This is a genomic window from Lachnospiraceae bacterium oral taxon 500, assembly GCA_002999035.1.
In the GTDB taxonomy this organism is placed as follows: Bacteria; Bacillota; Clostridia; order Lachnospirales; family Vallitaleaceae; genus W11650.
In genome coordinates, this window is sequence record CP027241.1 from 548,015 (window position 1) to 1,009,387 (window position 461,373).

Annotated in this window: 392 protein-coding genes, 8 tRNA genes, 15 pseudogenes and 1 riboswitch (2 of these 416 only partly in view); of the genes and pseudogenes, 89 read left to right on the forward strand and 326 right to left on the reverse strand. The window is 45.3% G+C overall.

Annotated features, from left to right (window positions below; all coding sequences use genetic code 11):
* The 3 genes in view from C3V36_02590 to C3V36_02600 are tightly spaced (at most 35 nt apart) and all read left to right on the forward strand, a layout consistent with a single transcriptional unit that may run on beyond the window.
* Positions 1-829 carry the 3' portion of a threonine-phosphate decarboxylase gene (locus C3V36_02590; GenBank protein ID AVM68236.1) on the forward strand. Its footprint begins 254 nt before the window's first position, so 829 of the gene's 1,083 nt are visible here — the last part of the coding sequence; its start codon lies off the left edge, out of view; its stop codon occupies positions 827-829.
* A 22-nt stretch (positions 830-851) separates the two neighbouring features.
* Complete coding sequence (locus C3V36_02595) at positions 852-1,361, forward strand: GNAT family N-acetyltransferase (GenBank protein AVM68237.1); 510 nt, start codon at positions 852-854, stop codon at positions 1,359-1,361.
* 35 nt (positions 1,362-1,396) lie between these two features.
* Complete coding sequence (locus C3V36_02600; protein ID AVM68238.1) at positions 1,397-1,831, forward strand: GNAT family N-acetyltransferase; 435 nt, start codon at positions 1,397-1,399, stop codon at positions 1,829-1,831.
* A gap of 25 nt (positions 1,832-1,856) precedes the next feature.
* Here C3V36_02600 and C3V36_02605 read toward each other — a convergent pair whose 3' ends face one another.
* The 12 genes from C3V36_02605 to C3V36_02660 form a co-directional block, all read right to left on the reverse strand.
* On the reverse strand, positions 1,857-2,459 hold the full coding sequence (locus C3V36_02605) for a DUF3793 domain-containing protein (protein ID AVM68239.1): 603 nt from the start codon (positions 2,457-2,459) through the stop codon (positions 1,857-1,859).
* Between the two features lie 212 nt (positions 2,460-2,671).
* A complete protein-coding gene (locus tag C3V36_02610; protein ID AVM68240.1) occupies positions 2,672-3,088 on the reverse strand; it encodes a flavodoxin in 417 nt (138 codons plus the stop codon).
* A complete protein-coding gene (locus tag C3V36_02615) occupies positions 3,033-3,230 on the reverse strand; it encodes a hypothetical protein (GenBank protein AVM68241.1) in 198 nt (65 codons plus the stop codon). Before C3V36_02615 ends, C3V36_02610 begins: the two co-directional genes overlap by 56 nt.
* A 442-nt stretch (positions 3,231-3,672) precedes the next feature.
* Positions 3,673-4,143: a hypothetical protein gene (locus tag C3V36_02620; GenBank protein AVM68242.1), complete on the reverse strand. Its 471-nt coding sequence runs from the start codon at positions 4,141-4,143 to the stop codon at positions 3,673-3,675.
* A gap of 17 nt (positions 4,144-4,160) precedes the next feature.
* A complete protein-coding gene (locus C3V36_02625; GenBank protein ID AVM68243.1) occupies positions 4,161-6,263 on the reverse strand; it encodes a hypothetical protein in 2,103 nt (700 codons plus the stop codon).
* Positions 6,264-6,271: 8 nt separating this feature from the next.
* Positions 6,272-6,454, reverse strand: a complete 183-nt coding sequence (locus C3V36_02630; GenBank protein ID AVM68244.1) for a hypothetical protein — start codon at positions 6,452-6,454, stop codon at positions 6,272-6,274.
* Positions 6,455-6,477: 23 nt separating this feature from the next.
* The gene (mviN, locus tag C3V36_02635) at positions 6,478-8,040 is read right to left on the reverse strand and encodes a murein biosynthesis integral membrane protein MurJ (protein ID AVM68245.1); all 1,563 of its coding nucleotides are present in this window, start codon (positions 8,038-8,040) and stop codon (positions 6,478-6,480) included.
* 236 nt (positions 8,041-8,276) lie between these two features.
* Positions 8,277-9,833 (reverse strand): hypothetical protein, encoded by a 1,557-nt coding sequence (locus C3V36_02640; GenBank protein ID AVM68246.1) that lies wholly within the window; start codon positions 9,831-9,833, stop codon positions 8,277-8,279.
* A gap of 254 nt (positions 9,834-10,087) precedes the next feature.
* On the reverse strand, positions 10,088-11,503 hold the full coding sequence (locus C3V36_02645) for a hypothetical protein (GenBank protein AVM68247.1): 1,416 nt from the start codon (positions 11,501-11,503) through the stop codon (positions 10,088-10,090).
* Between the two features lie 290 nt (positions 11,504-11,793).
* A complete protein-coding gene (locus tag C3V36_02650; protein ID AVM68248.1) occupies positions 11,794-12,522 on the reverse strand; it encodes a hypothetical protein in 729 nt (242 codons plus the stop codon).
* A 213-nt stretch (positions 12,523-12,735) separates the two neighbouring features.
* On the reverse strand, positions 12,736-13,497 hold the full coding sequence (locus tag C3V36_02655; GenBank protein AVM68249.1) for a tRNA (guanosine(37)-N1)-methyltransferase TrmD: 762 nt from the start codon (positions 13,495-13,497) through the stop codon (positions 12,736-12,738).
* Entirely contained in the window at positions 13,494-14,042 is a 549-nt protein-coding gene (locus C3V36_02660; protein AVM68250.1) for a 16S rRNA processing protein RimM, read from the reverse strand. The genes C3V36_02655 and C3V36_02660 overlap by 4 nt, the downstream gene beginning before the upstream one ends.
* Positions 14,043-14,332: 290 nt before the next feature.
* Between C3V36_02660 and C3V36_02665 the strand changes: the two genes are divergently transcribed.
* Both C3V36_02665 and C3V36_02670 read left to right on the forward strand, forming a co-directional pair.
* Positions 14,333-16,066, forward strand: coding sequence for a proline--tRNA ligase (locus tag C3V36_02665; protein ID AVM68251.1), 1,734 nt, complete (start codon positions 14,333-14,335; stop codon positions 16,064-16,066).
* Positions 16,067-16,168: 102 nt separating this feature from the next.
* Complete coding sequence (locus C3V36_02670) at positions 16,169-16,756, forward strand: hypothetical protein (GenBank protein ID AVM68252.1); 588 nt, start codon at positions 16,169-16,171, stop codon at positions 16,754-16,756.
* Positions 16,757-16,919: 163 nt separating this feature from the next.
* Here the strand turns inward: C3V36_02670 and C3V36_02675 are convergent, their stop codons facing one another.
* The 30 genes from C3V36_02675 to C3V36_02820 form a co-directional block, all read right to left on the reverse strand.
* Positions 16,920-17,843 carry an elongation factor Ts gene (locus C3V36_02675; GenBank protein ID AVM68253.1) on the reverse strand — a complete coding sequence of 308 codons (924 nt, stop codon included), beginning with the start codon at positions 17,841-17,843 and terminating at the stop codon, positions 16,920-16,922.
* Positions 17,844-17,867: 24 nt separating this feature from the next.
* Entirely contained in the window at positions 17,868-18,614 is a 747-nt protein-coding gene (gene rpsB, locus C3V36_02680) for a 30S ribosomal protein S2 (protein AVM70414.1), read from the reverse strand.
* A 304-nt stretch (positions 18,615-18,918) separates the two neighbouring features.
* Positions 18,919-19,857: a hypothetical protein gene (locus C3V36_02685; protein AVM68254.1), complete on the reverse strand. Its 939-nt coding sequence runs from the start codon at positions 19,855-19,857 to the stop codon at positions 18,919-18,921.
* 81 nt (positions 19,858-19,938) lie between these two features.
* Positions 19,939-21,114: a hypothetical protein gene (locus tag C3V36_02690; protein ID AVM68255.1), complete on the reverse strand. Its 1,176-nt coding sequence runs from the start codon at positions 21,112-21,114 to the stop codon at positions 19,939-19,941.
* Between the two features lie 178 nt (positions 21,115-21,292).
* Positions 21,293-22,357, reverse strand: a complete 1,065-nt coding sequence (locus C3V36_02695) for a hydroxyacid dehydrogenase (GenBank protein ID AVM68256.1) — start codon at positions 22,355-22,357, stop codon at positions 21,293-21,295.
* A 157-nt stretch (positions 22,358-22,514) separates the two neighbouring features.
* On the reverse strand, positions 22,515-22,997 hold the full coding sequence (locus C3V36_02700; protein AVM68257.1) for a ribonuclease HI: 483 nt from the start codon (positions 22,995-22,997) through the stop codon (positions 22,515-22,517).
* Entirely contained in the window at positions 22,994-23,668 is a 675-nt protein-coding gene (locus C3V36_02705) for a GTP pyrophosphokinase (GenBank protein AVM68258.1), read from the reverse strand. The genes C3V36_02700 and C3V36_02705 overlap by 4 nt, the downstream gene beginning before the upstream one ends.
* A gap of 32 nt (positions 23,669-23,700) precedes the next feature.
* Positions 23,701-24,714, reverse strand: coding sequence for a hypothetical protein (locus C3V36_02710; GenBank protein ID AVM68259.1), 1,014 nt, complete (start codon positions 24,712-24,714; stop codon positions 23,701-23,703).
* A 170-nt stretch (positions 24,715-24,884) separates the two neighbouring features.
* The gene (locus tag C3V36_02715; protein ID AVM68260.1) at positions 24,885-26,489 is read right to left on the reverse strand and encodes an ABC transporter ATP-binding protein; all 1,605 of its coding nucleotides are present in this window, start codon (positions 26,487-26,489) and stop codon (positions 24,885-24,887) included.
* A gap of 212 nt (positions 26,490-26,701) precedes the next feature.
* Entirely contained in the window at positions 26,702-27,217 is a 516-nt protein-coding gene (locus C3V36_02720) for a histidine phosphatase family protein (protein AVM68261.1), read from the reverse strand.
* Positions 27,218-27,294: 77 nt separating this feature from the next.
* On the reverse strand, positions 27,295-28,596 hold the full coding sequence (locus C3V36_02725) for a hypothetical protein (GenBank protein ID AVM68262.1): 1,302 nt from the start codon (positions 28,594-28,596) through the stop codon (positions 27,295-27,297).
* A 66-nt stretch (positions 28,597-28,662) separates the two neighbouring features.
* Entirely contained in the window at positions 28,663-29,433 is a 771-nt protein-coding gene (locus C3V36_02730; GenBank protein ID AVM68263.1) for a hypothetical protein, read from the reverse strand.
* Between the two features lie 99 nt (positions 29,434-29,532).
* Positions 29,533-30,177 carry a hypothetical protein gene (locus C3V36_02735; protein ID AVM68264.1) on the reverse strand — a complete coding sequence of 215 codons (645 nt, stop codon included), beginning with the start codon at positions 30,175-30,177 and terminating at the stop codon, positions 29,533-29,535.
* A gap of 12 nt (positions 30,178-30,189) precedes the next feature.
* On the reverse strand, positions 30,190-31,023 hold the full coding sequence (locus tag C3V36_02740; GenBank protein ID AVM68265.1) for a PTS mannose transporter subunit IID: 834 nt from the start codon (positions 31,021-31,023) through the stop codon (positions 30,190-30,192).
* Positions 31,007-31,774, reverse strand: a complete 768-nt coding sequence (locus C3V36_02745) for a PTS sugar transporter subunit IIC (protein ID AVM68266.1) — start codon at positions 31,772-31,774, stop codon at positions 31,007-31,009. Before C3V36_02745 ends, C3V36_02740 begins: the two co-directional genes overlap by 17 nt.
* A 77-nt stretch (positions 31,775-31,851) precedes the next feature.
* Positions 31,852-32,319, reverse strand: coding sequence for a PTS mannose/fructose/sorbose transporter subunit IIB (locus tag C3V36_02750; protein ID AVM68267.1), 468 nt, complete (start codon positions 32,317-32,319; stop codon positions 31,852-31,854).
* A gap of 28 nt (positions 32,320-32,347) precedes the next feature.
* Positions 32,348-33,319 (reverse strand): transketolase, encoded by a 972-nt coding sequence (locus C3V36_02755; GenBank protein AVM68268.1) that lies wholly within the window; start codon positions 33,317-33,319, stop codon positions 32,348-32,350.
* On the reverse strand, positions 33,316-34,125 hold the full coding sequence (locus tag C3V36_02760; GenBank protein AVM68269.1) for a transketolase: 810 nt from the start codon (positions 34,123-34,125) through the stop codon (positions 33,316-33,318). Before C3V36_02760 ends, C3V36_02755 begins: the two co-directional genes overlap by 4 nt.
* A 33-nt stretch (positions 34,126-34,158) precedes the next feature.
* Entirely contained in the window at positions 34,159-35,019 is an 861-nt protein-coding gene (locus C3V36_02765) for a ketose-bisphosphate aldolase (GenBank protein AVM68270.1), read from the reverse strand.
* Positions 35,020-35,477: 458 nt separating this feature from the next.
* On the reverse strand, positions 35,478-36,677 hold the full coding sequence (locus tag C3V36_02770) for an ATPase (protein ID AVM68271.1): 1,200 nt from the start codon (positions 36,675-36,677) through the stop codon (positions 35,478-35,480).
* 165 nt (positions 36,678-36,842) lie between these two features.
* Positions 36,843-37,928, reverse strand: a complete 1,086-nt coding sequence (locus tag C3V36_02775) for a hypothetical protein (protein ID AVM68272.1) — start codon at positions 37,926-37,928, stop codon at positions 36,843-36,845.
* A gap of 21 nt (positions 37,929-37,949) precedes the next feature.
* Positions 37,950-38,651 carry a 5'-methylthioadenosine/adenosylhomocysteine nucleosidase gene (locus tag C3V36_02780; GenBank protein AVM68273.1) on the reverse strand — a complete coding sequence of 234 codons (702 nt, stop codon included), beginning with the start codon at positions 38,649-38,651 and terminating at the stop codon, positions 37,950-37,952.
* Between the two features lie 200 nt (positions 38,652-38,851).
* Positions 38,852-39,553, reverse strand: a complete 702-nt coding sequence (locus tag C3V36_02785; protein ID AVM68274.1) for an ABC transporter ATP-binding protein — start codon at positions 39,551-39,553, stop codon at positions 38,852-38,854.
* Positions 39,554-39,563: 10 nt separating this feature from the next.
* Complete coding sequence (locus C3V36_02790) at positions 39,564-40,322, reverse strand: hypothetical protein (GenBank protein AVM68275.1); 759 nt, start codon at positions 40,320-40,322, stop codon at positions 39,564-39,566.
* A 9-nt stretch (positions 40,323-40,331) separates the two neighbouring features.
* Positions 40,332-41,297: a branched-chain amino acid ABC transporter permease gene (locus C3V36_02795; protein ID AVM70415.1), complete on the reverse strand. Its 966-nt coding sequence runs from the start codon at positions 41,295-41,297 to the stop codon at positions 40,332-40,334.
* Positions 41,298-41,316: 19 nt separating this feature from the next.
* Positions 41,317-42,198, reverse strand: a complete 882-nt coding sequence (locus C3V36_02800; protein AVM68276.1) for a branched-chain amino acid ABC transporter permease — start codon at positions 42,196-42,198, stop codon at positions 41,317-41,319.
* 113 nt (positions 42,199-42,311) lie between these two features.
* Positions 42,312-43,505: an amino acid-binding protein gene (locus C3V36_02805; protein AVM68277.1), complete on the reverse strand. Its 1,194-nt coding sequence runs from the start codon at positions 43,503-43,505 to the stop codon at positions 42,312-42,314.
* A 521-nt stretch (positions 43,506-44,026) separates the two neighbouring features.
* Complete coding sequence (locus C3V36_02810) at positions 44,027-45,415, reverse strand: tRNA (N(6)-L-threonylcarbamoyladenosine(37)-C(2))-methylthiotransferase MtaB (GenBank protein ID AVM68278.1); 1,389 nt, start codon at positions 45,413-45,415, stop codon at positions 44,027-44,029.
* 36 nt (positions 45,416-45,451) lie between these two features.
* Positions 45,452-45,688 carry a hypothetical protein gene (locus tag C3V36_02815; protein ID AVM68279.1) on the reverse strand — a complete coding sequence of 79 codons (237 nt, stop codon included), beginning with the start codon at positions 45,686-45,688 and terminating at the stop codon, positions 45,452-45,454.
* 130 nt (positions 45,689-45,818) lie between these two features.
* Positions 45,819-46,061 (reverse strand): hypothetical protein, encoded by a 243-nt coding sequence (locus tag C3V36_02820; GenBank protein ID AVM68280.1) that lies wholly within the window; start codon positions 46,059-46,061, stop codon positions 45,819-45,821.
* Positions 46,062-46,194: 133 nt separating this feature from the next.
* Here C3V36_02820 and C3V36_02825 point away from each other — a divergent pair, with 133 nt between their 5' ends.
* Genes C3V36_02825 through C3V36_02835 form a run of 3 tightly spaced genes read left to right on the forward strand, consistent with a single transcriptional unit; the run spans position 46,195 to position 47,890 of the window.
* Positions 46,195-46,431: a PTS sugar transporter gene (locus C3V36_02825; protein ID AVM68281.1), complete on the forward strand. Its 237-nt coding sequence runs from the start codon at positions 46,195-46,197 to the stop codon at positions 46,429-46,431.
* A gap of 14 nt (positions 46,432-46,445) precedes the next feature.
* Complete coding sequence (locus C3V36_02830; GenBank protein AVM68282.1) at positions 46,446-47,495, forward strand: hypothetical protein; 1,050 nt, start codon at positions 46,446-46,448, stop codon at positions 47,493-47,495.
* A complete protein-coding gene (locus C3V36_02835) occupies positions 47,474-47,890 on the forward strand; it encodes a hypothetical protein (protein ID AVM68283.1) in 417 nt (138 codons plus the stop codon). The genes C3V36_02830 and C3V36_02835 overlap by 22 nt, the downstream gene beginning before the upstream one ends.
* Positions 47,891-48,108: 218 nt before the next feature.
* Here C3V36_02835 and C3V36_02840 read toward each other — a convergent pair whose 3' ends face one another.
* The 7 genes from C3V36_02840 to C3V36_02870 form a co-directional block, all read right to left on the reverse strand.
* Positions 48,109-48,888, reverse strand: a complete 780-nt coding sequence (locus C3V36_02840; protein ID AVM68284.1) for a hypothetical protein — start codon at positions 48,886-48,888, stop codon at positions 48,109-48,111.
* On the reverse strand, positions 48,879-49,574 hold the full coding sequence (locus C3V36_02845; protein AVM68285.1) for an ABC transporter ATP-binding protein: 696 nt from the start codon (positions 49,572-49,574) through the stop codon (positions 48,879-48,881). The genes C3V36_02840 and C3V36_02845 overlap by 10 nt, the downstream gene beginning before the upstream one ends.
* A gap of 100 nt (positions 49,575-49,674) precedes the next feature.
* Complete coding sequence (locus C3V36_02850) at positions 49,675-50,037, reverse strand: GntR family transcriptional regulator (protein AVM70416.1); 363 nt, start codon at positions 50,035-50,037, stop codon at positions 49,675-49,677.
* Positions 50,038-50,255: 218 nt separating this feature from the next.
* Positions 50,256-51,677 (reverse strand): hypothetical protein, encoded by a 1,422-nt coding sequence (locus C3V36_02855; protein ID AVM68286.1) that lies wholly within the window; start codon positions 51,675-51,677, stop codon positions 50,256-50,258.
* A gap of 60 nt (positions 51,678-51,737) precedes the next feature.
* A complete protein-coding gene (locus C3V36_02860; protein ID AVM68287.1) occupies positions 51,738-52,571 on the reverse strand; it encodes a sugar ABC transporter ATP-binding protein in 834 nt (277 codons plus the stop codon).
* A complete protein-coding gene (locus C3V36_02865; protein ID AVM68288.1) occupies positions 52,568-53,482 on the reverse strand; it encodes a sugar ABC transporter permease in 915 nt (304 codons plus the stop codon). The genes C3V36_02860 and C3V36_02865 overlap by 4 nt, the downstream gene beginning before the upstream one ends.
* Positions 53,483-53,558: 76 nt before the next feature.
* Positions 53,559-55,310, reverse strand: coding sequence for a beta-hexosaminidase (locus C3V36_02870; GenBank protein AVM68289.1), 1,752 nt, complete (start codon positions 55,308-55,310; stop codon positions 53,559-53,561).
* A 356-nt stretch (positions 55,311-55,666) separates the two neighbouring features.
* On the opposite strand from C3V36_02870, the gene udp reads away from it, so the two are divergent.
* Positions 55,667-56,446, forward strand: coding sequence for a uridine phosphorylase (udp, locus tag C3V36_02875; GenBank protein ID AVM68290.1), 780 nt, complete (start codon positions 55,667-55,669; stop codon positions 56,444-56,446).
* Positions 56,447-56,473: 27 nt separating this feature from the next.
* Here udp and C3V36_02880 read toward each other — a convergent pair whose 3' ends face one another.
* From C3V36_02880 to C3V36_02905, 6 genes are all read right to left on the reverse strand, one after another.
* A complete protein-coding gene (locus C3V36_02880) occupies positions 56,474-57,805 on the reverse strand; it encodes a replicative DNA helicase (protein ID AVM68291.1) in 1,332 nt (443 codons plus the stop codon).
* Positions 57,806-57,824: 19 nt separating this feature from the next.
* Positions 57,825-58,271: a 50S ribosomal protein L9 gene (locus tag C3V36_02885; GenBank protein AVM68292.1), complete on the reverse strand. Its 447-nt coding sequence runs from the start codon at positions 58,269-58,271 to the stop codon at positions 57,825-57,827.
* Positions 58,249-60,306, reverse strand: coding sequence for a DHH family phosphoesterase (locus C3V36_02890; GenBank protein AVM68293.1), 2,058 nt, complete (start codon positions 60,304-60,306; stop codon positions 58,249-58,251). The genes C3V36_02885 and C3V36_02890 overlap by 23 nt, the downstream gene beginning before the upstream one ends.
* A gap of 146 nt (positions 60,307-60,452) precedes the next feature.
* Positions 60,453-62,198 (reverse strand): hypothetical protein, encoded by a 1,746-nt coding sequence (locus C3V36_02895; GenBank protein ID AVM68294.1) that lies wholly within the window; start codon positions 62,196-62,198, stop codon positions 60,453-60,455.
* A 527-nt stretch (positions 62,199-62,725) separates the two neighbouring features.
* Entirely contained in the window at positions 62,726-63,346 is a 621-nt protein-coding gene (locus C3V36_02900; protein AVM68295.1) for a hypothetical protein, read from the reverse strand.
* Between the two features lie 159 nt (positions 63,347-63,505).
* A complete protein-coding gene (locus C3V36_02905; protein AVM68296.1) occupies positions 63,506-65,740 on the reverse strand; it encodes a hypothetical protein in 2,235 nt (744 codons plus the stop codon).
* 217 nt (positions 65,741-65,957) lie between these two features.
* Here C3V36_02905 and C3V36_02910 point away from each other — a divergent pair.
* From C3V36_02910 to C3V36_02935, 6 genes are all read left to right on the forward strand, one after another.
* A tRNA-Pro gene (locus C3V36_02910) sits at positions 65,958-66,032 on the forward strand.
* A 5-nt stretch (positions 66,033-66,037) separates the two neighbouring features.
* Positions 66,038-66,108 (forward strand) — tRNA-Gly (locus tag C3V36_02915).
* A gap of 36 nt (positions 66,109-66,144) precedes the next feature.
* Positions 66,145-66,218: transfer RNA gene (locus C3V36_02920), tRNA-Arg, on the forward strand.
* Positions 66,219-66,252: 34 nt separating this feature from the next.
* Positions 66,253-66,329 (forward strand) — tRNA-His (locus tag C3V36_02925).
* Between the two features lie 24 nt (positions 66,330-66,353).
* Positions 66,354-66,426, forward strand: a tRNA-Lys gene (locus C3V36_02930).
* 4 nt (positions 66,427-66,430) lie between these two features.
* Positions 66,431-66,512 (forward strand) — tRNA-Leu (locus tag C3V36_02935).
* A 532-nt stretch (positions 66,513-67,044) separates the two neighbouring features.
* Here the strand turns inward: C3V36_02935 and C3V36_02940 are convergent.
* A complete protein-coding gene (locus tag C3V36_02940; GenBank protein AVM70417.1) occupies positions 67,045-67,599 on the reverse strand; it encodes a hypothetical protein in 555 nt (184 codons plus the stop codon).
* Between the two features lie 412 nt (positions 67,600-68,011).
* Between C3V36_02940 and C3V36_02945 the strand changes: the two genes are divergently transcribed.
* Both C3V36_02945 and C3V36_02950 read left to right on the forward strand, forming a co-directional pair.
* Positions 68,012-69,730, forward strand: coding sequence for a phosphoglucomutase (locus C3V36_02945; protein ID AVM68297.1), 1,719 nt, complete (start codon positions 68,012-68,014; stop codon positions 69,728-69,730).
* Positions 69,731-69,858: 128 nt separating this feature from the next.
* Positions 69,859-70,791, forward strand: coding sequence for a mannose-6-phosphate isomerase (locus tag C3V36_02950; GenBank protein AVM68298.1), 933 nt, complete (start codon positions 69,859-69,861; stop codon positions 70,789-70,791).
* Positions 70,792-70,929: 138 nt separating this feature from the next.
* Here C3V36_02950 and C3V36_02955 read toward each other — a convergent pair whose 3' ends face one another.
* The 11 genes from C3V36_02955 to C3V36_03005 form a co-directional block, all read right to left on the reverse strand.
* Positions 70,930-72,921, reverse strand: a complete 1,992-nt coding sequence (locus C3V36_02955; GenBank protein AVM68299.1) for a hypothetical protein — start codon at positions 72,919-72,921, stop codon at positions 70,930-70,932.
* Positions 72,918-74,531, reverse strand: coding sequence for a choline kinase (locus C3V36_02960; protein AVM68300.1), 1,614 nt, complete (start codon positions 74,529-74,531; stop codon positions 72,918-72,920). The genes C3V36_02955 and C3V36_02960 overlap by 4 nt, the downstream gene beginning before the upstream one ends.
* A gap of 296 nt (positions 74,532-74,827) precedes the next feature.
* Complete coding sequence (locus C3V36_02965; GenBank protein AVM70418.1) at positions 74,828-76,864, reverse strand: alpha-glycosidase; 2,037 nt, start codon at positions 76,862-76,864, stop codon at positions 74,828-74,830.
* Between the two features lie 877 nt (positions 76,865-77,741).
* The gene (locus C3V36_02970) at positions 77,742-78,722 is read right to left on the reverse strand and encodes a sugar isomerase (GenBank protein ID AVM68301.1); all 981 of its coding nucleotides are present in this window, start codon (positions 78,720-78,722) and stop codon (positions 77,742-77,744) included.
* A gap of 74 nt (positions 78,723-78,796) precedes the next feature.
* Entirely contained in the window at positions 78,797-79,618 is an 822-nt protein-coding gene (locus C3V36_02975) for an ABC transporter permease (protein ID AVM68302.1), read from the reverse strand.
* A gap of 11 nt (positions 79,619-79,629) precedes the next feature.
* Positions 79,630-80,511: an ABC transporter permease gene (locus C3V36_02980; protein ID AVM68303.1), complete on the reverse strand. Its 882-nt coding sequence runs from the start codon at positions 80,509-80,511 to the stop codon at positions 79,630-79,632.
* A 38-nt stretch (positions 80,512-80,549) separates the two neighbouring features.
* Complete coding sequence (locus tag C3V36_02985; protein AVM68304.1) at positions 80,550-81,860, reverse strand: hypothetical protein; 1,311 nt, start codon at positions 81,858-81,860, stop codon at positions 80,550-80,552.
* A gap of 26 nt (positions 81,861-81,886) precedes the next feature.
* Positions 81,887-82,771 carry a fructoselysine 6-kinase gene (locus tag C3V36_02990; GenBank protein AVM68305.1) on the reverse strand — a complete coding sequence of 295 codons (885 nt, stop codon included), beginning with the start codon at positions 82,769-82,771 and terminating at the stop codon, positions 81,887-81,889.
* 193 nt (positions 82,772-82,964) lie between these two features.
* Entirely contained in the window at positions 82,965-83,693 is a 729-nt protein-coding gene (locus tag C3V36_02995; GenBank protein ID AVM68306.1) for a hypothetical protein, read from the reverse strand.
* Positions 83,694-84,238: 545 nt separating this feature from the next.
* On the reverse strand, positions 84,239-85,684 hold the full coding sequence (locus tag C3V36_03000) for an AAA family ATPase (GenBank protein ID AVM68307.1): 1,446 nt from the start codon (positions 85,682-85,684) through the stop codon (positions 84,239-84,241).
* Positions 85,685-85,922: 238 nt separating this feature from the next.
* Entirely contained in the window at positions 85,923-86,438 is a 516-nt protein-coding gene (locus tag C3V36_03005) for a hypothetical protein (GenBank protein AVM68308.1), read from the reverse strand.
* A gap of 408 nt (positions 86,439-86,846) precedes the next feature.
* Between C3V36_03005 and C3V36_03010 the strand changes: the two genes are divergently transcribed.
* The 4 genes from C3V36_03010 (at position 86,847) to C3V36_03025 (ending at position 92,261) form a co-directional block, all read left to right on the forward strand.
* Positions 86,847-88,352 carry a DUF438 domain-containing protein gene (locus tag C3V36_03010; GenBank protein AVM68309.1) on the forward strand — a complete coding sequence of 502 codons (1,506 nt, stop codon included), beginning with the start codon at positions 86,847-86,849 and terminating at the stop codon, positions 88,350-88,352.
* Positions 88,353-88,778: 426 nt separating this feature from the next.
* Entirely contained in the window at positions 88,779-88,958 is a 180-nt protein-coding gene (locus C3V36_03015) for a DNA-binding protein (GenBank protein AVM68310.1), read from the forward strand.
* Positions 88,959-89,124: 166 nt separating this feature from the next.
* Entirely contained in the window at positions 89,125-90,285 is a 1,161-nt protein-coding gene (locus tag C3V36_03020; GenBank protein ID AVM68311.1) for a DNA (cytosine-5-)-methyltransferase, read from the forward strand.
* A 2-nt stretch (positions 90,286-90,287) separates the two neighbouring features.
* Positions 90,288-92,261, forward strand: coding sequence for a hypothetical protein (locus C3V36_03025; protein ID AVM68312.1), 1,974 nt, complete (start codon positions 90,288-90,290; stop codon positions 92,259-92,261).
* On the opposite strand, the gene C3V36_03030 is transcribed toward C3V36_03025, so the two are convergent.
* The 9 genes and pseudogenes from C3V36_03030 to C3V36_03070 form a co-directional block, all read right to left on the reverse strand.
* Complete coding sequence (locus tag C3V36_03030) at positions 92,258-92,455, reverse strand: hypothetical protein (GenBank protein AVM68313.1); 198 nt, start codon at positions 92,453-92,455, stop codon at positions 92,258-92,260. The two genes, C3V36_03025 and C3V36_03030, sit on opposite strands and share 4 nt — an antisense overlap.
* Positions 92,456-92,970: 515 nt before the next feature.
* Positions 92,971-94,380: pseudogene (gene ltrA, locus C3V36_03035) on the reverse strand (group II intron reverse transcriptase/maturase).
* A gap of 161 nt (positions 94,381-94,541) precedes the next feature.
* Positions 94,542-94,646 (reverse strand): annotated as a pseudogene (locus tag C3V36_03040) (arginase).
* Positions 94,647-95,328: 682 nt separating this feature from the next.
* On the reverse strand, positions 95,329-95,565 hold the full coding sequence (locus tag C3V36_03045; GenBank protein AVM68314.1) for a hypothetical protein: 237 nt from the start codon (positions 95,563-95,565) through the stop codon (positions 95,329-95,331).
* Between the two features lie 87 nt (positions 95,566-95,652).
* On the reverse strand, positions 95,653-97,032 hold the full coding sequence (locus tag C3V36_03050; GenBank protein AVM68315.1) for a site-specific integrase: 1,380 nt from the start codon (positions 97,030-97,032) through the stop codon (positions 95,653-95,655).
* 13 nt (positions 97,033-97,045) lie between these two features.
* On the reverse strand, positions 97,046-97,261 hold the full coding sequence (locus C3V36_03055) for a DNA-binding protein (protein ID AVM68316.1): 216 nt from the start codon (positions 97,259-97,261) through the stop codon (positions 97,046-97,048).
* Positions 97,234-97,668, reverse strand: coding sequence for a DNA-binding protein (locus C3V36_03060; protein AVM68317.1), 435 nt, complete (start codon positions 97,666-97,668; stop codon positions 97,234-97,236). Before C3V36_03060 ends, C3V36_03055 begins: the two co-directional genes overlap by 28 nt.
* 139 nt (positions 97,669-97,807) lie before the next feature.
* Positions 97,808-98,050: a DNA-binding protein gene (locus C3V36_03065; GenBank protein AVM68318.1), complete on the reverse strand. Its 243-nt coding sequence runs from the start codon at positions 98,048-98,050 to the stop codon at positions 97,808-97,810.
* The gene (locus C3V36_03070) at positions 98,043-98,429 is read right to left on the reverse strand and encodes a type II toxin-antitoxin system PemK/MazF family toxin (GenBank protein ID AVM68319.1); all 387 of its coding nucleotides are present in this window, start codon (positions 98,427-98,429) and stop codon (positions 98,043-98,045) included. Before C3V36_03070 ends, C3V36_03065 begins: the two co-directional genes overlap by 8 nt.
* Before the next feature lie 338 nt (positions 98,430-98,767).
* On the opposite strand from C3V36_03070, the pseudogene C3V36_03075 reads away from it, so the two are divergent.
* Positions 98,768-98,913 (forward strand): annotated as a pseudogene (locus C3V36_03075) (AraC family transcriptional regulator).
* A gap of 186 nt (positions 98,914-99,099) precedes the next feature.
* Here C3V36_03075 and C3V36_03080 read toward each other — a convergent pair.
* The 11 genes and pseudogenes from C3V36_03080 to C3V36_03130 all read right to left on the reverse strand — a co-directional run bounded on the left by C3V36_03080 (position 99,100) and on the right by C3V36_03130 (position 108,330).
* Positions 99,100-99,249 (reverse strand): annotated as a pseudogene (locus C3V36_03080) (group II intron reverse transcriptase/maturase).
* A gap of 92 nt (positions 99,250-99,341) precedes the next feature.
* A complete protein-coding gene (locus C3V36_03085; protein ID AVM70419.1) occupies positions 99,342-99,515 on the reverse strand; it encodes an arginase in 174 nt (57 codons plus the stop codon).
* Between the two features lie 188 nt (positions 99,516-99,703).
* Positions 99,704-100,144 carry an RNA polymerase subunit sigma-70 gene (locus tag C3V36_03090; protein AVM68320.1) on the reverse strand — a complete coding sequence of 147 codons (441 nt, stop codon included), beginning with the start codon at positions 100,142-100,144 and terminating at the stop codon, positions 99,704-99,706.
* 400 nt (positions 100,145-100,544) lie between these two features.
* On the reverse strand, positions 100,545-100,970 hold the full coding sequence (locus C3V36_03095; protein ID AVM68321.1) for a metal-dependent transcriptional regulator: 426 nt from the start codon (positions 100,968-100,970) through the stop codon (positions 100,545-100,547).
* Positions 100,971-101,075: 105 nt separating this feature from the next.
* Entirely contained in the window at positions 101,076-102,551 is a 1,476-nt protein-coding gene (locus C3V36_03100; GenBank protein ID AVM68322.1) for an ABC transporter, read from the reverse strand.
* Between the two features lie 11 nt (positions 102,552-102,562).
* A complete protein-coding gene (locus tag C3V36_03105) occupies positions 102,563-103,285 on the reverse strand; it encodes an energy-coupling factor transporter transmembrane protein EcfT (GenBank protein ID AVM68323.1) in 723 nt (240 codons plus the stop codon).
* A complete protein-coding gene (locus C3V36_03110; protein ID AVM68324.1) occupies positions 103,282-103,866 on the reverse strand; it encodes a hypothetical protein in 585 nt (194 codons plus the stop codon). The genes C3V36_03105 and C3V36_03110 overlap by 4 nt, the downstream gene beginning before the upstream one ends.
* 24 nt (positions 103,867-103,890) lie before the next feature.
* Positions 103,891-105,621 (reverse strand): multidrug ABC transporter ATP-binding protein, encoded by a 1,731-nt coding sequence (locus C3V36_03115; GenBank protein AVM68325.1) that lies wholly within the window; start codon positions 105,619-105,621, stop codon positions 103,891-103,893.
* Between the two features lie 2 nt (positions 105,622-105,623).
* The gene (locus tag C3V36_03120; GenBank protein ID AVM68326.1) at positions 105,624-107,372 is read right to left on the reverse strand and encodes an ABC transporter ATP-binding protein; all 1,749 of its coding nucleotides are present in this window, start codon (positions 107,370-107,372) and stop codon (positions 105,624-105,626) included.
* A 92-nt stretch (positions 107,373-107,464) separates the two neighbouring features.
* The gene (locus C3V36_03125) at positions 107,465-107,674 is read right to left on the reverse strand and encodes a conjugal transfer protein (protein AVM68327.1); all 210 of its coding nucleotides are present in this window, start codon (positions 107,672-107,674) and stop codon (positions 107,465-107,467) included.
* Positions 107,671-108,330 carry a TetR/AcrR family transcriptional regulator gene (locus C3V36_03130; protein AVM68328.1) on the reverse strand — a complete coding sequence of 220 codons (660 nt, stop codon included), beginning with the start codon at positions 108,328-108,330 and terminating at the stop codon, positions 107,671-107,673. Before C3V36_03130 ends, C3V36_03125 begins: the two co-directional genes overlap by 4 nt.
* A 525-nt stretch (positions 108,331-108,855) precedes the next feature.
* On the opposite strand from C3V36_03130, the gene C3V36_03135 reads away from it, so the two are divergent.
* Positions 108,856-109,215 (forward strand): transcriptional regulator, encoded by a 360-nt coding sequence (locus tag C3V36_03135; GenBank protein AVM68329.1) that lies wholly within the window; start codon positions 108,856-108,858, stop codon positions 109,213-109,215.
* A 27-nt stretch (positions 109,216-109,242) separates the two neighbouring features.
* On the opposite strand, the gene C3V36_03140 is transcribed toward C3V36_03135, so the two are convergent.
* The 10 genes and pseudogenes from C3V36_03140 to C3V36_03185 all read right to left on the reverse strand — a co-directional run bounded on the left by C3V36_03140 (position 109,243) and on the right by C3V36_03185 (position 119,044).
* Positions 109,243-111,006 (reverse strand): transglycosylase, encoded by a 1,764-nt coding sequence (locus C3V36_03140; GenBank protein ID AVM68330.1) that lies wholly within the window; start codon positions 111,004-111,006, stop codon positions 109,243-109,245.
* A 33-nt stretch (positions 111,007-111,039) separates the two neighbouring features.
* Complete coding sequence (srtB, locus tag C3V36_03145) at positions 111,040-111,744, reverse strand: SrtB family sortase (GenBank protein AVM68331.1); 705 nt, start codon at positions 111,742-111,744, stop codon at positions 111,040-111,042.
* 141 nt (positions 111,745-111,885) lie between these two features.
* Positions 111,886-112,035 (reverse strand): annotated as a pseudogene (locus C3V36_03150) (group II intron reverse transcriptase/maturase).
* A 92-nt stretch (positions 112,036-112,127) separates the two neighbouring features.
* Complete coding sequence (locus tag C3V36_03155; GenBank protein AVM70420.1) at positions 112,128-112,301, reverse strand: arginase; 174 nt, start codon at positions 112,299-112,301, stop codon at positions 112,128-112,130.
* Between the two features lie 181 nt (positions 112,302-112,482).
* Positions 112,483-112,559 (reverse strand) — tRNA-Arg (locus C3V36_03160).
* Positions 112,560-112,877: 318 nt separating this feature from the next.
* The gene (locus C3V36_03165) at positions 112,878-113,978 is read right to left on the reverse strand and encodes an FAD:protein FMN transferase (protein ID AVM68332.1); all 1,101 of its coding nucleotides are present in this window, start codon (positions 113,976-113,978) and stop codon (positions 112,878-112,880) included.
* The gene (locus tag C3V36_03170; GenBank protein ID AVM68333.1) at positions 113,957-114,307 is read right to left on the reverse strand and encodes an ArsC family transcriptional regulator; all 351 of its coding nucleotides are present in this window, start codon (positions 114,305-114,307) and stop codon (positions 113,957-113,959) included. The genes C3V36_03165 and C3V36_03170 overlap by 22 nt, the downstream gene beginning before the upstream one ends.
* Positions 114,308-114,432: 125 nt before the next feature.
* Entirely contained in the window at positions 114,433-115,059 is a 627-nt protein-coding gene (locus tag C3V36_03175; protein AVM68334.1) for a hypothetical protein, read from the reverse strand.
* Positions 115,060-115,175: 116 nt separating this feature from the next.
* Complete coding sequence (locus C3V36_03180; GenBank protein ID AVM68335.1) at positions 115,176-116,606, reverse strand: hypothetical protein; 1,431 nt, start codon at positions 116,604-116,606, stop codon at positions 115,176-115,178.
* Positions 116,603-119,044: a hypothetical protein gene (locus C3V36_03185; GenBank protein AVM68336.1), complete on the reverse strand. Its 2,442-nt coding sequence runs from the start codon at positions 119,042-119,044 to the stop codon at positions 116,603-116,605. Before C3V36_03185 ends, C3V36_03180 begins: the two co-directional genes overlap by 4 nt.
* A 304-nt stretch (positions 119,045-119,348) precedes the next feature.
* Here C3V36_03185 and C3V36_03190 point away from each other — a divergent pair, with 304 nt between their 5' ends.
* Both C3V36_03190 and C3V36_03195 read left to right on the forward strand, forming a co-directional pair.
* Positions 119,349-120,815 carry a hypothetical protein gene (locus tag C3V36_03190; GenBank protein AVM68337.1) on the forward strand — a complete coding sequence of 489 codons (1,467 nt, stop codon included), beginning with the start codon at positions 119,349-119,351 and terminating at the stop codon, positions 120,813-120,815.
* 129 nt (positions 120,816-120,944) lie between these two features.
* Positions 120,945-123,902, forward strand: a complete 2,958-nt coding sequence (locus C3V36_03195) for a hypothetical protein (GenBank protein ID AVM68338.1) — start codon at positions 120,945-120,947, stop codon at positions 123,900-123,902.
* Positions 123,903-124,066: 164 nt separating this feature from the next.
* On the opposite strand, the pseudogene C3V36_03200 reads toward C3V36_03195, so the two are convergent.
* The 6 genes and pseudogenes from C3V36_03200 to C3V36_03225 all read right to left on the reverse strand — a co-directional run bounded on the left by C3V36_03200 (position 124,067) and on the right by C3V36_03225 (position 131,469).
* Positions 124,067-124,264, reverse strand: a pseudogene (locus C3V36_03200) (IS200/IS605 family transposase).
* Positions 124,265-124,676: 412 nt separating this feature from the next.
* The gene (gene csn2, locus C3V36_03205; GenBank protein ID AVM68339.1) at positions 124,677-124,886 is read right to left on the reverse strand and encodes a type II-A CRISPR-associated protein Csn2; all 210 of its coding nucleotides are present in this window, start codon (positions 124,884-124,886) and stop codon (positions 124,677-124,679) included.
* Positions 124,883-125,158: a CRISPR-associated endonuclease Cas2 gene (cas2, locus tag C3V36_03210; GenBank protein ID AVM70421.1), complete on the reverse strand. Its 276-nt coding sequence runs from the start codon at positions 125,156-125,158 to the stop codon at positions 124,883-124,885. Before cas2 ends, csn2 begins: the two co-directional genes overlap by 4 nt.
* Positions 125,159-125,162: 4 nt before the next feature.
* The gene (locus tag C3V36_03215) at positions 125,163-126,035 is read right to left on the reverse strand and encodes a type II CRISPR-associated endonuclease Cas1 (GenBank protein ID AVM68340.1); all 873 of its coding nucleotides are present in this window, start codon (positions 126,033-126,035) and stop codon (positions 125,163-125,165) included.
* Positions 126,036-126,044: 9 nt separating this feature from the next.
* Complete coding sequence (gene cas9 / locus C3V36_03220) at positions 126,045-130,139, reverse strand: type II CRISPR RNA-guided endonuclease Cas9 (protein AVM68341.1); 4,095 nt, start codon at positions 130,137-130,139, stop codon at positions 126,045-126,047.
* Between the two features lie 277 nt (positions 130,140-130,416).
* Positions 130,417-131,469, reverse strand: a complete 1,053-nt coding sequence (locus tag C3V36_03225) for an acyl-CoA thioesterase (GenBank protein ID AVM68342.1) — start codon at positions 131,467-131,469, stop codon at positions 130,417-130,419.
* 340 nt (positions 131,470-131,809) lie between these two features.
* Here C3V36_03225 and C3V36_03230 point away from each other — a divergent pair, with 340 nt between their 5' ends.
* Positions 131,810-132,115 carry a hypothetical protein gene (locus tag C3V36_03230; GenBank protein ID AVM68343.1) on the forward strand — a complete coding sequence of 102 codons (306 nt, stop codon included), beginning with the start codon at positions 131,810-131,812 and terminating at the stop codon, positions 132,113-132,115.
* 50 nt (positions 132,116-132,165) lie between these two features.
* Complete coding sequence (locus C3V36_03235; protein AVM68344.1) at positions 132,166-132,807, forward strand: hypothetical protein; 642 nt, start codon at positions 132,166-132,168, stop codon at positions 132,805-132,807.
* Positions 132,808-133,044: 237 nt separating this feature from the next.
* Here the strand turns inward: C3V36_03235 and C3V36_03240 are convergent, their stop codons facing one another.
* From C3V36_03240 to C3V36_03340, 21 genes are all read right to left on the reverse strand, one after another.
* On the reverse strand, positions 133,045-134,907 hold the full coding sequence (locus C3V36_03240) for a hypothetical protein (protein ID AVM68345.1): 1,863 nt from the start codon (positions 134,905-134,907) through the stop codon (positions 133,045-133,047).
* A 10-nt stretch (positions 134,908-134,917) separates the two neighbouring features.
* Positions 134,918-135,886: a mannose-6-phosphate isomerase gene (locus tag C3V36_03245; protein AVM68346.1), complete on the reverse strand. Its 969-nt coding sequence runs from the start codon at positions 135,884-135,886 to the stop codon at positions 134,918-134,920.
* 22 nt (positions 135,887-135,908) lie between these two features.
* Positions 135,909-136,622, reverse strand: a complete 714-nt coding sequence (locus C3V36_03250) for a glycerophosphodiester phosphodiesterase (GenBank protein ID AVM68347.1) — start codon at positions 136,620-136,622, stop codon at positions 135,909-135,911.
* 18 nt (positions 136,623-136,640) lie between these two features.
* A complete protein-coding gene (locus tag C3V36_03255) occupies positions 136,641-137,666 on the reverse strand; it encodes a 2-dehydro-3-deoxygluconokinase (GenBank protein AVM68348.1) in 1,026 nt (341 codons plus the stop codon).
* A 16-nt stretch (positions 137,667-137,682) separates the two neighbouring features.
* Entirely contained in the window at positions 137,683-138,327 is a 645-nt protein-coding gene (locus C3V36_03260) for a bifunctional 2-keto-4-hydroxyglutarate aldolase/2-keto-3-deoxy-6-phosphogluconate aldolase (GenBank protein AVM68349.1), read from the reverse strand.
* 137 nt (positions 138,328-138,464) lie between these two features.
* A complete protein-coding gene (locus tag C3V36_03265; GenBank protein AVM68350.1) occupies positions 138,465-139,571 on the reverse strand; it encodes a DUF1016 domain-containing protein in 1,107 nt (368 codons plus the stop codon).
* 128 nt (positions 139,572-139,699) lie between these two features.
* Positions 139,700-140,389: a hypothetical protein gene (locus tag C3V36_03270; GenBank protein AVM68351.1), complete on the reverse strand. Its 690-nt coding sequence runs from the start codon at positions 140,387-140,389 to the stop codon at positions 139,700-139,702.
* Entirely contained in the window at positions 140,389-140,889 is a 501-nt protein-coding gene (locus C3V36_03275; GenBank protein AVM68352.1) for a hypothetical protein, read from the reverse strand. The genes C3V36_03270 and C3V36_03275 overlap by 1 nt, the downstream gene beginning before the upstream one ends.
* On the reverse strand, positions 140,886-141,278 hold the full coding sequence (locus C3V36_03280; GenBank protein ID AVM68353.1) for a hypothetical protein: 393 nt from the start codon (positions 141,276-141,278) through the stop codon (positions 140,886-140,888). The genes C3V36_03275 and C3V36_03280 overlap by 4 nt, the downstream gene beginning before the upstream one ends.
* A gap of 453 nt (positions 141,279-141,731) precedes the next feature.
* Positions 141,732-142,214, reverse strand: a complete 483-nt coding sequence (locus C3V36_03285) for a hypothetical protein (GenBank protein ID AVM68354.1) — start codon at positions 142,212-142,214, stop codon at positions 141,732-141,734.
* A gap of 115 nt (positions 142,215-142,329) precedes the next feature.
* Entirely contained in the window at positions 142,330-144,219 is a 1,890-nt protein-coding gene (locus C3V36_03290) for a hypothetical protein (GenBank protein ID AVM68355.1), read from the reverse strand.
* Entirely contained in the window at positions 144,200-145,999 is a 1,800-nt protein-coding gene (locus C3V36_03295) for a pilus assembly protein CpaF (protein AVM68356.1), read from the reverse strand. The genes C3V36_03290 and C3V36_03295 overlap by 20 nt, the downstream gene beginning before the upstream one ends.
* A complete protein-coding gene (locus tag C3V36_03300) occupies positions 145,996-146,718 on the reverse strand; it encodes a hypothetical protein (protein AVM68357.1) in 723 nt (240 codons plus the stop codon). The genes C3V36_03295 and C3V36_03300 overlap by 4 nt, the downstream gene beginning before the upstream one ends.
* Positions 146,715-147,308 carry a hypothetical protein gene (locus C3V36_03305; protein AVM68358.1) on the reverse strand — a complete coding sequence of 198 codons (594 nt, stop codon included), beginning with the start codon at positions 147,306-147,308 and terminating at the stop codon, positions 146,715-146,717. The genes C3V36_03300 and C3V36_03305 overlap by 4 nt, the downstream gene beginning before the upstream one ends.
* Positions 147,309-147,318: 10 nt before the next feature.
* Entirely contained in the window at positions 147,319-148,314 is a 996-nt protein-coding gene (locus tag C3V36_03310; protein ID AVM68359.1) for a hypothetical protein, read from the reverse strand.
* A 154-nt stretch (positions 148,315-148,468) separates the two neighbouring features.
* Positions 148,469-149,062 carry a hypothetical protein gene (locus C3V36_03315; GenBank protein AVM68360.1) on the reverse strand — a complete coding sequence of 198 codons (594 nt, stop codon included), beginning with the start codon at positions 149,060-149,062 and terminating at the stop codon, positions 148,469-148,471.
* A gap of 198 nt (positions 149,063-149,260) precedes the next feature.
* Positions 149,261-150,679 carry a hypothetical protein gene (locus tag C3V36_03320; GenBank protein ID AVM68361.1) on the reverse strand — a complete coding sequence of 473 codons (1,419 nt, stop codon included), beginning with the start codon at positions 150,677-150,679 and terminating at the stop codon, positions 149,261-149,263.
* 436 nt (positions 150,680-151,115) lie between these two features.
* The gene (locus C3V36_03325) at positions 151,116-151,961 is read right to left on the reverse strand and encodes a hypothetical protein (protein ID AVM68362.1); all 846 of its coding nucleotides are present in this window, start codon (positions 151,959-151,961) and stop codon (positions 151,116-151,118) included.
* The gene (locus C3V36_03330) at positions 151,942-152,637 is read right to left on the reverse strand and encodes an ABC transporter (GenBank protein ID AVM68363.1); all 696 of its coding nucleotides are present in this window, start codon (positions 152,635-152,637) and stop codon (positions 151,942-151,944) included. Before C3V36_03330 ends, C3V36_03325 begins: the two co-directional genes overlap by 20 nt.
* 121 nt (positions 152,638-152,758) lie before the next feature.
* On the reverse strand, positions 152,759-154,057 hold the full coding sequence (locus C3V36_03335) for a hypothetical protein (GenBank protein AVM68364.1): 1,299 nt from the start codon (positions 154,055-154,057) through the stop codon (positions 152,759-152,761).
* 259 nt (positions 154,058-154,316) lie between these two features.
* Positions 154,317-154,502 carry a hypothetical protein gene (locus C3V36_03340; protein ID AVM68365.1) on the reverse strand — a complete coding sequence of 62 codons (186 nt, stop codon included), beginning with the start codon at positions 154,500-154,502 and terminating at the stop codon, positions 154,317-154,319.
* A gap of 413 nt (positions 154,503-154,915) precedes the next feature.
* Here C3V36_03340 and C3V36_03345 point away from each other — a divergent pair, with 413 nt between their 5' ends.
* From C3V36_03345 to C3V36_03405, 13 genes are all read left to right on the forward strand, one after another.
* Positions 154,916-155,998 (forward strand): LacI family transcriptional regulator, encoded by a 1,083-nt coding sequence (locus tag C3V36_03345; protein AVM68366.1) that lies wholly within the window; start codon positions 154,916-154,918, stop codon positions 155,996-155,998.
* Between the two features lie 211 nt (positions 155,999-156,209).
* Positions 156,210-156,956 (forward strand): glucosamine-6-phosphate deaminase, encoded by a 747-nt coding sequence (locus tag C3V36_03350; GenBank protein ID AVM68367.1) that lies wholly within the window; start codon positions 156,210-156,212, stop codon positions 156,954-156,956.
* A gap of 168 nt (positions 156,957-157,124) precedes the next feature.
* Positions 157,125-158,162 carry a hypothetical protein gene (locus C3V36_03355; GenBank protein AVM68368.1) on the forward strand — a complete coding sequence of 346 codons (1,038 nt, stop codon included), beginning with the start codon at positions 157,125-157,127 and terminating at the stop codon, positions 158,160-158,162.
* A gap of 112 nt (positions 158,163-158,274) precedes the next feature.
* A complete protein-coding gene (locus C3V36_03360) occupies positions 158,275-159,294 on the forward strand; it encodes an ATPase (GenBank protein AVM68369.1) in 1,020 nt (339 codons plus the stop codon).
* 69 nt (positions 159,295-159,363) lie between these two features.
* Positions 159,364-160,671 carry a 6-phospho-beta-glucosidase gene (locus tag C3V36_03365; protein ID AVM68370.1) on the forward strand — a complete coding sequence of 436 codons (1,308 nt, stop codon included), beginning with the start codon at positions 159,364-159,366 and terminating at the stop codon, positions 160,669-160,671.
* Between the two features lie 302 nt (positions 160,672-160,973).
* Positions 160,974-162,368 carry a hypothetical protein gene (locus tag C3V36_03370; protein AVM68371.1) on the forward strand — a complete coding sequence of 465 codons (1,395 nt, stop codon included), beginning with the start codon at positions 160,974-160,976 and terminating at the stop codon, positions 162,366-162,368.
* 78 nt (positions 162,369-162,446) lie between these two features.
* Positions 162,447-163,343, forward strand: coding sequence for an ABC transporter permease (locus C3V36_03375; protein ID AVM68372.1), 897 nt, complete (start codon positions 162,447-162,449; stop codon positions 163,341-163,343).
* On the forward strand, positions 163,343-164,203 hold the full coding sequence (locus C3V36_03380) for a sugar ABC transporter permease (GenBank protein ID AVM68373.1): 861 nt from the start codon (positions 163,343-163,345) through the stop codon (positions 164,201-164,203). Before C3V36_03375 ends, C3V36_03380 begins: the two co-directional genes overlap by 1 nt.
* Before the next feature lie 23 nt (positions 164,204-164,226).
* Positions 164,227-165,420 carry an N-acetylglucosamine-6-phosphate deacetylase gene (locus C3V36_03385; GenBank protein ID AVM68374.1) on the forward strand — a complete coding sequence of 398 codons (1,194 nt, stop codon included), beginning with the start codon at positions 164,227-164,229 and terminating at the stop codon, positions 165,418-165,420.
* Positions 165,421-165,464: 44 nt separating this feature from the next.
* A complete protein-coding gene (locus tag C3V36_03390) occupies positions 165,465-166,694 on the forward strand; it encodes a gfo/Idh/MocA family oxidoreductase (protein AVM70422.1) in 1,230 nt (409 codons plus the stop codon).
* A 118-nt stretch (positions 166,695-166,812) separates the two neighbouring features.
* A complete protein-coding gene (locus C3V36_03395) occupies positions 166,813-167,958 on the forward strand; it encodes a hypothetical protein (protein ID AVM68375.1) in 1,146 nt (381 codons plus the stop codon).
* A 48-nt stretch (positions 167,959-168,006) separates the two neighbouring features.
* On the forward strand, positions 168,007-169,491 hold the full coding sequence (locus tag C3V36_03400) for an altronate hydrolase (protein ID AVM68376.1): 1,485 nt from the start codon (positions 168,007-168,009) through the stop codon (positions 169,489-169,491).
* A gap of 37 nt (positions 169,492-169,528) precedes the next feature.
* Complete coding sequence (locus C3V36_03405; protein AVM70423.1) at positions 169,529-171,025, forward strand: tagaturonate reductase; 1,497 nt, start codon at positions 169,529-169,531, stop codon at positions 171,023-171,025.
* Between the two features lie 297 nt (positions 171,026-171,322).
* On the opposite strand, the gene C3V36_03410 is transcribed toward C3V36_03405, so the two are convergent.
* The 11 genes from C3V36_03410 to C3V36_03460 all read right to left on the reverse strand — a co-directional run bounded on the left by C3V36_03410 (position 171,323) and on the right by C3V36_03460 (position 180,149).
* Entirely contained in the window at positions 171,323-171,772 is a 450-nt protein-coding gene (locus C3V36_03410; GenBank protein AVM68377.1) for a hypothetical protein, read from the reverse strand.
* A 167-nt stretch (positions 171,773-171,939) separates the two neighbouring features.
* Positions 171,940-172,677: a tRNA threonylcarbamoyladenosine dehydratase gene (locus C3V36_03415; protein AVM68378.1), complete on the reverse strand. Its 738-nt coding sequence runs from the start codon at positions 172,675-172,677 to the stop codon at positions 171,940-171,942.
* Positions 172,678-172,721: 44 nt separating this feature from the next.
* The gene (locus C3V36_03420; protein AVM68379.1) at positions 172,722-173,000 is read right to left on the reverse strand and encodes a hypothetical protein; all 279 of its coding nucleotides are present in this window, start codon (positions 172,998-173,000) and stop codon (positions 172,722-172,724) included.
* A gap of 166 nt (positions 173,001-173,166) precedes the next feature.
* The gene (locus tag C3V36_03425) at positions 173,167-173,763 is read right to left on the reverse strand and encodes a hypothetical protein (protein ID AVM68380.1); all 597 of its coding nucleotides are present in this window, start codon (positions 173,761-173,763) and stop codon (positions 173,167-173,169) included.
* 18 nt (positions 173,764-173,781) lie between these two features.
* On the reverse strand, positions 173,782-174,015 hold the full coding sequence (locus tag C3V36_03430; GenBank protein ID AVM68381.1) for a hypothetical protein: 234 nt from the start codon (positions 174,013-174,015) through the stop codon (positions 173,782-173,784).
* A gap of 53 nt (positions 174,016-174,068) precedes the next feature.
* A complete protein-coding gene (locus C3V36_03435) occupies positions 174,069-174,338 on the reverse strand; it encodes a hypothetical protein (protein AVM68382.1) in 270 nt (89 codons plus the stop codon).
* 62 nt (positions 174,339-174,400) lie between these two features.
* A complete protein-coding gene (locus C3V36_03440) occupies positions 174,401-175,639 on the reverse strand; it encodes a hypothetical protein (GenBank protein ID AVM68383.1) in 1,239 nt (412 codons plus the stop codon).
* Positions 175,640-175,938: 299 nt separating this feature from the next.
* Positions 175,939-176,889, reverse strand: a complete 951-nt coding sequence (locus tag C3V36_03445; GenBank protein AVM68384.1) for a hypothetical protein — start codon at positions 176,887-176,889, stop codon at positions 175,939-175,941.
* The gene (locus C3V36_03450) at positions 176,813-178,069 is read right to left on the reverse strand and encodes a hypothetical protein (protein AVM68385.1); all 1,257 of its coding nucleotides are present in this window, start codon (positions 178,067-178,069) and stop codon (positions 176,813-176,815) included. The genes C3V36_03445 and C3V36_03450 overlap by 77 nt, the downstream gene beginning before the upstream one ends.
* 118 nt (positions 178,070-178,187) lie before the next feature.
* Complete coding sequence (locus tag C3V36_03455; GenBank protein ID AVM68386.1) at positions 178,188-179,099, reverse strand: hypothetical protein; 912 nt, start codon at positions 179,097-179,099, stop codon at positions 178,188-178,190.
* Between the two features lie 540 nt (positions 179,100-179,639).
* Positions 179,640-180,149, reverse strand: a complete 510-nt coding sequence (locus C3V36_03460) for a thiol peroxidase (GenBank protein AVM68387.1) — start codon at positions 180,147-180,149, stop codon at positions 179,640-179,642.
* Between the two features lie 109 nt (positions 180,150-180,258).
* On the opposite strand from C3V36_03460, the gene C3V36_03465 reads away from it, so the two are divergent.
* A complete protein-coding gene (locus tag C3V36_03465; GenBank protein AVM68388.1) occupies positions 180,259-180,516 on the forward strand; it encodes a hypothetical protein in 258 nt (85 codons plus the stop codon).
* Between the two features lie 28 nt (positions 180,517-180,544).
* On the opposite strand, the gene C3V36_03470 is transcribed toward C3V36_03465, so the two are convergent.
* The 6 genes from C3V36_03470 to C3V36_03495 form a co-directional block, all read right to left on the reverse strand.
* Positions 180,545-181,240, reverse strand: a complete 696-nt coding sequence (locus tag C3V36_03470; GenBank protein ID AVM68389.1) for a hypothetical protein — start codon at positions 181,238-181,240, stop codon at positions 180,545-180,547.
* Positions 181,233-181,589 carry a hypothetical protein gene (locus tag C3V36_03475; protein AVM68390.1) on the reverse strand — a complete coding sequence of 119 codons (357 nt, stop codon included), beginning with the start codon at positions 181,587-181,589 and terminating at the stop codon, positions 181,233-181,235. Before C3V36_03475 ends, C3V36_03470 begins: the two co-directional genes overlap by 8 nt.
* Positions 181,590-181,868: 279 nt before the next feature.
* Complete coding sequence (locus C3V36_03480; GenBank protein ID AVM68391.1) at positions 181,869-182,063, reverse strand: putative motility protein; 195 nt, start codon at positions 182,061-182,063, stop codon at positions 181,869-181,871.
* Positions 182,064-182,200: 137 nt separating this feature from the next.
* On the reverse strand, positions 182,201-183,616 hold the full coding sequence (locus tag C3V36_03485) for a hypothetical protein (protein ID AVM68392.1): 1,416 nt from the start codon (positions 183,614-183,616) through the stop codon (positions 182,201-182,203).
* Positions 183,617-183,624: 8 nt separating this feature from the next.
* On the reverse strand, positions 183,625-184,293 hold the full coding sequence (locus C3V36_03490; protein ID AVM68393.1) for a DNA-binding response regulator: 669 nt from the start codon (positions 184,291-184,293) through the stop codon (positions 183,625-183,627).
* Positions 184,294-184,417: 124 nt separating this feature from the next.
* Positions 184,418-184,912 (reverse strand): hypothetical protein, encoded by a 495-nt coding sequence (locus C3V36_03495; GenBank protein AVM70424.1) that lies wholly within the window; start codon positions 184,910-184,912, stop codon positions 184,418-184,420.
* Between the two features lie 108 nt (positions 184,913-185,020).
* Here C3V36_03495 and C3V36_03500 point away from each other — a divergent pair, with 108 nt between their 5' ends.
* Positions 185,021-185,203, forward strand: a complete 183-nt coding sequence (locus C3V36_03500; protein ID AVM68394.1) for a hypothetical protein — start codon at positions 185,021-185,023, stop codon at positions 185,201-185,203.
* A gap of 146 nt (positions 185,204-185,349) precedes the next feature.
* Here C3V36_03500 and C3V36_03505 read toward each other — a convergent pair whose 3' ends face one another.
* The 5 genes from C3V36_03505 to C3V36_03525 form a co-directional block, all read right to left on the reverse strand.
* Entirely contained in the window at positions 185,350-186,261 is a 912-nt protein-coding gene (locus C3V36_03505) for a hypothetical protein (GenBank protein AVM70425.1), read from the reverse strand.
* Between the two features lie 131 nt (positions 186,262-186,392).
* A complete protein-coding gene (locus tag C3V36_03510) occupies positions 186,393-186,689 on the reverse strand; it encodes a hypothetical protein (protein ID AVM68395.1) in 297 nt (98 codons plus the stop codon).
* Positions 186,690-186,781: 92 nt separating this feature from the next.
* Positions 186,782-187,780, reverse strand: a complete 999-nt coding sequence (locus C3V36_03515) for a hypothetical protein (GenBank protein AVM68396.1) — start codon at positions 187,778-187,780, stop codon at positions 186,782-186,784.
* Positions 187,781-188,275: 495 nt separating this feature from the next.
* Positions 188,276-191,833, reverse strand: coding sequence for a hypothetical protein (locus tag C3V36_03520; GenBank protein AVM68397.1), 3,558 nt, complete (start codon positions 191,831-191,833; stop codon positions 188,276-188,278).
* 736 nt (positions 191,834-192,569) lie between these two features.
* On the reverse strand, positions 192,570-197,084 hold the full coding sequence (locus C3V36_03525; GenBank protein ID AVM68398.1) for a hypothetical protein: 4,515 nt from the start codon (positions 197,082-197,084) through the stop codon (positions 192,570-192,572).
* A gap of 226 nt (positions 197,085-197,310) precedes the next feature.
* Between C3V36_03525 and C3V36_03530 the strand changes: the two genes are divergently transcribed.
* A complete protein-coding gene (locus tag C3V36_03530) occupies positions 197,311-197,568 on the forward strand; it encodes a hypothetical protein (GenBank protein AVM68399.1) in 258 nt (85 codons plus the stop codon).
* 33 nt (positions 197,569-197,601) lie between these two features.
* On the opposite strand, the gene C3V36_03535 is transcribed toward C3V36_03530, so the two are convergent.
* A complete protein-coding gene (locus C3V36_03535) occupies positions 197,602-201,318 on the reverse strand; it encodes a hypothetical protein (protein AVM68400.1) in 3,717 nt (1,238 codons plus the stop codon).
* A gap of 777 nt (positions 201,319-202,095) precedes the next feature.
* On the opposite strand from C3V36_03535, the gene C3V36_03540 reads away from it, so the two are divergent.
* Positions 202,096-202,941, forward strand: coding sequence for a hypothetical protein (locus tag C3V36_03540; GenBank protein AVM68401.1), 846 nt, complete (start codon positions 202,096-202,098; stop codon positions 202,939-202,941).
* A gap of 253 nt (positions 202,942-203,194) precedes the next feature.
* Complete coding sequence (locus C3V36_03545; protein AVM68402.1) at positions 203,195-205,081, forward strand: molecular chaperone HtpG; 1,887 nt, start codon at positions 203,195-203,197, stop codon at positions 205,079-205,081.
* Between the two features lie 104 nt (positions 205,082-205,185).
* Here C3V36_03545 and C3V36_03550 read toward each other — a convergent pair whose 3' ends face one another.
* The 5 genes from C3V36_03550 to C3V36_03570 all read right to left on the reverse strand — a co-directional run bounded on the left by C3V36_03550 (position 205,186) and on the right by C3V36_03570 (position 212,444).
* A complete protein-coding gene (locus C3V36_03550; GenBank protein AVM70426.1) occupies positions 205,186-205,311 on the reverse strand; it encodes an antitoxin in 126 nt (41 codons plus the stop codon).
* Between the two features lie 18 nt (positions 205,312-205,329).
* Entirely contained in the window at positions 205,330-206,034 is a 705-nt protein-coding gene (locus C3V36_03555; protein AVM68403.1) for a hypothetical protein, read from the reverse strand.
* Between the two features lie 332 nt (positions 206,035-206,366).
* Positions 206,367-208,703, reverse strand: coding sequence for a hypothetical protein (locus C3V36_03560; protein ID AVM68404.1), 2,337 nt, complete (start codon positions 208,701-208,703; stop codon positions 206,367-206,369).
* A 229-nt stretch (positions 208,704-208,932) separates the two neighbouring features.
* Positions 208,933-211,698, reverse strand: coding sequence for a hypothetical protein (locus C3V36_03565; GenBank protein AVM68405.1), 2,766 nt, complete (start codon positions 211,696-211,698; stop codon positions 208,933-208,935).
* Complete coding sequence (locus tag C3V36_03570; protein AVM68406.1) at positions 211,695-212,444, reverse strand: hypothetical protein; 750 nt, start codon at positions 212,442-212,444, stop codon at positions 211,695-211,697. Before C3V36_03570 ends, C3V36_03565 begins: the two co-directional genes overlap by 4 nt.
* 392 nt (positions 212,445-212,836) lie before the next feature.
* On the opposite strand from C3V36_03570, the gene C3V36_03575 reads away from it, so the two are divergent.
* The gene (locus tag C3V36_03575) at positions 212,837-213,076 is read left to right on the forward strand and encodes a hypothetical protein (protein ID AVM68407.1); all 240 of its coding nucleotides are present in this window, start codon (positions 212,837-212,839) and stop codon (positions 213,074-213,076) included.
* Positions 213,077-213,219: 143 nt separating this feature from the next.
* Here the strand turns inward: C3V36_03575 and C3V36_03580 are convergent, their stop codons facing one another.
* The 17 genes from C3V36_03580 to C3V36_03660 all read right to left on the reverse strand — a co-directional run bounded on the left by C3V36_03580 (position 213,220) and on the right by C3V36_03660 (position 233,403).
* Positions 213,220-214,662: a proline--tRNA ligase gene (locus tag C3V36_03580; protein AVM70427.1), complete on the reverse strand. Its 1,443-nt coding sequence runs from the start codon at positions 214,660-214,662 to the stop codon at positions 213,220-213,222.
* Between the two features lie 129 nt (positions 214,663-214,791).
* On the reverse strand, positions 214,792-216,735 hold the full coding sequence (locus C3V36_03585; protein AVM68408.1) for a hypothetical protein: 1,944 nt from the start codon (positions 216,733-216,735) through the stop codon (positions 214,792-214,794).
* Between the two features lie 12 nt (positions 216,736-216,747).
* Complete coding sequence (locus C3V36_03590; protein ID AVM68409.1) at positions 216,748-217,488, reverse strand: hypothetical protein; 741 nt, start codon at positions 217,486-217,488, stop codon at positions 216,748-216,750.
* A complete protein-coding gene (locus tag C3V36_03595) occupies positions 217,478-218,506 on the reverse strand; it encodes a hypothetical protein (protein AVM68410.1) in 1,029 nt (342 codons plus the stop codon). The genes C3V36_03590 and C3V36_03595 overlap by 11 nt, the downstream gene beginning before the upstream one ends.
* A 108-nt stretch (positions 218,507-218,614) precedes the next feature.
* Positions 218,615-218,869, reverse strand: a complete 255-nt coding sequence (locus C3V36_03600) for a hypothetical protein (protein AVM68411.1) — start codon at positions 218,867-218,869, stop codon at positions 218,615-218,617.
* A gap of 80 nt (positions 218,870-218,949) precedes the next feature.
* Complete coding sequence (gene mfd / locus C3V36_03605) at positions 218,950-222,543, reverse strand: transcription-repair coupling factor (GenBank protein ID AVM68412.1); 3,594 nt, start codon at positions 222,541-222,543, stop codon at positions 218,950-218,952.
* Positions 222,544-222,558: 15 nt separating this feature from the next.
* Positions 222,559-223,395 (reverse strand): transglutaminase, encoded by an 837-nt coding sequence (locus tag C3V36_03610; protein AVM68413.1) that lies wholly within the window; start codon positions 223,393-223,395, stop codon positions 222,559-222,561.
* Between the two features lie 39 nt (positions 223,396-223,434).
* Positions 223,435-223,514: riboswitch (cyclic di-GMP riboswitch) on the reverse strand.
* Positions 223,515-223,772: 258 nt separating this feature from the next.
* Positions 223,773-224,930 (reverse strand): hypothetical protein, encoded by a 1,158-nt coding sequence (locus tag C3V36_03615; protein ID AVM68414.1) that lies wholly within the window; start codon positions 224,928-224,930, stop codon positions 223,773-223,775.
* On the reverse strand, positions 224,923-225,483 hold the full coding sequence (locus C3V36_03620) for an aminoacyl-tRNA hydrolase (protein AVM68415.1): 561 nt from the start codon (positions 225,481-225,483) through the stop codon (positions 224,923-224,925). The genes C3V36_03615 and C3V36_03620 overlap by 8 nt, the downstream gene beginning before the upstream one ends.
* Before the next feature lie 190 nt (positions 225,484-225,673).
* A complete protein-coding gene (locus C3V36_03625) occupies positions 225,674-226,948 on the reverse strand; it encodes an adenylosuccinate synthase (protein ID AVM68416.1) in 1,275 nt (424 codons plus the stop codon).
* Positions 226,949-227,259: 311 nt separating this feature from the next.
* On the reverse strand, positions 227,260-228,039 hold the full coding sequence (locus tag C3V36_03630; GenBank protein AVM68417.1) for a short-chain dehydrogenase: 780 nt from the start codon (positions 228,037-228,039) through the stop codon (positions 227,260-227,262).
* Between the two features lie 26 nt (positions 228,040-228,065).
* Positions 228,066-228,632, reverse strand: coding sequence for a flavin reductase family protein (locus C3V36_03635; GenBank protein AVM68418.1), 567 nt, complete (start codon positions 228,630-228,632; stop codon positions 228,066-228,068).
* 11 nt (positions 228,633-228,643) lie between these two features.
* The gene (gene ppk2, locus C3V36_03640) at positions 228,644-229,570 is read right to left on the reverse strand and encodes a polyphosphate kinase 2 (GenBank protein AVM70428.1); all 927 of its coding nucleotides are present in this window, start codon (positions 229,568-229,570) and stop codon (positions 228,644-228,646) included.
* A gap of 196 nt (positions 229,571-229,766) precedes the next feature.
* Positions 229,767-230,258, reverse strand: a complete 492-nt coding sequence (locus C3V36_03645) for a cysteine methyltransferase (GenBank protein ID AVM68419.1) — start codon at positions 230,256-230,258, stop codon at positions 229,767-229,769.
* A 28-nt stretch (positions 230,259-230,286) separates the two neighbouring features.
* Positions 230,287-231,252 carry a hypothetical protein gene (locus C3V36_03650; protein ID AVM68420.1) on the reverse strand — a complete coding sequence of 322 codons (966 nt, stop codon included), beginning with the start codon at positions 231,250-231,252 and terminating at the stop codon, positions 230,287-230,289.
* Positions 231,253-231,404: 152 nt separating this feature from the next.
* Positions 231,405-232,163 carry a hypothetical protein gene (locus C3V36_03655; protein ID AVM68421.1) on the reverse strand — a complete coding sequence of 253 codons (759 nt, stop codon included), beginning with the start codon at positions 232,161-232,163 and terminating at the stop codon, positions 231,405-231,407.
* A gap of 1 nt (position 232,164) precedes the next feature.
* Positions 232,165-233,403 (reverse strand): putative DNA modification/repair radical SAM protein, encoded by a 1,239-nt coding sequence (locus C3V36_03660; GenBank protein AVM70429.1) that lies wholly within the window; start codon positions 233,401-233,403, stop codon positions 232,165-232,167.
* A gap of 315 nt (positions 233,404-233,718) precedes the next feature.
* On the opposite strand from C3V36_03660, the gene C3V36_03665 reads away from it, so the two are divergent.
* Entirely contained in the window at positions 233,719-234,363 is a 645-nt protein-coding gene (locus C3V36_03665; protein ID AVM68422.1) for a membrane protein, read from the forward strand.
* Positions 234,364-234,369: 6 nt separating this feature from the next.
* Here the strand turns inward: C3V36_03665 and C3V36_03670 are convergent, their stop codons facing one another.
* The 11 genes from C3V36_03670 to C3V36_03720 form a co-directional block, all read right to left on the reverse strand.
* Positions 234,370-235,245, reverse strand: coding sequence for a 2,5-diketo-D-gluconic acid reductase (locus tag C3V36_03670; GenBank protein AVM68423.1), 876 nt, complete (start codon positions 235,243-235,245; stop codon positions 234,370-234,372).
* Between the two features lie 15 nt (positions 235,246-235,260).
* On the reverse strand, positions 235,261-235,698 hold the full coding sequence (locus tag C3V36_03675; protein ID AVM68424.1) for an N-acetyltransferase: 438 nt from the start codon (positions 235,696-235,698) through the stop codon (positions 235,261-235,263).
* Entirely contained in the window at positions 235,695-237,158 is a 1,464-nt protein-coding gene (locus C3V36_03680) for a hypothetical protein (GenBank protein ID AVM68425.1), read from the reverse strand. Before C3V36_03680 ends, C3V36_03675 begins: the two co-directional genes overlap by 4 nt.
* Before the next feature lie 100 nt (positions 237,159-237,258).
* A complete protein-coding gene (locus C3V36_03685) occupies positions 237,259-238,410 on the reverse strand; it encodes a lactaldehyde reductase (protein ID AVM68426.1) in 1,152 nt (383 codons plus the stop codon).
* A 400-nt stretch (positions 238,411-238,810) separates the two neighbouring features.
* The gene (locus C3V36_03690; GenBank protein ID AVM68427.1) at positions 238,811-240,475 is read right to left on the reverse strand and encodes an ABC transporter ATP-binding protein; all 1,665 of its coding nucleotides are present in this window, start codon (positions 240,473-240,475) and stop codon (positions 238,811-238,813) included.
* A complete protein-coding gene (locus C3V36_03695; GenBank protein AVM68428.1) occupies positions 240,453-242,204 on the reverse strand; it encodes a cysteine ABC transporter ATP-binding protein in 1,752 nt (583 codons plus the stop codon). Before C3V36_03695 ends, C3V36_03690 begins: the two co-directional genes overlap by 23 nt.
* 111 nt (positions 242,205-242,315) lie before the next feature.
* Entirely contained in the window at positions 242,316-242,921 is a 606-nt protein-coding gene (locus C3V36_03700; protein ID AVM68429.1) for an SAM-dependent methyltransferase, read from the reverse strand.
* A 296-nt stretch (positions 242,922-243,217) separates the two neighbouring features.
* Positions 243,218-244,441 (reverse strand): ATPase, encoded by a 1,224-nt coding sequence (locus tag C3V36_03705; GenBank protein AVM68430.1) that lies wholly within the window; start codon positions 244,439-244,441, stop codon positions 243,218-243,220.
* 79 nt (positions 244,442-244,520) lie between these two features.
* A complete protein-coding gene (locus tag C3V36_03710) occupies positions 244,521-244,856 on the reverse strand; it encodes a hypothetical protein (GenBank protein ID AVM68431.1) in 336 nt (111 codons plus the stop codon).
* Between the two features lie 45 nt (positions 244,857-244,901).
* The gene (locus C3V36_03715; GenBank protein AVM68432.1) at positions 244,902-247,859 is read right to left on the reverse strand and encodes a hypothetical protein; all 2,958 of its coding nucleotides are present in this window, start codon (positions 247,857-247,859) and stop codon (positions 244,902-244,904) included.
* Between the two features lie 129 nt (positions 247,860-247,988).
* Positions 247,989-248,291: a hypothetical protein gene (locus C3V36_03720; GenBank protein ID AVM68433.1), complete on the reverse strand. Its 303-nt coding sequence runs from the start codon at positions 248,289-248,291 to the stop codon at positions 247,989-247,991.
* Positions 248,292-248,370: 79 nt separating this feature from the next.
* On the opposite strand from C3V36_03720, the pseudogene C3V36_03725 reads away from it, so the two are divergent.
* A pseudogene (locus C3V36_03725) lies at positions 248,371-248,493 on the forward strand (fic family protein).
* On the opposite strand, the gene C3V36_03730 reads toward C3V36_03725, so the two are convergent.
* From C3V36_03730 to C3V36_03800, 15 genes are all read right to left on the reverse strand, one after another.
* A complete protein-coding gene (locus C3V36_03730; protein AVM68434.1) occupies positions 248,484-250,313 on the reverse strand; it encodes an ABC transporter ATP-binding protein in 1,830 nt (609 codons plus the stop codon). The pseudogene C3V36_03725 and the gene C3V36_03730 overlap by 10 nt on opposite strands.
* Positions 250,310-252,268, reverse strand: a complete 1,959-nt coding sequence (locus C3V36_03735) for an ABC transporter ATP-binding protein (GenBank protein AVM68435.1) — start codon at positions 252,266-252,268, stop codon at positions 250,310-250,312. Before C3V36_03735 ends, C3V36_03730 begins: the two co-directional genes overlap by 4 nt.
* 112 nt (positions 252,269-252,380) lie before the next feature.
* The gene (locus tag C3V36_03740) at positions 252,381-253,655 is read right to left on the reverse strand and encodes an AAA family ATPase (protein ID AVM68436.1); all 1,275 of its coding nucleotides are present in this window, start codon (positions 253,653-253,655) and stop codon (positions 252,381-252,383) included.
* Between the two features lie 348 nt (positions 253,656-254,003).
* Entirely contained in the window at positions 254,004-254,669 is a 666-nt protein-coding gene (locus C3V36_03745) for a histidine kinase (protein ID AVM68437.1), read from the reverse strand.
* A gap of 96 nt (positions 254,670-254,765) precedes the next feature.
* Positions 254,766-255,464, reverse strand: coding sequence for a DNA-binding response regulator (locus tag C3V36_03750; GenBank protein AVM68438.1), 699 nt, complete (start codon positions 255,462-255,464; stop codon positions 254,766-254,768).
* Positions 255,442-256,296, reverse strand: a complete 855-nt coding sequence (locus C3V36_03755) for a polysaccharide deacetylase (GenBank protein AVM68439.1) — start codon at positions 256,294-256,296, stop codon at positions 255,442-255,444. Before C3V36_03755 ends, C3V36_03750 begins: the two co-directional genes overlap by 23 nt.
* 346 nt (positions 256,297-256,642) lie before the next feature.
* Positions 256,643-257,056, reverse strand: a complete 414-nt coding sequence (locus C3V36_03760) for a hypothetical protein (protein ID AVM68440.1) — start codon at positions 257,054-257,056, stop codon at positions 256,643-256,645.
* Between the two features lie 56 nt (positions 257,057-257,112).
* Positions 257,113-257,553, reverse strand: coding sequence for a flavodoxin (locus C3V36_03765; protein AVM68441.1), 441 nt, complete (start codon positions 257,551-257,553; stop codon positions 257,113-257,115).
* Positions 257,554-257,695: 142 nt separating this feature from the next.
* Positions 257,696-259,249: a hydantoinase subunit beta gene (locus tag C3V36_03770; GenBank protein AVM70430.1), complete on the reverse strand. Its 1,554-nt coding sequence runs from the start codon at positions 259,247-259,249 to the stop codon at positions 257,696-257,698.
* Positions 259,249-260,343, reverse strand: coding sequence for a DUF917 domain-containing protein (locus C3V36_03775; GenBank protein AVM68442.1), 1,095 nt, complete (start codon positions 260,341-260,343; stop codon positions 259,249-259,251). The genes C3V36_03770 and C3V36_03775 overlap by 1 nt, the downstream gene beginning before the upstream one ends.
* 40 nt (positions 260,344-260,383) lie before the next feature.
* Positions 260,384-261,721: a cytosine permease gene (locus tag C3V36_03780; protein ID AVM68443.1), complete on the reverse strand. Its 1,338-nt coding sequence runs from the start codon at positions 261,719-261,721 to the stop codon at positions 260,384-260,386.
* Positions 261,722-261,868: 147 nt separating this feature from the next.
* Positions 261,869-263,461, reverse strand: coding sequence for a PucR family transcriptional regulator (locus C3V36_03785; GenBank protein ID AVM68444.1), 1,593 nt, complete (start codon positions 263,459-263,461; stop codon positions 261,869-261,871).
* Between the two features lie 101 nt (positions 263,462-263,562).
* Entirely contained in the window at positions 263,563-264,702 is a 1,140-nt protein-coding gene (locus tag C3V36_03790) for an alpha/beta hydrolase (GenBank protein ID AVM68445.1), read from the reverse strand.
* Positions 264,692-264,913, reverse strand: a complete 222-nt coding sequence (locus C3V36_03795) for an AbrB family transcriptional regulator (protein ID AVM68446.1) — start codon at positions 264,911-264,913, stop codon at positions 264,692-264,694. The genes C3V36_03790 and C3V36_03795 overlap by 11 nt, the downstream gene beginning before the upstream one ends.
* Positions 264,914-264,959: 46 nt before the next feature.
* The gene (locus C3V36_03800; protein ID AVM68447.1) at positions 264,960-265,172 is read right to left on the reverse strand and encodes a hypothetical protein; all 213 of its coding nucleotides are present in this window, start codon (positions 265,170-265,172) and stop codon (positions 264,960-264,962) included.
* Positions 265,173-265,269: 97 nt separating this feature from the next.
* Between C3V36_03800 and C3V36_03805 the strand changes: the two genes are divergently transcribed.
* Positions 265,270-265,725 (forward strand): hypothetical protein, encoded by a 456-nt coding sequence (locus C3V36_03805; protein ID AVM68448.1) that lies wholly within the window; start codon positions 265,270-265,272, stop codon positions 265,723-265,725.
* A gap of 207 nt (positions 265,726-265,932) precedes the next feature.
* Here the strand turns inward: C3V36_03805 and C3V36_03810 are convergent, their stop codons facing one another.
* From C3V36_03810 to C3V36_03820, 3 genes are all read right to left on the reverse strand, one after another.
* Positions 265,933-268,299 (reverse strand): hypothetical protein, encoded by a 2,367-nt coding sequence (locus C3V36_03810; GenBank protein AVM68449.1) that lies wholly within the window; start codon positions 268,297-268,299, stop codon positions 265,933-265,935.
* 1 nt (position 268,300) lies between these two features.
* A complete protein-coding gene (locus C3V36_03815; GenBank protein ID AVM68450.1) occupies positions 268,301-270,394 on the reverse strand; it encodes a hypothetical protein in 2,094 nt (697 codons plus the stop codon).
* Between the two features lie 113 nt (positions 270,395-270,507).
* Positions 270,508-271,266 (reverse strand): hypothetical protein, encoded by a 759-nt coding sequence (locus C3V36_03820; GenBank protein AVM68451.1) that lies wholly within the window; start codon positions 271,264-271,266, stop codon positions 270,508-270,510.
* Positions 271,267-271,288: 22 nt separating this feature from the next.
* On the opposite strand from C3V36_03820, the gene C3V36_03825 reads away from it, so the two are divergent.
* Complete coding sequence (locus tag C3V36_03825) at positions 271,289-271,522, forward strand: hypothetical protein (protein ID AVM68452.1); 234 nt, start codon at positions 271,289-271,291, stop codon at positions 271,520-271,522.
* 588 nt (positions 271,523-272,110) lie between these two features.
* On the opposite strand, the gene C3V36_03830 is transcribed toward C3V36_03825, so the two are convergent.
* The 12 genes from C3V36_03830 to C3V36_03885 all read right to left on the reverse strand — a co-directional run bounded on the left by C3V36_03830 (position 272,111) and on the right by C3V36_03885 (position 288,869).
* Positions 272,111-273,676: a hypothetical protein gene (locus C3V36_03830; protein AVM68453.1), complete on the reverse strand. Its 1,566-nt coding sequence runs from the start codon at positions 273,674-273,676 to the stop codon at positions 272,111-272,113.
* A gap of 4 nt (positions 273,677-273,680) precedes the next feature.
* Complete coding sequence (locus C3V36_03835) at positions 273,681-277,490, reverse strand: hypothetical protein (protein ID AVM68454.1); 3,810 nt, start codon at positions 277,488-277,490, stop codon at positions 273,681-273,683.
* Between the two features lie 42 nt (positions 277,491-277,532).
* Entirely contained in the window at positions 277,533-278,801 is a 1,269-nt protein-coding gene (locus tag C3V36_03840) for a hypothetical protein (GenBank protein AVM68455.1), read from the reverse strand.
* Positions 278,798-279,007 carry a hypothetical protein gene (locus C3V36_03845; GenBank protein ID AVM68456.1) on the reverse strand — a complete coding sequence of 70 codons (210 nt, stop codon included), beginning with the start codon at positions 279,005-279,007 and terminating at the stop codon, positions 278,798-278,800. The genes C3V36_03840 and C3V36_03845 overlap by 4 nt, the downstream gene beginning before the upstream one ends.
* 10 nt (positions 279,008-279,017) lie before the next feature.
* The gene (locus C3V36_03850; protein ID AVM68457.1) at positions 279,018-279,473 is read right to left on the reverse strand and encodes a hypothetical protein; all 456 of its coding nucleotides are present in this window, start codon (positions 279,471-279,473) and stop codon (positions 279,018-279,020) included.
* A gap of 159 nt (positions 279,474-279,632) precedes the next feature.
* Positions 279,633-281,093 carry an AAA family ATPase gene (locus C3V36_03855; protein ID AVM68458.1) on the reverse strand — a complete coding sequence of 487 codons (1,461 nt, stop codon included), beginning with the start codon at positions 281,091-281,093 and terminating at the stop codon, positions 279,633-279,635.
* Between the two features lie 143 nt (positions 281,094-281,236).
* Complete coding sequence (locus C3V36_03860; GenBank protein ID AVM68459.1) at positions 281,237-281,725, reverse strand: N-acetyltransferase; 489 nt, start codon at positions 281,723-281,725, stop codon at positions 281,237-281,239.
* A gap of 58 nt (positions 281,726-281,783) precedes the next feature.
* Entirely contained in the window at positions 281,784-282,821 is a 1,038-nt protein-coding gene (locus C3V36_03865; GenBank protein AVM68460.1) for a potassium channel protein, read from the reverse strand.
* A 270-nt stretch (positions 282,822-283,091) separates the two neighbouring features.
* Complete coding sequence (locus tag C3V36_03870) at positions 283,092-285,068, reverse strand: methyl-accepting chemotaxis protein (protein AVM68461.1); 1,977 nt, start codon at positions 285,066-285,068, stop codon at positions 283,092-283,094.
* An 83-nt stretch (positions 285,069-285,151) separates the two neighbouring features.
* Positions 285,152-285,493: a hypothetical protein gene (locus C3V36_03875; protein ID AVM68462.1), complete on the reverse strand. Its 342-nt coding sequence runs from the start codon at positions 285,491-285,493 to the stop codon at positions 285,152-285,154.
* Between the two features lie 8 nt (positions 285,494-285,501).
* On the reverse strand, positions 285,502-286,626 hold the full coding sequence (locus C3V36_03880) for a hypothetical protein (protein ID AVM70431.1): 1,125 nt from the start codon (positions 286,624-286,626) through the stop codon (positions 285,502-285,504).
* Between the two features lie 875 nt (positions 286,627-287,501).
* Positions 287,502-288,869, reverse strand: a complete 1,368-nt coding sequence (locus C3V36_03885; GenBank protein AVM68463.1) for a pyridine nucleotide-disulfide oxidoreductase — start codon at positions 288,867-288,869, stop codon at positions 287,502-287,504.
* Between the two features lie 431 nt (positions 288,870-289,300).
* On the opposite strand from C3V36_03885, the pseudogene C3V36_03890 reads away from it, so the two are divergent.
* A pseudogene (locus tag C3V36_03890) lies at positions 289,301-290,059 on the forward strand (alpha/beta hydrolase).
* Positions 290,060-290,184: 125 nt separating this feature from the next.
* On the opposite strand, the gene C3V36_03895 reads toward C3V36_03890, so the two are convergent.
* The 5 genes from C3V36_03895 to C3V36_03915 all read right to left on the reverse strand — a co-directional run bounded on the left by C3V36_03895 (position 290,185) and on the right by C3V36_03915 (position 293,750).
* Entirely contained in the window at positions 290,185-290,526 is a 342-nt protein-coding gene (locus C3V36_03895; protein AVM68464.1) for a GntR family transcriptional regulator, read from the reverse strand.
* Positions 290,523-290,744 carry a hypothetical protein gene (locus C3V36_03900; GenBank protein ID AVM68465.1) on the reverse strand — a complete coding sequence of 74 codons (222 nt, stop codon included), beginning with the start codon at positions 290,742-290,744 and terminating at the stop codon, positions 290,523-290,525. Before C3V36_03900 ends, C3V36_03895 begins: the two co-directional genes overlap by 4 nt.
* 19 nt (positions 290,745-290,763) lie before the next feature.
* A complete protein-coding gene (locus C3V36_03905) occupies positions 290,764-292,323 on the reverse strand; it encodes a hypothetical protein (GenBank protein AVM68466.1) in 1,560 nt (519 codons plus the stop codon).
* Positions 292,298-293,026, reverse strand: coding sequence for an ABC transporter ATP-binding protein (locus C3V36_03910; protein AVM68467.1), 729 nt, complete (start codon positions 293,024-293,026; stop codon positions 292,298-292,300). The genes C3V36_03905 and C3V36_03910 overlap by 26 nt, the downstream gene beginning before the upstream one ends.
* 106 nt (positions 293,027-293,132) lie before the next feature.
* Positions 293,133-293,750: a TetR/AcrR family transcriptional regulator gene (locus tag C3V36_03915; protein ID AVM68468.1), complete on the reverse strand. Its 618-nt coding sequence runs from the start codon at positions 293,748-293,750 to the stop codon at positions 293,133-293,135.
* Between the two features lie 397 nt (positions 293,751-294,147).
* Here C3V36_03915 and C3V36_03920 point away from each other — a divergent pair, with 397 nt between their 5' ends.
* Positions 294,148-296,064 (forward strand): ABC transporter ATP-binding protein, encoded by a 1,917-nt coding sequence (locus tag C3V36_03920; GenBank protein ID AVM68469.1) that lies wholly within the window; start codon positions 294,148-294,150, stop codon positions 296,062-296,064.
* 3 nt (positions 296,065-296,067) lie between these two features.
* Positions 296,068-297,804, forward strand: coding sequence for an ABC transporter ATP-binding protein (locus C3V36_03925; GenBank protein AVM68470.1), 1,737 nt, complete (start codon positions 296,068-296,070; stop codon positions 297,802-297,804).
* Between the two features lie 127 nt (positions 297,805-297,931).
* Here C3V36_03925 and C3V36_03930 read toward each other — a convergent pair whose 3' ends face one another.
* From C3V36_03930 to C3V36_04050, 25 genes and pseudogenes are all read right to left on the reverse strand, one after another.
* On the reverse strand, positions 297,932-298,474 hold the full coding sequence (locus C3V36_03930; protein AVM68471.1) for a hypothetical protein: 543 nt from the start codon (positions 298,472-298,474) through the stop codon (positions 297,932-297,934).
* Positions 298,475-298,535: 61 nt separating this feature from the next.
* The gene (locus tag C3V36_03935; protein ID AVM68472.1) at positions 298,536-299,435 is read right to left on the reverse strand and encodes a DNA-binding transcriptional regulator; all 900 of its coding nucleotides are present in this window, start codon (positions 299,433-299,435) and stop codon (positions 298,536-298,538) included.
* A gap of 81 nt (positions 299,436-299,516) precedes the next feature.
* A pseudogene (locus C3V36_03940) lies at positions 299,517-300,025 on the reverse strand (hypothetical protein).
* Between the two features lie 30 nt (positions 300,026-300,055).
* Positions 300,056-300,463, reverse strand: a complete 408-nt coding sequence (locus C3V36_03945; GenBank protein AVM68473.1) for a hypothetical protein — start codon at positions 300,461-300,463, stop codon at positions 300,056-300,058.
* Positions 300,464-300,491: 28 nt separating this feature from the next.
* Entirely contained in the window at positions 300,492-301,142 is a 651-nt protein-coding gene (locus C3V36_03950; protein AVM68474.1) for an esterase, read from the reverse strand.
* A 110-nt stretch (positions 301,143-301,252) separates the two neighbouring features.
* A pseudogene (locus tag C3V36_03955) lies at positions 301,253-303,013 on the reverse strand (recombinase family protein).
* Between the two features lie 60 nt (positions 303,014-303,073).
* Positions 303,074-303,220 (reverse strand): hypothetical protein, encoded by a 147-nt coding sequence (locus C3V36_03960; GenBank protein ID AVM68475.1) that lies wholly within the window; start codon positions 303,218-303,220, stop codon positions 303,074-303,076.
* A gap of 91 nt (positions 303,221-303,311) precedes the next feature.
* Positions 303,312-303,450: pseudogene (locus tag C3V36_03965) on the reverse strand (conjugal transfer protein).
* Positions 303,451-303,682: 232 nt separating this feature from the next.
* A complete protein-coding gene (locus C3V36_03970; GenBank protein ID AVM68476.1) occupies positions 303,683-304,093 on the reverse strand; it encodes a sigma-70 family RNA polymerase sigma factor in 411 nt (136 codons plus the stop codon).
* Positions 304,069-304,161, reverse strand: a pseudogene (locus C3V36_03975) (RNA polymerase subunit sigma-70). Before C3V36_03975 ends, C3V36_03970 begins: the two are co-directional and overlap by 25 nt.
* Before the next feature lie 183 nt (positions 304,162-304,344).
* On the reverse strand, positions 304,345-304,926 hold the full coding sequence (locus C3V36_03980) for a hypothetical protein (GenBank protein AVM68477.1): 582 nt from the start codon (positions 304,924-304,926) through the stop codon (positions 304,345-304,347).
* Between the two features lie 17 nt (positions 304,927-304,943).
* Positions 304,944-305,645, reverse strand: coding sequence for an energy-coupling factor transporter transmembrane protein EcfT (locus C3V36_03985; GenBank protein ID AVM68478.1), 702 nt, complete (start codon positions 305,643-305,645; stop codon positions 304,944-304,946).
* A complete protein-coding gene (locus C3V36_03990) occupies positions 305,642-307,150 on the reverse strand; it encodes a cobalt ABC transporter (GenBank protein ID AVM68479.1) in 1,509 nt (502 codons plus the stop codon). Before C3V36_03990 ends, C3V36_03985 begins: the two co-directional genes overlap by 4 nt.
* A gap of 8 nt (positions 307,151-307,158) precedes the next feature.
* The gene (locus C3V36_03995) at positions 307,159-308,883 is read right to left on the reverse strand and encodes an ABC transporter ATP-binding protein (GenBank protein AVM68480.1); all 1,725 of its coding nucleotides are present in this window, start codon (positions 308,881-308,883) and stop codon (positions 307,159-307,161) included.
* A complete protein-coding gene (locus tag C3V36_04000; GenBank protein AVM68481.1) occupies positions 308,884-310,635 on the reverse strand; it encodes a multidrug ABC transporter permease in 1,752 nt (583 codons plus the stop codon).
* A gap of 58 nt (positions 310,636-310,693) precedes the next feature.
* A complete protein-coding gene (locus C3V36_04005; GenBank protein AVM68482.1) occupies positions 310,694-311,335 on the reverse strand; it encodes a TetR/AcrR family transcriptional regulator in 642 nt (213 codons plus the stop codon).
* Between the two features lie 96 nt (positions 311,336-311,431).
* A pseudogene (locus C3V36_04010) lies at positions 311,432-311,695 on the reverse strand (hypothetical protein).
* Positions 311,668-311,914, reverse strand: a pseudogene (locus C3V36_04015) (hypothetical protein). Before C3V36_04015 ends, C3V36_04010 begins: the two co-directional pseudogenes overlap by 28 nt.
* A 37-nt stretch (positions 311,915-311,951) precedes the next feature.
* On the reverse strand, positions 311,952-312,536 hold the full coding sequence (locus C3V36_04020) for a hypothetical protein (protein AVM68483.1): 585 nt from the start codon (positions 312,534-312,536) through the stop codon (positions 311,952-311,954).
* 10 nt (positions 312,537-312,546) lie between these two features.
* Positions 312,547-313,251, reverse strand: a complete 705-nt coding sequence (locus C3V36_04025; GenBank protein ID AVM68484.1) for an energy-coupling factor transporter transmembrane protein EcfT — start codon at positions 313,249-313,251, stop codon at positions 312,547-312,549.
* On the reverse strand, positions 313,241-314,758 hold the full coding sequence (locus C3V36_04030; protein ID AVM68485.1) for an ABC transporter: 1,518 nt from the start codon (positions 314,756-314,758) through the stop codon (positions 313,241-313,243). The genes C3V36_04025 and C3V36_04030 overlap by 11 nt, the downstream gene beginning before the upstream one ends.
* Before the next feature lie 2 nt (positions 314,759-314,760).
* The gene (locus C3V36_04035) at positions 314,761-316,470 is read right to left on the reverse strand and encodes an ABC transporter (protein AVM68486.1); all 1,710 of its coding nucleotides are present in this window, start codon (positions 316,468-316,470) and stop codon (positions 314,761-314,763) included.
* Complete coding sequence (locus C3V36_04040; GenBank protein ID AVM68487.1) at positions 316,463-318,250, reverse strand: ABC transporter ATP-binding protein; 1,788 nt, start codon at positions 318,248-318,250, stop codon at positions 316,463-316,465. Before C3V36_04040 ends, C3V36_04035 begins: the two co-directional genes overlap by 8 nt.
* A 148-nt stretch (positions 318,251-318,398) precedes the next feature.
* Positions 318,399-319,046, reverse strand: coding sequence for a hypothetical protein (locus C3V36_04045; protein ID AVM68488.1), 648 nt, complete (start codon positions 319,044-319,046; stop codon positions 318,399-318,401).
* 46 nt (positions 319,047-319,092) lie between these two features.
* Positions 319,093-319,665: a TetR/AcrR family transcriptional regulator gene (locus tag C3V36_04050; protein AVM68489.1), complete on the reverse strand. Its 573-nt coding sequence runs from the start codon at positions 319,663-319,665 to the stop codon at positions 319,093-319,095.
* Between the two features lie 297 nt (positions 319,666-319,962).
* Between C3V36_04050 and C3V36_04055 the strand changes: the two genes are divergently transcribed.
* Positions 319,963-320,316 carry a plasmid mobilization relaxosome protein MobC gene (locus C3V36_04055; GenBank protein ID AVM68490.1) on the forward strand — a complete coding sequence of 118 codons (354 nt, stop codon included), beginning with the start codon at positions 319,963-319,965 and terminating at the stop codon, positions 320,314-320,316.
* Between the two features lie 5 nt (positions 320,317-320,321).
* Positions 320,322-320,423: pseudogene (locus C3V36_04060) on the forward strand (relaxase).
* Here C3V36_04060 and C3V36_04065 read toward each other — a convergent pair.
* A complete protein-coding gene (locus C3V36_04065) occupies positions 320,375-321,583 on the reverse strand; it encodes a hypothetical protein (GenBank protein ID AVM68491.1) in 1,209 nt (402 codons plus the stop codon). The pseudogene C3V36_04060 and the gene C3V36_04065 overlap by 49 nt on opposite strands.
* Before the next feature lie 187 nt (positions 321,584-321,770).
* On the opposite strand from C3V36_04065, the gene C3V36_04070 reads away from it, so the two are divergent.
* From C3V36_04070 to C3V36_04085, 4 genes are all read left to right on the forward strand, one after another.
* Positions 321,771-322,382: a hypothetical protein gene (locus tag C3V36_04070; protein ID AVM68492.1), complete on the forward strand. Its 612-nt coding sequence runs from the start codon at positions 321,771-321,773 to the stop codon at positions 322,380-322,382.
* A gap of 1 nt (position 322,383) precedes the next feature.
* Positions 322,384-323,055: a hypothetical protein gene (locus C3V36_04075; protein AVM68493.1), complete on the forward strand. Its 672-nt coding sequence runs from the start codon at positions 322,384-322,386 to the stop codon at positions 323,053-323,055.
* Positions 323,056-324,456 (forward strand): ABC transporter ATP-binding protein, encoded by a 1,401-nt coding sequence (locus tag C3V36_04080; protein AVM68494.1) that lies wholly within the window; start codon positions 323,056-323,058, stop codon positions 324,454-324,456.
* 74 nt (positions 324,457-324,530) lie between these two features.
* The gene (locus C3V36_04085) at positions 324,531-325,109 is read left to right on the forward strand and encodes a hypothetical protein (GenBank protein ID AVM68495.1); all 579 of its coding nucleotides are present in this window, start codon (positions 324,531-324,533) and stop codon (positions 325,107-325,109) included.
* Between the two features lie 182 nt (positions 325,110-325,291).
* Here the strand turns inward: C3V36_04085 and C3V36_04090 are convergent, their stop codons facing one another.
* The 12 genes from C3V36_04090 to C3V36_04145 all read right to left on the reverse strand — a co-directional run bounded on the left by C3V36_04090 (position 325,292) and on the right by C3V36_04145 (position 336,730).
* On the reverse strand, positions 325,292-326,332 hold the full coding sequence (locus C3V36_04090; GenBank protein ID AVM68496.1) for a hypothetical protein: 1,041 nt from the start codon (positions 326,330-326,332) through the stop codon (positions 325,292-325,294).
* Positions 326,333-326,409: 77 nt separating this feature from the next.
* Entirely contained in the window at positions 326,410-326,715 is a 306-nt protein-coding gene (locus C3V36_04095; GenBank protein ID AVM68497.1) for a hypothetical protein, read from the reverse strand.
* Positions 326,712-327,563, reverse strand: coding sequence for a nucleoside triphosphate hydrolase (locus tag C3V36_04100; protein AVM68498.1), 852 nt, complete (start codon positions 327,561-327,563; stop codon positions 326,712-326,714). Before C3V36_04100 ends, C3V36_04095 begins: the two co-directional genes overlap by 4 nt.
* Entirely contained in the window at positions 327,560-328,339 is a 780-nt protein-coding gene (locus C3V36_04105; protein AVM68499.1) for a replication initiation protein, read from the reverse strand. Before C3V36_04105 ends, C3V36_04100 begins: the two co-directional genes overlap by 4 nt.
* An 87-nt stretch (positions 328,340-328,426) precedes the next feature.
* Positions 328,427-328,708 carry a hypothetical protein gene (locus tag C3V36_04110; GenBank protein AVM68500.1) on the reverse strand — a complete coding sequence of 94 codons (282 nt, stop codon included), beginning with the start codon at positions 328,706-328,708 and terminating at the stop codon, positions 328,427-328,429.
* An 18-nt stretch (positions 328,709-328,726) separates the two neighbouring features.
* Positions 328,727-330,394, reverse strand: a complete 1,668-nt coding sequence (locus tag C3V36_04115) for a 23S rRNA (uracil(1939)-C(5))-methyltransferase RlmD (GenBank protein ID AVM68501.1) — start codon at positions 330,392-330,394, stop codon at positions 328,727-328,729.
* A 135-nt stretch (positions 330,395-330,529) separates the two neighbouring features.
* Positions 330,530-331,486, reverse strand: coding sequence for a hydrolase (locus tag C3V36_04120; GenBank protein ID AVM70432.1), 957 nt, complete (start codon positions 331,484-331,486; stop codon positions 330,530-330,532).
* Between the two features lie 22 nt (positions 331,487-331,508).
* Positions 331,509-332,426, reverse strand: a complete 918-nt coding sequence (locus tag C3V36_04125) for a hypothetical protein (protein AVM68502.1) — start codon at positions 332,424-332,426, stop codon at positions 331,509-331,511.
* A gap of 463 nt (positions 332,427-332,889) precedes the next feature.
* Positions 332,890-332,965 (reverse strand) — tRNA-Thr (locus tag C3V36_04130).
* 286 nt (positions 332,966-333,251) lie between these two features.
* Entirely contained in the window at positions 333,252-334,325 is a 1,074-nt protein-coding gene (locus C3V36_04135; GenBank protein AVM68503.1) for a peptide chain release factor 1, read from the reverse strand.
* A gap of 147 nt (positions 334,326-334,472) precedes the next feature.
* A complete protein-coding gene (prmC, locus tag C3V36_04140) occupies positions 334,473-335,450 on the reverse strand; it encodes a peptide chain release factor N(5)-glutamine methyltransferase (GenBank protein ID AVM68504.1) in 978 nt (325 codons plus the stop codon).
* Between the two features lie 179 nt (positions 335,451-335,629).
* Positions 335,630-336,730, reverse strand: coding sequence for a hypothetical protein (locus C3V36_04145; protein AVM68505.1), 1,101 nt, complete (start codon positions 336,728-336,730; stop codon positions 335,630-335,632).
* 459 nt (positions 336,731-337,189) lie between these two features.
* Between C3V36_04145 and C3V36_04150 the strand changes: the two genes are divergently transcribed.
* Complete coding sequence (locus C3V36_04150; GenBank protein AVM68506.1) at positions 337,190-337,456, forward strand: type II toxin-antitoxin system antitoxin, RelB/DinJ family; 267 nt, start codon at positions 337,190-337,192, stop codon at positions 337,454-337,456.
* Positions 337,456-337,713: a Txe/YoeB family addiction module toxin gene (locus C3V36_04155; GenBank protein ID AVM68507.1), complete on the forward strand. Its 258-nt coding sequence runs from the start codon at positions 337,456-337,458 to the stop codon at positions 337,711-337,713. The genes C3V36_04150 and C3V36_04155 overlap by 1 nt, the downstream gene beginning before the upstream one ends.
* A 150-nt stretch (positions 337,714-337,863) precedes the next feature.
* On the opposite strand, the gene C3V36_04160 is transcribed toward C3V36_04155, so the two are convergent.
* The 7 genes from C3V36_04160 to C3V36_04190 form a co-directional block, all read right to left on the reverse strand.
* On the reverse strand, positions 337,864-339,474 hold the full coding sequence (locus C3V36_04160; GenBank protein AVM68508.1) for a CTP synthase: 1,611 nt from the start codon (positions 339,472-339,474) through the stop codon (positions 337,864-337,866).
* A gap of 194 nt (positions 339,475-339,668) precedes the next feature.
* Complete coding sequence (locus C3V36_04165) at positions 339,669-341,087, reverse strand: hypothetical protein (protein AVM68509.1); 1,419 nt, start codon at positions 341,085-341,087, stop codon at positions 339,669-339,671.
* Positions 341,088-341,141: 54 nt separating this feature from the next.
* Positions 341,142-342,596 (reverse strand): ATP-binding protein, encoded by a 1,455-nt coding sequence (locus C3V36_04170; protein ID AVM68510.1) that lies wholly within the window; start codon positions 342,594-342,596, stop codon positions 341,142-341,144.
* 266 nt (positions 342,597-342,862) lie between these two features.
* On the reverse strand, positions 342,863-344,362 hold the full coding sequence (locus tag C3V36_04175) for a hypothetical protein (GenBank protein AVM68511.1): 1,500 nt from the start codon (positions 344,360-344,362) through the stop codon (positions 342,863-342,865).
* 12 nt (positions 344,363-344,374) lie between these two features.
* Positions 344,375-347,368 carry a hypothetical protein gene (locus C3V36_04180; protein ID AVM68512.1) on the reverse strand — a complete coding sequence of 998 codons (2,994 nt, stop codon included), beginning with the start codon at positions 347,366-347,368 and terminating at the stop codon, positions 344,375-344,377.
* A gap of 94 nt (positions 347,369-347,462) precedes the next feature.
* On the reverse strand, positions 347,463-347,897 hold the full coding sequence (locus tag C3V36_04185) for a hypothetical protein (GenBank protein ID AVM68513.1): 435 nt from the start codon (positions 347,895-347,897) through the stop codon (positions 347,463-347,465).
* Positions 347,898-347,927: 30 nt separating this feature from the next.
* The gene (locus tag C3V36_04190; protein AVM68514.1) at positions 347,928-348,626 is read right to left on the reverse strand and encodes a hypothetical protein; all 699 of its coding nucleotides are present in this window, start codon (positions 348,624-348,626) and stop codon (positions 347,928-347,930) included.
* Between the two features lie 289 nt (positions 348,627-348,915).
* On the opposite strand from C3V36_04190, the gene C3V36_04195 reads away from it, so the two are divergent.
* The 13 genes from C3V36_04195 (at position 348,916) to C3V36_04255 (ending at position 361,078) form a co-directional block, all read left to right on the forward strand.
* A complete protein-coding gene (locus tag C3V36_04195; protein ID AVM68515.1) occupies positions 348,916-349,671 on the forward strand; it encodes a polyketide synthase in 756 nt (251 codons plus the stop codon).
* On the forward strand, positions 349,668-350,495 hold the full coding sequence (locus tag C3V36_04200; GenBank protein ID AVM68516.1) for a transketolase: 828 nt from the start codon (positions 349,668-349,670) through the stop codon (positions 350,493-350,495). The genes C3V36_04195 and C3V36_04200 overlap by 4 nt, the downstream gene beginning before the upstream one ends.
* Positions 350,461-351,480 carry a hypothetical protein gene (locus C3V36_04205; GenBank protein AVM68517.1) on the forward strand — a complete coding sequence of 340 codons (1,020 nt, stop codon included), beginning with the start codon at positions 350,461-350,463 and terminating at the stop codon, positions 351,478-351,480. The genes C3V36_04200 and C3V36_04205 overlap by 35 nt, the downstream gene beginning before the upstream one ends.
* Entirely contained in the window at positions 351,470-352,546 is a 1,077-nt protein-coding gene (locus tag C3V36_04210; GenBank protein AVM68518.1) for an acyl-protein synthetase, read from the forward strand. Before C3V36_04205 ends, C3V36_04210 begins: the two co-directional genes overlap by 11 nt.
* Positions 352,524-353,750 carry a long-chain-fatty-acyl-CoA reductase gene (locus C3V36_04215; protein ID AVM68519.1) on the forward strand — a complete coding sequence of 409 codons (1,227 nt, stop codon included), beginning with the start codon at positions 352,524-352,526 and terminating at the stop codon, positions 353,748-353,750. The genes C3V36_04210 and C3V36_04215 overlap by 23 nt, the downstream gene beginning before the upstream one ends.
* Entirely contained in the window at positions 353,743-354,477 is a 735-nt protein-coding gene (locus C3V36_04220; protein ID AVM68520.1) for a hypothetical protein, read from the forward strand. Before C3V36_04215 ends, C3V36_04220 begins: the two co-directional genes overlap by 8 nt.
* Before the next feature lies 1 nt (position 354,478).
* Entirely contained in the window at positions 354,479-355,519 is a 1,041-nt protein-coding gene (locus C3V36_04225) for a hypothetical protein (GenBank protein AVM68521.1), read from the forward strand.
* 69 nt (positions 355,520-355,588) lie between these two features.
* The gene (locus tag C3V36_04230) at positions 355,589-355,825 is read left to right on the forward strand and encodes an acyl carrier protein (GenBank protein ID AVM68522.1); all 237 of its coding nucleotides are present in this window, start codon (positions 355,589-355,591) and stop codon (positions 355,823-355,825) included.
* Positions 355,826-355,836: 11 nt separating this feature from the next.
* Positions 355,837-356,913: an acyl-protein synthetase gene (locus C3V36_04235; GenBank protein AVM68523.1), complete on the forward strand. Its 1,077-nt coding sequence runs from the start codon at positions 355,837-355,839 to the stop codon at positions 356,911-356,913.
* Entirely contained in the window at positions 356,900-358,102 is a 1,203-nt protein-coding gene (locus tag C3V36_04240; protein AVM68524.1) for a hypothetical protein, read from the forward strand. The genes C3V36_04235 and C3V36_04240 overlap by 14 nt, the downstream gene beginning before the upstream one ends.
* A 2-nt stretch (positions 358,103-358,104) precedes the next feature.
* Positions 358,105-359,004 (forward strand): hypothetical protein, encoded by a 900-nt coding sequence (locus C3V36_04245; GenBank protein AVM68525.1) that lies wholly within the window; start codon positions 358,105-358,107, stop codon positions 359,002-359,004.
* 37 nt (positions 359,005-359,041) lie between these two features.
* A complete protein-coding gene (locus tag C3V36_04250; protein AVM70433.1) occupies positions 359,042-360,445 on the forward strand; it encodes an AMP-dependent synthetase in 1,404 nt (467 codons plus the stop codon).
* Between the two features lie 198 nt (positions 360,446-360,643).
* Positions 360,644-361,078 (forward strand): hypothetical protein, encoded by a 435-nt coding sequence (locus C3V36_04255; protein AVM68526.1) that lies wholly within the window; start codon positions 360,644-360,646, stop codon positions 361,076-361,078.
* Here C3V36_04255 and C3V36_04260 read toward each other — a convergent pair.
* The 10 genes from C3V36_04260 to C3V36_04305 all read right to left on the reverse strand — a co-directional run bounded on the left by C3V36_04260 (position 361,060) and on the right by C3V36_04305 (position 371,739).
* Positions 361,060-361,827, reverse strand: coding sequence for a cysteine hydrolase (locus tag C3V36_04260; GenBank protein AVM68527.1), 768 nt, complete (start codon positions 361,825-361,827; stop codon positions 361,060-361,062). The two genes, C3V36_04255 and C3V36_04260, sit on opposite strands and share 19 nt — an antisense overlap.
* A 20-nt stretch (positions 361,828-361,847) precedes the next feature.
* Positions 361,848-363,119 carry an O-acetylhomoserine aminocarboxypropyltransferase gene (locus tag C3V36_04265; GenBank protein ID AVM68528.1) on the reverse strand — a complete coding sequence of 424 codons (1,272 nt, stop codon included), beginning with the start codon at positions 363,117-363,119 and terminating at the stop codon, positions 361,848-361,850.
* A 192-nt stretch (positions 363,120-363,311) separates the two neighbouring features.
* The gene (locus C3V36_04270) at positions 363,312-364,190 is read right to left on the reverse strand and encodes an oxidoreductase (protein ID AVM68529.1); all 879 of its coding nucleotides are present in this window, start codon (positions 364,188-364,190) and stop codon (positions 363,312-363,314) included.
* 43 nt (positions 364,191-364,233) lie between these two features.
* Positions 364,234-364,860: an RNA polymerase sporulation sigma factor SigH gene (locus C3V36_04275; protein AVM68530.1), complete on the reverse strand. Its 627-nt coding sequence runs from the start codon at positions 364,858-364,860 to the stop codon at positions 364,234-364,236.
* 170 nt (positions 364,861-365,030) lie between these two features.
* Positions 365,031-365,816, reverse strand: a complete 786-nt coding sequence (locus tag C3V36_04280; protein ID AVM68531.1) for a 23S rRNA (guanosine(2251)-2'-O)-methyltransferase RlmB — start codon at positions 365,814-365,816, stop codon at positions 365,031-365,033.
* 166 nt (positions 365,817-365,982) lie between these two features.
* Positions 365,983-367,581, reverse strand: coding sequence for a hypothetical protein (locus C3V36_04285; protein AVM68532.1), 1,599 nt, complete (start codon positions 367,579-367,581; stop codon positions 365,983-365,985).
* Between the two features lies 1 nt (position 367,582).
* On the reverse strand, positions 367,583-367,993 hold the full coding sequence (locus tag C3V36_04290) for a ribonuclease III (protein ID AVM68533.1): 411 nt from the start codon (positions 367,991-367,993) through the stop codon (positions 367,583-367,585).
* Between the two features lie 123 nt (positions 367,994-368,116).
* Positions 368,117-369,538: a cysteine--tRNA ligase gene (locus C3V36_04295; protein ID AVM68534.1), complete on the reverse strand. Its 1,422-nt coding sequence runs from the start codon at positions 369,536-369,538 to the stop codon at positions 368,117-368,119.
* Positions 369,529-370,236 carry a serine O-acetyltransferase gene (gene cysE / locus C3V36_04300; GenBank protein ID AVM70434.1) on the reverse strand — a complete coding sequence of 236 codons (708 nt, stop codon included), beginning with the start codon at positions 370,234-370,236 and terminating at the stop codon, positions 369,529-369,531. The genes C3V36_04295 and cysE overlap by 10 nt, the downstream gene beginning before the upstream one ends.
* A gap of 138 nt (positions 370,237-370,374) precedes the next feature.
* On the reverse strand, positions 370,375-371,739 hold the full coding sequence (locus C3V36_04305; protein ID AVM68535.1) for a hypothetical protein: 1,365 nt from the start codon (positions 371,737-371,739) through the stop codon (positions 370,375-370,377).
* Between the two features lie 749 nt (positions 371,740-372,488).
* Between C3V36_04305 and C3V36_04310 the strand changes: the two genes are divergently transcribed.
* A complete protein-coding gene (locus C3V36_04310; GenBank protein ID AVM68536.1) occupies positions 372,489-374,285 on the forward strand; it encodes a hypothetical protein in 1,797 nt (598 codons plus the stop codon).
* Between the two features lie 508 nt (positions 374,286-374,793).
* Here the strand turns inward: C3V36_04310 and C3V36_04315 are convergent.
* The 19 genes from C3V36_04315 to C3V36_04405 all read right to left on the reverse strand — a co-directional run bounded on the left by C3V36_04315 (position 374,794) and on the right by C3V36_04405 (position 395,418).
* A complete protein-coding gene (locus C3V36_04315) occupies positions 374,794-375,945 on the reverse strand; it encodes an NAD-dependent malic enzyme (protein AVM68537.1) in 1,152 nt (383 codons plus the stop codon).
* Positions 375,946-375,989: 44 nt separating this feature from the next.
* A complete protein-coding gene (fumC, locus tag C3V36_04320; GenBank protein AVM70435.1) occupies positions 375,990-377,354 on the reverse strand; it encodes a class II fumarate hydratase in 1,365 nt (454 codons plus the stop codon).
* A 315-nt stretch (positions 377,355-377,669) separates the two neighbouring features.
* Complete coding sequence (locus tag C3V36_04325; GenBank protein ID AVM68538.1) at positions 377,670-378,839, reverse strand: hypothetical protein; 1,170 nt, start codon at positions 378,837-378,839, stop codon at positions 377,670-377,672.
* Between the two features lie 12 nt (positions 378,840-378,851).
* The gene (locus C3V36_04330; protein AVM68539.1) at positions 378,852-380,123 is read right to left on the reverse strand and encodes a hypothetical protein; all 1,272 of its coding nucleotides are present in this window, start codon (positions 380,121-380,123) and stop codon (positions 378,852-378,854) included.
* 28 nt (positions 380,124-380,151) lie between these two features.
* Entirely contained in the window at positions 380,152-380,973 is an 822-nt protein-coding gene (locus C3V36_04335; GenBank protein ID AVM68540.1) for a BtpA family membrane complex biogenesis protein, read from the reverse strand.
* 26 nt (positions 380,974-380,999) lie between these two features.
* Positions 381,000-381,500, reverse strand: a complete 501-nt coding sequence (locus C3V36_04340) for a secondary thiamine-phosphate synthase enzyme (GenBank protein ID AVM68541.1) — start codon at positions 381,498-381,500, stop codon at positions 381,000-381,002.
* The gene (locus tag C3V36_04345; protein ID AVM68542.1) at positions 381,415-382,569 is read right to left on the reverse strand and encodes an SIS domain-containing protein; all 1,155 of its coding nucleotides are present in this window, start codon (positions 382,567-382,569) and stop codon (positions 381,415-381,417) included. Before C3V36_04345 ends, C3V36_04340 begins: the two co-directional genes overlap by 86 nt.
* A gap of 20 nt (positions 382,570-382,589) precedes the next feature.
* A complete protein-coding gene (locus C3V36_04350) occupies positions 382,590-383,393 on the reverse strand; it encodes a secondary thiamine-phosphate synthase (protein ID AVM68543.1) in 804 nt (267 codons plus the stop codon).
* A 14-nt stretch (positions 383,394-383,407) separates the two neighbouring features.
* Positions 383,408-384,583: a hypothetical protein gene (locus C3V36_04355; protein AVM68544.1), complete on the reverse strand. Its 1,176-nt coding sequence runs from the start codon at positions 384,581-384,583 to the stop codon at positions 383,408-383,410.
* Positions 384,584-384,608: 25 nt separating this feature from the next.
* Positions 384,609-385,613: a hypothetical protein gene (locus tag C3V36_04360; GenBank protein AVM68545.1), complete on the reverse strand. Its 1,005-nt coding sequence runs from the start codon at positions 385,611-385,613 to the stop codon at positions 384,609-384,611.
* A 61-nt stretch (positions 385,614-385,674) separates the two neighbouring features.
* Positions 385,675-386,109, reverse strand: a complete 435-nt coding sequence (locus C3V36_04365) for a hypothetical protein (protein ID AVM68546.1) — start codon at positions 386,107-386,109, stop codon at positions 385,675-385,677.
* A gap of 21 nt (positions 386,110-386,130) precedes the next feature.
* Entirely contained in the window at positions 386,131-387,099 is a 969-nt protein-coding gene (locus C3V36_04370; GenBank protein AVM68547.1) for a hypothetical protein, read from the reverse strand.
* A gap of 15 nt (positions 387,100-387,114) precedes the next feature.
* On the reverse strand, positions 387,115-388,284 hold the full coding sequence (locus C3V36_04375; GenBank protein ID AVM68548.1) for a hypothetical protein: 1,170 nt from the start codon (positions 388,282-388,284) through the stop codon (positions 387,115-387,117).
* 9 nt (positions 388,285-388,293) lie between these two features.
* Positions 388,294-389,403, reverse strand: coding sequence for a hypothetical protein (locus C3V36_04380; GenBank protein ID AVM68549.1), 1,110 nt, complete (start codon positions 389,401-389,403; stop codon positions 388,294-388,296).
* 122 nt (positions 389,404-389,525) lie between these two features.
* Positions 389,526-390,473, reverse strand: coding sequence for a carbohydrate kinase family protein (locus C3V36_04385; protein ID AVM68550.1), 948 nt, complete (start codon positions 390,471-390,473; stop codon positions 389,526-389,528).
* Positions 390,474-390,489: 16 nt separating this feature from the next.
* Complete coding sequence (locus tag C3V36_04390) at positions 390,490-391,470, reverse strand: ABC transporter permease (protein AVM68551.1); 981 nt, start codon at positions 391,468-391,470, stop codon at positions 390,490-390,492.
* Positions 391,470-392,585 carry an ABC transporter permease gene (locus tag C3V36_04395; GenBank protein ID AVM68552.1) on the reverse strand — a complete coding sequence of 372 codons (1,116 nt, stop codon included), beginning with the start codon at positions 392,583-392,585 and terminating at the stop codon, positions 391,470-391,472. The genes C3V36_04390 and C3V36_04395 overlap by 1 nt, the downstream gene beginning before the upstream one ends.
* Positions 392,582-394,132, reverse strand: a complete 1,551-nt coding sequence (locus C3V36_04400) for an ABC transporter ATP-binding protein (GenBank protein AVM68553.1) — start codon at positions 394,130-394,132, stop codon at positions 392,582-392,584. Before C3V36_04400 ends, C3V36_04395 begins: the two co-directional genes overlap by 4 nt.
* 80 nt (positions 394,133-394,212) lie before the next feature.
* Positions 394,213-395,418 carry a BMP family ABC transporter substrate-binding protein gene (locus tag C3V36_04405; protein ID AVM68554.1) on the reverse strand — a complete coding sequence of 402 codons (1,206 nt, stop codon included), beginning with the start codon at positions 395,416-395,418 and terminating at the stop codon, positions 394,213-394,215.
* A gap of 649 nt (positions 395,419-396,067) precedes the next feature.
* Here C3V36_04405 and C3V36_04410 point away from each other — a divergent pair.
* Positions 396,068-396,829 (forward strand): DeoR/GlpR transcriptional regulator, encoded by a 762-nt coding sequence (locus C3V36_04410; GenBank protein ID AVM68555.1) that lies wholly within the window; start codon positions 396,068-396,070, stop codon positions 396,827-396,829.
* A 184-nt stretch (positions 396,830-397,013) separates the two neighbouring features.
* On the opposite strand, the gene C3V36_04415 is transcribed toward C3V36_04410, so the two are convergent.
* From C3V36_04415 to C3V36_04445, 7 genes are all read right to left on the reverse strand, one after another.
* Positions 397,014-398,381 carry an ABC transporter substrate-binding protein gene (locus C3V36_04415; protein AVM70436.1) on the reverse strand — a complete coding sequence of 456 codons (1,368 nt, stop codon included), beginning with the start codon at positions 398,379-398,381 and terminating at the stop codon, positions 397,014-397,016.
* Positions 398,382-398,392: 11 nt separating this feature from the next.
* Positions 398,393-399,535 (reverse strand): Fe-S oxidoreductase, encoded by a 1,143-nt coding sequence (locus C3V36_04420; protein AVM70437.1) that lies wholly within the window; start codon positions 399,533-399,535, stop codon positions 398,393-398,395.
* A 66-nt stretch (positions 399,536-399,601) separates the two neighbouring features.
* Positions 399,602-400,255, reverse strand: a complete 654-nt coding sequence (locus C3V36_04425; protein AVM68556.1) for a hypothetical protein — start codon at positions 400,253-400,255, stop codon at positions 399,602-399,604.
* 149 nt (positions 400,256-400,404) lie between these two features.
* Positions 400,405-403,860: a hypothetical protein gene (locus C3V36_04430; GenBank protein ID AVM68557.1), complete on the reverse strand. Its 3,456-nt coding sequence runs from the start codon at positions 403,858-403,860 to the stop codon at positions 400,405-400,407.
* A 37-nt stretch (positions 403,861-403,897) separates the two neighbouring features.
* Positions 403,898-404,599 (reverse strand): macrolide ABC transporter ATP-binding protein, encoded by a 702-nt coding sequence (locus tag C3V36_04435; protein AVM68558.1) that lies wholly within the window; start codon positions 404,597-404,599, stop codon positions 403,898-403,900.
* Positions 404,600-405,142: 543 nt separating this feature from the next.
* Entirely contained in the window at positions 405,143-408,016 is a 2,874-nt protein-coding gene (locus C3V36_04440) for a hypothetical protein (protein AVM68559.1), read from the reverse strand.
* Between the two features lie 719 nt (positions 408,017-408,735).
* Entirely contained in the window at positions 408,736-409,074 is a 339-nt protein-coding gene (locus C3V36_04445; protein ID AVM68560.1) for a hypothetical protein, read from the reverse strand.
* Here C3V36_04445 and C3V36_04450 point away from each other — a divergent pair.
* Positions 409,012-410,823: a hypothetical protein gene (locus tag C3V36_04450; GenBank protein AVM68561.1), complete on the forward strand. Its 1,812-nt coding sequence runs from the start codon at positions 409,012-409,014 to the stop codon at positions 410,821-410,823. The genes C3V36_04445 and C3V36_04450 overlap by 63 nt on opposite strands.
* A gap of 263 nt (positions 410,824-411,086) precedes the next feature.
* Here the strand turns inward: C3V36_04450 and C3V36_04455 are convergent, their stop codons facing one another.
* The 6 genes from C3V36_04455 to C3V36_04480 are packed head-to-tail and all read right to left on the reverse strand — an operon-like array spanning position 411,087 to position 415,297.
* Positions 411,087-412,097 carry a glucosamine--fructose-6-phosphate aminotransferase gene (locus tag C3V36_04455; GenBank protein ID AVM68562.1) on the reverse strand — a complete coding sequence of 337 codons (1,011 nt, stop codon included), beginning with the start codon at positions 412,095-412,097 and terminating at the stop codon, positions 411,087-411,089.
* An 8-nt stretch (positions 412,098-412,105) separates the two neighbouring features.
* Positions 412,106-412,939, reverse strand: coding sequence for a PTS mannose transporter subunit IID (locus C3V36_04460; protein ID AVM68563.1), 834 nt, complete (start codon positions 412,937-412,939; stop codon positions 412,106-412,108).
* Positions 412,929-413,699 (reverse strand): PTS sugar transporter, encoded by a 771-nt coding sequence (locus C3V36_04465; protein AVM68564.1) that lies wholly within the window; start codon positions 413,697-413,699, stop codon positions 412,929-412,931. Before C3V36_04465 ends, C3V36_04460 begins: the two co-directional genes overlap by 11 nt.
* Positions 413,696-414,190, reverse strand: a complete 495-nt coding sequence (locus C3V36_04470) for a PTS mannose/fructose/sorbose transporter subunit IIB (GenBank protein ID AVM70438.1) — start codon at positions 414,188-414,190, stop codon at positions 413,696-413,698. The genes C3V36_04465 and C3V36_04470 overlap by 4 nt, the downstream gene beginning before the upstream one ends.
* Positions 414,191-414,246: 56 nt before the next feature.
* Positions 414,247-415,092 (reverse strand): endonuclease, encoded by an 846-nt coding sequence (locus C3V36_04475; GenBank protein ID AVM68565.1) that lies wholly within the window; start codon positions 415,090-415,092, stop codon positions 414,247-414,249.
* Positions 415,052-415,297 (reverse strand): hypothetical protein, encoded by a 246-nt coding sequence (locus C3V36_04480; protein AVM68566.1) that lies wholly within the window; start codon positions 415,295-415,297, stop codon positions 415,052-415,054. Before C3V36_04480 ends, C3V36_04475 begins: the two co-directional genes overlap by 41 nt.
* A gap of 76 nt (positions 415,298-415,373) precedes the next feature.
* On the opposite strand from C3V36_04480, the gene C3V36_04485 reads away from it, so the two are divergent.
* Positions 415,374-416,561 carry a pyridoxal phosphate-dependent aminotransferase gene (locus tag C3V36_04485; protein AVM68567.1) on the forward strand — a complete coding sequence of 396 codons (1,188 nt, stop codon included), beginning with the start codon at positions 415,374-415,376 and terminating at the stop codon, positions 416,559-416,561.
* A gap of 129 nt (positions 416,562-416,690) precedes the next feature.
* Here C3V36_04485 and C3V36_04490 read toward each other — a convergent pair whose 3' ends face one another.
* The 11 genes from C3V36_04490 to C3V36_04540 all read right to left on the reverse strand — a co-directional run bounded on the left by C3V36_04490 (position 416,691) and on the right by C3V36_04540 (position 430,663).
* Complete coding sequence (locus tag C3V36_04490) at positions 416,691-417,407, reverse strand: pentose-5-phosphate 3-epimerase (protein ID AVM68568.1); 717 nt, start codon at positions 417,405-417,407, stop codon at positions 416,691-416,693.
* Positions 417,408-417,445: 38 nt separating this feature from the next.
* A complete protein-coding gene (locus C3V36_04495; GenBank protein ID AVM70439.1) occupies positions 417,446-418,582 on the reverse strand; it encodes an amidohydrolase in 1,137 nt (378 codons plus the stop codon).
* A 56-nt stretch (positions 418,583-418,638) separates the two neighbouring features.
* Positions 418,639-420,321, reverse strand: coding sequence for a hypothetical protein (locus C3V36_04500; protein AVM68569.1), 1,683 nt, complete (start codon positions 420,319-420,321; stop codon positions 418,639-418,641).
* Entirely contained in the window at positions 420,318-421,622 is a 1,305-nt protein-coding gene (locus tag C3V36_04505; GenBank protein AVM68570.1) for an alcohol dehydrogenase, read from the reverse strand. The genes C3V36_04500 and C3V36_04505 overlap by 4 nt, the downstream gene beginning before the upstream one ends.
* A gap of 49 nt (positions 421,623-421,671) precedes the next feature.
* Positions 421,672-422,865: an amidohydrolase family protein gene (locus C3V36_04510; GenBank protein AVM68571.1), complete on the reverse strand. Its 1,194-nt coding sequence runs from the start codon at positions 422,863-422,865 to the stop codon at positions 421,672-421,674.
* Entirely contained in the window at positions 422,862-424,691 is a 1,830-nt protein-coding gene (locus C3V36_04515) for a hypothetical protein (GenBank protein AVM68572.1), read from the reverse strand. Before C3V36_04515 ends, C3V36_04510 begins: the two co-directional genes overlap by 4 nt.
* Positions 424,692-424,898: 207 nt before the next feature.
* Positions 424,899-426,623, reverse strand: a complete 1,725-nt coding sequence (locus tag C3V36_04520) for a hypothetical protein (protein ID AVM68573.1) — start codon at positions 426,621-426,623, stop codon at positions 424,899-424,901.
* A 141-nt stretch (positions 426,624-426,764) separates the two neighbouring features.
* Positions 426,765-427,730 (reverse strand): oligopeptide ABC transporter ATP-binding protein OppF, encoded by a 966-nt coding sequence (locus tag C3V36_04525; GenBank protein ID AVM68574.1) that lies wholly within the window; start codon positions 427,728-427,730, stop codon positions 426,765-426,767.
* Positions 427,723-428,769, reverse strand: coding sequence for a peptide ABC transporter ATP-binding protein (locus tag C3V36_04530; GenBank protein ID AVM68575.1), 1,047 nt, complete (start codon positions 428,767-428,769; stop codon positions 427,723-427,725). The genes C3V36_04525 and C3V36_04530 overlap by 8 nt, the downstream gene beginning before the upstream one ends.
* 11 nt (positions 428,770-428,780) lie before the next feature.
* Entirely contained in the window at positions 428,781-429,704 is a 924-nt protein-coding gene (locus C3V36_04535) for a diguanylate cyclase (GenBank protein ID AVM70440.1), read from the reverse strand.
* A 38-nt stretch (positions 429,705-429,742) separates the two neighbouring features.
* Entirely contained in the window at positions 429,743-430,663 is a 921-nt protein-coding gene (locus C3V36_04540; protein AVM68576.1) for a peptide ABC transporter permease, read from the reverse strand.
* A 399-nt stretch (positions 430,664-431,062) separates the two neighbouring features.
* Between C3V36_04540 and C3V36_04545 the strand changes: the two genes are divergently transcribed.
* From C3V36_04545 to C3V36_04555, 3 genes are all read left to right on the forward strand, one after another.
* Positions 431,063-432,448 (forward strand): tyrosine phenol-lyase, encoded by a 1,386-nt coding sequence (locus C3V36_04545; protein AVM68577.1) that lies wholly within the window; start codon positions 431,063-431,065, stop codon positions 432,446-432,448.
* A 92-nt stretch (positions 432,449-432,540) separates the two neighbouring features.
* Entirely contained in the window at positions 432,541-433,194 is a 654-nt protein-coding gene (locus C3V36_04550; GenBank protein AVM68578.1) for a hypothetical protein, read from the forward strand.
* A gap of 44 nt (positions 433,195-433,238) precedes the next feature.
* Complete coding sequence (locus C3V36_04555) at positions 433,239-434,504, forward strand: hypothetical protein (protein ID AVM68579.1); 1,266 nt, start codon at positions 433,239-433,241, stop codon at positions 434,502-434,504.
* Positions 434,505-434,518: 14 nt separating this feature from the next.
* On the opposite strand, the gene C3V36_04560 is transcribed toward C3V36_04555, so the two are convergent.
* Both C3V36_04560 and C3V36_04565 read right to left on the reverse strand, forming a co-directional pair.
* Positions 434,519-435,931, reverse strand: a complete 1,413-nt coding sequence (locus C3V36_04560; protein ID AVM68580.1) for a phosphonomutase — start codon at positions 435,929-435,931, stop codon at positions 434,519-434,521.
* Positions 435,932-435,983: 52 nt separating this feature from the next.
* A complete protein-coding gene (locus C3V36_04565; GenBank protein ID AVM68581.1) occupies positions 435,984-437,690 on the reverse strand; it encodes a hypothetical protein in 1,707 nt (568 codons plus the stop codon).
* A 569-nt stretch (positions 437,691-438,259) separates the two neighbouring features.
* On the opposite strand from C3V36_04565, the gene C3V36_04570 reads away from it, so the two are divergent.
* From C3V36_04570 to C3V36_04590, 5 genes are all read left to right on the forward strand, one after another.
* Positions 438,260-439,687: an IS110 family transposase gene (locus C3V36_04570; protein AVM68582.1), complete on the forward strand. Its 1,428-nt coding sequence runs from the start codon at positions 438,260-438,262 to the stop codon at positions 439,685-439,687.
* 534 nt (positions 439,688-440,221) lie between these two features.
* Complete coding sequence (locus C3V36_04575) at positions 440,222-441,007, forward strand: hypothetical protein (protein ID AVM68583.1); 786 nt, start codon at positions 440,222-440,224, stop codon at positions 441,005-441,007.
* 80 nt (positions 441,008-441,087) lie between these two features.
* Positions 441,088-441,390, forward strand: a complete 303-nt coding sequence (locus tag C3V36_04580) for a type II toxin-antitoxin system antitoxin, RelB/DinJ family (GenBank protein ID AVM68584.1) — start codon at positions 441,088-441,090, stop codon at positions 441,388-441,390.
* Between the two features lie 537 nt (positions 441,391-441,927).
* The gene (recQ, locus tag C3V36_04585; GenBank protein AVM68585.1) at positions 441,928-443,715 is read left to right on the forward strand and encodes a DNA helicase RecQ; all 1,788 of its coding nucleotides are present in this window, start codon (positions 441,928-441,930) and stop codon (positions 443,713-443,715) included.
* On the forward strand, positions 443,712-444,245 hold the full coding sequence (locus tag C3V36_04590) for a hypothetical protein (protein AVM68586.1): 534 nt from the start codon (positions 443,712-443,714) through the stop codon (positions 444,243-444,245). Before recQ ends, C3V36_04590 begins: the two co-directional genes overlap by 4 nt.
* A gap of 50 nt (positions 444,246-444,295) precedes the next feature.
* Here the strand turns inward: C3V36_04590 and C3V36_04595 are convergent, their stop codons facing one another.
* The 3 genes from C3V36_04595 to C3V36_04605 are packed head-to-tail and all read right to left on the reverse strand — an operon-like array spanning position 444,296 to position 447,198.
* Positions 444,296-445,483, reverse strand: coding sequence for a galactokinase (locus C3V36_04595; GenBank protein ID AVM68587.1), 1,188 nt, complete (start codon positions 445,481-445,483; stop codon positions 444,296-444,298).
* 42 nt (positions 445,484-445,525) lie between these two features.
* A complete protein-coding gene (locus C3V36_04600; protein ID AVM68588.1) occupies positions 445,526-446,983 on the reverse strand; it encodes a nicotinate phosphoribosyltransferase in 1,458 nt (485 codons plus the stop codon).
* A gap of 2 nt (positions 446,984-446,985) precedes the next feature.
* Positions 446,986-447,198, reverse strand: coding sequence for a DUF951 domain-containing protein (locus tag C3V36_04605; protein ID AVM68589.1), 213 nt, complete (start codon positions 447,196-447,198; stop codon positions 446,986-446,988).
* A 384-nt stretch (positions 447,199-447,582) separates the two neighbouring features.
* Here C3V36_04605 and C3V36_04610 point away from each other — a divergent pair, with 384 nt between their 5' ends.
* The gene (locus C3V36_04610; GenBank protein AVM68590.1) at positions 447,583-448,131 is read left to right on the forward strand and encodes a hydrolase; all 549 of its coding nucleotides are present in this window, start codon (positions 447,583-447,585) and stop codon (positions 448,129-448,131) included.
* A gap of 503 nt (positions 448,132-448,634) precedes the next feature.
* Here the strand turns inward: C3V36_04610 and C3V36_04615 are convergent.
* The gene (locus C3V36_04615) at positions 448,635-451,622 is read right to left on the reverse strand and encodes a hypothetical protein (GenBank protein ID AVM68591.1); all 2,988 of its coding nucleotides are present in this window, start codon (positions 451,620-451,622) and stop codon (positions 448,635-448,637) included.
* A gap of 294 nt (positions 451,623-451,916) precedes the next feature.
* A complete protein-coding gene (locus tag C3V36_04620) occupies positions 451,917-455,021 on the reverse strand; it encodes a beta-galactosidase (protein AVM68592.1) in 3,105 nt (1,034 codons plus the stop codon).
* Positions 455,022-455,150: 129 nt separating this feature from the next.
* On the opposite strand from C3V36_04620, the gene C3V36_04625 reads away from it, so the two are divergent.
* Positions 455,151-455,441, forward strand: coding sequence for a hypothetical protein (locus C3V36_04625; protein ID AVM68593.1), 291 nt, complete (start codon positions 455,151-455,153; stop codon positions 455,439-455,441).
* Between the two features lie 34 nt (positions 455,442-455,475).
* Here C3V36_04625 and C3V36_04630 read toward each other — a convergent pair whose 3' ends face one another.
* The gene (locus tag C3V36_04630; protein AVM70441.1) at positions 455,476-456,507 is read right to left on the reverse strand and encodes a class II fructose-bisphosphate aldolase; all 1,032 of its coding nucleotides are present in this window, start codon (positions 456,505-456,507) and stop codon (positions 455,476-455,478) included.
* Positions 456,508-456,783: 276 nt separating this feature from the next.
* On the opposite strand from C3V36_04630, the gene C3V36_04635 reads away from it, so the two are divergent.
* Positions 456,784-457,851, forward strand: coding sequence for an undecaprenyldiphospho-muramoylpentapeptide beta-N-acetylglucosaminyltransferase (locus C3V36_04635; protein AVM68594.1), 1,068 nt, complete (start codon positions 456,784-456,786; stop codon positions 457,849-457,851).
* A 301-nt stretch (positions 457,852-458,152) separates the two neighbouring features.
* On the opposite strand, the gene C3V36_04640 is transcribed toward C3V36_04635, so the two are convergent.
* The 5 genes from C3V36_04640 to C3V36_04660 form a co-directional block, all read right to left on the reverse strand.
* A complete protein-coding gene (locus C3V36_04640) occupies positions 458,153-458,380 on the reverse strand; it encodes a hypothetical protein (GenBank protein AVM68595.1) in 228 nt (75 codons plus the stop codon).
* Positions 458,381-458,531: 151 nt separating this feature from the next.
* Positions 458,532-459,512 carry a ribose-phosphate pyrophosphokinase gene (locus C3V36_04645; protein AVM68596.1) on the reverse strand — a complete coding sequence of 327 codons (981 nt, stop codon included), beginning with the start codon at positions 459,510-459,512 and terminating at the stop codon, positions 458,532-458,534.
* Entirely contained in the window at positions 459,509-460,621 is a 1,113-nt protein-coding gene (locus tag C3V36_04650) for a hypothetical protein (protein AVM68597.1), read from the reverse strand. The genes C3V36_04645 and C3V36_04650 overlap by 4 nt, the downstream gene beginning before the upstream one ends.
* Positions 460,622-460,843: 222 nt before the next feature.
* Entirely contained in the window at positions 460,844-461,137 is a 294-nt protein-coding gene (locus C3V36_04655; protein AVM68598.1) for a septation protein SpoVG, read from the reverse strand.
* Positions 461,138-461,170: 33 nt separating this feature from the next.
* Positions 461,171-461,373 carry the final stretch of a pur operon repressor gene (locus C3V36_04660; GenBank protein ID AVM68599.1) on the reverse strand. 769 nt of this gene lie beyond the right edge of the window, so the window shows 203 of its 972 coding nt (coding positions 770-972); the start codon falls outside the window, past its right edge — the gene reads right to left on this strand; the stop codon is at positions 461,171-461,173.

A 461,373-nucleotide genomic window follows, 5' to 3' on the forward strand; every position in this document is an offset into this window, starting at 1 on the left:
ACTGATTCATCAGGTGATTCGGCATTTCGCGCCGAAAAAGGCGCTGCTCTATACCCCGACTTATTCCGAGTATGCCAGTGACGTCCGCAGGCAGGGCGGTCAGGTACTGGAGCTGCCGCTGGTCAAGGACAACCATTTTCAATTTCCGGCGGCTGAATTCCATCGTTTGCTGGAGTCGGCCGATTTTGTCCTGCTGTGTAATCCCAATAACCCAACCGCCACGCTTTTAAGCGCTGAGGAACTGGCACCGCTGATTGGACGGGCGCAGGAAAAGCAAATTCCTTTTATTATTGATGAAACTTATATCGAATTCACCGAGCAGCCGCAAAAATACAGCGCTATCTCCCTGATTCGCCAATTTTCCAATTTAATTATCCTGCGTGGATTTTCCAAGTTTTTTGCCGCACCGGGACTGCGCTTAGGCTATGCCGTATTCGGCAACCCCGACTGGCTGCAAAGCCTGCAAAGCGGCTATCCCTGGGGGGTTCACGCGCTGGCTGCCTATGCCGGCGAAGTTTTTCTGGAAGATCAGGATTATATTCAGACCAGCCATCGCTTTGTCCAGGCGGAAAAAAAGCGGATTTCGACTTTTTTGGAAGCCCTGCCGAATTTAACAGTTTACCCGGCAACGGCTAATTTTTTCCTGCTCGAACTCCAACGCCAAAACGCAACCGATCTCTTTCTCTATCTGCTGCACCGCGGGCTTTTAATCCGCAATTTCCATGATGAAATCGGCCCCGGCTTTTTCCGCTTCTGTATCTTAGATCAGGCCAGCAATACCCGCCTGCTGGAGGCAATCGCCGATTTCGTAAAGGGAGCGGAGAGTTAATTACATTTTGAGGTAAAATTTTATGGAATTTCGATTAGCAGTACCCGAGGATTTACCTAACATAAAAGAAGTATACCAAGCTATCGTAAAAAGAATGATTGAAAACAAAATCAAAATTTGGGACGATGTTTATCCTTGTGATTTTTTTGAAGAAGATATAAATAAAAATCGCTTATATATTTTACTGGACAAAGAGATTATTGCCGCTGCATTTGTTTTGACTAACGAACATAGCGGATATAAAAATGTAGAATGGCAAGATAATACGGCAACCGCTGTTTATTTAGATCGCTTGGGTGTTAATGTTTTGTATGGCCGAAAAGGAATTGCCAGTATGATGATCGCGAAAGCAATCGAAGTCGGCAGGAAATCAGGCGCCCAATATTTAAGACTATTTGTTATTGATGAAAATAAACCGGCCATTAATTTATACGAGAAAAATAAATTGATAAAAGCTAAAGGAATATATACCGAAATTATTGATGATGAGCTCAGTTTTAATGAATATGGTTACGAAATAAGGTTAAACTAATTCATGATGTTTTAAAAAAAAGGAGAAAATACGACATGATACGAAATATGCAATTAAGTGATGCGGCTTGCCTGCAAAGAATTTGCGGGCAGGCATTGGGCTATAACGCCGATATCGCATTAGTAGAACATCAAATCCGGAAATTATCAAATGACCCGCACCATATTATGGCTGTTTATGAAGAGGAAGGCACTCAAAATGCAATCGGTTTTGTCCATGCCGAGTTATATGAGAGCATTTACAGCGACACCGGTTTAAATATTCTGGCACTGGCAGTTGACCCGGCGTTTCAAGGCAAAGGAATCGGCCAAAAACTGATGGCTTTCATAGAAGCATACGCCGCCCAAAATCACCTCGCCTTTATTCGCTTAAATTCAGGAGCACATCGAACAGACGCTCATAAGTTTTATGAAAAAATCGGATATGTTTGCGACAAAACACAAAAACGGTTTATTAAATCGTTTCGCTAAATTGTCAGACAGGCAAATATTTAGCTTAAACATACGCCACTCTTTGGGGTGAAACTCCGCGGAGCAGCGCCTGTAAGATTCGGTTTTTGGAATAATCAAACTCCCGAAAACGCTTTAGCGCCGCCTTTTCCTCGGCATAAACTTTCCAGTAGCCGGTCAGCAGACAGTCTTTCCGGCAATCGGCAAAGGCCTTAACATCATGCAGCGGATAATCCAAAAAGACCCCGATTTCATGCGGGCAGCCCGTCTGATAACGCGCTGCCAGAGCAGTCAGTTTCTCGTTTAAGCTCATTTCCGGAGCATAACCGAAATGCGCCAAGAATTGCTTTGTTTCCGGCTTCAGCAAGCAGTCTGCCAGCAGGTCTGGCTGATAAAATAAAACACCGACGCTCTCTGGCCGTTCATACAAACAAAAAGAACGCAAAGGAAAATACTGTTCGCAGCGCTCCCGGTTTCCCAGCCAAACCTGTTTCAGCGGCCGGCTGCCGTTTTTAAAAATAATGAGCGACGCTGCTTTTTGGCGCATAATCGTGGGCGCGGCATGAAAAGCAATGGTATAACATAAATACTCCATATCCGAATACTGCTTTAAGATTTCTTGAGCCGGTATTCCTACTTTTGCTCTCATTTTGCCGTTCCTCTCTCGCGCCTATTTTTTCCTGCGTTCTGTCTTTGTTCTTATTATACTCTATCTCAATCTTCCGCCCGCAGCTTATGGGTTTCGCCTGCAGATTTTATCTGCCCCAAAGCGCGGACGGAAAACCAAGTATCCCTTTTACGCCTCTGCCATCACTGCTACCGCGGCAAAGGCTTTTTACAATTTTAGAGTTTCGATAGCTCTTACAATGCCTTGCCTAATTCCTTACAGGCTGCCAGAGCATCGTCATCCGGTTCCAAATTGGCAATCAGGCCTTCCTTCACTACGTCTGCGCCGTAGCCCTTCATTCTCTCCTGCCAATCTCTCATCCATTGCCCATCGCCCCAATCGTAAGAACCAAACAGTACGACTTTCTTGCCTTTTACAGCGTCTGCAATCGACTCAACAAAGGGCTCCATTTCATCTTCTTCCAAGATTTCATCGCCCATTGCCGGACAGCCCAAAGCAACTGCTTCTGCTGCTTCTACGTCTGCCGCCGAGGCATCGCCTACTGCCAAAAGTTTCGCTTCCTTGCCGTTAGCCTTGATGCCCTCGGCTACTGCCTTAGCCATTGCTTCCGTATTGCCGGTTCCGCTCCAATAAATAACAGGTATTGCCATAATATTCTGCTCCTTTCAAGCCTTTCTGATAAAAAATTTCAATGTCCCGGCATTTTCCTTTTCCTGCCGCTGCGCTTTTCAGCACATAGACTGAAAGCCCAAAGCTGCCGCCCTTCCTGCCGACGCTCAAGCCCAAAGTCATTTCGACAAAGCAAGAAAAGTTCAATTACCGGTTCAAGTATTAAGTTTATAGAATTTGAGAATGATTGTCAATATCAAAATTGCCCATAAATCTCTTTGCTTTTTTGTATAAAAATGAACTAATTTTTACTTGACATAGAATTCTTTCTCCGGCAAACAAATATTTATGTTTACTCTGCCGAAAATCTTGCCTGCAAAAGCACCCTTTTCTCCCCATATTTTAATCTTTCCAATGAAAAAGCTGTCAAAAACTGGTTTTGTTTTTAACAGCTTTTCTGTTTTCTGTTTTTTAAATCAATAACTCAATTTTCCCATGTTCGACAGAACAGTCCTTTTTAGGCAGACTGCCCGCCCGGCGAGTAAGCGCGGTCTGTTGATGAACATACATGCGAATTCTCTTTATTCTCTTTATTCTCTTTAAAAAGAAAATTAATTTAAGAGGATTAAGAAGATCCAAGACTTTCCCCACTGCGGGCATAGTACCTCGTTTTCCATTCCGTTGGCATTCCGGCAACAGCCGCGGGAATTTTAAACATCAAAACCCTTCGCGGCTTTCCTTCATACACAGGATTCAGCTCTATTACATCAAGAAATGTCATTCCATCTGTAGTTTCCCTGCCAATCTCATATTTAAATTTTTCAATCAATACAGAAGCACCTTGCTTAAATGATGTACCGACGGGATATTTTTGCTTCTGTTCGCTGACACCAAGAATGAACCAGCCGTACTGCTGATTCTTTAAATTCGCCTCATTGCTTATGGCAGAGAAATATTGTCCAATCTTGTCTTCGGAATACTGCCCCTTTGCCTCCTTGAACTCGACGATTTCATATTCCCAGCGTTCCATAAGGCTAATCAGCAGCTCATAGTACTCCGCATCCGGAGATGTTTTATCATATATAAGCTCCGTCATCTTGCCCCTCCATATTTCTAATTTATTTGCTTGCCCTGTCTGGTTTGATACCGTTTCCACAAAGCGCCGACCGCTTCCAGCACCAGCACATACAGACCGGTCATGCCGATGGCAAAAAGGATTTCAAAGAAAATACGCAAAAAGGATAAGTACAGCGGCGTTCGAATATGAGAAAAGGTATTTAAGATATTCGCCTGTCCCATCGCCGCCATAATCGCCAAAATCGGATACAGCCACCGGTACCTTTTCTGATAAGCAAAATAACCCAGCAGCAGCACACCCGGATAGCCCAGCAAAAAGGCTTTGTTTCGCGGCCGGGCCGGCAGGACTTCTTCCAGAATATTGCGGATAAACAGCTCCATATTGGCCGGCTGCACTCCGGTTTCATGCCCGCTCCGGATAATCAGCAGCGCCACCGCTGCTAACAGCATCATCCCGATCAGCGCATGCCAAAACTTAATGTTCATGTTGAGGAAATACTGCGCCCGCTCCTTGGCAGTCAGTTCGGCTTTGCCCAAAATATCATTGCCGAAATAACGCAGCGCCACTAAAATCACGAGCACCAAAGGCAAAAGCTGCGATATCTTGACACCGGTAAAAACCTTTAACTCCAATAAATATTCACTTTCCGCATAAAAAGCCGTTTCACACAGTGCGCCCGATAGAGATATCAAAACCGCTCCCGCCAGCAGCCATAGGCTCCGGCCAAAGGCGCCGAGTTTTGTCACGGCTGCACCGGCGTCAAAGACCCGCTTACTCTCCGCCAAAACAAACTGAACCGCCAACACTGCAAATAAAATGGTAGCCGCCAGTCCAAACAAAATGTTAAATAAGCTCAGCCGGATTTGCAGCAAATAAACCGCCGCCGTCGGCAGTGCCGCCAAAGCAAACAGACCGTATAAAATTACCGGTTTGACCGCCAGCATATTCTCAATTAGCAGCAAAAAACAGGCGATGACTGCCAGCGCCGCCAGCATTTGATAGGCCGGACGCGGCCGCAGCCGCGGCATCAGCTCCAGCTTTTCACCATCAGCCGCCGAAAGCCGCCGAATATGATGCGGCGCCGCCAAAAGCCGCCTTTCCAAATCCGCAAACCGAGACTTATACACCGCATAGTCACTGACCAGATTATTTTGCGGATCGATAAATGGCTTAAAGAAAATGACCCGAATATTGCGTTCGGTAATTGCCCGGTAAAAGGTATTGACAATCTCCTGTCCCTGATGATGAAGAGGCATACTATAATCATAGCGTCTTTGAATATAATTCCAAGTAGAAAAAACCCGCACCGCCTGATAATCAAGCCCTCGCACCAGCGCTTCCAAGCCAACCTGCTCCAAATGTTCGCGCTGCACACTGGCTTCAATCATGGCGACAGCAATTTCATTTTCCCGCAGTGCATTCATCATATACTCCGGATCCGTATCCATCCCTAAAATCGTATCCCCGAAAAAAATGGCATAGCTTTGTCCGGAATACTGCTTCACAGCCGCAATAAAGCGGTCAATCGAGCGCTTCGCATTCTGCACCCCGGCTGAATAGGCCGGCCGGAACCGAACCGCCAGTCCCGCCGCCTGCACCGCTTCAATCTCAGCCGGAATATAACCTAAACCGACCAACTGTAACTTCGACATTTGGCCAACCTTATCGGTTCCGATTTTTTTCTCTAAAAAGTCCCGTACCACTTCATATTTAAAAGCAAAATCCGAAGCAATCCCGGTCAGCACCAGTGTCGTATCGCTCCGCCTGATCAGACTCCGGCCGTCAGCCAGCACTTCTTTCAGACCTTTTTCCACAAAATCAATGCCTTCTTTGGTTGCTTCAACGATCACATCATAGCCTTCAAACGATGTCCGGACTTTAAAATCATTATTCCATTTCAAAGTATCCAAACTGCTTTCGGTAATCGTCACCGAATCCAGCCCGACTTCCTTCCAATCAGCCAGCGACTGTTCCAGCGTTTTTCCTTCGGTGGCGGCAATTTTTTTAATTTCTTCCAGATCCATTGTCACTTCGTAATTTTTATATTGATTTTCCGTCCGCGCCCGGCCAAACGCCAAAAAGCCCGCTGCCAAAACTCCAATCACCAAAATTGCCGCTATTATCTTATTTGCTTTCATCCTATTCCTCACATTTCTTTGTTGTTTCCACTTCCATTGCCGAGCTGCTTCCCGGCCTCTCCGCTGGTCAGAGCAGCTGCCGCTTCTCCGCCATATCGCCGCGGGTCAGTACTTATATCCCTCTTTATCCTCTTTATCCTCTTTATCCTCTTTATCCGCTTTTTCGCTTTAGTTTGCCGCTTATCGTCCAAACCGCAATCGTTCCAGAGGACGCTTATGCCTTGTGGCTTCTTCTTTCCTTAAGAAAACGTCTGACTTCCTCCAGTCCTTTCACTTTCAGCAGGAAAATGCCAAGTCCGTAAACCATGACTCCCAATCCGGCTACAATCCCTAAATAAATAATCTGCATCAGCCGGCCGCCGGATAAAAACGCCAAAAACGGCTTGACAACATAAATCACCGCCGCCATCACCGCCGCCGCTGCCAGCATTTTACCGGCATCGATAAAAAATGTCCGGTCAAAAATCTGCCGCTCTTTTTTCAGCAGCGGCAGCAGCAAAGCCACACCATAAATCGTCGAGGACAGGGACGAAGCCATCGCCAGCCCACCGATTTCCATGACCGGAGCCAGCAGCATACATAACAAAATATTAGAAGCAATGGCAATGATCGCCCCAATCATCGGTATCCTGCCACTGCGCTCGGCAAAATAAACCCGCGCCAGCACCGTTTGCAAGGCATAGCCAATCATGCCCAGCGCAAAGTAAAATAAGGCTTTTGACGTAATCGCAATCGAAAACTGCTCAAACCGGTTGCCGGCATAAATCAGGCGAATCACCTCGGCGCTTACACTCATCAGCCCGGCCATCATCGGAATCACAAACAGCAAAATAATGCCCAGTGTCTGCCCGGTCAATCGCGCCGCCTCCTGCTTTTTCCCCTGGTTGACCAAATCGGACATCCGCGGAAAAATCACATTCATGACCGACAACACAAATACACTGATAATCATGGTATATAAGTCATTGGCGAAATTGATGGCGCTGACCGCCGCCCCATCCTGATAAATACCGGAGGCAAAGCGGATATTGACCGCAATATTAAAGGGCTGCACCCAAGTGCTGACCATAACCGGCAAAAGCAGGATGCCGACCTGCTTTAATTCGCTGCTGTGCCAGTGAAAGTTTAAATGAAAGCGGTAACCGGCCCTGCGCAGCGCCGGAACCTGAATCGCCGCCTGCATTACCCAGCCGATCAGGAAAACCACTGCCAAACCGTGAATTTGCCAGCGAACATTCGGCCCGAAAAAATAGCCGATGATAACCGCATTAAACACCACGCTGGTCAGCGCCGGAACCAAAAAGCTCTCCAGCGACTGCAAAATCCCGATAAAGGAAAAGGCAATGCCGGTAAAAAACATGGTCGGAAACAGGATTTTCAAAAGTTCCGAGGTCAGTTTTAAAGCATCGGCATCAAAGCCGGCAGCCGAAACAGCCGCCACCGCATCGGAAAAAAGCATGCCCAGCACCGACAGCACTGCCATCAGCAGCCCGACCAGCGTAATAAAGCTGTCCGAAAAGGCAAACGCCTTCTTTTTTCCGCCCTCCTGCATACATTTGCTGAACACCGGAATAAAGCTCATGGTAATGGCCGACACAAAAATAGCGTCAAAAAAAACGCGCGGTAACTGACTGGCCACCGAAAAAGCGCTCGCCTCCATACCGGTGCCGTAGGCCTGCCCCAGCAGACTCCCCCGCAGCAAAGCCATAAACTTGCCGGCTAAGGTTATTATCATTACATAACTAATTGTTTTGACCGTGTTTCTTTTCTTTTCCATTGCTCTTTCCGTTCTGCTGTTTTTTACAATTTTTACTCATTTCCCCTATCGAAGTACTCCGCGTTTCAGCAACAAGTGCAAGAGGCCGAAACATTTCCGCAAGACTGCGTACTCCGCCCTAAGCGCCCGTCTTCCTGCCCAAGCGGCAATCCGTCTTGATTTTTCGGACTTTATCCTGCGCAAAAATGGATGCCTTTTGGAAGTACTCCGCTTTCGACCGGCACATTACCATCTGCCTAATGTTTCCCTCCGTCGTGATTTTTCACCTTCTCCTGAAAATCGCGGCCGCGTTCCTCAAAATTGCGGTAAAAGGTGTAGCTGGCCGCCGCCGGAGAAAGGGCGCATGCCCGGCCCGCTTCTGTTACCGCAAAGGCCAGCTCAACCGCTTCAGCCATATCCGCCGCCCGGTATTTGTCCCGGTGACAAAGCCCGGCCAATAACTTATGCCCGGTCGCCGGCAGGCAGATCAGTTTTAAATCCTGATGCCGATTCAGTTCCCGCACAAAATCATCATAGCCAATCCCGCGGTCATAACCGCCCAAAATCAAGGTTTGCAGCCTTGGAATACTGCCAATTGCCGCCAGTGCGGCCGCCGGAATCGTGGAAATGGAATCATCATAAAAATCAATTCCGGCAAAGCGGCCCACATATTCCAGCCGATGTTCCAAACCGGCAAAATCGCCAATTACCCGAAACAGCAAATCCAGCCTTAGCTGCGTCAGCCCGAAGAACTCTTCGGCCACCGCCAGCGTAACCAGCGCATTGATTAAGTTATGCCGGCCTAACAGCCGGCGGGAAAAGTCCGCGCTGCCCAAAACTGTTTCCGAACCGACACCAGCCACCGGCCACCGGCCAGCCGCATTTATTGAGCCGCTTGTCTGTTCCGTTTCCCGGCCGCACCCGCCACCGGCTCCGGCTTTTTCCAGCGTCGGTGCCTCGTTATCCATCTGTTCCGGCACTGACCGCAATACAATTTGATTCCCTTTCAGAAAAACTCCGCTGTCGTTTAAGCTGTTATTTTCCCAGCAGCCAAAGGTCTGATGGCGGCAGCTTTTCCATAAACCGGCATAGCTTTTCAGCTTATTATTGTCACAGCCGTACAAAAACAGGCTATCCGGGCCGCTGTAACGGCCGATATTCAATTTAGCCTGAATATATTCCTCATAATCCGTATAATTATCCAAATGCTCCTCAAATAAATTGAGCACCACTCCGACCCGCAGAGGATAACGCAAAAACTGGGTCTGATGCGAGGACATTTCATAGACATACAGCCGCTCCGGCTCATCCTCCAGCAGCAGCTCCAAGGCCGGCTTACCGATATTGCCGACCAGCAGCGCATCCTGCCCAAGCGCCTTCAGCCCGGCATAAACCAAAGAAGAAGTGGTGCTTTTGCCCTTGGTACCGGTAATGCCGATTACCCGGCTGCCGACCTGCGCGGCAAACTCATTGGTCTGCGACGTGATTTTTTCGGCCGGTACGCCTTGCAGCTGGTAACCGGGCAGACCCGGTGTTTTAAAAATCATATCATAATTTGCCAAATCCTGCAAATACTGCGTACCTGTTAAGAAACTAACATTTGTATCAAAACCAGCTTTTTCTTCCTGCCAAAAAACCGAATCCTGCGGGTCAATCACCGCTTCATCCATCAGCCAAAAATGCTGCTCCGGCAGCAAGCGCCGCAGAAAATGATAACTGGTCTTGCCCTCCCGGCCAAAACCCAAAATCAATATTTTTTTGTTTTCATAGCGCTGCCTTAAGTTCTGACGCAAACGCTCCTGATGATTTGACATTTTTTCTCCTTTTGTTAACTTACTTACTCAACTTTCCATATTCCGTAAAACTAAAATGTCTTTTTAGGCAGACTCCCCGCCCGGGCAGAAAGCGAAGCTTTCGATCAGGGGGTAGGTCGCCCACCCGGGCAGACCGCTCGCCTGAACAGAAATGCACAGCATTTCGCTTAGTGGCTCATTGCTTCCAGAAAGGCTGCGCCTTTCGGCGATGGGCGGGAACGATAAACAAATTGTGATGCCGTCGGCCGGAAAAGTCAGGCAAATTGCGATGCCGTTGGCCGAAAGTGAAGTTCATGCAGCCGCTCTACCCGCCCGCGAAACTGTTCCGGCAGGCAGTCGCCAGCTTCATAGTTTTCATCCGGTTTTGCCGGCGGCAAATCGGCTTTTAAAAACAACTCAACCAGCGCCGGCGTATCTGCTCCGCCAATGGAATAACCATAGCGGGATGCTGCCTTTGCCAGTGCATAGCGCACCTCCCAAATCGTACCGACACATTCAAAGGGCTTGGTCTCCGCCAGCCCCAAAAGTTCGCGCAGCACCGGCCAAAGTTCCTCATCCGCCAGCAAGTCCCGGCCGAAGATTTGCTTTAGCTTTTCCCGCTCCAAATAGGGGCTTAAAATAATATACACAAATAAGCACTTCGGGCAATGGCCGCACCAGACATTGGTTTTCTTGCCCCGATTGCAGCTCCGGAACACCGAATGATAGGCCGGGTATCCGGCAAAGGCCTGACCGATTTCAATTTCATATAAGGGACGCAGCAGGCTGAAATACTTAATTCCCGGCATAATCCCCTTAAAATAAGCCGTAAAATCCCGTTCAAACTCAACTGTTTTGGAATACTGATGATTAAACATTGTCCCCGGCACCGACGGCTCATTGGCTGATTTTTCATTCGATAACGCAATATAGCGCTTATGCGTTAAGGCCGCTCCCAAAGCGGCAATAAAAGCCAAAATAGCCGAAAAAGGCACATGCCCGTTTAAGTAGCCCTCACTATTTAAACGTAAAAGCTGCGGATCCAGCCGCCGCTCCGCCTGTAAATAACGGTCATAACCGGCAATGGCAATACAGTCATACGCTGCCTGCGGAGCGCTCATGACAAAAGGCAGATTATCCGCCGCCTCCGGCCGGAGAAGCTCTAAGCTGACCACCGAGTCCTTACCGCCGCCGACCGGAATCAATGTGCCGCATAAGTCCTGGCCGCTGACCGGCGGCAAAGGCTGGCTGCCGCTACTGACAATTTCCAGCCAGTTTTCCGGTGTTACTGCCGGCGTTAGCCGGTGAATACCATTGATATAAATAAACTCGCCTAATCCGTTATAATACAGCTTTTGCCAAAAAGCTGCCGCTTCCGGCCGCAGCCGGCCGCAGGCAATCCGCAGCCGCGGCGGACACGCCAGCTTCCAATAATTAATTGTTTCTGCCAGCCCGATTTGAAAAATCAGATTTTCCAGCTCCTTTAGCCGTTCTGCCGCCAGCGGCAGTGGCACAGCCTTTCCCCCTTCCATCAGCTGATAACGAATCGAATGGACAAAGGCTATGCTGCCCCCGTCCGCCGCTGTCAGCCGATAATGAAAGGAAAGCTCCAGCCCTTCCGGCTGAAGCCGACTGGTATAACTTTCATAACAAAGCTCGGTATATTTCCGGCGTAAAACAGTAAACTCCATTGGTTTCCTTTCTGAATATCTCACATAGGTGACACTTCCGGCAAGTCATTTCCAAGCCGCTTCCGGCGCATTCACCGGCATGCGTTAAGCACACCAGTATTTCGCCCTGCCAAACTATAACTCACATCCTCAACTTTCCTATGTTCTGCAAAACTATAACAGTCTTTTTTAGGTCGGTCACCCACCCGGGTAGAAAGCGGAGCATTCGACCAGGTAGGTCGCCCACCCGGGCAGAAACGCAAAGCGTTTCGACCAGGGGCAGACCGCCCAGGTATCAGAGAAAAGTTGAGTTACATATTTTTCAAGTCACACAGCAGCCAGTTGTCTTTAAAGGTGACAATCATCGTCCCGCAGTATTGACAAATACCGGCTGACTGCACCAGATGCGGCGCACCGCAGTTGGGGCAATTAACACTTTCCTTTTTTTCCTGCTTTTCCCTTTCCTTGGAAAACTCCAAATGATACACCTGCTTACGACTGTCAGTCATATTGCCGGACAGGAGCGTACCGTTCATATTGGTCTTGTAGCGGCAGATACTGGCTCTGACCTCAACCGTCAAATGCCCTTTCTTTTGCTGCCGGGCCTGCAAAATCTTCGCCCCCAAATACTCATGAATCTTATACACATCCCGGACATTATTCTTTTTATTGGTTTGAATCACCGCGTTATGCCGCTGAAACAGCAAATCCGTCTCAAACGACTTCAGCAGCCGGTTATCATTTTCACTCATCGCCTGGCAATACTTGCGGAAAGCGTCCTCCACCCGGCGCAGAAAATCATCCCAGTCAAAGTCCTGATCCAGTTTTTTGACTTCTTCTTTGATATCGTACTCCTTAAAGTCCATACCGCCGTCCTCGGCCATCTCCTGCCGCAGCGCCTTGCTCGCCATCCGCATCAGAAAGCCGAAAGCGCTGTTTCGGATTCGCCGACGGATATAGGATCCCCCGATCCAAATGGCCAAAATAACTATGATTGCCGTTAAAAGCTCCGGCGCTATATATACTCCAAAAATTTCCATCTTTTCTCTCCCGCTGCTGTCTGCTATCTTCCTGTTCGCGGCGCTTTGACCTGCGGGCTAAGGCTGGTCTTTGCCCCTCTCCTCATCGCCGCTTCCTGCTGCCTGGTTTTCCGCTGTTTCTCCGCCGGCTTCCGTTAGCGACCCGCCGTTAATTTTTATCAACCTCACGCCGCCATTTCCGGCCGCTGATTTTCCAAAGTAGATTAGCCGCTTTCACCGGCTTTCAGTCTCCGCGCCCAAATCATGCTCCCGCAAATACTCCTCAACCATCGCCCGCTCCGCCGCGGTCAGTTCCGCTCTGGCAAGTAAGTCGGGACGCTTGCGGGCCGTCCGCAAAATGGCACTTTGCCTTTGAAATTCCTTGATTTTGGCGTGATGCCCCGACAGCAAAACCTCCGGTACCTTGCGCCCCTCAAAATCAGCCGGCCGGGTATACTGCGGATATTCCAGCAAGCTTTTTTCAAAGCTTTCCTCGCCGGCCGATTCCTGATTGGACAGCACACCCTCCACATAGCGGCTGACCGCATCAATCACCACCATCACCGCCAATTCTCCGCCGGTCAGGACATAATCGCCAATTGACAATTCCTCCGTTACCCATTCTTCCAGCACTCTTTCGTCGACACCTTCATAATGTCCGCACAAAAAAACCAGTTCTTCCTCGGCCGCCAATTCCTTCACGATTTCCTGATTTAAGGTCCGGCCCTGCGGCGACATATAAATCAGCCTTTTTAAGTCGACACCCTTGCTTTGCAAATCCCGGCAGGCCCGGAAAATCGGCGGCGCCTGCATCAGCATTCCGGCTCCGCCGCCAAAGGGGTAATCATCCACCTGATGATACTTATTGTCAGCGTAATCTCGGATATTGACGGTATTGAGCGTAATCAGCCCCTTATCCATCGCCCGCTTTAAAATGCTGTCGGACAGCCCTTTTTCAATTTGCTCAGGAAATAAAGTCAGCACATGAAACTTCATCGCATGCCCTCCAGTAAATGGACTTTAACCACCTTTCGGTCGGTATCAACCTCCAGCACGCAGTCGGGAATGACCGGAATCAAAATCTCGCTGCCGTCCTCGGCGGTGACTTCATAAACGTCATTGGCACCGGTTTCAATCACTTCGGTCAACTTCCCTAAATATTCGCCTTCATCGGTAAAAACCGCCGCACCGATAATTTCAAAAATATAATATTCATCTTCCGCCAACTCTAAGGCCTGGCTGCGGGGAATCTGCAAAAATGCGCCGCGAAAGGCCTGAGCCGCATTGATATCGCCGATTTCTTTAAACTCCATTAAAAAGCCCTCTTTAAAGGACTGAACTGTTTTCACCGTCAGCACCTTTTGCCCGCCGCCGGCCAGTTCCGCCATAACCTGCGTCAAATCATAAAACCGGTCGCTGTCCTCCGTCATCGGCAAAACCTTAACCGCACCTTTTAAGCCATGTGTCGTTGTAATCTTGCCGATTACCACGGTATCGTTACTGAGCCGCATATTGTTATCCTCTTTCTGCGTCAATACCAAGGAGCAGCGCCGCCTTTGCTCAAGCCGTTGGGATGTCCTTCACAACTTTTATTTGACGCCATCTACCTACTTCTTATCAAGCATTAATTGTACTACATTTTTAGCGTTTTGGCAAATATAAGTCAGGGTAAATCAGAAAAAATCGGCTGCCAAAAACTGTGCTTCCGTTCGCCAAAATCACAATCGGCAGAAACTCGGATTGACAAAAGGTTACAGATATAGTATCGTAAAAATGTAATGACATCGGACAAGAAATAATGACCCGCATAGTAAGGTTATGGAGGTATTCTATGAAATTAGCCAATCTGGTCGGAGAACGCTTTAAGGAACGGCCATCAGACTGTGTGATTGACAGCCATACTTATGCAATTAAAGGCGGATATATAAAATATGTTGCCACCGGTATATACTCGCTGTACCCGCCAATGAGAAGAATTACGGCCAAAATCGAAAATATCATCCGACAGGAGATGGATCATCTTGGCTGCCAGGAAGTTCTGTTTCCGGTAGTGCTGCCCGCGGGATTGTGGGAAGAATCAGGCCGTGCCAGCAGTGTCGGAGAGGAACTGCTTCGCTTTAAGGATCGGAATAACACGTCATTGGTACTGGGAATGACACATGAAGAGGCAGCCGTCCAGTTAGTTCGCGAATATGGACAGTCCTATGCAAAATACCCATTCGCGATATATCAAATTCAAACGAAGTTCCGGGATGAAGCCAGACCGCGCGCCGGTCTAATCCGCGTTCGCGAGTTTACAATGAAAGACGCTTATTCCTTTCATACTTCAACGGAAGATTTGGAGCAATATTATCATCAAATGGCCAAAGCCTATGAACGTATTTTTGCCAAAGTCGGGATTCCGGAGGTTATTTCTGTCAGATCGGATTCCGGTATGATTGGCGGCAGTGTGTCGCATGAGTACATGCTTTTAACCGAGGCTGGGGAAGATTCCATTGTGCTGTGTGAGGATTGCGGTTATCGGGCTAATATTGAGGCGGCGGCTGTCACTGTCGATAACAGCGCCTGCACCGCGGCAACAAATCTGACCAAGGTTCATACGCCAAATTGCAAGACAATTGAAGAGGTTTGTACCTTCTTAAATTGTAAAGTAGAAGAGTCTTGCAAAGCCGTGATCTATCAAAAAAATATATCCGATGACTATGTTATTGTTTTTTTACGCGGCGATTATGAAGTTAACGAAACAAAATTAACCAATTTATTGGGTGAAAAACTTCATCCGGCAGTCATTACAGAAGATTGCGGCTTAATTGCCGGTTTTTGCGGGCCATACGAACAAACCGGCAAGTGGCAGATGATATATGATAAATCATTAGACGGAATTGAAGCCCTCTGTGCGGGCGCTAATCAAATTGACTATCATTATATCGGCCTTAATCTTAAACGCGATATCGGCGATGTCGAATATGCGGATGTTTCCAAAATAAAGAACGGCGGAATTTGTCCCCGCTGCGGCCGGCAGAAAATCCAAATACGCCGGGGCATTGAGGTTGGAAATATTTTTCAATTAGGCACTAAATACACCCAATCTATGGGGATGACCTATACCGATGAAACCGGAGCAACGCAGGTACCGGTCATGGGATGCTACGGAACCGGTATCGGCCGGTTAGCAGCTTCCGTCTGCGAAGCTAAGCATGATGATTATGGTCCGATTTGGCCGATTTCAATTGCTCCCTGGCAAGTACATATCTGTTGTATGCGGGCAGATAAGGCTGAATGTCTCGAAATTTCGGAACATATCTATAAGCAGCTGCAGGCAGCCGGGATCGAAGTTCTTTTTGATGACAGGAAAGTCAGTGCCGGCGCAATGTTGGCTGATGCGGATTTATTAGGCGTGCCGATTCGGATCATTGTCGGCCCCAAAAACGCGGTTCAGCGGGAAGCCGAAATCGTTTCCCGTGACAAGCGGTTTGCAGTCAAAGTCAGCGTTGATAACATCTTGGCGGAAACTCAAAAATTGATCCACACCCTTTGGGATGAGATTAACCGCCACGTGCTTTGAGCAGCATGAAAACGGAAAGCCAATCAAGGCGCGCCACAAATGGAGCCGATCACAATAGCTCAACTAGTACTGGGCTGCATAGGGCGCGATAAGGAGTAAAAAATGACGGACAGCACAAAAACCTATATCCAAACCGTAACCATCCCGGACATCCCATGGCACCGGCTGACGACAACTTACGGCCGAGCCACGGATTTTCCCAAATACCTAAAGACTTTGGGGCAAATGGAGAATAGGGAGGCAATTCAAGCGGCGGGCGAGGAAATTGCCCTAAACATCGAACACCAGTCAACTTTGTGTCATGCCACGCCGTTTGCTCTGATTTTTCTGGGCCGGACGTTTGCCCAGGCGATAGAGCAAAAAGAGCAAAGCGAAACGGCGCGTTATCTGGCCGAGGAGCTACTGGAGCTGTTTATGGAGATCGCCGAAGCACTTCTGATGGCGGAGGAATTGACGCACGCTGAGCCGCTGCCTAATTTTGCCGATCTGCTGAAGGAAGAATATCTATGGTCAGAAGAATATGATGAAGAGGCCGATGAACTGCGGTACGAAGAAGAGGACGTTTTTCCGGCTGACCTTTTTTACAGCTTTTATTATTATTCTCGTCAGGTGCTTCTGCTCTGCCGGCCATGGCTGCGCCAGCTCGGCAGCGAGGCGGTACAGGCTCTGGCGGAAAAGCTGAAGGATTGATCTGGCGGAGATGGGCGAATACCGTTGAGCTATCCGCAAATTTAAAAAGCGCCGGAAATCAAACCTCCGGCACTTTTCATTTTTATTAACCATATCCATGGCTTTGGGGGCCTTATCCTCCTCAAAAAGCAGAGTATCAGCTTCCCCTTCACAACTATTTAGCTTACATTCCCATTTGCTTGGCAACTTCATCGGCAAAGTTTTCCTGCTTCTTCTCCAGGCCTTCGCCGGTTTCAAAGCGGACAAAACTCTTAACCTTAATCGGCGAGCCCAGTTCCTTGGACATTTTCTCCAAATAAGCAGCTACCGTCAAATCGCCGTCCTTAACGAACGCCTGATCCATCAAGCAGATTTCACGGAGTTCCTTTGCCAAGCGGCCTTTGACCATTTGCTCAAGGATGTTTTCCGGCTTGCCCGGGTTTTCATTACGCGCCTGATTCTTTAGGACTTCCATTTCGTTATTGATATATTCCTGATCAACTTCTTCGCGGGAAACATAACGCGGGCTTAAAGCTGCTACCTGCATCGCCACGTCCTTTAAGACGGTAATGACTTTGCCGTTAGCGCCGTCGGCTTCGGCATTAACCAATACGCCAATCTTGCCGTTCATATGGTCGTAGGCAGCAATCGCCCCGGCCGATGGAACTCTCTCAAAACGGCGGATTTTCAGGTTTTCCCCAATCGTCGCAATCTTGGAAGCCAGTACCTGCTCAACCGTCCGGCTGTTGTCTTTCAGCCACGGCTCCGCTAATAAGCTCTCTACATCTTGGGCGGAAGACGCTAAAATCTGATCAGCCACTTCCTCAACAAAGCCTCTGAATTCGGCATTCTTTGCCACAAAGTCAGTTTCCGAGTTGACTTCCACGGCAACTGCCGTTTTCCAGTCTGCCGCAAGTTTTACGAAAACAATGCCTTCTGCCGCAATCCGGCCGGCTTTTTTAGCCGCTTTGGCCATACCGTTTTCTCTTAAATAATCAACTGCTTTATCCATATCGCCGTCGGTTTCGGTTAAAGCCTTTTTGCAATCCATCATACCGGCGCCGGTCATTTCTCTGAGCTCTTTTACCATTTGCGCTGTTACAGCCATTTTCTTCCTCCTTCTTGCTTATTCTTATTCGTCAATCTTTTCCTGTTCTTCTGCTACCGGAGAATAATCAGCGGTATCGGTCAGCTGGACGCCCTGTTTTGCTTCTAAAACGGCATCTGCTACCATTCCGGCTAATAACTTAACCGCCCGAATCGCATCGTCGTTACCCGGGATAACATAATCCACTTCCTCCGGATCGCAGTTGGTATCAACTACGGCCACAATCGGAATCCCCAACAAATGCGCTTCCCGCACGGCAATTTCTTCATTTTTCGGGTCAATCACAAACATAACGGCCGGCAGGTTTTCCATTTCCTTAATTCCGCCGAGATTCATTTCCAATTTTTCCATTTCTGCCCGCAGTCCCATGACTTCCTTCTTCGGCAGCAACTGGAATGTGCCGTTTGCTTCCATTTCTTCCAATTCGTACAAACGTTTGATTCTTTCTTTGATCGTCTTGTGGTTGGTCAGCATGCCGCCCAGCCAGCGATTGCTGACGTAGTACATGCCGCAGCGCTCGGCTTCTGTTTTGATTGCTTCCTGTGCCTGCTTCTTGGTGCCGACAAAAAGCACATCACCGCCTCTGGCCACAATGTCTTTGACCACATCATACGCCTTGTCGATTAAAACCGAGGTCTTTTGCAGGTCAATAATATAAATCCCGTTTCTTTCGGTGTAGATGTATTCCTTCATCTTAGGATTCCATCTGCGGGTTTGGTGTCCGAAATGAACACCGGCTTCTAACAGTTGTTTCATTGAAATTACACTCATGTTTTTTCCTCCGTTTGGTTTTTTAATACATTCTTCCATATTCTTCCACTCTCCGCGCGACCTGACGGCACCGGCGCGAAAATCCGAATATGTGCTTTGTCCAACCGCCATTTTAACACAGGGGGAAAACTTTTTCAAGTAAATTTTTTGAATTTACGCTTAACAGTCATTTTTTGAATTTATGCTCGCCGGAATCTGAAAAGTGCATGATGTCAAACAGGATTGAAAAAGCCCCTTTTTCGGGGCTTATAACTCAATTCTTTGGCGACATGATCATTTATACTTACCGGTGATTTTTTGGGATTTATTCTTCATTCCCTGCCGGTTGAGCATTTACTGGCAGTTGAGCATCCGCTGCCGGCTCCTCTAAGGCATTTCCGCCGGTGCTGCGGACTAATTGATACACCAAATAAAGGGTCGGCACTATCATAACCAGCGCCACTTTTTCCCAGATTCCGACCATATATTGATACGGGGAAGCGGAAATCCAATCTCTGACCGCCGCTATGCTGTTGATGGTGATATGCATAATAATCGGCCACCATAAGTTTCTGGTTTTCAGATAAATAACTCCGGCAATTAAGCCCATGATAAAGGTATAAACGCTTTGAACAAAAGACATATGTGCAATCCCGAACAGGAATGCGGATACAAACAATGCCATCCGGCCGGAGCCGATTTTTTCCAGTGTCCGGAAGATAAGTCCCCGAAAAATCAGTTCCTCCAAGATAGGGGCAAGGATTCCGCCTGCCAATATTGCAAAAAACATCATTTCCGCCGTATAGCTCATGCCGGAAGAAGCTTCCAGCCCTTTCAGGCTTCGGCCTATAAAATCTATCTTCACCAATACATTCCGCACAAAAGCGACCCATAAAAACGACATTCCGCCAAAGCCGATTCCGGCTGCCAGACTCAATGCCGTTCCTTTGTTAGCACTCCAATTTACTGCCGGCTGCGGATGAACCTTGTTTAATTTCCGATATAAAATATACGCCGGAATAATCATCAAAATCGATTTAACGGTATCAAACCGGTTGATATCTTCCGTTTCGACAAACCAACTCAGCCACGGGGCATGTGTCGCATCAAACGCTTTTATCATCGCCATCAGCAGCAGGTTGGTAAATACCAAAACACTGACTGTATACACCAAAACCAAAAAAATATTTAACGCCAATTCTCTTTTTTTCATTTTCATCTCTTTCCTTTGTGCTTTAATTAAACTGCCGCGCAGAAAAATCACATTTTTTATCTGCGCTGTATGAATGTATCATAGCACTTCATGGATAAAGATATTGTTAAGAGTACCGGCAAATTGTATTTTTTATTCCTCTTTCTTCCGGCCGAAAAGCCCCGGCAGCGACAGCTTAATTCCGTCGTTTTTTTCCAGCAAGCTGTCACCGACTTCTTTACCGACCACCTCCGCCGCTTCTTTCCAAAAAAGATTGATTACCCGGCGAAACTCTCTTTTCTGCCCATCGCTCAGATCCGTCATCACCTTTAAAAACTCGGCTGCGTCCTTCCACTTCATATTGACTAAGTCTGTCACGGTTTCAATCTTAGCCGCCGCCAAGACATCAAACAGTGTATCCACAAATCGCTTGCGTTCGCTTTCGTCCGTTTTTTCCAGCCACTGCTTAACCGTCAGTTCAACCATATCGCTCCCCGCATCCAGCTCTTTGGCATATTCAAAGGAATTTCCCTTAACCTGCCAGGTAAAAGCATCATGCTGCCACAGTCCGATCGCATCCGCTTTCACCACCCGATATTCTTCCGAATGTTCCATCAGCCGGCCAATGACCGAGGATTCCGGCAGATAGGTCCGCACCTTTTTCATGGTTTGACTGTATTTGGGGTGCTTGGTAATTGCCTCCCGAAAACCGGGCCCGTCATAATTATCGACCGACAATATCTTATCGGCAATTTCTCCGCCGATATGCATGGCGGCGTAAACCGCTAAGTTCCCGCCCTTGGAATGGCCCCCCAGCCGCAGTTTAAAGTTTGTCCACTCAAAAATCCGTTCCAGATAATTGACAGCTTCCAGCTGCGCCGGCACCTGATCCATATAGGACATATTTAAGTTTTCCCGCCAGCCGACCATGGTCGCGTCCGTTCCCCGGTAAATCACATAAATACTGCCATCCGGAATCCAAGTCGTCATCGCCGCAAACTGTTCCTGCTTCTCTTCATCAATCCGGTTGATGTAATTAGCAAAAATCAGCCCGGAAAAACGGCGGCTTTCCTTCAGCAGGCCAAACAGCCGGGCCGGATTGCGGACAATGCCTATCTTTTCCGCCGTCTCTTTCGGCGGATATTTGAGCCAATATTTTTCTATCAGTTTAGCCATAGAGACCGAACTTTTTTCATTCCAGGCCGGAACCACTCCGCCCAAATCCAAATACCCCAACTGCGTCAGAATCAGGCCGTCAACTTCGTTAAACGAATCCTGCTCAAAGCTGAGGTCGCCCCGCCATTTAATATAATCTTCAATATTTGCCATAATGCTGCTCCTAATGTATGCATCCTGACTTTACCGCCTGTTTCGGCTTTGCTCCTGACGTCTATCTGCGCCGCTTTTTCGGTAAAGTCGCCAAATCAAACGAAACGGCGAGAGCTGCCAAATCCCCCGCCGTCGCACACACGTTTCTGTCAAAACACTCTTGTCTGTTTTCTTGTTTTTATTTAGTGACAACCGTCCAGTTGCCGTTTTCATCACATTCCGCCAAAACTTCATTGATGATATCCTCGCCGATGGTAAAGAAGCGGCGAATATTTTCCAGCGTCTGCTCGGCGATATTGGTCAGCGCTTCCCTGGTAAAGAAAGCCTGATGCGAGGTAACCAGCACATTGTTTAAAGACAACAGCCGGGCCAGCACATCATCGGTAATAATCGAATCCGAACAATCCTCAAAGAAATACTCACTTTCTTCTTCATACACATCCAGCCCCGCCGCGATCACCTTTCGAGTTTTCAGTGCCTCCACCAAATCCTCTGAATTAATAAGACCGCCGCGCGAAGTATTGATAATCATCACGCCGTCCTTCATCTTGGCAATGCTCTCCTTATTTATCATATGATAGCTTTCATCCGTCAAGGGGCAATGCAGGGAAATAATATCCGACTTGCAGAACAACTGGTCTAAATCAGTATATTCCACATTCAGCTTCGGGTTCGGGTACTTATCATATGCCAGCACCTTCATACCGAAACCCTTGACAATATCAATAAAGGCCTGTCCGATCCGGCCGGTACCGATAATGCCGGCAGTCTTGCCCCGCAGGTCAAAGCCCATCAGACCGTTGATGCTGAAGTTGTTTTCTCTCGTCCGGTTGTACGCCCGATGCGTTTGCCGGTTCAGGGTCAAAATCATGGCCATGGCGTGTTCGGCAATGGCATAAGGACTGTACGCCGGCACCCTGACAATATGAATCTTGCCGCTGGCCGTCCGGAAATCAACATTATTATAGCCGGCCGCTCTCATGGCAATCAGAGTAATGCCGTTGGCGACCAGCGCTTCAATCGTTTTGGTTCCCAAATCATCGTTGACAAAGGCACAAACCACGTCAAAGCCCTTGGCCAGAGGCGCGGTTTCTTCATTTAACTTATACTCAAAAAACTTAATCTTATAATTGTATTTTTCATTCAGCTCCGTAAAAAAGCGGACATCATAGGGCTTGGCATCAAACAGCGCAATCTTTAAATGCTCATTGGTCGTTTCCAATAACTCTCTTTTCTTTTCCATTTATTTTCCTTCCTATTACAATACTGTTTATAATACTGTTGCTGTTTCCGGTCTCCTGTTTTGCCCAACCTGATTCCTTACCGTTTTTGCTTTTCCGGCTTTTCGTTGCCTGCCGTGCACCCAAATAAACATCACTTTCCGCCTGCCCGCTGCTCAGCTAATTTACCTGGCCGCGCTCATCTGCCAGCAGATTGCCGCTGTCAGCCGCCGCCGTTGCCAGCTGGTCGCAGCGCTCGTTCTGCGGGTGCCCGTTATGCCCCCGCACCCATCTGTACTCAACTTTGTGCTCCTGCATCAGTTGGAGCAGCCGCTTCCATAAATCCTGATTTTTGACTTCTTCGTTTTTGCCCCTAATCCAGTTGTTTTTTTGCCAGGCCGCCACCCAGCCCTGGCCAAAAGCGTCAACAATATACTTGGAATCGGAAAAAACGGTCACCTCGCAGCCGGTTTTTAGCTCCTCCAAGCCTTTAATCACCGCCAAAAGCTCCATCCGGTTATTGGTCGTCTGCCGGTAACCAGCCGACAGTTCCCGCCGGTGGAGCTGGCCGCCGGCATCGACATATTCTAAAATACTGCCGTAGCCGCCGTTGCCGGGATTGCCCCGACAGGCTCCGTCGGTATATAATGTTATTTTTTTCATCCTTCGTCCTTTTCCGTCATTTCAATCCGGTTGCGAATCCGCTCCATCCGCTCGTCCAGTGCCGTAATGATATCGGCACATTCCCGCAGTTCCTCGGAAATCTCATCGGCATTCGGTAAATCTTTTTTGTAATGCAGTTTATGATCCAGGCTTGCCCAAAAGTCCATAGCAATCGTCCGAAACTGCACTTCTACCTTGATATTTTTCTTACCGGTGGATAAAAAAATCGGAATCTCCATGATCAGATGCAGGCTCCGATAGCCGTTCGGCTTGGGATGAACGATGTAGTCCTTTTTCATCAACAGCCGAACGTCGTCCTGCTGGATCAAAAGATTGGCCAGACTATAAATGTCGTCAATAAAAGAACAGATAATTCGGATTCCCGCCACGTCAAATAAGTTTTCCTCAATGCTTTCCAGCGTTGTCGGAAAGCCCTTGCGCCGCAGTTTTTCCATAATACTGAGCGGCTGCTTGACCCGGGTTTTAATCGACTCAAATGGATTTCGATTGTGCTGAATCGAAAATTCCTCATTTAATATCTTCAGCTTTGTTTCCATTTCCAGTAATGCCGATTCGTATTGAAGCATTAAGTTCATAAACGGCCCCGCCTGCTCCCATAAAACCTGCGGATCCTGTAAATTAGCGACATCGGCTAAACTAAATTTCTCCATTTTCTCTTTCCTCTCCGGCATGGTCTTTCTTCTTATTTAAGAGTAATGAAATCTGACCGCAACCGACCATAGGCATAAAAATGATTTGCCCAATACGGATCGGACAGCGGAGTAATCTGCACCTGATTGCCGGCAGCATGAATGATTTGACCGTTTCCGATATAAATAGCAGAATGGGTGACCGTTGCTCTGGTTGAATAAGTACGGGTAAAAAAGACCAGATCCCCGACCTTTAAATCTGCCGCCGCAACCGGCTCACACAACGCAAACAGCGACTGTGAAGAACCTCTGGTATAAGAAGCCGTCCCCGAAGTGGTCAGCACCCAATGGACAAAACCGGAACAGTCAAAAGCATTCGGCCCGGCCGCTCCGCCGACATACGGCATTCCCAAACGGGACTTAGCCAGTTCCAGCAAGGAAGTCTGGTGACTCGTCCAATCCTGCTGCTGCGCCTGCTCCGCCAAATATTTTAAAAACTCCTCGACAAACTTGGCTTCTGACACCATCCGTTCCGGCAGCTTAATCTTCTGCAATATTCTGTCATTTTTTTGATAAATAAACAGCGAAGAAGTTTCCGGCAGCCATTGATAGGGAATATCCAACGCTGTCAGCACCTCGGCAATCGGAACAGCAACGCCGCTGCCCGGGACAACATCCGGCGAGATATCGGCCGCCGTTTCGCCCTTATAGTAAATCTTATTTTCCGGCAGAGAAATACGCAGCGTATTGCCTCGCCACATCAAAATCGCCGAAAAATCCTGTAAGTTCCAGGTAATCGGCAAACCACATGCTTCTTCCATCAGTGACAACGGCACATAGGTTCGGCCGTCACGAATGTACGGCCCCCAAGCTGCTGTTCTCACTTCTCCGTCCGCCAGATATTCCGTTTCATCAACCGCCAGATAAAGGCTGTTAATGGGGCTGTCTACTGCCAATTCTTTTCTGATTTCCGCATTCCGGGAAAGATGTTCTTTGGTCATCGCCTGCACCGGAGATGCACTGCCCAAGGCCAGCACCGCCGCCGCTATCATCAAATATTTTTTCAAAACTGCCTCCGCTCTCTCTTCATCCAAATTATTATCGCGATCCGATTAGAGCACAATTCAGTGAAATTGCACTGTTTTTTAACCATATCCTTATTTATTATATCAAAAAAGCCGGATAAATCAAGTTAAAGTTTTTTTGGTTTTTTTTAAAGTATTTTATACTCCTTCTTTTAATTGGCTCTTTCTTTCCACTCCAGGAATTCCTCAAAGCTTCCGGTATAATCAATACATCTGCTTTCTCCCGGCATCGGCAGCTCAATGATACGATTGGCAATGGTATCGATCAATTGATGATCATGAGTGCATAGCAGGACATTCCCCTTAAACGCCTCCAAGCCGTCGGTCAGCGCGGCAATGCTTTCCAAATCAAGATGATTGGTCGGCTGATCCAGAAGTACCACATTGGCACTGCTCATCATCATTCGGCTGAACATACAGCGTACTTTTTCACCTCCCGAAAGAACTTTTACCGGCTTAAAGACTTCATCGCCCGAGAAAATCATCCTGCCCAAAAAGCCACGCAAATAGGTTTCCGTCGGCTCCGGCGCATATTGGCGAATCCATTCCAAGATATTGAAGTCACAGTTTTCAAAATATTCGGTATTATCTTTGGGAAAATAGCTCTGGCTGGTGGAAACACCCCATTTAAAGCTTCCTTCATCCGCCTCAAGCTCACCTGCCAAGATTTGCATCAGTACAGTTTGCCCAAGCTCATTATCTCCGACAAAGGCAATCTTATCTCCCTTTGCCATGGTGAAGCTGACATTATCCAAAACCTTTACTCCGTGGACGGTCTTACTGATACTATCCACAGTCAAAATATCTTTTCCTGCTTCTCTTTCCGGCGTAAACTGAATAAATGGATATCTGCGGCTGGATGCCGGCATATCTTCTACCTGAATCGAGTCCAAAATCTTTTTTCTGCTGGTTGCTTGTTTGGACTTGGAACGATTGGCAGAAAAGCGCTGAATAAAGGCTTGCAGCTCTTTAATCACTTCTTCTCTCTTTTTCGCCTGATTGCGCAGCAGTTGCTGCATCAATCGGGAAGATTCATACCAAAAATCGTAGTTACCGGCATACATCTTGACTTGACCGTAATCAATATCGACAATATGGGTACAAACCGCATTTAAAAAGTGGCGATCATGGCTGACTACAATTACCGTACCGGCATAGTCCATCAGAAAGTTTTCCAGCCAAGCAATGCTGTTTAAGTCCAGTCCATTGGTCGGCTCGTCGAGTAAAATAACACTGGGATTACCAAAAAGCGCCTTTGCCAAAAGAACTTTTACTTTTTGTTTTCCGGTCAACTCGGACATATAGCTATGGTAGTCCACATCGGTCAATCCCAATCCCCGAAGCAATGCCGCCGCTTCATCTTCCGCTTCCCAGCCGCCCATTTCCGAAAACTTTTCTTCCAGTTCCGCCACTTTTTCTCCATCTTCCGTAGAAAAATCTTCTTTGCTGTAAAGCCTTTCTTTTTCTTTTATGATTTCGTACATTTGCGGATTGCCCATTAAGACGGTTTCCATAATCGGCTTGTCATCATATTTGAAATGATCCTGCTCCAATACGCTCAAACGGCAGCCTTGCTTTAAAGAAACTGTACCGGTGGTTGGCTCCATTGCGCCATACAATACTTTCAACAGCGTCGATTTTCCTGACCCGTTGGCTCCGATAATTCCATAGCAATTGCCCTCTGTAAACTTTAAATCAACCTCTTTATAAAGTGTTGTTCCGGCAAACTGCAAACTCACATCTGTAACTTGTAACATTCTTTTCCTCCTAATTGTGTCCTAAACGGCATTCCATTCTTTTCTCCTTCAGTGAAAGGAAAGCCTGCATGTGATTATATCAGAGCTTGAATTTTTGTCAATAAAAGAATCGTCCAAAGACTGTGGTATCAGCAAAAAAGAGCTGCTAAAAACAGCAGCTCTGGCACTCCCAAAATATGACAGGCTTATCTTTAAATGCCCCTAAACACACTTTATAAATTAAATTCAACAATTTCACCTAACTTCGGATTATATCCGGTCACTGCCTGAATCATCATGCTATGACCGACCACAATGACCTTATCATATTGGCTGTATTTTTCCAGGACTTTACACACCCGCTCTGCCATTAACTGTCGGCTTTCCCAGTTCCTGTCCTGACCGGGCGGATAATCACCATTTAAACTAAAATATTCGGCACAGGCCAACTCCGCTCTGCTGTCTTCTTCATACATGTAATTCTTATTGGCCAGCCATTCATGCAAATCGGTTTCTACTTCCAATTTCACATTTAATTTTCTGGATAAAATCGCCGCTGATTGCAAAGCTCTGGTATATGGTGAACTAATAATCAAATCGGCATCCTGCAGGCGTTCATCCTTGGCGGTTTGTTTTATTTGCTTTTTCCCTTTCTCAGCCAAAGAGGCTAAATTAACCCCATAACCCTGATATATTTTTTGATTATGTTCCGAATAATCAGTTTTACCATGACGCACAAAATAAAACACAACTCCTCCTTATATCAACCGCAATCTCAGGTGTATAAAACCCCATTGAAATCCAGCATTTTTACTCATAGACGACTCTACCACATATGATTGCCGTAAATAATATCATAACTCTGCGTAGCGTGGTTAAAACTCCCAACTTTGGTGCCATCCTGATTGATAAAAAACAAATATGAAATATGGTCATCATCCCCAACTTTAACCCCAATAGAATATGCTTTGTCATGAATTTCCTCAAAGAACACCATATCCCCTGCCAGAAAAGTCAGCTTTTCCTTGTCAAAATCCAGAAATTCCAGCTTTTTGACAATATCTTCCGTTTCCTGGGCAGCATTTTTGGCGGTTATTTTTTTCTTGGGATAATTCGACGCCGGATTTTGATAAATCAACTTTCCTGTCTCCACATCATAAATACTTTGGGTCGCTTTCTCAATATCAAAACAGCCTAAATATTCTTGAGTTTGTTCATGGAAAAGCATAATTCTGGCACAGCCTTCCGGTTCTTCGCCTTCCGAATAAGGCGGATTATCAAAATCCCAGTTTTCCAAATCATATTTCCAGGTATAATCCCATTTGGATTCAATATAGCCCGCTTCTGCCAGCCCGCTTAATAAAAATTCAAGATTGGTATATCCATCATAGGCATCCGGCACATACCAAATCACCTGATCATTCGGTATACGATAAATGCCATTGGGGCCGGCCGTAAAAAATACCATGCCTGTTTTTAAATTAATATAAAAACAGGCCACGGATGCCCATTCCTTATTGTCAATAAATGTCTGCTGCGCTTCTGCATCTGGAAACAGCAAATATGTCATATACGGTCCCGGATAACGCTCCCGCACTATATTTACGCCATGATCAAATCCCATGTCATGCATAGCTTTGCGATACAAATCATCATCCGTAACCAAAAACAAATACTGATCCGGAAATTCTCCAACCGGTGCGCTTATATCCAATTCCAATCCTTTTCTCTTTAACAGCATATCATATTTCCAGTATTCTTCCAGTATAATCTCTCGGCACTCCTTATCCGTTAACAATACATTTTTCTCTTTTGGCAATGGCTTTTGATCGATGTTATCTTCCTGTTTCTGGGTTTTATTTTTATTGTTCCAGACTTTGACTTTTGAGGAATCTTGTTTTTTGTCTTTTTTCGAAGTTTTTTCCGATTCTTTTTCGGTATCGGCTTTCTCTACCTTATCTTCTTCCTTGTTTTCCTTGTCTTTTGACTCTGTCTCAGCTTCCGCCTTTTTATCCCCGAAAAAATTAAGGTTCAAACCGGAGCACGCTGATAAACTAATGGTCAAAAAAAACAGCACGAACAAAACTCTCCCTTTCCCTCCCACTCTACTTTGATTGTTTTTTTTCATAATTCTCCCTCCCTTAAAAAGTTCATAGTCACCCCTATTGTTTTAACAAACTAATCCCTGATTAAATTACTCCTTCGGATATATCACATTAACTTCTTTTTCTTGCAAAAAGGTCATCCATTCTTCACTTGGTTTTTTTTCTGTAACCAAATAATCAATATGAGAAAAATCATCAATATGAATTAAGGATATTTTATTAAATTTAGTACTGTCAACCAACAAATACACCGTTTCCGAATTTTCCATGACTTTTCTTCTTAGTTGTGCAATTGATACATTGGAATCGGTAATCCCTTTTTCGATAGAAACGGAACTGCATGAAATAAATGCTTTATTAAAATGATATTTATCTAGTGTTTCAAGGCAAATGTTATCATTGGTGCATTTATTTTTATTATCAATCAGCCCCCCCAGCAATACGGTACTGACATTACTATACGTTAAAAACTTATATGCTACCATAATCGCATTTGTTACTACAGTCATTGAAATATCTTTTATAACATCAATCATAGTGAATACGGTGGAAGAATTATCTAAAAAAATGGAGTCTTTCTCTTCAAACACATCCTTAATCAACTTTGCCATATCTTCTTTTTCGCGCAATGTCAGTTTTTGTCTAACCGAAAAATCAACATTAATTGTTGGTAACGCCTTTTCATTAAGTTTGGCCCCGCTATAAAACATAGTAATTATTCCGGCTTTCTCCAATTCCTTAAAGTCACGCCTAACGGTTTGCTCAGAAACGTCAAGCTCTTCCGCCATTTTTTTTATAGTCAAAGTTTTATTTTGGAGAAATTTGTTGTAAATCTCACTTTTTCTATCAATTGATAACATCTTTTTCTCCCTTATCTTCGCTCTGCTTATTTTATTTATAAATGCAATCAAGAAAACCAAAGCGAAATGCTCTGATTTTCTTGTGCATGAAAGAGATTTTTATTTTTCCAATAATTCTTTTATGTACTTTTCTATTTTACCACTTTTTGCGTTATTATAAAACAATTTTTTAAATTCTTTATAATTAATCAAACCATACAATCTTTCTTGATCCAGCCGCCGAATCACTTCTTCAATCGGATACTGAGCCGGTCTTTTCGTCCACTCCATCATTTTAATTCTACTTTTTCTTTCTGCCTCAGCATATTCATCTGGATAGCCTTTACCAAACGGCTGCTCAAACAGCGCTCTAAATACATACCGTAAATTGACCTCTGCCCCCCAACCATAATACTGCGCAAATGGGATAGAGATGGCATTTCCGGCATTCACCTGACTAAACAAATATGCATCAAGCGGAGTATTGACATATCCACAAACCAAATTAGAAAAAGCATTGCATGAAATCATTGCGCCTTGCCCTGTACCGCAACCGGTTACTATAAAATCCGCCGCCTGACTTTCCATCAAGATAGAGGCAATGACTCCAATCTGAGTAAAATTAATTTCATGTTCATCCTTTTCCGAAAACATGCCATAATTATCAACCTCATGTCCTCTTGGTTCCGCTTCTGATGCCAAAATCTCATAAATCAAACTATTTTTCCCAGCCTGCGAATCTTCATTAATCAGAGCAACTCTCATGGTATTCCTCCTTTAGAAAATTCCAACTGCTGCACCCAAAATACCGAATAATATGATGAAAGCCAGTATATAGACTACTTTCACATCTTTCTTTAACATCCGATAAATTAAAGCAGTAAGGCACAGCGGCAATAAGTTGGGAACAATGCCATTTAACGTCTCTTGAAAGCTCATCTGATCATATGCCACTTTTATTGGCACAGATACATTGGTAGCAACCATTGCTCCTATTACCATCAATCCCAAAATTCCTGCTCCCTTAAAGATTTTATCCATAATACCGGATTCTTCCACCTTTGATAAAAATCCGGTACCCAACCGATAACCTTCAAACATCAGAAAATAACGCGATAAGAAATTAGGGATATTAAACAGCAGTAAATACAAAAACGGTCCAAATATATATCCTTTTAATGCCAGCGAACATCCAAGACCGGCGGCAATTACCCGTATTGTTCCAAAAAACAAGGAATCTCCAATTGCTGATAACGGCCCCATAAGTCCTACCTTCACTGCATTAATCGAATCTGTATCAAAGTTTTCATCATTGGCATTTTGCTCTTCCATAGCAGAAGTAATGCCAAATAATACCGTACAAATGAAAGGTGTAATGTTATTAAATTCCAGATGCCTTTGTAAGGCTTTTTTCATTTTTTCCTTATCATCTCCATATAGTTTACGGAGTACCGGCATCAAAGAAAAAGCCCAGCCAAGATTTAATTGTCTTTCATAGTTAAACGAAGAATTATATGCAATCGAACGATAAAATACAGATTTTAATTCCTTGTTTGTTAATTTTTTATCTCTTACGGCAACAGCGCTATTTGTATTAGAATTCATTATCATCTGCACCTCCTACATATTTCATCTTATCTTTTCCGTCTTTGATTATAACCAAAATCGCTATACAAATGGCAATGCAAGCAATTCCCAACACCGGAATATTAAGATATCCGGCAATTAAAAAACCTATGAAAAAATAGGGTGCCAATTCTTTACTGATAATCATCTTTATTAACATTGCAAAACCTAATGCCGGCAGCATGCCTGACGCTGCTGATAATCCAGCCATAATAAACCGAGGAACCTTATCCAGAATCGCCTGAACGACCGGACCGCCAACATAAAAACAAATTCCAACTACAATCGCCATCGGTACACAGTACGCAAGTGTTGACCAAACATGCATTGCTGCTACTTTTTTATCGTCTCCTTTTAAGGCATATGCATCAGCCCGATGCACAAAATACCCGCGAACAAAGGTATAAATTAATTGTTTGATTAACAGTGCAAATGTTGCAATTGGAAGCGATAACGCAACTGCGCCCTCAATTCCGGCTCCTGTGGTAATCGCAAAGGCCGTGCCCAAAATGCCTCCGGTATAAATATCCGGCGGAAAAGCACCACCTATTGTTAATGTTCCCATATAAACCAATTCCAGACTTGCTCCAATCAGCAATCCTTGCTTTACATCTCCAAGCGCCCATCCTACCAGCAAACCGGTAAAAATAGGACGGTCATACTGTGAATATCCCAACGCGTCACCCATATAAGCAAAAAATGCTATTAACGCTATCATTACCGCTGCTCCTACCATGTTACTATCTCCTTTCCAATTACATTATGCAATTTCACAATAAAAAAGTCATAAATAGTCTCCTATGGTTCAAAGTATTAATGAAGTTTTTTAATCGGATCATTCGGCACCATTCTTAACTCAATGGTTTTTCCTGCTTCTTCCAATTCTGTCAACATTTCTTCCTCTTGATTTGTTAAATTAATATTATGGTTTGATGGATGTGGATGTGTCTTCTCTGTTGCCTTAAGACCTCCAATGTTAATATACTTAATCCTATCTACCGCTTTGGCCAAACGATACGCATCCTCTACACCTTCAACAATAATAAATAAATTATATTTGTCAGCTTTCCCTGAGTTCAGCTGCTCAATTGATTCGTCAATTCCTTTAACAATTAATTTACATGTTGATGGCTTAGCCAACCGCAAAGTCGTCTTTCTTAATTCGTCATGAACACAAGCATCGTTTGCAATTAAAATACAATTTGCATCCAAGTATCCTGACCATGAAAATGCGACCTGACCGTGTAACAACCTGTGATCAATTCTCAATAGCTTAATCATTCGCACCTCCTTAATGTCCTCTGTTATTTTATGCTTTTTCCTGCTCCTTTATCGCCTCCTCCACTGTTTCCAGAATGTCATGAACGGTCAGTTTAAATTTTGCTTTTAAATAATCTTTGCTACCTACCTCATTAAATTGATCTCTAACCCCAATTCGTCGCAAAATCCCTTTTGTGCTGCTTTCTGCCATCCGCACACCGACTATTTCCCCTATTCCTCCGTAAATACTGTGATTTTCAATTGTTATAATTATCTTATGCTCATGGATGATACGGTCAATCAATTCTTCATCTAATGGTTTAATAAAAAACAAATCAACCACTGTACAGGAAAGCCCTTTTTCACTCAGTATGTTCGCACATTCCAAAGCATCATAAACTGCTGCTCCAATTGCAATAAAAGCTATTTCCCTTCCTTCTCTTACAACTTGACCCTTGCCATAACAAAATTCAGAACCCTCCCGATAAATAGAAGGAACAATTTTTCTGGTACAACGATTATAAATTCTGCCGCCATGTTCCGCATACCACTCTAATACCCAAGCAAAACTAATTGCATCTGCTGGCGCAACCACACAAATATTGGGAATAGCTCTAACTGCAGCAATATCTTCAAAGGTAGCATGGGTTGGCCCGTTATGTAATGACCAGTATCCCGGATCAGAAGCATATATATGAATATCCTGATTGGCAAAAGCAACTGACATATATATTTGATCTAAAACTCTTCTTGATACAAACGGCGAGAAAGAATGAACAAAGGGCCTCAGCCCGACCCTGGACATGGCCGCAGCTGCCGAAATCATATTCGCTTCGCAAACCCCGAAATTAACGGTATGCTCAGGATATTTTTCAAACAAATAACCGGCTCCGGAAGAAGAGGCCAAGTCTGCATCACAAACCATGAGCGGCATTCCCTTTTCAATTAGTTTTTCCAGTGTTTTTCCATATTCTTTTCTAACTTCTCTCTTTTGATGTTCCGGATCAATCATCCAACTCATGTTTGAAACACCTCTCTTTTGCTCTCAATATAGTTTTTCAAAACATTAATTTCATTTTCATTAAATTTAACATGATGTGGATTTTCTGCACTGGAAAACTCATCAATTCCATATCCTTTAATCGTATCTAAAATAATTACATTTGCCTTTGATTGCTTCTTACAAGTCTCAATCGCTTTTTCAATTTCCGCTACATCATGCCCATTTATCTTTAGTGCATTAAAATTCATTGCCGTTAATAACTTTTCATAATCAATTTTACAACTGATTTTTTCGGTCAAACCATCTACCTGCTTTTTATTCCAATCAATAAATAAAATTAAATTGCTTAATTTTTTCCCAGAAATAAATTGTAATGCTTCAAAGACCTCGCCTTCATTGCATTCTCCATCACCAACAATACAATACACCCAGCCTTTCTTATTTTGCACTTTTAAACCGTAAGCAATTCCTGCTGCTTGTGAAATCCCTTGCCCTAATGAACCGGTTGTAACCTGTACCCCTTTTGTTTTATTACGGTCCGGGTGTGATGGCAGGCTTGTTCCATTTTCATTTAAAGTAAAAATTACTTCTTTCGGTATTTTTCCTTTTAAATATAAAGCAGCGTAATATGCCGGTCCAGCATGTCCTTTGGATAAAACAAACCAATCATTTGAATCCTCTTGCATATACTTTTCAAAGATAACTGCCACTGTTTCCGTAATTGAAAAAGCTCCGCCAATGTGCCCATCACCACATTCAATAAACATTTTTGAAGTAATATATCTAATTTGCTCTGCAAATTTTTCAATTGATTTGTTTCCCATAATTCTTCCCACCTTTATCAAATTGGCTTTCCTTTAATACAAGTTCATTTTACCGATACAGCCGAAAAGTTCCATTTTATGTGCAATCACTTTTTGGGCATCCATTATTGCCTCATCATATACATTTGGTGTCCAGAAAGCATTTGTTCTGATTAATTTCTGTTTTGCCCCCTCAAAAAATGCTTTGCGGTAATCACTTGCAATATTTACCTTACAAATTCCATGTTGACATGCTTCTACTATTTCTTCATCTTTGTTTGACGAACCGCCATGTAAAACTAATGGAGTTTTTATCATCTCCTTAATTTCTTTCAAAATATCAATTCGAAGTTTTGGAACAAATCCAGGCGGATATATCCCATGTGCTGTTCCAATCGCCACCGCTAAAGCATCTACCTTGGTTTTCTCAATAAAATCTACCGTCTGTTCCGGCACTGTGTATATAATGTCAGATGCCCCTCCTTCAACACTGGATTCTAACGAACCAATGGTACCGATTTCCGCTTCTACTGAAACACCTACACAATGCGCTATTTCACAAACCTTTTGAGTAATCCTAATGTTTTCTTCATACTCTAACTCTGAACCATCAATCATAATCGATGTAAAGCCGCAGCGTATTGCTTTTACACAATCTGACATTGTTTTCCCATGATCCAAATGCAATGTGCAAGGCACTTTTGACTTTTCCATTTCCGCAATCATATAACGAAAAAAAGATTCTCCTACATATTCAAACTCCGGCGGCGCCAGCTGAATAATGACCGGCGCTTCCTCTTTTTCGGCACAACGCAATACCGTTTCAAATAAAAGACTGTCACAAATATTAAATGCTCCTACAGCAAATTTTTTGCTCTGGGCAGTTTCTAATAATTGTTTCATACTGATCAGCACTTTCTTTCACCTCCAAACATCATTAAATGTTACACAATATTCCTTCTTATTACATGATATAACTTTTTCTAATAAAAGTCAATGCTGTTAATTAATTTTCTTTCTTTTTATAATTTTACAATTATTTTCCGCTTTTTAGTCTAGATATTTGCCAGAACTTCGATATCTAAGCCATCAACCTAATAAAAATGCGACAAACCTTGCCAACTCTGCAAAGGACATCTCGATACAACGTTCTTATTCGCACAAAAAGTGGCGGATGCCTTTCTATATAAGGCTTGCCGCCACTTTATCTCTATCGAAGTGTAAAATATGAAATTATATCAAAAAAGCCGGATCAATCAAGTTAAAGTTTTTCTTTCCCCACGACAAACGCATGAATGCGTTTCCCAGGCTGCCGGATCGCCCTATATCTCTGACTTGGGAAAAACATGTCCGCCGTTTGAATCTCTCTAACTTCAATCCTCGCCGCTCAGCAAAAAGTCGGCTAAGTGTACGATTTTTACGCCATTGATATTGCCCGCCGCCATTTCATCGAGTGTGACCACATATTTGGGATAGTGGTCTTTGACAGCCAGCAGGTTGGCGATTTCCCGGTCGGACTCCTCCGGCAGCTGGCGGCAGACCTGAACATAAATCCGGTCACCGCGCCGAACCGCCACAAAATCAATTTCTTTCGTGTCATTCTTCCCGATATAAACCTCATAGCCCCGGCGCCGCAGTTCAAAGTAAACGATATTTTCCAGCATCGCCGCTATTGATTTGGGGTTAAAACCCATAATGCAGTATTTCAGCGAAGAATCTGCCAAGTAAAATTTTTCCTGCGTTTTAAGCACCAATTTACCCTGCAAATCATAGCGCTGACAGCGATAGATAACAAACGCCTTTTCCAGCCAGTTCAAATAATTGTACACCGCCTCCACCGACAGCGACCGCCCTTCGCTTTTTAAAAACTTAACAATGGCGTTGGCAGAAAAGGTTTTTCCCACATTTTCCATAATATATTTTACGACTCGCGTGAACAAATCAAAATTCGTAATATTATGCCGTTTCGTAATATCGCCGGTAATCACCGAGTGATAAATTCCCTCGACGATTTGATAAGCGGAACGTTCGTCAAAGCTGCCCAGCGCTACAATTGGGAACCCGCCCAAGCGCAGATACTCGTTTAGCAGCTCCTTAACCGACCGGGTATCGGATTTTTTAAACTCCAAATACTCGGCAAAAGACAGGGTATAAACCGGAATCGAAACATACCGTCCGGTTAAATAAGTGGAAATCTCACTCGACATCAGTTTGGAATTGGAGCCGGTTACGTAAATATCGGTATCGGCGTTTTCCAGCAAGCTATTGACCGCTTTTTCCCAGCCCTCTATTTCCTGCACCTCATCCAGCAAAAGATAATATCGCCTACCGCTGGTCATCTGCGCTTTAATTCCATGATACATTTCCTTATCCGTCATCCCGCTGTCAAAATCCTCCGAAGTATAACGCATACTAATAATCTGCTCCGCCGGAACACCGCTCATTTGCAAATCGTCCCGCAGCATTTCCAAAAGTGTAGATTTGCCGCAGCGCCGGATTCCGGCCAGTATTTTAACCAGCGGCATATCGCGGTAAACTTGCAGTGCCTTGATATATTGCGGTCTTAAAATCATGGTGTTTCCCTCCTGTTAAGTAAAGTATACCCAAAAACTTCCGATAAATCAATAGTTTTTACTGAAATTCCGTAAAAACTTTTCTTTTTTCCTAAGTTTTTTTCCATATCTAGAGAAATAATAAGCGGAGTAGATTTTAAAAATCCCCCCGCCTTTTTTTCAGACCTATTCTTCCCGTTTAAACCGCCATTTTCGTTCTTGATCCCTCTGACTGGCATAACTGATGCCAATCCGCCGGTGGCGGCTGATCTTGACCTTGGTGCCGTCCTCCTCCAGCCACAACTCGCCGGTGGAAGAAAGGAACTGACCGTTTTGCGCTTTGCCGATTTGCATAGCTTTGGTCAGTTTACCCGGCCCGTCATAGCCTTCCACACCCCGAATCAAAACCGCTTCGGGAAAACCGTCCGGCCCGGTCACCACATTTAATAAATAATGAATCCCATAGCATAAATAAACATACGCCACACCGCCGGTCTGATACATAACTTCAGTTCGGGTCGTCCGGCCCTTGTGGGCATGACAGGCGGTGTCCTTTTCCCCGTAGTAACATTCCGTTTCAGTAATGCGGCAGCGCAAGACCTCGCCGCTCGCCAGCCGCCGGCACAAAAGCTTGCCAACCAGCCTCGGCGCCAATTCCTTGGCCGAAGCCTGAAAAAACTCAAGCGGCAACTCCCGCGGCGGGTAAGTTTTCGCTTTTTCCCGGCGCAAGCTTTGAAAAAAGCACTTTAGCCGCGCCGTACATTCCTCCGCTAAAACGCCGCTCACCACTGCCACCCGGTGATTAAAGCCCGCTACATTCATTAAATCAACAATCGTTCCGGCACTGCCGGCCTTAAAATTAGCCGTACCGTAAACCAAGCGCCCCAATCTGGCCTGCACAATCGCACCGGCGCACATCGGGCAAGGCTCTAACGTCACATACAACACAGCCTCCTCCAGCCGCCAGTCCTGCAAAAAATCAGCCGCTTCGGCCATTGCCAATAACTCGGCATGAGCCAGCACCGAATGATCCGTCGCCCGCCGATTATAGCCCCGGCCAATTACCTGCCCCCGCCAGACAATCACGCAGCCAACCGGTGTTTCGCCCAGTGCCTCCGCTTTTTCCGCCTCAGCCAAAGCTAGCCGCATATACTCCTTATCATGCGGCTCTGCCGAAGCTCCCGGCCGACCATTGCCTGCCGGACTAAAATCTTTTTTTAGCCCTGCCGCCGGCTTTCCGGCCGGCAAAGGCTGTTTTATTTTCTTTTCCACACCTAACCCCAGTTTCCGGTTTTACAGCAAAGTCAAAAGCCGAAGCAAAAGCTTGGTTGAATTAACCGCTGCCTGCCGGGTAAATTCATTAAAGTCCATACCGGCCGTATTATCAGCCCGATCGGTAATGGAACGCACCGCCACAAACGGAATCCGGTTCAGATAACAGACCTGTGCAATCGCCGCACCGCCCTCAATCTCGGCACAGTCACCGGCATAAAACTGATATAATTCCTCCCGCTCCTCGACTTTGGAAATAAACTGATCACCTCCCAAAATCCGGCCGGTTACTACTCTTGTCTTAGCATCCAAAACATCGCTGGCTTTTTCCATCAAATGAATCAAATGCGTATCCGCCTTAAAAACCGAAGTGTCCATCTGCGGGATCTCACCTTTACTGTAACCAAAGGCAACAGCATTGACATCATGCTGGATAAACTCCCGGGAAATAACAACATCGCAAATATCCAATTCCGGTGAAATCGCACCGGCTACACCTAAGCTAATGAGGGCATCAATTCTAAAAATATCAATCATAACCTGAGCACAAACGGCGGCGTTGACCTTACCGAGCCCGGATTTGGCTAAGACAATCTCTCGGCCGGCGAGGCTTCCTCTGATATATTCGGTATGAGCAATACTACGGACATTTGTAACCGTCATTTGGTCTCTCAGCTTCATTACTTCTTCTTCCATTGCGCCGATAATTCCGACAAGCTTCATAGCACCCTCCTTTTAAACTTTTCTGCATTCCCCTGCTTTTGAAGCAAGCTTCTATTACATCATAGCGTATCTTTTGATAAAATACAAGCAAAATTTATTTTTCCTTGGCTCTTTGTGTTCTGCTGCCCTTCGGCATTCTGCCGGCTTAAGCCGTGACCTCGTTTGGCCGGTTAAAAACTTTTTTCGGTCACAAATTTGCTTTAGCCCAAATATGCCTGCCGCACCCGGTCGTCATGCAGCAGCTCCTGGCCGGAACCGGTCATAACAATGCTGCCGGTTTCCAGCACATAGGCTCGGTCGGCAATCGACAGCGCTTTATTGGCATTTTGCTCGACTAGCAAAACCGTCATGCCCTGCTGATTGATATCCTTTATAATATGAAAGATTTCATTGACTAAAATCGGCGCCAGCCCCATCGACGGCTCATCCATCAGTAAAAGTCTGGGCCGGCTCATCAAAGCCCGGGCAATCGCCAGCATCTGCTGTTCACCGCCGCTCATCGTTCCGGCCGGCTGTTTACTTCTTTCTTTTAACCGGGGAAAGCGCAAATACATTTTTTCAATATCTTCAGCAATTTCCTTTTTATCCCGGCGCAGATAAGCGCCCATCATCAGATTCTCCAGCACGCTCATCCGCCCGAAAATCCGGCGTCCTTCCGGCACCTGGACCAGTCCCATGCCCACAATTTTTTCCGCCGGCACAGCCGTAATCTCCGTATCCTGCAGCCAAATCTTACCGCCGGAAGCTTTGAGCAAGCCGGATAAAGTATGCATAATCGTTGTCTTACCGGCTCCGTTGGCGCCAATCAGGGAAACCACTTCCCCTTCCCCCACTTCAAAACTGACATTTTTTAAAGCATGGATTGCGCCGTAAAATACATTGATTCCTTCCACTCTCAGCATTTTCCGCCTCCTAACTGCCCAAATACGCCTTAATTACCTGTTTATTGACCTTAATCTCTTCCGGCGTTCCCTTGGCAATGATCTGACCATAATCAATGACAATCAGCCGTTCACAAATCCCCATGACCAGATTCATATCATGTTCGATTAAAAGAATCGTCAAATGAAAGTTCTCCCGTACCAGACGAATCGTTTCCATCAGTTCCTTGGTTTCCTGCGGATTCATGCCGGCCGCCGGTTCATCCAGCAAAAGCAGCTTTGGCCCGGTTGCCAAAGCCCGGCAAATTTCCAGCTTGCGCTGTTTGCCGTAAGGCAAGTTTTTAGCCAGTTTATCCGCATCCTCTTCCATATGAAACAGCGCCAAAAGTTTAATCGCCTCTTCTTCAATTTGCTTTTCCTGCCGCCAATACACCGGCAGCCGCAGCACCGCCGCTAAAGCTGAATAATTCAGCTTTTTCTGAAAAGCAATCTTGATATTGTCAATCACGCTCAGATTTTTAAACAAGCGAATATTTTGAAAGGTTCTGGCCATACCCAGGGCTACAATATCGGCCGGTTTTTTATTATTTGTTTTTTGACCGTTAAAATAAATCTCACCCTCGGTCGGCTGGTAAACTCCGGTCAACAAATTAAAAATCGTAGTTTTACCGGCTCCGTTCGGCCCAATCAAACCGACCAGTTCGTTTTCCTGCAAAGAAATATCAAAATGACCCACCGCCTGCAGGCCGCCGAAAGCAATTCCCACGTCCCTCGTTGTCAGTAATTCCATTTCGCCCTCCTATTTCTTTCCGGTCAGCTTGTTTTTCAGCCAGCCCAGCGTGCCGGTCAGGGAAAACTCCCGACTGCCCAAAAGCCCGCTCGGCTTAAAAATCATCACCAAAATCAAAAGCACTGCGTAAATTACCAGCCGCAGCTCATCAACCTGATATAAAAACTCATTGACCAGCGCCAAAAACAGGCCCGCTAAAATCGTTCCGGTAAAGCTGCCCATGCCGCCCAAAACCACGATAATAAAAAACTCAACCGACAACATGAACTTAAACTTATTCGGATCCAGTGCCCGCTGGAAAAAAGCCAGTGCCCCGCCGGCCACCCCGGCTAAAAATGCCGATACGGCAAAGCCGTAAACCTTATAATAAATGGTCGGTACGCCCACCGATTCGGCGGCAATTTCATCTTCTTTAATCGATAGCAGCGCCCGGCCATGGCGTGAACGCACAAATAAAAACAAAAAGGTCATAACCAATATCAAAATCACCAGTAAAATCGGCAAATTAATCAGTTTCGGAATCTTTTTTAAGCCCGCCGCTCCGCCGGTAAAAGGCAGATTATACAGGGCAATTCGAATAATTTCACCAAAGCCGAGGGTTACAATTCCCAAATAATCACCGCGCAGACGCAGTGCCGGGATACCGATCAAGATCCCGAAAATGCCCGCCACCAGGGCACCGCACAAAATCCCGACAACTAATTTCAGCCCGCCCGGCAGACCGGTATGCAGACCAATCAAAGCGGCGGTATAGGCACCGATGGCCATAAATCCGGCATGCCCCAAAGCCAGCTGCCCCATGTAGCCGGCCGCCAGATTAAGCGAAGAAGCAGCCATAATATTGATTCCGGCCACAATCAGAATTCCCTGATAATAGCTGTTTAAGAGCCCCGCCTGCCAGCAGAGCAAAACCGCCCCAAAAAGAAGCAGAACGGCAATAAAATTAATAATATAATTTTTTCGGAACTTTTTTATTTCCATTTTGCTCCCCTTTCTATACTTTTTCCTTGACATTCTTGCCTAAAATACCGGCCGGTTTAAAAATCAGCACCAAAATCAAAATTCCAAATACAAAAGCATCCGCCCAGGTGGTTGAAATATAGCCCCTGGTAATCGTTTCCACGCCGCCGATGACAAAACCGCCCAGCATCGCTCCCGGAATACTGCCGATCCCGCCTAAGACTGCGGCCACGAAAGCTTTTAATCCCGGCATCATACCCATATAGGGCTGAACCTCGTAATAATTCATACTGTATAAAATACCACCGACCGCCCCTAAGGCCGAACCGATTGCAAAGGTAACCGCAATCGTCCGGTCAACATTGATGCCCATCAGCTGCGAAGCTTTTGTATCCTCCGATACCGATCGCATGGCTTTGCCGGTTTTGGTATAATGAACAATCAGCCGAAGCAGCAGCATAAAGGCCACCGCCACTCCAATCGTAATGAAGGTCATGTAGGAAATCCGCACTCCGCCCAGGCGAACCGCATTTTCCGCTTTAATAATCTCCGGCATCCGCTTGGAGTCAGCTCCGAACAAATAACGAAAACCGTTTTCCAGGAGCATGCTGACACCCAGCGCCGTAATCAGCGCCGAAATCCGGGGAGCGCTGCGCAATGGCTTGTAAGCAATCCTGTCAATCAGCATACCTAACAGCGCGCAGACAATCACCGCTCCCAGGAGCGCCACACCAAAGGGCAGACGGTAGGCTGTCAGGCCAAAAAAAGTAAAATAAGCGCCCACCATCAAAATATCCCCATGCGCAAAATTAATCAGCTGCACGATGCCGTACACCATCGTATAGCCCAAGGCAATCAAGGCATAAATACTGCCCACATGAAGACTGTTTATAATTTGCTGGAACAATTCCGCCATGATATCCTCCTTGTTTTGTTGCAAAAAGGCCGCCGCATGGAAGGTTTTTCACACAATCATCCTCTTGTGCCAAACTTTAATGCCGCGGCCTGTCGTTAGACCTGATGTAATCCTTACTTTCCTTTGACTTTTGCTTCTACGACTGCTTTCCCGTCCACTACTTTGATTACGGTAACATCCTTGTTTTTGGGATTCCCGTTTTCATCGAACTTGAGAACACCGGTAATACCTTCAAACTCCATCTCATTTAAAGCCTTGACAATGGCTGCCGCATCTGTCGAGCCGGCTTTTTTAACCGCTTCGACAATGACCTGACCGGCATCATAACCCAGAGCAGCAAACGAACTCGGTTCCGCACTATACTTTTCCCGATATGCGTTTACAAACTCAACTGCCGCTTCACTGGTATCAGCCGTTGAGAAGTGAGTCAGATAATAGCAGCCTTCCGCTTCCTTAGCGTAATTAGCCAAAACGCCATCCCAGCCGTCGCCGCCTAAGAATGCAGCCTCGACTCCGGCCGTTTTTAACTGACCGACCAGAATGCCGACCTTATTATAATAATCCGGCACAAATACCAGCTCCGGCTGTCCGGCCTTAATCTTAGCCGCCAGCGCGCTGAAATCCTTATCGTCTTCATTATAACCTTCATTGCTGACAATCGTCAGACCAGCCGCTTCTACTACTTTTTTAAACTCTTCCGCCAATCCAACCGAGTAATCGCTGCCGACATTATAAACAATCGCTACTTTCTTAACGCCCAAATTTTCAACCGCAAACTGTCCGGCCAGCATGCCCTGATAGGGGTCAATATAGCAGGCCCGGAAAACATTGGGATAATCCGGCGTAATATCTAAATGCGTACCGGTCGGAGTAATCATCGGGATGTTTTCTTCCTGCGCTACCGGTGCCACTGCCAGCGAGGTAGAGGAAATAACCGGACCTACCAGCGCGGCAATCTTATCATTGCTGACCAGCTTATTAAAAAGGTTAACTGCTTTGGTTTGGTCAGCCTCCGTATCGTAAATCACGGGCTGGATAGTCTGACCGTCCAGATACTTTTTGCCATTTAAGATTTCAAAGGCCAACTTGGTTCCGTTGCTGGAAGCTATACCGTACTCAGCAATCGGTCCGCTCAGCGGCGCTAACATTCCGATTTTGACTTCTGCTCCGTCTTGACCGGCCGTGGTCTCTGTTTTGGTTTCGGTTTGAGTTTCCGTTTTCGTTTCTGTTTTAGTCTCCGTAGTCGAATTACCGCAGGCGGTAACTGCCAGGGCCAAGCCCAGCAATAATGCTAACATTTTTTTCATAAAAATTTTCCCCTTTCTTGCTTTTGCAACTCGTTTTCATTTTCTTGCACTTTTACAATTTCTTTCCCCTATAATTGTTGATTTTTATGTCATTTGTAAATGTAAATGCAATTATACATCATTCATCTTGCAAAATCAAGTAATTTTTGCAATTAGTTCAGGCAAGCGGATAATTATATATGATACTGCTCGGGAAAGCTTGCTTTCACAGGCAGTGTCATATGTAATTATCCATTTGCGGAACGCAAACACCCAGAATTCGCGCCAGCGAATTCTGGGTGCCTTGGCCTGAACGTATTTTGTCTATAGCGGATAGTTATGCCTGATACTACTCGGGAAAGCTTCCATTTGCGGAACGCAAACATGAGCAATTCGACGAAAGTCATTTCGGCGAATTGCGAATGGCTTGCCTGAACACACTTTGTCTATAGCGGATAGTTATGCCTGATACTGCTCGGGAAAGCTTGCTTTCACAGGCAGTGTCATATGTAATTATCCATTTGCGGAACGCATTTTATCTATCACCGCCACTCCGCCGTCATCCCGTCGGCATAAACTTCCCCTAATTTGACGCTAATTTCAACCGGCTCTTTGTCAGCCGCCGGCAGATAGGCCTTGATATACTCTCTGGTATGGCCGACCGTATAATTCCGGCCGTCCAGCTGTACCTCCTCCTCCGGCAAAATCTCCGCCATCCGGCCGATAAAGCCCTGCAAGTAAGCCCGCTTGGAAGCCTCCCCCAAGGCAATCATCTGACTGCTTCTTATGTTTTTCACTTCCTCTGCCACCTGATTCGGCATATTCGCTGCCTTGGTGCCTGCCCGCTTAGAATATTTAAAAACATGCAAATCGGCAAAGCCAATCTCTCTGACAAACTCCAGTCCTTTCTTAAATTCAGCCTCACTTTCCCCCGGAAAACCGACAATAATATCAGTTGTAATCGCCGGGGCTTCGTAAATCTGACGGAGCAGCCGGACACCGGCCGCAAAGTCCGCCGTGCGATAGCGCCGGTTCATTCCGGCCAAAACCGCGTCCGAGCCGCTTTGCAGCGACAGATGAAAATGCGGGCAAAGATGCTTTAGCTTCGCAATGCGGTCGGCAAATTCCGGTGTGATCAGCCGCGGCTCTAAAGAGCCTAAGCGAATCCGGCGGACGCCCTCAATCCGATCAATTTCTTCCAGTAAATCAATCAGACCGATTTCCTCGGAAAAATCCAGACCGTAAGAGGTCAAATGAATCCCGGTAATGACAAACTCCTGATAGCCCGCCTCCGCCAGTCCCTTGATTTCCTCTAAAATCCTACCCGGCCGCCGGCTCCTGACCCGCCCTCTGGCAAAGGGAATAATGCAATAGGTACAAAATTGATTGCAGCCGTCCTGCACCTTAATCGTCGCCCGCGCCCGCTCATGCCGGCCGGCGATCCGCAGGTCTTCATATTCCGGCTTATGATAACCCTCCTCCACCGCATCCACAATTTCCCGGCCGCGGTAAAAGTCGCCGAGCAGCGTTAAAATCTCCTTTTTGCGATGGTTGCCGATTAAAATATCAATCCCCAAACTTTCCTTTAACGTCTGATGTTCTCGCTGCACATAGCAGCCAACGGCAATCACCACGCAGTCGGGGTTTTTCTTTTTGCCTCTGGCCAACATCTGCCGCGATTTTTTAGCGGCGATATTGGTTACCGTACAGGTGTTGACAATATAAACATCCGCCGTTTCCAGCGCCGTACTTTCCCGATAACCGTCCGCTAAAAAAATCTCCCGAATGGCTTCGCTTTCGTATTGATTGACCTTGCAGCCCAGCGTCAGGATATGAAAGCTCTTTTGTCGGCCGGATGCTCCGGTCTTTAACGACCCGGCCGTGAGCTTTGGCTGCGCGGTTGCATTTTTTTCTATTATATGATCTGTCATAGTTCCTCCAATTTCTATTTTTAACTCAACTTCTCCTTAATCAAAGCGTTGCGCACTTCTGCCCGGGTGGCGACCTACCCTGCTCGAAAGTTTCGCTTTCTGCCCCGGCGAGCAATCTGCCTGAATCCGCTCTCGCAATTTGCTTTGTAAATCACATTCCGTTCCGCCGTCTCCGAAAGACGCAGTCTTTCCGGCAGCAACGAGCTCCAACAAACCCCTGATCAAAGTATTACGCACTTCTGCCCGGCAGGTGGTCTGCCCTGGTCGAAACACTCCGCGTTTCTGCCCGGGTGGGCGACCTACCTAAAAAAGAAGTTTCTGGCTTTGCAGAACATGGGAAAGTTGAGTTTTTAACTCAACTATGATTATAATCACTTTAACTTTATTCAGCAAGTATTACTTTTCACCAGCAGACCAAATGCTCCGCATTTGCCGCACTTCGTGCTCCCTGTCTGCCGGTGAAGCGCCGCAAAATGAATATGCCCGCTTCGCGGTCGCATTCATTTATGCTTGCGCGCTTCAACTTTTGACTTATCGGCTGTTTTTCACCAGCAGACCAAATGCTCCGCATTTGCCGCACTTCGTGCTCCCTGTCTGCCGGTGAAGCGCCGCAAAATGAATATGCCCGCTTCGCGGTCGCATTCATTTATGCTTGCGCGCTTCAATTTGTAATCCTTTTTTAACTTGACTATCCGCCGGTCTGTGATATAGTAAAAAATAGAGCGGTTATGCCGCAGGCAGTTTTTTCGATGAGTCATTAAACAAAAAGGAGGAAAACAATGAATACGGTTTCTGTATCACTGAACTCCATTGATAAGGTAAAATCTTTTGTAAACGTTGTCGGCAAGTACGACGCAGACTTTGACTTAGTTTCCGGCCGGTACGTTATCGATGCCAAGTCGATCATGGGCATCTTCAGTTTGGATCTATCCAAGCCGATTACTTTAAAGATACATGATGCGAATGAAATTGAGCAAATTTTAGAAGATTTAAAACCTTTTTTAGTGGAAGCATAAATAAAAAGGGGCTGTTGCATTTTAAGATTTTTACACAAGATTCAGAAAAAATCTTTGCGTTTTATCGCAATATCTTGTGTAAAAGCTGTATTTTGCAGCAGCCCCTTCTTATTTCCAGTTCAGACAAGCAGCCGATCCGACTTTTTATCTGCTCCATAGTTTTTCACGAAAGCGAGGTTTTTATGAGTAAATATTTGATACTGATTTCCATTGACGCCTTAAACGCCAAGGATCATGCCATTTTTAAACATTTGCCGGTTTTTCAGGATTTCATTGAAAACGGCGCCTATTTTCCCAAGGTCGCGCCCATTTATCCCAGCCTGACCTATCCCTGCCATACCAGCATTATTACCGGCACTCCGCCCAAGGTTCACGGCATTTTCAACAACGAAATCCCCGAACCGGAAAAATCACCGAAGCATGACTGGTTCTGGTATGAAAAAGACATTCAGGCACCGACCCTGTTTGACGCGGCTTATTCGGCCGGACTGACCTCGGCGGCGGTGCTTTACCCGGTCATGGCCGGCAGCAAGAGCATTACCTATAATTTCCCGGAAATATTTTCCCATACCGGCGAAAGCCAGCTTTCCCTCTTTTGGAAAACCGGCACCCGCTCGCTCCTGTTTGACGCTCTGCGTCATGCCCCTAAAACCAAAGGGATTCAGCAGCCATATTTGGATAACTTTTCCTCTGCTTTATTTAAAGATATTTTGCGCAAGAAAAAGCCCCGGCTGGCAGCGCTTCATTTGACGGAGTTAGACGATGCCCGGCATCACCACGGCACATTTTCAGCGCCGGCCAAAACGGCACTGCTCTCCGCTGCTAAAAGGGTGGAAGAAATTATTTGGCTGACCAAGCAAATGGGAATTTATGAGGAAACCACCTTTGCCGTTTTCGGCGACCATGGTTTTCAGGACTACCAGACCGCTATTTCTTTCAACCGTTTGTTAAAAGATTTGGGCTTCCTGCAAACCGACGAACAGGGCCGGGTTACCACTTGGAAAGCCTACGGCGCCAACGCCGACGGCTCTTTGCATCGTATTTGCATGACCCGCAGGACGTAAAGCTGCAAAGCCAAATTGAAATTTTGCTGGACGCTTTGCTGCGGCTCCCGGAAAAGCCGTTTAAAGCCTGCTACACCAGAGCCGAAGCCAATCTTCGTTTTCAGCTAAGCGGCCCGTTCTCCTATGTCATAGAGGCAAGCGATGGTTACGCCTTTGTCCAGGATATTTTAGAAAACTATTTAACGCCGACCAGCCAAATCCCCGGCTCTTATGTGGCAACCCACGGTTTCCTGCCCAGCCAGCCGAACCTGAAGACAACTCTGCTGCTGAAAGGCCCGGAGATTCGGCATCATCTGCATTTGGGCGAAATCAGCCTATTAGATGAAGCGCCAACCTTTGCCAAAATCTTGGGGTTGCCGTGGCAGACCGGTCAGCCCTTAGATGTTTTCAGGTAAGTGCCGGTGCACTCATAAAAAACCGCCAAGTATCGACAGTTAATATTCACTGCCGATACTTGGCGGTTCTTTTATGACAATTACGGGGGAGCCTATATACTCTTAAAATTCAATGTCAATTCTTGAAATTCATCTATTTTAAGAATATAATAATAAAATAGGATATTTTGAAATGTCATTTTACTATAATACGCTGAAAAATCTGTGTTTTTCTCCTTTTACTCTAAATTCAATTTATTCTTACACAGATAATTGACCAACAGCCACTCAAGTACCAGCAGCGCCGTTGTCATCAGCAGCGTCAGCCCCATCATCCCATTGATTGTACCCGGCAAAAACTTATCATTCAGGCTTTCCAAATAACCGCTCATAAATAAGCCGGCCATCAATACCGTACTCACCAATTGCTTCACCGTATAAATGCCGATATAGGAAATGATGGAAAAAACAACCTTATTGCGGTTAGCTAACTGTCCAAAGCTCATCGCCAGATAAAAATCCACAATCTGTATAATCATGCCAACCATCATGGTCAGACCAATCAGCACCAACGTAATCAGAGAATAGCCGGACTGCCAATAATAACGAATCCCTTCAATTACTATCTCAGTAAACTGACTGATGTTTAAAAAGCTAAGCCCGACTGCAATTGTTACTGCCAGCGGCACTAACATAATCACAAAGCCGACTAAGAGCTTGGAAAAAATGATCTGCCAGATTTTCACCGGTAAAGTAAAGGTCAGATAGCCCTCGCCGGTAAACATATTTTGATAAAAGCGGAGGATCACCACTACAAAGGTAACTAAATGCATGGCAATTAAACTGAAAATAAGTACCGGTACCGCCATACCGGCCGCTATCTCCAGCAGCATAATGTCACTGTCCCGAAGCTCAACCAAAAATCTTTGCGACACAATCATCAGCAGCAGCCCCGTCCAAATCAACAGCAGGTAGCGACCCAAATATTTAAATTCGTGCTTGATTAATTTTAGTACCATCTCATTACCTCCCGGAACATCTCATCAACCGATTTCTGTTCCCTTTCCCTAATATTTTCAACCGAGTCATACAGGAAAATACTGCCGTTTTTGATCATCACCACATCATCCAGCACATTTTCGACGTCATAAATCAAGTGCGTGGAAATAATCACCAGCGCATCTCGGTTATACTGTGAAATAATCGTTTGCAGGATATAATCCCTTGCCACCGGATCAACCCCGCCAATCGGCTCGTCCAAGCAATAGACCTCGGCTTCCCGGCTCATCACCAGTGCCAGCTGCACCTTTTCCTGCGTTCCTTTCGACAGAGTTTTCAATTTTTTCTGAACCGGAATATTTAAGTCTTTCAGCAAATGATTTACTTTTTCCACATTAAAATCAGTATAAAAATCCGCAAACAAATCCACCAGCTGCTCAACCGTCATTTGTGAGTTCAGGTACGATTTATCCGGTAAATAAGAAATCCTGCCCTTTGACTTCGGTCCGGGCTTTTCCCCGTCCAGCAGAATCTGGCCTGTACTTGGCTGAATCAGTCCGTTCAGCAGCTTGATCAAAGTCGTCTTGCCGGAACCATTCGGCCCCAGCAGCCCGACGATTCGCCCTTGCCCCAAAGTCAGGTTTACATTTTGCAGTGCCGGGAAAGAACCATACTTTTTTCCCAGCTGAATCATCTCTATTTTCATTTATTCCTCCTTGTATCGGAATCTGCGCCCGCTTTTATCCGCCGCGGCCATGCTTGGCGGTGCTTTCCAAAAATACCTCGCGCTCTTGCCGCTTTGCTGCTTAAGCCTTTTTTTCCTGTTCTGTCAATTCTTTTAAAAGCTCCATAATTTCTTCTTCCCCAAGTCCCAACGACTTCATATCCGCCAGAAAGCTTTCTCCCAACTGCCGGGCCAGCTGCCGGCCTTTGGCTTTGATCCGCTCTCTGTCCTGCGTCACGTAACGGCCGACCGTTCGATCCGCGAAGAGCATACCCTCCTGCTCCAACTGGGAAAATGCCTTTTGCATCGTATTCGGATTGACTCTGGCGGTCTCCGCCAGCTCCCTGACCGTCGGCATCTTCTCGCCCGGCTGATATTTGCCGGCAATAATCTCACGGGTAATTCGCTCTACCAGCTGAATATAAATCGGCCGGCTAGAATCCATCTGCCACACTGTATGTCCTCCTTCCACTGGATTAGATTTGTTGTCTTACTGTATTGTTATATTAATACAATAGTTGAAAAATGTCAAGCGAAATTTTAAAAAAACTTAAAACCCGGCTGCCGGTTTCATCCGACAGTCGGGTTTTTCGCTCTTTACTTATCTTGCCGGCAGACGGATGCCTACCGACTCAAAAATATCTCATGCTTTGCCGCCTGAGTTTATTTATTTTCCTCAACGATCTTTTGACCGCGGCTCATCATTTCGCTGATTGCTTTGTCAATATCATTTTCGCCCAGCAGGTATTTTTCCGTTTCCTCTGTCAAGAGCTTAGTCAGCTGAACCTGATATTTGGGAATGGTGACAAATAAGTTATCTTCCCAAGCCGGGTTATTTAACACATTTTTCAGGGCTTCCATATCGCAGTACTTCGGATCATCGACCATCTTTTCAACATATTCCATCCGGTCCTCGCCCTTAACCGCCGAAATGCTCACACCGCGGATTTTCATGCCTTCCGTGGTATAGAAGCGCAGAAAATCATAGGCTTCCTGCGGATGTTTAGAGTTCTTTGATACCGAATAAAAATGAGCTTCCACCAAAGTCCGTCCTGCTTTTCCATCCTTAAATACGGGCAGCGGCGCAAAAGTCGTCTGAAAATCATGCGGATATTTGCCCTGATCATCCAGTTCATTGATCATCCAGCTGCCGATCGGCAGCATTGCAATCTCACCATTAAAGAACTTCGACCGGTAATTCATATTCATGGCCTTGGCCTCAGCAAAAGGCGCCGAGCATTTATCCACGTTTTCCAGCTGATTTCTGAACTCAAGCCAGGCTTTCAGATTGGGATCGTCATAGTTTAAGCTGCCATCGGCTTTGAGCAGCGCATTATCCATCTTGGCAGAGACAACACCTAAATAGTTAAAGGTATCCCATAAATGGAAATATCCGCCATATCTCTTTTCTGCGCCCTCACCCTTGGTCAGTTTAAGCGCATACTCCTCATAATCCTGCCAGGTCCAGTCCAGGCTCGGAATCGGCAAACCGGCTTCTTCCAAATAACTCTTATTGAGCAGCACAAACCAAGCCTTCCAATCGGCCGGCATGCAATATACTTTACCGTCAACTACCGGCAGACAGGAATATGTCTCCTTGGGGTCAACCCCCTCAGCCTTAAAATAATCATCCAAGGCCAAATATGCGCCGGACGACGCTCTTTGCGTATGCTCCGGTACGGCCGCCGTTGCCACAATATCCATTTCCTCGCCGCCCATCAGCATCAGGTCAACCTTTTTGGTATACTCACTGGCGTTTTGATCGCCGTAATAATCAAAGACAACCTTAATATTCGGATGTAGCTTATTATATTCTTCTGCCGCTTTTTTATCCTCTTCCTGATGATTGGTCTGCCAGCCGACAAACCGGAGCGTTACCTCTTCGCCTGAGCTGGTCGCGGGGGTTTCTGTCTTGTTGGCCTCGGTCTTATTTTCCTCCGTCTTTCCTTCCGGCTGAGGTGTTTTCTGCTCGGTCTTGCCCGACTCACCGCAGGCCGCCAGCGAAACGATCAGCATCATCGCTAAAATAAAACTTACAATTTTTTTCATAATTTTCCTCCCTATTTTATTGTGATTTCCCGGCATCCGTCCTCTGTCAGGGCAGCGCCGGCAAAAAGTTACCTTAATCAAAAACTTCTTATTCCGCTATCCCTTAACCGCACCGCTGGCAATACCATCAATCACAAAGCGCTGCCCGAACAAAAAGGCAATGACCAGCGGAATAATGGAAGACACGGCCGCCGCCATAATCAGCGAATAATAATTACCCGCTTCCGAGGCAAACTGCTTCATCCCCAGCTGAATCGTATACAGCTTTCTGGAGCTTAAAAACACGAGCGGTGCCTGATAATCGTTCCAGGTCCAAACAAACTTTAGTATCCCCAGCGTTGCCAGCGCCGGTTTGGTCAGCGGGAAAATGATCTGCAAAAACACCCGGAAATGACTGGCTCCGTCAATTTTAGCCGACTCGGACAAGGATTCCGGAATGCCCAGCATACTCTGCCGCAGCAAAAATACTCCGTAAACACTGAACATATAAAGCAAAATCAAACCCAAATGCGTATTATACAGCCCGATTTGCTTGGCAATCAAAAACTGGGACACAATCGTTACCTGCGGCGGAATCATCATCGTCGCCAGGTAAAGAACAAAGACTTGGTCCCGACCTTTCCAATGCACCTTGGAAAAGCCGTAAGCGCCCAGGGATGATACAAACATCTGTAAAGCAGTCGCTGCCACAGTCAGCCAAATCGAGTTCCAATAATACAGTCCGAAATTATATTGCTTCCCCCATACCGCCTTATAATTTTCAATCCCGTTAAACCGGGGCGGAATCCATTGAATCGGAAAGTTAAAGACATCCGCCTCCATTTTGAACGAAGCGGAAATCATCCAAATCAGCGGCAGCAGCATGCTAAATCCAATCAGCCAAAAAATAACGGTCAGAATAATCTTGCCCACACCTAATTTTTTGTTCATGCTTTCACCTGCCCATCAAAACTCTTTTGCAGCCGGAATTGAATCAATGTCACCGCAAAAATCAGGACAAACAGCGCCCAGGCCAATGCATTGGCATAGCCCATATCATATTCTTCAAAGGCCTTACGATAGACATAATATGCCATCACCGAACTGGAACTGCCCGGCCCGCCCTGAGTCAGCACACTGATATGATCAAAAACTTTAAACGAACCGATAATCCCCATCGTCACCAAAAAGAAGGTTGTCGGCCGAATCAAAGGCACCGTCACCGAAAAAAACTGACGCACCGGTCCGGCGCCGTCAATGGCTGCCGCTTCGTACAGTTCTTTGGAAATGCCCTTTAGCCCCGCTAAAAATACAACCGCATAATAACCCACGTTTTGCCAGATATAAATAATCATCACCGATGGCAGGGACCACTTTAAATCAGCCAGCCACTTGGGGGGATTTTGCATCCCGATCGAATGCAAAAACGAATTGATCGGCCCAAAACTGGGATGAAACAGCACCTGCCAAACCGCGCAAACCGCAACTACGCTGGCAATATAGGGAATAAAAAACATTACCCGAACCGGGGCTTTGCCCAAAATATAACGGTTTAAAATTTCGGCAGTAACCAGTCCAAGCACCGTCAAAGCCGGTACTGTAATCAAAGTAAACATGATATTATTTCGGTAAGACTCCAAAAACCAAACGTCAGTAAATAATTTAGCATAATTAGCCAAACCATGAAAGCGAATGGCCGAAAGCCCCTGCAAAAAATCCCATTTGCAAAAGCTCAAAATGACCGAGATAATAACCGGAATCAAAATAAACACCAAAAAACCCAGCAGTCCCGGCAAAATAAACAGTATTCCCGTCCAGAACTCTCTTCGCTCTCTTTTATTGCGCACTGTATGATTTCCCATGACACCTTCTCCTTTGTTTAAGCCTGCGCCGCCAAGCGCTTAAAACTTCCGCCGGCGCAGCTTTTCCTCATCCACCCTAATAATTCAGCAAGTCTCCGCACAACACATCAATATTGCTGACGCCGGTAAACGGACTCCGGCCGGTCAGCTTTTCGGTCAGCACCTCCAAAGTGACCTGACGGCTGTCATAAGTATTGATATAGGTCTGTGCCTGCGGAATATCTGCCAGGTGATACGGACATTGAATGGAAACCACCACCGTCGGCAGTTCATGCACATAAAACGGAACATCCGGCGTTCCCTTGCTCAGCGGCCAGACCGTTCGCTGCACCGTTGACGGATTCACATTGACCAGATTGATGACCAAATCATAATTTTCAGTGATTTTACTGATCGGGGCCTTCTGCGCATAAATCGAACCAATATTTTTAATAAACTCCTCTTTCGGCAGTTTCATCAGCTTTTGCATCGGCGATTCATAAATCGTAACCGTAAAGCCCTGTGCTTCCAAACTCTCTTTCATCCACTGCATCGGCTGGCCGCCGCCGCCCAGAAGCTCACCGAAGCCGCCCTCGACTCCTTTGACTTCAACCAGCAGGATTCTGGGATATCTCTCCGGTGTCAGCGGCAGTACGCCTTTTTCTTCCCGAACCAGCGTAATTGCCTTATCGGCCACTTCCCTGAAAAGCTTTTGATTCTCGGGCAAACCGATCTTCGCCAGCGCTTCCGCTTTCGGCGGCAGGATTTCGCTCTTAGCCTTGCGATGCAGTCCCAGATGTGCTTTCAAACCCAAAATCCGATAAAGTGCCTCTTCCAGCCGCTCTTCGGTAATGATCCCATTCCGATAGCCCTGCATCATATACTCAAAATCCTCGTCCGGATCGTTAAAAAACAAGAATAAGTCGCAGCCGGCAGCAATGGCAGTCGGCAGAACTTCCGACCGCTTCATGGCCGAAGTCATACCGACCATATGGCTGGCATCGGTCACAATCAGCCCGTTAAAACCAAGCTGGCCGCGCAGCAAATCCGTCAGCAGCTCTTTGGACAAAGTGGCCGGCAACGTATTTTTGTCTTTTAGTTCCGGGTTAAAATGACGGCTGTAAGCTGGCAGATGAATGTGCCCGGCCATGATCGACGGCAGATCCGCCTCGATCAAACCCCGGTATACTTTGCCGTAAGTTTGATCCCACTCCTGACAAGACAAGCTGTTAATGCTGAACGACAGATGCTGATCCCGCTCGTCCACCCCATCGCCTGGGAAATGCTTGGCGGCCGGAGCAATGCCGCTCTCCCGTATCCCCTTCATATAAGCCAGTGCCATTTCCAGCACTTTATCCGGATCATTGGCAAAGGAGCGGCTGGAAATAATGGGATTGCGCCAATTATACATAATATCAACAATCGGCGCAAAACTCCAGTTGCAGCCGACCGCTGCCGCTTCCACACCGGCCACCCGCCCCATTTCATAGGCATAGTGAGCATCATCGGTCGCGCCGATCTTAACCTCCACCCCGACCTCAGTACCGTCCTTGCAGGCACCGTTGCCGCCGGCTTCGGTATTGGCTGCAATCAGCAGCGGAATTTTGGAGTTTTCCTGTAAAATCCGGTTCTGCTCATATACTTCCTCGGCCAAACCCGGATTGTATCGAACAGCGCCGATATGATAGGTTTGCACCATATGCTTTAAATAGGCTTCTTCCCGGGAAGAACCCATATTGACAAAAAGCTGTCCGATCTTTTCTTCCAGAGTCATCGACGCGATCGTCTCCCTGACCCATCTAATATCTTCTTCCTTTAAATAATATGGCCTTGCTGTTAAATCTACCATCTTTTTACCCTTATCCTTCCGTGAATTGTTTGCCTTTCACCTAAGCTCAAAGGGCGAAAAGGCTGTTCTGTCGAACATGGGGAAGTTGAAACCATTACCTGACTAAAATATCATATTTCCTAAAAATTTACCAGTGATTTTTTAATTTATTTTATCAAAATCTTGAACACTTATTATTTTTGTTTGATATTCCTAATTTTATTAATTGTTTTTTGTTTATCTTGCTTAAAACTTGTTCTTTCCCCTTCGTTAATTTTGAAAAATTCTTGAATCTTTCGCCCTCTTCGTTTATACTGATAAAGAAAGCCGGCTGTCGGCAGCCGGCCAATCCATCATCCGCTTAAAGGAGGTAGCATATGTCAGTTGTATATACCACAGATAAAGAATATCATATTGGGCTAAAAGCCGGCGATGTCGGCGAATATGTTATCCTGCCCGGCGACCCGGGACGGGTGCAGAAAATTGCCGAACATTTGGATAACGCCGTTTTTGTCGGCCAAAACCGCGAATACACTACCTATACCGGCACTTTAAACGGCGTTAAGGTCAGCGTAATGTCGACCGGCATGGGCGGCCCCTCAACTGCCATCGGCATAGAAGAGCTGATTCATATCGGCACCAAAACTCTGATTCGGGTCGGTACCTCCGGCGGAATGCAGCCGGAAGTGGAAGCCGGCCATGTGGTCGTTGCCAGCGGTGCCGTTCGTATGGACGGAACGGCCGGGGAATACGCTCCGGTCGAGTTTCCGGCCGTCCCCGATTTTACAGTCGCCAGCGCATTGGCCGAAGCCTGCCGCAATTTAAAGCTGCCGCATCATGTCGGGGTCGTTCAATGCAAAGATTCTTTTTACGGCCAGCACGAGCCGGAAAATATGCCGACCAGCTATATGCTTTTAAATAAGTGGGAAGCCTGGAAGCGCTGCGGCGTTTTAACCTCGGAAATGGAATCAGCCACTTTGTTTGTGGTCAGTGCAATCCGCCGGGTGCGGGCCGGCTCCATTCTGCTGGTTGTCGCCAATCAGACCCGCCGGGAAATGGGACTGCCCGACCGGCAGGTGCATGATACCGAAGCCGCTATCAAAGCAGCCGTCGAGGCCGTTCGTCTGCTGATTGCTAAAGATCAGGCAGCACAATAAACAACAAAAAAGCCGGGAAACCGGCTTTTAATATTGTCTTTCCATATTCATAAATCTTGTGTACTCACCCAGCCACAAAAGCTTGGCGCTGCCGGTCGGACCGTTTCTCTGCTTGGCGATAATGACCTCGGCCTGCCCCTTATTTTCCGGCGTCGCATTATAATACTCTTCCCGAAACAGAAACATCACCACATCCGCATCCTGCTCAATCGCTCCCGACTCCCGCAGGTCACTCAGCATCGGCCGGTGATCGGCCCGGCTTTCCACCGCCCGGCTCAACTGCGACAATGCAATCACCGGCGCCTGCATCTCCCGGGCAATCGCCTTTAAGGAACGGGAAATTTCGGAAATTTCCTGCTGCCGGGACTCCGACCGCGCACTGCCGGTCATCAACTGCAAATAATCAATGATAATTAAGTCAAGACCATGCGTCAATTTCAGCTTCCGGCACTTGGCTCTAAGGTCGGCCACCGAAATACCGGGGGTATCATCAATAAATATCCTGGCTTCCCCCAGAACACTGGCCCCGTTTAACAGCCTTTCAAAATCCGTATTCTCCAAATTGCCGTTGCGGATTTTCTGTGCGTCAATCATGGCTTCGGCGCTGATCATTCGGCTGGTCAACTGCTCCTTGCTCATTTCTAGGCTGAAAAAAGCCACTGATTTTTTTTCTTTGACCGCCGCATACTGGGTAATATTTAACACAAACGACGACTTGCCCATAGAGGGTCTGGCCGCCACCAAAATCAAATCCGAGGGCTGAAACCCGGCCGTCATATGATCCAAATCAATAAAACCGCTGGGGAGCCCGGTCACCGCACCATGCTGGCCATAGGCTCTGGCAATGCTGTCCAGTGCCGGACTGATCAGACTTTTAATCAGCACCAAATCGGATGTCCGCCGGTTTTGGATAATGTTAAAAATCCTCTCCTCTGCCTTATTTAAGATCTCCTCTAATTTCTCCTTACCCTCAAAACTGTCGGCGGCAATGTCATTGGCCGAGCGGATTAAGCGGCGTAAAACCGATTTTTCCTGTACAATCCGGGCATATTCTTTGACATGGGCAGAAGTCGGCACATTTAAAGAAATATTGGTCAAATACTCAATCCCGCCGACTTCCTCCAATTTCCCCATTTTGTTCAGCTGATCCTGCACCGTAATCAGGTCAATCGACCGGTTCTCCCGAAAAAGAGTATAAATCGCCGCAAAAGCGGTACGCTGCTCCGGCGTATAAAAATCATCCTCGCTGACATATTCGGTCGCCGTATAAACAGCCTCCCGGCTCATCAGCATCGAACCGATCACCGTCTGCTCCGCCTCCAGACTGTAAGGGGGAATTCGCTTGATTTCATCTGCCATGGCTTCCTCCTTACGCTTTCTATTCCGCCTCCACCTTGACCGTCAGCTCGCCGACTACTTCGGCATGCAGTTTAATCTCAACCGTATGCACACCCAGCGTCTTAATCGGTTCCTTGAGCACAATCTTTTTCCGGTCCAGATTCAGCTTCAGCTGCTCCTCAATCGCCTGTCCGATATCCTTAGCCGCCACCGACCCAAAGGTGCGGCCGCCCTCGCCGCTCTTAATCTTTAAGACAACCTGTTTGCCCTTTAAACTGGCCTGCAATTCCTTAGCGGCAGCCAGCTCGGTTTCTTTTTTATGAATAGCCGCCTGTTTGGCCTGTTTAGCCTCATTGATTGCGCCGCTGGTGGCAGCGACTGCTAATTTTTTCTTAAACAAAAAGTTAGCGGCATAGCCATCGCTGACCTCAACCATTTCTCCCTTTTTGCCTACTTTTTTAACATCATCGAGCAGAACTACTTTCATCGTTGTTTTCTCCTTCTTGTAAATATTCATCAATTTTTTCTTTAATCAGGGCAATTGCCGCTTCCATAGTCATGCCCGTCAGCTGCGCTCCCGCCATGTTTAAGTGTCCGCCGCCGCCCAGTTTTTCGGCGATCAGCTGCACATTAACCGTGTCAAACGAGCGGGCGCTGACATAAATCGTCTCTTCCACCTGGGTCAGCACAAAGGAAGCCCGAATCGTTGCTACATTTAAGAGCTCATCGGCTGCCTGTGCCGCTACCAGAACCGGATTGGGCGTATTGCTCGGACAAGTCGAAATCGCCATACCATCCCGGTAAATGACCACCTCGTTAATCGCAGCCGCTCTGGCCTTGTAGCTTTCCAAATCATTGCGGAAAAGTTCCCGCACTCTGGTGATATCGGCTCCGTTTCGCTTCAAAAAGGCTGCCGCTTCAAAAGTCTTAACCCCGGCCTTAACCGTAAAGTTTTTGGTATCAACCGTAATTCCGGCCAGCATCGCATCGGCTTCAACCGCGTTCAGCCGCGGTTTATCGGAAATATAACGCAAAATCTCCGCTACCATTTCACAGGCCGAAGAAGCAAACGGCTCAACATAACGCAAAACCGGATTTTCCACCTGCTCGACACTGGTACGGTGATGGTCAAAAACCACCACCCGGGAAGCCATCGTCAAAATCTCCGGGTACTCGGTATAGGATGGCCGATTGACGTCCACCACCACCACCACCGTATTTTCCCGAATCAGCGACTTGGCTTCGCTGTTATTGACCAGCACATATTCCCGGTAAATCTCGCTTTCCAGCAGCCGGTCATATAGCCCTTTAATGGAAGTCGATACATTATTAACAATAATATGGGCTTCCTTCTTCATTTCCCGGGCGCAGACATAAACACCGACTGCCGCTCCCAGCGAATCCATATCCGGATTGTGATGCCCCATAATCACGATATTATCCGCTTCCATAAACAGCTCTTTCAAGGCGTAAGCCTTCATCCGCGCCTTGACCCGGGAAGTATTTTCCACGCCCTTCGTCTTGCCGCCGTAAAAAAGCGTCTTATCGCCCTCTTTAATTACCGCCTGATCACCGCCCCGGCCGAGCGCCAGTTCCATTCCCGCCTTGGCGTATTCCATGCTGGCGGCAAAGCTGCCGGGATGAATCCCCAGAGCAATACTGATCGTCACCGGCAATTCATTGCCCAAATGCAGTTCTCTGATTTCATCCAGTATCGAAAACTTCTTTTCCTGCAAAAGCTCAACCTGTTCCCGGCGCAAAATCAGAAAATATTTATCCTTTTCGTATCGCTTTAAAACTCCTTTAAACTCATTGGCAAAGCGCTGCAAATTAGTATCAACCAGCGCCATCAGCGGCGACTGCTTGACTTCCTCGGTACTTTGCATCACTTCCTCATAGTTATCAATAAAAATGCTGCCGAGCACACATTCCTGCGCCTGTGCCTGCTCTCTCAGCGCCGACATCTCAGTAATATCATAAAGATACAAGGCATAATAAAAGTTTTGCTCCGAGCCTTCCAGCAAACTGTTGCCGCTCGTCAGCAGCAGGCGCTGCAATACTGCTTCGTAAGTATTCTCCTTAAACCGAACTTTCCGTTTAACAGTCACATGGTCAACCGGCAAATCGCCGACATGCAAATCCGTCAAATATTTGAGAACATTTTTGCCTTTCAGATTTTGATCCGGAATCAATTCGCCAAACTTTTCATCATACCACTCAATCACCCCATCCGCATCCAGTACGGCATGAGGGATGTCAAAATAATACAAATGCTCCTTTTGCAGTTCCGATGCGCTTAAAGAAAGGCGCAGGATTTCCTGCTGCAATGTTTTTTTGGCTTTTAAAATCGCATAGGTAAAAACCGCTCCGTGAACCAGACTCAGCACCAAAAAGGCCAAGCCGATCTCTTTATTGAGCAGATATGTAATCCACGTAAATACCAACAGCAAAAACTGACTGGCCCATGGCCAGAGCAAATATTTCTTCAGTCTTGCCGACAAGCGAATATCCTGACTTCTCATTTTAAGCTCCTTGCTCTTATGTAACTTAACTTTCCTGTCGAAAAGCAAACGCCTACCTATGCCACTATAACATAGACAGGCGTTTTTTATCTCTCATATGCACCCGGCTGCCGGCTACCCGCTAAGGTCCCTCGGCAGAGCCTGCTTTACAAATATTTGGTTGGATTCACTCTGGTACCGTTGATGTAAATCTCAAAGTGGCAATGATTGCCGGTACTGTTACCGGTCGAACCAACCTCGCCGATTTTTTCACCCTGTGCCACCTTCTGGCCAACCGTACAGGAAACCTTACTCATATGCCCGTATAAGGTCTGTGTGCCGTTACTGTGCTGAATCTTAACCATATAGCCATATCCGCCGCTGTTCCAGCCGGCCTGAATAACGGTTCCGCCGTCCGAAGCCATGATTTCCGTGCCGCGCGGCGCCGCTAGGTCAATTCCACCGTGGAAAGAACCCCAGCGATAACCGTAACCGGACGAGAAAATAAACCGTTTCAACGGATAAATAAACTTACCGGTTGTCGCCTTCGGCGGCAGCGGCATAGTGCCGACCAGCCGAATCTTCGGCTGCATTTCGGTCAAAACTTCCGTCTCCAGTACCTGCGAAGCAATCTGCTGGCCGTTTACTTTGGTAATAAGTGCCTTAACATTTTGCAGGCCGTCCTGACCTTCTTCCTTGATCTTAGACGAACCGACATACATGCTCGGATCCTTTTCTTCCACCACCGTCTTTAAAATCGGCTCATTATAAGTCGTTTCATATTTAGCAATGACCTTGAGCAGCGGCTCCGGTGCCGTAATCACAATCTCATCGCCGACATGAATCACCGCCTCACCGTTTTGCAGCTGAGGGTTGAGCTGATAGAGCTTACTCAGCCCCATGTCATGTTTGTCAGCAATCACACTGGGTGAATCACCCTTTTCCACATAATATACTTTTTGCTCAATCCGGTTTTGAGTGACCAGATTGGTTGCCGTCTCCACATCAACGATTTTATTGGGAGCCACATAGCTTTCGGCAATCAGCACGTCTTTGGGCAAGCTGACTTCCAGCAGTTTTTCGTTATTCGCCGGAGCCCCCTGAGCAAGCTGCGCTTCGCTTAAGTCAATGGCATCGCCCGCTTTCTGCGGCTTTTCAGCTGCAGCCGGCTGTCCCGACAACTTATTCTTAATTGCCGTTACGATACCGTTTAAGGTTTCCACCGGCCGACGCTTCGCATCCGCTGCCGTCGGATCACCGGAAGTCACTAAACTTCTTTCTTTTTCCTCCGGATCAAAAACCAGCAGCTTGGGCGTAGTCACCAAACTGTTATGCTGATCGGCAGTCAAATCAACATCAACCACCATATCGGTGTCCAAAAACTTTTCCTGCGCCCGGCGCAGCACCTCTTTGGCCGACTCTTCATCTGCCAGCGCCACGGTAAAGGCATTGCCGATTTTAACCACATAAGCCTTCTGCTTTTCGCCCTCAATCATAGAAGCAAACGCAATTTCCAGTTTGGCTATCAGTTCATAATTATCCCCTGAAATTTCCGCATTCTTTACTTCCGTTAAGGTAATCTTCGTATCCAGCTCCGGATCATAGCCCAATTTCTTTTTTAAAGCCAAATACGCCTTTTCCGCCAATTCCTCGGCGATTTCTTCGCTTTCAACAATTCCTGCTTCTCTTCCGTTAAATTCTACTTTGTAGGCTTTTTCCACCTGTTTGACAACTGCATGGTTCCCTGCGGTTATTTGTGAATTGTGAGCCGGGGATTCCGGCGAGAACCTGGTTATCGTTGTAATGGCAACCACTGCCGCTACCGCCGCACAGACCTCTCTTTTGTGTTTCCACCAAAAAGGCTCTCGGTATTTCGGTACTCCGTACATACAGACCTCCTTTGATCCGTCCATAAAACCGTTTTATGGATCTGCTGCCGTCATGCCCTATTGCTTTCAAATAATTGTATTCTTAACCCTCTCTTTTTCTCTGAATACGGCATGACATTGAGGTATCCGGTCAACTGACCGGCTTAATTTTTCCTGACAAAACTTTCCTTATCCGATGCCGGATCTGACAAAATCCAACCCGCTCAGCCCTGCCTGCCGAAACATATCCGCAGAGGAAAACTGCTTTTATCGGCGGCTGCCGGCGCAGAAAAAATTAAGTAATCAATTTGTAACACATCGATATTATGATATCATATGTTGGCCCAAATGTAAAGTTTATCTTTTATTTTCGTAAATGAAAGCCGTTTTTCGTCATTTTGCATAAAATTATTCAAGCCGGGCTTCTACCCCCGCCAAAGCCTTTAAATTCAAAAACTTTGCGATTACTAAATATTCAGTCTCCGCAAAGTTTTTTTCTTTTCTTTATTTTTCTTAATATTAACTTTACAAAAATTTGTTTCTTTTTAAAAACATAAGTTTGTTCGCACGGTTCAGCGATGATGCCGCATCCGATAATCCAGTCCGACCACACCCAGAATAACCGCAATCAGCACCGCCACAGTAATTCCGATACCGCCGTAAGCCCCGAAAATTAATTTACTTAAATTAAATTCCCCCTTGGCTTTCCCGCTGATTTCACCTTTTTCGCCTGATGGTTCTTTCTCCGGCTGCGCCGGTGCGCCCTGAGCAATTTTCTCATCACTGATTTCAACATCGCCCTGCGGCGTAACCCACACCAGAATCGTATTATCACCCGCTTCTACCGTAAACTCAGCCAATTCTGCCTCTTCCGGCAAAGCATAATTTTCTGATACAACCCGATAAACATAAGCCCCCTGCTCCAAGCTTAAACGAATATGCCCGACGCCGCCCTTTTCCGATTCGCTGACAAAGCTGCCGATCTTTTCGCCGCTGCTGCCGTCGGCGTTTTGCCGGTAAAGCTCCAATTCCACTCCCGACACCGTTGCTTCTTCAACCGTTTCGCCCACAATCAGCAGCACATTTTCCTTTTCGGCCTGAGTCGCCGAAATCAGAGGTGAGCTTATGAACAGCAAAGCCATTATCATCGCCAACACCATATGAGCTTTTTTTATAAAACACTTCTTTTTCATAAGCTGTCCTTTCTTTAGTATATAGGTCTTTTTTCTTATTTCATAGTTCTTTGGTTTTTATCATTCTTCATAATAGCATAGATTCTTCACAAAAGCAATAGTTTTTTCATTTTTATATTAAAAAAAGGAAGCCTTTGCCGCTCCCTTTTTTATGCTTCATTATTGTACTAAAAGACCTTTTTCAATTTCCGTTGCCGGCAAGTCTTTGACCACATTAATGCCGTTAAACTCCAGAACTTCTTTTACTTTTAATTCATAAGTCCTATTTGGGTTGTAATTTTGAGCATTCAGCACGATTCGGCGTCCGTCAATGTAGCGGACTCCCAAAATATACAGCTCCTGTTTGGTTTCCTTGTCATAGATCCGGTAATTATCAACATCCAGATTCGGCACGGCTTTGGCCACCGGTTCATTAAAGTAAATCTGAACGGCATTATCGCCGATATAAATCACCTTTTCAAACCGCACCTTCTCTTCTTCCATATCCGTTACTTCAAAGGCGATCTTAGCGGCATCCTTGCGCCACTCACCATTAGCGCCCTTAATATCCGTCTTGGCGTAGAGATAATAAGTGGCTGAATTGTTTTCCTTCAGCGGCTCAGCCAAATACATCAGCATCCGGGCATTCTCATAATCATGATAAATCGCAGCCGGAACAATCATTTTACCGCTCAGCTCCCGGCGGAGATAATAATTTTTCGGCTCCGCCGCCGTCCGCTGATCCATGGCCGTATCAAAATTGAACTGAATCGTATAGGGATCAATCTGTCTGGCCTCACTTAAATCATAGCTGCTGGTTCCGGTTACGCCCGCCGTAAAGCGATAGTCCTTTTCAATAATGGACTCCGTCCGGCCCTCGGTATAGAGTTGATTGATTTTCAGGTTATAAGTTTTATTCTCAATGAGAGTCCGTGATGTTTTCAGCAAAATACTTTGTTCACTGCTCTCGCTCCCCGCCAGAACAGTGGCTTTATCAATCGCAATCGGCGAAGCATTGTTGTCTGTCAGATAATAGGAAAAGACCTGCTCTGCGGTAGCGGCGCTGACCGGCTTATTGGTTGTCAGGCGAATAGTATTTTTGTCCAGCAGCTCAATCGCAGTAATGTCAAACTTGGCTTCCTCCGTTTGTTTGCCTAAAAACAACAGCATATCTTCCTTGCCCGAATTAATTCTGACACCTAACTTAGACTGGGCGCTGCCCGATACAATTAATGCATAGGCTGCGTTTTCCACGAAGCTGTAATTTTGCATCTGAATCCGTACCTTGGTTTCTCCGGAAAGATTCACTTTTAAAGCCGCGCTGTCGGCCACAACATCTTTGTCCCGCTTAATCTGATAAAAACTTTGGTTGGTCATAATGTCGCCGATCGGATGTGTAAACTCCACCTCAATCGTCCGCCGATCCAACACATCAATCCGGCTGATGCGGAAAAGGTCAGTTTCAATCCCCTGCCGGCGCAGTGAAACAAATTCCTTTTTATATTCCTGAAAATAAGTATTATCCCGGTCAATCACATCTTTAATCAAAATCTGATACTTAACATTCTCGGCCGGCTGATCGGTATCGACCACAAACGAATTTAACAAATCCGTCGCCCGGATGGACTTAACCTTTAAATTGCGGCCGCCTTCCTCGACCAGAATCATATTTTCGGCGGAAAAGACCTTAGGCGGATTGCTGAAACGGACGCTGTACCGGCCGGGGGACATTTCCTTGACTTCTTCCACCCGGTTAGTTCCCGTCCGGCGCAGCAGACCGACTTCTGCCAGCGTCGCTTCGGTGACACCCTCGTTTTTCAGCAAATTATAAAACATTTCTTTTTCGGTCTGCACATTTTTCATACCCAAAACCCTATCAAGGAGCTTAATCACATCGCCTCGGGTAAAGGGATTGGCAGCCGCCAGACTAACCTCGCCGGCCGTTACGATTTTTAAATCCTCGGCTTTCTTTAAGGTGTTCTGCCAGGTAAAATCCTTATCATACTGATAGCCCAGCGCGACCAGCAGCAATTTGGCAAAAGCCTGCATCTCTAACTTAGCCTTCGGCCGGAAAGTACGATCGGCATAGCCGTTGATAATTCCCTTTTGAATGCAGTAGCCGATGTATGGCGCCGCCCAATCGGTTTTGGAATTGATATCGGTAAACGTACTGATCGGATAACTGGCAGAATTGGTCATCACTTCTTTCTCTGCCCCCAACAGCCGGACGATAAAAGTCGCCGCCTCCTGCCGGGTCAAAGTGCCGGTTAAATTGTAGGATTTGCCGTCGCCCTTTAAAATACCTAATTTATTCAGCCTTGACGCTTTTTCCTCCAAGGTGCTCTCCGCTGCCTGTACCGAAATACCGGTCAGCAGAATCATAATTCCCAGTAACAGCGCTAATATTCTTTTCATGCTTGCCTCCACTTTCTTGGTCTATCGGGTTCCCCCGCCTCCAGTTTTTTCCTTATTATACATGATTTTGAAATGTTTTAACAGAGTTTCTTCTATTTTTAAGCAACTTTTAATCTCACTTTTTCCTTTTTTTGAAAATAAGTGTTGACATTTACTAGCTTCTTTAGTATAATCATTTTTGCGTTTGAAAATCATTGCGCACACAAGCTTTTGCTCCCGAGGTGTGGCTCAGCTTGGCTAGAGTACCTGATTTGGGATCAGGGGGTCGCAGGTTCAAATCCTGTCACCTCGATACGTGCGTGTGTAGTTCAGTGGTAGAACACTAGCCTTCCAAGCTAGATATGTGGGTTCGATTCCCATCACACGCTTTGTCCGGTTTTAAGCGGCGGCTTTCAGTCGGATTTGTGCCTGTAGCTCAGTAGGATAGAGCAGTGGCCTTCTAAGCCACGTGTCGGGGGTTCGAATCCCTTCAGGCACGTTGCTCTGTACCTTTGTCAGGGCAGAATTATGCGGTGGGTGTAGCTCAGTTGGTTAGAGCGCTAGGTTGTGGCCCTAGAGGCCGTGGGTTCGAGTCCCATCTCTCACCCTACTCTTCGGAGTAACAATTTTATATGGGTTATTAGCTCAGACGGTAGAGCACTTGACTTTTAATCAAGGTGTCCCGGGTTCGAGTCCCGGATAGCTCATTTGGCGGATGTGGCGGAATTGGTAGACGCATCAGACTTAGGATCTGACGCCTCACGGCGTGGGGGTTCGAGTCCCTTCATCCGCAGGAAGCATAAAAACAAGACCTGTTAGGGTCTTTTTTTATGCTTTATTGCGTGAGGAAGGGGCTCGAACTGAGGCGTAAAGAAGCCGCCAGCGGCGGGTTCGAGCCGAGCGGCCTGATAGCCCGCTCTTTCTCCTGCCCTCTCTATTCCTTGCTCTCTCTTTTCCCTGACCACCCTATTCCTTCCCGGCGGGCGGTGGGAGTCCCTTCATCCGCAGGAAGCATAAAAACAAGACCCGAGAGGGTCTTTTTTTATGCTTTATTGCGTGAGGAAGGGGCTCGAACTGAGGCGTAAAGAACCCGCCAGCGGCGGATTCGAGCCGAGCGGCCTGATAGCCCTCTCTTTCTCCTGCCCTCTCTATTCCTCACTCTCTCTTTTCCCTGACCACCCTATTCCTTCCCGGCGGGCGGCGGGAGTCCCTTCATCCGCAGGAAGCATAAAAACAAGACCCGTTAGGGTCTTTTTTTATGCTTTATTGCGTGAGGAAGGGGCTCGAACTGAGGCGTAAAGAAGCCGCCAGCGGCGGGTTCTTTCTTATACTTTATACCCCAATTTCTCCATTAATTCGCTCGGTGACGTTTTCAGTATTTGCTCCTCCGGTATACGCTCCGAGTACCTCCCGCTTTCCAGAATATCTTTGAGCAGGAAATTATCCAAAATCATATCCTGCCGAATCAAATCCCAGTTCGCTTTCTTCTTGAAAAATACTTTAAAAATCAGGAAGTTCATAATCGGCCCGATCACCGGTGTCTGCACGCCAAATGCTTCCGTATGGGAAAAGCTGCAGCCGCCGTCTGTCCGTTTTCCCTCAAAGGTTATAACGGCCGTTTTATTATCATTCTCGAACACAAATCGAAAATACCGATCATCTCGTTTGCTTTCTTTAATGCGCCCGGTTACATCATAATCAAGCCCCATAACCACCTCATGAAATCGGACTTTATCTCCTGTCTTAATGCCGCCGTCTAATAAATTGCAATGCAGATGCAGCGGACTCCATTTCACAAACTCTTCTTCAAAATTATCCGCCCAGCGACAAAGTTTTTCAAAAGGGGCAGCAATGCTGATTTGTTCATTAAGTACAACCATATTCATCCTCCTTGCTAAGTTAAACTTCTGTTGCAGCAAAAGCATCCGGCATCTGATGCCGCGATTTTCGCTCCTGTTCTTTTTCGTCCCCTGAACCGGCCTTTCCAAATAAGACGCCATTTTGATTGCCGTATTCTTCTGTCCTATTATAAAATTAGCCGGCAATACATTTTTTCATGTTTTTAGTATAACATGTTCGGCAGCATAAGAACAAGTATCTATTATACTTGTCGCATTTTGAACAGATACCGCCGCCTTTGCCTTGTTTAAAAATCCTTGAGCCGATTGCCGCCAAAAACACGCGCTGACGAATATTTGGGCAAGGAAAAATCCGCAGGATTTTCTCGCACTCACGCTCAAGTTATGATATAATGAATTAAAACCCGCACACTCGCAAAAACAGGAGGAGACTATGAGTTATCAAACACTGTATACCGAATGGCTGAATAACGACTACTTTGACGAAGCAACCCGGCAGGAATTGCTGGCCATCAAAGGGAACGAGCCGGAAATAGAAGACCGTTTTTACACTGATTTGGAGTTTGGCACCGGGGGGCTGCGCGGTATTTTAGGCGCCGGCACCAACCGGATGAATATTTACACCGTCCGCAAAGCAACGCAGGGACTGGCGAATTACATCTTAAAAACCGCCGGCGAAGCCGGTAAAAAGAAAGGCGTTGCCATTGCTCATGATTCCCGCCGGATGAGTCCGGAGTTTTGCCGGGAAGCGGCGCTGGTTTTAAATGCCAACGGCATCGCGTCCTATATCTTTAACGGTGTCCGCACTACGCCGGAGCTGTCCTTCGCCGTCCGCAACCAGGGCTGCGCCGCCGGTATCGTCATTACTGCCTCGCACAATCCTTCCAATTATAATGGCTACAAAGTATACGGCGAGGACGGTGCTCAGGTGACTTATCCCCGCGATAAGGAAATCATTGATGAAGTCAATAAAATTACCGATTTTTCTATGATTAAGTATCAGCCGGCCCCCGGCGAACTGTATCATGTTTTTGGCGAGCAGGAAGATACCGATTACATTAATGCCATTAAAACACAAACGCTTGATCCGGCCGTGATTGCGGCTGAAAAAGACAAGCTGGTCATCGTTTACACCCCGCTGCACGGCACCGGCGGCCGGCCGGTACTGCGGGTTTTAAAAGAACTCGGCTACCAAAAGGTTTATCCTGTTGCCGAACAAATTGAGCCCAACGGCGAGTTTCCGACTATTTCCTATCCCAATCCGGAAGAAGAAAAAGCCTTTGAATATGCGAAACGGCTGGGACAGGAAAAAAATGCCGATTTACTGCTGGCGACCGACCCCGATTCCGACCGGTTGGGCATTATGGCAAAAACAGAGGATGGCAGCTATTTCCGCTTTACCGGCAATATGATTGCCCCGCTGCTTTTCGACTATATTTTAACCAAAAAGAAAGAACAAGGAACTTTACCGGCAAGCGGCGCTTTGATTTACAGCTTTGTTTCCACCAAAATCGCTAAAAAAATGGCCGAGCGCGAGCATTTAAAGGTCTTTGAAGTGCTGACCGGTTTTAAATACATCGGCGAGAAAATCAAAGAGTTTGAACAGGATCACAGCTATGAATACCTGTTTGGCTTTGAAGAAAGCTACGGCTATCTAATCGGCACCCATGCCCGCGACAAGGACGCCGTTGTTTCGGCGATGCTGGTCTGCGAAATGGCTGCCTATTACAAAACGAAAGGTCTAAACTTAAAACAAGCCTTAGAAGCGCTTTACAGCCGCTATGGCTATTACCGGGAAGCAACGCTGCCGCTTAGTTTTCCGGGCGCCGAAGGCCGCAATAAGATGGCGGAACTGCTGGCTCGTTTCCGTCAAAACCCGCCGCAGGAAATTGACGGTCGCAAGGTACTGGAAATCCGCGATTATGAAAGCGGCCAGATTACCGACTGTCAAACCGGTCAAACCCGACCGACCGGCTTAGTTAAATCCGATGTTTTATACTATGTTTTAAGCGGCGATGCCTGGGTCTGCGTCCGTCCCTCCGGTACGGAACCGAAAATGAAACTTTATTACGGCGTTCAGGCTACGAGCTGGGATGCGGCCGAAGCCGCCGGTCAAAAGCTGGAGGCTGCTTTAATGCAAATGGTAAAATAAACGGCACTTTTCCCGCAGAATTGCCTGCCGGCGCGGAAAATGCAATTTTTTCTGCACCGGCAGCCGCAGGACAAACTTTTTATGCTGCAAATATCGAATAAGCAAGCACGCAAGAAAGCAGGTACACTATGATTTTTAAACTTTATCCGGCTCATAAGGATTATTTATGGGGCGGTACCCGCTTAAATGAGGAATTTTTCAAAAACCGAACCGGCATTGTGGCTGAAACCTGGGAACTGTCGGTTCATCCGGACGGCCCGTCCGTTATCACCGATTCCGGCACTGCCTATGACGGCAAAACGCTGACCGAATACTTAGCCGCCGAACCGCAGGCACTGGGCCAGCCGGGCGAACTGCCGATGTTAATTAAGTTTATTGATGCGGCCCAAGATTTGTCCATTCAGGTTCACCCCGACAACGATTACGCGCTGGCGCATGAAGGCCAATTCGGCAAAACCGAATGTTGGTATGTACTGGACGCAGCCCCCGGTGCTTTTCTCTATTACGGAGTAAATCGTCCGCTCAGCCGGGAGGAATTTCGCCGGGTAATAGCGGAAAACACTTTATTGGATGTGCTGCGCCGCGTACCGGTCAAAAAAGGGGATTTTTTCTTTATTCCGGCCGGTACCATTCACGCTATCGGTGCGGGTATTTTAATTGCCGAGATTCAGCAAAATTCGAATGTTACTTATCGGGTCTATGATTTTAACCGCAAGGATGCAAGCGGTAAACTGCGGGAGCTTCATATCGAACCGGCGATTGCCGTATCCGATTTAACCCCGGCGCAGGAGCATTTTGACTTTGGCGGTCATCTTTGTCAATGCCCTTATTTTACGGTTGACAAGATTATTGTTCGCAGTGCCCTCCACTATGACCCGCAAAGCTATCAAGGCCGGGCCAGTTTTCATTCCCTGCTGATTTTAGACGGTGTCGGAACTTTAACCGATGGCCAAAGTACGCATCCCCTGCGCAAGGGCGACAGCTTCTTTGTCAGCGCCGATCACTCCGCTTACACCGTAGACGGCGACTTGACCATGCTGCTGACCACTTTAGGAAAATAAAACCGCGATTTTATTGCAATAAAAAGGAGTTGTTGCATTTTCAGATTTTTACACAAGATTCAGGAAAAATCTTTGCGATCCATCGCCATCTCTTGTGTAGAATCTGTATTTTGCAACAGCCCCTTTTCTTTTTATCCCTTATTCATATCTCTGAAAATACCCCAAATGCTCGGCAACATAACGAAGGCACTCCTGCATCAAAGCTTCGTCCCTGATCTCCTCACCGGCCGGTGTCCGCAGGCTGCAGCTATATTCCGCCAGACTGACTCTGGCGTCCTTTTGCACGGCCTCTTTAGTCTCAAAGAAAAATACCATATCTTCATTGCGTAAAGCAATTTTATAAGTATCGCCCGGATAAATGGACTCGCTGACCGTAAACTTTCTTTTTTCGTTGCCGCCGAAAAAGACCGGCAGAACCGACCGGCGACCGGTCAAATCAACCGAAAAGCCCGCTAATTTTCCTAAAATCGGCAAGTAATCCACGCTGGAAATATATTCCGGGCAAACCCCCGGCTGTATGTCCGCTCCCTTAATCAGCAGCGGCACTTTGGTCCGCTCATCCGCTAAAAAGAAACCGCCGTTCGGAACCAAATACCCCTGCCCGTGATCGGAAAACAAGGTAACTAAAATATCCTCCGGCGCAAAGGTTTCGTTTAAATAATCAAACAAAAAGCCCAAATAGCGGTCAACATAGCGCATTTGCTCCTGATACCGTCGTTTTTTATTGCCATTAAACTGCTGCTTAACCGAAGTGCTGCCGGTTGCCCGTTCGTCCTGAAGCTCGGACAGTGTCAGGCGTGCCTGCACATCAAACGGCAGCTTATAATTATCAGTAATATCGTGGAGCTCCCCGATATTGATATAAACATACTGATTGCTTTCTTTCAGCCCATCCATATGATTAATTGCCTCGGAAATGACCTGCTTAATATCCATTACTTCCCCGTACACGCCAGAAAGTACCCGGTCAAAGCCGCGAACATAGCCATAGTCAGGATTCGTCCGCCAGTCGCCGTCAATCTTGGCCGTTGTATATCCGGCCCGTTTTAAGCACTCGCCCAGCACCTCTACATTCTCCGGCAAACGATAATCCACTTCAGGATAAAACATCTTATGATCAACGGTGTATTGACCGGAAAAATATCCTGCCATGCTGGGATACGTCCATTCACTCGTGGAATAAAAATTAGTGCAGCGGATTCCGGCGGCAAAATAGCGGTAAGTTTTCGGCATCGACTCGGCAAAACCATTTTCCTCCAAAAAGGTCTGTGACAATCCATCCACAAAAATTGTTAAAATCAGCTTTTTACGCCCCGGCTTTGCCGTCAGCGGCATAGGCTGACCAACCACAATCTGCATTCCCTCCTCGCCACTGATTTCAAGATCTCGGTCGGCCGGATAACAATGAAAAACATTACAAGCCTGATACATTTGAAATCGTTCCTGTTCGCATTTTATTTCAAAGTTCCCCGTTCGCCGAACCAAAACCGGTACGAGAGACTGCTCCCCGATTTCTACCTTGACCGAATTCCCCTGTGTCAGCACCTTTCTGAGTTCAGCCTGATCATACGGAATATTCCTCTCTGCCGAAAGAATGCCCAAACGATTATAACCGGCAATATAATATTCCGAATTGGTCTTCAATCGTACGCCTACCGTCTTTTCTTCCGCGTACGACCATGGATTGATTAACCGCTGTCCAAACAAATCATCCATTCCCTGCTGCAATTTTCTCATTTTCAGACGAAGTTCTTCAATTTCTTTATCCGTCGCCTGCTGTGCCTGCAACTCCATTTTCAACTTTATCCGTTTTAATTCCGAACTGTCTAACTGATCGGTTTCTATCAAACACAGTCGGGCAAAATATTCATAAGCCTGATAAAAATCGCCGACAATTTCATAGAGCACGCCTAAATTATATAAAAAATCCAGCATATAGGGATTCTTTTTCAGCCCCTCGTGCAGCAGCCCAATCCCCCGCTCGATTTCACCAATCAGCATATAATAAGTGGCTTTCATTGATACAACATCTAAATCAAAGGGCTTTACCCGTTCATAAGCCTCAATCTCCGGCAAAAGCCCCTCGACTACGCCCTGACTTAAGCTTTCCTGAATTTCCTGCTTGTTCATTTTTTATCCTCTTTTCCGGTGAAAAATCCCATTTCAGCCAATTTTTTAATATAAATCTGCGAATACCCATAGACCTTAGCTGCATAGTCCTCATGAAAAACATAGCCCTGGCCCTCTTTATATTTCGCCCATAAACTCCAGTAAAGCCCGCAGACTGCCGCGTAACCGTACAGTTTTATTTCCTCCCTGATCAATAATTTCCTGCCCAAATACAACTCTGCCAGTTTTTTCAAATCTGCCGCATCATAGCCCGGCGAAATAATAAAGACCGCCAAATCCATCATCGGATCGGACATAGCCGCATACTCCCAGTCAATCAACCGGATTTCACCGTCTTTTAAAACCAACACATTTTGCTCGACAAAGTCAATATGACAAAGCACCGGGCAAAAATCTACCGTTTCCAAGTATTCGGCAATCCGAACAACTGAATCCCTAACCGCTTCATAATCCGGCCAAAAAGAAACCTGCGCCACCCGGCACCGTTTTTCATAAGCTAAAATCTCTGCTTTCGGATAAAAAATCCGTTCAATCCGTATTCCGCTATTATGCACCTCTTTTAACCTTTGCAGCGCCTTTTTGACTTCCGCTGCCCATTCCCACTGCAAAATCTTGGAATTCTCTTCATAAACCGTGATCTTAATCCCGCTTTCCGGGTCAAAGTACACGACCCGATCGGTGATATTCTTATCTTTTAGAGCTTCATACACCAAATATTCATTTTTTCGGCTGATAAACGCACTGCTGCCGACTCCCGGCAGTCGCAAAACATAGCGAACTCCCTTAACCCGAAACAGGAAAGAAGAATTGGTCATTCCCAGCTTTTGCTCCCGGATATCGGTAATCTCGCTTTCTCTGATCTGAAAAACTTCTGCAATTCGCTCTAAAACAGGATTCCCGGAATGCTCTCGATAGCGTGGGTCAAAGGCTCGCAAATCTTCCAAACTTTCCAGTTCCAAGACCGCCTGCTCCCTTTCCTCATGGATATAAAACTCCAATTCCCGGGTATGACGAAGCAATACTTCTTCCCACAGCCAGCTATGGCTGCTCGGGTTTTCATATTCCCGTTCCAGTATCCGGCAAAAATCAGGAACTACTTCCCGGCTGAAAAAGACCGCACCATACATATAGGGCTGTCCACCCGCCGCCTGCTTTTGCACCTCTACGATCCGTCCGCTTTCATCCGTCCGCAGCCCCCATTCGGCTTTGGCAGTTTGGCTGCGCACCGCGCAGTACCAGCTCTTATCGGTTTCCTGCCCTTTAAAAATATTTTCCGGATAATAATTATCCGCCGAGAGAAGGTAAGTATCGCCCAAATACTGTCTGACCAAATACAAACTGGCAATATTATTTTGACTTTCATAATTCGGATTGTAAATACAGGTCACAATTCCGGTGTATTTTTCCTGTAAAAAATCAAACTGCTCCGCCAGATACCCCGTTACAATCAGGATTTTTTTAATTCCCACTGCCAAAAGCTGCCTGATTTGGCGCTCGACCATAGTTTCGCCCCGCACTTCAATCAGCCCCTTGGGTTTTTCATAGGTCAGAGGAATCATCCGGCTGCCCATTCCGGCCGCTAAAATGATGGCATTTTCCACTGTTCGCATTTTTATTCCCTTTTCCTGTGCCAATCATCTCAACTTTCCCCTAATCGAAGTGCTGTGCACTTCTGCCCGGGCGGGCGATCTGCCTAAAAAAGTCTGTTCTAATTTTGCGGAACATGGGAAAGTTGAGTTATCATTTTTATAAAAAAGGCTTGAACATCAGTCAATCCCCATTATAGTACCGACATAGCAAGCCTTTTTATTAAGCCTATTCTTTTTTTCTCAATTATTCGCGCTGCCCGGGCGGGCGACCTGCCTAAAAAGACCGTTCCGGTTTTGCAGAACAGGGGACAGTTGAACTAATAACCGGCCTTCTTTAAAATCACCGCACTGAACGGTTTTAAGCGCAGCTTAATCCGGCCGTTTTCCACCGGATACATCTCCTTGGCCGTATTATGGCTGTCAGCCGTACTCTCAAAAATCCGCTGGCAGGAATCGTCATCGGAAATCCCGATCTCCCAGACCGGAATCGAAATCTGGCGGCAATCGGCATTGTTATTAAACGCTACCACAATCTTATCCCGCTCGTCAAACCGGCCGTAGGTCAAAACATTATATTCGCCGCCCAGCATCTTCAGCGAGCCGCTGCGCAGCGTCGGAATCGACTTGCGCAAAGCAATCAGCTGTTTATGTACATTGAGCAGCTCTTTATTCTCATTCCCCCAGGGATAGGTTCGGCGGTTGTCCGGATCCGTCCAGCCGCAGACGCCGGCCTCATCTCCATAATAAATGGTCGGTGCGCCCAGCCAGGTCATTTGCAAAACGACCGCTTCTTTCATAATGCCGTAATTAAGCCCCTCACCGGCCGCCTCCGCTCCGGCCGAAGCCGTCCGGCCAACCCGATGGTTGGTTCGGGTTAAAAAGCGGGAATGATCATGATTGGACAGCTCATTCATCGCCACCTGCAAAGCCGAAATACTGAACTTCGCCATATTATAAGTCATTGTATCGCAAAAAGACTGATAATTTCCAAACAAATCCCCTCGGTGCTCATCCGAGTGTTTTTCCATACCGGTAAAAAACCACGAAACCGGCTCCATAAAAGCATCATAATTCATGACCGAATCCCATTGGTCGCCGTTTTTCAGCCAATCCGACGGATCACCGTAATGTTCCGCCAAAATCAGAGCTTCCGGATTCGCCTCTTTGACCGCACTGCGGAAATCCCGCCAAAACTGATGATTGAACTCCTTGCTGTATCCCAGATCAGCCGCTACATCCAGTCGCCAGCCGTCGGTTTTATACGGCGCGCCGACCCATTTTTGTGCTACCTTCATAATCTTACGGTACAGTCCCGGTGAACCCTCATAATTTAGCTTCGGCAGAGTATCGTAGCCCCACCAGCCGTCATAATTGCTGTTGTTCGGCCAGCTGTCCGTCTCATGAAAGTGAAAATAACTATGATAGGGGCTGGTAGCCGAAGTATACGCCCCGGCCGGATACTGACCGCTGCCGCCGTAAAAGCCTTCCCGGTCAAGCCATTTATTAAACGAACCGCAGTGATTGAACACTCCGTCTAAGATAACCCGCATCCCGCGGCGGTGAATCTCCTCGACCAGCTCGGCAAAGAAAGCATTGCTGGCCTCAATATTGGCCGGACTAGTCGTGCGCCGCTGATAAAGACTGGCATATTCGTTGCCCTCCTCACCGGTCAGCGTAGCGCCGCCGTCTTCAACAATTACGCCGAAATGCGGATCTATTGCCTCATAGTCCTGTGTATCGTATTTATGATTGGACGGCGAAGTAAAAACCGGATTCAGGTAAATGACCTCCACTCCGATTTCCTGTAAATAGTCGAGCTTATCCCGTACCCCCTGTAAATCGCCGCCGTAAAACTCGCGAATTCCGTCAGCGGCCGGGAGTTTGTTCCAATCCTTGACCCGCTCAGCCAGCTCACCGATATAGCGATATTCTCCGTCAGCCACATCATTGGCCGGATTGCCGTTATAAAAGCGGTCAACAAAAATCTGGTACATAATTGCTCCCTTGGCCCAATCAGGCGTAGCCAGACCCGGCACCAGCTTAAAATCAAAATAATGATCTGCTTCTCTGGTCGCACCTTTTTTATTATAAAACACCCGGTAGCGACCGGAGCTCAATTCAAAGTAGTACTGGAGCGGCTTAGTCACACCTTCCAGCATAATTTCATAATAATCAAACAGCGCATCGGAACTTACCCGCTTCAGCGGCAGCCTTTTATCTTCATAGCGGAGATAAACTTTTTCCACATTATTTTTTTTCGTTCTCAGCCGCAGCTTAACCGGCTCACCGGGCTTTGGATCCTGCGGAATCCGGTAATTTTGCGTTTCATCACAAAAAATCCCATTTTCCTCCAGAACCGGGTGACGGGTGCTGATATAAGCCAAAAACTTTTCAATTCCGAACATTCTTCTAATGTCCATAAAATCCTCCTTACAGAATTTCTCTCTTTAAGCCTCACCACTCTTTGCCGAAAATGACTGTCTGCGCCGGTTCTTTGCAGCAGATGCCAACGCCAGCCTGCGTGCAGCTATTCGGACGGCCTTTCACCCACAGGCGCCCTAAATGCCATATTCAGGCCGAAGGGCAGACAAAAACAGACTGCCAGAGCAGTCCTCTATTTGATTATATTACAATACCAACTCATAAAAATCAAGCGCAAAATAAATTTTTTACAGTTCAGGCAAACGGATAGTTATGATTGATATGCCGAGGGAGCTTGCTCACTCAAGGCATATCAAGCGTAACTATCCATTTGCTTAACGCATACATGAGCAATTTGACGAAAGCCATTTCGGCAAATTGCGAATGTCTTGCCTGAACTGTTAAAAATGCAAAGGCAAGCAGGTGTTTATACTTGATATGCCGAGGGAGCTAATATCTCTTATTTTCATTTTTTAAAGAGGCAAAAAGAAACACACCCTAATCGTTCGAAAAAAACGAAAGGCAAACATTAAGAACTCATTCCGCAGAAGAGGTTTACCAAAAAGTTTGTCAAAATAAAAAATCGGGTCGAAGATTGAAGCATAATATAATGCCCCCTTACCTGTCAAACCCGATTCCAATAAGCTCCGAAGCAGTCACTCAAGACAAATGCTGCAAGTTTTCAGCAAAGTGCAGAAATACAGAGTGTATTATTATTTAAGCAAGCTAAGAACTTTCTCTCTCAAGAAATCCACAACGTTAACTGCGCCTGAAGTAGAAAAACACTCTGCATTTCCCAACCTCATAATTTTAGTACTCCACTTTCCACATATAGCGTCTGGTTGTATAATCAATTCCCGTTGCTTTCGACAGCGCTTTTGTATATATATTATTTAAAAGCGGCGAAAATAATAAATGATTAAAATATTCAGAAACGGAATCTTTTAGATTATCCAGTCCCAGTTCTTTTGCATCCATAATATAAACCTTATTACCAGCATATTTATCTAAAAATCGAATCACTCTCTCATCTGCTTTTCTCGTCCTTCCATTTGCCACCAAAAGAAAAAATGCTTGATTCTTATCTGTGATCTCAAATGGTCCATGAAAAAAATCACAACTGTTAAACGTCGGCGATTCAATTTGAAGCATTTCCAATAAATTACAAGTAGAAAAAATATGTCCAGAACCGTACGCCGGCCCACTTGCCAGAACCGCAATCGACTTTTCATCTTTCATCTGTTCCGCCCATTTTTCAGCTAATGGCCTACAATACTCTCGAGCTCTTATATATGCTGGCTGAATTTTAGTAAATGCATCCATCGCATCTAAATAATTAGGGTATCCTTCAATCATGTCCACGATAGCCATCGCAATGCGCAGAGCGTTTCCCGCGTTTGTTCTACTCTGATCCTTATCATCTTCCCAGATACTTCCATATTGCAAATTATAGTCACATATCTTTGTTAGCTCCGACGCCTCAACATATTGGCTTATCGTAACGGCACCAAGACGCTTTGCCACTTTTGCTGCCTCAATGGTTTCTTGAGTCCCCCGCATTGATGTAACAACTACAATTGAATTTTTTCCGACTCTCTTTGGCGGTGCATATACAAACTCACTGCTGGTAATCATTTGTGACTGAACAAGCGTAGACTCTCTATCCATAAAATACTGCGCTGCATAGTGTCCGTCATGGGAGCCTCCCGCCGCCACCCATATTACGCTTTTAAGCCCACCGTTTGACTCCATATCTTTAATAATATTCTCAATATGTTCTCTGATTTCCACTTTTTACACTCTCCTTTGCAAATTTCAGTATTATTTTTTATTTAGAAAAACATTATTGATACCTTCAGTATATCTCAACCCTTCACCCCGCCAGCCGTCAGCCCTCTGATAAACTGCTTTTGTAAAAGCAGAAAAGTAATAATCAACGGAACTGATGCAATCACCATTCCTGCCAGAAGTATATTCCAATTTGTTGTTGTTGTACCCTGAAGATTCACAAGCCCCACCGGAATTGTTTTCTTTGCTGTCGATTCCAACAACACATTGGCAAACATCAAATCATTCCATACCGCACGAAAACTGACGATTGCACAAGATGCGATAATCGGTTTGCTCAAAGGTATAATAATACCCCAAAATATCTGTCGAGTTTTTGCACCATCTATGTATGCCGATTCATCTAAACTGATACTAATTCCTTTATAGAATGTCATCAACAGAAAAGTTGCAAACGGAATACGAAATGCCCCTGTAATAATGATCATTCCAATGTATGAATCATAAAGTTGAAGTACTTTTGCCATCTTAAATAACGAAATAACTGCCGACTGTGGCGCAAGCATTAGTCCACCCAAAATAACAACAACCCACAATTTCTTCGTCCAAAATTTGATTCTCGAAATAGGATACGCAGCTAAACAGGCGAATAGCGTTGAAAATATAGTAGACCCTATTGTGATAATGACACTATTTTTCAAATACACCCCAATTCCCGCATTCCAAGCATCCATATAGTTATGAAACTGCCATACTTTAGGGAGTTTCCATGGCTCAAGAAATAATTCTCGATTCGTTTTTAATCCGGTCAATACCATCCAGATTAGCGGAAGAATAATCATAAGTGCAAACAGGATTAAAAGTATGACAGTCCCTACCCGTGCAATTTTCTTTCTCATACTCTCCCCTCCTATCTTTCTGACAAATCATATCCTCTCATCTGTATTAAACCTAATGTGAATGTAATCAGAAAAACAAAAAATGCAATCGCCGATGCGTAACCCATTCGATCATTTTTGAATCCAACCTGATATAAATAAGTGGCAAGCGTCTGCGTCGCCCGTCCCGGACCACCACTAGTCATAACGTAGACTTCATCATAAACCCTGACCGCTCCTGTAATAATAATAATCATATTAATCATGATTGTGTCTTTCATCAACGGAACCGTAATACGAAAAAATTTCTGAACCATATTTGCTCCGTCAATTTCTGCCGCTTCATAGACATCTTCTGAAATACTCTGCATTGTCACAATAAATAAGACCACTGTATAGCCAATATATTGCCATTGGGAAGCTGCGGCAATGCCATATATCGCACTTCTGGCGTTACCTAAAATATCAACGCCGGATGTGTCAATTCCTATCAATTCAAGCAGTGGATTCAGTAATCCGATTGACGGATTATATAACATCTTAAACATTAACCCCGTTACCGTAATCATCAAAAGTGAAGGGATAAAATATATCGTTCGAAAAAGGGACTGCCATTTTCTCAAAAACCGGCTTTCCAAAACTGCCGCGATTATTAGCGAAACCCCAATTTGACAAGCCACCGACATAACGGCAAAAACTATGTTATTTTTAAGCGCAATACGGATTGTATCGTCCTCAAATAACTGCTTATAATATTTAAACCCCACAAACTCCGTTTCCGTCCCCATAGCTCCCCATTTATATAAGCTGTTCACAAAGTTTAACACAATGGGCAGATAAAGAAACACAAGAATCACTGCTATGGCCGGCGCAAGATATATAAACGCAGTTTTTCTACTATTTTTTCTTCCCATGCTTTACTCCTTTTGAAAAAAGTGCAACTTTGAATCTGTTATTTCTGTTCCGCTTTCACTTGAGCCGCTGCCTTTTGAACATCTTTCATTACATCCTTTGCCGATTTTCCGTCAAGCCCTTCTTGCAGGCTGATCATATATTGATCCGCAATTGATGCTTCAACAGCACAATCAAGCCAGTCTGCAACATTGGTATAATTTTCTGCCTCTTTATACGCCTCAACAAGAGCAAGTGTTGCATTCTCTGAATTAATCCCACCAAGCAGCGCATTAGGAAGCCCTGACTCTTTTGTCTGCCTATCTGCCATCTCTTTACTCGTCATAAACTTCAGAAACTTAACAGCTATTTCCGGGTACTTACAAGAACTTGACACCAACCACGCTTCTCCTCCTCCGCCAACAGTCCCCTCATCACCAGCCGCACCTTCCATAATCGGAATCTTAAAAAAGCCCCAATTTTCTGCACCCATAATGTTATCATATTGGGTGAAATCTTGTGTTGCTTCAAGAATGATTGCAGCTTTTCCAATACCAAATTCTTCACGCACTTGATAGTAGTCTTTAGAATTTACATTATTTCCAAAATATCCCTTGCTATTTAAGTCAAGAAATGTCTGCACTGCTTTGATATAAGATTCGTCAGCAAATTCACCAGTCATAGGATTATAATCTTTCTCTAAGGTAGCAGCCGGAATCATTTTGGCATTCAGCATACCTATCCACCACGATGCATACCAAGGAGCAGAGTTTCCAAACGCAATCGGAGTCACACCGGTTTCCTTTAACCGTTCACATACGGTAAGAAATTGATCCCAAGTATCTGGAATTTCAAGTTGTTTTTCTTCAAACACTTTTTTATTGTACAACATATACATAATGCCGCTTCTATACGGAATTGCGTAGGTCTTCCCGTCAATTGTTGAATTATTGAGAAATGCAGGCATAAAGCTGTCCTTCCATGTCTTATCTTCTTCAAGATATGGTGTCAGGTCAAGTGCCTTACCCCCACGCGCAAATCGCTTTACCCGCTCACCGGTCCAAGACATATAAATATCAGGCATGTCCCCACCAGAAGCAATAACTGCCAATTTATCTTTGATTGCCTCATCTGAAACATTTTCCATTTTAATCTCAATATTCTGATTCTCTTTTTCAAACTCGGCCACTGCATCTTTAAAAAATTGTGCATATGGCTCTTCCGGATACTTATTAAGAAAAGTCAATGTAATCTTTTCTTCTGAAAGCCGCTCATTTTCTCTTCCGGAATCATTTTTGGGGGTAGTTGTACAACACGCTAATGCCAATATACTCATGACCGCTGCAAGTATCAGTATCAAATTTTTTTTCATAATCCTTCCCCTTTCAGTAAACTAATTTAAACATTAAAATATTCCGACAATTCCTGTGAGTTGATGTTATAGCTCACCCCTAGTGACCCATCTATAACTACCACTTTTGCCGCATACTCTGCCGCACACTGCAGTGATGCCTTTATCTTATTCTCAGCAGGACCCAGCTCGTCAGCTGCCGCCGATAAATAATTCATTAAGAACGCACTAATAAATGAATCTCCGGCTCCCATCGTATCAATCGCTTTCACTCTACAAATTTCCTGGCTGTAAAACTGTTGACCATCATAAGCTATCGTTGGTTTTTCGCCACGAGTTCCAACGGCAAGAGAGCACCCCAAGCCGACAACTTCTTTTAATATATTTTTTGTTTCTGCTTCGCTCAAATGGCTACTGGATAGAAAGCTAATTTCCACATAAGGGGAAATTTCCAGAATATCTTTGTCGGAAAAGTTATCATAAAAATCATAACAAATCTTAATTCCTTGTTCTGCCAACATTTTTACCTTTTCATTAGAAACCCTTGCCCCCCGACTAATGCATGCAATATCATAAGTTTTAATATAGGCAACTTCCTCCATGGTAAATTGGATAGGAAAACGATCCGTAACCCCATTAAAATTTACTTCCCCAAAAACCCTATCACCGTTTACCAATTCTACTTTCGAATAACCGCTTGACCCAATTTCATGATGCGAATGCTTTGTATCAACTCCGGCTTGTTGTAAGGTATTTTCTAAAATCGCACCGGCCTTATCATTTGCAAAAACTCCCATAAACGCCGTTTCTGCTCCTTGCTTTTTCGCATGATACGCAATATTGAACTCGTTACCGCCCGGATACATCCGGTTTTGATGACAATAGATATCCATTGTTGCAATTCCTATTCCAATAATTTTTGGTTGCCTCATTGCTCTTAAACCTTTCTATCATCTCGGATTAACACGTCTTATTACAAGAATACATAACACCTTCATTTTTGTCAATACTTTTATCAAAAAAATTATTTTTTATATATTCCTTCTAAATATTTGCTACTTTTTTGTACAAAAAAGAGATTTTTCTCAAAATCTCTTTCAAAAAAGTCATATTATCTTGTATTTTCTAAACATACCATTTAAAAAAACGGTCATTATCTCCCCTTACAATATCTTTAACAGTATGTATCGGGTCTCCATTTAAATCAAACACACACATCTCTGATTCAATCACCGGTGTTCCCAATGATAAATCTAAATATCTCGCAATTTCTTCCGTGGCATAGCTAATCTTTACACTCCGACGGCCTTTATTAGAAGGAATCATGTGATATTTCATCATAAGAATCTCATATAAAGATTGAGTTAAGTCCTCTGCTTCTAATTTATTTAAACTTGCCATAAAATGATTTTCTTCAACACTTATTGGAATCCCGTTAACACACCGTATTCGCTTGACCACCATAATCTGATCATCATCCCGAAGTCTAAAAAACTCTTTGTCAAGTTTACTTTTTACCCTTTTTAAGCCCGTCTCCAGAACAATTGTCTTCAGTTCTACGTTCTGTATCTTGGCATCCTCAGTAAAGCTCGTTACGCCAATCGGCAAGCGCAACATATCTGAATGCGCCACAAAACTTCCTTTTCCATGAACTTTAAAAATATAGCCTTCACTTTCCAGTTCCGCCAAAGCATTACGCACTGTAACACGGCTCATTTCGTAGTCTTTCTGCATCTGAGTTTCTGATGGAATTTTCTCTCCAGGTTCCAGTACGCCGGTTCGAATATCTTTTTTTATCTGGTTTTTTAATTGCAAATAAAGAGGCATTGCATTCGTCTTCACTATAGTTCCCATCCTATATCCTCCGTTCTCGTATTATACTTGTATCATCTGAAACTATAATATAACATCACACAGATAATTGCAACCCAAGAGCTTCAATTTCTTTCTTTAATAGCATCTCCTGTAATCAGGAGCAGTTCGCAACTTCTAATTTCAGGAACTTATTAAAAAGAGAAAAATGGTAAAACTCAGAAAAATGATAAGGCAAATTCTCAAAGTAAGTTCTATGGAACTGGAAATCGGAACAAAAATAGAAATACTTTTGGCGGCATGATAAAAATGCTGTTTGTTTCAATGCTTGGTAGAGAAGAATCGATCCTTTTCATAAAAAGAGTCTTTATTTAAAACGATCCCCTCTCTGGAATCAGAAAAAGCGATAACATTGATGAACAAATCTAACCTTATAGAGTCTTTTTTTAATAACAGGCTCTCTAACTGTTATAAATAGGGAGGCTTGCTTACTTTGAAAATTAAGCGCGATTAAAATCTTTCAAAATCCAGAAAATAAAAAGATAGAGTCACTTTAATACCCTATCTTCTCAAAAAGCATGACAACATCACTTATCACAACACACAAATCTCTGCTTTTGGCTCTTCGGTCTATCCGGTATGGTCAACTGTACCAGCCCTTTTTCAATCAATGGATTGATATACGCCTGCATGGCGTATGCCGTCGTACCTATGCCCAGATATTCGGTAATCTCCTGCCGGCTGCGGGGCGTTTTCAAAAATAGGAGCAGTTCCGCTTCCTTATCTGTCATCTTCTCCGGCTGGGCTTTAACGGTATCATTGTACAATGTTACCGTAAACGTTCCCCGCTCATCTGTAAAAACCGGTTCTCTCAGACCGAATTCTTTCATCTCACGGCGAATCGTCGGAATCCCGGAATATCGGTTTTCCGTCAAATGCATAACTTCCAAGGCCGTTACCAGCACCGGATTTCTGGTATCCGGCTGCATTTTCCCTAATTGATCGGTTCTCAGCCGGCCATAAATGCCGCCGGGATTGCGAATTTCCATCCGATCCGGATACATCAAAATCTGTATCGGCATTCCTTCCGCATGAATACTGTAATCCCTGTGGACTAAGCTATTCAGTACCGCTTCCCGAACTGCCGTAATCGGATAGTCGGTCTGATCCTCTCTTTTACCCGTTTGCGGATTGATAATTGTCTTTTGCCGCATATTTTTACGGACAAAGGCAATAGCTTGCTCCAGCATTTCCGGGATATTTCCCTCTATTCTTTGATTATCAATAAAGCGTTCCCCAGACGCACCCAACTCGCCGATCTCTTCCCCCGGCAAATGCACGGCGGTAATACATAGTTGAGGAAAATAGCCTTGTGGATAGAGGCAAAACAGCAAGACAGAACTCAATGTTACCGCACCGTCTCTGGTAATACTCATCAACTCCTCAATCGTTTCATCCGGCAATAAGCTTAAATTAGGCTTTTTCGCTTTTAAACGGCTGATATAATCAGCCAGCAACACTTTGTCCAATACAGCTAACGATGCTCTCGGCACCGGCCGGATATCATCCTGATATTTTTTACGGAATGCTTCATAACTGTATACTTCATATTCCGTCATCGGTTCATCGCTGTCGCCCACCCGAACATAAGAGCCTTTGAGCCGGCCGCGTCCCTGATAGTAGCATGGCCTTTCCGCCAAGTCTAATCCCGGAATCTCAGCAGATACAAAAAACTTTCCCTCTTTTTCTGCCATCGTCAGCAGCGGCCGAACCACCGGCTCCATTTGAAGGCATTGTTCATTGATCTTTTTTTGAATATCCTGTGGGTCATATACGCCACATTCTTTGAAATCATTCTCCTCATCCACTCCAAAAACAAGAACTCCACCATCGTCCTGATTGGAAAAAGCAGACAGCGTATCATACAGTTTTTTGGGACATCCCGATTCCGCCGCCTTAACCTCCAGCGTCTGTGCTTCACATTTTTTTGTCTGGATATCTTTTAGCTTTTCCAGCAATTCCTCGCTTGTCATTTTAGTTATTCCTCCTGCTATTTCATATTCTATCCATTTCTCCTCCAATTGTCAATAAAAATTTTAGTTTTTAACTCTTTATTTTAGTTTTTAAGTTTTATATTTTAGTTATTTTGTCCTTAATTTTTGTTTTTTATCAAAATTTGAGTTTTTATTTTAGTTTTTTGTTTTAAAATTTTAGTTTCTTGTTGCAAAATTTTAGTTTTTGAGTTCCGGTTTTCATTTCCAAACCAAAAAGCTATTCTTTCGCTTGCTTCAGTTCCTTCCATACGCCGCCTGCCAGAAACAGACCGGCAAAAGTGAGAAGCGCCCCCAACGCCAGGGAAATAATCGGCATAATATCATCAATCAGGAGCATCTCACCGCTTTTGATTTTGGGCATCTTATATTTCCCGTTTCTTGACCGATATACCTCAATCTCCTTTGTATCCCCCGCCTCCGTGCGGGTTTCATATTCCGCTTTTCCCTTGTATTCCTGTGTGCCCGCAGAATAAGTAAGTTCTGCCTCCCAGTACATTTCAGGTCTGCCGTAATTGTTTTTTCTTTCCTTAACCTCAACATAGGTTACCTTAGCCGGAACGGTAATGATCTCTTCCGTATCCCGATAATCGTGGTATTCCAAAAGATTGCCAATTAGCCCAACCAAACCCAGCGCCAAAAAAACAAGTCCTACTCCCGCAACACTCAGATCTCCCCAAAACTGATTTTTCAGTCTCCCCTTCCGCCGTTCACGCCGTTCTGCTTTTTTACTCATGCTTAACGTCCTTTCTACAACTAACAATATGTACTTAACTAAGCTTTCTGCCCGGCAGGCATCCATTCCTAATCGAAATACTGTGCATTTCTGCCCGAACGGTCAGTCTGCTTTTGAAAAATGCTCCAACAATGAAAAAATTGAGCTATTAATACTTATATTGTAACACATTTCAGCGACATATCAAGCGTAACTATCCATTTGCGGAACATGCTGATAATTCACTAAAAGCGAATTATCAGGGGCTTGCCTGAACTGTAAGAAATTTAACGCGCGCGGGCATTTATCCTTGATATGCCGGGAGAGCTTGCCGGAACCCTAACTTTTTTTGCTTTGTTGGCAAAACAACAGACGCGTCGGAAACAAGAGCCTATAATGAAAGCAGAAAATAACAAGGAGGACACAAAAATGAGTAAAACTATTGATTTTAGCCGCTCAGTTTACGAGTTGGTAACAGAATACCCGGAGCTAGTGGATATCATGGCCGAATTGGGCTTTACAGAAATTAAAAAGCCCGCTATGCTTCATTCGGTTGGTAAGCTGATGACTATTCCCAAGGGAGCTAAGATAAAAAATATTCCGATGGAAAAAGTGTTGATGGCTTTGATACAGCACGGCTTCACCCTATCGGGAGAAATGCCGGCAACAGCAATGGACGAAGTGCCGGAAACAGTGGCTGCCGTTGCAGCGGAGGAGGCTCCCGTCTCCCGCACCGAGCAGCTTAAAGCATATCTGCGCCGGCTGGGCGCAGGCGAATCCTTGGAAAGCGTCCGGGCGGACTTCGTAGAAAATTTCCAGGATGTAGAAGCATCCGAAATCATGCAGGCCGAGCAGGAACTGATGCGCGAGGGCACGCCTTTGGCGGAGGTGCAAAAACTGTGTGACATCCACTCCGCTCTGTTCCACGGTGCTACACGCGAGGAAAAAATTGCCAATGCCGAAAAAGAGGTGATGGCCTCTGTCCGGCGAGCCAAGGAACTGGCTGCGCAAAAGGACTACGGCAATAAAAACGAACGGGCGGCAGTACTTGCAGCCATCCCCGGTCATCCCCTGCATACTCTGACCCGGGAAAACGCAGTTTTGTCCGGCTGGTTGACGGAAGCAAAGGCGAAACTGGATGCTCACGAAGAGCTGGGCGAGCTTTTCGCCCGCATCCGGGAGCTTTCTGTCCACTACGCCAAAAAGGGCGACCTGCTGTACCCACTGCTGAAAGTAAAGTATGAAATCTCCGGTCCTTCCAATGTCATGTGGACCGTCGACGACGAAATCCGGGATGAACTGGCTGAACTCAGTAAACTTGATGCCCACACCCCGGCATGGGAGGAGCGGCTGCGGGCCGTCCTTCAGCGGGCAGAGGAAATGATTTATAAGGAAAATAACATCCTCTTTCCCATCTGTTCCGTAAATTTCTCAGAGACAGAATGGCATGGCATTTATCGGGATTCCCTGGACTATGCTGACTGCCTGGGCGTGAAAGCCGAAGTCTGGCCGGAAGCAGCGACGCCGGCGGCAGCCGCTCCCGCATCCGAAGGTGAAATCGTGATGCCCGGCGGACATATGACATTGGAGCAGCTCACCGCTCTGCTAAACACCATTCCCTTGGAAATCTCCTTTGTCGATGCCGATAACTATAACCGTTTCTTCAATGAGGGCCCCAAGGTCTTTAAGCGCCCCGGCATGGCGATTGACCGGGATGTTTTCTCCTGCCACCCGCCGAAGATTGAGCCCATGGTACGCTCGATTATTGATGATTTTCGCAACGACCGGCGGGACAGTGTTCCTGTCTGGATGCAAAAAAATGGACGCATCTTCCTCGTCACTTATATGGCGGTTCGGGATAAAACCCGAAAATATCTGGGAACGGTAGAAATTGTACAGGATATGGAGTTTGCCAAAGAACATTTTGCACATTAAAAATAAGCCGGACGGCTCTTCCCTGAGCGCCGGCCTTTTTGCTCCGTATTTATAGCTTTAGAAGTTTCTGCCTCCATCCAAGCAGCAGCCAGAAAAACGTCAAAAAGCTGCAAACCTTTGTCTACAAAGGCTTACAGCTTTTTTGCCGTTCCCGAGGTGATTTGAACACCCGACCTACCGCTTAGGAGTATGGCTTACCACCTCGTGCGGTTGCCGACTACATGACTTCCTATTCAAGAAAACCCTTGATTTTATGGGCTTTTTCGGGCGTTGTATCTGATATGCCAAAATGTTTCATGCAACGTTTTTCGCCTAATTATAAAGTGTCCAATTAGCAAATTCTTAGCAAGAATGTGGTGTTCAATCTAAATCAGATATGGAACCGGGAACGCCTAACTATTGATATTTTATTCCGTAGGAGGCCTTATGTCAAATTGTGAAAACAGAACTTACACCGTCGAGGATATTGCCAAAATGCTGAATATCGGCAGGACAGCAGCTTACAACCTCACGAAAGAGGGGCATTTCAAAATTGTCCGCATAGGAAATACCATCAGGGTTTCCAAAAAGTCCTTTGATGAATGGTTAGATAACTTGGATACTTAACAGAATATCATTCCCCCAACGCCATAGGTAATCAAAACCCTATGGCGTTTTTCCGTAAACCCGATAACAATACTTTTTCACTTTTATAAAATCTGCGAATTCAGTTGCCATACCAAGATTCTGCATGGTATAATAAACTATTAAATAGCTTAACGGAAAGGAGGAGATTAACATTACTATTGTAGATTTGTTTTGTGGCTGCGGTGGAATGTCATTAGGGTTTCAAGAAGCTGGTTTTAATATTTTAGCTGGTTTTGAACATTGGAGTACCGCTATTTCTTGTTATAAAAAGAATTTTTCACATCCAGTTGAAGATGTTGATCTTTCCAATGTAGACCTTTCCGTAAAAACCATAAAAAAATATAACCCTGATATTATAATAGGAGGACCTCCTTGTCAAGATTTCTCTGGTGCTGGAAATAGGATTGAGGGTGATCGCGCAAACTTAACTGTTGCATACGCAAAGATTATCCAAAAAATTTCTCCACAATATTTTGTAATGGAAAATGTCGAGCGTGCATCCAGCAGTGAAGCATATAAAAAGGCTCGTAAAATTTTCAAAGAAGCTGGATATGGCTTGACGGAAAAAGTTCTCGACGCAAGTTTCTGTGGTGTCCCGCAAAAGAGAAAACGCTTTTTTTGCATTGGATATAAAAATGGGCAAGATAGTTTTTTAGACGGATTGCTTTCTACCAATCAATCCGTATTTCCTTTAACGGTACGAGAATACTTTCAACAAGAAAATTATACTTTATCAACAGAGTATTACTACTGTCATCCTCGCTCATATAAACGACGCGGCATTTTTTCTGTTTATGAACCATCTCCTACCATAAGAGGTGTTAATCGTCCCAAGCCCGGAAATTATAAGAAACATACCGGAGATTTGGTCGAACCTGATGGAGTACGTAATTTAACCGCATTGGAACGCTCTCTTATACAAACCTTTCCTCAAAATTTTATTTGGGATGACTCATCTGCTTCAACCGAGCAAATGATTGGAAACGCAGTACCAGTTAAGTTAGCTAATTATGTAGCAACTTGTTTAATGCGTTTTATTAAAGGAGACACTGACTTACATAATCTGCGTTTTATAGACTGGCTTAAAAATGAAAAAAACCTTTCTTCAGAAGTTGCTGGAGATACATTATCAAGAATAGGGCGTGCAAAAAGAATCTTGGATTTTGGTTCAGAAAACTGTGAAAGCTACTTAAAATGTTTACGTAAAGAACCGCATTTTGAAAATATTGTTCCATCAGTACAAGCGCAAATTCGACGGGCAATAAGACTTTATTTTGAATATATTTCTGAGTACAAGGAGGTATAACTGTGAGTGAAGCTAAATTTCAAATGTCTATAAATTTACAGGTACTAAATCATTTGGGGTTGAACCTCTATAGCAATACTTCCGCAGTATTATCAGAAGTAGTTGCAAATGCATGGGATGCAGACGCTACCGATGTGAAAATCCAAATTGACAGAGATACTATTTCTATTACAGATAATGGTATTGGTATGAATTTATTGGATATAAACAATAAATATTTAACTGTTGGGTATCAAAAACGTAGTGAGAGTGGCGAGTCACCTATATTCCATAGACCTGTGATGGGAAGAAAAGGCATAGGGAAACTATCTCTGTTTTCTATTGCCAATATTGTTGAGGTTTATTCTAAAAAGGGCGGAGAAGTTAACGGATTTAGAATCGATACAAATTCTTTAAGGGAAACTATTAAAACCAATGGTACCTACTATCCCGTAGAATTGCCTACTGATGACATATCATTCGCGGATAACGGTACAAAAATTATTTTAAGTGATCTCAAGAAAAAAAGAACGGCTGCTTTATCAACTCATTTACGACAACGTTTAGCTCGTAGATTTGCTATTATTGGTGCAAAAAATAATTTTAATGTATCAATAAATGATGAAGATATTGTTGTGTCTGATCGTAATTATCTTTCTAAGGCACAATGTGTATGGATGTTTCTTCCAGAAAAAGATTCAGATGAATTTAAGAAAGATTTAAAATCACAAACAAGACCAGAAAAAATCAAATTGATAAAAAAATTACCCTCTGAAATCACAATTGGAGAAGTTCCTTACCGTATTACCGGATGGATTGCTACTTGTTCGGAACCAAAAGAATTGAACGATGATGAAAATCTCAACCGCATAGTAATTATGGTTCGAGGGAAAATGGCAAAAGAAGATATTTTTTCTGAAATCGGAACAACTGCACTCTATTCAAAATATGTTTACGGTGAATTATCGGCAGATTTTCTGGATTTAGATGATGAGGCTGATATAACTACAAGTAGCCGACAAGATTTTTTTGAAGATGATGAGCGTTATGTGGCTTTAAAGGAATTCATTAAAAAAGCACTTTCTTCTGTCCGAAATGATTGGGAAGAAACCAGAAGCACCAGCGGCGTTGACGAGGCATGTAAATATGTAGTTGTTAGCGACTGGTACAACGAACTAAAAGGTGATGATAAAAAATCTGCTAAAAAACTATTTGGGAAAATCAATCAATTAACTGTTGAAAAAGAGGAGAAAAAAGAGCTCTTTAAACATGGAGTTCTAGCTTTTGAGTCTTTTAAACTAAAAAATGAATTGAGTCAACTAGAGAAAATTTCAGCAGAAAACATTGCTGAATTTTTACAAGTTGCTGGACGCCTTGATGATATAGAAGCAACCATGTATTATCAAATAGTACAAGAAAGGCTTGCTGTTATCAAGAAAATGCAAAATGTTGTATCCGATGGCAGTCTTGAAAAAGTTATACAAGACCATTTGAGCAAAAATTTGTGGTTGCTTGATCCTTCATGGGATAGAGGAACTGAAGCTCCAATTGTAGAACAAGCATTCAAAACTCAATTTGAAACTATAGACGCGGGTCTCACCCAAGAAGAATTAGATGCTCGCCTTGATATTCGATATAAAAAAGCATCTAATAAACATTTAATAATTGAGTTGAAAAAAGGCGACCGAACTGTAAAATCACAAGAAATAACAGCCCAGGTATATAAGTATTTCTCTGCCACAAAAAAAGTAATGGCTACCTTAAACCAACCAGAACCATTTGAAATCATTGTACTGTTAGGCAATCACTTAGATGGAAAAAACTATGATGAAGAAGTATATCAAGCAACCAAAGACGCATTAAAAGCCTATCATTGTAGAATTATGTACTACGATGAACTTTTAAGAAATGCTCAAAACTTATATAGTGATTTTCTTGAACAGAATAAGAACCTTTCAACTTTGAGTGATATTATTAATGAATTAGAAATTGGCTAATAGACACTACTCTGTGGAACAATCCACACCTTTTCTCCTTGGAAAAATTCTCCGTCTATACGCTGTATAATAACACAATTAGGAAAAAATTTTGACCGTTCAACAATCACATATTTTGCTTGAGTATCCAATTTGGGCGGACATTCGCCTAAAATTGAGTAGCCATATGTGCACTTGATTTTATATTGTTTCACAAACAACCCTCCAATAATCTTAATTAGAAATTATATTTTGCGCAACTTATATTCTTTATATATGCCATAGGTTAACCACCTATGGCATTTTTTAGTATGACGGGCATGCCGTCAATCTGTGGTGCAAGTCCACAAGGGGCATAGTTGCCGACGAACCCCATAGCGACTCCCAAGGTTTACATCGTGAGATGTAGGCGAGAAGAAGGGATAGCGAAATCGTAGCCTGACGAACAGAAACCTGATATTAAGGCGTTTACGGCGGATGAGCTGGCGAAAAGCAGCAAAGTCCAAAAGGCAACCGTAACCCGTAGGCGTAAATCAGGCAGGTAGACGAGGAAAGACCGGCAGGCTTATCCCGTGAGGTCTCACAGACGACGAAACTCGCCGTAGTAACAACGAACTGTGAGAAGTCAGCAGAAGCCGTAGTAGATATGATTCTGAAATGGATGATACCGAAGGGCTGAACCCCCGACCTCTCACACCACCGTGCGCACCGTTCGGTACACGGCGGTTCTTTAGTTTTCACCTACTTGCAGATAATAGCCGACTAAGGACATATATCCGAGGTTGGCTATTTCTTTATTGGTTAGTGCCGTATTCAGCATCAGCGCAGACCGCCATATTCCTTTGCGACTGTTCGCTATCTCCAATACAGCCCATTCGGGTATGTTCAGGCTCCTCAACTTCTTTATTCTCGTTCGTACTTTCTTCCATTGTTTCCAATAGATTGCCCGAATACGATGCCTCATCCATTCATCTGTTTCCCGCAACAGTCGTTTCATATCTGCCAGCTTGAAATAATTCACCCAGCCTCTTATATACTGTTGTAGTTTCAAAATGCGGCTTTCATTACTCCATCCGTTGTTCCTATCCGTTAACTCCCGTAGTTTCTTTTTCCTCTTTTTCACCGATTTTGGATGTACTCGGAATCGAAATCCTTTACGGTTGTAAAACGTATATCCCAGATACTTTACCTTGCTGATGTGAGCCACACAAGTTTTCTCCCTGTTTACTTTAAGGAACAGTTTATCCTCAATATATGGTAGGATATTTCGGAGCGTACGTTCGGCACTTTTCCTGCTCTTACAGAAGATCATACAATCATCCGCATATCGCACGAATCGGTGCCCTCTCGTCTCCAACTCCTTGTCCAACTCGTTCAGCATTATGTTAGAAAGCAGCGGACTTACCGGTCCACTTTGCGGAACGCCGACTTCTGTCCTTTCAAATAGACCGTTTGCCACTACTCCGGCATTCATGTATTTATGAATGAGTGAGATCATTCTTCCATCTTTGACGGTTCTTGATAAGACCTCGATCAGTTTACTCTGACATACTGTATCAAAGAACTTCTCCAAATCCATATCCACTACATAGACATAGCCGTCGTCGGCATTCTTTTGGCATTCTTTTGGCATTGTTTCAGTGCGTCATGCGCCCCTTTGTTCGGGCGAAAGCCGAAACTGTTTTTAGAAAACTGTCTTTCAAACATCGGGGATAATACCTGTGCGATTGGCTGCTGATACACTCTGTCAACCACTGTAGGTATTCCCAACTTCCTAAACGTTCCCTTCTCCTCTTTGGGTATTTCTACCCGTCTGACCGGATTCGGTTTGTATTTTCCGTCTCGTATCCGTTGGTTAAGCTCCTTGCCGTGTTTTCGCAAGTACGATAGAAGTTCATCCACGTCCATTCCGTCCACACCGCCCGAACCTTTCTTCGATTTTACTTGCTTGTATGCCCGATTAAGATTATCCCTCTGTAAAATCTTTTCCAACAGTCCGGTCATCTGCCAGTCTGTGATGATGTCGGTGTTTTCAGCAATCCTTGAACAAGCGGACGCCTCTGCATGCTCTCTCTGTTCCGCAGATATGACCTTCCTTATGAAGTTGTCTGTCCTTACATTTGTCCTTGGTTACTTTCATTTCCTAACATCTCCTAAAGTTCAGCCCTTTCCGAGACGCTTGCAATCCTCTCGGTACTATGGCTTCTGCTGACTTCTCGCCATTCGTTGTTACTACGGCTTCATACTCTGTTTTCACCGCTGACGAGACCTCCCCGGGTACCACGCGTTTCTTTCCCTCTATCTATCTGCCACATTTACTATGTACGGTTCCGTACAGTTATTGGGCTTCGATGTGTTTTGCCATCTTACCCCCATACATAGCCTGATGTGGTTTCTGTTCGTCAGACCGGAGGTTTGCCTTCCGCTTCCTTCAGATTCCACCTCGCGATGGACACCCTTGCTGTTTGGCTATATCCTTCCCACTGCCGGGCGGATTCGGGACTTTCACCCGTTAGAAACGTGCGCCGCCGGGCGCACAAATAAGCCGGACGGCTCTTCCCTGAGCGCCGGCCTTTTTGCTCCGTATTTATAGCTTTAGAAGTTTCTGCCTCCATCCAGGCAGCAGCCAGAAAAACGTCAAAAAGCTGCAAACCTTTGTCTACAAAGGCTTACAGCTTTTTTGCCGTTCCCGAGGTGATTTGAACACCCGACCTACCGCTTAGGAGAGGCACTCCTAAAGGTCAATCAGCTACCTTCTAAGTTTAAATAATCCCCGTATTTACTGGGTTTTCACGGCATCAGGATGTTATCCTGTACCTCAGTATTTCTGCTGATTTTAAGGTGTTTTATGCACTTGAATTTGCAGGTGATTAGCAAAAAAGCAGGAGTTTGGAAAATACTAAATAGTAAAAACAAGCCGCTGCTGTGTGGATGCGTCCTTTCTGGTGTTAGGACGGCTCTCCTGATCTGCTCTGTAACTTCTCAAGAACAGTATGTAAATAATAGACTGAAAGAAAGAGGACAACCCATGTTGGATTGTCCTCTTGTGTTTCTTTTGGTGCAGATGCTTGCTCTATGATCTATTACTTCAATCTGCACACACTTTTCTTTTATGACTCATTATATCTTTTCTTTGCAACGCTTCCTGTATAACGGTATAAGGCACATCGAATACATAGCGTGAAAAATCTTCTAACTGTTTTTTAGGATAGGCAGACAGACAAAGGCGTTTCATCTCAAACCAGACGGCCCGCTTATGATAGGTCAGGTCGGATATATCCTGACATCCCATTTTGACCTGCATATCCGAAAAAATATCTTTCAATCAATCACTCCAATCTTAATACGATATAGCAGAAGGAGCCATTGCTCCATAGATGACTACGCATCCATTTGCAACGGCTCCTCAGTGTCATATGGTTTTCGCCAGTGATTTCAAAAGGGCTGCCATTTCTGGATTGGCAAGAAGTTTCTGAAGCAGCTCCTGTTCAGTCTGTGTTTCTTTAGGTTCGGTTGTTTCCTCCGGTTCTTCAACTGCTGGGGTTGATTTGCTCTGGTAGAACTGCTCCTCAAATCGTTGCGCATTTAAACGTCTGTCCTCGTCTATGATATGAGAATACACATCGGCTACCATCTTGACCTGTGCGTGGCCGGAATCCCCCTGTACGGATTTCATATCACCACCGTTGAGTTTCAGCTTATAAGTGATACTTGAATGTCTGAAACTGTGAAATACGACAGGCGGCAAGTCGTGATCTTTGATCAGCTTTCCTAAAGCTCGATTGATAACCTGTCCTTCAATCGGTCTGCCGCAGGAAGAAGCGAATACGAGATTAAAGTCCAAGTATTCGTCTCCAAACAGTGCCTTGTAGTTTTCAATTTCCTCGCGTCGATCAACAAGCATTTCCGCAACTGTTTTCGGAAGAAATATCTTTCGGATACTGGTTTTTGTTTTCGGCTCTTTCAGCACCAGCGCTGTGTGTGTACTTGCCAGCGCAGGCGGGAATTTAAAGACAACTCCTTTTTCACCCAACTGTTCCAACGCATTGCGATTAACACGCTGAAGCTCTTTGTTGACAAAGATGTAGGCACATCCATTTTTTATGCTGTCCTCTGAAATGTCGACACAGTCCCAGGTCAGTCCGAGAAGCTCACCCATTCGCAATGAGCAGGAAAAAGCAAGATTCAGTGCCAATGCCAGATTGTCATTGTCACAAACTTCCAATGCTTTGAACAGTGTTTCTGCTGTCCAGATTGCACGCTCTTTATGTTCTTCTTTTGGAAGGGTAGCATTAAGAACAGGATTCCTTGACATCAGTTCCCATTTTACTGCCTGATTAAAGGCATTGCGGAGCAACTTATGAATCTCTCTGACCGTATGAGCCGTGAGATATTCATTGTTCGGCCTGCGGTTATTTACCACCTTTGCCTTGACCGATAATAAGCTCTGATAGAATTTGTCCATCGTTCTCGGTGTCAGATCTTCCAGTTTAATATCTCCAATCAGCGGAGTAATATAATTGAAGATCAGGCTTCGCCTTGCTTCATAGGTCGATAATGCCCAGGTATTCACACCATAAATAGACATGTATTCTTCCAGAAGATCACTGACCGTCTTAGCGGAAGGGGCAATAAAAGTACCTGTCTCCTGTTCAAATTCAACCTGCACTTTGCGCTTTTTGGCTTCGGCATTAGTAGCAAATGTTTCCCACTTTTGCCTCTTTACGCCGTTTTCATCCGTATAGCTGTAAACCACAGAATAGCGGTTTTTTCTCTTAACAATAGATGCCATGTAAAACACCTCCTTATTCTCTTGTTTCGAGCCATGCATCAAAACTGCTTTTTACGATTCTGATGCCACGATTCAATCGAACACTCTGAAACACATTCTGATTTATCAGCTTATATGCAGTGGGGCGGCTTATTCCAAGAATCTGCCGAATTTCTGCAACAGTATAGCTTTTCTTATTCGGAGCAGTTTTTGAAACTCCATTTAATTCAGCGATGCGATCTTCAAACATGCTGCCACCTCCTCATTTTTGATAACTTTCTTATAGTGAGATTGCGAATTGTACCAATCTTCAAAGCTATCTATGTAAATACGGGTATACATGCCAACCTTTACCGTTTTGAAGGGTTTCTTCTTCATCAAGTCATATAGGGTTCCTTCAGCAATCCCAAGTAAGCGGGCAGTTTCCTGAATTGACATTGTGATGGATTTCCAATTCTTTCCCGGTGCTTCACCAATTATTTTCTTATAATGAAGCTGGTTAGCGTACCAGTTTTCAAAGCTCTCGATCATCACACGCATCTTACCGCCTATGATGACCGTATCAAAATAGTTCTTTTTCACGAGCCAGTATGATTCCGTCTTGCCAAGCCCAAGAAGCCGACGCATTTCTCGCACGGACATGCTTTTCTTTTTCATTGTGTTTTCCTCCGATTCATTTTTTTCGGCTCGTCAGCCGTTAGGGTATGCTATATAGCCAAGCATCTCTGCTTGGCTATATAGTAGGGAAAACCGAAGAAAAAGTGAAATGTGCAAATTCGATAGTTCAAGGGATTTTTCACACTTGACAAGTATCCATCTGTTTATCAAGCCACTCGTCAAAGCTCTTTTTTGAAATACGGATATTGCCGCCGATACGGACACTGTGGAATACGCCGGATTTCACAAGATTATAGGCAGAATTCCTGCCGATGCCTAAAATGTCCTGGATCTCATCTACTGTATAAATTCTTTTCTCATATGGAATACTCGGCATAGCTTCTGTATCCTTATTTAATGCTGCAATTCTATCCTCAAACATGAGAAATCCTCCTTTCTGCTTTCAGCTCTTTTTCTGCGCCCATGCTGATGAATAGGGGTAAAACAATCTTTTCCATAGATTGTTTATCAAGCTGTGTTACCTTCTCTTTGAGACGGCTTTTGTCAATCGTGCGCACCTGTTCAAAGAGAATAATTGAATTTTCGGGAAGCCCGTCAACATCTTCCAAATAGTAATGTGTCGGCAGCTTCGTTTTCTTTCGTACTCGGCTCGTAATGGCAGCAACAATGACCGTAGGGCTGAACCTGTTTCCTGTATCATTGGAAAGAATGAGGACAGGTCTTGTGCCGCCCTGTTCAGAGCCGATATGCGGATCAAGTTTTGCGTAGTAAATATCTCCACGCCTGACAGTTCTTTTCATTTGAATGCCCTCCAATCTATATTTGACATACGGTTTCTGTCTATGTAATAAGCCAGGCAAAAGGCTTTTCGAGGTCGGGAGCATATAAAACAAAGCTCTGTTCTCAGTAATAACCTTGTGTCTGGCTTTATGGTCATGGCATTTCTATTTGTCCTCGACACCCCGAAATGCAAATGCGCAAAAGCGCAGGGAAGTCGCCAAACGGTCAGCAGCGAACTGACTCCACGGGAGTTTCACCCCAACTGACGGTCTGCCAGAGCCGCCCTCATTGCCTGCGGCGGATTGGATACCGCTCGGACTGTGACTGGACGGGAGTACCATTATGCTCTTTGTGGGTTATGGCGAAACCGGGGGCTACCCGATATTTGGAGTCAGTATAGGCTCGCTCACCACCTTTCATCGCTATTTGCTTGTCGGCAGGTCTTGGCGTACTGCTCCGCACGCTTATGCTCATCACAATCACAAAGAGGAAGTATTTGGCGAATGACTATTTGGTTGTCAAGGAACAATCCTGTTTTCGCCACACAATCGGGTAGGAGGTAGATAATTATTTTATCTACCGACCTCCCACACCACCGTGCGTACCGTTCGGTACACGGCGGTTCTTTAGTTTTCACATATTTTCATATAGTACTCTGTGAATGTCGGATAGCCGAGTTCACGGAGTTTCCGTCTGAAAATCTGTGATGGTGTCGCTTCTTTCAGTAATCCTCTGATGATCGGACACTTCTGCATACTCTTTCTGTTCCGCAGATACCATTTGCAGATAGTCCTCTATATGAAGTTGTCTGTCCTTAACTCCATCATTGGTTACATTCACTTACTAACACCTCCTAAAGTTCAGTCCTTCCCATTCTGTTTGCAACCATAATGGTACTATGACTTTTGCTGACTTCTTGCCATTCGTTGTTACTATGGCTTCTTACTCTGTTTCCACCACTGACAAGACCTCCCTCGGTACCACACGTTTCTTTCTCTCCACCTATCTGCCACATTTACCATAGCTAATTCCGAGTAGTTATTGGACTTCAGTTTGTCATGCAACCTTATCCTTAGCCATAGCCTGATGTGATTTCTATTCGTCAGACCGGAGATTTGCCATCCGACTTCCTTCAGACTCCACCTCACGATGGACACCCTTGTCTTCGGCTATATCCTTCCCACTACTAGGGCGGATTAGGGACTTTCACCTTTTAGAAACGTGCGCCGCAAGGCACACAAGGAAAACAGGGTGGAGGATTTCGTCCTCTCACCCTGTCGCCAATGGGAAACTATCAATTTCCCCTCATATTAAAATATTTTTTTATTTTTTCTTTCAGCCTGTCCATGCGTCTGTAAACCGCCTTTTCGGTAATCTTCAGATACCTGGCAATTTCATGAGTGCTATACCCCTGGATCTTCATCAGAACGATCTGCAGGGTAAGCCTGTCCACTGTGATCAGTACATGATACAATTCCTGATTTTCAATATGATCCAAAAAATCCTGTACTGTTTTCGGTTCTGCCTGATCTGTGGATGCTGCAACAGTATCAAGGTATGTACCTGTTTCCTGCACACGTTCATAATATCGTCTGTCTGAATTAAATGCCTGACGGTCATAAAGACGGATTGCTTCAATTATATCTTCAGAAACACCGCTGTCTCTTAAAATCTTTTCCTCTTTCTCTTTCCAGAGCTTCCATTTGCGCTCTGCTTTTCCATGGTTATATGCCATTTTCCTTACCTCCAATCTGATTTGTTTGAACATTCAGATTGGAAAGGGTGGAGAACGGCAGCCAATACCGGAAGAAGGCTTGTCCTTTTTCCCGACAAATATCGACAAACAAAAAACCGCAAAGGCTGTTAAACCTTTGCGGCAGTGAGAAAAATAAGAACTACGTTGTAGATATAAAACTTCTACATTAGGGGCGTGAGAGTGCCACCAACAGCAGAAGATTTTTTTGACAGGCTATCCTCATTCCTGTATGAAATTATGTAGGTAGTTGCTGCTGTGGATAAGCAGCGGGGCGGCTGAAGCAGACCAGCACATAAAAAATCCCTCCAAACCCAAAACGGGTTCAGAGGGAAGATGTGTAATAAGGCATGATGAAGCCGCCCACCGAAACACCGTTTTTTTATTCGGTGGGCTTATCCTTTATCTCTTTTGACCGGGCAGAAATCTCGCTTTCCTGATTTCTAAAGGCGGCCTTTTTCAACCGTTCAAAGCTTTCATTACTGATTACATGTTCTATACGGCAGGCATCGACCTCTGCAGTTTCTGGATCAACACCTGCTGCGATAAGCTGTTCTGTAAAGAAGCAATGACGTTCATAAATCTTTTCGGCAACCTCGCGGCCCACATCGGTCAAATGGAGAAGGTGATCTTCATCCATTGTGATAAAGCCGCCGTCTTTCAGGGTGTTGACCGCCACACAAACACTCGGTTTTGACACTCCCATGTGCCGGGCAACATCCACGGAGCGCACCATGCCGAGTTTCTTTTGGAGAACAAGGATGGCTTCCAGATAGTCCTCCCCTGACGGAGTTATTGCTGACTTCATAAACTCTTTTTGCTCTTGTTCCTGCCTTTTTTGTATTTCCGTAATCGCTTCACGGACAATTAAAGAGAAAATCTTGGTGTGCCCCCTTTCTTTGAACTCGATTTCCTACATTTCTTGAATTACGGAGAAGAAATCCCGCAAGCGTTGTCGGTTATCAGCAGACCATCCGCCGCTCCATTTAATCCTCCCCATCTCCATGAAAATAAAGAAATTGCAGCACTCGGCAATCAGTTCTGGATCATGTGTGATGATGAACAGCGTCTTACCCATCGCAGAAAGTTGGCGGATATTTTCCGCCACTTCAATCATGTGGTGATAGTCAAGTCCACTTGTCGGTTCATCAAATACTAATATTTTCTTTCTCGACGACAATGCGCTTGCCACAGCAACACGCTGTTTTTGGCCGCCGGAGAGAGAAAGCGGATGCAACTCCTTTAGGGGAAGTAAATCCATACTTTTTAAGATGTTTTCAGCTTCTGGTCGATTTTTTTCCTCACTTCCCGGCATACCAATCAAGACTTCTTCTTCCACACTCTCTGTAAAAAGCTGGTGGTTCACATCCTGCATGACAAGGTAACTGTTTTTCAATCTCTTTTTGCGGTTTAATACTTCACCTTCTATACTAATCTCACCGGTAGCTTTCCTCTCCAATCCGCAAAGGCACCGGGCAAAAGTTGTTTTCCCGGTACCATTGTTACCGATAATGCCGACAACAGCCCCCGCAGGAATAGATAAAGACGGTATATCCAAATCCAGTACGCCATTATAGGAAAAATGAAAGTTTTTCATTTCCAATATGCCGTTTCCATGACACATGGGTGGCACTCTCTCGAATGTTACTGGCACAATGGAACGAAGTCCTCTCTGCTTAATTACCTCTACCGGAAGGTTCCAAAACTGCTTTGCGGGAACATCCTCCACAATTTGCCCATCCTCCATATAGATCACCCTATCAGCAACCGCTTTCAGATAATTCAAGCGATGTTCCGCAATGATTACAGTTTTTCCATTGTTCTTCCACACAGCGATAATATCCGCAAGTATCTGTATAGAACGGCAGTCCAGATTTGAGGCAGGCTCGTCTAAGACCATCACATCGGGGTCGGGCATTGTAACAGAAGCACAGGCGATTTTTTGCTTTTCACCGCCGGAGAGGTGAAACAAATTCCGTTCCAGCAAATTATCAAGGTCAAAATCATGAGATATTTGTTCCAAACGCTTTTTAATATCGGGAACAGGCCAGCCCATATTCTCGCAGCCAAATACGGTCTCACTGGTAGAATCCACATTAAAAAACTGAGAGCGCGGATTTTGAAATACCGATCCTACCAGCTTTGCCGTTTCGCAAACAGGCTGTTTGGAAACCTTTTTTCCTGCGACAAGCACTTCTCCTTCTAAAGTCCCGTCATAGTAATAGGGAATCAGGCCATTGATTAACCGTGTGATCGTTGTTTTTCCGCAACCAGATTTTCCGCACAAAAGGACTACCTGACCTTTGGGAACATGAAAACTAATCTGCCGCAGGCTGTTTTTCTGTGCGCTGTCTTTATAGCCAAACGATACATTCTGAAATTTAATCATAGCAGACCTCCCTAACAGATAAGATAGACAAGAAATACGCCTGTCATTAAAAGTAGTAAGCATATATCACATGCCTTGAATCCAATTGTACAGTAATTGCTTCGCTCATTCTGACGGCCAAGACCTCTCGTAACAGCAGCGGCAGACAATTCATCACCGATTTTTACCAAAGAAACGATCAATGGCACAAGGCGATATTCTGCCATCGCAATAGGGCCTTTTCGAATTCCAATTCCCCGAAGCCGCATAGCGTCTTGAATGGAAGCATATTCATCTCCTACGGTTGGGAAAAAGCGAAACATGACGGAGACGGGAATGATCAATTTCTGACTGATGTGCATTCGTTTCATAGCCGCAATAAATTCGCTTACCCGTGTTGTTCTGAGCATATAATACGCAAACATAAATCCGGGGACAATTCGGGTAATCATGTGACTGAAAAATCGAATCAGGAACCCGCCGAGGCTCATGCCGGATATATACTGTAAGAAAAATTCCGCATTCCACGAAACCACATATAACACAAGGTAAATAACCGCTGTTTTCGTCATTCTTGCGTTCAGTAGAAACAAGAACGCAAGAATGGCCAGAAATGGTTTTAAGTAGACGGAAACACCTTCCGTCAGCGATGTCAACATGACAATATTGAAAATCAGCAGAGCATAGAGCTTTGTCCTTGGGTCGAAGGAAACAACGGATAGTTGACTGTATTTTCCCACTTTGTTTGCCATCATATGATCCCCGCACGCTTGAAATGCTTTTTTAAGATAGCGCGGCCAATATACGCGCCTACGATTGCGCCCACAATCACACACACAATGTCAACGGGAATCATATAGCTTTTCACTACGGCAGACACGGCCTCCACATAGGCGTCCCCCTGACTGGCGCGGTAGCTTTCCAGATAAGCATCTTTATAAAGGAACATGATAACCTGGGAACCAATGACCCACTCGCTGAACACGCAATAAGCAATCAGCATATGTTTCCAGCTTTTGTATTGCCCGACTCTCAGGATAAAATCAGCGGCAAGCCCGCAGATCAGGCTCGTGCCAATGGCGTAAGGCCCATATCCCATCACGAAAGTCGCAATTCCCATAAGCAGACAAAGAATCGTGACCATTCCGAATTTATCTGTCTTAGTAAAAAACAGGATGCAGGGGATTCCTCCGAGGACGGCAAGCACCACCGAATAAAATACCGTCATGACCGGTATAAATCCAGTAATCCCGGCAATAAAAAATGCGATGAAATAAAGTACTGCAAAAATACCGATATTGACAAGATCCTTAACTCCAATTCGTTTCTTTTCCATTTTCGTTGTCCTTTCTATTGTTAATTATATTTTCCATCCGATTGCCTGTTTGCGTCGGCCAATGAAATCGGAATAGATTCCGCCTTGTTCCATGAGCTGCTCGTGCGTACCCTGCTGGACAATCTTTCCTTTATTCAGTACAACGATCTGATCCGCGTTCCGAACCGTTTTCAGTCGATGGGCAATCATAATGACCGTTTTATCTTTGGTAAGAGCTTCAATCGCCGCCTGCAAACGGTCTTCGTTTTCCGGGTCAACGTTCGCCGTTGCCTCATCAAAGATAACAATGGGGGCGTCCTTTAACATGGCTCTGGCAATGGAAATCCTTTGCTTTTCACCGCCGGAAAGGGAAGCGCCGCCTTCGCCGATTACGGTGTTATAACCATCCGGCAGAGTTGAAATGAAATCATCACAGCAAGCCTTCTTTGCGGCTTCAATAACCTCCTCATGGGTGGCTTCCGGTTTTCCAAACTTAATATTATTCTCAATCGTATCATCAAAGAGATAGACATTCTGGAATACCATACTGATGTTTCTCAGCAGACTGTCAAAGGTATATTCCTTCACATCCTGTCCGCCGATGGAGATGCCGCCGCTGTTTACATCCCAAAAGCGGGCAATCAGATTGCAAAGGGTCGTCTTGCCGGAACCGGAAGGCCCGACAATCGCAGTCAAACTCTTATCCGGGATTGTCAGAGAAACCGATTTTAGAACAGGCCGTTTCTCATAAGAGAATGTTACGTCATGAAACTGAATGTTGTGGGAATCCGGTGTAATGGTACGTCCTTTTTCATCCATAACCGGAACATCATCAATCTCGTTTGCCCGGTTGATGGAATTTTCTGTAATACGCAGATTTGCCATGCTGCTGCCTGCGATTTTAAGTTGTTCATATACCATAAAGGACGCAACCATCATCATCAAACAGTATACCAGCGACATACTGCCATCCAGATAAAAGCAGACCGAAGCAAATATGACCAGCACGCTGAACAGATACAGAATTACCTGTTGGATTGCTACATATGGATTCATCGCTTTTTCCAGTACCATGTTTTTACGGAAGCTTTCATCAATGGCATTGTCAACCTTTTTCCCTTTGTTAAAATCAAGGTTGAAGGCTTTTACAACGCTCATTCCCTGAATCGTCTCCAGAACCGTTTCCACAAGCATGGCCTGTGCTGCCTGTCTCTTCGGCACGTCTGATCTGGATTTCTTCTCCATGAGAGAGACCACGACAAGGAACAGGATAATCCCCACAAACACGATCATACCGATACGCCAGTCAAAAATGAGAATCGCAAGGCAGAAAACAAACGAGGTCAGAAAACCACCAAGAGAAGTAACCAAAACAACAGGTGCGGCACTTTCTACATCACTCAAAATCGTGGTGGCGATTGCCGTGATATTGCCCAAACTGTTTTGGTTGAAATAGCCCATAGGAACCACTTTCAATTTATCACCAATCTGCACACGTTTATCAGCAACCATAAAATATCCGGCGTGGGTACGCTGAAGCTGCGATATGTACTGTGTCACGATTCTACCGGCAATGCTTAATACCATAATCCCAAATGCAGCCAACGAAGCAGAGTTATCTGTATTTCCTGTTACCAGTGCATCCAGAATCATGAAAAGTGCGCCAAGTTGAGCCGCATAAAAAACTGCATTGATAAATCCCCAAATAATCGAATTGCGGATATTCTTTTGTTCAGAACCAGCAAAGCTCCAAATCTTCTTAAATACGCCAATCATTCTTAATCACCGTCCTTTGCTCCAATATGCGCGTTCCACATCTCCTGATACAAAGGAGACCTGTGCAGCAATTCATCATGCGTTCCTATATCTTCAATTCTGCCCTCTTTTACAACAACAATCTGATCGGAATCGGTAATGGTGGAGAGCCGGTGTGCGATTACGATCAAGGTTTTTCCAGAAACCAGCTTTCCAATGGCCGTCTGTAAAACAGCCTCATTTTCCGGGTCAAGATATGCGGTGGCCTCATCTAAAATTACGATAGGAGCATTTTTCAGCATAGCGCGGGCAATGGCAATTCGCTGGCGTTCACCGCCAGATAAATGACCACCGGCGCTGCCGACACGAGTGTCATATCCCTGTTCCAGTTCCCGAATAAATTCATCGCAGCCCGCATCTCTTGCGGCCTGTTCTACTTCGGCATCCGTAGCGCCTTTCCGTCCCATGCGTATATTTTCCCGCACCGTATCATCAAACAGATAATTGTCCTGTGATACATAGGCAATATGATCTGCAAGCTGGTTCTGCGGTATTTTTTTCAGGTCGCAGCCGCCAAGCGTGATCTCGCCTCCGCCCACATCCCAAAATCCTGCAATCAGCTTTGCAATGGTGCTTTTTCCGCTACCAGACGGTCCAACCAATGCGGTCACAGTTCCGGGTCTGATTTTCAGCGTAATTCCATGCAAAATCTCTTTCTTATCCGCATGATAGGAAAATGTCACCTGATTCATTTCAATGGTCAAATCCTTCAACTCGACTTCTTCCATCGGGCGAACCAGTTCTTCCTTATCCAAAATTCCGCAGACCTCGCCGACTACCGTTCCCATTGCGGCGATACTGTCCATATAATTGCTGGCGGCGAGGATAGGGCCGATGATTCCTAAAGAAATAATAATAACTGTAATAAAATCCGTCATAGCAAGACTGCCACCCGCATAAAATAGGAACCCAATGGGCAGTACGGTTAAAAGTGTTGCAGGACAAATGGCAGTATAAGCAGACATGGGCCACTGGCAGCTTTTCATCCAGTTATAGAAATAAGACGCATCATAATTTACTGCATCTGTATATTTTTGATATGATTTTGCGCTTTGACTGAATGCTTTTATCACCTCAATACCGTTTACATACTCTACAACGGCATTATTCATCTGCTGGCTTGCTTGAACGGAACCCTCATACTTTGCCGGATAGGTGCGAAACATAATCATTACAAAACACATTCCCAGGGGTAGAGTAATCAGAATAACTAAAGCCATCCGCCAGTCCAAAACAAAAACATAAATCAGCAGGATAACGGGAATCAACATATTCGCCGATATTTCCGGTATCATATGAGCCAATGTTGTTTCCAATCCCTCGACACGGTCAACAATGGTATCCTTCAGCCGCCCGGAAGGGGTGTCTAAAATCACACCCATAGGTAGGCGGGAGAGTTTTGAAAGCAGTTTTTTGCGAATTTCTTTCAAAACCTCAAAGGTGGCGGTATGCGATACGGATGTTGACCAAATGGAAAACAGCACTTTCAGCAAATATCCAGCTGCCGCCATCAGGCAGTATGCGGCAAAGAATGAAATCTCTTTTGTGCCGCCGATCAGTGCGATCAGCATTCTTGCAACAGCAAAATAAGGAATAATTCCAGCCGCAACACCCAAGATTGCCAGAACGATTGATAGTGCATATTTTTTCTTTTGTTTCCCCGCCAATCCCATTAACCGGGATAACGGATTTTCTAATTTCCTTTTGTCCATAATAAACCTCCTTGTTCTCACCATGGTTAGATTTAGCTAACCATTTTGCAAAAAAGAAAAGCCGATAATTTGAGGAATTACGTTCCATCAAATTATCGGCTCGGCGTCGCTGCGTCTGGCTCGGATGATAATTGAATGACCATATTTTTAATATCTACAATGCTTTCCCGGTTGCACTTCCGGCAATATAACGGCCATCGGTGCGCCTCGGTATCCGGGTGGATTTTTGTACGAGTCTTTGCTCCGCAAGCAGGGCAATAAACCCATCCATCGGTGTCTACCCAAGTTTCAGTGTCAGTCAAGAAACACTCCCCCTTTCTCCATTCACTTGCTCTGCTTCATCACCCTCAAAAATCGTTTTCCAACCAGTGTTGTAAAATTTTCTTAACTTGCCGATATGCTCAGATGCCCGTTCCTGCGGCATGTTATGGATCACGATTTCAAATAAACCTGAGTAAAAGGCGTATGATAAGATGTGTGCTAATTCTGGTGTTAATCTTCCAGAAGAAAAAGCATCGTTATTCGTTTGCTCAATAAATTTCGTGGTACAATCTGTATCAATTTCAACAAGTCTGTGTAAAAATTCCTGATAGACTTTCGTTTCCCCACTCATCAAAAGGATTTTGAATATATCAAAATTTTCATAGATATACCCGAAAAACTTTTGAAATCCTTCGTCTGCATACGACCTTTCATTCGCTTTCTGCACTTCGCCCGGCAGAGCTTTGAAGCCTTCCAAAGCATTTTTTAAATAATTGCAAAGACCATCTGCCACAGGTTCTACTAAAGCACGATACAGGCTTTCTTTGTCGGGGTAACGGATGTAGATGACACCTTTGGTATATCCGGCCTTTTCCGCAATGATGCGCAGAGAAGTATTTTCATAACCGTTGGCTAAAAATTCTTCTTTTGCACACTCCAACAGTTTCTCTGTTACACCTTCTATGCGCTTTGCCATTACATCACCTCCACAAGTTAATTCTACTGGTATCAATTCCACCGGTATCAATATACCATGAAGTACTTTCGCTGTCAATAGGGCAGTTCAAATTGTTATTACAATACCTAACAAAAAACAATATGGCAGATTAAAAAACTCTGTAGGTGCTTTCCGTGTGTTCACCAGCTCACTCAGCCCAACCGGTTTGCTGCCCATAACTAAGGGCACCATCTAACACTTGGTTCACTATACAACAATCAAGCATAAACTTTCTGTTTTACAAACAACTTATTTAAAGATATTGTAAATTAAGCATCAAACTTCTATTAGGTGGCTAAAATCAAAAGGCGAAAAAGCACGAGAGATTTTGTTTGGAAGTGGAATCCCTTTATTTTATGAAAAAGAGCATCGAGAATCTGAAATTTTATCTCTATATATAAGATATAAAATCTCTTATTACCAGAAATTTCACATCGTTTCATAAGAACTCTGACCTCTGTACAATAGAAACGTAACATTATATTGCTACAAGGTGGTGAGCTTATGGACGAAAGAAACAACGATTTTGACTTTGATTTTATGCCCATTGGACAGGCGATCAAAAAAGCCCGTGAAGCCAGAGGAATGACCAGGGAGCAGCTTGCCGGGATTATTGGCTATGCTCCACGACACATTCAGTCCATTGAGAACGAGGGACAACATCCCAGTATTGAGCTGTTTATTCAGCTGATTACCATGTTCGATGTGTCTGTTGATGAATACATATTTCCTGAAAAAGAAGTTAAGAAAAGTTCCGCCCGCAGACGCCTAGACGCACAACTCGACAAACTCAATGATAGAGAACTGTCCGTCATAGAAGCAACTGTGAACGGGTTATGTATGGCAAAAGAGCCAGAGGAATAAAATCCTCTGGTTTTCTTTTGCTGATTTTTAATAGGCTGGAACACCGTATCCATAGATAAAGCTGCTTCCAACGGTATATTGTCTTTGTTTTACCACATCGCCGGAATTTCCTTCTACGGTGTAGACAACTCCGTTTTCGCATTTCTCTACAATACCTACATGGTCGGTTGAACCATCGCCTTCCCAATCGAAGAAAATAATATCTCCCGCAGTAGGCTCATAATTTCTGTCCTGCCATTGGTTCCGTTCTTTAAACCAGTTTGCGCCGCTGACACATCCTGCAAATTTCGGGATAAATCCACCTTCGATATAGCCGCATTGTTCTGCACACCATGAAACAAAGCAGGCGCACCATTCTTCCCGACTGCTGAAACCATACCATGACCAGTAGGGCTGTCCGCCCTCATTGCCAAGCTGCGTCAGGGCAACTTCCACGATTACCTGATTACCACCGCCGGTAAATGCCCGTCCAAATGGATAATAGCGCAGCACATGAGAAACATATTGGGTATCCCCATAGCTGGCCCATCCCAATCGCTCTGCCTGTATGGTAGAAAACTCTACCGCATTGGCATAAGTGTAGCCGCCGTAATTGGTCTGCGCCCATGAAATATAGCCATTTCCAAAGTTATATCCCTGCAGGGCGAGTTTAATCCGATCCATGTCCACGGGGTTTTCTACTTCTGCGGCATTCAGACAGGCCGCTAAATTCTGGATACCAACATTGATGGAATATTCCGGGTCTGTAATGCCATTCGGTGTATTTGGGTACTGTGTATTATACCCACATTCCGACGCCTGCATGGGGTCGTTTCCCTGTCCCCCAGACTCCTGCATCATGACAGCCTTGATAAGTTCCACATATTCAGGAATCCCATGCTGCCTTGCATATTCCTGGATCAGCGGATCGTAGGCTTCTACTTCTGCACTGACAGGGGTATAGGAATTACTTTCACTGCCGCCGCCAAACAGAGAGATTGCGCACCCAAGCAATACCACGATCAAAATGATCACTATTGCAATCCAGCCGCCTGCAACAATCGCTGCTATCAATGCTTTTGTTCCTGCAATGATTGCTTTGACAGCCGCTATGGTAGCTTTCACGGTTGTTTTAGCCGCCGCTGCAGATGCCTTTGCGGAGACTCTTGCCGCCTGCGCTGCTTTCTGTGCAGTTTTGGCAGAAGCCTTTGCCGCTGCCTGCGCGGTTTTGGTAGCCTGCTGTGTGGTCTTTATGGCCGCTTTAGAAGTCACCTGTGCTGTTTTTACGCTTCTTTCGGTTATTTTTACAGAGCCTTTTGCCGCTGTCTTAACGGTTTTTCCTGCGCTTCTGGCAGACTGCTTAATTGTTCTTTTGGTATCTGTTGATGTTTTTATGGTCTGGACAGAAGTATCCGAAACAGGAGAACGGCCTGCAGTTCCACAATGGATCTGCAAGCCGTTCTGTCCAGACACATTCCTTGCTGACCTCTGCTCAGCAGCTTTGGCAGCCCGCTTCTGCTTAAAATCAGCCATTTTGTCCTTTGCCTTAACGACAGTTTCTTTGGTAGTCTTAACGCCTTTTTGCCCTTGCTTATTGAACTGGTGGATACCCTCATCTTTTACCCGGTCAGAAGCATGGGCGATTTTATCCGCAGCATATTCCGTAGCAGAGCCTTCATTGGCGTAATATCCTTCTTCCGCTTTCTCCTTTGTCTTTGCATAGGCAGCTTTCATACGCTCTGAAGCAACGGCGGCTTTATCTATGGTCTTAATCGTGCCTTTGACTGCATCCCTGGTTTTAATATCTGCCATAGAAGCCCTCCTTTCTTAGAAGCTGTACTTTCCTCATGCAGCCTTTTTTGCTACCACAACAAGCCTTCCATTTGTGGCCGAATACTCACAGGTAGAAAGGGTAATCAGCCTGTCACCATAGTCTGCGGTAACACCCGTATCATACAGGGCAAGCTCTTTACACGTTTCGATATAGGCATCAAATTCTTCCTCATTCTCCGCATTCACAAAATCATAATAGCGGTAGCCGCTGGAGCTGTAAGCAACCGTCTTAAATACAGCAACGATCTCATACGCTGCCTGCTCTGTCAGAGTGTCAAACTGAATGGTTTTGTGTTCCTCATAAAAGCTCTTGGATTTATAATCCTCCAAAGCTCCAAACATGCGGTTGCCGCTGATGTGATGCCCGTAAATGATGAGATTGTCACTGGTAAGCAGATCACAGTTTTCCTGAATATACGGAGTACCTAAATCACTGTACTGCTTCTCAAAGTTGTGTTTGAGATAATAATTCGGTTCATCCTTTGTCTGCATAACAGGGTAGTTAATGGATGTGCCGGAAATGGAAATCCAGCCCACCATATCTTCATTTTGCAAATACAGCTCCTTGTATTTGGACAGGACATCTTGGCCTTCGCTAACGGGAACATCAGCAGGAACCGGTTCCTCATCGGGAGCCTGTGCCACCACTTCTGCAATCTCGTCAAATACTTCCGTCTGTTCGTCCAGCTGTTCATAGTGATCATAGATGTGGTAAATCGGGTAGGAGGTAGATAATTATTTTATCTACCGACCTCCCACACCACCGTGCGTACCGTTCGGTACACGGCGGTTCTTTAGTTTTCACATATTTTCATATAGTACTCTGTGAATGTCGGATAGCCGAGTTCACGGAGTTTCCGTCTGAAAATCTGTGATGGTGTCGCTTCTTTCAGTAATCCTCTGATGATCGGACACTTCTGCATACTCTTTCTGTTCCGCAGATACCATTTGCAGATAGTCCTCTATATGAAGTTGTCTGTCCTTAACTCCATCATTGGTTACATTCACTTACTAACACCTCCTAAAGTTCAGTCCTTCCCATTCTGTTTGCAACCATAATGGTACTATGACTTTTGCTGACTTCTTGCCATTCGTTGTTACTATGGCTTCTTACTCTGTTTCCACCACTGACAAGACCTCCCTCGGTACCACACGTTTCTTTCTCTCCACCTATCTGCCACATTTACCATAGCTAATTCCGAGTAGTTATTGGACTTCAGTTTGTCATGCAACCTTATCCTTAGCCATAGCCTGATGTGATTTCTATTCGTCAGACCGGAGATTTGCCATCCGACTTCCTTCAGACTCCACCTCACGATGGACACCCTTGTCTTCGGCTATATCCTTCCCACTACTAGGGCGGATTAGGGACTTTCACCTTTTAGAAACGTGCGCCGCAAGGCACACAAGAAAACGCCGAAAACCTTGAAAAATCAACGTTTTCGGCGGAGTTTTTGGCGTCGCTAAGAGGATTTGAACCTCCGACCTACCGCTTAGGAGGCGGTCGCTCTATCCAGCTGAGCTATAGCGACATTTAGAAAATCTATATTTAATTTTACTTGTTACCGTTTTCCTTTTCCTCCGGGGTGTATGTTTCAACACTTTCTTAGGAGGCGGTCGCTCTATCCAGCTGAGCTACGAGAACATTTATGAACGCGAGGTGACGCGGCGAAACTTCAAACTATTTCGGCTGCTGCGGCAAACTTCCTCTATATAAGTCTGACGAGGACATATCCGAACTTGGGATACCGGTATGCCGCGGCTCACCAGAAAAAGGAACATTCCGCTCTGAAACCGCGCCCTCAAACGTCTATTATCGTAGCATAGGAAAAGACAAAAGTCAATATTTTTTATTCCTTTGGCAAATACTCCGCAAAGCCTGACGAATACATAATTTCGCCATTACTTAACACCCACATCGCCTCTACCCCGGCAAGGCTCTCAATAAAACGGCGGCTTTCCTCCGGCGGCATGTTAAAAGCGGCGGTGGAGTAAGCGTCCGCCTTGCCGGAATCGGCGCATAAAATTGACACCGACTGAAAATAATCGGCCGGCAGCAGCGTATCCTCGTCAATAATATGATGATAGCGCTTGCCCTGCACCTCATAAAAACGCTGATAATTACCGCTGGTAACCAGACTTTCGGTTTTCAGCCAAACTTCCTCTATATATGAGTCCGGTGAGGAGGTATCCGGGTTTTGGATACCAATATGCCACGGCTCACCATTCGGTTTGGCACCGACCGCCCGGACATTGCCGCCGACATTTAACAAAAAAGCCGTCATTCCGGCTGCTCTCATCTCCTTCGCCACCCGCTCGACGGCATAGCCCTTGGCCAAAGCGCCGACATCTATGCTCATCTCCGGATCGCGCAGAAAAACAGTTCCCGCCTCTTCATCCAAAATCAAATCATCAATATTGGTATGTGCTGCTGCCGCCCGAAGCTTTGCCATATCCGGGAGCTTTGCCTGCTCCGGGTTTTCCATGCCCGCCTGTCGGAACTCATGCCAAATCCGCAGCACACTGCCAAAAGCAATATTGACCGCGCCGCCGCTCTGCTCATACATTTCCTTGCCAAACTTCAACAGGTCAAAAATAGCCGGTTCCACCAGCAAAGGCTCTTGACCGGCCGCTTGATTGACTGTCCATAATGTATCAATATAGGCGGATTCCTGATAGATATCATAAATTTTGGCGTAATATTCCAATCTGGCTCGAATATAGGCCAAATTTTCCCGGAACTCCTGCTCACTGGCCGCATAGCCGCTGATTTGGGTAACGGTATCAAATAAATCAAAAAACTGTTCCTGATATTTTTGGGGTTCTGGTTTTGCCGGCTGTGCGCAAGCCGTCAGCAGCCACAGCCCGGCCAGCAAAACCAGAGCCGCCCTCCCCGGCCGGAAGCAGCAGCCGGTTTTTTCCCTTATCCTCATCCTAATTTTTCGCTCCATTCCGTTTCCTTAAAGCCCACCAAAACCCAATCTCCGCCAATCAGGAGCGGCCGTTTGACCAACATGCCGTCACTGGCCAAAAGCTTTAACTGCTCATCCTCGCTCATTTGCGGGAGTCTGTCTTTTAAGTTCATTTCCTTATATAAAAGCCCGCTGGTGTTAAAAAAACGTTTCACCGGCAGGCCGCTGACCGCCAGCCAGTCCTTTAATTCCTCATAACCGGGATTTTCCGTTTTAATTGCTCTTTCCTGATAACTGATGTTCTTTTCGTCCAGCCACTTCTTAGCCTTTTGGCATGTAGTACACTTACTATAACAAATAAACTGCATTTTATTTTCCTTTCTTATTAAATACTCAACTTTCCCATAGTCTTTTTTGGCTCTATCCCGCTCAGAGAGTGAGTCCATGCATCGAGCCTAAAAAGGACCGTTCTGTCGGACATGGGAAAGTTAAGTTAAATATTCGGATTAATCCAGCCGCCGGCAATGGCGTAAGCCACCAGCCCCGCCCGGCCGCTCTTACCGGTCTTGCGCAGCAGGCTCTCGACATGGCGCTTTACCGTACTTTCGGTCACATACAGACTGTCGGCAATCTCCTTGTTGGAATGGTCCTGACAAATCAGGCGCAGGACCTCAATTTCCCTTTCCGTCAGCGGCGTTTGCCCCTCTTCAACCGGAATTTGATTGTTTTCCTCAGGAAACACCATCCGTCCCTCGTAAACAACTTCCTGCAAAATCTGAACAAACCTTTCCTCGGGATAGCTTTTCAGCAAAAAAGCGTCAACCCCGATCTCCCTGGCTCTGGGAATATAGGAAATCTCATCAAAGCCGGTCATCAGCAAAATCTTAATCTGCGGAAACTTTTCTTTAATCCGCTTGGCCATTTCCAGCCCATTGGTTGCTTTTTCCTTGGTTTGAATATCCAAAAAAATCGCATCCGGCTTTTTCCGTTCGCACCAAAGATCGGCAATCTCCGCCTGAATCAGACTGCCAACAATTTCATACCTATCCGCATCACCGAAGCAATTTTCCAAAAAACGCAGCGTTACCGCCTGATCATCGACAAACAATAACTTAATCACGAAAGTTCTCCTTCCTGCAGCAGTCTTTTTGATATCCGATTTCTTCTATCATTTTTTTATTTGGAGTTTGTCTTTTCCCTTAATTTTCTATTTGTTTTTTATTTATAGACTTTGGCTTATACTCTTATCTCTGCCGCTTCTTCCTCTGCTTGCGCCAATTCTACCGACAATTTAAACCGCGGCTCGGTTTGAATCACTAACTTTCCGGCCGACTCCTCCACCCGCCGCTGAATAGAACGCAAGCCACCACCCCAGCGGATTTCTCCGGTCGTCGGCCGACCGTCGTTTTCAATGGTCAGCCGTATTTTATCCGTTTGCTCAATTTGGATATAAATATTTTCCGCACCGCCGTGACGGACGGCATTGGTCACCGCCTCCCGAATAATCTCCACGACTTTTTGCGCCAGAACCGGATCCTCCGGGAGCTGACCCTGCGTATGAAAACGAATCCCCAAGGGCAAAAAAGCATTGATAATATCCCGATAGCCCTGAAGCGGTTCTTCTTCCTCCGGAAAGTTTAAATCTGTTAAAAGATTGTCAATTTGCGCCTGTAAAAGCGTATAATCAACACTTTTCTTATTGCTCAACTCTCTCTGCAAAATGGAAATCCTCTGCCCCAGCACATCATGGACATGATTCCACATCCGGCTCAGGGCCTCCTGCTGACGAAGTTCTTCCAAGTTAGCCAGCGCCGCCTGCAATCGGCTTTTTTGCGCTTCCAGCTGTGCCTGATAAGCCTTTAGCTGCCGGGTGATACTCTCCTGTTCGGTTACATCGGTAGCAATAATCTGATAAGTTTCCTGACCGCGCAGCCAAAAGCTTTTGCGAACAAACTGCCACACCTCCCGCCGGGGAGTTTCCACTAAATATTGCTCAGCGCCTTCCTCCGCCGAGGGGCGGTACCAATCTTTAGTCAAACCCGGCAGCCGCTCCCAAAACTTCTCGGCATTGCGTGAGTTTCCGCCGGTCAAATCCCTCATCAGTGCCAGCATTTGCCGGTTGATCAAGCGGATATTGCCGTTTTTTTCGGCGAACAAAATCCCGCTGTGCTGCGCGTCCAGCGCTTCCTTAACCGAGTATTCGGTAATTTCCGTCTCCTGCCTTTGCCGTTCGGCATAGTAACTGATGCCTGCCCGCAGAATCAGAAGTGCCAGCGAAAGCACAAAATAAAAACCATAAAACCTGCCGATTACCCGCTCACTGGCCGGCATATTCAGCAGCACCAAACCGATCCCGGCCGGCACCATCAAGCGCCGGGTTTTGACATATACAAAAATCCCCCAAATCGAAATCACAAATGCCAGCAAGGAAAACCAATGTTCATATTCCCACAAAACCAGCATCGAAGCCGACAGCTCGGCGTTAACATGCCGGAGCAGCACCGACACCGCCGCCAGATAAAGCAAAATCAAAAACTCAAAGCTCTTACGCAGCCTTCGGAAAACAATACTGGATGCATAAAACGCCTGCATCAGCACTGCCATCAACGATAAAAACAGAAAAAACAGCAAAATATTCTGGTCAAAATACCGGTACAGGCCAATCATAACATTCCCTCCCGAACCCGCAGCAAAACAGAAAAGGCATCTCCCAGTTCTTTATAGTTGACATCCGGCACCATATTTAATTTGGTCTGTAAGCTTTGCCGCTGACTGCTGTTATCACTTTCAATCAAAAAATACAAAAACAATTCGTCTTTCTCCTGAAACAGCCGAATCGTCATCGTAGTGATGTCTTCTGTTAAAGCCCATTCATAAAACAAATGACAAAGTTCATAAACTTGCGCCGCTGCCGGAAAAGGAATCCCTGCTTCCAATCCGCAAAAAAACTGATATCCGGAAAAAGTTCCCAAATTGATTTCATCAATCAGCCGGCTGAGATCGGCCGGCGGGCAAAGCCCCTGTTGTTTGGATTTAATCAGCAGCTCGCATCGCCTTTTGCAGTAAATCGCCAGTCTTTGCAGCTGAATCAGTCCCTTCTCCCCGAGCGGAGGACAGGCCTTCATCTCCTGCAGCAAAACTGTCATTTTATTTATCTTATCCTCAACCAGCCGGTTGACTTCCTCGGTCAGTTCATTTTGCTCGCGCACAAAAATCAAGCGGCTTTCGACCTGCTCTTTTTTGGATAAAATCAGATTTTCTTCTTCCAGTTCCCTGGTTACCCGTTCCAGGTTTTGCTTTAAGGAACTTAATTCCCGAATATTTTCCCTGGTTACAATCCGTCCTCCCCGAATGGCCGTTGACCAAAGCAAACTGTCAGCAGCCGCTACAAAAGCCGGCTCCTGACTTTCCGACCAGTCCCTTTCCGGCGGAAAAACCGGCGGTTCCTCCGATGTTTCCGCTCCGGCCGACCGGAATTGAAGCTGCCCGGCGCGGTCAAGTATCCGCATATCCAAAAGACTGTGCTCAAACAATTCATGATAGCCGCGGTTGGAAGGAATTAAACCGCTTTTTAAAAGAGCCGTCCAAAACAACAAAATAATACTGCCCATCCCCAAAGCCAGCGAAATTTCGCGGAAAAAAGGTATCTTTAAATTATAGCAGGCACTGTAAGCTACGCCCAAAATCAGAACCAAAACCGGCAGCACCGCCATCTTCCGGTTAGGCGCATCCCAGCTTTTCCGGGCCAGATACAGCCACATTCCGGCTTGCGTCAAAAGAACCCACAGCGCCGCCGAATAATATCCCCAGTTATGCTTATAGCGTTTATACCATAGACTGCGATCCGAACTCAAAAACCGGAAAAACTGCTGATGCAGGTCATTGGTTAAAACCAGCAGCAAAAGCAGGCCGGAAACAGCGCAAATCGCCAGCAGTCGAAGCGGAAACACAGTTTTGTCATACTGATCCAAATTAAGCGCAATAAATATTCCCGCCGGCGGCAATGCTAAAATAAACAAGTAGTAGGAATACCACAGCGCCCGGATATAATCGGCGCCGCCATAAAAAGAATACTTAAAAATCCCGACACTGATCCAGCCGATAACCAACAGTCCGTTCAGCACTAAGCCCCGGCGTACGCCCATATGAATAACTGTCCGGTTGACCCGATTAATCCAAAAAATCGTTAAAATAATTATCACCGCTGCCGCTGTCTGATGCTCCCAGCCGGTAATCGGTGCATACCGGTGATTTTTCCTGACCCCGCGCTCCAACGGAACATTGATTTCACCAAAGTCATAAAACTCCTCCAGGCGAGATGCAGCAAACAAAGCCGCAACGTTTTCCGTCTGAAAGTTTTTCTCCGGCGACAAATAATTCAAATCCTTATAAATCTGACGGATGGCGGCTACTTCTCCAGCCTCCAGCGGGTGACGCGAAAAAAGTCCCACCTGAAAAACCAGTGTCCCTTCCTCCGGGAAAACAGGTTTCATCTCCCTGCGCTGCAAAGTATACAGATAATTAGAATAAAGCGTAATCTGAACCGGGGCAATGATATTATCCCAAAACAGCCGGTCCGACTCGTATATCCCGCTTAAATACGACTGCGCCGCCAAACGGTCAAAACTGCCGGTCAAACCATAAGCAATCGCCCGCCAAATATACGCCTGTTCCGGGCTGCGCTCCGGCAGACTGACCGCGGTTCGGCCCACCGCCACATCCCGCCAGCTCCTGACCGGCTCAGCCAACTGTCCCTGGTTCGTAACCAGTATCACCGCATCGTTATAAAGCGGATAAAAATAAAATTCAGCACCTGCTCTGATCAGCGGTAAGGCCTGAACATCGTACGCCAGCACAATTTCGCCGCCCTCCAAAAAATGAGACAAATGCCTTTCCGGGCGGCGCCGGATTTTATATCCGGGAAAAGCCTTTTTGGCCGCCACCAGAACCGGACTGGGAGTTTCTTCAAAAAACAAAATCTCCGGCTGCCCGGGCAACAAGCCGGCATCGAGGCCCATTTCCCGGCCGCCGGTCAAAGCCCAAAGAACCAACATCAGTAATCCGGCTGCCACTGCTCCGATTTTAATCAATTTTTCTTTTCTCATTTACCTTCCCCTGTTTTTCCTGCCGCCGCAACATACGTTTTAAAGTCGTTTCGGAACATCTTTATTTTACACAATTTTATAGAAAATGTAAAACAGATTTTCAAAAACCAAACCAAAAAATCAAAAACTAATGTAAAAAATTCATTTTCCATTAAATTTTCCCATGAAAACTGCCGATAAGCTTTTTGTGAAGTATAACATCATCCCTCCCGATATGCCGCTTTTGTTTTTTCTTACCTTGTGGGTGTGGACAGTTTATTTTATGTGAAGTATCTGTTTTAACCGATTTAACTTAGGAGGTATCATGAAACCACGGCGTTTTTTAGTTTTTGTTCTCATTTTCAGTTTGTTTTTGGCGGCCTGCTCGCCCGCGCAAAAGGATCACGCAATCCAAAGCGTTAAAGTCCTTGAACCGATTCAGCTGACCCTATGGCATTATTATGTCGGCCAAAATCAGCAAACACTGGAAGATGCGATCGTTGAATTTAATCAGACTCTCGGGACGGAAGAAAATATTATTATCGAAAGTGTTTCTCACGGAAGTGTCGCCGAATTGGAAGCTTCTTTGTCCAATTCGGCCAAAGGTGTCATCAATTCCGCCCCCATGCCGGATATTTTTTCCTGTTATCCGGATAAAGCGCTTGAAATTGATGCGCTGGGAATGATTGCCGACCTAAACCCATATTTTACAGATGAAGAAAAAGCCGGCTATGTGTCCAGCTTTTTGGCTGACGGTTATTTTGATAACCGTCTTTTAATCCTGCCGATTGCCAAAAGCACGGAACTCCTTTATATCAATGCTACCGCCTGGAATGAATTTGCAGACGCAACCGGTCTTTCCCATACGGCTCTGGAAACATGGGAAAGCATTTGGACCACTGCCCAAAAATATTATGACTGGACGGATCGGCAAACGCCGGATACTCCCAATGACGGACGGATCATGTTGGGAATGGATTCCGTTCAAAATTATATTCTAGCTGGCTGCAAGCAGTCAGGCGTTGATATGGTTGATGCCGAGACCAAAAACATTATTTTAAATCTGCCGGTGCTGCGTAAGCTGTTCGACCTTTATATCAGCGCCACAGCGATGCATTATTTCGGCGGCAGCGGAAAGTTTCGCTCGGATAATATCAAATCCGGCGAACTAATTTCCTATATCGGCTCTACCTCCAGCGCCTCTTATTTCCCGACTTGGATTCAAAAGGATACTACTCGTCAGAACATTCAGTTTTTGGCTTTGCCCTACCCGCTTTGGCAGGGAGGCGAACCGACCGTGATGCAGCAGGGAGCCGGTATGTGTATTACCAAATCAACCGCGGAAAAAGAACGGGCCGCCGCTCTGTTTCTCAAATGGTTTACCGGGAAAGAACAAAATATGGCTTTTGCCATGAACAGCGGCTATCTGCCGGTAAAGGCAGACATCTACCGGGGTGAGGATTTTAAAGATGCCCTGCAAAAGCTGGATCAAGGCAATGAGAGTCAAAAAAATGTAGCCATGGTTTATGATATTGCTTTTCAGCAAGTCTCCGGTTACACTGCTTATGCTGTCAGGCCGTTTAAAAACAGCTATATGCTGCGGCCGCTTTTACTTTCCACCCTGACAAGTGCAGCAGAATCCGCCCAACAAGCGGCTGATACCTTAAAGAAACAGAAAATGTCCTCGGCGCAAATCCTATCCTCTTTAAATCTTGAGCAGCGTTTTGCCGATTGGATAGAGTCTCTGGAAAAGGCTTTACAAAATGAAGGAATTTCTTATCAGAAAATTTAATTCTTCTATCATGCCTGTTCCATTGTTACTGCACGACCACCTCGACGGAATGTCCTTGCGGAACAATTCCGTCAAACACAAAAAACACAGAAAACATGGAACAGTTAAAATATTTAGAAAGGATCCCATATGAAACGCTCCATATCACTTCGGACGCAAATTATTTTATTGATGACTTTTCTGGTAATCTTGCAGAATATTTCTTTAGTAATGTCTTTATCATTTTCTAATGCTTTTTTTCTGCTGGATTCGGAATCCTTTCGTCTGTTTAATAATACCACTACGGCCCGCAAACAAGCACTGAATAATGAGCTGGGGCAGGTCGTCCGCTTAGTGGCCGATGATACCCGCCTGTTTACTCAGGTACTGCAAAAAGTTTCTGCCAACACTAATAAGAACCGTCTGTCCGAACTGGATGTTTATAACAAAATTGCCACAACCGGTGCGGAATATTTAATCCACCTGCTGCAAAGCAGTAATATCAACGGTGCTTTCTTTATGCTGGCCTCCGATGACAAACAGCCGATGCCTTCGGTTTACATTCGCAGCGCTGCGCCCAAGGATTCTTATGCTTTGCCGGAAAACTTTCTGCTTGAACTTGGCCCCGTTTCTGTTTCTCAAAAGTATTTGATTCCGACCAGCTCGCATCATAGCCTGTCCGCGCCTTTTGACTTTAACAGCTCCGACTCTGAAAAATGGGATTTTTATTATCAGCCCACCAAAGCCGCTCTTGACTTTCCCAAAGCGGAAATTGAGCGCTATGGCTATTGGACTACCCCATCGAGCCTACTGTCTCATTTGCCGACCAGCGTGTTTTATACTCTGCCGCTGCTGAACTCAAGCGGTTATCCGATTGGTGTGATCGGTATTGAAATCACCCAAAATTATTTTTCCCAGCACTACTTGCCATTGATTGATCTGCCCTATCAGGACAGTTTTTATGCAATCACTCCGATGAATGACCAGATTTTGACTTTGGACTGGTTTATTTCCAGCAGTCCACTGGCACAAATAGCTTTAAAAAAGCAAAAAAATCTGCATTTAACTTCCGCCAAGATTTCCGACAATATTTATGTCTCTTATTTGGATGAAATCGGCAATGTCTACTGCTTTGTCCAGCCGCTGACGCTGTACAGCCAAAACTCACCCTTTATCCAAGACAGCTGGAACCTGGTCAGTTTTGTACCAAAGGACACTCTGCACGGCACCTCCTCTCAGGTGCGCCGAACAGTGCTTATCAGTATTGGTTTAACTACTCTGGCGGCTTTTATTGTCATCTTTTTTATGGCTCGTTTTTCCACTCGCAAAATCTTCGGAATGTCCAAATATTTAACTGAACTGGATCCCTATCAGGCCATTCAGCTCAAGCGAACCGGCATGCGCGAGTTTGATGAGTTAGCCGAGGCGGTAGAAAAACTGAATCAAAGCGTCATTCACGCTTCGGAAACCACTTCCCGGATCTTAAAGCTGTCGCTCCTGCCGATCGGCGGCTTTGAGCTGACAGTCGAATCAGATCAGGTGCTGATCACCGACTATATTTATTCTCTGCTTCAATTAAACCCGGAGACAAAGCTTTCGATTGAGGAATGGAAAAAGCATTATGCTTTGCTGACAGCTTCGCCGGCACCGGACTATGACAATATTTATCATTTTTCCGTCCGCAATAAATCAGACGGAATTTGGCTGCGGATTTTAGAAAGTAAAACCCCGACCGGCAGTGTCGGCGTCATTTTGGATGTCACCAGAGATATTGAAGAACACCGCCGACTGGTTCATGAACTGGACTTTGATGCCATGACGCATCTTTATAACCGGCAGGCCTTCAAACGGGAAGCCATCGCCAAAATCCTGTATGAACCGAATAAAATCGGCGCCATGATTTTTTGTGATTTGGATAATCTGAAATATATCAATGATAATTTCGGTCATGAAATCGGTGACCGCCTGATTCTGAGAGCCAGTGAAATGTTCCATGAGTTCGGCACCTACGGCGGCATTGTCTCCCGGATTTCCGGCGATGAGTTTGCCATTTATCTGCACGGCTTTTCTTCCAAATCGGAAATCAGAAAACTGATTAACCGGCAGTTTAAGCGGAACGAACGTTACGAACTGCGAACACCGGACGGCTCCTCCCACCGCATTCGTTTTTCCTCGGGTATCGCCTGGTACCCGGAAGATTCCGACGATGTCGGCGACTTGCTCAAACTGGCCGATTTTGCCATGTATGAAGCCAAGCATAAGGAAAAAGGTGTTTTATATGAGTTTAATAAAAAATCCTATGAAAGTAAGTCCTATTTGCTGGAAAATCGAGAAGCTATTCACCGCTTGATTGATGAACGGCTGATTCATTTTAATTTTCAGCCGATCGTTGATTTGCGCACCGGCTCCATTTACGCCTATGAAGCATTAATGCGCTCTTCCAGCGATGCTTTTAAAAATCCGCTGGAGATTCTGTCGGTCGCTGCTGCACAGTCTCAGCTGGCGCAATTGGAACGGCTGGTCTATTCAGTTGTTTTGGAAACCCTTGACCGGCATGCTGATGAATTAAATGGCCTGCATATTTTTATTAACAGTATTCCCAGCCATCTAATTAGCCCAGAAGAAATCATGACGCTGGAAGAAACCTATGGTTATCTTTTCCCGCAGTTAGTGATTGAGGTAACGGAACGGGAATCTGGCAGTTTAGAGGAGCAGCTAAGCGACAAGTTTTCTTTCCTGCGCGATTACGGCATGAAGCTGGCACTGGATGATTTTGGCAGCGGTTATTCCAACGAATCCCGAATTTTGACAATCCGGCCCAATATTGTTAAAATCGACATGATGCTGATTCAGGGTATCCATGAGGATCCCGACAAGCAGCAGCTGATCGCTAATTTAGTTTCTTTCTGTCATGCCCGAAACATCTTATTAATCGCTGAGGGCGTGGAGGAGGAAGATGACCTGGCTAAGCTGATAGAGTTAAATGTTGATCTGGTACAGGGCTTTTATGTGGCAAAACCCACCCCCGGCTTTGACCCGATTCCTACCGCCATCCGCGATCAGATCCAAGAGCTGCATGCCCGGTATCATTCGGGGAATAACGCTTAAAACCTCAGCCAAAGCTGTCCTCTAAAAGGGAAGCAATAGGGAACAAAAACCGCCGGCTCAGCCGGCGGTTTGCTCTGCCCCTGTAAGGGGCTGTTACTGGCTGCGCTTGTAAGCGCACCGAAGGTCTGCCTCTCGCATACTGCTTCAGCTACCGCTAAAGCAGTTTACTTCTTGCTTCCTTTTTCCGGCTCACCCGTGAACGCGTCTATATACTCTTTTAAACTGATTTGATCTTTTAACTTATCTTCCAGTAACTGATTCCTTATGTATTCCTGTATTTTCTTCGCATTTTTTCCTACCGTATCTACATAATATCCTCGACACCAAAAATTTCGATTCCCATACTTGTACTTTAAATTCGCTATATGATATTTGCATTCCCAAAGCTCTCGAACTAGTTTCTGTGAGAGTTATAATATCTCTTAGTTTTATATCATTCTAAATTAACAAAGCTCTCAAACTAAGACACACGCATGCGACCGATCTTGTGGTTTGACATCATTCTAAATTAACAAAGCTCTCAAACTTATCCGTCATATATGCGCCATGCTTGCGAGTTTTACATCATTCTAAATTAACAAAGCTCTCAAACTATACCATCAATCTCGCTATCTTGGATGATGTTTTACATCATTCTAAATTAACAAAGCTCTCAAACCACTTTATGGACGATATCAAAGTGCGAAAAGTTTTACATCATTCTAAATTAACAAAGCCTCAAACCTAAAATTAACATTGAGGTTATCACCGAGCATTACATTTTGCGAAATGTTGTTAATTCAAAGATGCATCAATTACACATAAGTCCTTATCTATTATAACACACTTTTCCTGTTTTAGGGTATAATTTTTTTGACCTTCCAGATTAATCAGGTGTATTTTTTCATAAAAACAAAATTCATATAATTGTCCTACCTGTTTTTCTGTAAGAAATTGTTTTAAATTCAGTATCCACACCAACTTTATGGCACATATAGAACTTATTGCACGTAAATAATTTCACCTACAATGAAATCCATCTTATTATATTGTTTTTCCGTAACTCTTAATACCTGCACCAGTCCTTCAGGCGGTTTATTTTTCTTTATATTATCAACCACTATGTCAGCAACAGAACTATTTTGTGCCAGTTTGCAATACACTGATTCCTGAACCATCATAAAGCCTGATTTAATTAAAAACTTACGGAATGTACGATACTCTCTGCGATTTGACTCTGTTAGTACAGGCAAATCAAAAAATACTATTACTCTCATAAACCTATAACTCATACCTGTAAAATTTTATCTCCGAAACATCCTCACTATTAATTGCGTCAAACACACTTTTACAATAAATCTTTATTGCATTGTTGACGAATTCTGTTCTCCCGTTAATTTTCACCTCATTTTGAAGAATGGTCAACAGCTCCATCTTCTCGTCATGTTCAAATTTAACCGGTTGCATCTGTTTTACCTTAAGGTCTACAATCGGTCTAAACGGTTCCATCAAATCTGATGCCAGATTAAATTGATTAAACATATTATCATGAAAGAGACCAAGCTGTGTAAGGTATCCATTTGCTGTGATACAGCGGTTAAATGCTGATAATAACAGAGAGTAGCCATAATTAAGTGCCGCATTCATACTGTTTTCTTCCGTTCTGGTAAAATCCAGTCCAAACAACGCATTAAAATACACCTTTGCGGCATGCCCCTCCCTGTTTGAGGCATCTGCAAACTGAAGCTCGTTAATATAGCCGTACAACATATCCGCTTCTTCAAGGCTCCAAAATTCCAGATGTTCTGCCTGTTTGCGAATTTTTTCTGTAACTATCTCAGTCCACACAGCTTTTTTTACCTCCTCTTTCCATGTAATCTGTGTGCGTATCTTTGTGCTGGTATCATGTGAGCCATAATAGCCAACCAATTCTGAAGACGGATTTCTCTTTTCATCACAAAAAATCACCTTTATTTTCTTTTTTGAGAGTTCATTTAAAAGGGCAGCAGTCAGAGAAACAGCGGTTGATTCAACAATTAATATTTCCATTTCACTCAGATGGATTTTCATGGTATCCATACGGCGAACCACCATATATCCCATTTGATAATCCAGTTTTGCATTACTCGATATCACAACTGTTCTCCAGCTCATACCTCTCTCCTATCTGTCCGTTTTTTCAGTGAAAATCCATTCTTTCTTTTCATACAGTCCAGTAACGGATTGACTGATGACTGCCGGCTTGTCTGCTGCTTTTAAGTGCTTACTGATTGATATTATCCCTGATCTATCAGACTCTCCGATTAATTTCAGATTTGTCTCTGTAGTTCCAATCCTCGTTAAGTGTAATATCCGTAATAATGCCTCACATTGCTGTTCCGGATCAAGCACAACAAACTTCTCTTTTCCATCTAATAATTTCTGCCCAAATGCATTCGGACGCTTTGCATAGACAGCATGAGCATGCTTATCTGCCAGTATATCATACAGCCTGCAGTTTTGTTCAGCACTTATCTCTTCCTCCAGTATATGCCACGTGACCGCCTTCTCAACCTTCTTAATGTATGTTGTCCAATTTTCAGGCAGGTAAAGGCTCATAGCATTTCTTAAAATCAACCTATCTCCTGTTTTTCCCGACAAATGGAACTGATATCCGTTAATTTCAAGAAGTGACTGAATCTTTAATTTCCTACGTAAGATATTCACTTCACCATACCCCAGTACCTCTTCGCAGTATCTCTCCAGACCATTTGCCTCTCTTTCCACCTTTTCCTTGCAATATAAAGGCAGTCCTTCAATTGTGACATTCTCTTTTTTACCCTCTTTATGATGTACAATAAAGTAGTAAGCTATGGTCGCTGATGTAAAGCCACCATACTTTGTTACATCCTTCATCCTTGTATCAGATGTTTTTAATGGAAGATAGTTTTCAGGTTTTGCTTTCTTTGCAGAATACAGTGTTGCATTGGCTATACCTCCATGCTGTTCAAAGTTCATTCTTGTCAAAAGTGGAGTATTTTTCTGCATCATTTTTCTAACATTTACAATGGTTCCCTTCTCATCTTTCCTCTTTGCAATCCAAGCTGTCTCACAACCACGAATAACATCCCATTCAAACATCTTAGCCAGATTGTAACGATTCTTCTCCTTATCCTTCTCATAGTCCTTGCGGATAAAATTCCATGGATTTTTCGTAAATTTAGTATGATATACATTTCCAACCACAATGTTCAGGTAAGCATCCTGTGCATGATGAAAATCATTTACAAGGCGGCTTTTCAAAAATCCGTTGTCCCGTCTGAAATCTGATACATTTGATGCTTTTGCATATACAATATCAGTGCCTGTAAATAACTGTTCCAAGAGGGTTGCAACCCCCTTTGTTCCCTGTCCGGTTTCTACCAGCTGCCTTGCAATAAAATCTCCCAACTGTTTTTCCGTAAAAGGAGTATTTGATATAAGTCTTGTATATTTCTCATCTGTAATTAACTTTTGTTTATGGAGAGCGTTCCATAATTCCTGAACTTTAGGATTTGCCTTTATCTGTTTAGGTATAGGATATAGGTCTTTTTTAATATGCTGATTAGCCTGTCTGTTAACCAATACGAGATTGTTCATAATACTGTCATCTTTAACATAGTGTCTTGGATAAATATGGTCTATATCATATAAATTATCATCATACAGCCTGCCCAAATCTATCTCTTCACCTGTATACATGTCTCGTCCCATCTGCATATAATACAGAAACAGCTTTTTACTTCTTAATTTACCGCTTTCATTCGCTTCTGAAAGTTCCTGCTTCCAATTATGATTTTCTGTATTCTTTATATTCTTATAAAGCTCTAAGAGCTGACTTCCCCTTGAAGCTTTTCTTCCCTTATCACCCTTTTCTTCCTCTGTTCTGGTCATTTCAACAAAAATTCTTTTAGGTGCATATCCCATTACCTGCTCAATTTCACGTATAAGCAACAACGTCTGCCAAATCATACGTTTTACCGGTACTGAAAAATAGCTGTCCTGCAAATCTTCATAAGTAAAATCGCTTAATGACTTCATAGCAACTGTACTCTGTTTTGCCAGTTCTTCTTTGAAGGTAAAATCATCACTGTTAATCAGCTCCATAAAGTTAAGGCTATACTCCCACATTGCCCGCCCCAATGACATAATCTCACCGGTAGACTTGTCACATCCGCTAAGTGTAAGAAGTGCTTTGGAGAATCTTCCCCAATCCTTAAATTTGTAGCCAAGAATTCTTTTTAACTGATTTTCATCTAATATACCCTGTTCCACATACTTTGTAAGCCGCTGTTTTAACATCTTTTTGGAATCACCAAAAACAGTACCCCAATAAATTATATCTTCTGCAGTAGCAAGGATAGCGTCTTCTTTTAGGCGTTCACCAAAAATTGCATACATTTTTCCATAAGAGGATAAAGAGTTATTAATAGTCTTATCTATTCCTGTCACCTGCTCTTCAGAGCTGATTAAGCTTTGTGCCACCAGATAAGAACAAAGCTGTTTCTTAGTTAAACGCTTTCCCTTCATAAAACAGTCTTTATAGATTTGCTGTTTTAGCTTTGTATCCAATCGTTCACCATCAATACAAAGGTTGTTGATTTCATTTAGTACACAATATCTCTCGTAAGCAAGAGACGCTTTTGGCATGACCTTTTCACCCTGAATATATGTACAGGTTCTGATAAGGTTACCGATAAAGGCTTCTGAGGTTGCACTCATATCCACTTTATCGTTGATATTCCAAGGCAGAACTGCCCCCTCTTCTTTCCTCACAATCCAACCGGTTTTACTATTTCCCCCAAGCGGTCCCACATAATATGGAATCTGAAATGTAAAAAGCTGTATTATCCTTTCTGAAACTGTCAACCCACTCTCATCCTTGTCTTTTAAGAATGGCAGATAATTTTCGGCATTTTTTAATATTCTTTCCATTTCTTTTTTATGTACCTGATTTGGGATGACACCATTGGCACCGGTCAACTGTTTAGGAAGAAACTGTTCTTTTTCAATCTTTTCCATAACATACTGAATATCTTCATCATCTGTAATATCTTTAAATGCCTTTTTTATTGTCGAATATATATCATCCGCTTTTCTTCCCTTCATATTTCGTCTGTATTTATTACTTTCTGCAATTGCATCTGTTGAATTAAGGGAATTAACGTATGCCGAATAAGTTCCGTCTACATTTGAACGAAACATCATATCATATTCTTCCTTAGTCTTGTATTTACGAAACAACATTTTTAAAAGCTTTAAATCTTTGCAATGCTTTTCATATAATTCCACTCTGGCACAGGAGAGATAGTCATATCCCTTGAGAGTTCCTGCTAAAACAGCATAGTCATAGATACTTTTAAGTTGTTCAATGACTGCATACTCTTCCTCAGTTAATTGTTCCATTAACTCCGCTATCTTATCTGAATAAGAAAAATCATGAAAACACAGAGGCACTTTCTCTTCCGTCTTTTCGTCAAAAATAAGCTTAGCATTTATACTCAATCCACATAAACACTTTAACAACTCATTTACGCTTTTATCTTTTTTAACTACACCAAATAACTCCTGCAGCTCTTCATGTTTTTTCTTTCTTCCGGTATCAGAATTGCTGATAATGTCTATTACCTGTTGAACAGACTTATGCTCTATTATCATCTCATAATCATTTTCAAACTTGTCCAAAACCTCCTGATATACGGCATCTACCTGCTCAGTGTTTAACGCATCTCCTTCTGCATTTAATAGGAAATGACCTCTGTGCTTAAACATATTGGCAAGTGCCAGGTAAACTAAGCGAACATCGAATTTTGCCCCTGTATTTTCCAGATCAAGCAACGCCTTTCTAAGATGAAAGATTGTCGGATATTCAGTATAATAATCAGTATCCTTATAATTTTCATCATCAAAGATTCCATTTTTTGAGTTTAATTTTTTATCTTTGTCCTCAAGGAAATATTTACTGTTTTCCATACGGATAAAGAAATTTGGATCAATTTTATTTATTGCATCACCGAAATAGCTTTTTAGCAAACCAAGTCTAACAACCTGACGCTGTCGTCGTCTTCTGTTAACTCTATATTTCCACCTCTCAGCTGCTGACTCTGCCGTTTCAAATTCACGAATGCCCCACATATCTTTTCCTTTTTTTCTCAACAACTCATACTTGGTATTTGTTACTGCCCAGCCTACAGAGCCGGTTCCCATATCCAGTCCTAAAAAGTACTCTTGTTTTTCCATGCTTTATCTCCTTTTATTTAAAATCTTGTATTGACTTTTCCCACAAATATGTTATTCTGTAATTGAATTAACAAAGCGAGTGCAAATAAGGATTTATCCGATATCGCCTCAGGGTCCGCATTGTGCGGTTAAAAGATCTATTTAATAGGTCTTTTTTTATTTATTTTCAAAATAACTCAATACGATTAAGTAAAAAACTACTATTTTTTTCTTTAAAAAAGCAGTAATGATTTTGCAGTCATTACCGCTTAAACCAAACGTTCTATTTAGTTTCCTACTATTCTTTTCTCGTCCACTCCTCCAGCGCCTTCAATAAAATCCGGTCACTATCGATCTTTGCTGCTTCATTAGCTTCATATTCGCCACCTACAGACATATTGGACAGCACCGGTGGACCAAAGAAAATATGTCCGGCTTTTTCATAAGTGACCAGCTTTTTCTCTGCAGGGTATCTTTTAATAATATCCTCTGCCATATCAGCCGATGGCCACATCTTATCTTCCTTACCGGCAAAAATCAAGAGGTTTGCTTTTGCCTTGCTTACATCAATCAATGCAGCTTCTTTGTTTTCAGCATTTTCCGTCACCGAGCGATAAATCGGCTCATATTCTATAGGTGCATTAAAGAACATCCGCATCATGAACTTACCATAAGTCGAGCCTGATGCTGCCGTAAACGGCAGATAAGCCAGTTCCTTTCCCTGAAAGCTCCAGGATGAGTTGCTGCTTGAATAATCGAATGAAAGTCCCTGAAAGACATAGGTAGACGGCGCATATAAAACAACGTTATCTACCAGATCGGGATATTTTCCTGCCAAAAGAAGGCACATCTCTGCCCCTTTAGAGCCTCCCAATATAGTCAGTGGTTTAGCTGCCACTGCATTTTTTTCAATCTCAGCATAAGCTTCCGTGAAAAAATCCAGTGGTACTTTAACCAGTTCTTTTTGCTGATTGTCACGGCCGAAAAAGTAGAGGGAATAAACCTCATAGCCCTCCTTAGCCAGATTTACCGCCATGTTTATATTGCTGCTACCCTCGCTGCCGCCAAAGGTAATTACAGTTCCCTGATGAGTAATCTTCTCCGGGCGCAAATGATATCCGTTTAAGTAATTGCCCTTTACCACACTAATATTTATCCCGGGCAGGTTTGATTTTTCCGGCTCTTCCTGATTGATTTCACGATAGATGGAATTAGCCTCCAATGTACTTTCCCTGATTTTCTCTTTACCCTTGGTAATTTGACCATTAATAAACCTCACTACAATCAGCAGAATAATTAGCACTGCTATTGTGATAAAAATGCCTTTGAGTACTTTCCACAATTTCTTCATTTTAGTCTTCTCCCATCCTCGGCTTGCACTAAATATTCTGCTACATATTGTTATTAAAACATAATATTCCGACAGCTTCAGTACGCTGTTTTTCTGTCTACATATTTACCAAAAACAATGTAAATACTAATTAATATAATACAACGTTTCGCTTTTTGTGTCAACAAAAGCACTTTGCTTCTTATTTGCCTTTAATAAGTGTAAAATTCAACTTTTTTGATATATATTGCTTAAAATTACATTTTCTTATCTACAGTCCTTGAACCATGTTTTGATTGTTTATGTATTTAAAACTCCCGTATTAAGAAATTTCTGTATAATATGTATTACCCTCAATTGTATGTTGATTCCGCTTAGCGCACTTAAGGCTCCGATAGTGAATGATATTTTCGGTATGGGGAGTGAGCTTTTAAGCTTTGCAGGGATTTTTGCTTCTATTGGCGGCATTATGGGAGCAGTTCTTTTACCTTATATCGCTAAAATATTATCTCCGCTTAGAATTACAATTCTGGGAACATTTCTGTTAATTATCGGAATGACTTGCATACCTGTGGGAAGGCTTGTTAAAGGCAATGCAATTCTGTATACAGTGAACGGAAAAGAAGAAGATGCCAAAAAGTCGGTAGCCTTACACGAAAAGCCTTAACCCTTCTTTCTCAAAATGATGATTCGGATTTAAATGAGTTTAATATAAGGATGAATATAGCAAAACTAAAAATCGTCATTGATCCTGATGGTGCACTTGCAGAGTTTAATAAGATTAATTACCTCGGAATTGCTGGTACAGATATAGCACGCCTGTTGCACAAAAAAGGAGAAACTGATGAAGCTTTAGAGCGGTATACAAACGCTTTATTCTATAATCTCATGAGGGACTTGGATTTATCGCTGAATATTTCTTTAGCAATTGCATCTCGTGGGACTAAAAAAGACTTCAGAGAAGCCTGTGACTTAATAGATCGGAGTATTGCTTATTCAGATTCCGCCAGTTTGGAAAAAAACTGTTACACTTCAAAGCTTAAAGTTATCCTTCTTATAACAAAAGTATTGGCTCTATCTTGCCTAACTGAGTATGAAAGTATGAAAAGTACAATTGACGAGGCATATGCTTTGGCTAAAAAATATGATGACAACCCTAATAATTCTTTTCGCAACTTCATAAAATTTTGGCATGCAAAAGAAAATTTTAAGCCACTTGCAAGTGATGATCTGGGACAGAGTGCTGTCCGCAGCATAGATAATTTTTTTGCAACCAAACCGTATACTGTACAAAAGGAATTAGAGGAAAATGTCTTTGAAGCCAAAAAATATTGGGAAAGTATTAGAAAGCTATTATAGTTTGTGTCAAGTACTCGTTGGCAAATTCTTTTACCTGTAAATTTGCAACATCCTGTTGTAAATTTAAACTATTCATCATAACTGTATCAAAACACCTTCCCTTGGTGGACATCTTAAAGGACGTCAGAATGCCATTTTAAGTGCCACCTGAGTGCCAAATTATAAATATAAGTTTTTGCATGAGCAAAAAACGGAACCACCGCCAAGCGCATGGTTCCGTTTTTAATTTTATTTCTCTTACGCTAAGTCAATCCAGACTTGCCGATTGTCCGCGAAATTAATCCTGATGCCGCTTCCCTCATCCGTGATAACCGGACGCTGCTGCCGTTTCTCGGCCGCCTGTCCGGAGCGATCGGCAAAGACCATGTCCACCAGCCGGTGCTCACCCGCCGGTAATTCATAACTCACCGTCGGAATAACCGTCAGCGGATAAAATAAATTAGTATTAGGAAAAGCATCAATCACCCGGCTATTGCCGCCGCTCAGGCTGACAATTCCGCTGATTCCGCCGGGCACACTGACAAAGACCCCGCCATTTTCTTCCTGCCGGCAAAGCAGCGAATATTTCTCTCCGGCTGCGTCCTCATTTTCAATAGCATACCCGCCGTCAGCCACTTTGACCGGATACGCAGTCTTGAGTCGGTGAATCCGAACATGCCAACTGCCGCCCGGCACTAACCAGGTTATTACCGTAACTCCCGGCAAAATCTCATACTCCGAGCGAATCCATTCCTCTGTCAGACTGAATTGTTTTCGGCCCGCATACACCCGGTAAAACTCTTCCTCTGCCCGAGAAACTGCCAGTACCGAATCAAAGGCCCCCATCGCCAAATTGTTGCCCCGGGAAACACTGAAACCAAACTGGTTGGAATACACAAACTTTTCATATTTTTCCACGCAGGCACCATGATTCATAGCGCAGTGCTGATCAACCGTAAATGCCTGCACATGGTGATTTTCATCATGCGTAATCAACATTCGGGCATGACTTAATTTTTTCTGCGGCTGATAGGAAAACTCCTCCGCCGGTGCCGCCCAAAACGGATGCTCCGCCGGCAGTGCCAGCATAATAAAGGACTTCAGCGCCCAATACGGCGAGCCGCCGCCGTTATAATTTTCACTCATAAACAGATTCGGATAATGATAGCCAACACTAAGGACTCCGGCATTATCAAAAATCGGACGCTTCAGCCAGCTTTCCAAGTTCCGCAGCACCAGGTTTTTCAGGACGCCATAACCTGCCCCCTCACCGCCGGCAAAGGCCAGCGCTCCAAAAAAGGAATTGTGCGCGAATCGATAAGTCAGGCTCCGGCCAAAGGGCAGCTCGGCTCCGTCATTGGCAAACCAGTAGATAAAGTCCTGACAAAATTGATTCCCCTTCTCCAGCGTTGTCTGATAAAACTCCGGCTCACTGTCTTGCAAAAGTTTCGCCCGAATCAGACTATAAAAATGAATGGCAAACGCCACATAATAATCAATTTGACCGTCATTGCCGTCATAATACCAGCCATCGCCGGTATAACAGCTCCGGATCAGCGCCAAATCATCCTCAACGCAAGCCTCTGACCACTCAAGACCCAGCAGCCGAAACGTCGTATTGACCAAAATCCGGAAATACCGCCAGTTATTGCCGTGAACCTTTTTAAAATTAATTTGATTCAGCCATTCATATAAGTTTTTCTGTGCCTGCGGCGAAAAATCACGATACAGTTTTTGCGGTGACAAGCTGATGGCCACTGCCAAGGCTGCCATTTCGACCATGCGCTGATCAAAATCATGAATATCGCCCCAATATTCGGGATGATTCGGATCCGTACCATTCTGAATACCGGTAATGCAAAGTTCCTGCCACTGTGCCGCTTCTTGACGTAAGTCCTCCGGCAAATCAGTATTGGCCGTATGCCATAAAGGCCCCAAGCCCCATAAAATACGGGCAAAACCTTCCATTCCGGCAATTTTTCGGCCATAATGAACCCCGGCTGCACTGACGTTTAAAAATGCTTTGCCCGGGCTGTAAAAATCCTTGAGCGGACGAATCATATCCAGCAGCAAACGAGCCGCATCGGCTCTGGTTTGCAGTCTAATCGTTTCCTGTTTCATGCTGCCCTCCCTACAAATACGATTTTAAAAGTTCAACACTGCCTTCGATCCCGACTCTGACCTTGGCCGGAATAAAGTAAGTATCGCCTTTCTTCATCTCATACTTTTCCTTGCCGGCCGACATGATGGCGCTGCCGCTGATCACCGTCAGCACCTTAAAGTTTTTATAGGCTTCGGCCAGCATCTCTTTTTCAACCAGCATATGATCGACATTGTAATTGCGGTGGCGCACCAATTCCTGAATCTGCGCACCTTCAAACTCCATTGTCTGTCTGGTATCCGTCGAAGAAATCAGCGGTTTTTGCCCATACCGGATAATCTCAGCCGCTTTTTCCAAATGAATTTCTTTGGGATTGCCGTTCCGATCCCGTTCGTAATCATAAATCCGGTATTTTGTTTCCGAGTTCTGCTGAATCTCGCAGACCAGCAGCGTGCCCTCATAGCTGGAATAAACCGTCCCCGGCTCAATATCAATAAAATCGCCTTTTTTCACCGGAATAATCCGAAAAAGTCCTTCAAAGTCCTTATCCGCCGCCCGCCGTAAAAATTCCTCCCGGCCGACGCCGTCCGCCAGCCCCATGATTACCTTGGCATCGGGCGAAGCATCCAAAATATACCATGACTTTGATTTGCCGTAGTCCTTTTCATGCCTCATCGCATACTTATCGTCCGGATGCACGCGAATGGAAAGCAAGCCTTCAATATCCAGGTATTTGACCAGCAAAGGAAACTTATCGGGAAATTCGGAATAAACCTCTTCGCCGACTAATTCGCTGCCGTACTCCTGATAAACATCCTCTAAAGTTTTGCCCTTTAACGGCCCGTTCATAATCCGGCTGACACCGCTGGCTCTGGAGCAAAGCTCCCAGCTTTCGCCGTATTTATCCCCATCGGGCAGGGCAATATCCAATTCCGTTGCAAATTTCTGTCCACCCCAAATTTTCTTCTTAAAGACTTTTTCAAACTTTAACGGATACATTTCCTTCTCCTTTCCAGCAATTTCAGCTAACAACCTCAAAAGTATTCACAAAAATACCGTCGGCCTGATACGCTTTCAGCATCGCCGCTTCTTCCCGGCGGCGAACAGTGTAAACATTGACTTTAATATCAAGCTGATGCGCCTGCTTAATCAACTCCGGTGAAACACATTCCACCGACGGATGAATGGCGCTGATTTTTAAGCCGCTTTGCCGCGCATAGGCAAAAACATCAATCAAATTGGAGCCGTACAGCAAGCCCAGCGGCAGCGTATCATCTATGGTTTGCACTTCCTTGAGCAAATAATGATCAAATGAAGAAATCAGTACTGGCCGCGGATACCGGCGTAAAAGCCCGACCACCGATTCGGCCAAATCACTGCCCGCTTCGAGTGCTAATTTCTTCAATTCGATATTAAGCAAAATATCGGCCGGAAGCTGACGCAACACATCTTCCAGCAGCGGCATCTTTTCGCCGGTATACTCCGGCGAAAACCAGCTGCCGGCATCCAGCCGGCTTAATTCTTCATAGGTATAATCTTTGAGCAGACCCTGACCGTTATTGGTTCGGCCCAGATAAAAGTCGTGCATAACCACTACTTGTCCGTCTTTTGTCCGCTGCACGTCCAGCTCAATTGCTTTGACTCCGACTTTCACTGCCGCCTGAAACGCGGCCATTGTGTTTTCCGGTGCATGCTCGGATAAGCCCCGATGCGCAAAACAAATCATTTCCTTCATTTCTCTGTCCTCTGCTTTTTATCTCTGTACCCGGCCGGAAGCATCACCCTTAATCAGATTCTCCACTTCTTCCTTGGTTGCCAGATTAAAATCACCGAAAATCGTATGTTTCAACGCCGAAGCTCCAACCGCAAATTCCAGAGCCTCTTTAAAGCAGTCCTTCATCAACAGGCCGTAAATCAAACCGGCCGAAAAAGAATCGCCGCCGCCGACCCGGTCAACAATCCGAATGTCATAATGCTTGGAATGGTAAAACTCCTGACCGTTATAAATCAGAGCCGACCAGCCGTTATCCGAAGCGGAATGGCTTTCCCGCAGGGTGGTAACTACATACTTAAAGCCAAAGCGTTCCTGCATTTGCCGGAAAATACTGTGATAGCCCGATAAATCCAGTTCACCTTTGGTCACGTCCGTTCCCTCCGGCTTAAAGCCCAACACTTTCTCTGCGTCTTCCTCATTGCCGATGCAAACGTCAACATATTCCATCAGCTTAGTCATCACTGCCTGCGCTTCGGCCGGCATCCATAACTTTTTCCGGTAATTTAAATCAACCGAAACGGTTACCCCTGCTTTTTTCGCCGCTTTTAACGCCGCCTCGGTAATCTGAGCCGCGCTTTTGCTGATGGCCGGAGTAATTCCGGAAAAATGGAACCAATCGGCATCTTTAAAAATCGCATCAAAATCAAAATCTTCGACCGTTGCCTCAGCAATCGAAGAATCCGCCCGGTCATAAATTACCTGCGATGCCCGCATCGACGCGCCATGCTCTAAATAATAAATGCCCAAACGTTTGCCGCCTCTGGCTACATAATCGGTATGCACTCCATAGCGGCGCAGCTCATTGATGGCACATTGGCCGATAGCATGCTCCGGCACCTTGGACACAAAATAAGCATCCAGGCCGTAATTGGCCAAAGAAGTACAAACATTGGCCTCGCCGCCGCCGTATATGACATCAAACTGATTCGCCTGCACAAAACGCAAATGGTCAGCCGGTGACAGGCGCAGCATAATTTCTCCTAAAGTAACAACTTTCTTGCTCATTTTCATTCTCCTTTATTTACTTGCTTCTGGCTGCCTGAACGGCGTCAACAAATGCTTTGGCGGTAGCGGTTACGGCTGCAAAATCGCCGGTTTTTGCACCTTTGGTCAACTCACCGCCGATTCCGACTGCAACTGCGCCGTTTTTAATCCACTGGGCGACATTATCCAGCGATACGCCGCCGGTCGGCATAAAATTACCCTGCGGCAGCGGCCCGCGAAACGCGCTGATGATGCTGGGGCCAAAGGCACTGCCCGGGAATATTTTTAAGATTTCCGCACCGTACTCAAGCGCGGTAACCGCTTCTTTCGGCGTCATTACGCCCGGGAAATAGGGGATTGCATAGCGATTGCACAATTTAGCGGACGCTTCGTCAAAGCAGGGGCTGACAATATACTTTGCTCCTGCCAAAATGCAGGCTCTGGCTGTTTCCGAATCCAGCACCGTACCGGCTCCGATTACAACATCCGAATCCGCATATTCCGCTGTCAGTTCCTTAATAATATCAACTGCCCCCGGCACTGTCATCGTAATTTCCAGCGCTTTAATACCGCCGGCTTTAATGGCCTCAATCACTTTTTTGCCTTCTTCCTTGGAATTAGCGCGAATAACCGCTACTACTCCGGAATCCGTCAGGGCTTTTATCGTTTCATACTTTTTCATTTTTTCTCTCCTTGCAATTTAATCATCATTAATTCCGCTTTTCTATATTCGATAAGCACTATTACTATTATATGATATTTTTCAAAAAAAGCCAGCATTTTTTATCTTTTTGTTTTTTCTTTTTTATATTTACCTTTTTACTTTAGCTCCTTGATCTTTTTCTCTATTTCTTCAATGCTCGGCAAACTACTCTTATATTCTGTTTCAAGTAATTTAGTAATCTCATATTTGCTTATACCTATAGGTTGCGATATTTGTTCTAATGAATATTCACAAACAACATCATTTTTATCTTTGCAAATAAGGAGTCCAATCGCAGCATTATCTCTATCGGTTTTTAGTTCTCTATTCACTGCTGTTACATAGAAATTAAGCTGTCCTAAATGTTCCGGCTTAAACTTCTCTGCTTTCAGTTCTATAACAATGTAAGAATGGAGTTTCAAATTGTAAAACAGCAAATCAATATAAAAATCATCCCCATTTATATTTATATGATATTCTTTGCCTATGTAGGCAAAGCCCTCGCCAAGTTCAAGCAAAAAATCAGAAATCTTGTCAACCAGTTCTTTTTGGAGTTCCTTTTCATCATATCCTTCACGAATGGTAAGAAAGTCAAAATTATATGGATCTTTTAATGTCTGTCTTGCAAGATCTGATTGCAAAGCAGGTAACCTTTTTTCAAAGTTTGTTATAGATTTTCCTTCCCTGCCATATAATCCGCTTTCCATTTGATGTTCAAGTACATTCCTGCTCCATCCGTTCTCAATGGTTTTATTAACATAATAGATGGCTTCATCAATGGTCTTGCACCTATTTATTATCCTTTGATTATGTCCCCATGGTATCTGTTTAATATGGTTAATAACTCTTTCATCAAATTGGGCTACAGGCTGTAGCCCTTTTGAAATGTTATCCTTATTTTCTATTTTGGCTACATCTTGTATCCCTTTCATATAAAATAAATACCATCTTCTGATATACTTAATATTTGTTTCGGAAAAACCTTTCATATCAGGAAACTCTTTTTGTAAATCTTTAGCTAATGATTTTATAAAAGCATCTCCCCATGAATACTGTTCTTGATTTTTTACGATGTATTCTCCCAAAGTCCAATACAAATCTAACAGTTCATAATTTACCTTTATTGCAGCTTTAAGTTGACTACTTCTTACTTTCTCTTTTAACTCTGACAATAGCTGTTTATACTCGCTATCACTTGTGATAGACAGTTCTTTATTATTCAAAGGTCATACCTCCTTACTCATAATAACATATAATTGTACCAAATCTCATCTGTTAATTTTCTTCAAATTGGTGGTAAAGTTAAAAAGCAATCGCACTTTAGAAAATAAATTTCAACAAATGCGAAAGCTTATTCTCTTTCTTTCCGCTCGGAAAGCGAAACCTTGCCCAGCTTAAAATAACTTCTTTCCTGTCCGGCCTGCAGCGGATCGCCCTGAATCAGGATAAAAACACCCACCTCGGAATAATCACGGCCGAATAAGGTGGCTGTATGTTCCGGCAGCCGCAGCTCCCCGGTTTTAAGATAGGGCTGTAAGATCCGCTCCAACGTTTGTTCCGGCCGCAGCCGGCGACTGCCCTCCGGCTGCTCTCTGTCCTCCGGCAAACTCAGATCTCGATAGGCAACCGCATCCTCTGACTGCTCGATTTGATAAAACGGAACTTCCAGTCTTTCCTGCGTAATCTGATCATATAAAATTAAGCCGTCATAGGCGACAAAGCCAATCAGCCGGATCTGGCGGCTGAACTGTTCTACATCCGCATCCGTTCTCGCATTCAGTGCATACGCAAAGCTGCGGTTAATCGTCTCCCGGGTGGCCTGCTCGGCGATTTCAATCCGCTGAAGCTGCTTGGCATCATAAAAAAACGGACTATAAGTCTTTAAAGCAAATACTCCGTCCCGCATGGCTCTTGCAGCCGCATTTTCCACAATCATATGGTTTCTCTCCGCCAAGCTGTACTGCCGAACCTGCACAAAAGAAATAAATAAAAACGGTAACAGAATTAACACCCCGATAACTCCGATTTTCAAGCTATTCATCACAATCCCTCCGCCCGAATCAGCCCACCGCTGCGGGTGACAATCGCCGCTCCCTCCTGCCGGAAACCCAAAACTGCTTTTAGCTGCTGAAACGGCGTTTTCGACGTATTTTCCACACTGATATAAAAGAAATCACCCAAATCCATCTTATATTTCCCATTCTCTTTGATTTGCCGGTAAATTTCCGCGTTATAATCCCCCTCGTAATAAATCTGCATTTCCTCTTCTGCTTCATTAGCCACATAACTTTTCCGCAAATGCGAAAGCGTAATCCGGTAAGACGCACCGGTCGCCCCCAAGAGCGCCTGCAAACCGGTCAGGGAACTTTCTTCAATATAGCCCAGTTCACAAATTAAATCAGCGGTTTTCTGCGTTTCCAGCCAAATCAACTGATAATTGATATCCTCCTGCCGCTGGTACTGATAATAAACCGGCACCACAAACAGCAGCACCGTAATCATCAGCAGTGCCAGCAAGCGATCCAGCGCACTGATTATCATTCCTCTATCCTCCATTTGCCGTCCGACTGGTAAATTTGAAAGCGCCGCTTTTGCAGTTGTTCCTGCTGCCGCCGGTCAGCCAAAAAGGCATCCGCCTCCGGCAGTACCTTAACGCCTAAAACCTCCGCCCCAAACTCCGGCCAACGATACTCTTGACCGGCAAAACAAATGATTTCTTCTTTTTTTCCGGCTAAGACTCCCAGCCGCGCCGCCAGCTCCAGCCCATCGCATTGATCGCGCAGCCGGGCATCCGGATTGATCTCGGCTGCCACTTCTTTGGTTTTAAGGAGTTCGGTCAGGCGATAGTTTTCATAAAGCTGCACGGATAGGGCAATCACCACCAGCAGTACGGCAATCGCCGTGTCCAGTAAGTCAAATATTTTCTCCATTTCACGGCTCAACCTTTCTTGTCACTTCATGTCCGCATTGAATACGAAAAACATCTCCATTCTATAATAATAAATAGTCCAAGAAATATTCTTCATTTCCGCCATGCCCAAGACGCCCAACTAAAAAATACAACTTTCTACAAATGACATTTCTAAAAGTCTTTGACAAAAAGGAAATACACCTTATGGCAAAGACGGCACGACTTACCGGCCTGCCGCCTTTGCCGCTCTTTTTCTTTCCCCGGCTTTCTCACGGTCATCGAAGCATTTCATCAGACCGTTTTTAGGCTGATTGTCCGCCCAGTAAAAACGATTTTTTCACTCAAAACAAATCGCCCCCCCCCCGGCAGAAAACGGCTCTTTTAATCAAGAGCCCGCACGCACGGCAGAAACACATATTGCTTCAATCATTGCAAAAACGCCAGCACTTCAGCTATGGGAAAGTTGAGTTTTTTACTGCTGCTCAAACGTAATCCCCTTGATTACTTCATTTTTATCATACACTAACTGTGCGTAAAAACTGGCGGTCGGATTGATATAAGCATTGTTTTTACTGTCGTTGGCCGCTTTGATTTGCTTATCAATATCGCCGCGGGATTTCTGGCTCAAATCACCAACCGTATTGTCCGCGGAAATACTGCCGCCGCTGACATAAACATTGGTACTGGCCTTCGTCTTAACGCTGATGATAAACTCACCGCTTTGATCGGCATAGAGTTTAATCGCGCTCAGCACGTCCGCCCCCGAGGTCTTAGCATTATTATACGGTGCAAAACTGGACTCGGCCAAGTCCTTGCTGACCTTATCCAACTGCTGACTGCTGGCCTCCGCCACTCCTCGTCCCTTGTTGTAAAGGCTAAGCCCCGTACTGACAATTCCGATAAAAAGTAAAATCCCCACTCCCAGCCACAACGCCTTTTGAATATTTTGATCCATTTTGTCCTCCTTTTATTTTGGGTTGAGTTACTGACTCAACTTCTGGTAAATGTTTTGCAGTTCTAACTTCTAAATCTTTCTAAAGGCTGATTTTTTCGCTTATTCCTCCCAATTCTCACAGCTGTTGATAAAACTGATTGAGGCTTTCCATGCCGCTGTAAATCATCGGAATGATTAAATACAGCGCAATCAGCCCATAGGCCGGCAAAAAGCCAATCATTTCCCCCATCGCCAAGCGCTTGGCAATCATCTGCCGGTTAATTTCCTTGCGCCGCTCCAAATAATAAGCCTTTTCATGCACCAAATCATCAAATGCCTGCTGCAGCGACAAATCCTTGGCCGCCGCTTCCAGCTGCAAAACCAATGTTTGAAAATCCGCTTGTTTTTCCACCTTTAGCTCGGCAAAGGCCTCCTCTGCCCCCATGGAAAAATTATTCAAACACCGCTCAAACCTTTCCTCATAATAATGGGCAAACATATTCAGCCACGTTAAAATATCCTCCATCCCCAAGCGGGTATGATGCATCAACATCAATAAAATGCTGCGGTAGGCCGCCACTTCATCCTCTCTTTCCATTTCCCTGACTCGGCCGGCCAATGCATCCGCCAGCAAGTACCAATAGCCAAGTGCAAAAGACAGCGTCGCCAGCACCGCTATCTGCCACAGCTCCAGCCATGGTCGGTGCAGCTGCCGGTATTTTTCATATAATTGGTTGACATAGCGGTCTAAGCCCTTTCCCTGTAAGCCCGACAACTCCGGCAGCTTTTCCGCTTGCGCCCGCAGAACCGCTAAAACGGCCGCTTTTTTCAGCCGCGGATTCAGTCCGTCCAGCCACTCCGCTTCTTTTGCCCGCAGAACTTGACGATATTCTTCCCCGCCGCCAAAAAACATTGTGTTTTCCAAGACCGACGTCTGCCGGATACGATTATGCTCCTGCCAGTTAATGAAAAAAATAAGCAGCAGCCCGACGCCAAAGCTGATGAAGCGAATCCGCCGCTTACGCATCGGAATTTCCGTTTCCCGGCGCCGCTCCGCTCTTTCTTCGGAGATAATGCCGATATTTTGAATTTTCCGCAACATCATCACCACGGACAAAATCAAACAAAACATAACCAGCTCCGTTATCCGGCCGAAACGGCTTTGATAAAAGAGCCGGAGCGGCTCAAAATTGCGGCTGGCCCAATTTTGCAACGGCAGCATGCACAGCAGCGGCAAAACCGCAATAAAATGCAGGCTTTTCAGGGAATAATTCAGCCGCTCGCGCTTTAATTCCTCGACCCGCAGTTCATCCGTCAAATGGCTTAAACTGCCCATAAAAACGCTTTGTCCGTTCATCTGACTATCGCCGTATTCGGCAGTGATATAGCAAAGGTTAAGCAGCATTTTCAAATACTTATTCGGTGCCTGCTGATTATAACGGCGAACCGCTTCTTCCACATCGCTTTCCATCAGGACATCATACAAATATTCCCCCTGAATCAGCATCGGCGAGGTTTTATCCGGAAACTCCTGACAAGCCTCGTAAACAGCCTCCTCAACCGTCCCCTGCTCATAATATTTTTGCCGTACCAGCTCGTCAAATAAAATCTGGCCTTGCAGCAGCTGATTATGCCGCTTAACCAGCACATAATCAACAAACACCTCAATCAGAACCAGTATGACAAAAACATACATCCCCAAATACACCAGGTTGCGGGTCAGGAATAAAAGACCGCTCAAAAGAATCAAAAACGCTAACATCAGCTTTCGAAAAAAATCACCGGTTTTTTCCAGCAAAGCCCCTTCCCGCAGCCGGGTCAATTGCTTCAGGCTATATTGATAGCGAAACAGGAGCGAGCGGCTGTAACGGAAGCGCCGCAAAAAGCGATAAACCCGCAGGTTCATCGGATGCGGCAAATCACTTTGCGTTTTGGTTTTCGGCCGGCGCGGCCGCCGGCTGTACCATAGGGCGACAACAAATAAAATCAATGCCGCCGACCAAATGCTAATCTGTAAATTCTCCATTTTTTATCATCCTCCGGCACCCTTCCGTAAATAAAGCAAACTCCTCCTGATCTTCTGCCGTCATTGCGCGGCTCATGGCTTCCAGGTTTTTGGAAGTGGGCAAGTTTTTAAGTTCATAGCCGCCATTATGATAGACCATCATATCCTGCAGCCGGTAGCCCGTCTCTTGCGGGATAATCTCGGTAATTCTTTCCACATAGCGGTTGCCGGCATAGTCCTTGCCCAAATGAATATCAAATTGAATAACTTCGGTGACTTGCTCCTCGGCCACGACCTCATCCCGAAAAATATTGCACTTTAAAAGCGAATTGCGAAGCGACAGCACTAAATCGGCCGTAGTTTTGGCATGATGGGTAAACAAAGTGAATAGAGAAGCCACCTGTGCGGTTTGCAGCATCAGCGCCGCCACCTCGTCGGTTGCGACCTCGCCTAAAATATTGACCGCGCCGTCGGTTTTTTTCTGCAAATCAAGACCGGCCTGACCGGACACAAACTCGGTTTCCCGAAAGGTTAAAATATTGCGCATCGGATAGACTTTGCGCAGATGCAGCTCAAAGGCCATTTCCTGAATCCGCAGCGTCAGCGTGCCGTAAATATGCTTGATCAGCGCCATCAAAAGCGTTGTCTTACCGCTTCCCTGCGAGCCGGTAATCGCCATAATCCGGCCACCCTTAACCAAATAGCGAAGCCAAGCCGCCAAGAGTTCTGCTCCCGGTCCGGCAAAAAGCTGATCGATCTCCAATTTTTTAATATGAAACTTACGGACGAAAAATGCCCAGCTCTCGGAAAACGGCGGCCGCACCACTACCACCCGCGAGCCGTCGCGCATATCATTGACCTTGTAGCCGATATTTTCCGACAGCTGCCCGGCCTTGTTATAGCGATAAATGTTTTGGCAGACCCGGCGCAGCTCTTTTTCCGACTGAAAACTCAAAAACGCCAGATGAATGGGCTTGCCCCGGAAGAAAATCCAAACGCTGTCATAGTTGCGGTAGGTCTGTTCCTTTAGCACATCATCCCTTTCCTGCCAAAAATAATTTTCCAGCTTCTGCTTGAACTCATTGCCGACCTCTTCATTGATTTTGCCGGACACCCCGCCGGATACGCCGTCAATCGCCATATCGCGCAGCCGGTCAACCACACCGAAGCCTTTATAATAGCGGTAAATCTTATGCGCCAGCAAAATACACTCTTCCTCATGACTCAGCTCGATGTTTTCGGCGGCGTAAATTGCTCGGATTTCTTCGACGGTGATAATATAGGACGGTGTTTCTCCGTTTTCAATCACATTTTTCGGCCGGTCTAACCGATATTTTTCAATCAGCACCTCCAGTCCTTTCTCCTGATGTTCCTGCTCATAGTGATACAGCAAAATATCAAACATATCCTCCAGCGATAAGGCTTCCGCATCCTGATAAGGCACAATGGCATAAACCGCATCCCGGCTCGGCAGCAGGCGCAGAATAATGTCCTTAATCATTTCAATCACATAGGTCTTATCGCTTCGATAGCCGTAACCGCACTGCTTCAGTGCGAGTTTTAAATGGCTGCACCGGCTCTTGGCTCGTTCGTACTCTTCGCTTTGCTCCTTATAGTCCAAATATTTTTTAGTTTCCTCGTATAATTCTTCCTTCACCAAAGCAAACAGGCGGTCAAAGCTGATTTCTTCCGCTCTTTTTTGATTTTGGCGCAGAAGCTTTCTTTTTTCATACTGAAAAACCCCCTGAAACAGCCCCGCTGCGGCCGCTGCCGCCAGTCCCGGCCATAAAGCCTCCATCATTTCCGCCGCTCCTCCCCTCCGCCGACAAACTTGGCAAACTGCCTGTATTCCGTTTCCCAGTTACCGTACTTTCGTTTGACATAATCCAGCAGACTGCCTTCATTCAGCGCATCAAAGAGCTCATAGGAAAAGGACAGACTTAAAACATCGGCCGCCGCAATCTCTTTGGCCAAACGCTTTTTCGTCCAGCGGCTGTCCGAAAAATATTGGCCGAAGAGCAGAAGCGGAAGCCGCCCTCGTTCAAAACTGAGGCTCCGCCCCTGCAGAGCTTCCCTAATCGCCGCCGGTGACTGCGGCAGGCAAAGGACTAATTTATCCACGCTCCGGCTCATTTCGATTTCCCGGCTCAAATCAGCAAAGACATAGCCGTAGCCCTCACCGGCCTTTTCCAGCAAATACTCATACAAAACCTGCTTATATTCGCCTTCCTTGCTGTCAACAAAAGAAGCATCCAAATAATCAAGACCCTTCATTAACGGCAAACTGTAATCTTTGAGCAGCTGCGTAGTCAGCTGACCGTTGACCGCCAGCCGGAGCAAATCCGCTCTTTTTTTGTCTGCGTCCTCCAGGGTCAAGCCCAAATAATAATCCGCCTTGACCGGACGGCGGCTGATCAGCAAATGCTGTTTTTCGCTGTACTGGGCAAAGATCCCCGCCATAAAACATAATTGACTGGTCAGCTTTCCCCGGCCGGTAATGTCCGCCCATCCGATAATCATGGCCGCAGCCTCCTTTCCTGACCAAAATATTTTTTGCTTTGCCTCGGCAGTGCACCGGCCACTTGCCCCAAAAGACGCAGCAGCGCATTTTTATAGTCACCGGAAAGCGGCTCCAACTGATAATAACCGTCAAACAAAGCCTCATCGGCAAGCAGCTTATCAATCTTATCCCATTCCACCGTCAGCAGCTCAAACTTAGTGTTTTCCGATTTTTCCGCAATTTGCTTGCTTAAATACTTTTGGTTGAGTGCCGATTCGTGGATATGGCTGCCGTAAACAACGGTAATTTTTTCCGGCTTTTCTCTTGCCAGATATTCTAAAAACGCCTGAATCTCCGGCCGATACGGCGTCAGATAACAAACCGTCTGCTCCGCCTGCACGACCGGAAGTTCCGTCTCCACCAGGCACTGCTCCTGTCCGCGGTAATCCCGAAGCGGATAAACGGTCAACGCATCGGTATAATCTTCTGCCTGCCCGGCATAATGCTCGGAATACATTTCATATTTGCCGTAATGAATGGCCGCCAGCGTCGCCAGACTATACACAAATTGTCTTTTGGCAGCGGAATCTTGTCCCAATATTTGCATCATAGTCCTCTCCTTAAAAGCTTTTTTCTTTGTCGGCGGCAGTTGAATTATTGTTTTCCGGCTGAGCGGGGGCGGTTTCCCTGTCCGCTGCCGGCGTCTGCTCACTCACGTCGGCCGGTTCGGCTTTGTTCCTATCTGCTTCGGAAAAGCTTTGTAAGTTTTTGTCCCGGCTGTCTGCCGCTTCTTTTTCTCTCAATACTCCCGCTTCAGCCGGCTGCTCCTGACCGATTCGTTCCTGCATTTTTAAAAACTTTTCTTCTGCTTTCAGCTGGGTCAAAGCCGCTTCCAGCCGGTTTCTCTCCTGTCCGACAATGGCACTTTGCGCCACATCCTCGTATAAAGGCTGAACCGAGCCACTGACCGGATAACGGACAATGGTATCCGGCATATCAACGGCTTTGGGATAAATGGTTAAATACAAATATGCTCTCTCATAGGTTTGAACATCAATTTGGGCGCTGCCCAGCCGAACCCTTTCTTCCTCCGTTAAGCCCAGTACAATTTTCTTTTTATCCGCATCCAGTCCGCCGGCCTGTTTATGCGACAGTACGCAGTAATCATGACCGCTGGGAAACAGAATCCTGACATCAACATAATCGCCCGGCAAAAGTTCAGCCGGAAGCTCGGACACTTCCACCTCCTGCGTATTTTGCCAAAACTCCAAATTGGTTTCATAAAAAAATTCTGGCTGTAACATTACCCGCGGTTTTAAGGCCACCCAGGTCTTACGGCCGATTACTTCCTCCGGCAGGGTAAAGACTCCGGCCGGAACCGCATCCTCTTCCACTTCCATTTCCGCTAAATCCGCTTCTGCAATCACTTCACCCAATTCTATCGGCCGACTGACGGTCAGCACCGTGCACCGCACTGCCGGCAAAAGCTTGTCGGTGCTGGCTGCCTGCCAGTACTGATAGCCAAAACTCCCGCCGGCACCAATCACAATTCCTAAAACAACCAAACCTACTGTTTTTAACGCGCTCCGAATCATCCCCATCTTCCGCAATGTCATGCCCTTATCCCTCCTGTCTTACTCTTGATTTTCCCCAAATAAAAATTCTTAACGCAAAGTCAGCCTGAAAGTTTATCTTTTATTATATGAATGCACTGCTCAACTCCTTATAAACAGGAATAAATCTTTTTCCGGTCGCCAAAGGCAGACTGCGTTACTGAAATATTTTCCACACCCACTCCCGCTCTTCTTTTTTGGAAGCAAAGGGATCTTTCCAAAAAGGAAAGGCATAAATCCCGCCCTGATATTTTTTACGGAAAAAGGCCAATTCTTCCGGTGTCCCGAAATTAACCATTACCTTTAGCCGCGAACCAACCGCCTCTTCCAGCTTTTTTATCTCGGTCAGCGCCCGGGCGGCTTTCCATTCGCTGCCGCTGACAATCAGGAGCGGATAATCGGCCTCGGCAAAATAGGCATTGGCATGACTGCCGATATCGGCAATCACAAAATCATAATTTTCCTTTTTTAGGCTGGCCAGTCCCTTTTCCTGATAACTTTTGTAATAATCCACCCGCCGAATACGAAAGACCTGCTTGTTTTTATCCTCGTAGCCAAAACCGGCAAATATCTTTTCAATCTCCTCCAACTCCCGGTGCGAGTTCCATTCAATCAGCGCCACTCGCCCGCCGCTTAGCGCCAAAGCATTCGCCAGGCACAAACTGATATGGGTTGCTCCCAAGCCCCGATCAATCGTTCTGACCGCAATGGTTTTGACAATCCGGTTTTGCTTTTTCTCCTGCCCAAACATGAGGCCCGTCTCCTTTCATCCCTATGTTTATCCAATCTCATTAAAAGTAACTTATCTTACTCAACTTTCCCCTGATTGAAAGCTTTGCTTGTTGCCCAGGTATCATTCAGTTACGCAAAAAGGAAAAGTTTTTTTGCAAACCCTAAATATCAAAATGCTCTGTTTGGCACAAGCTCTCAACTGACTTTACCAGCAGCTTTATTTTTGGGGATTGAACCAAACTATCCCCTGTATTTTGGTCCTTATCTTATCAAAAATGGGCGCCGCCTCCGCCTGCTGCTTTTCCTCCTGTCCGCTCTCAGCAAAGGCGCGCATACTTTTTTGATAAGGAAACAGTTCAAACCTTGTGTCCGGATACTCGCACTTTAACTCGGCTAAGCGGCTCTCATCCGCCAAGTTTAAAATAAAGCAGCCATCAATCAGTTTTTCATTAAAAATCACTTCATCTAAATCGACCATATCCCAAGCGGCACCGGCCACGACAAATCGAAGCTGTTCCTGAAACGGCCGCAGGATTTTGCGCTTCTCTTGAGTCAAAAGTCCGTAATCAATGAAAATCCGGTCGTATTCCTGCCATTTCAGCGGTAGCCTGTTATCCTTATTGCCTGGAAAAATCTCCAGGTCGTTAAGCATAAAGGAATCCTTTTTTACCTGCACTTCCGAGGAAGTATAAACTAATTTGGCAATCTGCTGGCTTTCACTCCAGTCCAATAAAGCTGTTTTTCCGCCTTCAGCCGCCGCCCGAAAGGCATGAGCACAGGCAACAAAGCTCGTGCCCACTCCCCGCCGAATGCCCAAATACACTTCGGCCTGCTCCGGCAGCGTCGCCGGCCCTGCTTCCTTTTGCTGCAATTCCTTTAACTGTCCGCAGATTTCGCTGAAACTGTCCGGTCGCCTCTCCCGCTGCGGTTCGCTGCAGCGATAAATCAGCGCAATTAAGTCCTCGGCATAGAACTTACTCCAATTTTCCGGCTCCAGCCGCTTGTAGGGCGGATCACTGATTTTATGGCGGCTGATTAAATAATATAAGGTCATGCCGTAAGCATAAATATCCGATTTTTCATCACTGCGCAGCACCCCAAACTGTTCCGGCGCAGCGTAAGCCTTTGTGCCCAAGAAAAGTGTGTCTTTTTTCCTTTCCGGTGTGGCATAACGGGCGATACCAAAATCAATTAAAAACAGGTTCTGATTTTGATCCAAAATAATATTTTCCGGCTTTAAATCCCGGTAAATAATCGGATTTTCCAGCCCTTCATGCAGATAGCGCAAAACCTCCGCCAGCTGTTCGGCAACCCGCAGTACCTCGGCTTCTTCTATTCTTTCCTTGCCGGCCGCCCATTCTTCCAAGTTTTGCCCCTCGGCATACTCGCGAATTAAAAAAATAAAGTCATCATCCTCAAGCACATCAATAATTTTGGGGATATTGGCATGCGACAGCTCCTTTAAAATGTCCACTTCCGCCAACTGAAAGTTTTCCTGTTTTTTCATCTGCTTGATAATCCGCTTGCTATGTAAGCTTTGATTTTCCGTCAAATAGACCGTATTGTTTTCGCTTTGATGCAAACATTCCAAAATTAGGTATTTCCCGCAAATTATCTGTCTTTCCATTCCGCCCATTCTCCTAATTGATTTAATTCAAAATCCCTAACTTATAATCTTATTACCTTATTATTTTATCGCTTTTTTATTGTATCATATTCTTTCTTAAAAGTCGTCCACAAATTGTGGAAATTATATTATTTTTTCTAAAATTCCCCTCATTTTGTTGTCTGTATTTCCTTTTGTTATTGCTTTTTCCCCGCTTTTATAATTATTTAGTTCTATTTTTTTCGATTTTGAAGCAAAAAATACAGGAAAGTTTTCCTATAATATATTCACTGACATATTAAAATTCTTTTCTTTTTCCTCTTTAATCTAAAAATATTTTTTCAACACCGCTTATTTCAGGAATTTAAGCTTATTCAAAAAAGAAAACCACAAAAATTGTTTGCAACAAAAAACAGGATATATTTCCTATATACCCTGTTTTTATATTTTTTCGTTTTCTGTTTTCTCAGTTTTCTGTTTTCTCGTTTTTTTCTCGGCGCTGCCGGCGGCCGGCCACATACTTGCCGGTAAAAGCAATTAAATAGGAAAGAACCGCCAGCAAAATAATGGTCGCTCCCGAAGGAATATTCATTTTATAGGATAAGGTCAGCCCCGCCAAGTTAAAAAGAATCCCCAAAATACCGGACCCAATCATCACCCGGCTTAAACGATTGGTAAATAACTTGATAATCGCCGGCGGCGCAGTCAGCATGGCAATTGACAAGATAATGCCGACCACTTTGATTAAAATCACAATACTGATGGAAATCATCAAAAACAAAAGAAATTCCAAACCGCCGGTTCGAATTCCCATAATCCCGGCATACTCCTCGTCAAACAAATAAATCTTCCAATAGTTATATAAGGAAAAGACTATCAGCAGCACCGCCAGGCTCAGACCAATCATTACCCGCAAATACAGACTGTTGACTGTCAAAATATCGCCGAACAAATACGAAGTCATATCGGGCGGGTATCCCGGCGTCAGCGCGATAAACAAAATTCCCAGCGCCATTCCCGCCGCCCACAGCATACTGATTAAAGTATCTTCATTGGTATTGCTCCGTTTTCGGATTTGAGCGACACTAAAGGCGGACAGCACCGCAAAGCCAATCCCGCCAAAAATCGGCTCAAAACCCAGCAAATACCCCAGTCCGATGCCGCCGAAAGAAGCATGCGCAATCCCGCCGCTGAAACTGACCAGCTTTTTTTCCACAATGATCGTGCCTACAATACCGCAGACCACACTGGCAAACAAAGCCGTTAAAAAGGCGTTTTGCAGAAAAGTATATTTAAAAATGGCTTCTATCATTTTCTTCCCTTTCCCCGGCCGCAAGGGCCTGCCACATCGCCGCCGGCATCGCCTTAATCGTTTTGTCAACATACACGAAGCGGGAAATAAAAGCCGCCGCGTCGAGCTGGTCATGGGTAATCATTAAGATGGTGATATTTTTATTCAGCTCCGTCAAAAGCTGATAAATTTCTTTTTTTGACACTTCATCAACCCCGGCCGTCGGCTCGTCCAGCACCAGAATCGTCGGATGGTTCATCAGCGCTCTGGCGACCAGCACTCTTTGCATCTGCCCACCGGACAGCTCGCCGATTTGCCGGTTTTTCAACTCCAGGATGCCCAGTCGCTTCATCACAAATTTGGCATGTTCCTTTTCATGTTTGGTAAAGCGATGCCCCCAGGTAATCCGCTTCGGCAAATGCCCGAGCAGGATAACTTCCATCACCGTAATCGGAAACTTCCGGTCAAAGGTCGTCAGCTGCGGCACATAGCCCAGTGTCTGCCCCGGATCCAGCTCAATCGTCCCCTGCACCGGCCGAATAATACCCAAAATCGCTTTAATCAGTGTCGTCTTTCCGCCGCCATTGGGACCGATAATGCCGATAAATTCACAGGGCTCGACCGCTAAGTCGGCATTGGTTAAGGCCACTGTCTTACCATAATTTACTTGTACTCCGCTGACTTTTAAAATCGGCATAGCCCTGTCCTTTCCGCTCTTTCCTTGCTTTTCTGTTTTTCGTTTTTCCTATTGTAACCCGATTTTCCGGTAAAAGCAATCCTAAAATAGCAGGCACATCGACAAATCTTACTATTTTCGCCTATTTTAAAGCGGCACTGAAAACTTCACTTAATTTTTCCAGATTTTCCAAATAATTCGGCGCCAGCGGTTCTAATTCCATAACTTCGCCGCCGATTTCCGAGGCGATGGTTTTGGCCTGATTATTGTCAAACTCCTTTTGATAGAAAACGACTTTGATATTGTTGTCCTTGGCATAGTCAATGACCGCTTTCAAATGCTCGGCTGTTGCCTGCTTGCCTTCTTTTTCAATCGAAACCTGCATTAAACCGTAATCATCGGCAAAATAGCCCATGGACGGATGCATGATAATAAAGCTGTTTGCCTTGGCTTGCGATAATGTATCCTCTAATTTTTTATCGGTTTCTCTCAGCTTCTGCAAATATTCCTCGGCATTGCGGCGATAGGTCTCGGCATTCTTGTCATCCGCCGCTATCAAGGCATCCCGAATGGCCTCGACCATGACCACTGCCCGCTTCGGCGACATCCAGACATGCGGGTCCCGGCCGCTGTGATGATGATGCTCATGTTCTTCTTCGCTTTCGTGGTCATGGGCGTGTTTATGCTCGGCTTCTTCTTTATGCTCATGCGCGTGATCATGGTCAGCTTCTTCTTTATGTCCATGAGCTCGATCATGCTCAGCTTCTTCTTTGTGATCCGAACTATGCTGATGAGAAACGGCTTCTTTATGCTCATGACCTGTTTCTTCTTTATGTGCATGGTCAGCCGATTCCTCCTTATGCTCTGCCGCCGCTTCTTTATCATGATTATGCGCCGGTTCTGCCACCTCCTTATGATCGTGATCATGAGCCGCTTCTTCCTTATGATTATGCTCGTGTTCGTGGCTGTGCTCATGGTCGTGGTCATGTTCCTCTTCGCCAAAAGACAGCTCCGGATATTTGGCCGCCGCTGCTGCTGCCAAATCAACTATCTTTGCCTTCGTCGCTGTATTCGGAATAATTCCTTCCACCTCAACCGGCACGGAAATTGTAAAATATAAATCCGCTTCTTCCAGGGCAATCATTTCCTTCGGACTGGCCTGATAAACTTCCGGACTGGCTCCCGGAGGCAGCAGCGCCGTCACTTCCGCTAAATCGCCGGCCACCGCCTTGACCCATTCCACCTGCGGCAAAATCGTTACCACTGTCTTTAATTTTGTTTCTGCCTTAGTTTCGGTTTTCGACTCCGTTTGGCTTGCCGCCATTTGCTTATTTTCCGCCTGCGGCGCACTCTTTGCCTCTTTTTTGCCAGCCTCACTGCCGCAGCCTGCCAGTGCTATAACTAACAGCAAAGCCATCATTATACTAAATAATCTTTTCATTCTTTCCTCCCTGACGCACTTTTTAATGAAAGTCGTCCTTTTTTAATTTTTTGCAAATCATTTGCATTTGCATTTCCAAGAAAACATTATACCACCACCTCACTAAATGTCAAGTAGAAAGTTTGCTCAAATTCTTCCGACTGATATAATCCCCAAGCAAACTTTCAACTCGGTCCCGGCGACCAAACAGTCTGCTCCGAGAGGCAGCGAATACAGCGTATTCGCGTTCGACAACAACGCCAATTTTCTAAAGCAGCCCCTACACTTCCGGCGACCGAGCCGCACGCACTCTAAATTTAAAAATTTCAGTAAAAGTGAAGTGCGTTTTCAACTCGGTCCCGGCGACCAGGCAGTCTGCTCCGAGAGGCAGCGAATACAGCGTATTCGCGTTCGACAGCAACGCCAATTTTCTAAAGCAGCCCTTGCATTTCCGGTGACCGAGCATGTTTGCTCAAATTCTTCCGACTGATATAATCCCCAAGCAAACTTTCAACTCGGTCTCACCCCTCCCGCTTTTATGTGATTTGCACATTTTTCAAAAGATATTTTTGTTAGTTTTATCTATGTTGCTCACTATTGACATATCCCCCTGCTTTCAACTATAATATTATCTACCGGAAACGTTTCCGTAAACATTTTAACTGACGAAGCAATCGCTTTTCCATATTCGTCCGAATGGTCTTTTTTAGGCTGTTTCCGCCGAGCAGAAAAGGGAAATCTTTTGACAGGGAAAGTTAAAAGATTACAACTCCGCTCTTTCGGCTGTATGGCTTGGCTTTAAGTTAAACCGACAGCAGACAGGAAAAGTTGAATTATCGTTACAGTTCAGGCAGATGCATTCTGTTTCAAGGTGGTGTCATGGCAGAAAAACGAGTTACCTTAAAAGATATTGCCCGTGCCAGCGGTTATTCCCTGGTATCGGTGCACCGCGCGATTAATCGGAAGGATGGAATCAGCGGCGAAGTCAGGCAAAAAATTTTAAAGGCTGCCAAGGATCTGGGTTATACCACCAATTATGTAGCCTCGTCCTTAAAACGCCGGCAGGTCAATCTGGCTGTGGTTTTGCCGGAAAGTGAGGGCAGCGGCAAATACTACTTCCGCTATATTTGGAAAGGCTGTGAAGCAGCAGCCGAAGCGGTTTTCGGTTATAATATCAACACCATTCGCCGGACGTTCAGTTCGCGTCGAAACCGGAGCAGCCAGGAGCAAATCGCTATTCTGGAAGAACTGTATGAACAATGGGGCGACCGCCTGGACGGAATTTTAACCACGCCGGACAGCAATAATACTCAAATTCAGTGCCTTTTAAGCCGTTTCAGCGGGCGGGGAGTATCTGTCGTTTTAATTGACAATGATTTTAAAGACTGCGGCCGGCTGTGCTGCATTGCCCCCAATGATGCTTATACCGGCCGGCTGGCGGCGGAATTAGTTGATTTGGTGCTAAACGGCCAAACCGGAACGGTTCTGGTCGCGGCCGGCGACGAACGTTCCTCTTCCCACAAAATGAATGCCGCCGGTTTTGAGGAATACTTTCAGAACACCAACCGCGGTATTCGGATAAAATATGTACAAGATGCCGATGACCCGGAGCAAAACCGGCAGCGGCTCCTGAAGTCTCTGCAAACAGACCAAACTATCGTCGCCGCTTATTCGGTTCGGGCCGGAAATACTTTGCCGCTTTGCCAGGCAATCAGCGCTTGCCCGCATGGACAAACGATTTTCGCAGTCGGCAGCGACCTTTTCCCGGAAAGCGCACAAATGCTTCGACGGGGCGTTTTAAAAGCAATTATTTATAAAAATCCGTATGAAAAAGGGTACTTGGGATATTTTACCTTATTTGAGCATTTAATCAAAGGACAAGCGCCGAAAAGCGACGCCATTCGCGTTAATATTTCCATTATCCTGCGAAATAACCTGCGCTTTTTTGAAGAATATATTTAACCTGACGAAAACCCCGCTTTTTGCGCGGCTGAGCCAAGTAATTACTGCCGCCAAATAAAGAGCCGTTCTGACAAACTCAACAACTTTCCTGCGATGATCAGAACCGTCTTTTTCAGGCAGAACACCCGCCCGGACAAAAAGCAAATCTTTCAATCAGAGGAACGTTGAGTTGAGCAACAAATGAAAAACAAAACTTTAAAAGGAGGTTTTTATGAATATTAACATTAATATCGCACCCACTCCCCGCGAGCTGGGAGAGCGCGCCGCTGCTGCTATTGCCGGACTCCTGCGCGCCGCTGTGGACAAACAGGGACAGGCCCGGATTATTCTTTCCACCGGCGCTTCTCAGTTTGACACACTAAAGGCTTTACTGGAGCTTGACGTGCCCTGGGAAAAAGTTGAAATGTTTCATCTAGATGAATATGTCGGCCTGCCGGAAAGTCATATCGCCAGCTTCCGCAAATACCTAAAGGAGCGCTTTGTGAGTAAAGTTCAATTAAAAGCCGCTCACTTTGTCAGCGGCGAGGGCGACATCAACGCCAACATCTCCCGCTTGACCGAAGAACTTTTAAAACTGCCGGTTGACATCGGCGTAATCGGCATTGGCGAAAACGGCCATATTGCTTTTAATGACCCGCCGGCTGATTTTGATACGGATGCCGCTTATAAAGTGGTAACTTTAGACGAGCGCTGCCGTCGGCAGCAGGTAGGCGAAGGCTGGTTTGAGCGGATAGAAGACGTGCCGCAGCAGGCGATTACCATGTGCGTTAAGCAAATCATGGCCTGCCGCCACATTATTACCGCTGCGCCGCATGCTGTCAAAGCCGAAGCTATTTGGAACACCATCACCCAACCGGTCAGTCCCGAGGTTCCGGCCACGATTTTAAAAATGCATCCTGACTGGCAGCTGTTTATTGACGATGCTTCCGCCGCGAAATTAACCGCCGGAAGGGCTTAAATCCAGCCGGTTAAAAGCTGCTTAAATCTCCGGTATTTTCCGGCTGACTATTGTGCCGGATAAAACGCTGACCGAAAAACAAAATATATAAAGAATGATTATTACCCTTAAATAACTAACCAGTTATTTATATATTTGATTTTTTCTATTCCATGAAAAGAGGCTGCTATGAAAAAAAGAAACTTTTCCATGACCGAATACTGGAACAGCAAAGCCGAGGTACATGTACCCCTGCTGTCCTTCGGCCGGCATGATAATACCGACTGGCGTCTTTGGCAGCAAAAAGCCAGGGAAAAACTAATTGCCCTGCTGGGCGAACTCCCCGCCAAAGTGCCGCTAGAACCGGAAGTTGTTTATTCCGTCCAGGAAGACGATATTATCCGGGAACGAGTCATTTTTGACGTTGAGGAAAATATGTCCATCCCCTGCTTTGTTCTGCGGCCGCAGTCAATGCCCGCCACCAAAAAGAACCCGGCCATTATTTGCTGCAACGGTCATCCCGCCCATCTGGGCAAAGATCCGGTTGCCGGAATGCGTTGCGAGGATGAGCACTGCGAGGCAATCCGGCAAATGAATTACGATTATGGCCTGCAAATGGCTAAAAAAGGATATCTGACTATTATCCCGGAACTTCGCGGCTTCGGCGAACGGCGGGACGGGATTGATCCTTTTCCCGGCCGGGATGCCTGCAATGTCAATTTTATTAAGGGCGCTCTGTTCGGCTGTTATATGCTGGGCCTGAACGTTTGGGATATCATGCGAACCGTTGATTATCTGGAAACCAGAGCCGAAGTTGACCCCAAGCGAATCGGCATGATGGGGCTTAGCTACGGAGGCACCATGACCGCTTTTACGACAGCGGTTGAGCCTCGGATTGCCGCTGCCGATGTGATGGGTTATATTAATCCATGGTCTGAGTTTGCCGTAAAAAGAGCCAACTTTTGCGGTATTCAACTGCTGCCGGAGATTTATAAATATTTTGAGACTCACGATATTGCCGGTTTAATCGCTCCCCGGCCGCTGCTTCTGGAAATGGGCATTTACGACGATTGCTTTTATATTCAGGATCAGCTGGCCAGCAGCGAACAAGTCAAAACCATTTATGATGCAGCCGGCTCCGGCGACCGCTTCTGGCGGGATATCCATGCCGGCGGCCACCGTTTTGCCGGTAATAAGGCCTTTGATTTCTTTGAGAAATATCTTTAAATTTTCCGGAGATTTTATTTGCCAAACAGCAAAAATCTCCCTGTAACGAACACCGCAGCAGGCGCCTGCAAAGGCCGCGCTGAAAATACACTGGCCGATTAAGGAGGTATTCATGCCCGCGATACCTATATCAAAACAATTTAATTTTCCAGTTTCTTCCGCAAACCCGATATTTTTCTTAGGTGTTGATGCCGGCGGCAGCAAGACTGACGCGCTGATTACTGATCAGGCCGGAACTGTCTTAGGCAGCGGCCGCTCCGGCTGCGGCAATCATCAGTTGGGCGCGGAAGCAGCTGCCCGCAATATTGAAGCCGCAGTCAATCAGGCTTTGCACTCAGCCGGTTTAACGAAGGATGCGATTGCTTTTGCCTTCTTTGGCCTGGCCGGTGCTGACCGGCCGGCGGATTACTCTATTTTACGGCCCCTCATTGCCAAGCTGGGGTTTGCCCGCTGGCAAATCGAATGCGACACCATGATTGCACTTCGAGCCGCCAGCCGTTTTCCCTACGGAGTGGTTCTGATCTGCGGCACGGGAATTAATTGTGCGGCTCGTTCCGTTTCCGGTACTGAAATCCAAATTGGCGGCCTGGGCGAGCTGTATGGCGACTTCGGTGGCGGGCAAAGCTTAGCCAACGACGGTTTTCGGGCAGTGATTCGGGCTTGGGATGGCCGGGAAGCCCCGACGGAACTGACCGGCATTTTTCTGCAAACTTTAAATTATCCGGATGTCGAAACGATGCGCGATGATTTTTTAGACCACAATTATCAAAACGTGCCGCTGACCGTCGTTCCTCCGCTTTTGCGGCTGGCGGCCGAAGGTGATCCGGCTGCTCGGGCGATTGCCTGCCGTCAGGGCAAGGAGCTGGCTTTGTCCGCTCAAACCGCCATCCGCCGCTCCAATCTGCAAAACGAGGATTTTGATGTGGTTTTAGCCGGCAGTGTTGTCGTCAAAGGGCCGGATGCCTATCTGCGGGATATTATTGCCGAGGAAGTGACGGCTTTGGCGCCTTTGGCCAAAATAGTCAAATTAACCGCACCGCCTGTTATCGGCGCAGTTTTACGGGCCATGGACGAAGCCGGCACCGCTGTTAATCCGGCAGTATTGGAAAGTTTAAAAAATGTAACCCTTTAAGTCAGTTACTCCACCCTAAACCAGCAAGTTTCGATTGCTTCTTCTGCAATCGCCGAAAGGAAAATGATTATGCCTAAAAAAGAACATTTAAAAGTTGTCGTTATCGGCGGCGGCTCTTCTTATACGCCTGAATTGATTGAAGGACTTATTCTTCATGCCGCTACTTTACCAGTCAAAGAATTGCATTTGATTGATGTTGAGGCCGGCCGCGAAAAATTAGAAATTATTACCGCTTTGACTAAACGGATGTTGACCAAAGCCGGCTCCGATATTCGCGTTTTTTCTTCCCTTGACAGACGCAGCGCCCTGCCTGATGCCGATTTTGTGCTGACTCAAATTCGGGTCGGCCAGATGCCGGCTCGAACCCTGGATGAAGAAATCCCGCTTTCTTTCGGCGTTCTGGGTCAGGAAACAACCGGTGTCGGCGGAATGATGTGCGGGCTGCGGACTATCCCGGTTCTGCTCGACATCTGCCGGGATATGGAGGAACTTTGCCCCGACGCCTGGCTGATCAATTTTGCAAATCCCTCCGGTATGGTAACCGAAGCCATTCTGCGGCACTCCAAGATCAAAGCCATCGGCCTGTGTAATGCTCCGCTTGGTTTCAAAAAAGCGGCAGCGGCCATGCTCAATGTCGATGAAGCCGAGGTTTCTCCTGAATTTGTCGGCTTAAATCATCTGCACTGGGTCGGCTCAGTTCTGCATAACGGCAAAGAGTGTATTGACACACTGTTAGACGGGCGCTATCAGTCCTACACCGCTGCCAACGTATCCGGCATCGGCTGGGAAAATGAGTTTATTCAGGCTCTGCGGGCAATCCCGTCTTATTATCTGCGGTATTATTATATGAAAGAAGAAATGCTGAATGATATGCTGCGCGAGTACGCCGCCGGCGAAATCCGTTCGCATAAAGTCAAAGCCATCGAGGAACGCCTTTTCCGTATGTACGCCGACCCTGAACTAAAAGAAAAACCGGAAGAACTTTCTTTCCGCGGCGGCGCCTACTATTCGGAAGCAGCCATCCGGCTTCTGGACGCAATTTACAATGACCGCCGGGAAATTCATGCCGTCAATGTACAAAATCAGGGCATGCTGCCCTTCCTGGATGACGCTGCCTCCATTGAGATCAACTGCATCGTCGGCGCAGACGGTGCCGTCCCGGTTAAGCCCAGATGCATTCCGCAAGGCATCAGCGGTTTAATTCGGACTGTCAAAGAATATGAAAGCCTGACTATTGAAGCCGCCGTTGAAGGCAGCCGGTCCAAAGCCCTGCTGGCGATGGGAATTCATCCTTTGATCCCAACGACTTCGATTACGCCCAAGCTGCTGGACGCTTTACTGACCGCCAATAAAGCTTATTTACCTAATTTTCAGTAATTTTCAAATAGCCTCCGAGCACTTAATGGCGCCGGTTCAAGCGCCGCCCAGCACTCGGAGAGCAGATAAGTATGTCACTTGGCTTTCGTCCGTGCCAAACGCCCGGTCGAACCAGGTAAATAAATAAACATCCATACCTAACGGTTGGGAACATTTTCCAAACCGGTCGGGTCATCGCGAGGAGGGATGCGAAAGTCAAATATTTTACCGCTGTTATTGTCAAAAGATATAAGCGTCAAAAGATCCAAAATCTCTGACATTGGATTTTTAGACTTTCGGCACTTGTATCACCAAAGAACAAAATGAAAATCAGGAGGGAATTTATGAAAAAGAACATTCATTTTCTGCTTGGGATTTTGCTGTCCCTGACCATCGTTCTGTCAGCTTGCTCCGGCACAACCCAGCAGCCCAAAACCGACACCACGGAAACGAAACAGACCGCTGATGAAAAAAAAGAGGAAAAGCCGGAAACAACGGAAAAAACAACAGAAGCCAAAACTCCGGTCACTCTGACCGTCAGCTGGTGGGGAACCGATACCCGTCATGCCGCCCTGCAAAGTGCGATTGACCGCTTTATGCAAACCTATGATTGGATTAAAGTCGAAAGCACTTTTTCCGGTTGGGACGGTTATCATGACAAATTGACAGTTCAGCTCAGCACCGGCAATGCACCGGATCTCTTTGCCTTTGGCCGGGGATTCGCGCAGCAGTACGGCGCAGGCGATACCTTAATCAACTATTTGGATCATTCGGCCGCGCTTCCGTATTTCAGCGAAATTCAGGCCAACCTGAAAAATCCTTATCAGACCGTAAACGGCCGGGTCATCGGTCTGTCTACCGGAATTTCTACTTTAGCGGTACTTTATAATAAGAAGCATTTTGATGCCGCCGGAGTAGAATATCCGAGCGACAACGAATCCTGGGTTTCCTTAAGCGAAAAATGGCAAAAGGTTCACGCCGCTTTGCCGGAAATTTACGGTGATAACGGCTGGATGTATATGCCCGATATTTTTCCGCTGATGATGAAGCAGCTGGGACAGGAAATCTATGATGTATCAGCTGATCCGGCGAAAGTAACCATTGATTTTGATGCAGCCAATAAAATCTGGAGCTGGAACGAAGCCTTATGGGAAAACGGCACGATTGCTCGCGACAGCAGCGATACCATTGGGTTTGAAGCCGGTAATCTGGCATCCACCTTATCCGCTTCTTCTGTTATTCCCAATACCAAAAACCAAACCGAAGATCCGCTGGGTTTTGCCGTAATTCCGAAAACCTTTGACGGCAGCGGCAAAAAAATCGCCAATCCTCCGGTTCCCGGCGGACTGTGGGGAATCCCGTCCAGTTCCAAGCATATTGACGAAGCTTTAATGCTCCTTAATTTCCTGCAAACCGATCCGGAAGCAGTCAAAGCAATCGGTACTCAATTCGGCGTTCCGTCCGTTCCGTCTTCGCTGAAACTTTTGCAAGACAATCTGGAAGCCGGAAGTCTGGAATACGAAATGCTGGATCTGGTACAAAGAAGCCAGGCCGATATTGATGAAATCTGGAGTCTGCCTATGCCGAAAGGCTATTCTCAGGCGTTAGAGGCTTATCAGGTTGAAATGGAACGTTATATTTTCCACGATATTGATAAAGACACCTTTATCAAAAACGCACAAGAGGTTATGAATCAGGCTATTATCTCCGCTGACTAAACGCAAGGCCGGACCGGGGAGCCGCCGTTTACCGAAAAACGGCGGCTCCCCCGGCCCAAAAAAACAGGAGGCTTTTCTATGAAACGACGAAGTGTCCGGACAAACCTGACCGGCTATCTTTTTATTTCACCCTGGCTGATCAGTTTATTGGTATTTACCCTGCTGCCGACTTTATGGTCACTGTATTTATCCTTTACCAATTACAGTTTACTCTCACAGCCCAAGTTTATCGGTTTAGAAAATTATATTAATATGTTTCAAAATCCCACTTTTTGGAAATCTTTAAAGGTAACGGCTACCTATGCGCTTTTATCGGTTCCGCTGCACATTATTACCGCGCTTTTAGCGGCACTGGCGCTCTATCGAAAAAAACCGGGCATCGGTATTTACCGGACGATCTTTTATGTTCCGTCTTTTATCGGCGGATCGGTCGGCGTGGCTGTGATGTGGCGCATGATTTTCAGCGACAGCGGCTTTATTAATTCTTTTTTAGTCAGTATGGGTCTGGAAAAGATGAAGTTTTTTAACAGTCTTTCCAACGCGCTTTACACCTTGGTGGCAATTCAAACCTGGGTTCTGGGTACCGCCATGCTGATCTTTATTGCCGGCCTGCAGCAGGTGCCGCAGGAGCTTTATGAATCGGCTACGATTGACGGCGCGGGTCGGGTCCGCAAGTTCTTTTCCATTACTCTGCCACTGATTTCGCCGATGGTTTTGTATAATTTGATTCTGGGCATCATTAACGCCATGCAGGTCTTTACCAGCGGCTTTGTCATCACCAAGGGCGGCCCGGCCAAATCAACTTATTTTTATGTGCTTTACCTTTACGAGGAAGCGTTTAAATATCACAATATGGGCTATGCTTCCGCTCTGGCTTGGATCCTTTTCCTGCTGATCTTTGTCCTGACGCTGATCGTCCTTCGAGTCTCTAAGCAAATGGTCTACTATGAAACGGACCAGAAACGAGGTGCTTAATGAAACAAACGGCTAAAACCCGCAAAGCATTCCTTTTCAGCCTTTTATTTTACGGCATCGCCACTGTTTTAGCGCTGATTTATATGTTCCCTTTATATTGGATGATCGTCAGCTCCTTTAAGCCAATGAATGAGATTTTTAAAATTCCCTTCGAATGGCTCCCTAAAACCTGGACTTTTAAGCATTATCTTGCCGGCTGGCGTTTTATGGGCGGAATTTCATTCAGCCGCGTTTATTTAAACACTTTTTTTGTCACCGTAATGTCCGTAACCGGCACGGTTTTTACCGCTTCGCTGGTTGCCTTCGGCTTTGCCCGCATCAATTTCAAAGGACGCAACATCCTTTTTCTGATTTTGCTGGCAACCATGATGCTACCCTATCAGGTAACGATTGTTCCCAATTATCTGATTTTTAACGCCCTGGGCTTAGTCGATACCTTGCCCGCGCTTTTTATCGGCTCTTTCCTGGGCGGCGGCGCTTTTTATATTTTTATGATCCGGCAGTTTTTTCTGGGAATCCCCTATGAACTGGACGAAGCCGCCCGAATTGACGGTGCGTCCACATTTCGGATTTTCAGTCAAATCATTTTGCCTTTGGCCAAGCCGGTCTTGCTGACCGTTACTATCCTCAGCTTTTCCTCGGCCTATAATGATTTTTTCTCGCCGCTGATTTTAATTAACAGCCTGAAAAACTTTACCGTACCGGTCGCAATCAATGTTTTCCTGGATGAAGCCGGGGCCGGCAATATCGGCGCATCCATCGCCATGACCACGCTGTCAATTGTACCGCTTTTAATTCTGTTTTTCAGCGTACAGAAACAATTTATGCAGGGCGTTGTTTCCTCCGGTTTAAAAGGTTAAAAATAACAGAAAGGTTTGCTCTCATGAAACATATTTTATCTTCTCCCGCCGCCGTTTTTTACGGCCGGGATTTATACAGCAGCCGTTCTTTGGCGATCAGCACCGAAAACGGAAAAATTACTTCTATCCGGGAAATCCCGGCTGATCCTTCTCTGCCTCTGGTCTCACCGGGCTGGATTGATTTGCAGGTCAACGGCTGCTTCGGTCATGACTTTAACAAAGCCGGCGTACAAAGCAGCGATATCTCAAACGCTGCCGCTAAACTCCATTCCTGCGGTGTGACTAAGTTTTTACCGACCATCATCACCAATTCGCCGGAACGCATGGCAGCCGGTATGGCAGCTGTTCATCAGGCCTGTCTGGAAAACCCCATTACCGCCGCTTCTGTTCCCGGAATTCACATGGAAGGTCCTTGGATTTCCGATCAGGACGGCCCGCGCGGCGCGCATGAGCTTGCCTGTGTTCGGGACGGAAGTCTGTCCGAGTTTACAGCACTGCAGCAGGCGGCCGGCGGAAAAATTTGTAAAGTCACCTTAGCCCCGGAACGAAACGGTGCCATTGATTTAATCCCGCAGCTAACCGCTCAGGGTGTGCGGGTAGCGATTGGTCACAGCAACGCCAGCCGCTCTGATATTTTGGCAGCAGCTGACGCCGGAGCGTCTATTTCTACGCATTTAGGTAATGGCTCGCATCCGGTACTGCCCCGGCATCAAAATTATATCTGGGAACAGCTGGCAGAGGATCGCCTTTATGCCGGACTGATCGCCGACGGACATCATCTGCCGCCGGCGGTACTGACCGCTATGCTCCGCTGCAAAGGCGAAAAGGCTTTTGTTGTCAGCGACTGCGTCTCTCTGGCCGGGTTAGCTCCGGGCGAATACTCCGATGAAATCGGCAGTTCGGTAATCTTAGCCGAAAACGGCCGCTTGTACATGAAGTCTACCCCCGATATTTTAGCCGGCTCCAGTGCCACCCTGCTGCAAAACCTGGAGTTTTTAGCCGGTACTCTTAAAATGGCGCTAAAAGACGCCGTCACTTTGGTTACGCGTCGGCCGTCCGAGGCAATGGGCTGGCCGGACAGCGGTACGCTGGCGGTCGGTAAGAAGGCAGATCTGACTTTTTTTGATTTTGATTTTAATACCGGTAAAATCCAAGTCCGCCAAACCGTGGTCGCCGGAGTTTCGGTTTACCGTCAAGATGTCTGCACACCGGAATAGAAGTTTACAACAAGAGAAAGGATCTCAAGGTTATGGAAAAGGCTATAAAAAAACCGCATAATTATGCCATGATTGGCTGCGGTCATCGCGGCATGTATATGTTCGCCCTGCCGCTGGTGCAACACTTTACTCACACTGCCAGGCTGACGGCGGTCTGCGACAGCAACCCCGCTCGGGCATCCTATGTTGCCGAGCGCTGCGGCGATGTTCCCTATTTCACCGATTTTGATTTGATGTTAAAGTCCTGTGAAATTGACACCATTATTATCGCCACCACCGACGATACGCATGACCAATTTATTTTAAAATCTTTATACGCCGGTTACGACGTAATCTGCGAAAAACCGATGACCATTGACGATGCCCGCTGCCGGGCGATTCTGAAAGCGGAAAAAGAAACCGGCAAAAGCGTTAAAGTTACTTTTAATGTCCGGTTTATTCCCTATGTCAAGCGTTTGAAGGAAATGATTGCCGGCGGCACAATCGGCGAAGTTTTAAGTGTTCATCTGGAATATCTCCTGGACACTTCGCACGGCGCGGATTATTTCCGGCGCTGGCACCGCCGGCTTGACCGCTGCGGCGGCCTGCTGGTACATAAATCAACACATCATTTTGATATGGTTAATTGGCTGATCGACCAGCGCCCGGAAGAGGTTTTCGCTTACGGTTCCACCAAGTTTTACGGCCCAACCCGGGAGCAGCGTTCGCTTCGCTGTACGGGCTGCCCGTATACCGATTCCTGCGAGTTTTATTTTGATTTGAGTGAAGACCCCGATTATAAGGCGCTTTATTTGGATGCGGAGGAAAAAGACGGCTATTTCCGGGATCAATGTGTCTTTGCCGACGAAATTACCACCTATGATACCATGTCAGTCAATGTCCGTTACCAAAGCGGCGCTTATTTAACCTATTCGCTGATTGCTCACAGTCCTTACGAAGGTTATAAGGTGACCTTTAACGGTACCAAGGGCCGGATTGAAGCGGCGGCCTACACCAACCTGCTCCACCCGGAAAGCGGAATTGAACAAATTACCTTATTCAACCGGCAGGGCGAAGCGGTCGTTTATAATTTGCCGCCCAGTGTCGGCGTGCATGGCGGCGGCGATGCCCGGCTGCAAAAGGCTTTATTTGAGCCAAACTTCAACGACCCGTTAAACCAGCAGGCTTCTTCCTTTGACGGCGCCATGTCAATCCTAATCGGTGTTGCCGCCAATCGTTCCATTGCCGAACACCGGCCAGTCACAATTGCTTCGCTTTTAGCCGACCCAAAATAGGGCCGGCTCAATACAGGCAAAAATCGAGTTAATAACCGTCCGGACAAAACACCTCTGTTTTTTCCCGGACGGTTTTGAAACTGCCGCGCGGCCGGATCATGCCGCAGAAAGGGATACTATGCTAAATACCGCTTTAATCGGAGCCGGAGGCTTTGGCTACTGCCATCTTCTTGCTCTGGAAAAATTAATCAGTCAGCAGAAAATTGCTTTAAAGGCGGTCTGCGACGTTAATCCTTGCTTTCGTCAGGAATTGGAAGCCAAAGGAATTGCTTTTTTTACTGATTATCGTGAGCTGCTAAGCACCGTCCCCAATCTGGATTACATCACAATCTCAACGCCGATTCCTACGCACAGCGAAATTGCTGCTGCCTGTCTGGCGTACGGCGCCCATGTGCTGCTGGAAAAACCGCCGGCAATTTTACCGGAAGAATTTGCACGGCTGACAGCCGCACAAACGGCCAGCGGCAAAAGCTGTGCCATTAATTATACTATGACCGCCGACCTCGCTTTTCTCAAACTGGTGCAGCTTTTAAAAAATGGGGAACTCGGCCGGATTCACAGCATTACTGGAACCGGACTGTACAAGCGCTATCAAAGTTATTATTCCGGATCACCCTGGCTGGGACAAATAAGCTATAAGGATTATCCGCTGCGCGACGGCACCATCAACAACCCGCTGTCGCATCTGCTTAACAATATGCTGCTGCTCGCCGCCGCTTCCGGCAGCGGCCGTCCGGTTTCAGCGGAAGCCGAGCTTTACAGGGTCTATCCGATCACCGGCGAAGACACTTCCTGCCTGCGGATTTTGACCGAAGCCGGTACACGCCTGCTGTTTTACGCTACTTTATGCAGCCCGGAGCAAACTCCGGCCAGAATCGAAATCAGCGGCAGTCAGGGCAATGCCGTATGGCAATATCCCGGCTATCTGCAAACCGACGCCGGGCAGGACAGCTATCCGGCGGAAGAAAACCCAACGGATAAAATTCATGACAATATGTGCCAGTTTTTATTAAACGGTACGCCTTTATTCTGCCCGCTTAGCAGCTGCCAAAATACGGTACTGGTTTCGGACGCTGCCTTTGCCTCGGCTAAAGAAATTCAAACCATTCCCGATACTTTTATTAAAGGCTATCAGGAAAACGGCGAACACGGCCGCGAACTCATCGGGATTCAGGATTTGGTGTATTCCGCCGCTACCAAACAGGCTTTGTTTTCCGAAATGTCTCTGCCCTGGGCAGTTTCCGGTCAAAAAATCTTATTGTAGTCCGGCGGATTTAAGAGATATGCCCCACCCAAAACTTAGGAGGTTTTTATGCTCAATTTTATTAAAATTCATCCGGCTGATAATGTCGCTGTTGCTCTGACCGATTTAAAAGCACAGACTCCGATTACTTTAGGCGGCGACGAGTTTCTTTTACCGGCTGATATTGCCCGGGGGCATAAGTTTGCTCTCCGCCCGCTGGCGGCCGGCGAAAGTGTCATCAAATACGGCCATCCCATCGGCCAAACCACTGCCGCTGTAAAAACCGGCGAATGGATCCATACCCATAACCTAAAAACCGGACTGGGTGAGATTATGTCCTATACTTATCAGCCCGGCGATTTAACCCCACTAAGAACCGCCGAGCACTTTTTTTCCGGTTACCGCCAGCCGGACGGCCGGGCAGGTGTGCGTAACGAAATTTGGATTATTCCGACTGTCGGCTGCTTAAACAGTGTTGTCAGCGCGATTGAGCGGCAGGCGCAAAGCATGCTCCGGGGCAGTATTGATTCCATTGCCGCTTTTCCGCATCCCTATGGCTGTTCGCAAATGGGCGATGATCAGGAAAATACCAAGACAATTTTAGCAGATTTGATCAATCACCCCAATGCCGGCGGAGTTTTGGTGCTGGGGCTGGGCTGTGAAAACAGCAATATTGAAGAGCTGAAAAAACTGATTGGCCCCTATGACGAACGGCGGGTTAAGTTCTTAACCGCTCAGGACAGCGATGACGAAGTCGCCGATAGTTTGGCCCTGCTGGAAGAATTGACTGCCTACGCTGCCACCCGCCGCCGGGAAAGGATTTCCACCCGGGAACTGATTGTCGGACTCAAATGCGGCGGTTCGGACGGCTTATCCGGTATCACCGCCAATCCCACGGTCGGTGCGTTTTCTGACCGCCTGGTTGCGGCCGGCGGTACTACCATTTTAACGGAAGTGCCTGAAATGTTCGGAGCGGAAACAATTTTAATGAACCGCTGTGCCAGCCGGGAGCTGTTTGAAAAAACCGTTGCCCTGATTAATGATTTTAAAAATTATTTTATTGCTCATAACCAGACGATTTATGAAAATCCTTCGCCCGGCAACAAAAAGGGCGGTATTTCCACCTTGGAAGATAAGTCCCTGGGCTGTACTCAAAAGTCAGGCAGCGCTCCGATTGAAGGCGTTTTGGCTTACGGCGAGCCGGTTCGGCATAAAGGCCTGCACCTGCTCAGTGCGCCGGGCAATGATTTGGTCGCTTCCACCGCTTTGGCGGCATCGGGCGCGCAGATCATTTTATTTACCACCGGCCGCGGCACTCCCTTTGCCTGCCCGGTACCGACCGTTAAAATTTCCAGTAATTCCGCCCTGTATGAGAGTAAAAAGAAATGGATTGATTTTAACTGCGGCGAACTGGTTACCGGCCGGGAAAGCTTGGACTCTTTAGGTCAAAAACTGTTTGATTATGTTCTGGCTGTTGCTTCCGGAGAAAAAGTAAAATCCGAAGCCGCCGGTTTCCATGACATGGCCATCTTTAAGCAGGGCGTGACTTTGTAGCTGTATGTGCCGCCGCGGCGGCAGAACGGAGGATAAAATGAAGCAACTGTCGTATTCCCTTTTGCGGGAACAGGGCTATTCCGGTTACTTGCTGAAGCAGGCGCCGGAACGAGTGATCCAATTTGGCGAGGGCAACTTTATGCGTGCCTTTGTTGATTATTTTATTGATATTCTAAATGAAAAGACCGGGTTTAACAGCAAAGTCGTTCTGGTTCAGCCCATTCCCCGGGCCAGCGGCTTTGATCCGGGAACGGCTTTAAACGAACAGGAAGGGCTTTATACCTTATACCTGCGCGGTGCGAAAGCCGGACAAAAGCTGGAAGAACGCCGGATCATTTCCTGCGTCAGCCGCTGCTTAAATATTTATGCTGACTATGCCGCGGTTTTAGCCTGCGCCGAAAATCCGGAGCTGCGCTATATTACCTGCAACACGACCGAAGCCGGGATTGTTTACGACCCCGACTGTAAGCTTGAGGATACGCCGCCGAAAAGCTATCCGGCCAAATTGACCCAATTTTTATACCGCCGCTTCAAAACCTTTGGCCCCGGCAGCAAAGGCTTTATTATTCTGGCCTGCGAGCTGATTGACGACAACGGCCGCCTGCTCCACCAATATGTTCTGGACTATGCCCGGCAATGGGGTTTGGAAAAGGAATTTATAGACTGGCTGCAAACGGAAAACATTTTTTGCTCCACTCTGGTTGACCGGATTGTAACCGGCTATCCGGCCGGAGAAAGTGCCGCACTGGAAGCGGCTAACGGTTACCGGGACCAGGTTCTGGATACCGGCGAATTGTTCGGCCTGTGGGTGATTGAAGGCCCGGCTTGGCTGAAAGAAGAATTGCCCTTTGCCGAAGCCGGTTTGCCGGTTTTAATCACCGATGACCATAAGCCTTACAAGGAAAGGAAAGTCCGCATCCTAAACGGTGCCCACACCGCCGTTTCTCTGGGTGCGTATCTGGCCGGTCAGGATTTTGTCGGCGACTGTCTGCGGGAAGATATTATCCGCAATTTTATGCACCGCCTCATTTATCAGGAAATCATTCCCACGCTGTCTTTGCCGGCAGCTGACTGTACCGCCTTTGCCGACGCAGTCTTGGAGCGGTTTCAAAATCCTTTTATCCGGCATTCCCTGCTGGCTATCAGCCTGAATTCAACTGCTAAATGGAAAGCCCGGCTGCTGCCGTCCCTAAAGACCTCCCTCCGGCTGACACATCAGCTGCCGCCCTGTCTGACCGCTGCTTTTGCCTTTTATCTGGCGTTTTATCACGGTCAGGAAATGACGGCTGACGGGCTGCGCAGCCAGCGTCAGACCGGTTCATACCTGATCAAAGATGATCCGGCTGTTTTGCAGTTTTTTGCCGCTCAAAAAGACGCTGAAATCACGGATTATGTCAATGCCGTCTGTCGCCGCACCGACTTTTGGGGCGAGGACTTAAGCGCGCTGCCCGGACTAACTGCCGCTGTCAGCGAATACCTGAATATCATTCACAAGCAAGGTGTTTTAGCCGTGATGCAGGACTGCCTGCTTTAAGCACGCTGCCCGGACTAACTGCCGCTGTCAGCGAACACCTAATATTATTCACAATCAAGACATTTTAGCCGTGATGCAGGACTGCCTGCTCCCAGCCAAAAACAAAGCAAAGGGCTATTGCATAATAAGGATTCGTCTCCAGATATTGTGTTAAACTTTCAATATCTGGGACAATGCCTTAAAGTGCAACAGCCCCTTTAATATTCGGGCCGCAAACAGAAAATGTCTGATTCGACCTCAAATGGGGTATTCCGTGAGTCACTAACGTAAAGAACTGCTCTGGCCGATACTCGTTATTTACCTGTCAATCATTGCCGGGTCAACGATTCGCACGGCTTTGGGAATGTATTTTTCCCGGCGAAAATGCTTCTCACGGCTTTTGATCGCCAGAAAACTAAGTGCTGTCAGGCCGAAACCCAACGCAATCGCCACCAACTCCTTCTGCGCCGGGAAAAGTGCTTCTCCCAAAAAACTGCCGCCGATAATACCCAACAGCAGAAAGATCAACGGAATACCATATAAAATACTGACTGCCGACAAAAAGCTGTCGCCATCCAGCCGAATCTCAACCATATCATTCTTTTGGGCGGCGCAAAGATTCAGAGCCTGGAGCTTTAAAGTCTGGCTCTCGGCGCCCATGCTGCAGGCATGGCAGGAGCCGCAGGCAGCGTTCCTGACCATACGCAGGATAACTTGATCGTCTTTTACCTCTATTACTTGTCCTACTTCCATTTGATTCCCTCTCATCTTTAACTCAATATGTCAAAAGTTACCGTTCAGCCAAATCTCACTATGCTTATCTAACCCGTTGATATCAGGCATTAGTGTCCGCTTGTTGCTTACAGTTCAGACAAGCAGATAATAATACTTACTATGGCCGGAGAGCTTGCTCTCCAAGGGCATAGTAAGTATTATTATCTATTTGCGGAACGCACACACTCATAATTCGCTGCAAGCGAATTATGAGTGCAGTTTGGCTGAACTGTAAGCAACTCTCGAATCACTTCGCCGGCCAGATAAAAACCGGCCACCGGGGGGACAAAGCTGATCGATGCCGGTATTTTTTGTTTTAGCACTGGTTCTGCTGTCGAAAACACGACTTTTACGTCTGTAATTCCCCGGGCTTTTAATTCCCGACGCATCACTTTAGCCAGTGGACAGACTGTCGTCCGCGTAATATCAGCGATTTGAAATCTGGTATTGTCCAGCTGATTGCCGGTGCCCAAGCAAACAATAATCGGAATATTTTTGCTTTTGGCGTCTGCAATCAGCTGCAATTTGGCCGTGACATTATCAATCGCATCCACCACATAATCGCAGCCGCTGATATCAATCTGGCCGGCCTTTAAGTAAAATTCTGGTCGGACATCAATCCGCAGGTCAGGATTAATGTCCAGACAGCGCTGCCTGGCTGCTTCTACCTTAAGCTTCCCGACCGTTGAATGCAGTGCATAAAGCTGCCGGTTCAGGTTCGTTTCCTCAATGACGTCCTTATCGACCAGCAAAAGGCTGCCGATTCCAGCTCTGGCTAAAGCTTCCGCCGCAAACGAACCAACCCCGCCCAAACCAAAAACCGCCACTTTCTTTTGGCGCAGCGTCTGCACCCCCGTTTCACCAATCAGTGCCGCCGTCCGGTCAAATTGTGAGGTCATCTGCCTTCTCTTCCTTTCTGCCTAAGATTTTTCTGTTTGTTTTCTTATGCTAAATCCTCCGGTGCAATTGCGATAGACGGATAATGATTTAATTTGGTTAAATCCGTATCCAGCGGCACACTGTAAACCATATAATAATTCTGCGGATTTTCTTGGGTTAATTCTGCCAGCTTTTTTTCAGCCGCTGCTCTGTCCTGCGTGGCGTAAACCACCGAAACCACACCGATATTTTTATCCGCTTCTTTCTCCACCCCGCCGCACAGGATTAGCTTTAATTTGGCTTCTCCGTTTAAACCTTGTTGAACATAGGTTTCATAATCCATATCACCCTCCGCCGTAAAGCCGTTTTGTTCCTACAGGCAAATTTGCTTTTCCCGGCGCTCACTTGCCTGCAAACAATTCAAAGTAATTGTCTGTTCTTTTATTTTATCTTGTTTTTTATGATTTGACAATAGAGAAAACAAGGGAAATTTAATATTTGAGCGAAGATTATCCGTTCCCACCATCCCCCGCCTGCCTGACTGCCGCCAAATAATCCCGCAGCACCAGTTCCCGCTCTTCCTTCATCATTTCCATTTGCAGAAAGAGCCGTGCCTGTTTTTGAAAGAGTTTTCTAAAAAAATCCAAATCTTGCAAGCCGTCTTTATCCCTAAGTGGTAAATAGCAAAACCGCCATTCGCCGCTTTCCGGAAAATAGGCTGCCGCGCCTGGCCCGATTTGCAGTCCTTCGGTTGTTAACAGGTATTCCGGTAAAGTTCGCTCCAATTCCAGAAGCTGACGAACATAGGCTTCCGGCTGCTCCATTACCTGTCTTTCACCAAGCTCTGCCGCCGTAAGGTCAAAATCTAAAATTGCCTGCCCGCCCTGCCAATGAAGCACCGGCCTGTGCAAGCCTTTAATATCACAGTATTGCAGCATTTTCAGTTCATATTCTTTCAGTTCCGTCCGGGCAAAGCAAAAGCGCTTCACTTTCCGTCCTCCGCAGTTCAAAAGTATTTCACCTGATTTCGGCCAAATCAGTGGTTCTCTTTTCTCTTCGTTTCTATTCTCTGTTTTTTCCTCTGCCTTCCCCTCTGTCCGGTTCATTGCTGCCTCCTTACTCGCTCAATTTTCCCCATATTTTTCCCCTCTTTTCTTTTTTCCTTTTTTTCTCCTATTTTCTCCTATTGAAAGCTTTTTCCTTTTCTTACAAATACGCAGCCAACCAAAAGCCTGATTCATGTTTGTGAAAAGATGCTGCCCATCAGGATTTCCGCACCCCGGGCGATTACCGTTTCGTGCTTCCGACCAAAGGCATGGACTCGCATAAATTGCGCTCTCGCCGGCGTCATCATTCATTGTTGTTTGCCGCCGGCGAAAATCTCTCGGATTCTGCGTTTTTTCGGCGTTTATTATGGTTTTGGCTGCGCACCCAGTTCTTTAATATCAATTCCGTTAAAAATACTGTCTAGCAGCCTAAAAATCTGGACTTTAAAGGCAAACGCCAGCGCTACGATTACCACGATGATTAAAGCAATCTCGACAATGCCCATGCCCTTATTATTGCCTAAAACCTGCCTAATTCGTCCTAAAGACTGCTGCTGCCAAACAAGCCACCGGCATTGCTGCCGCAGCACCCAATTCCTGCTGTTTTCATAGCTTTTCTGCCTTTTTGTTTTCATTGCCTTTCCTCCTTGCTTGCGTATCCGTTTACCTATGTTTTACACTTAATGTAAACCGACCCTTATATCCTCTCAAAGGCCGGAAACATCGTTAAAATAATGATAATTATCAGGAACAGCAGCATCGGAAACAGCAGGCGCGAGGTTGTTTTCTGCATATACTCATGCCCCTGCCGCAGCCGATCGGCAAATAGCTTATCTTTTAGCTGTTCCAAATACAAAATGCTTTGCTCATCCCCTCTTTCCTGCGCCATCAGCAGCAGCCGCTCAAACTGCTGAATATCCGGCAGCGGACAAACCCGATAAAACACCTGAATCACGGCAGCAAACGGCTCCTGATGATATAGTCCCTGTCGGCAGGTGTCCAGTGCCAGTACAAACTCCGGACCAAAACCGGCCGTGCTGCCGCAAATGCCGCTGATTGCTGCAAACGGACTCTTGCCGCATTTTAAGAGCAGTACCAAATGCTGCATCATTTGAGTAAAATCCCTTAAATATCTTTTTTCCCGCTCTTTTTGCTTTTCCCGAGCCGCCGCCCGCGACAAAATAGATAAAAATAGGACGGCAATCACAAAGCCCAACATCATACCGCCAAAACTGCCCCCGCTTTGCAGCGCTGTCCAGTGCAGCCGCCCGCCCGCTACTTCTCCCGGTAAGATCAACTCCGGTGTTTTCTCCTTCTCTAAGTTTGTAATTACCAGTTTTAACTGTTTCGTTAAGAGTTTTTGGACATATTCTTCCGTAAAATCTTCTGCCCGCAAGGTTTCCGCAACTTCGACCGCGGCTCTTTCCTCCTGATACCGCAAAACCGCTCTGATTTTGATTTCTCTTTGCCGCTTCGTCCGAAACAGTTCAAAATAATTCCACTCTCCTTCCGCCAAAAATAAATCTGCCGGCTGGTATTGATATTCCACCTCAATCCCCCGCCACCGGTTTGGCAAGTATCTGGCTTTTTCAATTTTGGCTTTCCCATCCCGCTGCAATATTTTCACCTGAAACTCAGCCGCTGCTGCCTCTAATTTGCGGCGAATAATTTCTCTCGCCTCGTCCTTTGTCCCTAAATGAATCGGCAAACTTCCGGAAAACTGCTTTTCTCCCTGATACCGATAGCTTAAAACCACATTTTTCTCCGCTTCCTGAAAATCCGGCCGCGCCAGTGCGCTGATTTTTTGATTGTCCCGGCTGCAAAAAGAGAGCAGCCCGATCAGCGGCAGAAGCAGCAGTAAAATCAAAATCTCCCTTTTCTTTTCCGGAAAAAAGAATTGCAGCACCGCCCGTGCTTTATCTCGTATTTTTTCCATCTCTTCCCCCTTTCGTCCAGTATTTTTCTGCTTCCCGGACTTAACAACTCAATTTTCCCATAGTCTTTTTTGGCACTATCCCGCTTGGAAAGCGGGTACATGGACTCACTCTCGCGAGTTGCTTCGCAAATCGCATTCCGTTCCTGCCCGCCGCCGAAAGGCGTAGCCTTTCTGGAAACAACGAGCCTAAAAAAGACTGTTCTGTCGAACATAGGAAAGTGGCACACATTTCTGCGCGGGCGCGCATCCTGCCCTGGTCGAAAGCTCCGCTTTCTGCGCGGGCGCGCATCCTGCCAAAACTATATCTCTATCTGCGTCATACTGTAACATAAATATGCCGCCAAAAGATAAATCCCCAAACACACCCCCATCACCATCCGGCCCTGCAAGGTCTGATACATCACCTGCCGAAAATTGGGCGAAAGCGCCTTCAAATAAAGGAGCAGAAACGGAACGAATAAAGTCAGCAGCCGGCTTTCGTATTTAACCTTGGTCAGCATACTGCTGATTTCTTTTTCCATTTGCAGCTTTTTTTGAATTTGAATCAGGCTGTTCTGCATCAGTTCATGCAAGTTGCCGCCGCTTTGCAGACTGGATTCCAGTGCCGCCGTAAAATATTTCAATCCTTCCATCGGCTTCTTTTCGGCCAGTTCGCTAAAAATATCGGCTGCCGAAACATTCATCTCCAGCTTCTGAACTATCCAATCCTCAGCCGCAAACAGTCCCCCGCCGCGCAGCGCCTCGCTCATCCCTGACTCCAGCGATCGGCCTAAACGAATCTGACTGTCCAATTCCGTTAAATACTTGCCAAAATCCTCCTCCCATTTTTGCTTTCGCCTTTGCTCCATTTCCTCGGCTGCCCGCTCCTCGGTAAAAACGAGAACCGGCAGCAGCAGTGCACCTAAAATCAAACTTTCAAAAAAGAGCCAGCCCAGCAGTAAGACAACTGCTCCACCCGCCGCATAAAAAATGACTTTTTCCTTGGCTGTCAACCGCAATTTCGCTCTGTTTCCCTTTGTCCCTTTGCTTTTCTGCCTTGATTCGTCTACTCCTGCGGCTTTTGTCTGCTCCGGCTTTTGCTGCCGATTTTTGTGCCAAAACCGGCACCCTTTTGCCGCGCCTGCCCAATTCCCTTTCTTTGTTTCCGGTGGGCAACTTCCGGCTGTTTCCGGCTTACGCTTTTCGGAGTCTTGTCCGCCGGTTTCTGCCAGCCACGCTTTTATTCGACTTTTTTTCCATATCCCCGTCAAACCGCTCCCACCTTTCTTTTAACTGAAAATCCGCTTTTATCTTTTGCAGGCAATCGGCCGCGAAAGCATAGCGGTAAACCGATTCCAATTCAATTTCGCCGTTTTTTACGCCTTTGACCGCGGCAATTTCAACAATCCTTCTGCCCCGGCCATGGATTTTTTCCAGATGAATAAATAAATCAATCGCTGAAGCAATTTGACTGCGAATGGCCGCTATCGGAATTTCCACTCCCGATAAAACCATTGTTTCCAAGCGTTTAACCATATCGGCCGCCGAATTGCTGTGCCCGGTTGACAGCGAGCCGCTGTGCCCGGTATTCATGGCTTGCAGCATATCAATTGCTTCTTCGCCCCGCACCTCACCGACAATGATTCGATCCGGCCGCATCCGCAGCGCTGCTTTAATCAGTTCGCGGGCGTTGATTTCCCCGCAGCCGGCAAAGCTTTCGGTACGGCACTCCAAATTGACCTGATTAGGAATCTGATCAATCCGCAGCTCTCTGGCATCCTCAATGGTAATGATTCGCTCCCGCTCAGGAATGGCCGAAGTCAAAATATTCAGCAGCGTGGTCTTACCGGAAGAGGTGCCGCCGGACACAAAAATATTATATTTTTTGCGCACCGCCTCCTGTAAAAACCCGGCAACTTCTTCCGTTAAGGTATGACCCGCAATTAAATCCCGCCAGGTCAAAGGCTTTTTCCCAAACTTCCGAATCGTTACCATCGGCCCCTGCCGGGCAACCGGCGGCAGAACGATGCTGACCCTTTCGCCGCTGCTTAAATACAGGTCGCAAATCGGATTTTTTTCATTGACCTGCTTATTCAGGCGACTGACCATTCGCTGCACGATTTGATTCAGCTCGCCCGCAAAATAGTAGCTGTGGGAAACGGCTTCCATTTCGCCTCCCCTTTCCAGATACAGCTTATCCTCGCCGATAATCATAATTTCATTGACCTGTGCATCCTCAATATAGGGCTGAATACTGCCGTAGCGCCGAAGCATATCAAATAGCTGTTTCGCCAGCCTGATTTTCTCCGGCAGCGCCAAATCCTCCGCCTGTAACTTTTGACTAATCCTTTGCCGCAGCCGCTCGTCCTTCTGTTCTTCGCTTTCCCCGCTCACCCGGTTTTCCTTATTTTCTTCAATGATGCTCTGATAATAAGTCATCAATGACATCATGTGTACCTCCTTACGGCACCGATTTATCACCCTGCAAAGCCCAGGCCCGATAAAGGTACAAACATCTTGCCTAAACCTTTATCCGATAAGCCAAGCGGTTTACCGCCGCACTTTTCTTCTATCTTTTATCCTCCGGCAGCGATGCGCCCGGTGCAGTCCCTTGTCTAATCACATTTAAAATCTCCGACAGCGCCCCTTCCTCGCTGACCGCCACATAGTCAAACCTCACCGCTGCTGCAAACTGCTTCCATTTCTCAGCTAAACGCTTGACCACAAACAGCCTTTCCTTTTCCTCCAGCGGCAAACACCAGTTAAGCAGCCCGGACGAGGATAAGTCAAACACAATCTGCTGATAACCGCCCTGCTTCAAAATCCGCATAAAATCCTGTTTTTCTCCCGTCCGCAGCACTGCCAAATCCTCCGGCTTAGCCGGCCCGTGCAAAATGTCCAGCCCGCCCTCATGCAGACAAAAGTCGCGAACATTGACCTGCCCCAGTGTTTTCCAATAGAACAAAAAATCCGACAGCCGAAACGGAATAAATTCCCGGCTGAAGTTTTGATAAGCGTCAAAGGAAATCAGCAGTGTCTTCCGGCGCCGGCTAAGTTCTTTGGCCAGCCGGTAAGCCAAGTCCGACACACCAATCCCGCCAAAGGGCGAATACAAATAACTCCGTTCCGGCTCGTCTGTTCCGCTCACCGGCGCTTCCACCAGCCCCAGCTGATAGAGCCGCTCCGTCAGACATTTGCAAATCTCACTTAACGGCTGGTAACAAAAGCATTCGCCTTCCTCTTGGGTTGGTGTTTGCCTCATTTTCAGCGTATTCTTTTGCTGATGCAAACTTTCCGCCATTCCTCTTTGCTCATCCGGCTCAGCCGGCAGCAGCCAAATCGCTTTTTCGGCTGGTTTCACCGGCAGCATTCCACCGCTCTCACAGCTATGAACTTCCCAGCCGCTGCTGCGCCAAGCCAGCCCCTCCGCTAATTTTTCCTGATATTCCCGGTCGTTTAAGGCTAAATAAATCAGAATCATATTCCACCCCATTTCTCATTTTAGGCTGCGGGCATCGGCTGTCCACCGAATTCACAACTGGGAATTTCTTAATTGCTCCCCTGCTGCATCAGCCTTTCGGCTTGTTTTTCTCTTTTTTATCTTAGCATTTGGCTCGACAAAAGTCGTCCGCTGGTTGTGGAATCTGGTTAGAAAATGATTGGTATTTCATTATAAAATAATTAGAAATAATAGTATAAAAAGTTTCAGGTTCCAGTAATCTGCCGAAAACGAATTACAAGTGTGGGCATTAAACAAATATCATGAACTGCTTACCTGAACTTGCAATAAAAAAAGAAGCCTCCGCAGAGTACTTCTTTTTCGTTTATTTTATTTTTCTTCTCTCCACTTCCCCATGAGCGAAAGCGGAGGGCACAACTATCCTGATTCCCCCTATCGAAGTGCTTCGCACTCCTGTCCGGGCGAGCAATCTGCCTGCTCGAAAGTTCTGCTTTCTACCCGGGCGGTCGCCCTGATCGAAAGCTTCGCTTTCTGTCTGGAGCAGTCATCCCACGCCAAAGGCTAAAACCGTTTCACTGCCTTCAGTGCGTTATCATAATTCGGATGATTGGCAACCTCTGATACGTATTCAACATAGCGAACAATACCCTCTTTGTCAATGCCGACAATCCCCCGGCTAAGCAGGCGCATTCCTTCCAGTTCAAAACCATACTTATGGGCAAAATCCAAATCCCGATAATCCGACAGCATGATCAGATTTTTAATTCCCTCGGCGGCACAAAACCGTTTCTGGGCAAAAGGTAAATCCGCTGAAATCGTTAAAATCGCGATATCTCCAAGCTTATCCATTTCGGTATTAAAACGCTTCGTCTGCGCTTCACAGACCTCGGTATCAATCGACGGTACTACGCTGATCAGTACGTTCTTACCTTTCAGATCCGATAAATGAAACTCGCTCAAATCGCCTTTAATCGCTTTAAAATCCGGTGCCTTATCGCCGACCTTTACTTCCGCTCCCAGCAAAACCGCCGGCGTTCCGGCAAAAGTAACTACATTTGTTCTTCTTTCCATTTCTTTGATATCATCCTTTCTTACCTAAGTTTTATCTCTGCACTGTTATCTCCATAACTCAACTTTCCCATAGTCTTTTTTGACTCTATCCCGCTCGGAGAGCGGGTGCATGGACTCACTCTCGCGATTTGCTTTGCAAATCGCATTCCGTTCCTGTCCATGCAACGAGTCTAAAAAAGACTGTTCCGGCGAACATGGGAAAGTTGAGTCCATAATATTTTGTCCCATCCGTTTTGTCTTTCTTTATTCACTGATGCAAACCGAACAGCCAAAAATACCTTTCTTATCAGCCGACATGATCGCCGCCGAAAATTATGCTTTCTCCTTTAGCCTTAGCTTACAGATTATTATACTTGATTTTTTTTAAAAATGGAATAAGTTTCTTTGTTTAGTATTTACCGTAAAAATCCGGCAAACAAGCTGGCAAAGACAATTGTCATGATGCCGGCAATCGCCACCGACAAACTGCTCATCGCCCCTTCAATTTCGCCAATCTCCATCGCTTTGCTGGTGCCGATCACATGCGAGGCCGTCCCCAAAGCCAAACCAACCGAAATCGGATGCTTGATTTTAAACACCTTACAAATCCATTCTCCCAACACGCTGCCCAAAATTCCAGTAAGGACAATGGCCGTAACCGTAATGGTCGAATTGCCGCCCAATTCTTCGCTTAAATCAATCCCAATCGCCGTGGTAATCGACTTGGGTAAAAAAGTCACATACTGCTGATGATTCAGCTTCATCACATAAGCCAGTGCCAAAATGCAAATGAGTCCCGACAATGTGCCGGAAAGAACCGCCAGCAAAATTGCCTTGTAATTTTTACGCAAATGATGAAACTGCCGGTACAACGGCAACGCCAGACAAATCGTAGCCGGTGTAATAAAATACGTTAAATACCTCGCTCCCCGGTCATACTGCTCATAGGAAATCCCGGTCAGGCGCAGGAATAAAATAATAAAAGCAATCGACAGCATCAGCGGATTGAGCAGCGGCGTATTCCAGCGCTGCCGGAGTTTCAGTGCTCCCCAGTAAGCCGCGACCGATAAAAAAGAGCCAAAAAACAGCGAATTTTTAAAAAGCTCATTCATTGCCCTGCTCCTTTGTCAAAATCAGATCGGCTACCTTGCCGGTCACTACCGTTACTACAACCGTACTGATAAAAATCAGCGCCAATGCTTCCAGCAGAATCGACTTAACCTCGTCAAAAATATTCATCAGATTAACTCCCGGTGCGATAAACAGCACCGGCAGGCAAACCAGCAAAAAATCTCCGGCTCCTTCTACTCTTTCCGGTTTTAACACACCGGTCTGCAAAGCCAGAAATAAAATCACCAGCCCATAAACGCTTGCCGGTACCGGCAAGCCCAGCAACCGGTACAGCAGTTCAGAAACAAAAGTAATACCTAAAATAACTCCTAATTGTTTTAATTTTTCCATAGTTTTACTCTCAATTTCCCTGTCGAAAAATCCTTCCCTGCGCTGGTGCGCAATGGTTCTTTACGGCTCGGCCGCACAAAAAAATTGAAGTTCTCCTTTACTAAAAATAGCTTTAAACGCTCAAAAACCACTCTTTCCGGTTTCGGCCCCAAAGAGTGGTTTCTTTGATTTTTTCAAGTAACTTGTGCCGCAGTTCAAACAAGACATTCCTAATTCACCGAAATATCAGCAAAGTATGAGTGTGGGGGTAATATTTATGCTGCCCGAACTGTAACCAAATTACAAGCGAACATCAATATTGCCGCCCAGGTGAGGATTGACACTGCGCTCCATCGCAGCGGTACTTTTTTCAATCATCTCAACCAGCGCCTCGCCTTCCTGCTTCATAACATCCTTCACGTTTTTGGCAAAACCGATTGCCCAATCGCTTCTGGTCTGTGCCAATTTCATTACACTAATCGTCCCTGCGTCCATTTTCTTCCTTTCCGCCGCTTTCCCTGCGGCTCTTGATGTCCTAAATTGAGTATATTTTGTCAACGGCTTTCGCTGCACTTGACCGAAAAGCTCTCCAATCAAATCTTTTCGAACTTTCTGCCGGCTTCACCGAAAACTCAGGCACCGGTCGAATCTTCTTTCAGCGGAAAAATTAACTCATATACTACTTCCTTACTTATATCGTCATTATAGACCCGATACTTTACCTGCTGCGCTTTAAAAATTTCAGAGGCAATCGCCAAGCCCAGGCCCGTACCATTTTTTTTAGCCTTGCCTTTATAAAAGCTGTCCCAAATATAGGGCAGGTCAGCCGGCTCAATCAAAGCACCGTCATTGCGCAGCGTCAGGTAAGCCTCAGTCGCCGTCCGGGTCAGTTTTAAACAAATCCGATGCGCCGCATGCCTGATACTGTTGCTTAAAATATTGCTGATCGCCTGTTCCAGCCGAAAAGCATCGCCGTACAGCAAAACCGGGGTCAGCTCCGCCGTAATCTCCTTGTCCTCTGCTTTCACAATCCATTCCTGTTTTTTGAGCAGCTCACGGACAAGTCCGGCCAAATCAATTTCTTCCTTTTTATATGTGATCAGACCCGACTCCAGGCCGGACAAATCCAAAAGCTCCTTGACGACTTTGCTCATTTTCTGACATTCGTCTAAAATAATACCATAATACTCGGCCTGCTCCAGCGGATTGGCCAAACCGTCGTTTAGCGCTTCGGTATAAGAACTGATAACCGAAATCGGGGTTTGCAGTTCATGGGAAACCTGCGCGGTAAACCGCTTGCGCAGCTTTTCCAGCTGCTGCTTTTTGGCCAGTTCCGCCGTTAAGTCACTGATTGTTTTTTTCAAAATCAGCGTAATCTCATTTAACGTTGCCCCCAGCTGCCCGATTTCATCGGCCCGCCGGCCTTGATAAGCCGCATCAAACTCCAGGCGGCCAATTTTTTGCGCTAATTGATTGAGCTTAACTACCGGATCGGTGATTGACCGAGCGAGCCAATAAGCGACTGCCAAGCTGAGCAAAAAGCCGAGTGCCAGAGCCTTCCAAATATATGCCCGAAAAACCTCCAGCGTTTCATCAATTGTAATTACCGGAATTTCCAGCCAGGCAAAGCGGGTTTCATCCATTTGACTTAAATAGCCAAGCCACAGCGAATTGGCAACCGGATAATTGGTTCGAATCACCACGGCGGTTTGATCGCCATAGCGGATTTCCCGAACCGTTGTGCCCTGATTATAGACATAGCGCTGATCCTTATACAAAATCAGCGCCCGGTCAGCCGTAATATCCAGCAGCGTAATTCGGCCCTCAAACTGATACCCCAGATAGTCAAGACTTTCCTTAATTTCACTGTCACTGCCGACCATTTGCAGCTGCATCCGGATTTGACTGCCGGTTTGAATCATTTTGTCAATTTTCTGCTGATAATACCGGCTTTCAATATAAGTATTCAGGCCCAGGCTGAAAATTAAAGCCAAAACGGCAAAAGCCGCTACAAAAGAAAGCAGAACTCTAACTTTAAGCGATTTCATACTGCCTCCTAATCCAGGCGATAGCCCATTCCCCGAATGGTCTTAATCCGCTCACCCTCACTGCCCAGCTTTTGCCGCAGCCGCTTAACCACGGTATCAACTGTCCGATCTTCGCCGTCATAGGCATAGCCCCAGATTCGGTTCAAAATCTGATCGCGGCTTAACGCCTGTTTTTGATTATTTAAAAAATAAAGCAGCAAATCATATTCCTTCGGCGTCAGTTCCACCTCCGTGCCGCCGACCGATACCAGCCGTGCTAAAGGATTGACCGCAATCCCGCCGCTGACTATGATTTCTTCCCGGTTTAATTTCCCGGCTCGGTTTAAAAGGGCTTTCACCCGGGCAACCAGCTCACCCGTCCGAAAAGGCTTCGTGACATAGTCGTCCGTCCCCAGCCGAAAGCCGAATAAAGTGTCCTCCTCGCTGTCTCTGGCGGTCAGCATAATGACCGGCACAGCCGAATCTTCCCGAACTTTTTTCAGGACATTCCAGCCGTCTAACTTCGGCATCATCACATCTAAAATCAGCAAATCGATATCATAACTGTTAAAAATTTCCAGAGCCTTGACTCCGTCTTCTGCTTCTAAGACCCGAAAGCCCTCGCTGGCCAAATACTTGACCACTATTTTCCGCAATCTTTCTTCATCTTCGGCAATTAAAATATTGATTTGATGCATCTTTTGCCTCCTGATTACTTTATTTTCCTTTGCCCGCCAAGCCGATCTTCTATTTCATCGGCAAGGTAAAAGCTTATTCCGCTTGCTTTTGACTGGCAAAAAAGCGCTGCCTTTTCGATTTTACTTAACTGGCTTTCTCTAGGGAAAAAAACTTGCCGAAGCCGATTTTTTCTAATGTTAAAAGTAAAATTATGCCTAATAACTGAGCCGAAATAAACTGCCCGGCTCCAACCGTAAACACCATAAAATAAAAGGCATCCGGCACCTGATAAGCATAGCGTAAGATAAAGGGTACCACCAGTGCATTTAAAACTACCGCCGGTACCGGCACCAAATAACGGTTCGCCCGCAGCCGGTAGGCCAGCGCCGCCGCCGCCAGCGTGGTTAACGAGCCAAAAACAATATCAAGGATATCCGCTCCGCCTAAAATATTACCGAGCAGGCAGCCGATAAACAGTCCCGGTACCGCCGCCGGCGTAAAGAAAGGCAAGACCGACAGCATTTCGGCAATCCGGATCTGCAGCGCCCCAAAGGAAATGGGCGCAAAGGCCACAACTAAAACAACATAAAGTGCGGCAATCATTGCCGCCTGGGTCATAAACTTGGTACTTTTTTTCATTTTTAATTCCTCCGCGCGCACCTGCCTGATGTACTGCACAAACAGCGGGACAACAGGGATTTTAAGAAAAATCCCGTTAAGCTGCCTCCCGGGCAGCACCGCTTTCCCTTGGCCGGCATTTCCGGCGGTACGCTTAGTTTTGTTTTAAGTGAGGATGGTCGCGAACTCACTTTGTTGCTAAAACTGGATTATATCATAAAGCAGGAAAAAGTGCAAAGACTTTATTTTACCATTTATATACCGCTTATACGTTATTTATACACCCGCCCTCGGCTGGGGCAAATTGGGTAAAGTGCTCACAGTTTAACACCGAAAAAAGCAAAACCAATGGGATCGGCTTGAATCATGCAAGCACTCCCATTGGTTCTGTAACAATGATTTCTCATATTTTATGAAAACAAGGATTCTACCCCGCTATAAAAATACAGCTTGTGCAATCACAACTCCGCAATCTGCTCCGCCGTAAGGCCGGTGCATTTTCTAATCATCTCAACCGACAGACCATTCACTTTCATATTCCGGGCTGTTTGCAGTTTTTCACTGCGGCGGCCTTGCTGTTCGCCGCGCTGTAGGCCTCGTTTTTCGCCGCGCTTTTCACCCCGTTTTTCGCCGATTTTTTCTCCTTCTTCCCGCATCCACGCCATCATAGAATGATAATCCCGCTCATACTTTAATGCTGCCTTGTAGTTGATCCGCTCTTGTCCATCCATATAAAATTCTTCCATAACTCTATTCGCCTTTTCCAAAGTTGCCGATCCCTTCGCCATTGCTGCCCGCACCTCCTTGTTATTCGTCTGAATAAAAATCAGCCATCGCTCCAATAATCCCAATTCTTCTACTCTTATCTCCGCCATTGCTTTTAAGCCGGATGGCAAAATCTTGGTCAAATCCAAAAAGTGAATCTCCAGCAGTTCATCTAATTCCGTATATTCTTCTACTTCCAGTAACTTATAAATGGAATGACATTTGTCTGTAAACGGAAAATTTTCATTAAGTAAGTTAATTGTGATACATTTTTCCAACTGGTCGTATTTGTCTCCTTTTTCTAAATCGCCAGCATACATATCCGCCCAATAGTATAGGCTGCGGCGAGGGAAAAAATCCGTCCAGTAGTTTTGAATCTCAACATTGATTTTTCTGCCGTCTGCCAAACGCAGCTTTAAATCCAAAATACCGGCTTTCTTATCCAGCACCTGCGGCAGCAGCAAGGGGTCTTCTATTCGGATTTCTTCAAAGTCCTTTTGCTCCATACCGGTCACCAGCGATAAAAATTCCGCTAAAATATCCCTGTTCTCCACCCGCCCGAACAGCTTCTTAAATGCATAATCATTGCGGACGGTAAAACACATCTTGTCAATGTCTTTCCGATTTTCTATCTCTTTTGGCTTTTCAAGCTCTTTCCAAATTTCAAGCTTTCCGGCAGCTTTAGTCCTGTTGCTTTTATTCTTATTCTTTCTCATTTCTTTCTCCTTTTATTATACTAAAACATCTTACTTTCTACAACTATTTTAGCAAAAAAGAAGTTAGAAGTCGTCCGCAATTTGTGGAAATTCAGGGAAAATTTTAATAAAAAATAGCAACCAGCAAACCGAAATGTGAAGCGCGCAAGCACAAATGAATGCGACCACAAAGCGGGCATATTCATTTTGCGGCGCTTCACCGACAGACGGTCGGTTTTGCGCAGCAAAATCCGACGTCTTAAAAAGACTGCGGCGAAAGCTTTCAAGCGAAGCCTTTGGTCTGCCGGTGAATAATATCCGATAAAAGAAAAAATCATTCCTTCTTGGGTTTCCCAATCGGAACGATTTTATGCTCTGCTGTATTTGATTTAGATTTTTCTCTATTCTTTCTATCCTTGATTTTCAAATATTATAACTCCGCAATCTGCTCCGCCGTCAGGCCGGTATATTTTATAATTGCCGAAATTGGCATCCCGTCAGCTTTCATATTCCGGGCCGTTTCGATCTTTTCACTGCGACGCCCTTGCTGTTCCCCACGCTGTAAGCCACGTTTTTCACCACGTTTTTCACCAATAAGGATTCCCTTATCTACGCCTGCTTCCCACAGTGTCGCTCGGTTAGACTCATAGCGAACAGCAGCTTCATAGTTCAAGCGTTCTTGCCTATCCGCATAAAACTGATTCATTACTTCATTGGCATATTGCATAACCGCATTCCTCCTCCCTAATTCTTCCCGAACCGCTTTATCATTGGTTTCAATAAACTTCAGCCATTGTTCCAACTCGCTGTCATCCTGTTTTGGCTTTAACTTCGTCAAATCCAAAAAATGAAACTCCAAATCATCCGAAAATGGCTGAAAGGTTTTTACATTCATCACCCGATAAATCGAATGAAGCTCCTCTGTCAGCGGAAATTCTTCCCCTAAGATATGAATACTGACACAACGGGCTAAATATTTATAGGCTTTGCCCGGCTTAAACTTTTCCAGATACCGGCTGGCCCAATAAAAATAAGTCCGTTTTTCATAATGCGGCTCCCACAGATTCTGCATTTCAATATTAACCTTTTGCCCGTTCGGCAAAGTTAGCTTAATATCCAAAATCCCCTGTTTTTCATCGGCATAATAATTCCCTACCACCGGATTTTCAATCACGATATCTTCCAGTTCTTCCTTATCTAATTCCAGCACCACCGATAAAAATTCCTGCAAGATGATGATGTTTTCCGTCCGTCCGAACAGCTTCTTAAACGCATAGTCATTGCGGACGGTAAAGCGCATATTGTCGATATCTTTCTGGTACTCAACGTCTTTCCGGCTTTCAATCTCTTTCCAAGTTTCAAGCTTGCCGGCAGCTGTTCCGGTTCCATACTTTTTATTCTTAGACCCCACTATACTTTCTCCCTTCATTATACTAAAATATTCTGTTCGATACAACTATCTTAGCAAAAATTCAAAAGAAAGTCGTCCGCAATTTGTGGAATTTCAAAAAAATTTTTCTGGATAGGTATGGGTCGTCTTTAGCACATACTCAAAATCGGGCATATTTAAATGCCCTAAAAGTATGTGCGAAGTTTGCTCCGGCGAGTAATCAGTCTGCATAGAGAGGCAGGAAATGCACAGCATTTCCGTTCGACTGTCGTACGAAAGAGAGATATAGAGAAAGATGACAACAAGCAAACCGCAATTTGTGGAATTTGAAAGAGCTTTTTAAAAAAGTCGTCCTTAATATTTGAGAAGTTTTCTCCCGCACGCAAAAAAGCGTTCCGGCCAACCGATTGGCTAACCGGAACGCTTTTTTGTTTCTACATTTCTGTATTTTATTTGCTTCTATGCTTCTGCGTTTTTGGTTTCTGCCTGCGTTCCGCTTTTAGCGTCTGAAGTTCATGACCGGCTTACGGCAGCTTACCGTTCCAGCTTTTGCGCCCGCACAATAATCGCAGCAATTTCCGCTCTGGTAATGAAAGCTTGCGGCTGAAGCAGGCCATTGTCCCGCCCCTGATAAATGCCGGCTGCCACTGCCCACTGCATTGCCTCCTGTGCCCAAGCGCTGATTTGGTCAGCGTCTTTGAAAGTCATTTCAGCTTTGGCACTTTGCGACATTTTCCGAGAATAATAGCGATACAGGAGCACTGCAACTTCTTCCCGGGTAATGGCTGCGCTTGGTTGGTCGCCGTCACTCCGGCCCTGAATAATCTGATTAGCAGCCGCCCAATTCATGGCCGGCTGATACCAGACGGCATTCTCCGTTTTCTGCATCTGCTCCTGTCCAGCCATTCGATATAAAATCTGGACAAACATCGCCCGAGTTCCCGTCTCCTGCGGCTGAAAATGATTATCCGTCATTCCCTGCATCAAGCCCAGCTGCTGCACCATTTTAACATCGGCATAAAACCAATCCTGCGGCTGCACATCCTTAAATCCGGCAGTATCGGCCGGCCCGGCCGGAACTTTGGTTTCTTCCGGTAAAATAGTCGGTTTATCCGGTGCCGCATTCACCGCTGCTGTCTCTGATGTACTCGGAACATACGGCGCAAGCGCATTAAAGTCCTCGGCAACAACAAACTCGCCAAAGCTGTCAATCTCCGCACGGAGGAAACGTTCCAGCCGGTCAACAGCCAATTCTTTATACCGGCCGTTTTCCTGCTGATAAAGTTTAACATTTTTTCCCTCGGCTGTCAGTGGCAGTTCTACCACTAAAGTCATCGGGTGATAGGGTCTCTCCAGCGGTCGGCTTTCTTCCTCAGCCGATACGCTGAAGCGACGGACAGCGGCGTTCGTCTGGCTTTCATTGACCTTCAAAACAAAGGCATGATTCTCATTGCTGCCATTTAAAAGGCCTTCCAGCCTTTGAACTTCAATCTTACCATCGGTATTCTTCTGATAATCCAAATCAACCTTGCAAAACCGGGCCGGATCAGCGGTCAGCTGTTTAATCGTGTCATTTTCATCATGGGTAAAAACCCACACCTTTTGGCTCGGTAAAGTTTCCTTGAATACATTTTTACCCAAAACAACACTGCCCGGCAGATAAATAGACTTCAGCTTCTGACCATAGCTGAAACCCTCCTCACCGATACTTTGCAGGCTTTGCGGCAGTTCTAAATGTTCCAATTCATAGCAGGCACCAAATCCTTGGTCGCCGATGGACAACAGTTGTTTTTCCGGCAGATACAATTCTTTTAAGCTCTTACAGAAAGAGGCGCCGCATTTGTTAATTTCCTTTAAATTGCGGGGCAAAATCAAATGTTCCATCTCATCATTACCGGCAACGGCATATTCTTCAATTTTTTCAATCTTCTCGGGTACTACCAGCTGCTTAATTTTTTCCAATTCATACAATGCCAGTTTGCCGATGTATTCAAGGTCTTTGGGAATGTTAATCTCTTTCAATTCCTCGCAGCCCAAGAAAGCAAACGGCTCAATCCGGCGCAGGCTTTGCGGCAGGTTAATTTCCTCCAGCGCAAAGCAATTTTGAAAAGCGCTCACACCCACGATTTTCACACCTTCCGGCAAAACTACTTTTTCCAGACGCATATGTGTCTTGCCGGCTCGTTCGCCAATTATTTCCGTTCCGGCTTTGACGCTGACCTGAGCTAAACCCTGTGGAATATAAACCAAGGTTTGACCTTCATAAACCAAACCGTCTTCGCTGTAAAATCTGGAGTTTCCCGGGGCAATATTAATCGCCTGCAATTTTACTGTTGAATCATTGTCAAAGCTTTCAAACAAATCCGCTAAGGTATCTGCTTTAAACTCAGTAAAGGTTGACGGCAGCGTTATCTCCGTCATGCTGTCCATGCCTAAAAAAGCCTGGTTGCCAATCGTAGTTATGCCTTCGGGCAAAGTTAATTTTTCTATTTTCAGACAGCTTTTGAATGCACTTTCTTCAATTTCTGTCAGTTTTTGATTCCACTCAATCGACTCCAATCCGCGGCATCCTAAGAAAGCCGCCTTTCCTATCTTCGTACATTCTGCAGGAATAACGATTTGCCGCAAGCTAAAACAATTGCTGCACATATTTTCCGGAATGGCCGATAGTTGCCGAGATAATGTCAATGTTTGCAGCGAACCCATTCTTTCCAAAGCCGACTTACCCAAAACCGTTACACTGTCTGGCAGGTGCAGCTCAGTTAACTGCTCACAGCCGAAAAAAACCGCTTCGTCGATTTCCTGCAAACCCTGGTTAAAGACGATTTCCCGCAGGGCGATGCAGTTTTTGAAAGCCTCTTTTTCCAGTTTCGTTATATTGGCACCCAGCGTCAACTTGGTAATCTTACTGTTTCCCCGAAAGGCATTGGCCGCCAACGCCGTAACCGCTCTGCCGTCAACCTCATCGGGCAAAACAATCTCGGTATCGTGTCCGTAATATTTAACCAAACGGCCGGCCGCATCTACCTTAAATAAGTTGCCGCCGCCGACAACATCAATATCCAAAACCGCCAGCCGTTGATCGGCATGGAATACTAAAATCTTGGTTTCCCCGACCTTATGCGCGGTCACCTTGCCGTCTGCCGTGACCTCGGCAATCTGCGGCTCAAGCGATAGATAATTAACCGTGCCAAAAGTAATGGCCGCCGGCGAAGCCGTCAGTTCAATCTGATATTCTTCGTCCGGGCTTAATGCCTTTTCGGTTTCATCCAGTTTAAAAATATCAAAACTTTCAAAGCTTTCTTTATTGGCAAACTTTAACTTGGTGTTATTGTTTTTATCATAAATTTTCTGATAAATTTCCTGAATCGTTGACGGCTCGCCGCCGTAATAAACGATTGACATCTGATCGGTTGGGTTGGCGCCGATGACTGCAGCGTCATTTTCAAACAAGAGCCATTGAAAGGGACTGCCATTATCACCGGCAAAACTGGAACCCACCTCGGCCACACTGGCTGGTACCCGCAAACCCTGTAATTGATAGCAAGTTTCAAAGGCACTGGCACCAATACTCTCCAATCCTTGGTTTAAATGCACTGCCTTAATTTTGCTGTTATAGTAGGCACTCTTTCCAATTCGCTTCAAACTGGCTGGCATTTCGGCAAAAACAATGCCGCTGGAAAGAAAAGCTTTGTCGCCGATGCCCTCTAAGCCTTCCGGTAAAGCCATATATTTCAGTTTTTTGCAGCCGCTGAAAGCCTTCTGGCCAATCTGCTGCAACCCACTACCGGCAAATGTTATCCGCTCCAACCCGGTACATTTTTCAAAGGCCGACTCTCCAATTTCTTTAACACTGCTTGGGATTTGCACCGAAATAATCTGCTTGTTTTTAAACGCGGCCGGTCCAATCTTTTCTACTCCATCCGGCACAACTATGTTTTGATCGGTGCCATGATAAGCAACCAAAACATTATCCTCTATTTCAAAGTCTTCCGCCGCCTTTACCGGAAACCCCAAACTAAATAACATCGTCAAGGTAACGACAGCTGCTATGTATTTTCTTACTCTGTTATGCATACTGATTCCTCCCATTGCTAAAATGTTCCCTTTGATGCCGCTGATCGCCGCATCGTAAAACCCTTTATTATTGCTGGGCTTTACTGGCTAAAGTCCAACCCGAAATGAAACTTGATTTTTCCTCCTTTCCTCTTCCGCGTAAAATAAATAGGAAAAACCTATGTTTTCCCGTTTAAAATCCGTTTTTATTCGATAATAATAATTATTATCGTTTAAAATGATAGCACTTATTTATATTTTGTCAATAGACTTTAATTTATTTTTTATCATTTTTTCGACATACTATATCTGATTTTTCTTTTTACAGCTATTCGCTAAAGTTGATTAGAGCTTGACGTACCAGTCGAAAAAATCATTGACTTTATCTGTTTTCATTCGCAGGTACTGTTTGACGAAGATCAGCCTGCCTTGGCCAGAAAATGCCGTTATCGCATAAAAAGCGTTCCGACCAACCGATTGGCTGACCTGAACGCTTTTTATTTTTTGTTTTTATGCTTCTGCGTTTTCCGCTTTCGCATTTTAAGTTCTGCAATTTTAGTTTCTGCGTTTCCGCTTGCGGTCACATTCCCGCTGTCGTACCTTTCTACCAGCGTTTCCGTCCGCATTTCCGCTTCCGCATCCTCACATTAGCGGTTCTGCCTTTGTTTCGCTGTTCTTACTTGCGCTTCCCATCAGCGTTTTCGCTTGTGTTTCAGCGGTTCTTGCGGTTCTACTTGTGTTTCTATGCTTTACCGTTTCCGCTTGTGTTCCGCTATTTCCGCTTAAACAGCAGTCCTAATACAGCCAGCGCCAAGCCTAAGAGGCTAAAGCCAGCAGCCGGAATACCACTCGTCTTCGGAAGCTCCGGTACACCCTGCGGAATCTCGTCCTCAAACGGAACTTCCGGTGTTTTTGTACTGCCTTCCGGTGTTGCTTCCTCGTCGATATCAGTGGTCGGCGGGGTGGTCGGAGGCGTAGTCGGGGTGGTCGGCGGAGTATTCGGGGTCGTTGGCGGAGTATCCGGGGTCGGCGGGGTCGGCGGAGTATCATTGCCGCCCGGTTCATCCGGTACATATGGCGGCGGAGGTGTCTGCTGCGTATTAGTAATCGTAAAGCCTGCTGCCATATCGCCGGTAATCTCAGTCGAATACCACGCAAGGTATCTTTCGCTTACGGTATAAACATAAGCTTTGCCCGTCACTTCATCATATTTCGGCAAGTTCTCAAAGGTATAGTGCCAGACATTACCCTGATAATCCGTTTTCTTCAAAGTTTGCGTCCTAAAGGGCACATCATCTCGCCGCAAATCAATGATGATTTCATCAGCAACACCACCTACCCATTTCTTGGTAACCGGAACATTCACCGTTTCGGTATTGGTGTTGGTAATGACAAAGCCATCCTTCACACTACCGGTAATGGTGCTAGTATAGTTCGGTATATTGACCTCCTGCACCATATATTCAATCTCATGCCCATCTTCCTTGCTGTACTTCGGTAAATCAGTGAATTCACCTTTCCAGTTTTTCGCAGGATCAGAGTTAGCCGTTAAGAGCAGCTGTTTATCTGTTGCCTTGCCATCAGCCAACAATCTAACCATGATTTCTGGTCTTGCCGGTCCACGCCAAACCTTCTGCACCGGAATCTTAATCTTCTCGGTGTCGTAGTTGGTAATGGTAAATCCCTGCTCGGCATCGCCGGTGATTGTGGAATCATAGCCGCCAATCGGATCTTCTTTGACCGTATACTTAATGATCTGTCCAGCTGGGGTATATTTCTCCAGCGGGCCAAAAGTGTGCTGCCATTTATGCTGGTCTTTATTGGCTTTGGTTAAAACAATATGATCTACTTCCACATCGTCAGCATATAAGCGAATCGTTATACTATCCGCTTCCTTACCATGCCATATCTTGGTTACAGGAACAGATGTCTTGCCAACGATTGTATTGGTAATGGTAAAGCCGTTTGCCATTGTTCCGGCGGCAGGCTTAGATTCATAACCGTCCGGTACCTTTTCTACTACTGTGTACTGAATCTCATTGCCGGCTTCATCATAAACATCCAAGTTCTCAAAGGAAGCTTTATAATGCTTTGCCGCATTCGGATCGGCTTTTAAAGTCCTAGTCTGATTCGGCACCATCGGCTGGGTGTTTTTAAGCAGAGTCACTACTATCTCCGGCGTTACCGTACCTGCCGGTACTGCCCATTTCTTGGTTACCTCAATCGTTCTCTTTTCCTGACTGATATTGGTAATCTTAACCGCCTTTGGATCCTGGCTGTCAATCTTTGCAGTATAACCGGTTACAGCTTGTTCTGTTACGGTATAAGTAATCAGCTTCTTGTTCTGATCATAAGCCGGTAACTTCGTAAAAGTATACTTTTGCCAGTTATTTGCTTTCGTCAGCATTCCTGTTCTGCTGCTTCCGTCACTTCCCGTTAAAACAACAGTGATTTCAGCCGGTCTGTTCGACGCGTTCTTATCCACCCAAGTTTTTTCAACCGATACTTCGGTTTCTTTAACATTATAAATAGTAAAGCTTTCCGATTTATTCGGAGTCGGCTTAACTGTTGTCAAATAACCGGCCGGCACGTTTCTTTCCTTGACCGTGTATTTAATTTCTTGGTTAGCCTGGTCAAACTTGGGGACATCCTTAAACTTATTTGTAAAGTCATTCCCTGTGTTTAATTTAACCGCCGCAACATTCGCCTTGCGATCCGGTTTGCCCTCAGCATCGGCAATCCAAAGCTCCGCTTCGATCTCAGGTTCCTCCGTTCCGGCAGCATGATACCATTTCTTAATGACTTCAATCTCCGTCAGCGAAGAGTTGGTAATGACAAAACCATCTTTCGCCAAATCGCTGATATGCTTTTGATATCCGACCGGTACATTTGGCTCATCGACTGTATATTTAATTTCCTTTCCATCCCGAGTGTATTTCGGCAAATCTTTAAACACATGCATCCAGTTTTCCTGCGGATCTGAACTGCTGGATAAAGTCCAATTTTGAATCGGCTGACCATCAGCAAGCAGAATAACATCTACCGGTCCCCCTGTTGAACCAATCCACTTCTTTTCTACGGAAACCTCAGTTTTTTCAATGTTATAGAGTGTTACTTCATTGCCGTTAGCCGGCAATTCTTCCACTTCCAAAACATAGCCAGCCGGAACATTTTTCTCAACTGCCGTATAGGCGGCTAAGTTACCCTTAGAATTATACTTCGGAACGGGAACGGTTTTCGTCCACGTATTTCCTGCCGTTATTTCTACATTTGGGACAACAACATCATTAGTCTCTTTTTCTACGATATCAACTATGATCTTATCAATTTGACCATTTGACGATACCCATTTTTTGGTTACCGTAAAGTCAATTTTTTCGGTGTTGGTATTGGTGATGGTAAAGCCGGTACCGCCTGGATTTTTCGTCACTTTTGCCTCATACCCGGCCGGCACCACTTTTTCTCTAACCCAATACTGAATCTCTTTCCATTTGCCATTTGCATCCTTCTTATTCTTCAGCAAGCCAGAAAAAGTATAACTCCACTCATCGTTTTCGCCTAAAATACATTCAGCAATCACTGTCTGCGGCTCATCTTCATCATAGACTTGAACGTTAATCGGATCGCCCTTCGGGCCTGCCCATTTCTTGGTTACCACAAAAGAGGTGATATCATTATAACCGGCGCCGCCTTCGGCTGTGGCATAAACCAGCTTAGCGCTGGCTTCTGTCGAATTGTCAAGATTCCATGTCATTTTGGCTTTATTGACATAATCGCCGTGTTTCTCCTGCTTGGTATTAAACGATACCAAATAGCCAACCACTTTTTTGGCTATCGGCGTGTTAAGATCATCATCAATTCCATACAAGGTCTTAGTTTGTTCCCGAAGCGGCTTATTCGCTCCGGTTAGTTTTTCGTTTATGAATCTTATGGCCAGCTTTTCATAGTCCGACTTAAAATCTGAATAAGTCAAACCTACATCCTTACCCAAATCACCTAAATAGAATAAAAGTTTAGCCGCTTTATCCCCATGAGCCGGATATACTGCTGCACTCAACGGCTGTGTCAGTTTGCCTTTAGCCCATGTCTCAAAAGCTGCATAGTCCCCATTTTCATTATAGACTTCAACTTGTTTTGGTTTTATACTTGGCCACCACAGACCATAGCCACTTAACTTACCGTCCGCGGTTGCCGCATACAGCGGCACCTGAAATCTAATGCTCTCCCTGTCAATTTCCATAGTCGGATCCGGTAGGGTGTCCTCTATCCAAACATTTTTCTTAACTTCCGCTTCACCCGTTTCCAGATAAATTTTAAATTGTTTACTATTTACCACGAGATACCAGCGCAGTAAAATTTGCCCATCGTCTGTTTTGAAGAGATAACCGCCCTTTTCCAAGTCATTGCCCTGGCCAGTTTCTTTTATCTGCGGCTCGGAATGTCCCTGCGGCTCCACTACGATACCTTCCGTTCCGACTTCCTGGCTGGGTTTTATTTCAAGGTCTTCCCGCGCGTTAAATCGAATTTTAAAGTAACCGTCTATAATACCGCCCTTTTTCCCGGCTCCGTTTTCATTCAGAGTAGCGGTTAATTTCCGATTTTCCGTATCAACCACAAAGCTTCCCAGCGTTTCATTTGGACCTTCCGCCGAACCGATGGCAATCGGCTTATTGGGATCAAAACCAAAGTTTTCTAACTTAATAAAATTCGGCAGCCCAAAAACAAAATAATCTCCGGCCTTGACCTCTTCCATATTCTGCTTTGAAATATCCCATTTATAATAAAACTCAACCTTCCAGCCTTCTTTTATCTGCTTCGGTTTTCCGCTTAGATCCTCAGTTTCTTTTCCGTCTTGATCATATAATATGGTCTTACCGTCCCTGATAATATATGTTTTGCTGTTGTCTGTCCAAACAATATATACATCCGGTATACCGCCATGTTTTCTATTTACTAAATCCGTAATATTCCGCGGCCCTCTCGGCGCCCTTGGCTGAATCGCTGCATCAGTGGCGCTTCGCATGGCTTCGTCTTCGTCTTCCGCTTCCTCCAAGTCCGCGTCTTCCTCGTCGTCCGGTGTTACGTTTTCCTCTTCTGCCTGCGCCGTTTCTTCCGTAACTGTACTCTCCTCTTCCTCCAGCGGAATCGGCTCATACTCTTCTCCCGCCTGCACCTCCTGCGTCTGCCGCTCTGCCGCTTCCGTATCAGCAAACAAACTGACATTTGGAAAAGCAACATTCAGCAGGAGCATCAGCACCAAACTAAGGCTTATGACTTTTCTCTTCATTTTACACTCCTTTTGCTCTTTATCTTTGTTTTTGCGTTCCCTGTTTTTCCGGGACGTCTTAGGATTTTCCTTATGATTCCTATTTATCCCGAAAAATACAATCCCTCAACCTCCACGCCTTTTGACATCTACATCCTTGTAGTGATTATATCATATTATCGGCTTGGAATCCACTTAATTTTATGGGATTTTAGACCTATTTCCCGACCGGGCAAATTCATAATCCATGCAACTCCGCTGTTTAAAGCAAATTGTAAAAAACGGAAAATTTTTTTTCTTTCGTTTTTTTAATATTTTTTTATATTTTCTTTGCATTCCGATTTTTTTTCGGACGCAATCACCGTTTCTAAACCGTCCGTACATGCTTCCGTATCTCCACAGCATATACACGCATAAAAAGCAGCGGCCCGGCAAAATCCGCAGAGCGCTGCTTTTTATCGCATTTTTAAGCCACCGGCTGCTTTATTCCGTATGCCGGTTTTAGGCTGCATTTCATTCCGTTTTATTCACGCCGCACTTATTTGCTGCGCTTAAACAACAATCCCAGCACCGCTAAAGCCAAACCAAAGAGGCTGAATGCTCCGGTCGGAACGCCGTCGGTCTTGGGCAATTCCGGAACACCTTCCGGAATCTCATGAGTCAACGGAACTTCCGGTACTTTCGGAATTGTCTTGCTGCCTTCCGGAACCGGATTATCCTCAATCTTGGTCGGCGGAGTCGGCGGGGTCAGCGGCGGTATATCGTTGCCGCCGTCCGGATCATACGGCTTAAGCGGGGTATTATCGCCCGGTTCAACCGGTTTTTTCTTATTGACCACCCTTATTTCTCTGGTTTCAACGCCGTTAATTGATACCTTAACCTTGGTCGCCGATTCTCTCTCCACCACGATGGTATACTCGGTTTCATTTAAAAGATATCCCGCCGGCGCTTTGGTTTCCTTTAAGGTATAGATCCGGGTTCCATTCGCATCCAGTAAATGATTAAACTTAATAAACCCGGTTACGCCGGTCGTCAGAGTTCTCGGCGCAGCATCCGGCGAAGTCAGCCGAAACTCCGCACCGGCCAAAGGTTTGCCCGCTTCGTCCACTTTTCTGACTTCAATCCATGCATTCGCGATATAACTGCCGCTGCCGTCGATTGTCTGAATCTTATACTCCTTTTCCGCGCTTTGGGCATTGTTCCCAATCCCTTTCAGATTAACCTTATTGTTAACCTTCGTTCCTTCTCTGCCGGTTATATCTGTCAGGTAAGTAAAACGATAGCTCTTTTGCTTATCCGGCAGGTTCAGTGTCAAAGTACGGGTAGCTGCATTATAGGTAATATCCTGTCCCTCAACCAAGCTAATCCGCTTGGAACCGGCAGGCGTTACTTCATACAAGAAGAATGCGTTTTCCAAATCCAGCGAACCGTCCGCTCTCATCCGTAAGTTCATTCCCTCGGATAAGGCATCTTCCAAAACCGCTTTTTCTACCGGTACCGGGAAGTTCTTCGGAGTATAGCTAATTGTCCATTCCAGGACGCCGCCTAAAGAGACGACTTCTTTGTTCAAAAGACGAACATCGAACTCAACCTTTTGCGTTCTAAACAGCGCATCCGGTGTGTTGTCACCCCTCAGCACCGCTTTATTTTCCATGACCGGGATACCGCCCTTGGTCAAATATTCCTTCAACTTGGCTTCGGTCGGCCGAGCCGCCAAAACCACGACATAGGGAGCTGCCGCTTTGCCCATAACTATCTCCGCTTTCTGATGCGAAGTTCCATTTCTTTCAATTTCCGTTGACTTCTTGGCCAGCCAATCAAGTCCCGGCACCGCTTCATTCCATTTGCCGCTAATCGCCTCACCCTTGGCCGTTACCGACAAATTATCGGTATTAAAATTAATCGTTTCGCCTTTAAAAATGAGATAATCGGCCTGCTCATTAACGCTGACAAATTCCCAGCCTTCCGGCAGAACATCCTTCAGCTGAACATTTTGACCCAAAGCCAAATCCAAATATTGATGATTATCACCGTTGATACTGATCCGGTAAAGAACAGTATTATCCGAATAATGATACCCTTTTTTTGGATTTGTTGTCTTAGCACTATTGGCTAAGACAGCGGTCGGAGCATTTCTGAACTCTTCAGCCTGTGCTTCATCCAGCAATTCCTTTTCCAGCATCCGGGACTTATAATCCGCTATGCTGACTCTGGCTTCGCCTTTAAAGGCCGTACCGTCAAAAAGCTGCGCGGTATTGTTGATATCAATTCCTTTCGGCTGAATATACATAATATAGGGATCGGTTACCGCCGCCTCAAGGATAAACTCCCAGTCTTCGCCATCTTTGACCGGGCCGGAAACCATCACCAAATCACCAACCGTAACACCGTCGGCATTTTGGACAGGGAAAGTCGTGATCTCACCTTGCTCCAGCCCTGACAGCGGCTTAAAGCTTCCGTCCACATACTTCAGATAATCATGGTATATCGGCTTCAGATTTTGCATAAAGTTTCTCATGGCCACATCATCTTGAATGCCTAAAGCCTGCCGTCCCTCGGCAGTTAAGGTAAATGTCTCCAAACCTTTCAGCTGATAGCGGTTAGCACTGTCTTTCGGGGCATTCACTTTATCGTAAATCATTAAATCAAACACCCGCGGAATCTGCATTTCTTTTAAGGCCGCATAATGCACCTTTATTTTCCAGCGAATCGCCGCCTGTTCCCAGTTGCGGGCGCTATCGCTTTTGCGGCCGCCGACAAGATCTTTTTCAATATTATCCACAAACTTAAAGGTGTAGTCGGCTGTCCGCTTAAAGGGCGACGGATTGTCCTTCCAGGTTACTTCGGCCAGGTTTTTAAAGTTCCGGCTAAACTCATGGTTTTGCCGCTCGACCTTCACCTTAATAATCAGCTGTGCTTCTCCGTCAAGAGTACCCAGTTCATACTTACTGTCATTTGGCTGATCTGACCATTCTTTCTCCACTTGGCCGTTCTTCATCAATCTGGCACTGACAAAGGTCATACCGGCTTGCAGCACATCCGTAACCACCACATCTTCCAAGCGTTCCTTTTCCTGATTCAGCGTGATCGTCCATTCAAAGGTAGTATTCACCTTATCCGGAGCACCGCCCCATTTCTGGATCCATTCTTTTCCGGTCGCTGTCAGTAAGCGGCCGTCTTTCGCTTTTTCAGCCTGATCTGTTTTAAAATACAGCCGTGCTTCGTTGTATTTATTCGTAACCGACACATGCTTCTGCGGATTGGCTTCCTCCGCTGTCAAGGCCGTCTGCAGGGTAATCACCTGCTTACCGACAGAACCCTGCGGAAAAGTGTAATCCAGTTTTGTTACCTTACTGCTATCCTGCGGGTCTTCAAACTTCTTATTCAAATTAGCCGGATCGGTTTTATCCGTTCCGTTTTCATCTTCTACTTTAAAAGAATTATCTACATACTGACCGGCATTAAATCGGCTCTCATTAGAGAACAAATCGTCAATCAGGGTATAGCCTTCCAAGTCAAGGAAGTTATTGTGATCGTTTTTGTCCTTCAGTTCAACCGTAATCTTCCAGTTGACCAGCCGGTTCTTTAAATCCAAAGCGCCTTCCTTCTTTAGCACATATTCTATATCGACCAGCTTTAAATTATAGCTTTTTCCCAGCACACCAAATGCAACCGTTGTATCATTCTGTCCGCTGCCGGAAGAAAGCGCTTCAAAGTTTACTTCAAACTGTCCTTTTACATCGCTGGAATTTCCATTATAAATATCATCGTCACCGTCAAAAACAACCTCCGCCAAAATCTGATTGCCGCTTTGCCTGAGCGTTACGGTTCCGATTTTCAGACCCTCCCGCAGTTCAAAGCTGGTTTCTTCTTTCAACTGCAGCCCTTCAGCCAGTGTAATCGTCGCTTTGTCGCCCTTTTGTACGGCATCCCCGGCCGAAATACCATCGCCCAATACCGGAACGTCAAAACCAGCCTTAATCTGGAACGGCTTATTTTGATCCAGCGTTCCATTCGGAGAAACCGGTTTTTCATCCTGAAGCAATTCCGCTTCTACATTCTTCAGCTTTGCAGAAACATCGTTTCCCTGCGGCAGCAGTTGAGCTCCCGCCGGCGACGCTGTCGTCACCACCGCCTGTCCCGTTTGCCCGGCTTCTGTTGTTGTCTGCTCTTCCGCTAATACATTGACGCCGGAAAAAGCGACATTGAAAAGAAGCATCAGCACCAAACCCCAGCTTATCATCTTTCTCTTCATTTTATACTCCTTTTGTTTCTTGTTTTTAGTTCAGGATTACTTTATAACCCAACTTTCCCATAGTCTTTTTTGACTCTATCCCGCTCGGAGAGCGGGTGCATGGACTCACTCTCGCGATTTGCTTTGCAAATCGCATTCCGTTCCTGTCCATGCAACGAGTCTAAAAAAGACTGTTCCGGCGAACATGGGAAAGTTGAGTTTATAACAAACGGCTTGCCTGAACAGTAATATTTTCTGGTTTCAACCCGGCATTGGACCTCCAAGTATCTTCTTTTAAATGCACTCCCAAAATGTCCACGCCTTTTCTTAAACTTCTTTGAGGATTATATCATACTATCGACCAGTAATCTACCTATCTTTTATAAGTAATTAGCCCTATTTTTTATAGGTTGAATCTTTTCCTGCTTTCAACTCCGCCATTTCAAAACATCTTTATTATAGCTCATTCTTTTTCTTTACTCTCTTTTAATTTTTTGTTTATACTCTTCCTGCGTCCCGGAGCATCTTGCAGAATAAGATACAAAAGGGCTATCTTTCACCGCACAAAAATCCGGCAAAACCGGTCTTTGATACCTCACAGCCGCCCCAGCACTATGTGTTTTATCGGTAACCGCTTCAATATAGGTTGTTTAGGTTTAGATTATGTAGGTATAGGTTGCCTATTGCTTTGTTCCGGCTTTTGAAGTATAATTATCTCGCATTTTGGCGAATTCCGAATGTCTTGCCCTAATAGGTTCCATCATTTTGGAAATTGAAGTTAAATACAAGGAGAACAATATGTTTACTACTGCACATTTTATTTGGATAGCGATTTGTCTGGCGTTTATACTTATTATGACCCGGTTTTGCCTGAAAAAGCAAATCCCGCTGAAAGCTGCCGGCCAGATGATGGTCGTTATTTGCGCTTTCAGCGAAATCAGTAAAATCATGAGCGGCATGATGGAAAGTCCGGATGGCGGCATGTTTCTGAATCCGCAGTCTCTTCCGTTTCATCTATGCAGCCTGCTCCTGTTCAGTGTGATATTTATTACCTTCGGCCAGGACGGCCCGCTCAAACAATCCGTCATTGATTTTGTGGCACCGCTGGGCACACTCGGCAGTATCTGCGCAATTTTGATTCCGACCAACGGAACTGACTTTACCACCATTGATGCCTATCAATGCTTTATTTATCACGCCGGTTTGCTTTGGTTTTCTCTGTACCTGATTTTCTCGGGTCAGGCGCACCTAAACTTAAAAGCGCTCGGAAGAAATTTGGGCATTCTGTTTTTTCTAACAGTGATTATGATATATATAAACGGTGCCCTGTCTGCTTACGGAACGAACTTTATGTATGTGGTCCGCCCGCCGATGGAAGGGCTGCCTTATCTGAACTTGAATCACGGCTGGTACGCTTATTTTTTACGGCTGCTGGCATTGGGGGTTGGTTTACTGAGTCTGTTTTATCTTCCTTTTATTCTTCGGGCTGTTCGTCTTGAGCGTGCCGGTCATGTTCGTGTTGTTCGGACACAAGTCAGTCATAAGACAAGCCAAAAACAGCCAAATAAAAAGACGGCAAAGAAATACTCAAACGATAAAAACAAAAAGATTCGGGAAATCCCTTCGCTGGAAACCCGGAATTGACAAAACCGGCGGAAATGTTTAAAATAAAGAAAATGCGAATTACAGAAAAACCCTGTTGTTCAGCTTCCTTCCGCTTGGCGGTAACACGGCGGCTTTCCATCCGCCGCATATTTTTGTGTAGTAAAAAACGCAACTTTCCCATGTTCTGCAAAACTAGAACAGTCTTTTTTAGGCAGATTACCCGCCCGGGCGGAAGTGTGCAGCACTTCGATCAGGCGAAAGTTGAGTAAAAACAATGCATATTTAGGAGGACCTGATTATGGAAAAAGGTAATTTATCGATTCATAGCGAAAATATTTTCCCGATTATAAAAAAATGGCTCTACTCAGACCTTGATATCTTTGTCCGGGAGCTGGTTTCCAATGGTTGTGATGCCATGACCAAACTGAAAAAAATGACTTCTCTGGGAGAAATCAGCTTAGGCGAAGCCGCTGATTACCGGGTTGACGTCACAGTCAGCGAAAAGGACGGCACCATCACCTTTTCTGACCGCGGTATTGGTATGACTGAAGAAGAAGTTAAAAAATATATCAATCAAATCGCCTTTTCCGGCGCTTATGACTTTTTGGAAAAATACAAAGACAAAGACGAAGGTGAGCAAATCATCGGCCATTTCGGATTGGGCTTTTATTCCGCTTTTATGGTGGCTGAAAAAGTTGAGATTCAGACGCTTTCCTGCCAGGAAGGCGCTGCCCCCGTCAAATGGACCTGCGACGGCGGCTCGGAATATGAAATGGCGGAAGGCAGCCGGTCCCGGTACGGCACCGATATCATTTTAACGGTCAATGAGGACGGCAAAAAGTTTCTGAGTGAATGGACCATGCGCGACACCTTGCGTAAGTATTGTTCCTTTATGCCCTATCCCATTTATTTGACCAATGCCGACGCCGAGCCGGAAAAAGACGAGGCCGGCAACATCATTGTCAAGGAAGAAACGCCGGTGAATACCCCTGCACCGCTGTATTTAAAGAATCCCAGCGAAGTGACCGAGGACGAATACAAGGAGTTTTACCGCAAAACCTTTATGGATTTCAGCGAGCCGCATTTTTGGATTCATTTGAACATGGATTACCCCTTCCGGCTGAAAGGAATCCTGTATTTCCCCAAGCTGAAAAACGAGTTTGACACGATGGAAGGGCAGATTAAGCTGTATAACAGCCAGGTTTTCATTGCCGACAACATCAAGGAAGTGATTCCCGAGTTCTTGCTCCTGTTAAAAGGCGTGATTGACTGTCCGGATCTGCCGCTCAATGTTTCCCGCAGCTTTTTGCAGAACGATGGCTTCGTTAAAAAGCTAAGCGACTATATCACCAAAAAAGTCGCCGACAAGCTGAATTCCCTGTTTAAAAAGGAGCGCAAGGAGGCCTATGAAAAGTTTTGGCCGGACATTCACCCCTTTATCAAATACGGCTGCCTGCGCGACGAGAAGTTTTTTGAGAAAGTCAGGGATATCCTGCTCTTCAAGGATATCGCCGGCGATTATTTAACTCTGACCGAATACCGGGAAAAGACCTCGGCCGATACGGTCTATTACTTTACCGACCGCAAACTTCAGGCTTCTTATATTGCTTCTTTCGTCAAAAACGGACTGGATGCGGTCGAACTGGCGCATACAATTGACCAGCCTTTCCTCCAAAAATTAGAAGCCGAGGATAAAGAGCACAAGCTTCATTTTCTGCGGATTGATTCCGATGTCACCGCTGAAATGAAAACCGATGAAAGTATCAGTGATGATGTCAAAAAAAGTCTGGCTGAAAATCTGGAAAAGATTTTCCGGAAAGCGCTGGCCAAGGATTCGCTGACCATTGCGGTCGAACCGCTGAAAGACCCGCAGGTTTCCGGTATGATTCTTTTATCGGAAGAAAAGCGGCGGATGCAGGATATGAATAAACTCTACGGCTTTATGGGACTGGATTTGGGCGGCGAAGCCGATGAAACTTTGCTGCTCAATAAGAACAATTCACTGGTCAAATATCTGCTCGAAAATCCGGGCGCACCAGAAGAAACCGTAGCGCTGCTTTGCCATCAGATTTACGATTTAGCGGGACTTAGCCACAAACCGCTGGAGCCGGAGCGGATGACCGCCTTTCTGGAACGAAGCAATCAGCTCTTAGAGCGGCTGCTGAATGTGGAGAAATAAAGGGTAGCTAAGAAATGATACAAAATATGTAAGTACAAATAAAGCCTCAATAGTTGCAGCTATTGGGGCTTTATCCCATGCATCATCATGCCATATTTTTCGCATTATTCCGCCTCGATCAATTCATGCTCGGAAATATTGCGGCCGGCTTTGATATCAGCGATTCTCCTATCCAAGACAGCTGTATTCTCAGATGAATAAAAAGGATCCGCCGTTATCTCGAAAGGAATTCATCCTGAAATTTTGTTTTACTCAATCACTTCCCGCTTCAGCTTGACCGGCTGAAAGTTACTGCGCCAATAGGTATAGTAGGTGATATAGTGATATTCCGTCTCCCCCAGCCATTGCCGCTCGTCCAGCTTAAGCTCCTGCCGGCCGTCGCCGTCCATATCTTCAAAAGCGGCGGCGGTAAAAACCGGTGCATCCAGGTAAGACCCCGACCACAGCCGCAGCAGCTTTTGCTGCTCCATATCCCAAGTAAAGAAATACGGCCGCGGCCCTTCTGGAAAATAGCGGGTCGCCCGATAGGCGCCAATAAAGACCTCAATATCCTTACGCTCATCCATCTGTCCCATAGCAACACACCACGGCCCCACTCCGGCAAAGTCATACCGTTTTTTTTCCTGCCAGTGACCGCCGGCAGCAGGCCGCTCATATACGACAATCTCCCGCCCCAAGACAAAGGGTTGCGGTAGACTTCGGCCCTCCAAAAAGTCGCTGCCCCGCCAATACTTGACCGCGGCCCGACCTTCGATCGCCGCCCGGTAGGAAATCCCGTCCTGTGTATACTCCGCCGCCGCTACCACCTCTTTGGCCGCCAGCAGCCGGAAAATCACAATCAGAATGATCAGCAGCAACAACACCCAGGCGGTCGGGCTGCGCCACAGCCCGGCCGGCTTTTCCTTGGGCACAAAGCTATATTTACTCTTTGGTACTCTAAACTCGGTTTTCATTTTATTCCTGTCTTTGCCATACAATCAAAGCTATCCACTCATCTTTTCCCTGTCGAAAGGTTTCGCCTTTCTGCCCCAAGTGCGAGAAACACTTCCTGTTTCCGCAATGGCAAGCGAAAAGGCAAAGCCTTTTTCGCGAACATAACTGACGAACATGGGAAAGTTGAGTTATCCATTTTCTGTCTTCCCGCTTAATGTCGATCCGGCCAAAAGGTTACGGGGTAAACAAGCAGGCAGTTAGGGTTGAACCGTACCCGGCAATCAACCCCGACTACCTGCTTATTTAAAATCCGCGTAGACCCGTTTTTAACGCCGCCAAAGACGGACTTACTTTATTTTTTCAGCTCTGGCCAATCAACCTCAGCCTCATAGCTAATTTCTACTTGATTGGGTTCGGTGCTGGCATATTCCGAATAATAGTTCGGATACACCTCCCGAATCATATCATACTCGCTCAATTCAAAAATGACTTCCCCATATTCTCCCTGACCTGCCATGCCCAGCGCCTGCTGCCACTCTTCATCCGTCAGCCGCTCCTCATTTAAAAACTCAAAGGCGGAATACACAATGCCCTTGGCCAGAAAATCCACGCCGTTGACATGACAAAGCGCGTAAATCTCATACGGATAACCGGTCGCCACCTCAACGATACCGCCCGGTACTCCGTTTTGCGGCAGGATAGTAGCAATATCGGCAATCAAAGCCGTCGTTTTGGGCTGCTCCCAGTCATAGCCCTCGGCTGATAAAAGATACAGATACTTCGCATTCAGGTCCTCAACCAAGCCGCCGAAATAGGTTAATTCGTGGAGCTCTGACTCGGTAATATTTTCCCCGTTTAATTCCTTGCGGGCAACCTCAGCAAAAATCTTCATCATTCCTTTGATCGAAGTCAGCGGCCGAATATAGTCATCCCGAATACCGGCTTTCTTCATCAGCTTTTCGGCATGCGTCGACAAAGTCAAAAGCTCCTGATACAGGGCCTCGTTCGGCTCCAAGTAATGGAGCGTTAAGTTTTCCTCCGGGCCGCCCATTTCCGCCATCGCCTGCTTGGAATACAGGATATTGTCATGCTTAAGCTCGGCAAAGCTGCCCAGCGCCGCGTTCATCTTTTTGTAATCATAAGCCGGCGTCGTCATAAAATATGGTATTTCCTTGCCGGCCGGCACATAATTCAGCGTCCGGTCAATCGCCCGGATCCAGCCGTTGTAAAAGTTATCTCCGTCCGTCAGTTCACCGTCGGCGTATTCTTTTTTCATCCGTTTCAACTGATCGTCATATTCCGGCCACTTCTGATTGGTGTCATAATTGGCCCGCAGATAACTTTCCGCCGGAGCGAATCCCATCGCCGCGAAGACGTCAAAGGCAGTCGGCAGCGGCCGCACAATCGGTTTCATCAGATTTTGCATAATATAGGCATCGACGCTGAAGCGCTGCCCCATGAACTTAAAGGCTTTCCCAACGGCAAAATCCTGGTTGTCCTCGCTCAGCTGAGCGACAATTCTCGGCTCCGGCAAGCTTTTAAAGGCTTTAATCAAAGTCTTGCGGCCCGATTCGTTAATCAGCTCCTGATTCAAGTCCTTGCCTTTCAGGCTCTTTAATGCCTTCTCCATCTCCGGCACGCTGATATCATCGCTTTCTCCGGAATACATGGCTGTCAGCTCATAATTTTTTTGCCACAGCGCCATCAGGTCTTGATTCTTCGTCAGCAAATCGACAATCAAAGCCGCTTCCTCCGGCTGCTTCTCTAAATCAAAGCCCATATAGCCGTACCACATCATCGCCTTAAAATATCTGGTCAGCTCGGGACTGGTGGTATAATGCCCTCTGACCTTAAACTGCGAATAATCAATCGCCCGGCCCAGCAAAACCGAATCAGCGGCGCTTTCCGCCTGGATATTTCCCAGCTCGGCCTCGGCAATTTCCAGCGCATCGCCATGAGGCTTGCCCCCCAGCTGCTCGATCCAGCCGGGTGTTTCCGAAAACAGGAGGCTGTTGGCCACATGGAAAAAGGCGATGATATTGGCATACGCCCCATCCAGCGCGTCCGGCCCGGTTTGATAAGCGGCAATCGCCTGCTGCTCCATTTTCAGCGATAATTCCTCCAAATTGGGCAAATATTCGGTCGTCTCCAACGCCTTCATGCTCTCGCTGTAAAAAACATGCCACATATGCAGCACCACATCGGTGGTAATCATCATTGAATGATCGGTATACTCCATATGTTCATAGGGCTGGTGCATTTTCAGATACGGATAGTCCTCATTAAGCTTCGGCTCCATCACCACGAAGCCGTTCTTTTTCAGCAATTCCAGCTGTCTCTTGGTAAAGCCGGTATAAGTGTCGGCATTGATGATATCGGCATAGTCGATTTTACGCACATCGGCCTCATTAAAATTGGGCCTTTCATTCTTGACCGGTTCGGCTTGTCCGTTTTCCCCGTTGGCAGCCGGCTTATCTTTGTCCGACTCCTGGGCGCTGTTTTCTTTGCCCACGTTTTTAGTCTCCTGTTCGGCCGGCTTGCTTTCCTCTTTCTTGCCCGGCAGCGCGCTGCAGGCGCTGACCAGCAGACAAAGCGCGCATAACAAACTAATCCATTTTCCCTTCCTTCGCATAATTCTCTCCTCCGTTTCTCTTTTCTCTTCGGCTGGGCAGGGCATAAACTGCAGCATTTCCCGCTTTTGGAGTTTTTAAGCGTTCAGATTCCGGTTTTGCCAAATCTGATTTCTCCATTCAAGCTGCTGTCTGCTTTCGCTCTCCGCCCGGTGCTGACCGGAATTTTATGTTAGGGTTAATCCTCCTCACCCAACTGCTTCTTTATTATAGTCTGTTTTTTCAGGAAATTCAAGTCAAAATTTCTGCTTCTTTCTGCCGAAAGGAAAAAAGATGATCGCCATCGAATCAAGGAAGATCCTCCAGAATCTCCACATTCTGTTCCTTACCGAATCCCCTGTATTCCAGCTTCCAGATTTTACTTCTGCCGCCCATAGGAACCGTTTCGTCCACCAGGACCTGATTGCCGACCTTGATGCGCACGCGGCAGCCCACGTCGCCATCGGTGCGGTCTGTATAATTATGAACATAGAACTGATAGACTCCCGGTACCGGTGTCGCAAAATAGATGTTTTCCACACCGCTGTCTCTCTCGGCCTGGACTTGCATATCTACGTCCAGCTCACCGCCGTCAGCAAATTTACATCCATAAAAGATTTCGCTTTGATTGGGCGTGATGCAGTGAAGGTCTAAGTCGTCCTTGCTTGGCCAGTAGATGGAAGCAGTAATCTCGCCCTCAGCGGCACCCATTTCCTCCAGAAGGCTGTCCATACTGCCATCGGACTCGGGGCCGTAGATGTAGCGTTTTTCATCCTTATCCTTGATATATTCACAGACCGTGACATTATATCCCAAGTTTTCAAAACCCGCTATATAACGGTGACTGAGACGACTGGTCTTAATCTTGACTGTCTTTCCGGCAATAACTATCTGCGGGTGATAGACCGTCTTCTTCCCATCAGAACAGGTAATCGTCACCCGATAACCGTCGATCTTGTCGTCCTTGGCAGCCTGGCTCATCTCCGGCAGCTTGAAGACTAGGAGACCGTCCTCCACCTTCGGTTTTTCCAGCTTAGGCGGCTCCAGCTGATAGACCGTATAGCCGCTGACAGCAGAGGGGTTTTCGTTGGTACCGCCGTCAATCTCCATGATATCAGAAGTCCCGGAATGCGGGTAGAAATAGAAGCCGTGCTTACACTTTGTCCACTGGCCTGAACCAACGGGCAGCAGGGTCATATCAGTGAGCTGGGCATAGAAATCCTTATCCGTCGCTACCAGGATCCCGACTCGACCGATGTTGTCCAGAGAGGACATCAGCGAGTTGATACGGATAGAATAGGCATGATCGACCAGCTTAAAGTACGTTTTCTTATCTTTTTCTATGAAGGAAGCGGGAAACGCTAACCGCCGCGCCGGTGTCATATTCATCTTCGCTTTCGCACATTCGTAGAACTTCGTCTGATACTTCTTGGCAAATGCCAAATAAGCATCCGTCAGCATATTGTCAGAGAGATCCCATGTGGCCTTTATATGCTGAGTGAAATCCATGCCTCCGAGATCCATATATGTGACGACGGATTCATAGTTCTCCATCATCTCCTTGAAGCTTTTTTTACTGACAGTTTCATTCAGATAGTCAAAGAAGCGGGCGATGGGATAACCGGAGAAACAAAGTTCTGTATTGTTCATGGACCATTTCTCCGCTCGGCCCATGTCGTCATAATAGGTCGCTTTTTTTTCATCAAAAGGCATCACATAGTATTGGTAGGCCTTTCCGTTTTCCAGATTTTTCTCCGTCGTGATGATATTCTCCGTGCCCTTCACGTTCGGGTGAGAGCGAAAATATCGATAAGCATCTTCCTCCAGGAGCTGGGCCATGGCCTCGTAGAATTTGACGTTGGCATGGAAAATACCGTTATAGCGGAGCTGGCAAACATGGAACAGTTCATGGGTTAGGGTCAGCTGCATTTCATCCAGCTCCTGTTTGCTGCCCTGCTCCAGCACATCCAGACCCACATTCACATAGGGCCCGGAGAACCATCCGACCGGCTCCGTCTCGGCATAAGCATTCATCTTCGGGAGCAGATATAGCGTCGTCGCCTGATCCGGCAAACGAATGTTTAAGCTCATCAGGTATTTATGAGCCTCATAAACCATCGTACCCAGTTTGGCTACCAGTTGTCTGCTCTTTTCCGCCTCTTCTTGCTTTGTCATCTTGTGTGCATCGATCGCCTGCCGGTAGACAGGATCCTCCTTATACATGCGTTGTTTGATCTTATAAACCCTGTCGCACCGTTCATTTGCGGTTGCATTGGGCAGCTGCTGTTCCGCCTCTTTCCTGGCTCGCTCACTCCTGTCAGCGATGATCGTATTACACTGTGCGTAAATCTGATTGGATACATTCGATTGCTCATATTCGATCTTGTACTGGCGCCGGGACGAATCCGCCGGGTCGCAGACCCAATAGACACCGTCGCCGTTAAAGAAGCCTGTTTCCGGTGCGGCAGGTTCAATGATGATCTCTTTTCCGGTGACGGCAACGACTTCATCCACGCCCAGGACCACGCCGGAATTCTGACAGCTGGCATAAAACAGGCTGTCGTTCTTGATCCAGGTCAAGTATTCGTAGAAATGACCCGCCTCATCGACGCGATAGGCCGACAGAAGATGATACAAGTGTTCGGGGATCCCCAGCCTTTTCAGGTCGATACCCACCGTATAGGTGCCGGGCATCCGGTCGTCGTCCCCCAGACCGGCATCCACTTCCCAGCCTGCCAGAAGCATGATCCCAGTATCATTGTCCATGAACCGATCCTGCAGATTAGAAAGTACATCCCAGGCCATCTCCGTCACCTTGAATTCCCGGTTGTGGTCCATGGCGTTGCGTTCCGCCGCGATGGTAAAGCCGGGTATGGGCTCCGCCGCGAAAGGATCGCTGTGACCCACGGCGGGCACCCGATCCGGCGCAACAAGCGCCGCTGCGTTTATCTTCGCTTGCTTAGGCCGCAGAAATCCCAGCAGGAATCCGGGCTTGCCCAAACCGGTAACTATCATGACCAGCAACAGAGTCACGATGAGATGAAATCTCAGTCTTTTGTTAGGTTGCTTTTTCATTTCTCCCCCTCCTCTCCCGGCTTTTCCCCGTACAGCCAGACCGGCCAAATGTGCCTGGAATCAGGTTCGTCCGTTTCTTCTGTGCTGGCCGGCGTTCCTGCCTCGACCCTTGCATCGATCGCGGCATATTCTTCTAACTGTTCCGCCGTGATCTCCTTTTCCGAAACAACAGGCACGATCGGCAATCGGGCGTCTTTCACGGCGTCCGGTACCCAGTACCAGCCCAGACCAAGAAGCCCGGCCCAGATCAGCAGGAACAGAGGCAAAAAGCCTTTCTTTTTTTTCTGAGGTACCGGCCAGGCATACCGGGGCGGAACATTTCGGCCATACTGAGGTTGTTGATGCATCGGCTGCGGCATAGGAGCCGGCTGTTGATGCACCGGCTGCGGCGTAGGTGTCGGCTGCTGATACATCGGCTGCGACATAGGCGTCGGCTGTTGATACACCGACTGCGACATAGGTGCCGGCTGCTGATGCACCGGCTGCGGCATGGGTGCCGGCTGTTGATACACCGGCTGCGGCGTAGGTGGCGGCTGCTGATACACCGGCTGCACCTTTACAGGTGGGGCGGCCATTGAATGAGCGATCCCGGCTGCCGCCACAGGAGTGCCGCAGGCGGTGCAAAATTTCGCTCCTCCGGATATGGGGCTCCCGCATTGGGTACAAAAGTTTGCCATTGTGTTATCCTCCTTCCTTTTTGCCATAATCACATTTGCTGTCACTGCGTTTAGGCTGCAACTTATCATCACCTGTTTTTATTATACTTACGGCAACTTCTATATGCAATCAGATACGCCAAATGGCTGTGCCAAATTTTTGGCACAAATTGTGTCACATTTATTGTCCTCAATCAGCGAAGAACCGGACATCTTTACTTTTGCATCATAATGTGGCAAGAACCCTTTCGCTTCGGGTTATATAAAACATATAAGGAATGAATGAAACGATTTCTCATTGAATTTTTGCTAAGATAAGAATTGAAAAGTAAAAGATTATCTTATATAATGAAAGGCGAAAGCTAAAAACTTTGACCCGGAAATGATTCGGGAGATTACCGGCCTGACAGCCGAACAGACTGCGAAATCATAGCGGCTGCCGACCGGAAGAAACGGAATAAAAACAACATCAGGAGGTTATCATGGTAAGTAAAGAAGCGGTCATTGAAGCTTTGGAAACGATTCGCCCGTTTTTGCAAAGAGACGGCGGCGATTTGGAATTTGTTGACGTTGACGAAAACGGGGCGGTTTATGTCCGGCTGCTGGGAGTCTGCGGCGGCTGCCCCATCTCCAATCTGACCTTAAAAAATCTGATTGAATCGCAATTGGCGGAAATGGTAGAAGGCGTCACCGAAGTCATTGACCTGACCGGTGAAGAGTAAAGTTTTATGTTGGTCGGCAGCCGGCAGTTTATCTGCGCTTTGCTGCCGGCTTCAACAGTCCATCCGATTTTTTATGACATAAAAATGGCTGATATCCTAGCTTGGCGCCATATATCAACCATTTTTTCATTACTTTATCCTGCCTAATACGCTTTTCCCCAGTAAACCATATGTTTGGCGGGCTGGCCGCAGCAAATACAGGTATCGGCCAAATGTTCCTCGTTAAAAGGAATGTTTCGAGAAGTTGCTCCGGTCTGCTCTTTCATCTTTTCCTCACATTCCCGCCGGCCGCACCACATTGCCTTGATAAAGCCCGGCTTCTTTTCTAACTGCTCACGGAACTCTTCTATGGTCACAGCCGAAGAAATATGAGCGCTTAAATGCTCCTTCGCCCGGTTGAACATATCTTTTTGAATCTGCGCCAGCAGCAGCGACAATCTTTCGGCCAGTTCTGCTAAGCTAACCGTCATTTTCTCACCGTTATCCCGCCGCACCAGGACAACCTGACCGTTTTCAATATCGCGCGGCCCAATCTCCAGCCGAACCGGTACTCCGCGCATCTCATGCTCGGCAAACTTCCAACCCGGACTCTTATCGCTGTCCTCTAAAATAACCCGAATTCCGGCTGCCTGCAGGATCGTTTTTACTTCCTGAGCTTTTTCCAAAACTCCGGCCTTGCGCTGCATAATCGGCACGATTACCGCCTGATAAGGCGCAATTGCCGGCGGCAGAACCAAACCATTATCATCGCCGTGTACCATAATCAAAGCGCCAATCATTCGAGTTGACACGCCCCATGAAGTTTGATGCACATACTGCATCTGATTGTTGGCATCGGTATACTGGATTCCGAATGCTCTGGCAAAGCCGTCGCCGAAATAATGGCTGGTTCCGCCCTGCAAAGCCTTGCCGTCATGCATCAAGGCTTCAATACTGTATGTCGCCTTCGCGCCGGCAAACTTTTCTTTTTCTGTCTTGCGGCCTTTCATCACCGGAATCGCCAGTACATTTTCAAAAAACTCGTCATAAATATTGAGCATACGAATGGTTTCCTGCTCCGCTTCCTCGGCAGTCGCATGAGCAGTATGCCCTTCCTGCCACAAAAACTCCGCCGACCTTAAAAACGGACGGGTTGTTTTTTCCCAGCGCACCACCGAACACCATTGATTGTAAAGCTTCGGTAAATCCCGATAAGAATTGATATCCTTGGCATAAAACTCACAAAACAGGGTCTCCGAAGTCGGACGGACGCACAATCTTTCAGCTAAAGGCGCTGAGCCGCCATGCGTTACCCAGGCCACTTCCGGTGCAAAACCGGCAACATGGTCTTTTTCTTTTTGGAGCAGACTTTCCGGAATAAACATCGGCAAATATACGTTTTGATGCCCTGATTCCTTAAACCGCTGGTCCAGCTGCTGCTGAATCAATTCCCAAATGCGGTAACTGTAAGGCTTAATAATCATACAGCCCTTAACCGATGAATAGTCCGCCAAATCGGCTTTTTTGACTACATCCGTATACCATTGTGCGAAATCAACGTCTCTGGCGGTAATTTCCTCTACCAATTTTTCCTTTGCTTTTTCCATACCCTTTTCCTCTTCTGTCATCATTTATTAAGCTTTCCCATACATATGGCAACTATCTTTCTAAAGCATAACCCCTGCCCCCGAAAAAAGCTGCGTATTGGTGTATTCTTTTTTAGGAAATACAATTTCTTATTTCCTGATAATTTGATAGGGAATCGTTTGCTCCCAATCCTCTGTTTCTTTCTCCCGCCGGATCACCTTAGTTTGGCTTTTTTCTTCTTCCCCGGTACCAGCCAGGGTCTCTTCTTTTTCCACAAAATCCTCTAATATTTCTTCCGCCTCGTATTCATCCGACAGCAGTTCGTCCTCTACATCAGAAAAATCCATCCAGCTGTGAGCAGCCCGCGCTTTCTTTTTCCAACCGGGAAAAAGACTGATATCAATTTCTTTCTTCGGCTCTTCCCCATTTTCAGACAGCCGTTCCGGTTTCCGGTCGCTGCGGCTTACTTCCGCCCCTTCTTTCTCTGACAGCTCCGGCAACTGTTCTAATCCGTCCGGGACTTGGCTTTTCGTTTCCGCCCTTTCCTCTGTTCCGTCCGTTTGAGACTGCCGCTGCTTTGCTGCGCCGGTATCTTCCGCCCGGGCTGACGACTCCGGTCTTTCCCGATCCGGTTCTTCTGCTGCTTCATTCTTCGTAGCTGCCTCGGCCGGCTCCGGCAGATTCTCCCACTTTTTCACCGGCAGCGGCTCCCTTTCATTCCACAGTAAAATCCGGGGCTTGTCAGACTCTTCCCGGCTCGGAATCGGTCGAGCAGCCAGTTCTTTCCAGATATCAATCTCAATTTCTTCTTCCGGCGTTTCCGCCGGCTTTTCGGTCTGTTCTGCCTCTGATTCAGGCTCGGATTCGTCATCTGTTTCCGGAAAATCAGTTTCTGTATGTTTCTTCGAAAGTCGCTTTTTAAAATAAGTCACTTCTTCTTCCTCGGCCCCCAGCAAAAAGGAAGCCACCGCCCCTTTCGGGCTTTCCCCGCAAAGCTCCCGATATATTTGCCGAATCAGCCGCAACAGCAGGCCGTCCAGCCAAATAATCACAAACGGAACCGCAAACGCTTTTACCGGAGAAACGGCCAAACCAATATTGAAAGCACCTTTGACATAGCCCAAATCCACCCGGCTCGACATCGCCAGTATCAGCATGGAAAGGCTGTATCCTAAGGCAAATGTAAATAAATTCTGCCAATATTTTTTCACCGGCATTTTTAAGAGCACGATAAACACCAGCACAATAAAGGATATAATCAGCTGCACCTTAATACTGACCGGCAAGTTCAAAATCTCGGTATTGAGCCGCAAATAATTGCTTAAAGTGCCCAGCGAATCCGCTAAATCAAGCGGAACGCCCATCAACATAAAAGACAAATAAACCGCCAAATTAGGTAAAAACACCAGCGCAAACGCCAAAATCCGTACCAGACTCTTTAGGTAAGGTGTTAAATAATATAAGATAAATAAGATACCGGTCAGCGCCGAAAAGCCCAGGGTCAGCCACAGCAAGTTTCTGGTTCTCAGCAGCCCGGCAGTAAAATTCGTAAACTTTTTATGCCGGTTGATTCCTAAAATGAATTGAATAAATACGGCAAACAGCAAAGAAAAGAGGAGATTTCGCCCCGAAGCAAAATTAATCTCCACGCCGAACAGCACTCCCTTGGTCAAAAACGCCGTTATAAACAAAAAAAGCGCATAGACCGCCGCTGCCAAACCATCAATAATTACACTTGATATTAAATTGACATAGCTGTCCTTCGGCTTTTTTAATCGAAAAAGAAGACCGGCACCAAAAAAAGCAGACAGCGGAATAACCGATAGGAGCAGCAGCCCCATTTGAAACTTGCCGGAAGTTTGAAAAAATGACAAGCCCAAAAGCAGCCCGGTCGTCCGCAGAATGGTATCGCTGCCGGCAGCACCCACTTCGCCCAGGCTCCCGACCGTCAGCATGATAAGTTCCTGATAAAAGCGAAGATTAATCACCAGCGAAAGAAGCAGACACAGGATAAAGGAGAATAAAAAAGCGGTTAAACCCTTATTCACCCCCAATATCGCATACTCTCCATAGCTTATTTTCTTTTCAGACATGATTTTTCCTCACTAAAATTCCAAGACTTTCTTTAGTTCTCCGTTTTCCACAACAAAGTCCGCCTGCTCGACAGGTGACAGCGCCCGACCCGGCCGCAGCACCAGGCAGGTCAAATAGCCCAGCTTTTTCGCCGGTAACAGATCCGTTTCAAAATCACCGCCGACAAACAGTGTCTTTTTCTTCTCTAACTTGTTCTCATTAATCACCTGATTAAAAAACACCGGACTGGGCTTTTTCAGTGAATAGTCCGAAGAAATATAAAGCCCGTCAAAATACTCCTTAATCCCGAAATAACGAAGCTGGTCCTTAATAAAGGCTTTTTGCGCATTAGCCAGCAAATAAACATTCCTATCCTCTTTTTTCAGCTGTTCCAGGGTTTTCTTAACCTGCGGAAATAAAGTCAACTCTTCCGCCGCCAGCAGATGAAAGAAACGGCCAATATCTTTAGGACTTCTGTTCTTGCCTTTCAGTTTCTTGACATTAAACAGACGCAGCAAAATATCTTCATAATTCGGCTCATAATAAATCTTATCCGCCTTTTTTTCCTCCTCCTGCGCCAAGGCCGTAAAAAAGCTGCGGCGCAGGGTATCGGCATCGACCGGATAATCATAAATCCCATAATAAACACTTAGTTTTTCCCACAAGCCCTGCTCCTGCAGATTCATTTTCACCTCTGCCAAAGTGCCGTAAAAAGAAAAAACATAATTCTGAAACATACTAATCTCCATTTCTGTCGCTTGATTATAACTCAAACACGGTATAGCCCTGCCACGCCTCCTGATCAATCCGGATATCGGTCTCTTTTTTCCATTCCTGATAAATGACTTCAAAGCTTTCGTCCCGGATTTCTTCCTCCGCCTGCCGGCGCAGATCTTTTTCTTTTTCTCCCTGCTGCTGAAGCCGGCGGGTAAGTAAAGCCAAATCTGACACTTCAATGCTTTTTAAATGCAGCAGCCGGAACCCTTTCTCCTCATTTTCAGGCAAAAGCAGCCAGCCCGTTTTTCGGAGCTGCTCGGCTGCTCCCTCGCCAAAGACTTCCTCCAACTGCTGCTTTAAATATTTTTCTTCCTTATATACCATACTCTGACTTGTGGCATCTGTCAAGCCATAGGTCGGAGATGTATTCAATTCCTGACGAATTGTTTCCAGCAAAGGATCATTTTCGGCAATTTCTGCCGTTTCGACTAAAAATAATTCGTGTTTTTCCCACGGATCCTCTTGCTGCAGTTTTTGGTAGTCTTCATTGGCCTCTAATTTAGCAGCTATCATTTTTTCCTCCGGCTGAAAAGAACGAAGCATCTCTTTCTTTAGCTTTTGGCCCAACTCAAACTCGGTAAACACCTGCTGTACCGTTTCAGCGGTAATTTCTTCCGCAGCCGCCGCAAGAGCCTTTTGATCTTCCAAAAATTCCTTAGCCCGGTTGGCCACTGCCTCTGTTTCGACCTCCGTTAGTTCGATTTTTCGTTCTTTGGCCTTGGCTAACAACACCTTGACCCGGATTATATTTTCCAATACTTTGGTTTTGGCTACTTCATAAGCGGATTTATCGCCGCTGAAAGATTCAAACTCCCAGATATCGGCTCCGCCGATCTGCTCAAACTCTTTTTTTACCTGGATGCCGTAAACCGCCGCTTCTTCCCCGCTGACCGCCGCCGTATCAATTTTTATCAAAATCGCCGGCAGGAGTTCGGCGGAAGCCATTTCCCGACAGGCAGGCAAAAATAAAATAAGAAATACCAAAACTATCAAAAGGAAAGATCTTTTTTTCATTGCCTCACCCCGCTTCCATTACTCTCTACTGCCCTGCCGCATGATGTAGTCGTCCTCAGCCGGAAAGCCGATTGCTCCGCGCTGTCGCGCTCCCGCAATCACTTCCTCCTAATTGTCCTCGGTCGGAATGCCGATTGCTCCGCGCTGTCGCGCTCCCGCAATCGTTTCCTTGCAATCTTCCTCGATCGGAATGCTGATTGCTCCGCGCTGTCGCGCTCCCGCAATGCTTTCCCTGCAATCGCCTGTTCCCGGAAAGCTGATTGCTCCGCGCTGTCGCGCTCCCGCAATCACCGGCGATACTCGCAACTCGCCCCGCTCCCGCTGGTCGCGTGGCTTTATTGCGAGTATCTCCTTGCCTGCCATATGTCAAAAGCTTCCCACATGCAAGCATGCGGAAGCTTTTGACGCATGGCAGGGCTTTCCTGTTACATTATACCAACCCTTTAGGATAAGCGCAATTTTTTTAGGTCTTGTAATACAAATTTAATTTGATCGAGCATTTGGGCAGGGGTGGGGATACGGAGCAGGAAGGCGGAGCTGCCTTTGGTTTGGAAGCGGATTTCTTTTTTTCTTTCTTCCAAAAAGGGCAGGAGTTTACTACCGTCGAACCGGGCATTGGGCAGGACGGTTAATTCAACTTCCGCATTTCGCATTTGAATGGAGGTAATTTCCAGTTCATGCGCCAGCCCTTTAATCAAACCGATTGTAAGAAGATTTTGAACACTCTTGGGCGGTTCCCCGTAACGGTCAATCAGTTCATCCAAAATATCCAAATAATCGGCTTCTCCGCGAATGGAGGCAATTTTTTTGTAACTGGCCAGCTTTTCTTCTTCCTGGTTAATATATTCCGGCGGAATATAGGCATCGATTTTCAGCTCAATGCTGGTTTCAAAGTCATCGGCCGCCTCTGTTCGGCTGGTTTTGGCGCTGATACTGCCGGCCACTAACTTGGTGTAAAGCTCATAGCCAATCGCGTCCATATGTCCGCTTTGACTGGTACCCAAGACATTGCCCGCACCCCGGATTTCCAAATCACGCATGGCAATCCGAAAGCCGGAACCGAACTCGGTAAACTCCCGAATCGCTTTCAGCCGTTTTTCCGCCACTTCCTGCAAAATCTTATCTCTTTTATAGGTTAAATAAGCATATGCCACCCGCGAGGAACGGCCAACCCGCCCCCGCAGCTGATACAGCTGACTAAGCCCCATTTTATCGGCATCCTGAATAATAATCGTATTGACATTGGGAATATCCAGACCCGTTTCAATAATCGTCGTTGCGACTAAAACATCAATTTCTCCGCGGATAAAGGACAGCATAATGCTTTCCAGTTCATGTTCCGACATCTGGCCGTGAGCGTAGGCAATCGAAGCCTCCGGAACCAGCGCCTGCAGGCGGCCGGTTACTTCTTCAATATTGCGCACCCGGTTATACACATAATAAATCTGGCCGTTGCGGTTGATTTCCCGGTAGATTGCATCACGAATCAAGCCTTCGTCATGCTCCAAGACATAGGTTTGAATCGGCTGCCGCTCATGTGGCGGTTCTTCCAGCACCGACATATCCCGAATCCCAATCAGCGACATATGAAGCGTTCGCGGAATCGGCGTGGCCGTCAGCGTCAGCACGTCAATATTTTCTTTCAGCTGCTTGATTTTCTCCTTATGCTTGACCCCAAAGCGCTGCTCCTCATCAATAATTAAAAGTCCCAGTTCCTTGAAACTGACATCCTTAGACAGCAGCCGATGGGTACCCACCACCATATCAATCAGCCCCCGCTCTAAGTCTGCCAAGGTTTGCTTCATTTCCTTAGGCGTGGAAAAACGGCTTAAAATCCCAATTCTAACCGGAAAATCCTTGAACCTCTGCACAAAATTATTATAATGCTGCTGCGCCAAAATCGTAGTCGGCACCAGATAAGCCACTTGTTTCCCGTCCTGAATGGCCTTAAACGCGCCGCGCAAAGCCACTTCCGTCTTGCCGTAGCCAACATCGCCGCACACCAGCCGATCCATGACCTTGGCCGAGCACATATCAGCTTTCACATCGGCAATGGCCGTCAACTGATCTTCTGTTTCTTCATAGGGAAACAATTCCTCGAATTCCTGCTGCCAAACACTGTCGGGACTGAACGAAAAGCCCTTGGCCTGCTCGCGGTGCGAGTAGAGCTGAATCAAATCGGCCACCATTTCATCAATCGCCTTTTTGGCCTTGCTGACCGTTCGTTTCCATTCCTGCCCGCCCAGTTTATTCAGCTTCGGGGCAGCTCCCTCGCCGCCGATATATTTTTGAATCCGGTCCAGCTGCGTTGTCGGAATAAATAAAACCCCATCGCCCTGATACTTGATTTTTATAAAATCCCGGGCCATACCGTCAGTTTCAATCGTTTCCACACCGGCAAAAATACCGACGCCGTGACTTTCATGCACGACATAATCGCCTGCTTTTAAGTCGTAAAAACTTTGCAGCCGCTGACCGGCGGTCTTAGAACCTGCTTTTTTCTTCCGGCGGCTGCTTCTGGCTTCGGCTTCGGCAAAAACGGCAAACCGGATTTCCGGATAAATAAAGCCCTGGCGCAAACCGCCCACCGCCAGTGCAATCTTACCGGCAACCGTTTCCCCGCTTTCTCCGGCCAAAAAGACCGGCAGACCGTGATTTTCCAAAAGCTCCTGCAAACTTGACAGCATGGCACCGGTCGCGGTCAATACCACAATCCGGTACTGCTGCTTAACATAATAAGCCAAATCCTTGGCCATCGCTTCAAAATCATGATGGTACAAATGCGCACTGCTGCCGCTGATTTGCACTTCCGCCCGATAGGGAATCTCCTTACCTGCCTGATACAGACTGCTAAGTAAAAGGCTTTCCTTACCGGCCAGCCGAAAAATCAGCTTCTTATAATCCAGTCCGCTGTTTTTTTGCTCCAGCAAGAGATGTCCCTTGAAAAAACGATTTTCCAGACTTTCCCGATATTCCGTTTCCAGCGTCCGAACCCCTTCCAAAACTTTCAGCGGCTCGTCCAAAATAATCAGCGGCTCGGTAAAGTAATCCAGCAAATCCGCTGTTTCCGTAAAATAATAATTCAAATTGCTTTCAATTCCGGCAAAGCTGCCGTTATTTTCCATTTTATCAGCCAGCGCAGCCACCGTTTTATCCAGCTGCGCTAAGGCTTCGGCATTGTCCTTGAGTTTTTGCGCGGTCGCCTTGTAATCGCGGCGCAGCCGTTCGACCGCTTTTTTGGCCATGCCCGGCTCTAACACAATCTCCCGATTCGGGAAAATTTCAAGACTTTCAATCTCCCTGACTGAGCGCTGGGTATCCGGATTAATCAGCCGCAGCGAATCAATTTCATCGTCAAAAAACTCAATCCGGACAGCAAACTCGCCAAACGGCGGAAAAATATCGACGATTCCGCCCCGGAGCGCAAACTGACCCCGCCCCTCTATCAGCGGTACGCGCTCATAGCCCATATTAACCAGCTTTTCCGTCAAAACCGGCTGCGCCATTTGTCCGCCCCGTTCCAGCGGGATACGGGCAGCAGCAAAAACGGCTTTCGGCAGCAGCGCATCCTTTAAGGCTTCAATGCTGCAAATAACCGTGATATCCTCACCCTCCAGGAGCTTTTGCAGCACCGCCAGCCGCAGCCGGACAATGTCCTGACTGCGAACATCAGCCTGATAAAAGATAAAATCCTTTGCCGGATACTGCCAAACCTCTTTTTCATAAAAAGCAAAACTTTCCGCCAGTTGCCGCACCTGCAGCTCATTATAGGTTACTATCAGCTTCTGCCGTTTCCCACCGGCAGTCAGCGCATACGCCAAGTGAACCTTTTGCTCATCGGTAATGCCATTTACCGCCAAAGGTCCTTCCTGCTTTTCTATCTTATTTTTTAACAGCCGAAAAGCCTCTAAATCATTTAGAGGCTTTAATAATAAATCCATGCGATTTACTCCTTCATTTAGTTGTATGTTCAACTTTTCCGCACAGCACCGAAGGTGCCAAAGACTTTCCGCAGAATGAACCGCTGCCGATGGCATGGCAGTATAAAATGCTTATAACTCTTTGGCTTTGTTATAATCCTTTAACTGCTTTTCAAACGTATACGGCGCTTTGTTCTGAAACATGTAGGCATCGGTCGTGCTGTCAACAATCACCCATTTTCCCCCGACATACACTTCGTTCCAAGCGTGATAGACAGTGGTATACGTCGAATAGCCCTTAATCATCTTGGTTGGAATCCCCTGCTCGCGCAATATCGCCGCAAAGAGTGAGGAATAATCATAGCAAATGCCGTTTTGGGTCGTGACTGTATCGTCAATATTAGGGATATACGATGTATCAATCCGCTTAATCTTTTCATAATCATACACGATTTTTTCAATAATGTATTGATATAAGACCTTGGTTTTTTCATCCTCGGTCAGTTTGCGCCCCAGTTCTTTTTCCTGATCCTGAATCAGCTTCTGTGAAATCTTAATTGCTTTTTTCTGCTCGTCCCAGTCAATTTCCTGCACTGACTGCAAATAAACAGAGTTCGGATCGGACAGAGTTACATTAAAGTCCTTGCCGGTCAAAGGCCGATATTTATTGCCTTCCGTGTTCTCATACACCTTGACGCTGTAATTGCCGTTGCCCATTTGCAGAGGAAAATAAACCATTCTGTCCAGATTCTGCAAGTTATAGGAATATTTTTCCGTTCCCTTGCTGACCATCAGTTTAATTTTCTTGGTCGTTCCGGTATTAAAATAAACCCCGACCTTGCCCTGTGAACTCTGACTTTCGTCGATCCTGATCCCTTCGGCCGATACTTCGCTGCTGATTAGGCCTAATCCGATAATCACAAGGCCGATTAACACTATCCATTTTTTCATTTTCATTTCTCCTTTCATTTTTCCTTAAAAGAAAGCTGAAAATAAAATAAGCTTTCTTTCGGCTGCTGGCTGCCACCCCGAAGGAAGGCCCTGTAGTTTTGCGTCCTGCCTTTTCAAGCAGTTTGCCTTTGTCGCTGAAAGCATTTGCCCCATTATAAAACATTACTGAGCAGCGTAAAAAGTTTTGAAGTTTTATATGAGCCATGCTCTATAACTGACCTTACTTTACTATATTTTCTTCTAAAAATCAAGTCCTATTTATAGGAATTTATTCCTATTTATCTTGAAAATTCTAGAAACTTTTTTCCTATTCGCTCCTCCCTGGCTGTAAATCTGCCGATTAGCATTTCTTCTGTCTTAATCTTTTCCGTCTGCCACTGCCAAAAACTCAGTTTTTATTGCTGGGCCGGTTTTTCGGTTGGAGTTGCCGGTGCCGGGGATTCCGGTGTTTTCTCCGGCTGCTCCGTCTGATTGGCCGGAGCCGGCGTTTGTTCGGGCTGCGCCGACTTCTGTTCAGCCGGTGCCGGAGCGGATTCGGCCGGTGCCTCCGCCCCTTCCGCTTTCGCCTTGACAATGATTCTCTCCTCCGGATTAACGCCCAATTCACAGGTAATTAAAGTCAGCACTTTATCGCTTCCTTTTTGGGACAAAACCGACAGGTCTTTTTTATTCACTCTTTTTTTCTCGTAGACTATATAAGCGGTTGAACTTGATTTGGTCTTAATCCAAATCGTATCGCCGGTTTCCACTTCATCCAAACGGTTAAAAAAATCACCGAAGCTGTGACTGCGATGGCCGGCCAGTACCGAATTACCGACTTCACCCAGTCCTGCCGTTTTTGGCATATGACCAATGCAAAAGCGCAGCGTGACATTATCCACCCCTTCAGCCACCGGATATTTCAGCTTAATCTTAGGGATTTCAATAATCCCGATTGCCGTTGGCCCGGTCGTCAGCTTGGTAACCGTGTTTGGATTTAGACCCTCGCTCTGCTCAATTTCCCGGATGGCCTTGGCCGATGCGTCCAAATCTCCCTGCAAAGTGGCATCATCGGTGTAACCCAGCTCCCGGTTCAATTTTTCCGCTTCCGTACCGACTTCGCTGCCGATTTGGTCATAAAACTCCTTCAGCATTTGCTGCTGCTGCCGGTCAGCCAAATACCGGCCGACAAAAGGAATGCAAATAACAGCAATGCCGCCGATCAGCAGCAAATTGCCCAAATGGCTGCGCCAGCTCCATTTTTTCGGCGCAGCCGCCCTGTTATCGTTAATTTTTTCCGCTTCTCCGGATTCTGTATTCCCGGCTGTTTTTTTCGGCTCAGTCTTTTCCGGATCAGACTTTTCCGGCTCTTTTCTTTCCGAATCAGCCCTTTCGGCCGGATTTATTGCCTCTGGGCTGCCGGCACCGGCTAAACTTTCGATGTTTTCTGCATTGCCTATATTTTCTGTCACTTTTGTATCATCTGTATTGGCAACCATTTTTTCCTGTTCTTTCATTTTTTCTTTTTCCTTTATGTTCCCTTGCAAGGCTTTTTCGTTGAAAATCCTACCCATTGTAATGGTTCATGGCATAAGTAATTCCCTGCTCCAGATAGGCCGTAATGGCTTCCGCCGCCCGCAGTGCCATTTCCGCCGCTATTTTTATTTCTTCCCGGCTCATCCGCTTCAGCACAAAATCAGCCGAGTCCATGCCCGGAATCTGCGGTCCAACCCCGACCCGAAAACGAATAAATTCCTGCGTCCCCAGATGGGCAATAATATTTTTCATGCCGTTGTGGCCGCCGGCACTGCCTTTTTCCCGAATCCGAAGCTGCCCTAAGTCTAAGCTGATTTCATCATAAACCACCGCCACATCCTGCGACGTCAAAGAATAAAAATCCATTACCGCCCGAATGCTTTCCCCGCTGAGGTTCATATAGGTCTGCGGCTGTAGTAAAATCACCTTTTCACCACCAATCTGTCCCTGCCCCAAAATCGCCCGGTGTTTTTTCTTATCCAGATGAATTCCGGTTTCATAAGCCAGACGTTCAATCACTTCAAATCCGATATTATGCCGGGTTGCCATATACTGCATTCCCGGATTGCCAAGTCCGGCAATTATTTTCATAATTATGCCCTTTCTTTTTCACGCGGTGTTTTAATCTTTTCATTTTCCCCGTCGATGCTAAAACCACATGCCGCCGACAGCCTGCAAGCCGCAAGCAAAAGTTACAGTTCCGGCAGAACCATTCATCAAAACGTGGATAACGGGTATTCAATTTCCCTGCCGAAAAGTTATATCTGCGTTTTTCAGCGAATTACTTCACCTCAATATTTTGATCCCGATTTGGTCCGACGCCGACATAGCTGACTTTCGCACCGCACTTTTCTTCAATAAAGGCAATATAATCCTTCACCTCCGCCGGCAAATCTTCATATCGGCGAATGTGCGAAATATCACCCCAGCCCTTTAGTTCCTGATAAACCGGCCGGCACCTGGCGAGCTCGTTTAAACTGGCCGGAAAATCCTTAATCTGTCGGCCGTCTTTTTCATAAGCGACACAGACCCTGACCACCGGTAAACCCGACAGTACGTCAATCTTATTTAACGCAATATCAGTCAGACCATTTGTCCTGACCGCAAAACGACCGATGACGGCATCAAACCAACCGGTCCGCCGCGGACGACCGGTCGTTGTTCCAAACTCATGGCCGACCTGCCGAATCTGTTCACCGATTTCATCATCTAACTCCGTTGGGAAAGGCCCGGAACCGACTCTGGTCACATAGCCCTTCATTACACCGATGCTCTGCGTCAATTTGTTCATACCCAGTCCGCTGCCGGAGGAAATACCGCCGGTGGTCGGGTGCGAGGACGTAACAAACGGATAAGTTCCCAAATCCAAATCCAGAAGCGTGCCCTGTGCTCCTTCAAACAAAATCTCCTGACCGGCTTCAGCCGCTTCGCTGATCAGTGCCGTTGTGTCGGTAAAATACTGCTTCAACTGCTCGGCATAGCCTAAATATTCCTCTATGATCTTATCGGCATCTAAGGTTCGATCCGATAAGTATATTTTCTCAATCATTTCATTTTTAAATTTCACATTTTGTTTGACCTTAGCGGCAAAGACTTCCGGCTCCAGCAAGTCGCAGACCCGAATACCGCTTCGGTCGGCCTTATCCGTATAACACGGCCCGATCCCCTTTCCGGTCGTGCCGATATTGGCTTCACCCAAATAGGCCTCGTGCAGTTGATCCAACACTTTATGATAGGGCATAACCAAATGCGCCCGCAAACTGATGCGCAGATTTTCAAAATGAACCCCCTGCTCCGCCAGTTCCGCCATTTCCTCCAGCAATCCCTTTATGTCGATCACCACGCCGTTCCCGATCACGCACAGGGTATTGGGGTACAAAATTCCGGACGGAACCAAATGAAACTTATATACTTTATTATCCACCACCACGGTATGCCCGGCATTGTTGCCGCCCTGATAACGCACCACCATGTCAGCTTTCGCCGCTAAAATATCAATGTATTTTGCCTTGCCCTCATCGCCCCATTGCGCTCCGATAATTACTCTTACCGCCATTTGCTTCCTCCTTTATCTCTTGACCGTGCTTTTACCGCGCCGGCTTCCCGCCTTTTTCCCTGCCGGCAGAATCTTTCCGTTTTGATCCCGGCCTTATAACCAGGCCTTTTCCAGATGAAACGGCAGTTCCCGCCAGACACCATCATTTATCATATCAGAAATCCGAATGATACGCAAGCAATTTTCGGGAAATACTCCTTGTAAATCAGGATTTCCGGACCCATACAAAAAGTGGCGACAGCCTTTGCGTCCAAGGCTTATCACCACTTTTTCTTTATCCGTATCGAAGATGGCGCTATATCATAGCCCTCTTATCTCTGTGCGCACGCCATGACCCGGCGCACTAACTTCAGCGGCACTTTTCGCCCCAAAACAGCTAAAATCTGATTTGACAGCCCCGGCACAATGACAACCTCGCCCTGCTGAAACCGCTCGTAGGCATAGCGGGCAACCTGCTTAGCCGACCAGCCGCTCTGCGCCATTTGGCTGAAACGCTTGGATTCACTTAACCCCGCCCGATCCTGAAATCCGGTCTGGATCGGTCCCGGACACAAAGCCGAAATTTTCAGTTTGGTATTCTTCAGTTCTGCCGCCAGCGCCTGGGTAAAGGAAAGAACATAGGCCTTAGACGCATAATAATCCGCCATTCTCGGCCCCGGCGCAAAAGCCGCTACCGATGCCACATTTAAGATGCCGCCCCTGCCCCGAAAAACCATCCCCGGCAAAAAAGCCCTGGTCAGATACATCAGTGTCATTACATTGAGCTGCAACATTTCCCATTCTTTTTTTAAATCGGATTTATGAAATTCTCCATAGCTGCCAAAACCGGCATTGTTGATCAGAGTGTCCACTTCATAGCCCTTTTCACGCGTCCACTGAACTAATTTTCGCGCCGTTTCCGGCCTTGATAAATCGCCGGCAAAGGTCTGAACCCGAATCTGATAGCGTTCTGCCAGTTCCTCCGCCAACTTTTTCATTATTTCTTCCCGGCGCGCCACCAAAATCAAGTTTTCGGCCTTGGCCGCATAAATCCTGGCCAGTTCCAGCCCGAGACCGCTGGTCGCTCCGGTAATCAAAGTATATTTCACCATTTTTCCCGCCTTTGCTATTTATTTACTCATTTTACTTTTTGGCAGGAATAGCCAAACTTACCCAGCTTTTCCCCCAAGGAAAAATATTCGCCATGCGAATAAGCTACCAAACCCAGCGAATTCAAATGAAACTTGCCGGTCTCGTCAATCTCCGATTGCTGAACCGATACATTGACAATTTCTGCCAGAAACATATCGTGCGTCCCTAACTCCAGCCGATTCTTAATCCGGCATTCCAAGATAACCGGACTTTCACCGATCCCGGGCGCTTTGATTTGTTCAGACGGATACGCGGTCAGCTTCATTTCCTTAAACTTATCAACCTGCCGGCCGGAACGCACGCCGCAATAATCCGCAGCGCGGGTCAGCTCCGGCGTAACCAGATTCACTGTAAACTCGCCGGTTTCACGCAGGATATCATAAGAGTACCGCTCCGGCCGCACCGAAATCGAGAGCATCGCCGGCGAGCTGCAAATCGTTCCCGCCCAGGCAATCGTGATAATATTTGGCTTCTCTCCCGGCCGCTGGCATGCGACCATCACCGCCGGCACCGGATACAGCATATTCCCGGCTTTCCAGTTTTGTCTTTCCATCAAACTTTCTCCTACGCTTCGCCGTTCTCAGCCATGACCTTGCCGGCATAATCCGGCACAAACTTCTGCATCCTAATATCCGGCCGGACATATTCCTTGTCTTTCTCAATCTTCGGCAGCTCAAACTTTTTCTTTTCCGTCTCCTCATAAGGAATCCGTGACAGCAAATGGGCAATACAGTTTAAGCGGGCATGCTTTTTGATATCGCTTTCCACTACATTCCACGGTGAAATATAGGTATCTGTCCGCTCAAACATCCGATCCTTGGCCTTGGAGTATTCTACCCACTTTTTGCGGGATTCCAAGTCAATATCACTGAACTTCCATGTCTTAAGCGGGTCGTCAATCCGATCCTGCATTCTCTTTTCCTGTTCCTCATCATTAACCGAGAACCAATATTTGATCAAAATAATACCCGACCGAATCAGCATTTCTTCAAACTGCGGGCAGCTTCTTAAAAATTCCTGATATTCTTCTTCTGTACAAAATCCGAACACTTTTTCTACACCCGCTCGATTATACCAAGAACGGTCAAACAACACAATTTCACCAGCCGCCGGTAAATGCTGCACATATCTTTGAAAGTACCACTGGCTTCTTTCCTGCTCGGTTGGCTTGGGCAATGCCACTACTCTGCAAAAACGCGGATTCATATGTTCGGTAATCCGCTTGATGGCGCCGCCCTTACCGGCTGCATCTCTGCCCTCAAACAGCACCAGCACTTTCAGTCCCTTGAGCCGAACCCAATCCTGAAGCTTAATCAATTCAATCTGCAGGCGGCGCAGTTCCTTTTCATACAGCTTACTGCTGATCCGCCCGTTTTTGGACTTCTTTTTCTCTTTTTCTACCGGTTCCGTTCCCGCACAGTCGGCACAGGCTTCCGTTTCTTCCGCCGCTCCCGCTTCCGGACTGTCGAGGTTCAACCATTGTTTTTCCATTTTGTTTTTGCTTTTTTTCTCTTTCTTGCTCTTTTTCATCATAACTCCTTTCATCAAGCACAATGCTTTCCCGTCAAATTACATTTTCAGATATGGCTTTGTTCTTCTCAGGATGTTATCAAGCGTATTTCTCCGCCTCTCCCATCTTTTTAAGTATATCAGAATTACTAAAAAAAGCAATAAAAATGATACAGTATCAAAAGTATGAAAGCCCTTGTTTTTCCAAAGTCAATAAATACTGTTTCATCTCCATACCGCCGCCGTAGCCAGTTAAGCCTCCATTTTTGCCGATTACCCGATGGCAGGGTACGATAATACTGATTGGATTGTGATGATTGGCCTGTCCGACCGCCCGGCAGGCTTTGGGACTTTCGATCCGCTCGGCAATCTCCTGATAACTGGCCGTTTTCCCAAACGGAACTTCGCACAGCGCCTGCCACACCTTTTTTTGAAACTCCGTTCCCCGCAGCAGCAGCGGCAAAGTGAACTCTTTTCTTTGCCCGGAAAAATATTCCCGCAGCTGCCGGTCGGTCTCTTTCAAAAGTTTTGTTTCCCGTAAGAGAAATCCACTCAGCGGCAGATCTTCCGGTTCCGCTTTGAAAACTTGAACCAGCGCCCCGTCCTCTTCACCAATCCCCAGCCGGCCAATCGCCTGTGCCGGGTAATCATAAAAATAAAAAGCTTTCATTTTTTTGCCTTTCTCGCCTGAACTGCACCTATTTTTTATAATACAGCCGGTCAACCCACTTAATCACATCCAGCGCCTGCTCCCAGTCGGCATTACTTTCCCCCATATCCAGCAGTTCCCTGACAATGCCGGCCTGATAGGGCATTGCGATATGATTGGGCATCCGGTAATTAAACATTTCAAACTCGCCCCGCTTTTCCAAAATAACCGCTTCCTTGCCAAATACAGAAAAACGCAAGTTTCCCTTGCTGCCGACAATCATCACTTCTTCCTGATCCTTATCGGCTGCATAGCACCAGGAGCCGGTACCAACCGCTCCGTTTTCATGGCGGAAAGTGGCCGTAATCGTATCGCCTGTCGGGTCGGAACCGCCTTGATTGAAAACCTGCCCTGTAAAGTCAGTCATTTTGCCAAAATAAAACTCCAAAATATCCAGCGTTTCAATCCCCAGCCGCCAAAACTTATCGCCACCCTGAAACTGCGGCATCGCTTCGCCCTTTCTTTCGTCCTCGGTCGGCTTCGCCCAATGCGTCACCCGAATCATTCGAATGTCCCCGATTTGCCCGGAAGTCAGCAAGTTCTTAATATTCATAAACTTAGGCAATCCCCGCCGATAAAGGGCAGCATAAGCCGGCAGCTTTTCTGCTTTGGCCTTGGCATCGATTGCCAGCGCCTGCTCATAGCTTAACGCTATCGGATTTTCTATATAGACTGCCTTTCCCGCTTCCAAACACTGTAAGGCTAAAGCGCAGCGCATATCCGCCGGCGCGGCAATATAAACAATATCAATATATTGATCTGCCAGCATATCCTCTACGCTCTCAAAAGCCTTGGCCGCCCCATGTCGAAAAGCAAAGCGCAGCGCCTTTTCCTTATTCTGATCATAAACGCCTTCTAATACGGAATTGGGATTTTTATACAATCCCGGCCCGCTTTTTATTTCTGTAGCGTCACTGACCCCCAATAACCCCCAACAAATATTCAGTCGATTCATATGTCCCTCTTCTGTTCCAATTTAAGCAAGTCGTCATTATCTCATATCTATTATCGGCACCTTTTGCCAAAATCAAAGAGGGCTTTTTAAGTTTTTTACTGTATTTCCGTCTCGTTCTTCGCACTTACCATCAAAGACCGGTAGCCTGCTCCTCAGCGCAGCGTCTGAAATTCGGTCAAATTCGGCCGGTATTTGAGCGGTACATGCTGTTTTTGCCGTTTGTCGCTTCTTCTTTCTTCAACCGCACTATGCTCAAAATAGCCTTGCCACAGCGTTTGAAAGCCAAGTTCGGCTGATGAGCGATGTTCTTTCATCTCTATGCGGCCGCCCGTAAACGGCCGCAGCTCCCAGCGCCCTTGATAGGCCACCAGCGCGGTATTACGGCCGGCATCATGAATCACAATTCTCTCCCGGTAAAAGCGGTCAACAAAATGCCCGGCCATCAGTTCCAAAATATCATTCTGCGGCGTGATGCGGGCATAAAGGCAACTTTGACTGCCCTCGCCGATTTCTTCAAAGCGGACAAAGCCCAAAAAAGAATGCCTTTCCCGGCTGACCCGTTTGGCCAAATCCGCAATCCGCCGGATGTCCTTTAGGGATAGAGCATTTTCGGCCGCTGCTCCCAGCTGAAAGGCCTGCTCGACAAAACGGAGCAGCCAGCTGTCCTTTTGCGCTTCGGCCGAGTGAAAAGCATAATACAGCCAGTCCATAACGGTCTGTCCGCACTTTTGCCACAATGCCTTTTCCACCTTGGCCGCCTTTTCCGGCTCGGTCATAATTTCCCGGCATTCATCCAAAAACAGCCCCGGCGAGTCGGCCGCGGCCAAAACCTCCGTCCCTCTTTTTTCATAATAATTCGCATATACCACCGATAAAAATCCCTGATAACTGCCATCATACAGATAAATCATATTATATCCCCAGGGTCAGCTGTTCGTAGGTCGCCGGCGGTGCCAGCAGGCTGCGCAAACGTTCCGGCGTCGGAAGTTCGCGTCCGGCCAGATATTTTCCGCCGCAAGTCATAAAATAACGGGCTTTTTTCAGGGAAACGCCGAGCTTTTGAACAGAAGTTTCCGTCAGCGGAGCAAATCTTCTTTGCCGGATAATCTTTTTCGCGGTCAGCGGCCCGATGCCGGGAATCCGCAGCAGTTCTGCCAAGCCGGCTCGATTGATTTCAATCGGAAAAAGATCCAAATGCCGAAGCGCCCAGGTCAACTTGGGATCCAGCTCCAAATCCAGATTGGCATTGCTCTCCGGCACAATCTCATCTACCTGAAAATAATAATAGCGCAGCAGCCAATCCGCCTGATAAATCCGATGCTCCCGCAGCAGCGGCGGCGCCGTTTGCAGAGCCGGCAGGTTTTCCCCGCTGTTGACCGGGACATAGGCCGAATAATACACTCTTTTCAAATCATAATTTTGATACAGAAAGCTGCTTCGTCCTAAAATCTGGCGGTCGCTTTCCGCCGCCGCTCCGACAATCATTTGCGTCGATTGTCCGGCCGGCACAAAGGCCGGTGCATAGCGGTACTTGGCTTTTTCTTCCCGAATCTGATTTTGTTCCTCTTTAATCTGTGCCATCGGCAAATAAAGCTTTTCCATCTTTTTTTGCGGAGCCAGCAGCTTTAAACCCGATTCAGTGGCCAGCTCGATATTAACGCTCATCCGGTCGGCCAGCAGCCCGGCCTCGTGAATCAGCTTGGGATCGGCGCCGGGAATTGCTTTGACATGAATATAGCCGCCAAAGTTTTCCCGCCGGCGCAGGAGCGTCAGCACCTGCACAATCCGCTCCATAGTGGCATTGGCGTTTTTCTCAACGGCCGAGCTTAAAAACAGTCCCTCAATATAATTGCGCCGATAAAACTCCATCGTCAGCGTTACTACCTCTTCCGGCGTAAAGCTGGCTCTGGCAATATCATTGCTCGACCGGTTGACACAATAGGCACAGTCATAAATGCAGTGATTGGTCATCAATATTTTCAGCAGGGAAATGCACCGGCCGTCCGCGCCCCAAGTGTGACAAATTCCCGCATTCGCAGCGCTGCCTAAAGATTTCACCCCTTTCCGGCTGTTGCCGGAAGAAGAACAGGACACATCGTATTTCGCGGCGGCTGCCAGTATCGTTAGTTTTTGATAAATTTCCTGATTCATAATTCCCATTCCCCCGGTTTGAAATTTCAACTCAACTTCTCCTCTGGAAACGCTGCTCGTTTCTGCATGGGCAGGCACTCTCCTGCAAAGACTGTTTTCGTTTTCCGGACAAAGTTGAGTTCTCATGTATCTGCTTTTTCAGTATATCACATTTGCGGGCATGGGTCAAACATATGTTCGTATGAAATAAAATTTTTTCCCCTTTCCCTGTCTTTCTTCTGGCGTTTTTTTCACAGTCATGCTATACTGTGCTATGTTGTAATGATAGAGAGGAAACACTATACTGTCCTGTATTGATTATCGAGAGGAAATTCTATGCTGCGTAATTTTGTAAAACAATTTCAAATAAAGCAAAAACCCCGGCCGATTCAGCTTTTTTTGTATATCTTCGGGCTTATCGTTCTAAATCTCGGGGTTGTGCTGACCGTTCATTCCGGAGCCGGAGCGAGCGGTTTTGATTCTTTAGTTTTTGCGTTAAACCATATTTTTCAGCTTCGGTTGGCTTATGTTGTTTATATTGTATCTTTTCTGTGCGTACTGACGGCGGCCGCCATCCGGCACAGTTACCCGAGAATGACAACTTTTGTGACTTCTCTGGTTTCCGGCGCCATAGTCGATGTCTGGCAAATGCTGCTGCATAACTTTTATGCCGTTAATCTGTGGACTTCCGTCCTGATGCTGCTGGCCGGCATCTGCCTGCTCAGCTTCGGAGTCGGCGTCTATCTGCTTTCCGAACTGCCGGCCGGGCCGATTGATGATCTGGTGGTAGCACTGCACGAAAGAAAACTGTCGCTGCAGGCAGCCAAATTATCGGTTGATCTTTCCTGCCTGACACTGGCCTTTTTCCTGGGCGGCACCGTCGGCTGGGGAAGCCTGGTGCTAAACTTTGCCTTGGGGCCGTTGGTTCAGTTTTGGAATAAACGCTGCGCTTGGGTGGTGAATAAGAGTCAAACCGTATAGCCGCTTTTACCGCTCTTTATATTTTCCGCCAAACACTGCAAAGGAACTATGCTCGCCGTAGTCCTTAATCTTTTCCATATTTTTCAGAATCTCCATATCCTGATCGGAAATGACAAAATCAACGGCGGCGTTAGCCTTCATATGCTCAGGGTTGACTGTTTTGGGCAATACAATCATCCCTAACTGAAGATCATAACGAATACAGAGCTGCGGCACCGATACGCCGTATTTTTCCGCCATTGCGGCAATCTTTTCATTTTTTAAGGCCTCACCATGTGCTACCGGAGAATAGGCCTCCACCACAATCCCCTTATTCTGACAATACTGAATCAATTCCAACGGGGTATTGGAAATATGGCACAACACTTGATTCACCATCGGCTTAATCTCCGCCGCCGGCCATAAGTTTTCCACATCCTCAATCAAAAAGTTGGATACGCCGATGGAACGAAGTTTCCCGGCCCCAAGCGCGTCTTCTAACGCTTTCCATACCTGCCGGTTGCCCTCAATATAGCGATTATCCGACTGATTGACCTCTTCCCACGGCTGCGGACTGTGAATAAGCATTAAATCAATATAATCCAGACCCAGCTTTATCAGGCTTTCGTCAATTGACGCGGCTGCCGCCGCATAGCTTTTATGCTCGGCTTCGACTTTGGACGTGACAAAAATCTGCTCCCGGGGAATTCCGCTGCCGCGGATGCCATCACCGACACCCCGTTCATTGCCGTATGCCTGCGCCGTATCAATATGCCGGTAGCCCAGTTCAAGCGCCGTCCGAACCGCCTCCGCCGCCTTATCATCCGGCTGAATCATCCAAGTGCCCAGCGCCAGCTGCGGTACTACTATGCCATTGGACAATGTCATGGTTTGATTGTACATATCTGCCTCCTTTTGTTATTTCAATTCCTTTTTCATATATCCCGGTTCATATTCCCGATATCCATATTTGGGGTAAAATTGATACGATTCCGGCCACTCTTCTTTCGGCGAACCAAGATGCACTTTTATTACTGCTATGCCTTTTTCCCGCATGGCTGCTTCTGCCGTTTGCAGCAAAGCCGTCCCAATACCCTGATGTTTTCTGCCGGCCTTGACATACAAACGGCGCAAAAAAGCCTCCTGTGAATTTACATTGACATAGCCCACACAACCAATCACCCTGTCATTTTCATCAATCGCCAGCCAAAAACCGCCGCCCCGTTCCCAATAGTTACCCGTTACATCCAGTAAATCGTTATTTAATCCCGGCTTGCGCCCAAGTGCGTCCTTGGCCTGCAATACCATAAAAATCATATCATCCCGGTAACTGTCCTGATAAGATATTATTTTCATTTTCTTCTCCCGCGGAGCACCCGGACCACTCCGATTACAAAGCCGAACACAACTACCGTTATAAAGGCTGCAATCAGCATTTTTTTATAGAAAGCTGACGATCTGACCTGCGTTTCTGCTTTCGGCTTTTGGCTTTCACTCAAAGAAAAGGTCAACTCTCCGGCCGGCAGTTTCGCCAAATCAAGCAAATAACCGTCGTTCGTTTGAACAAATTCCGGCAGACTGCTTTCCGTCAGGAAAAAAGGCGTATTAACTCTAATCTTCAGCCGGCCGAACTGTGCCCATGTCTGCGCCGGGGAAAGCAAATAAGTATAGCCAAATACAGGCGGCTCATACCTTGTATCAATGGAAGGATACAGTGGCGCTTCAACTGTATTGGTCAGCCGCTGCCCCGGCTCCAGTGTAATTTCATATTCATACCAGCGCATCAGCGCGTCCGAAATATCTAAATCATCCGGATAGTTCATCAAAAATATTCCTCCGCCATGATTTTTGCTGCTCTGACGAAACATTTCGACTATGGCATTATACCAATCCGCTTCTGCAATCCCACTGTTAGCCGGATATTTCATCAAAGCCAACTCCCGTAGGGACAATTTTTCCATCTGCAGCAGGGTCATAGCACCATCAATTTCTTCCCCGTCCTTAGCACCGCCATCTTTATAGAATGTCCATTTCATCTCCTGAGAAGGGACTTCACCAATCACATTTAAAATCACTTCCTGCCCGTTTTTAGCCCAAAGGTCAAGCCGGGCACTGCCGTCAGTCCGTATCTGAAAACCGCGCTCTTCCTCCAGAAAAAACTTGGTCCGGCCGTCAAACTTCGGAATATCAAGTGCCACCGTTGCTGCCGGATTTTTCTCTCGATCCACACCGCTGACAGCATAAATGTACCGCGTCACCTCCAAATCCGGCGAATAAAAATCATCTTCCCAAAAACTATCCCGCAGACGCCCCATATCTTTGTTTAAGTCAAACTGCTCATAATACCAGGAAAGTGTGTGACGCAGTCTTTTTTCAATCTCCCGGCCATTTACTTTAACCGCGTATTTAGCAGTATCATTGGAGCGGACGCGGTTTCCCCGTTGTTCGTCATATCGGTCATAACCATAGTCCGGAAAAGCCCCGAAAGGAAAAACCAGCTTAGCCGTTACCGTGTAATCCGCCGGATTATAGAAGCTATATTCAGCCGTTACCATACCGGTATATGTCAAAAAATCGTTTTCTGTTTGGTAATAGCTCTGGGGAAACTCGGAAACCGCAAAGGTCAACTGTTCTTCTTCGACCACCAGCGGACAGTCCTCGTCCGTAACAATCGCACCAGTCGCACTGACTCCCCGCCAATTCCTTTGCGCCGAGTTGGCCAGTACCATCCTCTGCCCGGCAATGCCGCCCAATAAAATCACCGTTGATAGAATCAAAAAAAGTTTTTGCCCCTTCATTTTCCGCTCCTCTTTCATTCTTGATTTTTTCCGGTTTCGGCAAGGATTCCGGAATAAGTAAAATAGAAAAATCACGCTTTCAGCCTAACCGTCCTGAAAGCGTGATTTTGAGCAGCTGTTAAAACAGCCGCTTATATAAAGCAATGGTTTCTTCCAGCGTCGGCATAAAGGGGTTACCCGGTGCACAGGCATCAATCAAAGCATTCTTTGATAAGTATTCAAAATCAAACTCTTCTTCCTTAATGCCCAACTCCGTCAATTTTTTCGGAATTCCGACGGTGGCGGACAGTTTCTCAATCTCGGCAATCGAGTATTCGGCGCATTCCTGATCGCTCTTGCCTTCCGTTTGCATACCCAGCGCTTTGGCTACATCACGGAACGCTCCCGGCACCCGCTTGGCATTTTCCCGCTCTACCAGCGGCAACAGCATGGCACAGCAAACGCCGTGTGCCAGATGATAAACCGCGCCCAGCTGATGAGCCATCGAATGAACATAACCGAGTCCGGCGTTATTAAAGGCCATGCCGCCTAAGAAAATGGCGTTGACCATCGCCTCACGCGCTTCAAGGTCATGCCCGTCTTTCACAGCCCGCGGCAAATATTCTTTAATCAATTCAATCGCGCCAATCGACAGCTTTTTGGTCACACCGTAGGCACCGGGCGTTACCAAGGCTTCAATCGCATGCGTCAAAGCATCCATTCCCGTGGCCGCCGTCAGGCTCGCCGGCTTTGACACCATCAGTTCCGGATCATTGACCGAAATAAGCGCCAGGCTATTCTTATCGACCATAACCATCTTAACTTTCCGCTCTTCATCGGTAATAACATAGTTAATCGTGATTTCGGCAGAAGTTCCGGCCGTGGTATTAATCGCCACAACCGGCAGTCCCTTTTCCTTCGATTTGTGCAAACCCTCGTAATCTTGCGGTGTACCGCCGTTGGTCGCCATGATGGAAATGCAGCTGGCCGCGTCCTGCGGCGAACCGCCGCCGAGCGATACGATAAAATCACAGCCGTTTTCTTTGAGCGCCTTCAAGCCATCATAGACATTCTTGCAGGACGGATTCGGATCAACATCTTCAAAAACCGCATATCCAATACCATCTGCCGCCAGCGTCGATGTTACTTTCGGTAAAATATCGCTGGATGCAATGTAGTGGTCAGTTACAATCAAAGCTTTTTTAAAGCCAAGATCTTTAACATAACCGCCGAATTCTTTGATTACACCTTTCCCGATTAGGTTGACAGATGGTACATAAAATACTGACATAGGCGTTCCTCCTTTAAGAAAAAAGTTAAAAATCCGTTGCTCAACATTTCCCATACTCATCGGAACTGTTTTTCTTTCATTATACTAAAACATTTTATTATATACAACTACTTTACTCAATTTTCCCATGTTCAACACAACTGTCTTTTTTAGGCAGAAAGCAGCTCTTTCGATCAGGTAGGTCGCCCACCCGGGCAGAAACGCATAGCGTTTCGACCAGGGGCAGAATGCCCGCCCGGGCAGAAGTGCATAGCACTTCGATCAGGGAAAAGTTAAGCTCTGTCCAACTATTTTACTCAACTTTCCCAGGCCCGGCAAAACCATGCCGGTTACCGCTCAGGCAAGAGTCCCGTAATTTACGGCAAGCCAGCTGCAAGGGCAGCCTTAAGCAAATGGATAGTTACGCCTCTTTTCGCCGGCCGTTTTCAATCATGACCACCTCATCGGCAATCCGAACGGTTGACCGCCGGTGCGAAACCAGCGCAATCGTTTTCCCCTTAGCCTCCTCTTTCAGCGAGCGAAGAATCACCGCTTCATTCAGACTGTCTAAATTGCTGGTCGGCTCGTCTAACAATAAAAACGGTGCATTATGAAGAAACGCTCTGGCCAGACCAATCCGCTGGCGTTCCCCGCCGGACAGCGTTTCGCCCAGTTCTCCTACCTGTGTTTGATAACCGTCGGGCAAAGTCAGAATAAAATCATGCAAAGCTGCCTTGCGGCAGGCGTTTTCCACCTCGGCATCCGTTGCTTCCGGCCGGGCAACACGAATATTTCCGGCAATCGTATCGCGAAACAGCTGCGTTTCCTGAGTCATATAGCTTTCCATCGCCCGCAGATCGGCGGTATTAATGGCAGCAACATTTCGATCCGAAATAGAGATGTTCCCGGTCTTAACCTGCCAAAATCGCATAAAAAGTTTAAGCATCGTCGATTTGCCGCAGCCGGATTGGCCAACCACCCCAATAATCCGGTTTTCCGGAAAGGATACCGTCAAACCGTTCAAAACTTCTTCTTCGCCATAGGAAAAGCTTACGTTGCTGCACTCCGCTCCGGCAAAGGAAATCGGCAGCTGTCCGGTAATATCTTCCGTTTCCGGCGTTTCATCCAAAATCGCCAGTACCCGCGCTCCCGAAGCAATGGTTGACTGCAAGGTTGTGCCCAGATTGGCCAGCGCCATGACCGGGCCAAAGGACGACATCAACGCCAAAAGCGGCAGCAAAAAGCCGTCAAAGCCGGTCACTCCCCGGCTGAAAAGTCCAGCGGCCAAGAGCAGCATGGCCACGTCAGAGAACAAAATCAGCGTATTCGCCAATCCAAAGTTGGTGCCTGTCAGCTTACTTAACTGCTCCTGCCGCCGGCTCAGTTCATCGGTTTTCCGGTTCATACTCTCCAAGCGCTGGCCACCGCCGCCATATTGAATGGTTTCATCCAGCCCCCGGATATTTTCCAGCATATGAGCCGCCAACTCCCCCGACTGCGCCCGCAGCTCATCTCCCAGTGTACCGCTCCGGCGGGAAATCACTGCCGGCAAAACCAGCCCGACCGTCAGAAAAGCCAGTGCCGCCAAAATCCCTAAACTCCAATGATACGAACCGATAAAAACACACATCACCGCCGATGTCAGGACGGCAATGCAGATCGGCGACAGCGTATGGGCATAAAACACCTCCAGCAACTCGACATCGGTTGTAATCAAGCTGATCAAATCCCCCTTTTCCCTGCTCTCCAGCTTAGCCGGACAAAGCCGCCGGAGCGCCCGGAACACCCGGTCGCGGAGCAAAGCCAGCAAGGTAAAAGCAATATAATGATTCAGCCACTGCTCACCGAAACGCAGCACCGCCCGGATGACCGCCAAAAGCAGCAGCAGCCCGATGATTACCTCCACCCGGAGCCCGCCCTTCAGACCCAGTCCGGCAAGCAAAGCATAACCGCCTAAAATCGGAATAAACTGGGCACTCAAAAAGCCCAATGTTCCAAGCACCACCGCCAGCAGCATAAACCCGGTCAAGGGTTTCACTACGTTTACCAGACGTAAAAGAGTCTTAAGCTTCGACTGCTTCTTCATCGTCCGTCTCCTTTCCATAGCGCTCCAAAGTCTCCTGCGTTCGCCAAAGTCCGGCATAAACACCGTTCTGCGCCAATAGTTCCTCGTGTTTTCCGCTCTCTGCCATCCGCGCCCGCTCCAGGCAATAAATTCGATCCGCTCCGGCCACATTGGCCAGCCGATGAGAAATCATGATTACCGTTTTCTGACCGGTCAGTTCCCGAATTTGTGTCAGAATCGCTTCCTCGCTCTCAATATCAATATTGCTGGTCGCCTCATCAAAAATATAAACCGGCGTATCATGCAAAATCGCTCTGGCCAGAGCTAACCGCTGCTTCTGCCCGCCGGACAGATTGGCTGCGTTTTCTAAGAGCGGCGTATCCAGACCATTTTGCTCCTTTAAAAAAGCCGACAGATGGCAGCGATCCAGTGCTTCCCACATTCGCGCCTCATCTGCCTCGGCCATGGCCAGTGCCAGGTTTTGCCGGACTGTGCCCTTAAAAAAAACGCTGCCGAAGCCGATATAAGTAATGGTTTTCATTAAGCTTTCTTCCGATATCTCACCGATTTCCCGGCCACCCAGAGTAATCCGTCCTGATTTCACCGTGTTCCTGCCCATCAGGAGCGACGCAATCGTTGACTTGCCGCTGCCGGATTCTCCGACGATACCGATAAAGCCATGCTCCGGAATAGTAATGGTAACATCCTGCAAAACCTCTCTTTGCCCATCATAGGAAAATCCCACATTCTGTAAGACAATCGGGCCGGCCGGTGCTGCTTCTTTTTTCTCCGGGCTTTCCGCTTCACCCAAAAACCGGAAAATCTTGGCGCTGGCCGCCATGCCGTTCATCGCCACATGAAAATAACTGCCCAGCCGGCGCATCGGCAGGAAAAAATCGGCAGATAAGAGAATCATAAAAACAGCAGCGGTCAAAGGCAGGCCTTCGCTCAGAAACGCCTTAACCGTCAGGATAATACCCAACGCCGCACCACCATAAGCAACAAAATCCATGATGGTAATGGAGTGGAGTTGCATGGTCAAAACCGCCATCGTCGCCTTGCGGAAATGCTCAGACTCCACATTCATTTCCTTATTTTTAAGCTCATCCGCCTGATATATTTTCAGGGTGGTCATGCCTTGCAAATTTTCCAAAAAGGCCGAACCCAACTGCGTATATTGTCCCCAATAGCGGCTCAGTAGTTTTTTGGCCAGTTTCTGAACAACGATGATCGCTCCGGGGATCAGCGGTACGCAAATCATCAGCACCGCCGCCACTTGCCAGCTGCCCGCCAGGCCAAATAAGAAAAACAGGGTGATCGGCGCCAAAAAGGCATAAAAGAACTGAGGCACATAAAGCCCAAAATAACTTTCCAGCTGCTCCACGCCTTCCACGCTGACTTGCACCAGTTCAGCGGTAGACACTTTCTCCCGATATGTTCCGCCGAGGCGCAAGAGTTTAGCGTAAATTTTCTCCCGCAACGTCCGCTTAACGCTTCGCGAAGCTAAATAGCTCATCCGCACCGCCAGCCGAACTACAAAAAAGCGAGCCGCTATCGTCCCCGCAATCAGCACCGCCGTCAGCCAAAGCTGGTTCACATCCCATTCCCGCCGATACAGCCGTCCGGCCGCTCCCGCAATCAGCAGCATCATCAGCGCGTTTAAAATCAGCTCCAGCCATTGGCAGAGGACATTCCCCGCCATATATTTCTTACTTTCCGGGCAAACCCGGAGTAGTCTTCGGTCAAACATATATTTTCTCCTATCTTGCAGCTTCGTATATTTTTAAACATTCGCGGCCGTTTGGTCGTGAATCTTCAATTTTTCCGGCCTGGCATATTAATTTTTCTTGGCTTTTAAAAGTCACTCTTCTTTCGTAATCACCGCAACGGCGCAGGGGATTTTGCCATCAATCAAAGTATACTCCACATTCTGGTAACCAGCCGTCCGAAAAAACTCCTGATACGCCGCAAAATCAAACTGTTTCTTAAAATCTATTCCGATTGTTTTCAGCAGCCGGATTAGTAAATGGGGTTTAGCCGCTCCCTTATGGCTGATATATGTCGGAATAATTGCTTTTCCGCCAGTTTTGCAAACGCGCAACAACTCTGCCAGCGCCTCCTGCGGCGAATCCAGCAAATGAATAACATTACCGGCCACCACCTTATCAAATGCGCCGTCTGCACACTTCAGCTTCATGATATTGGCTCTTTTTATCTTGACATTGGCCATATGCGCACAGTTTTTCTTAGCCTGACGCAGCATCCCTACCGAAAAATCCGTAGCCGTCAGCTCCCCGCATCTTGGCCCGATTGCTTTGCTCAGCATACCTGTGCCGCAGGCACACTCCAGCACTTGGTCTCCCGGTTCAATCATACCGGCCACCACCGCCGTCAACTTCCGGTTTACCCGCCCATTTGACAAGATTGTAAACAAATCATAAACACCTGCCACTTTATCCCAAAGCATTCTTTCCGCCTCCGTTTCTGAGAAAATCCATCTTTTTAAGATGTTAGTGTCAAAAGATGATATATCCTTTTGCCGAAAAATCCCGCCATAGATTTCTATACTGTTGATGCTTGATCATAATATCAAAATTTGTGCATTTCTTCAATTCTTATTTCAGGGAATTTGTGCATTTCTTCAAAGTTTTATTTCGGGAAAATGTGCGTTTCTTCCAGATTTTTCCACAACTATAAATTTCGAATTTTAAGCCTCTGTGCCGCTTTGTTTTTCCACAGACAGCAAACCTCAAAAAGATACCGCTAAATCACCCAGACCGGCACAATGAAATTGTTCCGATCAATGACCGACAGTTCCGGCTTCATACATATAACCGCTCCCTCAGCGCATGGCGTAGATGCCTTATCCAGCAAGTGAAATACCTTGACCAGTTCCGATCCGGGATTGGCGGATTTCTTAATTTCTATGGGATTAAGTACGCCGTCATGCTCCAGCACAAGATCAATTTCCTTTGCGTCCTTGTCCCGGTAATAACAAAGAAATGGCTCCCGACCGCTGTTTAAATAGGTTTTCATTATCTCGGAAACAACATAGTTCTCTAAAATTACCCCATTCATCGCACCGCTTTCCAGCGTTTCCGCGCTGCTCCACTTCGTCAGGTAACAGACCAAACCGGTGTCATAAAAATACAGCTTCGGCGTTTTTACCAGCCGCTTCAGCAAATTATTGGAGTACGGGTGCAAATAAAAAATAAGGCCTAATGTTTCCAAAATCCCCAACCAGTCTTTGGCCTGCTTTTGATTGATATCCGCATCCCCGGCAATATCGGCAATATTTAACATCTGTCCGCATCTTGCTGCCACCGACGTTATAAATCGAAGAAATTTTAAGGAGTCCACCAAACCGGAAAGTTCTCTGACATCTCTTTCAACATAGGTTGCCAAATAGCTGCTGTAAAAAATCGAATGACTGCTGTTCTGCTCGCTGACCACTGCCGGCATCGAGCCTTTAAAAATTCTGGCAAAGATATCTTTCACGTCCGCTTTTTTTCTTTCCCTGCTTCTTACTAAAAGAGCATCCCAATCAACGGTAAAAGGTTCGGCAGTACCGCCCCCGATCTCTGCCTGTGATAAAGAGGTTAAGGAAAGTACCGCTGCCCGGCCGGCCAATGACTCCTGAATCCCCCGCATCAGCTTAAACACCTGCGAACCGGTCAGCCAAAAGTCTCCCATCCGGCGGTTCTTGTCAACATATATTTTTATATAGGTAAATAATTCCGGCGCATACTGCACCTCATCAATCAGCACCGGCGGCTGATGCAGCTGCAAAAACAACTCCGGATCCGTCTTTGCAAGATTTCTCTCATTCCAGTCATCCAGCGACACATAGCTTCTATCTGTACCCGCCATCAGTTTTTGCAGCATGGTGGTTTTTCCTACCTGTCTGGGGCCCGTTACCAGCACAACCGGATATTCCTGTGCCGCTTGCAAAACTACCTTTTCCAAATTTCTCGGGATATAGTTCATTACAGCCTCCTTTCGGCTAATTTGTATTCTGTTTCCATTTTAGCCGAAAATCAAAAAAATGGCAAGTACATATCTATCTTTAATCTATATCGTATTCGTCTTTTTTTCTTTTCCTTGTGCCCAATAAATGCCCCGCTCCCTGCCCGGCAAAACTTAGCGCGCCATATATTCCAGCGTATATGGCAGCGCTTTCATTGTAGTAAATGAAAATAGACGGCAGCCAACAAATCGCTGCAATCAAGGAGAAATACCAGCGAAATCCATTGATTTTCGCATACCAAAACGAAATCGTCAGTATAATCCACGGAAAAATAATCAATAAGCAGACGATTGCGCTGCCGGTATCTTTAATCAACAGCGGCGGCACTGCATAAAAGGTAATGATGATAAAAAGATATGCCAAATATTTTTTCATACAGCCCTTCCTCCCATTCTAATAACCTGAAATGAACTCCTATCATTACTTCCCTACCGTCATCATATATTTTTGCAAAATCACTGCTAGCTCTTCGCGGCTGATTTCTGCTTTGGCATCCAGCAAGCCGTTTTCGACCGGCAAAATCTGATTTTGCAATGCCCATTTAAGCGCGTGTGCCGCCCACGGGGAAATGCTTTTTTCATCCACATAATGCTGCAGTTCAAAAGCATTTGAATTTTGAGGCAATGGCGCTTTGGGGGCTGTTTCCGCTAACCGAAGCTTGGTAAAATTATGTAAAATCATTGTCAATTGCTCCATCGTAATGCTTTGCTGGGGAGCAAATTTATTTTTTTCCACACCGGCAACAATTCCATTTTGCATTGCCCATAATACGGATTTTTCATACCAACTGCCGGATTCCACATCGGCAAAGCTATTTTCTGCTTGCACCTGCGGAGTTTTCATAAAGTTATACAAAACCTGAACCACCGCTGCTCGGCTTGTCTTGGCTGCCGGTGAAAAAGTCCGCTGCCCTGTTCCCTGCATTAAATGATGGGATAACACAAATTGAATAGCAGCTATATAGTGAGAATCTTTTGCAATATCATCATAACTTTCCATAAGTTGTTGTTTGGCAGCTTCTTCCGCAATTTCAGCCGGATTCTCTTTACCGGCTGCCACTTCAGCTTGAGCCGTCAGACTGCTGTCTGCTTTGATTTCCGCTGCTTGGCCGGTATCTTCTGATTCTGCTGAATCCGGTGCAACATAGGGCTGCAAAACAGCCGCTGATTGTTCTTGCTGCGGCTGCTCCGGCTTGGCTTTTTCTTCCTGCTCTTTTTGCTGTTGCTCCTGTTTCGCTTTTTCTTCCTGCTCTTTTTTCTGTTGCTCCTGTTTCGCCTTTTCTTCCTGCTCCTTTTGCAATTGCTCCGGCTTGGCTTTTTCTTCCTGCTCTTGTTGCTGTTGCTGCTCCTGTTTGGCTTTTTCTTCCTGCTCTTTTTGCAGTTGCTCCTGTTTCGCTTTTTCTTCCTGCTCTTTTTGTTGTTGTTCTTCGGTTTGGCCTTCTTCTGGCTCCGTTTCTTCTGACGGCTCCTCAATCGGATCCGCCGGTGTTAATTCAATCAGCCCTGTTTCTTTTCCAAATACCGCCGTAATTTCAACATCTTTTTTCGGCATCACAAAAGAATGATTGCTTATTTCCAAATCTTCTGCCTGCCATGCTTTAAAATAATGTCCTGCCTCCGCCTCATAGCTAAGACTGATGGCTTCCCCGCTTGCTGCCCGCTGTTTGCTGGCTGCGGCCGTTCCCTGCCCTTGAATCTTAACGGTAATCGCATAATCCTGCATGACATTGATCGAAACTTCTGCCGTTTTCCTTTCATCCAAAACCGATTTCGCAACCACCGTCAGTTTTTCCGCCATTTCATCTTCTCCAACAGTAAGCACGCCCTGCGAACTAATAACAGTCTTCGCATCGGTATTGTTTTTCACTTTCCAAAGCACTTCCGGCGACGGATTATTTTTACCGGTAACTGCTGCGGCAAATTGAATGGCTTCGCCTTTTTGAATATTTTTTGCAGCCGGTAAAATTTCCACCTTTTCTACGGTTGGCACAATCTCCTCGGTAATTGCCCGCAATGACAAATTATAGCTGTCCTTTCGCACAAATTTCCCGTCCGCACTGCTATAAATATAAGATGAGCGATGCCGGTGGTCATTAACCTCTTTTCCATTCCCAATCGTTGGCGTTTCTCCGCCATTGCGATTGATTACCAATTTAACGGCAAAGTATTTTTGATTTAAAATATATTCCTCTAATAAGGCAATGGTATAAAAGCCATTGCGATTGATGCTTTTGTCGGTGGAAACCAGAGTAAAATTATTCTCGTCATTAATCCACTCTCTATTTTCATTATTGCTTTGGCCAATATAGACCTTATAATCCACTTCCTGCTCTCCCACTTGATAAAGCGAAACCGGAATATCCGTTACTTTTTCCGGATTTTGGGTTTTTCTTGCAAATACATTCAGGAAAATATTTTGCGGATCATCCACCGGAACCCCCGATAAAGAACCGGTGCCATAAGTATCGTACATGTAAACATTGGCATTTTCTTTTCGGTCCGCCACATTGGTAAAAACATAGTTTTTATCGGAGGCAAACGACGAATAACTAATCCAATAGTAACCGTCCATGCCCCTTAACTTTGTGCCCCAACTGTTTTTTACCAAATAAGCGCCTTTGACTGTCTTATTGGAATACAAACCCTCTTTAATTTCAATATTATCATCCCAGCCCACTAAAGTTACCGCATGGTTTGCCCGGCACGGCTGAGTGGCATGATACGCATTTTCAACCCTGCTTTTATTTCCCACGGTTTCTGACATAACCGGCCCATACAAGCGATCCGTTTCCTGATAATAAGAACTCATGACTGAGCCATATTCCATAATATATCGCTTCATTTCTTCGACATTATTTTTAATTACTATCATATCGCCGACAAATTTCATATGATATTTTTTATTCATATCTCTGAGCAAAGGAATTCCGCTGAAAGTAGTATTTTTTCCTGCTCTGGAAATACTGAATTCATAAAATGGGCTGTCTTCTCTAAATTTTCCATCTTTAACCGGCCCATCCAAGCGCGAAAAATAGTTAATCGCATCATAACCGGTGCTGCCGCTTTGCAAGTCGGTCAGGGGAGAGGAATTGGTTGCCAAATGTCCTTCTGAAAAATCATAGAAATCCGTTCCCAAACCGGCCTTTTTAAATGCCGTCTCTACACTGGACATGGCGGCATGAGCCCAGCAGGCATTGGAGTTCCTTTGGTCTTTGACCGGTGAAACCAGTCCCAATTCCCTGGCATCGTAGCGCTCCGGCAATCCGCCGCCCCCGCTTGCCGTTTCTCCGGCATAAACAAAATTATTCTGCAAAAAGCCAGGCAGCCCCTGGTTTAAAACAAGAGTGAATACTATCATCAGTACCAATAATTTTTTCATTCTTTCTCCTTACTATCGCTGTCATCATACTTACCATTTTTTTGCCAATTCTTATTCCGTTAAAGCATGGTAAAATGCCTATCTTTTAAGAATATGGTAACTATGACCTTGCTTTTTCCTTCTTTTTTCCTATATATTTAAATCCTGTATGTTATCGGCACATTTTCCCAATCTTTGAATTAAAGTTATCGTTATGCTTTTGACTAGTTCAACTTTCCCCTGATCGAAAGCTTCGCTTTCTGCCCGGGCGGGCAATCTGCCATAGTCTTTTTTGGCTCTGTCCCGCTCAGAGAGCGGGTGCCCTGATCGAAACGCTTTGCGTTTCTGCCCGGGCGGGCGGTCTGCATGGACCCACTCTCGCGATTTTCTTCGCAAATCGCATTCCGTTCCTGCCCACGCAACGAGCCTAAAAAAGACTGTTCTGTCGAACATGGGACTCGGATATCCTTGGATATATTGCTGCTATTTATCAAGAATCCGGTAAACAAGAGCTCTATCTCAAGCAGCGCCCGTATGTCCTTCCCTAAGCCTTAGCTCAATAGAAGGGGCATTGCGAAAATTGGTGAGCACAGGAGAATTAAAACGCGAAGGTGTCGGAAAATCAACCTGCCATCTCCGGTTAATTTACTCCTGATAATACCTGGCCTGGGCATCCCAAAGCTGCCGGTACTTGCCGCCGCCTTGGTAAAGCTCGGCATGACTGCCGATTTGCACAATCCTGCCTTCATCAAAGACCAGAATCCGGTCGGCAAATTTACAGCTTGACAGGCGATGGGAAATAAAGATCGCCGAACGGTCGCTGACAATATCCCCCAGCCTTTCGTAAATCTCGGCTTCGGCAATCGGGTCAAGGGCAGCCGTTGGCTCATCTAAGATGATAAAGGCAGCATCTCGATATAAAGCACGGGCAATAGCAATTTTCTGTGCCTCACCACCGGAGATTTCAATTCCGTCTTCCTCGACATTCGTGTAAAGATAAGTATCCAACCCCTTTTCCCAACCAGCTATTTTTTCCGTTAAACCAACCGCTTCTATGCACCGATTTAACTTTTCCAGATCATAATGCATACTGCCGGCAATATTTTGTCCGACCGGATAGGCCAGCAGCTTAAAGTCCTGAAAAACCACTGAAAATATCTTTAAATAATCATCATAACGATATTTCCGAATATCAATACCATTCAGCATGATTTCCCCCTCATCCGGATCATAAAAGCGGAGCAGCAGCTTGATAAAAGTGGTCTTACCTGAGCCGTTTTGGCCAACAATTGCCAGCCGTTTGCCGATTTCAAATCTTAGATTAAGATTGTGCAGCACAAAGTTTTCCGAACCCGGATAGCGAAAACTGACACCCCGAAATTCCAGTTCATATTTACGATCTGTTCTTTTTTCGGTAGTCAGGCTGCCGGTGTACATATCGGAACGGATATCTAAGAAATCCATTGCCTTTTTGGCATAGGGAATATTCAGCCGATACTCTAAGATAACACCAGCCAAAAGCCCAAAACCAATCACAAACTGATGAATACTGCCAATATACCGGGTCAGATAACCAATCGAAAAGGCTCCGGCATAGGCCTTTGCTCCTACCAGCAATACAATCAGAATAAACTGAATTCGGCTAAGCATGGCAGAAATCGCCACCTCTTTTCCATGTATCTGCCTTTTATATCGATCAAAAGCATTTCCCTTGGCAAAGGGATAGCTATGCCGAGTCTTTTCCATAATCTTATCCTGCTCATAAATCCGACTGTCCAAAAAACGTTCGGATTGAAAAGCCATCCGAAACTGAAAGTAGGAAGCTACTCGATTGCCCAGTTTAAACTCATCTGATATTTTAATAAAACCATCATTTGCTTTTTGGGATAAATAAATATTAATCCCTGTCAGGCATAAACAAATTCCGATTACCCCATAATCAAACCATGCCCCATTTAAATATGCCCACTCACTCTTTTGAACCGGCTGCTGAAAAAAGGATATGGTAAGCAGCAAACTCCCGATTATCAGCACGATTCCTTGAATCAGCCGTTCCGCCATCCAAAGCGGATGCTCGATTCCAAAACCAAAGGTATTGTTGTTTTGCCGTATGTTGGAAAGGGCTTCCATAGTCCCGGAATCTTCTGCCGTTTTTACATCCATTTCCCGGTATTTCTTTGAAAAAATATGTTGCGATTTAATATATATTTTGCCGGTATAATAATTGACCGCCCCTTGGGCAATCACCTGTATCCATTGACTGCTGAAAATAGCAAGCACCGTATAAATTGCCCAGGTCGGTAAATCTTCTATCCGGCCTTTGACAATCAAATCAATCATTCGTGCCATAAAATAAAGCTGAAGCAAAGGCAGCAGTGCCTTGGCCAGCGGAGCCAACGAAAAGTAAAAAAACTCTTTCTTATAATAATGCCAAAGCAAATACCAATGCCTAATCTGAGTTTTTATACTGTTCATGCCACCACCTCCTCTCGGTAATACTTACTTTGCACATCAAATAAATAACGGTACCGGCCATTTAAGCTCATCAATTCCTGATGTGTCCCTTTTTCAGCAATCCCCTTATTTTCAATTAAAATAATATAATCGCAAAATTGAGTGGAGGCCAGCCGGTGCGAAATAAAGAGGGACATTGCGCCTTTGGCCAGTTCATTATATTTTTCATAAATGGCTTTTTCGGCAATTGCGTCCAAGGCCGCTGTCGGCTCATCCAGAATCAAAATCGGACTGTCCCGGTAAATTGCTCTGGCCAGCAAGATTTTCTGCATCTCACCGCCGGAAAATTCCGGAGCATCATCATAAACTTCTTTAATAATATAAGTGTCCGCTCCGGCTTTCAGCCCATTCACCTTTTCTGTCAAATCCGACAGGGCAATGGCACGCTCCAGTCTTTTTTCATCAATTTCCTCCATAGAATTGGCAATATTCCAGGAAAGTTTTCCGGCAAAAACAGAATGTTCCTGAAAAACTGCTGCAAACAGCCGGTAATACTCCTGTCGGTTAAATTCCTTAATGTTAATGCCATTTAATAAAACTTCTCCCTCCGTCGGATCAAGCAGCCCGCAAATCAGCTTGATAAAAGTAGTCTTACCGGCGCCATTTAAACCAACCACCGATATTTTTTCACCGGCTGAAATCCGAAAATTAATATTTTCCAGAATATTTTCTCCATCTTCTGTATACCGAAAACTGACATTCCTAAGCTCAATCTGCAAGTTTTCTTTGTCTGCCGTCAGCCGCCTGCCATTTTTAAAGCGAAACATCTCCGGGTATTCCAAAAACTGACGAGTCGTGCTAATTTCCAAATGACTGGCATAAAAGAGATTAACGGCCTGCAAAAGCTGATTCATATCGGCTGCAAACTTACCCTGCACCTGAAAGTAAAGAAGAAAACCGGCCACGTCAACTTGCCCGTGAATAACCATGGAAATCAAATAATAATAAGCTACACCGTTACGAAGCAACTGAAGCAGCACATCCGCCGAATCTGCTAAAATAGCTTTTACGCATGCTTTATGGCAAAAATCCTGATATAGCCGCATGCTTGATCGGAAAAGGTCTTCCATCCATTGCCCTAAGCCAAACAGCCGAATATCCTTGATATTTTGATAATTATCAGAAAAGCGAAATAAATAGTAAATCTGTTGTAAATATTTGCCTTTCCTTTCCCGATTATCGTATTCCCATTGCCGAAGCCTCTTACCAAAAGCAAAACTGAAAAGCGTGGTAATCCCCGTTAAAACAATCAGCAAAAGAGGGAGGGAGGAGAGGATTAACACATAAATACCAAGCAAACAAGTGCAGGAAATAATCTGTGCCCCATACTCCCAAATCATTTCCGCTTTGGACGAATTATCACTCATTGACTTAATTGCTTTTTCCTTTAAGCTGCCGGCTTCTTTGCAAAAAGTCAGGGGATAGCTCATACGCAAAGTCTTGAGCAAAATTTGGTCCAATAAATCAATCCGGAAAAATATCTTTTTGGCTTGAAAAATCGTCCTGAGATAGCCAAGACCTCCATCTGCCAAAAGCCATGCTCCTCCGAGGCATAAAATCAAACGAATGATTTCGCACAGTTCTTTTCCGCTAATAAAGGCTTTCAATACCTGTGGTATCATAAATATTTCCAGCAAGGATACTAAAATCATCAGCCCGGATATGGCAAAAAATGTTGGCAGCATTTCCTTATCTACATTTCCGGCGACCTTTGCTATAAATTTTAAATTATCCAGACATTTGTAACCGCCAGACCAAATGCTTCGCATTTGCCGCTCTTCGTACTCCCCGCCTGACGGCGAATCTGGAAATGTCTGCTTCGCAGCCGCTCCTGTTTTCCTTGTGCACTTCCAATTATTCCAAATGCTGTATTGATTCTTCTTCATAAAAATTACCTCCCACATAGAGAGTATCATATTTTCGGCTGCAAAGTTATTTTGGGGATAAAATGTCAGAATTCAGGGATGAAAAGCAAATCCTCTGAATTAAAAATCAGCGACAATACCTTTGTATTATCGCTTTCTTTCCTTATGGCTTTAAACAATTAACCGGCACAATTAAGATGCCATCTTTTCTTTGGTAGGCATATTCGCCCTTAGCGATTAAAATCATCTTAAAAGACGGCAGCTTCATCTTGGTAATATCAATGTTCTGCTCTAATTTCTTCAATGTCTTTGCACCTTCTTCAATTAATCTATCACCACCCAGTTTTATTTCAATCAAGCCATATTTTCCATTTCTCAGGTGGATTACCGCATCACATTCTAAACCATTCTTATCCCTGTAATGATAAACTTTGCCCTCTGAAAACTCAGCATAGATTCGCAAATCACGAATACACAAATTCTCAAAGAAAAGCCCCATCGTTTCTAAATCGGCAATCAGATCTTCCGGTCCAATGCCCAGTGCAGCAGCTGCAATCGACGGATCGACAAAATATCTGGTTTCGGATGTTCGAATCGCCGCCTTAGAGCGTAGATTCGGATTCCAAGCCGGTGTATCTTCCAACACAAATATCTTTTTTAAAGCTTTCATATAAGAATCCATCGTTGGAATTGTAATACTCTCGGCTTCATTTGCTCGCATATCCTCAATTAAGGTTGGAAGCTTGACCTGCGAACCAATATGTCTGGCACATGAGCGCAATAATCTGGCCGCTCTTTCCGGCTCTCTATTTGTACCATCCACTCTTGAAATATCCGTTTGAATAACTCCATCAAAATAATCAATCGCTTGCTGTAAAGCTACTTCACGATTGTAATTCAAAGATTTTGGCCATCCGCCTCTGCAAATCCAAAAAGCAATTTCCTCCAGTGAAGTAGATGCTGCTCCTTGAATGGATACATTTCCTTGAAAAAGTTCCTTTAGAGACACATTGCCATTGGATTCTCCGCTTTCAAACAGGGACATCGGTCTCATGGTCAGTCTGGCAATTCTGCCAATTCCGGTATGCGAAGTACTGCTCATATCTGCCGGTACTGCTGAACCCGTCAATATAAATTGCCCAAACTCATCTCTTTGATCGACTTCAAAGCGAACAGCATCCCAAAGTTTCGGTGCCAGCTGCCACTCATCAATTAGCCTTGGGACTTCTCCATTTAATAAACCAAGCGGATTGATTTCCGCCATTTCCAGATTTTGCTTAACTGTTGCCGGATTTTGCATATATAGAACCGATTTGGCATGTTGCAATGAAGTCGTAGTTTTTCCACACCATTTTGCACCCTCGACCAATACCGCCCCCTTGCTCTCCAATCTTTTTTTTAGAATCTCATCAGCAATTCTTTTTCTGTACTCTTTCATAAAACATACCTCCCGCCCCCTTATTTTACCACTCATTTAGTGATTTGGCAAATTTTTATTTTATGATTTGGCGACTTTTCGTTTTATGATTTGGAGCGCGCAAGCATAAATGAATGCGACCGCAAAGCGGGCATATTCATTTTGCGGCGCTCCACCGGCAGGCGGTCGGTTTTGCGCAGCAAAATCCGACGTCTTCGTAGACAATTCGCAAAGCGGATTGTCAGAAGACCGCGGCGAAAGCTTTCATGCGAAGCATTTGGTCTGACGGTGGCAATCCTTCGATAGAATTCAATTTGGAGCGCGCAAGCACAAATGAATGCGACCGCGAAGCGGGCATATTCCAAACTTCTATATCAAAATCTCAGTTGTAAATGCCCCATCTTCAGAATTTCTGGATAAATAGCCATTATATTTCTCGATAATTGCGTCCATACTGATTAATCCAAGTCCCCGGCCACTGCCTTTGCTGCTGACAAAAAGCCTGCCAAAGCGCGGCTGCTTTTTCTGAGCAGTTAAATTGGTAAAGGAAATATAAAGTTTTTTACCTTTCATATCCATATACAGGCGAATCATTCGCTCCTTTTCCGGCAAAGTCAGGGAGGCCTCAATGGCATTATCAAATAAATTGCCGATAATGGTCGCTAAGTCAATTTCCTTGATGCCAAGCACACTGGACACATTAACATCCAGTATCACCGCAATCTGGTGACTCTTGGCCAAACTGACCTTGGAATTGACAATTGCATCTGTCATCTTATTGCCTGTCCGAATCACCGGCGAGGTGCTGTGCAAATCCTCCTCCAGCTCGGTCAAATACTTTTTGATCGCCGGGAGATCCCCGGATTCAACATAGGACTTTAACACCTGCAAATGATTGCGATAATTATGCCGCCACTTGCGAATGTCCTGATACATATTCTCGACTTCGCTATAATGCGTATTCAAAAGATTCTTTTGATATTCCAGCACATCCTCTTTAAGAAACATCATTTTGATTTTACGAAATAATTTCATCTTCTCCCCTTGTCTTATGAACCCATAAGGAAATTCTCTGCCTTTTCTATGCTGATTGTTTTCTGAAGCATTGCTTATCGGCACTTGGGATTGCCTTTAAAAATAAGATATCATGGTTTGACTGAGTTCATTAAACTTGCCTCTGGGAATGACAAAGCGCTTGCCGTCGGTCATTTCCATTTCGGTTTTGCTAAAGCTTTCCACTTTCTCGATATTAACGATTTCACTCCGGCTCAGGCGAAAAAAGCGCTGATCGAGTATTTGTCCGATTTCATTTAATGTCATGCGAATACGATAACAAAAATCCTGACCGCTGATTAACAAATAATTTTTATCCGCCACGATATAATAAATACTGCCGAGATAAACTTTATGCTGCTCATCGCCCTCTTTCATCAGCACAAATCGCTCGGTGGTTTCACCCTTACTAACTGCCTTATCAAGCACCGCAAACAGCTTTTCTTCGGCAATCGGCTTGACCAAAAAATGCAGCGCTTCGACCTCATAACCCTCACCAATATATTCGCTGTAACCACTGATAAAGATAATCTGCACCTTATCATCCCTTTGCCGGATCCGTTTGGCCAGCTCAACCCCGCTAATCGCTTTCATTTCAATATCCAGTAAAATCACCTGAAAGTCCTTATTTTCTTCATACACAAATAAGAACTCCTCAGCCGATGCAAAGGAATAGATACGCACCGGAACCTGTTTTTGCTTTGCCCATGTTTCTACATAATTTTGATAAAGCTGACGAATCCTTTGTTCGTCATCAATGATGGCAATGGTTTTCATTGGTTACTCCTTGGGGTGAATCTAAAGTCGACAAGCAGACTGTTGCACCGCCCGGAATCTCTATTTTTTCTCCGTCGACGCTGATCCATACGCTGCCCGCCGAGGGATTATAAACCAAATCGCCGTCTATGGTAAACTTCAGATTTTGGGCAGCTTTCATATAATCAACGATTTGAATATTGGTCGCGTACCAAATATCTTCCTGCCCCGCCATCATCCGGCAGAAGTCCTCCATTAACTCCCAGTTATCCTGCAGCGAAAACTCATAGCTGTGCCCCCAAACATACATCATATAAAGATACTGGCTCTTGTTCAGCTCCAAAAAACGCCTGCCGTTTTCCATCAGATTATGGTTATGATGGCAAGTCGCCTTCCACAACAGGTAATTCTCCGGCATAGCAAAATCATCGGTGTTGCCCACTACCCGGCTGTATTCAATCCCCAGATAAGGGAGCATCGCCACGATTTCCGGCGTATACGAACCATTTGGATAAGACAGGCCCCGCACCGGATAACCTACCGCCCGCTCCAGTCCCCGCCGGTCTTCCAGCACTTGCAGCACCACCTGGTCAATCGGGCAGCGGCTGATGGTCGGGTGAAGCACCGTGTGGCAGGACACCTCATGGCCCCTATATAGTTCCGCCCATTCTTCCGGCTTTATTCGGTCGTCCTGAATCAGCCCGGAATTCAAATGAAAAGTGCCCTTCATCTGATAACGGTTAAAAATCTCAACCAGCCGGCGATCCTCGACTCGGCCATCGTCATAACTCATGGTCAGGACCTTGTGTTTCCCCTCCGGAAAACAAATAAAAATATTCTTTAAATCACTCATTTTATCCCCTTCCTGCATTAATTACTCGGCTTTCCCCTGTCGAAAGGCACGGCTTTTACCGGCCGCTAAATTGTTCCCGTCTGTTTACCTACCTTTATTCCCATCTTCCTCTAATGATATGCATAATATAAAGCTAACCAACGTTCTCCATTTCTATATTAGCGGAAAAGGATAAAGATAACAAGTAGATTTTGACATTAAATGCGTCCGTAAATATTGCGGAAATCGCAAAAAGCCAACGTTGCCGTCGGCTCTTTTTATAAATATTACGAAGCAAAAGATGATATTGTCCTGGAAATTTATTTTGCCGAAAACAAGACCGCCCGGGAGGCGATGATCTTCTCTTTTACAGCGCCAGCAGCAAGGTACCGGCTCCGATCAAAATACAGCCAATAACCGCTTTCAACGTCAACTGTTCCTGCAAAACGATAAACGCCAAAATCAGCGTGATAACCACGCTTATCTTATCAATCGGCACAACCTTTGATACTTCACCCACTTGCAGTGCTTTATAGTAGCAGAGCCACGAAGCTCCGGTCGCCAGTCCTGACAAGACCAAAAAAATCCAGCTTTTTCGACTGATTTGGCCAATTCCTTTTTGAGCGTTGGTTAAAAAAACCATTCCCCACGACATCGCTAATACCACCACCGTCCGCAGCGCTGTGGCCAGACTTGAGTTTACTCCCTCAATTCCAATCTTGGCCAGTATCGATGTGCCCGCCGCGAAAACCGATGATAAAATCGCAAATAACAGCCACATATTTTTACCTCCCGCCAAAATCAAGTACCTGATTGTTGATCTGACTTTGCCATTATTTACAAAGCCCGATAAAACTCGACCGCGCCCCGAATTTCTTCAGCCGTCGGATGCCCTTTCTTCAGTCCGCCGATCAGCTTAAAAGGCCCGAAAGTATCAAAGCCCAGACATCCATATTCTCCCAGATAAGTTCCGTTCTTCTCCTGCACCAGCGCTTTCACCGCCTTGGTATGGCTCGGCCGGTTCTGGCCGCAGGTGTATAGTGCAAACACCTGCTTATTCTCGGGCAGATAGTCTTGCAGATATTCGAGCAAAGGCTTGGCAAACTTGGAGTAATAGATGCCGGAAGCAACACCGATTCGGTCATATTCATCCAGCTTAACGCTTTGATTTTCTGACAGATCAATCAGTTCAATATCGGCTTGTTCCGCCTTGATCGCGTCTACCAGCTTTTTAGTGTTTTGATGATGCACGGAATAAAAGACAATGGCTGTTTTCATTGGATAATAACTCCTTTCTGTTGAAACTTTTTCTTTTATTATACTCTTTCTACAGAATTTTTTCCACTGTCTGATTTTGATTTTCAAAAAAGAGGACTTCCGCCGTTAGTAGCAAAAGTCCTCTGCAAAAATCCAAACAAGATCAGCTCAAGTCACCGGCCGCTTTAATCTTTACCCGATTGGTATTACCGGGATAATAGGCCAAAGGAACATCTTCCATTTCAATGATTTCAACGGTTTCACGCACGGCTCCGGCGTTCACAGCCATCTCAACCGCCTCCTGCTTCGCCTTTTCCAGTGACTGTTCGCGGGGCAGCTCATCATAATTCATCAGCTTTTCGTAGGTGCCGCTTACTTTGGAGATGGCAGAACCAATGGCATTGGCACAGCCAAAATGCCCCGGCTTTAGAACAGATGCCGCGCCATGAATATTTTCGGGAAGAATAACCGACCCGCCGCCCACAAGAATCAAATCGACATCCGCATTGGAAACTTTCATGGCGTCTATACTATCTTCCACTAACGCGCGGATAGCGGCCATAGCCTTATCTGCGACCTCCTGCGGAATAGACTGAACTTTGGTTTTATCTCCCAGTTCCACCATACCAAGGCGGACAGCAATGTCAGTTGCGGTCATTACCTCACCGCCGAACACCATTGCTTTTTCTGTCAGCTCATAGCCCACACTGTCAGGGCCGACTGTCACACTGCCATCGGGCCTAGCACGGACGATGGAGCCACCTCCAAGACCAATGGAAATGACATCCGGCATCCGGAAGTTTGTACGTACACCGCCGATGGTAACAGCCACACTGGATTCGCGGGGAAAGCCATTTTGGATCACGCCGAGGTCGGTTGTGGTGCCGCCCACATCCACTACAACAGCATCTTTGAGCTGTGAGAGATAGCTTGCGCCGCGAATCGAGTTCGTCGGACCGCATGCCACAGTAAGGATCGGGTAGCGGCGGGCATACTCCATTGTCATCAGAGTGCCGTCGTTTTGACTCAGATAAACATCAGCATTAGAAACTCCTTCGTCTTGCAGACTTTGGGCAAATCCCTCCGTAAAGCGCTCGGCCACTTTCCACAGTGCTGCGTTGAGAATGGTCGCATTTTCCCGTTCGACCAGCCCCATCGAGCCAATCTCGCTGGAAATCGAAACATGAACCTCCTCACCCATGATCTCATGACAGAGCTTGGCCGCCGCTATCTCATGATCATCGCGGACAGTAGCAAACACACAGGAGATGGCTATTGATTTCACGCCTTTTTCCTTCATCTCCCCAAAAAACGCCTTTGCCGCATCGACATCGAGCGGAGCAAGTTCCTTGCCGTCATACTCAAAACCGCCGCCAATGACCGTGCTGCCAACAGCCACCTTCTGAATATCTTCCGCCCAGTCTACCATCGGCCGGATACCGGTGGTGGCAGGTGCACCGATCCGCAGGATACCGATAGGCGCAAGATGCTTGCGTTCAACAATAGCATTGGTGCACTGGGTAGTCCCCAGCATGGCCTGATGAATTTGTTTCGGATCTACACCGGAAACCTCCAGTACAGTGCGCATAGCACCTAAAATACCGTCATAAATATCTACAGACGTGGGATATTTAATATCCGCCACCACCTTGCGGTTTTCATCCACCAGGACAGCGTCTGTATTGGTGCCGCCCACATCAATTCCAAGTTTGTACATCATTTATTACCTCCCTTGCAGCGTTCTTCCAGCGGAATATAGTCAGTATCTACGCCAAAGTAACGGGGCCCTACCAGCTCCAATCCTTTGTCCGTGCGCCACAAATGGAAGCATTTAAGACCTACCACCATGACGCGCTTGCCGTATCTGAGGGCGTCTGTCGTAACAGGCAAAAAGGTTTCCGTGTCAACCAGGGAAATCAGATCCGGCGTCGTAGCCAGAATCTTTCCATCGACCACGGCAGTCAGATTCTCGTTCTGAAACTCTACATGTGCGGACTGGCCTTTATAATCGCCAATTCCCTCCAGTACGACTTTGCCGAAATTAAAGCCGGAACGGGTCTCGCGCAAAACATCCGCAATCTTTCCCTTAAAGAGCTTGAAGCCTTCAGACATAGCAAGGAAATGTTCTTCCGGTGTCCGGTCGCCGCAATCCTTAATGGTACGAATCGCACGGCCCAGCCGCTCGCTGCGGGTTACAATACCGCGGACGCCAAACTCTTTCATCTGTTTGCCGCTCATCGAATAAAGCGATACGGAAACGGAAGCGCCGCAGCTCATCGTAACGGCACGGGCCAATTCTTCCGTCCACTTGTTGGTAATGGTCTCAAAAATACAACTGTTTCCTTTTTCGTCTACCAGCGCCATAGGCGTAGCTTTTATGCCGCCAATGGTAAAGGTCACCATCTGCAGTTCAGGAAAAGCTCTCCCCATACCATCAACATCCACCATCGGCATATTCAGACGAGCCGCTGCTGCAATCGGCAGCATTGAGTTGACACCGCCCGCTTCAATGGGCATAAATGCATAAATTTTCCGGCCAAAGAACTTGGAAACCATGTCAAAGAGTTTCTTATACTCTGTGCCGCCGATGGCCTTTTCACCCAGTACCGTAGGTGCGCCCATCATCGCGATAGGAACAATCAAGGCATCATCGGGAACTTCATCAGGGTCAATCAGCGTAACAGGCCCGCATTCCTGGACCGCGCCGATCGCGATGAGTTTTCCGATATAAGGGTCTCCGCCGCCGCCTGCACCAAGAAGTGCAGCACCGGTGGCAATATCTTCAATTTCCGGGATACCGATTTTTCGCATAACAATACTCCTTTTTACGATTTCAGGGATATGAGCCAGCTCATGCCCCAAAATAAAATCCATACTTTTTTTCAGGGAACAGCTTTGCCAAAGTCACATAAAATACCAAAGAAACAAGAATGCCATTGACCGGGCCAACAAAGAACGGCCAGTTCAGGCACGGAAATGCCGCCACAAGCCCGGGAAAGCTGGCGAATGTGCCACCGGTGATGCAGGCAAAAATCGCGCCGACTGCAAAGGAAATCAGTCCAACCGCCGAGAAACCGGAACGAATCGCAAAGTTCTCTTTCTTGCCTCCGCCTACAATCCAGTAAGAAGCAATCAGCACACCGGCCAGCGGCGGGATAAGTGCGGACATCAACGACAGAAAACCCTGGAATGCATTCAGCAGCCCGAATGCCGCCAGCAGTGTACCAATGCCGCCGGCAACGCCGGTTGTGAGTTTAAACTTGCTTTCATCAAAGCCAAGCAGATTGCTGAGCGCCAGACCGCCGGAGTAAGCATTGGTAACATTAGTCGTCCAAGTGGCCAGCACCAGCGCAACCAAACCGACAAACGGTACACCAAGGGATGCAAGAATAGCGGAAATGTCGTACTGCCCGGTAACAACACTCATCAGTGCGCCGGTAAGCAGCATAAAAAGACCCGCCGGAATAACGCCGACAATCGAAGATTTAACAACATCGCCGCGGCTCTTGGCAAAACGGCAGTAATCAGCGGAAATAACACCGCCGAGGGCAAACGAGGCAACCACCATGGAAATACCGAACACCATCCCGGCGGAAGTTTCCGGCATATAGGCAGCAATAACGCCGCCGCCGTCATTGGATATGATACCGGCAATCAGGCCATACAGGCAGACAACCACCAGCAACGGAACTGCAAGGTAGTTCAGCCACTTAAGCCACTTAAAACCGCCGCAGGCGGTTACAAGCATAATCACTCCCCAGACAATGGAACTGATGGTCACAAATACCGGCGAAGTCTCAGTGCCGATCATACTGGCAGTCATACTCGCAAACGCGCTGCCGCAGGTTGCCGACTGGATACCAAACCAGCCGACGCAGGCAATAGCCAGCAGTGTACTAATGATATAACGCGCACCTTTTTCCCCCAGTGCACCGGCCGCCATAACCGACACAGGAAGTCCGGTATCGCATGCCTGCATACCAATGCAGATCATATACACGCAAATTAAACCGTAGCCAATCAGAATGGAAAGAACAATCTGACCGAGGCTCAGTCCGGCACCGGCCAGCACACCACCGATCATTAGGCACGGCACACAAATCATGCCGCCCGCCCAGACCGCTGCGATAGAAAGCCAGCTTTGCCTCTGTGCTTCTTCAATTTTAAATCCCCTGTTTTTTTCACTCATCAAAAACACTCCTCTCTTCCAGAAAATCTCTTTGATAGTCAAAGAGTGCTCCCATGATACCACCGGAAAACGGAAAAGAATACTGTCAAATAGGCAGAAAAAAAGCCCCTTGCGGTTGTCCCTTGGGACAACCGCAGAGGCCTTTGATTATCTTGCCGTTTCATTAAGCAGCCGGTAAATGGCCGCGCCGCGATAAATACCAATCGTCTCCGGCATTTTGCCCAGCCGGAATCCAAGAAGATCCGATATCCGCCGCAGCCGATACTTGATTGTATTTTTGTGCAGATAAAGCATTTCCGCCGTGCGGGTCACGCTGCTGTCACAGTCCAGCAGAAAGGTGCAGACGGTATTTAGCAATTCCGGATATTCCCGGTCATTTTGCAGCCCGGAAAGCTGGAGCGTCCGCCGCAATGCAGCCGCTTCCCCTTCGCTGATCCGTTTTCTGCTTTTTTCCGCCAGTTCAAGTTCTCCCAGCAAAAAAATCCGTTTATGCGGAAAGATGCATTTGGCGTCATCTAAATTGTCTAATGTCAAACGATATGCTTTCCGGCATTCTGTCGTATTGAACAAGTCGCCGCAGCTCACTAAAACGGCATTCGGATTCTTCAGCAAAGCCTGTCGGAGAATGGTTTCCATGGCGCGTTCCGTTTCCTGTAAGGAATGTGGCGTACTCAAACTCATGACTGGATTGCCGTCATAGGAAGCACCAATCACAATATCCGCGCATTGGCGCGCTATCTCAATACTTTGCTGCATATCAATCTCAGAGGGAGCCTCAAGACCGCACAGCACCCAGATTTCATGAATCGCAGCCACATCAACATGAAATATTTCCGCTAATCTCCGCATTTTCAGGGGTTCGTCCTGTAAAATCGCACGGATCAGCTCATGAATCGCCACCGCGCCATGCTGCTTTCCCCATATATTGATGCAGATCCGGATAGCATCGGCTGCCTGTCCGGCAAGCTGCGTATTAAGAGGCGCACCAACCTTAATTAACGTCAGTTGCAGAGGCTGAATTACATCTGCCCGAATGGACTGACAAAACATTTCTGTATCGGCCAGAAATGGACATGGAATTGCCAGCTCCGTTTCCAACGGCAGGCAACGCTCTATGCCTTGATAAATCGCATCTTCCGTTCCGGCCGGCCACGCGGCCAGGTTTAATATTTTTCCTTCATGGGTGCTTAAAACCGCCGAACAGCTCAATTCCGCGGAAAGCATTTGCAGCGCGGTGCCTACCGTCTGCTGATGATGCGGTACGGTTGATATCCGGGCCAAAATATCCGACACCAGTGAAACATTGGTTGCCCGGGCGCGATAGATGCAATCGGTTACATCCGTGATGAGATCGCTATACCGCAGATGGCGTTGTCCCTCCGGCATACAAATCAAGACGAAATCATGCTCATCCGCAATATCGATGAGCCGCTGATCGACATAGGGCAGATAAACTCCGACATAATATAAGACCAGCCCCACTTCTCCGCCGCCAATCAAGCGCAGAAGATTCGAGCACTGCCGGTCAACATCATCAATACAATTCAAAAATCCGGTGATAACTATCTCACCGCCGGAGTATTTGTCGTGCGGAAACATCTCATGAACCAGCACCGCCGGATCAACGGACTCCAAAACAGAAATCGAGGAAACGGTTTTCTTTAGTCCTTTTTTGCCGCCAAGCACTTTCGCCTGGCGCAAAGATGGCAGCTTAAGAAGATCAGCTACAGTCACGCTCATATATTTCACCAGCTTTCTGCGTGTTTCGTTCTTTTCGGGATAAAAGGTTAATAGTTACGGGATCGTCCTTATCCTCTCATAGGGGAAAATCTCCTTGGTTTTCATCGGTTTTCCTTTTCTATACTGTCTAAAAACTCTATTGCTTTTTTCAAATATGCCTTTGGCTGTTCCGCATGAATATTGTGCATAGAATCAAATTCTTCGATTAAAACACTCCCCGGAATCAATTCCCTGACCAGTTGTGCATCTTTTTCATCCATTGCCGAAATCAAAGTTCCTTCTGCCGTGTAATAAGAAGGTGCCGTATCTTTCGGCGGCTTTACATGGAAGATACAGGTCGGAACGCTGATTTGGCTCAGCAGCTCCTTTTGCTTGATGCCATTAAAGAAGCTAAAGTCATAGAAAGCATTCGCAAACCTTAAGTCATAATCACCGGTTTTATCTTGTAAATTCGCCGTCAGCTGAAGTAAGGTATTGACTCCTAACTCCGGGGGGTAGTACCAGATAACGGGGATCTTTGTCATATCCTTGCGAAATATTTTGAGTGCGGGTTCTGCCACAATCTTTTTCCAATTATCTTTCCCGTCCTTGTTAAACAGTGTCCGCATCGGATCATTGTTTAAGTAATGTTCAAAATAGGTGATATCAGGCTTTTCGGTTAAATAATTGTGGATATTTTGAAAAGTTTTATAAGAAAATGTGTTTTCTGCCCGCCCCTTTTCTGTTGCAAAAAACGGTCCATCCTCTAAAATAATTGCCTTTAAATTTTCCGGATATTTAGCGGCCATATATGCAACAATCAGCGCTCCGGACGAATGCCCCGAAATAATAGTGCTTGCGCCAACCTTTTCTTGTATAAACAGTGTGATATCCGCCCCGATACGCTCAATATTATATAAAGCAGGATCCTTGCTTGATTTTCCATGCCCATAATAATCCGGTACAAAAACATGAAAGCTTTTTATTAGTTCCGGCAAGACCGTGCGGTAATCTGTCCAGTCTACCATTTGCCCATGCAATAATACGATATCCGGGCCATTGTCCGGACCTTCCGCATAATTTATAACGCTTCCGTCATTCAAATGAAACTGTTTTTCTTCTAAACCCAAGCTTAACGAGTTGTTCTTTCTAAACTTTTCTCCGGAATAATCATAGTTTAAGTTTCGAAGTGCATAGAGCACAAGCAAAACAATAGGAGCCGTAAACAATACAGCGGCAAATTTCAGTGTCCTATTTTTCATTTTCCAAATCTCCTTGGATATTCATTAAAACTTTCGTTGCCACAGCGCCGTTCATAATCGCCAATCCCCTTGCTTCGTCTCCGAGTATGAGCAGGTTATCGCCCGCCTCTATTGAAAAAATTTCCCGGGCCTCTTTGGGAATAACAATTTGTCCCTTCGCACCTACTTTGGCCGTCCATGCATGCAGTTTTCCATCTTTTTTACTTCGCATTTGCTACCTCCCAAAATAGTATAATAAGTATGAAAAATCATACTTATTATACTATATAAAAACTGATAGCGCAAGATGCCATATTTTTCAGCTCTAACACCATTGCTTTTTTCAGCTTTAACTCATCCCTTTTTACACCAAAAAGCAAGTTGGAAAGGTCAATTTCACACGCAAAAGCTTTTACTTTCTTGGTTTTATCACGTGCTTTATCGGTTTCAGGCAGCAGGCAAAAAACGCAAAGAAACCTGATATTGTGCAATCTCTTCCCTTATGTTACAATAATGGCAGTTCCTATGGTTACAACTCTGTTTGACAAAAGGAGTTCTTTTCCTACCAATCTTCTGAGGAGGTTTTCTATGAACGGAAGAGAAGATAAAAAGGCAAATGATTTGTTTTTCACTTGCAGTTTGATTGAATACATCGCTCGCAAAACCAAAAATAAAAGTTCGGTCGTAATTGATGCTTTAGGAAAAGACAATATTGCTAAAATCTATGATTTGGCGGATGTTTATCATAGCGATAATATCGAACGGGTGGCAAGTGATTTTATTGAAGAATCCGGCCTGACAAGCGGCTCTTATGATACGGTCGGCTTTGCCCGTTATTCCATCCCCAGCCATTGGGATATCGGAAAAATCTATAAACGGCTGATTCTCGGCATTGCCGCTGCCGAACAAATCGACATCATTGATGCCCTCTGGAAAGCTTACCATTCCTTTGTCAGCGAAAAAATCGACGATTATAACAGCAGTTTTTATTATGATAGCCCTCAAAATATTTTGAATGCCTATTTGGATAATTATATGGAATAAGTTTCCTTATTTCTATATTTTCTTACGAAAACGAATGTTTTATTTCTTTCTGTTTTCTTCCAAAAGCAAAAAGGCAAACCAATCTATATTCGCACTGGGTTTGCCTTTTTAGTTCTTAACTATTATTCTTTAGACTGATCCGCACAGCCTTTCCTCCTGTAAAATATTCCGCAAGTCATCAAAAGTTTGACGAATAGGCTCCCGCTTTTACAATCCATGCTCTGCGCATTTTTCGGCCAATAATTTTTTCAAGACTTTAAACTCGAACCGGCTTAACGTATCGGTTTTTTCTGTCAGGTTCATACTGACATCCCCCAAATGATGATTATAAAAAATATCCGGATCGGAAAACACGGCCACAAAGCCGGCTTTCAAAGGCTTTATCGCCAATATGGTATTGCCGCCCGCATCCCGGATCAGGCTTTCTCCCCCGATGACCACAGCAGCATTTTCACTTAGCGGTATCTGCTTTATTTCCTCATAATCCGCAAACTTCGCCATTTCCTGCGCTTCAATCTGCATTCCGATTTTTTGCAGCAGATCATTGGCATGCAGGCCCGCTTCGGCATTATCCATAATCAAAAGCCCTTTGCCCTCTCCCACTTTTTTCAGAATTTCTTCCGGATTTTGAATGGCTTTTTCCGGCTTGGAAATAACTATCATATCGGCATCTGCCATTGCCCGCTCCAATCGGTCATAGGCTTTGGGAAAATAATTTAATCTTTGGGTCCACACATAAAATGTATTTAACTGTTCCTCCGACTCCGCCAAAAATCCGGGAATGGAATCCGACAGTTGAATCCGGGAATATTGCCGGTCAAAACCAATCTTTACCATCGGCTCTATCGGCTCCGGCAAGGGATACAGGCTCTTGTTCAGCATTTGCAGGCTTAAAGCTGCAACGATAGCGGTACTGACCGCCACACTCACCAAAACAAATAAAGACAATTTCTCTTTCTTCGTCACCCACCAATAAATATTGGCCAGAACCAACAGCAAAATCAATCCTGCCAGCCAGCGCTTTCCATTGACTACCGGCAAAGCATTCGTGTGATTCAGCCAATTCAAACTGGCCAGCAATAACTCCGGCTTGCCGTTCATAAACATCCAAAAATTAGAAAAAACCGTGCTGTCGGTAAAGGCAAGCACTCTCCCTTTCCCATGCTCTATGCCCGCACTTTGCACAAACAAACCAAACTCCAAATGCGGGTGATTGGCATCCTCCGGAAAAAAGTTCTTTTGCGAATAATCCGCCTGCAAGTTTTTCAACCCATAGCCCCGAATCATATCCTGGGCATACCACGGCGCCTGCAAAGTATTGGAAGTAGCAAACAGAAAATGCGGCAGTTCCTGCACAACGGCATGCGGCAAAAAGCATGGTTTGTCATATTCGGATAAATTTCCGCTGGCCAGGTCATAAGTACAGTCATATCGGAATGTGATATCAAAGTGTTGTGCCAATTGATTTAAATTGGTGCCGGTTCCAAATACATTGGTATGGTCGCCAATCAAATACAGCCCGCCGCCTGAAGTCACAAATTCGACAATCGCCTCAATTTCTTCCTCCTCATAGCCCTTGGTCGGGGTTTTCAAAATTAAAATGTCACATTCTTTCAAAGTACCGGCTCCGATTGGCTTATGATTGATTTTAGTATCATAAAAATGACGGATGTAATTATAAAAGCAATAATAATTATATCCGGAACGCTCTCCAAACCAATGTTCATCGTAAATCTCGGTCGTCCATTCCCAGTCGCTGTGATATTCATCAATCACCACCCGCCCCTGCTTTTTGACTCCCGCACCGGAAAAGCCCAAAAACAAGACACAAAAGCTGACCAGAAAAAACATCAATACAGCACTTACTCCATCCTGCCGATTCCGGGGAAAATGAGGTTTTACATCAATTTCCGCCATTTTCGGAGTAGTGCAGACGGAATAAAGCAATGCTAAAGGCAGCAAAGTCACGAAAGTAAAGCTTCTCTCCCAAAATAAACCGTGTAAAAAATAAGAATTATACAGCAGAATCACAAAGCAATACCGCAAAATAAAATACATTCCCGTTACGGCTGTCAATAGGAAATACTCTTTCCTGCCGGCTTTTTTCAGCAGTAAGGTCTCTGTCAGACCAACTACAAAAAGAAGCAAATAAAAAGCACCAAACTTTTCCCAGGTGCTAAGAAAACTATAATTTCTAAGCGGTGCCTGCATATACAGCAAAGCCCCTTCGGCAACCGCTTTAACACCCAAAACATTTAACAGCTTGCTCAAAATAGGCGGCAGGACACTTTCGGCATGATGGCGGCTCGCCCAAATATAATAAAAAGGAAGAACAGCCGCCTGAGCAAGCAACAGCAGAATACCGTACTGCACCGCTTGGCGGACGGCTGCCAAAGAATCCTTGGGGGAAGGATTTACCCGCTTCCTTTCCTCCCCTCTAAGCGAAATCCACATCAATCCAAAGCCCAGACCAAGGCAAAGCAGCCAGCCTAAAAGATTCGGTTTATCATAAAGGGGAAGAATCCATGCCCACGATGCGCTTAATATTATCATTGCCAGCCATAAAAAGTTCATCTTACTTCCTCCCTTCTTTGCCCATCTCTGTAAAAAGTTCATCCAGCCACTGCACATTGCCTTCCCGGTACGTCTCCAAAGACTCCAGATTTTTATTTCTTAAAAATTGAGCATCTGCCAATACATAAATTTTCCCATCTCCCATTTTTTTACTCGCCATTACGCTATAGCCCCAGATTTCCATTAAGCTCATGACTTCCGAACTTTCTTTCGGGTCTTTGCCCTGATACAAAATCGGACAGGCATCCCAAAATGCCATTTTTTTATTTTTATCCGGCGCCACTCGCCCAAGCGGAATCTTCAAAAACGTAAAGCCAAATTCCGCCGCCAAACTCCGCGCTGCAGCCGGACTTTTATAATCGGCACAGAGAATGATATGACCGCCGGAATATACAAAATCATGTAAAGCCTTTCTTTCCGCCTCGGTCAAAGCAACCGCCGGCTCCAGTAAAACAATCAGTTTTAACTCTTTATTTCTCTCGCAAAGCTCCGTCAAAGATTCTTTTTCATTGATATACGGAAACATTCCCGCTCTCATGATATTGACAATCAAACCGTCAATGGAATCGGAAGATTTATCTTTGAATACGGCTTCCAAATGATGTGCATCTATCACGCAATCCGCTTGAAACGCACTTTTATTTTTCGGCTCTGTCATTTCCTTCTCTTTTCTTTGATCCCCCCGGCTTAAATCCGCAAAAATATTGTCAATAAAGGGATGACTATACGCCATCACCATGTTTTGAAACAAGGAAGTATCTCCAAACAGTAGGAATTTTCCCTTGCCGTAGCTTGCCTGGGCGGCTAAGATTAAATCGCCGATTTGTTCTCCCCGATTAAACTGCATATCTCCTAAATAGCCATCCTGACTATTGGTCAATTCTCCCCTGTCGCTGTATCCGCCTCTTGTAATCACTATCGGAGCAGCATTTACCGGAAGATTCAAGGAAGCGCCGACCACCATTTGAACCTGCGAATCGGAAATCCCTGTTGTTATTTTTCCTCTCCTGTTATATTCCCCTCCCCATAGTGATTGAAAGGGAACGGCACTGTCAAAGTTCAGCTCCATCTCCACCGGCTGCAAAATTTGATTGATCGGTTTTCGGATTTCTTCATGGCCGGTATGATCTCCTGCCAAAAGTACACTGCCGCCGGCTTCCACAAACTGATGAATCCGAAGCAGTTCCTCTTGGTCCGGCACCCTCATCGGATTGATCACCACCAAAACAGCCGCCCCTTCCAGGCTATCCCTCTCCAGACTGGGAACTATCTGACAAGCATATCCCTTTCGCAGCAAATACTGCGGTAAAACTCCAAACATCCCGACTTGATTCAGTCCGTATCGCTCTTTATCCGGCAGCTGAAAATCAATGCCGGTGTCCCAAAACACAATTTTAGCAGCCCCGCCGGCGGTCGGACTTTGGCTGTGTGTTCCTAAGAACAAAAGCAGCCCTAAAGCCAAACAAACCGGCAGCAGCCTTTCCCTTTTCCACTGCCGGCGAAACCTGGCAGCGGAAAAGGCTTGCTTTTCCCAAATAGAATATATGCCTAAAAACAATAACAACAGCAATGTCCTATAATCCAGCGGCCCTGTCAGCGGCTCCAAATAATGCAGCCCCAATGTAAGACTGTTTTCCGCCAGAACCGTCCATACCGCAAGATAAATCCCCCAGGCTGCCAACAGACTTAAAAAATACAGCACCGCCTTTTTCCATTTATTTTCAAACAGCAGGCAAGCACACATTCCGGCCATAAAAAACAGGAGAAACAAGTCAAGCCCGCTATAGGTGATTCTCATGGAAATCGGCTTTTGAATCAGCCTTCCCACCATTGCCGCAAAGGTTGCCGCACTCTTTGTCAGAACAAAATAAAAGCAAGGACTTTTCTCTTTCAAAAACTGATAAATAAAAACCGTAAAAAGCAATATGCCCTGCCAATAAATACTGTGAAACTCTATCTTTTTCTTCCGCCAGCCGGAATATAATAAAAGTAAATAAAAAAAACTAAAGCAGATTGAAAGAAATAGCTGAGCCGCTGCCGGAAGACTCAGAACCATTCCGAAAGCAATTGCCAAAATCGTTAAAAATTCTTTCATCAATCTTCCTCCTTCCGCTCTATTTCCTGCTTCAATCTGCTTGGAGACCTAAAACGGATCGCTTTGAACCTGAATGTCATCTGATTTTTATAGGGTGCGGCAAACCTTTCTCTTTATTCATCGAAGATTTCTTTATACAGTCTGACCATGGTGATAATGGATTGCTCTCTGGTGTAGCTGTTTTGCGGTGCAAACTTATTGTCACCGACTCCTTTCATCAAACCGCTTTTAACCACAAAATCAACCCCTGCTTTGGCCCAATCGGCAATATCGGCTTCATCTGCAAACGGTGTCACCTCTCCATCCCGGTTTAAGCCAAGCATCTCCGTATTAAAGTTCAGCATCAGCTTCGCCGCTTCCTGGCGGCTGATTCCTCTGGCCGGCTCAAACTTATTATTGCCTACTCCTGCGACAATACCCAGTTTATAGGCATGACCAACCGCATAATTGTCCGTGTCGTCAAAAACCTTGCCCGGATCTTCATCCAGTTTCTGCAATAAATGCGGCTTATGTTCCAGTATTTTCCTGACAAATTGAATTGCCAGTTCACAATATTCTTCTCTTGTGATATTGCTTTGATAGTTCTTTTGCAAACACGGCGGTACCAAGTTCAGCTCAATTCCTTTACTGACCGCCTCTTCTGCCCATGGACTGGGTGTCTTGCCATCATTAGCCGGCGGTGTCGGATTTTCCGGCAGCGGCTCGGTCGGTTGACTCGGGTTTTGTAGATTACAGCCGGTGGCAAAGCAAGTTGACGTACCGACACAAGTGTTTGATCCGATACAGGTCGCAGTTCCGGCACAGGTATTGGTGCCGATACAGGTACTGGTTCCGGCACAGGTAGACATGCCGGCACAGCTGGCATTTCCCATACAGGTACTGCTGCCGATACAGGTGCTGGTGCCGATACAGGTAGTGGCTCCGGCACAGGTATTCGTGCCGAGACAGGTAGTGCTGCCCGCACAGGTACTGCCTCCGACACAGGTCGAGCTGCCGGCACAGGTCGAGCTGCCGGCACAAGTTGAACTGCCGAAACAGGTTGAATTACAAGTGGCGGTACAGGTCGCTCCGCAAGTAGCTCCGCAGGTCGCTCCACAGGTTGCTCCACAGGTCACTCCGCAACTGTAAGAACTGGTATAAGACGGAATCGATGGTACACTCGGAACACCGGGAATACTAAAGGCAATGTCGTCTCCCGCTTTTGACAGGGCAGCTGACTGATCGCCCATATCCACCGCCGTTGGGGTTTCCCGCATGGCTTCGTTCTTGTTTCTGAAAAATTGATTGCTCTCTTTTTCTGCAAATTCCCGTAATGTATTTTTTAAGGACGCTTCAAATAAAGGGGAAGATACCAACTCATCCTTCTCCTTGGCATAAAGATTGCCCTCAAATAAAAATACGGAAAACAGCAAAAGCAAGCTGAAAACCATAACGGAAGAAATCATCGTCTTTTGCTTTCTCATATGCATTCTCCTTTCAATATTAAAACATGGAATCATTGATGCTTTTCGGTTTGTTTGCCGCACAGACCAGATGTTTGCAGCGGGGTTTATCGATTGCAGTAGCCATCACTGTCCCCTAAAAACAGTATAGGTCAATTTGCCTTCCCGGTTGTCTGCTGACAGCATACAATAAAACGGATTTGTCAATTACGTGGTGTCGGGAAATAGCTCCGCCTTTTTACAAACAAACAGGATAGCTTTCGCTATCCTGTCGTTATTCCACTTTTTTATTTCCTGAGCCGTCCACACGCACCCGCCAAAGACTGTCCCCATCTTCCCGATTGACATAAAAGATCCAGCGCCCCGCCAGATTAAACGGGCCGGTTGCCGTCGGCACAATGGTATAATGAATCCTGCCGTCAAAAGACATCCACTCCAATGTCTTGTTCTGACCGGCTACATAATAAATGCCGCCTGATGTGACATTGAGATAGGAAGCCGGTATATGCCCGATTTTTTGCATACTTCCCCCCTCTAAATCCATGCGGATCAAAAACCCGGCCGGCGAGCTGCTTTCCCTTTCTTCCTCGTTCTCATAACCGGCGGCATAACCGAAAATCTTATTCTCATAGAGACAAATCCATTCACAGTGATTGCTGCTGACCAGCTTGCGGTTACTGCCATCCAAATCACAGCGATAGACCGCATAATCATTTTCTTTGTCCGTATAATAAATACGCTGGTCGGCAACATGAAAACAATGATAATCGGTAATTCCGTTCAACTGTCTTAATTCACCGGTCTGAGGATTTATCTTATACAGATATCCGTTTTCCGCTGCATCATCCAGATAAAATTCTCCGTCCTCAATATAGAGCAAACCCGAACGCTGCTCACAAAACACCTCCTGCCTGAGGGACAGAGGATGAACACGGAATACCTTTTCTTTGGCGGAATAGTACAACCATCCGTCATAGTAGCTTAAATGAAATGCTTCTGCATTTTCCACCAAAAGCTTTATTTTTTCCGTATAGGGATTCATACGGTAAATATTCCGCTGATGGATAAAAAAAAGCTCGTCTTCACTTTGCGCCAAAAAAGCTCCGTCACCGGTTGCTGCCACATTGGCAAATAAATTGCCTCTCCGAAAGTCATAGGGGGAAGCGCCCAGGCCGATACCCGGAGCCTCCGCCAAGCCTTTCTCATAGCCTCCGGCATACCCCGCCATATAGCCGCTCTCTCTGCCTGCCGCTTCTCCGATTTGCTCCCCTTCCGTATAAAAGTAAAACAGCAAAGTCAGCAGCATGCCAGTACCGGCTAAAGTCAGCAGAGCCGCTATCCATTTCTCCCATTTTCTTTTCTTTCTGGCTACAAAGCTCAAAAGTTCCTTCGGAGATGAAAATCTCATATCGGGATCAAAGGCGGTACATTTTTCAATCACTTCTTTTAGTATCTTATTTTCTGCCAAGGCATCCAGCTTTGCCTTATTGGTATCTCCAACTGCCATAAAAAGCATTAACATCCCCAAATTGTAAATATAGTTTTTATTTCGGACTCTTTCCTCTCTCATTTGTTCCGGCGGATAATAAGGCTCTTGTAGGGAAAAACTTATTTTTTGCGGGGATAAAAATATTTCTCCCTCGGTATTTAAAAAAATATTCTGCGGCAAAAGGCAAGGCGGAATCTCGGTTTCTTTTCCACCTTTATTTTCCAGAACAGCGCATAGTTTTCGGATGATATACAGGATTTCTTTCTCCGGTCTTGCCCCTTCTTCCGTCACAATCTCCCGAATTGACTTTTTTTCCGTGCTGTTCCACGTAAAATGTATTTTCCCGAACATTCCCTCACCTCCTTACCCGAACCGGATGGTCATCGCTGCCGTCTGTTCCCACACACCAAAGCCTATTTCCATCTCCCCGATTGCGATAAAAAATCAAGTCACCGGCCAGATTAAAATCCGATGCGTCATTGGTTGAAATGACGCTTTTCAGCCTTCCGTCCAAAGTGCAGAAATTAATGGTTCCGTCAATGGTATCAAGGAAATAAATTCCCCGTCCGGTTACATTCAATAATCCGGCACTTTCTTCGGCAATGCTTTGTTCTTCACCGGAAGGAATCCCTATTTTTATCAATTCCGAAAAGCCTGCTCTTTGCACGCAGCAATAAATCGCATCCTGATACACACATGCACTGCTGCAGCTGTCCTCGGTCAGCAGCCTGATATCTTCGCCATTTAATTTGGAGCTGTATAATTTACTCTCTTCTCCGGCGGTAAAATACAGCCTGCCTTGATAAAGATTGATATTTTGATATCCCTTGACATCCGCCAGTTTCACTTGCCTGCCATCACGAACATTCAGTAAGTACAGCGCCTCTTTCCCCAAAGCATAATAATTATCCCCGTCAATCAACAGATGGGCCGTCAGCTCTTTGGATAAGACTTCCGTTTTCAGGTTGTAAAGATTGGTTTGCATGATATTATCCCCGGCTGAGTAATACAACCAGCCATGATTGGAGCTGAGTCCCTGCGCTCCGGCATCTTTCAGAAAAAGCTGCGGAATCGTACTGCCCTTTGGAACTTTATAGATATCTTTCTCTAAAATATAGTATATTCCCGCTTCGTTTTGTACGGCATAGGCTCCACTGCCGGCAGTCAAATTGCCGGGCAGATTTCCTTCGCCCATAAGCACTTCTCCCTCGCCGATTTGAAAAACAGGAACCGTTTCATAACCGTCGGTATAGCCGATACCATGGCCGTTTTCATATCCTGACTTTTCTCCCTGCCGTTTCCCATGCTGCATTCCCAGTCCATACGCCAAAGCGGATAAACCGGCACACAGAAAGACAACGGCAGCCGCAGCCACTACGCCCCGGTATTTTTTCCTGGCGTAGTTTTCTCTTAAAATATATTCCCGAATCTCCTCCACGCTCTGGATCCGTGATTTGGGATCAAAGGCGATACACCGCTCTATCAGTCTGCAAAGACGATTGTTGATAATCTGGGCTTCCAATTCCGTTCGGGTGGTATGCCCGGTTGCCATAAACAGCATGACAATTCCCAAAGAATAAATATCCGTCAGTGCGGAAGTCTGGTCAAACCCATATTGTTCCGGCGGGGCATAGTCCAAAGTCAGCACTACGGAGGTATCTTGGGTTCGGCCTTCTTTATGCACTCTGGCAATCCCAAAATCAATCAGATGGATTTTCCCGTCTTTTCCGACAATAATATTTTGCGGCTTAATATCCCGATGGATCACCGGCGGCGTTTGCTGATGTAAATATCGCAAAATCTCGGTTAATTTGAGGACTACATGGAAAATGTCATTTGGGCTTAAAAGTCCATTGGTTTTGACAATATCATATAAGGTGCGCCCTTCGATATATTCCCTGACAATATACCTTCTCTCTCCCAGTTCATAAGAGCGATATACTTTCGGAATACCGGGATGATTGAGTTTTTTTAATAATTCCGCTTCTTCCCATGCATCTTCTTCCGGATAATCTTTGGTGATTTTCAAAATTGCTTTGGTGTCGTCCGTTATTCGTTTCAGCAAATAAATTTCCTTTTTATTTTGGTCATCTTTGCGAATACAGCTTTCAAAGGAATATTCTACTGTCAATTCCGGCGGCATTTTTTCATCCGACATAATTTCCTGCAGGGTTTGATGATAGGTGTCCAAAAAACTTCTGATATCACTGTCTAACGACTCGCCTTGTAATTTCACTTCTGCTTCCGGTTTTTGCATCTCTGTACTCCATTCCGTCAAAGGCAGGGGTATGCTTGCGATTTCCCGCTTCTGCCCTTGCCTGGCCATCTTGACATTCTCTTTTTTCTTTGCCCCGCTAAAAAACTGAGGTGTCATCAGAATAGGAACCAGTACCGTTCCAAACAAAACATAGCAATAGGTAAACATGGTGACAGGCTCTATTCCTTTTCTGGTTATCATAAACAGACCTCTGTCCAAACACAAAATCGCAATCGGAATAAAACCTTTATTTTTCTTGATATATTCGACAATTAATTTCACGCCATCCGAGAAATGATATTCCAGTTTATCTACACTGCTGGAGGGAAAGGCTTTCTGATTCGTTTTAAACAAATTAACCACATACCGGCAAGCGCCGGATAACATGGCAAAGGAATGACCTACAAAAGAAACGGCAATGATTACGGTATGCATAATTTTTTCGGTTTGTTCTTTAGGGAAATGCCGTTTCATAACCCTGCCGCGAATACAGGGCAGGACAATAAAGCAAAAATTACACAGTAAAAAACCGGCCCACAAAAGGTGAATGTTCCCGAAGTACGATTCCAGCAAAACGGTCGGCAGCAGCATGACCTCATTGATAACGGAACAAAAATAAAGCAGCATGTAGAGTACATCACATTTTCTGCTTTTCCCCCAAACAATCGTTCCGTCAAAAATCATCTCAAACAGGCCATAGGAATATCGAAGCTGCTTACTGCTTTCTTCGGCAAAGGTCCGGCTGACATACTCCGTAAATTCCAGCCCCTGAATCTGGGCATACTTGCCATGATATCCCATATTATAAAAGCAAATCGCCTTGTCATAATCCTCAGAAACCTTATCTTCCGACCACAGTCCGCTCTTTTCTAAAATACTTTTGCGCAGAAACACATTATGACCCACCAGCGGTACAAAAAAGCCCTGCAATGCCTTACATGGCCATATATTCAGGAAAAGATTATTGACCTGATGCCCGGTGGCATAAGTATAATAATTGTCCGATACATTCACCGCATGAGTGGCACACTGGACATATGCCAGTTTATCATCTACCGAAAACTCCGGCGCAATGGCTTCGATAATCTTTTCCTTGACACCGGAATCCTTGTCCAAAAGAAGAATCATTTCATTGGTATAAATATTTCCCTCGGCATAGCCATACTCAAATTCCGCTCCCGGCTTTGTCAGTTCCTTTCGCCCCTTGCCTTGATAAATCGCTTCCCCCATCCTTAGGGTATAGTTTAAATTGGAAGCCTTTTTAAAAAGCCCCGCCCGATTCTTGGCCGGCCTGACCACAAAAGGCACTTGCTGTTCCCGATAAAAACAAATCCGCTGAGCCGCTTTTCTTTCCTGGGCAGAAAGCTCCGGCGCATGCTGAAAAAACCGCTCCAGCAATCTCTCCACTTTTTCTTCCGTGCAAAAACCGCCCAGCATGACGGCAATGCCATCATCCGACACGATCACATTTCCCGCTTGATAACTGTATTCCTGATACTTCTTCACTGCCGCTATGCTGCTGCGAATGGTCTCAAAGATGACCTCATTCGCCTCTGTATATACGGGGATACTGACCGTGACCGGCAGCAATTCCCCATAATTGATATTTTTTCGCACAGTATTCATATAATACTTCCGGTTAATCAAAGTCTGCCCGGCCAACACACTGCAAACCGAAGGACGCAAAGACCACAAAATATCGGTCACATAAGAAAAGGGATAGATAAAAAATATAAAAGAAACGGATAAATAGAGAAAATTATGCAAGAACAATCCGTAAAAAATAAATAAGGAAATATGCAAAAGCGCATTGCAAATAAGCCCGAGAATATATGGCCACACATCACAGCCGCCATTTCCCAGCTTTTCCGGGATGATTATTTTTCTTGGCTGAGTCCTCCTTTGCATCCTGTTTCTCCCAAATTCTATCTTGCCTTTGGCCTGACCAATCTATCTTAACGGATTGGCCTTCATTTTCGCAAGGGCGTACCAGGCGGTTGCCCCTATGCTCTGCGTATTATGATATTCCCAAAGCACCTCCGCTCCGCTGACCGTAAATCCCGTAGACACTCCATCTCTATCGGCTGCCGGAATACTTCCGTCCGGACTTAACTGTGTTTTTAAATATCTCAATACCGCCTCATATTTTTCATTTTTTTCCAGCTGATGATAGCAAAGTGCCATCTGTGCGGTTCCTTCATTCCAGATTCCGTCCAAATCCCCTGCACTGAAATCAAATCCGCCGCCAACCATCATATTTTCTTCTGCAAAAGCAATGATTTCCTCTTTCTCTTTCATTTCTTCCAAAGCCAAAATCGCCAGTGAATTGGTGTCCAGCGGATAGACCCCCTTGCTTAAAGTAATTCCATCGGCTTCTGTCCCCGCATAGAAGCAATGCAGCTTTGGGTCGTACATCGACAGGACAAATTCCTTGGCATGCTCGGCAGCTGCCCGGTATTCTTCGGCTTTGCCGGCATTTTTTTCTGCCACTGCTTTCGCCAGACAGCGAAAAGCGCTGATCAAATCAATATTATGCTCGGTGGATTTATGCCTGGCCTTTATTTGGGTTTCATCCCAGCCTTCATATCCGCCGGTAAAACCGCCTTTTTTGTCTTTTAAAGTCAGGACAAAATCCGCCGCCCGCATCGCCGCCTGAATATATTCCTCTTTTTTTTCGGGCATTGCTCTTTCTGCCGCCTTACAAAGCGCCAGCATCACCCAGGCCATATTTCCGGTCGAAGTGGACACCATGTAGTAGTCCTCCTGCCAACGTCCTTTCTCCCAAAAGCCCGGCAAGCGAATGGTGACTTTTCCGCCGGTAATGGAGCGCCCGGAATCACTTTTGGGATTGCCGCCGGTATATGCATTTCTCAGCCTGCCGTCCCGGAACAGCCGATCATGCTCCTGTGCAAACACAAAGGCATCCGCCAGTCTTTGCACATGCCAGTCTGCGCCTGCTTCCGCCAAGGCCATCAGCGCCACTGCATTATCATATACATAGGCATAGTCCGAAACCTTTTGTCCGTTTTCAATCGGACCGGCAATAAAGCCTCTGGTCTTTTCCACCTGAGCAGCTAAAAATCCGGCAGCCGGCGAAATGTCAGCTATTTCCTTTGCATTTGGCTTAATTTCCGTATCCGAGTCACATCCGGTCAATGCCATAAGGAAAATAAGAAGAAAGCAAAGGCTGTTTTTCAATTTTTTTCCTGTATTTTTCATATATGCCTCCAAATCTCTCCTGTAATCACATCTCGTTTGAAACGCTCCAAACCGGCCCGCAAGCTTCCTACCGCCAGGGGCAAGCCATATCTTCCCACGATCCTTATGGACTTTGAGCCTAAGGCTCTGCTTTTCCGGCATTGGTGTCCTGCTTCCTGTCTTTTATTATAAATCGGGGCAGCCTGCCTGTTGTCTGCCGGCAGCATACAATGCTCCTTACTCCCGGTCTGCGCCATCGTCCAGAGGGGCCAAACCGAGGGAACACATGAACTCAAAAGTCTTAATGGTGTCATACCCGTGGTTAAGCGCAAAAATGACAGCGGCATCCCGTTTAATCAGAGGATGCAAAGCGCCGCACTGCGTGACCGACAGCATCCGCTGTGTCGTTTTCAGGTCAAGTGACATGGCCAGTGCAATCAGCAGATAGTAATCGCGCTTTCCCCGCTTGCGCCCCTCCATAAGTTGATACCCGTAAGTGCGGGACAGGTTTGCTCTTTTGATAACCTCACTTTTCTTCTGCCCGGTTTCGCTTAGCAGCGTATCAAAAAAACTTCGAATATCATCGTCCAGATATTCATCCCAGTCCTGCGGAAAGGAATCGCCTTTCAGCTTTTCCTGCATACGGAAAGTGTCAAGAGGCGGTCTACCCTTATTGTCTTCTGTATTTCTCATTCTCCTCGTTCCTCCTGTTCCCGTATTTTTCTGCTTTTTCTGGGGCAATCGGCTTTCCGGCATCCTCCGGGATTGCCTGGAAGCAGCCGAAGCATTCCGCTCTATGAATTATGCCTTCCAGCCGTTGCGGATTGATTGGCCGTTAAATTCTGTCTTCTATTACATTTTCCCGTTTTGGCCGTCTGCTTCCGCTTTTCCTAACAGATACAGGAAAGCTATGGCCGGCACCCGCAAAATCGGCACTTTTGTTTCATGTTTTACCATGCCAAAATCATCTAATCGTTTCGTTATCAAAAAAGCGTTGGTAACTTTTGAGTTTTCATCCCTGCACAATTCAACAATAGCATCAGCCGCAGGAATCTGCGAATTGCTGCGGTATTTAACCTCACAAAGGATTTTCTCACGGGGAAGTTCTATCACTACATCAACTTCTTTCTGATTGTCCTTTGCCTTTCTAAAATAACCAAGCCGCGCCGAACTGCCTTGATAGAATGACACGATATGCTTATAAACGGATGTTTCCACCATCGCCCCCAGCTCGCTTTCATCTGACAAAACATCATCAATCATCAGTACCGCATTCCGAATAGCAGCATCGGCAATAAATATTTTCGGTTTTCCTTTCAACGCTCCCTTACTGCCTACATCCATCGGTTTCGCCAGATAAATCAGGTTTGACATTTCAAGTGCTTCAATATAACTGTCAATCGTACTGACCGAGGTGTTTTCCAGCTCCTTAGCTGCCGTCGTTACACTAAAAATCCCGGTTGCATTCATGCAGAGATATAAAAACAGCTTTTCCATTAAAAGAGGGCTGCGGATATTAAAGAGGGTCAGCACATCCCGTTTTATGACCTTATCTACCACATCTTCCCGCAACATCCTTTGGGCGTAAAGGTCATCCTCCGATAATACCAGCTCGGGAAAACCCCCAATCATAAGATAACGAATGAAATGTGCCTCCAGCGGGGCAAATCTATCCATCAAATCGCCCAGTTCCGCCTTGCTCATTTTCACAAGTTTTGTTAATTTCAGATGTTCGGGCAATATTGGCTCTTCGATCTGAAGCAGCCGGCAATACTCATAAAATGACATTGTCGGTATTTTTAAGACACTCCATCTGCCGGTCCCGCTGTCTGTCGAACCTTTTTCCAATATGGGACTGGCCGAACCGGTTGCCACCAAGCGAATATCTTTTCTGCTGTCATAAATAAACTTCATCCATAGTTCCCAATGCTCCGTATACTGGATTTCATCAAGAAAAAGATATTTCGTTCCTTCGATTGGGTAAAGCGACTCATAAATGGCAAGCACAGTTTCTACATTGATAAGTTTTATCATCGGATTATCAAACGATACGTACAAAATATTTCTGGGATTTATTCCCTCATCCATCAGATGGTCTATCATTTGATACATAATCGTTGTCTTGCCAACACGCCTGGCGCCGGACAAGACCGCAAAACGTCTGAGTGTTTTGTGCTTTATCATTTTCAAAGCTTCATAATAGGCAAGCCTTTTTTGCGGTTTACTCTCGGCTTTGGCAGCAGACGGATTGCGCCACCATGGATTATACTGTCTCAGCACCTTAACGACCTGTTCATCCCTTACTATTGCCATAAAAGCCTCCATACTTCTCTTTTTTAGACAGAGCTGTTATAATATACTTACATAAATTCTGCGGAGTTATGCAAGTATATTATAACAACAGTCAATAAAACTTGCAATCTATGTTTTTCCTTAAGGGTATTTTCATTTCAAATTCAATAGTCAAAATCGTTATTTCCTACCTGAATAGTGCTCGCTAATTTCTCGCCTTGATAGGGTCTTCTGATTTCAATCATATTTAAAACCGTATACCCCTTGGAACGGAGAAAATGAATCATACCTTCATTATTCGGATGCACATAATTAAATACCGTCTCTCCACCCATTGCTTCCGCCATACCTTCTGCTTTGCTAAAAAGTATTGTTGCTACCCCTTTTCGTCTGTAATCCTCGCGCACATAGATGTGCTCAACCCATAAACAAGGCTCTTCGATTTTGCAAACAATATACCCTGCCAAGACTCCTCCATCTTCAGCAGCAAATACTGGATAACCGGAATTTAAAAATTCAAGAATCTCTTCTTGCCCAGATTCAATATCCGCTTGGGATTCAATCCCTTTGTAAGAACGCAGCGCCACTCGAAACTCAGCCACCAGCGATGCGATTTTATATGCTTTCGACTCATCAATTCTGATAATGTTCATGTGTTCCTCCGTAAATATCAGCAATTCCTAACACAGCAACGGAAGCGTCAGCGCAAACTTATTCGCCGTGATGGAATTCTCTTTCGCCATCATCATCTGCCAATTTTCTAAGCTCTGTAATCTGCTCCGGCGTGCCCAGCACAATGATCGAATCTCCTGCTTTCAGCGGTTCATTCGGATTGGGATTAAACTTGATAGTATTTGAACCCTTCGTCTTAGTGGCCAAGACGGTCAATCCGATTTTTTGCGGGATCTGGATCTGCTTCAGGGATTGATTTTGCATCGCTGAAGCATGACCAATGACAATATCTTCCAGATCCAGTTCCACATCCCCGGCCCGGGTAATGGTGTCCAGGAAACTGATGATACTTGGCCGCAGCACCAAAGCTGCCATCCGATTGCCCCCGATTTCATTGGATGAAACCGTGTTATCCGCACCGGCTTTGAGCAATTTTTCTCTTGAGTTTTTTTCAATCGCCCGGGAAACAATATATAGATTTTTATTCATATATCTGGCCGTCAATACAGCCACAATATTATCCGCATCCAAATGCAAAGTACTGATAAAGCCGGAGGCTCTTTCTATTCCGGCTTGCTTTAAAGTGTCCTCCGAAGTGGCATCCCCCAGCAGCGCCGGAATATCCTTTTCCAAAAAAGCCTCATACTTTTCCTTATCCTTTTCGATCACCACAAAATCCTTTTTGGCATGTTGGAACCGTTTAAACATCACTTCTGTGCTTTCGCTGCCGCCGGCAATAATAATATGGTTGTTCATCTGCTCTATTTTTTTCTTCATTGCTTTATTCCTCCAAATGCTTTTAAAATTGCTTTCCAGGACAATAATTTCCAATGTGGTAAAGGTATATCCCACAATACCGATTCCGCCAAAAATAACAAAAATGGAAAAAACTTTGGCCACGGGCGTCATATCCACCACTTCTTTATAGCCAACCGTAGAAATAGTGATGATCGTCATATAAAGCGCATCGGTAATGGATATCCCCAGCAAAAAATAATAGCCGACAGTTGAAACAGTAATCAGCAAAAACAAACAAATCAAAATGCCGATAATTCGATTCTTTTTTGATGTTTCCATAAACAGCCCTCCTTACTCCCAAATCACCGCATCCTTCTTCCTTTTGGGTCAAAAGCTCTTCATAGTCCATGCCAGCAGCAATTTTTAAAAAGCGTCGAACTCCCCCCTGTTCATCCAAAGTTTTTATCCGATGCATTTGACCCCATTATGTGAAAGATTATTTTTAAAAAGGAATTGTTATACTAATCATACAATAAAAATGATAAAATTTAAACAGAAATTTTAAAGAAAGGAAAAACCGCAGGCGAATCGCCTGCGGCTTCTTTTGCATTAATATTTGAACTTGGAGACAGCGTCTTTGAGTTCGCCCGACATTCCCGCCAATGCAATGGTGGAGTGGGCAATCTCGTTCATCGCCGTAGTCTGATCCGCGGAAATCTTTTTAACAGAATCAATATGACTCATGGTGTTATCGGATTTCTCAACAATATCATGAAATCTGGTCAACAAGGTCTCAATCTTTTCGTAGATCTGCCCCACCATCTCGGTGATATCCGTAATCTGCGAAACAACGGTTTGAACTTCCGTACTTATCGCCCCGAACGTCGCCTTCGACTCCTGCACGACCGACACACCCTCTTCTAATTTCGCGTTGTTTTCCATCGTCGAAGAAACTACGCTGTCAATATTCTCACGAATCTCTCGAATCAGCGCATCAATCGAATTAGCCGAGCTCTTCGACTGATCCGCCAGTTTACTGACTTCGCTGGCAACGACCGAAAATCCTCTGCCCGCTTCACCCGCTCGTGCCGCTTCAATGGAGGCATTGAGCGACAGCATATTCGTCTCTTCGGCAATGCGCCGGATTGTATTGATGATCTCTTCAATTTCGACGGAACCGGCACTCAGCCTCTCGATATTGACATTGGTCTTCTCGGAAGTTTCCTGAAGATCCTGCATCTTCTCCTCAATCCGTGCGGAAGCATCGGCGCCTTCATCCGTCGAGGTAATCACACTGTTCATGGACTGATTAATCCGCTTCACACTCTCATTTAGTTCGGAGATACGGTCTGCCATAAACTGTACATTCGCCTTCGCCTCATCGACTGAAGCGAGCTGATCAGATGCCAGCTCACTGACACCAATGACATTCCGATGCACTTCTTCATTCGAAGCCGTCAACTCCTGACTGGAAGCGGAAATCTGTTCCGATGTGCTGGCGACTTCCAACGACATCTCGCCGATGGCGCGGAGCATGTCCTTCAGTCCCGCCGAAATATGATCCAATGACCTGCTGAGCATGCCGATCTCATCCGTCCGATCCGTCGCAAAACTCTTGGTAAAGTCTCCGCGGGCAATTACTTCCGCATCCGACACCAGGGCATGGAGCGGGCGAAACGCCTTGGTCAGGAAAACCGTTGTCAACGCCGGAATGATTACGAGCATCAGGATTACCACCAGCCAAAGATTTCGGAAGATCTTCTTCTCCCGGGCCACAATCTCCGTCCGGTCATCCATAAACTGCAAAAATCCTAAAGTCTTGCCGTCATACGACTTCAGCGGCAGAAAATAATAATTGTAGTTTTTGTCATCCGATGTTACAAAGAACGACTCCCCGCTTCGGAGCTCTCCAAGCCGTTCCGGATAAGGGAACTCGACTTCCTGATCTGACACCGTCGATGAGATGAAAGTACTCCCCTTTTCATCCAATTTATACAGGGCAAAATCTCCGTGATAAGACTCTTTCAATGTTTCCAGGAAATCATGCTCAATTTCCCGTCCAAATTCAAAACTGCCGATATGCGTTCCCTCATAGAAAACCGGCATGACCACCCGAAAACCGAAGCCCGAGACTCCGGCTTCAATTCCCTTGACCGTCTTCCGGGAGCGATTTGCCTCGTTCACCGTAAACCGAAACTCCTTCAAACTGTCCCCAAACTTTTCGGGTTTATTCAGGCGGAGAAAGGATGTCGAATCCGGAAGGTGAAAATGCGCCTGCGGAAACTGCGCCTTCATACTCCCATAGGTCGGAAGCAGATACTCGTAAAGTCCCTCGCGATCGCGTTTGGCAAAGAGTTCCTGCACCTTTTGGTTGTCAACAATCGCCCGTACATTTGCTTCCGTATAATCTAAGTTATCTTCAATCTCCTGTTCAATCGAATTGGTGACAATTACCTCCAAATTGTGCTCTGACTCCGACAGCAGGTCTCTTGTTGAATAGTAAAAATAGAATGCGAAAAAAGCCACTGTCAGTATCATTGCCAGCAAAAACAACAAAATGATTTTTTTCTTCAATGATAGCCGCATAAAAACTCCCCTTCCTCTACCAGATAATAAGATGTTTCAACTCAAAACACCAGTCTTTTTATCGGCACATTTTGGGGGTTAGTTTAGCGTTTTTTTCTGAATAATTCAATTATTACTTTTTCAATTGCCTCATCTACAGTATGTTGATTGATTAGTCCCTCCTTCGAATACGCAAACAGAGAAAGTTTCTCAGCGCTCCATATTATCAATATAACAGCCGCGTTTTTGTTTGCAAACCCGGCCGGAATATTAACCACATAATAATTATTATCCAAATTCTCTTCTAGGATTTTGCCAAGTCCAATCAAGCGATTTCTTAAGTTAACAAATGAAAGACCATTTACATCAACACTTTTTTCAACAATCTGTTTTTCTTTTACCGGTATAAACTCATTAATCTTTGCAACAATTTCCGCCTTTTTCATAAGGTCTCCTATGCAAGAACAGCACTATCTGTACCCTCATAATTATCCGCTATGCTTTCCAATACTTCTTTTAAACTTATAGCCATCTGCTCATCGCTTACAACGCCAACGTGTTTACGCTTTTTCGTTTCGTTTTCAATAATAGGCACAAGCATTTCTCTTGCAAACTTCTTTTTATCCTCGCTCGCAAACATATCTTTTAGCAGTTTCCCGTCTAGTTTTTCTCCAAGCTTATCTACTGACTTTTCAGCCTCCTTCTGGTTCAATAAATAATCTTGAGCCAATCCTTCGAATTCATCTTGGATTATTTTTACCATTTCATCAGCATCATCCTCGATCAAATTGCCAAGAATAACATCTGTAGCCTTTCCGGCTGCAGTTCCGGCTACAATAGAACCGACTAAGCCACCGACAACAGTTCCCACGCCCGGCATAATTACAGAACCAATTGCCGCACCACCAATCCATCCTCCAGTGCCTCCCGCAACCGTAGTCGCTGTATTTGCTAAATTCTTAAACAACTGCTTTCCCGATATTCTCCCTCTAAATATATTTACAATATCAAATGATGAAAGTATAACAACCGTCACACCCGCTGTTATAGCATTTCCACGTAACAACTTGGCTGCACTTTTCATAGCCGCAGCACCATAAATGTTGCTGCCACTTCTAAATGCATTTATTAGAACTGCTGATGCCTTAGGCCCCATGACGGCAACAATGGCCTCTGAGCTTCCTACCAAGGCACTGTTTAATCCGGCTTTCGACAACTGACTTGCAAGTATGGTTGTAACAAACGCCGTTCCACCTACCTTTAACCCAGAATATGTGGCCAATTTTAATGACACATCAAAATTTTCACCATTCCACAAATTGGCAGCTAATGTGATTACTGCTGTAACGCCAAATGCCGAAGAGGCTATTATCACACCATTTACTGCATCATATGTTAACGATTCAACCGTTCCCGCCTTTGCTATATTTTTGGCTTGTTCATATGTAAAATGACCCTTCCTAACTATATTCTTAGCCTCGTTGGAATCTGTAACCCCTGGCACTTTTCCCTCACGAATCTTTTCTTCCATCACTTGAACAGCCGCATCAAATTTATCCGATGGAACCTCAATTTGCATAGGCTTGCCATCAACCATGTACCTAAACTGTCCCGCTTGATCAAAGCATTCATTAATACAGGCTTTTCCTGACTGACAATACTTTGACTGAATCATCACACCATCAACGATGCGGTCCGCACCATTTTTTACATTGTCATCACCAACTATTTTGGCATCATGACCAGTTAGCTTGTCATACATTGTATTAGCACGCTCTGCTGCAAATCCGTGACCCTGCTGGGCATGGAACTTTTCTTCATCATATAGCTTATTCACTTGGCCGTATGCACCTGCAGCAATACCACCCGCAACGGCACCTGCACTAATGTACTCGCCATATTTTACAGTTGCATCCACATGACTTGAAGCATTCTTTTCATACTCAATCATTTCATGCAGAAACTCACAAAGCGGTGTCTTATTAATCAAATTGTCAGTCCATGTGATTGTAGAACCATCATAAAAATAGATTTTTATTTTATGATCACAGTCTTTTTCCCCAGACTTGATAATCTCAACAAACTCAACATCGTCGTACCAGAGTTTGCCCGGTTTTCCCAATGTCTGAAGATAATATATTTTAGTATCTGTAAAGATATAACCGATCTTTCCTGTGCCCCCAAGGCTTGTATCGTAAAAACCAATAACTGTAGTTTTATCTAACCCATTAGCAAACTTTTTAATAGCATGATCCATCTTCTTTGATGGAATATCTCCCGTAATATGGTAAGCAAAACCATTACTCATTTTTGATAAATACTTTCGCATTATTTCAATTTTATCTTCACTTTTCCCCATATAAACCACTCCCTTTTCTTCGCCATTATCTCTTAATCCCTCTGCCATTAACTCCACTGTCGATTTCAGTCAAAATCATTTGCAGGGGAAAACTCTTACTTTATTAGCCCAAATAAATCATTCAATGCTTCTGACATTGTCGGATGAGTAAAAATCTGATTTGCCAGCATTGTATACGGCTGTTTCATCATCATTGCCGAGACAACAATATTAATAACTTCGTGGGATTCTTCTGCAAACAAAACTACACCTAAGATTTGATTGCTATCCGCATCCACAACTGCTTTGTAGATACCTGTCTGGTTTCCGAGAATTTTTGCTTTCGGAATTGCAGTTACCGGCAATGATGCCGTTTTAATATTATAGCCCTTGGCTATTGCGTCTTTTTCACTTAGCCCTGCTTTTGAGAAGGTCGGATGCAAAAAGGCGGAGAAAGCTATTGTTTGTCTGTCATCTCTGGAATAAGTACCCTGATCTTCCAGATAGCTTTTCACAATGCGATAATCATCCAAAGACACATAAGTAAATTGCGGGCCGCCATTGACATCTCCCATTGCAAAAATATGAGCTTTATTTGTTTGTAAATGCTTGTTTACCTGAATAAAACCTCTGTCAGAGATATCTACACCGGCATTCGCTAAATTTAAATCTTCAATATTTGCTTTTCTGCCGGCAGCAACTAAAAATGCAGCCGAGCTGATCTGACCTTTTTCTCCATTTGCCGAATAGGATATTTTCACTGCATTTTCATCTTGTTCTACCTGATTAATTTCTGCATTAAAGATGAAATCCACTCCTAATGCCTGATAGGATGCAAACACTTCTTTTGCCACATCATCATCTTCTCTTGGCAGTAATTTATCGCCTTTATCAATAATTGTTACTTTGGCACCAAATTTGGCATAGCTGGCCGCAAATTCAAGCCCGATAAATCCGCTGCCCAGAATAGTCAAAGTCTGTGGAAATTCTTCTAAATCCATCAGCGTTTCACTTGTATGAATCCTCTTTCCGACTTGTAATCCTTCAATCTCAGGAATAAAAGGTCTTGCCCCGGTATTAATAAATACTCGTTCCGCATAAACTTCATACTCTTCTCTATCGGTTTGTATCTTGATTGTATGATCATCTTTAAATGACGCCAGTCCGTCAATAACTTCTACATTCTTATTGCCTGCAAGCTTGTCATAATTTGCCTTATTTAACTTCGCTATCAGTCCCTTCTTATTTATGACCGCATTTTTATAGTACTCTGCGTCGCTGCTCTCGCTTAAACTTCTCTGATCGGCGCAAGTTGCCAGAAATTTAGAGGGAATGCAGCCAACATTAATACAGGTACCTCCATACATGACCGGAGATTTTTCTACTAATATCGTTTTTTCTCCCTTGTTTCCTAAATAATTAGCCAATGTTTTGCCTGCTTTTCCAAATCCAATAATTACATTATCTGCTTTTTTGTTCATGATCGTATATCTCCTTTACTCTAACGGTATTTTTACTCGTTTCATCATTTCTGTTCGGATGCTTCTTGCAGCATTACAATACATCTGTTACATCACTAAATCATGCGGAAACCTCTGGTCTGTGTTATATTTAAGTTACCACACAAAAACTAACTAACTAAGGAGATTCCCGCACAGAAAGTATAACACAAAATAGGAACTTTCGTCTATCGCTAATTAAGTCCGCTTCAAAATTACGATGTTTTCTTGAGATTTCCGACCCGAAGTGCTATAATGTTAGTATAGACTAACTCGCAGATCAGTACTTATTAAGCACTCAAGGAAAAATAACCGGCCCATGAATCCGGCGATGAATATGCCGAGCATTGCCGGAAAGTCAAGCTCTGCCGGCCGCAGATTTCCGGCAGGAAGCGACAAGAAACGGTGGAGCGGACATGACGATTCATGAATTCGGACAGGAAAACAAATGAATAATTGTCTTCATTCATCCATCAGTGGTTATGTGGGATTATTTCAATTATATTGTGCCTATGATGCAGACAGAGTTTCATCTGATCATTCCGGCTCTCCCCGGCTATGATTTAGAGCAGCCCGGAGACTTTACCAGTGTGGAGGAAATTGCCGCGGAACTTGCTGACTGGCTGCTTGCCCATCAGTATCAAACTATTTCCTGTATTTATGGCTGCTCTATGGGCGGTTCGGTCGTGGCCCGCTTCCTTGCGGATAACCGGATAAAAGTCAAGGCTGCCGTCATTGATGGCGGTATTACCCCCTATCAGCTGCCTTGGATTGTGACGAGGTTTATCGCCATCCGGGATTTTCTCATGATTTATATGGGAAAGCTTGGCGGGATAAAACTTTTGCAGAGAGCATTTTCTACTGATGAATGCTCAAACGATGATTTGAAGTATATTAATAAGGTTCTTCAATTCATGAGTCCAAAAACCATCTGGCGTACTTTTGAATCTTGTAACAATTATAGGATGCCCCAAAGAATTCGAATAGATTGCCAAAATATAGAATATTGGTATTCGGAATTAGAGATAAAAAGCAGAAAATGGGATATCAAGTACATAAAAAGGCATTTTCCGCAAACAACATTTAAAATATTTAAAAACATCGGCCACGGCGGGCTGGCGGCTCTTCAGCCGGCACGGATGGCATCGGAGCTTATCAGAGTTATCGGGAACTGACAATGGGCCCGTTACTGCTTTATTTTATATTTGCCGGCTTCAATACCATCCTTTCGCATAAAATATCCTTTGCTATACCGGCAGACCCTATTTTATTTGTATGACCATCTCCTTTTTTAATAATTTTAAGTCTTGATTTCTTCAAACAATTTGACAATCTCAGCATCCGAAAATCCTAACTCATATAGTTTTTCCAACAATATTTTTGTTAGTTTGTTCAAATCCTGATTTCTTAACTCGATTATTTTCTGCTCACTTTCAATAACAAAATACCCTTTACTTCCACGGCAAACAATCAATCCCTGTTTCTCAAGAGTTTTTAATGCTTTTTGAACGGTTGCAGGATTACATTCCTCCCTCTCTGCTAAAATCCTTATAGAAGGTATCTGTTGTCCTGGTACATAATCGCCTCTTAAAACAGTTGCTCTTATCACAGACGCAATTTGTAAATATGGATACATATTCACTTAACCTTTTTATTTTTCCTTCCTCGTATCAATTTCCAATAAGCAGAATACGGAATAACCGTAGCAAGCAGAAGATAATATTTATTAGCAAACATATCAGAGACTCCTTTTGTATTGAAATGAACAGGAATTTTCTCTGGGAGAAATATGCAAATAATAAATATTACAACAATCATTAACATCAACACCAAAACATCTTTTAACAATCCATCTTTCATACCATTTTCCCTCCTTGAACTAAATAAAATTCAACTTGCTCACTTTTATATAAACTCCGCTTGAAATAACAAGTAAAGCAACTGATATTATCTGCAAAACAGGTGTTATCGGAAGGCTTAAAAACCAATTAAGAAGAATTGGTGTAATGAGTGCAATTATCCCGACAAGTCCAGACACAATAACCGGCATGCTCTGTTTTACTACCATCATCTCGCTTTCCCATTCATAGTTAGGATACTTTTTATTTAGGGAAATTCCTATCACTGTTATAAAAATCGAATAGCATATAGGAACAATTATTAGGTTAATAATTTGAATAAAGTTCATATCAAGTTTTAGAGTAAATGCAAATATGGAAATCATATACCCAATCAAATGAAGCGTAAGGTTTACAGCTATCTTGGAATTTAAGATCATTTTTACCTTAACAGGAGAGCTTTGCAAAATCCAAATGTTTTTTCCTTCTAAAGATATCGCTGAAGCTGCCGGGCAACTGAGTGAGAGCATGGATGCAATAAATAATGGAGCAAAATTTGAGAGATATTCATTTATATTTTCGATTCCTGAAGACTCTCCTATTTGTTCTACAGAATTAAAAAACAAAAATATACTAAAAACACATAAAAGTATTACACCAAGGCCTGCATTCAAGACCGCCATGTACGAGCTTAAAAAGCGTCCCATTTCTTTTTTATACAAGGCTAAAAATATCGATTTTCTAATATTTGAATTTTTGGTATCATAGTATCTTGATCTTGTTATTGAAAGATAATTAAGCAATCCATACTTCAACGAAACAATTTTTACAAATATATAAAAAATCACTACTGATAGAACAATAAATATTCCCACTCCAATGTACATTGGGAAATTTTGGTGTTGCATGAATAACCCGGATATAGGGTACAAGCCAGTAATCTGCTTAGCCAGCATAATCCCAATGCTGTCTTCATTACCTGATTTCATAGCTGACACCGCAATATATCCAATGATACCTATCATCGCAAATGAAACAATTAGAGCAATAACATTTCTCCTTTTAAAAAAAGACGAAACAACAACAATAATGATTCCCATACACGCTGCTATGCACATAGGCATCAATGGAACAAATATTATGGAAACAAAAAACAGTATGATTTGTAATGCGTTTAAGCCTCCATTTAGCCCCCAAACAATTCCTCCCGGAAGCATAAATATCAATCCTATTAAAAAGTTCAATAAATACATAAACATAAACTTGCTACTTATAATATCTGAACTTTTTAAAGGCAAAGATAAAAGAGTTTCCATATCACGGCTGCCGAATAAAATCCCATTAGAATAAACTGTTGTCAAAAATAATATTGAAAAGCTTGATACCGCAACCATATAAGCTGGTATCAATTCCTGCTGTCCCACTTGTACCAGTGTTTTAGCTGTCATAATATTATAGACACAGAAAAATATAGCAAGAGTTATTATTCCAAAACTTGCAATAACAATAGAACTTTGTTTTTTATTTCCCGGCTCTTTCATTTCGTTGATTGGAAAAAAATTGATCAATTGAGCTTTAATTAGTATCCAAATTTTGCTCATTATCTTGCACCTCCATGAAAAAAGTTTCCAAAGTTTTATTACCCTTGATTTCTTTTGTATTTCCGCTTGCGATTAACTTTCCATTTTTTATAATTGCAATTTTATTACATAATTTTTCTGCAACATCCAAAACATGTGTTGAAAAGAATATAGCCCCTCCATCTGATACGCATTCGTGCATTATTTTCTTTAGTAGAAAAGCCGCTTTCGGATCAAGTCCTACAAAAGGTTCATCTAAAATTAGTAACTTTGGAGAATGCACCAGTGCAGAAATAATCGCTGTTCGTTGCTTCATACCATGTGAATACGAAGATATCATCCCTGAAAGATGCTCAGTCATTTCAAATAAATCGCTATATCTTTGAATTCTTTCTCTTCGTATTGCAGTAGAAATTTCAAATAAATCTGCAATAAAATTGACGTACTGAAATCCCGTCATATGCTCATATAAGTCTGGATTATCTGGAATGTATGCCATCATTTTTTTGCAAATAACAGGTTCTTCTTTAATGGAATGTCCGTCAATCGTTATACTTCCATTTTCAAAATCATGAATACCGACTACTGCTTTTATTGTTGTAGTTTTTCCAGCACCATTTGCTCCAATAAAACCATAAATATCTCCAGACTGCACTGAAATGAATAGGTTATCAACGACCTTTTTGTCCCCATAAAATTTACTAAAATTATTTATCTCTAACATGCTTTTCCCTCCATTGACAATTTGTCAGTCGTGCTTTGAAATAATACCGATAGCTTGTGCAGCAGCTATCGGCGCATTATTGTCCTTACAAACATTCTATTCTTTTTTAATTACTAAAGAGTTTTTTTGTATTTAAGCTTTGTTCAAGCATTATCTTAAATGCGTTTAAGTAATCATTAACAGGTTCTTTTTCGGAATATCTTATACTTATGTTATTTGAAACAAAAACATACGCTGTCATAAGAAATTCCGCTGTCTCTAGTGGATATTTTACAAAAAAAACTTTTTCTGATATTCCTTGATTTATTATCCTCTCAAAATATATTGTCAGTTTTTCAATCAGCTTATGGGATAACTTATCTATCATATATCTATTTTCCTCAAGATCAACGGTCTTTTGCAACTCTGTACCCTCTGCCGAAATATTTTCCGAAGATATCATTGTGGCATCTATAAAGGCTCTGATTTTTTCAATGGCAGTTTTATCCTCCTCATAAACAATAGCCTGAATATCTTTCAATAGTTTATCTGAATATTGTTCCACAAGACAATATAAGATATCTTCTTTATTCTTAAAGTGATAGTATAACAAGCCTCTTGATATATTTACTTTATCAACTATATCCTGAGTTGTTGTATTAGTATAACCTTGCTCCACAAAGAGCCGCATTGCAGCATCCATAATCTCCGCACGTCGTATTTCCGGTTCTTTCACATCTCGCATTTTACCCCTCCTATTTTATAGGATATCACTCAACTGACAATTTGTCAATTAAATTTTCCCCTCCTTGTTTTGGATGTTTTAAATTGTTAAACCCAATCACCGTTATTAAACTTTGAAATTATTTTATGGCAGAATACAATTCAGTTCAGAGTATGCCAAATCATAAACATCCTGTCAATAGCACTCACCGATAACACAAGATATGAGGTTTCGTCTATCGCTAATTAAGTCTGCTCAAAAATTACGTTGTTTTCTTGAGATTTCCGACCCGAAGTGTTATAATGTTCGTATGCACTAACTCACAGAAAAGCATTTCCGCAAGCAGCATTTAAAAGCACCGGCCACGGCGGACTTGCGGCTGATGAGTTAGTATAAACTAACAAAAGGAGTCATTGCTATGAATAACAAAAAAAGTGATTTTGATGAATTGCTTGCTGCTTCGGATAGTAAGCAGCTCAAGCAAACCGAAGACTTAATCAGGGAGGTCGAAAGCTTAAATCTGGACGTTCCCGATGAGATCATGCGACGGATTAAGAATGAGGTGCAGCAAAGTGAGAAGCAAGACCAAATCAGTATGAGCGGTTTAAGCCGGGAGCTGATGAGTGTTGCTCCGGAGTACAAGGCGAGGATGCGTCTTTCCATTATTCTGGCTTGTGCCGGAGAGATTTTTAGTTTCGCTACCTATTTCTTTAGTGCTTATGCTGCCGGTTGGCTTATAAAACAAGCCGGGAGCAATCCGACCGGTTTTGATGAACTTTTGAAATATGCTTTTTGGGCGATGGGTTCGTTATTGCTTTATTTTATATTTACCGGTTTCAGCACCATCATTTCGCATAAAACATCCTTTGCTATCCTGGCAAAACTCAGACAGACCCTATTTGAAAAATTGAAAGTAATTCCAATGGGGTACTTGGTGGATAATCCTGTCGGCAAGATTAAGGTGATTATTCTGGAGCGAGTGGCAGATATGGAGGATTGGGTGGCTCATCTCATGCCGGAGCTGCCGAGCCGTCTGCTGCATCCGGTACTTTGCATCATCATTTTAGTCTTTTTGGATTGGCGCATCGGCTTAGCAATTTTTGCCCCCCTGCCTATTGCCATTATCGGTATGGCGACGATGATGTATAAATATCGCCCCAGGATGGCGGTCTGGCTGTCAAGTTATGCCAATGTAGCCGACAGAAGCGCGGAATATGTTCGAGGAATCCCGGTTATTAAAGCCTTTGCCCAAGATAAGATTTCTTACGGAAAATTTGCCGATGCAGTGAAGTTCTATCATTTTTCTACCATGAAGTGGTGGAAACAAAGCTGGTTAGGCAAGGCCTTGATGACGGCCGCGATGATGACACCGCAGCTGGTAAGTATGCCCTTAGCTTTTTATTTTTACGGACAGGGGCAAATAAATATGGAAACTCTGCTCTTATGCCTTATCCTGCCTATTTCCATACTGCCGCAGGCTTTTGCAATCATAATGAGTTTTGAACTCTTTCAGATGGCTTCCAAAAACTGGGTGCCTATAAAAGAATTGCTTGATATGCCTGCTCAAAAACGCCCGGATGCAGAAAATAGAGCGGCTGTCTGCGCTAATCAGGGCATCCGATTTGAGAACGTAAGTTTTTCCTATCATGACGGGAAAGAGGTACTGCATAATATCTCTTTTGAGACCACACCCGGTCAGGTAACTGCCCTTGTCGGTCCTTCCGGCGGGGGAAAATCAACCATCGCAAAACTTTTAGCCGGTTTTTGGGATCAGTCATCGGGCTCAATTTCTCTTGGCGGTGTGGAAACAAAGGATATTTCATTTAAACAGCTTGCGGAAGAGATTTCTTTCGTTTCTCAAGATAACTTCCTGTTCGATGTCAGCATCAGGGATAATATTCGTCTTGGCAAGCCAAACGCAACGGACGATGAAATCATAAAAGCCGCCAAAGCTGCTCATTGTCATGAGTTTATTATGGCGCTTCCTGAGGGATATAACACTAAGGCAGGCGAAGCGGGCGGCGCAATGTCGGGTGGCGAACGCCAGCGTATCACCCTTGCCAGAGCCATTTTAAAACCGGCTTCCACCATTATTTTAGATGAGGCAACCGCTTATGCCGACCCGGAAAATGAAGCTCTCATTCAAGAAGCGATCTCTCATCTTGTCAAAGGGAAAAATCTGGTGATTGTTGCTCATCGGCTGAATACCATTAAGCAGGCGCATCAGATTATCCTAATTGATAAGGGCCGAATTATAGCCAAAGGCAACCATGATGAGCTGATGAAAGAACCGCTCTATGCCAATCTTTGGAAACAATATTTAGGGGAGGAATAAGATATGGAATTTATTAAATTATCTTTTAAATTAGCCGGACAGTATAAAAACCGTCTTAAAGCGGGAATGTTCTTTATTTTTCTGCAAAATGCTTCGGTTTTATTTGGTTTTTTTGCACTCTTTCTGGCATTTGGTTGGATGGGCGAAACGACTAATCGTCATATTTGGACAATTTTCGGAGTGCTGTTTGCTTCCTTCCTTTTTAATTTTCTGACGGGTTGGGCCAAAAGCGGTCTCAGCGACGGCGTTTTCTTTGGTATTTTTAAGGATTACCGACTGACCGTCGGCGAAAAGCTAAAAAAAGCGCCTATGGGCTATTTTGCCGAACAGAGCCTTTCAAGAATTATGGCTGCATTTACCAATGTGATGAAAAGCCTTGAAAACTATTCTTCCATGAGTATTGATTTTACTATTTCCGGTGTTTCCATATCCTTTTTCCTCTTAATTGGTATGTTTGGCGTAAATGCTAAAATCGGACTTCTAACCCTGATTTGCTTAATTCTTATTTGGCTTTGCGTATTCCTTATGGTAAATCTGGCCAAGAAAGAGGTCATCCGTGAACACGCTGCCATTACTAAGGTGAGCGATGCCCTTATTGACAGTATTTGCGGTATTCCTGTGCTTCGCAGTTTTCCGTCGGCTGATGCAGGGGTGGTCGAAGAAATCCATTCTAATTTGAAAAATGCTTCCGAGGAGCTTCGACTTTCTCAAGTCCATTTCGAAATTGTTTTTGTTATTTGTTCAAGAATTTTTTCGACCATTATCAATCTTTCCAGTTTGCTTGTCACCCTATTTTCTTGTTATCTTTATACTAAGGGAGAAGTCTTATTGCCGCAAGCACTCACCGTTTCGGCAGCGGGCTTTATGATTTTTGGCGGTTTGAAACAACTGGAAAATGCGTCCATACTGATGGTTAAAAACCCCGCCAATATGCAGTATTTAGATGAGGTTTTAGATATTCCGGAAATCAGCGATGGTACTTTAAGCGTTGCGGCAAATCAGGACATTGTATTTGATCAGGTAAGTTTTAGCTATGACCAAAGAAATCCGGTCTTAAAAGATATTTCATTTACGATTCCTCAGGGCTCAAAGACAGCTATCGTAGGGCCGTCCGGTTCCGGAAAAACTACAATTATCAATTTAATCTCCCGTTTTTATGATATTGACAGCGGCGCAATCCGATTGGGAAATAACGATATCCGGGACTATACAGTCGAAAATCTGCTTAAAAATCTTTCTCTTGTTTTCCAAGATGTGTATCTTTTTCAGGATACTGTCGAAAACAATATCCGCTTTGCCAATCCTCAGGCTAGCCACGAAGAAGTGGTAGAAGCTGCTAAAAAAGCACGCTGCCATAACTTTATTATGGAACTTCCCGATGGCTATAACACTATGGTGGGCGAAGGCGGAAGCTCCCTCTCCGGCGGAGAAAAGCAAAGGGTTTCCATTGCCAGAGCGCTGCTTAAAAATGCACCGATTATTCTTTTAGATGAAGCAACCAGTTCGGTTGACCCTGAAAATGAATATGAGATTTTGGCAGCGATCGAAGAATTATCCAAAGGGCATACGGTGATTTCCATAGCGCACAGACTTTCTACCGTAAGACAAGCCGATCAAATCTTAGTGATTGATGACGGTAAATTGGTGCAAGAGGGAAAACATAACGATTTGATCCACGAGGAAGGAATTTATTCCGCATTCATCAAGGCAAGAGAACGAGCCGCTAACTGGAAATTATAGAAACGATAAATACTTCCTCAAATCAGGCCTAATGAGCGGCTTGGTTTGAGGAAGTATGATTCATTCCATTCTTTGCAGACAATATTCCTTTTACTTTTGTAAAATGCCCTTTACTATCCTATTCCGACTATTTTGATTTACAATTTTTCTGATGAGCCTTTAATTTTTTCATCGCCCAATCATAATGGCTTGCGGTAGCACTTACAAAATAGGAACCAAGTGTACTGCCCCCTGTCCATTTATAGACACCTTTAGAGAACAATTCTTCACTTGTAAATTTTTCAGCCAGCTCTAAAACATCTTTATGAGATTTATTCAACATATCCGCAGCATCTGCAAGAGAAGTTTTTTGATGTTTCTTCCAGAATTCCACATTCATATCCCCATACGTTTTCCAATTATATGGTTCAGGCAAAAATGGTTTTTCTTCTCCGTTTTGATTGGAATGTACCCAATTCAAAATAAGCTGATGCCATTCATAGAGATGGATTAAAACATCTCTTAGATTCTTATCTCTTTTCCAATGGGCTTCTTTTTTCTTTTCATCTTTTGAAAAATCAAAGGGTGTATTTAACTCTTCCTCAGTCATCTTTGAAATAAGTAAATCTAACTTTTCATAGTTTTCCTTGGCAGCAGTCATTAAATCGCTTTTTGTCGTTGGTCTTGGCATAATATTTTACTCCTTATCTTTATTTAAGATAATGATACCTCATAATACTTGACACCATTTGTCAAGTTATATATTTTTCTGACATTTTATTTATCGTTTTTTTAATTTGCATTCTAACTTCTTCAGGTTCCAATACTTCTACACCATCTCCAAATGAAAAAATATAATTATATAAGTTATAGTCATTCGGTATTTCTATTTCAGTATATAAATTTCCGTCATTATCTTCTGTAATTTCTCCGTTTAATTCATCATATACTCTGAAAGCAACTTTACGATCAAACTTAACTTTTATATGCACTGTATTCTCATGTGACATTTCTTTTTTCAGTATCATATTCTCAAAGCTGTCTTCAAACTTTTCAGCAGAGATTTCCAAATTCTTTATCCGAGATAATTTGAAATATCTGAAATCATGTCTAAGCAAACACAAGGCATATAGATACCAGTCCTGACTCTTAAAGAGCAGTCTGACAGGTTTAACGCTTCTATTCGTTTCTTCTTCATTGCTGCTAAAGTATGAAAACGAGATAATATTTTTATTTAAAATCGCTGACTTAATATCATTAAATACTTTTTCATACCTCTTGTTATTTTGCCAATTATTAAAGTCAACTTCTATCCAACTGGTATTTTTCATTTTAAAGAGTGCGGAAAGTTTTGTTAGAAGCTCATTCTCATGTTGTATTGCCGTATGATCTAATCCTTGAAGAGCCGACATAATCCTTTGTTTCTCATTTTTAGACAGCAGTGATTTACTCAGCACAAAATCTTCGGCAATTTCTATTCCGCCGCCCTTTCCTTGTGTGGCATAAATGGGAATACCGGCACTGCTGATAGAGTCAATATCTCGATAAATTGTTCTGACCGATACCTCAAATTTATCGGCCAGTTCACTTGCTGTAACTTTTCCCCTTTCTAAAATGTAATATAGTATCCTAAATAATCTATTATCTTTCATCGTCTTAACATCTCCTATATTTATTCTACCATATTTCAGCTTAATTTTAGGGAACTAAACTGTGCTTTTTTACTATATTCGTTAAAGCTCTCCTTCTATTATTTTTTGCATATATAATGACATATCCTTTATAAATTCCTCAAAACCACAAATGTCTTTCATCTCTTCATGCTCTATATCATAGAAAGCTACCTTCTTTGTCTTAGGATTCCAGATAATATAGATATGGTCATAATCTCCCGTCAGTTTGGATAGCCGCAGAATTTTTTGTCTGCCTTTTTTAATCGGAACCGTATTGATCAAAGAGAAAAACTCTATCCATTTAAAATCACAGTCTTTAAGCTCAAAATGCAATTCAGCGCTTTGCAGAAAATTGAGTTAATATCAACTCCGTTCTTTATAAAGAAATCAAGTACTTTATAATTTCTGTCCGAAACTGCACTGCGAAATGCCTGTCCACCGTATTTTTCGACTGTATGACCTAATTCATGGATAATCGGCAGGTTCTCATATTTTTCCCCATATAAAGCCTGTTCAAATGCCTCTGTCTTTGCTTCATTGACAGCATTTACCTTTGCGCCATGCTCCACAAGATACCGGATAAATCTCCTACGAGTTTTCTAAACCCACTTAAGGCCGTTAACATCTTTTAAAACCATAGATTTTCCATCATAATCGTTTTTTAGTTCAACTTCTTTTTCCTTAACCGATATGTTGTTGTACCAGTGTTCCAAACTTGCATATTTTCCTGTATGAATATTGATAAGCATGCTGGTTATCGGATCCCAAGTATCTTTCTTTACCGTTTCCGCCAATAAATAATACGCATCTAAAAATATCAGATTTCTCCCATACATCCAAAATGGAAGTTTAATATCTAACAACGGCAATTTGCCCGAAAAAATTTCATCTCCATGCGGCGGCACTGTTTCATAATGAAACTCTATCTCACTCCCATAATATACAATCCTTGCCCCTTCACATCCGATGCTTTGAGGAATCCCCTCCTCAGCCACTAAAACTTCCATTGTGTTCTCCTTTGTAATATTATTTACACTAATTGGCTTTTCCGTCCTGTGAATTATCCAGATTCAGAACCCATGCAAATGCTTTTGCTGTCCTGATATCAGAGTCCTTAAAATGATTACCTTGATTCCACTCAAGCACCGTAGTTATCCCTTTCTCCTGAAGCAGCACGTTTGCCTCGCGAATACAATCTCCGACAGACGCCATGACAGGATTACGTGTTTTTTCCTCTTTATCTCCCAGGCTCAAATAAATCTTGTCCGCCTTTATTTCGCTGTTCTTCATGTAATCAACAAAACCCAGAAACCAGATGGATGGTGACGCCGCTGCCACCGCATGAAATACATCCGTCTGATAAGCTGCCCATAGTGCGAAAAGCCCTGCAAGCGAATACCCACCGATGATATATGTTTTATCTTTGTCAGCACAAAGGCTCAGTATTTCTTCAAGTGTATCCTTCGCACCTTCTCCGAAGTTATCCTTACCAAACAGTGCAGGTGCCGGCCACGGAGACAGCTGGTCGTTCCACTTGTCTATCTTGATTGCAAGGAGGTAAAAATTCGGCTTTGAAAGCCGCTTTATCTCATTTACTTCATTCTCAATAACAGACAAATCCTGTTCATCCACAGGCTGGATAAGTACTATTTCTGCCGCAGGATTTCCATATTCATATACCGTCATTTCAATTCTCTCCCCATCAATATGACTTCATTTTCTTTTTTTAAACCGTACCTTTCATAGAACTTCGGCAATTTTCCTCTCATTCTCCACACCCCGCCGCTACTGACGGCAGTGTTGTCTATTGTATAGGAATACAATTTATTAACCTCGTTGCTTGATTGAGGATACAATTTATTGCCGTCATTTTCCTCAGCAGCTTTTGCATTTTTTCTTCTACTCTTGAATAATCGTCCATCTTGAGAGTCTTTTTTTCCTGTCTTGTATATGATAGTAATCATTGCAGGATCAATTTCCCCATCAGCGTTTGTCCCGCCAATTATAATTTTTTCTACTATACTTTCAAATACAGTTCTATCAAATTCTTCAAGATATTTATTTGACTCTAACAGCTTCTTAAATCCCTCAAGTCTTTTCTTTAATGCTTTTTCATCGGTCAAAGTTATCTCTAACGCTCTTTTTTCTTCAAGCAATTTTTCCTTACTTATAGATATTTCATTATATTTCTCTTGATATATGTCCATACTGATTGATTCATTAAGCCTTAATTCAACAAGATCTTTTTCTTTCTTCAGTATTTTATCAAGTTGATTACTAATTTTCTTCAAGTCCTTTGCTAAGCTATTATCTTTCAGTTCTTCTTCCGCAGTTTTTAAGAATTCATTTGTAATTTCCACATTGTTGTGGCATACCTGACGATAGCTTTCCATAAATGCTTTTTCTATAGCTTCTTCCTCAATGCCTTTGCTGTGTGGACAATACTTCTTTCCGTTTTTAGTAGCATTAACGCATTGCCAAATTACTTTCTTGTATTCAGAACTTGAGTGCCAATTTCTTCTTGAAAGCATATGACCGCAAAAGCCGCATTCCAGCATACTGCTGAAAGCATATTTCCTTGAATACTTTTCTCTTTTACCACCATTATTAGCAACTGTATTTCTATTCTTCGCCCTTCTTAACCTAATTCCCTGAGCCTTTTCAAAATCTTCTTCTGAAATAATAGGCTCATGATGGTTTTCAATGTAGAATTTATCTTGTTCCCCAAAGTTATCCAATCTTCTTTTTGAAATAGGATCAACAGTGAATGTTTTACCCATCAGAAGATCGCCCTTGTATTTTTCATTCTTAATAATTCCCAAAACCGTAGTTTCAGTCCATTTCTTATATCCTCTTGGCGATAAATAACCTTGTTCTTCAAGCTCTCTGGAAATAACCATTCCGCCAACACCCTCAAGGTATCTTCTGAAAATATATCGTACAATCTCAGCTTCTTTTTCATTTATGGAAATACTCTTAGTTTCCGGATCATAGTCATAACCCAAGCAACCTTGAAACCCAACCATTTCTCCTCTTTCCATCTTCATTCTCAAGCCTTTTTTAACATTGGCTGAAATATTTTCTACTTCTTGCTGGGCAACTGAACTTAGAATAGTTAAAAGTAACTCTCCATCCATCGTTAAAGTATTGATGTTTTCTTCTTCAAAAAATACCGCAACATTAAACTCTTTCAGCTTTCTTACATACTTTAAGGTATCTAATGTATTTCTCGTAAATCTTGATATAGACTTTGTAATTATCATATCTATATCACCATTCATACAGTCATTTATCAACCTTTGAAAGTCAATTCTTCGATCAACCTGTGTTCCTGTTATCGCTTCGTCAGCATATATCCCGGCAAGAGTCCAATCGTTATTCTTCTGTATAAATTCTGTGTAGTGTTCTACCTGAGAATTATAGCTGTTAATCTGATCTTCTGTATCCGTACTAACTCTGCAATAAGCTGCCACTCTCTTTATTGAGCGTTCAACACAGCCTGATGCAGTTCTTTTTAGTGTGGTATCACCTTTAATAACTTTTACATCTTTCTTCACTGCATCCGCCTCCTTTTTGTATCTTTCTATGCAGTTATATTATACCACACTTGCAAAACATTATAAATATAATTCTGTGGAGATATTATACTTTTTCATCAGCTTTAGTTTTATCTTTTTATATTCAATATCACTGAGCAAGTGCTTAGAAAGTAACATAGACAGCATAGATAATTGGAGGCTATATCTTAATAGTTCATTATTCATTCTAAATCCTCCTCATATAATTTTATCTAAAGTTTTATGACATTAACGGGTGCTTAGGATAAGCAACATTGGAATCTCACCACCGCCCCTGTTAAGATGAGCCGGTTTTCACTAAAGAAGTATCATTATCATTACTTAGGTCATCGCTCGCAAAGTTATCCTCGTTCTTTGCTTTAAGAAAATTTATTTATCGCTCGTTTCCTTCTATCCTTGTCTTTGACAGTATTCATTTAAACCGAATTTCTTCAGCAGGAAAGTCATGGCGTAAATTCCTTACGCTCACTAAGTAATTAAAAGTCCCGTCATGGTCTATTCAGTTGTCAAAGAACAAATATTTGAAAGGGATTTTCTTTACATCTTCCTGTTTGCCATAAATAGGCTATATCTCTTATAAAAGTAAAGGAAGTCAAACTCCCCTTCACTTTACATAAGGAAAATTTGACCCCTTTGGTTACCGAAGTTTTAAAGTTCTTCGATGAATTTTTTCAGCTTTTCAAGAATTTTGTTTCTTCTTTTGATTAAGGCTGGATGTGTAATACTTTTAAGCTTTGCCACTGAACGAACCGTTTCATCATTGAAATACAAGCGTTCAATAATATCTCTTTCTTCTGCATTGAGTCTTGATATAGCATTTCTGACTGCTTCAATCATCATCTGTGTTTCAACAATCTTTTCTACATCAACACTTTCATCGACAATATTATCTACAAAGTGTCCGTCATGATCCAATGATGAAAAAAAGAGCAAGTGGTTTTTCTTGTCCACCTGCTCTAAATACTTTTCGTGTTCTTTTTCTCGCCAGTAGACTTTATATATCTGCTCGCTGACTTTAACCCTTTGTCCGTTAACATAAAGGTAATATTCTTTTGGCATTTTATTTCCTCCATTTCTTTTTTGTCTGCGTTTTTAGACAAAAAAGGAGGACTTCTGCACATAAGCATAAGAAGTCCTCTGAAATGAAATAAACTTGCTCTTTCCTTATATTTTAAATTTGATTTTTTATGGTAATTACCAGTATCAAAAAGGTCTATTGTTTTTTTCTATATAAATAACAGACCCTAAATAATACATAGCAATTACCTCCATTATTTAATCCATTTTTCCCCCTCACAAACAAAGATTGATTAAATCACTCCTGCTTTTTCAAAATGCTTCTTCAATAATTTCTTTGAAATCACTGCTCCAATCAATCCGCAAATAGCTATTAGAATAAGCATCATTACTGTAGTCATAGGAGAAACAATTTTAGTTAATGTACCTAAATATTCGCTCCCAAACATTTTTTCATAAGATTTAAGTGTTTGATCTGCATAAAAAAGAAATGGTACATACATTCCACCAAAGCCGGCAAGAACACAAAATATCATATATCCAATTGTTAATCCTTTATAATTGCCAACCCCTTTTGTTCTTGCAATCAACATAGCTATAATCCCGGCAAATATGCAACTAATGATATATGGTGGATAAAAACCTATAATGCTTGTAAGTACACAAAATAATAAAATCATCCATGGATTTTTTGTTTTTACCGGTACTAAGAAATAGGCAATTGCTCCAATAATTGACCATATCGGAACTGCTAATAACATTGTGTATGGCGATATGAACAGAAAAGATAACACTCTATATAAAACCTGTGAGCATAACACCATTAGTGCTGTAATAATTAAATCTTTAATTTGAAATTTCTTTTTTTCTTCCATAATTATTCTCCTTGTTTTTAAATATTTTTTATTTTCATAATGATGATAGCTAGATAAAATACCATCATTATTACTAGCAATAACATATCAAGCATACGAAATTTGACTTCTGTATAACTAGTTTTTTTACACGAAACTCCAAGTCCTCGTGTCTCAACAGATGCCGACAACTCAGTTGCAGTACATAACATTCGCATTAACATAGGAATCAACATCATTTCATAAACTTTAAAAGGATGTTTTAAAAATCCAAGGAAAGAAATATCAATCCCTCTAGTCTTAATTCCCTGCTTTATACAAGTAATATCCTGTTTTAGAGTAGGAAAAAATCTTAATATAACAGCTAGTGGAATGTTTATATAATATGGGATTTTCATATTTTGCAAGGAAGCTAATACTTCAGATATTTCACTTGTTCTAATCATATTTATAGCTGCAAGTGCCAATGTTATAAAACATAGGACAAAATAGTGTATTGTAGTTGAAATAAATAATGGACTTATTTCCGCTACCATAAACAACACTATATATAAAGCTAAAAATTTAAAACAAGTTTTGTATATGCCACTTATCATTCCATATGCAAATACTGACAAAAAAAGTAGAACTTCATACTTTTTACCAGTCAAAGTAAATACTAAAACCCCTATGATTAAAACTTGTAACAACTTAATTCTTGGATCATATCTTATTCCATTTTGTTTACAAGATTTGCTCATTCTTCATATCCCTCACTCTGCAGTAAAAATCTTTTTATTGTTTCAAACTCATCACTTTTCTTTAAATTGATCCTTTTGCTAACAGTATTATTCTCTATAAAAACTGCTTTAGTTGCTACTCTACTTAAAAATTCTAAATCATGAGAAATAACAAAAATCAGTATTCCTTTTTTACGAAGAGCATTAATTGCTTCAGATACGATTTTCATATTCTCATAATCAAGTCCACTGGTTGGCTCATCAAAAATCAGAATTTTTTTGTTTGAAGCTATTGCAGCTGCAATAGTAACTCGCTGCTTTTGCCCTCCTGATAAGCTTTGCGGATGTCTATTTCTGAATGATGAAATATTCAATAAAGTTATCGCATTTTCTATTTTTTCATCATTTTGCTTAATACTATTCATAGAACTGAGCATTAACTCAGAAACAACAGAATCGGAGTACAATTGATAATCTGCATCTTGCATTACAAAATATACACTTTTATATAAGTTCTTTTGCTTTGTATATTTACCTTCAATAAAAAATTGTCCACTTCTTGCTTTTAGTAATCCTGACATTATTTTACCTAATGTCGTTTTGCCGTTTCCATTGTGTCCAACTATAGCTACTGTTTCACCAAAATTCCCTTCTAAATTACAATTACTCAAAACAGAATGATTGACATCATAGGAAAAAGATAAATTTTCCACTTTAAAATCTGCATTTTGCTTGTTAACAATAAGATTATCCTTTAGTTCATATTTAATATTACTTAACTTAAATGTTCGAAGTTTATACGCTCTAATATCTGAATCATTCAAGTTATCAATATCATTTTTCTTTAATTCTCTATCAATTTTTCCATCTTTCATTATTAAGCATTTATCTACTAAATTTTTTAAGTAGAACAATCTATGCTCTGAAACAATTACTGTATGTCCCTGTTTCTTTAACCACTCCATAATTTTTTTCAATTTAATAATTGAATGAATATCTAAATTTGCAGATGGCTCGTCAAAAACATAAATCTTGGGATTCAAAGTTTTTGCAGCTATAATCGCTATCTTCTGTTTTTCACCACTAGATAAAGAAAACATATCCCTATCCATAAGATTTTCAGCTTCTAAATCGTGAAATGCACAATTCACTCTATCTATCATTTCATCTCTATCTATTCCATAATTTTCAAGAGCAAATGCCACTTCCTTGGTACTATTCGTTGTAAAAAATTGACTTCGTGGATTTTGAAATATAGAAGCAATATTTTTCCCCATTTCTCCGGGAGTGATAGTTTTTATATCACTTCCTAACACTTTCACAGTTCCAGTTAAAACCCCTTCAAAGAAATGTGGAATTAAGCCGTTTATCAATCTTGTAACAGTTGTTTTCCCTGAACCAGACTGACCAGTAAGCAAAATAAATTCTCCTTCTTTAACTTTGAAATTTATATTTCTGAGACTCCCTTCTGTTTGTGTTCCATAACTGAAACTTACATTATCAAAATCAATAACTGCATCTCCCATTTCATCACCTATATTTTCCAACCAATAGATTGTTTTCTAATTTCGATGAAATGTTTATATACTCCATCTTGACTAATTAGTTCCCTATGATTCCCTTGTTGTACAATTTCCCCTTTATCAATAACAATAATTTGATCTGCTCCTCTTACCGTAGATAATCTATGTGCAATGCTAATGAGAGTTTTATTTTTTGTTAACTCATTAATTGCACTAATTAACATATGCTCGTTTTCAGGATCTACACTTGAAGTTGCTTCATCAAGAATAATGATTGGAGCATCTTTAAGGATTGCTCTTGCAATAGATATTCTTTGCTTTTCTCCTCCTGACAACGTTGAACCGCCCTCACCAACAACAGTGTCGTATCCATCACTAAGGCTTGTTATAAAATCGTGGCAACAAGCTTTCTTGCAAGCCTGCACTACCTCATCATGTGTAGCATTCGGATTCCCAAATTTTATATTGTTTTCAATCGTGTCATTAAATAAATAAACCTTCTGAAATACCATACTGATATTTTGTAATAGGCTTTCAGAAGTAAAGTCCTTAACATTATGTCCTCCAATAAATACTTCACCTTTATTAACATCCCAAAATCTTGCCATAATATTACAAAGGGTTGTCTTTCCGGAACCTGAAGCACCGACAATAGCCAAACTGCTATTCGACTTTATCTGCAAATTTATATTCTTCAAAATCTCTCTTTCGCCATATCCAAAACAAGCATCTTTCAATTCAATGTCATAGGAATTCAAATCAATTTCTTTTCCGCCCTCATCAAGCGAAGGTATATCTGAAACGTATTCTAATCGATTAAGCTGTGTTGCGAGCATTCTGCTTAAAAATGCTCCATCATTAACCAACTCCAATTCCATAAAAATTAGAAAAGCAGATACTATAAACATAAGAGTATATGAAAGTGGAATCAGAGATTTCATATATAGAATTATTGCAACAAACACCAATACACAGCTTGCAACTTTAAAAACCATTTCATATAATTTCATTAAATAAGCTGACCCCTCAGTAACCTCAATATCAACTTTGCATTTCCTCATAAAAGCTTTTTCAACTTTATTTTTTCCATCAGTTCCTTTTTCAAAAGAACGAAGTACTGAAATTCCTCTAATATACTCAATTGCATCAGTAACAAGCATTTCTTGTGAGCCTTGCATGATAGGAGAATATTTTTCGGTTTTCTTTGCGATTAATTTAAGAACGCCCATACCAAAGATGATTGCAATTAAAGATACCATCCCTACTGGAAAACAAAAGATCAATAACATGGTCGTCATACTAAAGGCATGAAAAAACCCTCCGACAATAAAGTTCATCGCAAGCATCGCCATACCCTCTAAGTCGGAAATAGTTGTTGTTAGAACCGCTTGGATTGTTCCTAAGTTTTTTTCTGAAAAATACCCCATTGGAGCTTTTTTCAGTTTTTCCCCTATTTCAATCCTTTTATCCTTAAAAATTTCATAACCTGATGCACTTAATTTTCTATCACAAAGATATTGAAAAATAAATCTGCCGAATATACTCACAACTACAATCGCTGTCGCCTGCATAATAATAGTCATATTCAGCTGTTCAAGATTAATCATAATCAGTAAAACCGCCAACAACATCAAAGAAACGAAGAACGATTTTAATCCACTAAATATAAGACCAAGGATTACATTTTTTTGATACTTTCCTGATATTTTTAATATTCGTTTTACAATGCTAATCATTTACAGTGCCTCCTTTTCGTTATCTAGTCCACCCACATAATTTTTCCACAAGGAAGCATATACTCCATCTTTTTTTACAAGGTCTTCATGAGTTCCATTCTCTACAATTTCCCCATCTTTCATAACAAGGATTGTATCAGCATTTGTAATAGTAGAGAGCCTGTGAGCAACCACTATCAGAGTCTTTCCTTTAATGAGATTGTTGATTGCACTTTGAATGAGATATTCATTTTCTGGATCTGCAAATGCAGTTGCTTCATCTAAAATTATTACCTTAGATTGTTTTAACATTGCTCTTGCAATCGTAATTCTTTGCCTTTCTCCACCGGACAAAGAACCTCCTGCATCGCCGACTTTTGTGTTATATCCATTTTCAAGTTCCATAATAAAGTCATGGCAAGATGCAGCTTTAGCCGCCTCAATAACCTCATCATCACTTGCAGTTGGGTTTCCCATTTTTATATTTTCTTTTATACTTGTATTAAACAAGAAATTGTCTTGAGCAACATAACTTATCTCATTTGTTAGCTGTTCAAATGGAATTTCGGGTATTTTTTTCCCACCATAACAGATGCTTCCATTGGAAGGATCCCAAAAACCAGCCATAAGTTTTGCTATTGTAGATTTTCCAGAACCGGAACTTCCTACCAATGCGGTTACTGTGTTTGGTTTTAATTCAAAGTTGATATTTTTTAGCACAAGTTCCTTATCATATGCAAATGAAACATTTTCAAAACGATAAAGAGTGTCATCAAAGATTACCTTCTCTTTTGGTCTTTTAAGTTCCTCTTTCGATAGAAATTCCTCTATTGCGTCTAAACTCGCCTTAACCATGTTGAATTGCTCAGAATATTTACCGATTTTCATTAAATGTGCAATAAAACCAATAGGCAGTATAATGCACACAATAAAGCTTGATAACGATATTTTTGAATTCATATACAGATATGCACCAATCGGCAAAGTTCCTAAAAGTGTAGATGGCATAACTGCTTGAACAAATGCTGACCATAACCAACTTTGCTTCCACCAAGCAAGTGTACTATCATGAAAGAAGTTAATTGCGTTCGTAAATTTTTCATAAGAAGAAGCACTGTGGTTAAAAGCTTTTATAACCTCAATCCCATTAATATATTCAACCAAAGTACTATTCATATTATTTTGAGCTGTAGTATATGTTTTGCTTCTAAACTCATAATCCTTCATCATACCTATATATCCAAGCATTCCTAAAGGAATTGTAAGTAACGAAGCCAACCCCATCCTATAGTCCAAAGCAAAAATCAAAACCAAAAATAAAACAGGAGATACTATACTTGATGTTATCTCCGGCATAAAATGAGCCATTGAATCTTCCAGCTTAGACACTGTATCTACAATTAAATTTTTAAATTTACCTATAGGAGTATCTATCATTACACCCATAGGTACTCTTAGCATTTTTTCAGCTACTAAACTTCGTATATTTTTTAAAATATGAAATGTTGCTTTGTGTGAGGTTATTGTTGAATATAAAGTAAAAATACCTTTTAAAACTTGTCCACACAAAGCTATAAGTGTTAAACACAATACAGTTCTAAATGACACTTCAGATTGATATATTTTTTCTATCAATTTTGCTATTGCTAAAAAAGGAATCATTCCAAACAGTTCCCCTATGGTCGCTAACAAAATTGATTTGTATAATTGTTTTTTCTCGCCATCGGCGTATTTAAGCAACTCTGAAATGGCATTTTTATTGTTACTTTTCAAGAAAATACCTCCTCCAAACAAAAAGTTAATTAGTTATCGCTAACTTTTTGACAAAAAATTATCTATTATTTTTCTTCATTAAGCCTTGCCAACCATAATATTGAAAAATAACAATGCTTCTAATATATTCGCCAACATTATCATGCGGTATATCATGAAGAACACACTCGCATAGAGATGTAATATAGCCTTTTGTAATGACATGAACTTCAAACTCTTTAATCTCTGTGATAATTTGCTCTTGTTTAGCGTTGAAAAGAATAAGCTTCATATTTTTAGCTGTATATCTTTCAGTAATATCCTCAATAAAGTTTTCTACTTGTGAGCCTTTGCTACACGCAAAAATCAGCTTAAAGTTATCAAAATGTGCATACATATAATCAACAAATAGCATTGTTTCCAAGAATAAATTTTCTATAATCGCTTCATCATCGACTAAATCAGAGTCTATCCTAATAGTTTTTTGTTCGCTCCTTTTTTCAACATCAGAAACAACATCTAATGTGTAATTATATTCCTCTTCAACTAGAGCAAAAAATAATGCTTCCTTATTTTTGAAATGACGATAAATAGCTCCTGTAGTTACTTTTGCTAATTTAGCAATTTCAGCTACCTGTGCATTTTCGAATCCTTTGCTTAAAAATTCCCCTTTAGCACATTCTAAAATTCTATTTTTTGTTATATCAGAGCAATAAGACATCTAACTTTCCCCTCTCATTTTTTATTTTTGATAATCTAATTATCTTTAATAATTAGATTATCACTTTTTCAGTTTTTAGTCAATATCTCACCACTCCTATAAATTATCGTCTGAACCCTTTACAAGTATCCCAACCCTTTTCAAAACCCTTAGCTTCTCCTGCTTCTTCTGTTCTCGCCTTGCTTTATACCTTTCCTCATATTCCTGTTATTTGCCGTTTGCTTTACGCTTCAGATAATTTTGGTGAAGCCTATCTTTTCTTTCATTTATTTTTCGTTCTTCTTCCTCAAGCTTTTGTTTTTCTTCTTCGCTTACAGGTACGGCTTTTCCTTTCACATAAAGGTAATATTCTTTAGCCACTTAGTTATCCTCCTTTTCCTGTTCTGTGGTTTGCTTTTTGAGAATAAAAAAGGAGGACTTCTGCACATAGGCATAATAAGTCCTCTAAAATGAAAGAAACTTGCTCTTTCCTTATATTTTAAATTTGATTTTTTATGATAATTACCAGTATCAAAAAGGTCTATTGTTTTTTTCTATATGAATAACAGACCCTAAATAATACATAGCAATTACCTCCATTATTTAATCCATTTTTTCCTTCACAAACAAAGATTGATTAAATCACTCCTGCTTTTTCAAAATGTTTTTTAAGTATCCTTGTTGCAACAAATGCTCCTATGCAAGCAAGAACAAAAGTTATCAAGCCAAATCCTACTGCCCACGAAACTTTGAAATAAGATAATGCTTCATTTATTTGTGTTTCACTCATTTTCCATTTTGATGCTCTTTCCACAAATGATGCTGTTCCGAACAAAAGTATAGGTACAACTGTCCCTAAAAAATCTGCTAATGCAAATGTCCCATATCCAATAATCATTCGTCCCTTGCTCTCATAATTTCCTATAATCAAATCACATATAATTCCACCGATTACAGCAAAGACTGCATGAGGCAAATGTCCTCCTGACAACGCAATTAAACCAAGAAGCGTTCCTGATATTGTAAATACACCCTTCTTTTTAACTTTTACAGCCATAAGAATATAAACGGTGGCTGCTACCATAAAGCTGACTCCTGAAGCAATAAATCCTCCAATAACTGTTGTTGCCATAGCAAAGCCGGCTGCCATGTATATGACAATTCCAATTGCATTAAAAATTCCGATTGTAATAAAATCACGACCATTTAATTTGTTTTTCATAAAAGTCCTCCTAATAAATTCTCTGTATTACTATCATAAGAGCAATCATCAAAGCTCCTAATAGTCCAATCATTAAGTCTGCCCAGCTAAACCGCAATTCTGTTAATGTTACCCTTTTCTCATCACTATCGAGTCCTCTAATGAGTGCTGAAGCTGACAATTCATCTGAAATCTTAATCATTCTCATTAAAAGCGGAACAAGCGTATATTCAATGTATTTAATTGGATGCAGCAACGGAAAAAATCTGCTTGTTACAATTCCTCGAATCTTCATATTCTCTTTTAATGCCTTGAGTTCTATTTTTATAGTTGGTACAAACCTAAGCAAAACACTAAAAGGTATACCAATGCTTCTTGGTACTTTCATTCTATTTAACGCTTCCAGCATTTCACTTACACTTGTAGTCTTTGTTATATATCCACCAAACATAGCGATTAAGGTCATTCTTGATGCAAAGTAAATAAACATATATATTGCAAATACAATACTTGCTTCACAAAATTTTCCAAGCCCTAACTCTATGCAGTATAAAAGCACAAAAAACAAGATAAAGCGTAACGCTCTTTTCCACATCCCGCTATATAAATATAGAAAAAAGGCAAAAACAATTAATACAAAAAGTAGAATTGTATCGCTTATAAAAAAGCTCGTAAAGGAGGCAATTGGAAGTAGAGTAAGTTTTATTCTCGGATCAACTGTTTTTCTATCTGCCAAGCTCTCTACCTCCTCTCATCTTGTCCAATATTAGAAATTTATTGCTTTCACTCATATTCAAAACATTTTCTATTTTTCCATCTCCCATTACCGCAACCTCACTCACAGTGTTTGCTAAAAACTCAAAATCATGACTTATTACCAAAACTGTTGTTCCATTTTTTAATTGTTCTTCAATCAGTTTTGCGACGGAAAGCATTGAGTCTTTATCACAACCCGATGTCGGTTCATCATAAATAAAAACTTTTGCCTGTTTCATCATCCCACAAGCTATTGTCAGTCTTTGTTTTTCTCCTCTTGATAAAGCAAACGGATGCTTATCCATATATTTATCTAAGCCAAGTACATTCAAAATAGACTTTGCCTTTTTGATATTTTCTTTTTTATCTTTACTTGAAATACCAAGCAGCATTTCATCAAGTACACTTTCCGAAAACAACTGATAGTCCGAATCTTGAAAGACAAAGTATGACATCTCCATTAAATCTTTACGATTCAACTCTTTATCTTTTTCCGCCCATATTTTTCCCTCTTTTATCTTCTCAAGTCCTGAAATCACTCTTGCAAAGGTGGTTTTTCCGGTGCCATTTAAGCCAATAAGACCAATGGCTTTTCCGCACTCCATATTGAAATCAAGATGATTTAAAATGTACTGGTTTTGTTTATTTCCATTCTTAACTACACTCGGATAGCAAAATTTCAAGTCTTTTCCGCTGATACTTTCATCATTTAATTTATATAAATCTTTCTTCTCACTTATCCTGTATTCTTCTAATTCAAGAGTCCTTAGTCCGTTCTCATCCCAAAACTCTTGACTAAGATGGATAACTTCTTCCCGACTCAAGTCCTGTGCAATTTCTCCATCTTTAATCAAAAGAAAACGGTCAAATAAAGATTTTACATAGTACAGACGATGTTCAATCAAAACAACTGTTGTACCCTTTTGCTTTAATTTTTCTAAAATCAAAAACAGGTCAAATGTAGCTTTCATATCCAAATTTGCTGAGGGTTCATCTAAAATTAAAACTTTCGGATTCATTGCATATATGCTTGCAATAGCTATCTTTTGTTTCTGTCCGCTTGATAATTCAAAAACAGATTTTCCTTTAAGTTCCTCAATAGCCAGCTCCGTATATATTTCTTCTACTCTCTGTTTGATTTCATCTCTTGATTTACAGATAGTTTGAAGTCCGAAAGCTATTTCTTCATCTGTCGTTGTCGTGAAAAACTGACTTCTCGGATCTTGAAATACAGTCCCTACAATATGCCCTATTTCATGAAGCAATAATTTGCTTATATCTTTTCCGGACGCAAAGGCTTCTCCTTTCATTTTGCCTTTGTAATAATGTGGAATAAGACCATTCATTACACTTCCAAGAGTGCTTTTACCACTTCCACTTTTCCCTGAAATTAAAACAAATTCACCTTTTTTAATTTCAAGATTGATATTTTTTAAAGCAGTTCGCCCATCTTCCCATTCATAAGAAACATCTTTTAACAAAATCATGGTTACACCTCATATTGAGCTTTCCATAATTTTGTGTAGTAACCATCTTTCTCAAGAAGTTCCCCATGCTTTCCTTTTTCAAGTAAATTTCCTTTTTGAAATACGAGAATTTGGTCAGCTTTTTGAATTGTTTTTAAATGATGAGCCACTACAAGTACAGTTCTATTCTTTGCAAGTTCTGTAATAGCATCTTGTATCAAAGATTCATTTACAGGATCAACATTACTTGTCATTTCATCAAGAATTAAAATAGGTGCATCCTTTAGAAAGGCTCTTGCAATAGATATTCTTTGTCTCTGTCCACCTGAAAGAATCCCACCATTTTCTCCAATATCAGTTTTATAACCTTTTGGTAAACTCATAATGAAATCATGTATCCTTGCCTTCTTTGCAGCTTTAATGATTTCCTCTTTTGTAGCTCCTTTTTTACCTACTCTGATATTTTCTTCAATCGTGTTATCAAACAGTTGAACATTCTGCATGACAATGCTGATACGATCTAAAAGCTCATCATAAGGAATATCCCTTATATCAGTTCCTCCAAGTGTAATTTTCCCTTTATGCACATCATAAAATCTTAGAAGCAAGTTGGTTATAGTAGTCTTTCCACTACCTGATTCTCCAACTAAGGCTGTCATTGTTTTTTCAGCAATAGAAAAGCTCAATTTTTCCATTTTAAATTCATCTTTTTCATAAGAAAAATCTATGTTTTCAAAAGCTATATCATTATCTTTCGGAACAATCCCATTCACTTTATCCTGTATTACATCTGCATATAAAATTCTTGAAAGTCTTTCATAACTGTCCACCGCCGAAACATAGTACATATAGTGTTGTTCCATAGAAGCGAACGGCTTATAAAACTCTTTTGAAATTACCGCAAAGATAATAAAATTAAGTACATCAAGATTTCCCTTTACAACAAATATTGTTCCTGCAATTAAAAGAACCAAATATCCAATATCCAGTAAAAAACCAAATATGGATAATTGTTTTGCCTTGAATCTTGAAGCTGCTTTGCTTGTTTCTCCAAACTTTTTTGTCTTATTCATAAGCTCATTATCCAAGCTCTTATTGTTTGAAAAACTCTTTAGTACAGGTATTCCTCTAACATATTCAACAAATAAGCTAACCATATCAAGAAGTGCTGAGTTGTTCTGATTTTCAATTTTTTCAGATTGCTTAATTGTCAAATATAGAAAGATAAGAGCAATCGGAACAGATACAGCCATTAGAATAGCAAGTTTTAAATCAACATTTGCAAGACCAATAAATACGACTGTGCCTATCAAAAAATCGCCAAACATTCTTGACCACATGTGTCCTACAACAAGGGACATATTATCAACATCTTTGTGTAGAATTGTATTGATTTCTCCCAGTCTTTCATTGGTATAAAATCCTAAACTGAATTTTTTCAATTTGATAATCATGCGTTCTCTGATTTGCTGAACAATATCAAAACCCGCACTATGCTTTTTCATATCCGCAACCATGTTACAAATGCCTTTGAATACAACAAGAAGTGCAATCACAATAAAATATTTATATAGGTTCTCTATGCTTGTTCCATCAAATATCTGAAACAGTATAGAAAAAACAATAACAATCATAACTATGGAACTTACTCCATAAAGGGCAAAGAATACACTTGATATAATCAAATCTCTCTTCCCGGTTTTTGTAAGTAGTTTTAACATTTCTCTAAACATTTTCTGTTACCACCTCCGTACACTCGCAATCCACTCCGTTCCTTGCTCGTGAAAGACTATCGTCTTTCAAATTCCATCTATCTACCTTGTTCTGTGCTTCAACCATATCCTTATAAAAATCACATCTTTTCATCAGCTCTTCATGGCTTCCTGCATCAAGAACAACACCCTTATCCATAACTATAATTTGGTCTGAATCTCTAATCGTATTTAGATGATGAGCAATTGTAATAACCGTTTTATCCTTACTTAAATCATCAATCGCTTCACCGATTAGTCTTTCATTTTCACTATCAACAGCTGCCATTGCCTCATCTAATATTAAAATCGGTGCATTTTTCAGTATCATTCTTGCTATGGAGATTCTTTGTTTTTCTCCACCGGATAACTTAACTCCCATTTCACCTACTCGTGTTTCATATCCATTTGGCAATGCTGAAATAAAATCATGGCATCTTGATTTTTTAGCCGCCTCTATGACTTCCTCTTTTGTTGCATTTAGTTTTCCGATTGCTATATTTTCAAAAATGCTTAAATCAAAAAGGATAACTTCTTGCCCGACACTACCAATCAACATTGAGATATTTTCTTGACTATATTCTTTTATGTCTTTTCCATTTATCAGTATTTGTCCTTCGTCTGCATCCCAAAATCCCATAAGTAAATTAGATACGGTACTTTTCCCACAACCACTTGCACCTACAAAGGCATTCAAGCTATTTTTCTTAAAAGTTAAATTGATGTTTTGTAGCTCAAAGCAATCTTTTCCGTACGCAAAATTCACATCTTTAAATTCTATGTTTCCAAATTCTAAACCTTGTTCTGTCTTTTTGTTTGGAAGTGGAACTGTTAAAACTTTTCCAATCGCCTTTAATGCCTCCCTAAACACAATAGAAAAATGTTGCAATGTAGCTGTCTTACTTATAGATGCAGTAAAAGCAGATGATAAAATTATTGCAAGAATAAAATTAGGAGTTGTAATATTCCCATAATAAAGAAAGATACTTCCCAAAATCATGACAATTACCACTCCAATTTCCATAAATATGTCAATAAGTCCCATTGGAATTGTAATTGCTCCCATACTCTTTTTAACCCAGTAAATATATTCTCTTGCCGTTTTTAATGTTCTTTCACTAATCTCCTCTTCTTTAGCAAAAGCCTTAATCACAGAAATGTTTTTTACATATTCCATCAACTCTTCTCTCATCTTATTTTCATGATTAAAGTAAATCGAAAAGTTTTTATCCATTGTTTTCTGTGAAAGAACTTTTACCAAATACATGAGTGGAACTCCGGCAATCATTCCAAGAGCAAGACGCCAATCCACAAAAATCATAGCTACAAAAATAATGGTTGGTAGAAGTGTAACTGACATTATTTCAGGAAGACCATGGGCAAGGTATACTTCCACTTGTTCTACATCATGTTGAACGATGTTGGTAAGCTCTCCGGTATTATGTTCTTTGAAAAATCCTAAACTTAGTTTTTTTAGATGACCGATAATATCTAACCTAAGTTCTGTCAATTTTTCGTATGCTTTCTCATGAGCAACTTTTGTCGCAAAATAGTAAAACACTCCCTTTAATGCAAACGATATAAAGATTCCTAAGAATATATACTTTAAATCACCTTCGTTAATATTGCTTGTGATTAAAGAACTAATCAAATATACAAGTAAGATTTGTGGTATCAAATCAAATACTATTTTTAAAGCAAGAAGTGAATTGGATAAGCCGTTTTTCCCAATCACTTTTTTTCTTAATTCTTTTTCCGGCATGAACAACTCTCCTTTCAAAATTGAATAATATTGAATTATAATTCAATATTAAGGTTTAAAGTAAGACTTTGCTGATTACACAAAGTCTATTACTATACATTAATTAATCTCAAAACCATAAATTTTATCAACACATTAGCTTTAATATTCAACTATTTTTAAAAAGCTCTTCACATTTTTTCTGTATAGTTTCCCCGCGTTTTTTAATTAACTCTTTTATTTTTTCTGAACAACTTATTTTTGAAAATTTATCATTAGAATAATAATCTTCTTGTAAAGTCATTTTAATATAATCTTCAAAAGAAAAATTCATGTCGAAATCATTCCAATTCTGGTTTATATACTTTATCATCTTGTTCCAATCTTCATTGAAGTCCTTATGAATAAATTGTAAGCTACGTTTACGCTTCATATTATTCGCGGGAATCGGAGTAAAATTACCTATAAAATGATAATCATAACCTTGCTCATTTATATCGTAACACAGCTTCCCATTATTCATTACATCAAAAAGAAATCTATACCTTTCTTTATCATTTTTAACTATTAGATAATATCTATTTATTAAGTAATTATATTTTTCTTTATCCTTATTCGTTAAAAAATCGGATATTATTTCTCCCCAAATCATTTGACATAATGGTGACTGTTCACAGTCTCCTAACGACCATTCATTATTGTCTTTAAAATTATATTTACTAAACTCATTCCAAGGAATTTTACAAACAATCTCTTCTTTCCAGTCCTTTTGCATTTCTCTCCATAACCTTTTATTCTTTTTACTACAATAAGACATTATTTCCCCCTCCTTAATTAAATTTATTAAACTGATTTTAGTAAAATTATAAAGATTCTACCCCCTTATAATAACATCTCGCTATCAACTTCAACATTTCTTTTGCCCACTTTTCACTTTGATAATGTCTTGCTATTTCAAGAAGACCCTCCGTAAAATTATTAGCTAAAATATGGGCAAGCATTGGATCATATTTTCTTTTTGATTGTCTTTTCAGGCTCACTTCAATATGAATCTGCATTTGCGATATAAGTTTTTGTTTTGCTTCTGTATGCTTTGTACCTGAGCTTTTATCCATTAAAATAATTAACTTCTTACGCTCTTTTAAAAGTTCATGAATATAATTCTCGCCGACTTCATCAAACCTTTCAGAAGCAGAGCCTTTTTCCAAAGATTCTTCCTCATTAAAAGCTGACTCAAAATTTATATAAACAGAACTTACCACTGCATCAAACAAAACCTCCTTATTTTTGAAATAGGTATAGATGAGTGCCACAGGTATATTCGCTTCTTTTGCAATTTCTGTTAATTTGGCACCTCTATAATCCTTTTTATAAAATACTTTTTCTGCTGATTCGAGTATTCTATTTCTGACTTCTTCTTTTAATACTTGTGCCATAGCACACCTCTTTCTATTCTAATACTGAATTTATATTTAATAATAAATTATAATTCAATATTTGTCAAGATACCTATAGAAAATATATCGTCTTTGTGGTACAATTTAATAATAAATTAAAAACTTGCTTAATGCTTGCTCCATAACTCACACTTTTGTAGCAAGCACAGTAAGTGTACGGACACTTACGGAAAAATTGACGAAGCAGCCCTTTGGGAACTGCTTCTTTTTTTATCAATTTTTAGCTTGTTAGGGAGACCCTAATACCCCGAAAATCATACAAAGGAGGAAATATCTATGGCAAATAGGATACGAAATGAACGACTTGAAATTAAGTTGACTAAGGCAGAAAAGGCTCATTTTGAGGAGAAAAGAAAACTTGCAAAGTGCAGAAATATGAGCCACTTTATCCGCAAATGCGTTTTAGAAAAGGAAATTTATCAGGTAGATTTAGAGCCTTTTAGGGATTTACAAGGCTTACTTTCCAACGCAACAAACAACATCAATCAGATTGCAAAGCGAGTAAATTCGACCGGTGGTATAGTCCACAAAGAGGACATAGGCGATATAAAAAAAGAGATTGAACATTTTTCAAAAGAACTGTGGCAAATTCATTCCTTGCTTCTAAACAGGACTTCCGGAGGTGATTAGTTTTTATGGCTATTACAAAAATACACCCTATAAAATCAACCCTTAATCTTGCTATTGACTACATCGTAAATGGAGAAAAAACAGATGAACAAATCTTGGTAAGTACTGAACCTGCAGGCATTGGAACATCGTTTACTCCCGCTGCAGTTGTTCCTACTGCGCTAAGCTCAAATTTGAACTCTTCTGCTGTAGGAGCTTGATCTCCTGTCAAAGCTTTCTTAACCTTAAAGTTTGCAGTTGTGTAGTTGAATACATTTTTAAATGCTGGCTCGCTATCTACTACTGCCTTAAGTGTTCCGTTATCATTTGTTACTGTAACAGTTACTTCCTTCTCTGCATTATCGTATACTACGCCTGCTAGAGGATTTGCTCTGTTCTCTGAAACCTTGAACTTATATGTTCCTGGCTTCTTGAACTCGATCTTGTCAAACTCAAAGCTTCCGTCTGTGCCTACAGCTGCTGTAAGAGCCTGTGGCATTGTCACGCCATCATATGTTTCAGTTGGAATCTGAGCTAGTGTAACCTCAAATGTATTTGCAGGTATTGTTAGAGCTGTATTATCCTGATCAACATATTCCTTGCTTCCCTTAATCTTTGCATCTACCTTCTGGTAGTTTGGAACGATTGCTGAGAATCCTGGCTGCGTTGCATTTAGGATTGAGAATGTTCCCTCAGTTGCATTTAGTGAACCTGATGTTGTATATGCTGGGTTTGGCTTAAATACATTGTTATCAAACTTATATGCCCCTGGTGCTGATGTCTGAACTAGACGATATTCACCTCTTGATAGACCTGTGATAACAGCTTCTCCACTTGCGTTTGACTTCGCGATTGCCTTACGGCCTCTGATATAGTAATCTGACCACTTGCCGTTTAGCTTTGTCTGAATCTTAAACTCAGCTCCCTTGATAGGAGTTGTGTTGTCAATCTCATCTACAACCTTTAAACGAATTGTTCCTGCTGAAACTGTTGCAGTCCCCGCAGACTTATCAATTGTGTAAGTAACTGAAGCTTCATCGCTTGCCTGATCTGAAGAAATCTCACCCTTGTTAGTTACGTTCTCTAGTCCAGTGATTTCTGGATAGTGAGTGTCAAATTCAGCAAAGAATGTAACTATATTGCCCTGTGAAGGTCCATTTGGACCATAGATGTCTTTAATCTTGTTCATGCCACCTAGATCTGGTTCTAGGTCAGTGTACTTGAGTGAATCATTTGAGAAATTAGCGATGAAGGTATCTCCACCTGTCGCTGGGTCTAAGACTCTCACTACTTTGATACAATTTAATGATTGACTTCTTGAAATCCATATAATATCTGTTTGCACACCCCTATTTGAAAAACGTTAAAAGGTATTCATTCATAATTTATTCTTTTAAAGTTATACTTAGCAGTCTTGCTTCTTGTATTTTTATAGTATATAATATTGCATATCAGTGATATGTGGGAGGGGTCTAATGGTTAACGGTTATCTTGAAACATATAATAAATTGATAGAAAGTGCAAAAAGAGAGTTTGAAAATAAAGAATATGAAAAGGTGTCTATAAGAAATATCGCTAGCGGTGCTAACCTTACAATTGGAGCTCTTTATCAGCATTTTAAGAATAAAGAAGATTTGTATGACTGTATTGTTTCTCCCATTTGCGATGGTTTTATATCAATAACAAATGATAGAAATAAGGATTTTATTGATAGTTTAGAAAGGGATGAATTTAGCATTATTAGCGAAGAATTGTCCTATATTACTAATGATTTATTGAAATATATTTATGATAATTGGAAAATATTTAGAATTTTAATTTTAAATGATAAAACTAAAATTTATAAAACATTTTTCAATACAATCGTTGAAAATGAAACAAAAATGACTCAGCTTATGATTGAAAAGAAAAATATTAGCCAATATGAACATTTAACTTTTAAAAAATTAAAATCCTTAATTTCAGCACAGTATCAGGGGATTTTTGCCCTAATGAGAACTGAAGATGATATAAAGAACTTAGATAATGATTTGCATTTGTTATTTGATTTTTTTAGATATGGTTGGATAGGGGTGTTAGGTATATAACATGATTAAATTTTCAATGAAAACAAAAATCATAATTTTAATTTTAATGAACCTATTAATAACTCTTCAAACATCTTTAAATACAGAGCTTTTTGTAATAATTTATATATCGCTATTTTATATTTTACAAAGAGAATTTAAGTTTGTGTTTAAGAGTCTTGCAATTTATTCGCTTATATCTCTGCTAATATATTGTTTAGCTCAAATGAATAATCTAATTGTAGGCTCTATAGTTTTTACTTTAATTATTGCAAAAAAGCTATTTCCTAATATTTTTTTTGCTACAGCAATGGTGAAAACTAGCCATTTTGGAGAATTACTTTATGCTCTTTCAAGCTTTAAGTTGCCTAAAAAAATCGTAATAATGCTCTCAATTATTTTTAGATTTTTTCCAAGCTTTTATTTAGAGATGAAAAATAATACAAGAGCTTTCAAATTAAGAACCTATAAAGTGTCTAAACTTAGCGAATATTTTTACTACTTTATTTACTTTTCAGTAGTTCCATTAATGAGAAGAGCTGAACTTGTATCTGATGAGTTATCTCAAGTTGCAGTACTAAGAGGTATTGAATCTAATAATCCACGTACAAGTATGTTTGCAGAACCTCTTTATTTTTATGAGTATATTGCAATATTTTTACTGGCTGGCTTGTTTTTATACGAGGTATTTTAAATGATTGAATTAAAAGATGTTTCTTTTTCGTATTATAAGGGACCGAAAGCTCTAAATAACATTAGCTTAAATATTAAAAAGGGAGAATTAATTTTACTCCTTGGAGAAAGTGGATCAGGAAAAACCAGTCTAGCTAGGACTATAAATTGTTTGGTTCCTAAATTTTTTGACGGAGATTTTAAAGGCGAAGTTAATGTTTTGGGAAAGCCAACTAAGGATCTTAGTATGGTTGATTTATCAAGTATGATAGGAACTGTCTTCCAAAACCCAAGAAACCAATTTTTTACTCTGGATACCACAAGCGAACTTGCTTTTAATTTGGAAAACCATGGAATAAATCCCGAGCTAATAAAAAGTCGTGTATTTGATATTTTTAATGACCTCAATATAAATCATCTTAAAGATAAAGATGTTTATAAGCTTTCAGGTGGGCAAATGCAGATGGTTGCAATCGCAAGTGCCTGTGCATTAAATCCAGAAATTTTAGTCTTAGATGAGCCTAGTGCCAATCTAGACAGATCTAGTATTTCTGATTTGATAGAGTTATTAAAAATATTCAAATCAAATAAAACTACAGTCATTATTTCAGAGCATAGACTCTATTACCTTAAAGATTTAGTTGATAGAGCTTTTTATATTAAAGATGGCGAAATAAAAAATATTTTTAAGGGATACGAATTATATTCCATGAATGATAGGAAGAGGTTAGAATATGGTCTTCGCTCTTTAAATGACGATAGCATTCTTATTAAAAACAAGCCATCAGAGAAAGATGAAAATTTGCTAGAATTTAAAAATCTCTCAGTTGGATATAAAAAACCGCTTATTAGTAAGATGAATTTGAAAATAGAAAGCGGTGAAGTACTTGGAATAATAGGTGAAAATGGCTCGGGAAAATCTACCTTATTAAATACAATATCTGGTTTGATTAAAGAAATTTCTGGCGAAATTTTATTCAATGGAAAAAAACTAAATAGAAGAGATAGACAAAAGCTTTGCGCACTAGTTATGCAAGAACCAAGTTATCAATTTTTTATGGAAAGTGTAGAAAAAGAACTTACTTTCGGTATAAAAAACTATGACGAAAATAAACTCAATAAGTATTTGCAAGATATGAATTTAAAGAACATAAAAGATAATGATCCCTTAAAATTGTCAGGGGGTGAAAAACAGCGACTCGCTATTTTGATAAATCTCTTAGACAATAAAGATGTTTTTCTTCTGGACGAGCCAAGTTCAGGTCTTGATTACAAAAATATGTTAGTTATTTCCGATGAAATAAAAAAACTTCAGGAAAAAGGAAAAATAATCATCATTATAAGTCATGACTATGAGTTACTTTCAGAAGTTTGTACCAAGATTATATATTATAATCAAGGAGGTTTTATTAAAATGACATAATTTTTTGCACTCTACATATCAGTAATATGTGTAGTTTCTAATCTTTTAAATTAAAACTTGAAAGGAGTATTAATATGACAAACAAATTAGACGTTAAAACAATGATTAAACTGGCAATATTTACAGTAGTGTTGTATATTTTGATAAGGGTTTCCTCTTTAGTATCATTAATTCCTGGAGTATATCCCTTCACGGCAGCTATAACTTTAATACCAGTTGGTATTGTGTGGATTTATTTAAGGATGAAAGTTAAAGCGAAATATAGCATTTTAATTCAATGTACCCTACTATCTATTCTAACTTTTGTTGGAGGCTCACCTTATTTTATTGCTCTTGGCATGCTACTTGGAGGAGTTCTTGCAGAGTTTATAACTTTTGATAAAAATGGAAATTCCACCCACAGAAGTATTTTGTATGGTTATATAGGTTTTGGATTTGTTTTCTATATTTCAACATATCTTATTATGCTTGTTGCAAGAGATTACTATATAACCTATATAGAATCTTTAGGAATGCCTATAGATATGGTTCTAAGATTAGTAAACCTTGTTACCTTGCCTACATTTATTATAGGTATGTTACTTGTTCCTATTTGTAGTTTTATAGGACTTCATATTGGAAAAAAAGTCTTTGTCCGCTATTTTAACAAGTAAGATTTAGGGCTGTTGCAGAGTGAATAAATCGTCCTTATATCATTAAAAGAACCTTCGCGAGAATGTTTACTAAATGAGCTAGCAGACTAAACAAAAAATTCTCTGAAAGAACCTTTTAATGATAGGACGATACTTATTCATAGTTTTGCAACAGCCCACTTGTATAGAAAGAACAAAAGGGATTATATTATATTTTTATATTTTGTTTTTCCTATTACCAGTTCTCTAAATACACCATAGCTTAGCTTCTGAGCCTTAATCTTAGCGTAGAAGCTGTCGTATGTATCTGAAGAGCTCTGTGTAATCTGTGTAAAATACTGTGATACTGGAAGCCAGTTACTTCCTGACTCAATAGGCATTACTGTACCAGCTGCTGCAGAAGTATAGTGTGGATTTCCTCCCGCTGGAACCTCTGCCCAGTTATATCTAACAGCTGTGAACGAAATTGTGTCTATATCAATTACACCATTGTGTGGAATCTTATCTACGAGCATCAAATTTGTCTGCTCCTGATATGTTCCAAAAGCATCGTCAATCTTATTATATGTGTTAAATAGACGAAGTGAGCCTAGCTGGTTTCCGATTAGCTTGATGTGTGCTGTATCGTATCCAGATGGCCATCCCTGTTTCTCTAACAATCTATTATTGATTGTTCTAGCACCTGGACTTGGTCCAATTCCACCAGTTCCTGTTCCAGGAGCTGCAGCTTTAACCTTAAATGTTACATTTGCGTTTGCATCTTCGATTGTAAGAGCCTTAGTCACAGGATTTCCATCTGTTGCTCCGTTATCTAGAGCCTTTAGACGTGCTCCCGTATAGATACTTCCTGTCAAGAAGTTTCTGTCTGCTGGGAAATCAGCACCTAGTGTAATCTTGACCTCTGTACCTGTAACTACTGCTGTAGCAATCTGCTGTCCATTATCAGAGAAAATTGCAATCTCTGAGGTTGGGAGACTTCCGAACATCGTTCCAATATTTGTAGAAAGATTGATCGTATCTCCTGGCTTCATTGCATTGCCTGACTGTGTTTCGATATTAAAATCGAACTTAAGTGAAGCAAGCGATCCAACGTCTACCTGACCTGGTGAAACCTGAATGTTTGAAACGGTTATGTTATAACCATCTTTAGATGTAGTTGCGCTTGCATCATCAATATTTGAAAAAAGCCCAAGCGTAACTGCCATTACTGCTATCAAAGCAATAAATTTCTTAGTAATTTTCACTTTATTCCTCCCCTTTTACTCATATCGCGGGCAAAGCTCTAGCGATATTAACATCTCTATATCAATATATAGGCGCTCTAAAATATTGGGTTGGGGTTGGTACTCTCTAAATTATCGGGTTGGTAAAAACAGCCCGTTTTTTCTTTGAGGTTGGTGGCCTCTAAATTATCGGGTTGGTAAAAAAAATAGCCCTTCGCATATAATGTATTTAACCACAATACTCTAATTACGAAGGGAGGAACAATATGATTCCTAATACTGATTTTATCACAACTTTTCTCAATATCAGAGATTCCGATCTGGAATATTTCTTTGTTTCTACATAAAATGGTAAAACTTACTTCCATGTTCAGCGTTTTTCTTGCTATCTCTTCATTGATCAAGTTCTCTCACCTCCATTCAGTAGCCTCTCTTTATTACGAGCCAGCTTATCCTTTTGAATAACCTTTCTAAAATCTTCTCCTACAACCATAACAGGAATACACATCTCTATGATTCGCGAATAAATCCTCTGATACTCCACACTTTCCGTGCAATTTAGAATTGTGTCATAGGAAAGGTTTGTGGTAAAAATAGTCGGTTTTTGTTTTAAGTACCTGTTATTAACAATGTTATATACCTGTTCTTTTGCATAACTTGTATCCCTTTCAATTCCTAAATCATCCAAGATAAGAACGGAAGTATTTACAAGAGATTCAATATATGCGTTTTTATCAAGGTCAAATCCGCCTTTTTGTAATTCGTTGATAATCTGTGCAAAATTTCTTATCTTAACCCTTACCTGATATTGTTCAATTAGAGCATTGGCGATAGAACAAGCAAGGTATGTCTTTCCACTACCTACCGAACCATAAAACAAAAGTCCTATATTTTCCTTTTTCATTTCCTCATAATCTTTTACAAAATTCTTGGCAATAATAAGGCTTTGATTTTCTTTTCCCTGATAGTTTTCAAAGGTATATGCCCATTGAATAATGGATGTGAAGCAGATACTTTTTAATCTCTCGATTTCAAGCTGCTTTTGTCTTTCTTTTTCTTTTGCTTCTCTATTTCTATCGCATTTACAAGAAATCTTAAATATCATCTTGTTATCAAAGAACTCCATCACTTTTCCGTCTTTTCTTTCATGGCAAACTTTACAAAATGCGTGTCCATCCTTGATATATTCTTTTTCAGGATCGTAAGAATACTCTACATCTTCTATAATTACTTTTTCTAATTCTTTCATCATAGGTGTTCTCCTTTATCATATTCTTCCCATGTCGGGATATTTGATGTTTTCACTTCTTTTCCTCTCCCCTGATCTTTATAAAACCAAGAAAGGATTGTCGCTTTATGGTCTTTATAGGTCTTTCCGGTGCTTTTGATATATGCAGATAATCTCTCAATGTAATTATCAAGCTGTGAGTTCATTATGATTTGTAAATCGGATATATCTTCTGCCGTTAAAAATACATTTTGAAATGTTCCAAGCCCGTTTTCACCAAAACTATATTCTCTCTTACTATACTTACTCTTATTATTCTCTATATAGTTAGAGTCAAGATTTTGAACTTCCTGAAGTTCATTTTCTTTACTTCTGAGGTTAAAATCTTTTACTTCTGAAGTTAAGTTTTTTGACTTCTGAAAGTCATTTTCTTTTACCGCTAATATGCTCATAAAGTCTTTAACATATATGACATTCGGCTTACCAAGCCCAAGCCTTACTCTTTCAATCAGTCCGATTCCTTTTTTCATATCGAGTTCATCTAATGTTTTTATAGCTGTCGGCTTTGAGATATTTCTTCTTCTCATAATTTCTTCAACAGTAAAATAGATAAATACCCTGCCATCTTTGTCTATCCAGTTATTCTTAAAAGACATTCCTGTCCGTTTAAGAAGCATTGAATAAAGGATAATTGCTTCAGCGGATAATCCCTTAAATTCTTCTCCGTCTACCAATATCTCCGGTACTTTTAGAAAGTTAAATCTTTCTGCTTCTCTGTTATAGAAATAGTCAAAGTCCATCGCTTCACCTCCCTCCTTAAAAATTGGCAAAGAAAAAGACGATAGTTTTTTATCTATCGCCTTTGGCAACCATTTGTATGAATTATTTTAGATTGATTTTATTGCTTCATTGATTCCCTGAAGGAACGCTATAACAGCTGCTCCGATCATCGGTATTCCATAAGGACTTAACAAAAATCCTAATACCAATGCCTCAATGCCAAGTGATATATCTTTTTGCATAAATGATCCTATTGCAGCAACTATACACATCAGCATCAAGAAATATAGAATAGTTGTTCCTATGCCGAGCAGGAATGTCAGAAATGCAGTGAGGATACTTAACAGCAATCTAATTGGAAATAAGATTATTTTTAATATCCATCTCATAAATACCCTCCATTTCTATTAAATCATCTTAAAATGCCTTAACGCATCCATGATAGCTTCCTCTTTTTCCGGTGTGCATTGTGGAATAACCTGTTTCTCTTTTTTTGATTTATTATAATGCTCCCTCAGTACAATTCCACATTTCTTTTTAATCTGTGCAATATAGAGTGTCGAAACCTTTAAATCAAACTTTTCCAATATATATTTCTTGATTTGTGCATAAGTCGCTTTACTTTCTGCACTTGTCAAATCAAGCTCATCAAGCTTAATTTCAACATCTATATGTTTATCGACATCAAGTTTGGACAATAACGCTACCGTCTCCACATGCCCGCCTCTGGCGAACATATCAAGCCCCTGCACCTTCGCTAACTGATAGCGGGCACCGTCGGTATCGGCCGCTGCCAGCCGCTTGATATCTCGGGCCAAAGTCGCCGGATTGCAGGAAACATAAACAATCCGCTCCGGCTGCATGTGGCGCAGTGTTTCAACTACACTTTCCTCCAAGCCCTTGCGCGGCGGGTCAACCACAATGACCTCGGCTCTTTTGCCCTCAGCATACAGCCGGGGAAAAATTTCCTCCGCCTTGCCAGCATAAAAGCGGGCGTTTTGCACACCGTTTCGGACAGCGTTTTTCTCGGCATCGGCAATCGCCTCCGGCACGATCTCCACACCGATTACTTCCTTGGCTTTTTCCGCCAAAAAGAGAGAAATCGTGCCAATCCCGCAATACAGGTCAATCACCCGCTCATTTCCGGTCAAAGCCGCATATTCCAGCGCCGTTTGATACAGGCGCTCAGTCATCACCGAATTGATCTGGAAGAAAGAATTGGGCGAAATCAAAAAACGGTACCGGCCAATATGGTCTTCGACATACAGCTCACCCAGTACCGCTTCCGTTTTCCGCCCCATGATCACGTTGTTTTTTTCATTATGAAAATTAATGCTGACCCCGGAGATCTGAGAAAGCCCCGCAAAAGTCTGCCGAATGGCCTGAGCCAAACGCTCCGTCATTTTCGACTCATTGACAACTAAAGTCAAATGAAAGTTTTGGTACAAATCGGATTTTCGAATCACACAGTGCCGGAGCAGCCCGGTATGCCTTTCTTCGTCATAGGCGGTAAAGCCTCCGTTTTTCATCATTTCCTTAATCTTTTGCAAAATCACGCCAACCCATTCGTCCTGCTGACAGCAAACCGGTGCTTCTATAACGCGGTGCGAGGCCGGCGCAAAAAAACCGATCTGAACTTCCCCGTCTTTCCCGGTTCGAATCGGATACTGCATCTTATTACGATAGCGCGTCGGATCAACCATCCCCAAAACCGGCGGCACGGATACGTCCGTTAAACCGCCGATTCGCTCCAGACAGTCCTTAATCTGCTTTTGCTTTAATTTCAGCGTTTCCTCATAGCGGATATGCTGCAAAGTACAGCCGCCGCACAAAGGGCCAGCCGGGCAGTCCGGCTCCTGACGCAGCGGAGAAGTTTTCAAAAAATCCAAAGTCTTGGCATAACCAAAGCTGCCGCCCGCCTTCAAAACCTTAACCTTAACGACTTCCTGCGGCAAAGTCTTTGGCACAAACAAAGTATAGCCCTCATAGCGCCCAATTCCCTCGCCCTCAGCGGAAACATCCTCAATCGTAATCATCAATTCTTCATTTTTTTTAACCGGCGCTTTTCGTTTCATTTTCTCCTCCGCTTTTGCCCACTCACAAACTGTATTTCTTCGTATTATTAATGGTGCCATGCGTGTCGCCCTCTAAGCTCATCTGCTAGCATAAAAATTATGCCCTATGCCCTGGCTAAGTGCCATTTTTCAATCTTATTTTTCCTGGCTTTTGTATCTGGTGCGGCGCAGCATACTGTCAAACAGCTTGGAATAACCAATCCAGGTATCCTCGTTTTCACTCTCGGCCAGCAATGTCTGGAAAGTCATAATCTTCGCGTCAATATTGTCCGCATAGTGCAGGACCATTGCTTCGATAATGGCCGGCCGTTTCGGTGAGCCATACTCCAATTCTCCGTGATGTGCCAAAACCATATGGCGCAAAATATTGGCCAAATCCGCCGGAAAACCCGGGATTTGCCGAATCTTCTCATTCATCCGCTCAACACCGATTACAATATGTCCAATCAAATTGCCCTCATCGGTATAATCAACCAGCGGAAACTCCGATAATTCCTGCATTTTTCCAATATCGTGCAGCAGCGCACCCATCAGCAAAACATCCCGATCCAGCACCGGATACTGCCCGGCCAGAAAATCGCAAATCTTAAGAATCCCCAAAGTATGCTCCAGCAGTCCCCCCTGAAAATTATGATGCACCGTTTTGGCTGCCGTATGCTTTTTAAAGCGCCCCACAAAATCTGTGTCCTTAACAAAAAGCTCCTCCGCCAGCGCCCGAATATAGGAATTTTTCAAGCTGCTGACATAGCCCAAAAGCTGCCGGTACATTTCCTCGGGATTTTGCTTGGTGGTCGGAATATAATTGGCCGGGTCATACTCGCCCGGTTCACTGCGGCGAACCCGCTTTACATTGAGCTGATTGGCATTTTGAAAGCTGACCACCGAACCGTCGATTTTGATAAAATCCCCCGCCTCAAAATGCCCGACTGCATCCGTCAAATCCCAAATTTTGGCATCAATGCTGCCGCTTTTATCCTGCAAAGTCATCGAATAATACGTCTTTCCCGCCCGCGTTTTCAGCACTTGCTTGGTTACGCACAAATAAACCTCCTGAATACGCTCACCCTCTTTTACTTCTGCTAAATAAATCATCTTTAACCCTTTCATTTATTACTCAATTTGGTAAAATCTCCATTAAACGCTTCATTTGCCTGATAATCGCTTCCGCCGAAGTTACCCGGCCGGCCGAGTCCTTGGCCCAGCCATACTCTAAAGTGACATATTCCGGCGTGTTTTTCTGCCACAGCTTTTCAATCCAGATGTAATCTTCCTCTGTCAGTTCCTCATGCACATCGATCCGTCCTAATTTCGGGCAGTGACCATCGTTAGACAACCGGATTGCTTTTTGTCTGTCCTCCGGCATCCGCTGATAATACTCGGCAAAGTCAGCACTGCCAGATAAATGAATCTCCTTAACCCGATTCATCGGCAGCCGCCGGCAATATTCGTCAAAAGCCATGCCCAAGTGTTCGGCTGAAACCCGGGCATGAGACAGGTCAAATAAAAAACCGATTTCCGTTTCTTCCACCAGTCTTTTGATTGTTTCCGGCTGTGCCGCGTAAGACACCGTACTGATTTGGCCAATCTTAGGGTATTCCGGGCAATAGTCAATGTTTTCAATCAAGACCGGCACCTCTAAGTGTTCTTTTAAATATAAAATATTTTGCTTCATCCGCTCATGTAACTGCCATTCTTTTTCCGCCTGATCGCCGCTCAGGTCAGCCATATCTTCCGGATAAACCAAACAGTGAAAGGCCACATGCGGGCTGTCATAATAATAAAGCAATTCATTCATTCTTTGCACGGCTTTGGTCAGATTTCCACCATATTCTTTCGGAATCTCGGCTTTGGTCAAATCCATGCCGATTCGCTCGTACCAGCCGAAACCATGCAAAAGCAGCGGCCTTTGGGCAAAAGCCGCTTCCAAATCGTTATCCCCAAACGCTCCGGCTTTAATATAATTCAGTTCCGGCAATTCTCCCTGCTTCAGCAATTCCAGCAACGCTTTTGAATAATTGCAGCCCCATTTCATAGCCTTCTCCTTTTTTGTTTTTTCTCATGTTTTCATGTCCATGTCGGTTGCCTTGCGGGGTGCATGCGCCTTTGCATGTGAGGCATACACAGCGTCTGCGGTTTCGATTGTCTTATAAGCTACGGATTTCTCCGCTGCTTCGCTGCTCCCGAAATCCTACCGTCATTCGCATTCCGGGCTACCGCCCTTCTTGCTCATGCCGGTTGCCTTGCAGGGTGCATGCGCCTTTGTATGTGAGACATGCACGGCGTCTGCCGTTCGATTGTCTATAAGCTACGGATTTCTCCGCTGCTTCGCAGCTCCCGAAATCCTACCGGCATTCGCACTCCGGGCTACCGCCCTCCTTGCTCATGCCGGTTGCCTTGCAGGGTGCATTCGCCTTTGCATGCAAGCATGCATGGTGCGTGCGCTGCGCAAGAGCTTATACGACAAAAAAGCCATCCTTTTTTGGGACAGCTTTTCTTGCAGCTTTCAGCCGGACTCGAACCGGCGACCTATGCATTACGAATGCATCGCACTACCAACTGTGCTATGAAAGCAATGAACGTTAATTATTATAAAGGGTTTGGACTTTTTTGTCAATCCCTTTTTTTATAATTTTGGATGCAGTTCAGGCAAGGCTATATTACAGTCCGGACAAGCCATTCGCAATCCACCGACATAACTTTCGTCGAATTACTCATGTATGCGTCAGCAAATAAGTATTAGCAATGGATACCTTTTGAAAGCAAGCTTTCCGCCCTATCCATCGTCAATACCTACTTGCCCGAACTGTAACCAAGCTGTATTCCGGTGCCGCGAGACCGCGTCGGTCTCTATGGGCTCTTATTCCTTTTCCATACTGTTGAGCCGCTCGGTTTGATCGGCGGTAGTCAAGGCATTGATCATTTCCTCCAAATCGCCGTCCAAAAAGTCATTTAACCGGTACAGCGTCATTTTAATCCGATGGTCGGTTACCCGCCCCTGCGGAAAGTTATAGGTTCTGATTTTTTCCGAACGATCGCCGGTTCCGACCTGATTGCGACGGTTCTGCGCCAGTTCCTTTTCCTTTTTCTCCAGTTCCATATCATAGAGCCGGGCACGCAGCACTTTCATGGCCTTATCCTTATTTTTCAGCTGTGACTTCTCGTCCTGCATCGACACGACAATACCGGTGGGAATATGCGTCAGCCGCACCGCGGAATCGGTCGTATTGACCGACTGGCCGCCATTGCCGGACGAACGAAAAACATCAACCCGGACATCATTCATATCCAAATCAATCTCAACGTCATCCGCTTCCGGCAGCACCGCTACCGTAACCGTGGAGGTGTGAATCCGGCCGCCCGACTCCGTTACCGGCACGCGCTGCACCCGGTGTACGCCGCTTTCGTATTTCAGCTTGGAATAAGCGCCCTTGCCGTTGACCATAAAAATAACTTCCTTAATTCCGCCGACGCCAATCTCATTTAAACTGACCACTTCGGTTTTCCAACGATGCCGCTCGGCAAAGCGAGTGAACATCCGGTACAAATCCCCCGCGAACAACGCCGCTTCATCGCCGCCTGCACCGCCTCTGATTTCAATAAACACATTTTTATCGTCATTCGGGTCTTTGGGAATCAGCAAAATCTTGATTTCCTCCTCCAAAGCTGCCGTGCTCTCCTTGGCCTCCGCCAATTCCTCCTTCGCCAGCTCTTTCATCTCGGCGTCACTGCTCTCCTCCAATATCTCTAAGGATTCCCGAATCGTCTCTTTCGCCTTTTTATAGTCACGGTACTTTTCAATAATCGGCGTCAGGTCGTTGTGCTCTTTCATCAGCTTCTGCCATTCCTCCTGATTGGCAATCACTGCCGGGTCACTGACGAGCCTGCCGACTTCCTCATAGCGTTTCTCTGTTACTTCCAAATTTTCAAACATTTTTTTCCTCTTTCTACTTGGTTATAGTTCCAGCAAAATCAATACTTGATATGACCGAAAACTGCTCTCATGAGAAATAGCAAATATATTTGCTTAACACCCAATCTCGTAATGCATTAAAAACAAATTACAAACCGCTTGCCTAAACTATAACTTAACTTCTGTTCTTGGCGCAGTCGCCGTAATGATTCGTTCCCGGCCGGTTAAATCCGGCAAAATTCCGATTTCCTGCCAGCCATTTACTCGCAAAAGCTGTGCCACCGCCGTCCCCTGCCCACAGCCAATTTCCAAAAGAAGCCTGCCGCCGCGGGCTTTTTCCTGAACCAACGCGCTGCCCGGCTCTACTGATTTCGCTTCGTTTTCTTCCGTCGCAGCCTGTTTTTTTTCGATTAAATCTGCCGGCACCCGGCAATATGCGGCTGAGCCTCTTCTGAGATAGGACGCCGCCCGTCCGGCAATCTGCCGGTAAAAATCCAGTCCATCGGCACCGCCGTCCAGTGCCAGTTCCGGGTCATAGTTCCTCACTTCCGCTTCCAAATCTTTCATTTCCGCCGCCGCAATATAGGGCGGATTGCTGACAATAAAATCAAACTTTTCCGCCGATAAACCGGCAAACAAATCGCTTTGCAGCCACTTAATCCGGCTGTTTAAGCCGTGCCGCTCGCCATTTTTACGCGCCTGTGCCAACGCCTTTTCCGAAATATCTACCGCTGTCACTTCCGCCGCCGGATTTTCCGCCGCCAAAACAATCGCAATGCAGCCGCTGCCGGTACACAAATCCAGCACTTTGGGCTGCGCCAGCCCGGCCATTTCCTTTAAAGCCAGTTCCGCCAAAAGCTCCGTTTCCGGCCGGGGGGTCAACACATCCGGGCTAACGGCTATTTCATAGCCGTAAAAGTTTTGGCTGCCGGTAATTTCCTGTAACGGTACCCCGGCCATTCTCCGCTCCAGCAAAACATGATAACTCGCCACATCCGCCGCCGAAACTTCCGCCTTGCCGGATAAAAGGTAATCCTGCAAGCGCCAGTCTTTTAGAAATAAAAGCAATTCCTTCGCATCATTTTCTGCTTTCCCGGTAGCGGCTAATTCCTGCTTCGCCTTATTTAATAACTCATGATAATTCATCTTAAACGATTCCTGCTTGCCGAATGATTAACTCAACTTTCCCCTGATTGAACTCCTGCACACTTCTGCCCCGGAGGCACAGCCTGCATGAACCCCGCTTTTGGCACTTTTCTTGCCTGTTCCGCATAAGATTTTCATGAGAGATTTCTCAGGCTGATTTCTCCTTATTTTTATCCCTTTCACGGCAACATGGTCTCCATCTGCCTTAGTACCTTTCGCTCGTTTTCTAATTCCCTTCCCCGGCGCAGAAGCTCTTCTTTTTCTTCCGTCAGCCTTTCTTTCAGCCGATCCCGGCCGCCGGCGCTGGCATAATAATCCGAATCCTGCAAAAACAAATCAATCAATTCTTCTTCCTTTTCCGGCAGCATGGCCGCCATTTCCCGGGCAATATCCAGCGCCGTCAGCCGCTGCTGTTTTTCCAAATCTTCATAACGCTGTCTTTGGTGTTTTTCTTTGGTAAATATTTCATACCGCAGCCGTAAGCCTTCGGAGCTGTTAATTTCAAACTTTTTATATTCATAGTCCAGCAGCCGCCGGTACCGAACATATTTCAGCTTAACCTTATTCATCAGCTTAACTGCTCTTTGCTGCATTTTCCCGTTTTTCTCTAGCGCACTGCGAAAATAGCGGCGAAAAACCGCCGCCCATATTCCGAAAAAACCGATGCTCAAAATCAGCACCACCGCCGGCACAAAAATATTCTGACGTTTGGATAACAGAAAAAGAAAAATCGTTCCCAAAATTGCCGCCGCTACCGCTGCATAAAGGACAATACCGGTAAGCAAAAGCCCAATCCGGCTGCGTTTGAATTCATATTCCAGACTTGACCGCTCTCCCTCTAAATAGCTCAAATCTTTTTGTACCTTTTGAAACTCCAGTTCATTTTCCTCAATAATTTTCAAGACTCTGGGCAAATCTTCATCAAAGGTCAAATCAGAAATCTGATTCAAATATTCCCGCATTTCCTCATGATGATCCTTGGCCTCCTGCTTTTGGCCGCGCAAAGCCGAATATTGTTTGGCCATTTGCACTAAGACATTCCGGCGCCGTTCCGGAAAGCGGGCAAATCGGTCCGTCAGCTGCAGCCTTTTTTCATTGCGCGCTGCTCTGGGCAAATGTTCAGCCAACGCCGCGTCATTTTCCGCCTGCCAGCCCGCCAGCTTCGCGGCCGGATTATCGCTTTCTCTTAATTCCTTAGTGTCATAGCCTCCGATATAGGTTACTTCATACGGCGTCCAATAGGAACGCAGTTTTTCTTTAATTTTAGCAAAAATTCCCATTTCCGCCCTTTCTGTTTATCATGGCTACATACAACAATACCATCTGATTGCGTCAGTCAAACCGCTGCTCCCGCCGAAAGACTTCTTTGTTGAGTTCCTGATTCATTATAAATTCTTTTTTGATATCTGTCAATTTATATCGCGATGTTTCTTCATTTTTCATTGAAATTCTGTTTTCCCTTTCTATATCCCCATCAAATTAAAAAAATATTATCCATTTTCCCTTGACAGTATATAATAAGAGTATTAGCTGCATCAAGCGTTCAGTCTTTGTACAGTCAATCGCTGAATTAACTCTATCTGCTAAGGATGTATTCCATAAGAAGAAGTAAAGATTTTTTCTTTACTTCTTCTTTATTTTATGATATAGTAAAAACAGAAACTATAATCTAAAAAATATTTCAAACCAAATACCGAGTGCTCAAAGCCTCACCCGATAGCATAGGAGGAACTTTTATTATGGCTCAAACCGTAAATGTTAATTTCAAATTAGACGCTGATGTAAAAAAAAGCATGGAAGCCGTCTGTTCAGAATTAGGTCTTTCTATGAGTGCCGCTTTTACCGTATTTGCTAAAAAAGTCAGCCGGGAAAAACGAATTCCATTTGAGCTTTCCGCTGATCCGTTTTACTCGGAAAGCAATATTCGCTATTTAGAGGGTATAATGCATGACATAAAAGCAGGGAAAGCCCACTTTGCTGAGCATGATCTGATTGAGGTGGACTAATGAAACTTTTATGGGAAGATAGAGCATGGGAGGACTATTTATACTGGCAAGACCAAGATAAAAAAACGCTAAAAAAAATAAACGCATTAATAAAGGATATCCAAAGAAACACTTTTAACGGAATTGGAAAACCAGAACCATTGAAAGAAAATTTAAATAGCTTGTGGAGCAGACGAATTGATGAAACAAATCGGATTGTTTACTATGAACAAAACGGAATTATTTTCATTGTTTCCTGCCGCGGACATTACGACTAAATCCCCTAAGAAAAAGGGCTGTTGCAAAATAAAGCTTTTACACAAGATACCTTGATAAATCTTGTGTAAAAATCTTAAAATGCAACAGCCCTTTTAAATTCATCTTCTTTTACCGCCGCAGGCCTTCTGCCAAAATCACGGCAACGATTGCTATTTCTTTTCCGCCTGCTTAACTGCTCCGATAAACCCGGCAAACAGCGGATGCGGCCGATTCGGTCTGGATTTAAACTCCGGGTGGAACTGCACCGCTACAAAATACGGATGCTCCGGCAATTCAACAATTTCCACCAGCCGCTCGTCCGGCGACAGCCCGGCAATGAAAAGCCCGGCCGCCTCCAATGCTTCCCGAAATTCATTGTTGAACTCATAACGATGACGATGCCGCTCATAAATCAACTCACTTTGATAACACTCATAAGTCTTACTGCCCGGCTTTACCTTGCAGGGATAGGCGCCCAGCCGCATCGTTCCGCCCTTTTCGTCAATATCCTTTTGCTCCGGCATGATATCAATCACCGGATACGGCGTATCCGTACTCAGCTCCGAGCTGTGCGCTCCGGCCAGTCCCGCTACGTTGCGGGCAAATTCAATCACCGCCGCCTGCATCCCTAAGCAGATTCCAAAAAATGGAATCTGATTTTCCCTGGCATAGCGAATGGTTTCAATCTTGCCCTCAATCCCCCGGTCGCCAAAGCCGCCCGGCACTAAAATACCGTCCGCCTCGCCCAGCTTTTCCTCCGCATTGGCCGCGCAAATATCCTCCGCATTCAGCCACAGGAAATCAACCGCCCGGCCGTGCCGGATACCGGCGTGCTTGAGCGCTTCAACAATCGACAAATAAGCATCGTGCAGTTCTACATACTTACCGACCAAAGCAATTTTCAGCACTTTTTCCGGCAAGCCTTTTTCTTTCTCAACCAATGCCTGCCACTCGGCCAAATCCGGCTGCCTGTTTTCTAACTTCAGCTGACGGCAGACGATATCCGCCAAGCCCTCTTTTTCCATCATCAGTGGCACTTCGTACAAGGTTTCCGCATCTAAGTTCTGAATCACGCAGTCTTTTTTGACATTGCAAAACAACGCCAATTTATCAATCATATCCTGCGACATCCGGTACTCCGTCCGGCAGACCAAAATATCCGGTGTAATACCCATTGCCCGCAGTTCCTTGACGGAATGCTGGGTCGGCTTGGACTTCATCTCACCGCCCATTTTTAAATACGGAATCAAAGTGACATGGATATAAACCACATTTTCCCGGCCAACCTCAGAGGCTACCTGCCGAATCGCCTCAATAAACGGCTGGCTTTCAATATCACCAACCGTGCCGCCGATTTCGGTGATGACAATATCCGAGTTATTGTTTTTGCCGACCCGGTAAACCCGCTCCTTGATGGCATTGGTAATATGCGGAATAACCTGCACCGTCGCCCCCAAAAACTCGCCTTTTCTTTCCTTATTCAAGACCGACCAGTAAATCTTGCCGGTCGTGATATTATTTTCTTTCGTCAAGTTTTCATCAATAAAGCGCTCGTAATGTCCGATATCCAAATCCGTTTCCGCACCGTCCTCGGTCACAAAAACCTCACCATGCTGATAGGGGCTCATTGTCCCCGGATCAATGTTGATATACGGGTCAAACTTTTGAATCGTCACGCTGTATCCTCTGGCCTTTAACAGCCGGCCCAAAGATGCCGCCGTAATTCCTTTTCCCAGGCCGGAAACCACCCCGCCTGTTACAAAAATATACTGCATTTTCAACCTCCACGGATTCTTATTGTCGAATTTCCTACTAAATTTTAATTTTAAGACCTTATTCCCTGTCTGTCAAGCGACTTTTTTCCTTTTCGCCGTTTCGGCTCTCCACGTACTTTTGCCGCTCCGCCATTGCCCATCTGAAAAACTAAAAAACACGGGCTTTGCAAACAAAATCTATCGCCGCTTCCCTTTCGCTATTATTTTAAAAGCTTGACGCTTTCCGCTGCCGCCCGCTCCAAGACTTGATCCTGTTGACTCAGCTTAGCCCTAAGCGCCGTGTTCAGCGCATTCTGTGTGCTAAAATCTATAACCGGATATTCGCCAAGACCGCTTGCCTTTTGGAACGCCAGTACCGCCGGCAAAGTATTGGCTTCATATTTGTTGTCTGGCGTTTCCTGGAAATAACCTAAATAGCGGAGGATGTCTTCGGCCTTTTTGATTGCCTCATTTTCATCGCCGATAAAGAAGCGCCGGTCGGAAATAATATAATCCGGTGTTTCCGCCAAAATATCGGGAGCAATTCCCACCTTCTGCACCGGCGTGCCTTTCGGTGTAAAAAAGTCCTTAAAGGTCAGCTTAAAGCTGTACTGGCCGCCATTGATATTCAGAACTTCCTGCGCTACGCCCTTACCGTAAGTCCTTTCGCCTATCAATAGACCAATACCGGAATCCTTTAACGCGCCGGCCAATATTTCAGAAGCCGAAGCCGTGTTTTTATTGACAAGCACAATGATTTTCCGGTACGGTGCCTGGGTTAGCTCCGAGTAATAAATTTCCTCTTCCCCCTGATTATCGCGAAAACTGACAATCCTTCCTTTCGGCACAAGCATTTGTGCAATTTCAATGGCCGAATGAACATAGCCGCCGCCATTGTCACGCAAATCCAGTACCATTACCTTGGCTGCTTTATTTTCGGCTTTATCCATAATCGCCTTTAGTTCTGCGGCCGTATCCGAGCCAAAGCTGGTCAGCGCCACATACAGCACCGCCTGCGGATTCATATCGGCCGGCAAAGTCAGCGCCAGGCGATTCCAGGCGATCTGCTCAGCTGTCAGCAGCTGCAGCGTCCGTCTTTCCAGCCGAAAACTCAGTGTTTGCCGGCCGCGCTTAACTTCCAGCAGCACATAGGTCCCTTTTTCACCCAGAATCTTATTGGCAACTTCCTCCGTGGTAGTCATGTCGGCAAAACTCACGCCATCGGCTCCCAGCAAAATATCCCCCGGCAAAACGCCGCCTTCTTCGGCGCTGCCGCCGGCAATCAGCTTGGTTACCACAAAGATATTATTTTCCCGGCGAAACTGAATGCCAATCCCCTCGAACTTTTTATCAATGCTGCGTTCAAACTCCCGAGCCTGCTCCTGAGTAAAAAATTCCGAGTATTCATCAAGGCTTTGAAACATTCCCTTCATCGCCGCTTCAAACAGTTCCTGCCGGCTGATATTACCGGTGTAGTCCTGCTCAATCCGCTCCATCACTTGTTCAAAGATCCGAGCGTACTCCGCACTGTCGGCCGCAGCCGGCAGCATACTACTCCAAATCAGCGTCAATACAATCGCTCCGGCTAAAACTTTTTTTAGAATCCTTTTTTTCATCTTTTGTCCTCTCCGTTTTTGCATAATTCAACTTTTTTATAATAGTTTTTATCATCTTACTATAAGCCCTCCAGTTTTTCAACTGAAATAATTCACAATCTGCTCAAGCTCGTAAAGCTGCGCTCCGCTTTCTTTAACCGCCGCTATGAGTTTTTTGTCAAATCCGCTCTCCGAAAAGAGGGCATAATGAAACTTGGCTTTCTCTTTCAATGGCATCAACTTAACCAGTGTATCAAGATATTCCGAGTAAGAGAAAGGACTGGCTTTGAATTTACATTCACCAACCAAATATTCACCGGCCTCTCTGTCAACGGCTAAAACGTCAATTTCCGTTTCTGCCGTCCGCAAACCGCCTGGTGCTTTTTCATCGCGCACCGTGGTTTTGCCCATCCACCGCCCTATTTTGGCATAGCGGAAAGGCAATTCTTTTTTCTTTTGCTTCTCCCTAATAAACTCACGGCAGATTTCCTCAAAGACAGGAGCGGCAAATTCATGCAGCGCAGGCGCGACAGCATATTCATAAACGCCGTCTGCATCGCCGTCCTCTAACTGCGAGAAGTTCACAAAACCAAAAGCATACCAAAAACGGAAGAAATGATCCGTCAGACGATATATCCCTCGGTTTGCGTTTGCCTGTTCTTTCATTTTGGTATCCACCGAAAATTCTCGCTTAACAATGCCGAGTTCCATTAGATTTTTCAAATAAACGCTGGTTTTGGAAGCATCTTCTATCAGTGATTTTTGGCTAATTGCGCTTAACTTGGTATTGCCGAGTGCAACCGCTTCAATAATAGAGTTATAAAGAGATGTTTCCCGCAGTTCCTGATGCAGTAAAAACTCCACCTCGCTATAAAGAATACAGCCCTTGGTCAAAATATTTTGTTTGATGTTCTCCCGCACAGTCAGCCGAGGGTTCCATTGCCGCAAGTAGTGCGGAATACCGCCAAGAACAGCATAAGCCATCACTTTATCACGGGCAGAATAATCCGGGAAAAACTTTGCTGCATCATAAAACCCCATTTCTTTCATCTTATAAATACCGGTAGCCCGGCCATAAAGCGGATTTTTCTCTGCCAGCAGTTCCTTTTCGATAAAACTCATCGCGCTGCCGCACAAAATCACCATCACATTACCGCCACGAAGCTCCCCATCCCAAAGATTTTGCAAAACAGACGGAATACTCCTATTGCCCCGGCACATATACGGAAACTCGTCAATCACAACTAATTTTTTGGCACTGCCGTAAGGCAAATCCAAAATAGCCCGGAATGCTTTTTCCCAGTCAGCAAATTCGGTGATATAATTTTTAGCTGGAATATTCTCTTTCAATATCCGGTCTGAAAAATTCCTAAGCTGCACCCGGTCTGTCGTCTGAGTGCAGGAAAAAAAGAAATGCGGCTTCCCCTTACAAAACTCTCGCAGGGTTTCAGTTTTGCCCACACGTCGTCGGCCGTACCAAACAATCAGCTGTCCGCCACTTTCCCTGTACTTGTCGCTTAAAAATTTCAATTCCATTTCTCTGCCTATAAACATCTGCACACCTTCTCTCGAAAATATATCTAATCGTGATTTACCAAATCCTGATTAGATATTATTATATCTTGTTTCGGTGAAAAAATCAAGTCAGGCCGAAGTTCTTGATTGGAATATCATATAAGTTTCTTCCTCACACAAAAGCGCACGGCCTATCACCGTGCGCTTTTATTTTAACTTTCCTTGCCTATAAGACTCTACCCAGCGAAAAGGCAAAATCCTTTCATCAAACCTAAGGAACACAAAAAAACTTACATCTATTCCCTTTAATACGCCGTGCCGATTTCACTGCGCAAGTAATTAATCAGCCGGTTAATCACCGCTGCCGCTTCCGCTTTGGTAAACCACTGCGTCGGTTTGACATTGCCGTCGCTGTCGCCTAAAATCACACCGATTTTGTAACCGGCCATAATCTCGCGCTTCGCCCACGGCGCAATCTGCGCATCATCACGAAACGGTGTCTGCAAAGCCGTCATTACGCCCAGCCGCTCCAGACCGATGACCCTGACATAAATGGTAAAAGCCTCCTGCCGGGTAATGGGCTTGTCCACGGAAAAGTTTTCCCCCGTGCCGTCCACCATCCGGACATCATACGCCGCCATAATATACGGATAAAGCGGATGCTCCGGCCCGACATCACCAAATATCTTAGGCGCATTCTTTTTCGGATTCTTATACTTAGAAATATCCACATTCATGGCCAGACATAAGGCTTTGACATACTCGCCCCGGCTCATGGCCTCATACTGCATGCCGCTGTGCGGAATCTCGGTATATACCCCCAAACTGTATAACTGCTTGATATCCTCCTCCGCCCAGTGCCCGCTCAAAAACTCCAGATTTTTCGGAATCAGCAGCTTTTCAATCGGATTGGCCGGCATAAACAAAATGGAATTAGCCTTTTCTTTGGCAGTCAGTCCCGGCTCGTCATTGCGAATCTCGTAAGTCAGTGTTGCTTTTCTTTCCAGCCTTTGATTATAGGTACCGGAAAAACTGATTTGATAAGGGTCACTTTGCTCATAATAAATACTGCGGTTCGCCTCCAGCCGCGGCTTTATCTGCACATCCCGGTGAAATCCGGTCGGCGAATCAATATTCAGTTCCAGCACCTGACTTTCCAGCTTCGCCCACGGCTGCTTAAAACCGGTAATCTTACCGTTCATAGTCGCATAATACGGTTTTTTATCGCCGTCCAAATAAGTCGCCACATAGGACACATCGGTCGTAAAATAATTGACGCCGGGCGTAATATCTTCGGCCGTTGATTTGGAAAAAGTGGTCGCACTCGGATCCAGCGTCAGTGTCTTGTCGCCGACCTTAATCGTTTCCACCCAGTTCAGAAGCTTCGAGTCCTTGATGACCTGAAAACTATATGGGCTTTCCTGCTTGCGGAAAGAAGTCGACAGCCGCACCCGCCGGTCAATGCTGGCTGCTGCCGCTTCGTTTTTCGCATTAATCTGATATTCCTCGGTATAAGAGCCAGCCTCACTGGATGCTATTTTATCAGTATTCATCGTCACCGTAATCGTCCCGGTCATTTCTATCGGCTTTGCCCCGAAAAAAATCATTTCCTTATACTGATAGGTCTTTTTGGCTTCCTTCTTGACTGGTACATATTCTTCCATAATTTTCGGCAGGGTGTCACCCTCGGAAATCCCGCCGAAAAAGCCAAGTTCACCCTCCGCCGCCAGACTTATGTCCGCAAATAAAAACAACAGCGCCGCACACAGAAGCGACCCTAATTTGATTTCCCAATTTTTTTTCATACCGGCTCCCTTCTACTGCTCGACAAAGAACAAATATCCTTCAGCCGTGCGATCCGAACTGTCTTTCACACTCTTAATCAAATCCTTGGTCGTCATCGCCCGAAGCACCTCGCCTACTTTTAAGCTGTCCTTTTCCGTCGCTTTATTTTCCCGGAAAAAGAGAGCGGAAGCATGCACAGTTAAAACGGCATAACTGTTGCTTAAACTGAGCGGCACCCATTTTTTCTGCGCCCGCTGATACACAAACACATCCTTAATCTTAATGCCGTCGCCGTCAATCGCATAAATTGTTCCCTTAACGCCTTCCTGTAAATAGGGCTGTTCCAGCACATAATTCGCTTTGGCGCCGTCGGAAATGATATTATACACCTTGTCCGTATGCGTAACTTCCCCATAGGATAAAAACTTCGACTGATTGATAAAGCCCTCGCCCGAATAAATTCTGGTATTATGGTCCATTTCAAACTCACGTTTAATCGGTGAGTAAACCCAGTTCATCCCTTTTAAAGCAGCATTTGACTGGAGCTTAAAGCCCTGCATTTCATTAATTTTGGCAATCCGGCCGCGGAAGATTTGCAGACTGCCATTGCCCGGCTCAGCCGTTACTTCAATCAGCGCTGCCTGATTTTCACCATTTAAAATCACTCTGGCATAATCCGGCGGCAAAAGGCTGCCAAAGCTGACAACATGATTATCCTTTAAAATAATCGTACCGTCATCGGTTTGAATCGGCGCCGTCCGGTCCTCTAAAGTCAGGCGGCTGTTATCACGTACTGTTTCAATCCTGTCTCTGGCCAGCATCGTTTCCCGGCTGTCCCTGAAACTAAGCGTATCCAAAATCTCACCCGAATAAAACTGGGTCGTCACCGCGTAGCCGGTCATATCCTTGGAATAAAGGAACTTGCGCACATAGTCGGCCGTAACTCGCTGGCCGTTGTAATAGTATTTGGTCTGCTCATTCTGCTGAAAGACCCGGCTGGCCTGATAATTATCCCAGCGATTATATTGCAGCTGATAGGAATGATTCAGCGTCAGCTGTTTCTGTGCCTGATTTAAAAGGCCGATATTGCCCTTATAAATATTAGCCACCTGATTCCCCAGCTTATCAACGGCAATTTCCTTAACCGTTTCCTTTAAAGTACCAGGACTGATTACCGCCTGATTAATCAGGAGCTTAACCGTTTGTCCGGCCTGCAGCCGCGCCAGAGAACTCCGTTCTTCGCCGTAAAAAACACCGACTAGCGGCGCAACCGTATAGGTATTCAGCGACTCATCCGGACGGCGAATCGTAATCTGCGAACCGGCATCGCCGCCATCACGGACATCTACAATCCGGCCAAAATCCGCCACATAATTCGTACTGGCCGAAATCCGGGTAATATACTCCTCATCCTCCTCCGACAGCAGCGCATGAACAATATCGCCAACCTCTAAATCGGTAATTTTGCCGTCATAAGGGTCAAAACGGTAATGCCGGAACAATTCATCAAAATAACCGGAATTGACATTGTTTTCATAATACGGCCTTTTTTCAATGGTTAACTCGGAGGCATTATATTTTTTGGTCAAAAGCTTACTGTCCCAGGTTTCAATCACAATGTACTTAAAATCCAGCTGAATATCCTTAATAATCCCGCTGACTTCATTGGTCCGGATGATATCGCCCTGATAATAAATTTCGGTTACCAACTTATCCTTGACCGTCACCGTTACCCGATGGCTGTACGGCAGGCTCGCCAGCGGCACAAACCGGTCATTATACTGGATTTTCAGCGCCACCTGATCAGGATTGCGCCGATAGAGACTTGGCGTCATGGTAAAATGATAGCTGTTTTCCCCGTCCTTTAAAATGATTTGACCCTTGTCCAAATCAAAGGGCTGCAAACTCCCAGAAAAAGAATAGGGCTGATCCGGTTCCTTGGCGCTGACATATAACAGACCGCCCTTATCGTCTACCAAATACTCCACCTTATCGCCTTCTTTGAGGGCCAGCATCGTTGACAGGGTACCATAGCGCAGCACCGGTGCCGACAAGATCGTTTTTTGATTATCGCTGCTGATTTCCTCGGCGTAAATCAGCTTATCGACCTGGCCGGTTTGATTGCGAACCAGATAATTCCTTTCTTTTTTGGAAGTTTGATTGTTTAAGGTCGTATCGTCGGCAATATGCCCGACATAACCGTCTTTCATGGTAATATTTCTCAGCCGGTACAGGGTTTGCCCCATATTACGGATAGCCTGTGCCATCTCGGCCCGGGTAATCCCCCGCTTCGGCGCAAAAGCATTGCCGGATCCTTTCATAATCCCGGCTCTGGTCACCATTTCCACATAAGGCAAATACTCGGCCTTGATATTTTGCCAGTCGCTGTAACGGAAAATCGCCTGATTTTCATACTGCGGAACCATCTCCGTCGAACCGGCTGCTGAAGCTAATTTAACCAGCCAAGCCGCTACTTCTTCCCTCGTTGCCATATCTAAACGACGAAAGTTTTCCATCGGCAGCAGTGCCGATTGATCCTCTGCCAGGGCATCATTCAGCTGTGCCTCAGTAATTGCGCCCAGTCTCCTGGCTACCGTTAAATAGCCTTTGGACCAAAAAGTTAAGTTGCTTTGCACAGTTTCACCGGCCTCAATCCCTTCGGCCGCTTTCTTCGCATCGGCTTCTTTGCCGATTGTCCGCAAAAGAAGTGCCAGCGCTTCTTCTTTGCTGACCAGTTGGTTGGGCCGGTAATAATACCGTCCGCCCTCGGAATAGCCCTGAACAATGCCCAGCGCCCCCAGTCGGGAAACGGCTTCCTTGGCCCAGTGCCCCCCTAAGTCAGCAAAGTTTAAGTTTTGGCGAATGGTATCGCCCAGCATCAGGCCGCGGTACACTCCGCTGACCGGATCGGAAACGATCCCCTGATCCTCGGTAATTGCCGCCCGGACACCAAACGGCTGCAGCAATACTAAACACAGCAAAAATGCTGCTGCTCTGAAAATGATAGATTTTCTTCCTGACTTCACTTTTTTCCTCCCACAATCCAGCTTGCTTTTTTATTTATTTATTTCGGCGCTTTTTCGCTTTTTCTAAAGATTTTTCATTGAATTTATAAAAAGATTAAACTGAACCGTCTTTTTTTAAGGGAACCGCCACGACATGCAGCTGATTTCTACCCAGATCGGAACGGTTTAATTCAATCTGATAATCAATCTTCAAATCAAAACCGCCCTCTAAGGGGGTCAGGCTGACATCCTGTGTATGGCTGATTACTTCCATATAGCCGAACGGCGTTTCGTAGGGCACGATATGTGATACCCCTTTTTCAAACAACAAATGCGTATTTTTTTGACCATAGCGAATAATTGACACCAAATCGCCGTCAGCCTTAATCAAGGTCTTAACCGGATTTTCCGTATCCAGTAAATTATCAATATAGGATAAATAGAGTTTGCCGTCCTTTTCCCGGTACTGCCCGGTCGTTATCATTTCCACCGCATCGCCGTCAGCCGACTCCTGCATGCCGACGATACTGATCTTTACATTTTCTTCCATATTTGCTCCTGATTTTTAATTTCTCTTTGCTTACTTGTCGGCCGATTCCCCGCATAAAAGCGCCATCAGCTGCTCAGGACGGTCAATAATATAGGTAATCTCCGCTCCTGCTTTCTCCAAATCCGCCAGTCGGCGAAAGCCCCAACTGACAAAGGCACTGTCAATTCCGGCATTTTGAGCCGTTGCCATATCCACTTCCGAATCCCCGACATAAAGGGTTTCCTCCTGTGCCGCACCGGCTGCTGCCATAATCCTTTCCGCTCCGGCTGGACTTGGCTTAATGGGCAGTTCCTCGGTCGCACCGCTAATTTCCGCCCAGTTCCAGTCAGCCAGATAATCGGCCGCAATCTTTTTGACCATATAGTCAATCTTATTGGAATTGACCGCCAACTGATAACCGGCCTCCGTCAGCCGGTCAAGAAGTCCGGCAATCCCCGGATACAGGCCTAAGCCTTCCTTATAATGTGTTTCATAGGCCTTAACCAGTTCCTCATAATAGGGATGAATTCCGTCCCGGACAAACACCTCAGCCGGCAGTGCTCTTTCCGCTAATTTTTTTAAGCCGTTGCCCACAAAATAGCGATACTCCGCCTTGGTATGAACTGGCAGCCCATGCCCGGACAGCACCGCGTTCATGGCCGCCCCAATCCCCTCTAAGGAATCCAGCAGCGTTCCGTCTAAATCAAAAATGATTAGTTTATATTTTTTCATTATGGTCGCACTCCTCATCTGTGCAGCCTCTCTGAAGGCCCCGCCCCACAGGCATAGCCGCCGGAAGATACCCCGGCGCCAAAAAATCTCACACTTTTATAGTATACCATAAAACTACAAAATGTGCATACAAAAAACATCGGAAAAAGTTTTATTTTTTTAAAACTCAGGCAAGTCGTTTCAAAGAATTACGAATGTCTTTTCTGAACCGCAAACAAATTTTCCAGCGCCTTTTTAAACTTGTAAAAGTCACGTAAATATGCTATTCTTTTATGTAAGAACACAAAAACATAACAACAGATAGGAGATTGCCGTGGAAAAAAAATTAGCAGGCAAAAATGCCATTATTACCGGCTGCAATCGAGGAATCGGCAGTGCGCTGGTACAGGAATTTGCCAGTCAGGGCTGCAATATTTGGGCATGCGCCCGTAAGAATAGCCCCGAGTTTGAAAGTCAATGTCAAAAATGGGCAGAACGTTATCAGGTATGGATTCAACCGGTTTATTTTGAATTAAGAGAAGAAGAAGCCATAAAAAAAGCAGTGCAGGGTATTATTCATCAGGGTTTACCGGTCGATATTTTAATTAACAACGCCGGTGTGCCAGCTCATGGCATATTGACCATGACCTCTGTCCGGGAAATGAAAGAGGTCTACGCCGTCAATGTTTTTGCTCCGGTTATTTTAATGCAAAATCTGGCTCGGCAAATGATGAAACAAAAAAGCGGCAATATTATCAATATTTGTTCCGTTGGTGGGATTGAAGCTCAGGAAGGATATTTAGCCTACGGCTCGAGCAAGGCAGCTCTACTGTGGATTACCCGTTCGGTCGCTAAGGAACTGGCCAAATATCAAATCCGAGTAAATGCTCTGGCGCCGGGGTTAATTGAAACCGATATGGGCAATTACAAAGCGCCGGCCGAAAGAGAAAAGGTATTGGCACGTACCAGTCTAAAGCGAATGGGAACGCCGGAGGAAATTGCCAAAGCGGCATTATTTTTAGCTTCCGAAGATTCTTCGTATATGACGGGGCAAATTTTAACAATAGATGGAGGCAGGGTATGAACTACTCACAGCAGGAAATTCAAGATTTAACGCAGATGGCCAAAAGAATGCGTCTGGCAGCGCTGGATATGACGCTCTCAACCGGTCAGGGCGGTGCGCATCTGGGCGGCGGTATGTCCTGTATGGAAATTTTGGCAGTATTGTACGGCAAGGTTATGAAATTTGATGTCCAGAATCCGCTGAATAAGGAGCGGGATCGGTTTCTGCCCAGCAAAAACCACTGTGTGCTGGCACATCTTCCAGCACTGGCTGAAGTCGGCTATATCAGCCGGGAAGAACTTTGCGAGTTTCAGAAAAATGGCGGCCGGCTGACCAGTTATCCCAAACGACCGGAAATTGGTTTGGAATACGCCGGCGGAAGTCTGGGTATGGCACTTGCCTTAGGAATCGGAATTGCTCTCAGTGCCCGGCAGCAGCAAAAAAAGAATACCATTTATGTTCTTTTAGGCGACGGAGAATTAAATGAAGGCTCCAACTGGGAGGCCTTTATGGCGGCCGGCCATTACCGACTGAATAATTTGGTGGCCATTATTGACCGAAATCATTTGGCTTATGACGGCAACACCGAAGAAGTGATGGGACTGGAATCTTTGCAGGCTAAACTGGAAAGCTTCCGCTGGCAGGTATCCTGCTGTGACGGGCATAAGGTGGAATCGCTTTTGACGGCATTTGCCGACAGAGCCGGACATGGGCCGCAGGTCATTCTGGCTGATACCGTTAAGGGCAAAGGCGTATCTTTTATGGAAAACCGGCCGGAATGGCATCATCATGTACTGACGCAGGAACAGTATGAGCAAGCAAAAAAAGAGATTATGGAGTCATAAAATGAAAATATCATCCCTTAAAATTAAATCTTGGGCAAAGCTGGGACAAAGAGGAACGGTTTTTGGGATTGTTTTGCCGGAATTAGCAAAACAAAAGGCAAATCTGAAACTGCTGACAGCTGATGTGGCTCTGCTTTCCGGCATGGAGCGGTTTTGCAGTCAGTATCCAGAGCAATTTTTAAACGTAGGCATTGCCGAGCAAAATATGATTGGAATTGCGGCCGGTTTGGCTTTGGAAGGCGATATCGTCTTTGCAACAACTTACGCTTCTTTTTTGGCAGTCAGATGTTTGGAGCAGGTACGGCAGCATTTGGCCTATATGAAAAATAATGTTAAATTAATCAGCTTTTCGGCCGGTATGGCAGCGGCTAAATCGGGAGTGTCGCACTGGGCAACAGAAGATATCGCCTTTATGAACGCTTTGCCAAATATGGTGGTAATGTCGCCGGCCGACAGCTTGGAAGCACTGAAAATGACAGAATGGGCAGCAGAATATGAAGGTCCGGTCTATATTCGCCTCAGCGGCGGTGTAGATTGTCCAATTGTCTATGAAAATGATTATGACTGGCAGGCCGGGAAAATCATAACCTTGGCGGAAGGCCGTGAAGTGGCGCTGATTGCAACTGGTTTAATGGTCAAAGAAGCACTGGCCGCTGAAAAAATCTTAGCAGAAAAAGGAATTTCCTGCTCTGTCTATAATCTACATACCATTAAGCCCTTAGACCGGGAAAAACTGCGTGCAGTCTTTCAAACTCATTCGCTGATTGTTTCAATTGAAGAGCATAATGTAATCGGTGGAATCGGCAGCGCCATCGCACAATATAAGTCAGAATTAACCAATATGCCCCGGCAGGTTATGATTGGCGTAGAAGATTTTGCAATTGACGCTGGCGGACAAAAATATATTTGGTCGGAGATTGGTTTAACCGCTGAAAAAATCGCCGACAGAGTAAAAAAAGAATGGGAGAAAACCTGTGATTGCTGATTTTTTTGAATGGGCACCATATGAACTGGAAAAAAAACAAAAAAACAAAAAATTGACGGAAGAATTGATCCGTCTGACCCGCTACCATCAAGCACACTGCGAACATTACCGTCATTTTTTGGCAGCAAGTGGTTATGTGGAGGAAAAGGTACAGTCGGTGGCAGATATTCCGTTTTTTCCGGTGCGTTTGTTTAAAGAAATGGATCTTTTAAGCATTGACCAAAACGAAGTCTTTAAAATTATGACTTCCTCCGGTACGACCGGACAAAAGGCGTCAAAAATCTTTTTAGATAAGGAAACTGCCATGCTTCAGCAAAAGGCGATGATTCAAATCTTAGGCGATTTTTGGGGCAAGCAGCGCTTGCCAATGCTGGTTGTTGACTCTCCTGATATTGTGCGGGATCGGGCTAAGTTTTCGGCGCGAGGAGCAGCGCTGATGGGCTTTCGAATGATGACTAGGGAAATGACCTATGTTTTGAACTCGGATATGAGTTTAAACTGGCCGGCACTCCACTCTTTTCTGGAAAAATACCAGCACCAGAAATTTATTGTTTTTGGCTTCACTTTTATGGTTTGGCAGCATTTTTATAAAGCTTTGCTTGGGCAGGAGCAACAATTTGACTTTGCTAATGCTTACTTAATGACTGGCGGCGGCTGGAAAAAATTAGAGGCAGAGGCAGTTCCCCGTCAGGAGTTTAAAGAGCGCCTCCGGGCGGCCTTAAATTTTCAACATTTCTTGGATCATTACGGTATGGTTGAACAAACGGGCTGTATGAATGTGGAGTGCGCACACGGGCATTTGCACGCCAGCAATTTTTCTGATGTGATTGTCCGAAATCCCGTAGATTTTTCCGTCTGCGACATCGGTCAAAAAGGTATTTTGCAGCTGGTATCAGTTTTGCCGCATTCCTATCCCGGCCACAGCTTACTCAGTGAGGATGAGGGTATGATTCTGGGGGAAGATGACTGCCCCTGCGGCCGCAAAGGCAAATATCTCGCCGTGCTGGGCAGGCTGAAAAATGCAGAATTAAGGGGGTGCAGTGATGTCTATGCCAGCCGTTTTTGATAAACTTCATTATTTAGTCGGCGATAGCAATTGTTTGGGCAATATGCCCCGTCAAAAAGCATTGCCGTTTTTTTCCGAGGAAGTCGTTGATTTTTTAGGTGCTCTGTCAAAAACTATTTTTGCCGATAAAAAAGCCCGCGAGTATAAAGATGTTATGGCTTATGCTTATTGGATTCGGAATGCTTCGCTGCGACAGGCGGCGCTGGTGCATCAGGATGATAAACGGCGAATAGGCCGGGGTGTGGTCTTTCATATTGCTCCCTCTAATGTGCCGGTCAACTTTGCGGTGTCAATGACTTCGGCTATGTTGGCAGGAAACGCTTCTATCATTCGAGTATCGGACAAAACGTTTGCGCAGGTTACTATCATTTGTGATGCGATAAACAAGTTGCTGGGTTCAACACACAGCCATTTAAAAGGATATATCTGTATTCTTCGTTATGAGCATAACGAGGAAATCACGCAGGCTTTGACCAATTTTTGTGATGTTCGAGTCGTTTGGGGCGGTAATCAGACTATTCACGCAATCCGGCAGGCGGCGCTGCCGCCGCGGGCGATTGAGATGACCTTTGCCGACCGCCATTCGCTGGCAGTCATTGATGCTGACAGTTATTTGTTGGCAGATGCGAAACAAGTAGCCGAACATTTTTATACCGATACCTACTATATTGATCAAAACGCCTGCAGTTCGCCGCGTCTGGTCGCATGGCTGGGGCGGGAAACAGAAGCGGCCAGACAGCGCTTTTGGAAAACACTGGCCGAAAAAGTAAAAGATGAATATATTTTTCAGCCTATTCAGGCAATTGACAAATATACAGCTTTTGCTCGGCTGGGTATGGCGCAGGAAGGTATTACTCTGCTGGCAGAAGACAATCGGCTGTTTCGCCTGCCGGTTACCAATCTGACAGCAGATTTAATGGATTATAAAGAGGGCGGCGGCTTTTTCTTTGAGTATGTACTAAAGGATTTAGAAGAACTTTTGCCGATTATGGGCAAATCTTGTCAAACTGTGGCTTATTTAGGAAATCTGGCTGAACAATTAGAGCAATTGGTTATCACCAACGGCGTTCGAGGTGTAGACCGGATTGTTCCAATTGGTGAAACTATGGACCTTACTTTTTTCTGGGATGGCTTTGATATGATAAAAACAATGAGCCGAATCCTTGACCGCACAGTCGAAAAAGGGAGAAAAGCAGATGAGTAAAAACGCAATTGTAACCGGCGGCAGCCGGGGAATTGGCCTAGCACTGGTTGAAAAGCTGGCTAAAAGCGGCATCAATGTTTGGACTTGCGCCAGAAAACCACAGCCAGAAATTGAAAAAGAATGGCAGCAATTAAGCCAAGCCTGCAATGTTTGGATTCGGCCGGTTTATTTTGACCTGTTAGATGACAAGCAAATAGAAGCAGCTTATTTAAAAATTCTATCCGAGAAAGAAAGCATTGATATCCTGATTAACAATGCCGGCATCGGACATCTGGGACTGCTGGAAATGACCCGATTTGAGGATATTAAAAAGATTTATCAAATCAATGTTTTAGCGCCGATTCGGCTGTGTCAGCTGGTCTTGAAAAAAATGACCCGGCAACGTTCCGGCTATATCCTCAATATTGTGTCAACTGCCGCCGATGAGGTTTATATGGGAAATTCCATTTACGGCGCTTCTAAAGCCGCTTTGGCCCAGTTTACCAAATCACTGGCTGCTGAAGTTGCCAGCCGGGGAATCACGGTCAATGCAGTAGCGCCAGGATTGACCGATACAGAAATGAGTCCTATTTTTGAAGGCACAGACCCTACTCTGCCAATGCAAAGAAGCGCACTCGGCCGAAAACTGACACCCGCAGAAGTAGCTGATGCAGCCATCGCTTTGATGTCGCCGGAAATGAGAATGCTCAATGGTCAGGTGATTGCCGTCAACGGAGGTGCAAAATAAAATGCCGGGAAAATTAGAAGAACGATATCGCTTTTATTTAGCCAAAAAGCAAGATATTCTCGATATTATGACATATATCGGCAAATACTGGAAACCGAATCATATTTTGGCACAAAATCGGGAGTTTTTTGAATATGAATTTGCCGCCGGAGAGGATATTCACTTTGTGTTGGCCCGCGACAGAAAAGATGAAAGTTTAGCCGGTATTCACGGCTATTACCTTTGTTCCAAGAACAAAGCACATTGGGATATTTGGGGTTCGATGTGGAGCGCCCGCAGTGAGCCGGATGATCTCCCCTTTTTAGGCGTGGAACTGGCCCGGCAAAGGGACAAGCTGCTGAAAGAACGCTGCCAGATTGGAGTGGGCAACAATCCCAAAACTGCAATCCCCCTGCTGGAAAGAGTTTTTAAGCACCACTGCGGAAAATTGGATCATTATTATATGCTGAATGATTTAAAAGAATATACAATCGCGCAAATAAAGACAAAACCGCTCCCCTCCTCCAGCCAAACGGACGACAAAGGATATTTTTTAGAGCGCATAGAAACTCCGGCCGAACTGGCTGCAAAGTTTCCGTTTACCGATTATACCGACCAAATCCCCTATAAAGACTTATGGTACTATCAGCATCGTTTTTTTGAGCATCCCGTTTATCACTATCTGATTTACGGCTGCTTTACTCCCGAACAGAAAATGAAAGCAATTTTAGTCTTTCGCCGGCAGGAACAAAATGATTCGGCCGTGCTCCGGCTGGTAGATTATTACGGAGAGCATGAGGCTTTATCGCACTTGAACCGGGAACTGCGGGCGCTGTTAGGGCCGGAAATGGAATATATTGATTTTTATTGCTGCGGTTTTGCGCCGGAAATTCTGACAGCGGCAGGCTTTGTTTTAAAAAATGCCGAAGACGGCAATATTATTCCCAATTATTTTGAGCCCTTTGTGCCGGAAAATATAGATATATGGTATAACAGCAGTCTGCCTAATCCCATCATCTGCAAGGCCGATGCCGATCAGGACAGACCCAATGCCGTCAAATAAAATGAAACAGAAAACTCAGGCAAGTCATTCCAACTTCTTGCCTGCACTATACACAAAAAGGAGAGAAAAATGACAAACGAAGAAAAGTATATCAATGCCTTTACAGAAGCTTTCGAATTGGAAGTTGAAGACGCCAAAAAAGCAAAATACGGGCAAACAACTAATTGGGATTCGGTCGGACATATGGAACTGATTGCCGCGCTGGAGGATGCTTTTGCGGTAATGCTGGATATGGATGATGTCATCGCCTTAAACTCTTTTGACAAAGGTAAAGAATTATTAAGAAAGTACGAAGTGGAGATATAGGAGAAAAGCAAATGGATTACTCGGCAGTATTGGCGCAGGAGGCTTTCACCTTGGAAAAAGCGCAGAAAAGAGCGCTTTTAAACCGGCGGCTGCGGGAATTGGTGCAGTATCATTATGAGAATTGCCCGGAATACGGGCGAATTTTAGATTTTTTGGACTTTTCCCCGGAAAAAGAACTGGAATATGAGGACAGTCCCTTCATCCCGATTCGGCTATTTAAAGAACTGGCTTTAAAAAGCATACCGGAAGAACAGATTTTTAAAGTTATGACTTCATCGGGCACAACCGGACAAGCTGTATCCAAAGTTTATCTGGACGAGGAAACTTCCCGTAATCAGCAAAAAACCTTAATCAAAATTATGGCGGATTTTCTGCCGGCGGAACGAATGCCGATGCTCATTCTGGATACAGCCAGGGTTGTTAAGGAACGAAACTTCTTTTCGGCCCGTCGCGCCGGAATTTTAGGTTTTTCCTTATTCGGCAGGGACAAGTTCTATGCTCTTGATGACGATATGCAGCTAAACATTGCACAAATTGAGGAGTTTTTGCAAAAATACCATAACCAGCCGATTTTTGCCTTTGGCTATACCTTTATTATTTGGCAGTACTTGTATGAAGAATTAAAAAAACAAGGCCGCCGGTTAGACCTTTCTCATGTGACTTTGGTGCATGGCGGCGGCTGGAAAAAGCTGGCAAACCGCAATATTACCGACCGCCAATTTAGAGAAGGACTGCTGGAAACCACCGGCTTAAAGCAAATTTATGAGTTTTACGGCATGGCCGAGCAAACCGGGACAATTTATTTGGCCTGTGAACATGGGCATATGCATACCAGCAGCTATTCGGATATTTTAATTCGGCGGGCAAAGGATTTTTCACTGTGCGATATCGGTGAAAAAGGAATGATTCAGTTGATTTCCCTGCTTCCTCAGTCCTATCCGGGACATAATATCCTGACAGAGGATGAAGGAATGATTCTGGGCGAGGATGATTGCCCCTGCGGCCGAAAAGGCAAATACTTTAAAATCTTGGGCCGAATTCAAAAAGCCGAAGTAAGGGGGTGCAGCGATACCTATGAACGCAAATAAAATCAAACATTATACCGGCAATTATTTGGAACTGGGACGGCCGCTGGCAATTTTTGCACCATCGGTCTGCGATTTTCTGCAGGAGTTGTCGCAGGTTTTGATGAAAGACCCTGAAGCCAAGGCGTTTCCGGATATTATCACCTTTGCTTTTTGGATTCGGCGGACCAATCTGCAAAAATATAAGGCTAACTATCCGGCCGAGCTGCGGGCAATAGGTCGGGGAACAGCGTTTCATATTGCGCCGTCCAATGTGCCGATTAATTTTGCTTTTTCTCTGGCATTCGGCCTTTTAGCCGGTAATGTCAATATTATCCGGGTTTCCAGCCGGGATTTCCCGCAGACAGACATTGTCTGCCGTCATATAAAACACTTGCTGGCAAGCGGTCAATATCCAAGGCTGGAAAAAAATATTATTGTCCTGTCTTATGAGCATGATTCAGAAATAACGGATTACTTTTCAGCACAGTGCGATGCCCGCATTATTTGGGGCGGCGACCGGACGATTGCTGAAATTCGCCGTTCTCCCTTGCCGCCGCGGGCAGTTGAACTGACCTTTGCCGACCGCTATTCTTTTTCCCTGATTGATGCCGGGCAGTTTTTGGCAATAGGCAATGCAGAACTATCCAAACTGGCAAATGCTTTTTATAACGATACCTATCTGATTGACCAAAATGCCTGCTCATCGCCGCATCTCATTGCTTGGCTGACAGCAGACTTATCAGCGGACACTTTGGCAGCAGTCAAAGAACGATTTTGGCAGGCAGTAGCCGAAGCTGCTAAAAAATGGGAAATTCAGGATATTCATGCCAGTGAAAAATATCTCCTTGCCTGTAAATATGCGGCGGAGTACCCGGCGCTCAAAAAGCTGCGGCGCTATGCCAATTATGTTTATGTTATGGAATTAGCAGAAATCCGGGCACAGGTTTCAGAAATCAGAGGCAAGTTCGGTTTGTTTGCAGAAACAAATATTCATTCTTATCACGAGCTTTTACCGATCCTTGGTAAAAACACGCAAACTATCACCTACTATGGAATTAACCCGCAAGAGTTGGCCGATTGGGTCATTACCGAGGGTCTCCTTGGCGTTGACCGGATTGTACCGTTCGGTGCTTCTTTGGAACTGGATTTGATTTGGGACGGTTATGACTGGATTGGCAGCCTCTCACGCCGGATTACGGCAGGCAGGTAACTATGGCAGCAGATATTAAAACGAGAACAGCCACGACAGCGGATACGGACGCGATTTTAGAATTTTTACGAGTAAACTTTCCCCGGCGAAAACTGTATTATGAAAACCGGCAGTTTTTTTTGAATGAATTTCAGGCGGATGATAACATGCTTAATTTTTGGCTGGCAGCTGACGAAAGCAGCGGTGAGTTGCTGGCGGTATCCAGTTATTATCCGGCCAATACTAAGGATTCGCCGGATATTATTTCCGGAATTTGGTATGCCAAAGACAGCGGACCGGTCATGCTGGGCTTTTTGCTCCGGCGAGAAATGCTGAAGCATTTAAATGCCCGTTTTTTTTGCGGAACAACCGCAGTCGAGAGTTCGTTCCGCTCGCACCGTTCCTTTGCCAAATGGATCAACCCCTTTCAGAAGTGGATATTGCGCGGGGGGGGGTACACTCAATCCTCTAAATATAAGGAATTGACCGAAATAACAGCGGCAGCCGAACTGAAAAAATGCTTAACCGAGGGGCAGATTGTTTTTGAAAACGCAGTCGAAAAAGATTTTTCTTACTTTTACCGGCGGTATTGGCAGAATCAATTTTTGGGATATCGAACTTTTTCTTTTCAAACAGACAAAGGTACCGAAAGTTTGGTTGTCTTAAAAAAAGATTCTCTTAAATCAAGCTTGATTTTGTTTGATTATGCCGGTCGGGAAAGCCTGCTTCCGGAAATGACCGCTGCCTTCGCCGAGCAACTGGCGCGGCAGCAATGCGGTCGGCTTTCTTTCCGGCAAATTGGCTTTGATGAGACTTTTTTAGCAGCAGCCGGGTTTGAACCGGCACCGGAAAACGAAGCGGTGCTGTATGGCTTCGCCAATCAGCCAATTCGAATGACCGAAGGAGACGGTATTTTTGAATAAAACCTGCCGCGCTTTTCCGGCAGAAAGGACAAAGACTATGAATTTTTATGATTTTACGCTCCGGCCGCCAACAGAGTTGCTGTTTAAGGATGACAAAGGAATCGACTTTACCGTATCGGACTTTAAAAAATTGAATGATATGATTCGGGCAGGCATCCCTAAGCGAAGCTTGGTTTTTTTGTTTGCCCGCAATGAGCGAATCCCGGTCGGAATGTACCTGAGTCTTTTGCAGAATAAGATTGTGCCGCTCCTGCTCTCACCGGCTCTGCATCCGGATTTGCTGCGATCACTTTTGCAGATTTATCAGCCGGACTTTATTTTGGGGAAGGAAAGCCTTTTACCGGTGGAACTGAATTATTCAGTCATTCAGCGAATCGAGGATTATATTGTTTTAAGAACCGGCTTTCGCTACCCACATCGGCTGCATGAAGACCTGGCGCTGCTGCTGACCACTTCCGGCAGTACCGGCAGCCCCAAATTAGTCCGCCAAAGCTACCGCAATATCGAATCCAATGCAGCAGCAATTGCTGATTACCTAAATCTTTCCTCGGCCGAGCGCCCGATTACTACTTTACCGATGCACTATACCTACGGCTTATCGGTCATCAACAGCCATTTGCAGGTGGGCGCGCCCGTGCTTTTAACGGAAAAATCTATTGTTGAAAAGGAATTTTGGGATTTTTTAAGACAGGAAAAAGCAACCTCCGTCGCCGGAGTGCCGTATACCTATACCATGCTGGATCGGCTTCGCTTTTTTAATATGGATTTACCGGATTTAAAAATGATGACGCAGGCCGGCGGCAAGCTGTCAGAGGAATTACAGCGGAAGTTCACCGAATATGCGGCGCAGACCGGCCGAAAGTTTGTGGTGATGTACGGTCAAACCGAGGCAACGGCTCGAATGGCCTACCTGCCGCCGGAAAAAGCGCTGGCTAAAATCGGCTGTATGGGGATTGCCATTCCGGGCGGGCGATTTGAACTGATTGATGAAGAAGAAACTGTAATTGAACAGCCGGAAACAGCCGGTGAATTGATTTATTACGGCCCCAATGTAACCTTGGGCTATGCCGAACAGGCAGAAGACTTAAGCCGGGGCGATGAAAGAAAAGGACGACTGGCCACCGGCGATATGGCTGTTCGGGATACTGACAGCTTTTACCGGATTGTCGGCCGAAAAAAACGTTTTCTTAAAATTTTCGGCAATCGAGTTAATTTGGATGAAATCGAAGCCAAATGCGCTGCCAAATTTGTCGGCCATGAATTTGCCTGTATCGGCCGTGATGATGAAATGACCATTTGCCATACCGGCGAGCTTCCCGCTGAGAAGATTCAAGGCTTTTTACAGGAGCTGACCGGGCTGTATAAAGGCGCTTTTGTCTGCCGGCCAATTAATGAAATCCCCAAAAACGAAGCCGGCAAAATTTTATACGCTAAATTATAACTCAACTTCCCCAGCTCCGCCAAAACTGTTTCTTTATGGCAGAACGCCCGCCCGGACAGAAGTGCACAGCACTTCGCTCAGGGGTAGGTCACCCGCCCGCGCAGAAACGGACAATGCTTGGCCGAGGAAAAGTTGAATTATAACAACAGAAACAAACAAAAAAAGCAACCACTTAACCGGTTCAGCGGAGGGAATATCATGACTACTCAGGAATTTTGGAGCAAAGTAAAATCACCGGACTATAAAATCACCAAGCCGCGCCTGGCTTTTGCTCAAGTTTTAGTTGAAAACCAAAATGCCATGCTGACGGCTGAAAGTCTGTACGCCAAGACCAGGGCGCTTTTTCCCAAAGCCAACCTGTCCACCATCTACCGCAACTTAGAAGCGCTGGAACAGCTGAATATGCTGTATAAAATCACCACCGACAAAGGCGTCAATCTGTATAAACTCAAGTGCGCCAGCAGCCATCATCATCACCATATCATCTGTACCAGCTGCGGCAAGGTATTGGATATTCATTACTGCCCCTTTGACGCCTTCGCCCAAATCGCCGCTGAAGCGGGCTTTACCATCTCCGAGCATCGGCTGGAGCTTTATGGCCTGTGCGCCGACTGTCAGGCCAAATCCCTGTAAATCTCAATGCCGTTCATCTGCATATTATAGACCGCAAAAGTATTCATCAGCTCCGCCTGATGATTGGTCGCCGGCAAATCAAAGGTTTCCGCCGCCGTCAGCGGAAGCATCAGCCGGGAAACAATATTTTTTTCATTAAAATAACTTTTCAGTGTTAAGGCAAAGGTCATCACGCAAATATCGGTCACCAATCCCGCCAGCACAAAGTTCACCACCTCAGGGTGCGCGGCCAACCAGCTTTGAAATCCGGGCGCCATAAAGCCGTTGGTGCAGTTCTTTTCAATTTGCAGGCTTCTTCCATCCGCTTCCGGTATCAATTCGCTGATCAGCTCCGTTTCCGCCGTGCCTTTCAGGCAGTGCGGGACATAAGCTCCAAACTCGGCGCTGTCTTTGGTATGGCAATCCTGAAAATAAATTTTATGAAAGCCCTTCGCCTCCTCATTTAAGCGTTTGACCGGTGCAATGATGTCCTTCGCCCGCTCCGACGCCAACGGGCCTTGATTAACAAAACCCTCAATCACATCGACAAATACAACCGCTGTCTGATCCGGACTCAAACTGCTCAGTTCCAAATCCGGCAAACCCTTCCAGCTTTCCTCTATCGTCAGCAGGCTAATCATTGCCTCTTCTTTTTTCTGAAATAAATCTAAATGCATGGCAAACTCCTTTTCATTCTTTCTTAACTCTACCGAAAAGGGCAAGCCGTCCGCCTGCCCTTTCAAATGCCCGGTTAAAGCCGGATCGGACACCCTGTTCCGGCGGCTGCTGTTTAAAGTTTAGTTAATGCGTTTTTCACATCCGCTAAAATATCTTCAATATTTTCAATCCCCACCGAGAACCGAACCGTACCTTCGGAAATTCCGGCTGCTGTCAGCTGCTCCGGCGTAAGCTGACGATGGGTCGAACTGGCCGGATGCAAAATACAGGACCGAATATCAGCCACATGCACTTCATTGCTGACCAGCTCCAAACTATCAATAAAGCGAACTGCCGCCGCCCGGCCGCCGGCCATATCAAACGATACTACACCCGAAGCACCGGCCGGCATATATTTTTGCTGCAAAGCATGGCTGAAATCGGTTTCCAAGCCGGGATAAGCTACCTTGGCAATCTGATCGGATGCCGCCAGGAGTTTAGCCACCGCCAGCGCATTATCCGAATGTGCCTTCATCCGCAGAACCAGCGTTTCCAAACCTAAGTTTAAAATAAACGCCGTCAAAGCCGGCGGATAAACGCCGAAATCCCGCATCAGCTGGACTCTGGCCTTGACAATATAGGCCTGCCGGCCAAAACTTTCGGTGTAGCTTAAGCCATGATACGACGGGTCGGCTTCCGTCAGTTCAGGAAACTTACCGTTTTTCCAGTCAAAATTACCGCTGTCCACAATCACGCCGCCAACCGCTACGGCATGACCATCCATATACTTGGTGGTCGAATGCACCACAATATCGGCCCCATGCTCAATCGGACGGCACAGCGCCGGTGTGGCCAAAGTATTGTCCATAATCAGCGGCACACCCATTTCATGCGCAACTCCTGCCCATTTTTCAATATCCAAAATAATCAAAGCCGGATTCGCCAAGGTTTCGGCAAAGACCGCTTTGGTATTTGGTCGAAATGCCGCCTTTAACTCTTCCGCCGAAGCCGTAGAATCGACAAAACTGCACTCAATTCCAAACTGCTTTAACCGAACGGCAAATAAATTAACTGTTCCGCCGTAAATGCTGGTGCTGCTGATAAAATGATCGCCCGCCTTTAAAATGTTTAATAAACTCAACAGCGTTGCCGCCTGCCCGGAGGAGGTACACAGCGCCGCCGCACCGCTCTCTAAAGCGGCAATTTTTTTCTCCACCGCTTCCACCGTCGGATTGGACAGCCGCGAATACATATGGCCGCTGGCCGTTAAATCAAAGAGCTTGCCGATGTGCTCGGTACTGTCATAGGTATAGGTTGTTGACTGGTAAATCGGCAGTACCCGCGGCTCCCCGTTGCCCGGAGTATAGCCGGCGTGCAATGCCATGGTTTGTTGTCCCTGTTTCATCATCGTTTCCTTTCTTTTGCTGGTTTACAGTTCAGGCAAGCAGCCGGTAATGCCTGATAGACCGGGAGAGGGCTTACTCTCCTAAGGCATATCCGGTGCTGCCGGGATATTTGCTTATCGCCCACACTGGTTATTCACTTGTCTAAGCGGTAACGTTTTTGCTCCTCGTCATTACCGCCTGTATTTTCCTGCCTATTTCTGCTCCTGATTATCGTGATAATAGCGAAACAGCGCCTGCGTTCCCAAATCGCCCATTCCTTCCGCCGCCATCCCCTCATAATGCTGCAGTACCAATTCCAGCACACTTAGGTCAAGTCCGGCCGCCGCCGCTTCTTCCCGGGCTAATTTCATGTCTTTAATAAAATGCTTGATAAAAAAGCCCGGCGCAAAATCACCTGCCAAAATCCGGGGCGCTAAACTCTCTAATTGCCGGCTGCCGGCCGCGCCGCTGCCGATGGAGCGCAGCACCGTCGGTAAATCCAAATCTTTGGCACAGGCATAACTCAGCGCTTCGCATACGCCGGAAATCGTCCCGGCAATGATAATTTGATTGACCATCTTGGTATGCTGCCCCTTACCGGCCGTCCCCTGATAATTGATATTGCTGCCCATAGCCGCAAACAGTGGATAACACTCATCAAAATCGGCCCGGTCGCCGCCCGCCAAAATAGAAAGCATTCCCTCACGGGCACCGGTATCACCGCCGGTCACCGGCGCATCCAAGGCGTGAACGCCCAGTTCCTTTGCCTGCGCATAAATTTTTTCCGCCAGCTTCGGGCTGGACGTGGTCATATCAATCACATAAGTGCCCGGTTTTACATTCGCCAAAATTCCGGCCGGCCCGAAATATACTTCCTCCACATCGGCCGGATAGCCGACAATGGTAATCACCGCCTCCGCTTCTTTGACACAGTCCCGAATGCTGTCATAGCAGGGCACTCCTTCGGCAATTAAGTCCGCTGCCTTCTCCCGGTGCCGGACATACATGCCGACCTCGTAACCGGCTTTGCGCAGATTGCGCAGCATGGATTTGCCCATAATACCCGTACCGATAAAAGCAATTCTTTTCATAAACCGCTCCCTCCTTCTTATCCAGTTTTAAAAGCCTTGCCGTCTAATTCCATTCACTGCGGACAACTTCTTCCGCCTTTTTCTTAATGCGCTGCAAGGCATTGTCGATTGACTTAACCGGCCGCTGCAAAATCCCAGCCACTTCTTTATAATTAACGCCGTTTAAATGCAGCTGCAGGACCTGTTTTTCCAGCTCGCTCAATTTGCCGAGCAGTTCCTCTTTAATCCGGGCACTCTCCTCCTGCCCGATAATCAAGTTTTCCGGATCCTCCAACCGGCCGGCCGGAACATAAACCAGCATATCCTCATCACTTTCCTCTTCTTCAAAGTCAAACGCCGGTTTATTCAGGGAAATATAATTATTTAACGGCCCATGCTTTTTGCGAGCCGAGCGCTTAACCGCCGTAATAATCTGACGGGTAATACATAGTTCCGCAAAAGGGAAAAAGGCAATATTTTTCTGGGCCTGAAAATCCCGAATCGCTTTAAACAGGCCAATCATTCCTTCCTGGGTCAAATCCTCACGGCTGCCGCCGTTGATAAAATACGACCGGGATTTTTTCTCAACCAGCGGTTTATAGCGGCTGAATAAATAGTCCATCGCCTCATTGTCGCCGCTGCTGATTAAGTTCAGGATTTCTTCATCGGTCAAATTGGAGTAATCTTTCATACTTGCCCTTTCTGTTATTGCTTCCTCTTATCTGCCAAGTGCCATGTCCACCCTTATCTCCTGCCGGAATTGGTGTTTTTGCATAACTATCTCCTGCCCATTGCCAACCGAAAGCTATCGACAGGATCACCTGCCCGGCCCGCATTTGCCATGCTTTTAAGGCGGCCGTCTTAAAACCCCCGGCGCTGGCGGACGGCTTCATAAATCAGAACACCCGCTGAAACCGAGGCGTTTAACGAATCAATCCGGCCAAACATCGGCACCGATACGATAAAATCACATTTTTCTCTGGTCAGGCGGGAAAGCCCATCCCCCTCACTGCCAATGACAAGACCGAGCGCCCCCTTTAAATCGGCCTGATACATGATCTGGCCGTCCATATCGGCACCGGCAATCCACAAGCCCTGCTTTTTTAAATAATCAATGGTTTGGTTTATGTTAGTCACCTGCGCCACCGGCAGATATTCAATCGCTCCAGCACTGGTCTTAGCCACCGTTTCCGTCAGCGGCGCCGACCGCCGTTCCGGTACAATTACCCCATGACAGCCCGCCTGATGCGCCGTCCGAATGATCGCCCCCAGATTATGCGGATCGGTAATCTGGTCTAACAAAATGACAAAGGGCGGCTCACCCTTTTGCGCCGCTGCCGCTAAAATGTCATCCAGCCGCGCATATTGATACGCTCCGGCAATCGCCACCACTCCCTGATGCTTCTCCGGGCAGTAGCGGTCAAGTTCCTCTTTCTCCAAATATCGAACCGGCACCCCCGCTGCCGCCGCTAAGGCTTCCAGCTCCTCGTTCCGGCTGCCCGCCTGCAAAAGAAGCTCCCTCACTTCGCCGCCGGCTTTTAATTTCTCAGCCGCGGCATGATACCCGCCCAGCCACAGACTGCCATCTCTTGGCGAAACATAGGGTCGCTTGCTGTTTTTCCCGTTTTTATTATAGCTTTTTCCCATTTTTTTCTCGATTCTGTATTTACGATACAATTGTCAAAAATCCTCTGTTTATCCCTATTCGGCTACTCTTTTGTAACTCCGCTTTTGGCGCGGCTCTGCCCAAAACTTGGCTTTTCCGCGGTATCTGCCAGCCGCGGTGCCGCTCATTTGGATTTTCAGCCGTTATTTACTCAACCCAGCCCCGGCTTTGCAGGTACTTTAAAATTCGCCCGCCTCTGGGCAAAATCAAAATTTCTTCCGCCGTAAACCCGCGCAGCTTCAGCATCAACAGGCTGTACACCGGCACCGCCGCCGCTACCGCCAGCAGCACCGCTGCGGCATTTTTAGCGCAGACGGCCATCACCGCCGTATAAACCAGCCGGGCGACCGCTCCCATCCCGGCCGAAGCTGCCAGCGGACGCCAAAGAATCAATCCGTAATTCAGGTTCAGTCCGGTTTCCTTTTTTAAAAAGAAAGCATTCATCCCCAAAATAACCATAAAATAAAGGATAGACGCCCAAATAAGCGCTGCCGCCCCCAGTCCCGCTTTTAAAAACACGATATTGCCGGCCAGCTTAAAGACCGCCGCCGCCAGCACCGCCAAGAGAGTCTTGTAATAGCCGGATAGGCCCTGTAATATACTGCTGACGCTTTGCGCCAAAATCATAACCAGCATACAAATGCTGTATAGCTGCAATAAACCGCCGGGAATCCTCTCCTTGTAGTACAGCAGCCGCAAAATCGGCTCGGCCAGTAAAAAAATGCCAACCATCGCCGGCAGTCCCATTTTCATCACCAACTGCAAACCCATGTTGATTTTGTCATTCATTTCCGCCTGATCGCGGCGGACTCCGGCCACTGCCACCGCCGGCAAAATACTGACCGCCAGGGCGGCGCTGACCGCCAGCGGCACATTAATTACCGTTTGCGCCGTCGTTACGCTGCTCAGTGCCATGCGCGCGTTTTCGGCCGAATCGCCCAAAGCGGCAAATAAGTGATAGATGGTACTCGAATCAATAAAGCCCATAATCGATATCATAGCCGAAGAAATCGTAATTGGCGCCGCAATCCAAACCATCTTTCGGAGTAAAGCGGCACTACCCTGTCCGGCTGCCGCACCGCTATCCGCCTTTTGCGAAAAATTCGGTCGCTGCCGCTGGTACTGCCTAAGCAAATAGAGGGTAACCGCCACAAAACTAACCGAAATCCCCACTGCCGCACCGCTGACGCTGATATAGTCGGGCTGACCGCGCTTCATCAAAAAAGAAACCAATCCCACCCCGATGGCGGCTTTGCCCGTGTTTTCAATAATTTGGCTGACCGCCGTCGGCAGCATATTCTGCATGCCTTGAAAATAGCCGCGAATCGCTCCGGAAATACCGATTAAAAAAGGCGACAGCGCCAGTCCCCATAGGACATAGCGCGTTTCCGGCTCCCAGGCAAAAGCGCCGGCCCAAGCCGGCAAAAAAACAAAGGCAATGCTGACAACCAGTCCCAGTGCCGCCGCCAGCCAAAAACCGGTTTGAAAAACCTGATGCGCCCGGCGGTAATTGCCCGCTTCCCGCTCCTCGGCCACTAATTTGGAAATCGTGGCCGGAATCCCGGTCAACAACGCCGCCGTCAGCACCAAATAAATCGAATAAACGGTATTAAAATAACCCATCGTTTTGATGCCAACCAGATTGGTCAGCGGCAACTTATATAAAATATTGATTAGTTTAACGAAAAGCCCGGAAAACGATAAAATCATCGTGCCGGTGATCAGACGCTTTGTCTGCTTTGTCATATCAAGATACCCCTTTGGCCATTAACACGCTTAATCTCTCCATTTCGCCCTTTAAAAAAAGATAGCCCAGCAATGTTTCCACGCCGGTGGCGACCGCATATTCCTCCGGGCTGGAATGCTTCGGCACATGAAGAGTCTTGGCATTCCGGCCGCGTTTAAAAATGGTTTGTTCTTCTTCGGTCAACTCCGCTTTAATCTTTTCATAAAAGGCTGCCTGCCCTCCGGCTTTGACATAGGCCGTTACCCGCTCATGATAACGGTGCGCCTGGGCATTGCCCTCAGCCACCACCATATAGCGCAGGAACAGGTCAAAAATATTGTCCCCCAAATAGGCCAGACTTAAAGGAGAATAGGTTTTAATATCCTTGGGTACAATTTGCAGCCGCGCCAAAAAATCAGCAAAAATATCCATAAACTTCTTCTATCCTCATCGAACCGGCACATTGCCCTTTCCATTCTTTCTGCACACTAAAAACTTTATTTCTCATTCCTTTCAGAAAATACCGGCAGCTTGCCGGTTTACGGCTTCCGCACATTAATCTCTATCCTTTTCGCCCGCACGGATGCGCTTATATTTAACGCCTTCCCGCGTGTCTTCCAGCACAATTCCCTGCTGCAAAAGCTCCTGCCGAATTTGATCGGCCTTAGCAAAATCCTTGGCTTTGCGGGCATTTTGCCGCTCTTCAATTTTTTGCTGAATTTCAGCATCCAGCAAAACCTTTTCCGCCTGTAAATCCAGTCCCAGCACAAAGCCGAACTCCGCAAACAGACGTAAATATGCCAGTTTTTCGGGGGCCGGCGTTTCTTCGCTAACGGCGGTATTACTCAGCCGACTCAGCTCAAAGAAAGCCGTAATAGCATCCGGCGTATTAAAATCCGCTTCCATCGCTCGGATAAAGTCCTGCTTGATTTGGTTCAACTCCGGAAAAGCAGAAAAATCGCTGTTTTCGCTGCCCTGTGGCATTTCTCCGCTGGTCAGCTCTTTTAACCGGTTATACGCATTGCTTAACCGGGTCAAACTCTGCACCGCCGCTTCCATCAGCTGGCGGCTGAAGTTTAAAGGCTTGCGGTAATGGGCTGACAGCAGTAAAAAGCGAATCACCGAATAGGGGTACTCCGCTGCAATCTGCCGCACCGTGAAGAAATTACCCTCCGATTTGCTCATTTTCTTATTGTCGACATTGATAAAACCGTTGTGCATAAAATAGCGGGCAAACTCCCGGCCGCTGGCACACTCGGACTGCGCAATCTCATTTTCGTGATGCGGAAAAATCAAATCCACGCCACCGGCATGAATATCAATCGTTTCGCCTAAATAGCGGCGGGCCATTTCCGAACATTCAATATGCCAGCCTGGCCGGCCGTCACTCCAGGGTGAACTCCAGTACGGCTCGCCTTCTTTTTTCGGCTTCCACAGCACAAAATCAAAGGGACTGCGCTTTTGTTCGTCAACCTCGACCCGACTGCCCGCTTCCAGTTCTTCCAGTTTTTTGCCCGACAGCTTGCCGTACTCATCAAACTTCTGGGGCATAAAAAAGACGGAGCCCCCTTGCTCATAGGCATAGCCCTTCTCAATCAGCTCGGTAATCATTCGGATAATGCCGCCGATTTCCTCGGTCGCACGGGGATGAATCATCGGCAGGGTACTTAGCCCCGCATAATCTTTTTCCATCTCGGCAATCATGCTTTCCGCGTATTCGGCCGAACTCACGCCTGCCTGATTTGCCCGGGCAATGATTTTATCATCAATATCGGTATAATTTTGAACAAAAGCAACGTCATAGCCGCTGTAACGCAAGAAGCGGTGCACCGTGTCGAAAACCACTACCGGCCTGGCATTGCCGATATGCATCAAATCATAAACCGTCGGCCCGCAGACATACATTTTTACCTTGCCGGGCTCTATCGGCTGAAAAACTTCCTCTTTCTTGGACAGCGTATTATAAATTATAAGCATTTATGATCTCCCTCACAGCATTCCTGATATAAATAGTCCAAATCTTCTTTGCTCAGGCCTCCGGCTCGGTGCTCCACATAGCGCATCCGCAGTTTCAGCTTGCAGATTTCACGCCGAATAGGATCGGGCAAATCAACCTGATTTAGCGTATCTTTGGGAGCTTGATGAACCCGGTTTTTTACTACCCGGCCGGGAATCCCGACCACCGTTGAATACGGCGGCACCGGATGCAGCACAACCGCCCCGGCTCCGATCTTAGAATCATGGCCGACCGTAAAAGAACCCAATATTTTAGCTCCGGCACTGATCATCACATTATCTTCAATCGTCGGATGCCTCTTTTTCCATTCCTTGCCGGTTCCGCCCAGAGTAACGCCCTGATAAATGGTAACATTATTCCCAATCACCGCTGTTTCGCCGATGACGACGCCATGTCCGTGGTCAATAAACAGGCCCTTGCCGATTCTGGCCCCCGGATGAATCTCAATCCCGGTTCGCCGGGCACTCCACACCGAAATCAACCGTGCTAGAAAAAAGAGTCTCCGCCGGTAGAAATAATGTGCCAGCCGGTAATGCAAAAGGGCATGCAGACTGGGATATAAAAGAATCTCCGCCCGGCTTTTAATGGCCGGGTCTCGATCCGTGATGACCTTTATTTCATCTTCAATATTTTTTTTAATCTTCTTATAGATTGACATTTCTTTAGCACCCTTTCGTTTCAGCCAGCCTCTGTCCAAATACGGCAGCCCGCCGCCGGTTTTTGCCGCCGGCTCACCATCCGCACGATTTGTCCGGCCGAAGCGAACGGCCAGCCGGCAAATGATGAGAAAACCCGGTCATTGACTGAGAGCGGCTATTCTGGATTCGGCATAGCCCTTCTTATCGGTATTCGGATATTTTTCCAGCAAAAGTTTAAACATTTCAAGGGCTTTGGCCTTATCTCCGGCTTTTTCATAGGTTCTGCCCAAAAAATAAATCACGTCATCGCTGAAATCAACGCCGGCATCATACTTCATCGCCAGGGTCAAATCTTCGATTGCCTTTTCCAGCTGATTCCGGCTGTAAGCCGCATAACCGCTGATATAAAGGGCCTGACTGACTTTGGGAAAAACTAATTGTTTGAGCTGAGCAACCGCCGTATCCACCAATGCGTTTTCAGACGGCACAATCGCTGCCAGTGCTTCGGCTGCCGCATTGAAATCGCCCGCCAGATAAGCTCCGGCCGCCGTAATATAACCGTCGGCCGCCGCCGTTTTCTGCGCCGCCAGCTGCACTTCCTTAACCATCGCTTTCACCTGCTGTTCCTTTTGCAGGGCTTCCTTATCGGCCGTTTCCTTTTCCTGACGCAGAGCGTTATTTTCTTCTTGCAAAATCACGATCTCTTTCTTTAAATCCTCGGATTTATCTGTCAGCAGGCTTTTTTGATAGGGCCAAACCAGGAAATAAAGCAGCCCTGCTCCCAACAGAATTCCCAGACCTAAAGTCGCAATCTGCTGAATGCTTTGGTTGAGCACAATCTGTCTTTGATTTTGCTGCTTAAGTTTTTGAGTTTCCTCCTCCGGCATCAGAATCTTCTCCTCGCCGTCTTTTTGCACCAAATCGGTATAGTATTTTCTAGCCAAGCAATGACTGGCGTCAATCTGCAGCACCTTTTGCAGTTCACGCTTAGCCTCCAGCGTATCACCGGTTTTAACGAACAAAAGTGCCAGCAGCAGATACGCTTTAATAAAATTCGGATTTAACGACACCGCTTTTTTCAAATTAATGATCGCCAAGTCATACGACCCGCTCCGAATATGCTCTAAGGACTGATTATACTTTTTTATAGTATTGTCCACAGTTTCCAGAGTGCTTTTATTTTGCTTAATAACTTCCAAATACTTCCCGGCAATATTGTCCTCCGGAAAAAAGTTTTGGCTTAAAACCCATTCACTTAAAGCCAGTACCGTTTCGCCCTGTTCAAAATAAACCAAACCCAGCAGATTTCTGGCATCTTTATTGTATTTATTCAGACGAACGCTTTGCTTTAAGGTGTCGGCTGCCCCGCTTAAATCCCTAGTTTTCGCTCGCTCCAAGCCCAAGTTATAGTATAGCTTTGACAACTCTTCGGCTTTTCGATAGGAGGGATATTTTTGGTGACAGACCCTACATTCCAGATCTTCGGTCAAAACATTCCCGCAGCGAAAACATCTTCTATTCATGCGTCGGCTTCTCCTCCTTCAGTTCCTGAATCATTTCATTTAAAACGTCAATCACGTCCTTGGTTTCATATTTATGAATCACATCTTCTACTTCCGATAAATCAGCGCAGGGTTTAAACTTTTTAATTTCTTCTTCAAAACGAATCATTTTCTGCTCCTTTCCGGTGCTGTCCTTATCTTCCGCCCGCGATAGACTTGGAAAGCGGCTTCACCATTTCCGCCGCAGTCGCTCCGCAGAGAAACTCTTCCAACAAAATAAAAAAAGATAAAATGCACCCAATTTTATCTATCATATCATTCTTTTGCCGTTCTGTCAAAAAAAAGTCGGTGAAAAACACATTAGAAAACCCTTAATTCAGCCGCTAAAAAAACGTTTCCTCGGTACGTCAAAAGAAATGTTTTTTAATTAACTCAACTTTCCCATGTTCTCAAAACTGGAATAGTCTTTTTCAAGCAGGTTGCCCGCCCGGGTAGAAGTACGGAGCACCTCGATCAGGGGAACATTAAATAATCAGCTATCATTTTCACAGTTTTTTCACAATTTTCACATAAAAATGACACATTGCTTTTTTATAATACAATCATTCTCCTGAGAGATGTCCCATGATTCCGGCTTGAAAAGACACGAACCGGCTTTTATGAAGCCTCTCCGGAAAAAACGCCAGGCTGCGCACTTGCATCCGGACTTTCTTTGAAAAATCAACTGACAATTAAGGTTAAAACCTTTGACCATAAATAAGGAGGACACTATGGATAATAGAAATCAAAATCTTAATAATGAAAATCTTCCGGCCACGCCGGAACCGATAGCTACCCCGGAAACCCACTTTACCGGCAGCAGCCAAAACATGTCAGAGGCAAGTGCCGCGACAGGCGCCGGTGCCGGACAAATTATGACAGACAACGCCCAACCGGAAATAGCCGAAGCCGCCGTTACGCCAAGTACACCTGTTTTTCACGACCATTCCTCGGCAGCAGCCGCGCCGGAAATTGACCCGATTTATCAGGATGTTTCGGCTGGCTCTTATTCTCAGTCCGATCAGGAATACACAGTCAACCCACAGCCAACGCAGCCGGCACAAACTCCGCAAAGCGGCTCAGCTATGGGCTATGGACAGTATCAGGCGAATTATCAAGAGAAGCCAAGCGGCAGCCCCTATTTTTCAGCGCAGCCGGCTCCGGCTCCGGCCGGCTCTAACCCCAGCTATCAGGAAGTGAAGGAAAAACGGCGTAAGCGCGGCAAAGGGATGCGTTTTATTGCCGCTTGTCTGGCCCTGGCGCTGGCTTTGTACGGCAGCTACTCCTTTGGCTCCTATCAAGCCGAACAGCGGATTGATGCCAAACTGACGGAATTTCAACAGGAACTGAAAAATATACAAACCACTCAAACTACCGCTGTTTATCAGCCGCTGCCCTCTTCGCAGCCGGCGGAAACAACCATAGCGGAAGGAACAACCAAAGAAGCAGCGGTCAGTCCGGCACCTGCCACCAGCGTATCACCGGTAGTCGCCATCGCCGAACGGGTGGTGCCGTCGGTGGTAACAATTACCAGCACACTTGCCCCGTCCCGCAGTTCCGGCCTTTTTTCCGGCGGTCAGGCCTCCGGCAGCGGTATTTTATATAAGACAGAGGGTGATAATCTGTATTTGATTACCAATCATCATGTCATTGAAAATGCCAGTCTGATTCGGGTTACTTTTTCCAACGGCGAAAGCGCCGATGCGGAAGTCGTCGGTTATGATTCCCGCAATGATTTAGCGGTTTTAAAAGTCAATCTGTCTGACTTAAACGATAAAAACTTAACCATGGCTGTTTTCGGCGATTCCTCCGCCCTAAAGGTCGGCCAGCTGGCCGTCGCAATCGGCAATCCCTTGGGCGAAGGACATGACCACACCATTACCGCCGGTGTCATCAGCTCGGTCAACCGGACTCTGGATATCGAAAATATTAAAAATCTGGAAGTAATCCAAACCGATGCTGCCATCAATCCCGGCAACAGCGGCGGAGCTTTGGTGAATGAGCGCGCCGAGGTCATCGGCATCAATACCGCCAAATACTCCGATGTCAAAGTCGAAGGCATGGGCTTTGCCATCCCCAGTAATATCGCTATGTCGGTCGTAGAAAAAATCCTGAAAAACGGCAGCGGTGATGCAGCCTATGCAATGAGCGATGAGCGGCCGTTTTTGGGCATCGGCTATTCGCCCATCAACAGCGATATTTACGCCAAGACCGGCGTACCGTTCGGCGTTTATGTAACCAAAGTTTATGAAGGCAGCGCCGCTCATGCCGCCGGGGTAAAGGCCGGCGATATCCTGTTCTCGCTCAACGGCGTGCGGATTAAAGACGCCAATATGCTGTTTGACAATATCGGCAAGCTGGAACTGGGACAAGAAGTTAAACTGGGCTTAGTGCGCGGCGAGGAAATCTTTGAAGTCGAGGCGGTCATCACTTCCTTCGGTGAAGTCAATGCTAAAAATAACGGCGAATTAGGAAACAAATCGCAGGAAAACCGCAGTGAAAACCAAAACACTGATCAAGATAAATAGCTCCTTTTAGTCAGCGGATAAATCCCCCCTTTATCCGGAAAAAGGGACTGTTGCCTCAAGGTCTGATCACAAGATATTATGTTGATACCGATAAATCTTTTCAACATCTTGTATCATGGACCTGAGGGCAACAGCCCCTTTTTGTTTTATTGTTTTCTGCCGGTTTACTGTTCCCGGTCGAAAGTTTTTCTTTCTGCGCGGGGCGCAGCCTGACTGAATCAAGGTGCTGCGGGCCTCGGCCGGTTAGTGGTCTGCCTTTTTCCTGCTTGGTTCACCTCTGCCCGGTCGAAAGCTTTTCTTTCTGCGCGGGGTGCAGCCTGACTGAATCAAGGTGCTGCGGGCCTCCGCCGGGTAGTGGCCTGCCTTTTTTTCTTGGCTTACCGTTCGCCCGGCCGAGTGTTTTTCTTTCTGCGCGGGGCGCAGTCTGTCCGGCCGGCTACCTGCGTTATTGCAAGCCGCCTAGCAAAAAGACTGCTCTATTTTTGTAGAACAAATACAGTTGAAGCCATTATTTGACTGCTTGCTTAACTGCCGCCGCCACCGCCGGCGCTACCCGGCCGTCAAAAGGATCGGGAATCAAATATTCGGCGGTTAATTCCTGTGACTGAATCAATCCGGCCAGCGCCTCGGCTGCCGCCATTTTCATTTCTTCGGTAATTTCTTTCGCCCCGGCGTCCAACGCTCCCCGAAAAATTCCGGGAAAAACCAACACATTGTTGATTTGGTTCGGATAATCGCTTCGACCGGTAGCAATAATCGCCGCTCCGCCCCGGCGCGCTTCTTCCGGCATAATCTCCGGCACGGGATTGGACATGGCAAAAATCATCGGTGCCGGAGCCATTGACCGCACCATCTCTGCTGTCAGGATATTCGGCGCCGATACGCCGATAAACACATCCTTACCCTGAATCACATCGGCTAAACTGCCTGTTTCCAAACGGGGATTGGTCAGCCCCGCAATCTCTTTTTTAGCGGCCGTCAAACTGTTATCGCTTCGGACTAATGCCCCCTTTCTATCAAGCAAAATAATATCTTCTACCCCAAAGCGGAGCAAAAGTTTGGCAATCGCAATTCCGGCCGCTCCTGCTCCGCTGATTACCATTTTCATCGTCGCCAGCGGCCGGCCGGTAAAGCGCGATGCATTCAGCAAAGCCGCACACAGCGCAATAGCCGTGCCATGCTGATCATCATGGAAAACCGGAATATCCAGCTCTTTTTTTAAGCGGCTTTCAATTTCAAAACAGCGTGGTGCCGAAATATCCTCTAAGTTAATGCCGCCAAAACCCGGCGCAATATTTTTCACGGTTTGAATGATTTCCTCGGTATCTTTGGTCGCTAAACAAATCGGAAACGCATCGACATTGCCGAACTCCTTAAATAAAATCGCCTTGCCCTCCATCACCGGCATAGCCGCTTCCGGTCCAATATCCCCCAAGCCCAAAACCGCCGTACCGTCCGTAACGACCGCCACCAAGTTTCCTTTGGCTGTATATTTATAAGCATCCGCCCGGTTTTCGGCAATCCGCAGACAAGGCTCCGCCACACCGGGCGTATAAGCCGCGCTTAAATCTTCTCTGGTCTTTACTTTGACCTTGGGCTGAATCGCAACCTTGCCCCTATGCTGTTCATGCAGTTTCAAACTTTCCGCTTTAAAATCCATTTTCATCCTCCGTTATTTTAGTTACACCCATACTCAATCACTATTTACACCATATCTTGCGGCCGGTAAATCCGGTCAAACTCTTCTGCCGTCAAAAAGCCCAACTCGGCACAGGCCTGCTTTAAGGACAGATTTTCCCGATACGCCTTTTTAACCGCCTGAGCGGCTTTATCATAGCCGATATAAGGATTAAGCGCCGCCGCCGTCATCAGCGAACGGTTCAGATTATCCTCCATTTTCCGGCGATTAGCCTTGATTCCGGCCGCACAGTTCCGGTCAAAGGAGCGGATGCCGTCGCCGAGCAGCCGCACGGACTGCAAATAATTATAAATACAAACCGGCATAAAAACATTCAGCTGAAAATTTCCCTGCGCCGCCGCTAAACCAATGGCTGTATCATTGGCCAGCACCTGTACCGCAATCATCGTCAATGCTTCGGCTTGAGTCGGATTGACCTTCCCCGGCATAATCGAACTGCCCGGCTCGTTTTCCGGAATCTGAATTTCGCCCAGCCCGCAGCGGGGGCCGCTGGCCAGCCAGCGGATATCATTGGCAATTTTCATCAGATCGGCCGCCAAAGCTTTCAGCGCACCATGACTAAAAACAAGGGCATCCTTACTGGTCAGGGCATGAAACTTGTTTCCCGCTTCCCGAAAGGGCAGCCCTGTTTTCTGAGCTATTTTTCCGATCGCCGCGGCGGCAAAGCCCGCCGGTGCATTCAGGCCTGTGCCAACCGCTGTCCCGCCCAGCGCCAGCTCCAGCAGTCCATCCTGCGCCGCCAAAATCATGTCCCGGCTTCTCTCCAACATCACCCGCCAAGCCGAAATCTCTTGGGCAAAAGCAATAGGCGTTGCATCCTGCAAATGGGTCCGGCCGGACTTGACAATACCGGCATTTTCCGCCTCCAATCGGGAAAAAGTAGCCACTAATTCCTCCAGCGCCGGCAGCAGCTCTGTTTGCACGCTGGTCGCCGCAGCAATATGCATGGCGCTGGGAAAAACATCATTGGAGCTTTGCGCCATATTAACATGGTCATTGGGGTGCAGGAGCCTCTCGCCGGCTAATTCATTGCCGCGGCCAGCAATCACCTCATTGACATTCATATTGGTCTGCGTCCCGCTCCCCGTCTGCCAGACCGACAGCGGAAACTCTTCCGGCCATTGCCCAGCCAGAATCTCGGCACAAACCTGCGTAATCTTCTGCGCCCGCTCCGCCGATAAACGCCCCAGCTCGCAGTTCACTTCAGCCGCCGCCGCTTTGATGGAGGCCAGCGCCCGAATCACTTCGTCCGGCATTTTCTCCCGGCCAATGGCAAAAAACTGCCGGCTTCTCTCCGTCTGCGCCCCCCAGTAATGTTCGGCCGGTACGGCAATCTCACCGATGGAATCCTTTTCTATACGATAGGTCATAGTTTCTCCTTTAATAAATCTTTGCTCCAGCCTGCACTCTTTGGTTTCGGCGTGAGTGCACGAGAAAATCCTTTCGGATTTTCTCTCCGCATCGCCGCTCTTATAAGCTGCTCGGAAAATGCGCTTGGACATGCAAGCATGTCCCGCTCATTTTCCTACACCTTGCACTCACGCCTTCACTGCGCAACATTATACCACATAATCTGGTCGAAATGGTTGAAAAAAACTTTTTTTGACCAGAAAAACAAAAAAATACCGCTATCAACTTAATTCGTTAGCGGTATTTTTATCACAAAATATTCGGCCAATAAAAATTCAATCTACATATTCAATTTTGCTGGTTTTAATCGTATTAATTCCGCCTTCCTGACTAAACAAAGGATTACTGGCGTCCATTCCGCCAAAATATTCATAATTCCGGCCAATGGCGATGTAATTGCCCAGCATAAATAAAGGAATAAAATTCGCCAGGGGATTCACAAAATCATCCTTTGCACCGGGAATCCGGCATACCGTTACCCCGGGATAAAAAGTTTCCGGCTCTGCATCTGTTACCACCAGCACATTCCGATTAGATTTCTGCATAGAGGCTATTGTTTCCACCGTTCGGCTAAAGGAAGCGCATTCCCTGAAAGCAACAGCTATGGTGCCCAACTGGTCTCTTTTAGTCTGAAAATAATCAATATGACACCAGTCTTCACTGTCATTTAAGCAATTCAGGCTGCCGCACAGTTCAAAAAACTTAGCCGTCGCAAAATAAGCGGTCGCAAAATCACTTCCTCCACCTACAAAGCCAAAGCCAAGGTAATTTCTCCAAGTCTGGGCTAATTCAAACATTTGGCAGTCCACCTGAGTTAAGATATTATCATTGCACACGGCAGACACATAGCCTACGGCTTCTTTGCGGATTTCATCCGCTCTCTCCGCCGTAATAGTTCCTCGAATTTGACCAGCATGAAGAGCCATAAGTAATGTGGTACAAACGGCTGCCACATATGTTCTGGTTTGAAATACCGGTGAAAAGCCTGTACCCTTGGGAATCTCAATCTGAAGAACATGGCCTGCTTCTTGCGCTAACCCGGATTTCGGATTTCCGGTAATAGCTAACGTTATACAACCTTTGGCAGCTGCTCGCTTCATCGCCTCAATAACCCGGGAGCCGCCGCCCGAAACACTAATGACCACAACCAAAGTTTGTTCCGGATGTTCCGGTGAAAACACATGATGACGACTCACATCAATACAGCGGAGAACTTGATAATCCGCTTCCAGAAACATTCGGCTGCCGATTTCCTTGGTTGCCAGACTGGCAGCGTAAGAATCACCATTGCCAGTCACTACTACATGGCGAATATTTTTTAAAATCTCATCGGGAATTATTCGGGACATAACATCATCTGTAAGTTTATCCATAAGCCCCTGTACGAACTCGGGATAATCCTTAAGCCCTGTCTTTACATTATTATCTCTTTCCATTCCTTTCACTGTAAAACCTCCTCATATATCTGCATTCTGGAACCGTGCCTGAAGTTTTCGGTTCTGATTAATAGAAATAGCTCCCAGTACACCGGCTACTGCATAAAGCACTATCCCCATAATAAAGGCGCCCCGATAAGAACCAAACTTATCATAAAACAGGCCGATACTGGCATATAAACCACCGCCGATCAAACTATTAACCATCATCATCAAAGACCAAATTTCAGAATAATGGCCGCTGCCCACGATATTTCTGGCCAGAAGCGGACATTGCACCATATACATACTGTTGCCCAAACCAACAATAAACATTGCCGGATATACAAAAATCGGATTTTGAAAGCTCAAAAACATTGTAAGATATCCTAGAGCCGTGGTAATGCCGCCCCAAAGCAGACCAGCTTTCACACCTCGTCGATCATTAATTTTTCCCACAATGACACTGCTTAGCGTCCCTCCCAGATTCGAAAACACGCCAACCGCCGCCCCAAAGTTAATGCTTTGCTTCAGTTCAATCGTTGCAAAATTAGTAGCATAGCCCGAAACACCGCAGGCATAACTATACAGTACACAGGCTGTCCAGGCAATATACAGCAACGGCAGCTGAAAAGCCTGCTTTTTAGTTAAACTATGAGTAGACGCTGCCGCCGAAACCTCTTCTTGAGTGTCTTCTTTTTCACTGGCACCATAAGGTTCACATCCCATTTCCTTAGGACTGCGAATCAACGCAAATACAGCCGGGATAGTAATAACTGCTGACATGGCTGCCATAATAAAGTACGCATTCCGCCACCCCAAGTCTGTAATTAACTTAGCAGATAACAGCGTATACAAAATCGTTGCTGCTGTTCCAACTGCAGTAACAACACCCAATACTGTCCCATTTTTTTTACGAAACCACATATTCAACAAAATAGGGATGGAAACAAAACCGGTAAATGCCTGAGCAATACCAATCATAGCCCCGGAAAAATAAAACATCTGAACCGTTTGATAAGTTCCCATTAACGCCAGACCGATGACCTCCAAGACAGAAGAAATTCCGATAACTAAGCCAACCTTTTTAGTTGTAATCATACGTGCTGCAGTAGTATACAGTAATGCCATAGAGATAGCCTGAATACTGGTAAACATGGTAAGTTGACTGACCTTACAACCCAAGTCCTGAACAATTGGCGTAATAAAGTTGCCTACCGCCGCCGCACAGGCTCCACCGGTTCCTAGTTTCATTAAAATACAGGCAATTACAATTTTCCATGCATAATGCATTTTTGTTTTTTCATTTTTCATATATTTCTCACTTCACTCTTTTTTAAGTTCAGGCTTTATTCAGTTCCTCTTCCAATTCTCTGACATTGCGGACATATTCTGCAACAATAGAGCCAATAATGGGTCCTCCCCATTTGCCGCCTTCAAAAGCAGTTCCCACCAATGCGCCGTCGGCATAGCACAAGCGTTCTTTACAATTGTCTGCAGAAGTAGCGCCACCTAAAATCACGGGGAAATTACCAGCTGCTTTCACATCTTGAACTAAACGTTCATTTCGCGCAAAATCTCGATCACAAACCTCAATTGCATCGGCTCCCATACGCATAGAAGTCTGAGCCAAATTTTGGATCTCCGTCGAACTATACTCACCCACATGGTGATAACCAGATATCTCTGAAAGCATCCCGATGTTCATAGCATCAATTTTCTTGCGATACTCCGCCACCTTTAGAGGCTGTCCCTCCATAATACCATACAATGTCTCCACTCTTCCTACCAGCGCAGAACAACGAGTAAAATCTGCTCCTGCCGCCTTACAAACTGCCAAGGATGGCGTAATACAGTTCATCATAATTTGTGCGCCAATAATAAAATTGGGACCGACAGCATCCCGAACTCGAGCCGTCACTGCGGCCAGTCCCGCTACTCTCGCATAGTCCGTATCATCTCCGCTGGGATAAAATACATCTACCGTCTGGATCAATCCGCCGTCGGCTCCATTCTCTTTCAGCGCTAGGCAGTCCGAAATAGCTTTTTTAGTCATCTTATCCAAAAATCCCTCTTGGTAAAGAGGAGTAGAAACCATAGGTAAAAGGTGAACCAATCCAATAACCAGTTTCTTCCCGTTCAAATTATCAAAACAAGTACTCATACTGCTTCCCTCCACTTCAGCATCTTTTAAACACCAAATACCATTACCGTATATCTGCGCTGCTGCCCTCCGCAATACTCCGCAAAAAAAATCCCCTGGGAATCCCCCAGTTTTAATTCACCATCCGCTACAATAAAGTCCATAGTTTGTCCTGCCACCGCAGCTTTACTTTGAGCCGCCGCCTGCCACGGGTCATCGGTTCCAGCATAATCCAGACGGGCCGGCCAAATCCGATTAAAATCATCCATAATATCCTCATGTCCCTTCTTGTCATAAAAGGACGTGCACAAAATCCCTGCATCTACCGTCGGCGCAGATACTACGGCAACGCCATGCTTCACTCCGCTCTCTGCCACAATCTGCTTAACGCTTTCCGTAATTTCCAGCAAAGACCCTTTTTGCGTTTGAATCATTTTTTCTGTATACATACCCATCTCTCCTTTAAACAACCTTAATTTTGCTGGAACGAATGGTATTGTTTCCCGGCTCTGACCAAATTCCACCGCCTCGGAAGAAAGACTCACCATTCAGCGTGGAAAGATAGCCCGCCAAAATAGCACCCGGAACATAATTCATCATCGCAAGCAAAAAGTTATATTCCTCCGGTGCCTGAGGAACTTGGCAAAGAGTCACACCCTGTGCGTTACCGAAATCACTGAGATTTCCATCCGAAATCAACAGCAGCGGTCTCTTAATCCCGGCTGCTTGCAATAAGGTCTCTCCAATTCGGCTCCGATCATTGGCTTTCTTGTCAGCTACTACCACTGTACCAATACTACCGGGATTTTTTTGAAAAAATCCCGCATGACACCAGTTTTCGCTATCGTCTGCAGCCGCCATATAGCCTGCTGTTTCCACAACTTTCGCCGCCATAAAAAAGGCAGAGGCAAACTGAATATCATCACCAATATAGTCAAATCTCCGAAAATCCTTCCAAGTCTGAGCCAGAGAAAACATCTGCTGGTCAATTCGTTCCATCTCATCACCCCAAGACATGGCGTTGTCCACAATAGCCTTCCCCATATTTGAGTCTGCATCCTGAACGCTGCATCCGGCAAGCTCACCCAGCCGAGCTGCCAATAAATATAAGCCCGTCAGTGAACCGAAATAATTCCGTAAACCGGGATTCGCATTAGGAAAATCTGGAGTATGAACGCAAAAGGTATATGCCGCTTCCTGAGCTGCCGGCGAATCCGGATTATTCGTCAAAGCTAAAGATACACAGCCATAGTGATTAGCCCGACGCAAAGCCTCTTGAACTCGGGCCGGACCACCGGAACAGCTTACACCAATAACCAATGTATTCTCACCACTAAACTTCGAAAAATCCATAAAACGAGTTACATCAATCGCCCGAGCATAGGAAAAGTCACTTCCAAATCGGCCTGCAAACTTTCGAAATGCAGGAATAGAAGCCAATGCTGCCACATAAGAATCTCCGCAGCCCGTGATAATTACACGGCGAATTTTCTTCATAACCTTATCTGGTATGGCTTGAGCCAATCCCAAACGAGCACCTTCTACTTGTGGTCTTGCCAAAGCCGGTAAACTAAGGCACTGCTGGCGTAGGGGGTTATCAAATGCAATCTTTTCCATCTATCTTACCTCCGTTCTATTCAATCCGTATAAACTGCCACAAAATAATTCCGCGGCCGAGGCCCATCATATTCAGCAAATACCACGGCCTGCTCCTCTCCTAACATTAATTGGCCATCCTGTATGGTCAATGTAAGCTGGGAATCAGTCAAAGCAGTTTTCACATGGCCGCCGGCATCAGATGCGGTTTCTCGATGCTTGAAATCTACTCGGGTAGGTACCATTCGTTCAATATCCGTCATTATGTCCTTCGCCGCCTGTGGATTTCGGGGTGCCAAAAGTAAACCGGCTGTGGAATGCAGCATGGAAATATGACAAATCCCATCTTTCACACCGCTACGCGCAATAACGTCGCAAACACCTTTGGTTATATCATGCATTCCCATATAAACTGTTTGAATATTTTCTTTTTCAATGCACATGGGTTTTTCAATGATTTCTACCAAAAATTTTCGAGGCCGAGGGCCATCAAACTCCACAAATACCAGCCCTTGGGAAGATCCCAACACCAACTTGCCACCATGAATGATTAGAGTAGCAGAACTACCCATTAAAGCCGATTTTACATGACCAGAAGCATCATACGGCGAATCCTGATGTTTGTAGCTTACTCGGGTAGGAATATTTCGGTCGATCTCATCCATCAGATCGGCTAAACCTCTCGGATCCCAGAAAGAAGTGATTGCTAAGCCTGCAGTCGTATGGGGAACAGAAATAACACAAAAGCCCTCTTGTACTCCGCTTTCTTCTAAAATATCATTAACGTCTGCCGTAATGGACATACATGCGCGAAATTCTGTATTGATCTTTTTTTCATACAACATGGTTATCCCCTTCCTTAATCAAAAATTTCAATTTTGCTGCTATCGATCGTCATCAAGGATTGCTCACAAAAATTGCCATTTAAGTCCGGCGTTTTCTGGAAACGAGAAGAAGTTTCTGTTTGAAGTTCTGCCACATAGCCGGCCAGCAAAGATAGCGGTATATAATCCATCAGCGGAAGCAGCCATTCATATCCGTCCGGAGTTTCCGGAATTTGGCAAACTATGGCCTTAGAGACAAAGTCTTCTGGATCTCCATTCGTCACAACCAAGACCGGCCGCCCAATCGCTACTGCCGATCTTATCGTCTCCCGTTCCCGATCATAGGCCGGAGAATTTCGATCAGCTATAACTATCGTCCCAACCGTATCCGGCTCTTTTAAAAAGTAGTTGATATGGCACCAATCCTCACTGTCATCTACCGATACACAGCAGCCATTCGCTTCTAAAAATTTAGCCGCACCAAAAAGTGCGGAGCTAAGTTCTGCATCGTCACCGATAAAATCAAAGCGTTCAAAGTCTTTCCATCTTTGTGCTAATTCATACATCTGGGCATCAATCGTATCCAATGATTTAGCAAAAGACATCACATAGTCTCGAACTGCCGCTTGAAAAGCACTTGATGCCATAGGCGGTAAAGTCCCTCTTACATGGCCAAAACGATTAGCAAAAGAAAGTAAGCCTATTAGAGATGCAAAATAAGACTGCACATCCGATCCTTTATCCGAAATCCCCAAAATATTCAGGCAATACACCCGCTTAGCCAGCATAGCTGCCCGAGACTCAGAATTGTTTGTCATCAGAATAGAAAAAGCCCCGACCTCATTAGCCTTTTTCAATGCTTCGCAAATCCGCGCCGTACTGCCTCCGGCGCTAATGGCAATAACCAAAGGACTGTTAGGTTCACCAATCCCTATTTCATTCTTGCTCAAAAATCGAGTAAAGTCTATAGCGCGCATAACCTGAACGCCAAAGCAATCACAATATTTTTCTACAACAGGAGCCATAGCAATGGCAGCTGCATAAGAATCACCGCAGCCAGTTAAAATAATTTTCCTGACATCAAAAATTTCCGCCATAGTCATCAATTCCCGCAAGCCCGAACCGAAGCAGGCTTCGAGTTGAGCTTCAACTATGTTTGGAAGATTAAAGACTTGCCGCCGAATCGGATTGTCACATTGAATGTTTTTCACTTTTTTCCCTCCCTTGCGCAAAAAATCAACCGTAATTATAAAAGAACAACAGAATCAGACCAATAAAATACAGCCCCAAACCCATAATCAGTGTAATCATCGTTCGTTTTTGTGCATTTTTAAACTCTCGGTAATAAAATCCCCAAAAATATGTCCAAATCGTAGATGTTTTGCCAAAAAGAAAAGAAAGTGTTGCACTAATAGCCGGCATAGAATAAATAGACAAAATATTTCCACCGTAATGGCATAGAGCAGAAACAGCACTCATAAAAAGAGGTCGCTTGCTGCTTCCAATACATAACACCGTTTTCCATTGTTTTTTCCAAGTGAAAAAAATAATACCTAATACCAACACAGATAGTGCCGAGCCGGTAGCCATAAAGGCACACGTTAGAATCGGAGGCAAATTTGCTGCCGTACCTGTAGCTGTCCCGCTAACCCATCCATTCATCAGCAAACAATCTATCAAGAGCCAAAATATAACTTTCCAACCCACTTTATTCTTAGAATTTTCTTTCCTCTGACCGGTTATCGCCGCTTGATCAAGTGCGCACATTTGGGAGGCTTTGGAACAAACATAGCTGGCCACAATAAAAATAATCGTAGTAGTCACAATTAAAGGAAGTGCTTGAGGAGTATCTGGCAATCCTTCTTTGGAAATAGATGTCATAAGCCCCATAATGCTGGTAACCGTACCGGAAAGAGTTGTCGTCAACATCAGTCCCAAATTATTCATAATAGTTAAACTGATTACCATTCCGATCGACATCATGCCGCCGCCTAACATAATCTCCCACATCACATCAGTTTGCTGCCCTATGGCTGTAAAAAGGCCTTCCGGCAGAAGCACAGGTGCTAAAAGCAAAGTAACGCCCCAAACCAAGACAAAGGAAAACATATATAGCATAAATGCAATTCCAATAATTGGATAATCCTTTTTTAGTTTAATGACCTGCATCCAGCTTCCCCACATACTGGCAGCCAGCAAGGTCAAAAAAATCGCTATCGGTGTTGAAAAATAATGCGTCACCTCAATTTCCCCCTTACTTTATCACTCAACTTTCCTACTTATCAAAAACACACCAAAATCTTTACTTAAACGAATAATCAGACTTGCTGCCGGCGTCTATAAAGTTCTGATAGACAGCCTGGATATAGCTATTAAAATCATTCTGATAAGCAACGCTGTGTAAGTTTTCAATACTGGCAAATAAATAAGTAAAAAAAATAAAGACAATCATCATTCCCAGTAAAGTAAAACCCGCTCGTCGTTTGCAAAACAGCGGAAGATAACGGCGAACTGTTGTATCCGATAAAAAGAAAGCCGGACTTAACAACCAAAGAACCAATATTACTGCACTGAACCGATAAATTATCTGATCATATGCAGATGCCGGAATCGGGGTCGGAGTTGTCAAACCGAAAAATAAGATAATCAAGTTTAATATATACCATGTCGACGCTACAAGCATTTTCCACGGTCTGCCCGAGCGAAATCCCAATACTTTTTTCCAAGTTTGTTTCATGTTCTCGTTCCTCGCATATGTTTAAAGCTTTCGTTCCGCTTTCAGTTTTTTTAAAGTTTCCTCCGCTAACTTTCGAGCATTGGCCATAACTTCTTTGGTATAAAGAGGATATGGCCCCCATTGGGCAGCATTATAGCCACTGGCCACATTCGCCATAACCGCTGCCATGTCTGGAGACTCTCCGGAAAAAAGCGCATAAGCCGCCGCCCCAGTCGAACAATTTCCACAGCCAGTTGGATCTGCTGATTCTCCAAAAGGTTTAATCACCGGACAAAAATAAGCATTAGCCGGAGTTACGGCATAAGAACCCCTTTCACCTACCCGGTAAAATGTAAAAGGAACTGGCAATTTCTGAAGTTCGTTGATAATAGCGGCATCATCTTCTTTAGGCAAATCAAACATGTCGGCCGCTTCGTTATTGTTGATAGACCAAGCATCCGCTATCTCCAGCACTCGCCGAACTCGGTTTTGGACTTCTTTCCGGCTCATCCCCCAATTTTTTCGATAAACTCCCGCATACTCTATTTCCCACATAATCTTTAATCCGTTCTTTTCCTTGACTTTTCGGAGATTTTCCCAGACCACCGCATCTAAATTATGTGCCATATAGATACCGCGGATATGGTAACCCCGAGCAGCTTCATCAATATCATCTGCATGCGTCTTTAAAAAACCTAAATGTTCCAGCGAAAAGCTGGGGGTGGGTTTAAAGGAACCATCCTTATTATATTTCAATGTAAAACGAGTATGCTGCTCCATCTCCACCCGAACGGATTCCTGAGTCACGCCGTTAGACACCATCCATTTTCCATAGGTATCTTTGTAATCTGCACCCGTTTTACAAACCAGTTTACAATTCGGTGTCCAAATCCGCATCCCAGACAGCGCATAAAAAGCAGGACCGCCCATGCTCCACTCAGATAGATTCCCACTCTCATCTTCAATTCGATCAGACATAATATTGCCGCAAGCAAGATACTCAACCGCCATGGAATGTCCTCCTCATTAACGCTCAATTACATCAATTGGTGAAAAATACGTAGGAATGAAAATGGTAGGATCCATGCCACCCCGAAACATTGGTTCTCCCAGTGTTGTATGCCGAAAACCGCCAAAAATGGCTCCCGGTAAGTAAGCATACAACTGATTTAAAAATTCCCATCCTTCTGTTGGCAACGGCAGCGGACAATAACGTACAGGCACAGTAATACCAATTTCTTCCGGTTTTTTATCACAACAAACCAGAACTTCTCTATCGTCCCGCTTCATCATTGTATTAATTGCTGCAGCCATATTAGACACACTTTTATCCCGGCTGTTGACCAGCGCTATACTGGCAATTTCAGACCCGAAACTCATAAAACAGTTGACATGCATATAATTCTCACTGTCTACCACTGAGCAAGGATCACCCGAAAGCTCTACTATTTTGGCCTGAATGAATTTAGCTACCCAGAACATCGGACCATTTCCAAGAATTTCAATATATTTCTTGTCCAGCCAATGAATAGCCGCGGCGAAACAAGCCTGATCAATCGTCTGTAATTCTGAAAAAAACCGATCATGATAAATTTGAACCTGTTCCCGCAACGGCACCAGCATGGATTCTGTGCTTCGGTCTTCCGCCATAGCCGCAGCCAAAACAATTAAACTAACCACGTTCATATAATAAGTGCGCAAACCGGCGTTATTGTCTCCGGGCGGACAGTTCAAATAATATAAAATATCAGCTTCCCTAGCCGTTAACGACTTGACACTGCCGGTCATGGCAATAGTGGTAATGCCATGGCGACGACACTGCCTCAAGGCTTCAATGGTTCGAAAAATCTCTCCAGAAACACTAATAAAGATTGCAACTGTATCTTTTTCATCTGGCCGGAACGGATAGTGGCGACTAAGTTCAATCGCTTCTACCGCCTCAAACTCTACCTCTGGCAGATAATAAGCAAATGCTTCTTTTACGGCAAAGGCTGCTAAATTAGAATCGCCACAACCTGTCGCCCATATCCGTTTCGCCTGACGTACCGCTGGATTTTTTATTACTGCCTGAACCTGAGCTGCGGCTCGGTCAAATTGAACCATTGTTAATGGATCCACGTCCATACACTGGGCATAAAAGCTGTCTTGAAAATAAAATTTTCGGTAATAGTTTTCATCGTTTAATCGTTTGTACATATTACCCTCCTATACGTCTTTGCTCCAAATTTGATTACGAAAATCATAACGCCCATTGAAGAAAAACCGTTCGTTTACGGCTGCCTGATATCCAGCTAAAAGTGCCCCGGGAATAAAATCAATCAACGGAGACATCCAAGGTTCCGGTGCCACAGGAAGCTGACAGAAAACAGGTTTTTCTGTACTTTCTGCGTCTCTTTTCTCACTTGTAAAATACTCGAAAAAGCTTGCCGGTATATCCAGCTTCTTCGGAGAGACCTCAAATTCCTGCGGTGCTGCATCTGTTACCACCAGAGTCGGACGATGCTGTTTCAAACAACCGCCTATCGTATCCCGCATCCGGCTGAAACTGGGATCTGCCGCGTTAATCATAACTACCATGCCATAGGTACTGGGCTCACGCTGGAAAAAACTGATATGGGCAAATTCCTCAGATGTCGTATGATCACAAAACACACCACCGCATTCAATAAATTTCTGTTCAACAAATTGAGCGGAAAAACCTTCGTTCCAATCCGCAATCACCTCAAATTTTTGCAAGTCCTTCATTTTTACCGCCAAATCAAACATTTGATCATCAATTGCATTAATTTTTGCCATGAAAGAAATCACATAATCGCTAATTTGATCCTTAATTTCGGTAAATCTGCTCTCCGTCAAACTTCCTTTACATAATCCAAGATATGCCCCTACAGCAGAAAGAGCCACTAAACTGGCATAATAAGAGCGAAGGCCCGGAGTGTTACATCCCTCCGGAGTTTCTACATTGAATACATGAACGGCTACTGCTCCGGCTTTGGAATCACTGGATCGGGTAATCAGCAAAGAATGTGCCCCCATTTCATTAGCTCGCTCCAGCGCTTCGGCTGCCTGAACCGAATTGCCACTAAAACTAACCGCTATAATCAAAACCTCTTGGGGCTGATAATTCTTACAAATTTTTTTATCCGAATAAAAGCGGCAAAAATCAATAGCGTCCGGCGTATTGCAGGCACGAATTCCACTAAGCTGCATCAGCGCGGGCCGCATAGCGCCAGCCGCAGAATAAGAATCTCCGCAGCCAGTAACGATGATTCGTTTAATTCCAGCGGCCGTTCCCGAATCCAACATTGCTTCCATTTTTTTATATCAAAACACTTATCCGCCTGAATCTTAGCAAGATCCTTCAAAGCAAATACCTGCTCAGTAATTGAATTGAAATACTGCTTCTTATCCATATTTCCCTCCTAGTTTCCGGCAAACTACAGACCATATTTTGCTTTATAGAAAGCATAAAGCTCCTTTACCTGTGCCTTGGCCTCCTCTCGGACAGCTTCAAAATCTGGAATCACCCCGAATTGCCTAATATTTTGCCCAGCCGCTACATTGGCCATAACACCAATCATGAGGGGATCATATCCTTCCACAAAAGCATATAAAGCCGCTCCTGTAGAAGTATTTCCGCAGCCTGTCGGATCCACTACCGGGCCGGGAGCCGGAGCCAGAAGATAAGCCTCTTTCGGTGTTACCGCATACAGTCCTCGTTCTCCAACGCGGAAAAGCGTAAACTCCACCGGCAATTTTTGCAAGTTTTTTATACAAGCCTCATCACCCTCTACGTTAAAAAGATTTTGGGCTTCCTGCAAATTAATCGAAAAAATATCTACATACTGACAAGCATATCTAACCTTATCTATAAATTTTAATTGAGCGCTCGGTCCCTCAATTTCCCACATAATTTTAAAACCATCCCGAGCTTTCACTTGACCCAGCTGCTCCCAAAACACCCGATCACAATTGTGAGCCAGATAAATTCCTTTCGTATCTCCTTCGCCGGTAAAAGCCGCAAAATCCGCGGGCGAAGTTTTCATATAGCCTAAATTCTGCATCCATTCACTGACAAACCCCACATCACTAAATTGAGCCGATCCATAGGTACCGTCCGGGAAATAAGTCAAACTGGTATGATTACAATGATCGCTGACAACTTTTAGCCCTCGCGTTTCAATTTTATTTTTTGCTACCCACGGATCAAACAGCGTATGATAGTCTTCCCCCAACCGGCTGCACTGTATGACATCGTCCGTAAACAGTTTAACTCCGCTATACGCAAATGTAGCAGGGCCACCAATACTTTCACGTCGATGTTTTATGCCATCAGCAAAACAAACCGCATCCAGCATAACATTTCCGCCAATTACATATTTCATAGATGCTTTTCTCCTCTCAGGCATTGCTTTTGGATTCAATCATTTTCTTTTGTGCTTCTTCATCCTCGGCCAGCTTACGCTGAGCCTCCTTCAAGCGCCGCTCCTCATCTCTCGAACGATAAGCACTGACGATAAAGTACAACACAATAATCAGAAGAAAAGGAAGAGCCGATAAAAAATAGGAATCGACAATATAAGGCTTCAAATAATTTGTAATCGCATAGGCTAAACCAAAAAAGAAACTCATAACCGTCGCTCCTACCGGCATGCCATTACCAATAGTAGCCGCAGCCATTCCAACAAAGCCTCGATTGGCCGTCATGTTGCGAATAAAAAAATTATTATAGCCCATAGATAAATACATGCCGCCTAAACTGCCGATAGCAGCAGCCAGCACAAAGGCCAAAGTATAAATCTTACGGGGATTGATGCCGACAGATTCTACAGCTTTGGGATTTTGACCGGATGCTCGAATTCGCAGACCTAATTTCGTTCGGAATAGCAAGAACCAAACCACAAGCACCATTACAAGCGCTATATAAGTAAACAGATTATGACCGGAAATGATTGCTCCTAAAATGGGAATATCCTTGATCAAAGGAATATCAATGTTCCCCAGCGAAAGGCTTTGAACCACACCCGCCGTGGTATTTTTCGTCCCCGTTGCCAAATAAACCACAAAAACGGTACCGGCAATCAAAGACATGTTCAAAGAAATAGACATCAGATACAAATCTACCTTCATGACAAAACTGGCAAAGCAAAGGAATAGTGCTAAAACTATCGAACATATCATCCCGCAAAGAATACCCAGCCACACATTTTGAAATAAAGCGCTAAACATGACTCCCGCCAAAGAAGATGTCAGCATCATTGCTTCAGCTGCCATGTTCAAAAGTCCTGCCTGCTGCGAAATCGTAGAACAAAGTGCCACAAAAATCAAAGGTGTAGAAATCCGAATCAAGGAGTAGATAAAGTTTGTAATATAAGCCAACATTATACCGCATCTCCTTTCCCAGCTTCCGCTTCTGCCCGACGAGAAATCTCAAAAATGACCTTCCGGCGAAGACCGCCCAAAAACTCTTCCGCCGCAACAAACAAGATAATTACGGAAGAAAGCATGGTGACCAGTTCAATTGGAATATTAGTATTGGCGTTTAAGACCGCCGCCGCCTGTCGGATATAGGCCATAACAAAAGCTGTAATCGGTACATATAACGGTTTTTTCTTAGCCATGACCGCTACCAAGAGGCCATCCATTCCGACATTAGTAAGCATTGACAAAAAATAGGAATCATATAAGCCAAAAACTTCGACCGCAGCCGCTGCTCCGGCAAACAATCCGCCAATCAGCTGTGCTAAATACATCATTTTTTTCGCATTGATGCCAGAGTAAATGGCAAACAATAAGTTGTCGCCGCAAATTCGAATTTTAACCCCCAAAGAAGTACGGTAAAAAATAAAAAGACCAATCGCCACACCAAGCAGCGCCACCCAAAAACCGCTCGTGAAGTTGCTCCCATTCCAATACCGGGTAAACCGCATATTATCAGGATAATTGGCAGTACTTAAGAAAGACACAGTGCGGTCTGTTACGGTCCCTTTTAAAATCCAAAGGGCAGCATACAAGCAAAACATATTCATAATTGTAGAAGTAACCATTTCATTGGCTCCCAAATGCTCCCGACCAAAGGCCGGAATCATTAAGATAACTCCCCCGGTAACCATACAGACAACTACAATAATAACAAGGTTTAGAATTTTAGGCATTCCGGACATAACATTCAGTCCAAAGGTAGTGCCAAACATCATCAGCAGCACCGGCATAGGGGCCAAATTAATAGCTCCTTCCCCAGCCAAGTTTAACCGGCCGGCAGCATAAATATAACACATTCCCATTCCGGTAAGCATATAGGATGCCCATTTAGCCATAACCTGGCCAAAACGACGTTTCGTCATAAAAGGACCAATCATAAAGTTCCGAACAGCCTCGCCGGCATCCGAACCGCTCATAGCAACAATAACAACCACACAAATCAAAAACGCAATTACAATGCCCAAAAATACCCGCAGGAACTCAAAAAAGGAATCTACTCTTTCAACTTTTTTCAAAACAAATCCCCCATTTCTTCTGGCATCATACTTTTAAGGCCCAACATATACTCGCCCAGTTCATCCGTAGTCAGCTTTTTAAGATCGGTAAATTGTGCCGCAAACCTACCTCTATGCATTACCAAAAGCCGATCTGAAACCTCCATAACCTCATTTAAATCGGAAGAAATCAATAAAGAGCCATAATTTTTTTCCCGAGTATAACGAACCAGCAAACGCCGAATCAAGTCTGTGGTTCCGACATCAATTCCACGTGTAGGTTGATTGGCTAAGATAAAATTAGCTCCACTACAAAACTCTCGGGCAATAATAACCTTCTGAATATTTCCGCCGGACAAAAAACGAACGGATGAACTGCTGCCAGTACAGGCGATTTCAAATTCTTGAATGCAATTATCTACAAACTTATTCAATTCTCGTGTATTCAGAAACAGGCCTTTTTTAAATTTTTTATTTTCCAAATAAATAGATGCAATATTATCCCAAACAGATAAGTTAGGGGCAATACCATACTTCATCCGGTCCTCAGAAATATGAGCCAAACCCAGCTGACGAATTTGCTTGATGCTTTTTCCGGTCGTTTCCGTGCCGTTAAGAATAATCTTGCCGTCCGTTCTGGCAAGAAGACCGGAAATAATCTCGGACAGTTCCGTTTGTCCATTCCCCTCAACACCGGCAATGCCAACTACCTCTCCGGCCCGAACACCAAAAGTAACATCATTTAACACACGTTTCCCGATATCATTCACATAATTCAATTTGTCTACATGAAAAATCGTTTCCTTTGGCTGAACTTGTTCTTTTTTTATTTCTAAAATCACGTCTCGCTCTACCATCATGCGAGAAAGTGCGACTGCATTCAAATCCTTAATCTCACCCCGACCGGTAACCCTTCCGTGACGTAAAACAGTACAACGATCACATAGTTCAATAACTTCTTCTAACTTATGAGAAATAAAGATAATACCATATCCCTGTTCCCGAAGTAATTTTAATTGAACAAATAACTCCCGCGTTTCCTGAGGAGTCAAAACCGCAGTCGGTTCATCCAGAATTAAAACACGAGCGCCCCGAATCAGCGCTTTTAGCAACTCTACTTTCTGTTTATAGCCGACACTAAGATCCCGAATTAAAGCACTGGGGTCAACACTTAACTGATACTTATCTGCAGCTTCTTGAACCATTTGCACTGCTTTTTTACTATCATAAACCTGTCCCTGACCAGGTTCCATCCCCAGCATAATATTATCCGCCACCGACAAATTCGGAACCAACATAAAATGCTGATGCACCATACCGATGCCCTTGGCAATAGCATCCAACGGATTAGAAATTTTGGTTTCTGCACCATTAATCAATATTCTTCCTTCCTGACAATTTTCATGCCCGAATAGGATTTTCATCAATGTCGTTTTGCCGGCTCCATTCTCACCAATTAATGCATGGATTTCTCCTGCATTCACCGCCAAAGTAACATCTTTGTTTGCCATAAAACCATTAGGGTAAACCTTGGTGATACCCTCCATTTTTAGAAGTTCTTTCGGCATTTGTCGACTCCTCCTCAAACGAATAAACGAGCGGCGAAACCGCCGCTCGCCCTTTTAAAAATATTGGCTTATCTACATACTTATTTTGTAACTTCAGCGTCAACGTTGTCACGATATTTTGCAAAATCATCATAAGAAGGAAAGTCAAAATAAGAAGCAACTTTAATTTCTCCACTGGCAATTTTCGCAGAAATCTCAGAAATCTGCTTTTGAACGTCCTCTGGAGTATTTTGTTTATACCAATCATTCTCTACTAAACCCGTGCCGCCTTCGGCAATACCATAGACATGATTGCCCGGCTTAATCTCATTGACTTCACCGTGAATATTTTTCAGAAGCAAAGCTACACAAGGTTCAATGTTTTTCAGCATAGAAGTAACCATTGATTTATAGCCCTGAACATCGCCAACCTTCTCAAAGTAAGCATACTGATCATAGTCGGTGCCAATGATAAATTTCCCCTTCTCATAACCGCCTTTTTCATCAGCAGCCTGCATAGCACCAAGAGAAACCGAAGCGCCAACATTATATACATAGTCACAACCATTGTCCATAACAACATTTACCGATTCGTAATCGCCTTGTACAGTAAGCTCACCCATGTAGGTGTACATAGGATCAACCTTCAAGCCCATATTCTTTCTGGCGTGCTTTACTCCGCACAACCAGCCGACTCCAAAGTCATTGCAAATAGGAGCATCTACATTGATAACACAACCAACTTTACCAGACTTGGTCATCAAAGCAGAATAAACACCTGCTAAAAAAGAACCTTCATTCTGCGCAAAAGAAACGCCGTAGATATTATTGGTGCCGCTAAAATCGGTGGCAGGTGATGTATCATACAAGATAAAAGTAGTATCAGCCCACTCACCGCTCTTGGACTTTTCAATAATAGTATCTGAAATATACCAGCCCATAGCCATAACAAAATCATAATGTTTTGTATCCAAAGCATCAATCAGCGAATTCACGGCCTGAGAACTATCATTGCCATACTCAACCAAAGTCACGTCATAGCCATAGTTTTCCTTGGCTGCCTGTGCCGCACGCCACCCCATATCAGCTAAGCCAAAATCTCCAATATAAGCAGTATAATACAACATCGTTTTACCCGCGGCTTTCTTTTCATTTCCCGTATCCGTGGGTTTTTCTGCATCCGTAGATTTTTTTGTATCCGCGGACTCCTTTTTGTCAGGCTCTGTGTTCTTCTTACCGCTATTCCCGCAAGAAATAAGACTCAAGCACATGACAGACGCCAAAATAATTGCCAATACCTTTTTCATATTTTCCCTCCTGTTTAATTATTTGCTTTTTCAACGTCCCGGAACGTTAACATTATGTTCATAATATGCGCATTTATATGTTCCATTTTTGAAAAACTTTTTTAAATCAAACATTTTTATACATTCGAATTGTTCTATTAATTCATGTATCTAATAGGAAGTAATTTCATGCATTTTGTACAACGGTTTCTTTAATTTCTCTATTTTTTTGTCTGGTATTATCCTACACGTTTTCTATTGGAAAGTCAACAGGATTTTCTATAAGTACACAAAGTCACCTCTTTATGTTCTTTTTATTTTCGTTTTGTTTTTCTTTTTGTTCGAAACACAGTATTTCTTTTGTTTCTTTTGTGCAATTTGCAGCGTGACCTCCCTATAAATCTCTTAATAAAAGCTTTACAAAACGAACATAGACAATCCCAAATCATTTTGTTATAATCATTATATAATGTTTCAATTTACATTTTTGTTTAATCAAACATTTTTGTGCACTAATTACTTAATTTATCTATTCCGACCCGTAGTTTTTATATTTGTGTACAATTATTTTATTTGCATAGCGACGATATTTTTCAACCGAATTTTCCACTTGATTTTTCATCAAAAGTTCGACACCATATAAACCCTATTTGAGAAAGAGGAATTTAAAATGAGCAATATATCCAGACGTGACCAGATTTTTAATCTGTTAGAAATTCAAGAGCAAATGTCCGTATCAGAGTTAGCTAAGTACTTTAATGTAACAGAAACCACAATCCGCCGGGATCTAATCCAGATGGAAATTCGTGGTGAGATTATTCGCAAACGCGGCTACGCCATCCTACCTGATCAAGGTCATAATTTAGCTATTCGCCGTCGAAATACGTTTTTAGAAGAAAAACAACGAATTGCTGCCAAGGCGATTGAACTGTGCCGCAATGTTCATTCCGCTGCTTTGGACTCCGGAACTACCGTTACAGAGCTTGTTCGACTTTTACTGAAGCAGCGAAACGAAAGAAAAATGGAACTCATAACCTGTTCTCTTTCTATTGCCTATGAAACCTGCAAATATTTTCATACCTATGTCCCAGGCGGACTTGTTTTTCCAGATGAAATCTCGGTCGGCGGTTCCAGTATGTCTAATTATTTTCAAGGTGTCACCACAGATATCGCCTTTCTCGGCAGTACCGGTATCGCCTCAACTCCGGGACTGACTGTGTCATATCTGCCTATGTTGGACGTCAAACGTGCCCTTATAGCCAGCGCCATCAAAAAAGTGGCTCTTTTGGATTCTTCCAAGTTCTCTACTCGGGGAATATATACCTTTTGCAAGTTTGATGAATTGGATATTTTGATTACCGTACAAACCGAACAAAATGCCCGTGCTTTGGATGAAATCGCAAAACATAATGTAGAAATCATCCTTGCCTAAAAACCGGAGTTCTCTCCTGCAAAAGAAATACCTCTTATATGCCTCCCCAAATAAAAAAACTGCCGGAAAAAGCATTGCGTCCTCAAAAGTTAGACCAAAATCTAACCTTTGGTGGTCGCCGCTTTTATCAGCAGTCTTTTTATTTTTATTTCTCTATATTTCTTTTTTATTTCTCTTTATCTCCCTACTTCTTCTCCGCCGCCTTCTCCATAGCACTGACGAATTCTTCGGCACTGATCTTGCCGGCGGCCAGTTTAATAAAGTTTTCTTTTAAATCCGGCTCAATTTCCTGATTTTTATTGGCATTGACTGCCCACGCCCAGCGGTGAGCGGTTTGCTCCAGTACCGGCTTTATTTCCTCCAGCTGTTTCGGCCAAGCGGCATTGCCGGCATCGGACGGAATTCCCAGTGAATATTCTGCCAGCTTGGCATCATACTCGCCCCTGGTAATTTTTTCAATCAGCCCGAAAGCTTCTTTGACCAATTTTGTATTCTTATTCACCGCCAAAACCTGAGCGCCGTAATTGGCATAGGAAATGTCGGTCTGTCCGCCCGGCACTGTCGGATAACTGAAGCAGCCCCAGCGAAAATCAGGGCCGGTAATCTCCTTAACCTCATTCGGCAGCCATGAACCGTTCAGGCACATAGCCGCCTTCCCGGCCGCTATTTCCGTTTCCTGTCCGGCCGGCCAAATATTTTCCATAATCTGCGCGGAAAAATACCCTTTTTCCGCCATATTTTGAATGTCAGCCGCCATCGCCAGCACCTCCGGCGTTTCCTGCCATTTGCCGTTTAGTACTACATCCTCTACTCCTGCCTGCCCGATATACCGGCCCAAATGATAACCGAAAAAGGAGACCGCGTAGACATCGTCAAAAGTAACCGGCACAATGCCCGCCTGTTTAAGCTGTTCACAGACAGCTAAAAACTCCTCCCAAGTCACCGGTTCTTTCTCTATTCCGGCTTTGGCGAACAAGTTTTTGTTATAAAAGACATTAAAAATAAAGGGCTGATAGGGCAGACTCATATACCGGCCGCCGCCGCTTTCTTTGGCCGCCTGCAAAAAGAGAGGGAGACCCGTCTGTTCATACCCGGCCGCTTCCACCAGGGGCGTCAAATCGTATAAATAATCGCCCCATTCCTGATTGACCCGGCTAATATCTTCATCAAACAAGTCAATTTGCTCTCCCGCTTCCAGCGCCGTGCGCAAGCCCTCGCGCATATTAGTCCGGCCTTTAAACCGAAGGTCAACCTCAACCCCGGTTTCTCCGCTAAAAGCGGCAACCGCTTCCTTAATTACCTGCCCCTGCGGCTCCGAGCTTTCCCACATCGACCAGTAAACCAGTCTTTCAGGATTTTCCGCTTCCGCCGGTTTGCTTTCTTGCTTCTCATTTTCTACCGGTTTCTCTGCGCTCGTCTGCGTTTCGTTTTGGGAGCCTTGGTCTTGCTTTGTCTGATCAGCGGCCGTTTCCTTAACCACCGGCGCACCGCAGCCGGCCAAAATCAAAACTGCCGTCAATAACGCTAAAGCCTTTTGTATTTTTTTCATTATCATTCTCCTGTTTATCCTTCTTTATTTTCAAATGCCGCCGCTACCTTGGTCAGCAAGTTTCTAATTTCCAAATGCTGCGGGCAAACCCTTTCGCATTTGCCGCAGCCGATGCATTCCGACGCCTTGCCGTGACCGCCTCCGATCAGACTGTTTTTATAGTAATATTTGGCGTTCCAACCGTGAAAAGCCTCCCTTGAGTTGAGTGCCGCAAACATGTCCGGTATCAGGATTGCTTTCGGACATTCATTTTCTTCAATGCAGTACCGGCAGGACGTGCAGGGAATCAGATTCAAGTTCTTAAAAGCGGCGCAAACCTTGGCAACTGCTGCCGTTTCCGCTGGCGACAGCGGCTGAAAGTCCCGCATGACGCCGATATTATCCTGCATTTGTTCCGGAGTGCTCATGCCCGACAACACCATAATCATTTGCGGGAAGCCGGCCGCAAAGCGCAGAGCATAGCTGGCATTGCTGCCGCCGTTCAGCTCCCGCAAAATCCGATCCGCCTCCGCCGGCAAATTGACCAAACTCCCGCCTTTCACCGGCTCCATAACAATCACCGGCTTCTTATGTTTTTCGCAAACCTCGTACACCCGGCGGCTGTCAACCGATGCATCCTCGTAATCAACATAATTAAACTGAATCTGCACCACTTCAATTTCCGGATGCTCGGTCAGAATTTGCTCCAAGACCTCGGCCCGGTCATGAAAAGAAATACCGAAATGTCGGATCAGCCCCTCCTCTTTAAAGCGATAGGCCGTTTCATACGCCCGGCAGCGCTTAAACTTTTCATAATTATTTTTATCCTGCGCATGCATCAGATAAAAATCAAAATATTCCACACCGCACCAAGCCAGCTGCTGCTCAAAGAATGGACGAATCTCCTCCTGCGTCTTAAAATACGAATCCGTCAGTTTGTTGGTCATCAGAAACTGCCGGCGCTCATACCGTTTGGCAACGCAATCGGCAATGGCCGTTTCCGACCGGCCGTTCAAATAACCGTGCGCCGTATCAAAGTAGTTAAATCCGGCCGCAATAAACTCATCGACCATCCGAATAAACTCCGGGTAATTGACTTCTTCTCCGTTCATGGGCAGGCGCATACAACCAAATCCCAAATTGCCCTGAATTTCAGGGAAAAAACTATTTGTTACCATAACCTTACCTCCTTTTGGGGCGTCCATCTGCCTTGATTCCGAGCCAACCACCGCCCGGCCTGCCATCTACAAAGCCTCCTCCTGCTGTTTCTGCCATTCCCTTTCAATCCAGACGGCTGTTTCCGCCACAAAACTGTCCATTTCCGCTGCGCTGAGATAGGGAAACTCTCGGTTTTCCACCGCCGCTGATAAATAAAACTCGGTAATATACCCAATTTGCCGGCTGAACGCCTCCGCCGGATAAAAATCAAAATAGCGATTGGCAAAACTTTTTATAGGTGCAAATACCGTGAAAAACACAAAGTCCGGATTTTTCTGCAAAAATACAAAGTCCTGCCCATACCAGTCCTCTTTAATCGTCCAAATAAACTTGGGATCTTTGGCCAGCCCCTCCGCATACAGCGGCTCTGCTTTTTTCCGCCGGTAAAACTCCGACCAGGCGATATCGGTCAGCAAATGAAAGTAATACCCTAAATAAAAGGGATATTTGTCATCTTTGACCTGCAAATATTTTTGCCGAAAATCCTCCGCATCTATCTCAGCACTGCCTTTTTTATGCCAGTGAGTAATCTCTTTACCAGGCGTAAACACGCTCCAGTCTTCATTCGGCACGCCGCAATCCGGCGCAATGTTGCCGACTAAAAACTCAGCATTATTCAGCATCTCGTATCTCTTCATAAAGTAATCTGCAATCCGCATATGGGCAATCCAAGTTGCCATTGTCTGCTCCTTCCCGTTACCGCTGTACCCTCTGCCAAAGGCTTTGCCGTACCGGCGTCATCTGTTTTTAGAAATCTCTTGTTATCTAATTTTCTCTTAGTGTTTCTTCCTGCCGGTCCATAAGGAAAGCGCATCCTAGGAAAAAGCAATTACTCATACGATTTCAGTGCCTCAACCATATCAATTTTCTTCAGCCGGAAATGAACAAAAAACATGACAATCACCGAAAAAAGGAAAGTCATCAGCGCCGAAATCACATAGGTCATGGCAAAACGCTTGGGATAAAGCTGAATCGTGTCCGGCACAATAAAGACCAAAATCATTTCATGCAAAAGCACGCCGAAAACATAGCCCAGTCCAATACCAAGCACCGTTAAAAACAGCGTTTCCCGGTAAACATAAGCCGTCAGCTCCTGCGGGAAAAAGCCCAGCACCTTAATCGTGGACAACTCCCGGATCCGCTCGGAAATATTGATATTGGTCAGATTATACAAGACCACAAAAGCCAGCACCGAGGACACTAAAATGATGATAACCACCACAACATCCAGCGAATCGAGTGCCTGCATCGAGGACGATCTGCCTATTTCCGTAACCGACAGCACCACATCCTGATCCAGCAGCTTACTTGTCAAAGCATCCCCGGCTAGGGCCGGTTCGGCCGCTTTTTTTACCAGCTCGGCGTTGGCAGCCGGCATTTTCCCAAACTGCTTTTGATACGCCATCCGGCTCATATACAAATAATGCCCCAAATAATTTTCACAAATCCCGCTGATGGCAGTGGTAAACTCTTTGTTATCGGCATCCTTGAGGGCAAGCTCATCGCCTGCTTTTTTGTCCGCCAAAAAGGCGAGTTTATCGGTCAGCAGCCCTCCTTCTTCCGGCAAGGTTAAAGCCCGCTCCGGGTTCTTTGGATTCTGCAGCCGCTGCAGCAGATAAAACTCCTCCACTTTTTCCGGCACAACCAAATAAATCGTTTGCACCGAGCTGCTGCCGCCTTTCCATTTAACCGCTTCGACATAAACCGGCGTATGGCTTTCAAACAGCGTCTTTTCCTCTAAGACAGCGTGAAAGTCATCTAAGCCATTTTCCCCAAAATCTTCGTCAAAGATAACCATATAATCATACTTGGTCAGCTGTCCGTACTGCACCGGCAAAAGGTTTCCAACTGAATCGCGCAGGGCAAAACCCAAAAAAACCAAACCCGCACAGCCGGCAATACCCAAAATCGTCATCGACATCCGAATCTTATAACGAAACATATTCCGAGCCGTAACCTTATACAAAAAGGACAGGCGCCGCCATAAAAAAGTCAGCCGTTCCAAAAAAATCTTGGTTCCGCTTTTGGGTGCCTTCGGCCGCATCAGTGTCGTTGCATTCTGTCGAAGATAGCCATTGACCACGGCGTAAGCCGCTACCGCTGTACAGACAATACCAATAACAATCGACTGCGCCGCATAAGCCGCAAAATAAACCGGCGGCGGCGTTTGGATAACAAAAATAGCCTTATACGCCCGATACACCACCTTGGTTAAAATCGGCTGACCGGTGGCCGCACCAATCGCACCGCCCATTAAACTCGCCCAGAACCCATAATAAAAATATTTTTTGGAAATATCCCAATTCCCGTAGCCCAATGCCTTGAGCGTTCCGATTTGCCCCCGATGCTCATCGGCCATTCGTGTCATTGTCGATAAGCAGACTAATAGTGCAATCAAGAAGAAAAAGACCGGAAAAACATTAGACAGCAAATAAATCCGGCGAGCCGAATCATAGTACAAAAAATATTCGCTCAAATCTTCTCTGGTCAGCACCGCATAGGGCGAATCCTTCAGCTTCTTGAGAACCTTTTTGGCATCGTCAATTTTTTTTCGGCCGTCGGCAATGTCTTCTTCTGCTTCTGCTTTTTTGTCTGCAAACTCGGTTTTCCCCTGTTCATACTGCCCTCTGGCTACAGCCAGTTCCCATGCCGCAGCAGTCAATTTTTTTTGTGTCGCCGCCTGCTTGGCCGCAAAGAACTGCCGGTTTGCACTTAATTCCGCCTGTCCCTCGGCATAATCGGCCTGTCCGCGCTCCAATTTCTCCTGCGCCGCCGCCAGCGCCGCTTCACCCTCGGCCAACTGACTTTGTACCGCCTGCAAATCTTTTTCCTTTTCTTTTAACTCCGCCTCGCCTTGGCTTAGCCTGCCGGCCGCCTCATTTAACTCTTTCTGCTGCTCCGTCAGCCGACTTTGGCGGGCGGTCAATTCCTCCTGCTGCCGTAAAATCTCAGCGTAGGCCACCGCCGCTTCGCCCATCCGGGCAAGCCTCCGCTCCCCGTCCGGTGCTTTTCTGGCCGCCTGTATCTGAAGTAAAAGCCATTCCGGATTTTGGCCAAATGCCCGCAGCTTCTTTTTCAGTTCCTCTTCCGCCTGCGCCAACTGTGCAAAACCGGCTCGAATCCGGCTAAGACCGCTTTCAATCTGCTCCTGCCCCGCCATCAGGCTTCGCTTTCGTTCCGCCAGCTCCTGCCCGGCCTGCTGCCACTGATACAAGCCGGCTTCATACTGACGCCGGCTTGATAAATAATTTTCTTTTTCTTGCTGGTATTGCTTTTGAGCCGCTGTCAATTCCTGAAAGGCCTGCTTTAGCTTTTCTTCGGCGGCCGCAAACCGGCGAATGGCTCCGGCTGTTTCCGCGGCTAAGGCATCTTTGGCGGCGGATAATTCCCGCTCGCCAAATTGAATCCGGCCGTCCGCCTCGTCCAAATCCCTTTCCGCATCATCCAAGCGCTGCCGGGCATCCCGCAGCTTTTCTTCACCCTCGGCAATTTTATCTCTGGCCTTTTGCTTTAATTCCCGAAGCTGCGTTCTTGGCCGGGTTGCCAATAAGTTCTCCAAATCTTCTTTTTTAGCGGCGCAAATTGCCTTATACCGCTTATCATCGCTGGTTAAGCCCCTCACTCCGCTTAACCGGAGCCGGCCAAAGCTGTATTTTTCCGCTGTAAAGTTTTCTTCCAAAATAAAAGCAAAGCCCTCTAACTTACCCAAACCGCCGCTGGCATCCCCTTTTTGCTTGGGAGCGGTAAACTCGGGATGATAACAAAAGCCAACCACTTTGAAACGATAACGCTCTAAAGCATCGCTCTTATCCGTTTCCATGTCCAGCTTGCCGGACTCTTTTTTAAACCAGACCATATCCCCGATTTGATACGGCCGGCCGCTGATATCGGCATCCAGCAAAATCTCATTTGGCGCTTCCGGCAGACGGCCGGCAGTCAGATGAGGTAAACTTAATTTCCGCGGGAGCGACTGCACTTCCAGCAAAAGGTCTGTATAGCGGGTATTTAAATCCAGCGAATACAGCCATTCAGCTGATTCCACTCCCGGCTCAGCCAAAATCAGCTGCCGGTCCTGCGCCGACAAACCCAGATTGCTTTGCAGCTTGATATCGGCCATTTGCGTTTCCGCCGTAAAATCATTCACTGCCCGCAGCATCATCGGGGCTGCTCCTTTTAAGCCGGTGTAAACAAAAACTCCCAAAGCAATCATCAGCCCAATCGAAAAAAAACGGGTCAGGGAAGAGGTAATCTCACGGAAGATATCTTTTAATAATGCGGTTTTCATAACTTATCTCCGTTTGGCAGGCCGCTGCCCGCAGCCTTTACCATTCAATTTCCTGAATCGAAACCGGTGCTTCATTAATATGGATATTTCTAACCTTCGCGTCGTTAATTTCAATCACCCGGTGAGCAATCGGCGTAATCGCCTGATTGTGAGTGATAACTACCACCGTTGTACCGGTGTTTATGCAGGTATCCTGCAAAAGCTGCAAAATTGCCTTACCGGTCTTGTAGTCAAGCGCCCCGGTCGGCTCGTCGCACAGCAGCAGTTTCGGATTTTTGGCTAAAGCTCTGGCAATCGCCACCCGCTGCTGCTCCCCGCCGGAAAGCTGCGCCGGAAAATTGTCCAGCCGATGCGAAAGACCGACCATATCCAAGGCTTTTTCTGCGTTAAGAGCACCTCGAACAATTTGTCCGGCCAATTCGACATTTTCCCGGGCGGTCAAATTGGGAATCAAATTGTAAAACTGAAAGACAAAACCCACATCATAGCGCCGATATTTGGTCAGCTCGTAAGTATTCATCGCCGCAATATCCTTGCCGTCAATCAGGATATGCCCCTCATCGCAGGTATCCATACCGCCCAAAATATTTAAAACCGTGGATTTACCTGCTCCGCTCGGGCCGACAATAACCACAAACTCACCCTTTTCCAAGGAAAAGTTAATATCCCGATTGGCTACAATGGTCGTTTGCCCCATTTGATAGCGTTTATACATATTTTTAACTTCAACATACGGCATTGCTTTTCTCCCATATTTAAAAAGATCTCCGGCCCACCGAAAGCTCCGCGTGCTTTTTGCTGCTATTATTATACCATAAATCGAGCGTGAGCGCGAGAAAATCCTTACAGATTTTCTCTCCGCATCAGCGCTCATATAGGCTGTTCGGCAAAAACGCTTTCGCACGCCAGCGTGCTTCGCTTTTTCCCTCCAGCCTGCACTCACGCTTTTATTGCGCAATATTATACCATAAATCGAGCGTGAGCGCGAGAAAATCCTGCGGATTTTCTTGGCGCTTTTTCCTTCAGAAATAGATTTTCTTGAAAGCTTACCACATAAATTCAGAAAAGGGAGTGTTGCCAGACGATTGCTAAATCGTCTGGCAACACTCCCTTTTGCTTTTTCATTTTTTAAGGAGTTGCTGCAAGATATAGATTTTACAAAAGATTTAGGGAAAATCCTTGCGATTTATCGCAATATTTTGTGTAAAAATCTTAAAATGCAGCAGCCCCTTTAAATTGTGCCTTCCGCCTCCTGAAAATACTCCGCCGCAGAGAAATTAAGTTACTCCACTAACGGATATAAGTTTTTAATATCATAGTACAAGGTGCCGTCCTGCACATAAAAACAGATATCATAAAATCGCCGGTTCAGATCAATCTCCCGGTCGTTTTTGACCCGATACCATAAGCCGTTGGTTTTGATATAACGCAGCCCGTCCTTTAGCGTTACCCCGGTCTGGTAACCGGATGCCGCCACATAATAAAGGTTTTTCCCGGAACTTTGAGCGTAGCGGGAAAGCAGCTCATGCATGGCCTGCGCTTCCCTCTTATGCTTGGTTTCCTCCAAAGGATGAACATCGGAAATAATCAAAATATTATCCACTACCGTGTTCGACAACTCCGCTGACAGCTTGGCAAATTGTTCGGGATCGGCATCTTTAAAGCTCCCGTTTTTGGCTGCCAGATGAATCACTTTGGTCTGAGCCAGGTTATAGGCGGCATAGGCATTTTGCCAAACTTTATCGGCCGCCCGCAGAGTGCCGGCCGGCAAATCGGTTTGTCCCGCGTAAATCCCGGCTGCCGCCTCCCCGATCCGGGCAATGGCCTTTTGCAGCACAATCGAATCCAATATCCGGTTACGCCCGCCGGTTGCACCAAAGACCGCAATATCCGCCGCCCGGTCAAAACTCTTGCGCAGCGAATCCTGGGGCAGCTCCTGATACACTTCCGCCCGATAATTTACTTTTTCAACATAATTAAACTCATCCAGATACAACTGCCCGGATTGCTCCTGCATCTCCTCCTTGTTTTCCAGAGTAAAGCCCAAAATCTGCACCGGATAGCTGATATTTTCCGGCAACCGAACGCTGACCGGCTGCCAGCCCGGCCGCAGTGAACCATCTGCAAGCGTTACCGCCGCTGTCTCTCCCCGGCTGCCTCTAATATCCAGCGTCAGTTTTAAAAGCTGACCGCTGCCGCAGACCTGCATTGAGATATTTTCCGGCTCGGCCGCCAGTTCCGGCGGAGTCAAATAGCGCATTTCCAGGCTTTGCTTCGGCGCTTCGTTCTCCTCCGTTTCCCCCTGATAGGGGAAGGAATATGCAAAGGATAAAGAACTTGAGTCCTGATAGCCAAAGTTCTGTTCCCATCGAACCGCCCCCTGCGCCTTGCCGCTTACGCGGTACTCAATTCCCTGATCCAGCATGCCCGGCAAGGACTTCATCGTCTTACCGGTAACAATATACGCACTGGTACTGCGGTGGCCAACCGTAATTGTTACCCGGCTTTGGCCGCCCTTTTGCGACGGAATAAAAACACCGTCAGCAAAATAACCAATCGTTTCATCCTCTAACTGATATTTAGCTCTGGCCGCTGCGATCTCGCCGCAAAAACCTGCCGCATCCGTCCCCGTCAGCCGAAAACTGCCCTGACCACCCTGCTCGACCTCAAGCACGGTCGGCACAGCCTGTAAGTCAACCGGATTATCCGTGACCTCAATGCTGACCTTACCACTGACATTGCCAAAATAGGCGGTGATTTCCGCTTTCCCGGCCGTACCGGCTGAAAATAATCCCGCCTGTACACCTCCGTCCGCACCGGTTACCTGCCAAACGACCTGATCGGAGGAAACTGCCACCGGCATACCATTCGCATCCACCGCCCGCAGTTCAAGCCTGACCGGCGTACCGGCGAAAGTTTTGTTCCGCTCGGCCGTAACGATTAACTCCGCTGCCTGCCCGGCTGTTCGAGTAGAAACCACAGCCAAAGCATTTATCAATTTGCGCTGATAGTTATCTGGCGGCAGGTTTTCCACATTGACCTGTAAATCGCCCAGGTTGCGAGCTACCAGAGCGGACGAGCCGCCCCCGTCCATCGACACGGCATCGGTAATGCCCAACTCTTTTAAATATTCCGATAATTCATAATGCGTTGCCCCAATGCTGCCGCCTCGGCCATCAACCACCACCATATAGAGGATGTTCCGTTCCGCGTCCACGCCCAGCGCCGTCCGCGGATGCCTTTTATTGGGCTGCACCAGTTCACCCACATTGGAAAACTGCCCATTCTGCAGAACATAGCCGCCGCCCGGAATCGCCAACTTCAGCCAATCAAGGGCAATCCCTGAATCCGTCTTGATTTGAATCCGGCGGCCAACCGGCAGCTTTTCCAGATAAGCCGCCATTTGCGCCGAAAAGACCAGCGCATATTCACCTTCTTTAAACTCAGTCAGCGTATAGGGCGGCACGATTTCCTGCACCGTTTCGTTCCTGACTTTGACCTTATAATATGCACCGCCGGCATCTAATACCTTGGAATCGGCATAAACCTTATTGTTAAAGAGGGAGGCACCGTCCTCTCCGGGAAAATTATTGGCAAACCTCAGCATAATCCCCAAGTCCTCGCCGGTATCAGCCGCCGCTACGCTTAGTTTCTGGGAATGGCTGACAAAGAGTTTCCCGCTGATATCTTCAAATAACCCCGGCCGCAGCAAATTGTCATTATGCACCAGTCCCCGGTCAAACTCAAACCCCTGCCCATCCGAATAAGTACCGCTGGTACTAAAATAAGAAGCGTTCACCGCGCCGAGCACCGACCGCGGATTTTGATCCGCCATATTTTTTAAGGTTTCCTTTTGCTTCCAAGTCCCTGACCGCAGAGTTTGCAGTTCAAGCCCCGGTACCTGCGGCAAGACCTTGAGCACATGGATATCGACCCAGCCCTCCGCTTTCAGTTTGCTGATTTTGATATGTTCCACGCCATCGGCGATTTTTTCCACTTCTTTTTTTTGATAAAAAGTTCCGCTGCCGCTGTTATACTGGCCGTAAGTGATAGTTTCGCCGGTGATTACCCCGCTATAAGCCAAACTTTCCGCCGGCCAGAGCATCGCTGCACACAGCCCGCCGGTTACAATTACTTTTTTCCACGAAAAATACATATTTCTTCCTTTCCGGTTTTCTGTCTATATTTCTTTTTATCATAGACTAAGCCCCGCAAAAAATCAATCTTTTTTCGTGAGAATCCGATTACGATTCGATTAAATTTGTATTGCACCGAATAAAAGTTGACACCTCGGCAGGAGAGCCGGTCAAAAACTCTCGCGGCTCTGAGGACAGTTTTTCAACTGCCTGATGACCCGCCGACCTGCTTCCCTTTCAAAAATATAGGCCAAAATAGTCCTTTTTCTCTATAACTTTTCTTTGCTTTACAGCCGATAGAATTATATAGTTCTAGGGATAAGTTTTAAAAGCAAAATAAAAGCATAGAGCGTTTTGGTATTTGCTGTCCACAGAAAACCTACGGCTCTTAACTTGTCAGTTTATACATCCGTGCAAAAAGATGAGATGTTTCGACTGGGGCAAATTGAGTCAATGATTCGGAGGAGAATAAAAATGAGGAAAAAAATGATTTGTTTAGGGTTGGCACTTTTGCTGCTCCTAAGTCAGAGTCACCCGCAGCCGGCCGAAAGTTCAACTAATAACTGTTCCCCACAATTTAGACATCATTCGCGATGGCGAAATTGTCTTTTATAAGCCAGGGCGAATCGAAGTACCCAAAGCAGCGGACGGAAAATATTATCTTGATGGCCACGAGCTGACCAAAGACGGCAAATCCTTAAAAGACAGCGGCGGCAATGTCAAGGCCGAAGCACTCCGCTTAGGCAGCGGCGAACAAATTGAACTGACATATACTTGGCATATTTCGGCTGCTGATTTTGTCGGCATTCAAGCAAATGATTATTTTCGTTTCAAAGTTCCCGGTGACGGTATTTTTGAGCCATCCAGTTTTAACTTTAATACCCCGGTCGATATTACCGACCCCGAAACCGGAATTGTTATCGGCACCTTTACCGTCAATCAACTCGGTGAACTGACGGCTGTCCTGAACAGTAATATAGCCGGAACGTCCGCCATCCGCAACGGTCGTTTTCAGTTGCGGTACGGGGTAAAAAATGGAAAAGGCGGCTTTCTTATTCCTGACAGCAGGCCGGGACATGAAACCGATGAAGCTGTCATCGAAGAAGACGCGTCCGGCAGCAATCCCCAGCAGGAGGGGCAAGGCGTATGGACCCCACCCGACAACAAATCAGTTTATAAAAAAGGTACACTTGTCCGAGCAGAGCATCCGGACTTCAGTGAAAAAGTACCGCGGCTGCAGTGGCACATCAGAATGAACTATCTCAATGAAAAAATGCGGCTGGAAGGAACTGCCGGCTTTGAAAGGCACAACGTTCTTTTAGAGGACGAACTGCAGGACCCGGAAATGGAGATTGACACCCGACTGGGCGTTGTTTTTGTCGGCCGGGTTCGGTTAATGACTCCTGATAATAAGGCTTCTTGGCATGTAATGTTTTATCCGTCTTATCGGGAACTTTCCTTTTTTCCGCACATTCCGGGAGAAAGCTATGACAGTTTTAAAACTCGGCTAACCCAGACTCCGATATCCTCAAGGCCAAGAGTCGGCATTTATCCAGGCGACGGAACAACCGGCTCAAAGCTGCTGATTTATTTCGGCGACTTAGACAACAATTCGCCCTTTACCTATGATCAGTTCCCGTCAAATTTAAAAGCTGATATTATTACTAAATTAAACGAGCTTGAAGCTGCTGGACAAATTACCGCCGTGCAGCGTACCAACACCCTCAACGCTTATAAAGTAAATGATCTCAAAATGGCTCCGGTTTGGGATTATACGATTCAGTTTTACACCAAGCAAAACACAAATAAGGCTTATCCCAACAAAGCTTCGTTATACTGGAACGAAAATGGCAGCACCCCTGATACCAGTGAAACTCTGTTGGAATACCGGGATGCCTCCGGCAGCGCTCAATTAGATATCAGCCTTCAGATTTCTAAGCACTGGCGGCTGGGCGAGGGCAACTTGCCCACAGGCCAGACCGTTACGGTCAATATCTACGACAGCCGCGACACCGACTTTGCCTATCCGGTCAGACAAAACATACGCCTTGTTGGCAGCCGTACTATCGATGATTTGCCAAAATATGACAGAAGCGGGCGTTTCCCCGCCGGGGTACCGGTTCAATATGTCGTAGTTGAGAAAACAGCGGCCGGGGAAGATGCTGCTAAGTATATGCCAAAATATCAGTACGATTACTCCAATCCGGACGAGCAAAAGGCCACGATTACCAATTACGGCACCAAGGAATTCTTTGTCCGCAAGTTTTGGGAAAATACCGGCCAAACCGTTCCGGTCTGGGTTGTTTTAAAAGCCGACGGCGTTCTTGTTTCGGACGGCCGCAAACAGCTGACTGCACCGGATTGGCGGGTCAGCTTCGGTCGCCACAAACTTTATGACGATCATAACCGAAAAATTAACTATACCATTGAGGAGGAAGTTCCGGCTGGGTACCAGCCAGTTCCTAAAATCGAGGAAACACTGGAGGGCTTTAGCGTTACCAATACGCCTCTACCACCGACAACTCCTTACGAGCCGCCAACACCCGAGACACCGCCCGAGCCGGCAAAGCCACCGGTCACACCGCCGACCCCACCAGAGCCATCCACACCACCGGAGCCATATATCCCACCGGAACCGGTGACACCACCAGCGCCACCGACACCGCCGACCCCACCGATTCCAGAGGTGCCGTTTGACGACGAACTGCCACGGGACGTCCCCGAAGTGGAACTGCCCAAGACAGACGGCGTTCCGGCAATGGTATTTTTCGGTGCAGGTCTGGGCTTAGTCGGGATAGGGATTTTCCTGAAAAAGAGAAAGAAGTAGAAAAAAATTAAAAGATTCGCCAAAGATTGCCCGCCGGAAGTGCTGCGCACTTCCGGCGGGCAATCGTCTAAAACATAGTCTTTTTTGGCTCTATCCCGCTCAGTGAGCGGGTGCCCTGTCGAAACGCTTCGCGTTTCTGTGCGGGTACACAACCTACATGGACTCCACTTTCGGCCGACGGCATCGCAATTTGCCTATCGTTCCCGCCCGTCGCCGAAAGGCATAGCCTTTCTGGAAACAACGAGCCTAAGAAAGTTGAGTTATTAATATTCAAATTGTCGGTAATATCTTCTAAAGTCAAGGTCATGCTTGGTATATTTTTCAAAGTGAAATGCCAGCCGGTCAACCAGACAAGTTGAAACCATGAGCGGCGCAATCAGCCAGCGAAACTTAGAATCAACACCGTCCAAAGCATACTCGGCCGTATCAATAACAACTAACTTATCGCTGTACTTACTGACAAAGCGCTCGACCCGTTCATCTAAAACCCGGCACTTTCCTTCCGATTTAACGAGAAATACGCTGGTATCCTTCTCAATCAGTTCTAAAGTTCCATGGAAAAACTCGGCCGAAGTAACGCTTTTGGTCTTTATCCACTGCATTTCTTCCAAAATACACATGGAAAACAAGTACACCTCCGACCACATTTCCGCCGAACCAATCCAGTATTGAATCGGCGCATTATAATGTTCTTTGGCGATTTCCTCCGCTTTCGGCTCAAACTGCGCCTTAATCTTCAGCAAATTTTCCGGCAAAGCACTCAAGCTGTCAGCAAAACTTTCATAATCATCAAACTGGCCCTTATTATAGAGGATTCTGAAAAATACCCAATACAAAACGATATACTCATACTCCACTCCGTTTTCATGCTGCATCGGAACTACATACTTGCAGTGATTGGCTAACGGTGAACTAAGATTCTTGGTGCAGCAGATAACTCTAATGTTTTCTGCGTTCAGCTTTTTGGCAATTTCAACTGTTTCTTTGGTATCGCCCGATTTCGACAAGGTTATCACCAAAGAATCTTGATTCAGACACTTATGCCCTCTGGCCAATAACTCCGCCGCCTGCTCGCAGTATATCGGCAATGTAGTCAGCTGTTTTGACGATTCATAAATACTCATCATCGGCGAAAACGAGCCGCCCACTGCTGTGAAAAAAATATTGGAAAACCCATCCCTGCAGACCTCATCTGCGACCTCTTCTGCTTTTTTTCTGGCACTCCTAATTAGGTCAGCGCTGGTTCTATATTCCTTTTCATTAAATTTAAGCATATTCTCTCCTATCCGAAAAATCCTGCGTAAACGCCTGCAATACCAATAACAATCGTTCCTAAAATAATAACAATCGGATTGATTTTTTTATTTAACAGCCAATAATACAGCCATGTAACGCCAAGACCGACCATGCCGGGCAGAATAGAATCCAGCACCGATTGAAACGAGGTCGCTGTATCGCCGCTGCCAATGTTAAACGCAATGCCCGTCCAAACCATATCCTTTGACATACAGCCAATTACCATAATTCCCAAAATGCCGGCCGCATACATCAGCTTATCCATCATATTGTTATTTCCCATTTTGCTCAGATAACTAAAGCCCAGCTTATAGCCAATCTGCGCGCCATATATTCTCAGGGCAAAGGCCGGAATATTATAAATCAGGAAGTATAATACCGGGCCCAAAATATTGCCTTGCAGGGCTAACGATATGCCTACGCCCAGAGCAATGATTCGGATGCAGCCCAGGAAGATAGAATCTCCTATCCCGCTTAAAGGCCCCATCAGAGCAGTTTTGGTGCTGGATATGGCCTGACTGTCAATCTCTCCTTTGGCATGCTTTTCCTCCATACTGGCCACAATCCCACCTACAAACGGCGCAAATTGCGGCGTTATATTAAAGAACTCACAGTTTCTTTTCAGCGCCTGCGCATAGCCTTCTTTGTCATTGGCATATATTTTTTTCAGAATTTGGTTCATCATCAGACCAAAGGCCAGGTGCATCTGCCCCAAATAGTTCCATGAAAACTCCATCCCCAAACTGCCCTGATTTAACGCCATTTTATTCAAATCTTTTTTGGTTATTAAAGAATTATTAGAATTATTATTAGAAGTCATCCTCGTCACCTCCTACGGCTGTATTGTTATTCATACTTAATTTGCCCTCATTAAAACCAAACTTGCCAATAACCAATATCGTTCCCAATACCGCCACCGCCAGAGTGGAAGCATTAAAGAATGCCGCTAAGGCAAAGCCCAGAAAATAATAAGGCAATACTCGCTTATTCAGAATCATTTTCATCAGCATCGCCAGACCCAATGCCGGAAGGAGCCCGGCGGCAGCGCCCATGCCGTCAATGATCTGCTGCGGAAGTATATCGAGCAGCTTGCTCACCTGCTCAACACCAATCCAATACGCAAAGAAGATGAGGAAAAATCTTCTGCCTACATTTAAAAGTCCCAATACCCAATGAACTACCACTATTTTTTTATCGTCTCCCTCTGTTGCCGCCTGATCGGCTATCCTTAAAATCAGTGGTGAAACGACGTCCAGCAGATTTCCCACTGCCGAAGAAACCAGCGCAATCGGCATAGCCAAAGTTACCGCTACTTCTGCCCCTGAGCCAGTGGTGATGGCAAATGCCGTTGCCAGAACTCCGCCCACAATTACATCCGGCGGAATATAAGCCCCGATACTGACTGCGCCTAAGAAAAATAGTTCTAAGGTCGCGCCAATAATCAATCCCTGCTGCACATCCCCCAGCACGGCTCCGGTAATGGTTCCCAGTACAATTGGCCGGAAGATATAAAGAGTTCCCATTTGATAGTCCATTACCCCCAAAGCGCCTATCAGTCCTATCAGCAAAGCCTGTATCATAACTTTTCCCCTTTCTTGTCTTTTATTTGCGCATCAAATATTTGCTTCGGCTCGTTTGCCAGTTGTCTGGCTTCAACCTCCAGCCCCATTGCTATCAGTTCGTTAAGCATTGCCATCTGGTCATCGCTGACAAATATCTGTTTACTGATTTGAGTATACTCCGGTTTGTTCAAAGTACCGCCCAAATTAATACTTTTGATTTGCCCGCAGTTCTTTGTAAAAGTATAGGCATCGTCTATCGTCTGGACAACTATCAGCAAATTATATTTGTCCGTTGCTCCGCCGTTTATCGCTTCTATTGCATCCTGCATATTCTTAATCACCAGCTTTACTCCCGACGGTTTCCCTAACTTCAACGTGGTTTTCCAGATGTCGTCATTGACTACCTGATCGCTTGCCACCAAAATACAGTCTGCCTTAACACTGTTCGTCCATGAAAAGGCAACCTGTCCGTGCAACAGGCGATGGTCAACCCTTAAAAGCTTTATCAACTCAATCACCCCTTTCTAAAAATCCTTCTCCGCTGCGTCTTCCTTTCATTTATCACTCAACAAATGATGAAATCCCGGCTTTTTTCCAATTCCTCCTTTCCCTTGAGAAAAGCCTTATAATTTTTCTCATCTGCAATCCACGGTTTTTCATAGTAAATACCTGCCACGCTCTCACAAGATAAATAGCCTTGATACCCATGCTGCTGTAATGCCTGCAGGTCAGCGACAATATCCCGGTCGCCGTCGGGATACGCCAAATGTCCGGTCGGCTTTCCGTCCACAAAATGGATATGTTCAATTAAACTGCCGCAGTTTTCAAAATAATCATCAATCGTTTCGCCCATTTTCGCCATTGCTCCAAAATCAATACATACCTTTAAATTATGCTCGCCGACCCGGTCAATATATTTTTTCAAATCTTTACTGCTGTTTACTAATATGGATTCCTCCGGCTGCAATGCCTCCATTACTAAACTGATTCCTTTTTCGGCTGCATACCTTGCAATCCTCCGAATCATTTTGACGGATCGTTCATAGGCCTGCTCAAAGTTTTCATTCCGATATGCCCAGCCGGAAGTAACCGTAACTTTTTTGCTTTTGCATTTTTCGGCAATATCAATGATTCTTTGATAATAATTAAAAATATCGTCCTGCCGGGAAGCAGACGCAATATTATTGGGTTTGGGGTTAGTCTGCTCCGGGCAGACAGCAATAATATCAATCCCATATTTCCTGGACAAAAGCTGTAATTTTTCCGGATCTTCATTCGTTCTGTAATCAACGTAAAAATGCATTGGTCCCGTCCATAGTTCCATTTTTTGAAAGCCTGTTTCGCTCAGCTTTTTAAAACAAAACTCCAAATCATAATACCGATAATGACAGTTCATTCCACTTAAATACATACAAACCTCTCCGTCCTGTCAGCAGAAAATGCCGCCGAGCCGTCAGCTTTCCTTTTTCGCCGTTTCCTGAAAAACTCCCGCCCGCTTCAAAATAAGTTTCTCCCCGCAAATATCCCCTCGCCAAATTCCAACAAATATGGTATACTGCTTGCAAAACCGGTACTGCTTCCCGGTGCCGTAAATCGCTTTGGTAAATTGATTCCAACCGAAACCCCGACCAAAAGTCCGCTTTTCTCGGACATTTTTCTGCTTAACTCACCCGATTTTGAAAGGAGTTCCTTATGATTGCTGCTTTTTATGAAGAAATGCTGTCTAAAAAATCTGTTATCCGCACCTTATCCGAGTTTTCCGCCGAACGTGGCCGGGAAATCGGCTATGAGAATGTTTTTGACTACACCTTGGGCAACCCTTCCGTTCCCACGCCGGCCGCGTTTACTGATATCCTGATTCGGCTGCTGCAAACGGAAAACCCGGTAAAGCTCCACGGTTACAGCCCGACTTTGGGTATTCCCGCAGTCAAAGAAGCCATTGCTGCTTCCCTGCACCGCCGGTTCGGGATTCCCTATCAGGCAGCCGATATTTTCCCGACGTCCGGAGCCGCCGGAGCGGTTGCTCACGCCCTCCGTTGCGTTACCGTGCCGGGTGATGAAGTGATTACCTTTGCTCCTCATTTCCCTGAGTATACCGCCTATGTCAATTTGACCGGCGCGGTTCTAAAGGTCGTACCAGCCGATACCGAGCATTTTCAAATCCATTTTGCCGAACTGGAAAAAATCATCAGCCCCAAAACCATGGCGGTCCTGATTAACACGCCCAATAACCCATCCGGCGCGGTTTACAATAAAGATACCCTGCAACAACTGGCCGATTTGCTGCAGGCCAAAGAAAAAGAATACGGCCATGAAATTTATTTGATTTCCGACGAGCCCTACCGGGAAATCGTTTTTGCCGGAGTAGACGCTCCCAATCCGTCAACCTTTTATGACCGGAGCATTATGTGCTATTCCTTCTCCAAATCACTGTCGGTGCCGGGCGAGCGCATCGGCTATGTCGCCTTCCATCCGGCCATCGGCAAATCCGCGGTTTTGACCGCGATGTGCGGCCAAATCTCGCGCGGCATCGGCCACAACTGTCCGTCCTCGCTGATGCAGCTGGCCATTGCCGAAGCCTTGGAGCTGACCTCTGATTTTTCGGTTTATGAAACCAACGCCGGCTTGCTGTACGATACTCTGACCGAACTGGGCTTTACCGTCCAGCGGCCGGACGGTACCTTTTATATTTTCCCCAAGGCCTTGGAACCGGATGCCAATGCATTTGCCGAAAAAGCGCTGAAATATGACTTAGTAGTCGTTCCCAGCGACAGCTTCGGCCTGCCCGGCTATTTCCGCATGGCCTATTGTATTCCGACCGAAAAAGTTATCCGCTCACTCGACGCCCTGCGCCGGTTTGTAAAAGCGGAATATTGCTGATATCTCATTCATTTTTAGCACACATTAAACTGGCTAATGTATCCGGCTTAATTCGTCACGCAGGGCGTGACCCTTGGGCTTACTCTGTCTTGTCAAAGCAGTCTGCGCTTCGACAAGACAGAGTTTTATTTATTCCAACCCATACTTGGCCGCCGCCTGATCAATCGCCTGCCGGCATTTGCTGACACCGGCTTTGATTCCGTCCGGGTCTTTGAAAATCGCCGATGACAAGACGATAACATCGGGATTAGCGGCAATCAGCTTGTCCATGTTGTCCCAGCGCAGACCGCCGTCAATCGCCAATTCACAGCGCGGATTTTTTTCATCAATCAGCTTTCTGGCTCGGTGCAGCATGTCAATGACCGATTTTCTCCAGCCCCAGTTGTCCTGACCGTCGGTTTCATCTACGCCATGCGTAACGATATGCAGCCGGTCGATATCGTTAATCGACTCGTCTACAAAGCAAAGCGGCGTATAGCAGCCGACGGTCAGGCCAATTTTCATGCCAAACTCTCGGCAATAGTTAATCAAATATGCCAGCGGCGCACCGATAAAATGTTCCGCCGGTACAATCAGCATATTGCAGCCGGCCGCCGCCAACTTTTCTACAAACAGGCGGTCACATTCAATCGTGTAAATATGGCACTCAATATGCATATCCGTCACTTCCCTGAGACCGGCAATAATCTGCGGGCCGCCCATCAGCTGCATATTCTTTAAATCATACATATCCGCCGCATCGGAATGAATATAATCAACTCCGCCTTCAATCGCTTCCAAAGCCCGGTCAGCAATTCGGGCATAGCTGACATGAGCCAGCCCCGCTGCAATTTTAATATGTTTCATCTTCATACCTCCTGTTCAAAGTTTAAGAAAAGCCCCTATTATCTTTGATAGACAACCCTGCCGTCAATAATAGTACAGATACATTTGGCATCCAAATATTTAACCGGATTCTTATCAAATATTGCCACATCGGCATCTTTGCCTGCTTCCAGCGAACCCAGCCGGCCGTCCAGTCCAATCGCTTGAGCCGCCTGAATAGTAATCGCTTTTAAAGCCCCTTCTTCACTCATGCCCTTGCGGCAGCAAATTCCGGCGCAAACCACCAGATTTTCCTCATGCATCCCCGGCAAATCGGTCATCAGCGCCACCTTCACTCCGGCTCGCTCTAAGATGCCTGCCGCGGACTCATCCTGATGAATGACCTCATTTTTATGGGGAAAACCGGTAAACGGCCCCAAAATCACAATTCGGTTTTTCCGCGCCAGTTCATCCGCTATCAAATGCCCTTCCGTGCAATGCTCAATCGTCATATTCAGACCAAATTCCTCGGCAATCCGAAGCGCCGTCATAATGTCGTCGGCTCGGTGGGCATGTGCCTTGACCAAAAGTTCCCCTTTCACCACCGGCAGCAAAGCCTCCAGCTTCATGTCAAAGGGCGGCAGCTTATCGGGATTGCCCTGCGCTCTTTCCTTTTTGCCGCTGTATTCCGCCGCCTTATACAGTGCCTCTCGAATCAGCGCCGCCACACCCATTCGGGTCGCCGGCGTCCGGTTTTTGCCATAGATGTTTTTGGGATTTTCACCAAAAGCCATCTTCATAGCCAGCGGCTCTTTAATGACCATTTCTTCCATCACCCGGCCCTTGGTTTTCATCGCCAAAAACTGACCGCCAATCGGATTGCCGCTGCCGGGCCCGGTTGCTACACAAGTTACACCGGCCTGATACGCCCGGACGAATTCCGGATCCAAAGGATAAATCCCATCCAAGCCCCTCATTTCCGGCGTAATCGGGTCATTCGTTTCATTGCCGTCTACCCCGGCATCGCCGATACCGGATTCAAATATACCGATATGGCTGTGCGCATCAACGATTCCCGGCATCACAAACCCGCCCGCCGCATCAATCAATTGACAGTCCTGAACCGGTAAATTAATATCCTCTGCTATGCCGGCATATTTTATTTTTCCGTCACTCAATAGGACTGCGCCGCCATCTAAGATTCCGGCCGGCCCCATCGTGGCAATCGTGCCGTTTTTAATGTAAATCGCCTGATTCAATCCAATCCGCCTCCTTAAACCTTAAGCCGATTCATCTCAGCCAGCGCTTTCTGCGCCAGTTCCTCTATCACACCGGCAGCAAACGGCGATTTCAGCCCGGCCTTTTGCAGCGTATCGGCAAAGCCCCACTTGCCGCTGAAGCGCAAAATATCCATATAGCATTGCCAGCCCGCCTCCCGGTTGTCCGCGCTTAAAAAATGCACCTGCAGTGCGCAGGCTTGCGCCAATACATAATCAATATAATAAAACGGCCATTTATAAATATGCGTCTGCTTCTGCCAAAAACGACCCTCGCTATAAAAAATCTGATTTTCAAAGCAGCGAGCCGGCATATATTCTCTTTCCAGCTTCTGCCAAAGCTGCCGGCGCTCCGGCGGTGTCATTTCAGGCCGATCGTAAACGGTTTCCTGAAATTCATCCACGGCACAGCCATAAGGGATAAAGGCCAGTGCCGCTTTTAAATGCTGATATTGATATTTGCCTATTTGCTCCTCCGGCATGACTGCACTTAAATACGGCCAAACCAGAAATTCCATGCTCATTGAGTGAATTTCCGCCAAATCCGAACCGCAGCCTTCGGTAAAGCGAAACGCCTCGCTTCGCTTTAAATAAGAATGAAAGCCATGTCCCGTTTCGTGAGCAAAGGTTTTTAACGCTCCGAAGGTGGCATTATAGGTTTCAAAGATAAACGGCATATTGTAACGCCCCACCAGATTCGAGTATGCGCCGTTAATCTTGCCCGGCCGGAGCGACAGGTCATAGTACTCGCCCCTTGTCAGTTCATCATAATAAACTGCCGTTTCCTTCGACATATCACCGTATATCCGGTGAAAAGCCTCTACTACCTGATCGGTAATCGTAAACTGATCCCCCGGAAAATTAAAATCCTCATCGTACTGAAACAGCGTTTCCACTCCCAGACGAGCCTTTTGCGCCGCAAAAATCTCCGTCATGACCGGCACTAACTTTTCCTTAACGGCTCGGCGAAAGGCCTGCACTTCCTCTTTGCCATAGCTGGTTCGTCCCATCTGGCAATAGCCGAATTGCGTATAGCTGTCCATGCCCAGCTTTTTCGCAATCTTAGCCCTGATTTTAACCAGTCCATCATAAACCGCATCCAATTCCGGCCCGATGCCGGCCCAGCTTTCCTCGGCAATCTTATTGTACTTGCTTCTTTCTGTCCGGTTTTCACTGACTAATTTCTGCCCGAGGCCGGACAGCGGCACCCGGCCCTGGTCGGTATCGGCCATCAGCGTAGCCGTCATCTCCGAATAGCGGGCTGACAGGCGATTTTCCTCACGCAAATCCGCGGCAATATCCGGCGAAAAGCAGCGTTCTTTCAGCTCCGCCCGCAAAAACACCTCCTGACCGGTGTACTCCGCCAGCCTTTGCCGGTAGGGGCTTTTAACCAGCGCTTGATGCAGCCGGTTCTCCAGCGCGTCATATTCCGGCCGAATCGCATCGCAATAAGCCGCTTCTGCCTTATAAAACGAATCAGTTACATCCATCGTATTGCGAATTTCACAAATCGTAGCCATTGTCTGATATTTGACCATCAGCGTGTCCAAATCCAGCAAGGCATCATACGCTTCTTCAAAGCGCTCCGCCGTCTCAAAACGCGCCAGTTCTTCTTCAAAATGCCGGCGATAGGCCGCCATATCCAATCTTAAAAAAGGGATATCCCGAAACTTAATCATGCCTGCTCCTTTCCATAAGCGGCATCCATCATCCCCAGCAGGATTTCTTTGGGCGCAAAGGGCAGCACATTAAAGACAAAGTTGGTTTTCATTTCCGCCAACTGCTCCCTAGTTACACCCAAATCCGCTAATGTATTATAAATACCAATGGATTTTAAAAATTCCTCCATCTGCCCCGGCAAATGAGCCGCCGCTTCCTCCGCCGAAACCTGAGCCAAGGCCGGGTCAAACAGGCGGGCAATATCCGCACATTTTTCCGGCAGATTGGTAATCCGGAAACGTAAATAAGCCGGGTAGACACAGGCCAGACACTGGCCATGCGCAATTCGGGGAACCACCCCGCCAATCACTTCGCTCAGGGGATGAGGAATATCAGCGGATGCATTGCTGAGCGATATTCCGGCAAAGACCGCCGCTCTGGACATAGCCTCCCGACATTCCATATTGTCCGGCTCCTGCATCAGCTTCGGCAGTGCCCGAATAACCGTTTTCATCGCCTCTATTCCCAGCATCCGGGTGTAGGGGGAAGCCAATTCCCGCATATAGCTTTCAAAAGCATGGGTAAAGGCATCAAAACCGGTAACTGCCGTCAGATACGGCGGCAGCGTCCGGCACAGCTCCGGATCAACAATGGCTGCTTGGGGAAATGCCGCCTGATGATATACGCACTCCTTATCCTGATGTTCCTGATCGGATAAAATCATGGCCTGCGTTACTTCGCTCCCAGTTCCGGCCGTTGTCGGCACGGCAACAATCGGCAGCGCTTTGCTGCCGGGCAGCTCATAAACGGCAAACGGACTGGAATACTTGCCAAAGGCCTCTTTCCAATCGACCGTCTCCGCTTCCCAAAACAAAGCAATCGCCTTGGCCGTATCCATTGAACTGCCGCCGCCGACCGCCACTACCACTTCTAACTTTTCCCGCCTGACGATTTCGCTGGCTTTGGCAATCCCTTTGATATCAGGATTCGGCACGACCTCATCAAAATGAACATAGCGGACACCGGCCGCATCCAAGATTTTTTTCACTCTCTCATACAGCGGGCGCAGTGCCGCCTCTTCCTTGGAAGTCGTTACCAGCAAACAGCTCTGACCGTATGCGGCTGTAATCTGACCTAATTTTTCCAGCTTTCCTGCTCCAAAATCCAATCTGGTCGGTTGATAAAACGAAAATTCTGCCACTTTCTTCTCCTTCTTCTGCTTACCGCTCCGGCCACAGCCTTTCGATTTGATATCCCGGCAAACTTGTCTGCAAGCAATATCAAGTCTGACAAGATATTGATCAACGCCCGCACTTATCATTTCCTTTCGGCAAATGACAAGTAACTTGCCTGAACTGTAAGCTTTTGCCTTAATTTAAGTTTATTTTCTTTCCGTTCATATATAAAGCGCTTACTGCATCGACATACTCTATGTTTTCCAAAGGATTGCCTTTCAGACAGACAAAGCTGGCGGCTTTGCCCGCTTCCAGCGACCCCAGTTCACTAAGTCCCAATAGTTCAGCACCGCCTCTGGTGGCCGCATCTACGGCCGCCTTGGGAGTAAGCCCGGCCATGACCATCAGCACCATCTCATGAGCAGCGGTTTCATGCGGATTGAAAGGACAGCCGGCATCACTTCCCATGGCGATTTTGACTCCCTTTTGCCAGCATTTTTTCAGCATATCCCGATGCCGCTGCAAAATCTCCTGGCTTTTTTTATGATCCGGATTATCCGGCTCCTGCTTGATTCCTTCCTGTACCGCATAATAAGGCGCACATAAGGTCGGCACTAAAAAAGTGCCCTGTGCCGCCATTTGTTCCATCACATCCTCGGTCATAAACACGCCATGCTCAATCGAATCGACACCGGCCTCCACGCAGCGGCGAATTGCCGTATTGCCGTGTGCATGGGCGGCTACCTTTCGTCCCCGGTTATGAGCGGTCTCAATCGCAGTCTTAATTTCCTCGACTGTCAGTTCGCAGGGCGCCGGTTCCGGTCCCGGAGAATTAACGCCGCCGGAAGCCATCAGTTTAATCACGTCAGCCCCATCCTTTATCGCCTGCCGAACCGCTCTCCGAATCGAATCCGCCCCATCCGTTTCATAGCAAATCTCATAACCATGTCCGCCTCTGGCACAAATGGCATAACCGCAGGCCAGTACCTTCGGCCCTTTCATCAGCCCCCGGTTAATCGCATCCCGAATCCCCAGCACATATCCCCGGTACGAACCCAAATCCCGACAAGCCACCACTCCCGCCTTTAAAAGCCGGCCGACATTGGCCGCACCCTCGCATACGACATTGGCAATTTCTCGGTTCTTATTGGTATACTCTCCGCCGCCGCGGCTCGGTTCTCCTAAAAAATGAAGATGGCAGTCAATAAAGCCGGGCACAACATAAGCCTCACCCAAATCCACAGTCTGATCGGCCGGCTCAATATTTATGTCGGTTTGACCCTTAATCCAAAGGATTTTTCCATCCTCGGTCATCATAGCAAAGTCCTCAATGGTTTCTCCTGCCAGATTAGCCGTATACAGCCATTTTCCTAAATATAATGTTTTCATTGCCCCTGTTCCTCCTTCTGCACCACACAAAGCCCCTCATTGAGTGCATCCGTTCCGGCCAGCACAAATCTGCCGTGGCCAATAATTTCCAGCTTGCTTCCGTCCGCCCGCACACCTCTTAAATACTCGACCTGATGATACGGCAAAGTAATATCAATATGCTTGCCAAAATATACATTTTTTTGCTTTCTTTCTCCGGTTACTTCATTTTCCCGGCAGACCATTTCCTTGTGATCATACATATTATAAATTGCCGCGTCTTCCGACCGGGCAAAGCAGGGATCGCCAATGGCCATATGCGGCCCCATTTTTTCATAAATCAAAATCGGCAGGCGCGAACCAATCCCATATTTTTGGGCAATGGCATAGGCGCTGGTATTGGTGCCGATGGCAAATTCGCCCATCGTCAGCTTGTCCCACGGATAGAGCAGATTTTTCCGAACATATTCCGCTCCTTCCCGGCAGTCAGCCCGAATCACCCAGCCATCCTGAAAGGTCAGCCGCAGGTCATGATAAAAAACGCCCTTTAGGCAGATTTCCTCAACATGCCAAAGCCCGGTCGTACCCGCCAGCCGAGGCGTAGTAAAAACCTCGCCATAGGGAATATTCAAGTCGCCCCCGCAGTTTAAAAACTTGGTCTGCACATCCGGCTGCGAAAGCGGCCACAAGCTGACTGTGATATTCGTTTCATTTCCCTGATAGCCTTTTACTTCCGCATATTCACAGGTATCCAGCGCGTCAATCAATGTCTGCTGCACCAATTCATAGGGCGCTGAGACCGTTTCATTCAAAGCAAAAAAGTCTTGAAAAATTTCTTCAAACCGCTCTCCCACCAGCCGATTGGGGAACGCAATCTTACAGAAGGAAATCTCCGCCGGCCGAATCCATTCCGCCTCTAACTCCGCTTTCCGGCTCTCTAATTGTGCGGACAAAGCCTGCATCTCTTGAGTCAAATGCAAAGCATCCGGGCAGGGTGTCAAAATAACCGGCTCAATCCCAAACTGTTCAATCCCGACCATGCCGCAGGTATCTTTTAATTCCGCTTCATAGCCGCGCATTGCTTTTTCATACGCGCTTTGCTCCGCTGCCAGCAGCTCCTGATCCAGTCCATAATAGCGGTCAAACCGATGGTCAACCTGATATTGGCTGGGTGTATCCAGCGTATGGGGCGCGGTAATCACCGGCTGTAAGCCCCGCTCCCGAAACGCCCTGACTACCTCCCGAGCCAATGCCTCCTGCCCCAGCTGATAGAAAAACCGTACCCGGCTGCGGCCTCTTCTATCCCGACTTTGACTGATAAAGCCATGCAAAAGAGCATCGGCAATGATATTGCCCATTGATTTTAGTTTTTCTGGCGGGAGCGAAAACCAAAACCGCATCATCTCCCGCTCCAGAGCAGTCACCGGCAGGCCGTATTCCTCCATCCAGCTATCAGTATCGGCGTTTGCTTTCCAGAGCACTGCTTCGTAGGGATTTTCTGCTCCGGTCCGGGTCATTTCCTTAGCCCAATCCAGCGCTCGCGCCTCGGCGGTGCGCAGCAAATAACGCTTCCACAGTCCTGCCAGCGCCGCCTTTAAACCGGCCGGACTTTCCTCCCGCTTGTCCTTAAATATGGCAGCTGCTTCTTCAGCCAGCCACTCCTTGGCAGCCGCCAGCGCCTTTTTACCCAAACATTCATCCTCATAACCACCGGCAATTTCAGCCTGCACAGCCGCATACCATCCCCCCAGCCCCGGATAGGATTTTTCCGCCTGACCGGGATTTAGCATGGAAGTTTCATAAGCCGGTGATAGCCGCTGATCGGCCAGTTCTTTTTTTTCGTTCATATCGCCTTTCCGTCCTTCCCTGTTTTTTCCGGCACACAGCAAACGGGAGCAGTCACCTGCTCCCGCTATCTTGATTACAATTCAGACCTTAACTTTCTCTAAGGGTTAAGGCAGGGTTATTTTGCATTTCGATGAATTCCGAATGGCTTGCCTGAACTGTATCGCATTTCCCGCCACAGAGCCGGTAAATCTTATCAAATCTTTCACCTATTTGGTAATAGCCACATGTTTGAAGTCAAACTGATAACCATAGGTAAAAATGGCCAGACCCTGTACATTGGCCTTCACCGCAAAATGATTGGTCGCATAGACCTGAGGGATATAAATGAAATTATCCAAAACCATCTTTTCAATATCCATCCAAGTCTGGATTCTTTCGTCACCGGTCTGCGTATGCGCTTTTTCTACCAGTGCCTTAAACTCGGCATTATCCCATTTGTTTTCATCATAAATGAACTGCATAAAGCCCTGCGGATCCCGGTAATCCGAATCCTGACCGCCGCCGATGACACAGTCAAAGGTACCCTCTATCAGCATCGGCAGGATAACGTTAAAGTCCAGTACGCTAACCGGCATTTCCAACCCCAGATTGCTTTTCCACATCCCCTGAATGGCCTGAGCCTGAACTTTTCCTCTTTCCAGACATTGAATAGCAAAGCCCTTTTCCATATCTTCTTTTGTCTTGCCGATTTCGGATAGTCCCTTGGCAAACAATTCTTTGGCTCTGTCGATTTCCGCCTGATCGGAAGCATCCTTAACAACCGGGCCTGCCTGCTCGCGGAAATCTCCCCCCTTTAGCCCCTTAATCCCGTAAGGCACCAGACCATAGGCAGCCAGCGCGCCGTTATGCATGACCTGCTCGGCAAATGCCTTGCGGTTAAAGGTGATGGACAGTGCTTCCCGAATATTTTTATTCGCCAAAAACTCGTTATGATTCGGATTAAACTCAATAAAAGTATTTCTCAGCTGCGGGTTATCGACAATCCGCTCATCGGCGTACTGCGGCAGGAGCTCATCCGAAACTCTTAAAATGCTGAGCTCATCGTTTTTATACATACCCTGAACGGTATTGCTGTCAGACGTAATCGTAATCTCAATTTTTTCCAGAGTTACATTGGCCGCATCCCAATAATTTTCATTTTTTTCCAAAGTGATGGCATTCTTATGAACCCATTCCGTCATCTTAAAGGGGCCGGATGCTACTATCTTATCAACATCGGTACCATAGGTATCGCCAAGGCTTTCCGCTGCTGCCTTCTGCACCGGCGCAAAACTGGCCGCCGTTAAAAGGTCAATAAAATAATCGCAAGGCTCGCCGGTCGTAATCTCCAAGGTTTTGTCATCCTTGGCCTGTACACCTAACTGCGCAGCATCGGCCTGACCTTCATAAAACTTTTCGGCATTGTTGATGATAAAGTATTTATAAGCAATAGCCGATTTCATTTCCGGATTCAGGACCCGATGAAAGCTGGCAATGACATCATCCATTGTAATCGGCGTGCCGTCCGCCCACTTAGCGCCTTCGCGCAGGGTCAGGGTATGGACGGTATAGGCATCATTATGCTGATAATCGGTCATCAACGCCGGCTCCCAGCCTTTTTCATCATTGGTTTTGCGCAGCATCGGCTCATGCACAGCCGCTACCAGCACGCCGGCTTCACCGGAGTTATTGACCCACGGGTCTAATGTGGCTGGTTCATTATTGATGGCCATCCGAAATACCTGTTCCGCCGCCAGTTCGCTGCCGGCAGGCTCCGGCGTCTTAGTGCCTTCTTCCGTTCCCTTATTGTCCTCTTTTTCCTTGGTTGTTTCGGTCGGCTTTTTTTCCTCAGGAGTCTTCGTTTCTTCCTTCGTTCCGCCACAGGCTGCCAAACTGAAAATCATCACCAACGCCAGTAAAAAACTTCCCACCTTTGCTCTTCGTTTTTTCATTTTCTTCCCTCCTGTTTTTAATTAAAACTTATGGTTGCCCATACATTAGCCATTAAAAAATAATAAATTAGATAATATATCAAGTATGGAAATCCTTGTGCAAGCAAGCTGGCTGCGGATTTCATACTTTTGACGCTTGTCTTATGCCAATAAATGACAAGCCACTTTATGACCGGGGGCGTATTCTTTTAGAGCCGGCGGCTGTTCAAAACAAAGCGGTTTGGCATAGGAGCATCTGGTGCAAAACTTACAGCCCTTCGGTGCGTTGATTGGGCTGGGAATCTCGCCCTCCAAGCGGATTCGGCTTTTTTGCTTTTCCAGCTTGGGATTGGCCACCGGAATAGCCGAAAACAAAGCCTTGGTATAGGGGTGCTGCGGGTTTTCATATAATTCTTTATTGGAAGCATATTCCATAATCTGACCCAGATACATGACCGCTACGGTATCGGAAATATAGCGAACCATTGACAGGTCATGCGCAATAAAAATATAGGACAGCCCCTTTTCCCGCTGCAGGTTCAGGAGCAGATTCATCACTTGCGCCTGAATCGAAACATCCAGTGCGCTGATCGGCTCATCGCAGATAATCAGCTCCGGCTCCATTGACAAGGCGCGGGCAATCCCAATCCGCTGCCTTTGGCCGCCGGAAAACTCATGCGGAAAGCGCCCGGCATGTTCTTCATTTAAGCCCACCGTCCGCAGCAGCTCTACCACCCGCTGTTTTTTCTCTATCGGCGTCATCCGAATCGCGTGATTCAAATCCCAGCCTTCGGCGATAATTTGAGCAACGGTCATCCGCGGATTTAAAGAGGCGTATGGATCCTGAAAAATCATCTGCATACTCCGCGCCAAATCCTGACGGAAGCGTTTGCTGCTTTTGCCACTGATATCCCTGCCGTTTAAAGTAATGCTCCCACCGGTCGGCTCATAAATCCGAATCAGAGTCCGGCCCAATGTCGACTTGCCGCAGCCGGATTCTCCCACCAGCCCCAGTGTTTTGCCTCTTTCGACCGTAATCGAAATGCCGTCTACGGCCTTGACTGTTTTCCCGCCCTTGATTTTAAAATACTTCTTTAAGTCCTCGGTCTTTAGGATAGTATCACTCATGCCTTGCCACCTCCCGTCCGGTAATTGGATTCACTGCCGCCGGTGCTTTGGCATGATACAGCCAGCAGGAGGCAATATGTTTTTCTCCGGCCTGAGCATACACCGGCGGATACAGGGCAGTACAAGCTTTCATGGCATAGGGGCAGCGCGCGGCAAACGGACACCCACTCGGCGGGTTAAGCAAATCCGGCGGCGTTCCCAAAATCGGGTGCAAAGGCTCCCGGCTGCTGGTATCTTCCGGCGGAATCGACTGCAAAACACCCCAGGTATATGGGTGTGCCGGCTGCTCAAAAATATCTTCTGCTTTTCCATATTCCATGATTTTACCGGCATACATCACCGCAATATCATCGGCAATATTGGCGACAACGCCTAAATCATGCGTAATCATAATGACCGAAGTATCATACTGCTTTTGAATATTTTTAATTAACTCCAAAATCTGAGCCTGAATTGTCACATCCAGAGCCGTTGTCGGCTCATCAGCAATCAGCAGCTTGGGATTTACCGCCATCGCCAGCGCAATCATTGCCCGCTGCCGCATCCCGCCGGAAAACTCATGCGGATACTGCTTAAATCTTTGCTCCGGGCTGGGGATTCCAGCCATAGCCAAGGTACTGAGCGCAATTTTTTTAGCTTCTTCTCTGCTTTTATTGCCATATTTTAAAATGCCCTCGGCAATTTGCTTCCCGATCGTCATGGTCGGATTTAAACTGGTCATCGGGTCCTGAAAAATCATGCGAATTTCCTGCGCCCGCAGCTTCTGCATTTCCTTCTCCGAAACCTTAGTCAAATCCCTGCCGGCAAACCAGATTTCCCCTCTTTTTAACATTCCTTTCGGCCTGGGCGGGTTTAAGCCGATAATGGTCTTGGCGGTCACCGATTTACCGCAGCCGGATTCTCCGACTATGCCCAGACTTTTGCCTTTTTCCAGCCGAAAGCTGACACCCCTGACTGCCTGCACCTCTCCCGCATAAGTCTTAAAGGAGAAAGCCAAATCGATAACCTCTAACAATGTGCCTTCCTTATGTTCCCCCATTTTTCTCCTCCTTACTGCCTCATGCGCGGATCCAAAGCATCCCGCAGTCCGTCGCCCATCAGATTAAAACACAGCATGGTAATGCAGATCAGAAAAGACGGGAACAATAACTGATACGGGAAGTTTAACAGCTTACCGGCGCCATCGCTGGCCAAAACGCCCCAGCTGGCCGTCGGCAGCGGTACACCCAAGCCAATATAGCTTAAAAACGCCTCTGAAAAAATCGCGCCGGGAATGACATTGGCCATGCTGATAATAATCGGGCTCATGGCGTTGGGCAGCAAATGCCGCCAAATGATATGCAGACTGCCCGCCCCCATCGTCCGGCTGGCCATCACAAACTCGGATTCTTTTAAAGAAAAGACCTGTCCGCGAAAAAGACGCGCCATGCCGATCCAGCCGGTGGCCGCAATCGCTAAAATAATCGGAAAAACACCCGGCCGCATCACCAAAATCAAAAGCACCACCCACAGCATTTGCGGAATAGAAGCAATCAACTCACAGAAACGCATCATCAGATTATCGGCCAATCCGCCGAAATAACCGGCAATCCCGCCGTACAAAATACCAATCGTTCCGTTTAAAACCGCGACCACAAAGGCAATCATCAGACTAACCCGCGCGCCTTCCCAGCAGCGGACGAAAATATCACGCCCCAGCTCATCCGTGCCAAACCAATGCTCCGCTGACGGCCCCTGATTGATACACATCCAGTCCTGCTCATCATAGGCATATTTACTGGCCATCGGCTGAAAAATCGCCATTAAAATAATTCCAATCAAAATAACTGCCGATACCATTGCCACCCGATTGGCTTTAAACCTGCGCCAGGCATCGCTCCAATAGGTCAGGGACGGCCGGTTGATTTTATCCGCGTCAACATAGGCGGAATCATCCCGCTCAAACAGCGTGTCATCCAAGCTCTGCAAGTCCATAACCTGCACTTTTTCCTTTTCTGCCATGCCCTTTCCTCCTATCCCGCAATCCGGATGCGCGGGTCAACCAGCCCGTAAACAATGTCGACAATAAAATAACAAACAACCGAAATAAAAGAAAAGATAATCGTCAGTCCCATAATCATGGTATAATCCGAGTTTTGAATGGCAGTAATCATCGACTGTCCGATGCCGGGCACATTGAAGATTTTTTCAATCACGAAATTACCGGTTAAGACACCGGCACACATTGGCCCTAAGGAAGTTACCAGCGGCAGGAAAGAGTTGCGCAGCATGTGCTTGCGGACGATTTCATTTTGCGTTAAGCCCTTGCTTTTCGCGGTATAAATATAATCCTGCCCCATCGTATCCAGCATACTGGTTCGCAGCATTCGGGCATAATACGCAATATTGGTAAAAGTGGCGGCCGCAATCGGCAGCACCGCATATTGCGCGCCTTTCCAGCCCTGTATCGGAAATAATTTCCATTCCACGGCAAAGTAGTGCTGAAGGAGTGAGCCAAACACAAAATTGGGAATCGACACCCCCAAAATCGCCAGCACAATAACAAAATAATCCATAAAGCCTTTGTTCTTTAGGGCGGCGGTCGCTCCCAACACCGCTCCGACCAGGCAACCAATCAAGACGCCGCCAAAACCGATAACAGCCGAAACCGGCATCCCGGCAGTGACATCGCCAATCACGCTCTGGCTCTTGTACTTCATGGAAACGCCAAAATCGCCGTGCAGCAAGTTCTGCATATAAATCAAATATTGCTCCCATAAAGGCTTATCAAGGCCATATTGCCGATAAAGCGCTTCCCTGACGCTGTCCGGCGTTTCCCTGCTGATTTCAAAGGGCTGCCCGGGAACGGCATGCATCAGAAAAAATGTTGCCGTCGCCACCAGAAAAAGCGTAATCAGCATAGAAACGAAACGTTTTGCTACATATCTTGCCATTTGCCAATTCCCTCCTGCCAGATTTTCCTTACAATCAAAAATTGTCCAACCCCTCAGGGTAATTAGCCGCTATTCAAAATTTAGAAAGCACTCTTAATATTTCCCTTACAGTATTGAACAATTTGTATGTCTAACAAAGACCAGTTTCTTACTTTTTATCAATTTTAACTAAAGTATACTCGACCGCTTTCGCTCTGTCAAGAATTTTTTTACAAAAATATATGCTTTTATCATATTGACTTTTTTTTCTCGCTGTGATACTATTTTTTTATATTACACAGGCTCAAAAGTAGGAAGTCCTTTTGCCCGGCTTGCCCCAAAAAGATTTGCCTGTTTTGATGCACACATCTTTTATCACGCACCTGCAATCTGTTGCACTTATGAAGGAGGGTTTCATTTATGAAGTACATGACCGCCGAACCGTTTCGTATTAAGATGATAGAGCCGATTACCAAATCCACCAAGGCACAGCGGCAGCAATGGCTGAAAGAAGCCGGCTACAATGCGTTTCGTTTAAAATCCGAGCAAGTATATATCGACTGCATTACTGACAGCGGCACCAGTGCTATGAGCCAGAATCAGTGGGCGGCCATGATGACCGGCGATGAAGCCTATGCCGGCTGCCGGAGCTTTTACCGTTTGGAAGCTTCCGCTCAGGACGTATTTGGGATGCCCTATGTTCAGCCAACCCATCAGGGCCGCGCTGCGGATTATATCATGGCGCAGATTTATGCCCGGCCGGGTGCTTACGCCATCGGCAATATGCATTTTGATACCTTCCGCGGCAATGCCGAAATCATGGGCTGCATTCCGGTTGATTATGCCACCGACGCCGGTATGAACCCGGCCTCCCCGGCGCAGGCTTTTAAGGGTAATATTGATCTTGCCAAGATGCAGCAGCTGATTGCCGAAAAGGGCGCGGATAATATTTGTGTTTGTATCATCACTATTACCTGCAACAATAACGGCGGACAGCCCGTTTCCATGCAAAATATCCGGGAAGTCAGCGCACTTTGTAAGCAATACGGAATCCCCTTGGTCATGGACAGTGCCCGTTTAGCGGAAAATGCCTATTTCATCAAAACCCGGGAGCCGGGCTATGAAAACAAGAGCATTAAAGAAATTACCCGAGAAATGTTCAGCTATTGTGAAACAGCCACTATGTCCAGCAAAAAAGACGGTTTGGTCAATATCGGGGGACTGTTTGTTACCAGAAATAAAGAAGTTTATGAAAAAGCCAATCAGTTGGCCATTGTCCATGAAGGCTTTATCACCTACGGCGGCATGTCCGGCCGCGATATGGACGCCCTGGCCGTCGGCTTGCAGGAAGCCTGCGACTTTGATTATCTGGACTACCGCATCAAGCAGGTGGCTTATCTGGGTGAAAAGTTAAAAGAACGAGGCGTACCGATTATTGAACCGACCGGCGGACACGGTGTTTATGTTGACGGCCGCCGCTTCTTCCCGCAAATTCCGCAAAGTGAGTTCCCCAGCCAAAGACTGGTCTGTGCTCTTTATGAAGAAGCCGGTGTGCGCTGCGTAGAAATCGGTGCCTGCGCCTTCGGCTCAATTGACAAAGAAACCGGCCAACCGATTTATCCGTCCATTGAAACCATGCGGATTGCCATCGGCCGCCGGCTTTATACCAATAATCATATGGATGTCATCGCTCAGGCGCTGGGAGATATTTACGAAAAGCGCGATCAATACCGCGGCATGAAAATCGTACACCAAGGTTCGATTGTGTCCTTACGGCACTTTACCGCCGGCTTTGAGCTTTTATAAATAAACCAAACAGGGGGCTGCTGCACTATTACAGGATAGGCACCAGTCCTCTTTTTCCGCCGCCGAATACTTATCCGCCGTTTCCGCGCAGAATGGAGAAAATTATGTTAAATATTGAAGTCTATCGTCCAATCATTGAATTTTTAGCCCTGTTTTTAGGGTCAGAGGCCGAAATTATTCTGACTGATACGGAGAAAGTTTTACTGGTTGAGCATCCTATGGACGACAGCTGTTATGTCGGTGCTCCGCTCAGCGAAATGCAGCGTGCCTTAATCCAAAATCCCAAGTGCAGCACTTTGCCCTACAATATCAATTACCGCACTCTTTCCGGCAAAGGCGACAAAATGCGGTCGGCTACGATGTTTATTCGGGAAGGCGGAACTTTGGTCGGACTTTTAACCATCAATCACAATGTCGGTGAGCTGGTTCGGATTCGCACTTATTTAAATACTCTAATCAGCGGGGATCAGGGGCATAATGTCCTGCAGCCGGCCGCTAAGCCGATGCAGACCTATGAAACCCTGACCCTGTCCGTTACTGAAATCATCAATCAGGTTTTGGAGGAATCGGCCATTCGCTTCAACTCTTCGCCCAACCGGCTGACCGCCCATGAAAAGCTGTCTGTCATTCGGGAAATGGATAATCGCGGAGTATTTCTGGCCAAGGGCTCGGTGATGGAAGTGGCAGAAAAGCTGGGGAGCTCCAAGGCCACCATCTACCGCTATTTACAGCAATTGGAAAAATAAGGCTGTCAGATATTGAACAAATTGAAGCGCGCAAGCATAAATGAATGCGGCCGCGAAGCGGACATATTCATTTTGCGGTGCTTCACCAGCAGACGAAGAGCACGAAGTGCGGCAAATGCGAAGCATTTGGTCTGCTGGTGAAAACTTTGAACAAAAAAAGAATTGACCCAGCCAAAAAAGAGAAAAAGGTGAAATTTATGACGCAAATCATTGATGCCGAAAAGGCAAAGGTCGCTTTAGAGGACAATGGATATGAAGTAAAAGCGATTCAGTCAATTGACGAAGGCTCCAATCATTTTGTTTTTGACGTAATGCTGGCCGGAAACCGACCGGCCATTTGTAAGTTTGCCAAAATCAGAGCAACCGAAGAAGGACTTTATGAGAGCAGCCGCGATACTTTATTCGGCGGCCGGCTGTCCTTAGAAAGAGAAGCTTATTTATTTCAAATGATTCGGGAAAAAGCCGGCGTGCCTACGCCGGAAGTCTACGGTACTTATGAATCGCACTATGGCAAGTTCATTTTGTTAGAACGGATGAACGGTATTTCTCAGAAGGAATGTATGCGCCGCAGCGGCTTTTCCAAACAAACTTTTTTAGACAGCATGGAATTCTTAGGCCGGGATTTCGCCAAAGTTCAAAACATTACTTTCTCGTCCTTTGGCAATATCATGGCTGACTCTGTCATTGAGCCGGCCGGAATCAGTAATTTTTCCGACCGGTTCCGGTCGGTGATTGATATGCGCATTCAGCGCTGTCAGCAAAAGCAGGTTTTCAGCCCGGAAGAAACCGTCCGGGTCACGCAGTTTTTCCATGAAATGCTGGAAAAACTGCGCCCCCACTTTAACGCACAAACCACGCCGCCGGTACTGGTTTTTACCGATATGCACGCGGAAAACTTTTTTACCGATGAACAAGGCATGCCGACCGGATATTTTGATTTAGAGTCAGCCCAAGCTGCTCCGGCCGCCTTGGAATTTTACGGGTTCCGGTTCTTCCTTTATAATTTTTATGACACTGCCTGTTTTCAGGAGGCAGAAGCCGCATTTTTCCGCGGCTATCAAGCGGCCGGCGGAAAATACGCCCCCGCCTGTCCGGCAGACGACAGCGCCATTGATTTTCTGGCCGGCTGCCGGCTGCTCGAACTGGCTCAGTCCTATTGGGGCTATATCGACGGCATCCGGGATAGCTGGGGTCAGGAGATGAAGCGCCTGCTGCTCGCCTATATGGACAGCGGTCAGGTTGACTACAACGCAATCGGTGCCGTTTGGCGGCAGAGAGATCACCAGCCCCTGACGCCGCAAAAAGCATAACATCCTCTATAAACTTAAATCTGCAAAAACTCTCTTAATTCCGTAATCAGCCGAGTCGCTCTGGCAGCTGAGTCGCTTTCGGCAAAAATCCGAATCAGCGGCTCGGTGCCGGAAAACCGGGCAATAATCCAGGAATTATCTTTAAAGTAGACCTTAACCCCATCCAAATAGCTGACGTGGTCAATCTCGGCATGAAACTGCGGCAGCTTTTTTTCTTCAAATAAGAGCTGAACTAAGCGAGCCTTATCCTCCGGGTGAAAAGACAGGTTAGCTTCTTCCATTTGGTAAACGCCAAACTTTTCTTCCATCTCCCGCATCATTTGCCCAAGCCGTTTACCGGTAACGCAAATCATCTCCACCAAAAGCGCCGCCGCAAAAATGCCATCCTTGCCCTTAATATGACCGCGAATGGTCAGACCGCCGCTGCTCTCACCGCCGATAACGGCGTCGGTTTCCGCCATTTTTTTACTGATATGCTTAAAGCCAACCGGTACTTCATAGCACTTTTCTCCGGCATCTGCCGCAATCGCATCCAGCAAATGCGTGGTGGCGATATTGCGCACCGCCGGCCCCCGCCAGTTTTTATAATTCAAAAGATAATAATACAGCAAACTCATAATCATATTGGGGTGAATATAGGCACCGGTTTCATCAATGATACCCAGCCGGTCGGCATCGCCGTCGGTACCGATTCCCAAGTCATACTTCCGTTCTACAACCAAAGTCCGCAAATGGCGCAGGGTTTCTTCGCTGGGCGAAGGCATCCGGCCGCCAAAGCCCGGATCATGCGAATCGTGAATGGTATCAATCTCGCAGCGTGCCGTCATCAGCAGGGTTTGCAGTGCCGTTTTGGACACGCCGTACATCGGATCAACCAAAATCCGCAAATCCTTCCGCCGGATACTGTCAATATCAATCATTGAAATAATGGTATCAATATAGTCATTAAACGGATAAATCAACTGAACAACGCCGCTGGCAACGGCTTCGTCAAAGTCTACGGCTTTAATGTCCGCTGCCGTCAGGCGGTTGATAACCGCTTCCAGCCGGTCGGTAATCTCCCGGTCTGCGTCCTTGCCGCCCTCGGTAAAGATTTTAATACCGTTGTACTCGGCCGGGTTATGACTGGCTGTTACCGCCGCACCGTAAGCCGTTCCCAAGGTTTTAACCGTAAACATCACCAGCGGCGTCGGCGCGACCCGACGAATCAAATATACTTTAATTTGATTGCCGGCCAGCACTTCGGCAATCCATTTTGCCGCCCGGTCAGACAAAAAGCGCTTGTCATAGCCAAGCACCAGTCCCCTGTCGGCTACACCTTCTTTTTTCATTAAATCAGCCAAACTTTGCGCTACTTTAATGATATTATCCTTGGTAAAGTTTTCTCCGATGATGGCTCTCCAGCCACCGGTTCCAAATTGAATCATTTTGGCCTCCTGTTGTTTGTAATATACAATACCTTTGATACCCGCCGTAACATTATATTTCGGCAAACGCCTGCACGATCACATCGTAGAGCGCCTGCGCCGTCCGCTCCTGCACAGCCGGATCAAACATCTTGCGCAGGTCGCCGTCATCTGACATAAAGCCGCTTTCGACGATGACTGCCGGCATTTTGGGGTACTTAACCATATATAAATGCGGCGCATCCAGCATCAAACGGTTCGCAAAGACGGTGGTCTGCGCATAATTTTGCAAAATCAGCTCCGACAGGCGTTTTGATGATAGATTGCCGTTACTCCGCCCCTCTAAATAATAAACATCGGTTCCCTCAATTTTACGGTCTTTGACCGTCGTCATATTGTGGTGCAGGCTGAGGAAAAAATCAGCACCGGTCTCATTCGCCAGCCTCGCCCGCTCGTAAGCCGAAGGATTTTCATCGGTCAGCCGGGAGTAATAAACCCGAATCGCCGGATTTTGTTCTAACTTCGCTTTCAGCTGCATGGTCAGCGCAAAATTGGCATCTTTTTCCAAATATTTCTGTTCGCCCATGCCGATATCCGCTTGCCGGATCGCCCCCGGATCGTTGCCGCCGTGCCCGATATCAATAAACACGACCTTGGTAAAAATTTCCTTGGGCTTTTTCGCCGAAATATATACCCGATCTCGGTCTTCCGCAATCGTCAGCTCCCGCACCGACGGAAAAGTAAACTCCAGCCGCCCATTCACCGCTTCCACCTTGGTCACAAAATCATCGGCAATCCAGTACGCTCCGTCCAAATAGCCCTCATGCGGAAAAGATAGGCTGGCCTTGCGCCTATAAATATCCAGCAAATAATCAACCTTAGACATATCAAAGTTTTCCGGACGCTTTAGCGACAAAATCCCGTAAGCGTACTTGATATCCTTGGTTTTGGCCGCAAAAAAACGAATTCCCTGCCCCTCCGGCGCAAACTCGGTATTTTCCCGGAGCCACAGCTTGACCTTGGTCTTGCCCTTTTCCTGACTACTGACTGCCATCCGGCTGATATACTTCGATGCCACCTCCGCATCCATATCCGCTAGCAGGCTTTGAGCGGACGGCACTTCAATCTCCAGCGTATTTTCTGCGCCCCGCCGCAGATTCAGCCGCAGCGGCTGAAAGCCCTCAACCATCAGCAGTTCTTCGTCACCTCTGTCTGCCAGACTGACCTGAATGACGGCATTGGTAATCATTTCAACCAAGACTCTCTCACCCAGCTCATCCAGACGAATCACAAAGTCTTTCACCACCGGCCGCAGGGCAAAGGCAAACTCGGCAATATTCACGCCGCCGCTTTTGTACTCCCTAATCTTAACGTCCGAAATAACAGGATCTGCTGAAAAATCTGTCTGCGATTTTTTAAATTTGGTCTTTACATCATAAAAACGCAGTATCAGCCGGTCTTTTTGGTGCTCGGCACTGACAGTTCCGACTTTATCCGAGGCGGAAATGATGTAGTAATTTCCGTCCGAATCCGGCGACTTGAAACTGTTCAGCCCAAAAATATTGGTCGTTTTGGCGCTTTGCTGCCAAAACGGCACCACCACCGGCCCCAGCTCCGGCCGGGTCAGCTCGCGGGTCTTCGACCAAATCACCGGTAAGTTCTGCTGTCCCCCTTGCGCCGCCAAAGCGTCCGTGCGCTGCCCCAATAGGCAAAGTACCATCAGCAATCCCAGTAGCATCATTTTTTTTGGTATCGTTTCTTTTTTAATAAAAAAATTCACAAGCGTCCCCTTTCACACTCTGTTGTTCCGTAATCTGTGCCTAAAAAACGGGCAGTTTCCTGATTTCACTTGAGTTTTCCGCCCCTTGGGACGCCCAAAATCAATCCCACTTACGCTGCCGCTTGCCACGAAAAGCACTTCGGCAAAACAACATATTCTTTAGTATACCACAATTTGGGTTTTTATGCGATAAAATTTGTGTTTTTAACTGTCAAATTCCCAAACGTTCCCTTCTCCGTTTTTCCTTTTTTGTTGAAACGCAAGGCATCCCTCGCACTTATAATTTTCAGATTTATTTTATTTGTTTACCAATATGCCATCTAATTATAAATTGCTTTAAAATTTATAGAATAATAATGTGTTTTTGTGTTTTTTGTTGCAAAATTAAAGCATATCAACTATAATAAAGCTATACGAAAGCAGAATATGTCATCTATTGTTATCGTCAGAAAGCTTCCTGTATACTTTAAATAGGTCAAGAGATTGACATAAAAAAATACCTCAAGTAAATTTAGATTATTACTGACCTGCCAGTTGGTAAAATCTAAAAAATACAAGAGGTATCTAAAATGAATATTAAAGGCACAAAGAAGAAAAATCAAGTAGTAACAGCAAATATTTTTGAACAGCAGGAGCTTTTGAAAAAAGCGGAGGTGATTAAGGAAAATCTCACAGCTTCAACCTGGCGTGAGTTGGAAACCAATGGTAAGTTTGATAAAAATGAAAAACTCTCTTTTATCAGCGATGACATGCTTATCTTGGGATGTGATGTAGGCAGCGAAACGCACGATATGAGAGCAATTGATACCAGAGGACGGGAACTCAGTAAGTCCGCATATTCTTTCAACAATGATCATGAGGGATTCCAGAGTGCAAAGGAATGGGCAGTAAAGATAGCTGCTGAACATGATAAGAGTCAGATAGTACTTGGCTTAGAGCCGACCGGTCACTACTGGTTCTGCCTTGCTACATGGATGATTGCAAATGGAATCAGCGTTGTTCAGGTAAACCCTTATGCTGTGAAGCAGACAAAGGAGGTTGAAGATAACAGCCAGCTGAAGGATGACAGGAAGGATCCAAAACTGATAGCAAATCTTGTTAAGGATGGCAACTTTGGTATGCCATATCTTCCAGAAAAAATCTATGCGGAACTTCGTAGGTTATCCATGTTCAGAGACCAACTGAATGAAGACAGAATTCGAACGATCAACCGGATGCACAGAGAGATGAAGATATATTTTCCGGAGTATAAGGATGCATTGGGAAAAGTCGATGGTGCATTTAGCCTTGAACTGCTGAAAGAGGCACCATTTCCGGATGAACTGACCGCACTTGGAGAAGAAGGGATAAGACAGATCTGGCATGCTGCTAAACTTAGAGGACGCGGGTATAGCAGAGCCGGAGAAATCTTACAGTACGCAAAAGCAAGTGTTGGGATTAAGGATGGATCCATTGCAAGCAAGGCAGCTGTAAAGTGGTTCGTGCAGAAAATCATGGAACTGGATGTTGAACTTGCTGTTATAGAGAATCAGATCAAGCAGAAATGTCAGGAGATACCGCATACAGGTAACGTTCTGGAGATATCGGGGATTGGAGAAAATACACTTTCCGGTATTCTTGCAGAGATGGGAGATATTTCAAGATTTGATGATGTTAAGGAAATACAAAAATTAAGCGGATTAGGTCTTGTGGCATGCAGTTCAGGAAAGCATAAGGGAGAAACCAAAATCAGCCACAGAGGACGCAAACGACTCAGATATTGGTTATTCCAGGCAGCAAAGTCAGCAGTGGCCCATGCAGAGGAATTCAAAGAACTCCATATGTATTATACGACACGAGCCGATAATCCGTTGAAAAAGATGCAGTCATTGATTGTGATAGCCTGCAAGCTTCTGAGGATTATCTATACGATTCTGAATACTGGTACGATCTATGCTCCGAAGAAGATGTTGATGGACATCAGACGTCCGGAAAATAAGGGAGCTATTGTAGCGTAAGACAGTCGACAGCAAGATTTATTCCAGAGCCTTGCCGGGTGTCGGATTCTTCCGAGATCGGGCAGGGTTCTGGAAAGAAACCCGATAACGATGGAGTGCTACAGGTGCTGCATCATCACAATGACCAGCAAAGCGAGTCAGGGTAAGCGTCCACGGAATATCCGTACCCTGCGGAGTAGGCAGGTCAGTAAAATCAAAAAACAAACAAGAGCTGTAGCTTGCAGTAGTTCTCTCCATAGGGCATGACCCTGTTAGAAAGCTTAGCAGGCACTCGGTGTATGGACAGGTGGGACGAAGGAAGTTGGGACACGATCCCTTTAGACACGGAAGGTTCACCATCATAGTTAACAGAGTATTTATAGCCTTTATAAAGCAAAACAATGGGATGCTTTATAAACCACACCCTCTTTTAGCTGTTCAGTATAAAATACAATGACTGTCATACATTTTTTGCTCTGTTTTATGAGGTAAATATTTAAAGAAAAGCCTGAAATTCAATGATTTAGGGCTTGACATTATAGAAAGGAGATTATTATGAAGAAAAATAAAATGATACTTATTTTATCATTTGCTCTAATCCTATCTGCTTGCGGAACAACGAAAACCTCCGAAATCGACAGCGCTATAAAAACCTTTCTTGAAACAAAAAATTGGGAATATCAGGTCGAAACCAATTATTATTATCCAAAAGAAGCGGAGCGGGAAGTATTTGTTATCAACAAGGTAAAAATCAATCATTTGCAGGACGATGACTATCTGACCGAAATACAAAGTGAAACCAAAGTGGTCAGCAATCAAAAAACCGAAGACATATCGGCGCTGACATACGATACTTATGGAAAAGAATTCAGTTCCATCCGTCAACAGGACAATCAATGGGTCAAAACGGTTTGGACGGATACAGACGGAAAAGTTGATTTAGAAATCAATCGTATCAAAGACATTTTAAAAAATCGGCAAAATATCGAGAAAATAACGGAAAAAGATAAAACAATCTACCGGATAAAGGAACATCAAGGCACCGCTGTGGCAAATCTGCAAGCAGCGACGCACAAAAGCTACTCCATTGATTTTAACCAATATGTCCCTTATTATTTGGATATCACGATAGGTTCTAACGGTAATATCAGCGAGATTGACTGCAGTCATTCTTCTTATGGGTATCTGGTTAAAATATATACCGGCGCCATGATTTCTAACCCTGACGGGACATTTCGCGATTTTATTCCGGTAGACTATAAGCTTTCCGCAATAAAATATGACAGCGAAAAGATTGCATTACCCGCAATCAGTAAAACGATAACGAAAGAAATGAAGTAAAGCCGCTCCCAACAGACAATATACTGTGTTGCAATATGCGATACAATATTGTATAATATGGTCAAAGGAGGGTGATTATTATGGCACTTGCAAAAACAGCAAATGTAAATGTAAGAATACAAGAAAATATAAAGAAGCAAGCGGAAGATATTCTTGAGATAATAGGTATTCCAAGAGCAACGGCTATAGATATGTTTTACAGACAGATTATATTAAATAAAGGGCTTCCTTTTTCACTCACAATACCTAAAAATGTACCAATTCTTGAAGATATGAATGAGAAAGCTTTTAATCTCATGATGGCAAATGGCTATTCACAGGCACTTCAAGGTGATTCATATAATATAGACGAGGTATTTGATGAACTGGAGAAAGATTTGTAATGGATGAATACAGGGTAAAAAATTACTATATTTACTTTTGGGTCGAGGAAGAAACAAAGACTGTTCATATCATTTCTGTTATTTACACAAGAATGGATCAAGATAAACAACTGAAAGAAATAAAAATTCCCTAAAATAGACATAGTTTTAGGCGATAAAAATGAGTATTAGGCGAAAGCATCTACTAAGAAAAGTAGGTGCTTTTTCTATGCAAAAACAAACTTTTTTTCCTTTTCCGCCGTCAGTAAGGTATGTATTTTGCCCCCGATAGGGTGCTTTTCATACTCTTTCCATACTTAATCTATATTGGCATTTTTAGAAAAAAATAGAGTAGTCATAGCCTTTTTCCTTGAAAAGAACCTCTCGCACTTCTGCCCGGTTTGTGTTATAATACGGAGTGCAAGATGCTAAAACAGGCTAAAACCTGCATAAACATATATTTTGAACATCGTAATACCAGCAAGAAAATTGCTCCGATTTTCTCATGTGCTTAGCCCAAACTCCAACAATCCCATGAAGAACCTAAAGGACTTCCTTATGAATACAACCTATCAACCGCAGGACATTTTGAAAATATACTATGGCTATGACAGCTTTCGGCCGCAGCAACAGGCGATCATTGACAGCATTTTAGCCGGTCATGATACGCTGGCGATCATGCCGACCGGCGGTGGCAAATCCATTTGCTACCAGATTCCGGCTTTGCTCCTTTCCGGTGTAACGCTGGTTCTTTCGCCGCTGATTGCTTTGATGAAAGACCAAGTGGATGCCCTGCTTGATTTGGGGCTGCCGGTAACTCTGCTAAACAGCACGCTTTCCTTTGAAGAATACCGGCAACGGGTTTGGGAAATCAAAAAAGGACGCTACAAAATCATTTACCTGGCACCGGAAAGTCTGTCCTCTTCCTTTATCAGCGAGCTGGCGGCGACGGTTCCCATTCGTCATATTGCCGTTGACGAGGCGCACTGCATTTCTTCGTGGGGACATGACTTTCGTTTGTCCTACCGGGAAATTGCCGGTTTTATTGAGCAGCTCCCGCAGCGACCGGTCATATCGGCTTTTACCGCTACAGCTACACCGCAAGTCAAAGCCGATATTATAGAAAGCCTGTGTCTTTCGCAGCCGGATATTTATGAAACCGGCTACGAGCGGGAAAATCTGTCGTTAAATGTAGTAAAGGACAGTAACAAGCTGTTTTTTTTGCTGGATTACCTGACCAAGCATGTCACGCAGTCCGGCATTATCTACTGCGCTACCCGCAAGGAAACCGAGGAAGTTTATGAAGTCCTGGATCGCAAGGGTTTTGCCGCCGGTTATTATCACGCCGGACTAAGCCCTGAGCGGCGCCGGCAAGTTCAGGATCAATTTCTTTATGATGACATTACGGTCATGGTTGCCACCAACGCTTTTGGTATGGGGATCGATAAATCCAATGTCCGCTATGTCATTCATTTTAATATGCCGGAAACCTTAGAGGCGTACTATCAAGAGGCGGGCAGAGCCGGTCGGGACGGGGCACGAGCCGAGTGCTATCTCCTGTATTCGCCTCGGGATCTGCAAATCCGCCGCTATTTGATTGAAAAAGCAGCCGAAAACGGCGAAATCAGTCAGGAACTTTTGCACCACCGCTATTATAAATTGCAGCAAATGAACGGCTATTGCCACACCAATCGCTGCCTGTCGGCTTATATCTTAGAATACTTCGGTGACACCGATGCTGCCGACTGCAATCGCTGCTGCCATTGCCTTAAGGAATACGAAGAAAAAGATATCACGATTGAGGCCATGAAAGCGATTTCCTGCGTGATGCGAATGCGACAGGGCTATGGTCTGCAGCTGACGGCCGCAGTGCTCAAAGGCTCCACTTCCAAAAAGGTTTTGCAGGCAGGCTTTCAGCATTTATCGACCTATGGCTTGATGGCCAGTCAAAGTCTGGACGAAATTCGCGATTTTCTGCTGCTTTTAGTGGCCGAAGGCTATCTTTACCAAACCAGCGAAGCCTATCCGATTTTAATGGTGACACCGCTGGGGAAATCGGTTTTACTCGGTAAGGAAAGTGTTATCCAAAAAGTGCCGCTGGTGCGCCGCTCTGCAGATGAGAACCAGATTTTTGAAGCTCTTCGGACGGTTCGCTATCAACTGGCGAAAAGCGCTCATTTGCCGCCATATATGATTTTCAGTGATAAAACTCTGCTGGAAATGGCACGCAAACTCCCCGCTACCGAAGCGGAAATGCTGGAAATATCCGGTGTCGGCGCTTTAAAATATCAAAAATACGGGGCAGCCTTTTTGGCAGCTCTACAAAAGCAGAAAGGATTCTTATGATTTCACTATTGATTGAAGATATTAAGCCCTGTATGAATGGCTTGCTGAAAGATACGGTATTTGATGGTTTCCTGCTGCACTCCTTTGATTTAAAGGTGCTGACCGATTTTCACGTTGACGGCGAAATCAACCGCCGTTATGCCGACGGCGAGGCCGCAGACCCGGAAAGTGCTTCGGCCGAAAAAAGCGAAGCACAAGCCGACACAAAAAAACCGGCTTACATTTCCTGGAAGGAAATGCGGCCGGTTTTAACTGAAATTATCAAGGCTTATCGCACACCGCTGTCCATGCAGATCAGCTTTATCCTGACGGAAACCAGTATGGACAAGGTGTTGAAAAATACGCCGGAACCCTTGCGCAGTATGGTGCAGTCTTTTTCTTTTCGCCTGCACTTTGAAAACAATCTGCTCCGGCTGATTACCGCCACTAATTATAAGGGCTTTCTGCCCGATAAATCCGCCGAGCACAGCTTTGACGTTTCGATGAAGCAGTTCTTATCCCATTACGGCTATATTTTTAGAGAAGAATAAGAGCTCCAACCCGTTATCCGCTCGCTAATACCTTGCCAGAGCTATGTTCTTTACAAAATCTCTCTGGCGCCGCCGCCGATATTGACAATATAAAACTCCGGCATCAGTCCCGTCCGGCGCTGATAGTTTTCGCCCACTTCCCGGCGGAAACGCTCGGCCGCTTCTTTTTTGACTAGGCTGACCGTACAGCCGCCAAAGCCGGCACCGGTCATTCGCGCCCCGTACACGCCGTCAATTTTGCGGGCTTCTTCGACCATCGTGTCTAACTCACTGCCGGTCACATCATAAAGGTCGCGCAATGAATCATGGGAAGCATTTAAAAGCTGCCCGAACCGAACCATATCATTTTTTTGTAGAACAGCTACCGCTTCTTTGACCCGGGCGTTTTCCATGACGGCATGTTCCGCCCGCCGGCAAATAGTGTCATCGGTGATCGCGCCCTTTACTTCTTCCCATTCCGCGGCCGATAATTCGCATAAATGCTGAATCTTTTTGACCTTTTGCAGCTCAGTCAGCGCCCGGTTACACTCCTCGCGTCTTTCATTGTACTTGGAATCGGCCAGTCCTCTTTTTTTATTGGTATTGCCGATGATCAGCACCAAATCCCCCAGCACGCAGGGAACATATTCATAGTTTAAATTGCTGGTATCAAGATAAATCGCGCAGTTCTCCCGGCCCATACCAACCGCAAACTGATCCATAATCCCGCTGTTTACACCGTTAAAAGTATTTTCTCCTTTTTGGCAAAGCTGAACCAAAGTCACCATATCCAGCTCCAGGTTCCACAGTTGATTGACCACCGCAGCTGTCAGCACCTCAATCGAAGCCGACGAACTAAGGCCCGAACCATTGGGGATATTGCCGTGATAGAGAATATCCATGCCGCCGATTACTCCGGCATCCCGACCCTCAGCCGCCAAATGCTCCTGAATTTGCAGAATTGTTCCTTTCGGATAATTCGTCCATTCATCTTTTTCCTCATAACAAATCCGGCTGATATCTACCTGATTTTTCAACTCCATATTGGTTGAAACAAAGCGCACCAGCGTATCCTCCCGAGGCCGAACCAGGGCGTATGTGCCGATATCCAAAGCACAGGGAAAAACCCGCCCGCCGTTATAATCAATATGCTCGCCAATCAGATTAACCCGGCCCGGTGTAAAAAAGCGGCGCCGCTCCCCGCCCCGGCCAAACTCCTGATCAAACCGCTCTGTCAATTCCTGCCAAACTTTCTCCATAGCTTCCTCTCCTATCCTGTGACTACAGTTTCCTACTATTGCTTATCCGATTTGAATCGCTTCTTCAATCAGCTTTTTCTTCAAATTATACAGCGGCAGAGATAAGTCTACATATAACTTCTGCGGGAAGTTTAAACGCTTGGACTCTTCCCAAACCGTTTCTTTTTCCTGCTCGCAGTAGTTTTTAATCGCAAACACATCCGGCCGGTCATATACTAATCTGCCTTCTTTAAAAATCGGAACCAGCATTTCCCGCAGCTCATAGCTACCGCCTTCCAGCTTCATTCGTTTCCAGGTATCGCTTGGGTCAAACAACTCCAGTTCTGCCTGCAAATCATATTCTTCGTCGGCTAAAGCAATCAAATCCGCTTTAATTTTGCCGGTCTGTTTGTCATACACCCGCAAAACTTTCTTGATGCCGGGATTCGTTACCTTTTCAATATTATCCGACAATTTAACCTTAGGCACAAAAGCGCCGTCCGCTTCTTCAATTGCTGCCAGCTTATACACCCCGCCAAAAGACGGATTTTCCTTGGCGGTAATCAAATTGGTGCCCACGCCCCAAAGCGTAATCTTGGCACCTTGCAGTTTTAGATCGCTGATCAGGTATTCATCCAAATCCGACGACGCGGAAATAACTGCTTCCGAAAAGCCGGCTTCATCCAGCATGACTCTGGCTTTTTTCGATAAATAGGCTAAATCACCGCTGTCCAGGCGAATCCCGTAAAAAGACGGCATCCGGCCGGCATCCCGCAGTTCTTTAAAAACCCGGATGGCATTCGGCACGCCGGACTTTAGGGTATTATAGGTATCAACCAGCAAAATACAGGAACTCGGATAAAGCCGGGCATAGGTTCGAAAGGCTTCCAGTTCCGAAGGAAATGTCATAATCCAGCTATGGGCATGCGTTCCCTTAACCGGAATATCAAATTCCTTCCCCGCCAACACATTACTGGTTGAGGAGCAGCCGGCAATGACGCAGGCTCTGGCTCCATAAATACCGGCATCCGGCGCCTGTGCCCGGCGCAAGCCAAACTCCATAACCTCGTCTTCTCCCGCTGCCCATTTCACCCGCGCCGCCTTCGTCGCGATCAGGCTTTGGTGATTGATGATGTTGAGCAGCGCCGTTTCCACTAACTGCGCCTCGCAGATTGGCGCGATCACCTGAACAATCGGCTCATTCGGCAAAATTATCGAACCCTCCGGCACCGCTTTGATGCTGCCGCTGAACCGGAAATCAGCCAGATATTCCAAAAACTCCGGCTGAAAAGTATTAAGTCCCTTTAAATAGGCAATATCTTCTTCCGTAAAGCGCAGGTTTAAAATATAATCTATCGCCAAGTCCAATCCCGCCGCAATCGCAAATGCTGCACCATAAGGATTTTTCCGGTAAAACAAATCAAATACTGCCATCGGCTGCTTTTCCGCCTGCAAATAGTAGCCCTGCATCATCGTTAATTCATAAAAGTCAGTTAATAGCGTTAAGTTCCTCTGATCCATTTTCAATCCCTTCTTTCCGCCGGTAAATCTTTAACCGGCTGACCGTTGATTTTTTTAATTTGCTTTTCCAGCTTGGTTCGGGGCAGCATGACCAAATGTCCGCAATGCCCACATTTTATCCGGATATCCGCTCCTACCCTGAGGACGTCCCACTCCTGTCCGCCGCAGGGATGACCTTTTTTCAGTATTAATCTATCGCCGATTTGAATGTCCATGGCTGCTCCTTTTTCTCTTTGAAGGTTGATGTAAAGAGATGATATGTTTTATTATATATTTAATTCAGCGCCAACGCAAGAACATCCTGGATTTTTTACGACAAAAGCCGGCAGGATTTTCTCTCACTCACGCTTGATTTGTGGTATAATTGCGCACTAAAAGCGTGAGTGCAGGCTGTTCGGCAAAATGCGGGCACGCTTGCGTGCAAAAGCATTTTGGGCGAACAGACTATATGAACGATGATGCGGAGAGAAAATCCGCAGGATTTTCTCGCACTCACGCTTAATTTGTGGTAAAATAAAAAGAAGCATATAAAAACCTTACCTTCGATTGCCAAAACCGAATCGTTACTTATTTTAGTTACTGCACAAGGAGAAAATCTTATGAATACCATTCCCCAATTAACCCAGGAAACCACCTGTCTGTTTTTGATTGACTTGCAGGAGCGGCTGATGGCAGCTATGGAAAAAAGAGGCGCTGTCCTGAAAAACGCTGGTATTTTGCTGGCCGGCGGACAGGCCCTAAACCTCCCGCTGATCGTTACCGAACAATATCCCAAAGGGCTTGGCCATATTGTCAGCGACCTGTCGCTGCCGCCGGATGCTTCTCTGTTTGAAAAAACCAAGTTCAGCGCTTGGGATGAACGGACAGAAGCAGCCCTCGCTGCCGCCGGGCGCAAGCAAATCCTGCTCTTTGGCTCGGAAACCCATATTTGCGTCCTGCAAACCGTTCGGGATTTGCTGGCCGCCGGTTATGATGTCTGGGTAGTCAGCGATGCCTGCTGCTCCCGCACCGAGCAAAATCATCAAATCGGCCTTAATTATATGCAAACCATCGGTGCACATATTGTCAGCACGGAACTGGTCTTGTTTGATTTACTGAAAGCAGCCGGCAGTCCTGAGTTTAAACTGATTTCCGGTTTAATTAAATAGCGATTTTCCCATATTTAATAAAATAGCCTTTTAGGCAGCCTGCCACCCGAGCCGAAGCAAAGTTTTCGATCAGGCAGACCGCCCGCCCGGGCAGAAAGCGAAGCTTTCGATCAGGGTAGGCCGCCCGCCCGGGCAGAAAGCGAAGCTTTCGATCAGGGTAGGCCGCCCACCCGGGCAGAAACGCATGGCGTTTCGACCAGGGGTAGGTCGCCCGCCCGGGCAGAAGTGTGAAACACTTCGATCAGGGTCAGGTTACCCTCTCAAATAGGCACTGTTTCAACTATGGCTGTATCTCGGCTTGACAGAAGCATCTCGTATTTTTGCTCAGGAAAAGTTGAGTAAACAACGAAACAATCCCCAGTTACCGATTTTACCCGGTACTGGGGATTGTTTTTCACTCGTTTTTATACCGCTGCCTGTCAATGCCGACTATTCCTTGGCTGCTTAAACTTTTGATGTCATGGCTCTGGCCGCATCCGGTCTAAAAACGAGTTGATCGCTTCTTAGTTCCAGCTGCTGTCCCTGACTGCTTCAATCATCTCGGTGTCCGCTTCTAAGCGGTTGCCCGACAGATCACTGATGGTCTGAGTCTGGGTAATGCCGAAGTTATCGCCAAAGTTGGCTCCTGTCTTCGGTTGTACCTGCACAATTACTTCTCTGGCATCAGAGCCCGAAACTGCCGGCCGGCCGACAACCTTAAAGTCATCCGTACCGTCAATCCGGTAAGTTGCCGACGACAGGGAATTGGGATCAATTGCTTCCGTGTACTTAACCGACACATAATATGCTCCGCCGGACTTATAAGCAGTTGCCTGCTTTTTGCCGTCCTTGGTCAGTACCTTCGGTGCCACCTTATCTTCCATCACCTCAACCGTAAACCCGGCAATTTTAGCGTCATGCGAATCTTCCAGCACATTGGCGGCCACCGTCAGTTTCAAGTTTTTCGGTGAATAAACCGTCCGGGATAAGGTTACCTCAACCACCCGACTGTCATCGCCCTTGATGGTATAATCAACCACCCGCAGGTTTTCCGGCGATGTTAAGCTCTCGGTATTGTCATAGCTGAATTCCGGATTATTTAAAACAGTAATGCCGTCTGCCTTTAAAACATTGTGTAAGCTCCGGTTAAAGTGAATCTCAACCTTGCTGGTATCACCATCTTTGGTTAAGACTGCTTTGGTCATAACTGCCGCTACCACGCCGGTTAAAACCGTCGAAGTCTGGAAACCAAATGACGAGTTGCCTGCCAAATCGGTTACACCGCCAACAACCAGCTTCGTTGCTCCCAGATTATCCGCTACCTTCTTACCCAAAACTTCATCTAAAGTAATAATTACTGTCCGGTTGGTGTCGCCAAAGGCAAATCTTTGATCTTTCAGATTTTCCTTCCCGGCGCCGATTTCCAGATAATAATTTTTCGGATCCAAAGCGTTATCCGCTACTTCTTCATTGTAGTTGACATAAATCTCGCCGCCGACGATTTTGCTGCCGTCCATAACCGGTTTAAAATCAGCCGAAACCACACCATCAAAGGTTTTATCGGTGAATTCAATCGACCGGGTCTCAACCGACATTTCGTTGCGGCTTAAAGTATTGTCCTTAACACCGCGGATTTCTAAAATCGCCGATTTGTTCTTAATCTTGGAGAACCTCAAGGTAACCGTCTTGCCGCTTAAAGAAGCACTCGGCGTAGCCAGAGTCTTGCCGTTGCCGTCCATGATCTTATAGGTTCCGGCAGCCGACAAATCCTTATTATAGGTGATGACGATCTGCGTTTCCGACTGAACATCCACATTGTCAATCACCGGCGCGGAATGATCCGAGGTTACACTTAAATATTCGCGGAAATCCGAGAACTTATTGCCCCAGCTGTCCATAATCTGCAAAGCATTGACCTTGCCCAAAATATAGAATTCAGCCTGAGCCGGCAACGGGTAATTACCCGAGCTTAAACCGGTTGCAAAAACAACCCAAACCTTGCTGACATATTCGGTGCTGCTCACCTTTTGCTTCAGCGCCGAATCCTTATACACTTCCTTCGCCGTCTGATGCGGATAGGAATGATAGAAATGTTTCGCCGTAATGCCCTTGACCGGACGGTCAAATACCACTTCTACCTTGCCCTGGTCAGCTGCTACTACGCTGGCCGTCGGCGTGGAACTATCCGATTCATAAACTTTATCTTCCGAATAAAGAATATTGACATAGTTGGCAAAATCTTTCATATCGCTGGCTTCAAACCGATAAGCGGTACCTGTTTTAAAATTGCTGTAAACTTCAACATTAACCACATTGGCCCGAGCCGGGTCAATTTCCAGCTTTCTGGTAGAAATACTCGAGTTGCCCTGCATTACCTTAACTTTACCCAAAGTTTTAATCGGTTCATTAAAGGTAATTTTGACACTCTTGGGACCGGTAAATTCCACGCCCTGAACTTCCGGCGCGGCCGTATCCTGAGCAGTAAAGTCCTTTTCAGTTTTGCTGATAACCTGACCGGCCGTATCCTTGACATCTTTCACCGTCAGGACATAATCCTTTTTGTTTTCCAAAACAGAAGGATTGGCACTTTGCGATAAAGCCACACCTACGGTCAAAAGCACCGTCCGGTTATCGTCTTTGAGTGTTGCCTCGCTAATCGAGCGGGAACTGACTCCCTTGGCACCGGTTAATTTGTAATTAGCTACCCGCTTAGCGCTGTCGGCATCTACTTCCCGGCTGAACACAACTTCAATCTGACGCAGATTATTCGCCATCACGCTTGCAACTTCAAGCGTTTTCGGCCGCTCCTGCTCCAGCAGACCAACGCTGATGGCAGCTTCTTTTGTGACTTTGCCCTTGGCCACTAAGCGGTCAATCAGCCGGCCTTCATTGTTTTGCAGCTTGGCTTTCATGGCCGCGTACATAATTCTGGCCGCATCATCCTTGGTAAAGTTGCTGTCATTTTCGCTGTTGTCGGTTAAGATCCCGGCCTGTCTGGACAATTCTTCGGTGTTGTTCCAGGCTTTGGCTTCATCATAACCCAAAACCCGCAGCATAAAGGTTAAAAGCTGCTTTTTGGTCAACGGCTGAGTCGGTCCGAACTCTTTTCTTTGCATGTTCAGGCTGACACCATTGGTAATCTTATTTTCATAAGCCACTGCGGCAAAACCCTTCGCCCACGAATGCTTGTCCATGTCCACAAACGGATTGTCGGCGGCCTTTGACTTAACATCATCGTCCTTATACCCCAACGCCTTTAACACCATGGTGATACCAATCACCCGATCCAGTGTTTGGTTCAATTCTTCCTCGCTTACATTTAAAAGCAGTCCCAGCTTGTTGAGGTTCTTCGCCTCTTGGCTGGCTGCACTCACAAATGTCAGGCTTGACAGCATCAGCGCAAACGCCAGAACAAAACAAGTAAGCTTCCTTAACTTCTTCATAAAACCCTCCTTTAAAAAATTATACTGCAGCTGCCGAAAACCGGCCGGTAAAGTTCTGCCAGGCGCCAACCACTCCTTCCCTGTCCGCGCTTCGCCATAACCTTAATTGCACTTTTCCAGCAGCCGCTTGTCCGATGTCCTCATTCTAACATCGGAATCTACCCAAGTCAATCGCTTTGCCCCATCTTTAATCTGGCTGTAATATTATCATGGAATTGTAATGATAACATCGCCCAAAGGTTAAAATCCGATGTGAGTTTGCTTAAAAAAGGCTTTGTAACCTTTTACTCCGTCTAAAACATACACGTTCTGAATGCTCTGAACGGAGGACACACGGAGCATGCCGATATTAATGATCCCGCCTTATTCCCAGCCGCAGAAGCGAATTCGAAAACTCTTACGCCGGCCGGAAACATCCAGCAGATACTCGGGATGCGTCTTAGCTCCCCAGCTGTCATCGCCGCCTACGCCCATTTGCCCGGCAAAGACCCGTACCACCGTTTGATACGTCCGCGGCAATTCAAACGTATGCCGGGCATTTTCCACTTCATGCGGGGTATACGGTGTAACCGACAGGCCAAAGGGCTGACCAAAAAAGCACAGTCCGCCGCCCGATTGATTTTGCACCAGCGCGTAACGTACTTCCTGTTTGGCTCCCGACTCCTGCGGCCGAAGATACGGTGTCATATTCTCGGCTGCCCTGTTCTGATATATCCCTAACTTGGCGCCCGCCATTCGGTCGGCATAGCTTTCCTCCGGCCCCAAGCCGTACCAGGTCAGGCGGTCATACTCGGGATAGAGCCGGAACATTAAACCAAACTCCGGCATATCACCCAGCTCCGGCACAACCTCATAGCTCAGTTCCGCTTCCACCGTACCATCAGCCCAAATTTGCCAGACCACATCGCAGGTCGCCGCCGGTCTCGTCGGCAAAATATAGCGGTATACAATCTCCATCCGGCCGTCCTTTTCCTCGGCGGAAACCAGTCCCGATGTCAGGTCGTCCAGCCCGCCCTTGGTCATAATATATTGGCTGGCCAGCTTCCACTGACCGTAACGCTGCGGCATGGCATTACCATAGTCGTTATCCACCGGCGCCCGCCAAAAATTAGGCAAAACCGCTTCTTTCAGCATTTCCCTGCCGCCGTAGCGGTAAGAAACCAGACCGCCCTGTCCGCCACTGAATAAGACGGAAAAATGGTCTCCCCGCACCCCGATATTAAATCGGCTTTTAATCAAGCGCAGCTCTCCCTGCCGGTCAATCCTGAGCTGTGCCCGACAGTCGTCAATCTCACGGAAACTTCCAAACACCGCCTGTCCGAAAGCAACTTCATGCCCGGCTCTTGCCCAGACCGTATCTTCTTTCAGTTCCAGCGCCACAATCACGGTATATTCCCCATCCGCCTTCGGCACCGGCAGCGGCAGCGGAACGCTGGCCTCAGTCAGCGGCAAAACCTTAGTTTCGAAAGTTTTAACCGCCGTCAAGCAGCCGTTGCGGTAAAGCCTTTCCACCGCCTGGTACTGGTCGGAACAGGTAAACAGGCTCTTATTGATAATCTTTACTTTCGTTTCCGATACTACGAGCCGGAAGTTTTGATAATTATACTTGACCGCCTGCATTTTCGGCGTCGGCGTCCGGTCGGCAAACACAATTCCGTTGCCGGAGAAGTTGCCGTCATGCGGGCGCTCTCTGTGAGCGCCCCCGTAGGCCAGGTATTCCCCGCCAAAAGGATTGCGGGTGCGCACCGCCTGATCGACATAATCCCAGATAAAGCCGCCCTGATAAGCCGGACATTCTTCACTCAGGCGAATGTATTTATCCATCGCGCCATTGGAATTGCCCATGGCATGAGTATATTCGCATAAAATAAAGGGCTTGTCCGAGTGTTCCTGCAAAAACTCCCGTACCCGGTCAGCGGAGGTATACATCTGGGAATAAATATCCGAAGTATCCGGATAGCGGTCGTCATGCGCCGTTCCCTCATAATGAACCAGCCGGGTATCGTCCTGCCGGCGAATCCACTGGCTCATCTCAAAAATATTTTTGCCGCCGTAGGATTCATTGCCCATGGACCACAGCAGGATGGCCGGATGGTTCTTATCCCTTTGATACATTGAACTGACCCGGTCTAACACCGCCGGCAGCCACTCCGGCTTATTATCCGGCAAAACATTTTTCAGCTTTTCTTCATCTTTCTCATTTTTAGCCATTGTCCGCCAGGTACCATGCGTTTCCAAATTGGTTTCATCAATCAAATACAAGCCGAAAATATCACACAACCGGTAAAACGGCGAACTATTGGGATAATGGCTGGTGCGGACGGCATTGATATTGTTCCGCTTCATGGTGATAACATCGCGCAGCATATCCGCCTCAACCGGCACCCGCCCCCGGTCACAGCCAAACTCATGCCGATTGGTGCCGTGAAAAACAATGCGCTGACCATTCAGCTTCATCAAACCGCCATCCAGCTCAAACTGACGAAAACCGACCAACTGCGGAATATATTCGGCCACTTGCCCATCTCTCTCCAGTTCCAGCGTCAGCAGATAAAGATTGGGCGCTTCCGCACTCCACAGCGCAATATCTTTAATCTCGGCTTCGGCCTGAAGGTTCCCGACACAGCTGACGCTTTCCTGCCAAATCAGCGGCAAATCCACCGGCACTTTTTCCGCAATCCGGCCGTCATAAAAATCAAAAGCATAGCGGCGCAAAGACAAACGAGCCTGTCCGCTGCCCCAAACTTCTCCCGACACCGTTAATTTTCCGGTCTTGAAATCCGGTGCCGGCTGAGCCGTAATTTTCACATCATATAAGTGCAGATCCCCGGCTGCATATAAATAAACCTCCCGAAAAATACCGGAAAAGCGGAAAAAGTCCTGATCTTCCAGCCACGCAGCCGATGACCATTTATACACCCGCAGCGCCAGCTTGTTTTCTCCGGCCTGCAAATGCCCCGTCAGTTCATATTCCGACGGCGTAAAGCTATCCTCGCCATAGCCGATATACCGGCCGTTCAGCCAAATCTCCACCGCCTGCTCCACGCCTTGCAGGCTTAAAAAAACTCTTTGTCCGGCAAAACTTTCCGGCAAATGAAAATACTTAACATAGCTGGCCACCGGATTAAACTCCTCCGGCGCCTGCCCGGTCTTAACATCCTGCACACCCTTCCACGGATATTCGACATTGATATATTGCGGCGTGTCGTAGCCCTCCATTTGAATATGGGCCGGCACCGGGATATCCGGCCAGTTCCGGCAGCAGTACTCCGTTTTTTCAAAACCCTCCGGCGCCATATGCGGGTTGGGGGCATAAGCAAACTTCCACATGCCGTTTAAGGAATGATAAAAGCTGCTTTTTCCTTTTAAATATTCCGCTTCCGATGCATAAATCCGATGGTCGGAATGGGCGTTTAACCGGTTTTCCGCAAAAATCTGCGGATTGGTAACTCTTTCTGGTAGTTTCATGGCTCCTCCTTCTGACGATTGGTTACAGTTCCGGGAATTGGCTTTTCCCAAACTTGCCGGAACCGTAACATTATTTACTCAACTTTCCCATAGTCTTTTTTGACTCTATCCCGCTCGGAGAGCGGGTGCATGGACTCACTCTCGCGATTTGCTTTGCAAATCGCATTCCGTTCCTGTCCATGCAACGAGTCTAAAAAAGACTGTTCCGGCGAACATGGGAAAGTTGAGTTATTTAATATAAACTTAATTGGGCGGGCGCAGCCAGCTTCCGGTTTTCTGTCCGCCAAACTGCGATTTTGGCCAAAAGCGGCGCAGCGGCAGAAAAAAACAAAACCGCAAAAAAAGGCCTGCCGCTTCCGCAGGCGCAAAAACAGCCGCGCCCTATCCGCTTTTGGCAGGTCTTTTTCTTTTATTCTCTAACCGTTTTCATTTCCGCAATGGCGCGCAACAATATTTATTTGCCAAACATCGTGTGCCCGGATGAACGCAGAACATCACAGGCTTCCTTAATCCGATCGGCCATACCGGCTTCGGCCGCTTTCAGGTAAACACGGGGATCGTACTTTTTCTTGTTGCCGACTTCGCCTTCTACCTTCAGCACTTCATCGTAGTTACGGAACATATGGTCAACAATCGGCCGGGTAAAGGCGTATTGCGTATCGGTATCAATATTCATCTTCACCACGCCGTACTCCAATGTTTCATGAATATCAGCCAGCTCCGAACCGGAACCGCCGTGAAATACAAAATACGGCCGTGCCTTTTCTCCAAACTTAGCCAGCAGTGCATCCCGGCCGGCTGACAAAATTTTCGGCTTCAAAACCACATTGCCTGGCTTATAAACGCCGTGAGTGTTGCCAAAAGTAGCCGCCAGCATATAAAAGTCCGAAATCGGGCTAAGCGCCTCATACATGGCAATCATATCTTCCGGCGTAGTATACAGCTTATCCTTGTGGACACCGGAATTGTCCATGCCGTCCTCTTCACCGCCGAAGACACCGACTTCAATCTCCAAAATAATTTCGTTCTTGGTGCAGCGCGCGAGTAATTCCTTGGAAATCTTGATATTTTCCTCTAAAGAAATATCCGAGCCGTCAAACATATGGCTGCTGAACAAATTGGGCCGACCGCTTGCCCGGCGTTTTTCCGTTTCTTCAATCAGGGGCAGGACAAAGGAATCCAGCTTACTGCTGACGCAGTGGTCCGTATGCAGTGCAATATTAACGTCATAGCGCTCCGCCACCCGGTGAACATGCTCGGCAATCGAGATGGCACCCAGCACCGTATCCTTGACACAGGAGCCGGAAGCATGTGCACCGCCGCCGATGGAAACTTGAATGATACCGTCCGATTTTGCTTCTGAAAACGCCTTTAATGCAGCATTAGCACCTTCCAGATTAACTACGTTGATTGCCGGATAAGCAAAATGATTCTTTCTGGCTTTTTCCAGCATTGCTTGATATTGTTTATAATTTACAACTGGCATAAAAAACTCCTTTCGCGGGGTGGTGACTGCGCTCCCTTCAGGCAAAGCGCCGGCAATGACCACAATTAGTTGGTATAACTTCCTATTCTATTTTACCATATTTTGCCGGGAAAAGGAATAAAAGAATCAAATTTTTTCCGCTTGCCCCTTCCGCTATTCTCCTTTATAATAAAAAAGATATGGGAATCCCCAAAGGATAAGTAAGCCCTTTGCCGGCAAGTCCCGCCTAAATCCTCATGTTTTGACCTTTATAGCATAAATACAAGGAGCGCATCCATGAAAAAAATCGTTTTTACCGGCGGCGGCACCGCCGGGCATGTATCCCCCAATATTGCTTTGATTCAAAAGCTGAAAAGCCTTTATCCGGCAGAAGAACTGGAAATTTCGTATATCGGCGGCAAAGTCGGAATTGAAAAAGAAATGCTGCAGCCGGAAAATATAGCCTATTACGGCATTTCGTGCGGCAAGCTGCGGCGCTACCGCAGCCTGAAAAACCTAACCGATCCGTTTCGGGTACTGGCCGGCTTTTTTCAGGCGCTTCGCCTGCTGCACCGAAGCAGGCCCGATCTCCTTTTTTCCAAAGGCGGCTTCGTCGCGGTTCCGCCGGTGCTGGCTGCATTTTTTTGCCGGATTCCGGTCATCATTCATGAATCGGATTATTCACCGGGATTGGCAACCAAGATTTCAGCCAAAGTTGCCAACCGGATTTGCCTGACCTTTGAAGATACGCTCCGCTGCTTTCCTGCTAAAAAGGCCGTATGGACCGGAACGCCCATTCGCCGCCGGCTGCATGCCGGCAATGCCGCCGCCGGTTATGCTCTGACCGGCTTTCGCCCTGAAAAGCCGGTTGTTTTAGTGATGGGCGGCTCGCAGGGCTCACAGGCCATCAATCAAGCGCTTCTATCCGCCTTGCCGGAACTGACCAAGAGCCTGCAAATCGTCCACTTGGCCGGCAAGGGCAATGCCGCTGCTATGCCAAAAGAACAGAAGGGTTATGTCTGCTATGATTTCTTGTCTGGCGAGCTGGCTGATGTACTGGCCATTACCGATTTTGTGATTTCGCGGGCCGGCTCAAATGCGATTTTTGAGTTTTTAAGCCTGAAAAAGCCGATGCTGCTCATCCCGCTGCCACTTTCGGCCAGCCGCGGCGATCAGCTTTTAAACGCCGAATATTTTCAAAAAAGAGGCTACGCCTTAACGCTTCCCCAAGAAGAACTCAGCACCGACCGCCTAATTGCTGCCATTAGTGACCTGCAGGCCAAGCAGGCGGATTTTGCCGCCGCAATGCAGACCTCACCCGACGGAACCGACGCGGTACTGGCTGAAATTGAAAAATATTTATGATTTTAGAGATTCAAAATCATTTACTCCGTTACCCCAATATAAACTAAAGGGATTAGGCTATACAGATACTCAAATAGATATATTAAAATCTTATCAAAAAGGTAAAATTCTCTCTGAGCATGAACTTAGGGGAATTTCAGGAACATACACAGGTACTATAAAGTTAAAAAATTGTGGTACAAAATATGCTGAATTTTATTATGAATGGACATGGGATCATGCTCCAATAATTACGGCCTCTGATTCATTTGCGATGCGATGGTGTTCTGGACACGAATTTGATATAGATAGAAAATTTAGATTAGTTATTTTTATTGTTCTTATCCTTATTTTCTATTGCTGAAAGAATCAAATATGTACAACCAGAGATTAATGCACAAATAATCAAAGTACAAAATCCTATTGCACCTACTGCCAACTTACAGTCAACTTCTAAAGGAAAAGGAAAAAAATTAAAGGATGCGCCTATGTAAAAAACTATAATAACATCTAAAATAATTAAAAAAAATTTTATCTTGTTTTTTTTCATATTATCTCCTTTCTGCTTTTAAGCGCTCAAAGAACAAATCCGTTTTGGGCGCTTTTGCATGCTTTTCATAACAAACTCCGCTTTTTCTGAAGCAGCCAAACCGTTTATTTCCACGGTCTGGCTGTCCAGTAAAAGCGGAGTCAGTAAATGCTTAGTCTACATGCCGATAATTAAAGAGCTGCGACACCGAGCGGTTGTCATGAATGTTTAAAATAGCGTTTCCGAGCACTTCCGCCGCAGTCAGCTGGCGAATCTTAGGTATCCGCTTCTCCTCCGGCAGCTCAATCGTATCTAATGCCAAAAGCTCTTCAATAACGGAGTTCTGAATCCTTTCAATCGCCTGGCCGGATAAGACCGGATGCGTACAACAGGCCAGAACCCGTTTTGCACCCTGGTCTTTCAACGCCTGCGCGGCATTGACAATCGTACCGGCGGTATCAATCATATCATCGACAATAATGACATTCTTGTCCTTAACTTCACCGATAATGTTCATCACTTCGCTGACATTCGGTTCCGGCCGACGCTTATCAATAATGGCGATCGGCACGTTCAGTTCCGTCGCCAGCGCCCTGGTCCGCTTCACGGAACCGACATCGGGCGACACCATCACATATTCGTTTTCCCTGCCCTGAATCTTCTTCGAGTAATATTCCGCTAGCAACGGCCGGGCATACATATGATCCATCGGGATTGAAAAAAATCCCTGGATTTGAGAAGAATGCAAATCCATCGTCAGCACGCGGTCCGCACCCGCCGCCTGTAACAGGTCAGCCACCAGTCTGGCCGAAATCGGGTCTCTGGCCCTCGCCTTTCGGTCTTGCCGGGCGTAGCCGTAATAGGGCATAACCGCCGTAATCCGGCCGGCAGACGCCCTATGCAGTGCGTCGATCATAATCAGTAATTCCATCAGATGATCATTGACCGGATAAGAAGTCGGATTGATAATAAAACAATCCACACCCCGCACCATTTCTCCGATCTTGATAAAGGTTTCCCCGTCACTGAACTGACCAACCTCAGCTGCAGACAGCTCCATACCCAAATAATGGGCAATCTTTTCTGCTAAGCTGCGATTGGCATTGCCGGAAAAGATCTTTATCTTATCCATGTACTGGCCATGACTGCTCATTTGTTGTTGCCTCCTTTATAATTGCCTTTCCGATTAGTTACCCAATTTTCCTTGATTTGCTGCCGGGCTCTGGCAATGCCCAAACTGCCCGGCGGTAAATCTTCCGTAATGGTCGATCCGGCGGCAGTAAAAGCGCCCTCGCCAATCCGCACCGGTGATACCAAGTTAGTGTTGCAGCCAATAAAAGCATGGTCGCCGATGACCGACCGATGTTTTTCGATGCCGTCATAATTAACCAGCACCGTACCGCAGCCGAAATTCACCTCACGCCCGACATCGGCATCCCCGACATAGGTTAAATGCGAAATCATCGTATCCTCGCCAATGACCGAGTTTTTAATCTCGACAAAGTCACCGACCCGGACCCGGCTGCCAATCACCGATCCCGGCCGGATATAGCTGAACGGGCCAATATTACAGTCCTCCGCCACCTGACTATCTTCTATCCGGGATTGTGCTACCCGGCTGCCCCGGCCAACCTCCGCTCTGTCCCGGATATGACTGAACGGACCAATTTCACAGTCCGCCGCTACCCGGCTGTCCTCCAGCTGCGACTGCACAACCCGGCTGCCCCGGCCAATCTCAGCATTTGCCCGGATATGACTGAACGGACCGATCACGCAGTCCGCCGCAACTCGGCTGCTTGCCACATACGACTGCATTATCCTGCTGTTTTCGCCGATTTGCGCATCTTTAAGCTGACAATTCGACTCAACCGTACAGCCCGCCGCCAATACACTGCTTTCAATCTGCGATTGGCTTATCCGGCTACCCCGCCCAATCTCGGCATTTACAATCCAGCAGTCCGGTCCGATCCGGCAATCCGCCCCGATCTGGGTCTGACCCAGAATATGGGTGTTTGGATACAGTATACACCCAGCGGCAATCTCCACCGCGGGATCGATCCATACTGCCGTGATATCCGGAATCGTTACGCCCTGCCGCTGCAGCCGGCGATTGCGTTCCTGCGCAGACTCGGCCGCCGCTGCGGAAGACCCCGACTGCTCTGGCTTAAACTCTTTTTCTTCCGGCGCATCCTTTATCAGCGTTGTTTTCATTTTATTTCCTTTCCGCTTACTCATTATAAAAAAAACTGTCTTAAAAAGCAAGTCCCATTTTCCGTTTCAGCAGTTTTTATGATTTTTCCATAGGGAAAGCTGATGTCCGGTTATCCTGCATTTCAACAGCCGGCCTGACGAGAAGCTGGTTTGGCTATTTTAAACAAATGAAAAGCGAGAGCTTTCTGCTTTCCCGACTCTCGCTTTTGACTTGCAAAACTGTTTTTACTCCGGCGGCAAACACCCAAACTAAAACTCAGGATTATCCTCTGCTTATCCGGCGTAAGAGGCGACTTCTACAGCCTCTTCCTGTTTCAGAGTTTCCTGGTATTTGGCTAAAACCATCTCCTGCAACTGGTTTCTGGTTTCCGGATTAATCGGATGTGCGATGTCCTTAAACTCATTGTCCAACGCTCTCCGGCTGGGCATAGCAATAAAAAGCCCCTTTTTCCCCTCTATCACCTTGATGTCATGCACTACGAAAGCGTTATCAAAAGTAATCGACACGATCGCTTTCATTTTTCCGTCTTTGTCTATCTTTCGTATTCTAATATCCGTAATTTCCATGTGTTTCAGCTCCTTCTAGCAAAATTATCCGACTCATCTGGGGGTAATTCGTATCTTCCCGTCCCTTACACCATCATACTCAACCAGTGCCTGATAATTATCAATCGCCCTTTGCCTGGGCGCTCCCGTTACCATCACCACCGCAATTCCTGCTAATTCGGTATCTAATTCCTTCAGTAAATCCTTAACTGCATTTGCTGTTCCGCCCGCCCGCATAAAATCATCGACAAACAGTA

Coding starts and splice junctions, on each gene's coding strand:
- C3V36_02595 (AVM68237.1), top strand. CDS start 852: ATGGAATTTCGATTAGCAGTACCCGAGGATTTACCTAACATAAAAGAA.
- C3V36_02600 (AVM68238.1), top strand. CDS start 1,397: ATGATACGAAATATGCAATTAAGTGATGCGGCTTGCCTGCAAAGAATT.
- C3V36_02605 (AVM68239.1), bottom strand. CDS start 2,459: ATGAGAGCAAAAGTAGGAATACCGGCTCAAGAAATCTTAAAGCAGTAT.
- C3V36_02610 (AVM68240.1), bottom strand. CDS start 3,088: ATGGCAATACCTGTTATTTATTGGAGCGGAACCGGCAATACGGAAGCA.
- C3V36_02615 (AVM68241.1), bottom strand. CDS start 3,230: ATGACTTTGGGCTTGAGCGTCGGCAGGAAGGGCGGCAGCTTTGGGCTT.
- C3V36_02620 (AVM68242.1), bottom strand. CDS start 4,143: ATGACGGAGCTTATATATGATAAAACATCTCCGGATGCGGAGTACTAT.
- C3V36_02625 (AVM68243.1), bottom strand. CDS start 6,263: ATGAAAGCAAATAAGATAATAGCGGCAATTTTGGTGATTGGAGTTTTG.
- mviN (AVM68245.1), bottom strand. CDS start 8,040: ATGGAAAAGAAAAGAAACACGGTCAAAACAATTAGTTATGTAATGATA.
- C3V36_02640 (AVM68246.1), bottom strand. CDS start 9,833: ATGTCAAATCATCAGGAGCGTTTGCGTCAGAACTTAAGGCAGCGCTAT.
- C3V36_02645 (AVM68247.1), bottom strand. CDS start 11,503: ATGGAGTTTACTGTTTTACGCCGGAAATATACCGAGCTTTGTTATGAA.
- C3V36_02650 (AVM68248.1), bottom strand. CDS start 12,522: ATGGAAATTTTTGGAGTATATATAGCGCCGGAGCTTTTAACGGCAATC.
- C3V36_02655 (AVM68249.1), bottom strand. CDS start 13,497: ATGAAGTTTCATGTGCTGACTTTATTTCCTGAGCAAATTGAAAAAGGG.
- C3V36_02665 (AVM68251.1), top strand. CDS start 14,333: ATGAAATTAGCCAATCTGGTCGGAGAACGCTTTAAGGAACGGCCATCA.
- C3V36_02670 (AVM68252.1), top strand. CDS start 16,169: ATGACGGACAGCACAAAAACCTATATCCAAACCGTAACCATCCCGGAC.
- C3V36_02675 (AVM68253.1), bottom strand. CDS start 17,843: ATGGCTGTAACAGCGCAAATGGTAAAAGAGCTCAGAGAAATGACCGGC.
- rpsB (AVM70414.1), bottom strand. CDS start 18,614: ATGAGTGTAATTTCAATGAAACAACTGTTAGAAGCCGGTGTTCATTTC.
- C3V36_02690 (AVM68255.1), bottom strand. CDS start 21,114: ATGGCAAATATTGAAGATTATATTAAATGGCGGGGCGACCTCAGCTTT.
- C3V36_02695 (AVM68256.1), bottom strand. CDS start 22,357: ATGGAAAAGAAAAGAGAGTTATTGGAAACGACCAATGAGCATTTAAAG.
- C3V36_02700 (AVM68257.1), bottom strand. CDS start 22,997: ATGAAAAAAATAACATTATATACCGACGGAGCCTGTCGGGGCAATCCC.
- C3V36_02705 (AVM68258.1), bottom strand. CDS start 23,668: ATGGAGAAATTTAGTTTAGCCGATGTCGCTAATTTACAGGATCCGCAG.
- C3V36_02715 (AVM68260.1), bottom strand. CDS start 26,489: ATGTTACAAGTTACAGATGTGAGTTTGCAGTTTGCCGGAACAACACTT.
- C3V36_02725 (AVM68262.1), bottom strand. CDS start 28,596: ATGAAAAAAAACAATCAAAGTAGAGTGGGAGGGAAAGGGAGAGTTTTG.
- C3V36_02730 (AVM68263.1), bottom strand. CDS start 29,433: ATGTTATCAATTGATAGAAAAAGTGAGATTTACAACAAATTTCTCCAA.
- C3V36_02735 (AVM68264.1), bottom strand. CDS start 30,177: ATGAGAGTTGCTCTGATTAATGAAGATTCGCAGGCTGGGAAAAATAGT.
- C3V36_02740 (AVM68265.1), bottom strand. CDS start 31,023: ATGATAATGAATTCTAATACAAATAGCGCTGTTGCCGTAAGAGATAAA.
- C3V36_02745 (AVM68266.1), bottom strand. CDS start 31,774: ATGGTAGGAGCAGCGGTAATGATAGCGTTAATAGCATTTTTTGCTTAT.
- C3V36_02750 (AVM68267.1), bottom strand. CDS start 32,319: ATGATTAAGCTATTGAGAATTGATCACAGGTTGTTACACGGTCAGGTC.
- C3V36_02755 (AVM68268.1), bottom strand. CDS start 33,319: ATGAGTTGGATGATTGATCCGGAACATCAAAAGAGAGAAGTTAGAAAA.
- C3V36_02760 (AVM68269.1), bottom strand. CDS start 34,125: ATGGGAAACAAATCAATTGAAAAATTTGCAGAGCAAATTAGATATATT.
- C3V36_02770 (AVM68271.1), bottom strand. CDS start 36,677: ATGATTTTAAGACCGCAATATATCAAGGCACTGCAAGTTTACCGCGAT.
- C3V36_02780 (AVM68273.1), bottom strand. CDS start 38,651: ATGAAGCTTGTCGGAATTATCGGCGCAATGGAAGAAGAAGTAATGAAG.
- C3V36_02785 (AVM68274.1), bottom strand. CDS start 39,553: ATGCTGAGAGTGGAAGGAATCAATGTATTTTACGGCGCAATCCATGCT.
- C3V36_02790 (AVM68275.1), bottom strand. CDS start 40,322: ATGGAATTACTGACAACGAGGGACGTGGGAATTGCTTTCGGCGGCCTG.
- C3V36_02800 (AVM68276.1), bottom strand. CDS start 42,198: ATGGCGGAATTGTTCCAGCAAATTATAAACAGTCTTCATGTGGGCAGT.
- C3V36_02805 (AVM68277.1), bottom strand. CDS start 43,505: ATGAAAAAAATGTTAGCATTATTGCTGGGCTTGGCCCTGGCAGTTACC.
- C3V36_02810 (AVM68278.1), bottom strand. CDS start 45,415: ATGACAGATCATATAATAGAAAAAAATGCAACCGCGCAGCCAAAGCTC.
- C3V36_02820 (AVM68280.1), bottom strand. CDS start 46,061: ATGAATGCGACCGCGAAGCGGGCATATTCATTTTGCGGCGCTTCACCG.
- C3V36_02825 (AVM68281.1), top strand. CDS start 46,195: ATGAATACGGTTTCTGTATCACTGAACTCCATTGATAAGGTAAAATCT.
- C3V36_02840 (AVM68284.1), bottom strand. CDS start 48,888: ATGGTACTAAAATTAATCAAGCACGAATTTAAATATTTGGGTCGCTAC.
- C3V36_02845 (AVM68285.1), bottom strand. CDS start 49,574: ATGAAAATAGAGATGATTCAGCTGGGAAAAAAGTATGGTTCTTTCCCG.
- C3V36_02850 (AVM70416.1), bottom strand. CDS start 50,037: ATGGATTCTAGCCGGCCGATTTATATTCAGCTGGTAGAGCGAATTACC.
- C3V36_02855 (AVM68286.1), bottom strand. CDS start 51,677: ATGCCGGGAAATCACAATAAAATAGGGAGGAAAATTATGAAAAAAATT.
- C3V36_02860 (AVM68287.1), bottom strand. CDS start 52,571: ATGAACAAAAAATTAGGTGTGGGCAAGATTATTCTGACCGTTATTTTT.
- C3V36_02865 (AVM68288.1), bottom strand. CDS start 53,482: ATGGGAAATCATACAGTGCGCAATAAAAGAGAGCGAAGAGAGTTCTGG.
- C3V36_02870 (AVM68289.1), bottom strand. CDS start 55,310: ATGGTAGATTTAACAGCAAGGCCATATTATTTAAAGGAAGAAGATATT.
- udp (AVM68290.1), top strand. CDS start 55,667: ATGTCAGTTGTATATACCACAGATAAAGAATATCATATTGGGCTAAAA.
- C3V36_02880 (AVM68291.1), bottom strand. CDS start 57,805: ATGGCAGATGAAATCAAGCGAATTCCCCCTTACAGTCTGGAGGCGGAG.
- C3V36_02885 (AVM68292.1), bottom strand. CDS start 58,271: ATGAAAGTAGTTCTGCTCGATGATGTTAAAAAAGTAGGCAAAAAGGGA.
- C3V36_02890 (AVM68293.1), bottom strand. CDS start 60,306: ATGAGAAGTCAGGATATTCGCTTGTCGGCAAGACTGAAGAAATATTTG.
- C3V36_02895 (AVM68294.1), bottom strand. CDS start 62,198: ATGGACGGATCAAAGGAGGTCTGTATGTACGGAGTACCGAAATACCGA.
- C3V36_02900 (AVM68295.1), bottom strand. CDS start 63,346: ATGAAAAAGAAGTGTTTTATAAAAAAAGCTCATATGGTGTTGGCGATG.
- C3V36_02905 (AVM68296.1), bottom strand. CDS start 65,740: ATGAAAAGAATATTAGCGCTGTTACTGGGAATTATGATTCTGCTGACC.
- C3V36_02940 (AVM70417.1), bottom strand. CDS start 67,599: ATGGTTGTACTTAATGAACAAATCAGCATTGCTGCCCCTTTTGAAAAA.
- C3V36_02945 (AVM68297.1), top strand. CDS start 68,012: ATGAGTTATCAAACACTGTATACCGAATGGCTGAATAACGACTACTTT.
- C3V36_02950 (AVM68298.1), top strand. CDS start 69,859: ATGATTTTTAAACTTTATCCGGCTCATAAGGATTATTTATGGGGCGGT.
- C3V36_02955 (AVM68299.1), bottom strand. CDS start 72,921: ATGAACAAGCAGGAAATTCAGGAAAGCTTAAGTCAGGGCGTAGTCGAG.
- C3V36_02960 (AVM68300.1), bottom strand. CDS start 74,531: ATGCGAACAGTGGAAAATGCCATCATTTTAGCGGCCGGAATGGGCAGC.
- C3V36_02975 (AVM68302.1), bottom strand. CDS start 79,618: ATGAGAAAGAAAATTGCACGGGTAGGGACTGTCATACTTTTAATCCTG.
- C3V36_02980 (AVM68303.1), bottom strand. CDS start 80,511: ATGGGAAGAAAAAATAGTAGAAAAACTGCGTTTATATATCTTGCGCCG.
- C3V36_02985 (AVM68304.1), bottom strand. CDS start 81,860: ATGAAAAAAAATTTGATACTGATACTTGCAGCGGTCATGAGTATATTG.
- C3V36_02990 (AVM68305.1), bottom strand. CDS start 82,771: ATGAGGCAACCAAAAATTATTGGAATAGGAATTGCAACAATGGATATC.
- C3V36_02995 (AVM68306.1), bottom strand. CDS start 83,693: ATGGGAACTATAGTGAAGACGAATGCAATGCCTCTTTATTTGCAATTA.
- C3V36_03000 (AVM68307.1), bottom strand. CDS start 85,684: ATGACAAGCGAGGAATTGCTGGAAAAGCTAAAAGATATCCAGACAAAA.
- C3V36_03005 (AVM68308.1), bottom strand. CDS start 86,438: ATGAGTAAAAAAGCAGAACGGCGTGAACGGCGGAAGGGGAGACTGAAA.
- C3V36_03010 (AVM68309.1), top strand. CDS start 86,847: ATGAGTAAAACTATTGATTTTAGCCGCTCAGTTTACGAGTTGGTAACA.
- C3V36_03015 (AVM68310.1), top strand. CDS start 88,779: ATGTCAAATTGTGAAAACAGAACTTACACCGTCGAGGATATTGCCAAA.
- C3V36_03050 (AVM68315.1), bottom strand. CDS start 97,032: ATGGCATCTATTGTTAAGAGAAAAAACCGCTATTCTGTGGTTTACAGC.
- C3V36_03055 (AVM68316.1), bottom strand. CDS start 97,261: ATGTTTGAAGATCGCATCGCTGAATTAAATGGAGTTTCAAAAACTGCT.
- C3V36_03060 (AVM68317.1), bottom strand. CDS start 97,668: ATGAAAAAGAAAAGCATGTCCGTGCGAGAAATGCGTCGGCTTCTTGGG.
- C3V36_03065 (AVM68318.1), bottom strand. CDS start 98,050: ATGTTTGAGGATAGAATTGCAGCATTAAATAAGGATACAGAAGCTATG.
- C3V36_03070 (AVM68319.1), bottom strand. CDS start 98,429: ATGAAAAGAACTGTCAGGCGTGGAGATATTTACTACGCAAAACTTGAT.
- C3V36_03090 (AVM68320.1), bottom strand. CDS start 100,144: ATGGCATATAACCATGGAAAAGCAGAGCGCAAATGGAAGCTCTGGAAA.
- C3V36_03095 (AVM68321.1), bottom strand. CDS start 100,970: ATGAAGTCAGCAATAACTCCGTCAGGGGAGGACTATCTGGAAGCCATC.
- C3V36_03100 (AVM68322.1), bottom strand. CDS start 102,551: ATGATTAAATTTCAGAATGTATCGTTTGGCTATAAAGACAGCGCACAG.
- C3V36_03105 (AVM68323.1), bottom strand. CDS start 103,285: ATGATGGCAAACAAAGTGGGAAAATACAGTCAACTATCCGTTGTTTCC.
- C3V36_03110 (AVM68324.1), bottom strand. CDS start 103,866: ATGGAAAAGAAACGAATTGGAGTTAAGGATCTTGTCAATATCGGTATT.
- C3V36_03115 (AVM68325.1), bottom strand. CDS start 105,621: ATGATTGGCGTATTTAAGAAGATTTGGAGCTTTGCTGGTTCTGAACAA.
- C3V36_03120 (AVM68326.1), bottom strand. CDS start 107,372: ATGGACAAAAGGAAATTAGAAAATCCGTTATCCCGGTTAATGGGATTG.
- C3V36_03130 (AVM68328.1), bottom strand. CDS start 108,330: ATGGCAAAGCGCATAGAAGGTGTAACAGAGAAACTGTTGGAGTGTGCA.
- C3V36_03135 (AVM68329.1), top strand. CDS start 108,856: ATGGACGAAAGAAACAACGATTTTGACTTTGATTTTATGCCCATTGGA.
- C3V36_03140 (AVM68330.1), bottom strand. CDS start 111,006: ATGGCAGATATTAAAACCAGGGATGCAGTCAAAGGCACGATTAAGACC.
- C3V36_03165 (AVM68332.1), bottom strand. CDS start 113,978: ATGGAGCGAAAAATTAGGATGAGGATAAGGGAAAAAACCGGCTGCTGC.
- C3V36_03170 (AVM68333.1), bottom strand. CDS start 114,307: ATGCAGTTTATTTGTTATAGTAAGTGTACTACATGCCAAAAGGCTAAG.
- C3V36_03180 (AVM68335.1), bottom strand. CDS start 116,606: ATGATTGGCCTGTACCGGTATTTTGACCAGAATATTTTGCTGTTTTTT.
- C3V36_03185 (AVM68336.1), bottom strand. CDS start 119,044: ATGAGAAAAGAAAAATTGATTAAAATCGGAGCAGTGGCAGCCGGATTA.
- C3V36_03190 (AVM68337.1), top strand. CDS start 119,349: ATGAAACCACGGCGTTTTTTAGTTTTTGTTCTCATTTTCAGTTTGTTT.
- C3V36_03195 (AVM68338.1), top strand. CDS start 120,945: ATGAAACGCTCCATATCACTTCGGACGCAAATTATTTTATTGATGACT.
- cas2 (AVM70421.1), bottom strand. CDS start 125,158: ATGAGAGTAATAGTATTTTTTGATTTGCCTGTACTAACAGAGTCAAAT.
- C3V36_03215 (AVM68340.1), bottom strand. CDS start 126,035: ATGAGCTGGAGAACAGTTGTGATATCGAGTAATGCAAAACTGGATTAT.
- cas9 (AVM68341.1), bottom strand. CDS start 130,139: ATGGAAAAACAAGAGTACTTTTTAGGACTGGATATGGGAACCGGCTCT.
- C3V36_03225 (AVM68342.1), bottom strand. CDS start 131,469: ATGAAGAAATTGTGGAAAGTACTCAAAGGCATTTTTATCACAATAGCA.
- C3V36_03230 (AVM68343.1), top strand. CDS start 131,810: ATGTTGATTCCGCTTAGCGCACTTAAGGCTCCGATAGTGAATGATATT.
- C3V36_03235 (AVM68344.1), top strand. CDS start 132,166: ATGAATATAGCAAAACTAAAAATCGTCATTGATCCTGATGGTGCACTT.
- C3V36_03240 (AVM68345.1), bottom strand. CDS start 134,907: ATGAAACAGGAAACGATTAGACTGCAAACCAGAGCCGATGCGGCTCGT.
- C3V36_03245 (AVM68346.1), bottom strand. CDS start 135,886: ATGTATCCGTTAAAGTTTGAAAAAGTCTTTAAGAAGAAAATTTGGGGT.
- C3V36_03250 (AVM68347.1), bottom strand. CDS start 136,622: ATGAAGGAAATGATTTGTTTTGCGCATCGGGGCTTATCCGAGCATGCA.
- C3V36_03255 (AVM68348.1), bottom strand. CDS start 137,666: ATGAGCAAGAAAGTTGTTACTTTAGGAGAAATTATGCTGCGCCTGTCA.
- C3V36_03260 (AVM68349.1), bottom strand. CDS start 138,327: ATGAAAAAGTATGAAACGATAAAAGCCCTGACGGATTCCGGAGTAGTA.
- C3V36_03270 (AVM68351.1), bottom strand. CDS start 140,389: ATGAATAGCTTGAAAATCGGAGTTATCGGGGTGTTAATTCTGTTACCG.
- C3V36_03275 (AVM68352.1), bottom strand. CDS start 140,889: ATGATAATCAGTGCGCTGGATCGCTTGCTGGCACTGCTGATGATTACG.
- C3V36_03280 (AVM68353.1), bottom strand. CDS start 141,278: ATGGAGAAAATATTTGACTTACTGGACACGGCGATTGCCGTACTGCTG.
- C3V36_03285 (AVM68354.1), bottom strand. CDS start 142,214: ATGGATCAAAATATTCAAAAGGCGTTGTGGCTGGGAGTGGGGATTTTA.
- C3V36_03290 (AVM68355.1), bottom strand. CDS start 144,219: ATGGAGAATTTACAGATTAGCATTTGGTCGGCGGCATTGATTTTATTT.
- C3V36_03295 (AVM68356.1), bottom strand. CDS start 145,999: ATGATGGAGGCTTTATGGCCGGGACTGGCGGCAGCGGCCGCAGCGGGG.
- C3V36_03300 (AVM68357.1), bottom strand. CDS start 146,718: ATGATTATCGGATGGGCGGACATTACCGGCCGGGGAAAGCTGACCAGT.
- C3V36_03305 (AVM68358.1), bottom strand. CDS start 147,308: ATGATGCAAATATTGGGACAAGATTCCGCTGCCAAAAGACAATTTGTG.
- C3V36_03310 (AVM68359.1), bottom strand. CDS start 148,314: ATGACATTGCGGAAGATGGGGATGATTCGGAGCGCGTTAAAAACAGTA.
- C3V36_03315 (AVM68360.1), bottom strand. CDS start 149,062: ATGTTTGGGCAGGAGAAAAAGCAAAACCGGATTGTCAAAACCATTGCG.
- C3V36_03320 (AVM68361.1), bottom strand. CDS start 150,679: ATGGGCGGAATGGAAAGACAGATAATTTGCGGGAAATACCTAATTTTG.
- C3V36_03325 (AVM68362.1), bottom strand. CDS start 151,961: ATGATAGAAGCCATTTTTAAATATACTTTTCTGCAAAACGCCTTTTTA.
- C3V36_03330 (AVM68363.1), bottom strand. CDS start 152,637: ATGCCGATTTTAAAAGTCAGCGGAGTACAAGTAAATTATGGTAAGACA.
- C3V36_03335 (AVM68364.1), bottom strand. CDS start 154,057: ATGAAAAGATTATTTAGTATAATGATGGCTTTGCTGTTAGTTATAGCA.
- C3V36_03340 (AVM68365.1), bottom strand. CDS start 154,502: ATGCTCGGTCACCGGAAATGCAAGGGCTGCTTTAGAAAATTGGCGTTG.
- C3V36_03345 (AVM68366.1), top strand. CDS start 154,916: ATGGCAGAAAAACGAGTTACCTTAAAAGATATTGCCCGTGCCAGCGGT.
- C3V36_03350 (AVM68367.1), top strand. CDS start 156,210: ATGAATATTAACATTAATATCGCACCCACTCCCCGCGAGCTGGGAGAG.
- C3V36_03355 (AVM68368.1), top strand. CDS start 157,125: ATGAAAAAAAGAAACTTTTCCATGACCGAATACTGGAACAGCAAAGCC.
- C3V36_03360 (AVM68369.1), top strand. CDS start 158,275: ATGCCCGCGATACCTATATCAAAACAATTTAATTTTCCAGTTTCTTCC.
- C3V36_03365 (AVM68370.1), top strand. CDS start 159,364: ATGCCTAAAAAAGAACATTTAAAAGTTGTCGTTATCGGCGGCGGCTCT.
- C3V36_03370 (AVM68371.1), top strand. CDS start 160,974: ATGAAAATCAGGAGGGAATTTATGAAAAAGAACATTCATTTTCTGCTT.
- C3V36_03375 (AVM68372.1), top strand. CDS start 162,447: ATGAAACGACGAAGTGTCCGGACAAACCTGACCGGCTATCTTTTTATT.
- C3V36_03380 (AVM68373.1), top strand. CDS start 163,343: ATGAAACAAACGGCTAAAACCCGCAAAGCATTCCTTTTCAGCCTTTTA.
- C3V36_03385 (AVM68374.1), top strand. CDS start 164,227: ATGAAACATATTTTATCTTCTCCCGCCGCCGTTTTTTACGGCCGGGAT.
- C3V36_03395 (AVM68375.1), top strand. CDS start 166,813: ATGCTAAATACCGCTTTAATCGGAGCCGGAGGCTTTGGCTACTGCCAT.
- C3V36_03400 (AVM68376.1), top strand. CDS start 168,007: ATGCTCAATTTTATTAAAATTCATCCGGCTGATAATGTCGCTGTTGCT.
- C3V36_03405 (AVM70423.1), top strand. CDS start 169,529: ATGAAGCAACTGTCGTATTCCCTTTTGCGGGAACAGGGCTATTCCGGT.
- C3V36_03410 (AVM68377.1), bottom strand. CDS start 171,772: ATGAGAGGGAATCAAATGGAAGTAGGACAAGTAATAGAGGTAAAAGAC.
- C3V36_03415 (AVM68378.1), bottom strand. CDS start 172,677: ATGACCTCACAATTTGACCGGACGGCGGCACTGATTGGTGAAACGGGG.
- C3V36_03420 (AVM68379.1), bottom strand. CDS start 173,000: ATGGATTATGAAACCTATGTTCAACAAGGTTTAAACGGAGAAGCCAAA.
- C3V36_03425 (AVM68380.1), bottom strand. CDS start 173,763: ATGAACCGGACAGAGGGGAAGGCAGAGGAAAAAACAGAGAATAGAAAC.
- C3V36_03430 (AVM68381.1), bottom strand. CDS start 174,015: ATGAATGATGACGCCGGCGAGAGCGCAATTTATGCGAGTCCATGCCTT.
- C3V36_03435 (AVM68382.1), bottom strand. CDS start 174,338: ATGAAAACAAAAAGGCAGAAAAGCTATGAAAACAGCAGGAATTGGGTG.
- C3V36_03440 (AVM68383.1), bottom strand. CDS start 175,639: ATGGAAAAAATACGAGATAAAGCACGGGCGGTGCTGCAATTCTTTTTT.
- C3V36_03450 (AVM68385.1), bottom strand. CDS start 178,069: ATGATGTCATTGATGACTTATTATCAGAGCATCATTGAAGAAAATAAG.
- C3V36_03455 (AVM68386.1), bottom strand. CDS start 179,099: ATGATTCTGATTTATTTAGCCTTAAACGACCGGGAATATCAGGAAAAA.
- C3V36_03460 (AVM68387.1), bottom strand. CDS start 180,149: ATGGAAAGAAGAACAAATGTAGTTACTTTTGCCGGAACGCCGGCGGTT.
- C3V36_03465 (AVM68388.1), top strand. CDS start 180,259: ATGGACTCACTCTCGCGATTTGCTTTGCAAATCGCATTCCGTTCCTGT.
- C3V36_03470 (AVM68389.1), bottom strand. CDS start 181,240: ATGAATGAGCTTTTTAAAAATTCGCTGTTTTTTGGCTCTTTTTTATCG.
- C3V36_03475 (AVM68390.1), bottom strand. CDS start 181,589: ATGGAAAAATTAAAACAATTAGGAGTTATTTTAGGTATTACTTTTGTT.
- C3V36_03480 (AVM68391.1), bottom strand. CDS start 182,063: ATGGACGCAGGGACGATTAGTGTAATGAAATTGGCACAGACCAGAAGC.
- C3V36_03485 (AVM68392.1), bottom strand. CDS start 183,616: ATGAAATCGCTTAAAGTTAGAGTTCTGCTTTCTTTTGTAGCGGCTTTT.
- C3V36_03490 (AVM68393.1), bottom strand. CDS start 184,293: ATGCATCAAATCAATATTTTAATTGCCGAAGATGAAGAAAGATTGCGG.
- C3V36_03495 (AVM70424.1), bottom strand. CDS start 184,912: ATGAAAAAAAGTACCAAGTTTATGACCCAGGCGGCAATGATTGCCGCA.
- C3V36_03505 (AVM70425.1), bottom strand. CDS start 186,261: ATGTGTTTTACCGTCCGCAATGATTATGCATTTAAGAAGCTGTTCGGG.
- C3V36_03510 (AVM68395.1), bottom strand. CDS start 186,689: ATGATTTTTTCTTTTATCGGATATTATTCACCGGCAGACCAAAGGCTT.
- C3V36_03515 (AVM68396.1), bottom strand. CDS start 187,780: ATGAAGGGAGAAAGTATAGTGGGGTCTAAGAATAAAAAGTATGGAACC.
- C3V36_03520 (AVM68397.1), bottom strand. CDS start 191,833: ATGGGAGGAATCAGTATGCATAACAGAGTAAGAAAATACATAGCAGCT.
- C3V36_03525 (AVM68398.1), bottom strand. CDS start 197,084: ATGAAGAGAAAAGTCATAAGCCTTAGTTTGGTGCTGATGCTCCTGCTG.
- C3V36_03530 (AVM68399.1), top strand. CDS start 197,311: ATGCAACTCCGCTGTTTAAAGCAAATTGTAAAAAACGGAAAATTTTTT.
- C3V36_03535 (AVM68400.1), bottom strand. CDS start 201,318: ATGAAGAGAAAGATGATAAGCTGGGGTTTGGTGCTGATGCTTCTTTTC.
- C3V36_03540 (AVM68401.1), top strand. CDS start 202,096: ATGTTTACTACTGCACATTTTATTTGGATAGCGATTTGTCTGGCGTTT.
- C3V36_03555 (AVM68403.1), bottom strand. CDS start 206,034: ATGAAAACCGAGTTTAGAGTACCAAAGAGTAAATATAGCTTTGTGCCC.
- C3V36_03560 (AVM68404.1), bottom strand. CDS start 208,703: ATGCTGCAGTTTATGCCCTGCCCAGCCGAAGAGAAAAGAGAAACGGAG.
- C3V36_03565 (AVM68405.1), bottom strand. CDS start 211,698: ATGAAAAAGCAACCTAACAAAAGACTGAGATTTCATCTCATCGTGACT.
- C3V36_03570 (AVM68406.1), bottom strand. CDS start 212,444: ATGATAAGTTGCAGCCTAAACGCAGTGACAGCAAATGTGATTATGGCA.
- C3V36_03575 (AVM68407.1), top strand. CDS start 212,837: ATGGTAAGTAAAGAAGCGGTCATTGAAGCTTTGGAAACGATTCGCCCG.
- C3V36_03580 (AVM70427.1), bottom strand. CDS start 214,662: ATGGAAAAAGCAAAGGAAAAATTGGTAGAGGAAATTACCGCCAGAGAC.
- C3V36_03585 (AVM68408.1), bottom strand. CDS start 216,735: ATGTCTGAAAAGAAAATAAGCTATGGAGAGTATGCGATATTGGGGGTG.
- C3V36_03595 (AVM68410.1), bottom strand. CDS start 218,506: ATGAAAAAAAGATCTTTCCTTTTGATAGTTTTGGTATTTCTTATTTTA.
- C3V36_03600 (AVM68411.1), bottom strand. CDS start 218,869: ATGGCAGGCAAGGAGATACTCGCAATAAAGCCACGCGACCAGCGGGAG.
- mfd (AVM68412.1), bottom strand. CDS start 222,543: ATGCCATCGGCAGCGGTTCATTCTGCGGAAAGTCTTTGGCACCTTCGG.
- C3V36_03610 (AVM68413.1), bottom strand. CDS start 223,395: ATGAAAGGAGAAATGAAAATGAAAAAATGGATAGTGTTAATCGGCCTT.
- C3V36_03615 (AVM68414.1), bottom strand. CDS start 224,930: ATGGGTAGGATTTTCAACGAAAAAGCCTTGCAAGGGAACATAAAGGAA.
- C3V36_03620 (AVM68415.1), bottom strand. CDS start 225,483: ATGAAAATAATTGCCGGACTTGGCAATCCGGGAATGCAGTATATGGCA.
- C3V36_03625 (AVM68416.1), bottom strand. CDS start 226,948: ATGGCGGTAAGAGTAATTATCGGAGCGCAATGGGGCGATGAGGGCAAG.
- C3V36_03630 (AVM68417.1), bottom strand. CDS start 228,039: ATGGTGAAATATACTTTGATTACCGGAGCGACCAGCGGTCTCGGGCTG.
- C3V36_03635 (AVM68418.1), bottom strand. CDS start 228,632: ATGGAAAGACAAAACTGGAAAGCCGGGAATATGCTGTATCCGGTGCCG.
- ppk2 (AVM70428.1), bottom strand. CDS start 229,570: ATGGAAAAACAATGGTTGAACCTCGACAGTCCGGAAGCGGGAGCGGCG.
- C3V36_03645 (AVM68419.1), bottom strand. CDS start 230,258: ATGAAAGCTTTTTATTTTTATGATTACCCGGCACAGGCGATTGGCCGG.
- C3V36_03650 (AVM68420.1), bottom strand. CDS start 231,252: ATGAATCGACTGAATATTTGTTGGGGGTTATTGGGGGTCAGTGACGCT.
- C3V36_03655 (AVM68421.1), bottom strand. CDS start 232,163: ATGATTTATCTGTATGATGGCAGTTATCAGGGATTTTTATCGGTGGTA.
- C3V36_03660 (AVM70429.1), bottom strand. CDS start 233,403: ATGAATCAGGAAATTTATCAAAAACTAACGATACTGGCAGCCGCCGCG.
- C3V36_03665 (AVM68422.1), top strand. CDS start 233,719: ATGCTGCGTAATTTTGTAAAACAATTTCAAATAAAGCAAAAACCCCGG.
- C3V36_03670 (AVM68423.1), bottom strand. CDS start 235,245: ATGTACAATCAAACCATGACATTGTCCAATGGCATAGTAGTACCGCAG.
- C3V36_03675 (AVM68424.1), bottom strand. CDS start 235,698: ATGAAAATAATATCTTATCAGGACAGTTACCGGGATGATATGATTTTT.
- C3V36_03680 (AVM68425.1), bottom strand. CDS start 237,158: ATGAAAGAGGAGCGGAAAATGAAGGGGCAAAAACTTTTTTTGATTCTA.
- C3V36_03685 (AVM68426.1), bottom strand. CDS start 238,410: ATGTCAGTATTTTATGTACCATCTGTCAACCTAATCGGGAAAGGTGTA.
- C3V36_03690 (AVM68427.1), bottom strand. CDS start 240,475: ATGAAGAAGCAGTCGAAGCTTAAGACTCTTTTACGTCTGGTAAACGTA.
- C3V36_03695 (AVM68428.1), bottom strand. CDS start 242,204: ATGTTTGACCGAAGACTACTCCGGGTTTGCCCGGAAAGTAAGAAATAT.
- C3V36_03700 (AVM68429.1), bottom strand. CDS start 242,921: ATGCTTTGGGATAAAGTGGCAGGTGTTTATGATTTGTTTACAATCTTG.
- C3V36_03705 (AVM68430.1), bottom strand. CDS start 244,441: ATGAACTATATCCCGAGAAATTTGGAAAAGGTAGTTTTGCAAGCGGCA.
- C3V36_03710 (AVM68431.1), bottom strand. CDS start 244,856: ATGAAAAAATATTTGGCATATCTTTTTATCATCATTACCTTTTATGCA.
- C3V36_03715 (AVM68432.1), bottom strand. CDS start 247,859: ATGAAAAAATTATTGGTACTGATGATAGTATTCACTCTTGTTTTAAAC.
- C3V36_03720 (AVM68433.1), bottom strand. CDS start 248,291: ATGTTCGACAGAACAGTCTTTTTTAGGCTCGTTGCGTGGGCAGGAACG.
- C3V36_03730 (AVM68434.1), bottom strand. CDS start 250,313: ATGAACAGTATAAAAACTCAGATTAGGCATTGGTATTTGCTTTGGCAT.
- C3V36_03735 (AVM68435.1), bottom strand. CDS start 252,268: ATGATACTCTCTATGTGGGAGGTAATTTTTATGAAGAAGAATCAATAC.
- C3V36_03740 (AVM68436.1), bottom strand. CDS start 253,655: ATGAAAGAGTACAGAAAAAGAATTGCTGATGAGATTCTAAAAAAAAGA.
- C3V36_03745 (AVM68437.1), bottom strand. CDS start 254,669: ATGAAATTATTTCGTAAAATCAAAATGATGTTTCTTAAAGAGGATGTG.
- C3V36_03750 (AVM68438.1), bottom strand. CDS start 255,464: ATGAAAACCATTGCCATCATTGATGACGAACAAAGGATTCGTCAGCTT.
- C3V36_03755 (AVM68439.1), bottom strand. CDS start 256,296: ATGAGTGATTTAAAGAATATTTTTATTTGTTTTCCGGAGGGGAAACAC.
- C3V36_03760 (AVM68440.1), bottom strand. CDS start 257,056: ATGTGGCTGTTATTTGCGATTTTATCATCGGTTTTCGCGGCGGGCACA.
- C3V36_03765 (AVM68441.1), bottom strand. CDS start 257,553: ATGAAAACAGCCATTGTCTTTTATTCCGTGCATCATCAAAACACTAAA.
- C3V36_03770 (AVM70430.1), bottom strand. CDS start 259,249: ATGTACAAACTTGGAATTGATGTGGGCGGCACCAATACAGACGCTGTC.
- C3V36_03775 (AVM68442.1), bottom strand. CDS start 260,343: ATGCGAAAAATCGGTATCCCGGAAATTGAAGATATTGCCACCGGTGCT.
- C3V36_03780 (AVM68443.1), bottom strand. CDS start 261,721: ATGAGTGAAAAAAACAGGGGATTTAAAATTGAAGAAGCACAGAGGCAA.
- C3V36_03785 (AVM68444.1), bottom strand. CDS start 263,461: ATGAGCGTGACTGTAGCTGATCTTCTTAAGCTGCCATCTTTGCGCCAG.
- C3V36_03790 (AVM68445.1), bottom strand. CDS start 264,702: ATGAAAAATAGGACACTGAAATTTGCCGCTGTATTGTTTACGGCTCCT.
- C3V36_03795 (AVM68446.1), bottom strand. CDS start 264,913: ATGCGAAGTAAAAAAGATGGAAAACTGCATGCATGGACGGCCAAAGTA.
- C3V36_03805 (AVM68448.1), top strand. CDS start 265,270: ATGAACGGAAGAGAAGATAAAAAGGCAAATGATTTGTTTTTCACTTGC.
- C3V36_03810 (AVM68449.1), bottom strand. CDS start 268,299: ATGAACTTTTTATGGCTGGCAATGATAATATTAAGCGCATCGTGGGCA.
- C3V36_03815 (AVM68450.1), bottom strand. CDS start 270,394: ATGAAAGAATTTTTAACGATTTTGGCAATTGCTTTCGGAATGGTTCTG.
- C3V36_03820 (AVM68451.1), bottom strand. CDS start 271,266: ATGGGAAATGCCAGCTGTGCCGGCATGTCTACCTGTGCCGGAACCAGT.
- C3V36_03830 (AVM68453.1), bottom strand. CDS start 273,676: ATGTTCGGGAAAATACATTTTACGTGGAACAGCACGGAAAAAAAGTCA.
- C3V36_03835 (AVM68454.1), bottom strand. CDS start 277,490: ATGCAAAGGAGGACTCAGCCAAGAAAAATAATCATCCCGGAAAAGCTG.
- C3V36_03840 (AVM68455.1), bottom strand. CDS start 278,801: ATGAAAAATACAGGAAAAAAATTGAAAAACAGCCTTTGCTTTCTTCTT.
- C3V36_03845 (AVM68456.1), bottom strand. CDS start 279,007: ATGCTGCCGGCAGACAACAGGCAGGCTGCCCCGATTTATAATAAAAGA.
- C3V36_03850 (AVM68457.1), bottom strand. CDS start 279,473: ATGAGAAATACAGAAGACAATAAGGGTAGACCGCCTCTTGACACTTTC.
- C3V36_03855 (AVM68458.1), bottom strand. CDS start 281,093: ATGGCAATAGTAAGGGATGAACAGGTCGTTAAGGTGCTGAGACAGTAT.
- C3V36_03860 (AVM68459.1), bottom strand. CDS start 281,725: ATGAACATTATCAGAATTGATGAGTCGAAAGCATATAAAATCGCATCG.
- C3V36_03865 (AVM68460.1), bottom strand. CDS start 282,821: ATGGAAACATCAAAAAAGAATCGAATTATCGGCATTTTGATTTGTTTG.
- C3V36_03870 (AVM68461.1), bottom strand. CDS start 285,068: ATGCGGCTATCATTGAAGAAAAAAATCATTTTGTTGTTTTTGCTGGCA.
- C3V36_03875 (AVM68462.1), bottom strand. CDS start 285,493: ATGAAAAAGGCGGAAATTGTTGCAAAGATTAATGAGTTTATACCGGTA.
- C3V36_03880 (AVM70431.1), bottom strand. CDS start 286,626: ATGCAAATTGAGGTTCCATCGGATAAATTTGATGCGGCTGTTCAAGTG.
- C3V36_03900 (AVM68465.1), bottom strand. CDS start 290,744: ATGAAAGATGGATTGTTAAAAGATGTTTTGGTGTTGATGTTAATGATT.
- C3V36_03905 (AVM68466.1), bottom strand. CDS start 292,323: ATGAGCAAAATTTGGATACTAATTAAAGCTCAATTGATCAATTTTTTT.
- C3V36_03910 (AVM68467.1), bottom strand. CDS start 293,026: ATGTTAGAGATAAATAATTTTAGTAAATTTTATGGGGACAAAAAGGTC.
- C3V36_03915 (AVM68468.1), bottom strand. CDS start 293,750: ATGCGAGATGTGAAAGAACCGGAAATACGACGTGCGGAGATTATGGAT.
- C3V36_03920 (AVM68469.1), top strand. CDS start 294,148: ATGAATAACAAAAAAAGTGATTTTGATGAATTGCTTGCTGCTTCGGAT.
- C3V36_03925 (AVM68470.1), top strand. CDS start 296,068: ATGGAATTTATTAAATTATCTTTTAAATTAGCCGGACAGTATAAAAAC.
- C3V36_03930 (AVM68471.1), bottom strand. CDS start 298,474: ATGCCAAGACCAACGACAAAAAGCGATTTAATGACTGCTGCCAAGGAA.
- C3V36_03935 (AVM68472.1), bottom strand. CDS start 299,435: ATGAAAGATAATAGATTATTTAGGATACTATATTACATTTTAGAAAGG.
- C3V36_03945 (AVM68473.1), bottom strand. CDS start 300,463: ATGGAAGTTTTAGTGGCTGAGGAGGGGATTCCTCAAAGCATCGGATGT.
- C3V36_03950 (AVM68474.1), bottom strand. CDS start 301,142: ATGACGGTATATGAATATGGAAATCCTGCGGCAGAAATAGTACTTATC.
- C3V36_03960 (AVM68475.1), bottom strand. CDS start 303,220: ATGAATAATGAACTATTAAGATATAGCCTCCAATTATCTATGCTGTCT.
- C3V36_03970 (AVM68476.1), bottom strand. CDS start 304,093: ATGCCAAAAGAATATTACCTTTATGTTAACGGACAAAGGGTTAAAGTC.
- C3V36_03980 (AVM68477.1), bottom strand. CDS start 304,926: ATGGAAGAAAAAAAGAAATTTCAAATTAAAGATTTAATTATTACAGCA.
- C3V36_03985 (AVM68478.1), bottom strand. CDS start 305,645: ATGAGCAAATCTTGTAAACAAAATGGAATAAGATATGATCCAAGAATT.
- C3V36_03990 (AVM68479.1), bottom strand. CDS start 307,150: ATGGGAGATGCAGTTATTGATTTTGATAATGTAAGTTTCAGTTATGGA.
- C3V36_03995 (AVM68480.1), bottom strand. CDS start 308,883: ATGATTAGCATTGTAAAACGAATATTAAAAATATCAGGAAAGTATCAA.
- C3V36_04005 (AVM68482.1), bottom strand. CDS start 311,335: ATGTCTTATTGCTCTGATATAACAAAAAATAGAATTTTAGAATGTGCT.
- C3V36_04020 (AVM68483.1), bottom strand. CDS start 312,536: ATGAAAAACAAATTAAATGGTCGTGATTTTATTACAATCGGAATTTTT.
- C3V36_04030 (AVM68485.1), bottom strand. CDS start 314,758: ATGATTTTGTTAAAAGATGTTTCTTATGAATGGGAAGATGGGCGAACT.
- C3V36_04035 (AVM68486.1), bottom strand. CDS start 316,470: ATGTTTAGAGAAATGTTAAAACTACTTACAAAAACCGGGAAGAGAGAT.
- C3V36_04040 (AVM68487.1), bottom strand. CDS start 318,250: ATGCCGGAAAAAGAATTAAGAAAAAAAGTGATTGGGAAAAACGGCTTA.
- C3V36_04045 (AVM68488.1), bottom strand. CDS start 319,046: ATGTCTTATTGTAGTAAAAAGAATAAAAGGTTATGGAGAGAAATGCAA.
- C3V36_04050 (AVM68489.1), bottom strand. CDS start 319,665: ATGGCACAAGTATTAAAAGAAGAAGTCAGAAATAGAATACTCGAATCA.
- C3V36_04055 (AVM68490.1), top strand. CDS start 319,963: ATGGCAAATAGGATACGAAATGAACGACTTGAAATTAAGTTGACTAAG.
- C3V36_04070 (AVM68492.1), top strand. CDS start 321,771: ATGGTTAACGGTTATCTTGAAACATATAATAAATTGATAGAAAGTGCA.
- C3V36_04075 (AVM68493.1), top strand. CDS start 322,384: ATGATTAAATTTTCAATGAAAACAAAAATCATAATTTTAATTTTAATG.
- C3V36_04080 (AVM68494.1), top strand. CDS start 323,056: ATGATTGAATTAAAAGATGTTTCTTTTTCGTATTATAAGGGACCGAAA.
- C3V36_04085 (AVM68495.1), top strand. CDS start 324,531: ATGACAAACAAATTAGACGTTAAAACAATGATTAAACTGGCAATATTT.
- C3V36_04100 (AVM68498.1), bottom strand. CDS start 327,563: ATGATGAAAGAATTAGAAAAAGTAATTATAGAAGATGTAGAGTATTCT.
- C3V36_04105 (AVM68499.1), bottom strand. CDS start 328,339: ATGGACTTTGACTATTTCTATAACAGAGAAGCAGAAAGATTTAACTTT.
- C3V36_04110 (AVM68500.1), bottom strand. CDS start 328,708: ATGAGATGGATATTAAAAATAATCTTATTTCCAATTAGATTGCTGTTA.
- C3V36_04115 (AVM68501.1), bottom strand. CDS start 330,394: ATGAAACGAAAAGCGCCGGTTAAAAAAAATGAAGAATTGATGATTACG.
- C3V36_04120 (AVM70432.1), bottom strand. CDS start 331,486: ATGATTTATTTAGCAGAAGTAAAAGAGGGTGAGCGTATTCAGGAGGTT.
- C3V36_04125 (AVM68502.1), bottom strand. CDS start 332,426: ATGAAATGGGGCTGCAATTATTCAAAAGCGTTGCTGGAATTGCTGAAG.
- C3V36_04135 (AVM68503.1), bottom strand. CDS start 334,325: ATGTTTGAAAATTTGGAAGTAACAGAGAAACGCTATGAGGAAGTCGGC.
- prmC (AVM68504.1), bottom strand. CDS start 335,450: ATGAATTATCATGAGTTATTAAATAAGGCGAAGCAGGAATTAGCCGCT.
- C3V36_04145 (AVM68505.1), bottom strand. CDS start 336,730: ATGGGAATTTTTGCTAAAATTAAAGAAAAACTGCGTTCCTATTGGACG.
- C3V36_04150 (AVM68506.1), top strand. CDS start 337,190: ATGGCTCAAACCGTAAATGTTAATTTCAAATTAGACGCTGATGTAAAA.
- C3V36_04155 (AVM68507.1), top strand. CDS start 337,456: ATGAAACTTTTATGGGAAGATAGAGCATGGGAGGACTATTTATACTGG.
- C3V36_04165 (AVM68509.1), bottom strand. CDS start 341,087: ATGCAAAAACGGAGAGGACAAAAGATGAAAAAAAGGATTCTAAAAAAA.
- C3V36_04170 (AVM68510.1), bottom strand. CDS start 342,596: ATGTTTATAGGCAGAGAAATGGAATTGAAATTTTTAAGCGACAAGTAC.
- C3V36_04175 (AVM68511.1), bottom strand. CDS start 344,362: ATGAAAAAAAATTGGGAAATCAAATTAGGGTCGCTTCTGTGTGCGGCG.
- C3V36_04185 (AVM68513.1), bottom strand. CDS start 347,897: ATGGAAGAAAATGTAAAGATCAGTATCGTCGGCATGCAGGAGTCGGCT.
- C3V36_04190 (AVM68514.1), bottom strand. CDS start 348,626: ATGAGGAGTGCGACCATAATGAAAAAATATAAACTAATCATTTTTGAT.
- C3V36_04200 (AVM68516.1), top strand. CDS start 349,668: ATGAACTACTCACAGCAGGAAATTCAAGATTTAACGCAGATGGCCAAA.
- C3V36_04205 (AVM68517.1), top strand. CDS start 350,461: ATGAGCAAGCAAAAAAAGAGATTATGGAGTCATAAAATGAAAATATCA.
- C3V36_04215 (AVM68519.1), top strand. CDS start 352,524: ATGTCTATGCCAGCCGTTTTTGATAAACTTCATTATTTAGTCGGCGAT.
- C3V36_04220 (AVM68520.1), top strand. CDS start 353,743: ATGAGTAAAAACGCAATTGTAACCGGCGGCAGCCGGGGAATTGGCCTA.
- C3V36_04225 (AVM68521.1), top strand. CDS start 354,479: ATGCCGGGAAAATTAGAAGAACGATATCGCTTTTATTTAGCCAAAAAG.
- C3V36_04230 (AVM68522.1), top strand. CDS start 355,589: ATGACAAACGAAGAAAAGTATATCAATGCCTTTACAGAAGCTTTCGAA.
- C3V36_04235 (AVM68523.1), top strand. CDS start 355,837: ATGGATTACTCGGCAGTATTGGCGCAGGAGGCTTTCACCTTGGAAAAA.
- C3V36_04240 (AVM68524.1), top strand. CDS start 356,900: ATGAACGCAAATAAAATCAAACATTATACCGGCAATTATTTGGAACTG.
- C3V36_04245 (AVM68525.1), top strand. CDS start 358,105: ATGGCAGCAGATATTAAAACGAGAACAGCCACGACAGCGGATACGGAC.
- C3V36_04250 (AVM70433.1), top strand. CDS start 359,042: ATGAATTTTTATGATTTTACGCTCCGGCCGCCAACAGAGTTGCTGTTT.
- C3V36_04255 (AVM68526.1), top strand. CDS start 360,644: ATGACTACTCAGGAATTTTGGAGCAAAGTAAAATCACCGGACTATAAA.
- C3V36_04265 (AVM68528.1), bottom strand. CDS start 363,119: ATGAAACAGGGACAACAAACCATGGCATTGCACGCCGGCTATACTCCG.
- C3V36_04270 (AVM68529.1), bottom strand. CDS start 364,190: ATGAAAAGAATTGCTTTTATCGGTACGGGTATTATGGGCAAATCCATG.
- C3V36_04275 (AVM68530.1), bottom strand. CDS start 364,860: ATGAAAGATTACTCCAATTTGACCGATGAAGAAATCCTGAACTTAATC.
- C3V36_04280 (AVM68531.1), bottom strand. CDS start 365,816: ATGGGAAAAAGCTATAATAAAAACGGGAAAAACAGCAAGCGACCCTAT.
- C3V36_04285 (AVM68532.1), bottom strand. CDS start 367,581: ATGACAAAGCAGACAAAGCGTCTGATCACCGGCACGATGATTTTATCG.
- C3V36_04290 (AVM68533.1), bottom strand. CDS start 367,993: ATGGATATTTTTGCTGATTTTTTGGCGCGGCTGCAAATTGTACCCAAG.
- C3V36_04295 (AVM68534.1), bottom strand. CDS start 369,538: ATGCTTATAATTTATAATACGCTGTCCAAGAAAGAGGAAGTTTTTCAG.
- cysE (AVM70434.1), bottom strand. CDS start 370,236: ATGTCAATCTATAAGAAGATTAAAAAAAATATTGAAGATGAAATAAAG.
- C3V36_04305 (AVM68535.1), bottom strand. CDS start 371,739: ATGAATAGAAGATGTTTTCGCTGCGGGAATGTTTTGACCGAAGATCTG.
- C3V36_04310 (AVM68536.1), top strand. CDS start 372,489: ATGGATAATAGAAATCAAAATCTTAATAATGAAAATCTTCCGGCCACG.
- C3V36_04315 (AVM68537.1), bottom strand. CDS start 375,945: ATGGATTTTAAAGCGGAAAGTTTGAAACTGCATGAACAGCATAGGGGC.
- fumC (AVM70435.1), bottom strand. CDS start 377,354: ATGACCTATCGTATAGAAAAGGATTCCATCGGTGAGATTGCCGTACCG.
- C3V36_04330 (AVM68539.1), bottom strand. CDS start 380,123: ATGAAAAATGAAAAAACAAAAATGCATTATGCATGGAAAATTGTAATT.
- C3V36_04335 (AVM68540.1), bottom strand. CDS start 380,973: ATGAGTACTTGTTTTGATAATTTGAACGGGAAGAAACTGGTTATTGGA.
- C3V36_04340 (AVM68541.1), bottom strand. CDS start 381,500: ATGGTGAGTCTTTCTTCCGAGGCGGTGGAATTTGGTCAGAGCCGGGAA.
- C3V36_04345 (AVM68542.1), bottom strand. CDS start 382,569: ATGGAAAAGATTGCATTTGATAACCCCCTACGCCAGCAGTGCCTTAGT.
- C3V36_04350 (AVM68543.1), bottom strand. CDS start 383,393: ATGTTGTATGAAAAAAAGATCAATACAGAATTTCGCGCATGTATGTCC.
- C3V36_04365 (AVM68546.1), bottom strand. CDS start 386,109: ATGAAACAAACTTGGAAAAAAGTATTGGGATTTCGCTCGGGCAGACCG.
- C3V36_04370 (AVM68547.1), bottom strand. CDS start 387,099: ATGGCGGTTGAGTATCTTGCTTGCGGCAATATTATGTCTGATCGAATT.
- C3V36_04375 (AVM68548.1), bottom strand. CDS start 388,284: ATGTACAAACGATTAAACGATGAAAACTATTACCGAAAATTTTATTTT.
- C3V36_04380 (AVM68549.1), bottom strand. CDS start 389,403: ATGGAAGCAATGTTGGATTCGGGAACGGCCGCTGGAATTAAACGAATC.
- C3V36_04385 (AVM68550.1), bottom strand. CDS start 390,473: ATGAAATATGTAATTGGCGGAAATGTTATGCTGGATGCGGTTTGTTTT.
- C3V36_04390 (AVM68551.1), bottom strand. CDS start 391,470: ATGTTGGCTTATATTACAAACTTTATCTACTCCTTGATTCGGATTTCT.
- C3V36_04400 (AVM68553.1), bottom strand. CDS start 394,132: ATGCCGAAAGAACTTCTAAAAATGGAGGGTATCACCAAGGTTTACCCT.
- C3V36_04405 (AVM68554.1), bottom strand. CDS start 395,418: ATGAAAAAGGTATTGGCAATTATTTTGGCGTCTGTCATGTGCTTGAGT.
- C3V36_04410 (AVM68555.1), top strand. CDS start 396,068: ATGAGCAATATATCCAGACGTGACCAGATTTTTAATCTGTTAGAAATT.
- C3V36_04420 (AVM70437.1), bottom strand. CDS start 399,535: ATGGTAACAAATAGTTTTTTCCCTGAAATTCAGGGCAATTTGGGATTT.
- C3V36_04425 (AVM68556.1), bottom strand. CDS start 400,255: ATGGCAACTTGGATTGCCCATATGCGGATTGCAGATTACTTTATGAAG.
- C3V36_04430 (AVM68557.1), bottom strand. CDS start 403,860: ATGAAAACCGCATTATTAAAAGATATCTTCCGTGAGATTACCTCTTCC.
- C3V36_04435 (AVM68558.1), bottom strand. CDS start 404,599: ATGCCGTATGTTGAAGTTAAAAATATGTATAAACGCTATCAAATGGGG.
- C3V36_04440 (AVM68559.1), bottom strand. CDS start 408,016: ATGTATTTTTCGTGGAAAAAAGTAATTGTAACCGGCGGGCTGTGTGCA.
- C3V36_04445 (AVM68560.1), bottom strand. CDS start 409,074: ATGTCCCGGCCTGCTGTCAGGAATAAGAAAGCCGCCTTTTCCATTTTT.
- C3V36_04455 (AVM68562.1), bottom strand. CDS start 412,097: ATGCTTAAATTTAATGAAAAGGAATATAGAACCAGCGCTGACCTAATT.
- C3V36_04460 (AVM68563.1), bottom strand. CDS start 412,939: ATGACTTCTAATAATAATTCTAATAATTCTTTAATAACCAAAAAAGAT.
- C3V36_04465 (AVM68564.1), bottom strand. CDS start 413,699: ATGATACAGGCTTTGCTGATAGGACTGATAGGCGCTTTGGGGGTAATG.
- C3V36_04475 (AVM68565.1), bottom strand. CDS start 415,092: ATGTATTTAAGTGGAATGAACTGTCATTATCGGTATTATGATTTGGAG.
- C3V36_04485 (AVM68567.1), top strand. CDS start 415,374: ATGATTGCTGCTTTTTATGAAGAAATGCTGTCTAAAAAATCTGTTATC.
- C3V36_04490 (AVM68568.1), bottom strand. CDS start 417,407: ATGAAACATATTAAAATTGCAGCGGGGCTGGCTCATGTCAGCTATGCC.
- C3V36_04495 (AVM70439.1), bottom strand. CDS start 418,582: ATGGGGCCGGCCGGAATCTTAGATGGCGGCGCAGTCCTATTGAGTGAC.
- C3V36_04500 (AVM68569.1), bottom strand. CDS start 420,321: ATGATTAAGTTTCGGGATATCCCTTTTTTAAGATTGGATATGGCGGCC.
- C3V36_04505 (AVM68570.1), bottom strand. CDS start 421,622: ATGATAAGTGCGGGCGTTGATCAATATCTTGTCAGACTTGATATTGCT.
- C3V36_04510 (AVM68571.1), bottom strand. CDS start 422,865: ATGAAAACATTATATTTAGGAAAATGGCTGTATACGGCTAATCTGGCA.
- C3V36_04515 (AVM68572.1), bottom strand. CDS start 424,691: ATGAACGAAAAAAAAGAACTGGCCGATCAGCGGCTATCACCGGCTTAT.
- C3V36_04520 (AVM68573.1), bottom strand. CDS start 426,623: ATGAAAAAACGAAGAGCAAAGGTGGGAAGTTTTTTACTGGCGTTGGTG.
- C3V36_04525 (AVM68574.1), bottom strand. CDS start 427,730: ATGAGTGATACTATCCTAAAGACCGAGGACTTAAAGAAGTATTTTAAA.
- C3V36_04530 (AVM68575.1), bottom strand. CDS start 428,769: ATGGGGGAACATAAGGAAGGCACATTGTTAGAGGTTATCGATTTGGCT.
- C3V36_04535 (AVM70440.1), bottom strand. CDS start 429,704: ATGGACTTGCAGAGCTTGGATGACACGCTGTTTGAGCGGGATGATTCC.
- C3V36_04540 (AVM68576.1), bottom strand. CDS start 430,663: ATGGCAAGATATGTAGCAAAACGTTTCGTTTCTATGCTGATTACGCTT.
- C3V36_04545 (AVM68577.1), top strand. CDS start 431,063: ATGAAGTACATGACCGCCGAACCGTTTCGTATTAAGATGATAGAGCCG.
- C3V36_04550 (AVM68578.1), top strand. CDS start 432,541: ATGGAGAAAATTATGTTAAATATTGAAGTCTATCGTCCAATCATTGAA.
- C3V36_04555 (AVM68579.1), top strand. CDS start 433,239: ATGCGGCCGCGAAGCGGACATATTCATTTTGCGGTGCTTCACCAGCAG.
- C3V36_04560 (AVM68580.1), bottom strand. CDS start 435,931: ATGATTCAATTTGGAACCGGTGGCTGGAGAGCCATCATCGGAGAAAAC.
- C3V36_04570 (AVM68582.1), top strand. CDS start 438,260: ATGAATATTAAAGGCACAAAGAAGAAAAATCAAGTAGTAACAGCAAAT.
- C3V36_04575 (AVM68583.1), top strand. CDS start 440,222: ATGAAGAAAAATAAAATGATACTTATTTTATCATTTGCTCTAATCCTA.
- C3V36_04580 (AVM68584.1), top strand. CDS start 441,088: ATGGCACTTGCAAAAACAGCAAATGTAAATGTAAGAATACAAGAAAAT.
- recQ (AVM68585.1), top strand. CDS start 441,928: ATGAATACAACCTATCAACCGCAGGACATTTTGAAAATATACTATGGC.
- C3V36_04590 (AVM68586.1), top strand. CDS start 443,712: ATGATTTCACTATTGATTGAAGATATTAAGCCCTGTATGAATGGCTTG.
- C3V36_04595 (AVM68587.1), bottom strand. CDS start 445,483: ATGGAGAAAGTTTGGCAGGAATTGACAGAGCGGTTTGATCAGGAGTTT.
- C3V36_04600 (AVM68588.1), bottom strand. CDS start 446,983: ATGGATCAGAGGAACTTAACGCTATTAACTGACTTTTATGAATTAACG.
- C3V36_04605 (AVM68589.1), bottom strand. CDS start 447,198: ATGGACATTCAAATCGGCGATAGATTAATACTGAAAAAAGGTCATCCC.
- C3V36_04610 (AVM68590.1), top strand. CDS start 447,583: ATGAATACCATTCCCCAATTAACCCAGGAAACCACCTGTCTGTTTTTG.
- C3V36_04620 (AVM68592.1), bottom strand. CDS start 455,021: ATGAAACTACCAGAAAGAGTTACCAATCCGCAGATTTTTGCGGAAAAC.
- C3V36_04625 (AVM68593.1), top strand. CDS start 455,151: ATGGACTCACTCTCGCGATTTGCTTTGCAAATCGCATTCCGTTCCTGT.
- C3V36_04630 (AVM70441.1), bottom strand. CDS start 456,507: ATGCCAGTTGTAAATTATAAACAATATCAAGCAATGCTGGAAAAAGCC.
- C3V36_04635 (AVM68594.1), top strand. CDS start 456,784: ATGAAAAAAATCGTTTTTACCGGCGGCGGCACCGCCGGGCATGTATCC.
- C3V36_04640 (AVM68595.1), bottom strand. CDS start 458,380: ATGAAAAAAAACAAGATAAAATTTTTTTTAATTATTTTAGATGTTATT.
- C3V36_04645 (AVM68596.1), bottom strand. CDS start 459,512: ATGAGCAGTCATGGCCAGTACATGGATAAGATAAAGATCTTTTCCGGC.
- C3V36_04655 (AVM68598.1), bottom strand. CDS start 461,137: ATGGAAATTACGGATATTAGAATACGAAAGATAGACAAAGACGGAAAA.